This window comes from Actinoplanes sichuanensis, assembly GCF_033097365.1.
Classification (GTDB): Bacteria; Actinomycetota; Actinomycetes; order Mycobacteriales; family Micromonosporaceae; genus Actinoplanes; species Actinoplanes sichuanensis.
This window is the reverse complement of sequence record NZ_AP028461.1, coordinates 10,638,555-11,093,734: the sequence shown is the minus strand read 5'-3', so window position 1 is coordinate 11,093,734 and position 455,180 is coordinate 10,638,555. Positions and strand designations below refer to the sequence as shown.

The 455,180-nt window shown below is 70.3% G+C and carries 408 protein-coding genes, 9 tRNA genes, 10 pseudogenes and 1 riboswitch (1 of these 428 only partly in view); of the genes and pseudogenes, 151 read left to right on the top strand and 276 right to left on the bottom strand.

What is annotated here, in order from left to right:
• Positions 1 to 422, top strand: the 3' portion of a protein-coding gene (locus Q0Z83_RS51085; RefSeq protein ID WP_317790800.1) for an EAL domain-containing protein. Its footprint begins 2,590 nt before the window's first position; 422 of the gene's 3,012 nt are visible here — the last part of the coding sequence; the start codon falls outside the window, past its left edge; it ends in the stop codon at positions 420 to 422.
• Positions 423 to 478: 56 nt separating this feature from the next.
• Here the strand turns inward: Q0Z83_RS51085 and Q0Z83_RS51080 are convergent, their stop codons facing one another.
• Complete coding sequence (locus Q0Z83_RS51080; protein WP_317790799.1) at positions 479 to 1,831, bottom strand: FAD-dependent oxidoreductase; 1,353 nt, start codon at positions 1,829 to 1,831, stop codon at positions 479 to 481.
• Between the two features lie 288 nt (positions 1,832 to 2,119).
• Here Q0Z83_RS51080 and Q0Z83_RS51075 point away from each other — a divergent pair, with 288 nt between their 5' ends.
• The 6 genes from Q0Z83_RS51075 to Q0Z83_RS51050 all read left to right on the top strand — a co-directional run bounded on the left by Q0Z83_RS51075 (position 2,120) and on the right by Q0Z83_RS51050 (position 5,565).
• Positions 2,120 to 2,638 carry a YbaB/EbfC family nucleoid-associated protein gene (locus Q0Z83_RS51075; RefSeq protein ID WP_317790798.1) on the top strand — a complete coding sequence of 173 codons (519 nt, stop codon included), beginning with the start codon at positions 2,120 to 2,122 and terminating at the stop codon, positions 2,636 to 2,638.
• Positions 2,631 to 2,942: a hypothetical protein gene (locus tag Q0Z83_RS51070; protein WP_317790797.1), complete on the top strand. Its 312-nt coding sequence runs from the start codon at positions 2,631 to 2,633 to the stop codon at positions 2,940 to 2,942. Before Q0Z83_RS51075 ends, Q0Z83_RS51070 begins: the two co-directional genes overlap by 8 nt.
• A 44-nt stretch (positions 2,943 to 2,986) precedes the next feature.
• Positions 2,987 to 3,679, top strand: a complete 693-nt coding sequence (locus tag Q0Z83_RS51065; RefSeq protein ID WP_317790796.1) for a WXG100 family type VII secretion target — start codon at positions 2,987 to 2,989, stop codon at positions 3,677 to 3,679.
• A gap of 302 nt (positions 3,680 to 3,981) precedes the next feature.
• A complete protein-coding gene (locus Q0Z83_RS51060; RefSeq protein WP_317797359.1) occupies positions 3,982 to 4,380 on the top strand; it encodes a CdiA C-terminal domain-containing protein in 399 nt (132 codons plus the stop codon).
• A gap of 3 nt (positions 4,381 to 4,383) precedes the next feature.
• Positions 4,384 to 4,833: a SitI3 family protein gene (locus tag Q0Z83_RS51055; protein ID WP_317790795.1), complete on the top strand. Its 450-nt coding sequence runs from the start codon at positions 4,384 to 4,386 to the stop codon at positions 4,831 to 4,833.
• Between the two features lie 285 nt (positions 4,834 to 5,118).
• Positions 5,119 to 5,565, top strand: a complete 447-nt coding sequence (locus Q0Z83_RS51050; protein ID WP_317797358.1) for a phospholipase — start codon at positions 5,119 to 5,121, stop codon at positions 5,563 to 5,565.
• Positions 5,566 to 5,621: 56 nt separating this feature from the next.
• Here Q0Z83_RS51050 and ppk2 read toward each other — a convergent pair whose 3' ends face one another.
• A complete protein-coding gene (gene ppk2 / locus Q0Z83_RS51045) occupies positions 5,622 to 6,398 on the bottom strand; it encodes a polyphosphate kinase 2 (RefSeq protein WP_317790794.1) in 777 nt (258 codons plus the stop codon).
• 260 nt (positions 6,399 to 6,658) lie between these two features.
• Between ppk2 and Q0Z83_RS51040 the strand changes: the two genes are divergently transcribed.
• Both Q0Z83_RS51040 and Q0Z83_RS51035 read left to right on the top strand, forming a co-directional pair.
• Entirely contained in the window at positions 6,659 to 7,729 is a 1,071-nt protein-coding gene (locus Q0Z83_RS51040; RefSeq protein ID WP_317790793.1) for a M35 family metallo-endopeptidase, read from the top strand.
• A gap of 5 nt (positions 7,730 to 7,734) precedes the next feature.
• Complete coding sequence (locus tag Q0Z83_RS51035) at positions 7,735 to 8,808, top strand: cellulose binding domain-containing protein (RefSeq protein ID WP_317790792.1); 1,074 nt, start codon at positions 7,735 to 7,737, stop codon at positions 8,806 to 8,808.
• Between the two features lie 146 nt (positions 8,809 to 8,954).
• On the opposite strand, the gene Q0Z83_RS51030 is transcribed toward Q0Z83_RS51035, so the two are convergent.
• From Q0Z83_RS51030 to Q0Z83_RS51015, 4 genes are all read right to left on the bottom strand, one after another.
• Positions 8,955 to 9,026 (bottom strand) — tRNA-Val (locus Q0Z83_RS51030).
• Between the two features lie 13 nt (positions 9,027 to 9,039).
• Positions 9,040 to 9,110 (bottom strand) — tRNA-Cys (locus Q0Z83_RS51025).
• Positions 9,111 to 9,148: 38 nt separating this feature from the next.
• Positions 9,149 to 9,220 (bottom strand) — tRNA-Gly (locus Q0Z83_RS51020).
• A 94-nt stretch (positions 9,221 to 9,314) separates the two neighbouring features.
• A complete protein-coding gene (locus Q0Z83_RS51015; RefSeq protein WP_317790791.1) occupies positions 9,315 to 9,509 on the bottom strand; it encodes a hypothetical protein in 195 nt (64 codons plus the stop codon).
• A gap of 252 nt (positions 9,510 to 9,761) precedes the next feature.
• Here Q0Z83_RS51015 and Q0Z83_RS51010 point away from each other — a divergent pair, with 252 nt between their 5' ends.
• The 4 genes and pseudogenes from Q0Z83_RS51010 to Q0Z83_RS50995 all read left to right on the top strand — a co-directional run.
• Entirely contained in the window at positions 9,762 to 10,292 is a 531-nt protein-coding gene (locus Q0Z83_RS51010; protein WP_317790790.1) for a hypothetical protein, read from the top strand.
• 78 nt (positions 10,293 to 10,370) lie between these two features.
• Positions 10,371 to 12,662, top strand: a complete 2,292-nt coding sequence (locus Q0Z83_RS51005; RefSeq protein WP_317790789.1) for a putative bifunctional diguanylate cyclase/phosphodiesterase — start codon at positions 10,371 to 10,373, stop codon at positions 12,660 to 12,662.
• 69 nt (positions 12,663 to 12,731) lie between these two features.
• Positions 12,732 to 14,792, top strand: coding sequence for a methyl-accepting chemotaxis protein (locus Q0Z83_RS51000; RefSeq protein ID WP_317790788.1), 2,061 nt, complete (start codon positions 12,732 to 12,734; stop codon positions 14,790 to 14,792).
• A 63-nt stretch (positions 14,793 to 14,855) separates the two neighbouring features.
• Positions 14,856 to 17,744: pseudogene (locus tag Q0Z83_RS50995) on the top strand (BTAD domain-containing putative transcriptional regulator); the annotation flags it as partial.
• Positions 17,745 to 17,782: 38 nt separating this feature from the next.
• On the opposite strand, the gene Q0Z83_RS50990 reads toward Q0Z83_RS50995, so the two are convergent.
• Both Q0Z83_RS50990 and Q0Z83_RS50985 read right to left on the bottom strand, forming a co-directional pair.
• A complete protein-coding gene (locus Q0Z83_RS50990) occupies positions 17,783 to 18,931 on the bottom strand; it encodes a dipeptidase (RefSeq protein WP_317790787.1) in 1,149 nt (382 codons plus the stop codon).
• Between the two features lie 199 nt (positions 18,932 to 19,130).
• The gene (locus tag Q0Z83_RS50985) at positions 19,131 to 20,282 is read right to left on the bottom strand and encodes an oxygenase MpaB family protein (RefSeq protein ID WP_317790786.1); all 1,152 of its coding nucleotides are present in this window, start codon (positions 20,280 to 20,282) and stop codon (positions 19,131 to 19,133) included.
• 107 nt (positions 20,283 to 20,389) lie between these two features.
• Between Q0Z83_RS50985 and Q0Z83_RS50980 the strand changes: the two genes are divergently transcribed.
• Entirely contained in the window at positions 20,390 to 20,977 is a 588-nt protein-coding gene (locus Q0Z83_RS50980; RefSeq protein WP_317790785.1) for a TetR/AcrR family transcriptional regulator, read from the top strand.
• Between the two features lie 67 nt (positions 20,978 to 21,044).
• On the opposite strand, the gene Q0Z83_RS50975 is transcribed toward Q0Z83_RS50980, so the two are convergent.
• The 10 genes and pseudogenes from Q0Z83_RS50975 to Q0Z83_RS50930 form a co-directional block, all read right to left on the bottom strand.
• Positions 21,045 to 22,682: a carbohydrate-binding domain-containing protein gene (locus tag Q0Z83_RS50975; protein ID WP_317790784.1), complete on the bottom strand. Its 1,638-nt coding sequence runs from the start codon at positions 22,680 to 22,682 to the stop codon at positions 21,045 to 21,047.
• Between the two features lie 49 nt (positions 22,683 to 22,731).
• Entirely contained in the window at positions 22,732 to 23,466 is a 735-nt protein-coding gene (locus Q0Z83_RS50970) for a polyphosphate polymerase domain-containing protein (protein WP_317790783.1), read from the bottom strand.
• The gene (locus Q0Z83_RS50965; RefSeq protein ID WP_317790782.1) at positions 23,463 to 23,999 is read right to left on the bottom strand and encodes a DUF4956 domain-containing protein; all 537 of its coding nucleotides are present in this window, start codon (positions 23,997 to 23,999) and stop codon (positions 23,463 to 23,465) included. Before Q0Z83_RS50965 ends, Q0Z83_RS50970 begins: the two co-directional genes overlap by 4 nt.
• 209 nt (positions 24,000 to 24,208) lie before the next feature.
• Positions 24,209 to 24,385 (bottom strand): annotated as a pseudogene (locus Q0Z83_RS50960) (response regulator transcription factor); the annotation flags it as partial.
• 264 nt (positions 24,386 to 24,649) lie between these two features.
• Positions 24,650 to 24,724, bottom strand: a tRNA-Val gene (locus Q0Z83_RS50955).
• Positions 24,725 to 24,736: 12 nt separating this feature from the next.
• Positions 24,737 to 24,807, bottom strand: a tRNA-Cys gene (locus tag Q0Z83_RS50950).
• Positions 24,808 to 24,833: 26 nt separating this feature from the next.
• Positions 24,834 to 24,905: transfer RNA gene (locus Q0Z83_RS50945), tRNA-Gly, on the bottom strand.
• Positions 24,906 to 25,150: 245 nt separating this feature from the next.
• A complete protein-coding gene (locus tag Q0Z83_RS50940) occupies positions 25,151 to 25,879 on the bottom strand; it encodes an FAD:protein FMN transferase (protein ID WP_317797357.1) in 729 nt (242 codons plus the stop codon).
• 32 nt (positions 25,880 to 25,911) lie between these two features.
• Positions 25,912 to 26,418: an FMN-binding protein gene (locus Q0Z83_RS50935; protein WP_317790781.1), complete on the bottom strand. Its 507-nt coding sequence runs from the start codon at positions 26,416 to 26,418 to the stop codon at positions 25,912 to 25,914.
• Between the two features lie 26 nt (positions 26,419 to 26,444).
• Complete coding sequence (locus Q0Z83_RS50930) at positions 26,445 to 28,043, bottom strand: ferredoxin reductase family protein (protein ID WP_317790780.1); 1,599 nt, start codon at positions 28,041 to 28,043, stop codon at positions 26,445 to 26,447.
• Positions 28,044 to 28,189: 146 nt separating this feature from the next.
• Between Q0Z83_RS50930 and cbiE the strand changes: the two genes are divergently transcribed.
• The 6 genes from cbiE to Q0Z83_RS50900 all read left to right on the top strand — a co-directional run bounded on the left by cbiE (position 28,190) and on the right by Q0Z83_RS50900 (position 33,483).
• Entirely contained in the window at positions 28,190 to 29,395 is a 1,206-nt protein-coding gene (gene cbiE / locus Q0Z83_RS50925) for a precorrin-6y C5,15-methyltransferase (decarboxylating) subunit CbiE (RefSeq protein WP_317790779.1), read from the top strand.
• Entirely contained in the window at positions 29,350 to 30,135 is a 786-nt protein-coding gene (gene cobM / locus Q0Z83_RS50920) for a precorrin-4 C(11)-methyltransferase (RefSeq protein WP_449701852.1), read from the top strand. Before cbiE ends, cobM begins: the two co-directional genes overlap by 46 nt.
• Positions 30,132 to 30,857 carry a cobalt-precorrin-6A reductase gene (locus Q0Z83_RS50915; RefSeq protein WP_317790778.1) on the top strand — a complete coding sequence of 242 codons (726 nt, stop codon included), beginning with the start codon at positions 30,132 to 30,134 and terminating at the stop codon, positions 30,855 to 30,857. The genes cobM and Q0Z83_RS50915 overlap by 4 nt, the downstream gene beginning before the upstream one ends.
• Before the next feature lie 53 nt (positions 30,858 to 30,910).
• Positions 30,911 to 31,528, top strand: a complete 618-nt coding sequence (locus Q0Z83_RS50910; protein WP_317790777.1) for a hypothetical protein — start codon at positions 30,911 to 30,913, stop codon at positions 31,526 to 31,528.
• Positions 31,525 to 32,115, top strand: coding sequence for a hypothetical protein (locus Q0Z83_RS50905; RefSeq protein ID WP_317790776.1), 591 nt, complete (start codon positions 31,525 to 31,527; stop codon positions 32,113 to 32,115). The genes Q0Z83_RS50910 and Q0Z83_RS50905 overlap by 4 nt, the downstream gene beginning before the upstream one ends.
• A 210-nt stretch (positions 32,116 to 32,325) precedes the next feature.
• Entirely contained in the window at positions 32,326 to 33,483 is a 1,158-nt protein-coding gene (locus Q0Z83_RS50900) for a hypothetical protein (RefSeq protein WP_317790775.1), read from the top strand.
• Between the two features lie 17 nt (positions 33,484 to 33,500).
• Here the strand turns inward: Q0Z83_RS50900 and Q0Z83_RS50895 are convergent, their stop codons facing one another.
• The 12 genes from Q0Z83_RS50895 to Q0Z83_RS50840 all read right to left on the bottom strand — a co-directional run bounded on the left by Q0Z83_RS50895 (position 33,501) and on the right by Q0Z83_RS50840 (position 48,391).
• On the bottom strand, positions 33,501 to 33,950 hold the full coding sequence (locus Q0Z83_RS50895; RefSeq protein WP_317790774.1) for a YdeI/OmpD-associated family protein: 450 nt from the start codon (positions 33,948 to 33,950) through the stop codon (positions 33,501 to 33,503).
• Positions 33,951 to 33,982: 32 nt separating this feature from the next.
• Positions 33,983 to 34,186 (bottom strand): PIN domain-containing protein, encoded by a 204-nt coding sequence (locus Q0Z83_RS50890; protein ID WP_317790773.1) that lies wholly within the window; start codon positions 34,184 to 34,186, stop codon positions 33,983 to 33,985.
• Complete coding sequence (locus tag Q0Z83_RS50885; protein WP_317790772.1) at positions 34,186 to 34,395, bottom strand: hypothetical protein; 210 nt, start codon at positions 34,393 to 34,395, stop codon at positions 34,186 to 34,188. Before Q0Z83_RS50885 ends, Q0Z83_RS50890 begins: the two co-directional genes overlap by 1 nt.
• A gap of 88 nt (positions 34,396 to 34,483) precedes the next feature.
• On the bottom strand, positions 34,484 to 36,847 hold the full coding sequence (locus tag Q0Z83_RS50880; RefSeq protein ID WP_317790771.1) for a GNAT family N-acetyltransferase: 2,364 nt from the start codon (positions 36,845 to 36,847) through the stop codon (positions 34,484 to 34,486).
• On the bottom strand, positions 36,844 to 39,042 hold the full coding sequence (locus tag Q0Z83_RS50875) for a GNAT family N-acetyltransferase (protein ID WP_317790770.1): 2,199 nt from the start codon (positions 39,040 to 39,042) through the stop codon (positions 36,844 to 36,846). The genes Q0Z83_RS50880 and Q0Z83_RS50875 overlap by 4 nt, the downstream gene beginning before the upstream one ends.
• The gene (locus Q0Z83_RS50870; protein WP_317790769.1) at positions 39,039 to 40,319 is read right to left on the bottom strand and encodes a lysine N(6)-hydroxylase/L-ornithine N(5)-oxygenase family protein; all 1,281 of its coding nucleotides are present in this window, start codon (positions 40,317 to 40,319) and stop codon (positions 39,039 to 39,041) included. Before Q0Z83_RS50870 ends, Q0Z83_RS50875 begins: the two co-directional genes overlap by 4 nt.
• Positions 40,319 to 41,785: a pyridoxal phosphate-dependent decarboxylase family protein gene (locus Q0Z83_RS50865; RefSeq protein ID WP_378079019.1), complete on the bottom strand. Its 1,467-nt coding sequence runs from the start codon at positions 41,783 to 41,785 to the stop codon at positions 40,319 to 40,321. The genes Q0Z83_RS50870 and Q0Z83_RS50865 overlap by 1 nt, the downstream gene beginning before the upstream one ends.
• Before the next feature lie 151 nt (positions 41,786 to 41,936).
• Positions 41,937 to 43,568 carry a beta-1,3-glucanase family protein gene (locus tag Q0Z83_RS50860; protein ID WP_317790768.1) on the bottom strand — a complete coding sequence of 544 codons (1,632 nt, stop codon included), beginning with the start codon at positions 43,566 to 43,568 and terminating at the stop codon, positions 41,937 to 41,939.
• Between the two features lie 188 nt (positions 43,569 to 43,756).
• On the bottom strand, positions 43,757 to 45,268 hold the full coding sequence (gene arfA / locus Q0Z83_RS50855; protein ID WP_317790767.1) for an arabinosylfuranosidase ArfA: 1,512 nt from the start codon (positions 45,266 to 45,268) through the stop codon (positions 43,757 to 43,759).
• Positions 45,269 to 45,318: 50 nt separating this feature from the next.
• Positions 45,319 to 46,164, bottom strand: a complete 846-nt coding sequence (locus tag Q0Z83_RS50850) for a carbohydrate ABC transporter permease (RefSeq protein ID WP_317790766.1) — start codon at positions 46,162 to 46,164, stop codon at positions 45,319 to 45,321.
• Entirely contained in the window at positions 46,161 to 47,093 is a 933-nt protein-coding gene (locus Q0Z83_RS50845) for a carbohydrate ABC transporter permease (RefSeq protein WP_317790765.1), read from the bottom strand. Before Q0Z83_RS50845 ends, Q0Z83_RS50850 begins: the two co-directional genes overlap by 4 nt.
• The gene (locus tag Q0Z83_RS50840; RefSeq protein WP_317790764.1) at positions 47,093 to 48,391 is read right to left on the bottom strand and encodes an ABC transporter substrate-binding protein; all 1,299 of its coding nucleotides are present in this window, start codon (positions 48,389 to 48,391) and stop codon (positions 47,093 to 47,095) included. Before Q0Z83_RS50840 ends, Q0Z83_RS50845 begins: the two co-directional genes overlap by 1 nt.
• Before the next feature lie 304 nt (positions 48,392 to 48,695).
• Between Q0Z83_RS50840 and Q0Z83_RS50835 the strand changes: the two genes are divergently transcribed.
• Complete coding sequence (locus Q0Z83_RS50835) at positions 48,696 to 49,727, top strand: LacI family DNA-binding transcriptional regulator (RefSeq protein WP_317790763.1); 1,032 nt, start codon at positions 48,696 to 48,698, stop codon at positions 49,725 to 49,727.
• Here Q0Z83_RS50835 and Q0Z83_RS56105 read toward each other — a convergent pair.
• From Q0Z83_RS56105 to Q0Z83_RS50805, 7 genes are read right to left on the bottom strand one after another with little or no spacing between them, the layout of a single operon-like run.
• Entirely contained in the window at positions 49,702 to 49,794 is a 93-nt protein-coding gene (locus Q0Z83_RS56105) for an MFS transporter small subunit (protein WP_428839517.1), read from the bottom strand. The genes Q0Z83_RS50835 and Q0Z83_RS56105 overlap by 26 nt on opposite strands.
• Positions 49,791 to 51,182 (bottom strand): OFA family MFS transporter, encoded by a 1,392-nt coding sequence (locus Q0Z83_RS50830; protein ID WP_449701872.1) that lies wholly within the window; start codon positions 51,180 to 51,182, stop codon positions 49,791 to 49,793. Before Q0Z83_RS50830 ends, Q0Z83_RS56105 begins: the two co-directional genes overlap by 4 nt.
• Positions 51,183 to 51,227: 45 nt before the next feature.
• The gene (locus Q0Z83_RS50825; protein ID WP_317790761.1) at positions 51,228 to 52,385 is read right to left on the bottom strand and encodes a hypothetical protein; all 1,158 of its coding nucleotides are present in this window, start codon (positions 52,383 to 52,385) and stop codon (positions 51,228 to 51,230) included.
• 3 nt (positions 52,386 to 52,388) lie between these two features.
• On the bottom strand, positions 52,389 to 52,898 hold the full coding sequence (locus Q0Z83_RS50820) for an RNA polymerase sigma factor (RefSeq protein ID WP_317790760.1): 510 nt from the start codon (positions 52,896 to 52,898) through the stop codon (positions 52,389 to 52,391).
• A gap of 37 nt (positions 52,899 to 52,935) precedes the next feature.
• Complete coding sequence (gene ligD / locus Q0Z83_RS50815) at positions 52,936 to 53,895, bottom strand: non-homologous end-joining DNA ligase (protein WP_317790759.1); 960 nt, start codon at positions 53,893 to 53,895, stop codon at positions 52,936 to 52,938.
• A gap of 9 nt (positions 53,896 to 53,904) precedes the next feature.
• A complete protein-coding gene (locus Q0Z83_RS50810) occupies positions 53,905 to 55,608 on the bottom strand; it encodes an acyl-CoA dehydrogenase (protein ID WP_378079018.1) in 1,704 nt (567 codons plus the stop codon).
• 52 nt (positions 55,609 to 55,660) lie between these two features.
• Positions 55,661 to 57,490: a sensor domain-containing diguanylate cyclase gene (locus tag Q0Z83_RS50805; RefSeq protein ID WP_317790757.1), complete on the bottom strand. Its 1,830-nt coding sequence runs from the start codon at positions 57,488 to 57,490 to the stop codon at positions 55,661 to 55,663.
• 192 nt (positions 57,491 to 57,682) lie between these two features.
• On the opposite strand from Q0Z83_RS50805, the gene Q0Z83_RS50800 reads away from it, so the two are divergent.
• The 3 genes from Q0Z83_RS50800 (at position 57,683) to Q0Z83_RS50790 (ending at position 60,754) form a co-directional block, all read left to right on the top strand.
• Complete coding sequence (locus Q0Z83_RS50800) at positions 57,683 to 59,413, top strand: alpha/beta hydrolase (RefSeq protein WP_317790756.1); 1,731 nt, start codon at positions 57,683 to 57,685, stop codon at positions 59,411 to 59,413.
• A 99-nt stretch (positions 59,414 to 59,512) separates the two neighbouring features.
• Positions 59,513 to 59,698 carry a hypothetical protein gene (locus Q0Z83_RS50795; protein ID WP_317790755.1) on the top strand — a complete coding sequence of 62 codons (186 nt, stop codon included), beginning with the start codon at positions 59,513 to 59,515 and terminating at the stop codon, positions 59,696 to 59,698.
• A gap of 18 nt (positions 59,699 to 59,716) precedes the next feature.
• The gene (locus tag Q0Z83_RS50790) at positions 59,717 to 60,754 is read left to right on the top strand and encodes a WD40/YVTN/BNR-like repeat-containing protein (RefSeq protein WP_317790754.1); all 1,038 of its coding nucleotides are present in this window, start codon (positions 59,717 to 59,719) and stop codon (positions 60,752 to 60,754) included.
• Positions 60,755 to 60,757: 3 nt separating this feature from the next.
• On the opposite strand, the gene Q0Z83_RS50785 is transcribed toward Q0Z83_RS50790, so the two are convergent.
• The gene (locus Q0Z83_RS50785) at positions 60,758 to 61,396 is read right to left on the bottom strand and encodes a response regulator (protein WP_317790753.1); all 639 of its coding nucleotides are present in this window, start codon (positions 61,394 to 61,396) and stop codon (positions 60,758 to 60,760) included.
• A complete protein-coding gene (locus tag Q0Z83_RS50780; RefSeq protein WP_317790752.1) occupies positions 61,348 to 62,634 on the bottom strand; it encodes a sensor histidine kinase in 1,287 nt (428 codons plus the stop codon). Before Q0Z83_RS50780 ends, Q0Z83_RS50785 begins: the two co-directional genes overlap by 49 nt.
• Before the next feature lie 108 nt (positions 62,635 to 62,742).
• On the opposite strand from Q0Z83_RS50780, the gene Q0Z83_RS50775 reads away from it, so the two are divergent.
• The 6 genes from Q0Z83_RS50775 to Q0Z83_RS50750 all read left to right on the top strand — a co-directional run bounded on the left by Q0Z83_RS50775 (position 62,743) and on the right by Q0Z83_RS50750 (position 69,391).
• Positions 62,743 to 63,741, top strand: coding sequence for a fatty acid desaturase family protein (locus Q0Z83_RS50775; protein ID WP_317790751.1), 999 nt, complete (start codon positions 62,743 to 62,745; stop codon positions 63,739 to 63,741).
• A 153-nt stretch (positions 63,742 to 63,894) separates the two neighbouring features.
• A complete protein-coding gene (locus tag Q0Z83_RS50770; RefSeq protein ID WP_317790750.1) occupies positions 63,895 to 64,764 on the top strand; it encodes a CDP-alcohol phosphatidyltransferase family protein in 870 nt (289 codons plus the stop codon).
• 106 nt (positions 64,765 to 64,870) lie between these two features.
• On the top strand, positions 64,871 to 65,299 hold the full coding sequence (locus Q0Z83_RS50765) for a peptidase associated/transthyretin-like domain-containing protein (protein WP_317790749.1): 429 nt from the start codon (positions 64,871 to 64,873) through the stop codon (positions 65,297 to 65,299).
• A 24-nt stretch (positions 65,300 to 65,323) separates the two neighbouring features.
• On the top strand, positions 65,324 to 66,922 hold the full coding sequence (locus Q0Z83_RS50760) for a phospholipid carrier-dependent glycosyltransferase (protein WP_317790748.1): 1,599 nt from the start codon (positions 65,324 to 65,326) through the stop codon (positions 66,920 to 66,922).
• A gap of 39 nt (positions 66,923 to 66,961) precedes the next feature.
• Positions 66,962 to 68,620, top strand: a complete 1,659-nt coding sequence (locus Q0Z83_RS50755) for a GMC oxidoreductase (RefSeq protein WP_317790747.1) — start codon at positions 66,962 to 66,964, stop codon at positions 68,618 to 68,620.
• Between the two features lie 48 nt (positions 68,621 to 68,668).
• Positions 68,669 to 69,391, top strand: a complete 723-nt coding sequence (locus Q0Z83_RS50750; RefSeq protein WP_317790746.1) for an SDR family NAD(P)-dependent oxidoreductase — start codon at positions 68,669 to 68,671, stop codon at positions 69,389 to 69,391.
• 158 nt (positions 69,392 to 69,549) lie between these two features.
• Here the strand turns inward: Q0Z83_RS50750 and Q0Z83_RS50745 are convergent, their stop codons facing one another.
• Entirely contained in the window at positions 69,550 to 71,016 is a 1,467-nt protein-coding gene (locus Q0Z83_RS50745) for a deoxyguanosinetriphosphate triphosphohydrolase family protein (RefSeq protein ID WP_317790745.1), read from the bottom strand.
• A gap of 11 nt (positions 71,017 to 71,027) precedes the next feature.
• Complete coding sequence (locus Q0Z83_RS50740; protein ID WP_378079017.1) at positions 71,028 to 71,606, bottom strand: LURP-one-related/scramblase family protein; 579 nt, start codon at positions 71,604 to 71,606, stop codon at positions 71,028 to 71,030.
• A gap of 89 nt (positions 71,607 to 71,695) precedes the next feature.
• On the opposite strand from Q0Z83_RS50740, the gene Q0Z83_RS50735 reads away from it, so the two are divergent.
• On the top strand, positions 71,696 to 72,793 hold the full coding sequence (locus tag Q0Z83_RS50735; RefSeq protein WP_317790744.1) for an MBL fold metallo-hydrolase: 1,098 nt from the start codon (positions 71,696 to 71,698) through the stop codon (positions 72,791 to 72,793).
• Here the strand turns inward: Q0Z83_RS50735 and Q0Z83_RS50730 are convergent.
• From Q0Z83_RS50730 to Q0Z83_RS50660, 15 genes are all read right to left on the bottom strand, one after another.
• A complete protein-coding gene (locus Q0Z83_RS50730) occupies positions 72,786 to 73,691 on the bottom strand; it encodes a diacylglycerol/lipid kinase family protein (RefSeq protein ID WP_317790743.1) in 906 nt (301 codons plus the stop codon). The two genes, Q0Z83_RS50735 and Q0Z83_RS50730, sit on opposite strands and share 8 nt — an antisense overlap.
• A 43-nt stretch (positions 73,692 to 73,734) precedes the next feature.
• Complete coding sequence (locus Q0Z83_RS50725; RefSeq protein WP_317790742.1) at positions 73,735 to 73,911, bottom strand: hypothetical protein; 177 nt, start codon at positions 73,909 to 73,911, stop codon at positions 73,735 to 73,737.
• A 50-nt stretch (positions 73,912 to 73,961) separates the two neighbouring features.
• Positions 73,962 to 74,528, bottom strand: coding sequence for a GAF domain-containing protein (locus Q0Z83_RS50720; protein WP_317790741.1), 567 nt, complete (start codon positions 74,526 to 74,528; stop codon positions 73,962 to 73,964).
• A 46-nt stretch (positions 74,529 to 74,574) separates the two neighbouring features.
• Entirely contained in the window at positions 74,575 to 75,852 is a 1,278-nt protein-coding gene (locus Q0Z83_RS50715) for a hemolysin family protein (RefSeq protein ID WP_317790740.1), read from the bottom strand.
• A 57-nt stretch (positions 75,853 to 75,909) separates the two neighbouring features.
• A complete protein-coding gene (locus tag Q0Z83_RS50710) occupies positions 75,910 to 76,806 on the bottom strand; it encodes a DNA-3-methyladenine glycosylase family protein (RefSeq protein ID WP_378079037.1) in 897 nt (298 codons plus the stop codon).
• 260 nt (positions 76,807 to 77,066) lie between these two features.
• The gene (locus tag Q0Z83_RS50705) at positions 77,067 to 78,275 is read right to left on the bottom strand and encodes a Pecanex-like protein 1 (protein ID WP_317790739.1); all 1,209 of its coding nucleotides are present in this window, start codon (positions 78,273 to 78,275) and stop codon (positions 77,067 to 77,069) included.
• Positions 78,276 to 78,317: 42 nt separating this feature from the next.
• Positions 78,318 to 79,094, bottom strand: coding sequence for a DUF4142 domain-containing protein (locus tag Q0Z83_RS50700; RefSeq protein ID WP_317790738.1), 777 nt, complete (start codon positions 79,092 to 79,094; stop codon positions 78,318 to 78,320).
• A gap of 38 nt (positions 79,095 to 79,132) precedes the next feature.
• A complete protein-coding gene (locus tag Q0Z83_RS50695) occupies positions 79,133 to 79,852 on the bottom strand; it encodes a hypothetical protein (RefSeq protein WP_317790737.1) in 720 nt (239 codons plus the stop codon).
• Positions 79,853 to 80,031: 179 nt separating this feature from the next.
• Positions 80,032 to 80,805 carry an anti-sigma factor gene (locus tag Q0Z83_RS50690; RefSeq protein WP_317790736.1) on the bottom strand — a complete coding sequence of 258 codons (774 nt, stop codon included), beginning with the start codon at positions 80,803 to 80,805 and terminating at the stop codon, positions 80,032 to 80,034.
• On the bottom strand, positions 80,802 to 81,482 hold the full coding sequence (locus Q0Z83_RS50685; RefSeq protein ID WP_317790735.1) for a sigma-70 family RNA polymerase sigma factor: 681 nt from the start codon (positions 81,480 to 81,482) through the stop codon (positions 80,802 to 80,804). Before Q0Z83_RS50685 ends, Q0Z83_RS50690 begins: the two co-directional genes overlap by 4 nt.
• Before the next feature lie 621 nt (positions 81,483 to 82,103).
• Positions 82,104 to 83,078, bottom strand: a complete 975-nt coding sequence (locus Q0Z83_RS50680; protein WP_317790734.1) for a hypothetical protein — start codon at positions 83,076 to 83,078, stop codon at positions 82,104 to 82,106.
• Positions 83,075 to 85,564 carry an AAA family ATPase gene (locus Q0Z83_RS50675; RefSeq protein WP_317790733.1) on the bottom strand — a complete coding sequence of 830 codons (2,490 nt, stop codon included), beginning with the start codon at positions 85,562 to 85,564 and terminating at the stop codon, positions 83,075 to 83,077. The genes Q0Z83_RS50680 and Q0Z83_RS50675 overlap by 4 nt, the downstream gene beginning before the upstream one ends.
• Positions 85,561 to 86,715 carry an exonuclease SbcCD subunit D gene (locus tag Q0Z83_RS50670; RefSeq protein ID WP_317790732.1) on the bottom strand — a complete coding sequence of 385 codons (1,155 nt, stop codon included), beginning with the start codon at positions 86,713 to 86,715 and terminating at the stop codon, positions 85,561 to 85,563. The genes Q0Z83_RS50675 and Q0Z83_RS50670 overlap by 4 nt, the downstream gene beginning before the upstream one ends.
• Positions 86,716 to 86,735: 20 nt before the next feature.
• Positions 86,736 to 88,481: an ATP-binding protein gene (locus Q0Z83_RS50665; protein WP_378079016.1), complete on the bottom strand. Its 1,746-nt coding sequence runs from the start codon at positions 88,479 to 88,481 to the stop codon at positions 86,736 to 86,738.
• 144 nt (positions 88,482 to 88,625) lie between these two features.
• The gene (locus tag Q0Z83_RS50660) at positions 88,626 to 89,330 is read right to left on the bottom strand and encodes a pyrimidine reductase family protein (protein ID WP_378079015.1); all 705 of its coding nucleotides are present in this window, start codon (positions 89,328 to 89,330) and stop codon (positions 88,626 to 88,628) included.
• Between the two features lie 400 nt (positions 89,331 to 89,730).
• Between Q0Z83_RS50660 and Q0Z83_RS50655 the strand changes: the two genes are divergently transcribed.
• On the top strand, positions 89,731 to 90,441 hold the full coding sequence (locus tag Q0Z83_RS50655) for an ACT domain-containing protein (RefSeq protein ID WP_317790730.1): 711 nt from the start codon (positions 89,731 to 89,733) through the stop codon (positions 90,439 to 90,441).
• Positions 90,442 to 90,528: 87 nt separating this feature from the next.
• A complete protein-coding gene (locus Q0Z83_RS50650; RefSeq protein WP_317790729.1) occupies positions 90,529 to 91,569 on the top strand; it encodes a GNAT family N-acetyltransferase in 1,041 nt (346 codons plus the stop codon).
• Positions 91,570 to 91,697: 128 nt separating this feature from the next.
• On the opposite strand, the gene bsaP is transcribed toward Q0Z83_RS50650, so the two are convergent.
• Positions 91,698 to 91,865, bottom strand: coding sequence for a biotin synthase auxiliary protein BsaP (gene bsaP, locus Q0Z83_RS56100; RefSeq protein WP_449701851.1), 168 nt, complete (start codon positions 91,863 to 91,865; stop codon positions 91,698 to 91,700).
• Entirely contained in the window at positions 91,865 to 92,860 is a 996-nt protein-coding gene (gene bioB, locus Q0Z83_RS50645) for a biotin synthase BioB (protein ID WP_317790728.1), read from the bottom strand. Before bioB ends, bsaP begins: the two co-directional genes overlap by 1 nt.
• A gap of 84 nt (positions 92,861 to 92,944) precedes the next feature.
• On the opposite strand from bioB, the gene Q0Z83_RS50640 reads away from it, so the two are divergent.
• The 4 genes from Q0Z83_RS50640 (at position 92,945) to Q0Z83_RS50625 (ending at position 96,937) form a co-directional block, all read left to right on the top strand.
• Positions 92,945 to 94,078 carry an 8-amino-7-oxononanoate synthase gene (locus Q0Z83_RS50640; protein WP_317790727.1) on the top strand — a complete coding sequence of 378 codons (1,134 nt, stop codon included), beginning with the start codon at positions 92,945 to 92,947 and terminating at the stop codon, positions 94,076 to 94,078.
• A gap of 629 nt (positions 94,079 to 94,707) precedes the next feature.
• Positions 94,708 to 95,415 carry a dethiobiotin synthase gene (bioD, locus tag Q0Z83_RS50635; protein ID WP_317797351.1) on the top strand — a complete coding sequence of 236 codons (708 nt, stop codon included), beginning with the start codon at positions 94,708 to 94,710 and terminating at the stop codon, positions 95,413 to 95,415.
• Between the two features lie 56 nt (positions 95,416 to 95,471).
• Positions 95,472 to 96,224, top strand: a complete 753-nt coding sequence (locus Q0Z83_RS50630) for an ROK family protein (protein WP_317790726.1) — start codon at positions 95,472 to 95,474, stop codon at positions 96,222 to 96,224.
• A complete protein-coding gene (locus Q0Z83_RS50625) occupies positions 96,224 to 96,937 on the top strand; it encodes an HAD family hydrolase (protein ID WP_317790725.1) in 714 nt (237 codons plus the stop codon). Before Q0Z83_RS50630 ends, Q0Z83_RS50625 begins: the two co-directional genes overlap by 1 nt.
• Before the next feature lie 108 nt (positions 96,938 to 97,045).
• Here Q0Z83_RS50625 and Q0Z83_RS50620 read toward each other — a convergent pair whose 3' ends face one another.
• On the bottom strand, positions 97,046 to 97,684 hold the full coding sequence (locus Q0Z83_RS50620) for a class I SAM-dependent methyltransferase (RefSeq protein WP_378079035.1): 639 nt from the start codon (positions 97,682 to 97,684) through the stop codon (positions 97,046 to 97,048).
• 75 nt (positions 97,685 to 97,759) lie between these two features.
• Between Q0Z83_RS50620 and Q0Z83_RS50615 the strand changes: the two genes are divergently transcribed.
• Entirely contained in the window at positions 97,760 to 100,789 is a 3,030-nt protein-coding gene (locus Q0Z83_RS50615; protein ID WP_317790723.1) for a putative bifunctional diguanylate cyclase/phosphodiesterase, read from the top strand.
• 197 nt (positions 100,790 to 100,986) lie between these two features.
• On the opposite strand, the gene Q0Z83_RS50610 is transcribed toward Q0Z83_RS50615, so the two are convergent.
• Positions 100,987 to 101,538, bottom strand: coding sequence for a hypothetical protein (locus Q0Z83_RS50610; protein WP_317790722.1), 552 nt, complete (start codon positions 101,536 to 101,538; stop codon positions 100,987 to 100,989).
• Between the two features lie 1,016 nt (positions 101,539 to 102,554).
• Between Q0Z83_RS50610 and Q0Z83_RS50605 the strand changes: the two genes are divergently transcribed.
• From Q0Z83_RS50605 to Q0Z83_RS50595, 3 genes are all read left to right on the top strand, one after another.
• Entirely contained in the window at positions 102,555 to 102,902 is a 348-nt protein-coding gene (locus tag Q0Z83_RS50605) for a histone-like nucleoid-structuring protein Lsr2 (protein WP_106319498.1), read from the top strand.
• A gap of 65 nt (positions 102,903 to 102,967) precedes the next feature.
• Positions 102,968 to 103,771: an SDR family NAD(P)-dependent oxidoreductase gene (locus Q0Z83_RS50600; protein ID WP_317790721.1), complete on the top strand. Its 804-nt coding sequence runs from the start codon at positions 102,968 to 102,970 to the stop codon at positions 103,769 to 103,771.
• A 144-nt stretch (positions 103,772 to 103,915) separates the two neighbouring features.
• Complete coding sequence (locus tag Q0Z83_RS50595; protein ID WP_317790720.1) at positions 103,916 to 104,992, top strand: NAD-dependent epimerase/dehydratase family protein; 1,077 nt, start codon at positions 103,916 to 103,918, stop codon at positions 104,990 to 104,992.
• A 171-nt stretch (positions 104,993 to 105,163) separates the two neighbouring features.
• Here the strand turns inward: Q0Z83_RS50595 and Q0Z83_RS50590 are convergent, their stop codons facing one another.
• Positions 105,164 to 105,541 carry a hypothetical protein gene (locus Q0Z83_RS50590; RefSeq protein ID WP_317790719.1) on the bottom strand — a complete coding sequence of 126 codons (378 nt, stop codon included), beginning with the start codon at positions 105,539 to 105,541 and terminating at the stop codon, positions 105,164 to 105,166.
• Between Q0Z83_RS50590 and Q0Z83_RS50585 the strand changes: the two genes are divergently transcribed.
• Positions 105,525 to 106,247 carry a HipA family kinase gene (locus Q0Z83_RS50585; protein WP_317790718.1) on the top strand — a complete coding sequence of 241 codons (723 nt, stop codon included), beginning with the start codon at positions 105,525 to 105,527 and terminating at the stop codon, positions 106,245 to 106,247. The two genes, Q0Z83_RS50590 and Q0Z83_RS50585, sit on opposite strands and share 17 nt — an antisense overlap.
• A complete protein-coding gene (locus tag Q0Z83_RS50580; protein ID WP_317790717.1) occupies positions 106,244 to 106,618 on the top strand; it encodes a DUF3037 domain-containing protein in 375 nt (124 codons plus the stop codon). The genes Q0Z83_RS50585 and Q0Z83_RS50580 overlap by 4 nt, the downstream gene beginning before the upstream one ends.
• Before the next feature lie 129 nt (positions 106,619 to 106,747).
• Here Q0Z83_RS50580 and Q0Z83_RS50575 read toward each other — a convergent pair whose 3' ends face one another.
• The gene (locus Q0Z83_RS50575) at positions 106,748 to 107,707 is read right to left on the bottom strand and encodes a transglutaminase-like domain-containing protein (RefSeq protein WP_317790716.1); all 960 of its coding nucleotides are present in this window, start codon (positions 107,705 to 107,707) and stop codon (positions 106,748 to 106,750) included.
• Positions 107,708 to 107,712: 5 nt separating this feature from the next.
• Positions 107,713 to 108,543, bottom strand: a complete 831-nt coding sequence (locus Q0Z83_RS50570) for a MerR family transcriptional regulator (RefSeq protein ID WP_317790715.1) — start codon at positions 108,541 to 108,543, stop codon at positions 107,713 to 107,715.
• A gap of 55 nt (positions 108,544 to 108,598) precedes the next feature.
• On the opposite strand from Q0Z83_RS50570, the gene Q0Z83_RS50565 reads away from it, so the two are divergent.
• Both Q0Z83_RS50565 and Q0Z83_RS50560 read left to right on the top strand, forming a co-directional pair.
• On the top strand, positions 108,599 to 109,666 hold the full coding sequence (locus Q0Z83_RS50565; protein WP_317790714.1) for an ATP-dependent DNA ligase: 1,068 nt from the start codon (positions 108,599 to 108,601) through the stop codon (positions 109,664 to 109,666).
• Between the two features lie 35 nt (positions 109,667 to 109,701).
• The gene (locus Q0Z83_RS50560; RefSeq protein ID WP_317790713.1) at positions 109,702 to 111,270 is read left to right on the top strand and encodes an alpha/beta hydrolase; all 1,569 of its coding nucleotides are present in this window, start codon (positions 109,702 to 109,704) and stop codon (positions 111,268 to 111,270) included.
• Here the strand turns inward: Q0Z83_RS50560 and Q0Z83_RS50555 are convergent.
• Positions 111,221 to 111,673 (bottom strand): potassium channel family protein, encoded by a 453-nt coding sequence (locus tag Q0Z83_RS50555; protein WP_317790712.1) that lies wholly within the window; start codon positions 111,671 to 111,673, stop codon positions 111,221 to 111,223. The two genes, Q0Z83_RS50560 and Q0Z83_RS50555, sit on opposite strands and share 50 nt — an antisense overlap.
• 56 nt (positions 111,674 to 111,729) lie before the next feature.
• Here Q0Z83_RS50555 and Q0Z83_RS50550 point away from each other — a divergent pair, with 56 nt between their 5' ends.
• Positions 111,730 to 112,197 (top strand): GNAT family N-acetyltransferase, encoded by a 468-nt coding sequence (locus tag Q0Z83_RS50550; protein ID WP_317797350.1) that lies wholly within the window; start codon positions 111,730 to 111,732, stop codon positions 112,195 to 112,197.
• On the opposite strand, the gene ligD (Q0Z83_RS50545) is transcribed toward Q0Z83_RS50550, so the two are convergent.
• The 3 genes from ligD (Q0Z83_RS50545) to Q0Z83_RS50535 form a co-directional block, all read right to left on the bottom strand.
• Positions 112,186 to 113,205 carry a non-homologous end-joining DNA ligase gene (gene ligD, locus Q0Z83_RS50545; RefSeq protein ID WP_317790711.1) on the bottom strand — a complete coding sequence of 340 codons (1,020 nt, stop codon included), beginning with the start codon at positions 113,203 to 113,205 and terminating at the stop codon, positions 112,186 to 112,188. The genes Q0Z83_RS50550 and ligD (Q0Z83_RS50545) overlap by 12 nt on opposite strands.
• A 70-nt stretch (positions 113,206 to 113,275) precedes the next feature.
• A complete protein-coding gene (locus tag Q0Z83_RS50540) occupies positions 113,276 to 113,761 on the bottom strand; it encodes a hypothetical protein (protein WP_317790710.1) in 486 nt (161 codons plus the stop codon).
• Positions 113,762 to 113,946: 185 nt separating this feature from the next.
• The gene (locus Q0Z83_RS50535; protein WP_317790709.1) at positions 113,947 to 114,426 is read right to left on the bottom strand and encodes a hypothetical protein; all 480 of its coding nucleotides are present in this window, start codon (positions 114,424 to 114,426) and stop codon (positions 113,947 to 113,949) included.
• A 64-nt stretch (positions 114,427 to 114,490) separates the two neighbouring features.
• Here Q0Z83_RS50535 and msrB point away from each other — a divergent pair, with 64 nt between their 5' ends.
• Positions 114,491 to 114,889 (top strand): peptide-methionine (R)-S-oxide reductase MsrB, encoded by a 399-nt coding sequence (gene msrB, locus Q0Z83_RS50530; RefSeq protein ID WP_317790708.1) that lies wholly within the window; start codon positions 114,491 to 114,493, stop codon positions 114,887 to 114,889.
• On the opposite strand, the gene Q0Z83_RS50525 is transcribed toward msrB, so the two are convergent.
• Genes Q0Z83_RS50525 through Q0Z83_RS50510 form a run of 4 tightly spaced genes read right to left on the bottom strand, consistent with a single transcriptional unit; the run spans position 114,867 to position 117,043 of the window.
• Positions 114,867 to 115,343 carry a dihydrofolate reductase gene (locus tag Q0Z83_RS50525; protein WP_317790707.1) on the bottom strand — a complete coding sequence of 159 codons (477 nt, stop codon included), beginning with the start codon at positions 115,341 to 115,343 and terminating at the stop codon, positions 114,867 to 114,869. The two genes, msrB and Q0Z83_RS50525, sit on opposite strands and share 23 nt — an antisense overlap.
• Positions 115,340 to 116,137, bottom strand: coding sequence for a thymidylate synthase (locus Q0Z83_RS50520; RefSeq protein WP_317790706.1), 798 nt, complete (start codon positions 116,135 to 116,137; stop codon positions 115,340 to 115,342). The genes Q0Z83_RS50525 and Q0Z83_RS50520 overlap by 4 nt, the downstream gene beginning before the upstream one ends.
• A 10-nt stretch (positions 116,138 to 116,147) precedes the next feature.
• Positions 116,148 to 116,750 carry an NAD(P)H:quinone oxidoreductase gene (gene wrbA / locus Q0Z83_RS50515; protein ID WP_317790705.1) on the bottom strand — a complete coding sequence of 201 codons (603 nt, stop codon included), beginning with the start codon at positions 116,748 to 116,750 and terminating at the stop codon, positions 116,148 to 116,150.
• Between the two features lie 38 nt (positions 116,751 to 116,788).
• Positions 116,789 to 117,043 (bottom strand): isoamylase early set domain-containing protein, encoded by a 255-nt coding sequence (locus Q0Z83_RS50510; RefSeq protein WP_317790704.1) that lies wholly within the window; start codon positions 117,041 to 117,043, stop codon positions 116,789 to 116,791.
• A gap of 51 nt (positions 117,044 to 117,094) precedes the next feature.
• Here Q0Z83_RS50510 and Q0Z83_RS50505 point away from each other — a divergent pair, with 51 nt between their 5' ends.
• Positions 117,095 to 117,550, top strand: coding sequence for a GNAT family N-acetyltransferase (locus Q0Z83_RS50505; protein ID WP_317790703.1), 456 nt, complete (start codon positions 117,095 to 117,097; stop codon positions 117,548 to 117,550).
• On the opposite strand, the gene hemQ is transcribed toward Q0Z83_RS50505, so the two are convergent.
• The 3 genes from hemQ to hemE all read right to left on the bottom strand — a co-directional run bounded on the left by hemQ (position 117,522) and on the right by hemE (position 120,735).
• Positions 117,522 to 118,223, bottom strand: a complete 702-nt coding sequence (gene hemQ / locus Q0Z83_RS50500; protein WP_317790702.1) for a hydrogen peroxide-dependent heme synthase — start codon at positions 118,221 to 118,223, stop codon at positions 117,522 to 117,524. The genes Q0Z83_RS50505 and hemQ overlap by 29 nt on opposite strands.
• Positions 118,220 to 119,605, bottom strand: coding sequence for a protoporphyrinogen oxidase (gene hemG, locus Q0Z83_RS50495; protein WP_317790701.1), 1,386 nt, complete (start codon positions 119,603 to 119,605; stop codon positions 118,220 to 118,222). Before hemG ends, hemQ begins: the two co-directional genes overlap by 4 nt.
• A 95-nt stretch (positions 119,606 to 119,700) precedes the next feature.
• The gene (hemE, locus tag Q0Z83_RS50490; protein WP_317790700.1) at positions 119,701 to 120,735 is read right to left on the bottom strand and encodes a uroporphyrinogen decarboxylase; all 1,035 of its coding nucleotides are present in this window, start codon (positions 120,733 to 120,735) and stop codon (positions 119,701 to 119,703) included.
• Between the two features lie 82 nt (positions 120,736 to 120,817).
• Between hemE and Q0Z83_RS50485 the strand changes: the two genes are divergently transcribed.
• Complete coding sequence (locus tag Q0Z83_RS50485) at positions 120,818 to 121,384, top strand: DUF3000 domain-containing protein (protein ID WP_317790699.1); 567 nt, start codon at positions 120,818 to 120,820, stop codon at positions 121,382 to 121,384.
• Here Q0Z83_RS50485 and Q0Z83_RS50480 read toward each other — a convergent pair.
• The gene (locus Q0Z83_RS50480) at positions 121,381 to 122,355 is read right to left on the bottom strand and encodes a S1C family serine protease (RefSeq protein WP_317790698.1); all 975 of its coding nucleotides are present in this window, start codon (positions 122,353 to 122,355) and stop codon (positions 121,381 to 121,383) included. The genes Q0Z83_RS50485 and Q0Z83_RS50480 overlap by 4 nt on opposite strands.
• Before the next feature lie 146 nt (positions 122,356 to 122,501).
• On the opposite strand from Q0Z83_RS50480, the gene Q0Z83_RS50475 reads away from it, so the two are divergent.
• Positions 122,502 to 123,809, top strand: a complete 1,308-nt coding sequence (locus tag Q0Z83_RS50475) for a ribonuclease D (RefSeq protein ID WP_317790697.1) — start codon at positions 122,502 to 122,504, stop codon at positions 123,807 to 123,809.
• A 58-nt stretch (positions 123,810 to 123,867) separates the two neighbouring features.
• Here Q0Z83_RS50475 and Q0Z83_RS50470 read toward each other — a convergent pair whose 3' ends face one another.
• Positions 123,868 to 124,731: a hypothetical protein gene (locus Q0Z83_RS50470; RefSeq protein ID WP_317790696.1), complete on the bottom strand. Its 864-nt coding sequence runs from the start codon at positions 124,729 to 124,731 to the stop codon at positions 123,868 to 123,870.
• Between the two features lie 247 nt (positions 124,732 to 124,978).
• On the opposite strand from Q0Z83_RS50470, the gene Q0Z83_RS50465 reads away from it, so the two are divergent.
• From Q0Z83_RS50465 to Q0Z83_RS50455, 3 genes are all read left to right on the top strand, one after another.
• On the top strand, positions 124,979 to 126,175 hold the full coding sequence (locus Q0Z83_RS50465) for a thiolase family protein (RefSeq protein WP_093619790.1): 1,197 nt from the start codon (positions 124,979 to 124,981) through the stop codon (positions 126,173 to 126,175).
• Complete coding sequence (locus tag Q0Z83_RS50460) at positions 126,172 to 128,232, top strand: 3-hydroxyacyl-CoA dehydrogenase NAD-binding domain-containing protein (protein ID WP_317790695.1); 2,061 nt, start codon at positions 126,172 to 126,174, stop codon at positions 128,230 to 128,232. Before Q0Z83_RS50465 ends, Q0Z83_RS50460 begins: the two co-directional genes overlap by 4 nt.
• A 134-nt stretch (positions 128,233 to 128,366) precedes the next feature.
• On the top strand, positions 128,367 to 129,149 hold the full coding sequence (locus Q0Z83_RS50455) for a hypothetical protein (protein ID WP_317790694.1): 783 nt from the start codon (positions 128,367 to 128,369) through the stop codon (positions 129,147 to 129,149).
• Positions 129,150 to 129,207: 58 nt separating this feature from the next.
• On the opposite strand, the gene Q0Z83_RS50450 is transcribed toward Q0Z83_RS50455, so the two are convergent.
• From Q0Z83_RS50450 to dxs, 7 genes are all read right to left on the bottom strand, one after another.
• Complete coding sequence (locus tag Q0Z83_RS50450) at positions 129,208 to 129,501, bottom strand: hypothetical protein (RefSeq protein WP_317790693.1); 294 nt, start codon at positions 129,499 to 129,501, stop codon at positions 129,208 to 129,210.
• A gap of 162 nt (positions 129,502 to 129,663) precedes the next feature.
• Positions 129,664 to 130,884 (bottom strand): sensor histidine kinase, encoded by a 1,221-nt coding sequence (locus tag Q0Z83_RS50445; protein WP_317790692.1) that lies wholly within the window; start codon positions 130,882 to 130,884, stop codon positions 129,664 to 129,666.
• Entirely contained in the window at positions 130,881 to 131,555 is a 675-nt protein-coding gene (locus tag Q0Z83_RS50440) for a response regulator transcription factor (RefSeq protein ID WP_317790691.1), read from the bottom strand. The genes Q0Z83_RS50445 and Q0Z83_RS50440 overlap by 4 nt, the downstream gene beginning before the upstream one ends.
• Before the next feature lie 32 nt (positions 131,556 to 131,587).
• A complete protein-coding gene (locus Q0Z83_RS50435) occupies positions 131,588 to 132,889 on the bottom strand; it encodes a PQQ-binding-like beta-propeller repeat protein (RefSeq protein ID WP_317790690.1) in 1,302 nt (433 codons plus the stop codon).
• Positions 132,890 to 132,919: 30 nt separating this feature from the next.
• On the bottom strand, positions 132,920 to 134,275 hold the full coding sequence (locus tag Q0Z83_RS50430) for an outer membrane protein assembly factor BamB family protein (RefSeq protein WP_317790689.1): 1,356 nt from the start codon (positions 134,273 to 134,275) through the stop codon (positions 132,920 to 132,922).
• A gap of 19 nt (positions 134,276 to 134,294) precedes the next feature.
• Positions 134,295 to 135,611, bottom strand: a complete 1,317-nt coding sequence (locus Q0Z83_RS50425) for an outer membrane protein assembly factor BamB family protein (RefSeq protein ID WP_317790688.1) — start codon at positions 135,609 to 135,611, stop codon at positions 134,295 to 134,297.
• Between the two features lie 41 nt (positions 135,612 to 135,652).
• Positions 135,653 to 137,563, bottom strand: coding sequence for a 1-deoxy-D-xylulose-5-phosphate synthase (gene dxs, locus Q0Z83_RS50420; RefSeq protein WP_317790687.1), 1,911 nt, complete (start codon positions 137,561 to 137,563; stop codon positions 135,653 to 135,655).
• A gap of 143 nt (positions 137,564 to 137,706) precedes the next feature.
• Positions 137,707 to 137,789, top strand: a riboswitch (ZMP/ZTP riboswitch).
• A gap of 13 nt (positions 137,790 to 137,802) precedes the next feature.
• On the opposite strand from dxs, the gene Q0Z83_RS50415 reads away from it, so the two are divergent.
• Positions 137,803 to 138,663 carry a bifunctional 5,10-methylenetetrahydrofolate dehydrogenase/5,10-methenyltetrahydrofolate cyclohydrolase gene (locus Q0Z83_RS50415; protein WP_317790686.1) on the top strand — a complete coding sequence of 287 codons (861 nt, stop codon included), beginning with the start codon at positions 137,803 to 137,805 and terminating at the stop codon, positions 138,661 to 138,663.
• 292 nt (positions 138,664 to 138,955) lie between these two features.
• On the opposite strand, the gene Q0Z83_RS50410 is transcribed toward Q0Z83_RS50415, so the two are convergent.
• Together Q0Z83_RS50410 and Q0Z83_RS50405 are read right to left on the bottom strand one after the other, a co-directional pair.
• The gene (locus Q0Z83_RS50410; protein WP_317790685.1) at positions 138,956 to 140,302 is read right to left on the bottom strand and encodes a class I SAM-dependent RNA methyltransferase; all 1,347 of its coding nucleotides are present in this window, start codon (positions 140,300 to 140,302) and stop codon (positions 138,956 to 138,958) included.
• Positions 140,299 to 142,329, bottom strand: a complete 2,031-nt coding sequence (locus tag Q0Z83_RS50405; protein ID WP_317790684.1) for an APC family permease — start codon at positions 142,327 to 142,329, stop codon at positions 140,299 to 140,301. The genes Q0Z83_RS50410 and Q0Z83_RS50405 overlap by 4 nt, the downstream gene beginning before the upstream one ends.
• Positions 142,330 to 142,442: 113 nt before the next feature.
• Here Q0Z83_RS50405 and Q0Z83_RS50400 point away from each other — a divergent pair, with 113 nt between their 5' ends.
• Both Q0Z83_RS50400 and Q0Z83_RS50395 read left to right on the top strand, forming a co-directional pair.
• Positions 142,443 to 143,108, top strand: a complete 666-nt coding sequence (locus Q0Z83_RS50400; protein WP_317790683.1) for a potassium channel family protein — start codon at positions 142,443 to 142,445, stop codon at positions 143,106 to 143,108.
• The gene (locus Q0Z83_RS50395) at positions 143,105 to 143,791 is read left to right on the top strand and encodes a potassium channel family protein (RefSeq protein ID WP_177320006.1); all 687 of its coding nucleotides are present in this window, start codon (positions 143,105 to 143,107) and stop codon (positions 143,789 to 143,791) included. The genes Q0Z83_RS50400 and Q0Z83_RS50395 overlap by 4 nt, the downstream gene beginning before the upstream one ends.
• On the opposite strand, the gene Q0Z83_RS50390 is transcribed toward Q0Z83_RS50395, so the two are convergent.
• The 4 genes from Q0Z83_RS50390 to dut form a co-directional block, all read right to left on the bottom strand.
• The gene (locus tag Q0Z83_RS50390; RefSeq protein ID WP_317790682.1) at positions 143,759 to 144,571 is read right to left on the bottom strand and encodes a DUF3159 domain-containing protein; all 813 of its coding nucleotides are present in this window, start codon (positions 144,569 to 144,571) and stop codon (positions 143,759 to 143,761) included. The genes Q0Z83_RS50395 and Q0Z83_RS50390 overlap by 33 nt on opposite strands.
• Complete coding sequence (locus Q0Z83_RS50385; RefSeq protein ID WP_317790681.1) at positions 144,568 to 144,945, bottom strand: OB-fold nucleic acid binding domain-containing protein; 378 nt, start codon at positions 144,943 to 144,945, stop codon at positions 144,568 to 144,570. Before Q0Z83_RS50385 ends, Q0Z83_RS50390 begins: the two co-directional genes overlap by 4 nt.
• Before the next feature lie 88 nt (positions 144,946 to 145,033).
• Positions 145,034 to 145,708, bottom strand: a complete 675-nt coding sequence (locus Q0Z83_RS50380) for a DUF3710 domain-containing protein (RefSeq protein WP_317790680.1) — start codon at positions 145,706 to 145,708, stop codon at positions 145,034 to 145,036.
• Between the two features lie 28 nt (positions 145,709 to 145,736).
• Positions 145,737 to 146,189, bottom strand: coding sequence for a dUTP diphosphatase (gene dut, locus Q0Z83_RS50375; protein ID WP_317790679.1), 453 nt, complete (start codon positions 146,187 to 146,189; stop codon positions 145,737 to 145,739).
• Between the two features lie 105 nt (positions 146,190 to 146,294).
• Between dut and Q0Z83_RS50370 the strand changes: the two genes are divergently transcribed.
• Positions 146,295 to 146,789 carry a DUF3093 domain-containing protein gene (locus tag Q0Z83_RS50370; RefSeq protein WP_317790678.1) on the top strand — a complete coding sequence of 165 codons (495 nt, stop codon included), beginning with the start codon at positions 146,295 to 146,297 and terminating at the stop codon, positions 146,787 to 146,789.
• Here the strand turns inward: Q0Z83_RS50370 and Q0Z83_RS50365 are convergent.
• Together Q0Z83_RS50365 and Q0Z83_RS50360 are read right to left on the bottom strand one after the other, a co-directional pair.
• Positions 146,758 to 147,576, bottom strand: coding sequence for a hypothetical protein (locus Q0Z83_RS50365; RefSeq protein ID WP_317790677.1), 819 nt, complete (start codon positions 147,574 to 147,576; stop codon positions 146,758 to 146,760). The two genes, Q0Z83_RS50370 and Q0Z83_RS50365, sit on opposite strands and share 32 nt — an antisense overlap.
• A gap of 143 nt (positions 147,577 to 147,719) precedes the next feature.
• Positions 147,720 to 148,016 (bottom strand): DUF4193 domain-containing protein, encoded by a 297-nt coding sequence (locus Q0Z83_RS50360; protein ID WP_045743100.1) that lies wholly within the window; start codon positions 148,014 to 148,016, stop codon positions 147,720 to 147,722.
• 345 nt (positions 148,017 to 148,361) lie between these two features.
• Here Q0Z83_RS50360 and Q0Z83_RS50355 point away from each other — a divergent pair, with 345 nt between their 5' ends.
• Positions 148,362 to 148,916, top strand: a complete 555-nt coding sequence (locus tag Q0Z83_RS50355; protein WP_317790676.1) for a LytR C-terminal domain-containing protein — start codon at positions 148,362 to 148,364, stop codon at positions 148,914 to 148,916.
• A gap of 20 nt (positions 148,917 to 148,936) precedes the next feature.
• On the opposite strand, the gene Q0Z83_RS50350 is transcribed toward Q0Z83_RS50355, so the two are convergent.
• Positions 148,937 to 149,758 carry an inositol monophosphatase family protein gene (locus Q0Z83_RS50350; protein ID WP_317790675.1) on the bottom strand — a complete coding sequence of 274 codons (822 nt, stop codon included), beginning with the start codon at positions 149,756 to 149,758 and terminating at the stop codon, positions 148,937 to 148,939.
• Positions 149,759 to 150,013: 255 nt separating this feature from the next.
• On the opposite strand from Q0Z83_RS50350, the gene Q0Z83_RS50345 reads away from it, so the two are divergent.
• Positions 150,014 to 151,573, top strand: coding sequence for an RNA polymerase sigma factor (locus Q0Z83_RS50345; protein ID WP_317790674.1), 1,560 nt, complete (start codon positions 150,014 to 150,016; stop codon positions 151,571 to 151,573).
• A gap of 246 nt (positions 151,574 to 151,819) precedes the next feature.
• A complete protein-coding gene (locus Q0Z83_RS50340; RefSeq protein WP_317797349.1) occupies positions 151,820 to 152,062 on the top strand; it encodes a DUF7455 domain-containing protein in 243 nt (80 codons plus the stop codon).
• Positions 152,063 to 152,152: 90 nt separating this feature from the next.
• Here the strand turns inward: Q0Z83_RS50340 and Q0Z83_RS50335 are convergent, their stop codons facing one another.
• The 4 genes from Q0Z83_RS50335 to Q0Z83_RS50320 form a co-directional block, all read right to left on the bottom strand.
• Complete coding sequence (locus tag Q0Z83_RS50335) at positions 152,153 to 153,760, bottom strand: GGDEF domain-containing protein (protein WP_317790673.1); 1,608 nt, start codon at positions 153,758 to 153,760, stop codon at positions 152,153 to 152,155.
• Positions 153,761 to 153,822: 62 nt separating this feature from the next.
• Positions 153,823 to 155,553 (bottom strand): DEAD/DEAH box helicase, encoded by a 1,731-nt coding sequence (locus Q0Z83_RS50330; protein WP_317790672.1) that lies wholly within the window; start codon positions 155,551 to 155,553, stop codon positions 153,823 to 153,825.
• Between the two features lie 93 nt (positions 155,554 to 155,646).
• Positions 155,647 to 156,261 carry a trimeric intracellular cation channel family protein gene (locus Q0Z83_RS50325; RefSeq protein WP_317790671.1) on the bottom strand — a complete coding sequence of 205 codons (615 nt, stop codon included), beginning with the start codon at positions 156,259 to 156,261 and terminating at the stop codon, positions 155,647 to 155,649.
• 7 nt (positions 156,262 to 156,268) lie between these two features.
• Positions 156,269 to 156,493 carry a DUF3039 domain-containing protein gene (locus tag Q0Z83_RS50320; RefSeq protein ID WP_177320007.1) on the bottom strand — a complete coding sequence of 75 codons (225 nt, stop codon included), beginning with the start codon at positions 156,491 to 156,493 and terminating at the stop codon, positions 156,269 to 156,271.
• Positions 156,494 to 156,628: 135 nt separating this feature from the next.
• Between Q0Z83_RS50320 and Q0Z83_RS50315 the strand changes: the two genes are divergently transcribed.
• Together Q0Z83_RS50315 and Q0Z83_RS50310 are read left to right on the top strand one after the other, a co-directional pair.
• Entirely contained in the window at positions 156,629 to 157,579 is a 951-nt protein-coding gene (locus Q0Z83_RS50315; protein WP_317790670.1) for a pseudouridine-5'-phosphate glycosidase, read from the top strand.
• Complete coding sequence (locus tag Q0Z83_RS50310; protein ID WP_317790669.1) at positions 157,576 to 158,454, top strand: carbohydrate kinase family protein; 879 nt, start codon at positions 157,576 to 157,578, stop codon at positions 158,452 to 158,454. The genes Q0Z83_RS50315 and Q0Z83_RS50310 overlap by 4 nt, the downstream gene beginning before the upstream one ends.
• A 10-nt stretch (positions 158,455 to 158,464) precedes the next feature.
• Here the strand turns inward: Q0Z83_RS50310 and Q0Z83_RS50305 are convergent, their stop codons facing one another.
• The 14 genes from Q0Z83_RS50305 to Q0Z83_RS50240 all read right to left on the bottom strand — a co-directional run bounded on the left by Q0Z83_RS50305 (position 158,465) and on the right by Q0Z83_RS50240 (position 170,881).
• Positions 158,465 to 158,845 (bottom strand): DUF3099 domain-containing protein, encoded by a 381-nt coding sequence (locus Q0Z83_RS50305; RefSeq protein WP_317790668.1) that lies wholly within the window; start codon positions 158,843 to 158,845, stop codon positions 158,465 to 158,467.
• Between the two features lie 66 nt (positions 158,846 to 158,911).
• Positions 158,912 to 159,490, bottom strand: a complete 579-nt coding sequence (locus Q0Z83_RS50300; RefSeq protein WP_317790667.1) for an HhH-GPD-type base excision DNA repair protein — start codon at positions 159,488 to 159,490, stop codon at positions 158,912 to 158,914.
• Complete coding sequence (locus Q0Z83_RS50295) at positions 159,487 to 160,014, bottom strand: GAF domain-containing protein (RefSeq protein WP_317790666.1); 528 nt, start codon at positions 160,012 to 160,014, stop codon at positions 159,487 to 159,489. Before Q0Z83_RS50295 ends, Q0Z83_RS50300 begins: the two co-directional genes overlap by 4 nt.
• A complete protein-coding gene (locus tag Q0Z83_RS50290; protein ID WP_317790665.1) occupies positions 160,011 to 160,283 on the bottom strand; it encodes a hypothetical protein in 273 nt (90 codons plus the stop codon). The genes Q0Z83_RS50295 and Q0Z83_RS50290 overlap by 4 nt, the downstream gene beginning before the upstream one ends.
• Before the next feature lie 23 nt (positions 160,284 to 160,306).
• A complete protein-coding gene (locus Q0Z83_RS50285) occupies positions 160,307 to 161,353 on the bottom strand; it encodes a methyl-accepting chemotaxis protein (protein WP_317790664.1) in 1,047 nt (348 codons plus the stop codon).
• Positions 161,354 to 161,382: 29 nt separating this feature from the next.
• Positions 161,383 to 161,754, bottom strand: a complete 372-nt coding sequence (locus Q0Z83_RS50280; protein ID WP_317790663.1) for a response regulator — start codon at positions 161,752 to 161,754, stop codon at positions 161,383 to 161,385.
• Positions 161,751 to 162,026, bottom strand: a complete 276-nt coding sequence (locus tag Q0Z83_RS50275) for a hypothetical protein (protein WP_317790662.1) — start codon at positions 162,024 to 162,026, stop codon at positions 161,751 to 161,753. Before Q0Z83_RS50275 ends, Q0Z83_RS50280 begins: the two co-directional genes overlap by 4 nt.
• The gene (locus tag Q0Z83_RS50270; protein ID WP_317790661.1) at positions 162,007 to 164,373 is read right to left on the bottom strand and encodes a chemotaxis protein CheA; all 2,367 of its coding nucleotides are present in this window, start codon (positions 164,371 to 164,373) and stop codon (positions 162,007 to 162,009) included. The genes Q0Z83_RS50275 and Q0Z83_RS50270 overlap by 20 nt, the downstream gene beginning before the upstream one ends.
• On the bottom strand, positions 164,370 to 164,768 hold the full coding sequence (locus Q0Z83_RS50265; protein WP_317790660.1) for a response regulator: 399 nt from the start codon (positions 164,766 to 164,768) through the stop codon (positions 164,370 to 164,372). Before Q0Z83_RS50265 ends, Q0Z83_RS50270 begins: the two co-directional genes overlap by 4 nt.
• Positions 164,768 to 165,634 carry a CheR family methyltransferase gene (locus Q0Z83_RS50260; protein WP_317790659.1) on the bottom strand — a complete coding sequence of 289 codons (867 nt, stop codon included), beginning with the start codon at positions 165,632 to 165,634 and terminating at the stop codon, positions 164,768 to 164,770. Before Q0Z83_RS50260 ends, Q0Z83_RS50265 begins: the two co-directional genes overlap by 1 nt.
• Positions 165,634 to 166,257, bottom strand: a complete 624-nt coding sequence (locus Q0Z83_RS50255) for a HEAT repeat domain-containing protein (protein WP_317790658.1) — start codon at positions 166,255 to 166,257, stop codon at positions 165,634 to 165,636. The genes Q0Z83_RS50260 and Q0Z83_RS50255 overlap by 1 nt, the downstream gene beginning before the upstream one ends.
• A 37-nt stretch (positions 166,258 to 166,294) precedes the next feature.
• The gene (gene cheB / locus Q0Z83_RS50250; RefSeq protein ID WP_317790657.1) at positions 166,295 to 167,353 is read right to left on the bottom strand and encodes a chemotaxis-specific protein-glutamate methyltransferase CheB; all 1,059 of its coding nucleotides are present in this window, start codon (positions 167,351 to 167,353) and stop codon (positions 166,295 to 166,297) included.
• Between the two features lie 13 nt (positions 167,354 to 167,366).
• Positions 167,367 to 168,923 carry a chemotaxis protein CheW gene (locus Q0Z83_RS50245; protein ID WP_317790656.1) on the bottom strand — a complete coding sequence of 519 codons (1,557 nt, stop codon included), beginning with the start codon at positions 168,921 to 168,923 and terminating at the stop codon, positions 167,367 to 167,369.
• Positions 168,924 to 168,940: 17 nt separating this feature from the next.
• Positions 168,941 to 170,881 (bottom strand): methyl-accepting chemotaxis protein, encoded by a 1,941-nt coding sequence (locus Q0Z83_RS50240; protein WP_317790655.1) that lies wholly within the window; start codon positions 170,879 to 170,881, stop codon positions 168,941 to 168,943.
• A 256-nt stretch (positions 170,882 to 171,137) separates the two neighbouring features.
• Here Q0Z83_RS50240 and dtd point away from each other — a divergent pair, with 256 nt between their 5' ends.
• The gene (gene dtd, locus Q0Z83_RS50235) at positions 171,138 to 171,557 is read left to right on the top strand and encodes a D-aminoacyl-tRNA deacylase (RefSeq protein WP_317790654.1); all 420 of its coding nucleotides are present in this window, start codon (positions 171,138 to 171,140) and stop codon (positions 171,555 to 171,557) included.
• A gap of 4 nt (positions 171,558 to 171,561) precedes the next feature.
• Here dtd and Q0Z83_RS50230 read toward each other — a convergent pair whose 3' ends face one another.
• Positions 171,562 to 172,350, bottom strand: a complete 789-nt coding sequence (locus Q0Z83_RS50230) for a sporulation protein (RefSeq protein WP_317790653.1) — start codon at positions 172,348 to 172,350, stop codon at positions 171,562 to 171,564.
• Positions 172,351 to 172,621: 271 nt separating this feature from the next.
• Between Q0Z83_RS50230 and sigB the strand changes: the two genes are divergently transcribed.
• Positions 172,622 to 173,575 carry an RNA polymerase sigma factor SigB gene (gene sigB, locus Q0Z83_RS50225; protein WP_317790652.1) on the top strand — a complete coding sequence of 318 codons (954 nt, stop codon included), beginning with the start codon at positions 172,622 to 172,624 and terminating at the stop codon, positions 173,573 to 173,575.
• 1 nt (position 173,576) lies between these two features.
• On the opposite strand, the gene Q0Z83_RS50220 is transcribed toward sigB, so the two are convergent.
• Entirely contained in the window at positions 173,577 to 176,132 is a 2,556-nt protein-coding gene (locus tag Q0Z83_RS50220) for a bifunctional acetate--CoA ligase family protein/GNAT family N-acetyltransferase (protein WP_317790651.1), read from the bottom strand.
• 3 nt (positions 176,133 to 176,135) lie between these two features.
• Positions 176,136 to 177,317: an acetoin utilization protein AcuC gene (locus Q0Z83_RS50215; protein WP_317790650.1), complete on the bottom strand. Its 1,182-nt coding sequence runs from the start codon at positions 177,315 to 177,317 to the stop codon at positions 176,136 to 176,138.
• A gap of 151 nt (positions 177,318 to 177,468) precedes the next feature.
• Between Q0Z83_RS50215 and Q0Z83_RS50210 the strand changes: the two genes are divergently transcribed.
• Positions 177,469 to 178,158: a metal-dependent transcriptional regulator gene (locus tag Q0Z83_RS50210; protein WP_317797348.1), complete on the top strand. Its 690-nt coding sequence runs from the start codon at positions 177,469 to 177,471 to the stop codon at positions 178,156 to 178,158.
• 46 nt (positions 178,159 to 178,204) lie between these two features.
• Here Q0Z83_RS50210 and Q0Z83_RS50205 read toward each other — a convergent pair whose 3' ends face one another.
• Positions 178,205 to 178,774, bottom strand: coding sequence for a hypothetical protein (locus Q0Z83_RS50205; RefSeq protein WP_317790649.1), 570 nt, complete (start codon positions 178,772 to 178,774; stop codon positions 178,205 to 178,207).
• A gap of 66 nt (positions 178,775 to 178,840) precedes the next feature.
• The gene (locus tag Q0Z83_RS50200; protein ID WP_317790648.1) at positions 178,841 to 179,062 is read right to left on the bottom strand and encodes a DUF5522 domain-containing protein; all 222 of its coding nucleotides are present in this window, start codon (positions 179,060 to 179,062) and stop codon (positions 178,841 to 178,843) included.
• Positions 179,063 to 179,115: 53 nt separating this feature from the next.
• On the opposite strand from Q0Z83_RS50200, the gene Q0Z83_RS50195 reads away from it, so the two are divergent.
• From Q0Z83_RS50195 to Q0Z83_RS50180, 4 genes are all read left to right on the top strand, one after another.
• Entirely contained in the window at positions 179,116 to 179,574 is a 459-nt protein-coding gene (locus Q0Z83_RS50195; RefSeq protein ID WP_317790647.1) for a hypothetical protein, read from the top strand.
• Positions 179,571 to 180,473, top strand: coding sequence for an alpha/beta fold hydrolase (locus tag Q0Z83_RS50190; RefSeq protein WP_317790646.1), 903 nt, complete (start codon positions 179,571 to 179,573; stop codon positions 180,471 to 180,473). Before Q0Z83_RS50195 ends, Q0Z83_RS50190 begins: the two co-directional genes overlap by 4 nt.
• Before the next feature lie 80 nt (positions 180,474 to 180,553).
• Positions 180,554 to 181,102: a hypothetical protein gene (locus Q0Z83_RS50185; RefSeq protein ID WP_317790645.1), complete on the top strand. Its 549-nt coding sequence runs from the start codon at positions 180,554 to 180,556 to the stop codon at positions 181,100 to 181,102.
• A gap of 69 nt (positions 181,103 to 181,171) precedes the next feature.
• On the top strand, positions 181,172 to 182,131 hold the full coding sequence (locus tag Q0Z83_RS50180; RefSeq protein ID WP_317790644.1) for an SGNH/GDSL hydrolase family protein: 960 nt from the start codon (positions 181,172 to 181,174) through the stop codon (positions 182,129 to 182,131).
• Positions 182,132 to 182,251: 120 nt separating this feature from the next.
• On the opposite strand, the gene Q0Z83_RS50175 is transcribed toward Q0Z83_RS50180, so the two are convergent.
• The 3 genes from Q0Z83_RS50175 to Q0Z83_RS50165 all read right to left on the bottom strand — a co-directional run bounded on the left by Q0Z83_RS50175 (position 182,252) and on the right by Q0Z83_RS50165 (position 186,229).
• Positions 182,252 to 185,149 (bottom strand): vitamin B12-dependent ribonucleotide reductase, encoded by a 2,898-nt coding sequence (locus Q0Z83_RS50175; protein WP_317790643.1) that lies wholly within the window; start codon positions 185,147 to 185,149, stop codon positions 182,252 to 182,254.
• Positions 185,150 to 185,231: 82 nt separating this feature from the next.
• Entirely contained in the window at positions 185,232 to 185,750 is a 519-nt protein-coding gene (gene nrdR, locus Q0Z83_RS50170; protein WP_093619981.1) for a transcriptional regulator NrdR, read from the bottom strand.
• A gap of 341 nt (positions 185,751 to 186,091) precedes the next feature.
• On the bottom strand, positions 186,092 to 186,229 hold the full coding sequence (locus Q0Z83_RS50165) for a hypothetical protein (protein ID WP_317790642.1): 138 nt from the start codon (positions 186,227 to 186,229) through the stop codon (positions 186,092 to 186,094).
• A 249-nt stretch (positions 186,230 to 186,478) separates the two neighbouring features.
• Here Q0Z83_RS50165 and lexA point away from each other — a divergent pair, with 249 nt between their 5' ends.
• Positions 186,479 to 187,255: a transcriptional repressor LexA gene (gene lexA, locus Q0Z83_RS50160; RefSeq protein ID WP_317790641.1), complete on the top strand. Its 777-nt coding sequence runs from the start codon at positions 186,479 to 186,481 to the stop codon at positions 187,253 to 187,255.
• Between the two features lie 1,681 nt (positions 187,256 to 188,936).
• Here lexA and Q0Z83_RS50155 read toward each other — a convergent pair.
• Both Q0Z83_RS50155 and hflX read right to left on the bottom strand, forming a co-directional pair.
• On the bottom strand, positions 188,937 to 190,715 hold the full coding sequence (locus Q0Z83_RS50155; RefSeq protein ID WP_317790640.1) for a hypothetical protein: 1,779 nt from the start codon (positions 190,713 to 190,715) through the stop codon (positions 188,937 to 188,939).
• A gap of 92 nt (positions 190,716 to 190,807) precedes the next feature.
• Positions 190,808 to 192,220 carry a GTPase HflX gene (gene hflX, locus Q0Z83_RS50150; RefSeq protein ID WP_317790639.1) on the bottom strand — a complete coding sequence of 471 codons (1,413 nt, stop codon included), beginning with the start codon at positions 192,218 to 192,220 and terminating at the stop codon, positions 190,808 to 190,810.
• A gap of 152 nt (positions 192,221 to 192,372) precedes the next feature.
• Here hflX and Q0Z83_RS50145 point away from each other — a divergent pair, with 152 nt between their 5' ends.
• Positions 192,373 to 193,833 carry an NAD-dependent malic enzyme gene (locus Q0Z83_RS50145; RefSeq protein WP_317790638.1) on the top strand — a complete coding sequence of 487 codons (1,461 nt, stop codon included), beginning with the start codon at positions 192,373 to 192,375 and terminating at the stop codon, positions 193,831 to 193,833.
• Positions 193,834 to 193,922: 89 nt separating this feature from the next.
• Here the strand turns inward: Q0Z83_RS50145 and Q0Z83_RS50140 are convergent, their stop codons facing one another.
• The 3 genes from Q0Z83_RS50140 to miaA are packed head-to-tail and all read right to left on the bottom strand — an operon-like array spanning position 193,923 to position 196,404.
• The gene (locus tag Q0Z83_RS50140; protein ID WP_317790637.1) at positions 193,923 to 194,645 is read right to left on the bottom strand and encodes a glycerophosphodiester phosphodiesterase; all 723 of its coding nucleotides are present in this window, start codon (positions 194,643 to 194,645) and stop codon (positions 193,923 to 193,925) included.
• Positions 194,645 to 195,490, bottom strand: a complete 846-nt coding sequence (gene dapF / locus Q0Z83_RS50135) for a diaminopimelate epimerase (protein WP_317790636.1) — start codon at positions 195,488 to 195,490, stop codon at positions 194,645 to 194,647. The genes Q0Z83_RS50140 and dapF overlap by 1 nt, the downstream gene beginning before the upstream one ends.
• 8 nt (positions 195,491 to 195,498) lie before the next feature.
• Positions 195,499 to 196,404: a tRNA (adenosine(37)-N6)-dimethylallyltransferase MiaA gene (gene miaA, locus Q0Z83_RS50130; protein WP_317790635.1), complete on the bottom strand. Its 906-nt coding sequence runs from the start codon at positions 196,402 to 196,404 to the stop codon at positions 195,499 to 195,501.
• Positions 196,405 to 196,584: 180 nt separating this feature from the next.
• Here miaA and Q0Z83_RS50125 point away from each other — a divergent pair, with 180 nt between their 5' ends.
• A complete protein-coding gene (locus Q0Z83_RS50125) occupies positions 196,585 to 197,793 on the top strand; it encodes a DUF349 domain-containing protein (protein ID WP_317790634.1) in 1,209 nt (402 codons plus the stop codon).
• A gap of 37 nt (positions 197,794 to 197,830) precedes the next feature.
• Here Q0Z83_RS50125 and Q0Z83_RS50120 read toward each other — a convergent pair whose 3' ends face one another.
• Positions 197,831 to 198,784 (bottom strand): threonine ammonia-lyase, encoded by a 954-nt coding sequence (locus tag Q0Z83_RS50120; protein ID WP_317790633.1) that lies wholly within the window; start codon positions 198,782 to 198,784, stop codon positions 197,831 to 197,833.
• Between the two features lie 84 nt (positions 198,785 to 198,868).
• On the opposite strand from Q0Z83_RS50120, the gene Q0Z83_RS50115 reads away from it, so the two are divergent.
• Positions 198,869 to 199,768 carry a LysR family transcriptional regulator gene (locus Q0Z83_RS50115; RefSeq protein WP_317790632.1) on the top strand — a complete coding sequence of 300 codons (900 nt, stop codon included), beginning with the start codon at positions 198,869 to 198,871 and terminating at the stop codon, positions 199,766 to 199,768.
• 33 nt (positions 199,769 to 199,801) lie between these two features.
• Here the strand turns inward: Q0Z83_RS50115 and miaB are convergent, their stop codons facing one another.
• Positions 199,802 to 201,301, bottom strand: coding sequence for a tRNA (N6-isopentenyl adenosine(37)-C2)-methylthiotransferase MiaB (gene miaB / locus Q0Z83_RS50110; protein ID WP_317790631.1), 1,500 nt, complete (start codon positions 201,299 to 201,301; stop codon positions 199,802 to 199,804).
• A 21-nt stretch (positions 201,302 to 201,322) separates the two neighbouring features.
• Positions 201,323 to 201,787 (bottom strand): hypothetical protein, encoded by a 465-nt coding sequence (locus Q0Z83_RS50105; protein WP_317790630.1) that lies wholly within the window; start codon positions 201,785 to 201,787, stop codon positions 201,323 to 201,325.
• A 138-nt stretch (positions 201,788 to 201,925) separates the two neighbouring features.
• Between Q0Z83_RS50105 and Q0Z83_RS50100 the strand changes: the two genes are divergently transcribed.
• From Q0Z83_RS50100 to Q0Z83_RS50085, 4 genes are all read left to right on the top strand, one after another.
• On the top strand, positions 201,926 to 202,669 hold the full coding sequence (locus Q0Z83_RS50100) for an amino acid ABC transporter ATP-binding protein (RefSeq protein ID WP_317790629.1): 744 nt from the start codon (positions 201,926 to 201,928) through the stop codon (positions 202,667 to 202,669).
• 69 nt (positions 202,670 to 202,738) lie between these two features.
• On the top strand, positions 202,739 to 203,617 hold the full coding sequence (locus Q0Z83_RS50095; protein ID WP_317790628.1) for a glutamate ABC transporter substrate-binding protein: 879 nt from the start codon (positions 202,739 to 202,741) through the stop codon (positions 203,615 to 203,617).
• 31 nt (positions 203,618 to 203,648) lie between these two features.
• Positions 203,649 to 204,359: an amino acid ABC transporter permease gene (locus Q0Z83_RS50090; protein ID WP_317790627.1), complete on the top strand. Its 711-nt coding sequence runs from the start codon at positions 203,649 to 203,651 to the stop codon at positions 204,357 to 204,359.
• Positions 204,356 to 205,303, top strand: a complete 948-nt coding sequence (locus Q0Z83_RS50085; protein WP_317790626.1) for an amino acid ABC transporter permease — start codon at positions 204,356 to 204,358, stop codon at positions 205,301 to 205,303. Before Q0Z83_RS50090 ends, Q0Z83_RS50085 begins: the two co-directional genes overlap by 4 nt.
• A gap of 103 nt (positions 205,304 to 205,406) precedes the next feature.
• Here the strand turns inward: Q0Z83_RS50085 and Q0Z83_RS50080 are convergent, their stop codons facing one another.
• The 12 genes and pseudogenes from Q0Z83_RS50080 to Q0Z83_RS50025 all read right to left on the bottom strand — a co-directional run bounded on the left by Q0Z83_RS50080 (position 205,407) and on the right by Q0Z83_RS50025 (position 219,736).
• Positions 205,407 to 205,871 carry a hypothetical protein gene (locus Q0Z83_RS50080; RefSeq protein ID WP_317790625.1) on the bottom strand — a complete coding sequence of 155 codons (465 nt, stop codon included), beginning with the start codon at positions 205,869 to 205,871 and terminating at the stop codon, positions 205,407 to 205,409.
• A gap of 58 nt (positions 205,872 to 205,929) precedes the next feature.
• Positions 205,930 to 207,654, bottom strand: coding sequence for a ribonuclease Y (rny, locus tag Q0Z83_RS50075; protein ID WP_317790624.1), 1,725 nt, complete (start codon positions 207,652 to 207,654; stop codon positions 205,930 to 205,932).
• A 1,800-nt stretch (positions 207,655 to 209,454) separates the two neighbouring features.
• Positions 209,455 to 210,240 carry a regulatory protein RecX gene (locus tag Q0Z83_RS50070; protein ID WP_317790623.1) on the bottom strand — a complete coding sequence of 262 codons (786 nt, stop codon included), beginning with the start codon at positions 210,238 to 210,240 and terminating at the stop codon, positions 209,455 to 209,457.
• Between the two features lie 14 nt (positions 210,241 to 210,254).
• Positions 210,255 to 211,307 (bottom strand): recombinase RecA, encoded by a 1,053-nt coding sequence (gene recA / locus Q0Z83_RS50065; RefSeq protein ID WP_317797347.1) that lies wholly within the window; start codon positions 211,305 to 211,307, stop codon positions 210,255 to 210,257.
• Between the two features lie 196 nt (positions 211,308 to 211,503).
• On the bottom strand, positions 211,504 to 211,704 hold the full coding sequence (locus tag Q0Z83_RS50060) for a DUF3046 domain-containing protein (RefSeq protein ID WP_317790622.1): 201 nt from the start codon (positions 211,702 to 211,704) through the stop codon (positions 211,504 to 211,506).
• A 35-nt stretch (positions 211,705 to 211,739) separates the two neighbouring features.
• A pseudogene (locus Q0Z83_RS50055) lies at positions 211,740 to 212,102 on the bottom strand (uracil-DNA glycosylase family protein); the annotation flags it as partial.
• A 56-nt stretch (positions 212,103 to 212,158) separates the two neighbouring features.
• A complete protein-coding gene (locus tag Q0Z83_RS50050) occupies positions 212,159 to 212,650 on the bottom strand; it encodes a hypothetical protein (protein ID WP_317790621.1) in 492 nt (163 codons plus the stop codon).
• Positions 212,647 to 214,467 carry a hypothetical protein gene (locus Q0Z83_RS50045; protein WP_317790620.1) on the bottom strand — a complete coding sequence of 607 codons (1,821 nt, stop codon included), beginning with the start codon at positions 214,465 to 214,467 and terminating at the stop codon, positions 212,647 to 212,649. The genes Q0Z83_RS50050 and Q0Z83_RS50045 overlap by 4 nt, the downstream gene beginning before the upstream one ends.
• A complete protein-coding gene (locus tag Q0Z83_RS50040) occupies positions 214,464 to 216,179 on the bottom strand; it encodes a hypothetical protein (RefSeq protein ID WP_317790619.1) in 1,716 nt (571 codons plus the stop codon). Before Q0Z83_RS50040 ends, Q0Z83_RS50045 begins: the two co-directional genes overlap by 4 nt.
• 70 nt (positions 216,180 to 216,249) lie before the next feature.
• Positions 216,250 to 217,791: a tyrosine-type recombinase/integrase gene (locus Q0Z83_RS50035; protein ID WP_317790618.1), complete on the bottom strand. Its 1,542-nt coding sequence runs from the start codon at positions 217,789 to 217,791 to the stop codon at positions 216,250 to 216,252.
• Between the two features lie 224 nt (positions 217,792 to 218,015).
• Positions 218,016 to 218,315 (bottom strand): annotated as a pseudogene (locus tag Q0Z83_RS50030) (uracil-DNA glycosylase); the annotation flags it as partial.
• Positions 218,316 to 218,389: 74 nt separating this feature from the next.
• Positions 218,390 to 219,736, bottom strand: a complete 1,347-nt coding sequence (locus Q0Z83_RS50025) for an aminotransferase class I/II-fold pyridoxal phosphate-dependent enzyme (protein ID WP_317790617.1) — start codon at positions 219,734 to 219,736, stop codon at positions 218,390 to 218,392.
• A gap of 60 nt (positions 219,737 to 219,796) precedes the next feature.
• On the opposite strand from Q0Z83_RS50025, the gene Q0Z83_RS50020 reads away from it, so the two are divergent.
• Both Q0Z83_RS50020 and leuE read left to right on the top strand, forming a co-directional pair.
• On the top strand, positions 219,797 to 221,053 hold the full coding sequence (locus tag Q0Z83_RS50020) for a bifunctional pyridoxamine 5'-phosphate oxidase family protein/GNAT family N-acetyltransferase (RefSeq protein ID WP_317790616.1): 1,257 nt from the start codon (positions 219,797 to 219,799) through the stop codon (positions 221,051 to 221,053).
• Positions 221,054 to 221,056: 3 nt separating this feature from the next.
• Entirely contained in the window at positions 221,057 to 221,710 is a 654-nt protein-coding gene (leuE, locus tag Q0Z83_RS50015) for a leucine efflux protein LeuE (RefSeq protein WP_317790615.1), read from the top strand.
• 39 nt (positions 221,711 to 221,749) lie between these two features.
• Here the strand turns inward: leuE and Q0Z83_RS50010 are convergent, their stop codons facing one another.
• On the bottom strand, positions 221,750 to 222,676 hold the full coding sequence (locus Q0Z83_RS50010) for a hypothetical protein (protein ID WP_317797412.1): 927 nt from the start codon (positions 222,674 to 222,676) through the stop codon (positions 221,750 to 221,752).
• 2,096 nt (positions 222,677 to 224,772) lie between these two features.
• Between Q0Z83_RS50010 and Q0Z83_RS56020 the strand changes: the two are divergent.
• A pseudogene (locus Q0Z83_RS56020) lies at positions 224,773 to 225,303 on the top strand (histone H1-like repetitive region-containing protein); the annotation flags it as partial.
• A gap of 73 nt (positions 225,304 to 225,376) precedes the next feature.
• Here the strand turns inward: Q0Z83_RS56020 and Q0Z83_RS50005 are convergent.
• Positions 225,377 to 226,048 (bottom strand): annotated as a pseudogene (locus tag Q0Z83_RS50005) (serine/threonine-protein kinase); the annotation flags it as partial.
• Positions 226,049 to 226,430: 382 nt separating this feature from the next.
• On the opposite strand from Q0Z83_RS50005, the gene Q0Z83_RS50000 reads away from it, so the two are divergent.
• On the top strand, positions 226,431 to 230,972 hold the full coding sequence (locus Q0Z83_RS50000; RefSeq protein ID WP_317797346.1) for an ATP-dependent helicase: 4,542 nt from the start codon (positions 226,431 to 226,433) through the stop codon (positions 230,970 to 230,972).
• 258 nt (positions 230,973 to 231,230) lie between these two features.
• Here Q0Z83_RS50000 and Q0Z83_RS49995 read toward each other — a convergent pair whose 3' ends face one another.
• Positions 231,231 to 232,157 (bottom strand): LLM class F420-dependent oxidoreductase, encoded by a 927-nt coding sequence (locus Q0Z83_RS49995; protein ID WP_317790614.1) that lies wholly within the window; start codon positions 232,155 to 232,157, stop codon positions 231,231 to 231,233.
• Positions 232,158 to 232,230: 73 nt separating this feature from the next.
• On the opposite strand from Q0Z83_RS49995, the gene Q0Z83_RS49990 reads away from it, so the two are divergent.
• Positions 232,231 to 233,019, top strand: coding sequence for an SAM hydrolase/SAM-dependent halogenase family protein (locus Q0Z83_RS49990; RefSeq protein ID WP_317790613.1), 789 nt, complete (start codon positions 232,231 to 232,233; stop codon positions 233,017 to 233,019).
• A gap of 106 nt (positions 233,020 to 233,125) precedes the next feature.
• Here the strand turns inward: Q0Z83_RS49990 and Q0Z83_RS49985 are convergent, their stop codons facing one another.
• Positions 233,126 to 233,863 carry an N-acetyltransferase gene (locus Q0Z83_RS49985; protein ID WP_317790612.1) on the bottom strand — a complete coding sequence of 246 codons (738 nt, stop codon included), beginning with the start codon at positions 233,861 to 233,863 and terminating at the stop codon, positions 233,126 to 233,128.
• Between the two features lie 93 nt (positions 233,864 to 233,956).
• Between Q0Z83_RS49985 and Q0Z83_RS49980 the strand changes: the two genes are divergently transcribed.
• Positions 233,957 to 234,745 (top strand): DNA-formamidopyrimidine glycosylase family protein, encoded by a 789-nt coding sequence (locus Q0Z83_RS49980; RefSeq protein ID WP_317790611.1) that lies wholly within the window; start codon positions 233,957 to 233,959, stop codon positions 234,743 to 234,745.
• Positions 234,746 to 234,946: 201 nt separating this feature from the next.
• On the opposite strand, the pseudogene pspM reads toward Q0Z83_RS49980, so the two are convergent.
• The 7 genes and pseudogenes from pspM to rimO form a co-directional block, all read right to left on the bottom strand.
• Positions 234,947 to 235,687: pseudogene (gene pspM, locus Q0Z83_RS49975) on the bottom strand (phage shock envelope stress response protein PspM); the annotation flags it as partial.
• Between the two features lie 30 nt (positions 235,688 to 235,717).
• Entirely contained in the window at positions 235,718 to 236,578 is an 861-nt protein-coding gene (locus tag Q0Z83_RS49970) for a PspA/IM30 family protein (RefSeq protein WP_317790610.1), read from the bottom strand.
• A gap of 267 nt (positions 236,579 to 236,845) precedes the next feature.
• Positions 236,846 to 236,944: pseudogene (locus tag Q0Z83_RS56015) on the bottom strand (helix-turn-helix domain-containing protein); the annotation flags it as partial.
• A 3-nt stretch (positions 236,945 to 236,947) separates the two neighbouring features.
• A pseudogene (locus Q0Z83_RS49965) lies at positions 236,948 to 237,214 on the bottom strand (helix-turn-helix domain-containing protein); the annotation flags it as partial.
• Between the two features lie 159 nt (positions 237,215 to 237,373).
• Complete coding sequence (locus tag Q0Z83_RS49960) at positions 237,374 to 237,865, bottom strand: CinA family protein (RefSeq protein WP_317790608.1); 492 nt, start codon at positions 237,863 to 237,865, stop codon at positions 237,374 to 237,376.
• Positions 237,866 to 237,890: 25 nt separating this feature from the next.
• On the bottom strand, positions 237,891 to 238,475 hold the full coding sequence (pgsA, locus tag Q0Z83_RS49955) for a CDP-diacylglycerol--glycerol-3-phosphate 3-phosphatidyltransferase (protein WP_317790607.1): 585 nt from the start codon (positions 238,473 to 238,475) through the stop codon (positions 237,891 to 237,893).
• Positions 238,472 to 239,929, bottom strand: a complete 1,458-nt coding sequence (rimO, locus tag Q0Z83_RS49950) for a 30S ribosomal protein S12 methylthiotransferase RimO (RefSeq protein WP_317790606.1) — start codon at positions 239,927 to 239,929, stop codon at positions 238,472 to 238,474. Before rimO ends, pgsA begins: the two co-directional genes overlap by 4 nt.
• Before the next feature lie 117 nt (positions 239,930 to 240,046).
• On the opposite strand from rimO, the gene Q0Z83_RS49945 reads away from it, so the two are divergent.
• The 3 genes from Q0Z83_RS49945 to Q0Z83_RS49935 are packed head-to-tail and all read left to right on the top strand — an operon-like array spanning position 240,047 to position 242,389.
• Positions 240,047 to 241,240 carry a glycosyltransferase 87 family protein gene (locus Q0Z83_RS49945; RefSeq protein ID WP_317790605.1) on the top strand — a complete coding sequence of 398 codons (1,194 nt, stop codon included), beginning with the start codon at positions 240,047 to 240,049 and terminating at the stop codon, positions 241,238 to 241,240.
• Complete coding sequence (locus tag Q0Z83_RS49940; protein ID WP_317790604.1) at positions 241,237 to 241,896, top strand: helix-turn-helix transcriptional regulator; 660 nt, start codon at positions 241,237 to 241,239, stop codon at positions 241,894 to 241,896. Before Q0Z83_RS49945 ends, Q0Z83_RS49940 begins: the two co-directional genes overlap by 4 nt.
• Positions 241,897 to 241,927: 31 nt before the next feature.
• Positions 241,928 to 242,389, top strand: coding sequence for a DUF3291 domain-containing protein (locus tag Q0Z83_RS49935; protein ID WP_317790603.1), 462 nt, complete (start codon positions 241,928 to 241,930; stop codon positions 242,387 to 242,389).
• Here the strand turns inward: Q0Z83_RS49935 and Q0Z83_RS49930 are convergent.
• On the bottom strand, positions 242,376 to 244,916 hold the full coding sequence (locus Q0Z83_RS49930; protein ID WP_317790602.1) for a DNA translocase FtsK: 2,541 nt from the start codon (positions 244,914 to 244,916) through the stop codon (positions 242,376 to 242,378). The two genes, Q0Z83_RS49935 and Q0Z83_RS49930, sit on opposite strands and share 14 nt — an antisense overlap.
• Positions 244,917 to 245,002: 86 nt before the next feature.
• On the opposite strand from Q0Z83_RS49930, the gene Q0Z83_RS49925 reads away from it, so the two are divergent.
• Positions 245,003 to 245,422: a YbjN domain-containing protein gene (locus Q0Z83_RS49925; protein WP_317790601.1), complete on the top strand. Its 420-nt coding sequence runs from the start codon at positions 245,003 to 245,005 to the stop codon at positions 245,420 to 245,422.
• A gap of 121 nt (positions 245,423 to 245,543) precedes the next feature.
• Here the strand turns inward: Q0Z83_RS49925 and Q0Z83_RS49920 are convergent, their stop codons facing one another.
• The 5 genes from Q0Z83_RS49920 to Q0Z83_RS49900 form a co-directional block, all read right to left on the bottom strand.
• Positions 245,544 to 247,091 carry a S1 family peptidase gene (locus tag Q0Z83_RS49920; RefSeq protein ID WP_317790600.1) on the bottom strand — a complete coding sequence of 516 codons (1,548 nt, stop codon included), beginning with the start codon at positions 247,089 to 247,091 and terminating at the stop codon, positions 245,544 to 245,546.
• A 116-nt stretch (positions 247,092 to 247,207) separates the two neighbouring features.
• Complete coding sequence (locus Q0Z83_RS49915; protein WP_317790599.1) at positions 247,208 to 248,896, bottom strand: ribonuclease J; 1,689 nt, start codon at positions 248,894 to 248,896, stop codon at positions 247,208 to 247,210.
• 13 nt (positions 248,897 to 248,909) lie between these two features.
• A complete protein-coding gene (gene dapA, locus Q0Z83_RS49910) occupies positions 248,910 to 249,803 on the bottom strand; it encodes a 4-hydroxy-tetrahydrodipicolinate synthase (RefSeq protein ID WP_317790598.1) in 894 nt (297 codons plus the stop codon).
• A 26-nt stretch (positions 249,804 to 249,829) separates the two neighbouring features.
• Complete coding sequence (locus Q0Z83_RS49905) at positions 249,830 to 250,369, bottom strand: DUF2752 domain-containing protein (protein WP_317790597.1); 540 nt, start codon at positions 250,367 to 250,369, stop codon at positions 249,830 to 249,832.
• Between the two features lie 5 nt (positions 250,370 to 250,374).
• Complete coding sequence (locus Q0Z83_RS49900; RefSeq protein ID WP_317790596.1) at positions 250,375 to 251,604, bottom strand: winged helix-turn-helix domain-containing protein; 1,230 nt, start codon at positions 251,602 to 251,604, stop codon at positions 250,375 to 250,377.
• Positions 251,605 to 251,643: 39 nt separating this feature from the next.
• Here Q0Z83_RS49900 and Q0Z83_RS49895 point away from each other — a divergent pair, with 39 nt between their 5' ends.
• Complete coding sequence (locus Q0Z83_RS49895) at positions 251,644 to 252,213, top strand: GNAT family N-acetyltransferase (RefSeq protein ID WP_317790595.1); 570 nt, start codon at positions 251,644 to 251,646, stop codon at positions 252,211 to 252,213.
• On the opposite strand, the gene dapB is transcribed toward Q0Z83_RS49895, so the two are convergent.
• The 5 genes from dapB to Q0Z83_RS49870 all read right to left on the bottom strand — a co-directional run bounded on the left by dapB (position 252,210) and on the right by Q0Z83_RS49870 (position 258,184).
• Positions 252,210 to 252,971: a 4-hydroxy-tetrahydrodipicolinate reductase gene (gene dapB, locus Q0Z83_RS49890; protein ID WP_317790594.1), complete on the bottom strand. Its 762-nt coding sequence runs from the start codon at positions 252,969 to 252,971 to the stop codon at positions 252,210 to 252,212. The two genes, Q0Z83_RS49895 and dapB, sit on opposite strands and share 4 nt — an antisense overlap.
• A gap of 52 nt (positions 252,972 to 253,023) precedes the next feature.
• Complete coding sequence (locus Q0Z83_RS49885) at positions 253,024 to 254,352, bottom strand: M16 family metallopeptidase (RefSeq protein ID WP_317790593.1); 1,329 nt, start codon at positions 254,350 to 254,352, stop codon at positions 253,024 to 253,026.
• A gap of 6 nt (positions 254,353 to 254,358) precedes the next feature.
• The gene (locus tag Q0Z83_RS49880) at positions 254,359 to 256,680 is read right to left on the bottom strand and encodes a polyribonucleotide nucleotidyltransferase (protein WP_317790592.1); all 2,322 of its coding nucleotides are present in this window, start codon (positions 256,678 to 256,680) and stop codon (positions 254,359 to 254,361) included.
• Between the two features lie 187 nt (positions 256,681 to 256,867).
• On the bottom strand, positions 256,868 to 257,137 hold the full coding sequence (rpsO, locus tag Q0Z83_RS49875) for a 30S ribosomal protein S15 (protein ID WP_317790591.1): 270 nt from the start codon (positions 257,135 to 257,137) through the stop codon (positions 256,868 to 256,870).
• A gap of 114 nt (positions 257,138 to 257,251) precedes the next feature.
• Entirely contained in the window at positions 257,252 to 258,184 is a 933-nt protein-coding gene (locus tag Q0Z83_RS49870) for a bifunctional riboflavin kinase/FAD synthetase (RefSeq protein ID WP_317790590.1), read from the bottom strand.
• 101 nt (positions 258,185 to 258,285) lie between these two features.
• Here Q0Z83_RS49870 and Q0Z83_RS49865 point away from each other — a divergent pair, with 101 nt between their 5' ends.
• Both Q0Z83_RS49865 and Q0Z83_RS49860 read left to right on the top strand, forming a co-directional pair.
• Complete coding sequence (locus tag Q0Z83_RS49865) at positions 258,286 to 260,931, top strand: hybrid sensor histidine kinase/response regulator (protein ID WP_317790589.1); 2,646 nt, start codon at positions 258,286 to 258,288, stop codon at positions 260,929 to 260,931.
• A complete protein-coding gene (locus Q0Z83_RS49860) occupies positions 260,928 to 261,320 on the top strand; it encodes a response regulator (protein WP_317790588.1) in 393 nt (130 codons plus the stop codon). Before Q0Z83_RS49865 ends, Q0Z83_RS49860 begins: the two co-directional genes overlap by 4 nt.
• 1 nt (position 261,321) lies before the next feature.
• Here the strand turns inward: Q0Z83_RS49860 and truB are convergent, their stop codons facing one another.
• The 11 genes and pseudogenes from truB to rimP all read right to left on the bottom strand — a co-directional run bounded on the left by truB (position 261,322) and on the right by rimP (position 272,191).
• Positions 261,322 to 262,209 (bottom strand): tRNA pseudouridine(55) synthase TruB, encoded by an 888-nt coding sequence (gene truB, locus Q0Z83_RS49855; protein WP_317790587.1) that lies wholly within the window; start codon positions 262,207 to 262,209, stop codon positions 261,322 to 261,324.
• A 48-nt stretch (positions 262,210 to 262,257) separates the two neighbouring features.
• The gene (locus Q0Z83_RS49850; RefSeq protein WP_317790586.1) at positions 262,258 to 263,589 is read right to left on the bottom strand and encodes an MATE family efflux transporter; all 1,332 of its coding nucleotides are present in this window, start codon (positions 263,587 to 263,589) and stop codon (positions 262,258 to 262,260) included.
• A 426-nt stretch (positions 263,590 to 264,015) separates the two neighbouring features.
• Entirely contained in the window at positions 264,016 to 265,026 is a 1,011-nt protein-coding gene (locus Q0Z83_RS49845; RefSeq protein ID WP_317790585.1) for a DHH family phosphoesterase, read from the bottom strand.
• Positions 265,023 to 265,496 (bottom strand): 30S ribosome-binding factor RbfA, encoded by a 474-nt coding sequence (rbfA, locus tag Q0Z83_RS49840; RefSeq protein WP_317790584.1) that lies wholly within the window; start codon positions 265,494 to 265,496, stop codon positions 265,023 to 265,025. Before rbfA ends, Q0Z83_RS49845 begins: the two co-directional genes overlap by 4 nt.
• A 72-nt stretch (positions 265,497 to 265,568) precedes the next feature.
• A complete protein-coding gene (locus tag Q0Z83_RS49835) occupies positions 265,569 to 265,862 on the bottom strand; it encodes a DUF503 domain-containing protein (RefSeq protein ID WP_317790583.1) in 294 nt (97 codons plus the stop codon).
• Positions 265,863 to 265,893: 31 nt separating this feature from the next.
• Positions 265,894 to 266,919, bottom strand: coding sequence for a TRM11 family SAM-dependent methyltransferase (locus Q0Z83_RS49830; RefSeq protein ID WP_317790582.1), 1,026 nt, complete (start codon positions 266,917 to 266,919; stop codon positions 265,894 to 265,896).
• A 66-nt stretch (positions 266,920 to 266,985) separates the two neighbouring features.
• Positions 266,986 to 269,832, bottom strand: coding sequence for a translation initiation factor IF-2 (gene infB / locus Q0Z83_RS49825; RefSeq protein ID WP_378078922.1), 2,847 nt, complete (start codon positions 269,830 to 269,832; stop codon positions 266,986 to 266,988).
• A gap of 104 nt (positions 269,833 to 269,936) precedes the next feature.
• Positions 269,937 to 270,087: pseudogene (locus tag Q0Z83_RS56010) on the bottom strand (translation initiation factor IF-2 N-terminal domain-containing protein); the annotation flags it as partial.
• 107 nt (positions 270,088 to 270,194) lie between these two features.
• Complete coding sequence (locus Q0Z83_RS49820) at positions 270,195 to 270,374, bottom strand: YlxR family protein (RefSeq protein ID WP_317797344.1); 180 nt, start codon at positions 270,372 to 270,374, stop codon at positions 270,195 to 270,197.
• Between the two features lie 183 nt (positions 270,375 to 270,557).
• Positions 270,558 to 271,574 (bottom strand): transcription termination factor NusA, encoded by a 1,017-nt coding sequence (gene nusA, locus Q0Z83_RS49815; protein WP_317790581.1) that lies wholly within the window; start codon positions 271,572 to 271,574, stop codon positions 270,558 to 270,560.
• On the bottom strand, positions 271,571 to 272,191 hold the full coding sequence (gene rimP / locus Q0Z83_RS49810) for a ribosome maturation factor RimP (protein WP_317790580.1): 621 nt from the start codon (positions 272,189 to 272,191) through the stop codon (positions 271,571 to 271,573). Before rimP ends, nusA begins: the two co-directional genes overlap by 4 nt.
• 121 nt (positions 272,192 to 272,312) lie before the next feature.
• Here rimP and Q0Z83_RS49805 point away from each other — a divergent pair, with 121 nt between their 5' ends.
• Genes Q0Z83_RS49805 through Q0Z83_RS49795 form a run of 3 tightly spaced genes read left to right on the top strand, consistent with a single transcriptional unit; the run spans position 272,313 to position 273,974 of the window.
• Positions 272,313 to 272,780: a hypothetical protein gene (locus Q0Z83_RS49805; protein WP_317790579.1), complete on the top strand. Its 468-nt coding sequence runs from the start codon at positions 272,313 to 272,315 to the stop codon at positions 272,778 to 272,780.
• A gap of 17 nt (positions 272,781 to 272,797) precedes the next feature.
• Entirely contained in the window at positions 272,798 to 273,223 is a 426-nt protein-coding gene (locus Q0Z83_RS49800) for a ferritin-like domain-containing protein (RefSeq protein ID WP_317790578.1), read from the top strand.
• 43 nt (positions 273,224 to 273,266) lie between these two features.
• Positions 273,267 to 273,974: a nucleotidyltransferase domain-containing protein gene (locus tag Q0Z83_RS49795; protein ID WP_317790577.1), complete on the top strand. Its 708-nt coding sequence runs from the start codon at positions 273,267 to 273,269 to the stop codon at positions 273,972 to 273,974.
• A gap of 1 nt (position 273,975) precedes the next feature.
• Here the strand turns inward: Q0Z83_RS49795 and map are convergent, their stop codons facing one another.
• A complete protein-coding gene (gene map, locus Q0Z83_RS49790; protein WP_317790576.1) occupies positions 273,976 to 274,833 on the bottom strand; it encodes a type I methionyl aminopeptidase in 858 nt (285 codons plus the stop codon).
• Positions 274,834 to 274,915: 82 nt separating this feature from the next.
• Here map and Q0Z83_RS49785 point away from each other — a divergent pair, with 82 nt between their 5' ends.
• Positions 274,916 to 275,230 (top strand): STAS domain-containing protein, encoded by a 315-nt coding sequence (locus Q0Z83_RS49785; protein WP_317790575.1) that lies wholly within the window; start codon positions 274,916 to 274,918, stop codon positions 275,228 to 275,230.
• On the opposite strand, the gene Q0Z83_RS49780 is transcribed toward Q0Z83_RS49785, so the two are convergent.
• The 7 genes from Q0Z83_RS49780 to Q0Z83_RS49750 form a co-directional block, all read right to left on the bottom strand.
• Positions 275,217 to 278,759 (bottom strand): SpoIIE family protein phosphatase, encoded by a 3,543-nt coding sequence (locus tag Q0Z83_RS49780; protein ID WP_317790574.1) that lies wholly within the window; start codon positions 278,757 to 278,759, stop codon positions 275,217 to 275,219. The genes Q0Z83_RS49785 and Q0Z83_RS49780 overlap by 14 nt on opposite strands.
• Before the next feature lie 62 nt (positions 278,760 to 278,821).
• The gene (locus tag Q0Z83_RS49775; protein ID WP_317790573.1) at positions 278,822 to 279,556 is read right to left on the bottom strand and encodes a gamma-glutamyl-gamma-aminobutyrate hydrolase family protein; all 735 of its coding nucleotides are present in this window, start codon (positions 279,554 to 279,556) and stop codon (positions 278,822 to 278,824) included.
• Complete coding sequence (locus tag Q0Z83_RS49770; RefSeq protein WP_317790572.1) at positions 279,541 to 280,254, bottom strand: gamma-glutamyl-gamma-aminobutyrate hydrolase family protein; 714 nt, start codon at positions 280,252 to 280,254, stop codon at positions 279,541 to 279,543. Before Q0Z83_RS49770 ends, Q0Z83_RS49775 begins: the two co-directional genes overlap by 16 nt.
• Before the next feature lie 171 nt (positions 280,255 to 280,425).
• Positions 280,426 to 281,190, bottom strand: a complete 765-nt coding sequence (locus Q0Z83_RS49765) for a 3-oxoacyl-ACP reductase (protein ID WP_317790571.1) — start codon at positions 281,188 to 281,190, stop codon at positions 280,426 to 280,428.
• Positions 281,191 to 282,552 (bottom strand): aldehyde dehydrogenase family protein, encoded by a 1,362-nt coding sequence (locus tag Q0Z83_RS49760; RefSeq protein WP_317790570.1) that lies wholly within the window; start codon positions 282,550 to 282,552, stop codon positions 281,191 to 281,193.
• 16 nt (positions 282,553 to 282,568) lie between these two features.
• Positions 282,569 to 283,915, bottom strand: coding sequence for a glutamine synthetase family protein (locus tag Q0Z83_RS49755; RefSeq protein WP_317790569.1), 1,347 nt, complete (start codon positions 283,913 to 283,915; stop codon positions 282,569 to 282,571).
• 13 nt (positions 283,916 to 283,928) lie between these two features.
• Positions 283,929 to 285,425, bottom strand: a complete 1,497-nt coding sequence (locus Q0Z83_RS49750; protein ID WP_317790568.1) for an amino acid permease — start codon at positions 285,423 to 285,425, stop codon at positions 283,929 to 283,931.
• A 581-nt stretch (positions 285,426 to 286,006) separates the two neighbouring features.
• Here Q0Z83_RS49750 and Q0Z83_RS49745 point away from each other — a divergent pair.
• The 6 genes from Q0Z83_RS49745 to Q0Z83_RS49720 all read left to right on the top strand — a co-directional run bounded on the left by Q0Z83_RS49745 (position 286,007) and on the right by Q0Z83_RS49720 (position 291,359).
• Entirely contained in the window at positions 286,007 to 286,342 is a 336-nt protein-coding gene (locus Q0Z83_RS49745) for a MerR family transcriptional regulator (RefSeq protein ID WP_317790567.1), read from the top strand.
• Between the two features lie 33 nt (positions 286,343 to 286,375).
• Entirely contained in the window at positions 286,376 to 287,620 is a 1,245-nt protein-coding gene (locus tag Q0Z83_RS49740) for a sensor histidine kinase (protein WP_317790566.1), read from the top strand.
• On the top strand, positions 287,617 to 288,261 hold the full coding sequence (locus Q0Z83_RS49735) for a response regulator (RefSeq protein ID WP_317790565.1): 645 nt from the start codon (positions 287,617 to 287,619) through the stop codon (positions 288,259 to 288,261). Before Q0Z83_RS49740 ends, Q0Z83_RS49735 begins: the two co-directional genes overlap by 4 nt.
• A 69-nt stretch (positions 288,262 to 288,330) precedes the next feature.
• The gene (locus Q0Z83_RS49730; RefSeq protein ID WP_317790564.1) at positions 288,331 to 289,224 is read left to right on the top strand and encodes an ABC transporter ATP-binding protein; all 894 of its coding nucleotides are present in this window, start codon (positions 288,331 to 288,333) and stop codon (positions 289,222 to 289,224) included.
• A complete protein-coding gene (locus Q0Z83_RS49725; RefSeq protein WP_317790563.1) occupies positions 289,221 to 290,288 on the top strand; it encodes an ABC transporter permease in 1,068 nt (355 codons plus the stop codon). Before Q0Z83_RS49730 ends, Q0Z83_RS49725 begins: the two co-directional genes overlap by 4 nt.
• A gap of 108 nt (positions 290,289 to 290,396) precedes the next feature.
• Positions 290,397 to 291,359, top strand: a complete 963-nt coding sequence (locus tag Q0Z83_RS49720; protein WP_317797343.1) for an LLM class F420-dependent oxidoreductase — start codon at positions 290,397 to 290,399, stop codon at positions 291,357 to 291,359.
• 2 nt (positions 291,360 to 291,361) lie between these two features.
• Here the strand turns inward: Q0Z83_RS49720 and Q0Z83_RS49715 are convergent, their stop codons facing one another.
• Both Q0Z83_RS49715 and Q0Z83_RS49710 read right to left on the bottom strand, forming a co-directional pair.
• The gene (locus Q0Z83_RS49715; RefSeq protein ID WP_317790562.1) at positions 291,362 to 293,344 is read right to left on the bottom strand and encodes a hybrid sensor histidine kinase/response regulator; all 1,983 of its coding nucleotides are present in this window, start codon (positions 293,342 to 293,344) and stop codon (positions 291,362 to 291,364) included.
• A 142-nt stretch (positions 293,345 to 293,486) separates the two neighbouring features.
• Positions 293,487 to 294,095, bottom strand: coding sequence for a PadR family transcriptional regulator (locus Q0Z83_RS49710; protein WP_317790561.1), 609 nt, complete (start codon positions 294,093 to 294,095; stop codon positions 293,487 to 293,489).
• Between the two features lie 123 nt (positions 294,096 to 294,218).
• Between Q0Z83_RS49710 and Q0Z83_RS49705 the strand changes: the two genes are divergently transcribed.
• Positions 294,219 to 295,058, top strand: coding sequence for a GNAT family N-acetyltransferase (locus tag Q0Z83_RS49705; RefSeq protein WP_317790560.1), 840 nt, complete (start codon positions 294,219 to 294,221; stop codon positions 295,056 to 295,058).
• Between the two features lie 36 nt (positions 295,059 to 295,094).
• Here Q0Z83_RS49705 and ispG read toward each other — a convergent pair whose 3' ends face one another.
• The 4 genes from ispG to Q0Z83_RS49685 are packed head-to-tail and all read right to left on the bottom strand — an operon-like array spanning position 295,095 to position 299,288.
• Positions 295,095 to 296,267, bottom strand: coding sequence for a flavodoxin-dependent (E)-4-hydroxy-3-methylbut-2-enyl-diphosphate synthase (gene ispG, locus Q0Z83_RS49700; RefSeq protein ID WP_317790559.1), 1,173 nt, complete (start codon positions 296,265 to 296,267; stop codon positions 295,095 to 295,097).
• A 55-nt stretch (positions 296,268 to 296,322) separates the two neighbouring features.
• On the bottom strand, positions 296,323 to 297,582 hold the full coding sequence (locus tag Q0Z83_RS49695; RefSeq protein WP_317790558.1) for a M50 family metallopeptidase: 1,260 nt from the start codon (positions 297,580 to 297,582) through the stop codon (positions 296,323 to 296,325).
• Complete coding sequence (gene dxr, locus Q0Z83_RS49690) at positions 297,582 to 298,790, bottom strand: 1-deoxy-D-xylulose-5-phosphate reductoisomerase (protein WP_317790557.1); 1,209 nt, start codon at positions 298,788 to 298,790, stop codon at positions 297,582 to 297,584. The genes Q0Z83_RS49695 and dxr overlap by 1 nt, the downstream gene beginning before the upstream one ends.
• A 12-nt stretch (positions 298,791 to 298,802) precedes the next feature.
• Positions 298,803 to 299,288 carry a YcxB family protein gene (locus tag Q0Z83_RS49685; RefSeq protein WP_317790556.1) on the bottom strand — a complete coding sequence of 162 codons (486 nt, stop codon included), beginning with the start codon at positions 299,286 to 299,288 and terminating at the stop codon, positions 298,803 to 298,805.
• Between the two features lie 50 nt (positions 299,289 to 299,338).
• Between Q0Z83_RS49685 and Q0Z83_RS49680 the strand changes: the two genes are divergently transcribed.
• Both Q0Z83_RS49680 and Q0Z83_RS49675 read left to right on the top strand, forming a co-directional pair.
• Positions 299,339 to 300,154, top strand: a complete 816-nt coding sequence (locus Q0Z83_RS49680; RefSeq protein ID WP_317790555.1) for a YhjD/YihY/BrkB family envelope integrity protein — start codon at positions 299,339 to 299,341, stop codon at positions 300,152 to 300,154.
• An 11-nt stretch (positions 300,155 to 300,165) separates the two neighbouring features.
• A complete protein-coding gene (locus Q0Z83_RS49675; protein ID WP_317790554.1) occupies positions 300,166 to 301,719 on the top strand; it encodes a phytoene desaturase family protein in 1,554 nt (517 codons plus the stop codon).
• On the opposite strand, the gene Q0Z83_RS49670 is transcribed toward Q0Z83_RS49675, so the two are convergent.
• Positions 301,716 to 303,266: a Rieske 2Fe-2S domain-containing protein gene (locus Q0Z83_RS49670; protein ID WP_317790553.1), complete on the bottom strand. Its 1,551-nt coding sequence runs from the start codon at positions 303,264 to 303,266 to the stop codon at positions 301,716 to 301,718. The genes Q0Z83_RS49675 and Q0Z83_RS49670 overlap by 4 nt on opposite strands.
• A 126-nt stretch (positions 303,267 to 303,392) precedes the next feature.
• Here Q0Z83_RS49670 and Q0Z83_RS49665 point away from each other — a divergent pair, with 126 nt between their 5' ends.
• On the top strand, positions 303,393 to 303,632 hold the full coding sequence (locus tag Q0Z83_RS49665) for a DUF2631 domain-containing protein (RefSeq protein WP_317790552.1): 240 nt from the start codon (positions 303,393 to 303,395) through the stop codon (positions 303,630 to 303,632).
• Between the two features lie 54 nt (positions 303,633 to 303,686).
• Here Q0Z83_RS49665 and Q0Z83_RS49660 read toward each other — a convergent pair whose 3' ends face one another.
• The 7 genes from Q0Z83_RS49660 to rpsB form a co-directional block, all read right to left on the bottom strand.
• On the bottom strand, positions 303,687 to 304,946 hold the full coding sequence (locus Q0Z83_RS49660; RefSeq protein WP_317790551.1) for a DivIVA domain-containing protein: 1,260 nt from the start codon (positions 304,944 to 304,946) through the stop codon (positions 303,687 to 303,689).
• Between the two features lie 37 nt (positions 304,947 to 304,983).
• A complete protein-coding gene (gene rlmN / locus Q0Z83_RS49655; RefSeq protein ID WP_317790550.1) occupies positions 304,984 to 306,177 on the bottom strand; it encodes a 23S rRNA (adenine(2503)-C(2))-methyltransferase RlmN in 1,194 nt (397 codons plus the stop codon).
• A gap of 43 nt (positions 306,178 to 306,220) precedes the next feature.
• Complete coding sequence (locus Q0Z83_RS49650) at positions 306,221 to 307,219, bottom strand: phosphatidate cytidylyltransferase (protein WP_317790549.1); 999 nt, start codon at positions 307,217 to 307,219, stop codon at positions 306,221 to 306,223.
• 235 nt (positions 307,220 to 307,454) lie between these two features.
• Positions 307,455 to 308,012, bottom strand: coding sequence for a ribosome recycling factor (frr, locus tag Q0Z83_RS49645; RefSeq protein WP_317790548.1), 558 nt, complete (start codon positions 308,010 to 308,012; stop codon positions 307,455 to 307,457).
• Between the two features lie 64 nt (positions 308,013 to 308,076).
• Positions 308,077 to 308,787 (bottom strand): UMP kinase, encoded by a 711-nt coding sequence (gene pyrH / locus Q0Z83_RS49640; protein WP_317797342.1) that lies wholly within the window; start codon positions 308,785 to 308,787, stop codon positions 308,077 to 308,079.
• 159 nt (positions 308,788 to 308,946) lie between these two features.
• Positions 308,947 to 309,777 (bottom strand): translation elongation factor Ts, encoded by an 831-nt coding sequence (gene tsf, locus Q0Z83_RS49635; protein WP_317790547.1) that lies wholly within the window; start codon positions 309,775 to 309,777, stop codon positions 308,947 to 308,949.
• A gap of 30 nt (positions 309,778 to 309,807) precedes the next feature.
• Positions 309,808 to 310,686, bottom strand: a complete 879-nt coding sequence (gene rpsB, locus Q0Z83_RS49630; RefSeq protein ID WP_317790546.1) for a 30S ribosomal protein S2 — start codon at positions 310,684 to 310,686, stop codon at positions 309,808 to 309,810.
• A 334-nt stretch (positions 310,687 to 311,020) separates the two neighbouring features.
• On the opposite strand from rpsB, the gene Q0Z83_RS49625 reads away from it, so the two are divergent.
• From Q0Z83_RS49625 to Q0Z83_RS49610, 4 genes are all read left to right on the top strand, one after another.
• Positions 311,021 to 311,380 (top strand): YraN family protein, encoded by a 360-nt coding sequence (locus Q0Z83_RS49625; RefSeq protein WP_317790545.1) that lies wholly within the window; start codon positions 311,021 to 311,023, stop codon positions 311,378 to 311,380.
• The gene (locus Q0Z83_RS49620) at positions 311,380 to 312,915 is read left to right on the top strand and encodes a YifB family Mg chelatase-like AAA ATPase (RefSeq protein ID WP_317790544.1); all 1,536 of its coding nucleotides are present in this window, start codon (positions 311,380 to 311,382) and stop codon (positions 312,913 to 312,915) included. Before Q0Z83_RS49625 ends, Q0Z83_RS49620 begins: the two co-directional genes overlap by 1 nt.
• 389 nt (positions 312,916 to 313,304) lie before the next feature.
• Positions 313,305 to 313,658 carry a hypothetical protein gene (locus Q0Z83_RS49615; RefSeq protein ID WP_317790543.1) on the top strand — a complete coding sequence of 118 codons (354 nt, stop codon included), beginning with the start codon at positions 313,305 to 313,307 and terminating at the stop codon, positions 313,656 to 313,658.
• A gap of 30 nt (positions 313,659 to 313,688) precedes the next feature.
• Positions 313,689 to 314,912: a DNA-processing protein DprA gene (locus Q0Z83_RS49610; RefSeq protein WP_317790542.1), complete on the top strand. Its 1,224-nt coding sequence runs from the start codon at positions 313,689 to 313,691 to the stop codon at positions 314,910 to 314,912.
• Positions 314,913 to 315,007: 95 nt separating this feature from the next.
• Here the strand turns inward: Q0Z83_RS49610 and Q0Z83_RS49605 are convergent, their stop codons facing one another.
• The gene (locus Q0Z83_RS49605; protein ID WP_109591457.1) at positions 315,008 to 315,193 is read right to left on the bottom strand and encodes a DNA-binding protein; all 186 of its coding nucleotides are present in this window, start codon (positions 315,191 to 315,193) and stop codon (positions 315,008 to 315,010) included.
• A gap of 643 nt (positions 315,194 to 315,836) precedes the next feature.
• Here Q0Z83_RS49605 and Q0Z83_RS49600 point away from each other — a divergent pair.
• Positions 315,837 to 315,959 (top strand): hypothetical protein, encoded by a 123-nt coding sequence (locus tag Q0Z83_RS49600; RefSeq protein WP_317790541.1) that lies wholly within the window; start codon positions 315,837 to 315,839, stop codon positions 315,957 to 315,959.
• A gap of 733 nt (positions 315,960 to 316,692) precedes the next feature.
• Here the strand turns inward: Q0Z83_RS49600 and Q0Z83_RS49595 are convergent.
• Positions 316,693 to 317,154 carry a pyridoxamine 5'-phosphate oxidase family protein gene (locus Q0Z83_RS49595; RefSeq protein WP_317790540.1) on the bottom strand — a complete coding sequence of 154 codons (462 nt, stop codon included), beginning with the start codon at positions 317,152 to 317,154 and terminating at the stop codon, positions 316,693 to 316,695.
• A 73-nt stretch (positions 317,155 to 317,227) separates the two neighbouring features.
• On the opposite strand from Q0Z83_RS49595, the gene Q0Z83_RS49590 reads away from it, so the two are divergent.
• Positions 317,228 to 318,253, top strand: coding sequence for a tyrosine recombinase XerC (locus Q0Z83_RS49590; protein WP_317790539.1), 1,026 nt, complete (start codon positions 317,228 to 317,230; stop codon positions 318,251 to 318,253).
• An 18-nt stretch (positions 318,254 to 318,271) separates the two neighbouring features.
• A complete protein-coding gene (locus Q0Z83_RS49585; RefSeq protein ID WP_317790538.1) occupies positions 318,272 to 319,465 on the top strand; it encodes an aminotransferase class V-fold PLP-dependent enzyme in 1,194 nt (397 codons plus the stop codon).
• Between the two features lie 44 nt (positions 319,466 to 319,509).
• Here the strand turns inward: Q0Z83_RS49585 and Q0Z83_RS49580 are convergent, their stop codons facing one another.
• From Q0Z83_RS49580 to proS, 13 genes are all read right to left on the bottom strand, one after another.
• Positions 319,510 to 319,974 carry a M23 family metallopeptidase gene (locus Q0Z83_RS49580; RefSeq protein ID WP_317790537.1) on the bottom strand — a complete coding sequence of 155 codons (465 nt, stop codon included), beginning with the start codon at positions 319,972 to 319,974 and terminating at the stop codon, positions 319,510 to 319,512.
• 72 nt (positions 319,975 to 320,046) lie between these two features.
• The gene (locus Q0Z83_RS49575; protein WP_067505225.1) at positions 320,047 to 320,370 is read right to left on the bottom strand and encodes a DUF2469 domain-containing protein; all 324 of its coding nucleotides are present in this window, start codon (positions 320,368 to 320,370) and stop codon (positions 320,047 to 320,049) included.
• Positions 320,367 to 321,200 carry a ribonuclease HII gene (locus Q0Z83_RS49570; protein WP_317790536.1) on the bottom strand — a complete coding sequence of 278 codons (834 nt, stop codon included), beginning with the start codon at positions 321,198 to 321,200 and terminating at the stop codon, positions 320,367 to 320,369. The genes Q0Z83_RS49575 and Q0Z83_RS49570 overlap by 4 nt, the downstream gene beginning before the upstream one ends.
• Before the next feature lie 228 nt (positions 321,201 to 321,428).
• On the bottom strand, positions 321,429 to 321,902 hold the full coding sequence (locus tag Q0Z83_RS49565) for an NUDIX hydrolase (RefSeq protein WP_317790535.1): 474 nt from the start codon (positions 321,900 to 321,902) through the stop codon (positions 321,429 to 321,431).
• 24 nt (positions 321,903 to 321,926) lie between these two features.
• On the bottom strand, positions 321,927 to 322,586 hold the full coding sequence (gene lepB, locus Q0Z83_RS49560) for a signal peptidase I (RefSeq protein ID WP_317790534.1): 660 nt from the start codon (positions 322,584 to 322,586) through the stop codon (positions 321,927 to 321,929).
• Positions 322,583 to 323,473: a signal peptidase I gene (gene lepB / locus Q0Z83_RS49555; RefSeq protein ID WP_317790533.1), complete on the bottom strand. Its 891-nt coding sequence runs from the start codon at positions 323,471 to 323,473 to the stop codon at positions 322,583 to 322,585. Before lepB (Q0Z83_RS49555) ends, lepB (Q0Z83_RS49560) begins: the two co-directional genes overlap by 4 nt.
• Positions 323,474 to 323,638: 165 nt before the next feature.
• Positions 323,639 to 323,995: a 50S ribosomal protein L19 gene (gene rplS / locus Q0Z83_RS49550; protein ID WP_317790532.1), complete on the bottom strand. Its 357-nt coding sequence runs from the start codon at positions 323,993 to 323,995 to the stop codon at positions 323,639 to 323,641.
• A gap of 119 nt (positions 323,996 to 324,114) precedes the next feature.
• Positions 324,115 to 324,879, bottom strand: a complete 765-nt coding sequence (gene trmD, locus Q0Z83_RS49545; RefSeq protein WP_317790531.1) for a tRNA (guanosine(37)-N1)-methyltransferase TrmD — start codon at positions 324,877 to 324,879, stop codon at positions 324,115 to 324,117.
• A 10-nt stretch (positions 324,880 to 324,889) separates the two neighbouring features.
• Positions 324,890 to 325,456: a ribosome maturation factor RimM gene (gene rimM / locus Q0Z83_RS49540; protein ID WP_317797341.1), complete on the bottom strand. Its 567-nt coding sequence runs from the start codon at positions 325,454 to 325,456 to the stop codon at positions 324,890 to 324,892.
• 6 nt (positions 325,457 to 325,462) lie between these two features.
• Complete coding sequence (locus Q0Z83_RS49535; RefSeq protein WP_023561857.1) at positions 325,463 to 325,720, bottom strand: RNA-binding protein; 258 nt, start codon at positions 325,718 to 325,720, stop codon at positions 325,463 to 325,465.
• Entirely contained in the window at positions 325,698 to 326,168 is a 471-nt protein-coding gene (gene rpsP, locus Q0Z83_RS49530; protein WP_317790530.1) for a 30S ribosomal protein S16, read from the bottom strand. Before rpsP ends, Q0Z83_RS49535 begins: the two co-directional genes overlap by 23 nt.
• 133 nt (positions 326,169 to 326,301) lie before the next feature.
• Complete coding sequence (locus Q0Z83_RS49525; RefSeq protein WP_317790529.1) at positions 326,302 to 326,982, bottom strand: DUF402 domain-containing protein; 681 nt, start codon at positions 326,980 to 326,982, stop codon at positions 326,302 to 326,304.
• A gap of 2 nt (positions 326,983 to 326,984) precedes the next feature.
• Positions 326,985 to 328,391, bottom strand: a complete 1,407-nt coding sequence (gene proS, locus Q0Z83_RS49520; protein WP_317790528.1) for a proline--tRNA ligase — start codon at positions 328,389 to 328,391, stop codon at positions 326,985 to 326,987.
• An 83-nt stretch (positions 328,392 to 328,474) separates the two neighbouring features.
• On the opposite strand from proS, the gene Q0Z83_RS49515 reads away from it, so the two are divergent.
• Positions 328,475 to 328,975: a sigma-70 family RNA polymerase sigma factor gene (locus tag Q0Z83_RS49515; protein ID WP_317790527.1), complete on the top strand. Its 501-nt coding sequence runs from the start codon at positions 328,475 to 328,477 to the stop codon at positions 328,973 to 328,975.
• Positions 328,965 to 330,449, top strand: coding sequence for a hypothetical protein (locus Q0Z83_RS49510; RefSeq protein ID WP_317790526.1), 1,485 nt, complete (start codon positions 328,965 to 328,967; stop codon positions 330,447 to 330,449). Before Q0Z83_RS49515 ends, Q0Z83_RS49510 begins: the two co-directional genes overlap by 11 nt.
• A gap of 3 nt (positions 330,450 to 330,452) precedes the next feature.
• On the opposite strand, the gene Q0Z83_RS49505 is transcribed toward Q0Z83_RS49510, so the two are convergent.
• The 4 genes from Q0Z83_RS49505 to Q0Z83_RS49490 form a co-directional block, all read right to left on the bottom strand.
• Complete coding sequence (locus tag Q0Z83_RS49505) at positions 330,453 to 331,529, bottom strand: amidohydrolase family protein (RefSeq protein ID WP_317790525.1); 1,077 nt, start codon at positions 331,527 to 331,529, stop codon at positions 330,453 to 330,455.
• 18 nt (positions 331,530 to 331,547) lie between these two features.
• Positions 331,548 to 332,132, bottom strand: a complete 585-nt coding sequence (locus Q0Z83_RS49500) for a Uma2 family endonuclease (RefSeq protein WP_317790524.1) — start codon at positions 332,130 to 332,132, stop codon at positions 331,548 to 331,550.
• 86 nt (positions 332,133 to 332,218) lie between these two features.
• Complete coding sequence (ffh, locus tag Q0Z83_RS49495) at positions 332,219 to 333,778, bottom strand: signal recognition particle protein (RefSeq protein WP_317790523.1); 1,560 nt, start codon at positions 333,776 to 333,778, stop codon at positions 332,219 to 332,221.
• Positions 333,779 to 333,842: 64 nt separating this feature from the next.
• Positions 333,843 to 334,061, bottom strand: coding sequence for a hypothetical protein (locus Q0Z83_RS49490; protein WP_093619993.1), 219 nt, complete (start codon positions 334,059 to 334,061; stop codon positions 333,843 to 333,845).
• Between the two features lie 250 nt (positions 334,062 to 334,311).
• On the opposite strand from Q0Z83_RS49490, the gene Q0Z83_RS49485 reads away from it, so the two are divergent.
• Complete coding sequence (locus Q0Z83_RS49485; RefSeq protein WP_317790522.1) at positions 334,312 to 336,069, top strand: stealth family protein; 1,758 nt, start codon at positions 334,312 to 334,314, stop codon at positions 336,067 to 336,069.
• A 23-nt stretch (positions 336,070 to 336,092) separates the two neighbouring features.
• Positions 336,093 to 337,355 carry a nucleotide sugar dehydrogenase gene (locus Q0Z83_RS49480; RefSeq protein WP_317790521.1) on the top strand — a complete coding sequence of 421 codons (1,263 nt, stop codon included), beginning with the start codon at positions 336,093 to 336,095 and terminating at the stop codon, positions 337,353 to 337,355.
• Positions 337,356 to 337,521: 166 nt separating this feature from the next.
• Here Q0Z83_RS49480 and Q0Z83_RS49475 read toward each other — a convergent pair whose 3' ends face one another.
• Genes Q0Z83_RS49475 through Q0Z83_RS49455 form a run of 5 tightly spaced genes read right to left on the bottom strand, consistent with a single transcriptional unit; the run spans position 337,522 to position 343,223 of the window.
• Complete coding sequence (locus Q0Z83_RS49475) at positions 337,522 to 337,905, bottom strand: GtrA family protein (RefSeq protein WP_317790520.1); 384 nt, start codon at positions 337,903 to 337,905, stop codon at positions 337,522 to 337,524.
• Positions 337,892 to 338,848: a glycosyltransferase family 2 protein gene (locus tag Q0Z83_RS49470; RefSeq protein ID WP_317790519.1), complete on the bottom strand. Its 957-nt coding sequence runs from the start codon at positions 338,846 to 338,848 to the stop codon at positions 337,892 to 337,894. The genes Q0Z83_RS49475 and Q0Z83_RS49470 overlap by 14 nt, the downstream gene beginning before the upstream one ends.
• On the bottom strand, positions 338,845 to 340,416 hold the full coding sequence (locus Q0Z83_RS49465) for a hypothetical protein (protein WP_317790518.1): 1,572 nt from the start codon (positions 340,414 to 340,416) through the stop codon (positions 338,845 to 338,847). Before Q0Z83_RS49465 ends, Q0Z83_RS49470 begins: the two co-directional genes overlap by 4 nt.
• Positions 340,413 to 341,054 (bottom strand): hypothetical protein, encoded by a 642-nt coding sequence (locus tag Q0Z83_RS49460; RefSeq protein WP_317790517.1) that lies wholly within the window; start codon positions 341,052 to 341,054, stop codon positions 340,413 to 340,415. Before Q0Z83_RS49460 ends, Q0Z83_RS49465 begins: the two co-directional genes overlap by 4 nt.
• Before the next feature lie 9 nt (positions 341,055 to 341,063).
• Positions 341,064 to 343,223 carry a glycosyltransferase gene (locus Q0Z83_RS49455; RefSeq protein ID WP_317790516.1) on the bottom strand — a complete coding sequence of 720 codons (2,160 nt, stop codon included), beginning with the start codon at positions 343,221 to 343,223 and terminating at the stop codon, positions 341,064 to 341,066.
• A gap of 82 nt (positions 343,224 to 343,305) precedes the next feature.
• Between Q0Z83_RS49455 and Q0Z83_RS49450 the strand changes: the two genes are divergently transcribed.
• On the top strand, positions 343,306 to 345,765 hold the full coding sequence (locus tag Q0Z83_RS49450) for a glycosyltransferase family A protein (protein WP_317790515.1): 2,460 nt from the start codon (positions 343,306 to 343,308) through the stop codon (positions 345,763 to 345,765).
• A 90-nt stretch (positions 345,766 to 345,855) separates the two neighbouring features.
• The gene (locus Q0Z83_RS49445; RefSeq protein WP_317790514.1) at positions 345,856 to 346,452 is read left to right on the top strand and encodes a CAP domain-containing protein; all 597 of its coding nucleotides are present in this window, start codon (positions 345,856 to 345,858) and stop codon (positions 346,450 to 346,452) included.
• Between the two features lie 293 nt (positions 346,453 to 346,745).
• Here the strand turns inward: Q0Z83_RS49445 and Q0Z83_RS49440 are convergent, their stop codons facing one another.
• From Q0Z83_RS49440 to ftsY, 8 genes are all read right to left on the bottom strand, one after another.
• Positions 346,746 to 348,662 carry an acyltransferase family protein gene (locus Q0Z83_RS49440; protein WP_317790513.1) on the bottom strand — a complete coding sequence of 639 codons (1,917 nt, stop codon included), beginning with the start codon at positions 348,660 to 348,662 and terminating at the stop codon, positions 346,746 to 346,748.
• A 59-nt stretch (positions 348,663 to 348,721) separates the two neighbouring features.
• The gene (locus tag Q0Z83_RS49435) at positions 348,722 to 349,756 is read right to left on the bottom strand and encodes a class I SAM-dependent methyltransferase (RefSeq protein ID WP_317790512.1); all 1,035 of its coding nucleotides are present in this window, start codon (positions 349,754 to 349,756) and stop codon (positions 348,722 to 348,724) included.
• Positions 349,757 to 349,812: 56 nt separating this feature from the next.
• Positions 349,813 to 352,248: a glycosyltransferase family A protein gene (locus Q0Z83_RS49430; RefSeq protein WP_317790511.1), complete on the bottom strand. Its 2,436-nt coding sequence runs from the start codon at positions 352,246 to 352,248 to the stop codon at positions 349,813 to 349,815.
• A gap of 65 nt (positions 352,249 to 352,313) precedes the next feature.
• On the bottom strand, positions 352,314 to 354,584 hold the full coding sequence (locus Q0Z83_RS49425; protein ID WP_317790510.1) for a [protein-PII] uridylyltransferase: 2,271 nt from the start codon (positions 354,582 to 354,584) through the stop codon (positions 352,314 to 352,316).
• 4 nt (positions 354,585 to 354,588) lie between these two features.
• Positions 354,589 to 354,927, bottom strand: coding sequence for a P-II family nitrogen regulator (locus Q0Z83_RS49420; protein ID WP_170167218.1), 339 nt, complete (start codon positions 354,925 to 354,927; stop codon positions 354,589 to 354,591).
• A 33-nt stretch (positions 354,928 to 354,960) separates the two neighbouring features.
• Positions 354,961 to 356,346 (bottom strand): ammonium transporter, encoded by a 1,386-nt coding sequence (locus Q0Z83_RS49415; protein WP_317790509.1) that lies wholly within the window; start codon positions 356,344 to 356,346, stop codon positions 354,961 to 354,963.
• A 225-nt stretch (positions 356,347 to 356,571) separates the two neighbouring features.
• Entirely contained in the window at positions 356,572 to 357,369 is a 798-nt protein-coding gene (locus Q0Z83_RS49410) for a phosphotransferase (protein ID WP_317790508.1), read from the bottom strand.
• 37 nt (positions 357,370 to 357,406) lie between these two features.
• On the bottom strand, positions 357,407 to 358,600 hold the full coding sequence (ftsY, locus tag Q0Z83_RS49405; RefSeq protein WP_317790507.1) for a signal recognition particle-docking protein FtsY: 1,194 nt from the start codon (positions 358,598 to 358,600) through the stop codon (positions 357,407 to 357,409).
• 119 nt (positions 358,601 to 358,719) lie between these two features.
• Here ftsY and Q0Z83_RS49400 point away from each other — a divergent pair, with 119 nt between their 5' ends.
• Positions 358,720 to 360,399 carry an alkaline phosphatase D family protein gene (locus tag Q0Z83_RS49400; RefSeq protein WP_317790506.1) on the top strand — a complete coding sequence of 560 codons (1,680 nt, stop codon included), beginning with the start codon at positions 358,720 to 358,722 and terminating at the stop codon, positions 360,397 to 360,399.
• Here Q0Z83_RS49400 and Q0Z83_RS49395 read toward each other — a convergent pair.
• From Q0Z83_RS49395 to Q0Z83_RS49380, 4 genes are all read right to left on the bottom strand, one after another.
• Positions 360,387 to 360,674 carry a hypothetical protein gene (locus Q0Z83_RS49395; protein WP_317790505.1) on the bottom strand — a complete coding sequence of 96 codons (288 nt, stop codon included), beginning with the start codon at positions 360,672 to 360,674 and terminating at the stop codon, positions 360,387 to 360,389. The genes Q0Z83_RS49400 and Q0Z83_RS49395 overlap by 13 nt on opposite strands.
• Positions 360,675 to 360,725: 51 nt before the next feature.
• Positions 360,726 to 361,340, bottom strand: coding sequence for an HAD family hydrolase (locus tag Q0Z83_RS49390; RefSeq protein WP_317790504.1), 615 nt, complete (start codon positions 361,338 to 361,340; stop codon positions 360,726 to 360,728).
• Positions 361,341 to 361,353: 13 nt separating this feature from the next.
• Positions 361,354 to 364,935, bottom strand: a complete 3,582-nt coding sequence (smc, locus tag Q0Z83_RS49385) for a chromosome segregation protein SMC (RefSeq protein WP_317790503.1) — start codon at positions 364,933 to 364,935, stop codon at positions 361,354 to 361,356.
• A gap of 201 nt (positions 364,936 to 365,136) precedes the next feature.
• Positions 365,137 to 365,331, bottom strand: a complete 195-nt coding sequence (locus Q0Z83_RS49380) for a hypothetical protein (RefSeq protein WP_043532705.1) — start codon at positions 365,329 to 365,331, stop codon at positions 365,137 to 365,139.
• Positions 365,332 to 366,066: 735 nt separating this feature from the next.
• Between Q0Z83_RS49380 and Q0Z83_RS49375 the strand changes: the two genes are divergently transcribed.
• The 3 genes from Q0Z83_RS49375 (at position 366,067) to Q0Z83_RS49365 (ending at position 370,405) form a co-directional block, all read left to right on the top strand.
• Positions 366,067 to 367,590, top strand: coding sequence for a DUF3492 domain-containing protein (locus Q0Z83_RS49375; protein WP_317790502.1), 1,524 nt, complete (start codon positions 366,067 to 366,069; stop codon positions 367,588 to 367,590).
• 494 nt (positions 367,591 to 368,084) lie between these two features.
• Positions 368,085 to 369,854, top strand: a complete 1,770-nt coding sequence (locus Q0Z83_RS49370) for a hypothetical protein (protein ID WP_317790501.1) — start codon at positions 368,085 to 368,087, stop codon at positions 369,852 to 369,854.
• On the top strand, positions 369,851 to 370,405 hold the full coding sequence (locus Q0Z83_RS49365; protein ID WP_317790500.1) for a spherulation-specific family 4 protein: 555 nt from the start codon (positions 369,851 to 369,853) through the stop codon (positions 370,403 to 370,405). Before Q0Z83_RS49370 ends, Q0Z83_RS49365 begins: the two co-directional genes overlap by 4 nt.
• 150 nt (positions 370,406 to 370,555) lie before the next feature.
• Here Q0Z83_RS49365 and mutM read toward each other — a convergent pair whose 3' ends face one another.
• The 9 genes from mutM to rsmD all read right to left on the bottom strand — a co-directional run bounded on the left by mutM (position 370,556) and on the right by rsmD (position 376,715).
• Positions 370,556 to 371,404 carry a bifunctional DNA-formamidopyrimidine glycosylase/DNA-(apurinic or apyrimidinic site) lyase gene (gene mutM / locus Q0Z83_RS49360; RefSeq protein WP_317790499.1) on the bottom strand — a complete coding sequence of 283 codons (849 nt, stop codon included), beginning with the start codon at positions 371,402 to 371,404 and terminating at the stop codon, positions 370,556 to 370,558.
• Between the two features lie 11 nt (positions 371,405 to 371,415).
• A complete protein-coding gene (locus Q0Z83_RS49355) occupies positions 371,416 to 372,579 on the bottom strand; it encodes a mannosyltransferase family protein (protein ID WP_317790498.1) in 1,164 nt (387 codons plus the stop codon).
• Positions 372,576 to 373,301: a ribonuclease III gene (gene rnc / locus Q0Z83_RS49350; protein ID WP_317790497.1), complete on the bottom strand. Its 726-nt coding sequence runs from the start codon at positions 373,299 to 373,301 to the stop codon at positions 372,576 to 372,578. Before rnc ends, Q0Z83_RS49355 begins: the two co-directional genes overlap by 4 nt.
• Positions 373,298 to 374,260 carry a phosphate acyltransferase PlsX gene (locus Q0Z83_RS49345; RefSeq protein ID WP_317797340.1) on the bottom strand — a complete coding sequence of 321 codons (963 nt, stop codon included), beginning with the start codon at positions 374,258 to 374,260 and terminating at the stop codon, positions 373,298 to 373,300. Before Q0Z83_RS49345 ends, rnc begins: the two co-directional genes overlap by 4 nt.
• Positions 374,261 to 374,296: 36 nt before the next feature.
• Positions 374,297 to 374,470, bottom strand: coding sequence for a 50S ribosomal protein L32 (rpmF, locus tag Q0Z83_RS49340; RefSeq protein ID WP_106316358.1), 174 nt, complete (start codon positions 374,468 to 374,470; stop codon positions 374,297 to 374,299).
• 5 nt (positions 374,471 to 374,475) lie between these two features.
• Positions 374,476 to 375,039 carry a YceD family protein gene (locus Q0Z83_RS49335; protein WP_317790496.1) on the bottom strand — a complete coding sequence of 188 codons (564 nt, stop codon included), beginning with the start codon at positions 375,037 to 375,039 and terminating at the stop codon, positions 374,476 to 374,478.
• Between the two features lie 73 nt (positions 375,040 to 375,112).
• Positions 375,113 to 375,610, bottom strand: coding sequence for a hypothetical protein (locus Q0Z83_RS49330; protein ID WP_317790495.1), 498 nt, complete (start codon positions 375,608 to 375,610; stop codon positions 375,113 to 375,115).
• Between the two features lie 65 nt (positions 375,611 to 375,675).
• Positions 375,676 to 376,155 carry a pantetheine-phosphate adenylyltransferase gene (gene coaD, locus Q0Z83_RS49325; RefSeq protein ID WP_317790494.1) on the bottom strand — a complete coding sequence of 160 codons (480 nt, stop codon included), beginning with the start codon at positions 376,153 to 376,155 and terminating at the stop codon, positions 375,676 to 375,678.
• Entirely contained in the window at positions 376,152 to 376,715 is a 564-nt protein-coding gene (gene rsmD, locus Q0Z83_RS49320) for a 16S rRNA (guanine(966)-N(2))-methyltransferase RsmD (protein ID WP_317790493.1), read from the bottom strand. The genes coaD and rsmD overlap by 4 nt, the downstream gene beginning before the upstream one ends.
• A 311-nt stretch (positions 376,716 to 377,026) precedes the next feature.
• On the opposite strand from rsmD, the gene Q0Z83_RS49315 reads away from it, so the two are divergent.
• Positions 377,027 to 377,968: an LPXTG cell wall anchor domain-containing protein gene (locus Q0Z83_RS49315; protein WP_317790492.1), complete on the top strand. Its 942-nt coding sequence runs from the start codon at positions 377,027 to 377,029 to the stop codon at positions 377,966 to 377,968.
• A 96-nt stretch (positions 377,969 to 378,064) separates the two neighbouring features.
• Complete coding sequence (locus tag Q0Z83_RS49310) at positions 378,065 to 379,366, top strand: hypothetical protein (protein ID WP_317790491.1); 1,302 nt, start codon at positions 378,065 to 378,067, stop codon at positions 379,364 to 379,366.
• Here Q0Z83_RS49310 and Q0Z83_RS49305 read toward each other — a convergent pair.
• From Q0Z83_RS49305 to Q0Z83_RS49295, 3 genes are read right to left on the bottom strand one after another with little or no spacing between them, the layout of a single operon-like run.
• Positions 379,356 to 379,679, bottom strand: coding sequence for a DUF952 domain-containing protein (locus Q0Z83_RS49305; protein ID WP_317790490.1), 324 nt, complete (start codon positions 379,677 to 379,679; stop codon positions 379,356 to 379,358). The two genes, Q0Z83_RS49310 and Q0Z83_RS49305, sit on opposite strands and share 11 nt — an antisense overlap.
• Positions 379,676 to 381,850, bottom strand: a complete 2,175-nt coding sequence (recG, locus tag Q0Z83_RS49300) for an ATP-dependent DNA helicase RecG (protein ID WP_317790489.1) — start codon at positions 381,848 to 381,850, stop codon at positions 379,676 to 379,678. Before recG ends, Q0Z83_RS49305 begins: the two co-directional genes overlap by 4 nt.
• A complete protein-coding gene (locus Q0Z83_RS49295) occupies positions 381,847 to 384,165 on the bottom strand; it encodes a DAK2 domain-containing protein (RefSeq protein ID WP_317790488.1) in 2,319 nt (772 codons plus the stop codon). The genes recG and Q0Z83_RS49295 overlap by 4 nt, the downstream gene beginning before the upstream one ends.
• Positions 384,166 to 384,322: 157 nt before the next feature.
• Here Q0Z83_RS49295 and rpmB point away from each other — a divergent pair, with 157 nt between their 5' ends.
• Positions 384,323 to 384,514, top strand: a complete 192-nt coding sequence (gene rpmB / locus Q0Z83_RS49290) for a 50S ribosomal protein L28 (RefSeq protein WP_026207002.1) — start codon at positions 384,323 to 384,325, stop codon at positions 384,512 to 384,514.
• A 419-nt stretch (positions 384,515 to 384,933) separates the two neighbouring features.
• On the opposite strand, the gene Q0Z83_RS49285 is transcribed toward rpmB, so the two are convergent.
• The gene (locus Q0Z83_RS49285) at positions 384,934 to 385,401 is read right to left on the bottom strand and encodes a GNAT family N-acetyltransferase (protein ID WP_317790487.1); all 468 of its coding nucleotides are present in this window, start codon (positions 385,399 to 385,401) and stop codon (positions 384,934 to 384,936) included.
• Positions 385,402 to 385,454: 53 nt separating this feature from the next.
• Positions 385,455 to 386,393: a thiamine-phosphate kinase gene (locus Q0Z83_RS49280; protein ID WP_317790486.1), complete on the bottom strand. Its 939-nt coding sequence runs from the start codon at positions 386,391 to 386,393 to the stop codon at positions 385,455 to 385,457.
• A gap of 98 nt (positions 386,394 to 386,491) precedes the next feature.
• Here Q0Z83_RS49280 and Q0Z83_RS49275 point away from each other — a divergent pair, with 98 nt between their 5' ends.
• Entirely contained in the window at positions 386,492 to 386,725 is a 234-nt protein-coding gene (locus Q0Z83_RS49275) for an Lrp/AsnC ligand binding domain-containing protein (protein WP_014447186.1), read from the top strand.
• A 2-nt stretch (positions 386,726 to 386,727) separates the two neighbouring features.
• On the top strand, positions 386,728 to 387,354 hold the full coding sequence (locus Q0Z83_RS49270) for a DUF3515 domain-containing protein (protein ID WP_317790485.1): 627 nt from the start codon (positions 386,728 to 386,730) through the stop codon (positions 387,352 to 387,354).
• 8 nt (positions 387,355 to 387,362) lie between these two features.
• Here Q0Z83_RS49270 and Q0Z83_RS49265 read toward each other — a convergent pair whose 3' ends face one another.
• On the bottom strand, positions 387,363 to 388,457 hold the full coding sequence (locus Q0Z83_RS49265) for a D-alanine--D-alanine ligase family protein (RefSeq protein ID WP_317790484.1): 1,095 nt from the start codon (positions 388,455 to 388,457) through the stop codon (positions 387,363 to 387,365).
• Positions 388,458 to 388,571: 114 nt separating this feature from the next.
• On the opposite strand from Q0Z83_RS49265, the gene Q0Z83_RS49260 reads away from it, so the two are divergent.
• A complete protein-coding gene (locus Q0Z83_RS49260) occupies positions 388,572 to 389,015 on the top strand; it encodes a hypothetical protein (RefSeq protein ID WP_317790483.1) in 444 nt (147 codons plus the stop codon).
• 49 nt (positions 389,016 to 389,064) lie between these two features.
• On the opposite strand, the gene Q0Z83_RS49255 is transcribed toward Q0Z83_RS49260, so the two are convergent.
• The 4 genes from Q0Z83_RS49255 to Q0Z83_RS49240 are packed head-to-tail and all read right to left on the bottom strand — an operon-like array spanning position 389,065 to position 392,235.
• Complete coding sequence (locus Q0Z83_RS49255) at positions 389,065 to 389,424, bottom strand: hypothetical protein (protein WP_317790482.1); 360 nt, start codon at positions 389,422 to 389,424, stop codon at positions 389,065 to 389,067.
• Positions 389,421 to 390,524, bottom strand: coding sequence for a cystathionine gamma-lyase (locus Q0Z83_RS49250; RefSeq protein WP_317790481.1), 1,104 nt, complete (start codon positions 390,522 to 390,524; stop codon positions 389,421 to 389,423). The genes Q0Z83_RS49255 and Q0Z83_RS49250 overlap by 4 nt, the downstream gene beginning before the upstream one ends.
• The gene (locus Q0Z83_RS49245; protein ID WP_317790480.1) at positions 390,521 to 391,513 is read right to left on the bottom strand and encodes an NAD(P)H-dependent glycerol-3-phosphate dehydrogenase; all 993 of its coding nucleotides are present in this window, start codon (positions 391,511 to 391,513) and stop codon (positions 390,521 to 390,523) included. The genes Q0Z83_RS49250 and Q0Z83_RS49245 overlap by 4 nt, the downstream gene beginning before the upstream one ends.
• Positions 391,510 to 392,235, bottom strand: coding sequence for a lysophospholipid acyltransferase family protein (locus tag Q0Z83_RS49240; RefSeq protein ID WP_317790479.1), 726 nt, complete (start codon positions 392,233 to 392,235; stop codon positions 391,510 to 391,512). Before Q0Z83_RS49240 ends, Q0Z83_RS49245 begins: the two co-directional genes overlap by 4 nt.
• Positions 392,236 to 392,400: 165 nt before the next feature.
• Between Q0Z83_RS49240 and cofC the strand changes: the two genes are divergently transcribed.
• Genes cofC through Q0Z83_RS49220 form a run of 4 tightly spaced genes read left to right on the top strand, consistent with a single transcriptional unit; the run spans position 392,401 to position 396,553 of the window.
• On the top strand, positions 392,401 to 393,033 hold the full coding sequence (gene cofC / locus Q0Z83_RS49235; RefSeq protein WP_317797339.1) for a 2-phospho-L-lactate guanylyltransferase: 633 nt from the start codon (positions 392,401 to 392,403) through the stop codon (positions 393,031 to 393,033).
• A 19-nt stretch (positions 393,034 to 393,052) separates the two neighbouring features.
• A complete protein-coding gene (locus tag Q0Z83_RS49230) occupies positions 393,053 to 393,250 on the top strand; it encodes a cold-shock protein (protein WP_317790478.1) in 198 nt (65 codons plus the stop codon).
• Between the two features lie 55 nt (positions 393,251 to 393,305).
• Positions 393,306 to 395,663, top strand: coding sequence for an RNA degradosome polyphosphate kinase (locus Q0Z83_RS49225; protein ID WP_317790477.1), 2,358 nt, complete (start codon positions 393,306 to 393,308; stop codon positions 395,661 to 395,663).
• Between the two features lie 11 nt (positions 395,664 to 395,674).
• Positions 395,675 to 396,553: an NUDIX hydrolase gene (locus tag Q0Z83_RS49220; RefSeq protein ID WP_317790476.1), complete on the top strand. Its 879-nt coding sequence runs from the start codon at positions 395,675 to 395,677 to the stop codon at positions 396,551 to 396,553.
• Here Q0Z83_RS49220 and Q0Z83_RS49215 read toward each other — a convergent pair.
• From Q0Z83_RS49215 to leuC, 4 genes are all read right to left on the bottom strand, one after another.
• Positions 396,480 to 396,941 carry a hypothetical protein gene (locus Q0Z83_RS49215; protein ID WP_317790475.1) on the bottom strand — a complete coding sequence of 154 codons (462 nt, stop codon included), beginning with the start codon at positions 396,939 to 396,941 and terminating at the stop codon, positions 396,480 to 396,482. The two genes, Q0Z83_RS49220 and Q0Z83_RS49215, sit on opposite strands and share 74 nt — an antisense overlap.
• Positions 396,942 to 397,029: 88 nt before the next feature.
• On the bottom strand, positions 397,030 to 397,710 hold the full coding sequence (locus Q0Z83_RS49210) for an HU family DNA-binding protein (protein WP_317790474.1): 681 nt from the start codon (positions 397,708 to 397,710) through the stop codon (positions 397,030 to 397,032).
• Positions 397,711 to 397,870: 160 nt separating this feature from the next.
• The gene (leuD, locus tag Q0Z83_RS49205; RefSeq protein ID WP_317790473.1) at positions 397,871 to 398,461 is read right to left on the bottom strand and encodes a 3-isopropylmalate dehydratase small subunit; all 591 of its coding nucleotides are present in this window, start codon (positions 398,459 to 398,461) and stop codon (positions 397,871 to 397,873) included.
• Between the two features lie 15 nt (positions 398,462 to 398,476).
• A complete protein-coding gene (gene leuC, locus Q0Z83_RS49200) occupies positions 398,477 to 399,931 on the bottom strand; it encodes a 3-isopropylmalate dehydratase large subunit (protein ID WP_317790472.1) in 1,455 nt (484 codons plus the stop codon).
• A gap of 49 nt (positions 399,932 to 399,980) precedes the next feature.
• Here leuC and Q0Z83_RS49195 point away from each other — a divergent pair, with 49 nt between their 5' ends.
• The 4 genes from Q0Z83_RS49195 to Q0Z83_RS49180 all read left to right on the top strand — a co-directional run bounded on the left by Q0Z83_RS49195 (position 399,981) and on the right by Q0Z83_RS49180 (position 405,106).
• Entirely contained in the window at positions 399,981 to 400,667 is a 687-nt protein-coding gene (locus Q0Z83_RS49195) for an IclR family transcriptional regulator (RefSeq protein ID WP_014447202.1), read from the top strand.
• Positions 400,668 to 400,750: 83 nt separating this feature from the next.
• Positions 400,751 to 403,498, top strand: a complete 2,748-nt coding sequence (locus Q0Z83_RS49190) for a helix-turn-helix transcriptional regulator (protein WP_317790471.1) — start codon at positions 400,751 to 400,753, stop codon at positions 403,496 to 403,498.
• A gap of 82 nt (positions 403,499 to 403,580) precedes the next feature.
• On the top strand, positions 403,581 to 404,369 hold the full coding sequence (locus Q0Z83_RS49185) for an alpha/beta hydrolase (RefSeq protein ID WP_317790470.1): 789 nt from the start codon (positions 403,581 to 403,583) through the stop codon (positions 404,367 to 404,369).
• The gene (locus Q0Z83_RS49180; protein ID WP_317790469.1) at positions 404,366 to 405,106 is read left to right on the top strand and encodes an MBL fold metallo-hydrolase; all 741 of its coding nucleotides are present in this window, start codon (positions 404,366 to 404,368) and stop codon (positions 405,104 to 405,106) included. The genes Q0Z83_RS49185 and Q0Z83_RS49180 overlap by 4 nt, the downstream gene beginning before the upstream one ends.
• An 87-nt stretch (positions 405,107 to 405,193) precedes the next feature.
• Here Q0Z83_RS49180 and Q0Z83_RS49175 read toward each other — a convergent pair whose 3' ends face one another.
• The 5 genes from Q0Z83_RS49175 to Q0Z83_RS49155 form a co-directional block, all read right to left on the bottom strand.
• Positions 405,194 to 405,865, bottom strand: coding sequence for an N-acyl homoserine lactonase family protein (locus Q0Z83_RS49175; protein ID WP_317790468.1), 672 nt, complete (start codon positions 405,863 to 405,865; stop codon positions 405,194 to 405,196).
• Between the two features lie 181 nt (positions 405,866 to 406,046).
• Positions 406,047 to 406,122 (bottom strand) — tRNA-Glu (locus tag Q0Z83_RS49170).
• Positions 406,123 to 406,559: 437 nt separating this feature from the next.
• Positions 406,560 to 406,632 (bottom strand) — tRNA-Glu (locus Q0Z83_RS49165).
• 49 nt (positions 406,633 to 406,681) lie between these two features.
• A tRNA-Gln gene (locus Q0Z83_RS49160) sits at positions 406,682 to 406,753 on the bottom strand.
• Positions 406,754 to 406,816: 63 nt separating this feature from the next.
• A complete protein-coding gene (locus Q0Z83_RS49155; protein ID WP_317790467.1) occupies positions 406,817 to 407,620 on the bottom strand; it encodes an SDR family oxidoreductase in 804 nt (267 codons plus the stop codon).
• Between the two features lie 46 nt (positions 407,621 to 407,666).
• On the opposite strand from Q0Z83_RS49155, the gene Q0Z83_RS49150 reads away from it, so the two are divergent.
• Positions 407,667 to 408,374 carry a TetR/AcrR family transcriptional regulator gene (locus tag Q0Z83_RS49150; protein ID WP_317790466.1) on the top strand — a complete coding sequence of 236 codons (708 nt, stop codon included), beginning with the start codon at positions 407,667 to 407,669 and terminating at the stop codon, positions 408,372 to 408,374.
• On the opposite strand, the gene Q0Z83_RS49145 is transcribed toward Q0Z83_RS49150, so the two are convergent.
• The 4 genes from Q0Z83_RS49145 to Q0Z83_RS49130 are packed head-to-tail and all read right to left on the bottom strand — an operon-like array spanning position 408,363 to position 411,155.
• Positions 408,363 to 409,157: a fumarylacetoacetate hydrolase family protein gene (locus Q0Z83_RS49145; protein ID WP_317790465.1), complete on the bottom strand. Its 795-nt coding sequence runs from the start codon at positions 409,155 to 409,157 to the stop codon at positions 408,363 to 408,365. The genes Q0Z83_RS49150 and Q0Z83_RS49145 overlap by 12 nt on opposite strands.
• Positions 409,158 to 409,196: 39 nt before the next feature.
• Positions 409,197 to 409,439: a helix-turn-helix transcriptional regulator gene (locus tag Q0Z83_RS49140; RefSeq protein ID WP_317790464.1), complete on the bottom strand. Its 243-nt coding sequence runs from the start codon at positions 409,437 to 409,439 to the stop codon at positions 409,197 to 409,199.
• Positions 409,440 to 409,446: 7 nt separating this feature from the next.
• Positions 409,447 to 410,265, bottom strand: a complete 819-nt coding sequence (locus Q0Z83_RS49135; protein ID WP_317790463.1) for an ABC transporter permease — start codon at positions 410,263 to 410,265, stop codon at positions 409,447 to 409,449.
• Complete coding sequence (locus Q0Z83_RS49130) at positions 410,262 to 411,155, bottom strand: ABC transporter ATP-binding protein (protein ID WP_317790462.1); 894 nt, start codon at positions 411,153 to 411,155, stop codon at positions 410,262 to 410,264. Before Q0Z83_RS49130 ends, Q0Z83_RS49135 begins: the two co-directional genes overlap by 4 nt.
• Positions 411,156 to 411,288: 133 nt before the next feature.
• On the opposite strand from Q0Z83_RS49130, the gene Q0Z83_RS49125 reads away from it, so the two are divergent.
• Entirely contained in the window at positions 411,289 to 412,230 is a 942-nt protein-coding gene (locus tag Q0Z83_RS49125; RefSeq protein WP_317790461.1) for a 3-methyladenine DNA glycosylase, read from the top strand.
• A gap of 24 nt (positions 412,231 to 412,254) precedes the next feature.
• On the opposite strand, the gene arfB is transcribed toward Q0Z83_RS49125, so the two are convergent.
• Positions 412,255 to 412,692: an alternative ribosome rescue aminoacyl-tRNA hydrolase ArfB gene (arfB, locus tag Q0Z83_RS49120; protein ID WP_378078913.1), complete on the bottom strand. Its 438-nt coding sequence runs from the start codon at positions 412,690 to 412,692 to the stop codon at positions 412,255 to 412,257.
• Between the two features lie 138 nt (positions 412,693 to 412,830).
• Here arfB and Q0Z83_RS49115 point away from each other — a divergent pair, with 138 nt between their 5' ends.
• The 6 genes from Q0Z83_RS49115 (at position 412,831) to thrS (ending at position 418,844) form a co-directional block, all read left to right on the top strand.
• Positions 412,831 to 414,144, top strand: a complete 1,314-nt coding sequence (locus tag Q0Z83_RS49115) for a M16 family metallopeptidase (RefSeq protein WP_317790460.1) — start codon at positions 412,831 to 412,833, stop codon at positions 414,142 to 414,144.
• Between the two features lie 55 nt (positions 414,145 to 414,199).
• Positions 414,200 to 415,540, top strand: coding sequence for a M16 family metallopeptidase (locus Q0Z83_RS49110; RefSeq protein WP_317790459.1), 1,341 nt, complete (start codon positions 414,200 to 414,202; stop codon positions 415,538 to 415,540).
• Between the two features lie 84 nt (positions 415,541 to 415,624).
• On the top strand, positions 415,625 to 415,906 hold the full coding sequence (locus Q0Z83_RS49105; protein WP_317790458.1) for a hypothetical protein: 282 nt from the start codon (positions 415,625 to 415,627) through the stop codon (positions 415,904 to 415,906).
• Positions 415,907 to 415,959: 53 nt separating this feature from the next.
• Entirely contained in the window at positions 415,960 to 416,955 is a 996-nt protein-coding gene (locus Q0Z83_RS49100; protein WP_317790457.1) for an endonuclease/exonuclease/phosphatase family protein, read from the top strand.
• Positions 416,952 to 417,491: a GNAT family N-acetyltransferase gene (locus Q0Z83_RS49095; RefSeq protein WP_378078912.1), complete on the top strand. Its 540-nt coding sequence runs from the start codon at positions 416,952 to 416,954 to the stop codon at positions 417,489 to 417,491. The genes Q0Z83_RS49100 and Q0Z83_RS49095 overlap by 4 nt, the downstream gene beginning before the upstream one ends.
• A 147-nt stretch (positions 417,492 to 417,638) precedes the next feature.
• On the top strand, positions 417,639 to 418,844 hold the full coding sequence (gene thrS, locus Q0Z83_RS49090; protein WP_317790456.1) for a threonine--tRNA ligase: 1,206 nt from the start codon (positions 417,639 to 417,641) through the stop codon (positions 418,842 to 418,844).
• Here thrS and cimA read toward each other — a convergent pair.
• A complete protein-coding gene (gene cimA, locus Q0Z83_RS49085) occupies positions 418,827 to 420,416 on the bottom strand; it encodes a citramalate synthase (RefSeq protein WP_317790455.1) in 1,590 nt (529 codons plus the stop codon). The genes thrS and cimA overlap by 18 nt on opposite strands.
• Positions 420,417 to 420,660: 244 nt before the next feature.
• Between cimA and Q0Z83_RS49080 the strand changes: the two genes are divergently transcribed.
• Positions 420,661 to 421,407 carry a tyrosine-protein phosphatase gene (locus Q0Z83_RS49080; RefSeq protein ID WP_317790454.1) on the top strand — a complete coding sequence of 249 codons (747 nt, stop codon included), beginning with the start codon at positions 420,661 to 420,663 and terminating at the stop codon, positions 421,405 to 421,407.
• Between the two features lie 116 nt (positions 421,408 to 421,523).
• Complete coding sequence (locus Q0Z83_RS49075; protein ID WP_317790453.1) at positions 421,524 to 422,204, top strand: hypothetical protein; 681 nt, start codon at positions 421,524 to 421,526, stop codon at positions 422,202 to 422,204.
• Positions 422,205 to 422,339: 135 nt separating this feature from the next.
• Here the strand turns inward: Q0Z83_RS49075 and Q0Z83_RS49070 are convergent, their stop codons facing one another.
• The 5 genes from Q0Z83_RS49070 to Q0Z83_RS49050 form a co-directional block, all read right to left on the bottom strand.
• A complete protein-coding gene (locus Q0Z83_RS49070; RefSeq protein WP_317790452.1) occupies positions 422,340 to 423,437 on the bottom strand; it encodes a branched-chain amino acid aminotransferase in 1,098 nt (365 codons plus the stop codon).
• Between the two features lie 144 nt (positions 423,438 to 423,581).
• Entirely contained in the window at positions 423,582 to 424,607 is a 1,026-nt protein-coding gene (locus tag Q0Z83_RS49065; protein ID WP_317797336.1) for a 3-isopropylmalate dehydrogenase, read from the bottom strand.
• A gap of 409 nt (positions 424,608 to 425,016) precedes the next feature.
• Positions 425,017 to 425,568: a hypothetical protein gene (locus Q0Z83_RS49060; protein ID WP_317790451.1), complete on the bottom strand. Its 552-nt coding sequence runs from the start codon at positions 425,566 to 425,568 to the stop codon at positions 425,017 to 425,019.
• A gap of 1 nt (position 425,569) precedes the next feature.
• Entirely contained in the window at positions 425,570 to 429,742 is a 4,173-nt protein-coding gene (locus Q0Z83_RS49055; protein WP_317790450.1) for a Hint domain-containing protein, read from the bottom strand.
• 14 nt (positions 429,743 to 429,756) lie between these two features.
• Complete coding sequence (locus tag Q0Z83_RS49050) at positions 429,757 to 430,788, bottom strand: hypothetical protein (RefSeq protein ID WP_317790449.1); 1,032 nt, start codon at positions 430,786 to 430,788, stop codon at positions 429,757 to 429,759.
• 342 nt (positions 430,789 to 431,130) lie between these two features.
• On the opposite strand from Q0Z83_RS49050, the gene Q0Z83_RS49045 reads away from it, so the two are divergent.
• On the top strand, positions 431,131 to 433,026 hold the full coding sequence (locus Q0Z83_RS49045) for a hypothetical protein (protein WP_317790448.1): 1,896 nt from the start codon (positions 431,131 to 431,133) through the stop codon (positions 433,024 to 433,026).
• Positions 433,027 to 433,084: 58 nt separating this feature from the next.
• On the opposite strand, the gene Q0Z83_RS49040 is transcribed toward Q0Z83_RS49045, so the two are convergent.
• The 3 genes from Q0Z83_RS49040 to Q0Z83_RS49030 all read right to left on the bottom strand — a co-directional run bounded on the left by Q0Z83_RS49040 (position 433,085) and on the right by Q0Z83_RS49030 (position 438,863).
• Positions 433,085 to 433,660, bottom strand: a complete 576-nt coding sequence (locus Q0Z83_RS49040; protein ID WP_317790447.1) for a hypothetical protein — start codon at positions 433,658 to 433,660, stop codon at positions 433,085 to 433,087.
• A gap of 65 nt (positions 433,661 to 433,725) precedes the next feature.
• Positions 433,726 to 437,814 carry a polymorphic toxin-type HINT domain-containing protein gene (locus Q0Z83_RS49035; protein ID WP_317790446.1) on the bottom strand — a complete coding sequence of 1,363 codons (4,089 nt, stop codon included), beginning with the start codon at positions 437,812 to 437,814 and terminating at the stop codon, positions 433,726 to 433,728.
• A gap of 119 nt (positions 437,815 to 437,933) precedes the next feature.
• Positions 437,934 to 438,863, bottom strand: a complete 930-nt coding sequence (locus Q0Z83_RS49030; protein WP_317790445.1) for a hypothetical protein — start codon at positions 438,861 to 438,863, stop codon at positions 437,934 to 437,936.
• Between the two features lie 668 nt (positions 438,864 to 439,531).
• Between Q0Z83_RS49030 and Q0Z83_RS49025 the strand changes: the two genes are divergently transcribed.
• The 4 genes from Q0Z83_RS49025 (at position 439,532) to Q0Z83_RS49010 (ending at position 445,632) form a co-directional block, all read left to right on the top strand.
• Positions 439,532 to 441,373: a hypothetical protein gene (locus Q0Z83_RS49025; RefSeq protein WP_317790444.1), complete on the top strand. Its 1,842-nt coding sequence runs from the start codon at positions 439,532 to 439,534 to the stop codon at positions 441,371 to 441,373.
• 43 nt (positions 441,374 to 441,416) lie between these two features.
• Positions 441,417 to 443,273, top strand: a complete 1,857-nt coding sequence (locus Q0Z83_RS49020; RefSeq protein WP_317790443.1) for a hypothetical protein — start codon at positions 441,417 to 441,419, stop codon at positions 443,271 to 443,273.
• Between the two features lie 70 nt (positions 443,274 to 443,343).
• On the top strand, positions 443,344 to 445,173 hold the full coding sequence (locus Q0Z83_RS49015; RefSeq protein WP_317790442.1) for a hypothetical protein: 1,830 nt from the start codon (positions 443,344 to 443,346) through the stop codon (positions 445,171 to 445,173).
• Positions 445,174 to 445,281: 108 nt separating this feature from the next.
• Entirely contained in the window at positions 445,282 to 445,632 is a 351-nt protein-coding gene (locus tag Q0Z83_RS49010; RefSeq protein ID WP_317790441.1) for a hypothetical protein, read from the top strand.
• On the opposite strand, the gene serA is transcribed toward Q0Z83_RS49010, so the two are convergent.
• The 5 genes from serA to Q0Z83_RS48985 form a co-directional block, all read right to left on the bottom strand.
• The gene (serA, locus tag Q0Z83_RS49005) at positions 445,629 to 447,197 is read right to left on the bottom strand and encodes a phosphoglycerate dehydrogenase (RefSeq protein WP_317790440.1); all 1,569 of its coding nucleotides are present in this window, start codon (positions 447,195 to 447,197) and stop codon (positions 445,629 to 445,631) included. The two genes, Q0Z83_RS49010 and serA, sit on opposite strands and share 4 nt — an antisense overlap.
• A 30-nt stretch (positions 447,198 to 447,227) precedes the next feature.
• Positions 447,228 to 448,241, bottom strand: a complete 1,014-nt coding sequence (gene ilvC / locus Q0Z83_RS49000) for a ketol-acid reductoisomerase (RefSeq protein WP_317790439.1) — start codon at positions 448,239 to 448,241, stop codon at positions 447,228 to 447,230.
• A 33-nt stretch (positions 448,242 to 448,274) separates the two neighbouring features.
• Entirely contained in the window at positions 448,275 to 448,793 is a 519-nt protein-coding gene (gene ilvN, locus Q0Z83_RS48995; RefSeq protein ID WP_106316311.1) for an acetolactate synthase small subunit, read from the bottom strand.
• Positions 448,790 to 450,619: an acetolactate synthase large subunit gene (locus Q0Z83_RS48990; protein ID WP_317790438.1), complete on the bottom strand. Its 1,830-nt coding sequence runs from the start codon at positions 450,617 to 450,619 to the stop codon at positions 448,790 to 448,792. The genes ilvN and Q0Z83_RS48990 overlap by 4 nt, the downstream gene beginning before the upstream one ends.
• Positions 450,620 to 450,773: 154 nt before the next feature.
• On the bottom strand, positions 450,774 to 453,113 hold the full coding sequence (locus Q0Z83_RS48985) for a putative bifunctional diguanylate cyclase/phosphodiesterase (RefSeq protein WP_317797335.1): 2,340 nt from the start codon (positions 453,111 to 453,113) through the stop codon (positions 450,774 to 450,776).
• 120 nt (positions 453,114 to 453,233) lie between these two features.
• Here Q0Z83_RS48985 and ilvD point away from each other — a divergent pair, with 120 nt between their 5' ends.
• Positions 453,234 to 455,081 carry a dihydroxy-acid dehydratase gene (gene ilvD, locus Q0Z83_RS48980; protein ID WP_317790437.1) on the top strand — a complete coding sequence of 616 codons (1,848 nt, stop codon included), beginning with the start codon at positions 453,234 to 453,236 and terminating at the stop codon, positions 455,079 to 455,081.
• Positions 455,082 to 455,180 lie beyond the last annotated feature (99 nt).

Genomic DNA, 455,180 nt, shown 5'->3' with positions numbered 1-455,180 from the left:
TGCTGCGCCGGCCCCGCGAGCTGGAGCAGTTGGTCGCCGAGAGCGACCGGCCGATCGTCCTGGAGATCGACGGCGCCGAGCCGGAGGACCTCATCGACCTGCCCGCCGGGGTACGGATCGCGGTCGACGACGCCGGTGCCGGCTACGACAGCCTGGCCCGGATGGAGTCGCTGAAACCGGCGTTCCTCAAGCTCGGCCGCAAGTCACTGGACGGGGTGGAGACCGAGGGCGCCCGGCGTGCGTCGATCCGGTCGCTCGTCGAGTTCGCCCGGGAGAACGGCTGCACCGTGATCGCCGAAGGGATCGAGTCGGCGCCTCAGCGGGATGCGCTGGCCGCCTGCGGCGTACCCCTCGGGCAGGGTTTCTATCTCGGCAAACCGGTGCCGGTCGAACGCGCCCTGGCCGACGCGGCCGGTCGCTGACGAGGAAATGGGCCTCTCCCGGCGGGAGAGGCCCATTTCTCGTACGGGTGGGTGGATCAGCCGCGGGAGATGGCGGTCATCTCGTCGCGGTCGACGACCTTGATCCGCTTGCGGCCGTGCGGCTCGCCGAGCGCGATCTCGAAGGCGTCCAGCAGCTGCCAGCCGGCCCAGGTGGTGATCGGCAGGCCGCGCTGCTCCAGGTACGCGATCGGGGCGGCCGGGTCACCCTCGGGCGCCTCCGGCAGCCGGCCCTCCGCCTGGTCCGCGAGGAGGCTGGCGACCGTCTCACCGGAGCAGCCCTTGGTGTGGCCGATCAGGCCGACCGGGCCACGCTTGATCCAGCCGGCCACGTAGGTGCCCGGAACGTGCTCGCCGTCCAGGTCGATGACCCGGCCCGCGGCGTGCGGGATGGTGCCGGTCTTGGTGTCGAACGGCAGGTCCGGCAGCGCGCTGCTGAGGTAGCCGACGGCCCGGTAGACGGCCTGCACGTCCCAGTCGGTGAACTCGCCGGTGCCCCGCACCCAGCCGTCGCCGGTGAGCTCCTGGGTCTCGGTGCGCAGGCCGACGACCTTGCCGTCCTCGCCGAGCACCTCGACCGGCGCCTGCAGGAAGTACAGGTGCAGGCGGCGCGGCCGGTCCCGCGGGTCACGGACCGCCCAGTTCTGCAGGATGTCGACACACATCTTGATGTGTCGGGTCTGGCGCATCGCCTCCAGGCTCGCCTCGTCGAACTCGATGCCCTCCGGGTGGACGATCACCTCGACGTTCGGCGAGTGGTCCAGCTCGCGCAGCTCCTGCGGGGTGAACTTGACCTGACCCGGGCCGCGCCGGGAGAACAGGTGCACGTCGGTGACCGGGCTCGACTTGAGCGCCTGGTACACGTTGTCCGGGATCTCGGTGACCAGCAGCTCGTCGGCGGTCTTGGCGAGGATCCGGGCGACGTCGATGGCCACGTTGCCGGCGCCGATGACGGCGACCTCGCGGGCTTCGAGGGGCCAGTCGCGCGGCACGTCCGGGTGGCCGTTGAACCAGGAGGCGAAGTCGGCGCCACCGAAACTGCCCTGCAGGTCGATGCCCGGGATGTCCAGCGAGCGGTCCTTCTCGGCGCCGGTGGAGATCACCGTGGCATCGTAGAAGCGGTTCAGCTCCTCCGGCTTCACGTCGATGCCGTAGGAGACGTTCCCGATGAACCGGATACGCGGGTTGTCCAGGATCCGGAAGAGAGCGTTGACGATCTCCTTGATCCGCGGGTGGTCGGGCGCCACGCCGTACCGGATCAGGCCGTAAGGGGTGGGCAGCTTGTCGAAGATGTCGACGGTGACCGTCTCCGATGCCTTGATCAGATGGTCGGCGGCGTAGATGCCGGCCGGGCCGGCTCCGATGACGGCAACTCGCAGGGGGCGGTTCATGGTCGCTTCCTAACTCGCGCGCTTCGATTCCGTCAGCCAAGATCGACGGCAGGCTGGAGCGACTGTAAAACCTCAACCTAGGTTCAGATCAAAGCGACCCCGATCCACAAAGCCCCCAAAACGGACTTAGGACACCCTTACGCACGCCTCTGACCAGGGGAAACAGCAATTTCTGTGTAACCGGTCTCCCCCGCGCCCGGCGTCCCGACCAGCAGGAACGGGCGTTCGGTCTTGCTAGACTTGCCGCCGTTTCGGTGCATCCGCCGGAGATCTCACCACGGGGAGACGATGGACGAACTGCTGGACCCCGACGCGTCCCTGGCCTATCTGCGCGACTGGCAGGAACGGATCGACCGCAACGCCGCGAACGCCCGCGATGCCGCCGACCGGATCGCCGCGGTCCGCGCCACCGCCCGCGACTCGAACGACCTCACCGAGGTCACCGTCGACTCCACCGGCGCCCTCCTCGACATCCGATTCACCGACCGCATCCACCGGGTCCCACCCGACGCCGTCGCCCGCGCCGTCCTGACCGCTTCGGCCGCCGCCCGGCAGACCGCCGCCGAGCAGTCCCGCGCCATCGTCACCGAGACGCTCGGGCCGGATTCGCCGGCCGCCCGCGCCATCACCGCCCAGATCGACGCCCGCGCCGCGGCTCCACCCGTCCCGGCCTCCGGCCTCGCCGCGCCCTCCGCCGCCGGCTCGTCGGCCGCCGCGCCTTTCGCGGGGCCGTCCGCCGCCGGCCCGTCCGCCGCCGGCCCCCTTCCGGCCTCCGATCGTGGACGCGGGGAGGGTGGCCGTGGCTGACGGTTTCTCCGCGGATGTGGAACAGATCCGCGAGCACGCGGCGAAGATCGCGGCGGTCCGCGACCGGTTCGCCGCGATCTCGGCCGCGAGCGCGGCCATCACCCGCAACGACGCGGCCTACGGCCTACTGTGCGGCTGGATGTCCGGAATCCTCCAGGAACGGCACGAGGCGCAGAAGACCATTCATTCGTACGTCGAGGAGAACCTCCGCCGAGCCGAGGAGGCCCTGATCCGTACCGGTCAGGACTATGCCGCCACCGACGAGGCCGCCGCGGACCGCATCCGCCGGGCCGGAAACCTCTGAGGCCCGCCGATGACTCCCACCGACGCCGCTCGACAGGCTGACCGATGACTCTCGTGGCCGCAACCACCTCCACCACGACCGGCACGACCGGGCTGTCTCTGGCGGAGAGCTTTCAGGGTGCCCTCCAAGCCGTCGACGGCGGCGGCTGGGCCGACCGGGCGCTGGCCGGCGGTGCCTTCGCGGCCGAGACGCTGGCCACGGTCATCGACCCGTTCAGCGCGCTGCTCGCCAACGGCCTCGGCTGGGCGATGGAACACTTCGCACCGCTACGCGAGATCCTCGACCGACTCGCCGGTCTGCCCGACCTGGTCGCCGCCCACGCCACCACCTGGCAGAACATGGCCGGCGAATTCCACGAGATGGCCGCCGACCTGCAGGGCTGCCTGTCCACCGGCCTACCCGACTGGCAGGGCGAGGCGGCCGCCACCTACCAGAGCCTGATGGCCAACAACGTCGACGTCCTGGACGGTCTGGGCATCCTGGCCGCCACCATGTCGTCGGCCACACAGGCGGCCGGCAACCTGGTGACGTTCACCCGGGATCTGGTCCGTGACCTGATCGCCGACCTGATCGCCCGGGTGATCGTCTGGGCGGGCGAGGCCCTGCTGGTCGTCACCATCCCGGTGGTGGCCGCCCAGATAGCCTCCGCGGTCGCGAAGTGGGCCGGCCGGATCGCGTCCTACACGAGCGCTCTGATCACCAGCCTGACCAACCTGACCCGCCTCCTAAACGGCTGACGATGACCCCGAGACCGAGAGGCAACAGCGGCGGCGACACCCCGAACGGCCCGGACGGCACCCCACGCCCCCACGGCGGAGCCTCGGGCGGCGGAGGCGTCCGCTCGAACGAGGCCGCCGCGATGGCCACCGCCCAACAGGGCCGAGCCGGCAACGGCCCCGCCGCCACCCCCTTCGACATAGCCCGCGGCCAGCCCGACCACTTACGCACCCACCGGGCGGGCACCCCTGGCGGCACGCCTACCGGCCCGCTGACGGAAGTCCGCTACGGACCGGACATCACGGTCCAGCGCTCCGATGAGATGGAGAACTCGGCGGCCGCCATGCTGGCCGATTCGGGATACAACATTCATCAGAACCCCACGCGCGCGGAGGTCGCGGAGGCACGCGCCAACACCGGGGATACCGGCTTACCCAGAAAGAACCCGGACTTCCTGATCGAGGGCCGTGTGTTCGACTGCTACTCGCCGACGGAACCCGACAAGGGGCTACGCGGCATCTGGACCGAGACCAAGAACAAGATCGTCAGGGAGCAGACACAACGTGTCGTGGTGAATCTGGAGGACTGGCGAGGCGATGTGAGAGACCTTCAGCGCCAGTTCGACGACTGGCCCATCGACGGCATCAAAGAGGTCAAAGTCATCACACAGCAAGGCGAGATCATCCAGATCGACCTTCCCCGACCGAGCGATCGAGAGTGAAACATGTCGCTTGATTACACACTCACCCTGGCGACCAACGCGCCCGCCGCCCGAATCGCGGCACGCAGCCTGCCGGAGCATCTGGAATGGACACCGGGCACCGGCTCGCTGCTTGCGATTGATCTCTATGAAACCCTCGGCCTCGACATTTCGCTATGGGCGGATCGTCACGGATATGTCGACGCCAGGTCGGATGACGGCATGTTCGAATGGGAGCCGGATCCCCTCGTCTCACTGGCCTTCAACCTCGACGGACCGATCGATCAGCAGCGGGCAGTAGCCAACATGATCAACATCGTCCGCGGATTGCTGGATTCAGGGCACGAGGACGCAACACTGGTGATCAACGGCGACCTGCTGCTGCTCGCCCGGTTCGACCGCAAGATCGCGAAGCACAACCGCGAACGCTGGTGGTCCGCATATCCGACAGCGAACGAGATCATCCCCGGCTGACTGCAAGATCACGGGGTAGCGCCTGTTTGCGCGGGGGACGGGAAACGGCAATCTCTTGCTGGGCTTGTGCCCGGTTTCAGGCTCCAGACTTAGTGATCGTTCGGGTTACCGATCGGTAGCCCGGGCGCCCACCGGCAGCCCGCCCCTCCGGGCGGGCCGTTCGAAGGAGCCCCGATGTCCGCGACACCACCGGTTGCGACTACCGCCGCTCACCACTCCCCCGTCCATGTTCGACCGATCCGGGTCATTCTGGCCGCGATCGTCTCGCTCGCCGTCGTCCTCGGCATGGCGGGACCGGCCCGCGCCGCCACGACCGCCGAGAAGATGGCGGTGCTCAGCTCGTTCACCCAGACGTCCGCCTCGTCCTACAACGCCTGGAACAATGCCCGGACGCATCAGGGCGACTGGGCCGCCTATGCGTTCGACTGGAGCACCGACTTCTGTTCGGCCAGCCCGGACCGTCCGCTCGGCTTCGATTTCACACTGTCCTGTCACCGGCATGATTTCGGCTACCGCAACTACAAGGCGGCCGGCGCGTTCACCGACGCGAACAAGAATCTCGTCGACACGGCCTTCTACGCCGACCTGAAACGTAAGTGCGCCGGCTATTCGGCGGTGGTCCGCCCGGCTTGCCTCAGCCTGGCCTGGACGTACTACCAGGCGGTCTCGATCTTCGGCTCGCTCGCTTCCGTGGACGAGTCCGACGTGGACCGGGCCGCCGAACTGCTCTGACCCACGGAACGGACGGCGGTCGCCCGCATCGGAACGGCCGCCGTCCGACCGTACGATCAAAGCTCTCCGAATGGTGTCGGAATGCGGCGCAGAGGCAGATCCGGCTCGCGGTAGCCCTTCGGTCCCTGCCGTTTCGGCAGGTTGATGGTCCGGGGTTTGAGCGGCTCGTACGGAACCTGGCTCAACAGATGCGTGATGATGTTGAGCCGGGCGCGTTTCTTGTCGTCGGCGCCGGCGATGAACCACGGCGCCCACGCGGTGTCGGTGGCGGCGAGCATCGCGTCCCGCGCCCGCGAATAGTCGTACCAATGGCTGTACGACTTGAGGTCCATATCGGTGAGTTTCCAGACTTTGCGCGGATCGTCGATGCGGCTCTGGAGTCGCCGGGTCTGCTCGTCGGGGCTGACCTCGAGCCAGTATTTGAGCAGCAGGATCCCGGAGTCGGTCATCGCCTTCTCCCAGGCGGGAACCGTTTCCAGGAACCGTTCGGTCTCCTCCGGTCGGCAGAAACCCATCACGTGTTCCACGCCGGCCCGGTTGTACCAGGACCGGTCGAAGATCACTACTTCGCCGGCCGCCGGATAGTGCGCCATGTACCGCTGGGCGTACATCTGGCTCTTCTCCCGCTCGGTGGGCGTGGGCAGCGCGACCACCCGGAATACGCGCGGGCTGACCCGCTCGGTGATCCGTTTGATGGTGCCGCCTTTGCCGGCGGTGTCCCGGCCTTCGAAGACGACACAGATCTTCGCGCCGGTGGCCTTCACCCACTCCTGCATCGCCACCAGCTCTCCGTGCAGACGTCGCATCTCGTCCTCGTACACCTGCCGTTTCATCCGGACTTTCGATCCGTCGTCGCCGGCATGGTGTTTCGCTTTCTTGGACATGGCGTCGTCTCCGCGTTCTGGCCTCGGGCGGTGCTACGGCATCCGCGATCCCCGCAGTCTGGCCCGGCTCCGGCCGCGCGCACCTCACCCCAGCGTGATGAGGTGACCGTTGACTCGTTTAATTGATGCATGTTGATATGCGTTTCCCGCCGCCATCCCCCTGGCGTCCCCACGGCGATCCCCGAAATCGCCGGCGAAAGAGGTCTCACATGCACATGTCCCGACGCGGATTCTGGGCGGCAGTGCTCGCCGGAATCGCCGTACCCGGACTGATCCCCGCCGGAGGCCTCGCGGCCCCGGCCGGTCCGCCCGCCCTGACCACGACCTACCAGGTCGTCGCGGCCACCGACACCGCGCTGACCATGCGCTTCACCGCACGGAACAACTCCTCGACACCGATCGACGTGCGCTCCCTCGACCTGCCCCGGGCACACCAGATCGGCGAGATCCTCTCGGTGACCCACGACGGTACGCCCGTCGAGTACCGCGGCAAGCGGGCCAAGCTCGCCGCGCCGGAGGAGACCGCGTACACCCGCATCCCGGCCGGCGGCGCCTACACCGTGGACATGCGACTGGCCGACGACTACGACCTCTCCCGGGCCGGGACCTACCTCGTCGCCCTGACCTCGACCCGGATCCGCGGCGACGACGGCCCGGTACGGCTCACCGCGGGCCGGGGTGTGGTACGGACGAGTGCCGGCGTCCGCGGCTCGGCCGGATCACCGCGGACCACCGTCGGGGCGCCGACCATCAGCACACAGCGGGTCGGCGTGGCCGCGGTCACGCTCCGGTTCGCCAACTGCTCGTCGAGCGAGCAGACCCAACTGCGGACGGCGATCAGCAACGCCTACACCTACTCCACGCGCGCCCAGTCCTGGCTGGCCGGCCACACCGCCGGCGGCGGCAACTACCTGACCTGGTTCGGCGCGTACAGCTCGGCCCGGTTCAATCGAGCGACCACCACGTTCGCCGCGATCACCAGCCAGCTGACCAGCAAGACGGTGGATCTGATCTGTGACGCCGCCAGCCCTTACATGGCGTACGTCTACCAGGCCGAGCACTACGTGATCTACCTCGGCCGCGGCTACTGGCCGGCCGCCGCCACCGGCTGGGACTCGAAGGCCGGGACGCTCATCCACGAGTCGAGCCACTTCAACGTCAACGGCGGTGCCGACGACCACGTCTACGGCCTGGCCGAGGGTCAGCAGCTGGCCCGGACCGACCCGAACCGGGCGGTCGACAACGCGGACAACATCGAGCACTTCGCCGAGAGCCTCTGATGATCATGAGGAAGCGGAGATTCCTGCTCGCCGCCCTACTGGCCGTGGTCGCCGTGGTCGCTGTGGCGCCCGTCGTGCACGCCGCCGCTACGGTCCGGATCATGGCGCTCGGTGACTCGATCACCGCCGGGCCGGGCTGCTGGCGGGCCAAGCTCTGGCACAGCCTGCAGACCACCGGCCACACCGACGTCGATTTCGTCGGCACCCAGTCCGACGGCGGAGGCTGCAACCCCGGTTATTCGTACGACTTCGACCACGAGGGCCACGGCGGCTTCTCGGCCACCGGGATAGCCGCGAACAACCAGCTGCCTCCGTGGCTGACCGCCGCCCGACCGGATGTCGTCCTGATGCACCTGGGCACCAACGACATGTGGGGTGGATACATCCCGCTGTCCGACAAACTGACCGCCTTCACCAAGCTGGTCGGTCAGATGCGCGCCCAGAACCCGGCCATGAAGATCATCGTCGCGCAGATCATCCCGATGAGCGCGGCCGCCTGCGCCACCTGCCCGGCCGACGTGGCGGCGTTCAACCGGGCGCCGCCCTCCTGGGCGGCCGGCTTGAGCACGTCCCAGTCACCGATCGTCCTGGCCGACCTGTGGACCGGATACGACGCGGTCGCCGACAACGTCGACGGCGTCCACCCGAACGACAACGGTTTCCGGAAGATGGCCGACGCCTGGTATCCGGTGCTGGCGGGCGTGCTCGGCGGCACCACGACCCCACCGAGCACGCCGCCGACCACGGATCCCACGTCGCCTCCGCCGACCGGCGCCTGCACGGCGGTGTACCGGGTGACCTCGCAGTGGTCGGGTGGGTTCCAGGGTGAGGTGACCGTCAGCAACGGCTCCTCGGCGGCGTCCACCGGCTGGACCGCGACGTTCACCTACGCCAACGGTCAGACCGTCGGTCAGGCGTGGAACGCCACGGTCAGCCAGTCCGGCGCCACGGTGACCGCCCGCAACGTCGACTGGAACGGCCGGCTCGCCGCCGGGGCCACCGCGTCCTTCGGTTTCCTCGCCACGTCGACGGGCGTCAACCCGAACCCGACGGTGACCTGCACCCTGAGCACGAGCTGATCGAAGGACCGACGACGAAGATGCGCGGAGAGTGCTGATCAGCAGGGGCATCCAACGAAAAGGGTTCCGAACCGGAAGGCTCGGAACCCTTTTCAAAGTCGAATCCGGTTTCCAGGCGGCTATCCGCCGATGACCGTAATGCGAAGTGGGCGATACTGGGATCGAACCAGTGACCTCTTCCGTGTCAAGGAAGCGCGCTCCCGCTGCGCCAATCGCCCGCATAACAAAGCGAGGTGGAGACGGGATTTGAACCCGTGTACACGGCTTTGCAGGCCGTTGCCTCGCCTCTCGGCCACTCCACCGAGGCGGCCGATGCAAGGATCAGCAACAGCCCTCTCCGAGCGGAAGACGGGATTCGAACCCGCGACCCTCACCTTGGCAAGGTGATGCGCTACCACTGCGCCACTTCCGCTTGACCCCCAGGTTTCCCTGGCGACGGAAGAAACCTTAGCCGAGGCCGGGACCGGATGCCAAAGCACCCCCCGCTTTATCCGTCGCGCCGCAGGTCAAACCCCCTCCGGCGAGTCCAGCAGCCGGCGCACCTCGGCGACCAGCTCGGCCTGGAACGCGGCCACGCTGCCGTCGACGACCCCGACCCGGTAGTCGGTTCCGGTCTCCGGATGGTTCGCCTGTATCCCGTCGCGGACACCGGCGCTGCCGTCGTTGTGGCCGGCGGTGTACGCCGCGAATGCTTCTTCCATGGGGGCCTCCTCGAACACGCGCGACAATCTCGCACGTCACCCGGTTTCCGCAATACCGGCCACCGGTCGGACGAGATCCATCCGATCCGGCAGCGGAACGTCAGCCGGACGCCGGCGACCCGGACCGGGTGGTGGCCACGATCAGCAGCATCCCGACCACTCCGGGTTGACAGAGCTTTCCTGCTCGGCGCACAGAGTCCCCACAAACCGGCTCCGCACGATGGTCTTCGCCGACCTCCCGAGGAGCATCCGATGACAGTGAACGACCAGCTGACCACCAACGTCCCGCGCGACCCGTGGGCCGCCGGCGCCGACGAGCCCACCACGGCCACCGAGATGATCACCGCCCCGGAGAAGGCCGAGGCGGCGGCTCCGGCCGGGCCGCCTCCGCCGGCCGGCCCGCCGACCGCCTCGTGGGAGACCCCGCCGCCCGCGCCGAGCCGCCCGAAGCGCAGCCCGAAGGTGGTCCTGATCGCCGCCGTCCTGGTGACCGCGATCGCCAGTTCCGGAATCACCGCCGGGATCATGACGGCGATCGGCGGCGCCCCGGCCGCCGTCACCCAGGACGGCTCCACCGGCCAGCAGGGCGGCCCCGGCGGCTTCGGCGGCGGTGGCGGCCCCGGCGGCGGCATGCCGGGTGGTGGCGGCATGCCCGGCGGCCAGCAGGACTCCGGCACCCAACAGCAGCCCGGCAGCACCGATCAGGGCACCACCGATCAGGGCACCACCGATCAGGGCACCACTCAGCAGGACACCACCACCCAGGAGGGCACCGGTACCTGATCCGCGGGATGACCCGGCTCACCGCGGTGAGCCGGGTCGGATCGATAAGACCCGTCCCGGCCCGGCCGATAGAGGGGCATGACCCACGTCCAGGCCACCGGCCCAGCGCCCGCCACTCGGGCCGTCCTCGAGTTCCGGCTGCACCTGGCGGTCGGGCTGGCGTTGCTCGCCGTCCTGCTGGCCGGCCCGGAGCAGTTGTCCTCGCCGATCATGGCTCTGCTTCTGGCGCAGGGCATGCTCGCGCTCTACCGAGGGCCGTACCTGAACCGGCCGGACGACCAGACGCCGTGGCGGCACGTCCGCCGAGCGTCGTGGTTCTTCCTGGTCAGCAGCCTGCTGCGGGTGGTCCGTGAGGCGGGCGGGCTGCCCGACTCGCTGGTGCTCCTGCCCGATCTGCTGACCATTCCGGCGTACCTGCTGGTCGGGCTCTGTTTCATGGTCATGCTGCGGCAGCGCCGGGCCGACGACGACGATTCGGCGCGGATCGACGCGCTGATGATGGGCCTCAGCATCGCCTTCCTCACCTGGATCTTCCTGATCGCCCCCAACATGGCCGCCGGGTTGAGCGGCCCGCGCCTGGTCAACGCGATGTTCCCGGTGTTCGACGTGACGATCCTGGTGCTGGCGGCCCGGCTGATGCTGTCCCGGGGCGTACGGCAGCCGGCGCTGTGGATGATGGTGCTGGCGTGCGGCGCGCTGTTCACCGGCGACATGCTCTACTGCATGCGGGAGGCGCTGGGGGTCGGCGGGATCCCGCAGCGGCTGGTCGACACCTCCCTGCTGCTGATGTTCGTCCTGCTGACCGGGGCGTCGTTGCATCCGTCGATGCGTACGCTCACCGAGCCGCAGCAGGGCGTGACCAGTGTCCTGAGCCGGGGCCGGACGGTGCTGATCGGCGCGATGGTGATCTTCCCGGTCGGGCTGACCGCGCTGATGCCGCCGGTCAGCATGGTCGGCAACGTGGTTCGGGCGGTGCTCTGTCTGTCGATCGTGCTGACCGTGCTGTACCGGGTGATCCGCTCGAACGACTCGCGGGCCCGGGCCGAGCGGATCAGCCGGCGGCGGGTCACCCACGACACGTTGACCGAACTGCCGAACCGGGAGCTGCTGATCGAGACGGTGACCCGGTGGGCTGAGCGTTCCACCGCGGAGCGCCTGGAGATCAGCCTGCTCTTTCTGGACCTCGACCGGTTCAAGATGATCAACGACAACTGGGGCCACCGGGTCGGCGACGAGCTGCTCCGGGCGGTGGCCGCCCGGCTCACCCAGCAGGTGCGCGCGGAGGACGTGGTCAGCCGGATCGGCGGTGACGAGTTCGTGGTCGCGCTGGCCGGGCCGCCGAGCGAGCGGCTCGGCGAGCAGCTGGCCGAGCGGCTGATCGCCGAGTTCAACCGGCCGTTCTCGCTCTCCATCGGAGACGTGGTGACGTCGGTGTCGATCGGGGTGGCGAAGAGCACCGGCGACGTGCGGGCGCACGATCTGATCCGAGACGCGGACACCTCCATGTACAAGGCCAAGAGCAACGGCCGCAACATGTACGCCCTGTTCGACGCCTCGATGCGGGATCAGGTGCAGGACCGGGTCAAGCTGGAGCAGGCGCTGCGCGGCGCGGTCGGACGCGGCGAGCTGGCCGCCCACTTCCAGCCGATCATCGACCTGGCCTCCGGCGAGCTGGACGGCTTCGAGGCGCTGATGCGTTGGCACTCGCCCGAGCTGGGCTTCGTGTCGCCGGTGCAGTTCATCCCGATCGCCGAGGAGACCGGCATGATCGAGGAGATGGGCTCGTGGTTGCTGCGTGAGTCGGTCCGGCAGCTGGCCGAGTGGACCGCCCGGCGCGGGCCGGACGCCCGCCCGCTGCACGTGTCGGTGAACGTCGCGGTGCGCCAGCTGCGCGACGGCTCCCTGGTCCGGCTGGTCGACGACGCGCTGCGGGAGAACGGGCTCGCCCCGTCCGCCCTGTGGCTGGAGATCACCGAGTCGGGTGTGATGGAGGACCTGGAGACGGCCATGCTGACCCTGAACGCGCTGCAGGCGATGGGTGTCACGCTGTGCGTCGACGACTTCGGCACGGGTTACTCGTCGCTGAGCTACCTGGACCGGCTCCCGGTCGGCATCGTGAAGATCGACAGGTCGTTCATCTCGGGCGTCGGCGACAACGGCGCCAAGGAGCCGATCGTGCGCGCGGTGCTGGCGATGACCCGGGCCATGGGACATCGGGTGGTGGCCGAGGGGGTGGAGACCGAGGCCCAGCGCGACTGGCTGCGGGAGCAGGGCTGCGATCTGGTGCAGGGGTGGCTCTACAGCAAGGCCGACCTGCCGGCGAACCTGACGGCCTGGATCGACCGGGCACCCGCGCTCACGGAGGCCTGAGCGAATGCGGGACACCGTTCCCAATTCTGCCGTATAAAAACCTGTAAAGGGTCATAAGAAGGGTGGGGTATGACGCCGACTGCCTCACCGCCGCTCCTGCGCCCGGTCCTGGCCGTCACCGACCGGGTCCGCACCGCGACCCGCCTCGGTGTCGTCGTGCTGGCCCTGCTCGTTCCGGGCGCCCTGGCCACCGGCATGTACACGTCGGTGACCTCGACGAACATCGCCTTCAGCAGCCGCGAAGAGGAGGGCGCCGACGTCCTGCGCGCGGTGCTTACCGCGCTCACCGAGACCGCCGCCGGCCGTACCCCCGATCTCGCCGCCGTCCGCGCCGCGGCGGAGGACACCGACCTGGCGATCACCGACGCCGTGGCGGCGGTCCCGGAGACCGGCGACGGGTCGGTGGCGGCCCGGATCGCCACCGCCGAGGCGCTGGCCGCTCTGGTAGCCACGGTCGGCAACGACTCCAACCTGATCCTCGACCCGGACCTGGACTCCTTCTACGTGATGGACGCCCAGGTGGTGCAGTTGCCGCAGGCCATGCTGACGGCGCTGCAGGCGTCCCTGCCGGTTCCGCCGGGGACCACGACCAGGGCCGCGGTGGCCGCCCAGGCGGTGTTGGCGGGCCGACTGTCCGGTGCCGCCGCGGCACTGCGCAACGACGCCGCCACCGCGATCGCGAACACCGACGATCCCCAGCTCAACGGCAAGATCGATGCTCCGGTACGGGCACTCGCCGACCGTATCGACGAACTCGGCGGCCGGCTCACCGAGACGCTCAGCACTCCCGGACCGGCCGACCCGTCCGCGGTGGCCGAGGCCGCCGCGGCCGCGGTGCAGCCGCTGCACGACGCGTTGACCGCGCTGCTGGACGACCGGATCGGCACACTCTCGGTGGAACGGGCTGTGGTGCTGACCGTGTCGATCGGCGGTTTCCTGGTGGCGCTCTGGTTCGCGCTGGCGGTGCTCTGGCGGACCACCCACGACGTGCGGCAGACGGTCGCCGCGGTGACCGCCATCGCCGCGTCCGATCTGGAACCCCGGCCGGTACCGGAGGGCCGTGACGAGATGGGCGACATCGGGCGGGCGCTGACCGTGGCGCGGAACCGGCTGGTCGAGCAGGAGGCCGCGCTGGCCAGTGCCGAGGTCGCCCGGGAGCAGCAGCTGCGGGCCGGGTTCATGCATCAGCGACAGGCCGAGACTCAGTTCCGCCGCCGGACCCAGGAGATCATCGACGAGTCGACCACGGTGATCGCCGAGGAACTACGTCAGGTGACCGAGAAGGTCGGCGAGGTCCGCGGCTCGTCCGAGGTGATCGACGAGCGGATCACCGTGGCCGACGTCGCCGCCAACGCGATCGTCAGCCAGGCCCACGAGGCCGAGCAGGTGATCACCTCGCTGGAGTCGAGCCTGCGCCGGGTGGCGACCGGCGCGGCCCTGGTCACCGACATCGCCCGGCAGACGCGGTTGCTGGCGCTGAACGCGACGATCGAGGCGGCCCGGGCCGGTGACCTCGGGTACGGCTTCACGGTCGTCGCCGACGAGGTCAAGCAGCTGGCCACGCACACCACCGAATCGACCGACCAGATCATCGAGACGATCCATGACCTGGAGCGGGACACCACCGCGATGGCCCGCACGATCACCACCATGACCGAGGGCATCTCGGCGGTGAGCGAGGCCGCCGTCTCGCTGCGCGCCGTCGCCGCCGACCAGTCCACCCTGATGAGCCGGCTGACCGACCAGATGACCGACACGCTCGGCCGGGTCGAGGAGATGGGTGACCTGGCGGCCCGTCTGGAGCGCCGGGAGCACGACCGGATCAGCACGGCCGGGAGGGTGGGGCTGCGCCGGGCCGGGAAACCGGCCCTGGAGGCCCCGCTGGTCAACATCAGCGCCGGTGGGCTGCGGTGCCTGTTGCCGGCGAACGAGCACCTGGTCGAAGGCACCAACCTCGACGTCGACCTGCACAGCGACAACGACTCGATGACCGTGCACGCCCGGGTGGTGAACTCGGCCGAGGCCCGCGGCGGGCTGGAGATCGGCCTCCAGTTCCTGATCGCGGACGACGCTCAGGCGAGCCGGCTGGCCGACCTGGCGGACCGCCTGATCAACGCGGCTGAGGACTGACTCCCCCGCTGATGGGATCGACATAGACGGTGACGACTCTCACCCCTAGGCTGGGCCGGCGCGATGTCGTGTCCGAAGGGGAGAGTGGTGCGGTTCCGGCTTCTGGGTCCGGTCGAGGCGGCCGAGGAGGAGCGGGTCGTCGCGCTGGGCGCTCTCAAGCAGCGGCATCTGCTGGCCGCCCTGCTGTTCGACGGCGGGCATCCGGTCACCTTCGAGACCCTGATCGACCGGCTCTGGGGCGACGAGCCGCCGCACGACGCACGCGGCGCTCTCTACGGCTACGTGGCCCGCCTGCGTCGGGTGGTCAAGGACAGCACCGGGGTCACCCTGGTCCGCTGGTCGGGTGGCTACACGCTGCAGGTCCCGGACGGTTCGGTCGACCTGTTCCGGTTCCGGCACCTGCTGGAGGCGGCCCGGACCGCGGGCCCGGAGGAGCGGCTCGCGGTGCTCGAGGAGGCGCTCGCGCTGTGGCGGGGTGACGCGCTGGCCGGTCTGCCCGGCGAGTGGGCACAGCGCACCCGGGAGAGCCTGGACCAGCATCGGCTGGGCGCGCTGGCCGACTGGGCGCTGACCGCGGTGGCCCGGGGGCGGCACACCGAGGCGGCCGATCGGCTGGCCGTGGCGCTGGCCCGGGACCCGCTGTGTGAGCCGTTGATCGCCGCGATGATGCGCGCGCTGCACGCCTCCGGCCGTACCGTCGAAGCTCTTGATCTCTTCGCCCGGTCCCGCAACCGGATCGTCGATGATCTCGGCACCGAGCCGGGCCCGTTGTTGCGCGAAGCGCACACGAGCGTGCTGCGCTCGCCGGCCGAGGTGACCCGCGCGACGCGGCCGTTCCTGCTGCCGCCGGATCTGCCGGACTACACGGGCTTCGACCGGCCGAGGGCCGACACCGTGGCCGCCCTGGAGACCGCCGCGGCCAGCCCCGTGGTGGTCGTCTCCGGGCAGGGCGGCGCCGGTAAGACGGCGTTCGCGGTGCACGTGGCGCACGCCGTCCGTGAGTACTACCCGGACGGGTTGCTCTTCCTCAACGTGGGCGGCGCCGACCCCCTCGAACCGGCCGAGGCGCTGAGCCGGCTGCTGCGCATGCTCGGTGTCACCGACGCGGACGCGCAGGGCAACTCCGATCTGCGCGAACGTGAGGCCCGTTACCGTGCCGAGCTCGCCGGGCGCCGGGTGCTGGTGGTGATCGACGACGCCGTCTCGGCCCGGCAGATCCACCCGTTCATCCCCGGTGACACCGGTTCGGCGCTGCTCGTGACCAGCCGGAACCGGCTGGTCACGGTGGCCGCGACGCGCCGGGTGGAGCTGAACACGATGACCGTCGACGAGGCCCGGGCGCTACTCACCCGGGTGATCGGCGCGGACCGTGCGGAAGCCGATCCCCGACAGACGGACCGGTTGATCGGCCTGTGCGCGCGGCTGCCGCTGGCCGTGCGGGTGGCCGCGGCCCGGCTTGCGGCGCGTCCACACTGGTCGGTGGGCCAGCTCGCCGACCGGCTCGACGACGAGCGGCGCCGGCTCGACGAGCTCGCTGTCGACGATCTGGAGGTCCGGGCCGGTCTGGCCGTCGGCTATCGCGGTCTGAGCCCCCGGGCACAGCTGGCGTTCCGCGCGTTGGGCTGCCTGGATCCGCCCGCGCTGACCGCGATCACGGTGGCCGCGCTGCTGGACTGCGGCCTGGACGAGGCGGACGACCTGGTCGAGGAGATCACCGACGCCCGGCTGCTGGACGTCGTCGGGCCGGACGGGCCGTTCACCAGGTACCGGATGCACGACCTGGTCCGGCTCTACGCCGGGGAGCTGGCCCGGGCCGAGGCCGTCCGGGAGACCGTCACCGGGGCGGTGGCCGCGCTGCTCCAGCTGGTCGAGCATCTGGCGCAGCAGCTGCCGGTGGCCACCCCACGGCTCTACCACCCGGTGCTGCCCGAGCCGCCCGCGCACTGGGCGTCGACCATCGAACGGGTCGACCTGCGGCGCTGGTTCGACGATGAGGAGCCGACGCTGATCGCCGCGGTCGAGCGGGCCGCCTCCCTGGACCTGGTGGCGGCGGCCTGCGGGCTGGCCGACGCGCTGGTCTTCGCGTCGTTCGCGGCGCGCAACAACTTCGACGGCTGGGAACGCACGCACACCGCGGCCGGTGCGGCCGCCCACCGGGCCGGGGACCGGCTGGCCGAGGCGGCGATGGAGTGCGGCATCGGCCAGCTGCGGTACGCCCAGGACCGGTTCCCCGAGTCCCGGGCGCACTTCTCCCGGGCCGCCGACCTGTTCGGGGCGGCCGGCCACGACCGCGGGCAGGCGGTGGCCCTCAACGGGCTCGGCACGGTGAGCCGGGAGCTGGGCGAACACGCGACCGCACTGCCGCAGATCAATCGGGCGCTGGCGGTGCTGGACCGGCTCGGTGACGACGCCGGGGTGGCGCACGCCTACTACAGCCTCGGCTTCGCGCACCGGGAGCTCGGCGCGGACGACGTCGCGCTGGAGCATCTGGCGTCCGCGCTCACCCGCTACCGCAAGATCGGCCACCGGCGCGGCGAACTGATCGCGATCCGCGGCATGGGCCTGGTGCACCGGGCGCGCGGTGAGCTCGACAAGGCCGGTGAGCTGTGTTCGGCCGCGCACACCATCGCCACCGGCATCGGCGACACGCATCTCGCCGCGTACACCGCGCAGGCGCTGGCCAAGGTGTGGATCCGGCAGGGCGACCCGGACCGGGGCCTGGAGCCGCTACGGGTCGCGCTGGCCGCCACCACGGTGCGGCACGACGGGCACGGGACGGCCCTGGTCACCCGGACCCTCGGCGAGCTGCACCTGGCCGCCGGCCGGCTGTCCGAGGCGGCCGAGCTGCTGGAGTCGGCGTCCGACCAGTGGCGGGACATCGGGATGGACCTCAGCCGGGCCCGCACGCTGCGTGATCTGGGCGCCGCCCGCTGCGCGGCCGGCGATCACGAGACCGCGCACTCGCTCTGGTCCGCGGCGGGCGACGTCTTTCAGGCCTTGGGGGTACGGGAGAAGGACGAGCTGACCACCTGGCGGGCACGGTTCGGCTGCACCTGCCCGTCCTCGGCGCTGCGCAGCACCCGCAGTACGTTGCCCCCGGCCAGCGCGGCCAGCTCGGCGTCCGACCAGCGCCGGGCGGCCAGCTCACCGAACAGCCTCGGATAGCCCGACACGTCGTCGAGCCCGGCCGGGGTGTCCTCGGAGCCGTCGAAGTCGCCGCCGATCCCCACGTGCTCGATCCCGGCCACCGCACGGATGTGCTCGATGTGGTCGGCGACGTGCTCCACGGTCACCGGCGGCGGCGGTCCGTGCGGGTCGCGGGTCCAGGCCCAACGCTCCGCCGACAGGAACGACGGCACGAACGTCACCATGCACACCCCGCCGTTGCCGCGCAGCCGGGTCAGCACCTCGTCGGGCACGTTGCGCGGGTGCCCGCAGAGCGCCCGCGCCGACGAGTGGCTGAAGATCACCGGCCGGGTGGTGACGGCCAGGGCGTCGTGCATGGTGGTGTCGGCGACGTGCGACAGATCGACCAGCATGCCGATCCGGTTCATCTCGGTGATCACCGTCCGGCCGAAGTCGTTGAGCCCGCCGAGCCGGGGCGTGTCGGTGGCGCTGTCGGCCCACGAGACGTTCTGGTTGTGAGTCAGGGTCAGATAGCGTACGCCCAGCTCACCGAGCATCCGCAGGACCGCGAGCGAGTCGCAGATGCTGTGTCCGCCCTCGGCGCCGAGCAGCCCGGCGACCCGCCCCGCCCGGAACGCCGCCTCCACCCCGTCCGCGGTGGTCACCAGCTCCAGCCGGCCCGGGAAACGATGGTGCAGCGCCCGGACCAGGTCGATCTGCTGAAGCGTCCGGACCACGGCAGCCGCCGGGGGCAGATCACCCGGTACGTAGACCGACCAGAACTGCGCGCCCACCCGCCCGGCCCGCAGCCGTGGCAGGTCGGTACGAGTCAGCGGCTGCCGCTGGTCGAGCGCGAACTTCTCCAGGTCGTCCGGCGACACCGCCCCGCCGTGCAGGGTGCGTAGGGCGTCGGCGAGATCGTTGTGCCCGTCGATCAGCGGGTGCTGGGCCAGCAGCCGGGCGATCCGGTCTCCGGCGGTCTCGTCACGCGCGGAATCGTCGATCGGCCACATCGGTCACCCTGATCCGTGAAGACGCAGAACGCGGAAGGTGCGAGATCCCCCCTTGAATGCTGATCCCGCACCGTCCGCGCTCTCCGGCGAGGAACGTCGAACTGGGCGCCCGCCAGCGCGTCTCGTCGTCCCGTCCGGCGCCGGGATCAGCCTCCCAGCCGCACCTGCCGAACTTCTGGCACATTTCTGTCAGCCCTGTTCACAGTTCGGCGCCCCACCTCGCGAATTGGGCCCGAGCCTGGCGCTCGGACCGGGCCAGGAGCCGGCTCCGACCGCCCGGTAGCCGGCCGAGGATGTGGCTGACCAGCAGGTTCGCGCCGACCCGGGCCAGGCCGTACCACGGTAGGCGGTAGGGCAGACCGAGGTCGCGCATGGCGGCCGGGCCGAGCAGCCAGCAGCTCACCGACAGGGCCCGCTCCCGCTCGTAGAACCGGCGCCAGCCGCTCGTCACGTCGTCGGTCATGGTGATCAGGGCCTTGGCCAGGGCGGTGCTGTTGGCGTCCGGGGGCGGATCGTTGGCCAGGAAGTGGTAGAGCAGGCGGCGGCCGCGACGCTCGGTGTGCGGCAGCCACGCCTCGTCGACACCCATCAACCAGCCGACGTAGCTCCACAGGTGCATCACGGCGCGGGCGTCGGCACCGGACACCCGCACTCCCAGGAGGCGCAGGTGCAGCAGGAAGCTGGTGCTGAACACGCCGAGGGTGCTGGCCTGGTCGTACTGGTTGATCGGCACGCCGCGCAGTTCCCGGTCCCACGCCGGGTCGGCCTCCAACCGGGCGTTGACCAGGGCGTGCATGACCCGGACGTGCACCGTGATCCGGAAACCCTCGCCATCGGGCGCCATGCCGCCGGGTGCGGTCACCGCGCGCCACCACAGCGACGTCTCCTGAATGCGCCGGAGCGTCTCGCCGCCGGCCAGCCGGCCGGTCCGGACCAACGGTTCCAGGGCCGCGGCGGTGCGATAACCACCGAGCAGGGAGCCGTACGCGAGAACCAGCCCCGCGTCCATTCCGAACGCCCGGCACGCCTCGGCGCCGCGGGCCAGCAGCTCGTCGTCCACCCAGTCGGGCCGGTGCGACAGCGTGTCGAGGAAGGCCCGCACCGGCTCCGGGGTGTCCTCGGACGGCCCGGCGGTGAGGGCTTTGTGCAGCTCGTCGGGGCGGACCGCCCGGATCAGGTCGGCCGCGAGCTCGTCCCGGCGGAGCAGGCCGGTGGCCAGGGCGGCGAGCTCCTCCTCGGTCGGGTCGGCACCGGGGCCGGCGACCAGCCGCAGTGGCCGGGCGGCCCGCTCGGCCCACGGCCGGTCCATCCCGAACCGGCGCGGCACCCGCAGATCGGCGTGCGTAGTCATACCTCGACGATAAAGTGAGCGAAAGCTCGTTTACTACTCGTCTTTCGGGGACGCCGATGTCGTCGAGTGTCCGCCGTTCAGCGCCACAGCAGCAACGGTCGAAGGAGATGATCGACCGGATTCTGAGCGCCACTGCTCAGGTTCTGGCGGAGAACGGCTATGCCGGGTTGAGCACCAATCGGGTGGCCGCGGCCGCCGGGGTCAGCATCGGTTCGCTCTATCGCTACTTCGCCGGGAAGAACGAGTTGATCGAGGAGCTGCGGGCCCGCAGCTCGGCCGACGTGCTGGCCGACCTGACCGGGGCGCTGACCGCGGCGGTGACGATGTCCGCCCGCGACGGGGTCCATCACATCCTGTCGGTGCTGGTCGGGGCGGTGAAACGGCATCGGGCGGTGACCGCCGCGATGATCGCCGAGGCGCCGCTCGGGGCGCACGGCAACATCCTGCCCGAAGTGGAGCGCCAGCTCACCCAGGTGACCCGGATCTTCGTGGCGGTGCACGCCCCCGGGCTCGACCAGGCCGAGGCGGACGCCCGGATCCACCTGGCCATGGGCGTGACGCTCAACGCCTGCCTGCGGATCGCCCTGGAGCCGCCACCCGGTGTCCCCGAGGACCGGCTGATCGGACTGACCGCGGACCTGCTGGTCCTGGGGCTGGTGCCGGACGGGACGGACCGGGCGCGCTCGGGGAGGTGAGCGCGCCCGGTCCGGCGCGGTTCGAGGACGGGACCGGTCGTCAGGCGACGACCGGTCCCACACCCGGTCAGCGGTTGCCCGCGACCACCGTGCTCACCTGGGTGCCGGAGAGGGTGCCGCCGATGTAGAGGCCGCCACCGACCGCGGTTCCCGACACGGTCCCGCCGGTGCGGACCGCGTACGTCGTACCCCTGGTGATCGAACTTGAACTGAAGACCACGCCCTTGAAGGCCTTGGTGGGCTGGTAGGACGCGATCTGCGTGCCCGAGGTGGTGGCCAGGTGGACCACGGTGCCGGCCGCCTGGTTGGCGCTGAAGGTGATCGACACCCAGCCCTGGCCGGAGGTCGGGAGGGTGCTGGTGGTGGCGCTGATGCCGGACGAGATCAGGGTGCCGCCGGTGATGGTGAGTGCGCCGTTGGAGTCGAGGCCGCCCTCACCGCCGCCGCGGGTCGCCGAGCCGGTGACCACGACCGTGCCGCCGCCGATGGTGAGCGCGCCGTTGGAGTCCAGACCGTCCGTGCCACCACTCACGACGACGGACCCGCCGGTGATGCTGATCAGGGCGTTCGGCGAGTTCTGCATCTCGCCGTAGGCCGGGTCGGAGGCGTTGAACGCGTCGTCGGTGGCGGTCGCCGAGACACTGCCGCCGGTCACGTAGACCTTGAGGCCCTCGACACCCTCGTACGACTTGGTGACGTTGACGGTGCCACCGGCCACCCGCACATCGGTCTCGGCGTGCACACCGTCGTCGCCGCTGGAGATGGTCGTGGTGCCGCCGTCGACGGTCAGGTTGGCGTCCGAGTGCAGGCCGTCGTCGGTGGCGGTGACGTTCACCGTGCCGTCGCTGATCACGGTGAGCACGCCCGCCTTGATGCCCTTGCCGGTGGTGGTCGCGGTGATCGAACCGCCGGTGACGATCGCGTCGGTCTGCCCGGTGATGCCGTCGTCGGTCGCCTTGACATTCACCGTGCCGCCGGTGACCGCCACGTACCCGCGGGTGGTGTCCTCCTCGTTGTCGGACTTGAGGCCGTCACCACCGGCGGTCGCGGTGATCGAGCCACCGCTGACGATCACGTAGTCCTGACCGCGGACCGCGTCGTCGGGCGCCGTGATCGTGATCGTGCCACCGGCGATGACCAGGCCGTCCTTGACGTTGATGCCGTCGTTGGCGTTGCCCGTGACGATCAGCGAGCCGGTGCCGGCGATGCTCAGGTCGGCGGCCGAGGCGATCGGGCCGTCTGCCGAGGCGGTGCCGTCGGTGAGCCGGTTGGTGGTGCCGGCCTGCAGGTGGATCAGCGCCTCGTCGGCGGCGACCACGTTGATCGCGCCGGTGCCGCCGGTGATCGTCACGCCGTTCAGGATCAGCCGGACGATGCCGGTCCCGGTGCTGTTGACCACGATCTGCCCGGAGGTGAGCGTGCCACTGAACCGGTAGGTGCCGGCCGCGTTGACCGTCACCGTGCTGCCCGAAACCGTCACGTTCGAACTGGTCGTGGTGGCGCTCGTGCCGGTCAGGGTGACCGCGGCGACGTCCGACTCGTTCCAGGTCAGGTCGGCCGCGCTGAGGTGGCTGGCCTGGTTGGCGGCGAGTGCGGCGGCACCGGCCGGACCGGCGGCCAGAGCGGGGGATGCCGGCGCCACCCAGACGGCGAGAGCGGTGGCGGTCAGCGCCGCGGGGACGGCGAGACGGGGGATTCTGGGCATGGAAGGTCCTTATGTTGGGGTTGATGACTGCCTTCAGCGGGGCGCTTTGTCAGCAGGGGAGGTGCCGGCGCAGCAGACGGCGCCAGGGCACGTCCGGCAGGCCCGGGCGCAGCGCGGCGAGCCCGGTGGCGTATTTCGAGATGCTGACCGGCCGGTGCCCACAGGCCCAGAGCAGCCGGTCGTTGGGCGAGGCGGACGACGCGGTCTTGGTCTCCACGATCGCGACATCCGGCAGGGCGAGCTCCCGGCCGTCCACATCGGTCCAGGTCAAACCGATGTCGACGGTCATCCGCGAGTCGTCGGCCGGCTGGTAGAAGGTGGTTCGCCGGTAGTTCGTGACGAGCGTCGGCCGCAGCACGAACCGGTCATCGCCGAGGATGTCGTCGACGAACCAGCGCCCCGGCTCGACGTCGTCGTGGTGACTGGAGTCGTAAGGCAGGCGGTCCTTGACGGTCCCACCCCGGTAGCCCTCGGTCTTCACCTCCAGCCAGCACTGCGCCGAGTCCAGGTAGGTGCGGGTGCGCACCTTGAACCGTCGCCGCCGGCGATAGGCGGTGAGCCGGAAGCTGACCAGATCGGGGGTGTCGAAATAGACCGATCGGTAGCGGAAGGTCCGCTCGCCCTCGATCTCCAGAACCCGGGTGGCCGGGTCGAGACGGGACATCAGGTCACCGGCGGCGTCCAGCGGCAGGACGTACTTGCGGTCGGTCCGGGTCTGCAACTCCGCCCGCTCGGTCAGCTCGGCGAGCGAGACCGGATCGAGGTGGGCGGCGGTCACCGTCATCGGGCCGCTCCGACCAGCGTGTTCTTATTGGCGGCGTACGAGTACCGCACCTCCACCACGGTGGTTTCATTGACGAGATCCACCCGTTCGACGGTGGCCGCGTGCACCCGGGCGCCGAGGATCCGTTCCAGTTGGGCGACCAGGGCGACGTGGTCGATGACCGCGTTGTCCAGCACCATCACCTGGCGCCGGTAGGACCGGAACAGGCGTGGGTGGTCGCCGAGATACATGACCAGGAGGATCAGCGCCATCAGTGCCGGGCTGAGCCAGATCGGGCCACCACTGAGCGGACCGAGGATGCCGAGAGCGAGCGCCGAGAAGTAGTAGGCGACCTCATGCTGGTCCAACTCGGTGGACCGGAGCCGGATGATCGACAGCACGCCGAACAGGCCGAGCCCGAGGCCGGCACCGACCGAGCTGGAGCTGAGTGACCCGGCGACCGCGAGCACGCCGACGTTGACCCCGAGGAACGCCACGACCAGATCCCGGCGCCGATGCCGTGGAAAATACAGTCCGAAGACAAGAACACTCACAGCGGCAAGATCTAGCGCGAACAGCGCAAGCCGGGGCATAGTTGCACGACCTCTCAGTGCGCCCGGCCGGGGCGTCAGCCCCCTGAACGCCGTCCGGCCGGCAGGTTACGTATCGATGAACTTCGATAGACCCTAACCTGCGGATCGGGCGAACCCCATCGAACAAAACCTCGGAATAACCTCAAAGGGTCCTGTGGCTCGCCTGTGCCTCAGCGGGCCCGCTGTGCGGGTTTCACCAGGCCGGCGTCGTAGGCGGCGATCGCCGACCGGGCCGGAAGTTTACTGAGCAGGTGGGAGACGTGGGATTTGACGGTCGTCACCGCGATCAGTAGACGGTCGGCGATCTCGTCGTTGGACAGACCCTGCCCGATCAGGGTGAGGACCTCGACTTCACGGCTCCTGGGCCGCCTGGTCGACGCTCGCCCACGCCGGGACGGCGGCGGCGGTCGCCTGGTCGACGCTCACCCAGGCCGGGACGGCGCCGGCACGGAAGCGGAAAGCGCCGCACCAGCCGAAGCGAAGTTGATCGAAGCCTTCGCGAAAGACTGCCGGAGTGCACTGGCAGAAGGATTAATTCGTCACTGATCAGAGCAATACAAAGAGCGGAAAAGATCAAAGGCCGGTGTCCACGGACACCGGCCTTTGCTGTCTGGTGGGCGATACTGGGATCGAACCAGTGACCTCTTCCGTGTCAAGGAAGCGCGCTCCCGCTGCGCCAATCGCCCGCATCACACGCGAGGTGGAGACGGGATTTGAACCCGTGTACACGGCTTTGCAGGCCGTTGCCTCGCCTCTCGGCCACTCCACCGAGCTGACCTCGTGGAGGCCTCTCCGAGCGGAAGACGGGATTCGAACCCGCGACCCTCACCTTGGCAAGGTGATGCGCTACCACTGCGCCACTTCCGCTTGTCTCCTCCGGGTTTCCCCGGCGACGACAGAACTTTATCTGGTCGGCCGACCAGACGCCAAACCGGGGTACCCGCGTGTCGGGGACCTCACCGGCGACCACGCAACAGCCCGGCGGCCGAAGCAGGCGACCACGCAACAGCCCGGCGGTCGCGCTTGGCGGCTGGAGCAGGCAGCCACCTCGCGGCGTAGGCGCGGAACGCGGCTGTTGCGGTTGTGGAAGGTGTGGCCGTACAGCTGAGGGGTCAGTCCGCGACCGGGAGGCCGGACGATGTGAAAGCCCGCCCGTCCTCGGTGACGGCAGCGGATTCGTAGCCCTTGTCGGTGAGGCCCGCCAGCCAGGCCAGGCCCGGCTCGCCCATCGCGAGGGCCGCGGTCGCCCAGGCGTCGGCGACCGCGAGGTCGGGACCGACGACGGTGACCGATCGCAGACCCGTCGCGGGGGCGCCGGAGACCGGGTTCCAGACGTGGGCGCCGCGCTCGTACGTCCCGGAGGTCGCCACCGCGCCGTCGGTGACGTTGAGCACCCAGGCCAGTTTGTCGGCCTCCCAGGGGTGGCGCACGCCGACCCGCCAGGGCCGGCCGCCGGGACCGCTGCCGCGCATCCGGATGTCGCCGCCGGCGCCGATGTAGTGCCGCACCGAACCGGCCGCGGCCAGGCGCTCCGAGGCGACCTCGACGGACCAGCCCTTGACGTATCCGGAGGGGTCGAGCTTGCCGCCCGCGTAGGCGTCGAAGTAGCCGCCGGTGTCGCGCCACAGGTCGGCACAACGGTCCAGGACCAGGCGCAGGTCGTCGGAGCAGTCCGCCAGCGGCAGCTCACCGCGGCGGAACCGGCACACCTCGCTGTCGTCGCGGTAGGTGCTGAACCGGGCGTCGACCTCGTGCAACCAGGCACAGGTCTCGCCGACGAGCTCTCGCAGACGGGACTCGGGCAGGTCGTCCGCCAACTCGATGCTGACGACCGTACCCATGACCTCTTCGACGTGCCGCACGAGGAAGGACCCTACGCGCCGGCCTTGTCCAGCGCCGACTGGAGGGACGTCTTGTAGGCGCCGGTGGTCAGGGTGGCACCGGAGACCGCGTCGACGTCGGCGCTCTGCGCCTTGAGGGCCGAGGCGTTGAGGCTCTTCACGGCGTTCGGGTTGATCGTGCCGCTGAAGCCCTCGGTCGGGTAGGTCGCGTTCGCGCTGGTGATCTTGCCGCCGGCGACCTTGATGGTGACCTGGACCGTGCCGTACGTGTGCTGTGTGGCCTTGCCCTTGTAGGTGCCGGCCTTCAGACCGGTCTCCTCGGTCTCGCCCTCGGTCTTCTTGTTGCCGGACGGCTTCTTGGACGTCTCCGGGGCGGCGGTCGATTCCGCGCCGGCCGCGTCGATCTCCGGCTCCTCGGTGACGGCCCCGTCCTGGGAGGCCGACACCGGTACTGCCGGGGGCTGCACGCTCAGGCGGACCCCGAGGATCAGGGCCGCGCCGGTGAGGGTGCCGACGGCTGCTGCGGTACTGCGTCGCATCGCGGGAACTCCTGGTCAGGTAGGGGTCAGAACTCGAAGGGGTCGAGGTGGAGCTGGCTGTCGGGTACGTCGAGCACCTTGAGCGTTTCGACGGCGGCGTTCACCAGTCCGGGCGGGCCGCACAGGTAGACGTCGCGGCGGTTCACGTCGGGGACGAGGCCGCGCAGCCCGTCCGCGGTGAACAGCCGACGCGGGCCGGGGTCGTTGCGGCCGCCGACGATGTAGCGCACCCAGGCGTCCCGCTCCTCGGCCAGCTCCTCCAGCTCGGCCCGGAAGACCAGCTCGTCGGGGCGGCTGGCCCGGTAGATCACGATGGTGTCCGGCGGCATGTCCTCGAGCAGGGCCCGGATCGGCGCGATGCCGCTGCCGCCGGCGATCAGAAGGGCACGGCGGCGGGTACGGCGTTCCGCGGTGAACGTGCCGAACGGGCCCTCCGCCCAGATCGGTGTGCCGGGGCGCATGGTGGCCAGCTTGCGGGTGTGGCCGCCGGCGATGGTGACGGTGAGCCGCAGCCACTTCGGGTTCGGGGCCGCCGACAGCGAGAACGGGTGTGACTGCCACCAGCCGTTCGCGGTCAGGAACCGCCAGCGCATGAACTGCCCGGCCTGCACCGGAAGTTTGTCGAGCCGCTTGCCCTCGATGTAGATCGAGAACGTGTTGGCGCCCTCGCCGACCACCTCGGCCACGGTGAACCGGTGTCGGGCGTTGAGCCACAGCGGTTCGACGATGCGGCCCCAGAACAGGGCGGCGATGGTGATGCAGCCGAGCGCCGGCCAGAACACCGAGGCGAACTTGCCGCTCATGTCGGCACCGGCGGCGATCTGGTGGCCGTAGCCGAGCAGCAGCACGCCGTAGCTGGTCAGGTGGATCAGGTGCCAGAGCTCGTAGTTGAGCACGTTACGGACGGCCCGGATGGAGATCAGGGCGATGAACGCCAGCAGGCCGGTGGCGATGGTCGCGCTGATCATCTCCGGGAACGTGGTGATCACGGTCCAGCCCTGGTCGACCACTCCGGTGCCGGCGGTGAGCGCGTAGCCGTACACGATGAAGACGATGTGCGCGACCACGAAGGTCAGCAGCGAGGTGCCCAGCCAGCGGTGCCAGCGCAGCAGGTCGCGGGAGCCGACCCACTCCTCCAGCCAGGAGACCCGGCTCATCATCAGCAGCTGCATGAAGAGCAGGTAGCCACCGATCAGGCCGGTCACGCGTCCGGCGGCGATCATCAGGGTGGCGTCGTTGCTGATCGCGCCGGGCTGGGTGTTGAAGAGCCACAGCGCGACGCTGGTGGCCAGGCCGGAGAAGAACAGCAGGACGGTCAGGAGCCGGTTGCCGCTCGTCGACTCGCCGGGCGGGCGCTCGTCGACGACCGGGACGCCGGTGCCGGCCTTCCAGCCGGTCGGGTCGGTGAGCGACGGCTCGGTGATGTCTCCGCGACGGAAGTTGTCCGGCTGGGCGTAGGGCTGCCCGTACTGGGGCTGTGTCTGCTGCCCCTGCTGCTCCGGCCAGGGCGGCATGGACGGGTTGTCCCAGCTCGGTCGGTTGTCGGTCCGGAGGCTGGAGAAGTACCCATCGTCGTCGGGAAGCTCGCGTTGATCCCGGAACGCCGGAATTGTCAACGTCCTCACCTGCTCAGCAGTCGTCTCACGGCGCCTGCCACCCCATGCGGCCGACGTGACGACCCGTGCGCGGAAGGGCCGTCATGGTTGGGTACGCGCGTCACGCCGAGTTGGCTCAACGCAATCGGAAAAATCCCAGAGGTTAGGTTCTCCGCATGAGTTCCGCACAACCGGTCACCGTGGTCGGCATCGGCGCCGGCGGCTGGCCGGACCTCGCCGGTACGGCACAGACCGCGCTGGCCGCCGCCGAGGTGGTGTTCGGCGGCTCCCGGCAGCTCGATCTGCTACCCGAAACCGTCACCGCACGGCGCGTCCGATGGCCGTCTCCGCTGGTCCCCGCCCTGCCCGGCCTGTTCGAGGCGGAGCGCGGCCGTCGGGTGTGCGTGTTGGCCAGCGGTGATCCGATGCTCCACGGGATCGGCACCACTCTGGCCCGCGTGCTGGGCCCGGCGGCGATCACCGTCGTCCCGCATCCGTCGTCGGTGTCGCTGGCCGCGGCCCGCCTGGGCTGGGATCTTTCCACCACCGATGTGGTGAGCCTGGTCACGGCGCCGGTCGAGACTCTGAACCGGGCGATCAATCCCGGTCGCCGCATCCTCGTGCTGTCGGCCGGAGCGCACACCCCGGCGGCGGTGGCCGGGCTGCTGGCCGCCCGTGGCCACGGGTCGGCGGTCCTGACCGTCCTGGAGCAGCTCGGCGGCCCGGCCGCCCGACTGATCACCGGGACCGCCGGCGATTGGGCGGCGCCGGAGGGCGACCCGCTCAACATCGTCGCCATCGAGTGTGATGCCGGCCCGGCCCGGGGAATGGTCCCGGGTCTGCCGGACGACAGCTATCAGAGCGATGGGCAACTGACCAAACGGGAGGTGCGGGCGATCACCCTGGCCCTGCTCGCGCCTGCTCCCGGTGAGCTGCTGTGGGACGTCGGTGCCGGGTCCGGCAGCATCGGCATCGAGTGGATGCGCGCTCATCCGTCGTGCCGGGCGATCGCCGTCGAGTCGTCGGCCGACCGGATCGCCACGATCACCACGAACGCGGCCACTCTCGGCGTTCCCGGCCTGCGGGTGGTGCACGGTCGGGCGCCCGACGCGCTCGACGGCCTGCCCCGGCCGGACACCATCTTCATTGGAGGCGGATTGACCCGCGACGGCGTCCTGGACCGTTGTCTCACCGCACTACGGCCCGGCGGGCGGCTGGTGGCGAACGCGGTCACCGTCGAATCGGAGGCGGTCGTCGCGGCCGCCTACGCGAAACTCGGCGGTGAACTCTCACGGATCACCGTGCAGCGTGGCTCCCCGGTCGGCGGATTCACCGGGTGGCGATCCTTCATGCCGGTCACGATCTGGGCGGTACGGCCATGACGGTCCACTTCATCGGCGCCGGTCCGGGCGCCGCCGACCTGATCACGCTGCGCGGGCACCGGCTGATCGCGGCCGCGCCGGTCTGTCTCTACGCCGGCAGCCTGGTCCCGGCCGAGCTGCTGGACGCCTGCCCACCCGGCGCCCGCAAGATCGACACCGCGAATCTCACGCTCGACGAGATCATCGCCGAGATGGTCGCCGCCCACGAGTCGGGTGTGGACGTGGCCCGGCTGCATTCCGGTGACCCCTCGGTGTTCAGCGCGGTCGCCGAGCAGATGCGGCGACTCGACGCGGCCGGGGTGCCCTACGACGTGACTCCCGGAGTGCCCGCCTTCGCCGCCGCCGCGGCCGCCCTCGGCCGGGAGCTCACCGTTCCCGAAGTGGCGCAGACGATCATCCTCACCCGCACCGCGGAACGGGCCACCGCCATGCCGCCCGGCGAGGACCTGGCCACCCTCGGCGCCAGCCGGGCCACCATGGTGCTGCACCTCGCGGTCCAGCGGATCGACGCGGTCGTCGCCGAACTCACCGACAACTACGGCACGGACTGCCCGGTCGCGGTGGTGGCGCGGGCCTCACGGCCCGACGAGATCATCCTTCGCGGCACGCTCGCCGACATCACCGACCAGGTCAAAGCCGCGGGGGTACGCCGTACCGCGGTGATCGTGGTCGGCGCGGCCCTGACGGCCGGCCAGTTCCCGGACAGTCACCTGTACTCCGCCGACCGCTGCCGCCCGTGAGGGTGCTGGTGCTCGGTGGGACGACCGAGGCTCGGCGGCTAGCCGGGATGGTCGCCGACGAGTTCGACGTCGTCACCTCGTTGGCCGGGCGGACCACCGATCCCCTCCGGCCGGCCGGTGACGTGCGGATCGGCGGGTTCGGCGGGGTGGACGGGCTGACCCGGTATCTGCGGGACGAGCGGATCGACGCGGTCGTCGACGCGACGCATCCGTTCGCCGCGGCGATCAGTGGGAACGCGGCGGTGGCGTGCGGGGCTTCGGGCGTACCCCTGCTGATGGTGAAAAGGCCCGGCTGGACGGCCGGACCGGGTGACGAGTGGCATCGTGTCGCGTCGCTGCCGGAGGCGGCCGGGCTGCTGCCCGGGCTCGGCCGGCGGGTGTTCCTGACCACCGGGCGGCAGGGGCTCGCGCATTTCGCCGGGCTCGACGGCTGCTGGTTCCTGGCCCGCTCGGTGGAACCACCCACCGGAGCCGTGCCGCCGCACCTGGAGGTGTTGCTCGATCGGGGGCCGTTCACCGTCGAGTCCGAACGGGAGCTGATCATCGGGCACCGGATCGACGTGCTCGTCACCAAGGACAGCGGTGGCGCCGACGCCAAGCTCGTCGCCGCCCGTGAGCTGGGCGTTCCCGTCCTCATGGTGAACCGGCCGCCGACCCCCGACGCCCGTACGGTGTCCACAGCGGACGCCGCCGCGTCGTGGTTACGAACGCTCGGCCGCTGAAACACGACAGTTCGGGTGCTGCGTGACGCGCGTCGCAGTGCGACGCTCGACTCATGTCGGTACGCGCCCTCTCCACCGAACTCGCCGCGGTGCGCGTGATGGTCGCGGACGGGCTGGCCGAGATCGGCGACGCGGGTGACGCCGGCCAGGTCTGGCTCCGTTCGGCGACGGCCCGCCTGACCGCCTTCGACGGGGTGCTCACCGAAGCCGCCGGGGTGCTGGCCGGGCCGACCCGGGTGCTGGTCCTGACGCTTGCGACGTTCCTGCTGGTGGCGGGCTCGACGGCGCTGGCCGGGGCACTGGGTCTGGGCACCGGCGGGGTCCTCGCCCTCGCCGGGGGCACGTTGCTGATCGCGGCTGCGGCCGCCCCCTGGGCGAGCCGGCACGTCTACTCCCTGATCGGACGTCGACGTCTCTCCCGCACCACGCCGGGACCCGCTGCCGAAGCCGGACCGGCCGGGCTGCCGGAGCGACTGTCCCGGGCCCGGGTGCGGCTCGTCTCGGCGGCTCTGCGGCAGGCCGGCGCCGGTAACTGGAGTGCGCCGGAACTACGCCGGGCCATTCGCACCGATCCGGTGGTCCGCCGTCTCGCGTACGCCGACCAGTTGCTGTGCCAGGCCGTCGACTGTGTCGAACGGCACCTCGGCGACCTGCGGAAGGACTCCCCGTGACGCGTTCGCTGGTCCGCGAGGACCCGTTCTCCGGGGAGGCCCGGCCCCGGCTCGCGGCGATCGACCGTGACCTGGCGGCCCTGATCACCGATGCCCAGAGCCGGGACTGGTCGGCCGACCGTCCGGACCGGGTGGTCTTCGCTCGGTTGGGCCAGGCCCGCCGCCGGGTCCGGGCCGCCACCGGCCGCCGCGGAGAGCATCCGGGCCGCCGTCTCGCCGATCCGGCCGCCGCGCTGCTCGGCACCACGACCGGCCTGCTGACGGCGGCGGCGCTGCTGTCCACCGGCCTCCCGGAGAAGACCCTGAAGGCGGCCGGTGTCCCGGCGACCGCGGTCGTCGCCCTGTGGGTGGCGTTACTGGCCGTCGCCGGATTGCAGCGCCTGCGCCGCCACCGGGACCGGACTACCGTCGACGGTCCGGCACCGATCGACGACCACTACCGATACGTCGCTTTCCGCCGCCGGATCGAGGCGTGTGCCGCCATGGCCCGCGATCACCGCTCACACCGCCGCCGGGCCGCCGCGATCGATCTGGAGTACGCCCTCGACTGGCTGGCCGCCGCCCAGAGCGAACTCCCCCGCCACTGACCGCACCTCCGCGCTGTCACATCCGGATCGGCTGCCTCATCCCTGTACCGAGACGAAACCCCGGCCGACCCGCCGGGCCCGATGCGAGGGAGCGACGATGCGGATCGTGGAGGCGACCGAGTTCTTCCGGATGTCCACCGCGAACCTGACCACCGCATCGTAGAAGACCGGGGGTGCCTGGACCCCGGATCCATTTGGCACAGTGGACAGATGCTGACCGACGTGGACCTGCCCGCGCCCGGACTGCTCTGGACCCGCTGGGCGACGCTGAGCGCCACACATGTCGCGCTCGGCCGCACCGGCTCCTGGTCGATCGACGACCACGGGGCCGGCCGGGACCTCCCGGACGGGAGCTGGGCCAGGTTCGCGCTGCTCGACGGGCGGCGCGCGGTACTCTACGGCGATCATCACGAGCACAGTGCCGCCGGGCGCGACGATCCACCGGCCGACCCGCTCACCGGCGCCCCCGACTGGCTTCCGTGGGCGACACTGGCCCCCCTCGCCGAGCGGGACCGGCTCGGTTTCGTCATCTGGCACGAGAGCGGCCGCTGGTCACGGGTGCGCTACCGGGATGGCTGGTCGGACGGGATGACCGACCTGGTCGGGCCGGTGCTGACCGGGGAGGGCGCGCTGATCGCGCTGACCCGGTTCGGTCCCCGCCCGGTGGCCGAACGCCTGCTGGCCGCGGCGGTTCGCGCCGAGTTGTCCGCCATGCATTTCACCGACCTGCTGATCGATCCGGCACCGGATCAGCTGGCCGCCGCGATGGCCACCGCCACCCGGGGCGGTCTCGTGCCGGGCAGTGCCGCGCCCCGGATCGAGCCGGGCCGGCGCCCGCCGATGCGTCGGGTCCGGCGGCTCAGCCAGGGCGAGCACGACCGGCTGGTCTGGGCCGCCATGCAGGACTCGCCGGAGCTGTCCCGGCCCACGCCGCCGACCACCACCGAGTTGGACACGCTCGTCGGCTGGCTGCAGGACCGCGCGCCGCACGCCGACGGGCGGTGCTCACTGCTGGCGTATTCGGACGCCACGAGTTTCAGCGCACAGCCCGGCGATCGGCCGCCTGCCGATCGGCCGGACGAGGAGCGTTACGCCGCCTTCCGGCGGCTCACCGAGTTGGTCCGGGCGCTGCGCCGGGCCGAGTCCGATCCGCGGTACGGCCGATGGCTGTTCCTGCGGATCGAGACGAGCGCCGCCGGTGTCCAGGTGGAGCGGCGGTACGACTCGTGGCCGCCCTGGTGGCACGACGACGGGGTCTCCGGCCCGTGGCGGACCAACCTCCAGGAGGAGATGGACGCCCGCCTGCCCCGCTATCGTCCGTCCTGGGTGACCCTGCTCGACCCGGAGGTCGCCTACCGTCCGCTGTGACCGGCAGCCTGCCGCGGTCAGCGGGCCTTTCCGGCCCGGAGCAGATCGAGCGACTTGGCCAGCCGCCGGGCGCGGGTCTCGGCCGTCTTCGCCGAGGTCAGCTGCTCGGCATGCCACCGCTGGTTGCTGAACGAGATCGACTCCCAGAACGCCTTGGCATCAGGTTCAGCGGCCAGGGCCGCCGCAAGATCCTCAGGCACCTCGACGGTACGGGGAACGTCATCCAACTCGATGCCGAGGTTGTAGACCTGTCCCCCGTCGAGCCCACCGGCGGCCCGCCGCTCAGCGCTGACGCCGAGCCAGTACTCCCCGCCCATCCGGGCGATGGACGACCGGAACTCGAACTCACCGATCCGGACGACCACCTTGGGCCGCCCGCCGCCGCCGAGCCCGGCCACGAACTCGTCCGGAATCCGAAACCCGGTGGTGTTCCCCCCGGTCCGTTCCAACTCACCCCGGTACTCCATGCCCGGAACGATAACCAACCAGGGGGAACGAGTCAGGCCGTCACGATCGAAAGCCCGTGATGAACCCGAAAGTCGTCGAAGTCCTTCACGTTCATCGTCGCGACCAGCTCGGCCCAGGTGACGAACGGGAGGATCAACTCGCTCCCGATCAGCTTCGACCCCAGAGTGATCGGCAGGCGCCCTTTGATCAGCAGCGAAGCGACATCGGTATCAAGGAGAACGGGTCGTGTCGACATCAATCGAACACTTCCTGATGGCGATTGGCGTAAGTGAACCGGATGAACTCGTCGAGTTCCTCGTCGGACTCGAAGACGTCAATGGCCAGTGCCTGAATGTCGCCGATCGAGCGGATCTTGTGCGCTCCCGCCGCCTCGATCAGCTCCTCCACCGAGGTGGACGGCTCATCCAACACCGGGCGAACACCATTTGCGCTATCTGTAGTCATGGACATCTCCCACACGACAGATTGTCATGGGTGAATGCTATCGAGCCTACTAGGCCGTAGACAAGTCCCCGTCACAACTAGGCCTGCGTCAAGGATACCCCTCGGCACTCTCGAAGCGAACCCGCTCCAAGAACGTGAGCTGCGCCTTCTTGTGACCGAGGTCGATCTCCGGCCCCAGCGTGAACCCCGCCCGCTGAAGTCGGGAGATCATCCGATCGTTGCGGATGTCCGGTTCGGCGATGATCCGCCGACGGTCCGGCTCGGCGAACAGATGGCGCAGCAGGGCCGGGAAGACCGCGCTGGTCAGATGCGGCAGCTCCCGGCCGGAGGCGTCGAGCAGCAGGTGCACCCCGAAGTCTCCGGGCAGTACGTCGTAACACTCCCCGACCGGGTCCTGCGATGGCTCGTAGGTCTGGAACACCCCGATCGGCCCGTCGTCGAGCAGCAGCAGATAGGCGTGATGACTGTCCAGTTCGTCGACGAACCCGTAGATCTCCTCGACGTCGGCGACCGAGTGCTCGCCCATCCCCCAGAACCGGTTGCGCTCCCTGGTCACCCAGGAGTGCACGACGGGCGCGTGCGCGGCCGGATCGAGCGGAATCATGGTCAGCTCGCCGAGCCCGGGCAGTTTCTGGGAGAAGACGATCACGGGTTCCTCCGTCAGTAGTTCCCAGTCGGTGACGAGCGGAACGAGTTCACCGGACGCCCAGAGCGGCAACTGGTCCAGGAAGTGCGGGGACGACGGGTCGTCCGAGGCACCGAACGGGACGATCCACCGGCTGCGGTCGCGGTCGGCGAGGTCCCACACGTACCGGGCGACCGGGCCACGCCGGCACAGATCGCTGACCCCGGGCACGCTCGACGTGTTGAGCACGCATCCGGCCGAACCGCCGAGCTCGACCCGCGGCACGACGGCGTCGAGGCCGGGCAGCAGAAGCGGATACAGCAGGTGCCGCGTGCCCCAGGGGGCATCCGGAGACGGGCCGGCCGCGGACGGCGGAAGGTGGGTGGGATCGAGACCGAGTCCGGCGAGCACCCCGTCGAGAGCGATGCCGATCCGGGCCCGCGGGTCGGTCCAGGGGGCGAACAGCGGGTCGTACCCGGACGGCTCGAAGAGCGGCTCCAACTCGGGCCGGTCACCGACGGCACGAGCGAGGGCCGCGTGCCGGGCCATCCGCCGCCCGGCGTCGGACGAATCGGCCGGCAGCGAGGTGTCCATGTGGATCTTCTCGTGCGGCGTGCCGAGATCGAGCAGCTCACGGATCCGGCGGGCGCGGGCGGGCGGCGCGAAGTCCACCCCGTACGCCGCGGTGTCCGGCCGCCGGTCGTTGGCGTTGACCACCGACGTGACCTCGGCGCGGAACATCGGCGCCCAGTCCGGCTTCCAGGTGTGGCGCTCCTCCCAGGCGGGCACCGGCACGAGCCGGTTGCGGTCGTCGCGCTGCGGCACCCGGCCGACGGTGAGCTGCAGGGTCCGGCCGGTGGAGTCGGCGGTGAGGACGCTGTTGACCGGCTCGACCCAGCGGGACAGGGCGTCCGCGACATCGTCCACGGTGGACGCGTGCAGCAGCGGCAACAGGGCACCGAAACCCAGATCGAAAGCGGACCGCGCGGGGGTACGCAGACTCAGGTTCCCATCGATGACGGGTCCACGGGCCGTCTCGATGACATCGACCACGACCGGATCCTCGTCACGTACGACGATCGTCTCCTGATGGGTGACCACCGGCTCCCAGCCGGTCGCGCCGCGGGCCTGGAGCACGCCGTCGACCTCGCGCAGTTCTTCCAGGTAGAGGTCTTGGTAGTCGGCCATCGCGTTGGTGACGGCCCAGGCCACCGACCCGGCGTGCCCGAAGTGCTGCACACCGGGGACGCCCGGGAAGGTGAGCCCGGCCACGTCGAAGGCCGGGCAGGCGAGGCGGATCTGCTGGTAGACGCCGGGGAGTTCGAGGAGCCGGTGCGGGTCGCCGGCGATCTCACCGGGCACGGTCCAGGCGTTGCTGCCAGAGCCACCCGGCCCCTCGGTCGCGAACCAGGCGAGAGCGTCCGGCCCGAGGGTCCGCTCGACGTGTGCCCGCCACATCTTGTTGCCGAACGTTCCGAACAGAATGTGCTGCACCTGAAAAACGCCGAGTGACGACCACGGGTGCCACTCGATGCCGCCGGCGCGAACACCCGCCGCGTAGGCCTCCAGCCACTGTCGGGTCGAATCGTCCAGGTCGGCGAATGACCGGCGGGCGGTGTCGTCGAGCCGGACCCGCCGGGCGAACCGGTCCCAGCCCACCTCGGCCGCTCCGGCGACCGACGCGAGACGCCCCTCCGACCGGAGACGTTCCACCTGGAGCTGGCGGCCCCGATCAGTAGCGGTCACCCGCCCCTGGAGCCAGGCCAGGTCGAGGACCGAGCCCGCTCGCAGGTGCGGAATGCCGTGGGCGTCGCGGTGCGTCCTCATACGGCGATCGGGTTCGCCAGCTCGCCCGCGAAGATCAGCGAGCCGGCCTGGTCGGTGAGGTCCACCATCTGCAGCGTGTTGCGCAGTTGGAGCCGGTTCAGGCAGGAGTGCGCGAAGGTCGGCCGGAGCAGGTCGAGGCGCCCGGCCAGGGCCGGGTGGTCCTTGGCGTGCTCGCGGACGCAGTCGCCGACGAGCGCCCAGAACTCGGTGGCACTGAGCACCCCGTCCGAGTCGAGGATCCCGGCGAGGTGCCGCAGGAAGCCGTCGAACACGTCGGTGAAGATCGCCAGTTCCTTGATCTCGTCGGTGACGTCGATCCGGATCCGCTCCACCTCGGCCGGCAGCGGCTGGTCGTTCATGACCGCCACCTCCTCGCCGATGTCCTTCATGAACACCCGGGTGGGCACGTGGTTCTCCAGCACGAGGATCAGGTTCTCGCCGTGCGGCATGAACGCCAGGTCGTGCTTGAGCAGGCAGTGCACGATCGGCCGCAGGTAGGCGCGCAGGTAGCTCGCCACCCAGGCCGCGGGTGTCGCTCCGGATTCCCGGATCAGGGCGGCGACCAGCGAGTTCCCGTCCCGGTCGCGGTGCAGCAGGGCGGCCATGGTGGCGAGCCGCTCGTCCGGGGAGATGCGCGGGACAGGGCTTTCGCGCCAGAGGGCGGCGAGCATCTTGGTGTACGCGCTGGGCGTACCGGTCCGGTGATAGGCGTCCCCGGTGTACCCGATCGAGGCCAGCTCGCGAAGCACCTGGAACCCGCAGGCCCGCAGTTCCTCGTCACCCTCCACGACCGACGCGACCCAGTCGTTGATCGGCGGCGTGGCCCGCATGTACTCGGGTGACAGCCCGCGCAGGAAGCCCATGTTCTGGACGGCGATCGCGGTCTTCACGTAGTGCCGTTCCGGCCGGTCGGTGTTGAAGAACGTCCGGATCGACTGTTGTGCCCGATAACGATCAGGTCCGGCGTCGAGCGGGACGATCGCCCGGCGGGCCACGTCGGGCGCGAACGTGACGGTGACCTTGTGCTCCCACTGCCAGGGGTGGACAGGCAGGTAGCGGTAGTCGACCGGGTCCAGCCCATGCCCCCGGAGCTGCTGCTCGAAGTGTGTTTTCAGCGGCCCGATCTCGGTTTCGTAGAAAGCCGGTTCGTCCCCCTCGTACACGAAGACGCTCTCGCTCCGGAGAATCGCCACCCACCGCAACCGGACCGCCCGCCCGGCCTCCGGCGCGTAGGCCTCGTGGTCGGTGAGTCCGTAACCGATCCGCCCGTTGTTGGCCACGAATCCGGGGTGTCCCTCGGTCATCGCGGCCTCGATCGTCTGGAAGCTCGCGTGCACGAGATCCTCGGCGGTCTCCCGGCGATGCGCGTACTTCCAGGCGGTCCCGGCCAGCGTCGCGGAGATCTCCTCCAGGTAGGTGCCGAGCAGTTTCTCCGGGATGCCGAGCGTCTCGCGCAGACCGGCGATGAAGTCGAGCGCGTCGAGCGGCCCGTCCAGCGACTCCGGGTCGATCACCCAGTGTTCGAGCGGATAGCGCTTCGCGCTGAAGGTGTTGGCGCCGAACTCGAAGCGTCCGCCGCCGATCTCGACCGGCGCGATCAGGCGCTCGTGGCTGAACTCGGCGATGGCCTTGGCGATCAGCCGGCGGTGGGCGAACGCGATGGCCTCCGGCCGCAGGTGCGGCACGCTCATCAGGTACGCCGTCCGCGTGCAGAAACTGAGCCGGCCGATCTTGCCGTGTAGTGGCACGTCCCGGTCCACCACGAAGCCGACCTCGGCGTTCTTGCGCTGGACCGCCTCGTTGTCGACGTCCGGCTCGACCACGACACGCTCGACGCGCGAGTCGGCGAAGCAGAAGTCCATCACGGTCCGCATCACCGCGGAGGTGACCCCGGAGCGTTTCCGGGTCGGCGGTGCGACCAGCAGATGCATGCCGATGTCGCCGGGCCGCACGTCGTAGTGCGGGGCGAGCTCGCTGTGCGCCGGCTCGTAGGTCTCGGCGAGGAACAGCGGATTGTCGTCGTCGTCCAGGCCGAGCCACACGTCGTAGTGCGGGTTGTCGAGAAAGCCCTGGTACTCCTCGCGGACCCGCTCGACGTCGGCCCCCTGGAGCCCCCAGTAGCGCGCCCGCGGATGGGTCACCCAGGTGTGCAGAAGATCAAGATCACGATCGAGGTCGAGCGGTACGAGTCTCACTGGTTCACCAACTGTCGGGGGATGTCGGCCTTGGGCGCGCCGAACTGCTGGAACGTGATCGACTCCTCGATCGGGTAGATCTCCCGGCCGGTGACGGCCCTGAGGATCACGCTGTTGCGGTACGGGCCCATGCCCAGGTCGGGGTCGGTGACGCTGTGCGTGTGCTCGGCGGCGTTCTGCACGAAGATCTCGTCGCCGGCGACGTCCACGGCGTAGTCGACGGCCACGTCGAACCGGCCGCGGGCATCCCAGTTGATCCGGTCCCGGACCGGGTCCAGGAAGGACGGCACCCGCGCGGCGTAGCCGGTGGCCAGCACGAGACCCTGGGTGCTCGCGGTGAACGAGCGGCCCTCCTCCTGGTGCTCCAGCGCCAGGGTCCAGCGGTCGCCGTCCCAGATCACGCCGTCCAGCGCGGTACCGGTGAGCAGGGTGGTGGGCACCGCGCCGGTCAGGCTCTTGGCGTACAGCGTCTCGTAGATCGCGTCGACCAGGTCACCGCTGATCCCCTTGTAGAGGTTGCGCTGCTCGCGGCCGAGCCGGTCCCGCACGTCCATCGGTAGCGCCCGGTGGTAGCGGATGTAGTCCGGGGAGGTCATCTCCAGGGTCAGCTTCGTGTACTCCATCGGGAAGTACCGCGGTGACCTGGTGATCCAGCTCAGGTGGTAGCCGTACGTCTCGATGTCGGTCAGCAGGTCGAGGTAGATCTCGGCGGCGCTCTGCCCGCTGCCGATGATCGTGATCGAGTCGAGGCCCTGCAGCCGCTCCTTGTTGGGCAGGTAGTCGGCGCTGTGCACGTACGGCCCCTGGTCCACGGCGGCCGGGACGCGCGGCGCGGTGCCGATGCCGAGGACCAGCTTGCGGGCCCGGACGGTCTCGCCGTTCGTGTGTACGAGGTACGCCTCGCCGTCGTGGGTGACCGTCTCGACCCGGGTGTTCCACCTGATCGACGTCAGCTGCCGGGCCGCCCACTTGCAGTACTCGTTGTACTCGGCGCGCAGCGGGAAGAAGCTCTCCCGGATGTAGAACGGATAGAGCCGCCCCACCTGCTTGAGGTAGTTCAGGAACGAGAACCGGCTGGTCGGGTCGGCCATGGTGACCAGGTCGGCGAGGAACGGCACCTGGATCGTGACGCCGTCCAGCATCAGGCCGGGGTGCCAGTCGAACTCGGCCCGCTGCTCCAGGAAGACGCCGTCCACGTCGGACAGGTCCTCGGTCAGCGCGGCCAGGCCCAGGTTGAACGGGCCGACCCCGATCGCCGCGAAGTCGTGGGTGCGCATCAGGCCATCACCGCCGTCGCCTCGTCACGCTCGCCCGTCATCTCCCGGCCGATGCCGCGGATCAGGTCCAGCACGTCACGCAGATCGCTCATCGTGGTGTTGGGGTTGAGCAGGGTGAACTTGAGCCAGTAGTGGCCAGCGACGGTGGTGCCGGCGACGATCGCCCGGCCGCCGTAGAAGAGGCGCTGCCGCAGCTTCGGCATCAGCTCGTCGCACTCGGCGATCTCCATGCCGGCCGGGCGGTAGCGGAACAGCACCGTGCTGAGCGTCGGCGCGGCCACCGCCTCGAAGTCCGCGTCGTCACAGATCCGCAGGTAGGCCTCGTACGCCCGGTCGACGACGGCGTCGAACATGTCGCCGATCTGCTCGGCGCCCATGGTCCGCAGGGTCATCCACAGTTTCAGCGCGTCGAAGCGGCGGGTGGTCTGCAGGCTCTTGTCGACCTGGTTCGGTACAGCGGCGGCCCGCGGGTTCAGGTAGTCGGCGTGCACCGCGATCCGGCGCATCGTCTCGCCCCGGCGCACCACGATGGCGCTGGAGCTGACCGGCTGGAAGTAGCTCTTGTGGAAGTCCACGGTGACCGAGTCGGCGCGCTCGATGCCGTCCAGCAGGTGCCGGCGACGCGGGGAGACGAGCAGGCCACAGCCGTACGCGGCGTCGACGTGGAACCAGATGCCCCGGCTCTCGCAGATCTCGGCGATCTCGGCGACCGGGTCGATGCGGCCCAGGTCGGTGGTGCCGGCGGTGGCCACCACGGCCATCGGGATGCCGCCGTCCCGGCGTACGCCCTCGATCGCGGCGGCCAGCGCGGTGGGGTCCATCCTCCCGGTGCCGTCGGTGGCGACGCCGACCACCGCGTCGGCGGCCATGCCCAGGATGCCGGCCGACTTGCTGACGCTGAAGTGGCTCTCGGTGGTCGCGAAGATCCGCAGCTTCTCGAGGCTCTCCGCCCGTGGTCGACCCTCCAGGGTCTCCTCCCGGGCCAGCAGCAGGGCCTGCAGGTTGGACTGGGTGCCGCCGCTGGTGAAGATACCGTCGGCACCGGGCCCGAAGCCGATCCGACCGGCCGTCCAGTCGATCAGGCGACGCTCGATGAGGGTGCCCGCGGTGCTCTGGTCCCACGTGTCCACGGACGAGTTGACCGCCGAGATCAGCACCTCGGCGCTGAGCGCGGGGAGGGCGACCGGGCAGTTCAGGTGCGCGACGTAGGTGGGCTCGTGGAACCAGACCGCGTTGTCCAGGTAGAGCCGGGCGACTTCGTCGAGTGCCGCGCCGGTGTCGCCGAGGGGCCGGTCCAGGTCGACGGCGTCGACCTGGACCTGCAGATCGGCGACGGCTGCGCCGGAGTACGGCTGCCGCACTGCCTTCACCCTGTCGGCGAGCAGCGCCGACGCGTGCCACACAGCGGACGTGTAACCGTCCAGCGTGGACCCGGAGAACAGATGCGGGGACTCGGACCGCTCCAACGGAGACCCTCCAATAAGGTAAACCTTACCTAACCTGAGGGAGGCTAACCGGCCGGGCACGGGAGGGAAACTTCGACCGACGTTGAGTGACAGTTGCCACATCAAGGACGAAACCCACCCGAAAAAGGGTGGGCTTCGTCGATGGAGAAGATCAGAAGGCGGTCAGTGTGATCCCGGCCGCCCGCGGGTCTCCGTCGTGCACCAGGGACTCCTGGTTCTGCACGTCGTCGAAGGCGAAGGCGTACGCCTTGCCGTCGGCCATGTTGGCGTGGATGGCCTTCGCGTACGGGTTGGCCGGGCCACCGGTGTAGAAGTCGGCCGCGGTCCCGCCCGGCTGGGTGTCGATCCGGCCCAGCGTGGTCCGCCACAGCGCCGCGCACAGCGTCCGGGCGATCGGTCCGACCACCTGGTCGTTCGGCGCGCCGAGCGCACCGTCACAGCCCCAGACGTTCGCGGTCGACGGCTTGGTGAACGACGCCACCGTCCGGCCGCCGGTGTCGGTGAAGTTCATGACGTTCCCGGAGGTCCGCCCGGTGTACTTCACCTCCGGACGGTCCCCGAACGGGACGACGGTCAGATTCTTCGAGGTGTACGCGTTCCAGGCGCTCGTGATGTACGAGTCGAGGTAGGTGGCGCTCATCAGACCCGCGTCGGCCGCCTTGCCCGGGGCGAGGACCCGCAGCACCGTGCCGTCGGACCCGGTGACCACGCTCTTCGCGAAGTCGGGGTTGGCCCGCACCGCGTCGATGACCTTCTGCCGGCCGTTCGCGACCAGGTCACCGGTCTTCGTGGTGACGCCGTTGCCGCCGAGCACCGACACACCGTGCGGTACCGCGAACATGTCCACCTGCGAGCTGTTCAGGAACAGGCCCGAGCCGTTCAGGGTGAACTCGCTCCAGTCGAAGAGGATGTCCCGGTTCGGGTCGCCGCCCGCCCACGGGGCGGGCTGGACCAGACCGTCGGTGGTGAGCCGGAAGTCCAGCCTCTTACCGAACGAGAAGTAGATCCGGCCGGAGATGTTCTTCAGCACCTTGATCGTGGTGCTCTGCCCGTTCGCCGGGCCCGGGATCGAGACGTCCGGCGCGGGCACCGGCACCGGTCCGCCACCGGTCCACGGGGTGAACGCGCCGTTCGCGTTCACCGAGCCGAGCTTGCCGGTCTCCAGGTTGACGCCCAGTACGTAGAGGAAGACCTGTTCGTTGCGGCCGGTCCGGTTGGTCACGGTGACCGGCAGTGTGCTCCCGGCCGGCGGGACCGTCGCGGCCGGCGTGGTGGCCGCCGGTGTCGTGGTGGCCGGAGTGGTCGGCGCCTTCGTGGTCGGCGCGGTCGTCGGAGCCACCGTCGGTACGGTCGTCGCGGGTGTGGTGGCCGGCGGGGTCGGGGCCGTCGCGCCGGTGCCGCACGGGGCGCCGTTCAGTTTGCAGTTGACCGGCTGACCACCGGCACCGACGAATCCGAACGTCACGCTCGCACCCACCGGAATCGAACCGTTCCAGGCACGGTTGGTGAATGTGCGGTGACTGCCGGAAGCCGTCATGTCGGTCTCCCAGAAACTGCCCACCGACCCGCCCGCGGGCAGATCGAATTCGACTTTCCAGGACGTCAGTGCGGACGTTCCGCCATTGGTGATGGTGACCTCGTCCTGCCAGCCGGTGCCCCAGTCGGACACGGTACGCAGGGAGGCGGTGGCCGAGGCGGCCGAGGCGGGTAGGGCGATCCAGGCGGTGGTGAGCGCGGCGACCGTCGCCACAGCGGCGAGAATCAGGCTCCGTTTACGGCGCATGGGGGTGCGACCTCTCCGAGAGTGGGCGGTCCGGGACGGCCGCCATTGTCACTCGCGAGAAACCGCTCTCACAGAGCCTTTAAAGCTCCTTTAAGGTCTATTTTCCAGGACTTTCTCGATAACAGAAATCCCGGCTGGTTCTCAGGGCTGTCCCGGCGGGGCCGGAGCAGCCCTGTGACCAGCCGGGGTCAGCGGGTGAAGCGGATGGCGCTCCAGGAGACCCGGGGCAGGGTGATCGTGGCGGTGGCGTCGGACAGGGTGACCGCCTCGGTGAGCGGGCGCAAGGCCACCCGCTCCGGGGCTTCCTTGGAGTTGTAGGCGTAGACGTCGTCGTCGGTCAAGGTCCAGGATTCGGCCACCGAGAGGCCGGCGCCGAAGGCGGAGAGGTCGACGGCGAACTCGACCGGGTTCGCCACGTCGCGGTTGACGGCGAACACGGTCACGTCGCCGGTGGCCGGGTCGTGCGTGGCGACCGCGTCGACCAGCGGGGCCGCGCCGTACTTGGCCGTGTCGTAGGACGGGGCGTCGATGTGCAGGCGCAGGACGTCGCCCTTGGCCAGCGCCGCGGTCTTGGCGAACGGGTGGAAGATGGTCTGCCGCCAGGCCGGGCCGCCGGGCTCGGTCATGATCGGGGCGATCACGTTCACCAGCTGCGCCTGGCAGGCCGCGGTGACCCGGTCACTGTGCCGCAGCAGAGAGATCAGCAGGTTGCCCACGACGACCGCGTCGGCCACGTTGTAGCGGTCCTCGATGACCGGCGGGGCGACCTTCCACTCCTCGGGCAGCGGGGCGTTCTGGAAGCGGGACAGGTACCAGACGTTCCACTCGTCGAACGACAGGTTGATCTTCTTGGTGCTCTTCAGCCGGGCGCCGACCGCGTCCGCCGTGGCCACGATGCTGTTGACGAAGAAGTCCATGTCGACCGCGGAGGCCAGGAACGAGCCCAGGTCGCCGTCGTGCTCCTCGTAGTAGGCGTGGCAGGACACGTAGTCGACCACGTCGTACGCGTGCTCCAGCACCGTCGACTCCCAGGTGCCGAAGGTCGGCATCGAGGAGGACGAACTGCCGCAGGCGACCAGTTCCAGGTCGGGTTCGGCCGACCGGAGCGCCCGCGCCGTGCTGGCCGCCAGTAGCCCGTACTCCTCGGGGGTCTTGTGTCCGGTCTGCCAGGGGCCGTCGAGTTCGTTGCCGAGGCACCAGACCTTGATGCCGTAAGGCTTCTCCGCGCCGTTGGCGCGCCGCTGCTCGGAGAGCGCGGTGCCCTCCGGGTGGTTGACGTATTCGTGGACGTCGAGCGCCTCCTGCACGCCGCGGGTGCCGAGGTTGACCGCGTACATGATCTCGACGTCGGCCTTCTCCGCCCACTTGGCGAACTCGTCGATGCCGACCTCGTTGGTCTCGATGCTGCGCCAGGCCAGGTCACGCCGACGGGGACGCTGCTCGCGCGGGCCGACGCCGTCCTCCCAGCGGTAGCCGGAGACGAAGTTGCCACCGGGGTAGCGGACCATGGTGACGCCCAGCTCGCGGGCGAGCGCCAGCACGTCGGTACGGAACCCGTCCTCGTCGGCGAGGGGGTGGCCCGGCTCATAGATGCCGGTGTAGACGCAGCGACCCATGTGCTCGACGAACGAGCCGAAGGTGCGGCGGCTGACGGGCGCCACGACGGCAGCCGGATTCAATGCGACACGCGCACGGAGCATGGTTGTTCCCTTTGCAAAGAAAGAAGAGGAGATGCGCGGGTACCGGAGGCTTACTTGACGGCGCCGATGGTCAGGCCACCGCGCCAGTACCTCTGCAGCATCAGGAAGGCCACGATCAGGGGGACGATCGCCATCAGGGCGCCGGTCACGATCACGTTGAACGTGGCGCCTCCGCTGTTGCCCATGATCGCGGACATGTACCAGGCCCGCAGTCCGACCGTCAGCGGGTAGAGCTGGTCGTCGCTCAGCATCACCAGGGGCAGGAAGAAGTTGTTCCAGGACGCGACCATGCTGAACAGCAGGACGGTGACCAGGGCCGGCTTCATGGCGGGCAGGGCGACACTGGTGAACACCCGTACCTCGCCGGCGCCGTCGATCCGGGCCGCCTCGAGCATCTCCTCCGGGACCGAGTCGGCCACGTAGACCCGCAGCAGATAGACGCCGAACGGGTTGAGCAGTGACGGCAGGATCACCGCCCAGACGGTGTCGACCAGGTCCGCCTGCGACATCAGCAGGTAGGTGGGCAGCACCAACGCGGTCGCCGGCACCATGATCAGCCCGAGGAGCAGCGCGAACAGGGCGTTGCGGCCCGGGAAGCGCAGCTTCGCGAAGGCGTACCCGGCCAGCGCCGAGATGACCGTCGATCCGATGCCACTGACCACCGCGTAGAACGCCGAGTTGCGCAGCCAGGTGAGGTACACCCCGTTGTCCTGTTCGAACAGCACCTTCAGGTTGTCGATCAGGTGGAAGTCGGAGAACCAGAGCGAGGCCGACTGGAAGAGCCCCTCGTTGTTCTTGGTCGCCGCCACCAGCAGCCACCAGAACGGCAACAGGAAGTAGATCGCCATCAGGCCCATGACGACGTGAGCGGCGACGCTGCCTTTCTTGATGTTCATTGCAGCGCGCTCCGTTTCCGGGTGGCGAAGAGGAAGATGTACGACCCGACGAAGACCACCGCACCGAGCAGGAACGAGATCGCGGCCGAGTAGTTGTACTGCTGGAACGAGAACGCCTGCTGGTACGCGTAGATGTTGGGCGTGTAGTGGGTGGTGATCGCACCCGGGTTGAGCGGCTGCAGGATCAGCGGTTCGGTGAAGAACTGCAGCGTGCCCATGATGGTGAAGAGGGTCGCCAGGACCAGCGCGGAACTGATCATCGGGGTCTTGATCCGCAGGGCGATCTGCACCTCGCTCGCACCGTCGATGCGGGCCGACTCGTAGGTCTCCCGGGGCAGGCCCTGCAGCGCCGCGTACAGGACGATCATGTTGTAGCCGGCCCACTGCCAGGTGACGATGTTGCCCAGCGACGCCAGCACCGTGCCCGTGGAGGTGAAGTCGATGCCGGTCCAGGCGAAGGGGCCGACGCTGTCGCTGTACAGGAAGCCCCACATCAGCGTGCCGATGACCACCGGTACGGCGTAGGGCACGAAGGCCGCCAGCCGGAAGAACCGGGAGAACCGCGAGGTCGCGGCGTCGATCAGCAGGGCCGCGACGAGTGCGAGACCGATCATCACCGGGGTCTGGAGCAGACCGAAGATCAGAACCCGGACCACGCCCTCGCGGACCAACGGATCGTCGATCGCCTGCTTGTAGTTGTCGAACCAGGCGAAGACCTCCCCCTCGATGAGGGTGGAGCGGTACAGACTGATCTTGAAGGCGTACGCCATCGGCAGCAGCAGGAACGCGATCAGCAGCACCGCGAACGGCAGGACGAAGAGCCAGCCGGTGGCCGCCTCCTTCACCCGCGCCGCCCGCCGGGTGCCGGTTCCGGCCGAGGGGCCCGCGGCCGCCGGAGCGGCCGCGGGGGAAGTCTTGACCTCGGTCATTACTGAACCTTGAAGCCCTGCTGGGTGGCGTAGGTCTTGATGTTCTCCTGCGCGGTGTCCAGCGCCGCCGTCCAGGACGTCTTCTTCTCGATCGCCTGGCCCAGGTTCGTGGTCAGCTGGTTGAAGTTGTAGCTGTTGAACGGGCTCCAGTCGAGCTCACCGATCGCGCTGTAGGCCGGCACGAAGACCTCGTTGACCTTCTGGCCACCGAAGAAGTCGTAGGTCTTGCCGGTGAAGGCGTCCGACTCCAGCACCGGGGTGACGGTCGGGAAGAGGAACGCCTTGTCGATGCCGATCTTCCAGGCCTCGGTGTTCTTGGCGCCGAAGATCTCGATGGCGACCTTGGCCGCGATGTCCGGGTACTGGGCCTGGTCGGTCACCGCGAACGAGGAGCCACCCCAGTCGCCCTGGGCGTTGGCGCCGGCGGTCCACTGCGGCAGCGGCGCGACCTTCCACTTGCCGGCCGCACCACCGGCGTTGGCCTGGATGTAACCGGGGCCCCAGCCGGCCGCGAGGTAGGTGGCGTACTTCTCCGAGCCGAGGCCGTTGTAGAAGTCGGTGGTGTGGAAGGCGGTGGTGTCGGCCAGGCCGTTGTTGACCATGCCCTCCCAGTACTCGAAGACCTTCTTGGCCTCGGCGCTGTTGACGTTCACGCCGATGCTGCTCGGGTTCGCGATGTCGTAGGCGTACGGCTTGGCGCCGGCCTGCCAGAACAGACCGGTCATGAAGCCACCGTCGTTGGCGCCGAAGTCGGTCATGAAGCTCTTGCCACCGGAGGCGGCCTTCAGCTTCTCGGCCTGCGCCTTGTACTCGTCCCAGGTGGTCGGGACGGTCAGGTTGTACTTCTTGAAGATGTCGTCGCGGTACATCATCGCCATCGGGCCGGCGTCGACCGGGATCGCGTAGACCTGGTCACCGGAGCTGACCTGGCTCCAGGCCCAGCCGGCGTAGTCGCCCTTGACGTCGTTCGCACCGTACTTGCCCAGGTCGACCAGGTGCTTGGTGAGCGCGAAGGTCGGAATCTCCTGCAGCTCCAGCATCACCACGTCGGGCGCGCCCTTGCCGGCCTTCAGCGCGGTCTGCAGCTTGGTGTACTGGTCCTGGCCGGTGCCCGCGTTCGTCCACTCGATCTTGACGTCGGTGTGGGTCGCGTTGAACTGGTCGACCACGGCCTTGAACTCCGGGTACCACGCCCACACCTTGACGGTGACCGTGCCGGTGGGCTTCTCGGCCGGCTTGTCGTCGCCGCCGCTGCTGCAACCGGTCAGCGCGAGGGCCGTGGCCGCGACCGCCGCCACAACTGATCGCCGACTGACTCTCCGTGCACTAAAGTTGCCGATGTTCACTGGGTCCTCACAGACGAGTAGATGCGTATCCAGTTGATCAGTTCTGAGACCCGCGAGGGCTCAGAGAGCCGACCTCCGGTGCTGGCACACCGGGGGTCGGCCGTTAGGCCAGACCTCGCACCGCCGAACAGTCCGCACTGCTGGTCGGGCGATGTTGCTACGCTTTTGCAGCGCTGCAAAGCAAAGCATGCACGGCACCCCGAACGACGGCAAGGGGTAACCTGCCGGAAACTTGGGGCGGTCAGAGGGGGCAAGAATGCGTCGAGAAGTCACTCTGCGTGACGTCGCGGAGTTGGCCGGCGTCTCCAGCCGAACCGTCTCCAACGTGGTGAACGGATACGCCAACGTCACGGAGCACACGAGAGAGCGCGTTCAGCGCGCGGTGGAACAACTCGGATACCGCCCGAACGTCCTCGCCCGGAACCTCGCACAGGGCCGGTCCGGGCAGATCGCGCTCGTCGTGCCGTACCTGGACACCCCGTACTTCTCCGAGTTGTTGCAGAGCGTGATCCGTGCGGCGCGGGTCCGCGGCTATAACGTTTTGATCGACCAGACCGACGGCGACCCCGAGCACGAGCGCGCGTTCATCGCCCACGGCTCGCGTCGCCTGCTCTTCGACGGTGTCATCTTCAGCCCGCTCGGCCTCGACCAGCAGGCCCTGGCCGACCGCGACCCGACCCTGCCGCTGGTGATCCTCGGCGAGCGGTCGAGTGACGGCGGATTCGACCACATCGGGATAGACGATGTGGCCGCCTCCCGCGAGGCCACCGAGCACCTGCTCGACCTGGGCCGGCAGCGGGTCGCCGCGATCGGTGACCAGCCCTACGCCACGGGTGAGGCGGCGCAACGTCGTACCCAGGGTTTCCGGGAGGCGCACGCGGCTCGCGGCCGCACCCCGCGCGAGGACCTGATCATCAGCACTCCCCGGTTCAACCGGCCGGACGGCGCCCGGGCGATGGCCCATCTGCTGGATCTTCCGGAGCCACCGGACGCCGTCTTCTGTTACTCCGACCTGGTCGCGCTGGGCGCCATCCGGACCATCGTCTCGCGCGGGCTGCGCGTCCCCGAGGACGTCGCGGTCGTCGGTTACGACGACATCGAGGACGGCCGGTTCTCCAACCCCACGGTCACCACCGTCTCCCCCGACAAGGAGATGATCGCGACCACCGCGGTGGAGAGGTTGCTGCTGCGCATCAGCAGTGCGACTCCTCCGGAGGGTCTGGAGGTACGGGCACCGCACCGCCTGATCGTCCGGGAGAGCACTACTGGAAGAGTTTCGCCGCCGTGATCAGAGTCTGGACGACTCCGTAACCGAGCAGTACGACGACGAGCCCCCAGGACAGCACGAGCCTCATGACGGGACCTCCTCCCTCTTCCCCTCGACCGGTTCGTGGTGGTGCTCGGGCACCGGGCGGATCAGCAGGTTCGCGACGAAGCCGACGGCCAACACGCCGACCATGGTGAACAGCGCCGGCCGGTAGGCGTCCGCGGTCAGCGTCCCCGGTTTGCCCTGCGCGTCCAGGAACCCGTTGATGATCAGCGGACCGGCCACCCCGGCGGCCGACCACGCGGTCAGCAGTCGGCCGTGGATCGCGCCCACCTGGAAGGTCCCGAACAGGTCCCGCAGGTAGGCCGGCACGGTCGCGAACCCGCCGCCGTAGAACGACAGGATGACGCCGGCCAGCAGCACGAACAGTGCGGTCGCGAGGTGACCGGCGACCGCCAGCAGGGTGTAGAGGATCATGCCGCCGCCCAGGTAGACCATGTAGATCGGTTTGCGGCCGATCAGGTCCGAGGTCGACGACCAGGCGAATCGGCCGGCCATGTTGAACAGCGACAGCAGCCCGACGAACCCGGCCGCGGCCGAGACCGTGACGGTCGAGACGCCGGCGTCGTCCCGGAAGAAGTCCTGGATCATCGGGCTGGCCTGCTCCAGGATGCCGATGCCGGCCGTCACGTTGCAGAACAGCACGATCCAGAGCAGCCAGAACGAGCGGGTCCGGATGGCGTTCGCGGCGGAGATGTCAGCCGTGGTGACCAGCGGCTTCTCCCGTACCGTGGCCGGATCCCACCCGGCCGGCCGCCAGCCCTCCCGCGGCACCCGGATGTTGAACACCCCGAACATCATGATCACGAAGTAGGCGATGCCGAGGGTGAGGAACAGCGCGGTCAGCGCGTCCCCGTCGGCGACCGAGGTGGCCACCGACGGGTCGTAGTCCTCGTCGTAGAACGACATCAGCTGCCGGGAGGCCGGGCCGGCGATCATCGCGCCGCCGCCGAACCCCATGATCGCCAGGCCGGTGGCCAGACCCGGCCGGTCCGGGAACCACTTGATCAGGGTGGACACCGGCGAGATGTAACCGATGCCCAGGCCGATCCCGCCGAGCACGCCGTAACCGAGGTAGAGCAACCAGAGCTGGGTCGTCGCGATGCCGAGCGCGCCGACCAGGAAGCCGGTGGCCCAGAACGAGGCGGACACGAACATCGCCTTGCGCGGCCCGCTGCGCTCCACCCAGGTGCCACCGACCGCGGCCGACAGGCCGAGCATGACGATCGCGATGCTGAACACGATCCCGATCGCGGTCTGACCGGTGTCGAAGTGCTGAACCAGGGAGTTCTTGTAGACACTGGTGGCGTAGGCCTGGCCGATGCACAGGTGGACGGCCAGGGCCGCGGGCGGGATGAGCCAGCGACTGTACCCCTCGGGGGCGATGGAGTGCTCACGATCGAGCGCGGAGAGCAGGGCCATCGCCGCACGATACCCATCGAATCAGGTGAATTGAAAGGGTTACTTCGCGTTCACAGTGAAACCATTCATCTCGCCGGTGCCCTCCGGCGCCACCGGGTAGGCGGCACCCCGCAGCGTGTCCCCGTCCTGCCAGGCGAGCGAGATCCCGAGCGCCGCCTTCGGCGATGCCGGCGGCACCTCGTAGTCGGTGAGCCGACGACCGGTCACCACCTCGATCAGGGCGACCCGGGTCTCCAGCAGATGGTCGGCGCTCTCCCGCTGATAGGCGACCGCGACCAAGGCGCTCTCCGGCGTACTGATCGGGGCGAGCCGGATGTCGGACACGGCGATGCATCGTGATCCGGTGAGCGACAACTTCGCAATCAGCCGGCCGGTGGTGACGTCGTAGACGCGCGGTACACATTCGTCCTGCATCCGGGCGACCGCCAGCCAGCCGCCCTGCATGTCGGTGAGCCGCAGATCGCCGAAGACCTTGCCGAGGCCCAGCCGGACCCCGCCGACCACGAGCTCCTCCTTGCCGGTGGCCAGGTCGTGCAGGACCAGCCCGGCCGGCCGCCACAGGTACGCCGTGGTCTCGGTGGCGGCCACCAGGATCACCGACTCGCCCATCCGGCGGACATCCCGCTGGACCCGGACCTTCCCGTCCGGTCCGGTCACCACCAGGCGGTACTCCAGATCGGTCACGTTCGGACCGTCGACGCGCTTGTCCCCCGGCTTGAGGTCGTGCGAGCCGAACGCGACCTGCGACCCGTCCGGCAGGACGATCAGGCGCTCCCAGCCGGCCGAGCCGACCACCTCGTGTGTGGTGATGGTGCCGTCCGGGAGCAGCTCACCGATCCGGCTGTCACCGCCCAACTCGACGGTCCCGCCGCCGGGTGCCCGGTAGGTGCCGACCGCGTCGTCCAGGATCAGCGGCTGGACCGGCTGGGCGACCGCTGGTGCGGTGGTCGGCGACACCACGGGCGCCGGTGCGCTGGTCGCGGCCGCGGGCAGCGGCGGCGGGGGCTGCCGCCACTGCCCGGCACCCACCCCGGCGCCGGCGGCCACCGCCACCACCGCGACGGCCGACAGGGCCACCTGACGGTTGCGGCGCCGGCGGGCACGCCGGTGGACGTCGGCGAGGTCTCCCGGATATCCCCGTGCGGCGGTCGCCGCCACCCGGACCGCCTCGGTCACATCCTGCGGAATCCTGTCCATGGGTCAGTCCTCGCTGTTCAGCTCGTGCCGGAGGACGGCCAGTCCACGGGCGAGACGGCTCTTCACGGTGCCCTCGCTGATCCGCAGGGCGGCGGCGGTGTCGGCGGTGGAGAGGTCGAGCAGCACCCGGCAGGTGATCACGGCGCGCTGCGGCTCGGGGAGTTTGGCCAGGGCGTCCCGGGCGACCGTGATCTCCGGCGGCCACAGGTGCGGATGGGCCGAGTCGTCGGCCGGCGGTCGCTCCCGGCGCACCTTGCGCCACCAGGAGGTGGCCCAGTTGAGGGCGACCCGGAAGACCCAGCCGGCCGGATTGTCCAGGCGGCTGACCGTGGGCCAGCGGGCGTAGGCCCGCGACATCGCCTCGGCCACGGCGTCGGCGGCCAGGTCGTCCCGGCGCAGGGTGACCGCGAGCGCACGGTAGATCCGGTCGGCGTTGGCCCGGTAGAAGGCCTCGAAGCCATCCTGCTCCGAGGCCACCGGGTCCGCGCCGATCATCACAGTCGAGGACACCATGACCGGTACACGCCGGTGGCCGTCGATCGGTTCCCGCCTACTCGGCGGATTTCTCGTCAGGGGTCTCCAGGCCCGCCTTCTCGTCGCGGTCGGCCCACTCCAGCAGGGTCTCCAACGAGTACGCCTCGTCGTCGATGGCGGCGTGCAGGTCGCCGAGCCGGGCGAAGCGCTCGGGCACCGTACGAATGGTGAAGTCTCGCGGGTTGAGATCTTGAATCTCATCCCAGGTGACCGGGGTGGAGACGGTGGCCTCGGGGACACCGCGCACCGAGTAGGCGCTGGCGATCGTGTGGTCCCGGGCGTTCTGGTTGTAGTCGATGAACAGCGCGGACGGGTCGCGGTCGCGACGCCACCAGGTGGTCGTCACGTCGTCGGGAGCACGCCGCTCCACCTCGCGGGCGAAGGCGAGCGCCGCCCGACGCACCTCGGTGAAGCCCCACTCCGGCCGGATCCGCACGTAGACGTGCAGGCCCTTGCCGCCGGACGTCTTCGGATAACCGGTGATGCCGAGCTCGCCGAGGACCTCCCGGACCACCGGGACCACCCGCTGGACCGTGCCGAACGGGCAGTCCGGCATCGGGTCCAGGTCGATGCGCCACTCGTCGGGGCGCTCGGTGTCGGCCCGCCGCGAATTCCACGGATGGAACTCCACGGTGGACATCTGCACCGCCCAGATCACGTCGGCCGGTTTCGTCACGCACAGCTCGTCGGCGTGCCGGTTGTACCGCGGGAACTTCACCCGGACCGTCTCCAGCCAGGGCGGAGCGCCGTTGGGCACCCGTTTCTGATGCACCTTCTCTCCCGCCAGACCCTCCGGGAAGCGGTGCAGCATGCAGGGTCGCTCGCGCAGCGCACGGACGATCCCGTCGCTCACCGCCAGGTAGTACTCGACCAGGTCGAGCTTCGTGGCACCGAGCTCCGGGAAGTAGACCCGGTCCGGGTTGGAGACCCGGACCTCGTAGTCGCCGACTTCGACGATCGTGGCTTTACCGGCCATGCGTCGAACCTAGCCCAACCAGGCGTCGTCCATGTCCCGAAGCAGGGTGTCGCCCGAGTCGAGCAGGTCCAGCATGGGCCCGATCCGGGGCAGCTCGTGGGTGACGAAGTACCTGGCGGCCAGGCGCTTGCCCGCGTAGAAGTCACCCTCCTTGCCCTCCGCGGCCAACAGCTGCTCGAGCCAGAGCCAGGCGATCACCAGATGGCCGGCGGCGTCCAGATATGCCGTGGCGTTGACCAGAGCCTTCGACGGATCGGCCCACAGCTTGGCGGTGGTCACGGCGAGTCGGTCGGCGGCCCTGGCGACGTGGGCACCCAGTTCGGGAGTCCGCGCGGCGGTGGCCCGGATCCGATCGAGCAGCAACCCGAGCCCGGCGCCACCGTGCTGGGTGACCTTGCGGCCGAGCAGATCGAGGGCCTGGATGCCGTCGGTGCCCTCGTGGATCGAGTTGAGGCGGTTGTCCCGGTAGAACTGCTCGACCGGGTACTCCCGGGTGTAGCCGTAGCCACCGTGGACCTGGATGGCGTGGTCGTCGGCCAGCCGGCACCACTGCGACGGCCAGGCCTTCACGATCGGCGTCAGAGTGTCCAGGAGCAGGTCGTTCTCCGGCGACGGCTCGTCCAGCAGCTTCGCCGCGTAGAGGACCAGGGCCAGCCCCCCTTCGACGTACGACTTGGAGGCGAGCAGCATGCGGCGCACGTCCGGGTGCTCGACGATCGGGACCGGCGGCGCCGTCGGGTCCTTGTCGCCGACCGGGCGGCCCTGCTGCCGCTCCCGCGCGTAGGCGAGGGCGTGCAGGTAGCCGGTGTAGCCGAGGGCGACCGCGCCGGAGCCGACCCCGATCCGCGCCTCGTTCATCATGTGGAACATGTACTGGAGGCCGCGGCCCTCCTCGCCGACCAGCTCACCGACGGCGCCGTCGAAGGCGAGCACCGTGTTGGTGGTGCCGCGGTAGCCCATCTTGTGGTTGAGCCCGGCCAGCACGACGCCGTTGCGCTCGCCGGTCTCCAGGTTCTTCTTCGGCACGATGAACAGCGACAGACCCTTGACCCCGGCCGGCGCGCCGACGACCCGGGCCAGCACCAGGTGGATGATGTTCTCGCTCAGCTCGTGGTCACCGCCGGAGATCCACATCTTGCCGCCGTCGATCCGGTAGGTCCCGTCGGCCTGCTTGACCGCCCTGGTGGCGACGTCACTCAGGGAGGACCCGGCCTGCGGCTCGGACAGGCACATGGTGCCGGTGAACCGGCCCTCCAGCATCGGGTGGACGTAGCGGCGGATCTGCTCCTCGGTGCCGTGGGTCAGGAGCAGGTGGGAATTGCCCGAGGTGAGCATCGCGTACGCCGAGGTGCCGGTGTTGGCGGCCTGGAACCACAGGAAGCAGGCCCGCTGGAGCACGTGCGGCAACTGGAGCCCGCCGTGCTCGGCCGGGAAGCCGGCGGCGATCAGCCCGGACTCGGCGAAGACCTGCAGCGCCCGGCTCACCTCGGGGATGATCGTGACCCGCTCGCCGTCGAAGGTCGGCTCGTTGAGATCGCCGGTGCGGTTGTGCGGGGCGAAGTCGCGCTCGGCGATCTGCTGGGAGACGTCGAGGAAGTCGTCGAACGTCTCCCGGGAGTGCTCGGCGTACCGCTCCCGCGCGGTCAGGGCCTCGGCGTCGAGCCATTCGTAGAGCAGGAAGTCGAGATCCCGCCGGGAGAACACCTTGGACACCGCGGCCACCACCGTTTCGGTCGGAACTTAATGCACCCAGTGTGCACGAAGTTTAGTCCGCCGCACGGTGCCGGCCCACCCTGACCGTCACTCCTTCCGGAATCCGGGTCGAGTGCTTGATCTCGTACATGGCATGGTCGGCGGCGCGCAGGGCCTCATCCGGATCGGTCGCGGCCGGGGCCAGGTGCACCCCGACGCTCGCGCCGATGCCGATCTCGTGCCCGTCGATCCGGAACGGCAGCTCCAGGACGTACCGTACGCGGCCGGCCATCGCGATCGCGTCGTCGGGCGCGACCGTACCGGGCATCAGGATGACGAACTCGTCACCACCGACCCGGGACAGCACGTCCTCGGTACGCACGCAGGCGCTGAGCCGGTCGGCCACCTGCCGCAGCAACTCGTCGCCGATCTCGTGCCCGTGCCGGTCGTTGACCGGCTTGAACCCGTTCAGGTCGACGAAGAGCACGGCCACCGCGTCGGCCCGCAGCGTCGAGTGGAGCTTGTCCGTCATCCGGCGCCGGTTGGGCAGACCGGTCAACGGGTCGTGCTGCGCCTCGTGCTCCAGCCGCTCCTGGAACGCCCGGTTCTCCGAGATGTCCCGGGCGTTGATCACCACGCCGTTCAGCGACGGGTTGGCCATCTGGTTGGAGGCGGTGAAGTCGAACCAGCGGAACTGGCCGTCCGCGGTGCGCACCCGGCACTGCAGGCGCATCACCCCGGCCGGGTCGGCGAGCAGGGCGAACAACTGCTCCCGCATCTGCGGCTGGTCCTCGTTGTGCACCACGTCGAAGACGCTGTGCCCGGCCAGCGAGCCGGACGGGAACCCGAGGATCGAGGTGGTGCTCGGGCTGCTGAAGATGATCCGGCCCTGACCGTCGAGCACCGACACCAGGTCCGGGGCGTGCTGGAAGAGCGCCTGGAAGCGTTCGTCGGCACGGCGCCTGGTGATCTGGGTCCGGTAGCCGAGCAGAGTGATGCCGACCACACCGATCACCAGCATCGCCAGCAGCGTCAGGTTGAGGGTCTGGCTGCGGTTGTAGACCACACCGTCGAAGGACGCCTTGGTCTGGGTCCGGACGTAGTACCACCCGCTGTGATCGATGTCGATCACGACGGCGATCATCTTCTCTTCGCCCTCGAGATACTCGACGAAGGCCGAGGTCCCGCTCCGGCTCCTCAGGATCTCCGGGTTGACCGTGGTGCCGAGCACCTCGTCCAGGCTGGCCGCACCGACCCGGCCGCTGGTGTCCACGATCGTGGTGCGGTGGTAGTCGCTCTTCAGCTCTCGCATGTACCCCTGTAGCGAGGTCGACGAGATGTGGTTCAACCCGATCAGGTACCCGGCCAGGACACCGTTCCGCTTGAACGGCACCGCCACCGCGGCCACATAGGAGGCGGGCTTGGCTGCGTCGCCGCCGGCCACCTGCATCACGTTGGAGAAGCCGTAGTCATCCGTCTCGGAGGTGTTCCCGGCGGCGGTTTCGAGCTGAGCCCACATCCGCTGCCAGCCGACGTCGTCGGTGGCCGGCCGGGCCGAGTCGCTGCTCGCCAGCAACACGTTCCGGTTCGCATCGGTGATGAGCAGGCCGTACTGGAAGGTGTTGGTCTTCTTCGCCGCGGCCATCAGCGCCGCCTTGGCCTGCGCGGGCGTGGTCGCACCGGCCGAGGCGATCAGGGCGCCGATCTTGCCCAGCTCGACCGTGGAGTAGTACTGGAGCTGACCGGTCAGCTCAGCGTTGTTGTCGCCGAGCGCGGTGGTGTCGGTCCGGTGCACCTTCTCCACCGCTTGCACGGTCGATCGGTTCACCAGAATGCCGGCGACACCGGCCCCAGCCAGCAACAACACGCTGACCAGCACCGCGATCCAGTTACGCAGCCGCATCGAGTTCCTCCTCACCGCATGTCATCGGCAGGCGAGGCCGGAAGTGAATGAACCCCGGAGAAGAAACCAGGGAATACCCCGAGGGAAATGAGGCGGCGCTCAACCGGATCGACCACGATGATGGATAAGCAACGCATCGGGTCGATGTCGTCACACCCGGTGTGGGACCGGCCCGACGAAACGGAGCACCGGATGCTCAGACCTGTGGTGGCGTCCCCTCCCGGATGGCCGAGGGCGCTGCTCTCCCGGATTCCCTCCCCCCGCCGATCCCCCGAGGACGACCCGCTCCCCCCGGCACCGCCCGGCCCGCGCCGCATCGTCCGCTCCGGTCTGAGCGTCACCGGCGCCGGACTGGCCGCACTCTTCTACTGCCTGTCCTTCACCCCGTCGCTGCTGCCGCGCGCCTGGTTCCTCCAGGGTGTGGTCGCCGGGATCACCGCCGCGATGGGTTACGCGCTGGGCGCCGCCGCCGGGGCGCTGGCCCGCCGCCTGCACGGGCCGTTCCTCGCCCGGACCGCGCTGATCGCCTGGGCGGCCCTGGCCGCGGTGGTGCCGGTGATGGTGGTGATCTTCCTCTGGCTCGGCACCCGCTGGCAGCGTGACCTGCGGATCCGGCTCGGGATGGAGCCCGTCCCGGAGTACGACATCGCCCGCACCGTCGGGGCCAGCCTCCTCACCTTCGGCCTGCTGCTGCTGATCGCCCGGTTCCTGCGCCTGTCCACGTACGGCTGCGCGCTGCTGTTCCGCCGGGTCGTCCCGCAGCGCGCCGCCTACTGCGCAGGCACCCTGGTGGTGGCCGTGCTGGCCTACTCGGCCTTCGACGGTCTGCTGATCGCCAACCTGTTCACCACCGTCGACCGGCTGGCCGCCGTGGAGAACAGCGGGACCGGCAGCGGCGTCACCGTCCCGGCGTCCACGCTGCGCTCCGGCGGCCCGCAGTCGTACGTCGCGTGGGACTCGCTGGGCCGCCAGGGCCGCACGTTCGTGGCCGGGACCCCCACGGTCGAGGAGCTGTCCACGTTCGCCGGGCGGCCCGCGATCGAGCCGATCCGCGTCTACGCCGGCCTCACCTCGGCCGACACCCTGACGGAGCGGGCCGAGCTGGTGGTCCGCGAGATGGACCGGACCGGCGCCTTCGACCGGGCGGTGATCGCCGTGATCACCCCGACCGGCACCGGCTGGGTGGACAACAAGGTCCCCCGGTCGCTGGAGTTCATGTATGCCGGGGACACCGCGCTGGTGTCCATGCAGTATTCGTATCTGCCCAGCTTCTTCGCCTTCATGGGTGACCGGTCCGAGGTGGCCGACGCCGCGGACGCACTGATCAGCGCGGTGCGCGCGAGGTGGGTGACGCTCCCGGTCGCGACGCGGCCGCGGTTGCTGCTGTTCGGCGAGAGCCTCGGGACGTACGGGATGGAGATGACCTTCGGGACACCGGAGCGCCTGGTCGACGGGGCGGACGGGGCGCTGCTGCTGGGGCCGACGTTCGCCAACCCGACCCACCGGACGCTCACCGAGGGCCGGGCCGCCGGCAGCCCGATCTGGGACCCGGCCTATCCGGCGCTGCCGGTGGAGTTCGCCGACGACGCGGCCGAGCTGCGAGACATGTCCGGCCCCCGACCGAAGGTGGTCTATCTGCAGAACGCGACCGACCCGGTGGTCTGGTGGAGCTGGGACCTGCTGTGGAAGAAACCACAGTGGCTGATCGGGCAGCGGGCGCCGGACGTCACGCCGGACATGCACTGGTACCCGGGCATCACGTTCTGGCAGATCACCTGCGACCTGGTCTTCTCCAACAAGGTGCCGACCGGGCACGGGCATTCGTACCGATCGGAGACCGTCGACGGCTGGGCCGCCCTGGCGCCACCACCCGGCTGGACCACGGCGGACAGCGTTCGGCTGCGCGCCCTGCTGGACGGGTGAGACCGGGCCGGTTGTTCGGCTGATCCCTGACGAGTGATGTCCATCGAAGCCTTCCGCCCGTTGAGAATCGGGGTGGGGAGCGTCGAGAGGGGACCGGTGATGGGTGATGCGTTCAGCGACTTCCAGCGACTACCGGGCCGGAGATCGCAGCCGATGACACAGGGGCTGCTCGCCCTGATCGCCGCGGTGCTGATCCTGGGCTGCGGCCTGCTCGCCGGGCGACTTCTGGCCAACGACACACCGACGCCGACCCCGATACCGAGCCCATCGAGATCCGCCGCTTGACACGGTAGGTTCCCCGGCATGACGTTGCATCGAAAACTGTCCATCGCAGTGCTCGCCCTCGTCGTGGCCGGCGGCACCGGATTCACCCCGGGTCCCGGACTGTCCTGGCAGCTCACCGACACCGGCTCGACCGCACGGTTCCGTGGGCTGGCTCCGGTCACGAAGAACGTCGCGTGGGCGGCCGGATCGGCCGGGACGGTGTTGCGGACCGTGGACGGCGGGCGCACCTGGGCCTCGGTCGGCCCACCCGACGCGGCCGCCCTCCAGTTCCGGGACATCGAGGCCTTCGACTCCCGACACGCGGTGGCCCTGACCATCGGCAACGGCCCGGACTCCCGGATCTACTCGACCTCGGACGGCGGCTCCTCCTGGACCGAGACGTTCCGCAACGACGATCCGGCCGCCTTCTACGACTGTCTGACCTTCCTCGACCGGCGGCACGGGCTGGCCCTGTCCGACCCGGTCGGTGGGAAGTTCCGGATCCTGGCCACCCGGGACGGCGGCCGGACCTGGCAGACCCGGCCGACCGGCGGCATGCCCGACGCGCTGCCGGGTGAGTTCGCCTTCGCGGCCAGCGGCACCTGCCTGGTCTCGGCCGGGCGGCGGGCCTGGTTCGCGACCGGCGGCGACGCCACGGCCCGGGTGTTCTCCTCCGCCGACGGCGGGTGGAACTGGTCGGTGACCGATTCACCGGTGCCGAGCGGCCCGAGCGCCGGGATCTATTCGCTGGCCTTCCGGGGTCACGGGCAGGGCATCGCAGTCGGCGGTGACTACGCCGCGGAGACGTCCGCACCCGATGGTGCGGCGGTCACCCGGGACGGCGGACGGCACTGGACGGTGTCCCGGACGGTCCCCGGCGAGTACCGGTCCGGAGTGGCGTGGTGGCGTGGGCGTACCGCGCTGGCCGTCGGCCCGACCGGCAGCGACGTCTCCTGGAACGGCGGGGTGACCTGGCGGCGTTTCGACACCGGCAGCTTCGATGCGGTGGCCTGCACCGACGACGGCTCCTGCTGGGCGTCCGGCCGGGACGGGCGGATCGCCAGGTTGAAGAGCTGACGCTCAGGCGTTGAGATAGGTCAACACGGCCAGGACCCGGCGGTGGTCGTCGTCCGAGGGGGGCAGGTCCAGCTTGGTGAAGATGCTGCTGATGTGCTTACTCACCGCCTTCTCGCCGACGAACAGCTTGGCGGCGATCGCGCCGTTCGACCGGCCCTCGGCCATCAGCTCGAGCACGTCCCGCTCCCGGGCGGTCAACCCGGACAGCGGCGAGGAGTGGCGGGCGAGCAACTGCGAGACGACCTCCGGGTCCATCGCGGTGCCGCCGCCCGCCACCCGGCGCACCGCGTCGACGAACTGGGCCACGTTCGCCACCCGGTCCTTGAGCAGGTAACCGACCCCGCCCGCGCGGTCGGTCAACAGCTCCCGGGCGTAGAGCGGCTCGACGTGCTGGGAGAGCACCAGCACCGGCATGCCCGGCACCTTCTGCCGGGCCTCGATCGCGGCCTGCAGCCCCTCGTCGGTGAAGGTCGGCGGCAGTCGCACGTCCACCACCGCCACGTCCGGCCGGTGCTCCAGCAGGGCCGGCAGCAGCGACGGTCCGTTGTCGACCGCCGCGACCACCTGGAAGTCGAACGCCTCCAGCAGACGCGTCAGCCCGTCCCGGAGGAGGGCGAGGTCTTCGGCGAGGACAACGCGCACGGCAGCTCCATGGTCACGACGGTCGGTCCACCCGGCGGGCTGGACAGGCTCATCGTGCCATCGAAGGCGGCGAGACGGCGTTCGATACCCCGCAGGCCGGTGCCGCCGGACGGGTCGGCCCCGCCCCGGCCGTCGTCGGAGACCCGCATGACCAGGATCTGCCCGGTGTGCCACAGCTCCACGACACCGTTGCCGGCGGCACTGTGCCGGACCGCGTTGGTGAGCACCTCGGCGACCGCGAAATAGGCGGCCGACTCGACCGGCGTGTCCAGCCGGCCCGGCAGGTCGGTGGTCACCGTGACCGGCATCGGCAGGGCCATCGCCAGCGCCCGGACCGCGCCCTCCAGTCCGCGCTCGGCGAGCACCGGTGGATGGATGCCGCGAACCAGGTGGCGCAGCTCGACCAGGGCGGCCGTACTGCTCTCCCGGGCCTCGGCCAGCAGCTTGCGAGCGGTGGCCGGGTCGGCGTCGACGATCTCCTCGGCCAGCCCGATCGTCATGCCGAGGGCGACCAGCCGGGCCTGGGCGCCGTCGTGCAGGTCACGCTCGATCCGGCGCAGCTCGGCGGCCTGTGCGTCGACCGTGTCGGCCCGGGTCACGGTCAGCTGGCTCACCCGCAGGCGCAGCTCGGCGGCCCGGGTCGGGGCGAGGAACAGCCGGTGGAAAAGAGCGTCGACGTGGCGGAGGTACGGCGCGGCCGCGACCCCGATCGACAGGATCAGCGCGCCCTGCGGCAGGGACAGGAAACCCTCGCCGAGGGTCTCGATCGGCCAGATCATGCCGTAGCCGTACTCGCCGGTGCCGAGCCAGATCCAGAGCGGGAGGAGCACGATGCCCTCCACCCCGTAGACCGGTAGGGCCAGTGTCAGCACGCCGAGCACCAGACCGACCAGCGCGCCGGGGAGCAGCCAGGCGACGTCCCGCCAGGTCGCCGGGTCGGTGATCACCCACTGGTAGTGACGCAGGCTCCCGAAGACCACCCCGTCCGGGCGGGGACGGTACGGCCGGGCGATCGGCACACCCCGGCCGGCCGCGAGCCGGCGGGACACGTCGGCCCGCAGCCGGATCAGCAGCGTCACCAGCGGCAGCACCAGCAGCCCGATGCCGAGCACCGGGGTCAGTACCAGACCCACCACGAACAGCACGAACAAGGGGATGTTCACGATGGCGAGGGGTACGGCGAGCAGCCCGCCGGCGACGGCGCGGAGCCCGTCACGGATCCAGTCACGCGAGTCCATGCCCTCATCCTGGCCACCGCGTGCGAGGTTGTCGGTAGGGCCAGCCCTACCGCCGTTCGGTGGCCTGGCACTCCTGACCGGCGATCATCGAGCCGGTTCGCTGGAGGCATGACGACGACAGCAGCAGGGACGCGGACCGCCGGAAGCGACTTCGCCGAGCTCAATCGCCGGATCAACGCGGCCGGCCTCCTGCGGAGGCGGCCCGCCTACTACGCCGTACGCCTGAGCCTGGTGTCTCTCGCCCTGATCGGTGGGTGGACCGCCTTCGTCCTGGTCGGCGCCTCCTGGTGGACGCTCGCCGTGGCGGCGTTCCTGGCGGTGGTGTTCGCGCTGGTGGCGCACGACCTCGCGCACCGGCAGGTGTTCCGCACCAACCGGCCGAGCGCGCGGGCCGGCCGGATCGCCGGGAACCTGGCGATCGGCATGTCCTACGGCTATTGGATGGAGAAGCACACCAAGCACCACGCCAACCCGAACCACGACGACCTCGATCCGGACGTCGGCCCGGACGTGCTGGTCTGGTCCCGGGAGCAGGCCCGCGGCCGGGGTTTCCTGGTCCGGCACCAGGCATGGCTGTTCTTCCCGCTGCTCACCCTTCTGGGGATGTCCCTCAAACGAGACAGCGTGCGCGCTCTGGCCGGCGGCACGATCAAAAACCGCGGCCTGGAGGCCGCACTTCTGGCGATCCACTTCATCGGGTACGCGTCCGCGCTGCTCCTGGTCCTGTCGCCGGTCCAGGCTGTGGCGTTCCTGGTGGTGCACCAGGCACTGTTCGGGATCTATCTGGGCCTGACCTTCGCACCGAACCACAAGGGCATGCCGCATCCCGACGGCACCGAGGACTTCCTGCGCAAACAGGTTCTGACCTCGCGCAACGTCCGGGGTGGGCGGTTCGTGGACGCGGCGCTCGGCGGGCTGAACTACCAGATCGAGCACCACCTGTTCCCGGCCATGCCGACACCGAACCTGCGGCCGGCACAGCCGATCGTGCGCGACTACTGCGCCGAGATCGGGGTGCCCTACGAGATGACCGGGCTGATCGAGTCGTACCGGCAGGCGCTGCGCCATCTGCATGACGTCGGGGCGGAACTGCGGAGCCGGGCGTAGAGTCGTCATTACCGCAAAGACCGATACGTTGTTGTGACTACCGAGCAGTATCCGACTACTGGCCGCCTTGATCGGCATCACCCCAGGTAGTAACCCTGGTTCACCGGCGGGCCACATAGCGTTTTCAGAGGATTAAGGTCTAAAGTGCCGCGCGTGAAGGTGACCTTGCAGGAGATCCGGGAACGGACCTACAAGCCGGTCGACGCGTGGTGGACCGTGCTTCTGGTCGACCCACTGGCGTCCCGACTGGTGCGTCTGGTTGCGCCGTACCGATGGATCACGCCCAACGTACTGACTCTGATCGCGTCGATCTTCGGATTCGGCGCGGCCGCGTGTTTCGCCACCGGGGAGCGCTGGGCGCTCGTCGCCGGTGGTGTCCTGTTCCACATCAGCTTCGTGGTCGACTGCATGGATGGCAAGATCGCGCGGCTGAACGGGACGGGCACGATGTTCGGGCAGTGGCTCGACTTCGTGCTGGACCGGGTGCGGGTCTTCTTCATCGCGCTGGCCCTCTTCGGTGGCCAGTTCGTGCGGACCGACGACGTGGCGTACCTGTGGCTGATGGCGGTGGCCGTCTTCCTGGACCTGTTCCGCTACCTGAACAGCGCCCAGATGGCGAAGGTCCGGCTGGCCATGCGGACCCAGATCAACGCCTACCGCCTCCCGGTCGCCGGTGAGGCCGAGTCCGCTGCCGACATGGGCGAGCCGGCCGACGAGATGCCGGCGCCGCCGGCCGGTGGCGGCTCGCTGAAGAGCCGGGTCGGCGAGACGCTGCGCCGTAACCGGATCCGCACGCACCTGTTCAGCGGTATCGAGTACGAGATGTCGGTTTTCATCATCGCCCCGATCACCGGCCTGATCTTCCCGGTCACCATCGCCGCCGGGGTCGGCCTGCTCGCTTTCGAGGTCTTCCTGATCTTCAAGCTGTACCGGGCCTGCCGGCAGTTCCCCGGCAAGCTGGCGGCCGCGAAGGCCGCCTTCGAGGAGCACGACGAGTCGGAGCGCATCCCGTCCTCGGTCTGAGGTCACCACGGCTCTGAGCACCCCCGGCGGCACAGCGTCGGGGGTGCTCCGTTTCTGCCACCGGAAAAGATCTCAGCGTCCGCCGGTGCCGGGCGAAGAGACCGCCATGACAGAGTCCACTCTCGGCGTGCCCCTCACCGTCAAGCTGCGGCTGGTGAGCGCGAACTCGGGCCGCCCGCGGGGCGGCTGCGCGGTCCGTCTCTGGCACTGCGGCGGCCACGGTGCGGCCGGCCGGCAGGTCGCCGACCCGGCCGGGTGGGTGTCGTTCGGCGGCGCGTTCCCGGAGGCGCAGGCCGGGCAGTGGCCGCACGTGCACTTCTCGGTCGACGACGGCGACGAGGTGCTGCACACCGCCCAGTTGGCGCTGCCGGGGGACGCGTGCGCCAAGGCGTACTGCGCGACACAGCGGCGGCGACTCGACGGGATGAGCATCGGCCGGGACGGCTGTTTCACCGGAGGGTGGGCGTTGGAGATACCGTCGGTGACCGGCGACGCGGCCCGTGGACTGGTGGCCACCCGCACAGTGGGCGTGTGACCTCGGCCCGGCTAGATTGGCCCGATGCCACGACGCCGCTTGATCTACGTCCTGGCAGTGCTGGTCATGCTGGGGCAGATGGCGTTCGCCATGTGGACCACCGCGATCCAGCAGTCGCCGACCATCGACGAGCCGGTCTACGTGGCCGCCGCCGAGGTCTACCGGCAGCAGCACAGCCTGCGTTACAACCCGGAGCACCCGCCGCTCGGCAAGCTGATCATCGCGGCCGGCACGGCGTTCGCCGGCGCCGACCTGGACCCGGCCTACGCCGGCAACCAGACTCGGCTCGGGCGGCACCTGCTCTACGAGACCGGCAACAACCCGTTCCAGCTGATGCTGCTGGCCCGACTGCCGGTCATCCTGCTCACCCTGCTCTTCGGGCTGGTGGTGCTGTTCTTCGCCCGTGACCTGGCCGGGCCGTGGGGCGGGCTGATCGCCCTCGCGATGTACAGCTTCTCCCCCGACGTGATCGCGCACGGCTCGCTGGCCACCCTGGACGTGCCGGCCGCCGGGCTGCTGCTCACCGCGTTCTGGGCGGCCTGGCGCGCGCGGGACCGCCCCACTCTCTGGGTTCCGGTGGCCGGGGCGGCGCTCGGTGCGGCCCTCGCCACTCGCATGAGCGTGCTTCCGGCCGTACCGCTGCTGGTCCTGCTCGCCGGATGGTCCACCTGGCGGGCCCGGACCGGAGACCTGAGGCGACGTCTGCTGCTCGCCGCCGGAGCGGCGCTGGGTGCCGGGGTGCTCGCGGTGGCCGTGGTGTGGTTCGTCTATCTCGTGGTCGACCCGCGGCTGCGCTGGACCACGCCGGTCAACCTGCCCGACGTGCAGGGGCTGAAACGCCTCGCGGTGGACTGGCTGCCGTTCCCGCAGGCCTACACCGACGGCATGCTGATCCAGTTCAAGTTCGAGAACCGGCTGTTCAACGGGTTCCTGCTGGGCGAGTCCTACAAGGGCTCGCCGTGGTATTACATGCCGGTCGCGATCCTGATCAAGACGCCGCTCGGGATGCTCGCCCTGTGGATCGGCGGGCTCGTCACCATGCTGATGGTGCCGCGGCTCCGGGCGGCGCTGCTCTACCTGGTGCCGGTCTCGGTGGTGCTGCTGCTGGTCACGATGACCGGGGCACGCAACTACGGCACCCGGTACGCGATCCACCTGCACCTGTTCCTGGCGGTCGCGGCCGGGGCGGTCGCCCTGATCCGATGGCGGCCCTCCCGGGTCGCCGCCGCGCTGCTCGTTCTCTGGGTGGCCACCAGCTCACTTCTGACATTTCCGTTTTATCTCCCGTATTCCAATGAGGCGTTCGGCGGCACCGCGCGGACCCACCTCAACCTGCACGACGCGAACGTCGACTGGGGCCAGGACCTGGCCCGGCTCGGGGTGTACCTGCGCACCGAACACCCCGGTGAGCAGGTCTGGCTGGTCTACAAGGGCTCCGGCGTGCCCGCCTACTACGGGATCGAGTCGCGGGATCCGTACTCGGTTCCGCTCGACGAGGTGCGCGGCCTGCTCGTCGTCTCGGACTCCCGGGTGGCGCTGGCCGGCCCCCGCCTGAAACAGATGATCGCCACTTCCCAGGAGATAGGCGACGTCGGGCATTCGATCAGGATCTATCGCCGCTGACCCTTGTCGGTTACTCGCCGGTAATGCTTAGGTGACACGATGACGCACTTCGACATCGTGATCGTGGGCAGCGGCTTCGGTGGCAGCGTCAGCGCTCTGCGGCTGGCGGAGAAGGGGTACCGGGTCGGCGTGCTCGAGGCCGGCCGCCGGTTCACTCCCGACACCCTGCCCAAGACCTCCTGGGACCTGCGCAACTTCCTCTGGGCGCCGAAGCTCGGGATGCGCGGCATGCAGCGGATCACCCTGCTCAAGGACATCATGGTGCTGTCCGCGGCCGGGGTCGGTGGTGGCTCCCTGGTCTACGCCAACACGCTCTACGTGCCGCCCGCGCCGTTCTTCGCCGACCCGCACTGGTCCGGGATCACCGACTGGGCGGCCGAACTCGCGCCCTTCTACGACCAGGCGTCCCGGATGCTCGGCGTCGTCGAACAACCCACCATGACCTCGTCCGACGTCGTCATCAAACAGGTCGCCGAGGACATGGGGGTCGGGCACACGTTCCGGCGTACCCCGGTCGGGGTGTTCTTCGGCGAGCCCGGCAAGACCGTGCCCGATCCGTACTTCGGCGGAGCCGGACCCGAGCGCACCGGCTGTGTCGAATGCGGCAACTGCATGATCGGCTGCAAGGTCGGCGCCAAGAACCGGCTCGACGTCAACTACCTCTACCTGGCCGAGCGGGCCGGGGTCACGGTCCACCCGGACACCGAGGTCACGCGCCTGCATCCGGCCGGCGACGGCTGGCGGATCGAGACCCGGCGCGGGATCTTCACCGCCGGGCAGGTCATCCTCTCCGCGGGGGCGCTCGGCACCCAGCGGCTGCTGCACACCATGAAGGACCGCGGGGTGCTGCCCGCCCTCTCCGATTCGCTCGGTCAGCTCACCCGGACCAACTCGGAGGCGCTGCTCGGGGCGGCCACCAAGGACGTGCCGGAACAGCCTTTCTCCCAGGGGATCGCGATCACCTCGTCGTTCCACCCGGACGCCGACACGCACATCGAACCCGTCCGGTACGGGCCACGCAGCAACGCCATGGGGCTGCTGTCCACGATCCTGGTCGACGGCGGCGGGCGGGTGCCTCGTCCACTCCGGTTCCTCTGGCAGGCGTTGCGGCATCCGGTCGTCCTCGGGCACTCGCTGTCGGTGCGCCGGTGGAGTGAACGGACCATCATCGCCCTGGTCATGCAGTCGGTGGACAACTCGTTGACGGTCCGGCGGACCCGTACCGGGCGGCTCACCACCTCACTCGGGCACGGGGCGGCCAACCCGACCTGGATCCCGGTCGGCCATGACGCCGTCCGCCGGATCGCCGACCGGATCGGTGGATACCCCGGCGGCACCGTCGGCGACATCTTCAACATCCCGCTGACCGCGCACATCCTGGGTGGCGCCACCATCGGAGACTCGCCGTCCACCGGGGTCGTGGACGCCTACCACCGGGTCTACGGGTACCCGGGGCTGCACGTCATCGACGGCTCGGCGGTCCCGGCGAACCTCGGCGTCAACCCGTCGCTGACGATCACCGCCCTCGCCGAACGGGCCATCGCCCTCTGGCCCAACCACGGCGAACCCGACCCGCGCCCGGCCGTCGGCGCCGCGTACCGGCGACTCGCGCCGGTGGCGCCCCGCTCCCCGGCGGTCCCGGCGCACGCCCCGGCCGCCCTCCGACTGATCCCGGCCCCACGCCCCCGACCCTCCTGACGCGCACTCCCACTTCTCTTCCCGCGACCGCGCCTAACATCGATGGACATGACGCTTTCTCTGCACGGGAAGACCGCGCTCGTCACCGGCGGATCACGCGGCATCGGCCGGGCCGTCGTCGAGCGCCTGACCGCCGACGGTGCCCGGGTGGTGTTCACCTATCACTCGGCGGAGGCCGCGGCCGCGGAACTCGCCGCACGGACCGGCGCGGAGGCGGTCCGCTGCGATCAGGCCGACCTCGGCACCCTGCCGGCGATCTTCGAACCGGTCGCCGACGGCCTGGACATCCTGGTCAACAACGCGGCGATCGCCTTCGCCAAGCCGATCGCCGAGATCACCCCGGCGGATTTCGACCACGTGATCACGGTGAACACCAAGTTCCCGACATTCGCCATTCAGGCGGCTGTTCCGGTGCTGCGGGACGGTGGCCGGATCATCAACGTCTCCAGCATCAACACCGCGGTACCCGCACCGGGCGGTGCCCTCTACAGCGCAGGCAAGGCCGCCCTCGAACAGATCACCAAGGTCGCCGCCCGCGAACTCGGCCCCCGCCGCATCACGGTCAACACCGTGTCCCCCGGCGCCACCGACACCGACATGCTGCGCTCGGTCAACACCCCGGAAGGCCTCGAACGCGCCGCCGCCGTCACCGCCCTCCAGCGCCTCGGCACCCCGGCCGACGTGGCCGCGGTGATCGCCTTCCTGGCCGGCCCGGACTCTTCCTGGATCACCGGCCAGAACATCCACGCCGGCGGCGGCTTCCTGATCTGACCGATGCGGTACGCCACCCACCTTCGACAACCGCAGCCACGCCGCCCCGCCGCGCCCCGCGAGGTGGCTGCCCACTCCCGGCCTCCACCGCGACCGGCCGGGCCGATCCGGTGGCCGGCGGGCTCGCGCGCTCTGTGGGCGGCGTAGCCGCGGTCGCGTCAGAGGACGAAGGCGTCGGTCCACAGCTGGCGGGAGCGACCGGACAGCGCCTCCATCAGGCCGACCGCCTGGCTGTCGGTCAGGCCCGCCACGAAGTCGATGACGGCTCGACCGCGGGCCCGGGAGAGGCGGTCGGGGGTGCCGGTCGGTAGTTCGGTCTCGGCGAGTTCGACCAGGTCGCGGAGGCGGCGCGGGAGGCGCTGGGCCTCGTCCGGGTCGGTCAGCCAGGCGATCAGAGCCTCCACCAGGGAGGCCAGCAGGCGGGCCTGGCCACGCTGGTGGAGGGCGAGGTCGGGGCGCTCGAGGACGAACCGGTTCTGGACGAACTTGAGGATCTGCACCTCGTGCCACTGGGCGCGGAACAGCTGGGCGTGGCTGCTGCGGATGGCGGGCTGGCCGACGAGCTCGACCGATTCGACCAGGCGGCGGGTCCAGTTGGCGGAGAAGGCGGCGACCCGGGCCTCGGCCTCGAGTGAACCGTCGAAGGGGCGGGCCAGCAGACCGTCGACGAGTTCGGCGCGGACCAGCTCGACGGCGTCGGCGAAGGCCTCGTCGTCGGCGATCCAGTCCTCCTTACGGCACAACCGACGGCGCAAGGACTCGATGGCACCGCCGGCCCGGGTCAGGTCGGACTCGCTGCCCCATCGCTGCCAGGCCATCAGCTCGGTGGCGACCAGGCCCTGCTGGAGCACACCGACCCGGTGCACGTCCTCCAGGTCGTGGATGGCGTAGGCGATGTCGTCGGCGGCGTCCATCACCGAGGCCTCGACGGTCTGCTGCCAGTCGGCGACCCGGCCGGCGAACGGGGCCCGGGCGGCGCGGACGTCGGCGATCTCGGTCGAGTAGGCGCCGAACTTGAGGGAGCCGCCGTCCGGGTCGTCCGGGACGACGGCGGCGCCGCGCGGGGGCGGGTCCATGAAACGGGGGTGCGGGTCCGGGTGGTTGAGCCGGGTCCACGGGTACTTGAGAATCGCGGCGCGGACCGCGTTGGTCAGGTTGAGGCCGATGGTGGCCTGGCCGCCGATCTCGGTACTGGTGACGATCCGGTAGGACTGGGCGTTGCCCTCGAAGCCGTCGGGCAGCCCGAGCCGGTGCCGGGCGAGCCGGTCGAGGACCCGTTCGCCCAGGTGTCCGAAGGGCGGGTGGCCGAGGTCGTGGGCGAGCGCGGCGGCCTCGACGACGTCCGGGTCGCAGCCGCCGAGCTTCTCGGCCAGGTCCGGTGACGCGGCCCGGAGGCGCTCGGCGACGGCCCGGCCCACCTGGGCCACCTTGAGGCTGTGGGTGAGCCGGTTGTGCACCAGCAGTCCCGCCCCGCCGGGGCTGATCACTTGAGTGACCCCGGCGAGACGGGCCAGGAACGGTGAGCTGACGATCCGGTCCCGGTCGACCCGGAACGGGCTCTGCGCCAGATCTCCGGGGGCTACCAGACTGTCACCGAAGAGGCGCTGAGCACGTGGATCGTCCATGCCCGCAGAATCTACCGACTCTGCAGGGCGTCCAACGCGACGGCCATCGCCACCACGAGGCGGCGGTCCAGGTACTGGTCGTAGATGCTGACCTGGTAGGTGTCCTTCAGGCCCCACTTGCGCACCACCGAGAAGGCCGGCCGGCCTTGGATGGTGAAGTCGAAGTGGTACGGCAGCCACGACAGGTAGTCGATGAAGCGCCGCAGCACCGCGACCCAGGGGTTGCGCTCCTGCCCGGCGATCTCGCCGTAGCCGGGCTGCTCGACGACCCAGCTGGACCGCAGCAGGGAGGCCGCGAAGTTCTTCCGGAACAGGCCGATGGGCTGCCCGTTCGCGTCGAACACGTCGTACGTGGCCCCGAGGTCGATGACCTGACGGGCCTTGAAACCGAGCACCGGGTACTGCTTGGTGTCGTCGGTGTAGAGGGTCACCTGCTCCTTGAACGCCAGCCGCTTCTGCTGCGCGAAGGCGAGGATGCCGGCTTCGTCTCCGGTCGGGGAGACGGCGTGGACCTCGTATTGGTTGACCATGAGGCGGATGCGCTGACGCACGATGAGGTGTGTCTGCTGCTGAAGGGTGTCTTGCGTCACCGCGCGAGTGTGTCATACCGGTCACTTGCTGAGGCAATGCTGAGGGCGGCGGTGGCCGTGACGAACCGTGGCAGGTCAGACTTGAGACCATGGCGAAACGAACGCGTACCGTGATGGCTCTGGCGCTGGCCGCGGCGGCGGTGTGGGCCGCCCGCGACATTCCCGCACAGTTGGGGGGACGGGCCTCCGGCTCCCGGCGGTCCCGGGTCGAGTCGTCGCCGCAGTACTCCGGCGGCCGATTCCGCAACACGGTGCCGGCCACCGAGGTCACCGCCGCGTCCATGCCGCGGCTCGCGGTGGCGGCCGCCACCGGCCGGGAGGCCCGGCGTCCGCATCTTCCGGTCCCGCTCGTCACACCGGTCGCCGGCGGCGACGCGCAGGGACTTCACATCACCTGGTACGGGCATTCGTCCGCCCTGATCGAGATCGAGGGCCGCCGGATCCTGCTCGACCCGGTGTGGAGCGACAGATGTTCGCCGTCCCGGCTGGCCGGCCCGCGGCGACTGCACGAGCCGCCGGTGGCACTGCGCGACCTGCCGCCGATCGACGCCGTGGTGATCTCCCACGACCACTACGACCACCTGGACATGGTGACCATCCAGACGCTGGCCGACCTGCAGGCAGCGAAATTCCTGGTGCCGCTGGGCGTCGGGGCGCACCTGGAGCGCTGGGGCGTGCCGGCCGGCCGGATCGTCGAGCTGGATTGGCAGGAGCGGGCCGTGGTGGCCGGGGTGGAGTTCGTGGCGACGCCCGCGCGACACTTCTCCGGCCGCGGCCTGACCAGGGACGAGACGCTCTGGGCGAGCTGGGTGATCAACGGGCCGACGCGGAAGGTCTTCTATTCCGGCGACACCGGCTACTTCCCCGGGTTCGCGGAGATCGGCGCGGAGTTCGGGCCGTTCGACGCCACGCTGGTGCAGATCGGGGCGTATGGGGACGGCTGGCCGGACATCCACATGACGCCCGAGGATGGCGTGGCCACCCACGTCGACGTGCGCGGCGGCCTGCTGATCCCGGTGCACTGGGCGACCTTCAACCTGGCCCTGCACGACTGGTCGGAGCCGGCCGACCGGACCTGGCGGGAGGCGAAGGCGCGGGACGTGGCCCTGGCCGTGCCGCGGCCGGGCGAGCGGGTCGACGTCGACAACCCGCCGCCCGTCGACGGCTGGTGGCAGCAGATCAGCTGACCTCTCCGGGTACGCAGATCCGGACGGCGGCGGGGACGATCTCGGCGGTGAACCGCTTGGTCTTGGCGCGGGCGCCGCCGTCCAGCTCGTACTCCAGTTTCGAGGCCAGGGTGACGTCGATCCGGCGGGCCCGGGTGGTCCGGACGAACGGTGAGTGGTCGGAGCGGCTGACCGCCATGGTGCCGAGGGCACGCGCCCACTGGAGGGCGTTCTGCGCGGTGGCGACGCCGACGTCGAGCCAGCCGTCGTCGGGGACGGCGTCGTCGAAGGCGTGGATGCCGCCGGTGATGGTGCCGACGTTGCCGATCAGCACACAGCTGGCCTCGCCGTCGAACCAGTCGGCGCCGTCCACCCGGATCGTCGCGTGCGGCGCCTCGCCGTTGACGTGCCGCAGCCCGGTCCAGACGTAGGCGAGTTTGCCGAGCCGGTCCTTGAGGGCCCCGTCGGCGTCCTTGATCATCGCGCCGTCGAAGCCGACCCCGGCCATCACCGCGAAGTGCTCCCCGCCGAGCCGGCCCAGGTCGTAGCGGCGGCGCTCCCCGGTGAAGGCGATGTCGACCGCCTTCGCCAGGTCGGTGGGGATGCCCAGGTTGCCGGCGAGCAGGTTGCCGGTGCCGGCCGGCATGATCGCCACCGGGATCCTGGACCCGCCCTTCTCCTGGGCGAGGACGTCGAGGGTGCGCTGGACCATCCCGTCGCCGCCCCAGACGACGAGCAGGTCGGCGCCCTCCCGGAGGGCCTTGCGGACCTTCTTCGGCGCCTTGCGGCTCTTCGGCACCTCGTACCAGAGCAGCTTCTCGATGTCCCGACCGGTCAGCAGCCGGCGCAGTTCGTCGAGGCCGCCACCGAGGGTCTTCCGCTGGTGGGCAACGACGGCGATCGTGCGGGGTGTTCGCATGTCGCCGCCGTTACCCGATCCGGGGGCCACCCGAAACCAGTGCTCAGCGGAAGCCGAAACGGCGCCGCTTCTTCCGACCGAAGATCGTTTGTGCGGTGTCCGCGCCCTGCCGGAGCCAGCGCGAGGCCCGGTTGTTCGGACCACGACGACGCTCCACCACGTCACCGAGCTTGCGGGCGCCCGCCACGCCGAGCGGGACGAGGACGGCGGTCAGAACCATTCTGCGAAGGAAGCTCCAGATCATGCCGTCCGAATACCCACTCGGCATGATCAGTTCACGGTCTCCCGCATGCGTTGTTCGGCGGCCGCGCTACGGATCACCATGAGCCGCAGTTCCAGCTCGTCGGCGACGATCGAGGCCAGATGCTGGAGGGCGGTGAGCTGACGCCGGTCGGTCTCCCGCGGCACGCTGTCGATCACGTTGACGGTGCCGAGGCGGTAGCCGTCGTGGGTGCGGATCGGCGCGGCGGCGTAGAACCGCAGCCCCAACTCGCCCCGGACCAGGGGGTGCTCCAGGGTGCGCGGGTCCACGGCGGCGTTGTTGATCACGTAGACGTCGTCCTGGGCGATCACCGAGGCGCACAGGCCGGGCTCCTTGCCGACCTCCCGGACGCCGGTCAGCCCCTGGCAGGCGGCCAGCCACACCCGGTCCTGCTCGACCAGGGAGACGGTGGCGATCGGCGTGCCGAAGAGGGCGCCCGCCACGAAGGCGATCCGGTCGTAAGCGTCCTCCACCGGCTGGTCGACAAGCCGGTATCGGCGCACGGCGGCGAGCCGGGCCTGCTCCCGCGGGTCGACGTTGTCCAGGTACTCGTAGGCGTTCGACGACTCTGTCATGGACGGGAGCCTATGCCCGGAACCGTCCCTGGAATCGCACAGATCGTCAGTCGTTTTCCGAGGGATGAGCACGTACGCGTACGCCCGTGATGGCCCGGCCGGTCACCTCGGTCACCTCGGCGGTGAACTCGGCGAGCGTCACCACCTCGCCCGGCCCGGTCGGGATGTGCCCCAGCTTGGCCAGCACCATCCCGGCGATCGTGGTGTAGTCGCCGTCCTCCTGATGGTGGCCGTGGAAGCCGACGTCGGGAAGGTCGTGAATGGGAAACGAGCCGGGCATGAGCAGGGCGCCGTCGGGTTCGCGGACGGTCGCCGCCACGTCCCGGTCGGTCTCGTCGTAGATCTCCCCGACGATCTCCTCGACCAGATCCTCGATGGTGACGATGCCCTCGATGGCGCCACGCTCGTCGACGACCAGGGCGAGCGGCTGCCGTTCGGCGCGCAACTGTTTGAGGGCGTCGGTGACCCGCAGCGTCTCCGGCAGGAACAGCGGCGGTCGGGCCAGATCGTCGACCGGGCAGTCCACCCCGACCAGGTCACGCAGGTGCACCACGCCGATCACGTCGTCCAGCCCGGCCGGGCCGATCACCGGGGCCCGGGAGTGCCCACCGTCGATCAGCGCACGCAGCGCCTCGGCAGCGGGCCGGCCGCTGGGCAGGCTGAGCACGTCGCGACGGGGCACCAGGATCTCCCGCAGGATCCGGTCGGCGATCTCGAACGCCCCGGAGATGATGGTCCGCTGTTCGGCGGAGAACTCCTGCTGGGCGGCGACCAGATCGCGGATCTCCTCGGTGGTGACCTCGTCGCGCTGGGCGTGCGGGTCGACGCCGGCCAACCGGACCACGACGTCGGTGGCCTTTCCGAGCAGCCAGACGGCCGGGCGGGAGATGTTCGACAGCACGTCGAGTGGCCGGGCCACCACCATGGCCCAGCCTTCGGCCCGCTGCATCGCGATCCGTTTCGGCGCCAACTCGCCGAGGACCAGGGTCACGAAGGTCAGCACCAGAGTGGTCAGGAACGTGGCGACCGGCTCCGCGGCGAACCCGAGAAAACCGAGATGCGCCTGCAGCGGCTGAGTGAAGGTCTTGGCGGCCACCGCGGCGGCGAGGAACCCGCCGAGAGTGATGCCGATCTGGATGGTGGCGAGGAACCGGTTGGAGTCCCGGGTCAGGAGGGCCAGCACCCGACCGGACCGGGACTCCCGCTCCAGGCGCTGCACCTGGCCCTCGCGGAGGGAGACGAGAGCCATCTCGCTGCCGGTGAACGCGGCGTTGAACAGGATCAGCAGGAACACCAGAAGGACCGGAACGCCCAGGCCATCCATCACTTCGCCCTTCGGGACAAATCACACATTCCCGAACAACTTAGCGACCGATGCGGGTCAGAACTTGGAGAACGACCGCAGCGGCATCCGGGGACCGAACTTCGGGGCGCTGATCCCGCCGAGCGCCAGCAGATCGCACACCCGGCCACGGTGCCCGCGGAACGGCTCCAGCAGCTCCAGCATCCGCTCGTCGGTGCCGCGCGCCTCACCGGCCAGCGCATACGCCACCGTGTTGGGGATGTGGAAGTCGCCGACACTCACCGCGTCGGCGTCGCCGTGCGAGAGGCGGACCGTCTCGGCCGCGGTCCACGGGCCGATGCCCGGCAGCGCCGTCATCCGGGCCGTCACCTCGGCCGCGTCGGCGCACTCCTCCAGTCGGGCCGCGACCTGGGCGGCCCGCAACAGGGCCTGAGTACGGCGTTGCTCCACCCCGAACGGATGGAACACCCAGTAGGGAGTGGCCGCCACGGCGACCGGATCGGGTGGCAGGACCAGATCGACCGGGCCGGGAGCGGGATCACCGAAATGCCGGCAGACCGCACGGTACGACCGGTGCGCCTCCTTGCCGGTGACCTTCTGCTCCAGGATCGCGCGCAACAGGCGGGGGAAGACCAGGCCGGTCGCGGGTAGCCGTACCCCCGAGAAGGTTTTGGCCAGACGCTCGACCAGCGGATGGCGCGCCGCCAAGGCCGGGAGACCGCTCACGTCGTCACGGAGACCGGCGACCGCGTCCGCGCGGTCGGCGGCCCAGGTCGCACCGGGCCCGTGGGCGGTCGCCACCAACTCCCCGGCACCACGGGTGAGGTGAAGCGTGGCCGGACCCTCCGGAGTGCGCATGGCCAGCCAGAACCCGTCCTCGCGGACGACGCCGCACGGATCGTGCTTGGGCACGAGCAGCGGCCGAACCGAGGGGCCGAAGGCATACCGCTCGGGTGGGCTCAGCCGGCGGGTCACGGTCACCGCGCAACTATGCCACTTCCCGGCCACCTCCCGGCGGGCACGCCGATGGCCCTGACCATGCTCCGGGGTCAGGGCCATCGGGCCGTGACCGGACACCCGAGAAAGGTCCGGTCACCCTGTACGGAACCTCCGCCGACGTCCGGCAGGGGGAAGGACGCCCACCGGCGCTGATGGGGGGCCCGGTCCGGGTTCGGGAGAACCCGGACCGGTTCAGCTCCGGCGGAACGGCTTCGGTTCCGCGGTGGTCGTGCCGGTCAGCGGACCCGGACTCGGATCGAGTCGAAGGCCGGCGTCTGGTTGGCGCGCTCCATCATCGGGATACGGTGCGAACCGTCACCGGCCCACGAGGAGCACTGGAACTCGCCCGCCTGGGGCAGGCCCGGCACCTGGATGGCGACGGTGTCCGGCTGAGCGCCACCACGGCTGTCCTCGGTCGCGACGAAGAACGCCGGGACCGGGTCCGGAGCGGGCGCCGCGTTGCGGTTGTCCAGGATCCGGCAGGCGGTGTGGAAGTGACCGCGGACCAGGCCGTTCTGCAGAACGCTGGACTCCACGTAGTAACCACCCTGGCCGGCCGCGAGGAAGCGGTCACGGATCAGGTTCCGGGTGCTCACCTGGATGGTGAACGGGGTGTTCCGGTTCACCTGGCGGGGCGCGTTGGTGATCAGCAGGGTGGGGTTGTTCCCGGCCGCGCCGACCTCACCGAACTCGGTCGAGACGCACCGGTTGCCCTTCTGGAAACCGTCGTGGTCCTCCAGGTTGGAGGTGTCACAGCTGTTGGTGAGGACACCGAGGCCGGCACCGGGCGGCGGGGTGACCGCGCCACCACCGTTGTTGCCGCCGTTGTTGTTCCCACCGTTGTTGTTACCGCCGTTGTTGTTACCGCCGTTGTTGTTGCCGCCGTTGTTGTTGCCGTTGTCGGCCGGCGCGGTGGCGGCGGCGGAGCTGGCAGCGGGGCTGGCGCCGGCGTTGCCGCCGTTGTTGTTACCGCCGTTGTTGCCCTGGTTGCCACCGTTGTTGCCCTGGTTGCCGCCGTTGTTGTTACCGCCGTTGTTGTTGCCGCCGTTGTTGTTGCCACGGCCGCGACGGGCCAGCGTGTTCGCGTCGGTGGTGCTGGACACGTTGTTCGTGACCCACTCACGGCAGCGGGCCTGGAGCTGAGCGGTCGTCGCCACGTCGCCGGCGCCGTCGTCCGCATGCTGCGTGACCTGGCCGTTGTTCGTGGTGTACGTGCCCTTCCGGGTCTGCGTCGAGAGTCGGGACCGAGCCGGCGCCTGCAGGTTTCCACACGCCGCGAGGGCTTGGTCGGTGACCGCGTCCCCCTCGGTGGCGGCGTTGGAGATCTGCGTGACGGTCACGACGCCACCGAACGCGGCCAGGGCGGCAGCGGCGACGACGACTATGCGGCGCCGACCGCTGAACCACGCCGGGGAGTTGGCGCGCCGGTACTTGGACCTTCGCATGGGTGACACCTTTCTCTGTCGCCGTGGGTGGGCGATGTTTGACTACCGCGCGCGGAAGATGCGCATGGTAGTGACGACCCCGACCACCAGCGCGGCAGCGAGGACCAACAGGATCACGGTGTTGCTGAGGCCGGGGACGCTCTGGCCCTCGGTGGCGGCGAGGAGCATCTGGTTGTCGATGGGCACGGGGCCCTGACCGGGTGCCGCCGGTGCCGGCGCTGTGGGCAGCGCGGCGTAGTCGACGATGCCGCTGCTCTCCAGCAGCGTCATGTGCGTCATCACGAACTGGTTGGTCTGCTGGGCGAGTTTGCGGACCGAGTCGTTGCGGGTGGTGCCCCGGATCGTGGCGATCGCCGGGAAGATCTTGCCGTGTGCCGCCCGGAGCCGGTCGATGAAGATCTGGTCGAGCTGCTCCGGGGTCGCGGCGTTCTCCATCTCGTCCAGCCAGGCCTGCTGGTCGCCGTTGGGCCCGTTCGGCAGCATGATGCCGAGCTTCTCGGCGACCGCGCGGTCCAGGGCGTCCAGCGACTCGTGCTGCTTGGCGATGTCCGCGCCGATCTTCTTGATGACCGGGTTCGACCCCTTCTCCGCGACCAGGTTTCCGGCCGGGATCTCCCAGAGACCGGCCAGGCGGACCTTGACCACGAAGTCGCTGTCGGCGGCGCTGACGACACCCTTGCCGCTGTCGGTGAGGCCGGTGTTCGGCGGGATCGGCACGGGGTTGTCGGCGGCGTGGGCCGTTCCGGCCGGCGTCACCATGAACGCCAGAGACAGCGCCAGCGTGGCGAGCAGCCAACGGGGGATCCGGCGGGTCCTCATGTGTTCTCCTCCAAACCTTTCCGGTGCCAGTGCCTGGGTCAGTAGCTGTAGTCGCTGCCGGAGCCGGCCTCGCCACCTGAGGCGTCGTCGGCGGGCGGAGCGACCGGCTTGGAGACCGCGGGGAGGCAGGTCAGGTTCTTGGTGCCGTTCGGCTGGATCACGAACCAGGTGCCGCTGACGTTCTGGCCCTTCCACTGACCGGCCTTCTTGTCGCCGATGTAGCGGTAGAGCGGCCAGCCCTTCAGGGTCAGCTGCTTGGTGCCGTCCGCGCGGGTGACCGTGCCGACGAGGGACTCGTCGACGCCGCTCAGCTTCGGCTCGCCGTCGTTGGTGAGCGCCGCCGGCCAGATCTTGGCGCAGTCGTCGTTGCAGTTCGACTTGGCCGGGCTGTCCTCGTCCTTGTCGAACCGGTAGAGGACGAAGCCGTTCTGGTCCTGAACCGTGGTGCCCATCCGGGCGACCTTGGTCGCCTTGAGCTCGGTGGTGGTCAGCTCTTCGCTGATCTCCGGGGTGTTCGCGTCACCCGGCGCCGCCTCGGCGGTCGCCTCGGCGCTCGGGTCGGTCTCGGGCTCGGCGCCGGCGGTCGCGCCGGGGGTGGCCACTACGTCGTTGGATGCCGGCTCAGCGGCGTTTCCGTAGTCGGCGGTGTCGAGTCCGGCCGGGGCGCATCCGGTCAGTGCGATCGCCGCAACCAACGACGCGCCGAGAACCTTCAACTTCCGCTTCTCCGGTGCCACGGGGCCCTCCAGCTGATTCATGGCTCTGGCATTTCCGGGCTGTAGTACGGAGCGAGGTTCAAGGCGGTTGAACATTCGGGTCGATCAAATCAATGTTTTTTCGGTTGAACCTTCCGGCCGTCCGGCACGTAATTGGAGGACCCCGGTCGTGAAAAATGGCCCGGTCGCTGAGCGACCGGGCCATTTCCGTGTTCGTACGGTTACGGAACGCGAACCAGGGTCTCCCCCGCACCGCTCGCGGTGATCTCCTGCACCTGCACGTGGGCGATGTCCGCCGTCGGGGTGTTGGTGACCGCCTGGAGCATCAACGGGGTCGGATTGGCCGCCGTGCCCCAGCCGCTGTTGCCGACCGTCCAGGCCGCGACCTTCTCCGAGGTGCCGTCCCGGCGAACCAGGTACAGCGCGCACTCCTTCGGACCGGTGACACCGGACACCGCGAAGGAGACCTGGGTGCCCCAGTCCTTCTTCAGCAGGCCGACCACGGCGCTGACACCCGACCGGGTGTCGGTGGCCGTGTAGTTGTCACCGGGGAGCTTGGTGCCACCGATGGCCACGCCGGGCGCCGGCAGCGGGTCGAGCGCGCTGCCCGCCTCGGCGGTGCCGCCGCCGGCCGGGGAGTTGCCGTCCGGTGCGAGCCACTGACCGCCGGCGAAGAGCGCGCCGATCGACAGCATCGCGAAGACCACCACGGCGGCGGCCAGCGAGTAGAGCCGGCGGCTGTTGGCCCGCTGCCGCTCCACGCCGACCTCGCGCAGCATCTTGTTCAGCACCGCGCCGTCACGCTCGGCACGCTCGGCGGCCTCGAAGGCCTCTCCGTCGACGGTCGCGAGCACATCCGCCACCTCGACGAACGACTCCAACTCGTACGCGCACTGCGCGCAGTCGATGAGGTGGTCCTCGAAGCTGGCCGCGTCGCGGTCGTCCAGAATGCCGAGGGCGTAGGACGCGACGTCGTAGTGCTGGTCCTGCGTCATTCCGTCACCCCCCGCTGCTGAAGCGCGGTGCGCAGGGCACGCAGCGCGTAGTAGACCCGCGACTTGGCCGTGCCGAGCGGCAGGTTCAGCGCCTCGGCCGCCTCCGGCACGGTGCGCCCGCGGAAGTACGTCTCGATGAGAATCTCCCGATGCGAATGGCTGAGCTGCCGGAGCGCGTCCGACACCGTCATCGACTGCAGGACCTTGTCGGTCTCGTCGGACGTGGTCGGGAAGCTCTCCAGCTCCCGATCATACGTCTCGGCGGGGCGGGCGTTGGCGCTGCGATGCTCGTCGATGGCGATCCGCCGGGCGACCGTGACCAGCCACGGACGCAGGGACTGCTGTCCCTGCGCGCCGAGCCGGTGCGCGTTGCGCCAGGCGCGGAGCAGCGTCTCCTGCACGATGTCCTCGGCGCGCTGCCGGTCACCGCCGGTCAGCCGCAGAACGAACATCAGCAACGGGCCCGCGTGCTCCTCGTACAGCAACCGCACGAGGGTGTCCTCGTGACCCGGCGTGCTGTTCGGAGCGGCCTCGTGCCGCGGGGACTGCCGCGGGATCACCGTGCCCTCGTCGCGGTTGTTGCCGCCGTCGAGAGCCTGCCACCTACCACCGGAGTGTTGCCGTGCCATCACACGCACCCTCTCCGGCGCGAGCCGATCCTCGGCCACCGCATGCATCGATACCTCCGCCCGGACCTTTCCCCGTCGCCCGATATACGGCCGGGAGGCCCGGCCGGGATCAAAGCCGGGGCGAGAATTTCCGGGACACTTGGTCTCAACGGTCCTCCGCTGCGTTCGAGAGGTAGGGCGTACCCCGCCGCCGATCACTGTCCGTATTGATCAACGCCGATTGGGACGCCAGGTAAGGGCGAATACTACTCAGTGACAATCGGCCCTGGACATGTCCCCGAGAATAATTCTCGCTGTCGGCGGAGAGCGTGATCTCGCAGCGTGAACGAGCGATTCCGCTCCGTCGTCACACGTGCGTAATGTGCGGTGAATGAGCGCTCCGGCGACCCGAACGGGGGATGCTCGAATGACGGTCGGACCCTTTCGGGCGACACCCGTCGGGGAGCGCTCCCAATTCCGATTCCGCAGTTGACGGCCCTGCGGCGAGAGCCACTGCGGGCAGTCACGGGGACACGGAGCGCGAGCCGGCCCGACGGCACCCGCCGATCCGCATCGGCGTTCCGGGATACGGATCGGCGTCTCAGCAATCGGGACGGGGCGAACTTTTGTGAGATCGCCCCGACCCACGTGGCGGGAAGGATATGTGCACGAGCACAGACAGCAGGTCGCTCAGCGGGTGTGACTGGTCGCCAGAGACAACGCTCGGTGCAGGACCCGGGCGTCGCCCAACATCCCCCGCAGGCGCCGCTCCAGGCCCGCGATCGGCACCAGGTTCTGCGGAGCGCGCGGATCCTTGTACGCCGACGAGGCGAACCGCGGCAACGTCGCCACCGACACGTCGGCCAGCTCGATCGCCTGCTCCGCGGTCAGCTCCGGCGAGCACTCCACCCGCACGATGCCGGACCACGGGGCGCCCGACGCGCCGGGCAACCGCAGATACCAGGACCAGCCGCCCCACACCGACCCCAGATGGAAGACCGGTGTTCGCTGGCTCGGCCGCAGCCGGGGCACGATCGCCTCCTGTGCGGCCGGCAGATAGTGCTTCTGCTGGGTCTTCACATAGCCGATCGTGCGCGGCAGCTGACGCCGGTTACGCAACGGGCCGTCCACCACGAGCAGATCGGCCCCGTCCGAGCCACCGTCCCGGGCCGCCGCCGAGATCTCGATCTCCAGGGCCGTCAGCGGGCCCTGCACGGCCGCCGGCAGCTTGCTCGCCTCGCCGTTGCCACCGACCCGGTGCACCTCGTAGCGCACCGAACCCGCCTGCACATCGGTGGCCGACGGGCTCGCCGTGAACAGGCCCCGGGCCACCCGCGCGCCGACCAGTTCGGCGGCGCCCCGAGCCAGGTCGCAACGGACCACCCCGGCGGCGTACGAGGCGGCCAGCCCCGCGTACGAGGTGCCGTCCTCCTCGGCCGTCCACAGCCCGGCGTCGTTGCGCCGCACGCCGTCGACCAGGAACACCACGTCCGGCACGGTGGCCGTACGGGACACGTCGATCGGCGCCCACTCGGCGGCCGGCACCTCCACGTCGACGTCGACCTGGGCGCTGCTGGACGAGCCGGGCCCGTCCCCACCGCCGTCGCCGCCCTCGAAGGAGGCACCGTAGGACGGGTCCCACGCGTCGACGAACATCCTGGTCACAGGCCGACCCTCTCCACGTGGGCGGTACGCGCGTCCTTGTGCACCTCGAACCGGACCGGCACCCGCTCGGCGAGCGCGTGCACATGGGTGACCAGGCCGACCATCCGGTCGCCGCGGGCCGCCAGATTCTCCAGAGTCGCCGCGACCACGTCCAGGGTGGCCGCGTCCAGGGTGCCGAAGCCCTCGTCCAGCACGATCGACTCCAGGCTGGCCGCGGTGGTGCTCATCCCGGCCAGCTGTTCGGAGAGGGCCAGCGCCAGAGCCAGCGACGCCTGGAACGTCTCACCGCCGGACAGCGTCCGCACGCCGCGCCGCAGCCCCGCGTCGTGATGGTCCACGACGGCGAACTCGCCCTTCTCATGGAACAACTCGTACTGCCCGCCGGTCAGCTCCCGCAGAATCCGGGACGCCCCGTCGACCAGCAGGTCGAGCGCCTCCTCCAACAGCCAGCGCTCGAAGTTGTTCGCCCGTAGGTGCCCGGCCAGCGCTTTCGCCACCCGACTCGCCTGCAGCAACGCGTCCCGCTGCGCCAGGGCGGCCCGGGCCTGCTCCCGGCGCTCGGTCAGCCGCTGCCAGGCCGCACCGGCCCGCTCGGCGGTCACCGCGGCGGCCCGGATCAGCCCGGCCTCGTCCGGGGACGCCGGACCCGGCACGCCGGCCGCGGTGAACAGGTCGACGATGTCGGCCCGTGCCCGCACCGTCTGCTGGTGCGCGGCGGCCACCCGGCTCTCCGCCTCGTCGCGCGCGGCCCGGCGCCGGCCGTGCTCCCCGGCCGCCCAGTCGACCAGAGCCCGCCAGGCGCCGGCCAGGTCGTCCCGGTCGGCCGGCGGCGGACCGAACCGGGCCAACCCGTCTCGGGCCGAGTCGAACGTGCGCCAGGCCGTCCGCTGCCGTTCCTCGGCCGAACGGACCACCGATTGCGCGGTGCGCAGCGCCTCCCGCGCCCCGCGCACCGCGGTGCCGGAGTCCTCCAGCCGGCGCTGGAGCACGCTCATCTCGGTCAGCCGCTGCTGGAGCGAGTCCACCCCGGGCAGCGCTTCGACGGCCTTGCGGACCTCGGCCAGCCGGGTCAGGTGATGCTCGTACTGCCCGCGCTTGCGCTCCAGGTCGAACGCCGCGTTGCGGGCGACCGCGTCCCGCTCGCGCCAGCGGGCCTGTGCCGACTCGGCCTCCTCGCGGGCCACGTTGCCGGCCTGCTCGGCGAGCCGGACCGCGGACTCCCGCGGCACCTCCGGCACCACGCTCACCGTCTGCTCGCAGACCGGGCAGGCGTCCCCGGAGTTCAGGTGACCGCGCAGCGCCGCCGCCCGGTCCCGCTGCTGGGCGTCCCGGTAGTCCTGTCGGGCCTGCTCCAGCAGCTGCTGGGCGCCGAGGTGCTGGGCGTGGGCCAGCTCGGCGGCGGCCTGGGTGTCCCGGTACTCGACGTCGGCCACCGACACCTTGCCGGCGAACCACTCCTCCTGCTCGATCAGGCGGCTCAGCTCGGTGTGCCGGTCCAGTGCCACCCGCAACTGCCCGGGGTCACCCGCCGCGGTCAGCTCACCGCGGACCTTCTCCTCGGCCTCCTCGGCCGCCTGCACCTCGGCGGCCGCCCGGTCGGCCGACTCCCGCGCCGCGGCGACCGCGCCGGCCGCCTCCTCCAGACCGGCCGGGGTACGCACCGAGCCGAGCGCCGCCAGCTCGGCGTCCAGCGCGTCCCGTGCCTCGGACGCGGCCACCTCGGCCTCCCGGGCGGCGCGCAGTCCCGGCACGGCGGCCTCCACCGCGACGGTCAGCTCCCGCATCCGCTCCAGCTCGGCGGCGGCCTGCTCGACGGCCTCGTCGGTGGCGTCCTCCAGGGTGCCGAGCTGCTGCTCGACGACGGTCAGCTTGGCCTCCGCGCTCTTTCCCCGCTCGGCCGCCTTGACCTGCACCTCCTCGTAGACGTGCAGGCCCAGCAGGTTGACCAGGATCTGCTGGCGGGTCGCCGGTTTCGCGTGCAGGAAGTCGGCGAACTGGCCCTGCGGCAGCACCACACAGCTGGTGAACTGCTCGTAGGGCAGGCCCACCGCATCCAGCACGGCGGCGTCCATCTCGGCCGGGGTGCCGGCCAGCACCTCGCCCAGATCCTCCAGGTCCATGCCGGTGTCGAGCTTGGTGACGTCGAAGCCGGGCGGCATCAGCTGCAGCCCGGCGCCCGCCGTCTTCACGTTGCCCCGGCCGTCCCGGCGGACCACCCGGGTCGCCACGAACCGGTCCCCGGCCGACTCGAAGACCAGGCGGACCCGGGCCTCGGCGGCCGACGGCGCGAGAGCGTTGCCGATCCCCCGGGCGCCACCCCACCGGGGAACGGTGCCGTAGAGGGCGAAACAGATCGCGTCCAGCACGGTGGACTTGCCCGAGCCGGTCGGGCCGACCAGGGCGAAGTAGTCGGCGTCGGTGAAATCCACGGTCGTCTGGTCGCGGAAGACCGTGAACCCGGCCATGTCGAGCCTCAGTGGCCTCATTTGTTGCTGCTCACCTCGTCGTACAACGCGTCGAAGAGCTCGCGGACGCCCTCCTCGGCGTTGCCGCGACTGTCCAGGTAGTCGCCGAAGAGCTCGCGCGGGGACCGGCCGGCCCGCTCGGCGCTGCGGGCACCGTCACGGCTCGGCAGCATGTCCGGGTCGATGCGCACCTCCAGGGCGTTCGGCAGGAGCTCCTGCACGTCCTCGCGGAGGCCGGGCCGGGGCGCTTCCCGCACCAGGACACGCAGCCAGGCGTCCGGAAGGTTCACCGTGGCGAGCTGCTCCAGCGTGCCGCGCACGGTCCGCAGGGTGAGCGCCGAGGTCACCGGCACATCACGGACATGAGCCGCCTTGTCGGTGGAGACGTCGACGATCGCGACCGAGCAGACATTTTCCTCCTCGCCGAAGTCGATCGCGAGTGGGCTGCCGCAGTACCGGGTCGGGCACGGGGAGATCACCGTCTGGTTCCGGTGCAGGTGGCCCAGGGCGACGTAGTGCGCGTTCGCCGGGAACACCGTGGCCGGCACGGCATAGCCCATGATCGTGTGCGCCTCGCGCTCACCGCCACCGGCGCTCGCGCCGACGATGGTCAGGTGGGCGGTGAGCAGGTTGACCACGCCCGGCTCCGCGAACGGCTCACTGAGCTTGGCGATCAGGCGGGCCACCAGGTCGGCGTACGTCTGATTGGCCTCGGCGGCGGTCAGTTCATACATCTCGGCGGCGCGGATCGCATACCGCTGGGAGAGGAAGGGCAGCGCGACGAGCCGCCACCGCTCACCGCTCTCGGTCGTCCCCTCGATCAGAAGATCATTCAGATCACCCTTGGGGTACGACCCACGCAGCTCGATCCCGGCGGCGTCGGCCCACGGGCGCAACGCGTCGAGCGCGGCCCCGTTGTCGTGGTTGCCGCCGATCGCCACCACCCGGGCGCCGGTCTTGCGCAACGCGGACAGGGCCCGGGTGACCAGCCGGGTCGCCTCGGCCGTCGGCGCGGCGGTGTCGTAGAGATCACCGGCCACGATCACCAGATCGGGACGCTCGGCCCGGGCGATCTCGACGACCTGGGCGAGAACCTTGATGTGCTCCTCGTTGCGGTTCTTGCCCTTGAGAACCTTGCCGACGTGCCAGTCGGAGGTGTGCAGGATGCGCATCGCTGAACCTTAGTCTCCGGCTAGAACGGAATGTCGTCGTCCGCTGAGGCACGCCCGCCTATCACCGCGAACGGGTCGGCGCCCTGGACGATCGACCGGAGCGTCTCGGCCGGCGGCGGGCCGGACTCCGACTTGCGGGTGGCCCAGGCCGGGAACGGGAACTCGACACAGAGCGGGACCGGGATGTCCGGCTGGTTCACGAACATCGTGCCCGGCCGGGCCAGCAGGGCACGCTGGCGCATGGCCGGGGGCAGGAATCCGTACTCCGGGCGGGACGCCTCGGCCGGATCCAGCCGGCCGACCACCCGGATCGCCGAGTTGGTCACGATCCGGCGCTCCACCTCGCTGGCCGTCTGCTGGGCGCCGATCAGGATCACCCCGAGCGAGCGGCCCCGCTCGGCGATGTCGAGCAGCACCTCCTTGATCGGGGAGGAGCCCTCCCGGGGCGCGTACTTGTTCAGCTCGTCGAGGACCACGAAGAGCAGCGGGCGGCCGGTGCCCGACTTCTCCTTCTCCTCGAACTCGGTCTTCAGCGTCACACCCACGACGAACCGCTGCGCCCGGTCCGGCAGGTTGTGCAGGTCGACCACGGTCACCTGGGCGCTGTCGGCGGTCTTGATCCGGTGCGGGCGGCGCTGGGCCAGGTCGCCGCGGATCAGCCGGGACAGGTCGCGCTTGCTGCCGATCAGCCGGCGGGCGAACGCGTTGACCGTGCCCATGTTGACCGCGCTGCCCGCCCAGGTGGACCTGGTGTCGTCGTCGGTGAGCTGCTCGACGACGTGATCGACCAGATCCTGGTACGAGCTGATCCGCTTACCGTCGATGCTGATGCCGCCCTCGGCGGGCACCGCGTAGCGGTTCAGATGGGCGGTCACCGAGTGCACCACCATCGTGTATTGCTGGCGCTCGTCATCGGCGTCGGCGAACACATAGGGCAGCAGCTTCTGCTCGCAGAACTCGGCGAGCGTCCAGTAGAACGCGTCCACCCCGGTGAGCCGGCTGGCCACGTCGGGCGCACCGGAGGAGTCACCGGCCCGGGGCGGCGCGTAGACCCGCACGTCCGGGAAGGGGGCGGCGGGCAGACCCAACAGCGCATACGCCTCGCGGGTCCGGTCGTCGAGCTTGGTGTTGGGGTGGTCCAGGAAGAGCAGGTCCTCGCCTTTGACGTTGAAGATCAGCGCGCGGGCGTTGGTGCCGTCGGCGCCCAGCTGACCGGACCGGAACACCGAATACAGCAGGAACGTGGCGAAACTCGTCTTGGTCGCCACGCCGGAGATGCCGGAGATCGACACGTGCGCGCCGCGGGTGCCGTCGAGGAAGTCGGCGTTGAGGAAGACCGGCACCCCGTCACGGCCGGTGCCCATCGGGACCCGCCGCTCCATCCGGTCGAAGTGCAGCGCCGCGTCACGGGCGTCACCCGAGGCCCGGTGCACGATCGCGCCGGGGGCCGGTGGCACGTAGAGCTCCGGGTCGACCCGGGTGGTGGTGATCTCGGCCGCCTCCTGCACCATCGCGGGCAGTGTGCCGTCGGCGATGGCGAACACGTCCGAGTCGAACTGGGCGCCCTCGTGGCGCGCGCGCACCTGGGTGACCACGCCGGCGATCGTCACCGGCTCACGGTCCGGCAGATCGCGCTTGGTCACCACGACGTCGTCGAGCTGGAGGTAGCTGCCCGGGGTCACGGCCGTCCAGAACTGCAGCGGTGTCGCGTCCGCTGTTCCGAGCACCCGCCCGACGGGGGAAGTTTCGTCAGACACGGGGATCATGGTGCCTCAGTGGTACGACAAAATGCCCGCGCCCTTCGTTGTCCACAACTTCTGGTGTCCATCCACAGAGTTATGCACAAGATCTTGACCGGATAACGGAGGCGCGCCCTGATGTGCACCGATCGGCCGGTATCGAGATACTTCTCAATTCGGAACTTTACGGGCGTACCGCAGGAAAAGCATGTCCTGATGGGTGAGCGAGTGCCGCAGCGACATCCGCCGCGGCGGCGCCGGCGTGCCGTGCGCGATCCGGCCCGCCGGACCGCCGGCCAGCAGCGGGGCGACCGTGAGACACAGCTCGTCGATCAGGTCAGCCGCGATCAGCGCGCCGAACAGGCCGGGCCCGCCCTCGCAGAGCAGCTGGCCGGCACCGCGATCACGCAGCAGGCGAACCCCCGCGGCCAGATCGACCTCGTCGTCACCGACCGGGATCACCTCGGCCACCGACCGGACCGGGGCGTCGGCCGGCGCCGAGCGGTGCGTCAGCACGATCGGACGGATCGGCGCGTCCGAGAAGATCAACTGCTCCGGATCGAGGTCGAGCGAGCCGGAGACGATCACCATGAGCGGGAAGTCGGGCAGCCCGACGGATCGCCGCCAGGCCCGGGCGGGCCCGGCCAGGCGGAGCGCGTCGTACCGCTCGGCGCGGACCGTGCCGGCCGCGACGATCAGGGCGTCGCAGACCGTACGCAGATGGTCGAAGATCTCCTTGTCGCCCGGGCCCTGGAGGCCTGCGGAGACGCCGTCGACCGAGACCGCCCCGTCGGCGCTGGCGATGAAGTTCGCCCGCAGGACCGGGTGGGCGGCGCGCGGATAGTGGGCGAGCAACTCGTCCCGGTTGAAGATCACGGGCCGGGCGGGCCGGTGACCGGCGGGGTCGGCTCGGGCTTGCGGTGCTGACAGTCGCACCAGGACGCGCCCCGGCAGTCCTCGTGCCGCCGCTCCCGGCAGTCCTTGCAGATCATGCCCTTGACGTTAACCCCAGCGGGCCCGTGCCGCCCGCGGTCCGCACCCGGTCGCCACTTCCCGGATTCTGGGACGATGATCCACCCTCCGGGAGTACGGCATTGTCCGACACCCGACCGGCAAACCGCCCGGACCGGCGCGGACTTCTACTCTGAGTTGTGATTCCGGGCATATCACGCTGGCTTGACGGCCGGGACACGGCCACGCAACGGGTCCGAAACGCCAGGTCGGCAGGCTGTTCAACAGGGACGGCGCCACCGGCCGTCGCGACGGGAGGAGTTACATGTTGCTGCGGGTTCGAGTCACCCTACCGGACCGTCCCGGCGCCCTCGGGCAGGTCGCGCGCACCCTCGGGGTGGCCGGCGCCGACATCGTCCAGGTCGTGGTGCTGGAGCGGCTCGGCGGCCGGGCCGTCGACGACTTCACCGTCGTGTGGCCCGGTGCGACCCGGGTCGAGCGCCTCCTCGCCGGCCTGGCCGCCATCCCGGGCGTGCAGGTCGACGGCGTGTGGAAGGCGATAGGAGCTCCGGTCAACGGCGGCCACGACGCCGAGCTGCTCGCCCAGGTCGCGGCGAACCCGGTGGACGGCCTGGCCACGCTGGTCGACGCCGTTCCGGGGCTGCTCGCCGCCGACTGGGCCGCGGCCGCCATGGTGCCCGCCGACTGGGCCGCGCGCAGCGGATCCGGCGGCGGCAGCGAACCGGCCGTCGTCTACGCGAGCTGGCGTGCCCCGGCTCCGCTGCACCTGCCCGAGGTGACCCCGCTGCGGGCCCGCCCGATGGCCGAGCCGGGTGGCGCGCGTTACGCGGTGGCCCCGTTCGGCCGGGGTGGCCTGGTGCTGGTCGTCGCCCGGACCGACGAGGACGATCTGCCCGCCGCCGCCTTCCACGTCACCGAGGTGGATCGGGTGGCCCAGCTGGTCCGCGCCGCCGCGGTCATCCTCGGCGACCGGCTGGACTCCGTCTCCGCGCCCGCCGCGGCCAACCGGGTGTGATCGTCCTAACCCCGGTTTTCGCAGCTCAAGCAATACCCGCGCAACAACGGGGGTGCACTCTGGAAGCGGAGGAAAGGAGTGCCCCAGATGGCCCTGTGGCGTGTTCGGGCGACGGTCGACGACCGGCCCGGTTACCTCTCGGTGCTGACCGCGAGCCTGGCCCTGCGGTCGGTGAACATCCTCGCGGTCCAGGTGCACACCACCGAGGACGGCGCGGTCGACGACTTCCTGGTGGACGCGCCGGACCAGCTGACCGAGGCTGATCTGCTGGCCGCGGTGGCCAAGGGCCGCGGGCGCGACGCGTTCGTGGCCCGGGCCGAGGCGCAGGGGCTGGCCGATCAGCCGACCCGGTCGCTGGCGCTGGCCGGGCGACTCGTCCACGAGCCGGATTCGCTCGGCGAGGCGCTGGTCACCCTGCTCGACGCGACCGAGGTGCGGTGGCGGCCCCAGGGTGGTGACCTGCCCGGCTTCCACGGCGGGCGGATGACGCTGACCGACCCGGCCGGCGGCTCACTGGAGGTACTCCGGGCGCTGCCCGCGTTCACCCCGGCCGAGTTCGCCCGGGCCCAGGCGCTGGTCGAGGTGGCCACGGCGGTCCACCGGCGGCACCGCGAGCAGGTCTCCCTGCTCCTGCCGGACGGCGCCGAGATGGTGCTGCGCGCCGCCGGGCCGGACGATGTGGCCGCGGTCGGCGAGTTCCACGACGAGTGCTCCCCCGCCACGCTCCGGCAGCGTTACCCGGCCGGGGTTCCGGTCGACGGCCGGCTGCGGCGGCTGCTGGAGCCGGCCGGTGGGCTGACCCTGCTCGCGGTCGCGCCCGGCGGCGCGGTGGTGGCCATGGCGACCCTTCTCGCCGAGGGTGATCTCGGTGAGGTCCGGGTGCTGGTCGCCGACGACTGGCAGCGGCGCGGCCTCGGCACGGCGCTGCTCCGGCGGCTCCGGGCGCACGCCGCGAAGATCGGGGTGGCGGCGGTGGTCGCCCACATCGGAGCGGGCAACGCGGCGATGCTGCGCACGCTGCGGCGGGTCGGCGCGGGGCCGATCGAGCGGGACGGCGCGATGGTCACCGTCACCCTGCGGACGGCCGGCCCACGCGTCAACGACGAGACCCCCGCCACCTCGGCGTGATCCGGTCTCCCGCCACCTCCGGGTGCGTGGGTGAGAGGGGTGGCGGCGGGCATCGCCCGCCGCCACCCAAGGGTCTCCACCCTGGCTGTTCATCCAGCGCGGCGCGCAGCGACCCCGGTCGGGCCGGGTCAGCCTCGGCGTTCGCCGTGTTCGACGCAGGTGGCGGTCCAGCCGGTCGGAACCACCTGCACCTTCATCCGGCGGCGGCAGTCGGAGCAGTAACGTGGCGGCTCCAGCTCGCGCGCGGCCGCGCACCCCGGGTGTGTGCCGGGCTCGCCACAGCGATCGCAGTACATCAGAAGGTCGCCGACAGGGACTTGACCGGCATCTTCAGGTCTTTCAGAAGCTCCAGGTCGGCGGTCGCCGGGCGGCCCAGCGTGGTCAGGTAGTTGCCGACGATCATCGCGTTGATGCCACCGAGCAGGCCGTCGCGCGTGCCCAGATCGCCCAGGGTGATCTCGCGCCCGCCCGCGTACCGCAGGATGGTCCGTGGCATGGCCAGCCGGAACGCGGCGATGGCGCGCAGCGCGTCACGCCCCTCGACCACCGGACGGTCACCGAACGGGGTGCCCGGTCGGGGCGTCAGGAAGTTGAGCGGGACCTCGTGCGGATCGAGCTCGGCCAGCTGGGCGGCGAACTCGGCCCGCTGCTCCAGCGTCTCCCCCATGCCGAGGATGCCGCCGCAGCACACCTCCATGCCGGACTCCCGGACCATGGTCAGCGTGCTCCAGCGCTCCTCCCACGAATGGGTGGTCACCACGTTGGGGAAGTAGGAGCGGCAGGTCTCCAGGTTGTGGTTGTAGCGGTGCACACCCATCTCGGTGAGCTCGTCGACCTGCTCCTGGGTGAGCATGCCGAGGCTGGCGGCGACCTGGATGTCGACCGCCTCCTTGATCGCCTGGACACCGGCCCGCATCTGGTCCATCAGGCGCTTGTCCGGCCCGCGGACGGCGGCGACGATGCAGAACTCGGTCGCTCCGGTGGCCGCCGTCTGCTTCGCGGCCTCCACGAGGGAGGGAATGTCGAGCCACACCGCCCGGACGGGGGATGCGAACAGGCCCGACTGTGAGCAGAAATGACAGTCCTCGGGACAGCCACCGGTCTTCAGCGAGACGATGCCCTCGACCTCGACCTCCGGACCGCACCATTTCATCCGGACGTCGTGGGCGAGCTGAAGGAGCTCCGGCAGGTCCTCGTCGGGTAGACGAAGAACCTCCAGGAGGCCTGCCTCGTCGAGGCCGGCGCCGTCGTCGAGCACCCGGGTACGGGCGTGGTCGAGGATCTCTGGCATGCCCGTACCCTACAGAGTTCCCAGTCCGGTAGGACTGTCGGAGCTGGGTGATAGTTTGCCAGTCTGGTGATCAATGGGGGTGTCTTGGCGGACTGGTTGGAGACGCTCGACCGGCTGGCCCACGAGCGGGCCAAGGCGGGGCTCACCCGTCACCTCCGGCCGCGATCGGCCGGTGACACGGTCATCGATCTGGCCGGGAACGATTACCTCGGTCTCTCCGATCACCCCCGGGTGGTCGACGCGGCACGGCAGGCCCTCGAGACGTACGGTCTGGGCGCCACCGGCTCACGTCTGGTCCGCGGCACGACCGACCCGCACGCCGCCCTGGAGGAGGCCCTGGCCGGCTGGATCGGCTGCGAGTCGGCGCTGGTCTTCTCCTCCGGTTATCTGGCCAACCTGGCCGTGGTCCGGGCCCTGTCCGCGGTGTGTGACCTGGTCGTCTCCGACGCCTACAACCACGCGTCCCTGATCGACGGTTGCCGGATCTCCGGCCTACCGGTGAAGGTGGCGCCGCACAACGATCCGGCCGCCGTGGCCGCCCTGCTCGACGCGCATCCGGGCCGGGCCGCCGTGGTCACCGAGTCGGTGTTCTCGGTCGACGGCGATCTCGCCCCGCTCGCCGCCCTGCACGCGGTCACGTCGGCCCGCGGCGCCCTGCTGATCGTCGACGACGCGCACGCCCTCGGCCTGCTCGGCGCGTCGGGGGCGGGCGGGGTCGCGGCCGCCGGCCTGGCCGGTGCGCCCGACGTGATCGTCACCGCCACGCTGTCCAAATCGCTCGGTGGCGCCGGGGGCGTGGTGGCCGGTCCGGGTCAGCTGGTCCGGCACCTGGTCGACACCGGGCGCAGCTTCATCTACGACACCGCCCCGCCGCCGGCCGTGGTCGCCGGGGTGCTCGCCGCCGTCGAGGTGGCCCGGGCCGCCGACGACAGGCGTGCCGTGCTGTTCCGCCGGGGCGCCCGGCTGGCCGCCGGTCTGCGGGCCGCCGGCCGGCCCGCGGGTGATCCGGCGGCCGGTGTGTTGTCGGTGCCCGCCCCCGGCCCGGAGGCCGCCGTGGCCTGGGCCGCCGACTGCCGTGATCGAGGGGTGGCGGTGGGCTGTTTCCGGCCGCCGTCGACTCCGGACGGCAGTTCGCGACTTCGCCTGACCGTGAACGCGGGCGTCCCCGAGGAGGCTTTCGCCCGAGCCCTGACCGTGATCCTGGAGTGCGCACCATGACCGCCGACCCCCCTGAGGCGACATCCCGGCCCCACCTGTCCCTGGTCTCGCCGCCGCCACGGCCCGAGCGTGGAGGGGGCGGGCACGGGCTTCCGGTCGCCGCGCCGGCGCCGGTCCGGGTGGTCTCGGCGGCGCCGGATCCGTTGCAGGCGCACGGCGGCGGGCATCGACTGGAGCCACGGCCGGTCCCGGTGACACCACGGTCCGATGATTCGACCGAAACAGACACCGACCGGGTGGTCACACCGGTCTTCGGCGGCACCACGAGCCCGAGCGAAGACGACGCGGCGGACCCGAACAGAGGCGGCCCCGCGGACCCGAACAGAAGCGGCGCCACGGACCCGACCGGAGGCGGCGCCGCGAGTCCGCAGACGGCCAGCGCTGCGGAGCCCGAAACCGGCCGCACGGCGACGGCCACCACGCCCGGCGAGGCGGGACCGGACACCGGAGGACCGGTCGAGCCGGGCACCGGGGCGGAACCACACGAAGGCGACATCGCGGGACCTGACCTCGACACCGGGCCGGGCGACGAGACCTCTCTCGTCGAAGCGGCCGGGCCGTCGTCCGTACCGAATGAGGAAGAGGAACGCGGTCCGGAGAAGGCCTCGGATCCGCCGGAATGGCATGGGATCGTGCTGGTCACCGGCACCGACACCGAGGTCGGCAAGACCATCGCGACCGCCGCGATGGCCGCGGCCGCCCAGGCCGCCGGTCTCCGGGTCGCCGTGATCAAACCCGGTCAGACAGGTATCGCGACGGGCGCGCCGACCGACGCCGACGTGGTCACCCGCCTGGCCGCACCGGACACCGTGCGGACCCTCTCCGAGTACCCGGAGCCGCTCGCCCCGCTCGCCGCGGCCAAGGTCGCCGGGCTGCCCCCGCTGGACCTGTACGACGTGGTCGACGCGGTCCGTGCGGAGGCCGCGAAACACGACCTGGTGCTGGTCGAGGGTGCCGGTGGCCTGCTGGTGCCGATGGGTCTACGACCGTCCGGGGAGGCGTGGACGTTCGCCGATCTGGCCACCACGCTCGGCGCCGGAACGATCGTGGTGTCGCGCGCCGGACTGGGTACTTTGAATCACACCGCGCTGACCCTGGAGGCGCTGGATCGTCGCGGCGTGCACGCCAAGGTGATCCTCGGTGCCTGGCCGGCCGAGCCCGAGCTGGTGCACTGGGCGAATCTCGGCGAGCTCGTTCCGCACCTGGTCGGAGCATTGCCGGCGGGTGCCGGATCGATGGATCCGGGTGTTTTCCGGCGGTCTGCGCCGGGCTGGCTGACGCCGGCGCTGCACGGGGTTCTGGACAATTGGCGGGTCTGGGCGGAGGAGGCGGGCTGACCGGACACCCGGCACAATCACTGTCCGGGGAGGTGATCCGCATGCACACTGGCCGGGTGGCATTCACCCTGACGATCGACTGTGGCGGCGGCGGCATCAAGGGGTCCGTCCTCGACGAGGCCGGGACGATGCGGGCCCAGCCGATCCGGGTGCCGACGCCCTATCCCCTGCCACCCGACCTGTTCGTCAAGACGCTGGTCTCCCTCGGTGAGCAGCTGCCGCACGCGGACCGGGTCACCGTCGGCATGCCCGGCATGATCCGGCACGGCGTGGTGGTGGCGACCCCGCACTACGTGACCCGGTCCGGGCCGCGGACCAAGGTCGATCCGGAGCTGGTGCAGGCGTGGCACGGGTTCGACGCACGGACCGCGCTGGCCGACGCGTTCGGGCTGCCCACGCTGGTGCTCAACGACGCCGAGGTGCACGGCGCCGGGGTGGTCGCCGGGACCGGCTGTGAGCTGGTGCTGACCCTCGGCACCGGGCTGGGCTGCGCGCTCTTCGACGGGGGGGAGCTGGCCCCGCACCTGGAGATGTCGCAGGCCCCGGTGCGGTGGGGGATGTCCTATGACACGTACATCGGCGAGCATGAGCGCCGCCGGCTCGGCGACGCGCTCTGGTCGCGCCGGGTGCGCAACGTGGTCGAGGGCTTCCGCCCGGTCTTCCTGTGGGACCGGGTCTACCTGGGCGGCGGCAACTCCCGGCTGATCACTCCGACGCAGCTGGCCCGGATGGGCGACGACGTGGTCGTGGTGCCCAACACGGCGGGCATCGTCGGCGGGGTCCGCGCCTGGACGCTGGGGCAGCGCTGATGGTGATCCGGCCGGCGGCGGTCCTGCTCGACTTCGGCGGGGTCCTCGCCGACGCGCCGTTCCGGGCCGAGCGTCCCGATCTGGTGCTGCGCCTCTACAACCTGATCGAGGGCGCGCTCTCCCCGGGCCGGATCCAGCAGTCGCTGATCGACGGCGCCGCCGCCTACGCCGCGTGGCGTGACGAGGACTGGCCGGACGAGTTGTCGCATCTCGCCGTCTGGGATCGGTTCGTGATCCACGACTGGCCGCCGCTGGCCCAGGCCAGGGTCCGCGGTCAGATCACCCGCCTCAGCTACGACTGGGCGTGGCGTGAGGGCTGGACACTGCGGCCGGGCATCGCCGAGTTCCTCACCGCCTGCGCGGCGAAGGATGTCCCGCTCGGCGTCGTCAGCAACACGCTCTGCGGGGCGGCGCACCGCGACTACCTGGCCAAGGCCGGGGTCGGGCGGCTCTTCGCGGTGCAGGTCTACAGCGACGAGGCGGGCGTCCGCAAACCCAACCCGCAGATGATCTGGAATGCCACCGACGCCCTCGGCATCGCACCGTCGGCCTGCTGGTTCGTGGGCGACAGCCGGCGGCGCGACATCGCGTGCGCCCGGCGCGCCGACATCGGCACGGCCATCCTGATGCCGTCCGGCCGCGAGGACTCCGGCGGCGACCAGGCCGAACCGGACGTCACCGTCGCCGACGGCTTCGAACTTCTCAACCTCTGATTCGGTACGACCTACGCCGGATCCCGTGGCACGCGGCGGACGCCGCAGGCGGTCCGTCCGGAGACCCGCCCGCCGCCGGCTCATGCATGCCCGTCGCCGTCACCGCGGTCAGGCGGTGACCTGCCAGACGGTGGTGCGGCGGATCGGCATGCTCTCCAACTCCTCGATCACCGGGACGTCGTAGACCGCCCGCTGGATCAGACCCTCCGGCAGGTAGGCCCGGCCCGGGTCACCGACCAGCACCAGTGAGCCACGACCGGCGGCCCGGCGCAGGAACGGCAGCACCCGCCCGGCCATCTCCCGGCTGTAGAAGACGTCACCGGCGAGCACGACACCGTACCTGTCGTCGCTGTCCAGCAGGTCCGCTTCGACTGTCGTCACCCGTACCCCATTGGCCTCGGCATTGGCCTGTGCCGCGGCGAGCGAGAGCGGATCGATGTCGTTGGCCGTCACCGGCGTCGCGCCGGCCTTGGCCGAAGCGACCGCGACCAGGCCGGAACCGGTCGCCAGATCGAGGACGCTGCGCCCGGCGACCAGGTCCGGGTCGTCGAGGACGTGCCGGGCCAGAGCCTGACCGCCGGCCCACGCGAACGCCCAGAACGGCGGCGGCTGCGGGGGCCCGGCCGACTCGGTGGCCTCCCACAGGGCGATCGGGTCCGCCGCCTGGAACAGCGAGACCTCGGGCACGAACGGGACCGGCGCCGACACGGTGTGGGCACGAACGAACTCCAGAAGCACGCCTGCGATTGTGCCGTCGCCACTCAGATGTGCGGCAACCGGGCCGATCAGTTCGACAAGGGGGTACGTCGGGAGGGAGCACCGATGCCGACACGGTGGCCTGCCACCATCTTCGGCGCCTGGATGGTGGTGCTCGCCGTGGCCTTCGGGCTGCAGCCGGGCCTGCAGGCGCCCCTGCGGCTGGTCGCCGGGGTGTCCGCCGTGGTGGCGCTCTCCGTGGGGATCCGGCGAAGTCAGCCGGACGACGTCAAACCGTGGTGGGTGCTGGCCGGGGCGGTCGTCCTGTCCGCGGCCGGTGGCGCCGCCGCGTACGCCCCGTCGTTCATCACCAACTGGCTGACCTGGCTGGAACCGGCCGGGATCGCGCTGCTGCTGGTCGCGTACGCCGCGCTGGCCGTCGCCCTGGCCGGTTTCGTGGACCGCCGCACCAGCGCGTCCCGGGACATGGCCGGCCTGCTCGACGCGCTCACCGTCACGTCCGGGGTGGCACTGCTGATCTGGACGTTCGTGGTCGGCCCGCGGCTGGAGGGGTCGGCCGCCACCGGGTGGACCGAGATCGCCATGCCGGTCGCCGACCTGCTCTGCATGGGGCTGCTGGTCCGGCTGGCGACCATGCCGGGCCGGCTGGTCGCGCCCGGCTATCTGCTCGGTGCCGGGGTGGTGGCGCTGCTCGTCGCCGACGTGGGCCGGGCGTCCGGATTCGGTCATCTGGCGCTCTACACGGCGGCCGGGCTGGCCGCGCTGATCCCGTCGATGGCCGAGCTGACCCGGCCGGCCGAGGCACCGCCCGCCGAGACCAGTCACGCCCGGCTGGCGCTGCTCGGATTCGCGGCCATGGTCGCGCCGACCGTGCTGCTGGTGAAGATGTTCCGGGACGGCCAGTTCGCCGGCCTGACCGTGGTGGCCGCGCTCAGCACGCTGATGGTGGCGCTGGTGCTGGCCCGGATGGCCGGCATCATGGCGAGCTTCCGGCAGGCGATGTCCCGGGAACGGGCGCTGCGGGAGGCCTCGGCGGTGCTCGTCTCGGCCGTCGACAGTGAGGCGGTCGGGCTGGCCGTACGCACCGCGGTCGCCCAACTGATCCCGGGTGACGTGCCGCACGGGGTGGTGCTGGCGATAGCGATCGCGCAGACCGAGCCGCAGTCGCCGGAGGCCGCCGCGCAGGCTTCCGTGGACCGGGCGACAGGCACCGCGGCCCGCCTGGTCACCACGCGTGACGTGGACTGGGCGGTGGCGGTACGCCTCACCCAGTTCACCAAGACGCTGCGCTGCCCGATGGTCCTGAAGGACCGTCCGGGCGGCGACCCGCTGGTGGGTGTCCTGCACGTGGGCGCACCGACCTGGGCGCTGCTGGAGTTGCAGCGGTCGGTGGAGGTGCTGGCCGCGCAGGTGGCGCTGGCGCTGGAACGGATCGCGCTCGGGCACGAGGTGGCCCGGCGTAACAGCGAGACCTACTTCCGGACGCTGATCCAGAACACCGCCGACGTGATCACGATCCTGGACGAGGACGACCGGATCCAGTACGCCAGCCCGTCCGCGGTCGGTGTCTTCGGCAGCGACCCGACCGGGGCCCTGCTGCCCGAGGTGATCCACCCTGGCGAACGGGCCCGGCTCGGTGACGTGCTCACGGCCGTCCGAGGCGGGCACCAGCTGGAGCAGCAGCTCGACTTCCGGGCGCGGGGCAACCGGCGTACCGAGGTGCTCCTCGAACTGCACTGCCGGGACCTGCGTACCGAACCGACGGTGTCCGGCCTGGTCATCACCATGCGCGACGTCACCGAGCAGCGTCGCCTGCAGAACGAGCTCACCCACCAGGCGTTCCACGACGCGATGACCGGCCTGGCGAACCGGGTGCTCTTCAACGACCGACTGGCCCACGCGGTGGCCCGAAGCACCCGCGACGGCTCGGTGATCGGTGTGCTCTTCATCGACCTGGACGACTTCAAGATGGTCAACGACACGCTCGGTCACGCGGTCGGCGACCAGCTGCTGATCGAGGTGGCGCACCGGATCGCCGGGGCGCTGCGGGCCGACGACACCGCGGCCCGGCTCGGTGGTGACGAGTTCGCCGCGATCGTGGAGAACGTCAACGACCCCGGCGCCGTCGAGGAGACCGCCAACCGGATCTTCACCGCTCTCGCCGAGCCGATCATGACGGACGCCAAGCCGCTGTACGCGATGGCCAGCATCGGCATCACCACCACCCCCGAGGGCGGCGACGCCGACGAGTTGCTGCGCCAGGCCGACCTCGCGTTGTACGTGGCCAAGGGCGCCGGAAAGAACCAGTGGCGCCGCTACCAGGCGCACCTGCACAACGAGATGGTCGAACGGCTGGAACTGCGGTCGGCGCTCGACCACGCCGTCAACGAAGGTCATTTCCTGCTGCACTACCAGCCGATCGTCGACCTGCCGTCCGGTACCGCGGTCGGTTTCGAGGCGCTGGTCCGCTGGCATCACCCGAAGCGGGGCGTCGTCACGCCGGACCAGTTCATCGAGGTCGCCGAGGAGAGTGGGCTGATCCTGCCGATGGGCCGCTGGGTGCTGGAGGAGGCGCTGCGTACGGTCGCCGAGTGGCGGCGCATCCTGCCGGCCGGGCAGGCGCCGTACATGAGCGTCAACGTGTCGGTCCGGCAGTTCCGGGAGAGCGGGTTCGTCGAGCAGGTCCGGACGGCGCTCGCGCATACCGGGGTCCCGCCCGAGTCGCTGATGCTGGAGATCACCGAGACACTGCTGGTGAAGGACGACGAACGGATCTGGACCGACCTGGGCGTCCTGCGCGAGATGGGCATCCGGATCGCGATCGACGACTTCGGTACGGGCTACTCGTCCCTCGGCTACCTGCGGTCCCGCCCGATCGACGTCATCAAGATCGACAAGACGTTCATCGACGACATGATCCTCGGGCAGCAGCCGATGGCCCTGGTCAGCGGAATCGTGAGCCTCGCCCAGTCGCTGGGCCTGACCGTCGTGGCCGAGGGCATCGAGGACGTCGCCCACCGGGACGTCCTGGTCCGTCTGGGTTGCCCGCTGGGCCAGGGGTTCCTGTTCTCCAGTCCGCTGGGTCCGACCGAGGTGCTGGCCTGGCTCCGAAGCCCCCAGTCCATTGCCGTCTGACCCACCCTGAACCGCATGATGCTCTGTGGCCCGATCCACGCCGCGGCTCACCACACGCCGGTCTACCGCCCGCAACGTGGTCACCAACGGCCCCACCAGGCCCGCTGGTCACCGCGCGGAAATCCATACCCGCGGCGTGGTGACCAGCGGTCTGATGCGCAGCGCAGGCCACCACGCCGGATTTTCGGCGACCGGGGTCAGGCGTCCGGGCCCCGGCGGCGGAGCTCGTCGACCTGGGTCATGGCGGTGCGAAGGTCGGTGAGCCAGTCCTCGGTGTGCCGGCCGACCAGCTTGACGCACCAGGCCAACGCCTCGGACCGGGACCGGGCCACCCCCGCGTCGACGAGGGTGTCGAGAACCTGCCGCTCCGGCTGGCGCAGCCGGGTCATCACCGGCGCCGACAGGTGGGTGAACAACTCCGACGCGTCGCCGCAGCGGGCACCCCACGCGACCTTGCGCTGGTAGCGGTGCTCGACCTGACGAGCCACCCGGATCCGGGCGTCCCGGGTGTCCTCGCGGAACTGGGCGATCCGCCCGGCCTGGGCCGCGGCCGCATCAGCCTCGGTCACCTCTTCGCCCATCTCGGGCCGAGGCAGCCGGCCCCAGATGATGATCTCGTCACGATCGATGACGACTTCGGGCCGCTCGGCGAACCAGCCATCCGGAACCGCACCGGCGATCCAGGCGGCGGCGTCGTCAGCGGCGGGCGGCTCAGCACGACCACCCTGTTGGGCAAAACGAACTCGCATCTCAACCTCCCAAACTTACGTGATTACATGCTTACAGCCTTTCCGCCATTTCGACCACCTCACGAACCGCCGCCGCTTCCACGACCCGCACCCAACCTCACAAATCACCCCAGAATCACAGGCCGCAGCAGGGACCTCGAACAGCCGACGAGCAAGCACCGAGCGGCGGCACATCAGCCGACAACCAGAACAAACAACCAGGAGCACGCCCCTAGGAGCGAACCGCCAGGAGCAATCAATCAGGAGTGAACCTCTAGGTGCGAGCTGCCAGGAGCGAACGCCGAAATGAACGACGAGGAGCAAACGACAGGAAAAGCCCAGCCCGGACCGGTCGCCCAAGCGGACCGCAACGAGCGAGTCAGCTAAACCGAACACCCCGGGGCGAATCAACCGGAGCCGGGCTAAACATGGCATCGACCCGAGCGGGCACGAGTCCGCCGGGAAGGCGACCCCGCCCGCGACCGCGCTGAACCAGACAGGCGACCCGAGCAGGCGGCCGGGCCGACCACTCCCGGGTGATCATTTGCCCCGGCGGCGAAGGTTGTGAGTGACCGCCGAACCCGGAAACGGCGAACCGCCCCGGCACCGGAGAATCGGCGACGAGGCGGCTCGGGTCGAGGGCCACCTGGCGGTGGCGTCGGGCGCGCAAGGTCCACTACGCTGCGGACCAGCGCTCGATTTCGAGCGCGGGCGGGGCTCAGGCCGGCTCGGCGGCGACGATCGCGGTGGCGACCGCGAAGGCCACCAGGCCAGCCGGTGTCACGACTTGCACGGCGCGTCTCATCTACCCTCCAGAGGAAGTGGGAGCGCTCCCACCTGCGACGTTACCGCACATTCACATCGGCGAAAAGGCCTGCGGGCCGGTTCGTACCAGGCAATTGCGACATGCCAGAACGGGCAATTTGCACTGGCCGCCTTCCGGACGACAGAATGAATGCGACGACGAGCATTCGCGAGCTGGACTGGCGTGTGCGCGCAGCGTCAGCCGAATAACTCGCTGTAGGAGTCGAACAACCATGGCCAAGCAGATAATTACCGTGCTGACCGACGACCTCGACGGTACGGAAGCGGACCGCACCGTCGAATTCGGCCTCGACGGCGTCAACTACACGATCGACCTGTCCGAGAAGAACGCCGGCAAGCTGCGTAAAGCTTTGGAACCGTTCCTCTCCGCAGCCACCCGGCTGGGCCGGAACGGTAACGTTCCGACCCCTGCCCGTCGCGCAGTTCCGGCCGTCTCGAGCCGTTCCAGCCGCGACCAGAATCAGGCCATTCGGGAGTGGGCCAACAAGAACGGCTTCACCGTCTCGGAACGTGGACGGATCCCGAGTGAGGTCGTCGAGGCGTACCACAGCAAGCGCTAGTTTCCTCGAGCAAACGGCGCCACCCGTCGACGGGTGGCGCCGTTTGCCGTCGAAAGGGGAGGTTCGTGGCCGTCGTCATCGTGACCGGTGCGTCGAGCGGGATCGGGCGGGCGGTCGCCATACGCCTGGCGGCCCGCGGTGACACCGTGGTCCTCGCCGCGCGTCGCGCCGCCGAACTGGAGTCGGTGGCCGCGGAGATCGGGTCGGCGATGCCGGTGCCGACCGACGTCACCGAGCCGGCCGCCGTGGATGCGCTGGTGGAGCGGGCTCTGACGGTGTCCGGCCGGATCGACGCTCTGATCAACAACGCGGGGATCGGCGGTGACAAGTCGGTCCTGGCCGACGAGGCCGAGGTACGAGCGACGGTCGAGGTGAATCTGCTGGCCCCGATCCGGCTGATGCGGGCGGTCGTCCCGATCATGCGGCGGCAACGGTCCGGTTCGATCGTGAACATCGGCTCGGTGGCCGGCGAGATCGGTATCAGCGGCATCTATTCGGCGACCAAGTTCGCACTGCGCGGGATGAACGACTCGGTACGCCGGGAACTGGCCGGCACCGGTATCGGTGTCACTCTCGTCGAGCCCGGTCACATAGCCACCGAGATGACGGCGCACCGTTCCGGCCTGCCCGGCCCGGAAATCGTGGCGGCCGCCGTGGAACGGGCACTGACCCGACCGCGCCGCCGTGTGGTCGTTCCCGGAAAGTATCGGGCCGCCATCCTGCTGGCCAATGCCCTGCCGGCGATCCCGGATCGGCTCTACGCCGGCAAGGCGGCCCGAGAAAAGAGCCCGACCACCGGAAACACGGACCGCACGGCCGGAAACGAGGACCCGGATGCGGGAAAGCGGAACGGGACCAATTCCGGATAGCCGGCCCGCAGCGCCCGTCTTCGATAGCGCCCGCTCACAGGAAATCCACAACCGCGCCCTTTCGAATGGAACGCCACCGGCTCGACGTAAACCGGCCACCGAAAAGGGCGGTTCAACGTCCCGCTCAGGGGTACCGCAACACCCATGCGTGTAGTGATCGTGGGCGCCAGCGGGAACTCCGGCACCGCCCTGCTGCGCCGCCTGCGTTCCGAACCCGATCTTGAACTCGCGGGTGTCTGCCGCCGCCCGCCGTCACCCACCGGCCCGTACGCGGACGTCACCTGGCACCCGGTCGACATCGGCGCCGACGACGCCACTGATCGTCTGGCCGAGGTGTTCACCGGAGCCGGCGCGGTCGTGCACCTGGCCTGGCAGATCCAGCCCAGCCACGATCAGCGCCGGTTGTACCTGACGAACGTCCTCGGCAGCCGCGCGGTCTTCCGGGCCGCGATCCGGGCCGGCGTCCCGGTCCTGGCGCACGCGTCGTCGGTCGGCGTCTACGCGCCGGGCCCGAAGCGGGCGTTCGTCCGGGAGACGTGGCTGCGCACCGGAGTACCCGAATCGTCCTACAGCAGGCACAAGGCACTCGTGGAACGGATGCTCGACGAGATCGAATCGGACCATCCCACGATGCGGATCGTCCGGCTCCGCCCGGGCCTGATCTTCCAACGCGACGCGGGCACCGAGATCGCGCGCTACTTCGCCGGACCACTGCTGCCCGCGAGCCTGCTTCGCTTCGGCCGCATCCCGATCGTCCCGCAGCACCCGGGCCTCCGCATGCAGGCGGTGCACGCCGACGACGTGGCCGACGCCTACCTGCGGGTACTCCGCGCCGACATGCGGGGCGCCGTCAACCTGGCCGCCGGCCCCGTCCTCGACGCCGACATCGTGGGGCGTGCCTTCCACGGCGTACCGCTGCGTGTCCCTGGTCTGCTTCTGGAGGGCGCCGCCGCGCTGACCTGGCAACTCAGGATGCAGCCGGTCGACCGGGGATGGGTGCGCCTGGCGCTGAAGGCACCGCTGATGAGCTGCGACCGAGCCGCCGCCGAACTCGGCTGGCGCCCGAAAACCGACGCTGTGAGCGCTTTGCGAGAACTCCTGGCCGGCATGGCCGACACCGCAGGCACCGAAAGCCCACCCCTGGCCGACACCCCCGATCTGCCCGGACGCTTCGGCGGCCTGCTGCGAGGCCGCCTCCCAGGAACCAGAAACCCTTACTGATCCGGTACGGCCACCCGCACCCGACCGCAACCACGGGCCCCGAGCCTCCCCCGCGAGGCATTGCCCACTCAGGGCCTCCAACGCGACCGCCGGGCGTATGCGTCGGTCCCGAGAAATGCGGCGCCTGGCGGCGGAGTGGGTGAAGCGGCCGTAAGAAAACGGCCTACCCGGTCAGGCCGCCGGTCCCGCGTGAGACGAACGGCCGTAAAAAACGGCGTACCTGGTCAGGGCGCCGGTCCCGCGAGACACGGACGGCCGTAAGAAAACGGCGAGGGCGCCGGTCCGGCGGGGCGCGAACAGCCGCAGGCAAACGGCGTACCCGGTCAGGGCGCCGGTCCGGCGCAGCACGAACAGCCGCAGGCAAACGGCATACCCGGTCAGGGCGCCGATCCGGCGCAGCACGAACAGCCGCAGGCAAACGGCATACCCGGTCAGGGCGCCGATCCGGCGCAGCACGAACAGCCGCAGGCAAACGGCATACCCGGTCAGGGCGCCGGCTCGGCAGGGCGCGGACGGCCGTAGGGTGGGCGGCGTGCTTCGTGAGGTCACTGCTATCCGGTATGTCACGCCGTTGCGGGAGGGTGGATCGCTTCCCGGTGTGGTCGAGGCCGACGATCTCGGGACCTATGTGGTGAAGTTCCGTGGGGCCGGCCAGGGGCCTCGGGCACTCGTCGCCGAGGTGATCGCCGGTGAGCTGGCCCGGCGTCTCGGGCTGCCGGTGCCGAAACTCGCCCGGGTCGAGCTGGATCCGGTCGTCGCCCGGGCCGAGCCGGATGAAGAGGTGCAGGAGCTGATCAAGGCCAGCGCCGGCGGCAATCTGGGGATGGACTTCCTGCCCGGAGCGCTCGGTTACGACCCCGTGCCCCACCATGTCGAGCCGGGGCTGGCCAGCCGGGTGATCGCCTTCGACGCGTTCGTCGAGAACGTCGACCGGAGCTGGCGCAACCCGAACCTGCTGATGTGGCACGGCGGGCTGTGGCTGATCGACCACGGGGCGACCCTCTACTTCCACCACAATTGGCCGCGCGCGGAGAGCGTCGTGCACCGGCCCTACAAGTGGGACGACCACGTGCTGAAGCCCTACGCCACGGAGCTCGCGACCGAGGGTCCGGCGCTGGCCGAACGGATCACCCCCGAGCTGCTGGCGGAGGTGATCGCCCTGGTCCCGGCGGAGTGGCTGGAGGACGGTGACCGGGACGCCTACCGGAACCACCTGTCGCAGCGGGCGGCGCGGCCGGAGGCGTGGCTGCCGTGACAACACTGACCCCCTACGAGTACGCGATCGTCCAGGCCGTGCCACGGATCGAACGTGGTGAGCTGATCAACGTCGGCGTGCTGCTCTACAGCCAGCGCCACGACTTCCTGTCCGCGCGGACGCACCTGGACGAGGCTCGACTGCGGGCGCTGGACCCGGCAGCCGACGTCGAGGGCATCCGCGTGGCACTGCAGGCGTGGGAGCAGACCTGCACCGGTGACGGGGCCTCCGGGCAGATGCGCCTCGGCGAACGCTTCCGCTGGCTGGTGGCCCCCCGCAGCACGATCCTGCGCGCGGGGCCGGTGCACATGGGCTTGACGGCCGTCCCCGCCGACGAACTGAACCGCCTCGTCGACCTCCTGGTCCGCTGACCGCACCCCGCCACACCCGAACCGGCCGCGGTGGCGGGGCGGCCCGCCACACCCCAACCGGCCGCAGTGGCGAGGCGGCCCGCCACACCCCAACCGGCCGCAGTGGCGAGGCGACCGGTTGGGCGGGAATCAGCGGGCCGGCGGGGACGGACGGCGGACGTCGACGTCGTAGCCGAGGCCTCGTGGTGAGTGACAGGTGACGGTGTCGCCGACATGCACCCGTGGGTCGGTCGCGTAGAGCTTGGCCAGGCGGTCCTCGGCTGAGATGTCGCCGGCGTCGGCCGCGACGAGCAGCTCGGCGATCTCGTCGAGCAGGGTCACCTCACCGGAATCCCACGAGGGCAGGTCGGACCACACCTCGACGAGCGGGCGGCCGCCCAGGTCGCCGAGCAGGGCCGCGTCGGCACCCCAGAAGTCCCACAGCAGGGTTTCGTCACCGTATCGGTGGGCCAGCTCGGTCAGTAGATACTTCCTGATCATGAGAGGGCCGTGGATGGGCACGCCGGGGCCCACCCCATAGGTCTCGGGGTCGATTTCGCCTCGTCGGAAGGCGAGCCAGCACTGGGCCGCGGGGCGCAACCCGCCGGGACCCAGTGGGACATCCGTGACGTCGACCGGGAATCCGTCACCCGGATCGAGCTGAGTGTCGGCGGCGACCCAGCGGGTGCCGTCGTGGAACTCGGTGATCACGTGGTCGCCGTGGAAACCCGGGTCGAAGTAGTCGGCGAACCCGACCCGACTGCGCGCCGGAATGCCCCTGGCCCGCAACGCGGCGACGGTGAGCAGGGTGAAGTCGCGGCAGCAGCCGACGATCCGCTGCTCGGCCGGGCGCGGCTCGTCGAGCGGCTGATCGGGCGGAAGGGTGTCGAGCATGGTCTCCACCCACCGGCTGTCGATCTCGGCGAGCCGGTCGGGCGGAAAGTCCAGCCCGGACGCCCGGTAGTGCACGACGAGGTTGCGGACGGCCGCACCGACCTCGGCGACGAGATCGGAGGGGCCGGCAGCGGCGAGAGGAGGGCCGGCGAGAGCGGCGAGGCGGCTCAGGTGGCGGCCCGGGTCGGAGAAACGTGTCTGTCGTGTGTAGTCCATCGGTCTCACCCTTCGAACGGTTGGGCCACGTGCACGAACGGGTCGGTGGCGGCGAGCCTGTCCCAGCTGTCCAGATAGATCTCCCGGGGCGGGGCGGTGACGATCAGCCCGGCGGCCCGGACGTGCTCGCTGACCGCCCCGTAGGCCCCCACGATGCGCGGATAGAAGCAGTCGTCACGAGTGACCTCGGCGTAGGTGATCAGGCGCTCCGGCTCGATCCGCAGGATGATCCGCCCGGCCGGTTCGAGGACTCCCGCGTAGGGCACGCAGACCTCCACCCGTGCCTCGCTGTCGGGGGTCACCTGTCCGTGATAGATCGCCCAGTGCTCGCCGGTGGTCGACGCGCCCTGCTCCTCCAGGTGACGCCGGATCTCCCACTCGGCGGCTCCCATCCCGGGCACCAGGTGCTCCTGGTCGACCTCGATCGCCAGCGTCGCGACCTTACGGGCCGGGCTCGTGGCGATGTGGACCTCGTATCGCCGCTCCGGCTCGTCACCGTGGGCGAGCCGGGTGCGCAGCCAGATGTAACTCTCCCGCCGGGCCGCGGCCGCCGCCTCCTCGGCGGCCCACCACTGATCGAGCCGACGGACCGCCGCGGTGTCGGGCACGTCGAGCGTCTCGGCGATGACCGCGAGGGGCATGCCGAGCCGGCGTAGCAGGCCGATCCGGACGGCCCGGTCGAGCTGCGCCGAGGTGTATCGCCGGTATCCGCTGGGATCCACCTCGGCCGGTGGCAGCAGCCCGGACCCCTCGTAGAGCCGCAGGGCCTTGACGGTGAGCCCGGCCCTCCGCCCGAACTCTCCGATGGTCATCGTCGCGATCCCCCGCGTGTTCATGGATTCGATGGTGGAGCCTGCCCCAGGGGCCGAGTAAAGGGGGCACACTGATCGAATGCAGCTCCCGCTGAACCCACCGGTCAAGCCGATGCTCGCCAAACCCGTCGCGGACATCCCGCCCGGCCAGATCTACGAGCCCAAATGGGACGGATTCCGGTCGATCGTCTTCCGGGACGGCGACGAGGTGGAGATCGGTAGCCGCAACGAGAAGCCGATGACCCGCTACTTCCCCGAGGTGGTCGAGGCGATCCGGGCGAACTTCCCGGAGCGCGCGGTGATCGACGGCGAGGTGATCGTGGCCGACACCGAGCGGAACACGCTCGACTTCGAGGCCCTCCAGCAGCGCATCCATCCGGCGGCGAGCCGGGTCAAGCTGCTCTCCGAGCAGACTCCGGCCGGTTTCGTGGCGTTCGATCTGCTCGCGCTCGGTGACGAGGATCTGACCGAGCTGCCGTTCCACAAACGACGCGAAATGCTGATGAAAGCCTTGGAAAACGCCAAACCTCCGGTGTACGTGACTCCGGCGACCGACGATCTGGAGACGGCTCGTCGCTGGTTCGCCGAGTTCGAGGGCGCCGGGCTGGACGGTCTGATCGCGAAGTCCCGTGACCTGACCTACCAGCCGGACAAGCGGGTGATGGCGAAGGTCAAGCACAAGCGCACCGCCGACTGCGTGGTGGCCGGCTACCGGGTGCACAAGTCGGCCGAGAACCGGATCGGCTCGCTGCTGCTGGGCCTGCACGACGAGCGCGGTGTCCTGGTGAGCGTCGGGGTGATCGGCTCGTTCCCGATGGCGGTCCGGGAGGAGCTGTTCGAGGAGTTGCAGCCGCTGGTCACCACGTTCGAGGGACATCCGTGGAACTGGGCGGCGCACGAGCAGGGCGAGCGGACACCCCGCAAGAACGAGGTGAGCAGGTGGAACGCGGGCAAGGACCTGTCGTTCACGCCGCTGCGACCCGAACGGGTGGTCGAGGTCCGCTACGACTACATGGAGGGTGTCCGATTCCGGCACACCGCCCAGTTCGAACGGTGGCGCCCCGACCGCGACCCGCTGACCTGCACATATGAGCAGTTGGAGCGGCCGGTGCGGTTCGATCTGGCCGAGGTGCTCACCAGCCGCTGACGGGGCGACCGGCGCGGACCGGATAGGGTCGTTGCGTGGATCGTCGCTCACGCCTGGCTGTCGCAGTCCTCTCCGTGCTGGTCCTGACGGCTGGGTGCACGCTGCCCTCGTTCGCTCCGGAGGGCTCGGACGAGCCGGCCCGCCAGGGTGGCGCGAGCACCCCGGCGCCGGCCGGTTCCGGGTCCGGACCCCGGTGGAAACCGTGCCCGGAGGTGCCCCGTGAGCTGGTCGGCCGCACCGCGGAGGGGATGACCTACGAGTGCGCCACGGTCGATGTGCCCACCGACTGGGCGAAACCGGTCGCCGGGGAGACGTACGGCATCGACATGATCCGCATCCGGTCGAACCGGCAGAAGGAGCGGATCGGCTCGCTGCTGCTGAACCCGGGCGGCCCCGGCGGCTCGGGCATCGACGTGGCGGTCTACCTGACCTTCGGGCAGGCGTTCGGCGGCCTGCCCACCGAGATCACCGACCGGTTCGACATCGTCGGGTTCGACCCGCGCGGCGTCGGTGAGTCCGATCCGGTGAAGTGCATCTCGGCGAAGGATCAGGACGCGAGTTTCGCCGCCGATCCGGATCCGGTCGACCAGGCCGCGTTCGACGAGATCGCAGCGCTGAACAAGAAGATCGCCGACGGCTGCGCCACTGAGTACGGCCCGAGCCTGCGCACCTATGCGACCGAGCAGGCCGCCCGCGACCTGGACGCGCTGCGGGCCGCGGTCGGCGACGAGAAGCTGACCTACCTCGGTTTCTCGTACGGGACACTGCTCGGCGCGACCTACGCGCAACTGTTCCCGAAGAACGTGCGGGCCCTGGTGCTGGACGGTGCGGTGGACCCGACCGAGGACTACGTGTCCGGCTCGGAGCAGCAGGCGAAGGGCTTCGAGCGGGCGTTCACCAACTTCACCGACTGGTGCTCGCAGAACGCCACGAAGTGTCCGATCGCGCCGGATGCCCGGGGCGCGGTGACCGACGCGCTGGCGAAGGCGGAGGTCTCGCCGGTGCGCGGCGCGGACGGGCGGGAGGCGACGCCGGGCTGGATCTTCCTGAGCGTGATCTCGTCGCTCTACACCGAGTCGGGCTGGACCAGCCTGGCCGAGGCGATCGACAGTCTGGCCGCGGGTGATGCCGAGGGCGTCTTCGAACTGGCCGATTCGTACGCGGAGCGCGAGCCGGACGGCACCTACTCCAATCTGTTCGACGCCAACCTGGCGGTGAACTGCGCGGACACCGACAAGGCGCCGACCGCGGCGGAGGTGCGCAAGCTCCAGGGCGAGTGGCGCAAGAAGTACCCGATGTTCGGCCCGGCGCTGGCGATCGGGATGCTGCCGTGCACCTACTGGGGCGGCGAGCGTGACCCGTATCCGGCGGGCAAGGCCGAGGGCGCCCCGCCGATCGTGGTGGTCGGCACCACGGGCGACCCGGCGACGCCGTACGAGAACACCGCCGACCTGGCGAACATGCTGGGTGTCGGGCATGTACTGACGTGGGAGGGCGAGGGCCACACCGCCTACCCGTCGACCGCCTGCATCCGGAACGCCGTCGACGCGTACCTCATCGATCTGAAGGTCCCTCAGGAGGGTTTGCGCTGCCCTCCGAAGTGACCGGGTCGCTCTGACGCTCCTCGAGGATCGCCCGGATCACCCGCAGGTGGTGCTTGATCTCCTCCTGCTCCTCGTGGCGGAAGGCATCGTTGTCGACGATGAGCCGGCTGGCGAAATGCGCGGTGATCAGCGGGATGACCAGCAGCACCATGACCGAGATGAGGATCCCGGCCATCACCCGGGCCTGCCAGGAGGTCGGGGAGATGTCGCCATAGCCGACGGTGGAGGCGGTCACGACGGCCCACCAGATCGAGTCGCCGATGCTCCGATGCTCGAAATGCCGGTAGAGAACACCGCAGACGACGATCAGGATCGAGTACGCGATCAGCAGCGTCTTGGGTGAGTTGGCCAGCCAGACCACGGCGCGGTACAGCAGTCGCGGCAACCAGAGCAGCGCGTCCATGAGGTCATCGTGCCCGACGTGAAGGTCCCATGACAGCCCGTGACAAGCTTTCGATCATGCAGATCCGGATCGCCACCCGTGCCGATGTACCAGCCGTTCTCACCCTGCTCGCCGATGATGAGATCAGCCGCAAGCGGGGGTTCGGCAGCAGAGAGGGAGCCGTGCCGGAGGCGGTCGACGCGGCGGTGTGGGCGGCGTTCGAGGCGATCGACGCCGACGACCGCAACGAGCTGATCGTGGCCGTCGACGGCGACGAGGTGATCGGGACGTGCCAGCTCACGTTCATCCCGGGCCTGAGCCGCAACGGGGCCGAGCGGATGCTGATCGAGGCGGTCCGGATCGACTCGGGTCGCCGTGGCCGCGGCCTGGGCGGCGAGCTGATCCGCTGGACGATCGACCGGGCCCGCGAGCGGGGTTGCGCGATCGTCCAGCTCACCACGGACAAGCGGCGCACCGACGCGCACCGCTTCTATGCCGCCCTCGGCTTCGAGGCGTCCCACGAGGGCATGAAACTACTGCTTTAGGTCGCGGTCCTTGGAGGGCTGCACCCGCTTGGGCTCGCCGGGCATCTTCGGATGGTCCGGCGGGTAGGGCAGGTCGCCGAGGCCGGCCTTCTCGTCGCGCTCGACCCACTCCAGCAGCGGGGTGAGGTCGTGGGCGACGTCGTCGATGCCCGCGTGCGGGTCGCCCACCTCGGCGAACCGGGCCGGCATGGTCCGCAGGTCGAAGTCGTCGGGCTCGGCCGAGGCCAGCTCGGCCCAGGTGACCGGGGCGGAGACGGTGGCCCGGGCGTTGGCCCGCAGTGAGTAGGCGCAGGCGATGGTCCGGTCCCGGGCCATCTGGTTGTAGTCGAGGAAGACCCGCTCGCCGCGCTCCTCCTTCCACCAGGAGGTGGTGATGCCGGCCGGGTTGCGGCGCTCCACCTCACGGGCCAGGGCGATCACGGCACGCCGCACGTCCACGAACGACCAGCGTGGGGCGATCCGCACGTAGATGTGGACACCGCGGCCGCCCGAGGTCTTCGGGTAGCCGGTCCAGCCCAGCTCGGCGAGGACCTCGCGGACCACTCCGGCGGTGGCGATCACGTCGGCGAAACCGGTGCCGGGCTGCGGGTCGAGGTCGATGCGCAGTTCGTCGGGTTCGTCGGGGGCGGCGGCGCGCACCGGCCAGGGGTGGAAGACCACGGTGCCCATCTGGGCGGCCCAGGCGACATGGGCCAGGTCGGCCGGGCTGAGCTCGTCGGCCGTACGCATGCTGGGGAATTTGATCGTCGCGGTCTTGATCCAGTCGGGGACGCCGCGGGTGGGGATGCGTTTCTGGTAGAACGCCTCGCCCTCGATGCCGTCGGGGAAGCGCTGGAGCGTGGTGGGACGGTCGTGGAGCGCCCGCAGGATGCCGTCGCCGACCGCCAGGTAGTAGTCGAAGACGTCCCGTTTGGTGAATCCGCGGCCCGGAAAGACGATCTTGTCGGGGCTGCTCAGGCGCACGATGTGGCCGGCGATCTCATGCTCTTCAGCGGCTGCTTTCGGCATGTCCCGAGCCTACGGGCAACGAGGGGCGCAGGCCGCCCGGCGAACCGGACGGCCGTGCCGAGAATGATCGTCAGGCGCTGCGGCGGCGACGGGTGTACCAGACCGCGGCCACGCCGCCGGCCAGCATCAGGCCGCCGAGGGCGAGGGTGCCACCGAGCGGGGCGCCGGTCACCGCGAGGCGGGTGCCCGAGCTGACGCCCTGGCCACCGGCGCTGGTGGAGGGCCGCGGGCCCGCGGTCGCCGAGTTGACGCCGGTGCCCGGGGTCTCCTTGACGGTGCCGGTGGGCAGGCTCTGCGTCACCGACGGGGACGGCGAACCGCTGATGCCCTGCGACGGCGTGTAACCGGGGCCGCCACGGGTCGGCGTGGCGGTCGCCGCCTTGACGGTGCCGGCCGGGGCCGGGGTCGTCACAGCCGGCGCCGGGGTCGTGGTGGCCGGAGTGCCGGGCACCTGCTGGACAGTGCCGCCGTAGCCCGGGTTGCCGCGCTGGTCCCCGGTATCGGGGGTCGGCGTGATGATCGCGTGACCGGTCTTCATCATGACGTCAGCCGCCATGGCGGGGGCACCACCGAGGGCCAGAGCAGCAAGAACTGAGGCACCGACCGTGGCGATTCCAGCGGCCGGACGGCGCGAAAAGCTCATGAGGAGTATCCGTTCTGTTGCGGAAGGTACGTTCCATGGTCGCACGGGAGCTTAACGGTAATTGCCCGTTTTACCCGGAAACACCCTCCGGCGGGTCTTCAGCCCGGAAGACCACCGAAACGGTGACTCCGCCACAAATGGGACAGCGCGAACACCTTGAGCTCGAACTGGGGATCCGCCGCGAACAATCCCCCGCTGTACGGTGCGTGCAGTTGCACGCTGGCCCCCGAATCCAGATAGACCGAGACCACGTTGCGCCGCCCGCGCCGCTCGGCCCGCAGGTCCACCACCCGACTCCACGGCGCGACACCCTCTTCGAAGACCGATGAGGTACGGATCCCGCGCGCACCCACCTCGACGCCGGTCCGACGCCCCGCCAGCAGACCGGCCAGAGCACCCGTGACCAGGGGCGTCACGATCAGCGCGGCCCACGTCCAGCCGGGTGGGCCGGACCACAGGAGAGCCACCATCACCCCTGTCGTGACAGTCGCCACAGCGCCGTACACGCCGAGGTAGAGACCGTGGCCCAGACCCTGCTGCCAGGTCGGCCGGAACGTCGCGGGAGAAGCACCTTCCATGACCGGTCAACTCCGGGTGAACATCACTCCTGGCGGACCGGGCGTGCGACGTACGGTTGACAGCATGACGACCGATCTGCCTACCACTCAGGACGAGTGGCGCATCCGCCTGTCCCCGGAGGAGTTCTACGTGCTCCGCGAGGCCGGTACGGAGCGGCCGTGGAGTGGTGAGTACGTGGAGACCAAGACCGAGGGCGTCTACAACTGCCGGGCCTGCGGCGCGGCACTGTATGAGAGCGGCAGCAAGTTCGACAGCCACTGCGGCTGGCCGTCCTACGACGACGCGATCCCGGGCGCGGTCCGGGAGATCGAGGACCGCACCCTCGGGATGGTGCGCACCGAGATCAGGTGCGCCAACTGCGACTCACACCTGGGTCACGTGTTCCGGGGTGAGGGCTTCACCCCGAAGAACACGCGGCACTGTGTGAACAGCCTGTCGATCAGGCTGGATCCCGCCGCCTGAGATCCTCGATCACGTAGGAGACACCGTTCTCCGCGGTGATCGTCCCGCTGGACTCGGTGACGACCCAGTCGTCACCGAGCTCCGGGGCGTGGACGTCACCGGCCACGTCGAGCTCGATCCGGGTGCGCACGATGTGGCCGGCGCGCGGCAGGAAGGCGGCGTAGATCTCGCCGCCGCCCATCACCCAGAAGTCGTCGGCCTTCACCTCGTCGAGCGAGTGCACCACGGTGGCGCCGGGCGCCGACCAGTCCCGCGAACGGGTGAGCACGATGTTCTCCCGACCGGGCAGCGGGCGCCGGGGCAGCGAATCCCAGGTGGCCCGGCCCATCACGACCGCGGCGCCCATCGTCCGTTCCTTGAAGGTCCGCTGCTCGCCCGGAACCCGCCAGGGGATCGTCGGGCCGGCACCGATCACCCGGCCGCGGGCCTCGGCCCAGATCATGTGGATGGTCATACCGCGACGGGTGCCTTGATCAGCGGGTGGTGCCGGTAGCCGACCACGGTGAAGTCCTCGAACTCGTGCTCGAAGAGACTCTCCCGCGGCTTGACCTCCAGTGTCGGGAACGGGTAAGGCTCGCGGGTGAGCTGCTCTCTCACCTGTTCGATGTGGTTGGTGTAGATGTGCACGTCGCCACCGACCCAGATGAAGTCGCCCGGCTCCAGACCGACGTGCGCGGCGATCAGCTGGGTGAGCAGCGCGTAGCTGGCGATGTTGAACGGCACACCCAGGAAGAGGTCGGCGCTGCGCTGGTAGAGCTGGCAGGAGAGCCTGCCGTCGGCCACGTAGAACTGGAACAGCGCGTGGCAGGGTGCGAGTGCCATGTCCGGGATGTCGGACACGTTCCAGGCGGACACGATCATGCGCCGGGAGTCCGGATTCGTCCGGATGCTCTCCACCACCTCGGCCAGCTGATCGACATCACCCCGCGACGTCGGCCAGGACCGCCACTGCTTGCCGTAGACCGGCCCGAGCGAACCGTCCGGAGCCGCCCACTCGTCCCAGATCGTCACGCCCTGGTCGCGCAGCCACTGCACGTTGGTGTCTCCGCGGAGGAACCAGAGCAGCTCCACGGCGAGCGACTTGAAATGCACCCGCTTGGTCGTGACCAGCGGAAACCCTTGGGACAGGTCGTAGCGGAGACGCTCACCGAAGAGGCTGAGCGTCCCCGTACCGGTGCGGTCGCTCTTGGGAGTGCCGGACTCCAGGACGCGCCGCAGGAGGTCTTCGTATTGGGTGTCGACAGCCATGCCGACCAAACTAGCGGAGCTTGCCGCCGATGCTGACGATGCGCTGGGCGAGGTGATCGAGTGCCGCGTGCTGCGCGTCACCCAGCGGGGCGTCGTTGCCGCCTCCGGTGACATGCGAGACGCCGTACGGGTTGCCGTCGGCGAACTTCAGCGGATCGGTGTATCCGGGCGCCACCACCACCCCACCGAAGTGGTAGATGGTGTTGTACAGCGCCAGCAGCGTCGACTCCTGCCCGCCGTGCTCGGTCATCGAGGCGGTGAACCCGGCGTACGCCTTGTTCGCCAGTTGACCCTGCGCCCACTGCGGGCCCAGGGTGTCCAGGAACTGCTTGAGCTGGCTGGCGACGTTGCCGTATCGGGTGGGTGTGCCGAAGAGCACGGCATCGGCCCAGACCACATCGTCGGCGGCCGCCTTCGGCTCGTTCTTGGTCCGGTCGAAGTGCTGGCTCCACGCCGCGTTGGACGCGATCGCCTCCGCGGGAGCCAGCTCGGCGACCTGGCGCAGCCGCACCTCGGCACCGGCCTTCTCAGCCGCCTCGCTCAACCGAGAAGCCATGGAGTGGATGGTGCCGGTCGACGAGTAATAGATGATCGCCAGTTTCACATCAGCCATGACTACAGGAGATCTCCCCCGAGGCCCGACCGAAACGTTTATAGATGAAGTTCGCTGCCATCCTCGTCGTCCAGCCAGACGCCGTCGGTGGCCAGATAGCGGAACTTGTAGTGCCCGGGCTCGAGCGGCACGCTGACCGTCCGGGTGCCGTTGCGCCGCACCTGGAGCTCGTGTTTTCCGGGCTCCCAGCCGTTGAAGTCACCGACCACACTGACCGTCCCGGCCGGCACGTCCGCCGGCAGGGAGAAGGTCACCCTCGTCTTGCTCCCGAACAACTTACTCGTCTTGATCATGAAGCCCTCCCTTCACCGGTACAACGTCGCACTGCCGCGTATGTTGTGCCGATGCATCCCGAACCTCATGACGAGCTGCGGGTGGCGTCCTTCCGCGACCTGGACACCACCACCCTCTACGAAATTCTCAAGCTGCGCAGCGAGGTCTTCGTGGTCGAGCAGGAATGTGCCTACCTTGATCCGGACGGACGGGACGATGAGCCCGGAACCCGGCATCTGTGGTTCGCGCAGGGGAAGAAGGTCCGGGCCTACCTGCGGATCCTCAGCGACCACGGAGTCGAGCGGATCGGCCGGGTGGTGACCGCCCCGGAGGCCCGTGGCGCCGGTCTGGCCGGGCGCCTCATCGAACACGCCCTGGCGGTGATCGGTAACCGGCCGGCCGTACTCGACGCCCAGGCGCACCTCGCCGGGTTCTACGGGAGATACGGGTTCGAGACGACCGGCCCGGAGTTCCTGGAGGACGGGATCCCCCACGTGCCTATGGCAAATTCGCGATCAGCTCAGTGACCGAGCGGCGGCGGCCGGTGTAGAACGGCACCTCCTCGCGGACGTGCAGCCGGGCCTTCGAGGCCCGCAGGTCACGCATCAGGTCGACGATCCGGTGTAGTTCGTCGGCCTCGAAGGCGAGCATCCACTCGTAGTCGCCGAGCGCGAACGACGCGACCGTGTTGGCCCGCACGTCCGGGTACGGTCGGGCCATCTGCCCGTGCTCGGCCAGCATCGCGCGCCGTTCCTCGTCGGGCAGCACATACCAGTCGTAGGACCGCACGAACGGGTAGACGCACAGGTAGGCGCGGGGATCCTCACCGGCGAGGAAGGCCGGCAGGTGGCTGCGGTTGAACTCGGCCGGGCGGTGCAGCGCCATCTGCGACCAGACCGGTTCCAGGTGGCGGCCCAGCGCGGTGCGGCGGAACAGTCCGTAGGCGTCCTGCAGCGCGTCCGACGAGCTGGAGTGCCACCAGATCATGATGTCGGCGTCGGCGCGCAGGCCCGACACGTCGTAGGTGCCGCGAACCGTCACGTCTTTGCCGCCGAGCTGCTCGAACAGGCCGTCGACCTCACCGGCCACCTCGTCGCGCAGCGCCGGCAGCGGCGACGACACCCGGAACACCGACCACATCGTGTACCGGATCGTCGCGTTCAGCTCTTTGATGCGGGCCGCATTGGTCTGCTCGGTCATCGATTCCCCTCCAGAAACTTGCTCACATCGTCTGCCGCACGCTCGCCACTGGCCACACACGCCGGGATGCCGACGCCGTCGAACGCCGCCCCGGCGACCGCCAGGCCCTCCGGCAACCCGGCCCGCACCCGCGCCGCCCGGTCGGCATGACCCGGCGCGTACTGCGGAAGGCCACCACCCCAGCGCTGCACCCACGACTCGGCCGGCTCCGGCAGGGTGGCGCCGATCAGCTCACTCAACTCCCGGCGGGCCACGGCCAGCAGCGACGCGTCGTCGAGCTGCAGCCGCTCCTCCTCGCCGGCGCGCCCCAGCGACACCCGCACCACCACCGGGCCGGGCCGGTCGGCCAGATGCGGCCACTTCGTGGTGAAGAACGTGGCCGCCTTGACCAGCGTCCCCTCGCCCGGCGGGACCAGGAAACCGGACAACTCCGGCAGCGCCGTCTCCGCGGGCAGGGCCAGTGCGGCGAGCGCGACACTCGCATACTCCAGGGCCGCGATCTCCGCCCCGGCGTCACCGAGCAGCCGCGCCGCCGGCTTGGCCGGAACCGCGAGGATCACCGCGTCCACCTCGTCCACCCGCGGCGCCGGCGCCGATCCGAAGATCAACTTCCAACGGCCCGCAGCGGTACGGGAAAGCTCGCGCACCGGCAGCCCGAGCTCCAGGCGTGCCCCCGACGCCGACGCGGCGGCGCTGATCAGACGGCTCATCCCACCGTCGACGGCCGCGAAGACCGGCCGCCCCGGGATACGCCGACCGCGGGCCTGCGCCGCCCGGACCGCGTCGACCAGCGTGTGCTCGGTCTCCGCGGTGGCCGCCAGCTGCGGCATCGTCACGCGCAGGGACAGCCGGTCGGCCCGCCCCGCGTAGACCCCGCCGAGCATCGGGTCGACCAGCCGGTCCACCACCTCGTCGCCATACCGCTCGCGGACCAGGGCACCGACCGCCACATCGGCACCGGGCGCCAGCAGCGGCACGCCACGGTCCACATCGGCGCCGCCGGCGGGCCGGGCCACACCGTCCAGCACGGACAGGTCGCCGGGCACCCCGACCAGGGTGCCGGTGGGGATCCGGGCGAGCCGGCCGCCGATCGCCAACGCGGCCGGCCGGGCCGCCGGGTGCACCAGGGAGTCACCGAGACCGAGTCGCCGAGCCAGTGCCACGGCCGCCGACTCGGCGCCGTCGGAGCCACTGTTCAGAAACGACTCGGCACCCCGCTCGACCCGACGTCCGCCCAGCTCACCGGTCTGGAGCTTGCCACCCAGGGTGGTGCTTCGCTCGTACACGATGATGTCGACCCCGGACGGATGGAGATCCCGCAGCCGCACCGCCGCCGCAAGGCCCGCGATGCCGCCGCCGATGACCGCGATCCGCTTCCGCACGCTCTTCACACTCCCAGGTCGCGCCCGGCTCCGGCCACCGGGGTCCGCCGCTGTGACGCGATCCTTGTGCCCGACGGATCCCGCGCTCCAGGGCCTTAGGACCCGGAAACCTCGTGAACCAGGGCGACCAGCCGGGTCAGGATCTCCGGGTCGGTCTCCGGCATCACGCCGTGGCCCAGGTTGAAGACGTGCCCGGGGGCCGACGCGCCCTGCGCCAGGACACGCCTGGTCTCGCGCTCCACGGTCTCCCACCCGGCGAAGAGGATCGCCGGGTCCAGGTTGCCCTGCACCGAACGGTCCGGGCCGATCCGCCTGGTCGCCTCGTCGAGCGGGGTACGCCAGTCCACACCGACCACGTCGGCACCGGCCTCACCCATCGCCTCCAGCAGCACCGCGGTGCCGACACCGAAGTGGATCCGGGGCACGCCCGCGTCGAGCAGGCCGTTGAGCACCCGCGCCGAGTGCGGCATCACGTGCCGCCGGTAGTCGGCCTCGGAGAGCGCGCCCGCCCACGAGTCGAACAGCTGGACGGCGCTGACCCCGGCGTCCACCTGGACCCGGAGGAACGTCAGCGTGATGTCGGCGAGGCGGGCCAGCAGGGCGTTCCACAGGTCGGGGGCCCCGTACATCATCGCCTTGGTCTTGAGATAGGTCCGCGACGGACCGCCCTCGATGAGATAGCTGGCCAGCGTGAACGGAGCGCCGGCGAAGCCGATCAACGGGGTCTCGCCGAGCTCGGCCACCAGCAGCTTCACCGCCTCGGTGACGAAGTCGACGTCAGTCGGTGCCAACTGGCGCAACCGGGCCAGATCAGACTCGGTGCGGATCGGCTCGGCCACCACCGGGCCGGTGCCGGCCACGATGTCCAGATCGATGCCGGCGGCCGCGATCGGCACCACGATGTCACTGAAGAAGATCGCCGCGTCCACGTTGTGCCGGCGCACCGGCTGGAGGGTGATCTCGGTGACCAGATCGGGCCGACGGCACGACTCGAGCATGCCGACGCCTTCGCGGATCTTGCGGTACTCCGGCAGCGAGCGCCCGGCCTGCCGCATGAACCAGACCGGGGTGTGCGTAACGGGCAGACCACGACACGCCCGGACGAAGGGGGAATCCTCAAGAACCGTCACCGAAACATCGTGCCACGCGAGTGAATCGTCCCGGCGGCGCGCCGAGCACGGGACGGCGGCGAGATCGGCATAGGCTTTCCCCATGGCGTCCCCCTCCGCTGCCCCCGAGGCGTTCACCCGCGCCGTCGCCGGGTTGCGCGCGGAGTCGCCGCGGCCGGAGATCCTGCTCGAGGAGATCGCCGCGCCCCAGCGGCTCGCGCCGTTCTCGTTCGCCCTCAGCGCCACCGTGCTCCGCGCCGGTGACGAGGTGGCGAGCGGCCGGCTCATCCTGCTGCACGATCCGGCCGGGCACGACGCCTGGCGCGGTGACCTGCGGCTGGTCACGCTGATCACCGCGGAGCTGGAGGATGATCTGGCCTCCGACCCGCTGCTGCCGGCAGTGGCCTGGACCTGGCTGACCGACGGGCTGGACCAGTACGCGGCGGCCTACACCGCGATCGGCGGCACGGTCACGCAGACCGCGTCCACCCGGTTCGGCGAGCTGGCCGGTCCGGACCCGACCGCCGACCTGGAGGTGCGGGCGTCCTGGACGCCGACTTCCGGCGATTTCGGCGCGCACCTGCAGGGCTGGCTGGCGATGCTCGCCTCGACGGCCGGCCTGCCGCCGCCCGGCGTGGCCTCGCTGAGCGACCGGCAGTTACGGGTCTAACCGTTTCCGCAGGCCCCGAGGGTCTCGCAGGCGACCTCGATCGGGATGGCCAGGCCGATGCCCTCGGCGTCGCGGGCCTTCGCGGTGGCGATGCCGACCACCTGGCGACTCGAGTTGACCACCGGCCCGCCGGAGTTGCCCGGGTTGATCGGGGCGTCGAACTGGATCGTCGGCCCGTCCTCGGTGTTGCGGAAGGCGCTGATCACGCCGGTGGTGACCGAGTCCTCCAGGCCGAGCGGCGCACCCGCCACCAGCACCTGCTGGCCGGACTTCACCTTGCCGGCGGCGATCCCGAGCGCTTTGATCTCCCGGTTGGCCCGCAGCAGGGCCAGGTCCTTCTCCTTGTCCACCTTGACGATGGTGGCGTTGATCCGGGTGGTCTCGCGTTCCAGCGTCACCTGCCGCTCGCCGTCCTCGAAGATCTCCTCCACCACGTGGAAGTTGGTGAACAGGCTGGTCCGCCCGTTGGCCTCGCTGACCGCGAACGCGGTGCCGGTGAACTCGCCGGCCCGCACCCGGAAGACGCTGGGCAGCACGTCCTCGGCGATGCCCTCCGAGTCGAAGTTGGCCGCGGTCTGCTGCTTCTCCAGCTTTTCGACGCGGTCCTGGGAGGAGTTGACCACGTCGGCGATGTCGTTGTTGTTCTGGATGATGGTCTCCACCCGGAACGCCTGCCAGCCCGAGACCAGGACCAGCGCGGCGACCAGACCGAACAGGGCCGGCTTGTACCTGTTCTTGCGCTCCCGCGGCTCCGGCGGCGTGTAGGCCTGCTGGTACTGCTGCTGCGGCGCCTCGTAGACCGGCTGCTGGTACTGGTACTGCTGCTGGTACTGGGGCTGCTCGTACTGCTGGTATTGAGGCTGCTGCTGAGACCACGGGTCCTGCGCCTGGTACTGCTCCTCCTGCCAGTTCCACTCCTGGGCACGGCGCCCACCGTTGGCTGGTGTGAAGGGCTCGAACGGGCTGGACATACGGCGCGGCCTCCCGGTGGTCTCGGCGCTGCGACAGGTGGTACGGACCGGAGCGGCAAACGGATGAACCCCCCGGAAGATCGAGAATCGACGCGCCGGGAGCCCTGCTGCGCACAGCGGGGGTGCTACCCCCGTACGGTTACGGAGTGACCGACGAAGCACCCCTGCGCCGTCGGGACTCGCCGGACACGGCAGGGGACGGACCGCACCTTGTGCCGCCCGACCCGACATCTGGCGGTCCCGAGGATTCCCGCCCCGCGACACCCCTGACCGCCCCACGTGACGGCACGCCCGCCCCGGTGGAGACCTCGGACGAATTGGCCGACGTGGTCTCCCGGATGGCGGGCGGCACCGGCCCGATCGCCGTGGACGCCGAGCGCGCGTCCGGATACCGCTACACCCAGCGCGCCTACCTGGTACAACTGCGTCGCGCCGGGTCCGGCACGGTGCTGATCGACCCGTTGCCGCTGGACGACCTGCGCACGCTGGACGCGGCTCTCGCCGACACCGAGTGGGTGCTGCACGCCGCCAGCCAGGACCTGCCCTGCCTGGCCGAGCTGGGCATGCGGCCGCGGCGGCTGTTCGACACCGAGCTGGCCGCCCGACTGGCCGGGTTCGAGCGGGTCGGGCTGGCCGCCCTCACCGAGCAGCTGCTCGGCTATTCGCTGGAGAAACACCACTCGGCAGCGGACTGGTCGACCCGTCCGCTGCCGGAGTCGTGGCTGACCTACGCGGCGCTCGACGTGGAGCTGCTCACCGATCTGCGGGACGTGCTCGCCGACGAGCTGGACCGGCAGGACAAGACGGCGTGGGCGGCCGAGGAGTTCGCCGCCCTGGTGGCCGGCGCCGACCGGCCGCCCCGGGTCCGCCCCGACCCGTGGCGTCGCACGTCGGGCATTCACCGGGTTCGTGGCGCGCGTGCCCAATCCCGGGTCCGCGCGCTCTGGTACGCGCGCGACGGTGTCGCCGCCCGGCGTGACTCGGCGCCCGGCCGGGTGCTGCCCGACTCGGCGATAGTCGCCGCGGCCGAGGCGGATCCGAAGGATGAGCGCACCCTGCTCGGCATTCCCGGTTTCGGTGGCCGCTCGGTGCGTCGGCTGGCCCGGATCTGGCTGGACGCGCTGGATCAGGCGCGGTCCCTGCCCGATGACGCTCTGCCGGTGAACCAGCCGGTCGAGGGTCCGCCGCCGCCGCACCGCTGGGCCGAGCGTGACCCGGTCGCGGCAGCCCGGCTGGCACGCTGCCGGCAGGTCGTCGTCGGCACCGCCGAGCAGCACAACCTGCCCCCGGAAAACCTGATCAGCCCGGACTTCATCCGCCGCCTGGCGTGGTCACCGCCGGACGAGGTCAGCTCACGGACGGTCGGTGACACGCTGCGCGGGTTCGGCGCACGCAACTGGCAGGTCACCCTGCTGGCCACCCAACTGGCCGAGGTCCTGCCCGACCCGGCCTGACCCCTACCGATCTTGTGAGGTTGCGGCCGCCGTGACGGCGCAGCCTCACAAGATCGCGTCAGCTCCGGGTCTCGATCTGGGCGCGCAGTTTCGGGAACTCGGCCTTGATCTGCTTGGCCTTCTTGGAGTGCCACATGATCATGCCGATGCTGCCCTCGTCGGCCCAGCTGCAGATGGCCACCGGCACACCGTCGCCGTCGGCGTCGCCACACTTGGCCGCGCCGCCGAACTTGCCGGTGCTCGCCTCGGTCAGGTTGGTGACCTTGAGTCCCCCACTGCCGATGCCGTTGAAGATCCCGCCGAGCGCCACCCCGGGCAGCGGTACCTCGGTCTCGACGGCGACCGCGATGACGATGTTCTCCTTGGTCGGGTCGCCGTAGAACGCTCCGAACGAGTCGCCGGCGGTCGGGTCGGAGGCGATCTCGGCCCGGAACTCCTCGGTGATGCCCTCGAACTCCGCGCCGGTGAGCTTGGGGCGCCCGCCGAGCTTGGCCGGCTCGGTGATCTTGATGGTGGCCCGGGGCGCCTGCGTGGTCGCTTCGATGGTGGGCTCGGCGGTGGCTTCGGCGGTGGCCTCGGTGCGCTTGTCACCCGACGCGTCGACCAGGTCGTCGGCGTCCGAGGCGTTCTTGCCGATCAGGTAGAGCGAGGTGACGACACCGACACAGAGCACCAGGAAGAGCGCCACCACACCGATCACGATGGGCGTGTTCGTGGACTTCCGCGGTGGCTGCGGCGGTGGGAACGGCGGAGGGTAGCCGGGCGGGCCGTACTGCGGGCTCGCACCGTACGGCTGGTTGGGGTCGTATGCGGGCGGCGCCGAGTAGGGCCGGGTGGGGTCGGGCTGATGCGGGTACTGCGGCGGCTGGGGCTGCCCCCAACCGCCGGGGTTGTGCTCACCGGGATGCGGTGGGTACGTCATCGACGCTCCAGGAATCGTGAAGTCGATGGATCTTATCGGTGCTCAGGGGCCTTGCACGGTCCCTCGTCCGGTGACTTCACACACCGGTTCGGCCGGTCCTGGATTTTCCGTTCAGTCCAGGTTCCCCGGGTCGATGATGACGTACGGCTCGCGAATGTGACCTTTTCTCGGAGCCCCTGGCCGCTACTAGTTACTGGCGAGTAGCATTGCCGACACATTTGGGTTCACGCCCGCAAGGAGGCTTGCTGTGCCCCGTGAAGTACGCGAGGTCGTCTTCGTCGACGGCGTCCGCACCCCGTTCGGCAAGGCGGGCGGCATGTATGCCGAGACCCGCGCCGACGACCTGGTGATCCGCTGTATGCGCGAACTGCTGAAGCGGAATCCCAACCTCCCGCCCGAGAAGGTGGAGGAGGTCGCGATCGCGGCCACCACCCAGATCGGCGACCAGGGCCTGACCCTCGGCCGGACCGCCGCCCTGCTCTCCGGCCTGCCGAAGACCACGCCCGGCTACTCCGTCGACCGGATGTGCGCGGGCGCCATGACCGCGGTGACCAATGTCGCCGGCGGCATCGCGATGGGCGCGTACGACATCGCCATCGCCGGTGGCGTCGAGCACATGGGCCGGCACCCGATGGGTGAGGGCGTCGACCCCAACCCGCGGATCCTGGCCGAGAAGCTGGTCGACCCGTCCGCCCTGGTGATGGGCTCGACCGCGGAGAACCTGCACGACCGGCTCCCGCACATCACCAAGGAGCGGGCCGACGCCTACGGCCTCAACTCCCAGATCAAGACCGCCAAGGCGTACGCCGACGGCAAGATCCAGCCGGACCTGGTGCCGGTCGCGATCCGCTCGGCCGAGCTGGGCTGGGGCCTGGCCACCGTCGACGAGGCCCCGCGCCAGACGTCGCTGGAGAAGCTGGCCACCCTGAAGACCCCGTTCCGCCCGCACGGCCGGGTCACCGCCGGTAACGCAGCCGGCCTGAACGACGGCGCCACCGCGGCGATCCTGGCCGACGAGGCGACCGCCCGTGAGCTGGGCCTGCCGGTCGCGATGCGGATGGTGTCCTACGCGTTCGTCGGCGTCGAGCCGGAGATCATGGGTTACGGCCCGATCCCGTCGACCGAGAAGGCGCTGAAGAAGGCCGGTCTCACCATCGACGACATCGGCCTGTTCGAGCTGAACGAGGCCTTCGCGATCCAGGTGCTGGCCTTCCTCGACCACTACGGCATCGCCGACGACGACCCGCGGGTCAACCCGTGGGGCGGCGCGATCGCCATCGGCCACCCGCTCGCGTCCTCGGCGATCCGCCTGATGACGCAGCTGGCCCGGCAGTTCGCCGAGCGCCCCGACGTGCGCTACGGCATCAACGCCATGTGCATCGGCATCGGCATGGGCGGCACCGTCATCTGGGAGAACCCGTACTGGGAAGGCGCGGCCAAGTGATCGAGAATCCGAACGAGGTAGTCACCAAGGCGATCGTCCGCCTGGTGCAGGTACCCGGGCTGGCCAAGCCGGCCGCACTGATCACCCTCGACAACGGCTTCGACTACAAGAAGCCGAACAGCTTCGGCCCGGGCGGCCTGAAGTCGCTGGACGAGGCGATCACCACGGCCACCGAGGCGGACCCGGCGTTCATCGCGGTCACCGGTAAGCCGTACATCTTCTGCGTCGGCGCCGACATCACCGGCATGCCGCTGATCAACTCCCGCGAGCAGGCGGTCGCGCTGGGCGAGCTGGGCCACCGGGTCTTCGCTCGTCTGAAGAACAGCGAGATCCCGACGTTCGCGTTCATCAACGGCGCGGCCATGGGCGGCGGCCTCGAGGTGGCGCTGCACTGCCACTACCGCACCGTCTCGACCGGCGCGGCCGCGCTGGCGCTGCCCGAGGTCGCGATCGGCCTGATCCCCGGCTGGGGCGGCTCGCAGATCCTGCCGAACCTGATCGGCATCATCAACGCCGCCACGGTCATCCTGCAGAACCCGCTGACCCAGAAGCAGCTGCGACCGAAGCAGGCCAAGGAGATGGGTGTCGCCGACGCCCTCTTCGAGGCGGCCGACTTCCTGGAGGACTCGCTGGCCTGGGCGGCCGGTGTGGTCAAGGGTGACGTCACGGTGGAGCGCCCGGAGATCGAGCGCAAGGACTGGGACGGCGTCCTGGAGTTCGTCAAGGCGATGCTGGACGAGAAGCTGCACGGCGCCGTCCCGGCCGCCAACAAGGCCGTCGAGCTGCTGGCCCTGGCCAAGACCGCCTCCTTCGCCGACGGCACGGCGGCCGAGACCGAGGCCCTCGCCGACCTGATCCTGGGCGACGAGTCCCGGGCCAGCCTGTACTCGTTCGACCTGGTCCAGCGGCGGGCCAAGCGCCCGGTCGGTGTCCCGGACAAGTCGCTGGCCCGCAAGGTCACCAAGGTCGGCATCATCGGCGCCGGCCTGATGGCCTCGCAGTTGGCTCTGCTGTTCCTGCGTCGCCTGCAGGTGCCGGTCGTGTTGACCGACCTCGACCAGGAGCGCGTCGACAAGGGCGTCGGCTACGTGCACGCCGAGATCGACAAGCTGGTCGCCAAGAAGCGGATGGACGAGGGCACCGCCGCCAAGCTGCGACTGCTGGTCAGCGGCTCGGTCGACAAGTCGGTCTTCGCCGACGCGGACTTCGTGATCGAGGCGGTCTTCGAGAACCTCGACCTGAAGAAGCAGATCTGGGCCGAGTTCGAGAAGATCGTGAAGCCCGAGGCGATCCTCGCGACCAACACCAGTTCGCTGTCGATCACCGAGATGGCCGCCGATCTGGAGCACCCGGAGCGGCTGGTCGGCTTCCACTTCTTCAACCCGGTCGCCGTACTCCCGCTGCTGGAGATCATCCGGGGCGAGAAGACCGACGACGCCACGCTGGCCACCGCGTTCGAGGTCGGCAAGACCCTGAAGAAGTCGTCGGTGCTGGTCAAGGACGCTCCGGCGTTCGTGGTCAACCGCCTGCTGACCCGGGTCACCAGCGAGATCTTCCAGGCCGTCGACGCGGGCACCCCGCTGGACGTGGTGAACGTGGCGATGGACCCGCTGGGCCTGCCGATGCGCCCGATCGCCCTGCTCCAGCTGGTCGGCCCGGCCGTGGCCTACCACGTGGGCGAGACCCTGCACGCCGCGTTCCCGGACCGGTACGTGGACTCCCCCAACCTCAAGCGGATCGTCGACTCCAAACTGCCGGTGATGGTGGACAAGGAGATCAACCCCGAGGTCATCGCGCTGCTGGAGGTCGGCGACGCTCCGCTGACCGCCGACGAGGTACGCCAGAAGGCGCTCGACGGCCTGGCCGAGGAGATCCGGATCATGCTCGACGAGGGTGTGGTCGCGGAGGCACAGGACATCGACCTGTGCATGATCCTCGGCGCCGGGTACCCGTTCCACCTGGGTGGTGTCACGCCGTACCTGGACCGCAGCGGCACCGCGGAGAAGGTGACCGGCAAGCGCTTCCTGGCCGACGGGGTGGCGAACGTCCGCGCCTGACGCAGATGGTGCACAAACGAGTGCCCCCGCGCCTTGCGAAGGTGCGGGGGCTTCTCGTTTTCACCCGGTCAGAGGTCATCGCGGTCGCCGCTTCGCCGGTACGATCCTCCGACATCACAAGCTCTGGAGCATCGATGACGTACCCTCCTCACCCGGGTGAGCCTCAATACGGGCAGCAGCCGCAATACGGGCAGCAGCCGCAGTACGGCCAGCAGCCACCCCCGTATGGGCAGCAGCCCCCGCAGCAGTACGGGCAGCAGCCTCCGCAGCAGCCGTTCGGCGCGCCCCCGCCACCGCCCGGTTTCGGAGGCTTCCCACCGGCGCCGATGCCGCCCGCGCGCAAGTCCCGGGTCCTGCCGATCGTCCTGATCTCGCTGGGTATCGTCGCGGTCCTCTGCATCGGCGGGTTCACCGCGCTCTACCTGGTCGGCAAGAACGCGGCCGACGACCTCGCCGCGGTCACCATCACCGAACCGGCGACGCTCGGCGGCCGGCCGAAACTGGAGAGCCAGGAGTTCGCCGCGATCACCGCGGACATGGAGAAGAGCCTGTCCGCGTACCCCGGGGCGGAGAGCTCGTTCGGCGCCATCTACGGCGACCCGAACAAGGAGGACATGGTCGCCGCGCTGGCCACCAAGGCCCTGATCGCCAGCCCACAGAAGGAGCTGGACGCCTCGTTCCAGACGTTCGGCAAGGACGCCCCGGTCAGCGGCCTGACCCCGGCCGACACCGGCACGCTGGGCGGGGTCGCGCAGTGCGGCACCAGCTCGGTCTCCGGCATCGACGTGGCGGTCTGCGGCTGGGCCGACGAGGGCAGCGTCGGCATGGTCATGTGGTTCTTCAAGAAGGCCCCGGACATCCAGGCCGAGTTCCCGAAGGTGCGGGCCGAGATCGAGACGAAGACCAAGACCAACTGATCACGGGTACGCGGCAGGGCCGCTCCGGACGCACCGGAGCAGCCCCGCCATGTGTCGATCAGGTGCTGGACAGCGTGTTGAACTTCGAGTACAGGCTGGTGCCGAGCGGGCACTCCTTCGAGGAGATCGACCCGACCTTCTTCCAGGGACCGGTGAACCAGTTCACCCCGGCGATGCCCTTGCAGGCGATGGTGATCTGGTGGGAGCCGGTGCCACCGGTGCACTTGCTGTAGGCTCCGACCTTCACACCGTCATCGACGATGTCCGGGGTGGAGCACCCCGACGGGAAGGCGAAGGCCGGCGCGGCGGCGATGCCGATGCCGCCGGTGGCGAGCATGGCGACTGTGGCCATCCGAGCCATCGACCGGCTGACCCTGATGTTCGTGATTCGCATACAACTGTTCCCCTCGTTGATAACGCCGAGGCCCCCATGAGCACGTTGTTAGCGATCACTATATATTCCGATGCCTCGATGCATGCCCCCGCAACGGTGCTGCTTAGGGACAGTTTGTTTTCAGTTCCGGATACGGGGAACGCTCGCAGCCCCGGCCACCACGGGCGTCGTGTCGGCGGCCGGCAGGGTCACCGTGACCTCCAGCCCGCCGCCCTCCTGGGCCACCGCACGGACCGTGCCGCCGTGTGCGTCACAGACCGCCCGCACGATCGACAGCCCCAGGCCCGAACCCCTCGATCCGGTCCGTTCCCAGCCACCCCGCCGGAACGGCTCGAACAGCCCCGGCACATCGGCCGGCTCGACCTCGTAACCGGTGTTGCCGACGATCAGCATGGCCCGGCCGCCCGACGACTCGGTACGCAACCACAGCCGGCCCAGCAGGTGGTTGTAGCGGATCGCGTTCTCGATGAGGTTGCCGGCCAGTCGGTCCAGCAGACTCGGGTCACCGACCACCGGAGCCGGCCCCAGCTCGGTGGTGACCTCCAGTTTCAGCCGCTCCGCCTCGGCCTTCACCGCGGACAGCGCGTTCTGCACGCTCAGCGAAAGATCGGCGGGCACCTTGCGGACCAGCCGGCGGCCCGACTGCGCCTCCGACCGGGCCAGCACCAGCAGCGCGTCGACCAGGCCGTTGGCCCGTTCCGAGGCGTTACGGACCACCTTGGCCATCCGGCGGAACTCGGCCACATCGGCCTCGTCGTCGCTGAGCGTCACGTCGATCTCGGTCCGCATCACCGCGAGCGGGGTGCGCAACTCGTGCGACGCGTTCGCCACGAACCGTTTCTGCGACTCGAACGCGGCCGCCAGCCGATCGAGCATCGCGTCGAACGTGCGGGCCAGCTCGGCTACCTCACCGTCCGCACCGGAGTAGCGGATCCGCTGGTCGAGCGTCTCCTCACCGAGCCGCTGAGCGGTCTGGGTGACGTCACGCAGCGGGCGCAGAGCCCGGCCGGTCACCGCGTAGGCCAGCGCTATCCCGACGATGCCGACCGCGGCCAACGCGCTGAACCCCTTGATCAGCAACTCCCGGGAGGCCTGCGCGACCATGTCGTCCTGCCAGGCCACCGCCTCGACGGCGGTCCCGTCCCGCAGCGTCACCGTCGAGCCCTGCTGGAGCGCGTCGACCGGATGCAGCGACTCGCTGACCAGCAGCCAGGCCAGCAGCACCAGCACCGCACCGGCGCCGACCAGCAGGATCCCGTTGAGCAGGGTGAGCCGCAGCCGCAGCGTGGGCCGCACGTCGAACCGCAGGCCGCGACTACGGATTCCGGGATAGACGGTCACGAGGCCACGACCGGCTCGGGCACCCGGTAGCCGGCGCCCACCACGGTCTCGATCAGCGGTGGATCGCCGATCTTCTTGCGCAGCGTGTTGATGGTCACCCGGACCGTCGTGGTGAACGGGTCGGTGTTGGCGTCCCAGACCCGCTCCAGCAGCTCCTCGCTGGACACCACGCCGCCCTTGGCCTTGAGCAGCTCCTCGAGGACGCAGAACTCCTTGTTGGTGAGCTCCAGCGTCACCCCACCCCGGGTCGCCACCCGGCGCGACTGGTCCAGCACCAGGTTGCCGACACTCAGCACCGGTGGCGCGACCGGGGTGGCCCGTCGGCCGAGGGCCTGCACCCGGGCCACCAGCTCCTTGAAGTCGAACGGCTTGGCCAGGTAGTCGTCGGCGCCCAGCTCCAGGCCCTCCACCTTGTCCTCGACCGAGGAGCTGGCGGTCAGCATCAGCACCCGGGTCAGCGCACCCGACTCGACCAGGGCGGCGCAGATCTCGTCGCCGTGCATGCCCGGCAGGTCACGGTCGAGGACGACCACGTCATACCTGGTGACATACGCCATCTCGTGCCCCTCGAGGCCGTCGTAGGCGACGTCCACCGCCATCCCCTTGCGGCGCAGCCCCCGGACGATGGCATCGGCCATGTCCCGTTCGTCTTCCACCACCAGCACCCGCACCGCGACCTCCACACTCGTAGGTGCAGGTTACGTCAGAGGCGCCAGATCGCGATCGACGAATCCAACCGCCGGCAGACCAGCGCGTCGGTCGAGAACCGGCAGTCCCCGGCGATCCGTTCGGCCCGCCCACGCAGCCACACCCGGCCGGTCGCGAGGTCGAGGATCCCGTACCGCAGGGCGTAGCCGACCGCCTGATGCCGGTAGATCCAGGCGGTGCCGGGTTTCGGGCCGGGACCGCCGCTGGCCCACGGCCCGGCGATCGCGGTCCGGCCGGTCCGCGGGTCTAACACGGCCAGTTCCGGCTGGGTCTGGCTGGCCTGGGCGACCAGCACCCGGTCACCGATCACCTCGGCCGTGTCGAATCCGTCGGAGTGCGCCACCTCACGGCCGGTGGCCGGGTCCACGACGCTGAGGCCGCTCGGAAACCCGGCCAGGCAGATCATCGGCCCGCAGTCCTGCGGGAAGCCGGCATCCGGCAGCACCTCGCCGGAACGCCGCCAGCGCTCGGCCATGGTCAGCTCGTCGTAGGCGATCGTCTCCTCGGTGCCGTACCCGGCGACCAGCAGCCCGGCCGTCGCCCAGGCCACGAAGTCCGGGCCGGGTGGCCGCGGAAGCCGGGCGGTCGCGGTGAGCGTGCCGGTGCGCCCGTCGCGCACCTCGATCAGCCCGTCGTCGCGCACCGAGAAGAGCCGCGCCGGATAACCCGCCCAGTAGGAGCCGGTCGACATCGTCACCTGGTCGCTGCCCGGCTGTTCGAGCGACCAGTGCACGGCCCCGGTCCGCGCGTCGAGGGCCCGCCAGACCGACCGGTCCGAGGTGACGTTCTCCTGGATCAGCGTCAGGCCGCTCTGCTGATCGAGGCCGTAGAGCGACGCCGTCCGCCTCCACAGCGGCTCGCCGCCACCCACCCGGACCGCCATCAGCCCGGAATCGGAGGACTGCACGTCGTTGAAGGCGACGAGCAGCAGGTCGTCACCGATGGCGGAGAAGGTGAAGATGTCCCCGGGCACGGTGGCCTGGAATTCGCCGAGCGGCGTCACCTCGGGCAGCTGATAGGCCCGGATCGCGTAGGTCCGCATCACCGTGCCGATCGGCCCGACCAGCCCGGCGACGTAGAGCCGGTCCCCGGCGACCTGGATCCGGTCACCCAGGTTGATCGGGAGGAACACCGGATCGGTCGAGGGCGGCGGTGGTCCGGCGCCGCCGAGCAGCGCGGCCAGCACGACCGTCAGAAGACCGAGGATCCAGCGGTACGCCGGCAGCGGCGGCCGTGGCAGCGCGGACTCCGGTTCCCCGGACGGCACCTCGCCGAGATCGATCAGGGCATCCCGCAACTACCGCCCCCATGTGCGCCCGTACCGGTCTCAGATCCGATAGGCCCAGACCCGCAGACCCCGGACATCCCGACAGACTACGTATCGATCGTCGCCACCGCAGTCCCCGCCCAGCCCGTCGGCCGCCCCCAGATACCTGACCTCGGTGGCCCCGGGCAGCACCGCCCCGAACGCCCGGCCACCGCCCTTCTCGTCCCGCCACAACAGCAGGGCGTGCGCGTCGAAGCCCTCCACCTCGCCGGTCCAGCCGGACAGGTCGGCGCGCGGCGCCCCGGTCACACCGTCGACGAGGAGCTCCGGGCCGTCCCCGTCCGGGCCGCTCATCAGCACCGATCCGGCCCGGGCGGCCAGGGCGGCGGTGGCCGGCGCCGACCAGGCGGACTTGCCGGTGCGCCGGTCCAGCACCCGCACCTCCCGGTCGCCGCCGGTGCAGAGCAGGCCCGCACAGTTGTCCGGCTCCCCCTCGGTGTGCAGGTCACGGGTCCAGAGCCGGTCCAGGGTCCGTACGTCGTACCCCACTTGGAGCCCGGCCTCCGGATAGCCGATCAGTGCCACGTCGTCGAGCACGTCGCTGGTGCCCGGACCGGAACCGGCCTCCTCGGGCAGCTCGGTCTCGCGCAGCACCGCGCCGGTCCGGGCATCGCGCAGGCTCAACCGGTCGGAGGAGGTGATCAGGACCGCGGGCGGGCCGGCACCGCGGGCCGCCTCGGCGGTCACCGAACCGCCGGGCGTGGCGGTCCACAGCACCTCGCCGGTGGCCAGGTCGAGGCCGCGCACCTCGGTCCGGACCGGCGGCTCCACGTGCGGCCGGCCGTCGGCCGAGAAGTAGAGCATCCCGGGATCGCCGGACTCCTGGTCGTAGAGGGTGCCGGGCCGGAAGATCCGGTCGGTGAGAACGGCCAGGCCGTCGGGCACCGGGGTGATCCGGTTCGGGGTGGTCCACCGGATCGCCCCGGTGTCCGGGTCCAGGACCGTGCTGGACAGCCCGGCGCCGACCAGCAGCAGCCCGCCGATCCGCTGCACCCGGATCGGGCCGAACACACCCTTCGCCGGGTCGAAGGTGGCGCTGATCGGCACCTCGGCACTCCACAGCCGGTGCGGAGACGGCTGCGGATCCCACGCGGTGAGGGTGCGGCTCTGCCCGGCGAGCACGATGGTGAACACCCGGCCACCGGCGATCTGGATCGTGGACTCGGCGCCGGGCGGGGCCGGGATCAGGCCGAGCGGACGCCAGAAGGTGCCACCGGCCGGGGCCGCGCCGGCCGCGGCCAGCACCAGGAGCACCGCCACGACCAGGCCGAGGTGGCGGTAACGCCACGGGGGCGGGGTACGGCGTCCGGCGATCCGATCGGGCGGGGCGTCCAGATCCAGCTCGATCAGCGCCACGCCACAACCTTCCTGAGGATCACGCCGGCTCGGCCCGATAGGCCCAGACGACCAGTTCGCCGTACATCGACCGGCAGATCAGTCGCTCCGGGGCGGACTGGCACTCCCCGGTGCCGGCCGGCAACTCGGCGAGCACCCGCGGCCGGGACAGGCGCGGGGCCGCGACCGCGACCATGGTACGCGGATCCGCCCCGATCTCCCGGGTGACCAGCACGTCCCCGTCGGCGGTGGCCCCGCCGAGCGGCCGCCAGCCGGTCAGATCGACGAGCACCCGGCCGGTCGACGGGTCGACCAGCGCGGTCGGTGACTTCGGGCCGTCCGCGTAGGCGATCAACCGTCGCCCGATCGTCTCGATCGACCGCCAGCCGGGCCGGTGCCAGCGCGGGTCGCCGGTGGCCGGGTCGATGGCCCGCACCCCGTCCAGGCCGATCAGGCAGGCGAGCGGGCCACACGCCTGCACCTCGCGGGTGGTGCCGGCCGGCGCGGTCCACAGCGGCCGCAGTGTGGCCGGGTCGAAGGCGGACACCTCGATGCCGGAGGGCCCCGGGTGCCGCAGCAGGATCACTCCCCCGGCCACCAGCGGGTTGTCCGGGTCGTAGTTGGCGGCCGGCACCGGCCGCTGGGCGAGCAGGACGCCGGTCCGCCCGTCGTACAGCTGGGCGAGCAGGTCGTCGCGGACCACCAGCATCCGGGCCGTCTCGCCGGCCGGGCCCGGCACGGCCAGCAGGACCGCGGTCGACGGCACCTCGACCCGCCAACGGGGCCGCCCGGTGTCCCGGTCGAGCGCCTCGACGGCCCCCTCCACCCGGCGGCCGGTGCCGGACGACTGGCTGCGCACGCCGTCGACCGAGAACACCAGCCCGGTGCCCTCGAAGCCGACCACGCTGCGGGTGTTGTGCCATCGCTGGTCGCCGGTCGCCAGGGCGACCGCGGTGGTGCCCGGCTCGGTGCTGCCGGCGCCCCACGGGCGCAGCAGCAGGAGCCCGTCACCCGATCGCAGCCGGTAGACCGGGACCTTCTGGTCGACCCGCCACTGCAGGTCGCCGGACTCCAGATCGTAGGAGGCGAGCACACCGACCGACTGGACCACCAGTTGGCCGGTGCCGGTCACCAGGTACGGGTCACCGGAGCCGATCTCGACCCGGGTCAGCGCATCCAACAGCGGGGGCGGCGGCGGCCCGGACGCGGTGAGCGAGAAGAGGACCATCGCCGCGACCACGGCCGGCACCAGCCAGGACGGCATCGCGCGCCGTCCCGGCCGGTCGTACGTGATCGGCTCACCCCGGTCGTAGCCGAGGTCGATGACCATCGGCCCGCTGACGGTGTCCGCACCCATCCGCCAACGGTAACTTTTGAGTAACGAAGTTGCCCAGTGGCTCAGACCCGGATGTCAGGCTCCGCGAGACGGGACACGAACCCGACCACCTCGCGGGCCACATCCTGCGAGGTGAGGCCGAGCGAGGCGAGGATCTCGGCGCGGGTGCCGTGCGGGTGGAAGCCCACCGGCACGCCGAAGTCACGCAGCGGCGTGGACACACCCGCGTCCCGCAGGGCGCTCGCCACCGCGTCGCCGACACCGCCGGCCCGCACCCCGTCCTCCAGCGTCACGACCGCCCAGTGCTGGGCGGCCAGGCCGGTCAGCTCGATCGGCACCGGACGGACCCAGCGGGGGTCGACGACGGTCACCCCGTACCCCTGCTCGGTGATCTTCTCCGCCGCCTCCAGGGCGAGGCCGACGAACGAACCCACCGCGACCAGCAGGATGTCCTGGGTTTCGCCCTCGCGGAGCACGTCCACCTGGCCGACCCGGCGGATCGCCGGGGTGTCCGGCGCGACCGCGCCGGTCGGGAAGCGCACGATCGTCGGCCCGTCCTCGACCGCGACCGCCTCGCGCAACTCCTCACGCAGCGTCGCCGAGTCACGCGGCGCGGCGATCCGCAGCCCCGGCACCACACCGAAGACGCTCATGTCCCACATGCCGTAGTGACTCGGCCCGTCCGGCCCGGTGATCCCGGCCCGGTCCAGCACGAAGGTCACCGGCAGGTTGTGCATCGCCACGTCCAGCAGGACCTGGTCGAAAGCCCGGTTCAGGAAGGTGGCGTAGACCGCGACCACCGGGTGCAGGCCGCCCATCGCGAGACCGGCCGCCGACGTCGCGGCGTGCTGCTCGGCGATGCCCACGTCGTAGGTGCGCTCCGGATACTTCTTGGCCAGCTCGGCGATGCCGGTCGGCTCGGCCATCGCGGCCGTGATGCCCACCACGTCCAGCCGCTCGTCGGCGATCCGGACCAGCTCGTCGGCGAAGACCGCGGTCCACTTCAGCGACGGCTTGGCGGTCAGCGCGCCGGTCTGCGGGTCGAACGCGCCCGGGCCGTGCAGGCAGTCCGCCTCGTCCTGCTCGGCCGGCCGGTAGCCGTAGCCCTTGCGGGTCACCGCGTGCACGATGACGGGCGCGTTGAAGCCCTTGGCCCGCCGCAGCGCCGACTCCATGGCCTGCTGGTCGTGACCGTCCACCGGCCCGATGTATTTCAGGCCGAGGTCCTCGAACATCGGCTGCGGGCTGACCGCGTCCTTGATGCCCTTCTTGACCGCGTGCAGCACCTCGAAGACCGGCTTGCCCACCACCGGGGTCTGGCCCAGCGCGTCCTTGACCAGGTCGAGCACCTTCTCGTAACCCGGGTTGAGGCGCAGCGTGGACAGGTGGTCGGCGAGACCGCCGATGGTCGGCGCATACGAGCGACCGTTGTCGTTGACCACGATCACCAGACGGTTGCGCGTGGCCGCGATGTTGTTGAGCGCCTCCCAGCACATGCCACCGGTCAGCGCGCCGTCACCGACGACCGCGACCACGTGACGGTCCTCACCGCGCAGTGCGAACGCCTTGGCCAGACCGTCGGCGTAGGACAGGGCGGTGGAGGCGTGCGAATTCTCGATCAGGTCGTGCTCGCTCTCCGCCTGGCTCGGGTAGCCGGTGAGGCCACCACGCTGGCGGAGCAGATCGAAGCCGTCCTGCCGGCCGGTCACGATCTTGTGGACATACGACTGGTGGCCGGTGTCGAAGAGGATCTTGTCGCGCGGGGAGTCGAAGACCCGGTGCATGGCCAGGGTCATCTCGACCACACCCAGGTTGGGACCGAGGTGGCCCCCGGTCCGCGACACCTTGGCGACGAGGAAGTCACGGATCTCGGCCGCGAGCAGGGTCAGCTGCTCCGCGGTCAGTCGCTTCAGATCACCCGGATTGGTGATGCTGGTCAGCAGGCCGGCCGGGGTCGAGGGGGAGTCGCTCATGGGGGAAGAGTCTATCCGTGTGCCGCCCGGACGCGACTTGAGCGAACGGACCGTCACCATTCCTCCACACAATCGCGACCTCCCCCGACCGGTGTACGGCCACACCCCGGGTGGGCAGCGGGCGAAGCCGTCCGGCATCCTGGAGGGCACGCAGCGACTGGCGGCACAGGGATGGTCGAACCATCGGGGAGCTCGTCACGCGGAGTCGACCGCCTGGGCTCCCGGCTGAGGAGTCACACATGTCCACTGCTCGTCTCCTGCCCGGCGCTCCGGTCGCCGAGGCGGTCCTCGACGACGTCAAGGCCCGGGTCGCCAAGCTGAAGGACCGCGGGATCCGGCCCAGCCTCGCCACCATCCTGGTCGGTGACGACGACGCCTCCGCGGGCTACATCCGGATCAAGCAGAAGCAGGCCGCCGAGCTCGGCTTCGAGTCCCCGCACGAGCACCTCAGCGGCGACGTCACCCAGGCCGACCTACTCAAGGTCATCTCCGCCTACAACGACGACTCCGACGTGCACGGCGTCCTCATCCAGTACCCGATCCCGGCCCACCTGGACTACGACGCGGCCCTGCAGACCCTCGACCCCGACAAGGACGTCGACGGTATGCACCCGCTCAACATGGGCCGCCTCGCCGTCGGCCTGCCCGGCCCGCTGCCCTGCACCCCGGCCGGCATCGAGGCGCTGCTCGCCTTCCACGGCGTCGAGGTCTCCGGCCGCGAGGTGGTCATCCTCGGCCGGGGCGCCACCCTCGGCCGCCCGCTCGCCATGCTCCTCGCCCAGAAACGGCCGACCGCCAACGCCGCGGTCACCGTCGTGCACACCGGCGTCAAGGACTGGCCGCGTTACGCCCAGCGCGCCGACATCCTGATCGCCGCCGTCGGCGTCCCCGGCATCGTCAAGCCGGAACACGTCAAGCCCGGCTCGGTGGTGATCGGTGCCGGCGTCCGCTACGAGGGCCGCCGCCTGCTGCCGGACGTCGAGGAGTCGTGCGCCGAGGTGGCCGGAGCCATCACCCCACGGGTCGGTGGCGTGGGCCCGACGACGGTCGCGATGCTCTTCCGCAACGCGGTGGCCGCCGCCGAAAGGGCCAACCCCTGATTCGGTACGCCGTGGGCCGCCCTCAACCGCAGCCACCCCGCCCCGCCCGCGCTACGCGAGGTGGCTGCCCCTTCCGGGCCGAAACGCGCCCGCCGGGCTGATCCGCCCGTCACCGACCGGCCGACCGGGCTGTCACCGCCCCACCCGGCTCCGAGGCCTCTCGGCGCCGGCTCACCCCAGCAGCTGATCCTCAGGCTGTCACCGCGGCGCGGTGCCAGCCCTGAGCACCGGCCGGGACGTCCCAACTGCGGGGACAGGTCTGAATGCCGGCCGGGAGACCGGCCGCTGGACGTCAGGCCGGGACCAGGTGGGCCACGCATTCGATGTGCTGGGTCATCGGGAAGCAGTCGAACGCCCGTAGCTTCTCCAGGCGCCAGCCCAGCGACACGAACGTCTTCAGGTCGCGGGCCAGGGCCGCCGGATCGCACGCCACATAGGCGATCGCCCGTGGGCGGGCCGCGGCCAGCGCCCGGACCACCCGGGCACCGGCGCCGGACCGGGGCGGGTCGAGCACGACCAGATCGACCGGGCCGGTCACCCGTCGCCGGGCCAGCGCCACGTCGACCCGCGCCTCGACGATCTCGGCCTGCGGGCGGCCGTCGGAGCCGATCAGCCCGGCGAGGTTGGCCCGGGCCGCGGCCACCCCGGTCGGGGACGATTCGACGACGGTGACCCGGCCGCCGGTGCGTTCGGCCACGGCGGCGGCGAACAGACCGGCGCCGCCGTAGAGGTCCCAAGCGATCTCTCCGGCGGCCGGCCGGAGCATCTCCAGCACGGCGTTGACCAGTGTGTCCGCGGCCGACGGGTGGACCTGCCAGAACCCCTGCGGCGGGATCCGCCACGCGCGGCCGGCGGCGAGTTCGATCACCTCGGGCGGGCCGGAGAGCCGAAACAGCGGGCCGCCCTCGGGGGCATCGGTGAGGTCGTCGTCGGGTGCCGGGCCGGCCGATCCGGACGGGCGGCCGAGGACCGCGACGTCGCCGCCGGTGGACGCGACCGCCTGCAGCGCGTCGACATTGGGCCAGTCGTTGGCGAGCACGTCGAGCGCCTGGATGGCGGGGTGCGCGATCCGGCAGCGGTCGATCGGCACCACCTGGTGCGACCGGTGCTGAAGCAGCCCGGGGCGGCCGGCGGCGTCGATCGCGTACCGGATCCGGCTGCGCCATCCGAGCAGTTGCCCCGGGTCGTCACCGGGACGGTCCAGCGGTGGCGGCAGTGCTTCCACCCGTACCAGATGATCGGGGTCGAGGCCGGCCAGCCGGACCAGCTGTTCCCGGACCACCTCGGTCTTCCACCGCAGCTGTGCCTCGCCGGAGGCGTGTTGGAGGTCGCAGCCGCCGCAGCCGCCGGGCCGGGCGTGCGGGCAGGGTGGGGTGACCCGATCCGGCGAGGCCTCGTGGATCTCCACCGCGTCGGCCCGGAGGTAGCCGCGATGGATCTCGGTGATCTCGGCGGTGACGCGTTCGCCGGGCAGCGCGTGCCTGACGAAGACGACCCGGCCGTGCGGGCCGCCGATCCGGGCGACGCAGTGGCCGCCGTGCGCGGGCGCGCCCACGACGACCTCGACCCGGTCACCCTCGACGAGATCCTCGGTGTCGGAAGTGGCGGAAGCGCCGGCGGACGAAGGGGCGACGCTCACGACCGGTCACCGTCCTCGGATTCGAGGCCGCCCTGGGCGCGGGGGCCGCGGGCGGGCGCCTGGCTGAGCACCCGGTCCATCCGGTCGAGGTTGCGGTCCTGGCTGGACCGCAGCTGCCACGGCACGCTGACCACCATCACACCCTGTTCGAAGAGCAGCCGGCCCTTGATCCGCAGGGCGCTCTGGTTGTGCAGCAGGTTCTCCCACCAACGGCCGACCACGTACTCGGGGACGAAGACGGTGACCACGTCGCGGGGTGAGGCGCGGCGGGTGTTCTTCACGAAGTCGATGATCGGCCGGGTGATCTCCCGGTACGGCGAGTCGACCACGGTGAGCGGCACGGGCAGCTGCCGGCGCTCCCATTCGGCCTGGATGCCGCGGGTGTCGTTGTCGTCGACGTTCACGGTGACCGCGGTGAGCGTGTCCGGCCGGGTCGCCTGTGCGTAGGCGAGCGCCCGCAGGGTCGGCTGGTGCACCTTGCTGACCAGCACGATCGCGTGGTTGCGGGAGGGCAGGACGGGCCGCTCGTCGGTCGGTTTGAGCTCTTCGGCGACGCGGGTGTAGTGCCTGTGGATGGCCACCATCAGACCGTAGATGACGATCATGGCGGCGATCGCGATCCACGCGCCGAGCAGGAACTTCGTGATCAGGACGACGATCAGGACGGCGCCGGTGAGCACCATGCCGAAGGTGTTGATCGCCCGGGAGCGGAACATCTGGCGGCGGCGCTGCGGATCCCGCTGGGTACGCAGCAGCCGGTTCCAGTGTCTGATCATGCCGAGCTGGGAGAGCGTGAACGACACGAACACGCCCACGATGTAGAGCTGGATGAGCCGGGTGACCTCGGCCTCGAAGGCCACGATCAGCACGATCGCGGCGACCGCGAGGAAGAGGATGCCGTTGCTGAACGCCAGCCGGTCACCACGGGTGTGCAGCTGGCGGGGCAGATACCGGTCCTGGGCGAGGATCGAGCCGAGCACCGGGAAGCCGTTGAAGGCGGTGTTCGCGGCCAGGAACAGGATCAGCGCGGTGACCGCGCCGACCAGGTAGAGCAGGACCGACCCGCTGCCGAAGACGGTCTCGGCGAGCTGGGTGGTGACGGTCTTCTGGACGTACCCCTCGGAGGCCTCGTTCGGGATGATCTGCAGCGTCGGGTTCTCCACGAACTTCAGGTGGGTCGCCTGGGCCAGCAGGATGATGCCGTAGAGCATCACGATCGACAGGCCGCCGAGCAGCAGCAGGGTGGTCGCCGCGTTCTTGCTCTTCGGCTTCTTGAAGGCGGGCACCCCGTTGGAGATCGCCTCCACACCGGTGAGCGCCGCGCAGCCCGACGAGAACGTCCGGAGCAGCAGGAACGCGAAGGCGAACTGGCTGAGATGGTCCTCCTCGGCGACGATCGTCAGGTCCGCGCTCGGCGCCCGCAGGTCGTCGCCGAGGAGGAAGACCCGGACCAGGCCGGTGAGGATCATCCCGACGATCACGATGATGAAGAGATAGGTGGGTACGGCGAACGCCGCCCCCGACTCCCGGAGCCCACGCAGGTTGAGCGCGCTCAGCAGGACGATCGCGATGATGGCGATGACGACCTTGTGCTCGGCCACCCAGGGGACCACCGAGCCGAGGTTGCTCACCCCGGACGAGATCGACACCGCGACCGTGAGGATGTAGTCGACCAGCAGCGCGCTGGCCACGCCGAGGCCGGCCTTGGGCCCGAGGTTGACCGTGGCCACCTCGTAGTCACCGCCGCCGGACGGGTAGGCGTACACGTTCTGCCGGTAGCTGGCGACCACCGTCACCATGACCACCGCCACCGCGAGCGTCACCCAGGGCGAATACATGTAGGCGGCCGCGCCGGCGATCGAGAGCGTCAGCAGGATCTCGTCGGGCGCGTACGCCACGCTGGAGAGCGCGTCGCTCGCGAAGACCGGAAGCGCGATCCGCTTGGGCAGCAGCGTGTGCTGCAGCTTGTCCGAGCGGAACGGCCGGCCGAGCAGCAGCCGTTTGGCTAGAGAGGTGGTACTTGCCACGAGTGCCAAGCGTACGGGCGGACCTTTCGGCGCGTGGCCCGCCCCGGACAGCGTCCCTGCGCGGGGCATGGCAGGCTCACACTGGTCCGTACAGATTCGGGAGGGCACGAACCGTGCACGTGGTCATCATGGGGTGCGGCCGGCTCGGTTCGACGCTGGCCCAGAAGCTCGACGCCCAGGGTCATCAGGTCGCCGTGATCGATCGCGACGCGGAGGCGTTCCGCCGTCTCGGCGACGGTTTCGGTGGTGTCACCGTGAACGGTATCGGCTTCGACCGGGATGTGATGCGGGCCGCGGGGGTCGAGCGGGCCGACGCGTTCGCCGCAGTCTCCAGCGGCGACAACTCCAACATCATCTCGGCCCGACTGGCCCGTGAGACGTTCGGTGTCTCCCGGGTGGTGGCCCGGATCTACGACTCCCGCCGCGCGCAGGTCTACGAGCGCCTCGGCATCCCGACGATCGCCACGATCCGCTGGGCCGCCGACCGGATGTACCGGTTCCTGGTGCCGGACCAGCGGGTCGAGGTGTTCCGCGACCCGACCAGCGTGGTCAGCATCGTCGAGACGCCCCTGCACCGGGACTGGATCGGCCGCACGGTCAAGTCGCTCGAGGACCGGACCGGCTCGCGGGTCGCCTACATGGCCCGGTTCGGGCTGGGCATGCTGGCTCAGCAGTCCACCGTCCTGCAGGACGGTGACCAGGTCTACATGCTGGTCACCGACGAGACCGTGGACCAGGTGCTGGACGTCGCCCAGGGCGCTGACAAGGAAGGGAACTGACCGTGCGCATCGCCATCGCGGGAGCCGGCAATGTGGGCCGGTCCATCGCCCAGGAGCTGATCGGCAACGGGCACGAGGTCATGCTGATCGAGCGGCACCCGCGTCAGCTCTGCCCGGAGCGGGTGCCGGAGGCCCGCTGGGTGCTCGCCGACGCCTGTGAGCTGAGCAGCCTGGAGGAGGCCGATCTGGCCGGCTGTGACGTGGTCGTCGCGGCGACCGGCGACGACAAGGCCAACCTCGTCGTGTCGCTGTTGGCGAAGACCGAGTTCGCGGTGCCCCGGGTGGTGGCCCGGGTGAACCGGGCGGAGAACGAGTGGCTGTTCACCGAGCAGTGGGGCGTCGACGTGGCGGTGAGCAAGCCCCGCCTGATGGCCGCCCTGGTCGAGGAGGCGGTGACGGTCGGCGACCTGGTCCGGCTGATGACCTTCCGGCAGGGCGAGGCGAACCTGGTGGAGATCACCCTGCCGAAGGACGCGCCCTACGAGGGACAGCCGGTGCGCTCGGTGCCGATGCCGCGGGACGCCGCGCTGGTCGCGATCCTGCGCGGTAAGCGGGTCGTGGTGCCGACGCCCGACGACCCGCTGGAGGCCGGCGACGAGCTGATCTTCGTGTGCACCAGCGAGGTCGAGGACCAGGTCCGCGCGGTGGTGCTAGGCGACCGGGGTCTCCCGCCGCTGGGCTGACGTCACCCGGTGGACGGCCCAGATGGTGAAGGCGAAGGTGGCGGCGTAGATCGGCCAGCTGACCAGGATCCGGACGACGCCGATCGCGTTCGCCTCGCCCATCAGGTAGAGCACGAACTGGATACCGGCGCGGACGGTGAGTGACACGGCCCAGAGCACGGTCAGCCACTGGAAGGTCCGGAACAGCCGGGAATTCTCGAACCAGTCCTGTTTGCCCTTGTTGGCCATGATGCCCCAGGCGTACCCGATGAGGGGTTTGCGGAAGGCCACCGAGACCAGCAACACCGCCGCCTGGCCGAAGGTGAGCAGGATGCCGGGGAGATAGAAATCCTTGGCATCCCCGGTACGCCACGCGAGCCAGGCGCCGAGCGCGATGCCGAAGAGGCCGTTCACCGCGTGCCGGATCGGCTGCCGGCGGGCCAGCCGGACACCGCCGATGACCAGCGCCGAGCCGACCGAGCCGATGATCGCCCAGAGCAGTGACTCGCGTTTCTCCAGGCCCAGGGCCTCGAGGCTGAGGATCACGTTGAGCAGCACGAAGGCGAGCACCGGGACGCTCGACTCGATCAGGCCGCGCACACCGCCGAGCTGCTCGGCGATCTGCTCGCTCATCGACGGGAAGGGCTCCTCGTCGTCGGGCTTCTCCTCGGTGACCGGGCGCAGGTCGTGTTCCGCGATGATCTCCGCGGCGATTTTCTCCTCGGCATCCCCGACGAGCTCGGCGATCCGCTCCTCGACCGACTCGTGCGCGGCGTGACGCGGGTCGCTTCCGGGTGTCACCGGGGCGCCTCCAGCTCGTAGTAGGGGTTGTAGATCACCTTGCGGTCGTCCCGGATCGCGATCCGGCCTCGCGCGGTGAGCTGACGCCCCGGTTCGATGCCGGCGATGGACCGGCGCCCCAGGAAGACCAGCGTGACCACGTCACTGCCGTCGTAAAGGTCGGCCTCCAGCGTCGGCAGGTTGGTGCGTGGAGTGTACGCCACCGTGCGCAGTCGTCCGGAAACCGAAACGACCTGCCCACGGCGGCACTCACCGGCCGGAACGGCGCCGCACTTGGCGCTGTCCCGCTGAAGCTCCTCCGCGTCCAGCTCCGAGTCGGTCGCTGTCAACCGGCTCAGGAACCGCCGTAATCCGGTGCGCTCTTCGGTCGTCATGACTTCGCCGTCACCCTTCGTCGACGTGACGCAGTGTGCGCGTGTACTCGACGACCACGCTACGCCCGAAGCGCCCCGGTGATCTAGGTCACTGCAGCGGATTGCCGTTGGCGCCCTGCTGCGCCGCGGCCTGACCCTGCTCGGCCATCTCCTTCGGCAGGCGCATCGGCAGCGGCTCGCGCACCGGCCGGGGCTCGTTGTCACGGACCACGACCAGACCGGACAGCACCTGGCCGAGGACACCCTCACGACCCGGGTCGGAGGCGGCCGCGCCCTGGTAGAGCGCCCGCACCATCCACCGCGGCCCGTCCACGCCGACGAACCGGACGTCCGCCGGGCCCTCCGGGGTGTTCACCCGGGCGATGAGCTCCACGCCGTACCGCCCGTCGACCTCACGCGGGCTGACGCCGTCGGCGGCCATCGCACCGGCGATCTCCTCGCGCACCTCGCCCCAGATGCCCTCGGTCTTCGGCGCGGCGAAGACGCCCAGCTGGAGGGCGCTCTCCCCGTCGACCAGGACGACCTGCTCGACACCGCCGTCCGGGTTGGCCTGCACCCGCACCTCGACGCCCTCGATCGCGGGGATCCGGAGGCTGCCCAGGTCGAGCCGCTGCACCCCCTCCGGGGCGTACCTGACGTCCCACGGGCCGAACTCGGGCGCCGGCGGCATGCCGTCGGAGGCGAGGCTGTCGGCGAGCGCCTTGGAGGGCGGCGCGTCAGCCGACCGGACGTGCTTCGCGGCACCGCGCTTACGGGAGAACATCACTGCCAGCCTTTCCTTTTCGCAAAGCTCATAGGGCCTGGTGGCCACCGGTCGAACCGTGGCCGCCCGCGCCGCGCGCGGTGTCGCCGAGGGCGTCCACAGCATGGAACGCCGCCCGCTCCACCCGCTGGATCACGAGCTGGGCGATCCGGTCGCCCCGTGAGATCTTGACGGTGTTCTCCCGATCGTGATTGATCAGGTTCACCAGGATCTCGCCACGGTAACCGGCGTCGACCGTACCGGGCGCGTTGAGGACCGTCACCCCCAGTCGCGCCGCCAATCCGGAGCGCGGGTGAACCAGGCCCACGAAGCCGTCCGGGAGAGCGATCGCGACACCGGTGCGGACCTTGACCCGGGCACCCGGGGCGATCTCCGCCTCCTCGGCCGCGACCAGGTCGGCGCCCGCGTCCCCGGGGTGCGCGTAGGCCGGGAGGGGCAGGTCCGGGTCGATCCGGAGGACCTGGACGATCACATCGGTCACAGCGGGTGTTCCTTCACTGGCGTACTACGGACGGGGTACTTCGGGCGGCACCTACCCTGCCATCCTGCCGCGCCCGGCCACGGAGGCGCGCCGTACCCTTCGAGGGTGACACCCGAGTCCCCGGCCCGCACGGTTGCGGCCCATCAGGAACGGCTGAGTCTCCCGTGGTGGGCCTGGCCGGCCGCGCTGACGGCCGGAGCGATCCTGGCCACCGAGTTGATGCTGGGTGTCCCCGAGGTGCCGATCTGGGTGCCCTATGTGGTGCTGCTCCCGCTCAGCCTGCTGATCCTGGTCCCGCTGGACCGGCTGCGGGTCGAGGTCACCCCGGACGAGTTCCGGGTCGACGACGCCCGCCTGCCGGTCGAGTTCATCTCCGGTGTGGTCGCGCTGGACGCCGCGGGCAAGCGGGAGGCGCTGGGGGTCGGCTCGCACCCGCTGGCCTTCGTGGTGCAGCGGGCCTGGATCGGTCCGGCCGTGCAGGTGCTCCTCGACGACCCGGATGACCCGACCCCCTTCTGGGTGGTCAGCACCCGGCGGCCGGTCGAGTTGGCGACCGCGCTGCTGGAGGTCAGTCGCCGAGCTCGCGCCGAGCGGGCGTGATCAGCGCCGGCGGCGGCTTACGCAGATCGGCGTGCACGCTGTCGCCGACCTGCCGGGTGGCCCGCCGGTTGAGGTAACTGGCGACCGCCGCGCCGGTGAGCATCGGGCCGAAGGTGGTCAGGTTGCGCCCGAACCGCTTCATCAGCGACTTCTGCAGCTCCTTGCGGCTCGCCGTGCCCAGCACCGTGGCCACGCCGACGCCGGGGACCAACGGGTTCACCCCACGGCGGCCGGACCACGCCTCGACCAGCCGCAGAGCCCGCTCGCCGACGGTCCCGGTGATCGGGCGGCGGTAGATCTCGTGCAGCTCGCCGATCAGCTTGATCTCGATCGCCACCACGGCCACCGTCTCGGTGGCCAGCAGTACGGGTGCGGAGAGCAGGGTCGGTGTGGCGACCCACTCGACCGCGGCGATGCCGCCACCGGCCGCGCCCACCCCGGCCGTGGCCCGGGCCGCGTTCCGGATCAGGCGCTCGGCCAGCTCCGTGTCGTCCAGACCGGGGAAGTGCCGGCGCAGGGTCTCCCGGTCCCGGACCGGGACGTGCGGAGCCAGCGTGGTGACCTGGTCGGTGACCCACTGCAGAGCCGCCTTCGGCCGGAACAGCCGTCCGGCGCCGCTGCTGCGGACCTGCCCGGCGAGCCGGCCGAGAAGCCGGCGCCGGCTACCGGGCTCCAGGTCGTCCGCGGTGAGGGCCGCGACGGTGCGGCCCGCCTCCTCCGGCGCGGGGGTGGTCTCAGCGGGCACGATCTCGGCACCGGGTTCGGTCGCGCGGTCCGGCTGGCTCATCGTCGTCCTTCCCGTGGGCGTCACCGGCATCTGTGCCCGGTCATCACCCAGGGTCAAACCCCCTGTCAAACCCCCCGTGAACGCCGTACGCCCGACCGCGGCTACCGCGATCGGGTGATGTGGCGCGCTGCGCGCGAGTGCGCTCAGGCGCACTCGCGGCAGATCAGCTCCCCGTTGCGTTCCACCGCGAGCTGGCTGCGGTGATGCACGAGGAAACAGCGGGAGCAGCGGAACTCGTCGGTCTGCATCGGCAGCACCTTGACGGTGAGCTCCTCGTCGGCGAGGTCGGCGCCGGGCAGCTCGAAGCTCTCCGCCACCTCGACCTCGTCGACGTCCACTGCGCCCGACTGTGAGTCGGCGCGGCGGGCCTTGAGCTCCTCGAGGCTGTCCTCGCCGAGGTCGACCTCATCGCGACGCGGGGCGTCGTAGTCGGTGGCCATCGGTCTTCACTCTCCTGTATCGATGTGTCACTTGGCGTTTGTAACGCCATTGGCAGGGTTTCGGTTCCCGGTTCCGCCGGCCGATTTCTGACACCCCTACGGGCCTCAGGATCTGCCCCGGTGGGCGCGGAACATTACCGCTGACGCGGCAGGCTTGTACGCACTCCGGCGGCACATTGTTCCCGATGTGACCGAGGCGACATCAAAGTAGGGGCCCCAGCCACTGGATCATCGTCAACGCGCCGGAAGCATTCCCTGTTTCCGCGCCCCTGGCGGACAGACGTTAACCTCTCGACAGGCCCGGGCACCTTACCCGGGTCCGTCCCCCGATCCTGGAGCCGACCCATGAGCTTTGCCCGCGTCCGAGCGCTGGTAGTCGTCGGTGTGCTCGCCGTGGCCGCAGTGGTCTTCGTCGTCGTCACCCTCTTCCGGGACACCCAGCGCGGCAGTGTGAACGGCTCGAACTGCCCGGCCGGGGCACCGCTGGCCGACATCCGGCTCCCGAACGACCCGGCCGTCGTCAAGATCAAGGTCTACAACGGCACCAGCAAGGCCGACCTCGCCGAGCAGGTCAGCAACGAGTTCGCGAACCGGCGCTTCGTCGTCGAGAAGCCGGGCAAGAGCAAGACCAAGGTCGAGGGCGTCGCCGAGATCCGGTTCGGGCCGGACACCGTCGGCAAGGCGCAGCTGCTCCGGGCGTACTTCCTGGCCCAGTCGACGATGGTCTACAACGCCAAGCGCAAGGGCGACGTCATCGACATCATCATCGGCGACAAGTTCCAGGCGCTGGCCACCACGACCGAGGTGAACCAGTCGCTGGGCGCCGAGGGTGAGCCGACCCTGCCGCCGGGCGCCTGCCTCAAGCCGGTCACCGAGACCACCGAGCCCGAGACCGAGTGACGAGGACGCGATCGGCGCGCTCACGGGCCGCCGGCCGCGTCCAGCTCGACCAGCGCGTCGTGCAGCACCGGGAAGATCGCCGGCGGTGCGGCCACCAGCATCCGGTTGCCGGCCGGCTCCCCGGAGAGCCCCGCGACGATCAGGCCCGCCTCGGCCGCGATCAGCCCACCGGCGGCGTGGTCCCAGAGGTTCAGGCCCTTCTCGAAGTACGCGTCCAGCGAACCCTCCGCGGTCAGACAGAGGTCCAGCGACGCCGCGCCGAGCCGGCGGATGTCACGCACCCGGGTGATCAACCGGGCCATCACCGCCCCCTGATGGGCCCGCCGCCGCGCGTCGTAGCCGAACCCGGTCGCCACCAGGCACTGGTCCAGAGTGGTCCGCTCCGAGCCGCTCAGGCGCCGCCCGGCCCGCCAGGCGCCGCCGCCCACGGTCGCCGTCCACTCGTCACCGGTGGCCGCGTTGACCACCACGCCGGCCACCACCTCGCCGTCGCGCTCGGCGGCCAGCGACACCGCGTACTGCGGCAGGCCGTAGAGGTAGTTCACGGTGCCGTCGATCGGGTCGAGAATCCACCGGACGGCACCGGGTGCCGGGTCCAGCGAGTCGCCGTACTCCTCACCGAGGACGCCGTCGCCCGGTCGCTCCGCCTTGAGGGCCTCCACCACCTGCCGCTCGACCGCCTTGTCGGCCGCGGTGACCACGTCGGTGTCGGTGCTCTTGGTCTGGACGTCGCCGATCGCCTCGTCCCGCATCCTGCGGGCCGTCACGGCCGCCTCCCGGGCGATCCGCACCGCCACGGACAACAGCTCGCCGGGTGTCGATACCACCGGAATCTCGCTCACGTATGGGTCCTTTCCGCCGATACCATTCTCGCGTCAGGCGTCTCTGACGAGGTCGTCGGCCCCCGGCGGCGTGCTGTGGGCGGAGGATCTCGGTAAGCGGCGCTACAATTCACCCCTGCCCACCGCTTCACGGACACGCCACCGGTACGGTCCGTGACCCGGGGGCCCCCACAAACCGACTCCGGCGACGCTCGCCCCCGCGTGCTGCGCTGGACCGTGGCCGTGCCCAACCTCATCGCCTCCGGAAGGTCATTCGTGACAGAAGCCCACCAGAACGGTGCCGACGTTCGCTCTCTCACCGAGGCCTTGATCACCCATGCCCAGGGTGCGGGCGGGCAACTCACATCGGCCCAGGTCGCGCACACGCTCGAGTCCGCCGCGGTGAACCCGGCGCAGGCCAAGAAGATCCTGCGGGGGCTGGTGGACGCCGGCATCACCGTCGTGGTCGACGGCTCCGCCAGCACCCGACGGCCGAAGGTCGCCGCCGCCCGCTCCACCACTCCGGCGTCCCGGGCGACCACCGCCAAGACGGCGCCGGTCAAGAAGGCGACGCCGGCGCCCAAGCAGGCCGCGCCCGCGGTCGGCGGCGATGCCACGCCCGCACCGGCCAAGAAGGCCGCGCCGGTCCGCAAGGCCACCGCCGCCAAGGCCGCGGTGCCCGCCAAGAAGGCGGCGCCGGGGAAGGCCGCCGCGCCCGGCGAGGAGGGCCCCGGCGAGGAGATCGATCCCGAGGAGCTCGCCGCCGAGATCGAGGACGTGGTCGTCGAGGAGCCGCCGGCCATGGTCGCCGCGGCCGCCACCGACGCCGCCACCTCGGCCACCGACGGCGACTTCGAGTGGGACGACGAGGAGTCCGAGGCTCTCAAGCAGGCCCGCCGTGACGCGGAGCTGACCGCCTCGGCCGACTCGGTCCGCGCCTACCTCAAGCAGATCGGCAAGGTTCCGCTGCTCAACGCCGAGCAGGAGGTCGAGCTGGCCAAGCGGATCGAGGCCGGCCTCTACGCCGCCGAGCGACTGCGCGCCGCCGACGAGGGCGAGGAGTCACTCGAGCGCAACTTCGAGCGTGACCTCAAGTGGATCAACCGGGACGGCGAGCGGGCCAAGAACCACCTGCTGGAGGCGAACCTCCGGCTCGTGGTGTCGCTGGCCAAGCGCTACACCGGTCGCGGCATGGCCTTCCTCGACCTGATCCAGGAGGGCAACCTCGGCCTGATCCGCGCGGTCGAGAAGTTCGACTACACCAAGGGCTACAAGTTCTCCACGTACGCCACCTGGTGGATCCGGCAGGCCATCACCCGCGCCATGGCCGACCAGGCCCGCACCATCCGCATCCCGGTGCACATGGTCGAGGTCATCAACAAGCTCGGGCGCATCCAGCGTGAGCTGCTCCAGGACCTGGGCCGTGAGCCCACCCCGGAGGAGCTGGCCAAGGAGATGGACATCACGCCGGAGAAGGTGCTGGAGATCCAGCAGTACGCTCGGGAGCCGATCTCGCTCGACCAGACGATCGGCGACGAGGGCGACAGCCAGCTCGGTGACTTCATCGAGGACTCCGAGGCGGTCGTCGCGGTCGACGCGGTCTCCTTCTCGCTGCTGCAGGACCAGCTCCAGCAGGTGCTGCAGACGCTCTCCGAGCGTGAGGCGGGTGTGGTCCGGCTGCGGTTCGGCCTGACCGACGGGCAGCCGCGCACGCTGGACGAGATCGGCCAGGTCTACGGGGTGACCCGGGAGCGGATCCGGCAGATCGAGTCGAAGACGATGTCCAAACTGCGGCACCCGTCGCGGTCCCAGGTCCTGCGCGACTACCTCGACTAGGACCTTTGGTCAACTTTCAGTGTCTAATTGGTCACCACCCGTACATCAACGGGTGGTGATCAGACCGTTGTGCAGAAGTGATCGTTGACGTGGCACCCTTGGATCACGGCACACTAGCTGGAACCACGGTGTGATCCCGGTCCCCCCGGGGCACTCTGGGAAGGCTGCAACGGTGCAGGGTGTTGCACGATGTGTGAGCAGTAGCCGAGGAACATGTTCATCGGTGACGAACAGAGGAGGAAGGCGATGACCCCGACTCTCACGCCGTCGGCAGGAAGTCTGGCCGGCCCCGCAGCCGATGAACGGTGCGACCGCTGCAATGCAGCCGGGAAGCTCCGTTTGACCCTGGCGGGTGGCAGTGAACTGGTTTTCTGTGGCCACCACGCCAACCGGTACGCCGAGGACCTGGTGAAGATCGCGGTTCAGTACGCGGCTGAACCCGAGTTCACCTGGCGCGGCGCGGACATGATGTCGAACTCCAGCAACTAGCAGCGGTCCCCCAACCGATACGTGTGACAAGAACGGGCGCTCCCCCTGCAGGGAGCGCCCGTTCTGCTGTCCGGTCGGGTCGGGGAGCGCTCAGGCGGCCAGCGCGGCCTCGTCCTCGTCCTCGTCCTCGTCGCAGCGACGCACCCCGTCGCCACCGGCCCGCTTGACCGCGTACATGGCCTCGTCGGCCCGTTCCAGGGCGGCCGGCAACTCGTCGTCGGACGCCACCGCGATCCCGATGCTCAGGGTGGCCGGGCAATCCTGGATCGCCCGGACCGCCTCGACCATGCGCTCGGCGACATCGGTGGCGGCGGCCTCCTCGCAGCCGTGGAGCAGCGCCGCGAACTCGTCGCCACCTAGACGTGCCACCAGGTCCTCCGGGCCCGCCTGGGCGCTCAGAGCGGCCGCGATGGCCCGCAGCGCCGCGTCGCCGGCCGCGTGGCCCCGAGTGTCGTTGATCTGTTTGAACCGGTCGGTGTCGATCAGCAGCACGGCGCTGCGCCGGCGGGTCGCGTCCGGAGCGGTCCGGGCCTCCGCCAGAGCGTGGTCGAAGGCCCGGCGGTTCGCGATGCCGGTGAGCGCGTCCAGGTCGGCGACCCGGGCCATCTGCTCGTGCTGCAGACGCAACGCCTCCAGGTCGTGCAGGCTGCGGGCGGCGTGCAGGGTGTTCTGCCGCTGGCGCCAGAGTGCGGCGGCCAGCGAGTCGCCGTACGCCAGGGCCGCCTCGGCGTCGGCCGAACCGAGGTTCGCCATCAGCACCGTGCGGGTGCGGTGGGTGCTCGCCACGGCCAGCCAGTCCGCGTCCGGCGGCAGATCACGGACCGCGTCGGCCATCACCCGCAGCGCCTCCTCCGGGCGGCCGGAGCGGCTCAGCGCGACCGCGTAGAACGGTTTGCCGATGGTCATCGCGGCCGGCATGAACCCGCGCGCCTCCAGGCGGGCCAGGTAGGTCTCGATGTCGGCGGCGGCGCCCGCCGGGTCGTCCCGGTCCGCCCGTGAGCAGGCGGCGTAGAGCAGAGCGTTCTCGCGCCAGGCGTCGGCGTCGTCACCGGACACCTCGTCGGCGGCGCGCATCGCGTACCGCTCGGCCTCGGCGGTGTGCTCCTCGGCCTCCTCGACCTGGGAGATCTGGTAGAGCTCGAGAGCCCAGCCCAGGTGCATCTCGGCCAGGTTGAGCAGCCACATGGCCCGGTTGCCGTTCTGGCCGTCGTCGGCCCGGCTCATCTCGTACGCCAGCTGGAACTGTGGGGCCGCCAGCTCGTAGAGGCGCAGCTCCCAGTAGCCGATCGCGACCGCCACCAGTGAGTTGACCGCGGCGATCGGCTCCCGTTCCTCGGCGGCCAGCGCCTCGGCGGCCACCAGGTCACGCAGCACCCGGTCCACGTCGTTCTCGGCCGGGTCCATCTGACCGAGCCGCAGACGCTGCCAGGCCCGGCTGGCCAGGGCGCAGGCCCGCCAGCCGACGCTGCCCTCCCGCTCGGTAGACGGGAGCATCAGATCGGCCGCCTCGACCGCGGCGGCCGGGTCGGCCTGGGCGATGAACGAGACCAGCCGGACGAAATGCATGCAGGCCGGGCCGTCGACGAGATCGCCCGTGACCGCGCGGAGCACCTCTTCGGCCCGGGACCGGGCCGCGACGGCCTCACCCGTCTGCGCGCGTTCCAGCAGACGTGCCGCCTCGAGTGTGATCTCCCGCATCGATTCCCTCCCCGGCGGCATATCGGCCCCGGAGCGACGGATCGGAGAGAAACCCGGTGACCTCAGAAGGACTGGATCGTAGCGATTCGCTCCTCGAGTTGCTCGATCGTCGCCTGCGCGCTGGGTGGGCCGCCGCAGATCCGGCGTAACTCCGCGTGGATCTTCCCGTGCGGCAGGTTGGTCCGGTGGTGATGGGCCGCCACCAGCGTGTTCAGCTGACGACGCAGGCTGTTGCGCCGCTCCCCCGCGCTCATCGGCACGACCGGCTCCGGCTTTACCGTCTCGTCGGGTTTGGGCTCCTCCGCCTGTCGCCGTTTCTGAGCCGCCATCTGGTCGGCCTGGCGCTTGTTGAGCAGGGTGGTCACCTGGTCCGGAGTCAGCAGGCCGGGCAGCCCCAGATAGTCCGCCTCCTCGGCGGTACCGGTACGGGCGCCGGTGCCGAACGACGTGCCCTCGTAGATGACCTGGTCCAGCTCGGCGGTCGCGGACAGCGCCTCGAACATCTTGTCCAGGTCGCCGAGCGCGTCCTCGGTCTTCTGCGCGCGCTCCAGGACGTCGTCGTCGAGCCCGTCCTTCTCCTTGGGCGCGCCGATCACGTGGTTGCGCTGAGCCTCCATCTCGCTGGCCAGGCCGAGCAGGTGCGGGACGCTGGGCAGGAACACGGTGGCGGTCTCGCCCGGCACCCGGGACCGCACGAACCGGCCGATCGCCTGGGCGAAGTAGAGCGGGGTGGAGGCGCTGGTGGCGTAGACGCCGACGGCCAGGCGCGGGATGTCGACACCCTCCGACACCATCCGGACCGCGACCATCCAACGCTTCTCCGAGGCGGCGAACTCGGCGATCCGGCCGGACGCGCCCTCGTCGTCGGAGAGGACCACGGTGGCCGGCTCACCGGTCAGGTCATGCAGGAGCTTCGCATACGCCCGGGCGGACTGCTGGTCACTCGCGATGACCAGGCCGCCGGCATCCGACATGCCGTGCTCACGGATCTTCGTGAGCCGGGCGTCGGCGGCCCGCATCACCTGCGGCATCCAGTCGCCCCGGTGGTCCAGGGCGGTCCGCCAGGCCTGTGCGATCAGGTCCTTGGTCATCGGCTCGCCCAGGCGTGCGGCCAGTTCGTCACCGGCATTGGTACGCCAGCGGGTCTCCCCCGAGTAGGCCATGAACAGGACCGGGCGCACGACCCGGTCACGCAGCGCGTCGGCGTAGCCGTACACCGAGTCGGCCTTTGATCGTTGAATGCCGTCCTGCCCGCGCTCGTAGGACACGAACGGGATCGGGTTCTCGTCGGACCGGAACGGGGTGCCGGTGAGCAGCAGGCGCCGCTCAGCCGGCTCGAAGGCGTCCTTCACCCCGTCACCCCAGGTCCGCGAGTCACCCGCATGGTGGATCTCGTCGAGGATGACGAACGTGCGGCGGGACAGGGTGCGCCGTTTGTGCACGGCCGGGGCCATGCCGACCTGGGCGTAGGTGAGCACCGCGCCGTGGAAGTCACGCGACGAGTGCACGTCCGAGTTGCGGAACTTCGGGTCGAGCTGGATGCCGACCCGGGCCGCGGCCAGTGACCACTGCGTCTTCAGATGCTCGGTCGGGCACACCACGGTGACCGCGTCGCAGGTGCCGTCGGCCAGCAGCTCGGCCGCGATCCGCAGCGCGAACGTGGTCTTGCCGGCGCCGGGCGTCGCCACGGCCATGAAGTCCTCGGAACGGCGACGGAGGTACGTCACCATCGCCTTACGCTGCCAGTCCCGCAGCGGCGGAAAGATCTCCAGGTTCGGCACAGGCGGGCTCAAGCTGCGGTGATCCCTTCTCCCAAGGAAAAACCCCCGCGATGAAGGGGCGCGGAGGCGGGATCCAGCATAGCCATGGAATGTTGCCGGGTGGCTTCACGGCACCGCGACGGGAGCCGACCATCGTCTGCGCAGCGCGATCAGCCGAACGCCGGTCATCGTGGCCGCGGCGATCGCGAGCGGGATCACGCCGGTCTGACCGACCCGGTGCAGGACGGTCACCAGCACGGCGCCGCCGAGGGCGACCACCGCGTAGATCTCTCGTTGCAACACCACCGGGATCTCGCCGGTGAGCAGGTCGCGGGTCAGGCCTCCGCCGATCGCTGTGAGCATCCCCACCAGGCAGGCGCCGACCGCGGGCACGCCCGCTTCGATCGCCTTCACCGTGCCGGTGACGGTGAACAGACCGAGACCGGCGGCGTCCAGCGCCAGCACCGTACGCCGCACCCGGTGCAGTGCCGGGTGCAGCCAGAACGCCGCGATCGAGGCGGCCACCGCGGTCACCGCGTAACGCCAGTCGGCGAACGCCAGCGGGGGCGCGGCACCGATCACCAGGTCGCGCAGGATGCCACCGCCGAGCGCGGCCGCGAAGCCGACGAACGCGACACCGAACAGGTCGAGTCGTTTCGCGACGCCGGCCGAGGCGCCGGAGGCGGCGAACACCGCCACACCGATCAGATCCGCGACGAGCAGCGGATATCCGCCCGTCACGCCTTGATCAGGCCTTCATGGCTTCGTAGATCTCCTTGCACTGCGGGCACACCGGCGATCCGGGCTTCGGCGACTTGGTCACCGGGAAGGTCTCACCGCAGAGCGCGATCACGTGAGTGCCCATGACGGCGCTCTCAGCGATCTTCTCCTTACGGACGTAGTGGAACATCTCGGGACCGGTGTCGGTGTCCTGAGTTTCCGGACGCTCCAGGATCTGGGTGCTCACGGTTATCTGCCCTTCTGAAAATAAGCCAAGCTCCAGCCGCCAAGTCTGACACCTCACGCCGGACCGGTCCAACGACAACGCGACGGGTCTCACGTGCGGTCCCGGGATCATGACCGCGGCCCGCACCGTACGGTTTACCCCGTGACTGACTTCGCGATTCGATACGGCGAGCACGTGACCCGTGCCCGGCGGGACGGCCGTCCGGTGGTGGCCCTGGAGAGCACGATCATCTCGCACGGGCTGCCGCACCCCGACAACATCCGGGTGGCGCGAGAGATCGAGCAGGCGGTCCGGGACAACGGGGCGGTGCCGGCCACCATCGGCATGATCGACGGCGAGGTGATCGTCGGCCTGGAGGACGCCCAGGTGGAGCGTCTGGCGTCGGCCGAGGCGGTGGCCAAGCTGTCGGTGCGTGACCTGGCGATCGCGGCCGCCCGGCGCTCCGACGGGGCGACCACCGTGGCGGCCACCAGCGCGATCGCCGCGGCGGCCGGGATCGGCGTGTTCGCCACCGGCGGGCTGGGCGGGGTGCATCGGGAGGCGAACGTCACGTATGACGAGTCGGCCGACCTGACCGCGCTGGCCCGTACCCCGATCGTCGTGGTCTGTGCCGGTGTCAAGTCGATCCTGGACGTGGGCGCCACGCTGGAGCGGCTGGAGACCCTCGGCGTCTCCGTCGCCGGTTACCGGACCAGCCGCTTCCCCGGCTTCTTCATCACCGACGGCGGCTTCGACCTGGACTGGCAGCTCGACTCGCCGGAGCAGGTGGCCGACTTCATCAAGGCCCGCGCCGACCAGGGTGTCGCCGAGGCCGCGCTGGTGCTGGCCAATCCGCTGCCGGCCGACGAGCAGCTGGAGCCGGCCCTGCACGACCGGACCCTGGCGACCGGACTGAACCTGCTGGCCGAACAGAACATCACCGGTAAGGCGGTCACCCCGTTCCTGCTGGGGCACTTCCACTCCAGCACCGAGGGCCGGAGCCTGGCGGTCAACATCCGGATCATCCTGCGCAACGCCGCCCTGGCCGCGCAGATCGCCGTGGCCGCGACCGACGGCTCGACGGCGCCTGTCGGTTTCGCCGTGCCGGCATGATCCTCGTCGTCGGCGACCTGGTCACCGATGTCCTGGTCGAGCACCACGGAGAGATCCGGGCGGGCTCGGACACGGACGCGGAGATCCGGGTCGCCGGTGGCGGCCAGGGCGCCAACACCGCGGCCTGGCTGGCCCACGCGGGCCAGGAGGTGACGTTGATCGCCGCGGTCGGCGACGACCAGCCCGGACGCGACCGGGTGAGCGAGCTCACCGCAGCCGGGGTGCGATGCGCGGTGCAGGTTCTGCCGGGCGTCGCCACCGGCAGCGTGGTGGTGCTCACCGGCACGACCGAACGCACCATGATCACCGACCGGGGTGCCTCGCTGCGCCTCGAACCGGACCATGTCACCGCCGCGATCAGCGCCGCACCGGCCGGCAGCCACCTGCACCTCTCCGGCTATCCGCTGCTGCACGCCGGCTCCCGTCCGGCGGGCCGGGCGGCCCTCACGGCCGCCACCCGGCGGGGTCTCACGGTGAGCGTCGACGCGGCGTCCGCGGCCCCCTTGCGCGAGGCCGGGGCCTTCCTGGACTGGGTACGGGGAACCGACCTGCTCCTGTGCAACGCGGACGAGGCCGACGTGCTCGCCGGTCCGGGCAGCGCGGCCGAGCAGGCGGGGCGGCTGACCGCGCACGTACGCAACGCGGTGGTGAAACAGGGCGCGGCCGGGGCGGTGTGGGTCGGGCCGGACGGCGTGTTCCCGGTGGCCGCCTCGCCGGTGCCGGTGAAGGACCCGACCGGCGCCGGTGACGCCTTCGCGGCCGGGCTGCTCACGGCATGGCACGCGGGCTCGTCGCCGTCCGCCGCGTTGCGGGCCGGCGCGGTGCTGGGCGCCCTGGCCGTCTCCCGGATCGGCGCCCGCCCGGCTCCACGCTGACCGGGTCGACTCAGTCGGCGCGGGGCCGGGCCTCGTCGATCACCTCGGAGTCGATGGTGATGTAGTCGGGCTCCGGCGACGGCTCGGTCAACGCCCGGCGGACGTCCTCGCGAGCGGCCGCGTCGGCGGCGCGCTCGGCCTTGGATTTGGGTGGGCGATCGTTCGCGATCAGCACCGCCATCCAGGGCAGCAGAACCATCCCGAGCGCGCAGAGGGTCAGCCAGACCGGCAGCAGCGGCACCCGGGCGCTGATCAGGATCCCGCCGAGGATCAGGCACAGAGCCCGGACGCTCATCATCGTCACGTAGCGGACCTGGCGGCCGCGGAGCTGATCGTCCTGGCTGCGAGCGGCATCGGTGATCAACACCGGACGCTCCGGGTGCTTCTTCACGCGAGGTCTCCGATCGACCCCGTCATCCTCCCACCGGCTGGGCCATCGTGCCCAGCGGGCCGGGACTCAGGCCTCCTTGGCCGCTTTCGCCTCGGCCTTGACCTGCTTCTTGTAGGCCCGGACCTTACCCAGCGACTCGGCGTCGACGATGTCGGCCACCGACTTGTAGGAGCCCTCCTCGCCGTAGCCGCCGGCCGCCTCGCGCCAGCCCTCCGGACGCACGTCGTAGAGCTTGCCGAGCAGCGCCACGAAGATCTGGGCCTTCTGCTTGCCGAAGCCGGGCAGCGCGAAGATCCGTCGATAGAGCTCGGCGCCGTCGGCCACACCGCGCCAGAGGCCGGCGGCATCCCCGTCATACTCGTCGGCGATCACCCGGCAGACCTCCTGCGCCCGGGCCGCCATCGCCTTCGGGAAACGGTGCAGGGCGGGCGGCTCGGAGAAGATCGCGACAAGCGCCTCCGGGTCGAAGTCGGCCAGTTCGGCGGCGGTCGGCTCGTGCCCGAGCCGCTGCGCCAGCACCCACGGCGAGGTGAACGCCTTCTCCAGGGTGATCTGCTGGTCCAGCACGATCCCGAGGGTCACCGCGAGCGGGTCGCGGTTGAGGAGGTCGTTGGCTTCGGCCGGCACCGGCAGGGAGAACGTCACGACCTCATGATGGCAGGTTCGGCCCGGGCCTCGATCCGGCGGACCGTCTCCGCCGCGAGGTCGCGCATCAGATCCAGTTCGTCCTGGTCGAAATCGCGCGGTCGGACGTCCAGCGCGCACAGCCCGCCGAGGACCGCGCCTCCGGCGGAGATCAACGGCGCTCCGATGTACGCCCGCACGCCCTCGAAGGTGACCAGGGGGTTGTCCCGGAACTCCGGGTGCCGGGTCAGGTCGCTGACGTGATGGGCGGCGTGGGAGCGCAGCATCGGGAGGCAGAACGCCCATTCGACGGGTGTCCCACCGACCTCGCCCACCCACTCCGGGATCGGCCCCCGGCCGGCGAGGAAGACCTGCGCGCCGTCGAGCAGGCTGTCCACGATCGCGAACGGCATGCCCAGCCGGTCGGTGACCGATTCCACGATCTCGTCCAGGTACGGACGTGCCAGCTGGACGTCCATGCCGAGCCGGGCCACGTCGAGCAGGCGGCGCCGGTCGACCAACTCGGGGTAACGCTCCAGGATCACGCCTGGACCGTCCTCGCCAGCGCCTCATAGGTGATGATGCGGACCTTGAGCGAACGTCCGGCCACCCGGCTCAGCTCGCCCACCTCCATCACGTGTTCGGCCACCTTACGCAGGTCGGCCGAGGTGGTGATCGGCCGCCGCAGGCCGAGCGCCTGCACGGACAGACTCCACAGGCCCTCGGCCATCTGCAGGCCGACGAGATCCGCCAGGGCCTTCACGGCATCCTGCTCGGTCGGCTGGTCGTGGCCGTAGGTATCGGCGCGGGCCATGGCGCTACCTCTCGCTGGGCTGGTCAGAACAGTTCGATGAGGGGTTCGACATCGGTGTGCGCGGCGCCTCCGGTCTGCTCGGCGTGGGTGCTCCGCTGCCGGGACATCACGTGCTTGGCGCTCAGATCCTCCACACTGATCATGCGGGCCATCAGGTCCTCCTCGGAGAGGGCGCCACGGGCGTACGCCGCGACGTCCTCGGCCTGCCGCCGGACGTCGCCGACCGCGTCCGCCACGTGCTCGAGCATCTGCCGGCTGATGTCCTGGAACTGCACGTGGCCGACGGCGCCGGTGGTCTCCGAGGTGAGCGCCGCCGAACTGCGCTGCACCTGGTCCGCGGCGCTGACCGTGTCCTTGAGGATGCCGGTGACCATCTCCGACATCTCCCGCTGGGCGTTGGCGATGCCACCCAGTCGGCGGGTCATCGCGGTCTCCTCCTGCACCACCGGGATCTCCTGATCCCGGTCGAACTGGCTGTCGTCGGAGAGCACCGCGTCCAGCTTGGCGGTCAGGTCACCGATGTTCGAGCCGATGCCGTGCGCCGCCTCGGCCGACCGGTGGGCCAGCTTGCGTACCTCGTCGGCGACCACCGAGAAGCCCTCACCCGCCTCACCGGCCCGGACCGCCTCGATCATCGCGTTGAGCGCGAGGATGTTGGTGGCCCGGCTGACCTCCTCGATCTGCTTGACGTGCTGGTCGAGCTCACGCATCTGCTCGACCAGCGCCCGGATCTGGTGGTCACGGTGCAGGAAGTACGAGATCAGGCGCCCGACCAGCTGGTCGTTGCCGGCACTGACCTGGCTCAGCTCGGTCTCGGTCCGGCTGAGGGTGCCGGCGAGCTGCGCGACGTCGCCGGCCATCACCTCCGCCAGCGAGTCGACCTTCACCAGCTGTTGGATGATCGCGTGCGCGGCTTCGCCGGTCTGCTCGATGACGTCACGCACATGCCCGTCGACCACGTCACAGTACGACGGGACCGGATCGAGCGCGCCGGCCACCACGTCGGGGCGCAGCGCAGGCTCCTCCGGCTCGGCCGGTGTCATCGAGAGCTTGCGGAGAAGACTTGGCATGCGATACCTCCGTTTCGCCGGTCAGTCGATCAGGCCCCGGGGAGAACCTGCTTGATCACGCCGAGGAGCTGGTCCGGGCCGACCGGCTTGACCAGCCATCCGGTGGCTCCGGCGGCCTTGGCCTCGGCCCGCTTGGTCTGCTCCGACTCGGTGGTCAGCATGAGAATCGGGGTGAAGCGCATGCCCGGGGCCTTGCGGGCCTCGCGGGCGAAGGTGATCCCGTCCATCTGCGGCATGTTCACGTCGCTGATGATCAGGTTCGGCTTGACGCCCTTGCCGAGCTTGTCGAGCGCCTCCTTGCCGTGTCCGGCGGTCTCGACCGCGTAACCGGCCTTGGTCAGGATCGCCTTGAGGCTCATGAGCATGGTGGCGGAGTCGTCGACGAGCATCACAGTGGTCATGGAGGATCGCTTCCCTGCTTGTGGGCTGGGCCACTGCTCGTCGTGAGCAGTGGCAGCACCTGAGCCGCCAGGAAGGCGTCATTCGGCGCTGAAGAAATCTTCGGCTTGAAAAGCAGCAGGGCCTGGAGTGCGCCGGTGTGCAGATGGTTGCAACGGCGCAGGGAGATCTTCGGCCGCTTGGCGGTGCGCAGCCAGCCGGTCAACTGCTCGACCTCGTCGACCGTGACGACGCCGACCAGGTTGGCGGTCTCCTCATGCAACTCGAGTGGCAAGACCGAGCACCTCCTTCATGTTGAGCACCAGCAGGACCAGGCCGTCGCCGAGCAGCGCGGTGCCGGAGAACTCGTCGGCATACGCGAGCAGGCCCTCCATCGGCTTGAGGATCACGTCCACCTCGCGGTGGAACTGTTCGACCAGCAGCCCGACCCGCTGGTTGTTCACGCTGACCACGAGGATCGGCCGGTCGGCTCCCTCGGCGAGCGTCCACGGCATGTCCAGGGCGCGGGCCAGGTCGATCACCGGGACCACCTCGCCGCGCATCATCACCACCTCCTGGTGCAGCACCCGGCTCATCTCGCCGGCCGGGACCCGTACCGTCTCGACGACCAGGTCCACCGGGATGCCGAACCGCTGCCCGGCGACGCTGACCACCATCACCTGGGTGACCGCCATCGACAGTGGCAGTCGCAGTCGGGTGGACGTGCCCTGGCCCAGCTTGGAGCGCATGGTGACGGTGCCGCCGAGCTTCTCCACGCTGGCCCGGACCGCGTCCATCCCGACTCCCCGTCCGGAGAGGTCCGAAACCTGGTCGGCGGTCGAGAATCCCGGGCGGAACACCAGGTCGACCGCCTCGGTGTCGGAGAGCGACTCCAACTCCTCCTCGGAGATCAGGCCCTTCTCGTACGCCTTGCGCTTGACCCGTTCCGGGTCGACGCCCCGCCCGTCGTCGGAGACCTCGACGATCACCGCGTCGCCGTCGGCCACCGCCGCGAGGGTCAGCCGGGCCGCGCCGTGCTTGCCCGCCGCGATCCGCTCGTCGGACGGTTCGATGCCGTGGTCGAGGCTGTTGCGCACCAGATGCACCAGCGGGTCGCCGAGCGCCTCGATCACGTCCTTGTCGGCCATCGTGTCCTCGCCCTCGGTGACCAGCTCGATGGTCTTGCCGAGCCGGCGGCTCAGGTCGCGGACGAGTCGCGGGAACCGGCCGAACGCCACCGACAGCGGGAGCATCCGAACGTCCATCACGGCGGCCTGAAGTTCCTCGGCGATCCGGTGCATGCCGGCGTACTGGTCCTTGATCCGACGGCTGAGCACCCGGCTGCCGAACTCCTCCTCGGCCGCGTCGGCCAGGAAGGTCAGGCCGTTCTTGGCCACGTTCAGCTCGCCGACCAGCTCCATCAGCCGGTCCACCTTCTCCTGGTCGACCTTGAGGACCCGGGTGCCGACCTGGCCACCGGGGTCGTCGGCGCGGCCGGCCATCTCGGCCGGAACCACCATCGGGGCCGGTGGCGGCACCGCCACGTCGGAGGTGTCCGGGACGACCGGGGCCGGCGCCGGGGCGGCCTCACCGGCGAGCCGGACGACCGTCGCGATCAGCTCGTCCGGACCGGCCTCGGTCAGATCCACCGCCAGGCCGAGGGCCCGGGCCGCCGCGGCGACCGCGTGCCGTACCGACCGCAGCCGGGCACCCTCGAGGACGACGCCCTCCATCGTCAGGGTGCGGTGCGCGGCGTGCAGCACGGCCCGGGCGTCGGCGGCGAGCTCCGAGTCGATCATCGGGGTGATCGCGACGGTGACCGGCACCTCCGCGGTGAGCGGAGGCTCGCCACTGAGGTGCCTGGTGATCGCGCCGGAGTCCAGCTCGACGATGTGGATCTGGTCGGGCACGTACCGGAACAGGTATTCCAGCTCGCCGAGCGCGGCCCGGGTGGCCAGCACGAACGAGAGCATGCAGGTGTATTCGTCGTACTCGTCCGGGTCGGGCCAGGTCTGCGGCTGCACCACGCCGAGCCGTTCCAGGCCGGGCACCTGCCGGGCCAGGTGCAGGGGGTCCTCGGCCCGGAAGAAGCAGTCGGTGTCCGGCGTGTAGTAGACGAACCGCATGCTCGACGAGGTGGTGGCCAGCCAGGCGGCGATCTCGGTGAGCCATTCGGCGTCGAACCACGCCAGCCAGTCGGGGGCGGCGTCGATCACCGGCGCCGGTACGCCCACGGCCGCGGCGGCGGGTTCGGTGTCGCCGCCGAGCGGGGCACGCAGCTTGGTGATCAGCCCGGCCGCGTCGGTCCCGGCGCCGGCCGGAAGCCGTTCGTGCGCGGTGACGTGGGCCAGCCAGCCGCGGATCAGATCGAAGGCGGCCAGCAGGTCGTCGGTCATCTGCGAGTCGAGCGCCAGCCGGCCGCCACGGACCGCGTCCAGCAGGTCCTCGGCGGCGTGGGTGAGCCGGGTCAGCTCCGGGAAGTCGAAGAGGCCGGACGAGCCCTTGAAGGTGTGTGCGGCCCGGAACACCTCGTTGACCAGCTCCGGGTCGCCGGGCACCCGTTCCAGTTGGAGCAACCCCTCGTCGACCTGGGCCAGCAGGTCGTTGGCCTCGGCGAGGAACTGCGCGAGCAGCGGGTTCATGCGGCGTCCCTCCCGGCGGTCAGCATCGTGGCGATCCGGGCCAGCCGGTCGCCGGCCACCGGTTTGACCAGGTAGAGGTTCGCGCCGGCCTGGTACGCCCGGTCGGCGTCGCCGGGCCGGTCCTCGGTGCTGATCATCACGACCGGGGCGTCGCTGCCGACCGTCTCCGAACGCAGCGTCTCGACGCAGGTGTAGCCGTTCATCCGTGGCATGTTCACGTCGACCACGAACAGGTCGAACGAGGCGCCGAGGGCCGCCTCGACCGCCTCCAGGCCGTTCGCCGCCTCGCTCACCTCGAACCCGGCCCCGGTGAGCAGGCTGGAGTGGTAGAGCCGCACCGTTGCGGCGTCGTCGACGACGAGCACCCGGGCTCGGGTCGGGGTGTCCGCGGTCATCACTTGGCTCCGCTCGGTCGCTGGTAGACGAGGCCCTCCGGCAGGCGGGTCGGCGTGAAGATCGGCGAGATCCGGCTCATCGACTCGGAATGGCCGAGGAACAGGTAGCCGCCGGGTCGCATCGCGCCGTACAGGTTCTCGGCGGCCCGGCGGCTGGACAGCTCGTCGAAGTAGATGAGCACGTTGCGGCAGAAGACGACGTCGAAGTCGCGGAACGCCCGCATCGAGGCGGTGTCGCAGATGTTCACCCGGTGCAGGGTCACCGCGCTGCGGATACCCTCGTCGACCTGGTAGCGGCCGGACCCGACGGCGACGAAGTACTTGCTCAGCCAGGTCTTCGGCACTCGTTGCACGGACCGTTCGCCGTAGCTGGCGTGTGCCGCCTTGGCGAGCACGTCGCTGTCGATGTCGGCGCCGTGGATCTCGACGTCCACGTGGTCGATCTGGTCCCATTCCTCGAGAAGACGGAGAGCGATCGAGTACGGCTCCTCGCCGGTCGAGCACGGCAGCGAGAGGATCTTCACCGGCCCGGTCATCCGTCCGACGCCCCCGCGGGCCGCCAGTACGTTGGGCAGCACCGTGCTGAGCATGGCGTCGAACTGGTAGTCCTCGCGCAGGAAGTAGGTCTCGTTGACGGTGAGCTGATTGATCAGGTCCTGGACCATGTCGCCCCGGTCGGCCGTCCGCAGCGCCGCAAACCAGCTCGCGAACGTGTCGTACCGGGAGTTGCGAATGCAGGCGTCGATCCGTTTGTCGACGAAGTACCGCTTCGACGCGGTGAAGTGGATCCCGGTGCGCTTGTAGAAGTAGTCGCAGAACCGAGTGAAGTCGGCGTCGGACAGCCCCGTGGCGGCAGCGCTCGTCATCACGCCGTCCCGGTCAGCCGGGGCAGTGCCGCGTTCACCGTGAACCGTAGGAACGGGTCGTCCGGGAATCGCTCCACGGCGTCGCGCAGCAACTGGGCGTCCTCGGCCGTGGCCGACGGGAGCAGCGCGTCGATCGCCCCGGTCACCACGTTCGGGTGCGGGTCCTCACAGATCATCTTGACCAGCCAGGTGTGCGCCTCCGGATGTGGCAGGTCGGCCAGCACCATCGCGGTCATCACGCGGACGTCGTGGTCGGGGGCGGCCAGCAGGTTCGGCAGCAGCGCCGGGACCGACTGCGGCATGGTGGCCAGAGCCGCCGCGACCGCGGTCCGCAGCACGGCCTCGTCGCTGGCCAGGTGCACCGCGAGCCCGCCGGCCACCTCCTCGGTGTCGCGGGCCGCGAGCGTGGTGAGGATCGACTCCAGAACCCGGGGATCCTCCTCGGTGCCCACTCGGGCCAGCAGTTCCGGCACCGCCTCGGCGACGTCGACCAGGCCGAGGGCGGCCTCCCGCCGGCAGTCCGGGTCGGGGTCGTCCAACTGGCTCAGCAGTGTCCCGGTGTCGGGTGGTTCGGGCAGGACCTCCTCCGGCTGCTGGGGGGCCTGCTTGCGGACGAGTCCCATCGTGCTTCCCTCTTCCTCGGCGCTCAGCGACGGCCGCTCAGCGGACCCAGTCGGCCAGCTTCTCGGCGATCTCGTAAGACGGCAGCACCACGGTGGCCCCGCCCCGGCGAGCCAACTCCCCCGGCATGCCCCAGACCACGGCCGTCTCCTCGGCCTCGGCGATGGTTCGGCCACCGCCCTCCTTGACCACCGCCATCTCCTTGGCGCCGTCGTCGCCCATGCCGGTGAGCAGCGCGCACACCAGCCGGCTGGGGTCGATGTAGCGGCGGGCCGAGGCGACCAGCCGGTCCACGCTCGGATGCCAGCGGTACTCGGGCGTGGACGGCACGCTCTTGACGATCAGGCCGTCGGTCCGCCGGGCCACCACCACGTCGGCGTTGCCCCGCCCGATGTAGATGTTCCCGCGCTGCACCGTCATGATCCGGTCGACCTCGTGCACCCGCAGCGCGCAGATCTCGTCGAGGCGGCGGGCCAGCGCCCCGGTGAACGAGGCCGGAATGTGCTGGGCCACCACCACCGGCGCCCCGAGCGTGCCGGGCAACTGCGGGAGCAGATCGGACAGCAGGGCCGGGCCGCCCGTCGACGATCCGATCAGAACCAGGTCCACCGCGCCGACGGCGCCGATCTCGCGCTGCGGCGGCACCGCGGTCCGCCGACTCTGCGCCTTGAGCCGGGCGCTCAGACCACCGGCCCGCTTGATTTTCGCGGCCGACGCGTTGCGCACCTTGTTGATCAGGTCAGTCGACACCTCGTCGATGTTCAGCGACACCGTGCCGCCCGGCTTCGGCACGTAGTCCACCGCCCCCAGCTCCAGCGCCTCCAACGTGACCAGGGCGTTGTGCTCGGTCAGCGAGGAGACCATCACCACCGGGGTGGGCTGCTCCTCCATGATCCGGGCCAGGCAGGTGAGCCCGTCCATCTCCGGCATGTTGATGTCCAGGGTCACCACGTCGGGTTGGAGGCGGCCGAGCTGTTCCAGCGCGTCCACCCCGTTCCGGGCGGTGTGCACCTCGAACCCGCCGGCCTCCGCGAGGATCCCCTTGAGCGCGCGCCGCATCAGCGCCGAGTCGTCGACCACGAGTACGGACGTAGGCACCGCGAGACTCCGATCAGACCCCGACGAGCGCCTCGTCGGCGACCGTCACGCACAACTCCGCGGCCTGATCCGCCTGCCCCGCCGCGAGCAACTGGTCCACCTGGACGAGCAGGAGCATCCGCTGCTGGTCCGGCAGGTTCGCCACCCGGGACACCACCCGCGCCTGTTCGGCGGAGAGCTCCGGGGCCGGCTCCAGCACGTTGCGGCCGACCCGGGCCACCTCGGCCACCGAGTCCACGATGAACCCGGTCCGAACCCCGCCGATGATCAGCACCACGATCCGCTGCCGCTCGTCGCGCTCGGTCCGGCCCAGCCCGAGCCGGGTCCGCAGGTCCACCACCGGCAGCACGGTGCCGCGCAGGTTGACCAGGCCCTCCACGAAGTCGTACGACTTGGGCACCCGGATCAGCGCCTCCGGCACCCGGATGATCTCCTGCACCGCATCGACGTCGACGGCGTACTCCTCGTCGTCGAGGCGGAACACCACGAACAGCTCCTCGTCGCCGCGGCCGTCGTCGGCCGCCCGCTCGTCGACCATGTCGGGCTCGTCCTCCTGCCGATAGTCGGCGATCTCGTTGCGTACCTCCGGCGAGTCGAACATCCGGTTCACGCTCAGCACCGAGACCAGGCGTCTGCCGTCCTCGAGCCGGCACACCGACTCCACCTCGGTCTTGCGGCCCTCCCCGGCCACCACGCTCGGCAGCGGGGCGACCAGTTCGTGCGGCACCCGCAGCACCTCGCGCACGGTGTCCATCACCACGCCCACCACGCCGCCGTCGATGGAGACCACCACGATCCGGTTCTGCGGCTCCAGCGGCGTCACCGGCAGCCCGAAGACCCGGCGCATACTCACCACCGGCAGCAGCCGGCCACGCAGGTCGATCACGCCCAGCACCCGGCTGCCGGCGTTCGGCACGTGACTCACCGACTCGGGGGCCTGCACGATCTCCTGCACCTGGTCGATCGGGAGGGCGTACTCCTGCCCCTCGACGGCGAAACTGACCAGCTCCAGGGTGTCGTCGAGATCGGCGTCGGCGTCGCCCTCGGCGGCGAGCCGGGTCACCGCCGAGCTGTCCCGGCCACCCCGCTTCTCGGAGGCGAGCCGGGTGAACTGGCTGCCGATCAGCCGGTCCACGTCGAGCACCGTGGTCATCTCGCCCTCACCGGACTTGATCACCCCGACCAGGACGTCCGAGTTGACCGTCGACTGCACCGACTCGGCCGACTCCACCTGCTGCGGGTCGATGCTGATCACGCTGGAGACCCGGTCGACGACGAAGCCGAGCGGCACCCCGCCGTCCACCACGATCACCCGGGTGGTCTCGTCGTGCTCGGTCTGCTCCATCGCGCAGCAGATCCGCAGGCTCACCACCGGCAGCACCCGGCCGCGCAGATTGGCCAGGCCCTCCAGCGACGGCGGGCCGAGCGGCACCTTCACCACGGCGGGCATCCGGATGATCTCCTGGACCCGCTGCATCGGGAAGGCGTACCGCTCCCCCGCCATGTCGAACGTGACGAAGTCGCTGTTCTCGTCGAACTCGTCGTCGGCGAGATCGGTGTCGGCGTCCATGTCGTTCCCCGTCCCGCTCAGGCGGCGTTCTGCAGCTCGTCGGCGAGCGCGGCGATCTCCTCGACCGCGGCCGCGAGCTCTTCGGCGCCCTGGGCCTGCTCCCGGGCCGCGGTGGACGCCTGACCGGCCAGTTGCTCGGCCTGGTTGGCCGCCGACGAGATCTGCTCCAGGCCCGACTTGACCTGGCCCAGCGTCTCCGCGATGGCCAGGGCCGACTCGCGGACCTCCTCGTTACCGCCGCGGACCTGCTGCATGTCCCGCTCGATCTCCTCGAGCCGGGCGGTGGTGGCCTTCGCCGACTCCACCTCGGCCAGCGACAGCCGGCTGGTCTCCTCCAGGTCGGCCCGGACCTCGACGATCCGGTCCTGCACCGACTTGACCAGGTCCTTGATCCGGTCGGCGTTGTCCGCCGAGTCTCGGGCCAGGTTGCGGATGTCGGTGGAGACCACGGCGAAGCCCTTGCCGAACTCGCCGGCCCGGGCCGACTCGACCGACCCGTTCACGGCCAGCATGTTGGTCTGGATCGAGACGTTCGCGATGGCGTCCACGATCTTGTCGATCCGCCGGGAGATCTGCTCCAGCTCGGTCACTTTGCGGACGTTCTCGATGCCCTCGCGGGCAGCCGTGCCGATCGCGTTGATCATCGAGTCGACGGCCTGCTTGTTGCCGGCCAGCAGTTCGAGAATCACGTCGGCGCGCTCCACCGCGGCCCCGCCCCGGGTCGACGAGAGCTGGGCGCCCTGTTCGATCTGGTTCACCGCCTCGGCGGTCTGCTGGCCTTTCTCGGCCGCCGTACGCGCGCCGGTGTTGATCTCGTTGATCGCCACGTTGATCTGGCTGGCCGCCCGGTTGATCTCCTCCACCGCGGCCGACAGCTCCTCGGCCGCGGACGCGACCTCCTCGGCGCTCTTGGCGATGTCGGTGCTGCTGCGCAGGGTCTCCGACACCTCCGCCAGCGACTCGGCGGCCTGATCGCTCTGCCGCAGCGCCTGGGTCTGCTGAGCCACCGTCTGCAGGGACTCCTCGCAGGCCGCGGACTGCTGCTCGGCCGCCGCGGCGATCTCCTCGGACCGCTGCTTGGCACTGGCCGCGGCCTTCTTGGCCTGCCCGGCGGCAGCCGCCATCTCGGTCGCTCCGGCCATGATCGTGCCCATGTCGGCACGGATAGTCTCCAACTGCGAGGTGATCGTCTTGCCCTTCTCCACCTCGCCGCGGGCCGTCTCGGCGGACGTCTGCACCGCACCGGCGATCTCGGTGACGCTGTTGCGCACCTCGTCGATCAGATCGCGGATCTGCCGGGCGCTGCGCTCGCTGGTCTCGGCCAACGTCCGGACCTCGTCGGCGACGACCGCGAAGCCCTTGCCGTGCTGCCGGGCGCGGGCCGCCTCGATGGCGGCGTTCAGTGCCAGCAGGTTGGTCTGGTCGGCGATGTGCGCGACCGTCTTGACGATCTCGCCGATCTCGTCGGCCTGCTTCTCCAGCTCGGTGATGGTCGCCACCGACTCGGTCTGCCTGGTCGACGCGCTGTCCACGTTCGCGAGCAGGTTGCTGATCCCGTTGCGGGTCTCGTTCAGCAGGCCCTGCAGAGCCTGGCTCAGCTCGGCGACCTGCCGGGTGGTCGACTCCTGGCCGCTGACCCGTTCCTCGACCTGGTTCATCGCGGCCAGGCTCTCCTGGGTCGCGCCGGAGGCCTCCTCGGCGCCCGCCGCGATCTGCTGCATCGCCTCGGAGAGCTGCCGGGAGGCCTCGGAGGCCTGGGCGTTCTGTGCGGAGATCTCGGCGGTGGCGGCGGCGATCCGCTCGGCCGCCTGCTGCTGCTTCGCCACCGAGCGGGCCTGGCGCCGATTCGCGTCCGGGTCGCCTCCCCGGGCCGGGCGGGCCGCCGCCGGCTGACCGGCCGGGCGGGCTGCTCGAGACGTGTCGGCGCCGCGCCCGGTGGCGGTGCTGGTGAGGGGCATGGGTTGAACTCCCATCTGGGTCCGGTCGATCCGGCGCACGGATGTGCAAGTCGTGTGCAAGTCGCCAGGATCGGGGCACGTCGGTCGCTCTCCATCGGAGCTCACATTTCGACGACCCCCTCCGACCAGGCAAATCCTGGCACCGCCCGAAAGCCCGACGAGGAGATATTCACCGAGTTCACGGCGGCCCCGCCGGCGTGGGCACGGGTGGGCCGTTCGGCTAGCGTCAGCGGCGGCCGAACGAGGGGAGAAACGCGTGCGTGCGCTGGTGCAGACGGTGAGCCGGGCGAGTGTGACCGTGGACGGGACGATCGTCGGCAAGATCGAGGACGGCCTGTTGGTGCTGGTCGGCGTGACCCACGACGACACCCCGACCAAGGCCGCCGAGCTGGCCCGCAAGACGTGGGAGCTGCGCGTGCTGGACGACCGCTCGGCCGCCGACCTGGGCGCGCCGCTGCTCGTGGTCAGCCAGTTCACCCTCTACGGCGACGCGCGCAAGGGGCGCCGCCCCAGCTGGAGTGCGGCCGCACCGGCCGAGGTCGCCGAACCGCTGATCGAGGAGTACGTGAAAGCACTGCGCGCCCGGGGAGCGACGGTCGAGACCGGTCGCTTCCGGGCGCACATGCTGGTCGAGTCGGTGAATGTCGGACCGTGCACGGTCCTGCTGGAGCTCTAGGGGTTCAGAAGAACAGGCCGCGGCGGGAGGCGGACTGGCGCAGCCACTGGTCGAGCCGGGACACCCAGTCGATCTGGTCGGCGGACGCGTAGTCGACGTCGAAGCTGCCGAACGCGTCGTGCCCCTCGGTGAAGACGCCACCGCGCTTGTCCAGCTCCAGCACCACCTGAAGCTTCTGCGGGGTCGGCAGGAAGGTCAGCTCCAGCTGGTTGATGCCGCTCGCGTACTGCGGCGGCGGGTAGAACTCGATCTCCTGGTAGAACGGCAGATGCTGCTCCACGCCGTAGACCCGGCCCTGCTCCACGTCGGCCTTGCTGAACCGGAAACCGATCTGCAGCAGCGCGTTGAGGATCCGTTCCTGAGCCGGCAGCGGGTGCACGGCCACCGTGTCCAGATCCGACTTGTCGACCGCGCGGGCCACCTCGAGCTCGGTGGCCAGGCCCATCGTCATGCCGTGCAGGTGCTGGCCGTACACCTCGGTGATCGGGGTCTGCCAGGGCACCTCGAACCGGAACGGCACGTCGTGGCGCACGCCGGGCTCCAGTTTGAACGAACCGGTCAGCCGCTGGCGGTGGAACTCCTGGTTCGACTGGTACTCACTGTCGCCGCTCTCCACCTCGACCCGGGTCATCAGGCCGATCGCCACATATTCGATGTCGACCGCATGGTCGCCGCCGACCACGTGGACCTGACCCTCGAGGTAACCGCCGGGATAGGTGTTCGGGTTGGTCAGCACGGTGTCGACAGACGGGCCGCCCACGCCGAGCGCTTGCATCATTCGCTTGAAGACCACGCAGATCCCCTCCTAGGGCCATGCACATTATCGAGTTCCGGCAAATTCTCCGATGGCCCGAACGCGCACGTTGTCGGTTTGACGACGTCAGGCTTCTCCCCGATTCATGCCACCTGAAGGCTGGCCTCACCTCCGCTTAACGCGCCACGGACGAAGCTAGCCCTCACACCGGCACGGATGCGGCTGGTACGCACGAGACGTTACTCGGGGGAGGGGACTCGAAGTGGTCCTGAACATGAAGGCGTCGGAGTCCATGGCGGCTGAGGACAGCATGACCGACGATGTCGAGCCGCTGGCCGACCTGGACGCCACGGACGAGCGCGGCGTTTCCGCCGACCTGGTCCGCGCCTACCTCAACGGCATCGGCCGGACCCGGCTGCTGACCGCCGTCGAGGAGGTCACGCTCTCCAAGCGCATCGAGGCGGGCCTCTACGCCGAGGAGAAGCTGCCGGCGGCGCCCGCCGACCTGGCGCCTCTTCTGCACATCATCGCCGCGGAGGGCAAGGCCGCGAAGAACCACCTGCTCGAGGCCAACCTCCGGCTCGTGGTCAGCATCGCGAAGCGCTACACCGGTCGCGGCATGGCCTTCCTCGACCTGATCCAGGAGGGCAACCTCGGCCTGATCCGCGCGGTCGAGAAGTTCGACTACACCAAGGGCTACAAGTTCTCCACGTACGCCACCTGGTGGATCCGGCAGGCCATCACCCGCGCCATGGCCGACCAGGCCCGCACCATCCGCATCCCGGTGCACATGGTCGAGCAGGTCAACCGGATGGTCCGCTGCCGGCGTGACCTGGCCGCCCAGCTCGGCCGGGAGCCCGGCATCGCCGAGATCGCCAAGGCGATGGACGTGCCGGAGTTCCAGGTCATCGAGCTCATCTCGTACGACCGGGAGCCGGTCAGCCTGGACCAGGCGGTCGGTGAGGACGGCGAGAGCGCCCTCGGTGACTTCGTCGCCGCGGTCGACCCGAACGTTCCCGGTGAGGGCCACACCCAGGGCGAGCTGCGCAGCGAGGTGGAGATCGTGCTGTCCACCCTCTCCGAGCGGGAGTCCGCGGTGATCCGACTGCGCTTCGGCCTGGACGACGGCCGGCAGCGCACCCTCGACGAGGTGGGCCGCGAGTTCGGGCTCAGCCGCGAGCGGATCCGCCAGATCGAGAAGGTGACGATGCTCAAGCTGCGTGACCCGGAGCGGGCGTCCCGCCTCGAGGCCTACGCCTCCTGATCTAAACGCTTCTCAACCTCCGGGGGCCGGTGTCCGGCCGGGCCCCCGGGTCGCCGAACTCGATCGCGGCGTGCAGCACGGACCAGCCGTCCGGGCGGGCCAGTACCGGGTTCAGCGTCAGCGACCGGACCCGCGGGTGCTCGTCGGCCAGCCGGCCCACCCGCAGCAGCAGATCGATCAGGGCGGCCCGGTCCACCGGCGTGGACCCGCGGTAACCGTGCAGGAGCGGGGCCGCCCGTGGCTCGTCGACGAGTGCCTCGGCGGCCCGGTCGGTGAGCGGCGCGGCCCGCCACGCCAGATCGCCCAGCAGTTCGCTGGCCACGCCACCGAGACCGAATCCGATCACCGGGCCGAACGCCGGGTCCTCGACCATCTCGACCGTGCAGGCGACACCCGGCGGGACCATGGTCTGCACCAGGACGTCCGGACCGAAGGCGTCGGCCAGTTCGCCGTACGCCACTCGTACCCCCTGCTCGTCGGAGACCGCGAGGCGCACCGCGCCGAGGTCGATCCGATGCCGCAAGGCCCCTCCGGCCGCCTTGAGCGCGACCGGGAAACCCAGCTGGACCGCCGCGGCGACGGCCTCGTCCACACTGTGCGCGAGCGTCGACGGCAGCACCCGGATGCCGTAGGCGGCGAGCAGGCCGGTCGGTGACTCGGCGGCGACCGCGGCCTCCGCGGCGACCGGATCCACGCCGGACAGAGCGGGCATGACGCCCGGCGGACGGCGTAGCCAGTCGGCGTAGCCCATCACCCGGGACAGCGCGCGAACCGCCTCCTCAACCGATGGATAGGCGGGCACCCGCGGTGGCGCCTGACCGAAGACCATCGTCGCGACAGTCGGTTTCTCGCCGGCCAGGGCCACGCTCGCCAGCGCGGCGGCGAAATCCGCGTCCTCGTCGGCGTGCCGGCCGGGCATCGGCGGCGCGAAGACCACCACCAGCGCGTCCACCGACGGGTCGACGGACGCGTCGGCGAGCGTGTCGGCGAGATCGTGGGCGTCCGCCTCGGGGCCGGTGTCGCGCGGGTAACCGTCGGCCACCACCAGCCCGGCCGACCGGCAGGCGACCACCGCCAACTCGGCCAGCGCCGACGAGTTGCCGACCACGGCGACCCGCCGGCCGGCCGGCAGCGGCTGGTGGGCGAGCAGCATGCCGACGTCGAAGAGTTCCTGGACGGTGTCCACCCGGATCACCCCGGAACGGGCGAACAGGGCGGTCACCGCGTGCGCGTCGGGGCTCGGCGCGTCACCCGACAGACCCGGCGGGCGGGTCGCCGAGGCCACCGCCACCACCGGTTTGACCCGGCTGATCCGACGGGCCAGCCGGGCGAACTTGCGCGGGTTGCCGAACGTCTCCAGGTAGAGCAGGACCACGTCGGTGCCCGGATCGTCCTGCCAGTACTGCAACAGGTCGTTGCCAGACACGTCGGCCCGGTTACCGGCCGACACGAAGCTGGACAGGCCCAGGCCGCGCCGATCGGCCTCGGCCAGCAGGGCGACCCCGAGCGCGCCGCTCTGGCTGAAGAAACCGACCCGGCCCGCCTTCGGCAGGCGTGGCGAGAGGGTGGCGTTCAGCCGTACCGCCGGGTCGGTGTTGGCGATCCCGAAGCTGGACGGGCCCACCACCCGCAACCCGGCCGCCCTCGCCGCCTCGACCAGGCCGCGCTGCTGCGCGGCACCCTCCGGACCGGTCTCGGCGAAGCCCGCCGAGACCACCACCCCGCCGCCCGCGCCCGCGCGGGCGGCATCCGTCCCGGCCTCCGCCACCCGATCGGCCGGCACGGCGATCAGGGCCAGGTCGATCGGCACACCGGCGTCGACGGCGCTGCGGTACGCCGGAAGCCCGGCCACCCGCTCGGCTGAGGGATGCACGGGCACCACCTGCCCGGTGTAGCCGCCGTCGCGCAGATTGCCGAGCATGTGCGCGCCGATCCCGTGGCCGGTCGCGCTGGCGCCGTAGACGGCGATGCCCCGGGGCGCCAGCAGCCGGGCGATCGAGCGGGCCTCGGTCAGGTGCTCGCGGGACTCCTGCACCTCGCGCGATTTCTCGGTCGGCTCGATCGGGAAGCTCAGATGGACCACACCGTCGGCGTAGCGGCGCTGCACCTGGTAGCCGGTGTCGCCGAAGACCCGCAGCATCCCGTTGTTCTCCGGGAGGACCTCGGCGACGAAGCGGGTGATCCCGTTCTCCCGGGCCGCGTCGGCGAGATGCTCCAGCAGCACCGAACCGATCCCCCGGCCCTGGAGCGCGTCCTCCACCACGAACGCCACCTCGGCCTCCGGCGAGTCCGGGCCGAGCCGTTCATACCGTCCGACCGAGGTGATCCGGCCCTCGGCGAGCGTCACGAACGCCTCACGGTCGCGGTGGTCGACGTTGACGAAACGCTGAAGGTCGCGCTCGGGGATCCGGGGGTACGGCGAGAAGTAGCGGAGGTAGCGGGTGCGATCGCTCATCCGGGAGTGGAAGTCCACGATGGCCGGAGCGTCCTCCGGCCGGATCCGGCGCAGGTGGACGGCCGTCCCGTCGGAGAGGAGAACGTCTGCGCTGCGCTCCATGAGTCAGTCCCGGGGATCGTGGGGGTCCAGGCCGTGCAACGGGAAGACCGCGGTCCGGGTGGCGAGAACGGCCCGGTCCACCGGGTCGTCGCTCGTCCCCGGCCAGGACTCCAGCGGGGGCTCGGTCCCATCGGTCATCGCCTCCGGAATGGTAGCCCCCGGCCGGCGGGCCGCGGCCAGCGCGCGCCACCGCTGCGGGATCCGGGTCTCCGGTGCCAGCGGCTCCCCGGTGGCCACCGCGAGCAGGTGCGCCCAGGCCCGCGGAACCACCTCGACCAGGGCGTATCCGCCGCCGCCGGTGGCCACCCAGCGGCCGTCGCAGACCTCGTCGGCCAGCGCGCGCATGGCGATGTAGGCGGCGCGCTGCCCGTCCACCGACAGCCGCAGGTCGGCCAGCGGGTCGAGCCGGTGGGCGTCGGCGCCGCACTGGCTGATGATGATCTCCGGGGCGAACGCCCGGACCACCGACGGCACCACCGCGTGGAAGGCCCGCAGCCAGCCGGCGTCGTCGGTGCCCGGCGGCAGCGGCACGTTGACCGAGGTGCCCTCGGCGTTCGGCCCGCCCGTCTCGTCGGCGAAGCCGGTGCCCGGGAAGAGCGCCAGCGGCGACTCGTGCAGGCTGATCGTGAGCACCCGGGGGTCGTCGTAGAACGCGGTCTGCACCCCGTCGCCGTGGTGCACGTCGACGTCGATGTAGGCCACCCGCTGCGCGCCCTGCTCCAGCAGCCAGGCGATGGCCACGGCCGGGTCGTTGTAGACGCAGAAGCCGGCCGCGCGGGCGGGCATCGCGTGGTGCAGGCCGCCGGCCACGTTCACCGCCCGGCGGGCCACGCCGTGCCAGACCGCCTGGGCCGCGGCCAAAGTGGCGCCGCAGATCCGGGCCGAGGCCTGATGCATGTCGTCGAAAACCGGATTGTCCGGTGTGTTCAGTCCCCAGCCGGAGAAGAACGGATCGATCGGGGCGATCCGGACCGCGTCCAGATAATCGGCGCGGTGCACCCGAGTGAGATCGATCTCACTTGCCTCCGCCGGGGCGATCATCTGAACCCCGGGACGGTCCAGAATGCCCAGGTCACGGGCGAGCGCCATGGTCAGCTCGACCCGCACCGGATTGAGCGGATGGTCGCCCATGTCGTACTCGAGCAGGGCACTGTCCCAGACCACCACAGTCGTGTCGTCCGCCATGCCCGCCATGCTGCCATGCGCCGGGCGTCCCCCGGTCGTGGCGATGTGCTGTTAGCACACGTGTTCCGCCGTCGGGTAGGGTCGTCAGGCACTTGTCCGGGGCGGAGGTCAACCCTGCGCAACGCGGTATTATCGCTGCTGGGAGGGCCGCATCGTGAATGATCTCGTCGATACCACCGAGATGTACCTGCGCACCATTCTCGAGCTTGAAGAAGAAGGTGTGCCCGCGCTCCGCGCCCGGATCGCCGAGCGCCTGCACCAGAGCGGTCCCACGGTCAGTCAGACCGTCGCTCGGATGGAGCGCGACGGCCTTCTCACCGTCGAGGGCGACCGTCATCTCGTGCTCACCGACCTCGGCCGCTCGTCGGCGGTCGCGGTCATGCGAAAGCACCGGCTCGCCGAGCTGCTTCTCGTCAACGTCATCGGGATGCCCTACGAGGAGGCCCACGAGGAGGCCTGCCGCTGGGAGCACGTGATGAGCGACGCCGTCGAGAAGCGGGTCTACGAGCTACTCAACAAGCCGACCCGCTCGCCGTACGGGAATCCGATTCCCGGCCTCGACCAGCTCGGCGCTCCGGACGACACGTCCGATCTCCTGATCCACGGCGAGCGCAACCTGGCGTTCCCGGGGCTCAGCGGCAGCGTCGTCATCCAGCGGATCTGCGAGAGCGTGCAGACCAACTCGGATGTGCTGCGCCAGTTGCACGCCGCCGGGATAAACCCGGGGACGACGGTGACGGTGGCTCAGGAGCGCGACGGGGTGACCATCGACGGCTCGGCCGGTGACAAGATCCGGCTGCCCCGTGAGGTGGCGTCCCGGGTCTTCGTGGCGGCGCGCTAGTCGTTCGTCGACTAGGCCGGCCCTTCTGTCTGTTCTTCGGGCCGGCCTAGCCGTTCGTGGTGCTCAAGGCCTTCGCCAGCTCCAGAAGCTTCTTGTCCATGTCTTTCACGTCGGCCGCCGTGGCGCCCTTCGCGAAGGTGAAGCGGAGCGTCTGGAGCTGCTTGGCCTCGCTCAGCCAGCCGATCTCCACGGTCGGCCCGTGCTCGCCGGTCGCCTTGGTGTCCAGGCGGTAACCGGCCCGGCCCAGACCGGTCAGCTTCGTCGCCTTCTCCGGCATCCGGGTGTCGAGGAAGATCGTCGCGTTCGCCTTCGTGGTCTCCACGACGGACAGCGCCAGGTCGGGCCAGGGCGCGGACAGCGGCTGCACCACACAGGTCGACGTGTCCTCGACCTGGTCGGCGGCGGCCACCGCGAACCGGACGCCGATCATCTGCTCGATGAAGTCGTAGTCCCACAGGATGCACGCGCCACCGGCGGACGCGGCCGGAAGCTCGGCCAGGTCCTCGGCCGGCGCGACCGGGGTCACGATGGTGGCGTCCTCATCGGCTGAGCCACTGCTACAGCCGGACACGGCGAACAGCACGGCGGCGCCGAGAGCGGCCAGACGCGTAGGCACTTGCGATCCTCCCCGGGGGCGGGCGCACACACCGTACTGAACGGGGGCCGATCACGGAAGGGGCACTCAGGGGCCGCCCACATACGGGCAGTGACGGCAGCCGCGGGAACAGCAGGTCCCCCGGGCCGACAGGAATCCGGCGGTCAGCACGAAAAGCCCGGAATCCGGGTCGAGATAGCCGGCCTGACCCGCGTCGAGGGCCGCCGAGTGGGCGGCGAGGATCTCGGCCCGGCGTGGATGGTCCGGCGCCAGACGGGACGGATGGGGCTCGGTCAGAGGACGGTTCACCTCTCGGACCATATCGCTTGACACCCGCTGTCAAGTAGCGACAGGATGCTCCCATGGACCTCGCCGGGCAGCTGCTCCGCCTGCTCGACAACCGTCTGCTCGACCCCCTGGAGATCCTCCTCGAGGACGACCGGCCGGGCGACGCGATCCGCACCCTGCTGCGGCGGCGGGTGGCCGAGTGGGCCGAGGTGCTCGAGCACGGCGACGAACCCGCCGCGGTCCACGTGATCGCCCGGCTGATCGGCTCGCTCTACCCCGACGACGAGGGCTTCCATCCGCCCGTCGACTGGTGGCGCACTCCACTCGGGCAGATCGTGGTCCGGCGGGTCGGGCATCCCTATGCGGCCGCGGTCTCACTGGCGACGGCCGGCGCGATGCTCGGCATCAGTCGACAGGGCGTCCACGACCTGGTCCGCCGCGGCCGACTGCCCCGCCATCCGGACGGCGGCGTGCCCGTCGCCGCCATCCGCGACCGGCTCCGCAACACACCGCCCACCGAGGAGTCTCGATGATCAACGACCGCCTGATCGACGCCGGCAGCGTGCAGCTCGCCGTCCGTGACTTCGGCGGCGACGACCCGCCGCTGCTGCTGGTGCACGGCGCCGGCGGCAACCTGGCCCAGATGACCACCCTGGCCCGGGCGCTGCGCCCCCACCACCGGGTGGTCACGCTCGACCTGCGCGGCCACGGCCGTTCCGCCGACGGCGACTGGAGCTGGGACGCCGCGCTCGGCGACCTCGCCGCCGTCTGCGTCCAGCTGGAACTGGAGCGGCCCGCGGTCGTCGGCCACTCGCTCGGCGGCATGCTGGCCGCCCTCTGGGGGCAGCGGCACCCCGAGTCGCCGGGCATCGTCAGCCTGGACGGCAACCCGCCGCCCACCCGGCCCGAGCACCTGCCCGGCCTCGACCCGGAGAAGGCCGCCGCCGAGCTGGCCCGCCTGCACGCCGTCTTCGACGCCGTCGAGGCCGCCGCCGGGCAGGTGATCCCCGCCGACCAGTTGCCCGACCTGGTGGAGACCCAGCGGATGGCGGCCCGTGACATGGGCGCCAACGAGAAGGTGTGGATCGAGGGCTTCCGGCGCAACCTCGTGCACCTCGGCGGCGAGACGTCGATCCGTCCGTCGGCCGCGCTCACCAGCCGGCTGCGAGCCGACATGAACGAGCTGGACCTGACCCCGGTCTACGCCGCGACGACCTGTCCCGAGCTGGTCGTGCTGCCGACCCGCGACCTGCCCCAGCAGGAGCCGTTCGCCGAGCTGTACGCCGCACACCGCCGCTTCCTGGTCGAGCAGGCGCAGTCGATCCCGCACCTACGTCATCTGTCGCTGGCCGACGCCTCCCACGCCATGGTGATCGAGCAGCCCACCCTCCTGGCGAAAGTGATCACCGACTTCCTCACCGAGCACAGGTAGGGGGTCTATTCCGGCGCGGACCCGCCACATCCGACAATGTGCGTCAACGGGGCGGGAACGTGGTCGGAGAGGAGAGCCGGATGGCCAGCCCGGAGGATCTGCAGGCGGAGGCGCGCACGCTGCTGGCGCTACTGGGGCCGCTGGGACCGCTCATGCCCACAGGCAGTTTCGTCTCGGGGCTGATGGTCTGGCGGGACCTGGACGTGATGCTCCTCGGCGGCCCGGAGTTCGGCCCGGCGGACGTGGTCGAGCTGCTGGGCCGGGCGGTGACGATCCCCGGCCTGACCGGTTTCGATTATCGCGACGAGCGTGCTGACCGGTCCCCCACCGGACTCCCCAGGGAGGAGCGGTACCACGTCGTCCTCACCGTCGGCGCGTGGCGTGTCGACCTGTCGATCTGGCTGAACGACGATCACGCCGACGGCAGCGAATGGCACCGGGAACTCGCCGGCCGGCTGACCGCCGAGGAACGGCAGGCGATCCTCGCCATCAAGACCGCCTGGCACCAGCGCCCGGAGTACCCGGATGAGATCGGCGGCTTCGACATCTACACCGCCGTCCTCGAGCACGGGGTGCGTACCGCCGTCGAATTCGGTGTCTGGTTGCGAACCAGGGGCAACATGCGCTGACCGGGTCAGTCGCCCGTCCGGGCAGGCCGATACCCAGGAGTAGGTATCGGCACTCCAGGATGGGCAGAGATGACGCGTTCCCGGCTCGGCATGTTCGCTGCTTCGTTGGCAGGACTCCTGTCCTGCACCGGCCTTGCAACTCCGGCGGCGGCCATGCCGGCCGACGCACCTCTGCGGATCATGCCGCTCGGCGACAGCATCACCGTCGGGGTCGGATCGCCGGGTAAGAACGGCTGGCGCGCCGACCTCCAGCGGCGGCTGCGAGACGCCGGTGTGTCCGCCGACTTCGTCGGTTCGGAGAGCGAGGGCACCCGCGGCGACCTCGACCACGAGGGCCACGGCGGTTGGACGATCGAGCGGGTCGCCGGGATCGTCGACCGGAGCCTGGAGACGTACCAGCCCGATGTCGTCCTGCTGCACGCGGGCACCAACAACATCACCCGGTCCGACGACCCGGTGGCGGCGGCCGGCAAGCTGTCCGCCCTGATCGACCGGATCCAGGCCCGGGTTCCGCACGCGGAGATCTACGTCGCGAAGATCATCGGTACCGCGGTCGCCTCCGAGGTTCCGGCGAACCGGGCCTACAACGCCCTGATCCCCGGCGTGGTCGAGGAGAAGGGGCCGCAGGTGCACCTGGTGGACCAGTCCACAGTCAACGGGCTGGACATCTACGACGCGCACCACCCGAACGAGTTCGGGTACCGCAAGATGGCCTACACCTGGTACGAGGCGATGCGCGACACCCGGCACCCGGAGTGGCCGGGCACCGGGAACCCGTACAAGGCCCGTCAGGCGTTCCTGTGCCACGCCAAGAGCAAGACGGAACGGGACTGCCGTACCTGGCACCTGCGCCGGGTGATCGTGTCGCAGAAGGACGGTCAGACGGTCACCGCGGAACGTTGGCAGACCGTCCGGACGTTCACCGAGCGGGTCCGGGTCTGGGTTCCCGGTCACTACAAGCAGGGCCGCTGGGTGCCCGGCCGGTACGTGATCGAGAACCGCCGTACCAACCGCTGGTCCAACGTCTGACGCTCCCCTCGAACGGCCGGTCGCCACCCAGGCGGCCGGCCGTTCGCGTGTGCCCGTACCGATGCAAAAGAAACGTCCCCCGGACCGTGACGGTCCGGGGGACGCTCAGTACTTCAGGACTCAGCTGCAGCCCGACGTGGAGCCGCAGCCCTCACAGACGTAGCAGCTGCCGGCGCGGCGCATCTTGGTGCCGCAGGTGAAGCAGAGCGGCGCGTCGGCGGCGTGGCCGGTCACGATCTCCAGCAGCTCGGTCGAGGAACCGGCCTTCACCGGTGCCGTCTCCGGAGCGGTCGAGGCCTTCACCTCGGCCACCGTGACCTTGGAGGACGCCGGAGCGGGCGAGACCGGCGCGGAGGCGGCCAGACCGGCCAGCTCCTCGGCGGCCTCGGCGGCGGCCGCCTCGGCCGCGGCCTGCGCGGTCCGCTCCTTGACGGTGAAGATGCCGAGCTCGGCCCGCGTCTCGTACGGCAGGAAGTCCAGCGCCAGGCGACGGAAGATGTAGTCCATCACCGAGGTCGCCATACGCACGTCCGGGTCGTCGGTCATACCCGCCGGCTCGAAGCGCATGTTGGTGAACTTGCTGACGAACGTCTCCAGCGGGACGCCGTACTGGAGCCCTATCGAGATCGCGACCGAGAAGGCGTCCATGACACCGGCCAGGGTGGAACCCTGCTTCGACATCTTGAGGAAGACCTCGCCGAGACCGTCGTCCGGGTAGGACGACGCGGTGAGGTAGCCCTTGGCGCCGGCGACCGAGAACGACACCGTCTCCGACGTCCGCTTCTTCGGCAGGCGCTTGCGGATCGGGCGGTACTCGATCACCTTCTCGATGATCTTCTCGACGGTCTTCTCGTCGACGATCTTCTCCGGCACGGCCGCCTTCGCGGACTTGCCGGCGGACAGCGGCTGGCCGACCTTGCAGTTGTCGCGGTAGATCGCCAGCGCCTTGAGACCCAGCTTCCAGCCCTGGTAGTGGATCTCCTCGATCTCCTCGACGGTCGCCGTCTCCGGCATGTTGACCGTCTTCGAGATCGCGCCGGAGATGAACGGCTGCACCGCGGCCATCATCTTGACGTGGCCGATCGGGGAGATCACCCGCTCGCCCATGGCGCAGTCGAAGATCGCGTAGTGCTCCGGCTTGAGACCGGGCGCGTCGACGACGTTGCCGTGCTCGGCGATGTGCTCGACGATCGCCTCGACCTGCTCCTCCGGGTAGCCGATGCTGCGCAGCGCCCGTGGAACCGTCTGGTTGACGATCTGCATCGAGCCGCCGCCGACCAGCTTCTTGAACTTGACCAGCGCCAGGTCGGGCTCGATACCCGTGGTGTCACAGTCCATCATCAGGCCGATGGTGCCGGTCGGCGCCAGCACCGAGGCCTGCGCGTTGCGCCAGCCGTTCTTGGCACCGAGCTTGTTGCCGGACTGCCACTGGCGGGTCGCCTCACGAAGGATCTCGGTGGCGACGGCGCCGAGCGCGCGGACCTCGTCGTTGGCCGCGGCGTGCTTACGCATGACGCGCTGGTGCGCGTCGGCGTTGCGGGCGTAGCCGTCGTACGCGCCGACGACACCGGCCAGCTCGGCCGAACGACGGTAGGCGGTACCCGTCATCAGCGAGGTGATCGCCGCGGCGACACTACGGCCACCCTCGGAGTCGTACGGCAGACCCGACGCCATCAGCAGCGCACCGATGTTCGCGTACCCGATACCGAGCTGGCGGTACGCCCGGGTGGTGACACCGATCCGCTCGGTCGGGAAGTCGGCGAAGCAGATCGAGATGTCCATCGCGGTGATGATGAACTCGACGCTCTTGACGAACTTCTCCACCTCGAAGCCACCGTCGGCCTTGAGGAACTTCATCAGGTTCAGCGAGGCCAGGTTGCAGGACGAGTCGTCCAGCGACATGTACTCCGAGCACGGGTTGGACGCGGTGATCCGGCCGGTCTCGGGGTTGGTGTGCCAGTCGTTGATGGTGTCGTCGTACTGCAGGCCGGGGTCGGCGCACTCCCAGGCGGCCTGGGCGATGCCCCGGAACAGCTTCTTGGCGTCGATGGTCTCGATGACCTCGCCGTCGAGGCGGCCGCGCAGACCGAACTCGGTGCCGTTCTCGTACGCAGTCATGAACTCGTCGCTGACCCGCACCGAGTTGTTGGCGTTCTGGTACTGCACGGAGACGATGTCGGCCCCGCCCAGGTCCATGTCGAAGCCGGCGTCCCGCAGCGCGCGGATCTTGTCCTCCTCGCGCGCCTTCGTCGAGACGAACTCCTCGATGTCCGGGTGGTCGACGTCCAGGATGACCATCTTCGCCGCGCGCCGGGTGGCGCCGCCGGACTTGATGGTGCCCGCGCTGGCGTCGGCACCGCGCATGAAGCTGACCGGGCCGCTCGCCGTCCCCCCGGACGACAGCAGCTCCTTGGACGACCGGATGCGGGACAGGTTGACACCCGAACCGGAGCCGCCCTTGAAGATCAGGCCCTCTTCCTTGTACCAGTCGAGGATCGAATCCATCGAGTCGTCGACCGACAGGATGAAGCAGGCGCTGACCTGCTGCGGCGACTTGGTGCCGACGTTGAACCAGACCGGCGAGTTGAAGCTGAACACCTGGTGCAGCAGCATCCAGGTGAGCTCGTGGTCGAACAGCTCGGCGTCCGCCGCGGTGGCGAAGTAGCCGTGCTCCTCGCCCGCCTTGCGGTAGGTCTGCACGACCCGGTCGATGAGCTGCTTCAGCGACCACTCCCGCTCGGGCGTACCCACCGCGCCCCGGAAGTACTTGGTCGTGACGATGTTCGCCGCGTTCACACTCCAGAACGCGGGGAACTCGACGCCACGCTGCTCGAAGTTGATCGAGCCGTCCCGCCAGTTGGTCATGACGACGTCGCGGCGTTCCCACTCGACCTCGTCGTACGGGTGAACGCCCTCGCTCGTCCAGACCCGCTCCACTCGCAGCCCCCCGGCCGCCGCGCCGCCGCCGCCGTTCGTCCGGCTGCGCTGGCGACCTGCAGTGATGCCGTCTCCGGCCATATGGATGTGCTCCCCCTCGTAGGTACCGCTACAAATGAGTCGGTAAGAAGTGCCTCGGGCTGAGGCCGGCCGAACTGACGCCTCAGCCGTTCAGCTTGGGTGCGCGTCCCCCGGACCGCGGCGCGACAGGATGTCGTGTCCCGGGTTCCCGGTCGGGGCCGGCTTCGCGCAGCGCGGCGATCTCCTTCTCGAATTCGTCGAGAGAGTCGAACGACTTGTACACGCTGGCGAACCGGAGGTAAGCCACCTGGTCGAGCTCACGCAACGGCGTGAGGATCGCCAGACCCACGTCGTGGCTGGGGATCTCGGCGGCACCGCGGGCCCGGACGGCTTCCTCCACGCGCTGCGCCAGCTTCGCGATGGAGTCCTCGTCGACGGGCCGGCCCTGACAGGCCTTGCGCACGCCACTCATGATCTTGGTCCGGCTGAAGGGCTCGGTGACACCACTGCGCTTGACCACGGCGAGGACGGCCTCCTCGACCGTGGTGAACCGCTTGCCGCACTCCGGGCACGATCGGCGGCGACGGATCAGCTGACCGTCGTCGGCCTCACGCGAGTCGACCACGCGCGAATCGGCGTGACGACAGTACGGGCAGCGCACCGTGATCTCCCTCCGGATCCCTCCCGCCGGGTTTCGGACACGCCGAAACGCAGCGCCACCAGCATCAGGGACAACTGGCCGCGCTGTGGATAACCGGTGAGAAGGAAACCCAACCTGTGGACGACTTACATCCGTGTAACCACTAGATGTTGGGGTAGACGCTAGGCCCCGGCGGACGCCGATGCAAGTTCAGCAGTGTGCCGACGCGCCGTATTTTCCGCCTCACCACCTGGGGTGATGACACCATCACGCGCAGCGGCCGGATCGAGCGAATCGACGCGCCGAAGAATCGGGCAGCACACCCGACGGAGATCAAACCCGGGCGGCCCGGAAGGCGGAGGTCAGCCCTGAGACGCGGTGGTGAGGAGGACGACATAGGCCAACCCGACGGCGGCGAAGAACAGACTCAGCAGCACCACCCGGCCACGGCGGGTGAGGCGCAGCGGCGGCTCGGCGTGTCGCGCACCACTGACCGTCATGACAAGACCCCTCTCGGACACCCGTTCGATAGAACGCCCGTACGAGGGTTTATCAGAACGGAGGTACGAAAGTCGAGCCCTGTGGAGCGACACGCCGGGAAAATCTCGTACAGATGTTTGAATATGTCGGACCTGCACACTAGGTTTTCCGAGAAGAGGGTCAGCCGGACGCACGCCATCCCCACGACGTCGCCCGGCTCCGCGACGCACCACGTGCCGTCAGGCACTTGGCCGACAGGGAGGGCGGACGTGTCGACCGAAGACCGCACCAGCCGACAGCAGCAGACCAGGAAGCCCGAGACGGCCCGGCGCCGCACCACGCCGACCAGGTCCCGCGGCTCGGACGCGCCGCAGCTACGCGCGGTCACACCGATCGGTAACGTGCCGGAAGTGGTCGCCTCCGACCTCACCGCACGCCAGCGGCGGATCCTCGAGTTCATCCGGGACTGGGTGGAGAAATACGGCTACCCCCCGAGCGTCCGCGAGATCGGCGAGGCGGTCGGCCTAGTCTCCCCCTCCAGCGTGGCCTACCAGCTGAAGGCGCTGGAGACCAAGGGCTACCTGCGCCGTGATCCGAACCGGCCACGCGCCGTCGACGTCCGCGCACCGGGCGAGCTGGTCGACGACGAGGCGCTGCGCGCGGCCCGCCCGCAGCCCGCCTACGTCCCGCTGGTCGGCCGGATCGCCGCCGGCGGCCCGATCCTCGCCGAGCAGTCGGTGGAGGAGTTCTTCCCGCTGCCACGCGAGCTGGTCGGCGAGGGCGACGTGTTCATGCTCGAGGTCAAGGGCGACTCGATGATCGACGCCGCGATCTGCAACGGGGACTGGGTGGTCGTGCGCCAGCAGCCCAACGCCGAGGCGGGCGACATAGTGGCCGCGATGATCGACGGCGAGGCCACGGTCAAGAGCTACCGTCAGCGCGACGGTCACGTCTGGCTGATGCCGGCGAACCCGGCCTTCGACCCGATCCCCGGCGACGACGCCACGATCATGGGCCGGGTGGTGGCGGTCCTCCGCCGAGTCTGACGCCCCTTCCGGGCCGGACACCGGACATTCCCGGCGTCCGGCCCGGAAGCCACCTCACTGCGGTCCGTCTTTTCAAACCCGCGGTGATACGGCCACGCGTACCCACCTGTGTAGAAGGCTTCCACCCGGCCCCCGGTGCTGTCCTCGTCCGTCGGGTTCTCAAGTCGCCGACAGACCAGACCCGGCCTCGGCCGACCCACGCCGCCGGGCAGCCGTCGGCCTTGACCAGCGCGAGCGGCGTCTCGGCCGGGACGGTCGCGGATCCCGTGGCGCCGATGATCTTTTTGGTGGCCTCGATGTGGATGGCACTGCCCGTCGGGGCGCTCGGTCATCGTCGGCGGGGATGTGGTTCTGCTCCTCGGACCTCCTAGGCGATCAACAGCGGCACTTGCCACCGTCTCAGCGACACGTCGGAAACAGCGACACGTCGGAAACGCCAACCCGCCCCGGAGGCAGCCACACCGCGCCGCCGGATGACCAACCAACGTCCGTGCCTCACGGCGCCGCGTCGTTGACGCCCGTGCCGCGCCGTCCGTGCCATGCCGCGCCGTCCACGCCCGCAGGCCATACCCCGCCGCCGGACGGTCGTCCTCCCCGGATCGCTGAGGTACCGCTTCGGAAAACCCTCGGCACGAATACGGAAGGCGCTGCGCACAGCACGAGCGCGACAGACGCGAACGAGCGCGAGCGCAGCGCGGGCTGCGCAACGCAGCGCGGCATAGCACGGACGACCCGCATGGCGCAGGCAACGCCGCCCGGCATGGCCGGCGCGGCGCGGACCTGGACGACGCGACACGGCCGGACGGCGCGGCGCGGGCGTGGACGCCGGGGCATGGCACGGACGGTGCGGCGCGGAACGGCGCCGCGGCACGAGCGTCAACGACGCGGCGCGAGAGTGAACGACGCGGCACGGCCGACGCGGCATGACATGGGCGGCACGGCACAGACGGCACGGCGCGAGAGTGAATGACGCGGTACAGACGGCACGGCACGGACGGCACGGCACGGACGGCACGCCACGGGCGACGCGCCACGGGCGGCACGCCACGGGCGACGCGCCACGGGCGGCACGCCACGGGCGACGCGCCACGGGCGGCACGCCACGGGCGACGCGCCACGGGCGGCACGCCACGGGCGACGCGCCACGGGCGACGCAGCACGAGCGACGCGCCACGGACGTCGCAGCACGGGCGACGCGCCACGGGCGACGCGCCACGGGCGACGCGCCACGGGCGACGCGCCACGGGCGACGCGCCACGGGCGACGCGGCACGGACGGCGTGGGCGGCGGGGCGCCAAAGCGCGGGCACGACGCGAAAGCGCATAGCACGTGGAAAGCCGAACGTGGCGAGAAGGTGCAGACGCAGCGCATGAGGCGTGGACGCGAGAGGCCGCGACGTAGAAGGTCGGGCACGCGCACTGCAAGGTCGCGGCGTGGAAAGCCGGGCACGCGCACTGCAAGAAAGCAGCGCGGAAGGTCGGGCACATGCCCGAGGGCGCCAGGTGGGGCGGGAGAGCGCCGCGCGGGAAGCGCGAATGCGGGAACACGAGCAGAGACGAGCGGAGACGGGCGCGCGCCAAAGGCGCGGGAACTCCACTGGCTCGGTGCTGGTGGTTGGACTGAGAAGTCATGAAGAAAGCCGGCACCGCGGCTGCGGGACCGGCTTTCTCGGGTGGAACGGTTACTGGCGCCCGTCGGGGCCGTTGGGGCGTCCGCCGCCGTACACGCCGTTCGGGCGCTGGGGCTGGCCCTGCTGGCTTCTGGGTGGCTGCTGACCGCCATAAACGCCGCCACCACCGCCGCCGCGGGCGGGGGGCTGCGGGCCGCGCGGAGGCTGCTGCTGCGGACCGCCACGGCCGGGAGTCTGCTGCGGACCACGCGGCGGCTGCTGCTGCGGGCCGCCACGGCCGGGAGTCTGCTGCGGACCGCGCGGGGGCTGCTGCGGACCGCGCGGGGGCTGCTGCGGGTTACGAGCCGGAGCCTGCTGCGGGCCGCGCGGAGGCTGCTGCTGCGGACCGCCACGGCCCGGAGCCTGCTGCGGACCACGCGGCGGCTGACCGGCAGGCCGACCGTACTGCGGGCCGCCACCCTGACCACCGCCGCCGCCCGGACCACCGCCGGGACCACCGCTGCCGCCCTTGCCGCCGCCTGAACCGCCGTAGACCCCGTTGCCACGCTTCGGCGCGCCACCGCCGCCGGACTGGGAACCGTAGACCGGACCGCCGCCACCCGGACGGCCGGAACCGTAGGCCGCGCCGCGCGGCGGAGCGCCGCCGACCCCGATGAGCTCGGTCTCCGGGTCGCCCTTGGCGATCCCCCCGGACGGCAGGTCGTCGACGGCCGAGGACAGGCCCTGCGGGGACCGGCGGAACCGCACGATGCCGAAGACGCCCGCACCGACCAGGATCAGGCCGATGACACCGATGCCGCCGACCATGTAGGTGACGTCGTCGATGGTGAGGTTCGAATACCAGGAGTCGCCGCTGCCGCTCTTGCCGGACTTCTCCGACTTCACCGCGACCGTGGTGGCCGGTGTGTACTCCCGGATGTGGTTGGCGACGTCGGTTTTGCCGCTCATGTCCGAGACGGTGTAGAAGAGCTTGCCGTCGGTGCTGTACGCGATGCCCTCGCCGAGTGGCTCGTTGGGCAGGCCCGTGGTGCGCGGCTCCTTCTTCAGCGCGGCGAGCACGTCGCCGCCGGTCACGTCCCACTCGAGGGCGTCCGTGTAGGTGCGCAGCACCACCTTGGTGGCGCCCTGGGTGACAGCGCCGCCGGTGATCGTCTTGTTGCCGATCCGGGCGATCGGGTTACCGGCCGTCTCGGTGGCCGAGAGCTGGATCTCGCCGACCCGCTCCAACGGCACCGGGGTGTTGTTGTTCTTCTTCAGCGCGGCGGTCGGCTTGTAGATGCCGGCGGGCGCACCGATCTCCTTGGTCACGATCAACGGGGTGCCGTCACCGTTGAAGATCAGTGCCTCGGCGTCGTGCTTGTCCTTGTCGGGGTAGCTGACCCGGTGGATGGTCGCCTCTCCGGTGCCGCTGACCGGGATGCTCCACAGCGCGACGTGTGGGCGCACATTGCCCGGGTCGTTGCGGACGTTGTTGTCACCGAAGTCGCCGACCCACAGCGTCTCCTGATCGGGCGAGAGGACGATGTCCTCGGCGTCGAGCGGCGTGCCGTTGAAGCTCGCCTCCTTGGTCTTCTTACACTCCCGGTTGAGGAAGAAGATCTTGGGGGTGACGCCCTCACGCCCGTCGTTGATGACGACGAACCCGTTCTTGGTGGCCGCGATGCCGGAGAGCTCGGTGAGCTCGGCGTCCGCGATCTTGCAGAGCTTCTTGCCGGGCGTCGACTTGGCGCTCACTGTGGGTGCCGGAGTCGGGTCCTCGGCGGACGCGCTGGAGGAGCCGACCATTACCAGACCGATGGCCACGATGGTCGGAAACACGAGACGCCGCATCCGCACAGTGTCGCACGCGACGTCTCGTGTCGGTATTACGTGTGGATCAACACAGGAAGCTGCTCCCGTGAAGTCCGAATTGCGCTTCCTGATCAGCTCCGAAAACCGGACAGCTCGGCAGCGAACTGCTCATCGACGCGTACGGAGAGTTCCGTCCCGTCGTCCAGATGCCGGGATTGCAGCACCTGACCGGACCGGTGCACCCGGGCCACCAGGTCACCCCGGTCGTACGGGATGAGGACCCGCATCTCGACCGCGGGCCGGGGCAGCCGGTCGGCGATCGCCTTGTGCAGTTCCGGGATGCCGGCTCCGGATCGGGCCGAGACGAAGATCGCCTCCGGCCAATTCCGCTTGAGCCGAAGCACGGTCTCCTCGTCGGCCGCGTCGACCTTGTTGATCACCAGCAGCTCGGGGAGCTGGTCGGCGCCGACCTCGCTGAGCACCTCGCGGACCGCGCTGACCTGACCCTCCGGGTCCGGGTGGGCGCCGTCGACCACGTGCACCACCAGGTCGGACTGGCCGACCTCCTCCAGCGTCGAGCGGAACGCCTCGACGATGTGGTGCGGCAGGTGCCGGACGAACCCGACCGTGTCGGAGAGTGTGAACTCCCGCCCGTCCTCCGCGGCGGTGCGCCGGGTGGTCGGATCGAGGGTGGCGAACAGCGCGTCCTCGACCAGCACGCCGGCCTGGGTCAGCCGGTTGAGCAGGCTCGACTTGCCCGCGTTGGTGTAACCGGCGATGGCCACGGCCGGAACGCCGTTGGCGACCCGGCGGGAGCGCTTGGTCTCCCGTACCGTCTTCATGGCTTTGATCTCGCGCCGCAGTTTCGCGATGCGGGTGTTGATCCGCCGCCGGTCGGTCTCGAGTTTGGTCTCACCGGGACCACGGGTGCCGACGCCGCCGCCGCCCGAACCGCCACCGGCGCCACCGCCCTGCCGGGACATGGCCTCACCCCAGCCGCGCAGTCGCGGCAGGAGGTACTGCAGTTGGGCCAGCTCGACCTGGGCCTTACCCTCGCGGCTCTTCGCGTGCTGGGCGAAGATGTCCAGGATCAGGGCGGTCCGGTCGACCACCTTGACCTTGATCTGTTCCTCGAGTTTGCGCAGCTGGGACGGGGACAGCTCACCGTCGCAGATGACCGTGTCGGCGCCGGTCATGATGACCACGTCGCGCAGCTCGTCGACCTTGCCGCGGCCGATGAAGGTGGCCGCGTCGGGCTGTTTCCGCCGCTGGATCAGACCCTCGAGAACCTGGGAACCGGCGGTCTCGGCGAGAGCGGCGAGCTCGGTCAGTGAATTGTCGGCATCTTCCACACTTCCTTCGGTCCACACACCGACGAGCACGACCCGTTCGAGTCGAAGCTGTCGGTACTCGACCTCGGTGACGTCGGTCAGCTCGGTGGAAAGACCGGCCACCCGCCTGAGCGAGTGCCGCTCCTCGAGCTCCAGGTCCCCGGTCGTGGGGTCCAGCTCGTCAAGGACGGGTGTCTGGTACGTGTTTCGCAAAAGTGACCTCCTACGTTCGATCGTGGCACGTCACGAGAGCGAACGCATCCGCATAACTCCACCTGACCCACCAGTAACCACCGAGCGGTAAGCCGAAATTCCGCAAGAGCGACAATCTGAGGACTCACCCCACCAACGTCGGAGGGAACACCGTGGTGACCACCCGCCTGCCGAGCGCAGGATTCTCGATCACGATCCGTATCGCCGTTACCGCGGACGCCTCGTCCATCGGCCGGCTCACCACCTGTGTGGGTGAAGCCGGGGCGATCGTGACGGCGCTGGACGTGGTGGACTCCGACCCCACCAAGGTGCTGGTCGACCTCACCTGCGACACCGCCGACGCCGCGCACGCCGACCAGGTCGTGAAGCAGTTGGAGGAGCAGGACGGCGTGGACGTCCGCAAGGTCTCCGACCGGACGTTCCTGCTGCATCTGGGCGGCAAGATCGAGGTGTCGTCGAAGGTCGCGCTCCGCAACCGGGACGAGCTGTCCCGGGCGTACACGCCGGGTGTGGCCCGGGTCTGCATGGCGATCGCGGAGAACCCGGCGGACGCCCGGCGCCTCACCATCAAGCGCAACACGGTCGCCGTGGTCAGCGACGGCTCGGCCGTGCTCGGCCTGGGCAACATCGGCCCGGCCGCCGCGATGCCGGTGATGGAGGGCAAGGCCGCACTGTTCAAGCGGTTCGGCGGCGTCGACGCCTGGCCTGTGGTGCTCGACACACAGGACACCGACGAGATCGTGGCGATCGTGAAGGCGATCGCCCCGGCCTACGGCGGTATCAACCTGGAGGACATCGCGGCGCCCCGCTGCTTCGAGATCGAGGCGCGACTGCGGGAGATGCTGGACATCCCGGTCTTCCACGACGACCAGCACGGCACCGCGATCTGCGTGCTGGCCGCCCTGACCAACGCGATGCGGGTGGTCGGCAAGCGGATGGAGGACGTCAAGGTCGTCGTGTCCGGCGCGGGCGCGGCCGGCACCGCGATCATGAAGCTGCTGATGCGGCAGGGTGTGGGCGACATCATCGCGTACGACCGGAAGGGCGCCCTGCACCGCGGGATGCCCGACCTCAACGAGTCGATGCAGTGGCTGGCCGACCACACCAACAAGGACAACTACTCGGGTGACCTGCCCGGCGCGATCGTCGGGGCGGACGTCTTCATCGGTGTGTCCGCGCCGAACCTGCTGACCGGCGACGACATCGCCAAGATGGCGGACCGGTCGATCGTGTTCGCGATGGCGAACCCGGACCCCGAGGTCGACCCGCGGGAGGCCCGCAAGCACGCCGCGATCGTCGCCACCGGCCGGTCCGACCAGCCCAACCAGATCAACAACGTGCTGGCCTTCCCCGGCGTGTTCCGGGGCATGCTGGACGCCGCGGCCGAGGAGTTCACCGAGGAGATGGCGCTGGCCGCGGCCCGGGCCATCGCCGACGTGGTCGGCGAGGACAAGCTCAACCCCACGGTGATCATTCCGAGCGTCTTCGATCCCAAGGTCACCCCGGCGGTGGCGGCGGCGATCCGGGCGGTCGTCAAGGGCATGCCGGTCCCGGCCAACCCGGCGGCGCTTCCGGAGAGCGAACTCGACAAAGCCCCGGACACGACCTTTTAGGGGGTACGGCTACGGCGCGCCCGGGTCCGTCCGGATCTCCGGCGCGCCGCACCCGTATCCCATGCCGAGCACCGCCGTGTGACCCCGGGTCAGGCGCCGGCCCAACCGGTCAGCTCGCCGACCAGATCGGTGATCAGACCGGCCACGCCCGCGTCGACCAGGGGACGCCACTGGGCGATGTCGTTCGGCGTCCAGGGCATCACGCCGATCCCGGCCGCGGCCAGGGCGGCCATCGTCTCCGGCCCGTTCAGCACGTCGTCGACCGACGGATTGCAGTAGGCGACGCCCAGCTCCCGGGCCAGCTCGACGGTCTCCGCGTCGAACCGGAACAGCAGCAGGCCACGACGTGCGTCCGGGGCCACGTCGCGGACCTTGCGCACCACGTCGGCGTCGAAACTCTGCAGCACCGTACGGCCCAGTAGGTCACGCTCGGCGAGCTGGGCGACGATCGACTTGACCTCGTCCAGCGTGGCCGGCGGCTTGATCTCGACGAGCAGGTCGACCGGCTCGGGCGCCAGCAGGTCGAGCGTCTCGGCCAGGGACGGCACCCGCAGCCCGGTGAACCCGGGGCCGAACCAGGAACCCGCGTCCAGGGCGGCGACCTCGTCATACGTCAGGTCCCAGACCCGACCACGGCCGTTCGTGGTGCGGTTCACCGTCCGGTCGTGGATCACCACGGGCACGCCGTCGCGGGTCGCCCGGACGTCGAACTCGACGACCGTGGCACCGGCCCGGACGGCGGCGTGGAAGGCGGGCAGGGTGTTCTCGGGGGCGACCGTGGAATAGCCCCGGTGCGCGACGCGGGCCGGCATCAGAGCACCGCCGCCGGGTCGACGTCACCGTCGGCGACCAGCACCGCCGGGCCCTCCAGCCACCAGGCCCCGTCAGCGTCACAGGTGACCAGGACCCGGCCGCCGAGCACGTCCACCGCCACCGAGCCGGTGGCCAGCCCGGCCTCGCGCAGCGCCACCGCACCGACCGCGAGCGCGCCGGTGCCGCACGACTGGGTCTCGCCGGAGCCGCGCTCGTGCACCCGCATCCGGACGTGCCGATCGACACCGGCCAGCGGTTCGGCGGGCTCGACGAACTCCACGTTCACCCCGGCCGGGAACACCTTCGGGTCGTGCGACGGGGCCCGGGTCAGGTCGAGGGCGGACAGCTCCACCCCGTCGTGCAGGCCACAGACCAGATGTGGGTTCCCGCAGTCCACCGCGAGCCCGGGAACGGTCAGATGTCCGAGAGTGGCGGTGCTTCCCGCGTACACCCTCGGGGTCGTCATCCGCGCGCTGATCGTGCCGGCACCGACGACCGTGACCAGCACCCCGGCCCTGGTCGCCACCGGCAGGCCCGAAGGGCCGGGTGTGGCCAGACCCTTCTCCAGCAGATAGCGGACGAAGACGCGGAGGCCGTTGCCGCACATCTCGGCGATCGAGCCGTCGCTGTTGTGATAGTCCATGAACCACTCGGCCTCGCCGGCGAGACCGGCGGCCTCCGGGTGCTTGGCGCTGCGCACCACCCGGATCACGCCGTCACCGCCGATGCCCTTGCGGCGGTCGCAGAGCGCCGCGACTAGCGCGGGCGTCAGCTCCAGCTCGCCGTCCGGGTCCGGCAGGAGGACGAAGTCGTTGGATGTCCCATGGCCCTTGGTGAAACGCACGCGGCCCATCATCGCGCAAGGTCCATGGCGCGCGCCAACAGCTTCGGGTCGGCGCCGTCGAGCCAGGTGATCGCCGGGTCCCGCCGGAACCAGGATCGCTGCCGCCGCACGAACCGCCTGGTGCCCTGGACCGTGTCCGCCTTCGCCTGCTCCTCGCTGAGCTCGCCGTCGATCTGGGCGAGGGCCTGCTGGTAGCCGAGCGCCCGCGAGGCCGTCCGGCCGGCCCGGATGCCGGCCAGCCCGCGGACCTCGTCGATCAGCCCGGCCGCCCACATCAGGTCGACCCGCAGCGCGATCCGCTCGTCCAGCTCGGCGGTCTCCCGGTCGACGCCGATCTGCACCGACTCGTAGACCGGCCGTGGATCGGGCAGCGACGCCGTGAACGGCCGGCCGGTCAGCTCGATCACCTCCAGCGCCCGGACGATCCGGCGGCCGTTGCTCGGCAGGATCTTCGCGGCCGCCTCCGGGTCCTGCTCGCCGAGCCGGGCGTGCAACACGCCGGAACCGACCGCGGCCAACTCCTCCTCGAGCCGCGCCCGGATCGCCGGGTCGGTGCCGGGGAACTCGAAATCCTCCAGAACCGCCCGGACATACAACCCGGACCCGCCGACCAGGAGCGGCACCCGGCCCCGGTCGAGGATGCCGTCGATCGCCGCGCGGGCCAGCCGCTGATACTCGGCGACGGCGGCCGGCTCGGTCACGTCCCAGATGTCGAGCAGATGATGAGGTACGCCGTCCCGCTCGGCGCGGGTGAGTTTCGCCGTGCCGATGTCCATCCCCCGATAGAGCTGCATCGAGTCGGCGTTGACCACCTCGCCGCCCAGCTCGTGGGCGAGAGCGATGCTCAGGGCCGACTTGCCGGCGGCTGTCGGACCGACGACGGTGAGGACTCGTTGAGCTGTCCGGAACGGCACGAACCAACCGTAGGACACCGTTGTGTCACGGTCGTCAGCGGGAGCTTTCCCCTAACCGGGTTGGACCTGTGACAATGCGCGAGAAAGAATGCCGATGAGAAGTTGGCACTCAGACTGCGCTGTGGCGGTGGCCACGACCCCGATGCGGGCCGATGACGCCGGGAGAACGAGGATGAGCTCATGAACGACTGGACGACCTTCGGGCGCGTGGATGCCGACGGCACCGTGTACGTGAAGACCGCTGAGGGCGACCGGGTGGTCGGTTCCTGGCAGGCGGGCACCCCTGAGGAGGGGCTGGCCCACTTCGCCAGGCGATTCGCCGACCTGGTGACCGAGGTCGAGCTCGTCGAGGCCCGCCTCAAGTCCGGCGCGGCGGACGCGGCCCACTCACTCAGCAGTGTGAAGCGGCTGCGGACCCAGCTGGACGAGGCGCACGTGGTCGGTGACATCGACGGCCTCACCGCCCGCCTGGAGCGGCTGGCCACGCTCGCCGACGAGAAGGCCGGCGAGGCACGGGCGGCCCGCGAGGTGGCCCGGACCGAGGCGCTGGCCCGCAAGACGGCGCTGGTCGAGGAGGCGGAGAAGATCGCCGCCGACGCCACCGGGTGGAAGACCGCGGGCGACCGCCTCAAGGAGATCCTCGACGAGTGGAAGACGATCCGCGGCGTCGACAAGAAGACCGACGGTGAGCTGTGGAAGCGGTTCGCCGCCGCGCGGGACGGTTTCACCCGTCGTCGCGGCGCCCACTTCGCCACCCTCGACGGTCAGCGTAAGCAGGCGCAGACCGCCAAGGAGGACCTGGTCAAGGAGGCCGAGAGCCTGGCCGAGTCGACCGAGTGGTCGAGCACGGCCAACCGGCTCAAGGAGCTGATGACCGAGTGGAAGGCGGCGCCCCGCGCCGCCAAGGAGGCCGAGCAGCGTCTCTGGGAGCGTTTCCGGGCCGCTCAGGACGCGTTCTTCACCAAGCGCAGCGAGGTCTTCTCCGCCCGCGACGCGGAGTACCAGGGCAACCTGGAGAAGAAGCAGGCCATCCTGGCCGAGCTGGAGGCCGTCGACGTCGACGCGGACGCCCGCGGCGCGCAGAACAAGCTGCGTGACGCCCAGGCCGCGTGGCACGAGGCCGGTCGGGTGCCGCGGGAGGCGTCCGCCTCGCTGGACCGCCGCTGGCGGGCCGCCGAGGAGCGCATCCGGGTGGCGATGGACTCGGCGTGGCGCAAGACCAGCCCGCAGGACAACCCGCTGCTGCGTCAGATGCGCGACCAGGTCGCCGAGGCCGAGCAGCGGCTGGAGCGGGCCAAGGCCGCGGGCGACAACCGGCGGATCAAGGAGGCCGAGCAGGCGCTCGCCTCGAAGAAGCAGTTCCTCGCGTTGGCCGAGCAGGCCAACTGAGGAGGTGAGAAGGGGCCGGCCGGTGCCGGCCCCTTCTTCATGCCCGGGTCAGGGTCGCCAGCTCGTCGGGACCGGCGTTGCCGCCGGTGCAGACCACCGCGACCCGTTTCCCGGCGAACCGGTCCGGGCGGGTCAGGACGGCGGCCAGGGCCGCCGCACCGGCGCCCTCGGCGAGGGTGTGCGCGGCGGTGGCCAGCAGTCGCCGAGAGGTGTCGATCTCCTCGTCGGTGACCAGGTGGAAGTCGGCCAGGCGCCCACGCAGGATGCGCTGCGGCAGGGCGAAACCGCGCCCGGTGGCCAGTCCGGCGGCGGTGGTGCGGTTGGGGCGTTCGACGAGGTCGCCGGACCGCCAGGAATCGTGCGCGGCAGGCGAGGCCGCCGACTGGACCCCGATCACGGCACAGCGCGGCGCGAGAGTGGCCGCGACGAGGCATGCGGCGGCGGCGCCCGTCCCACTCCCGACCGGGACCACGATCGCGTCGAGATCCGGGGCGGCTTCGAGGATCTCCAGGTAGACGGTGCCCACCCCGGCCAGCAGCTCCGGCGTGTCGCCGGGACTGATCAGGCGGGCCCCGGTCTCGTCGGCATGCTGCCGAGCCCGCCGCTCCGCCGCCTCCAGGCTGTCACCGGCCCGGATCGCCCGGGCGCCCCAGGAGTCGACCGCCGCCGCCTTGAACTCGGGTGTCCCGGCCGGCATGAACACCGTGCAGCCGGCGCCGAAGACGTGGCTCGCGTAGGCCAGCGACTGCGCGTGATTGCCGGTCGACCAGGTGACCGTGCCGCGTCGGCGGCCGGCATCTGTCATCCCGGCCAGCAGGGTCAGCCCGCCGCGCACCTTGAACGCGCCGACCGGCTGGGAGTTCTCGTGCTTGACCAGCACTGATGCTCCGGCGGCCCGGTCCAGCAGCGGATACGACCACATCGGGGTGGGCGGCAGGTGGCGGCTGACGAGGTCGCGGGCGGCACGGATGTGGTCGAGGCTGAGTTCCATGTCCTCGATCGTCGGCCGTTCCGAGTCATAGGTCCAATGTCAGTGTTCTCGGTGATCCATAGACTGGATTGATACGTTGGCCGCATGCTCGACGTCACCCGGCTGACCGTGCTGGCCGCGGTCGCCCGCCACGGATCGGTCACCGCTGCGGCCCGGGCGCTGCACTACGCGCAGCCGTCGGTCAGTCACCACCTGGCCCGGCTGGAAGCCGAGACCGGCAGCCGGCTCCTGCAACGGGTCGGTCGGGGCGTGCGGCTGACCGAGGCCGGCCGGCTCCTCGCCGAACGCGCCGAGGAGATCCTGGGCCGGATCGCGGCCGCCGAGGTCGAGCTGGCCGAGTTGACCGGGCTCCGGGCCGGCCGGGTCCGGCTGGCCGCGTTCCCGTCCGCGCTGGGCACGTTCGTCCCGGTCGCGGCGGCCGGTTTCACCACCGCCCATCCCGGCGTCGACCTGCGCTTCACCGAGGCCGAGCCGCCCGCCGCGATCCGGCTGCTGCGGGGCGGTGAGGTCGACGTCGCCCTGGTCTTCGCCCATCCCGGCGAGTCCGTACCGGACCTCGCCGCACCGGACCCGGGCGGCGTCCGTTCCGAAACGCTGCTGGAGGAGCCGTCCTATCTGGTGGTTCCGGCGGGCTGGGCGGGTGACCGGCTCGCCGATCACCGGGACCGCCCGTGGATCGGCGGCTGCGAGCGGTGCCGCAGCCGCCTGGTCGCCGCCTGTGCGGCCGAGGGCTTCGTCCCGGACATCCGGTTCACCACCGACGACTATGTGGCGGTGCAGGCGCTGGTGGCCGCCGGGATGGGCGCGACCACCCTGCCGGCGCTGGCCCTGGCCGCCCACCGCGACCCCCGGGTGCGGGCGGTACGGCTGCCCGGGCCGGGCCGCCGGGTGTCGGTCGCGGTCCTCGGCGAACCGCCCGATCCGCCGGCGACCTCGGCGCTGCTCGACCAGATCAGGGCCGCGGCCCCAGCGATCGTCCGGTAGCAGAACCGCCGCGGCTGTCCGGGAGCGGTGGCCTCAGACCGCGCAGCCGTCGGCGGCGGGCGGCAACGGGACCGGGACACCGATCGACGGCAGACCGAGCGAGACGCCCTTCAGCTTCGGGGTACGGCCGGCCTCGAAGGCGTCGCCGGCACGGGTCCGGCGGTGGCTCAGCGGGTCGCCGTCGGCGTTGAGATGGTGCGGGGCGGCGTAGGTGATCACCGTCTCGACGATGTCGCCCGGACGCGGGGCCCGGTCGCCGGTCAGCTCACCCGTGGCGAAGTGCACCAGACGGCCGTCACGCGCGCGGCCGCTCATCCGGCCGGTGCGCTCGTCCTTGCGGCCCTCGCCCACCGCCACCAGGACCTCGACCTTCTCGCCGACCAGCTTCTTGTTCTCCGACCAGGTGATGTCCTCGAGGGTGGCGATCAGCCGGTTGTAACGCTCCTGCACGACCGCCTTCGGGACCTGCTCCTCCATCGTCGCGGCCGGGGTGCCGGGGCGCTTCGAATACTGGAAGGTGAAGGCGCTGGAGAACCGGGCCCGGCGGACCACCTCGAGGGTCTGCTCGAAGTCCTCGTCGGTCTCGCCGGGGAAACCGACGATGATGTCGGTGGTGATCGCGGCGTCCGGCATGGCGGCCCGGACCTTCTCGATGATTCCCAGGTACTTCTCCTGGCGGTAGCTGCGGCGCATCGCCTTCAGCACGGTGTCCGAGCCGGACTGCAGCGGCATGTGCAGCGAGTGGCACACGTTGGGCGTCTCGGCCATCGCGGCGATCACGTCGTCGGTGAAGTCCTTCGGGTGCGGGCTGGTGAACCGGACCCGCTCCAGGCCCTCCACCTCGCCGCAGGCGCGCAGCAGCTTGCCGAAGGCGAGCCGGTCGCCGAACTCGACCCCGTAGGAATTCACGTTCTGCCCGAGCAGGGTCACCTCGAGGACCCCCTCGGCGACCAGGGCGCGCACCTCGGCCAGGATGTCGCCGGGCCGGCGGTCCTTCTCCTTGCCGCGCAGGCTGGGCACGATGCAGAAGGTGCAGGTGTTGTTGCAGCCGACCGAGATGGAGACCCACCCCGCGTACGTCGACTCGCGCTTGGTCGGCAGCGTGGAGGGGAAGACCTCGAGTGACTCGAGGATCTCGACCTGCGCCTCCTCGTTGTGCCGGGCGCGCTCCAGCATCGCCGGCAGCGAGCCGATGTTGTGGGTGCCGAAGACGACGTCGACCCAGGGCGCCTTCTTGACGATGTCGCCCTTGTCCTTCTGGGCGAGGCAGCCACCGACCGCGATCTGCATGCCGGGGTTCTTGAGCTTGGTGGGGCGCAGGTGGCCGAGGTTGCCGTAGAGGCGGTTGTCGGCGTTCTCCCGTACCGCACAGGTGTTGAAGACGACCACGTCCGCCGCGTCGGCCTCGGGGGCGCGCACGTAGCCGGCGTCCTCCATCAGGCCGGAGATCCGCTCGCTGTCGTGCACGTTCATCTGGCAGCCGTAGGTGCGCACATCGTAGGTGCGCGGGGCGCCCGGAGTCTCGGTAGTCATGGCAATTGACCAGGCTACCCCTCACGCCGCGGCGGGCCGCTCCGGCGTCGGGTCCGGTTTCCACCGCGATCGGTCACAACCGGCCGGGGCGGCGCACGCCGGGTCGTGGCCGGTGCAGGCGCGCACGTGCCGCCGCTCGGTGCCGTCGTCGGTCTCCCGTTCGTCGACGTGCACCGCCCTGATCGTGCCGTCGGGCTCGCACAACACGTACCGCGAAGGGTTGAGGGTGTCGTCGGGAAGCAGGACCGCGGCACCAAGCCGGACCGCGACGGCGCCGGCGATGGTCTCCTCGACGACGCCGGCGGGTGTCAAGTAGATGTCGACCATCGTCGGGAAGTCTCCGCCGACGTGATAGACGTCGCAGAGCAGATCCGCGCCGGCGACCATGCCGTGCACCTGACGTTCCAGAGCGCCGGCGAGCGCACCCATCACCCGGTCCGGATCGGCCCGGCCGGCGATGCACCAGTTCCACGGGCCGTCCGCCATAAAGTCCATGGTCCGGACCCCTCTCTCAGCGCATTGGCTGTGTTACCGCTCCGTGACCATTCTCGACACATTCCGATACGGACGGGCCCATAGGGTGTGTCCATTCGAGTGAACCGACAACGAGCGGATGGACCAGGGGTGACAGGCGAGGCTCTCATCGTCCTTGAGAACGTCAACAAGTGGTTCGGCCCCTTGCACGTGCTACAGGACGTCGACCTGTCTGTCGCGCGCGGCGAGGTCGTGGTCGTCATCGGACCCTCCGGGTCCGGTAAGTCCACGCTGTGCCGTGCCATCAACCGGCTGGAGCCGATCGACTCCGGCACGATCACCTTCGACGGGCGGCCACTTCCGGCCGAGGGCCGTGCTCTGGCACGGCTACGCAGCGAAGTCGGCATGGTGTTCCAGTCCTTCAACCTCTTCGCGCACAAGACCATCCTGCAGAACGTGATGCTGGGCCCGGTCAAGGTGCGCAAGGAGAAGCCCGCGGCGGTACGTGACCGCGCCATGGGCCTGCTGGAGCGGGTCGGCATCGCCAATCAGGCCGACAAGTACCCGGCTCAGCTCTCCGGCGGCCAGCAGCAGCGTGTCGCGATCGCGCGGGCTCTCGCCATGCAGCCCAAGGCGCTGCTCTTCGACGAGCCCACCAGTGCGCTCGACCCGGAGATGGTGGGCGAGGTGCTGGACGTGATGACCTCGCTGGCCCGCGACGGCATGACGATGGTGGTCGTCACCCACGAGATGGGTTTCGCCCGGCACGCGGCCGACCGGGTCGTGTTCATGGCCGACGGCCAGCTCGTCGAGCAGGCGACGCCGGAGGAGTTCTTCGCGAACCCGCGGAGCGACCGGGCCAAGGACTTCCTTTCCAAGATCCTCACGCACTGAGCGTCCTCACCGGCGCCAGCCCTCAGAGCCGCCACACGACGGCGGTTCTGATCGAAAAGGAGATGAAGTATGCGTTTCACTCGTGCAGCCGTTGTGGCCACCGCCGCGGCTCTGACTTTCGGCCTGACCGCGTGTGGCGGCGACAAGACCGAGTCGGGTGACACCGGCTCCAGCAAGTCGTTCGCCGCCGGTAGCACCATGGAGAAGCTCAACAAGGCTCAGGCGATCAAGGTCGGCACCAAGTTCGACCAGCCCGGCTTCGGCCTGAAGGGCCTGTCCGGCAAGCCGGAGGGCTTCGACGTCGAGGTCGCGAAGATCATCGTCAAGGAGCTCGGCATCCCCACGGACAAGATCGAGTTCGTCGAGACGACCTCGAAGATCCGCGAGGACGCGATCGTGAACAACAACGTCGACTTCATCGTGGCGACGTACACGATCAACGACAAGCGCAAGGAGCGCATCGCCTTCGCCGGGCCGTACTACGAGGCCGGCCAGAACATCCTGGTCAAGGCGGACGACGCGACGATCACCGGCCCGGACGCCTTCAAGGCGGGCGACAAGAAGGTCTGCTCGGTCACCGGCTCGACCCCGGCCGAGACGATCAAGACGTACGTCAAGGACGTCGCCACCCAGCTGGTGCTCTTCGACACCTACGACAAGTGCATCACCGCCCTGGACGGCGGCCAGGTCAACGCCGTGACCACGGACAACGTCATCCTCCTGGGCTACATCGCCAAGAACGAGGGCAAGTACAAGCTGGCCGGCGACAACTTCACCAAGGAGCCGTACGGCATCGGCGTGAAGATCGACGACAAGGACTTCCGGTCGTTCATCAACGACACGCTGGAGAAGGCCTACAAGGACGGCAGCTGGAAGAAGGCGTGGGACGACACCGCCGGCAAGTTCGGCGCTGAGCTCGGCACCGCCCCGGCCGTCAACCGCTACTGATATCAACCGCTGATCCGGGGAGCTTCCGCCCGTGAGTGTGCTAGTAGACAAGTTCGACGTCTTCGCGGGCGGTTTCTGGCTCACCCTCCAGATCTGCGTGCTCGCCGCGATCGGCGCCCTCATCCTGGGCGCCGTCGTGGCGGTGCTCCGCATCTCACCGGTGCCGCCGCTGCGCGCGCTCGGCACCGCGTACGTCACGATCTTCCGCAACATGCCGCTGACCGTGGTGATGTTCTTCGCCGCGTTCGCCCTGCCGGCACTCGGTTCCAACGCCGACTTCCTGCGTATCCCGGGCCTGGACGTGGTCTTCACCCGGCTCAGCACCGACCTGCCGTACTTCCGATTCGCCCTGATCGCGCTGACCCTCTACACCGCCGCCTTCGTCTGTGAGGCGCTGCGGTCCGGGATCAACGCGGTGCCGCCCGGCCAGGCCGAGGCCGCCCGCTCACTCGGGCTGACCTTCGGGCAGAACCTGCGGTACGTGGTGCTGCCGCAGTCGTGGAAGGCCTCGATCGTCCCGCTCGGTTCGGTGATCATCGCGATGATCAAGAACTCGGCGCTGATCGGCTTCTTCGGCGTCGTCGGTGACCTCTCACAGAGCGCCGACCAGCTCACCTCGGCCGAGGGTTACGCCTTCATCCCCGTCGCCATCGGCATCTCGATCGGATACCTGATCATGACCGTCCCTCTCGGGGCCCTCCTCGACCGGATCGAGCGGCGGCAGGCGGTGGCGGCCCGATGAGCAGCGTCCTCTACGACGTTCCGGGCCCCCGCCAGCGGCGGCTCACCCTGATCATCAGTGTGCTGGCCGCCCTCCTGGTGGCGGCCGGCGCGTACTACCTGATCTACCTGCCCCTGGACGAGAAGGGGCAGTTCTCGATGGAGCTCTGGGGGCCGCTGATCGACCCCTCGAACGAGAACTTCGTCCTGGTCTGGGAGCGGATCTGGGTCGGCATCGAGAACACGCTGATCGCGGCAGGCCTGGCCATCGTCGCGTCGCTGATCATCGGCACCCTGCTGGCCATCCTGCGGCTGCAGCTCAAGAGCCTGGCCGGCCGCCGGTACGCCGGGCTCTCCACCCCGGTCGCCTACCTGCTGCGCGGTCTCGGCAGCGGGCTGGCCGTACTCACCCGGGTCTGTGTCGAGGTGTTCCGCGGCCTGCCGGTGGTCATCACGATCTTCTTCGTCGCACGCGGCCTGCCCGAGTTCGGCGTCACCCTCGAGACGCTGTGGTACCTGGTGATCGGCCTGACCGTCTACAACGGTGTGGTCATCGCCGAGATCCTGCGCTCCGGTATGGAGGGCCTGCCGTTCGGCCAGCGGGAGGCGGCGGTCGCGATCGGGCTCTCGCCGTTCCAGACCACCACGCTGATCCTGCTGCCACAGTCCTTCCGGATCATGCTGCCGGCGCTGATCAGCCAGCTCGTCGTGGTCCTCAAGGACACCTCGCTCGGCTTCATCATCAGCTACGAGGAGACCCTGAACATCGGCAAGCAGATCATCGGCGTGCTGAGCAACCCGATCCAGGTCTACTTCGTGATCGCGGTGCTGTTCATCCTGGTGAACTATTCGCTGTCGAAGCTCGCCCAGTACGTCCAGCGCCGGCTCGCCCGCGGGCGCAAGACCGCCGCGCTCCCGACCGCCTCGGAAGTGGCCACGCCGGTCGACGCGGGCGCCAACGTCTGACGCCATTCCGGTCACGCTTTGATTCTCGCGAATCGCTGACGCGTCACCCGGCTCTTCGGCGGCCGTTCCGACGGACGCCCACCGAAGAGCCGGGCATCAACGATTACTGCACGGTGCAGTAGGCGTCGTATCGTTCTTCACCGCTCTGCCAACGACACACGGCCGAATGCGTGTCTTTGATTTTGGTCCATTTCCCGTTCGCCACCCACCGATACGGCGCCGACGGGTTCGACGGGCTGTTGAAACGCACGTAATACCCTCCGGCGGGAAGGTTGGTGAAGCGGAAACCGTCGTCGTCGGCAGCATCACCGAGCTGGCAACGCCAGGTCACCGGGTCGATAGTTGCATTTCCCTGCTCATTCCAGATGGAGCAACTCGACGGACCGCCGGCGATGAACCTGGCGATCTGCATGGTGTAGGGAACAGTGAGGTTGATAGCCGATCCACCCAGCAACGCAGCGGCCGCAGGAGCCGCCGCACGCTGTTCAGCGGCGCTCGCGGGTGACGCGAGCCCAACCACCGCAACAGCTCCCGCAACGAGAGAGGAAAATGCCTTCATCGATCTCATGCGGGAGACGCTACATTCGATCAGATGATTCTGCCGCCCCGTCGGTGGCCGATGCCGATCAGCGGGCAAGCTCCGTTACCCGGGACTCTCGTACGACGGTGACGCGGATCTGGCCCGGGTAGGTCAGCTCCTCCTCGATCTGCTTCGCCACGTCACGGGCCAGCACGGCGGCGCCGATGTCGTCGATGTCGTCGGGGCGCACCATCACCCGGATCTCCCGGCCGGCCTGCATCGCGAAGACCTTCTCCACACCGGCTTTGCCGCCGGCGATCTCCTCGATACGTTCCAACCTCTTGACGTACGCCTCCAGGCTCTCCCGTCGGGCGCCGGGCCGTCCCCCGGAACACGCGTCGGACGCCTGCGTGAGCACGGCCTCGATGGTCTGCGGCGGCACCTCGTTGTGGTGCGCTTCGATGGCGTGGACGATGTCCTCGTGCTCGCCGTACTTGCGGGCCATGTCGGCGCCGATCAGCGCGTGACTGCCCTCCACCTCGTGGGTCAGCGCCTTACCGATGTCGTGCAGGAACGCCGCCCGCTTCATCGTCGGCACGTCCAGGCCCAGTTCAGCCGCCATGATCCCGGCGATGTGCGCGGTCTCCACCAGATGCTTCAGCACGTTCTGGCCGTAGCTCGTCCGGTATCGCAGCCGGCCCAGCAGTTTCACCAGCTCCGGGTGGATGTTGGTGATCCCGACGTCGACCAGGGCCTCCTCGGCCGCCCGGTCACACAGCCGCTCCACCTCGTTCTTCGCGCTGTCGAAGACCTCCTCGATCCGGTGCGGATGGATCCGGCCGTCCAGCACCAGTTTCTCCAGCGTCAGGCGGCCCACCTCCCGGCGTACCGGATCGAAACAGGAGAGAAGGACCGCCTCCGGGGTGTCGTCGATGATCAGGTTGACGCCGGTGGTCGACTCGAACGCCCGGATGTTGCGGCCCTCACGGCCGATGATCCGGCCCTTCATCTCGTCGCTCGGCAGGTGCAGGACACTGACCACGCTCTCCGCGGTCTGCTCGCTGGCGATCCGCTGGATGGCGTCGACCACGATGTGCCGGGCCCGGGTGTCGGCGGTGCTCCGCGCGTCTGTCTCGATGTCCCGGACCAGGATCGCGGCCTCCCGCTTAGCCTGCCCCTCGATCGCCTCGATCAGTTCGGTGCGCGCCGTCTCCGCGGTCAGGCCGGCGATCCGCTCCAGCTCGCGGCGCTTCACCTCGTCCGCCTTGGCGAGTTCCGCCTCCCGCGACGCCAGCGCCGACTCCCGCTTCGACAGGTCCGACTCCAGGGCGGCGATCCGACGCTCCCGCTCGACCAGGCGCTCCACCTCTTCGCCGTGCAGCCGCTCCCGCTCGTCGATCCGGCCGGCGCGGCGCTCCACCTCGGCGGCCTGCTCCTTCACCGTCGCGTTCAATAGAGCGATCTCTCGCTCCCCGGAACGACGAGCCGCGGCCCTCAGCTGTTCGGCGTCGGTCTCGGCCTGACGGTGGGCGTGTTCGAGGATCGTGTCGGCCTCACCGTGGGCGGTCTCCAGGACCCGGCGTGCCTCGGCCCGGGCGGCGTTCGCCTCGGCTTTCGCGGCTGCGGTCTCCGCCCGTACCGAAGCGGCCTTGGCTTTTGCGTCCTCGACCTTCGCCTGGGCGTCACCGACCGCCTGCTCGCGCCGATCCTGGGCATCCTGCCGATCGGTGTGCAGCACGCGCAGCGCACGCGCCCCGAGGACGAGCCCGGCTATCACCGACGCGGCAAGCACGATGATCGCAACCACGAGCACCCAGTCCACGGGGGTCATCTCGCCGCGTCTCCCTTCGCCGCCGACGCTGTGCACGCGCGGACTCTCTGCGGGATGCCCGACCAAGGCAGCTGACCGCGGGCGGCACCGGCCCGGGTGTCACGCGCTCCGCCTTCGGCCACCCCGAGCTTCCAGTCTCCGTCCGAACGGCCCTCGCCGCCCGATGCAAGCGGACTCGTCCGCTTGTCCGGGTCCGCCGGCCGTGCGGGACATCGCCGCACGTTGCCGCCTGACCTGCCCTGTCCGGTTTCCGGCGGGTCGGCGGTCCGGCCTTCGACGGGGTTGGCTGGTTCGGGCTTTCGCCCTGGTCAGCCTTCCTGCCTGGTGGCTTTTCCGCTTGGCCCGCTTTCCCGGTTGGGTCGGCTCGCCTGGGCTTTCCCTTGGGCCGGCTCGCCCGTGTGGGTCGGCTTTCCCGTTGGGTCCGCCTTCCCGTCGGGTCGGCTTTCCCTTGGACCAGCCAGCCCGTGTCGGTCGGCTTCCCCGTTGGGTCGGCCTTCCCCTCGGGTCCCGCTTTCCCTCGGGTCCGCTTTCCCTTGGACCAGCCAGCCCGTGTCGGTCGGCTTTCCCGTTGGGTCAGCTTTTCCTGGGCCGGCTCGCCCGCGTGGGTCGGCTCTCCCGTTGGGCCGGCTCGCCCGCTGGGTCGGCTTTCGCCCGTGGGCCAGCTTTCCGCCTGGGTCGGCTTGGGCGGCATCGGCCGGGCCGGTCGCGGCTCGGTTTCCGTCGGCTTCGGTCGTCTGGCTCGACGGTCGGGCTCTACCGGGTCGTCCGGCGCCGGTCGCACATTGCGTCCGTCATCCGGTTTCTCCGGACGTAGGGAGGACAGCCGCGTCGGATGATCACGGTGCGCCCATCCGAACAGCGTTTCCCTGCGTAGCCTCGCCGCCCTGGTCGCCTCACCGGATCGGAAACATCGTTACAGTCCGTGGGATACGACGATGGCTCGAGCGAACATCGTCGCCCGAGACCCGTCTGATCCCCCGGCCGGCTTCGAAGAGCCCTGCCAGCGAGCCGCCCACCGGACGCTCGAATCAGGAGTGTGTGGAGTTGTGGGGTTGACCGCCGGTATGTCGCGCCGTCCGCCGCGCGGTCAGCGGCCGACGGAGGCAACCATCGAGCGAAAACCGCCCAAGTGATGCCGTAATGTAATGCGATCTATGTTGTGCCTGTTGCATGCGATGGTCGAACAAACCTTGTGTAACGCGAGGCTAGGTCGCAAGCACCGCTTCGGTCAAGGACTCATGATTCGGCAGCGGATAGGACGTACGGCACAGAGATGCTTACGCCCAGCTCACGATCCCACGGGACAATTCCAGACGTACCACGCGATCGCGCCCTTCCCTCCTCAGCCGTAACCATTATCGCCACCGACGCCACCGCCGAAGCGCACGACACGGAGCGTGACAACGACCCGAAGTGACGGAACGTATCAGCCACCACGACCTCGAAGCCGCCGCGTGATATCGGGCCGAACGGTCACCAGAGGAGCGATCCTCACATCAGGACTATATCGGCGAACGCCCTGGCCACCGGCATCAACGGCCGGGCTCAGTAGCCGACACCACTTTCCCGGCTCCCGAGGCGAAGCCTCCCGACCGCACCGAGCCGCCGCGCTTCCGCAGTCGGTCCGCCCACCGCTTCCCTCACCCGTCGCTGTCCGCCTCACCGACGCACTGCTGCGGGCTCGCCGCTCCGTCCGGCCCATCGGTCATGCCGAACCGGGACGCCAGCCGTCGCCGCAGCCGAGGCCCGGACCGTCAGGGGGCACCCCCGTGTCACCGGGCCAGGTGGCCGGGGTCACGCCTAGGACTGGAGGTCTTCGGCTTCGTCGGCGAGGGCGTCCGGGTCGATCGCGTCGGCGAATTCGGCGGCTTCGGCGTCTCGGGCAGCCAGCGCGTCCTTGACCGCTCGAATGGCGACCCCGGCTGGGTAGCCCTTTCGGGCGAGCATCGCGACCAGCCGGCGGAAGATGGCGTCGGGCGTACCCCTCGCCGTGCGGAGTTTCCGGTCCACCAGGGTCCGGGCCGCTGATGCCTCGGCCTCGTCGTCGACCGCCTCCAGCGCCTCGACCGCGACTTCCGCGTCGACGCCACGCTGCCGCAGCTCATTGGCGAGCGCCCGGCGGGCCAGCCCACGGCCGTGGTGCCGGCTGGAGACCCAGGCGCGCGCGAAGGCCGCATCGTCGATGATCCCGACCTCGTCGTAGCGGTCGAGGACCTCGGCGATCACCTCCTCGGAGATCTCCTTGCGGACCAGCACCTTCGCCAGCTCAGCCCGGGTCCTCGGGCGAACCGCCAGCTGGCGCAGGCAGATCTCCCGGGCCACCTCGGACTCACTGCGCGGCGGCTCTGCCCGCGCCGGGGTGTCACCGTCACGGAACGCCCCGGTGGTTGGAGCGCCGCCCGGGAACGCACCGATGGATGGAGCGCCGTCCGGGAACGCCCCGGCGGATGGGGCGCCACGGCGGCCGCGACGCCCCGTGGAACGTCGCGGCTCGTCCGTATCGTCGCCCGATGTCGTGCCGGCGCCGGTCCGGGGCGGAATGGCATCCCATCCCCGCCCGGACCGTGCGCCGCGCCGTCCGGCCATCGCGGACTACCGGATCAGAAGTCGACCGGCGGCAGTTCCGGGCCACCGGCGGCATCGCCGGCACCGGCCTGGCCGACACCGAGCTTCTCCAGGATCTTCTTCTCGATCTCGGCGGCGACGTCCGGGTTCTCCTTGAGGAACTCCCGGGCCTTCTCCTTGCCCTGGCCGAGCTGGTCGCCGTCGTAGGTGTACCAGGCACCCGACTTGCGGATGATGCTCTGCTCGACGCCGACGTCGATGAGCGAGCCCTCCCGGGAGATGCCCTTGCCGTACATGATGTCGAATTCGGCCTGCTTGAACGGCGCGGCCACCTTGTTCTTGACGACCTTGACCCGGGTCCGGTTACCGACGACGTCGGTGCCGTCCTTCAGAGCCTCGATACGCCGAACGTCGAGACGGACCGACGCGTAGAACTTCAGGGCCCGACCACCGGTCGTGGTCTCAGGTGAACCGAACATCACACCGATCTTCTCGCGAAGCTGGTTGATGAAGATGGCGGTCGTGCCCGAGTTGTTCAGAATACCGGTGATCTTCCGAAGGGCCTGGCTCATCAGACGGGCCTGAAGACCGACGTGACTGTCGCCCATCTCACCCTCGATCTCGGCACGCGGCACGAGGGCCGCCACCGAGTCGATGACGATGATGTCGAGGGCACCGGAGCGGATCAGCATGTCCGCGATCTCGAGAGCCTGCTCACCGGTATCCGGCTGGGAGACCAGCAGGGCGTCGGTGTCGACACCGAGAGCCCGGGCATATTCCGGGTCGAGGGCGTGCTCGGCGTCGATGAACGCCGCGAGACCGCCCGCCTTCTGTGCGTTGGCCACCGCGTGCAGGGCGACCGTCGTCTTACCGCTCGACTCGGGGCCGTAGACCTCGATGACCCGGCCGCGCGGCAGACCGCCGACGCCGAGCGCCACATCGAGGGCGATGGAGCTGGTGGGGATGACGGCCATCTGCTGGACCGGGCGCTCCCCGAGCCGCATCACCGAGCCCTTGCCGAACTGCTTGTCGATCTGTGCCAGCGCCAACTCGAGCGCTTTCTCCCGATCAGGTGTTCCTGCCGCCATTCCCGCCACCCCTGTATTCGACTTCGTGCTCTTCGTCGACGAGCTCTTGTTCACCACGGTCGACACGTTAGGCGAGGGGTACGACAAAAATCTCCCGCCCTGTCGTGTGCTGTGGATGACCGAGCCGCTGTGGACAATAGCCGAACACCTGTACGACGATCGAGTGACACGCCAGAACAGGCGTACTAAAAGCGGCTCAACGCAGGCTGGACGGCACCCGATCGGGGTACGCGGTCACCACAGCGCGCCAGATGGTAGCGGTTTCGACACCCTGAGCAATGGCCTCGTCTATGGTTCGTCCGCCGAGCTCCGTGAAGGAGTGGTCGGCCGCGATGCTATGGGCATAGGCGGAGCCGAAGCTCTGTTCCAGGCGTTCCCAGAAATCTGTCAACCGCACCGGAGAAGGGTACCCAGACGCGACTCCGCCGCACCTCAGGCGACCGCCGCTGCCGCCACCCGGAGATCGTCGACGAGACCGCGGTACGCCGTCTCCCGATCGTCGGCCCGCAGCACCGCCGACGGATGGATCGTGGCCAACGCCTGGATCTCCGCGATGGGGAAGTCCTCGGGATGCTGGGCCGAGGCGGGCCACGGCATCAGCCGCCCACGTGACCTGGTCACCCGGAAGTCCGGTCCGAGCAGCGCCTTTCCCGCGGACGCGCCGAGGATCACCACCAGCTTCGGCTTGAGCAGTGAGAACTCGGACACCAGCCAGGGTCGGCAGGCCTCGATGTGGGCCGGGCCCGGCGTCTGGTGGATCCGGCGGCTGCCCCGCAACTCGAAACGGAAGTGCTTGAACACTTCTATTGAGAGTTCTCGTGTTGCAGTACCAGCGTGTTGCGCTGGCTAGATCACCAGGAGCCCGACTCACCCGTGGGCACTGACCGCAGGTGGTTCCGTCCGTGGGGTGGGGGAACCTGTTGCTCGTCTGAAGGTGACTGCCTGGCCGCTGCGGCGGCGAGGTCGCGTTCCAACTGCCTGATCCTCATGATCGCGACCGCGAGGTTCTCGGCATACTGCTCGTTTTTGGCTTCTAACTCCTGGATCGTTTCGTTTCTCTTGCTCACGGTGTCGCGCAGTTCCGTGATCTCCTTGCGGAGCCGGATGACAACCGCCGGCTCGCGTTCGACCCCCGAACGTTCGACCTCGGCGTAGAACAGATCGCGAAGGTCGGTGTGCTTGTTGACCAGGTGGTGCCGTTTGAGCCCGGCCTCTTCTGCGAGGTCCTTGACGGTCAACTTCCGGTTCGTGGTGCCGGCCAGGACGCGGGTCATCGCGGCTAGGATCGCGCGTCGCTCGGGGTGGTCGGCGTTCGGGACCTCCCAGGTCGATGCGCTGCTCATGCTGCCGCCTTGTGGTCGTGGACGATCTGATCGATGTCTGCGATGCGCTGATGGAGTCGAGCGGCGATCGGTTCGGGAACCTGCGTAGCCTCGGTTGCGAGACCCTCGCGTTCTTCGCGGAGGGCGGCGATGTGTCGGTCGGTGCGTGCGATGTTGGCGCAGGAGCGTGCGCAGTTGTCCAGGGCGGGCGTGCTCCGGGTGGTGCTCGACGGGCTGGTGCCCGCGTGGCAGCGGGAGGTAGCGGCGTCGAAGACGCAGAGAACCATCGTGTTCGGGTTGTCGAAGATCTGCAGGCCGGGCGTCTTGCGCATCCGCTTGGCCTCCTTGTCGGTCCAGGTCGTGCCGGCGAAGTCAGTCTCGTAGCGCATGAGGGCCGATGACAGCCGGGCGGCAGCCGGCCCGCTCACGGTGGTGCCGGACTCCTGTTCCTCGACGAGCGAGTCGAGCAGTTCGACCACTTTCGTCATGCGCTCGAAGTCGATGAGACCTTGCAGGCCCGCTTCAGATCGGCCGGCGTAGCCCTGACCGGTGACGATGTTCAGGTGGCCGTATTGAACGCCGAGCGCGACCTCGCCGAGGGGCTGGCGGGCGATGTGGAAGGCCAGGGTGCGACGGAAGCGGCGGAGGGTGATGTTGCCCTCGGATTCGACGTCGATGGGCTTTCGGCCGGTCTGCGGCGCGAGCACCGCGTTGACGTGACTGACGAAGTCGGTGATGCGGTTGTTGGCGACCGCAACGGTGAGGGCTCCTCCTTGCCGCACCGCCTTGCGCATCCGCAGACGCGGGAAGAGAAGGCCGCTGCTGTCCGTCGCTTTCGCCGCGATGGCCGCGGCTCGGATCGCGCGTGCACCCGCTTCGATCGTCAGCCACGGCTGCTTGCGGGCTCGGCCTTGAGTGAGTTGACGACCTTCGTCGTCGCGCACGTTCTTGAACGCCCGTCCCCGCACTTCGTAGCGGATGCCGCCGGTGTCATTTTCGACGATCTTGAGGCAGTCCGTGCGCAAGGACAGGACCTCTTGTGGCCGCATGCCCGTGAGGTAGGCGATCACGGTGATGCTGGCCGCGGTGATCCTCGTGATTTCACGGTTACGCAGGGACGGATTGCGCTTGTTGCCGTAGGTCTTCAGGAAGTCGTCGATGCAGTCGATGGCGCAGGTCAGCAACGTGCTGATGCTTTCGCTGCTGATCGGCGGGGTTGAGTTTTCGGTCCGGCGTGTGGCTTCGCCGATGAAGCGTTTGTAACCGGTGCCGAGCCACGGGGGCCGCATGATCTGGGCGTCGCGGCCAATCAGCCATGAGTGCCCGTAGAGGCGCGTGACGCCCACGAGCCCCTGCAGTCGCGTGGTCTCGGCGGCGTAGGTCTCTCGGAGGTGTGTGGCCCATGCGCGTAGGTCGGCGTCTTCCACCTCGCTGAGGCTCTCGATCGAGGGCTTGGCGTGTTCGAGCCAGCGGGCGAACAGACGCCACTGCGCGATGACAACGTGTGCCGTGCCGGGCGCTGGGTGCGACACGAGGCCGACATTGCGCAGGTTGATCAGGTCAGGATTCAGCCCTTTGTTGATCATGGTCCATCCTGCCGCCCGGAAGGTCTCGCGGAACCGGGCGGGAAAGGTCGACCAGGTGACGCGCAGGGAGTTCGGACTATCCCCGTGGTCGAGCAGCGATAGGGCCCATTCGTCGTCGCCGTAGCGCGGCAACCGCGCCCCGGAGGCGAGGACATCGGGCCGAACTTGGTCTCGCGGGAACGCCGGCATGTCGGCTGCCCAGGAGATGCGCGCCTCGTCGGAGTGCAGGGGAATGACAGCGGCGCTGGTCATATGTCGTACCTCTTGTTCAGCATGGCGTCGATCAGGGTTGTGTCCACGGGAGTCGCTTTTCCGAAGGCCGCGGCGCGTTCGGCATCGGTGAAGTGCCGGTCGAGCAGGTCGGTGATGCGGAGCCAGTGGGGCATCCATCGCTCCCAGGCCGGGCTGTCGCCCAGGCTCCGGCGCAGCGTGTCGAGGCGGTGATGCAGGTAGACGATCCGAGGTAGTTGTCGCGGGACAACAACAGCGTTTGAGCAGGAAAAACACATCAGGAAGGAGGCGTTGCAGCGTTGACCCTTGTTAAGTGGGCTGTGCTCGACGTCCTTGCACGAGCCGACGGGGGTGTCCAGGACGCCGTCGTCGATCTTCTGTGCGGTCTCGGGGTCCAGGTCGCTTGTCGCGGCCCGCGCTGCGGTCTTGAGCACGGTGGCCTCGGCATGGGCGAGGGCTTCCCGGAGTCCTTGCTCGAACACCGGCTGGCTCTCCGCCCGTACCTGCTTGTCTTTCAGACGGTAAACATTGGCGTTAGTCGCTTCGGTGTGTCCCTGCGGGCCGGTCTGGGTGACGGTGGTCCGGCGCAGCATCTGCAAGTTGAACGCGACGAGTTCTCCATTCTCGTCACGCAGCCCGACCTGGGCAGAGAGGGCGCGCATCTGCTTCGTCGTCACGCTGCCCCGGAGGGGATTCGGGCTGATTAGTAGCGTGTCGTCACCCCGGCGGCCACGACCGTTGAGACTCATCGGCAGGTGGATCAGGAGCCGCTCCGACGGTGCGCCGCGGGCGGCGAGGAGGTCACGCGTGGACGCGGTCATCTCTATCGTCATCCTCAAGACCGCTGCACCGGTCCGGCTAGAGGTCTCGACGAGGTTGTTCGTCATGTGCCGCTGCCGGCCGCGTCGCGGTTTGTCCAGGGCAACGGTGTAAGTCGGCAAGTCGATCTCGCCGTCGTCCGCCCGGGTGACGTCCCGGATGGTCAAACCCATGATGACGCCAGGATTCCAGCCCTCGTGCAGGGCGAACAGCGACATGACGGCAGCGGCTTCCTCGCCGCGCAGGAACAGCCGCTCCATCGCCCGCATCGAGTCGCGTGAGCCGATGACTCGCTGGACCTCGCCGGTGACGTGAGCCGTCGCTGCGGAACGAGGGGCATCGAGGTGGTCTGCGACGTGGGCCAGGATGCGGCCCAGCCGCTCGTCGAGGGTGCCTTCCGCGAAGACCCCCGCCCGGTAGTCCTCCAGGTGCTGCCAGGAGTTCAGGATGCGGCGATGGGCATCGGCGACGATGCGATGCAGGGTCCGCTTGACGGCCTTGGCCTGTTCTTTCGTCAGGCTCTGCTGAACGGCAGCCTCGTGCCGTTTGCTGCGGACGTCGACCGCGCGCAATGTCGCCGGCGTCAACTGACCGGTTCGGCGAAGCAGCGTTTTGACGAGGGACAGCCGCGCGGTAACGACCGAAGCGGGGGTGGCGATCAAATATGCATTCCAGGCCGCGGGCGTCAGATCCCGCAGGTGGCTCAGTTCTCGGCCTGACTCGCTGAACCAGCGCAGAAAGTGCTTGCAGCCGTTGAACGCCGCGAGCGCGGTGGACTTGGAACGCCAGGGGCCGCCGACATCGAGGGCGTCAGCGAAGGCAGCCGCGAGAGCCGTGCGGATCACCAGCGCGCCGGGCATCTCGTCGCCGAAATCCCAGACGCCGAGACTCTCGCCACGTTCGCTGACCGGCATCACCTTTAGGTCGGGCCGTAGCGGCGACGGGCGGGTGTAGCCCCTGGGCGTTGTCGTCGCTGTGGGGGTGTCAGTTGCCACGCAGGTCCTTCGGAACGTCGTAAACCAGGCCGGAGTGCTTGCTGACCAGGGAAAGGATGGTGTCGGTGTCGGCAACCGGGCTGTCATCCTGCGCCATCAGCAGCGTCTGCCAATGCAAACCTCGGACCGGTTCGAGGTACCAGTCCTTCGTTGTCTCGACGCTGGCGTGTCCGAGCAGGTCGCGGACCAGTTCCCAGACGTTGCCGAACAGCGCCTGATACTGCCGCCGCTCGTCCGGAGCCATACCGGACCGCAGCAGGTAGGCGTTCTGGGCTTGGCAGAGCATGTGTAGCGCGTAGGAGTGACGGAGCATGTGGGGTGTGACGTGTTGCTTCAGCCCTTCCCGGACCATGCGCTTGTTCGCCTCGGCGAAGACGCTGTTCCAGCGTTCGATCGGCTGCGGCAGCCCGTTCTCACGCAGCCACAGCCAGAGCGGCTCCAAGCCGTCCTCGGTCTGCTGGAACATGCGCATGCGCTGATCGAGGGGCACGGCGTTGAGGACGTTGCGCTGCGGTGCACCGCCGAACTCATCGGTGTAGGTGACAGTCGCATTTCGGCCCCCGAGCCGGCGTACGTTCGTGACGATCATCTTGTCGGGGATCTCGTCATAGCGGCCGTGGTGCTCAGCGCGCTTGATGGACAGGCGGCGCTGGTCACGGATGTAGGCGTAGACGCGGGTCAGGTGCCGCCGGTCGATGTAGAAGACACGGCCTCGCCGGCCCTTGCCGAGCGCAGCGGCGAGCCAGCCGGACAGCATCGAGGCGTCCTCGTCCAGCCGTGGCAGGTCGATGGTGAGTAGCCCGCCGATCTCGCGTCGCCGCAGTCCGGTGCCGTAGGCGAAGTCCGCGAACGCGACGTTGCGGCTTGTCGTCCTGATCCGTTCGATGCCGCGACGCAGGCCGGCGGCGTTGTAGTCCTCGAATCCGATTCGTCGCCACCGTTCATAGGCGCGTCGGGTCAACCAGCGGACGTCGGAGCGCTGGACGTCGGTCGGCCGCTGCTCAAGCCTGCCTCGACCAGATCCGCCGCGTCCGGTCAACGCTCGATAGACGGCGGGGCTCGTGGCGACGATCTTCCGGTGGACGGCCCAGTCGTAGAGACAGGCGATGGCAGCCAAGATCTTCTGCCAGGTGTCGCCACCAACGAGCCGTTTCCGCCGGTCCTCACTCTTCGTGTCGCGGCAGCGCCAGTATTCGTAGTCGCGCAGGTCTTCGACCGTGGCATCGCGCCAGTCCAGACCGTGCTTCTTCTCGTAGAGGAAGTCGAGCCAGGCCCAGATCTCGTGAGCGTACGTCGTCTGCGTTGAGCGGGCTTTCGCCGCGAGGTCACCGCTGACAGCGAACTCCACCAGGTCGGGGTCCGGCCAACCCTGCGGGCTGATGAAGATGGGATAGGTGGTGCGCCCCATCCGGGCGGCGCTTCGGGCTTGGTCGAACTCTCCCTGTGTCCACAGTTCTGCGACTGTGCCCGAGCCGGAGCGGGGATTTGCCCACTTCATGGCCCAGAAGAAGTCTCGGAGTTGATCAACCACGGCGCGAAGGTAGCAACCGACCCCGACACATCTTGGTGCCCGGACGGTGCAGGCTGGTTGCTGGGAGGACCAGATCGATTCCCGAGTTGCCACCAGGGCGCTTGCAGGGGAGGCCAGAAGATCCTCGTAAGGCTGCGGTCAGTGCCTGCGGGTGAGTCGGGTTCCTGGTGATCTGGCCGGGGTAACACGGTGGTACTGCAACACGATCTGAACTCTCAATAGAACACCGAGTTGGTGATGTACAGATCGGCCGGATCGATACCCGCGTCGTCCACCGCCTCACGGAGCAGACGGCCCGCCGGACCGACGAACGGCAATCCGTGCCGGTCTTCGACGTCGCCGGGCTGCTCACCGACGAACACGATCTTCGCGTGTGGTGCGCCGCGGCCGAACACGGTCTGCGTCGCGTTCTCGAAGAGCTCGCAACCCTGACAGTCCGCCGCCGCCGACTTCAGCTCGTCGATGCTCCGGGGGTGCGGCGGCACCCACTGCTGCGCCCCGACGGGGGTCTGGGTCCATGGCATTGCACCGTTCTACCCGTACCCCCCGACAACATGCCGCTCGGACACCTCCTCCGGAGGGCCGGTCCGCCTGTCGCTCACCGCATCGGGGGGAGGCTGCCGGCCGGGTGGAGGACAGACGCCACCGCCTGGGCCAACTCCGGCGCCTCCACCGGGTCCAGAGTGCTGATCGTGATGCGGATCCCGGGTGGAGAGCTCACCCGGAAGAGTGCCCCCGGAGCGACCGCGTAGCCCCGGTCACGGAGCGCCGCGACCGCATGGGTCTCGTCGGGCACCGGCACCCAGACGTTGATCCCGGTGTCACCGCCCACCTCGACGCCCTCGGCCCGGAGCGCCTCGCGCAGCGCCCGGCGGCGCTTGCCGTAGGTCTCGGCGGCCCGGCCCACCAGCGCGGTCACCTCCGGATCACGCCACAGCCACAGCAGCATCCGCTGGAGCACGGTGGAGACCCAGCCCATGCCGATCCGCATCCGGCCGGCCACCCGGGCGACGGTGGTCTCATCGCCGGCCAGGACGGCGATGCGCAGATCGGGACCGAACGGCTTCGAGGCGGACCGGACGAACGCCCAGGAGCCGGTCACCGGGCCGATGCAGTGTGGCGCCCCCTCGGCCAACTCGGCGGCGTGATCGTCCTCCACGACCAGCACCCCTGGATGGCCGCTCAGCAGCTCACGCAGCCGGCGGGCCCGCTCGGCACTCACCGCGGCGCCGGTCGGATTCTGTGCGCGGACGGTGACGACGACAGCGCGGGCACCGGAACGCAGGGCGGTGGCCAGCGAATCAGGGTCGGGACCGTGATCGTCGACGGCGACCGGGGCGGCCCGCAGGCCGAGCGCCGCCAGCAGGTCGATGAGGGCGGCCCACCCCGGGTCCTCGATCGCCACGGTGTCGCCTGGTCGGAGATGGGCGTTGAAGGCGCGCTCGATCGAGTCGAGTGCGCCGGACGTGACGACGATCTCAGCCCCGGAGACCGGGACGCCTTCGGCGAGGAGCCGGGGCCGCGCGGCGTCGACCAGCTCGGGCATGGTGACCGCGGACGCGTACCCCTGTGGTGGGTTTTGAATCGCCGCCGCGGCGGCGAGGGCCGGCGCGAGCGATGGCAGCAACCGCAGGTCGGGCTCACCCGACGAGAGATCCCGCAGGCCGGACGGGATCGGTGTGTACAGGCCGGCGCGCCGGACGGCCACCGCGGGCCGGGACCGGACCCGGGTGCCGCGGCGCCCCTCGGTCTCGATCACACCGCGCTGCCGCAGCTCCTGGTAGGCCTTGGCGACCGTCGCCGGGCTGACGTGCAGGGATCCGGCCAGAACCCGCACCGAGGGAAGCGCGGCGCCGGCCACCCAGAACCCCTGGAGGACGCCTGTCTCGATGCTGGCCGAAATCTCTGCGGCGCTGTCACCACTGACCTGATACTGTTCTGCCACAGATTCGATTCTGTACTAGTACAGATCAAGACGCAAGCAGAACACGCCGGGGAGGCCCCGATGACCGACCTCTACGCTCCCACGCCCCGCACGACGGCCACCCGCACTCGTAAGCGAATGCACTACGAGCGCGAGACGGCACACGCCGTCCTCGACGAGGCGTTCGACTGCGCGGTCGGCTTCGTCGTCGACGGCGAGCCACGTGTTCTGCCCAACCTGCACGTCCGTATCGGCGAGACTCTCTATCTGCACGGATCCACCGGCGCCCGACTCGGCCTGGCAGCCCGTGGAGACGGCGTCCCGGTATGTGTGACGGTCACCATCCTGGATGGGCTGGTCTACGCCCGGTCTCAGTTCAACCACAGCGCCAACTACCGGTCGGTGGTCGCCCTCGGCAGGGCCCGACCGGTCACCGACGACGCCGAGAAGCTGCGTGTGCTGCTCGCCCTGGCCGACAAGGTGGGCCAGGGCCGCTCCGCGGACAGCCGGCCACCCACCCGGCAGGAGCTGGCCCAGACCTCGGTTCTCGCACTGCCGCTGGCCGAGGTCTCGGTCCGCGTCCGGTCCGGTGGCGTCGGCGACGACCCGGAGGATCTGGCGCTTCCACACTGGGCCGGTGTGCTCCCGTTGCGGACGGTCGCCGGGCCGCCGGAAACCGATCAGGGCGTCGCCGCCGCGCCACCCACCTACCTGCCCGGCCACCCTTCGGAGTGGCAGACGCCTGTCGTGCTGGAGGGGCGGCACGTGCGACTCGAGCCACTCACCCCGGGCCATGCGGTGGGTCTGTTCGAGGCGCTCGACGACGAAGAGGTCTGGCGACACATCCCGTTCCCCCGTCCGCGGACCCCGGAGGAGCTGCTCACCGGGGACATCCTGGGCGTGCTGCGCGGTCAATGGCTCGGCCAGCGCTCCGGGTGGGCCCAGATCGACCCGGCGACCGGCGCGGTGATCGGGATGACCACCTACCACGACATCGACACCAACCTGCGATCCCTCGGCATCGGGCACACCATGGTCGGCCGCAAGTGGTGGCGGACGGGTGTCAACACGGAGGCGAAGCTGATGCTGCTGGAGCGGGCCTTCGACGTGCTCGGCGCCGAGCGGGTGTTCTGGTATACGGACGTGCGCAACGAGCGCTCCCAGCAGGCCATCGCACGGCTGGGAGCCAGCCGTGACGGGGTGATCCGCCGGCAGCGCAGGCGGCCCGACGGCAGCTGGCGCGACACCGTACTGTTCGCGATGACCGCGGACGAGTGGCCCGCCGCCGCCCAGCGTCTCCGGGACCGGTTGAGCCGCTCCACGACCGAGAGAGGCTGACCGATGCTGGGCATCACCGATTTCTGGACCTACGTGCTCGGCGTGGTCGCGATCATCCTTCTGCCAGGCCCCAACTCGATCTTCGTGCTGTCGGTGGGCGCTCAGCGGGGCGTCCGCGCGGGCTATCAGGCGGCGGCCGGGGTCTTTCTCGGCGACGCGGTCCTGATGATCCTGTCCGCTACCGGGGTGGCCTCGCTACTGAGTACCTATCCGCCGCTGTTCCTCGTCCTGAAATACGCGGGTGCCGCCTATCTGGGCTGGGTCGGTCTCAACATCATCCGGGGCGCCTGGAGCAAGTGGCGCAATCGCGCGGAGCTCGCCCCGACCGCCACCGAGGAGCCACCCGCCGAGCTTCAGCGCCCATTCCGTCGGGCGGCCGTGATCAGCCTGCTCAACCCCAAGGCGATCCTGTTCTTCGTCTCGTTCTTCATCCAGTTCGTCGAGCCCGGTTACGCCCATCCCGCGGTGTCGTTCCTGATCCTGGGGGCAGTGGTGCAATTCTTCAGTGCGCTCTATCTGTCCGCGCTGATCTTCGGAGGCCGATACCTCGCCGGGCAGTTCGAGCGGCGCCGGCGTCTCGCTACCGGGGCGGCGACCGCCGTGGGCGCCCTGTTCGTGGGCTTCGGTATCAAGTTGGCGACCGCCAGCGTCGGGTGAGCCGGCCCGGGCCCTACCAGGTCGCTCAACGCGCGGTGGTCATGGGCCGGTGCTCGGTGAAGGCGTCGGTCGGCTCGAGTAGAACGTGCTACGGATCATCCGGATTTTGGTCAGGTCAGCGGTCCAGGTCTTCTCGGTGGTGCTCCAGCCCAACGCGTATGCCCGGCCGCCCATGACGAACCAGCGGAAGACGGAGTGCCGGGCCGTACCGTTCGCTGAGTTGTAGCGGTACTCCCAGTCGGCGGCCTTGTTCAGTAGCGGCACCTGGTCGACGCCGACGAGGGCATAGCCGGGAAGCATGCGCGAGGCGGCGAGCCGGGTCTCCTCGGCACGAGCCACCGTCAGCGGATCGGTGGTGGGATCACGGGCCGCGTCCAGGGTGATCGTCCTGGCGTTGCGCGGGCCACGGAAGCAGTGGGTGGTGCCGATGAGCTGGTGGGTCCACCCGTCCGGCACGGCGACGTGGAACCCGGAGCCGTCGGTGAAGTACGACCACCCGGCCTGGAGCTTCCAGCCGTTCACTCCTCGGGCCGAACCGTCCAGCGGGGTGACGGGCAGGTCGTCGGGCGGCGGTCCGTCACAGAGGGACGGTGAGAAGGCGGTCGCTCCTGCGGCTTCGGAGGGAGGTGTTCCGCCCGGAGAGTTCTGGGCGGCGCCCTGAGGATCTACGGAGTTCGGGGCCGGACCGGCCGAGCCTGCCGACGTTGCCGAAGGGTTGGCGGCTCCTGGCAAGGGCTCGGCACCGGCCGAGTCAGGCGGGCCGGGCGGAGAGTTCGGGGAGTTCGGGCCGGGGTCGGACATGGCGGTCGCGGAGCGACCCGAGACCGCATCGGTCGACAACGGTGACGGGAGGACGACCCGGGGGCGGGCCGCGGTCAGATCGACCACGTAACCGGCCAGAAGACTGCCGCCGAGCAGGAGGACGACGAGTCCGGTGAGCGCCAGTCGGGTCGGAGTGACCCGCACGGCAGCCCGGCCCGCCCAGCGCCGTTTCCGGGAGAGAGCCGACCCGACAGAACCGTCCGAAGGAGCGGAACGAGGCGAACCAGGCGATCGGCCGGAGGGGACCGATCGGGCCGAACCGGCCGAACCAGCCGAACGGGCCGAACCAGGCGAACCAGCCGAACCAGCTGAACGCGTTGAAGTGGCCGAACGCGTTGGAGTGGATGAAGGGACCGGACCACTTGAATGGGGCGAGGCGGCCGGGCCGGCGGACGCGGCTGAGCCGCGGGGTGCGACTGAACCGACGGATGCGACTGAAGCGGCCGAGCGAGCTGATTCAGAGTGGGCATCGACTCGGGCTAGGGCCTGGCCAGGCGGCTGGGACGACCGTACAAGATCGGGATCCTCCGGTGATCTCGCTGGTGGATCGATCGACGCTTCGGCCTGCCCGGCGACGGCCTGTCCGATGACGGCCTGCCCGGCGACGGCCTGTCCGATGACGGCCTGTTCGGCGACGGCCTGTTCGGCGGGTTTCGGGCCCGGCTCATCCGCGCGGTCGGACGTGGTGTCACGACGGACGCCGGAAATCTGATCGGTAGCGGTCACCCCCCGGCTCGTTCGATCGGCGACCGCCAGGCTGTCCGGCTGCTGGGGTTGGCCGGTGTCCGAGGTTCGGACTTTCTCCGTTCTGGTTTCAGCTGTCGCTTCCCGGCTGCGCCGACCACCGGCTCGGAATCCCGCGGAATCCGCTGTATCGCCGCCGGTGAAGAGGACGAGTGCGGTACCCGGGCCGGGCTTCTTGGGCGCCTCGCCCGCCCGACTGTTCTCGGTGTCGGGGTCGTGCCCCGTCGCCGCACGTTCCTTGCCTGCGGCGGCATTGCCCGAATGGACTCCTGATGCGTCAGGAGGACGGGTTACCGCAGATCTCGGCTTCCCCGCAGGGGCGCCCGCCGAGGTCGTTCCATCCGCCGCCGAGGAAATGGCGTCGGCAGTCGCGGCCGTGGGGCCGGATACAGCGGCGACTCCGCCAGGCACTTCCGTGGTGCGGGCCGCCGATCCGACGACCTGCCCGGTGTCCGGGTGGCGCGTACCTCCCGCGGCCCCGACCGCGCTCGAGTCAGGCGTCGCGGCTGCCGCCCTCGCCTGCGGTGGGAGTGGCTCGGAGGGATGGGATGGGCGCGGTTTGGGGAGATCCTTTTCGGACTTGGATGTGGATTCGGAGCGGCGCTGCCGGGGTGGCAGGCCACGGATCGGCCCGGATGTGGGCGCTGGTCGTCGCACAGTCGGCGGAGGCGGGACAGAACCGGTGGCATCCACAATCGAATCAGACTTCGCATCCGGCGTCTGAGCCGCGATCGCCTCCGACGGAGACGGCCGAGACGGAGACGGAGACGACGGCGACGGCGACGACAGAGACGACGGCGGCCGCGGAGGCGGAGGCAACGACGGCGGAGGCGACGATTCAGTTTGGGGCAGCGATTCAGCTGGGGACGATCGCGGCGGTGGAGGTGGCTGCCTGGGCACAGCCGGGAAAGGCCGCGGAGCCGAGTAAGGCCGCCCGGACGGAGCCGGCATTGACGCCTCGGGAACACCCGACGGCGTATAGCGATCATCGGACGGCGAAGAGCACTCCGCAGACGAGGCGGAAAGGTCCGCAGACGAGGCGGGCCGGGTCATGGGTTGCGGTGGGCGATTCGCAGACGGCGTGAGCTGGTCCGCGGCGGGTACGGGACGGCTTTGGGGTGGCGTGGAGCGGTCCGCGGGTGAGGGCATCCGCGGATGTGGAACGGGCTGGGCCTGCGGGGCTGAGGGGTCGGTCACCGCTGCCCGGCCCCGATGCGGTCCGGCGGGCTTGGTCGGCTCGCCCGGCCCGGTAGGTCCGGTTGCCGCGGACCGTGGCGCCACTACAGCCGGATCATGGTCGCCGACCGTGGAGGCCCGACCGGAGGAAGGGGAAGAAGCCGGATTCCGCGACTCGTCTGTCGGTGACTCGACGGGCCGCGGACTGACAGGCCACACACCGACCGGGTCCGGAACAACCGACTCCGCGCCCACAGGCTGCGGACCGACGGACTGCGGGCCCACGGACTGCGGGCCAACGGACTGCGGGCCAACGGACTGCGGGCCAACGGACTGTGGATCAGCGAGCCAGAATTCGGCATTCCGTAGCTCGGAAGATCGCGACTGGGCACGTCGCGGCCCGGAAGGACGCGGCTCGGAGGGACGCGGCTCAGAAGGACCCGACTCGGCACGGCGCGGTTCAGAAGGACGCGGCTCAGAAGGACCCGGCTCGGCACGTCGCGGCTCGGAAGGGCGCAGCTCGGCACGTCGCGGCTCGGAAGGGCGCGGCTCGGCACGTCGCGGCTCGGCACGTCGCGGCTCGGAAGGGCGCGGCTCGGAAGGGCGAGAAGAAGCGTTCCGTGAAGAAGCAGATCGCGCATCGCCCGAAGCCGGAGGAATCGGTCGCCCACCAGCAGAAGCGGCGGGTCGCTGCGGGACCGCGCCCGGCGACCCGGATCGCCTGGCACCCGGCGCCGACGAGGCCCCGAAAACGTCCGCCGAGCGGCCCGAAAAGGAAGCGGGCGGAGAGGAAGCAGGCCGCCGGGAACCACGCCGGGTGGGCAGGAAGGGGATCTCCTGTGGATCGCTGAAGACGATCATGCGGAGCCGGCGTTCGATCTCCGGAAGGGTGAGACGTGCCGCCGGGTCGAAGCGCAGCAGACCGTCCAGGACGGCGGCCAGCGGGCCGGCCCGGAGAGGCGGGTCGGGCGGTTCGGTGGCCAGGGCGGCCAGCGTCGCCATCGCGGTCTCCCGAGCGTATGGCGAATGGCCTTCGACCGCCGCGTACAGGGTGGCGCCCAACGACCACAGATCGGACTCGACGGTCGAGGCGCCGTTGCGGGCGCGCTCCGGGGAGACATACTGCGGCGAGCCGACTATCAGCCCGGGCGCGGTCACCCCGCCGTCGTCGACAAACGTGGCAAGACCAAAATCGGTCAGGACGACGCGGCCGTCGGTACCGATGAGCACGTTGTGCGGCTTCACGTCACGGTGCAGGACGCCAGCCCGGTGGGCGGCGCCGAGCGCGTCCAGCACGGCTAGGCCGATCCGCGCGGCGACCGCCGGCTCGTACGGTCCTTCCTCATTCAATACCTGGTAAAGAGAGCGTGACTGGACGTACTCCATGACGATCCAGGACAGGCCCCCGGTGTGCACCACGTCGTAGATGCGAACCACATGGGGATGGTTGAGACGAGCGGCGCTGCGTGCTTCCCGAAGGGTCCGCTCATGCAGCCTGTGCTGTTCAACATCGGACATCCACTCGGGTGGCACGATCTCCTTGACGGCCACGTCGCGGTGCAGCATCTCGTCGCGGGCCAGCCAGACCCGGCCCATCCCACCCGCGCCGACCGGTTCCACGAGACGGTACCGACCTGCGACGAGCATCTGCCTGACCGCCATCGGCACCCACCCATCACGTCGAGTATCAGGATAATCAGCCACAGACCGCCCAAGGAACGCCGATCACCCGGTCACCGCTCAGAACATCAAAGATCAGAAAAATCAGGATGCGGTACGGGTATCGCGCTCCGGAGTCAGCCAAAAGGCAGCCACGGGGCGCCCGTGAAGCGCAACGTCACCAGTCGGTGCGGTCCGGCGTACATCTGAAGAAGCGAAAGGTGATCGAACCGGCCGAACCGGGAAATCTCTCGCCGGAGGCGCGTCAGCGCTCCGGTTTCTGTCATACCCCCGAGGCAGGATGTGAGGCGTGCAAGACGTGCTGGAGAGGTTCGGGCCGGCCACCAGGGAGTGGTTCACGGCCGCCTTCGCCGCGCCCACCGCCGCTCAGGCCGGGGCGTGGCAGGCGATCGGCGCGGGGCGCAACGCGCTGGTGGTGGCGCCGACCGGGTCCGGCAAGACCCTGGCGGCCTTCCTCTGGTCGTTGGACAGGTTGTCCCGTGAGCCGGTCCCGGAGCAGGCCCGACAGCGGTGTCGGGTGCTGTATATCAGTCCGCTGAAGGCGCTCGCCGTCGACGTGGAGCGCAATCTGCGGGCGCCGCTGACCGGGATCCGGCAGGCGTCCGGACGGTTGGGCCTGCCACCGCCGGAGATCACCGTCGGCATGCGCACCGGCGACACCCCGGCCGAGGAGCGGCGAGGTTTCGCGCGCACCCCGCCGGACATCCTGATCACCACGCCGGAGTCGCTGTTCCTGCTGCTCACATCGGCCGCGCGGGATTCGCTGCGCGGCGTCCAGACGGTGATCCTCGACGAGGTGCACGCGGTCGCGGCGACGAAACGTGGCGCACATCTGGCGCTCTCCCTGGAGCGGCTGGACGCGTTGTTGGAGCGCCCGGCGCAGCGGGTCGGCCTGTCCGCGACGGTTCGCCCGATCGACGAGACCGCGAGGTTCCTCGGCGGTGGTCAGGATGTCGAGATAGTGCAGCCACGCAGCGCCAAGACGATCGAGGTGACGGTCGAGGTCCCCGTGGAGGACATGACCAGGCTCGATGAGGTGCCCGATTCCGATCAGGATGATCCGGGCGCCGGGCGGCACACGCCGTCGATCTGGCCGGCCGTCGAGGAGCGGGTTCTCGATCTGATCGAGGCACATCGGTCGACGATCGTGTTCACGAATTCACGTCGTGGGTCGGAGCGGCTCTGCGCCCGTCTCAACGAGTTGGCCGCCGAGCGCGCCGATCCGGAGTTCGCGCAGGTCCCGCTCGGGATGCGGACGCCCGCGGAGATCATGGCGCAGGCCGGCGGCACCCGTGGCGCGCCCCCCGTCGTCGCCCGTGCCCACCACGGCAGCGTCTCCCGGGAGGAGCGCAAACAGATCGAGGAGGCGCTGAAATCCGGGCAGCTGCCGGCCGTGGTGGCCACGTCGAGCCTGGAGCTGGGCATCGACATGGGCGCGGTCGACCTGGTGGTGCAGATCGAGGCGCCGCCGTCGGTGGCGGCCGGCCTGCAGCGCATCGGCCGGGCCGGACACCAGGTGGGTGCCGTGTCGCGCGGGGTGGTGTTCCCGAAACATCGCGGTGACCTGCTGTCCTGCGCCGTCGTGGCGGAGCGGATGGGTGACGGCGCGATCGAGGAGCTGCGCTGTCCCCGCAACCCGCTGGATGTGCTGGCCCAGCAGATCGTCGCGATGACCGCGCTGGACGAGTGGCAGGTCGACGACCTGGCGGCGCTGGTGCGGCGGGCCGCGCCGTTCGCCGAGTTGCCCGCGTCGGCGCTGCACGCGGTGCTCGACATGCTGTCCGGCCGCTACCCGTCGACCGCGTTCGCCGAGCTCCGGCCACGCCTGGTCTGGGATCGGGCGACAGACGTGCTCACCGGCCGCCCGGGCGCGCAGCGGCTCGCGGTGACCAGCGGCGGCACCATCCCCGACCGCGGCACGTTCGGTGTCTTCCTGGCCGGTTCGGAGCGTGCCTCGCGGGTGGGTGAGCTGGACGAGGAGATGGTCTACGAGTCCCGGGTCGGCGACGTGTTCCTGCTCGGGTCGACCTCCTGGCGGATCGAGGACATCACTCCCGACCGGGTGCTGGTGTCGCCCGCTCCGGGCGCGCCGGCTCGGATGCCGTTCTGGAAAGGTGATTCCCCGGGCCGCCCGATCGAGCTGGGCCGGGCGATCGGCGCCCGGCTTCGATCGCTGGTCAAGGCCGGTGACGAGGCGGCGACGGCCACGCTGCGCGAGTCGGGGCTGGACGAGTGGGCGGCCGGCAACCTGGTGGCCTACCTGCGGGAGCAGCGCGAGTCGACACGGCATCTGCCCGACGACCGGACGATCGTGGTCGAGCGGTTCCGTGACGAGCTGGGCGACTGGCGGATGACCGTGCACTGTGTGCTCGGTGCCCGGGTCAACGCGCCGTGGGCGCTGGCGATCGGCCGCCGGCTCGCCGAGCGGTATGGGGTGGACGGCCAGGTGATGCCCTCCGACGACGGCATCGTGGTGCGCCTGCCGGACACCGCCGACGAGCCACCGGGCGCCGACCTGATCGCCTTCGATCCGGAGGAGATCGTGCAACTGGTCGAGGAGTCGGTCGGCACGTCGGCGCTGTTCGCGTCCCGCTTCCGGGAGTGCGCCGCCCGTTCGCTGCTGCTCCCCCGCCGTGACCCGCGCCGCCGCCAGCCGCTGTGGCAGCAGCGGCAGCGGTCGGCACAGCTGCTCGACGTGGCTCGCGAGTTCGCCGACTTCCCGGTCACCCTGGAGGCGGCCCGTGAGTGCCTGCAGGACGTCTTCGACGTGCCCGGCCTGACCGGGTTGATGCGGGAGATCTCCGGCCGCAAGGTCCGGCTCGTGGAGGCGGAGACCGCTCGGCCGTCGCCGTTCGCCAGGTCGCTGCTGTTCGGCTACGTGGGGGCCTTCCTCTACGAGGGAGATGCTCCGCTGGCCGAGCGCCGGGCCGCGGCGCTGGCGCTCGACTCGACGCTGCTCGGTGAGCTGCTCGGCCGGGTCGATCTGCGTGAGCTCCTCGATCCGGCGGTGGTGGCCGAGACCGAGGCGCAGTTGCAGTGGCTGACCACCCAGCGCACTCCACGCGACGCGGAGGACGCGGCCGAGCTGCTCCGGCTGCTGGGCGACCTGTCCGCGGACGAGATGGCCGTGCGGGGCGTGCCCGCGGAGTGGGTGGATCATCTGGTGACGACTCGGCGGGCGGTGTGGGTCCGGGTCGCCGGGGAGGACCGATGGATCGGTATCGACGACGCCGGGCGCTACCGGGACGCGCTCGGAGTGGCATTGCCTGTCGGCATCCCGGAGGCCTATCTGGAGCCGGTCGCCGATCCGCTCGGTGACCTTGTCGCCCGCTATGCGCGCACGCACGGGCCGTTCGCGGCGGCGTCGTGCGCGGCACGGTTCGGGCTCGGGGTGTTCGTGGTCGAGCAGGCACTCAAGCGGCTCAGCGCGACCGGCCGGGTCACCTCGGGTGAGTTCTCGCCGGGCGGCGCCGGAAGCGAGTGGTGCGACGCCGAGGTGCTGCGGATGCTGCGGCGGCGTTCGCTGGCCGCGCTCCGGCGGGAGATCGAGCCGGTCCCGCCCCGGGTGCTGGCCACCTTCCTGCCCCGTTGGCAGCAGGTCGGCGGGAACGCCCGCGGGGTGGACGCACTGGCCGCCACGATCGAGCAGGTCCAAGGGGTGGCGGTGCCCGCGTCGGCTTGGGAGCGGCTGGTGCTCCCGGCCCGGGTGGCCGACTACGCGGCGCCCCAGCTCGACGAGTTGTGCGCGTCAGGTGAGGTGCTGTGGGCCGGGTCCGGGTCGATCTCCGGTGGGGACGGCTGGGTGACGCTGGCGTACGCGGAGAGCGCGCCGCTACTGCTTCCCCCACCGGACGACGAGTTCGCGGCCGGGCCGCTGCATCAGTCGGTGCTCGACGCGCTCGACGGTGGGCAGGCGCTGTTCTTCCGGTCACTGTCCGATCGGGTCGGTTCGACCGACGACACCGAGCTGGCCGCCGCGGTGTGGGATCTCGTCTGGGCCGGGCACCTGACCAACGACACGTTCGCGCCGCTGCGGGCTCTGCTCGGTGGCAGCGGCGCACACCGGGCGAAGGCGGCACCGGCCCGATCGCGGTACCGACGGCCGGGGCGACCGAACATGCCCGCGCGCGGTGGGCCGCCGAACATGGCGGGCCGCTGGTCACGGCTTCCCGATCGTGATCCGGACCCGACCCGGCGGGCGGCCGCGGTCGCCGACCTGCTGCTCGAACGGCATGGGGTGGTGACCCGGGGCGCCGCCGTGGCCGAGGGGGTGACCGGCGGGTTCGCGGCGGTCTATCCGGTGCTGGCGGCATTGGAGGAGCGTGGGGCGGCCCGGCGCGGCTACTTCGTCGAAGGGCTCGGCGCGGCGCAGTTCGCGGTGCCGGGGGCCGTCGACAGGTTGCGGGCGCTGAACGAGCCGGATGAGGAACGACGTGGTGGCGGCCCACCGGCGGTCGTGCTGGCCGCGACCGATCCGGCCAACCCCTACGGCGCGGCCCTGCCATGGCCGGATCGCATCGTGGACAGCGGTGACGGCGAGCCGGTCGCCAAGGCCGGTCATCGGGCCGGCCGGAAAGCCGGTGCCCTGGTCGTGCTGGCCGGCGGTGACCTGGTGCTCTATGTCGAACGCGGCGGGCGGACCCTGCTGTCCTTCACCGACGACACGGAGCTGCTCACCCACGGGGCACACGGCCTGGCCGGGGCGGTGCGGTCGGGGGCGCTCGGCGCGATGTCGGTCGAGCGGGCCGACGGCGAGTCGGTCCACGCGTCCCCGTTGCGGGACGCGCTGACCGCGGCCGGCTTCCGGACCACCCCGCGCGGTCTCCGGCTACGCGCCTGACCGAAAGCCGACGCCGCTACGACGAGAGGAGGCCCGCGAAGCAGGGCCGGAAGAAGCCTGCGAAGCAAGGCAGGGAACCACCGGACGCGACCGACGTCGAGGGCCGCGGAGCGGGAAGGTAGACGGGCGCTCGACAGCGGCGGGACCGCAGGCGGCCGACGCTGCCGGGCCGGCCGCCTGTAATTCAGAGCTCCGTGGTCCAAGCTCCGTGGTTCAGAGCTCCGTGGTCCAAAGCTCCGTTGTTCAGAGCTTCGTGGTTCAGAGCTTCGGGGCCACCTCGGCGGCCACCAGGTCGATGTGGTCGAGGTCGGCCAGATCGAGGACCTGCAGGAACAGACGGGAGGCGCCGGCTTCGGCGTAGCGCTTGATGGTTTCGACGGCCTCCGCCGGGGTGCCGACGATGCCGCCGTTCTCGCGCATCTCGTCGGCTTCGCGGCCGATCGCGGCCGCCCGGCGGTTGACCTCGGCGTCGTCGCGGCCCACGCAGAGGACGGCGGCGGCGGAGTAGGTCAGCGGCTCGGTGCGGCCCAGAGCCTCGGCCGCGGCGCTGACCCGCGCGTACTGGGCCGGAATGTCCTCGATCTTGGAGAACGGGACGTTGAACTCGGTGGCGTAGCGGGCCGCCAGGTACGGGGTCCGCTTCTTACCGTGACCGCCGACGATGACCGGCAGCGGGGCCTGGACCGGCTTGGGCAGCGCCGGCGAGTCGGCGACCCGGTAGTGCTTGCCGTCGAAGTCGTAGGTGGAGCCGGCCGGGGTGGACCACAGACCGGTGATGATCTCCAGCTGTTCCTCGAGGCGGTCGAAGCGCTCGCTGACCGGCGGGAACGGGATGCCGTACGCGGTGTGCTCGCTCTCGAACCAGCCGCCGCCGAGGCCGAACTCGATGCGGCCGCCACTCATCGCGTCGACCTGGGCCACGGCGATCGCCAGCGGGCCGGGCAGCCGGAACGTGGCCGAACTGACGAGGGTGCCGAGCCGGATGCGGGACGTCTGCACGGCCAGCGCGGCGAGCGTGATCCAGGCGTCGGTCGGGCCGGGCAGCGGGGACCCGTCGCCCATCCTCAGGTAGTGGTCGGAGCGGAAGAACCCGTCGTATCCGCCGTCCTCGGCGGCCTTGGCGACCCGCAGGAGATCGTCGTGGCTGGCGCCCTGCTGGGGTTCGGTGAAGATCACGAGACGCATGGCTCAACACTGCCACGACACCACGGCGCGCCCGCCACGCATCGATCATCGACAGGCAGTAACGTTGCCCACCATGGCCGGTTATGGATGGATCAGCTTCACGACCGATTACGGCACTTTTGACGGCTTTGTCGCCGCCTGCCATGGGTCGATCGCCCGCGTCGCACCCGAGACTCGAGTGATCGACGTCACTCATCATGTGCCGCCGGCCGACGTCGCGCGCGGGGCCGCCGTCCTGGCGCAGACCGCGCCCCACCTGCCGGCCTCGGTGCACCTGGCGGTCGTCGATCCGGGTGTCGGCACGGGCCGGCGGGGCATCGTGCTCGTCACGCCGAACGGGTTGCTCGTCGGCCCCGACAACGGGCTGTTGATCTGGGCGGCCGAGGCGCTCGGCGGGATCACCGCGGCCTACGAGCTGGACAACAAGGACTGGACGTTCGGCGACGTGTCCCGGACGTTCCACGGCCGGGACGTGTTCGCACCGGCCGCGGCCCGGCTATCACTCGGCGCTGCTCCCGCGGAGGCCGGTCCAGCCGTGGATCCGACCGAGCTGACCCGTCTGCCCGACCCGATCGCGACCATCGGCGACGGGTGGATCGAGGCCGAGGTGCTCACCGTCGACCGGTTCGGCAACGTGCAGCTCGCGGCCGAGGGTTCGGCGCTGTCCGGGCTCGGCTCCGAGCTGCTCGTCAACGGCGGCGTCCGGGCCCGGCGCGGCACCACGTTCGCCGATGTGAACGTGGGCGAGCTGCTCGTCTTCGCCGACTCCGCGGATCGGGTCGCGATCGCGGTCAACAACGGGCGGGCCGTCGTGCTGCTCTCGGTCGTTCCGGGCGACATCGTCCGCATCACCGCCCGCTGACCCTCCCTGCTCGGCGCGCCCGCTGACTTTCCCCGCTCGGCGCGCCCGCTGACCCTGCCCGCTCGGCGCACCCGCCGAATTCGACCGTCGGGCGCGCCGAGCGGGTTTAGATGCGGTGGTGGACCCAGACGTTGGGTTCCACGTAGACGGCATGGTCCTGGGCGGTGTCGCAATGGATCGGGGACAGGGCGCCCGGCACCTCGACCGGACCGGTCCGGTCGAACGGCAGGCCGGTCCATTCGCGCCACTGGGCGAGGGTTCCCGCGTACGTCATGCTGTAGTGCGCGACATTGACGATCGAGGCCCCGGCACGCACGTGCACCCGCAGCCACGGGTCGATCGGCAGGCCGTCGGGGCGGGTCGCGTGGGCGTACTCATCGATGGGCCGTTGAATGTCCGCGGGTTTTCCGCTGGGTCGGACCGGTGCGACGAGGTCGGTGAAGCCGTGCCGGGCGGCGTTGTCGCGCATCGCCTCGAGCAGCAGGCCGGAAAGGCCGGAGCCGCGCAGATCGGACCTGATGTTGATTTCCAGGGCGGAGACCATCGTCGGTTTGACGTCGTTGAGATGGTCGTGCATCGCGGTGCGGATCGCCCAGTCCCAGCCGCCTTCGGGTAGCCCGGCCGCGATGTCGCCGTCGTAGGCCAGCGGCACGGAATGCGCCTTGGCCACCGCCCGTCCGGTCTCCCGATCAACCGCCAGCAGCGAGAACTCCGGCCAGAACCGATCCGAATAACGGTAGAAGAAGCCACTCGTGGGATCTTTACTCATGAATTCCGGCCAGCCGCCATCGAGTTCCTGGTAGAGCTCGGCCCGGTCCCCGATGGGGGCGATATCCAGATCCATGCGGGCAGAATCTCAGCCGCCGGGCTCCGGGGCATCCGGTTTTCTCCGAGTCCGGGCGGAATGACCACACGCCGGAGGGGCAAGAATGGTCACATGCCGGAAGGGGACACCGTCTGGAACACCGCCCGCGTGCTGGAGAAGGCCCTGACCGGGGAGACTCTGACCGGTTCCGACTTCCGGGTGCCACGGCTGGCCACCACCGACCTGACCGGCTGGACGGTCGCCGAGTCGGCGAGCCGCGGCAAGCATCTGCTGCTGCGCCTGACCCGGGAGGGCCGCCCGCCGCACACCCTCCACTCGCACCTGCGGATGGACGGCGCCTGGCGGTCCTACGCCCCGGGTGAACGCTGGACCGGCCGCCCCGCACACCTGATCCGGGTGGTGCTGCGCACGGCCCGATCGGTCGCCGTCGGGTATCACCTGCACGAGATCGCCCTGATCCCGACGGCCGGCGAGGACACCCTCGTCGGCCATCTGGGGCCGGATCTGCTGGGCGCCGACTGGGATCCGGCCGAGGCGGTCCGGCGGATCTCCGCGAAACCGTCCGCCACGATCGCCGAGGCACTGCTGGATCAGCGGAATCTGGCCGGAGTCGGCAATCTCTACAAGGCGGAGACGCTGTTCCTCCGCGGCCTGTGGCCGTGGACCCCGGTCGCCGCCGTGACCGACCTGACGGGAGCCGTCACGATGGCCCAGAAACTGGTGGCCTCCAACCGGGGCCGCTGGACGCAGACCACCACGGGTTCGCTTCGCAAGGGCGAGACCAGCTATGTGTACGGCCGACGCGCCCAGCCGTGCCGCCGGTGCGGCACGGCGATCCGCAAAGCCGAACAGGACGAGCGAGTCACCTACTGGTGTCCGCGCTGCCAGCCGGAGCCCTGACGATCAGCCCGCCGCGGAACGCGAACCGGGCGTCCGGAACTTGGTGGTCCGCACCTCGGACAGCTCGCCGAGATCATCCTCCGGCTGCTTCGGCACCGCGGCGGATGCGGCTGACGAAGCAGCCGCCGAGGAGGAGGCAGACGGGGCCGGGGCCGGCGGGACGGAAGTGGACGGGGCCGAGAAGCCCGGCATGGTGCGGAACTCGGTGGTCCGCAACTCGGCCAGCCCCTCGGCGATGCCACGGAGCCGATCGGCCGCGTCGACAAGGCTGAAATACGCCGGATGGCGGCTCTCGGCGACCGGGTGACCGTCCTCCGCGACGTAACCGGCGGCCGCGGCGACCAACTGCTCATACGCCTCGACGCCCTCGGTGAACTGCTCGGCCAGCCCGGCGTGCGACTCGACCAGCGCGTCACGCTGACCGGGCTGCGCCAGCGGGATGGCCCGCTCCACGCTGGCGACCCGCTGCCCCAGGTCACGCAGCCACTGCTCGGCGGTGGCCGCCTCCAGCATCGCGGTCTCGCCGGCCCCGGTGAGGCGGCCGGCCAACCCGACCATGGCCTGGGAGGCCCGGTCCAGCCGGTCCCACGCGTCGGCGATCGCCGAGCCGCGCAACGCATACCGGTTGCGCTGGCGCCGGACCTCCCGCAGCACCGTCTGCCCGGCCGGGAACCGCTGCAGCGCCTTGCTGAGCTTGTCCTCGGGAATCGAGGGCGGCGGTGCGGGGGTGGCGGCGAGCTCACGATGATCCTTCCACCGCCACACCGCGAGAACCGCCGACGCACCGGCCGCGGCCGCCCAGGCCGCGTCGCCGGCGCCGATCCCCGCATAGGGCGTGAGGACGGCCGCCGCAGCGGTCAGGCCACCACCCAGCACGCTCCACCGCCGCGCCGAACCCCGCAGCCGCTTGAGCCGCCGGAAGTACCTGGCCCGCTCGTCCACCGTCGCTCCCCTCGTCTCTGCCGGGACCGGTCAGCCGGCCGCGGTGGTGTCGCCGCGCTTCTGATTCAGGCTGGCGCGGATCTCGTCGAGACGGGCCACGCTGGCCGCGTCGGCGGCCGGGGTGGCGGGCTGCTCGACCGCCGGCTGAGCGGCGGCGCCGCCCAGTTTCTCGCCCGCCATGCTGGAGCGGATCTGCTCCAGCCGGGACGCGCCGGCCAGGTCCAGGCTGGACTTCTGCACCTCCAGCATGCGGCCCTCGACCGAGTTGGAGGCCAGCTCGGCCCGGCCCATCGCATTCGCATACCGCTGCTCGATCTTGTCGCGCACCTGGTCCAGCGACGGGGTGTTGCCCGGCGCGGCAAGCTGCGACATCGACTCGAGCGACTTGGCCACGGTCTCCTGCATCTTGGCCTGCTCCAGCTGGCTCAGCAGGCGAGACCGCTCGGCGATCCGCTGTTGGAGGAGCATCGCGTTGTTCTCGACCGCCTTGCGGGCCTGACCGGCGGCGCCGAGAGCCTGGTCGTGGAGGGTCTTCAGATCCTCCATCGACTGCTCACCGGCGACCAGCTGGGTGGCCAGGGTCTGCGCGGTCTGCTCGTATTTCTGGGCCTCGGACTCGTCACCGGCGGCGCGGGCCCGGTCGGCGAGCACCAGAGCCTGGCGCGCCATGCCCTGCAGCTTCTCGACCTCGGACATCTGCCGGGACAGCTTCATCTCGAGCTGCCGCTGGTTGCCGATGACAGCCGCGGCCTGCTGCACGAGCGCCTGGTGCTGACGCTGGGCGTCCTCGATGGCCTGCTGGATCTGGACCTTCGGGTCGGCGTATTCGTCGATCTTCGCGCCGAAGAGCGCCATCACGTAATGCCAGCCCTTGACGAACGGATTCGCCATCTCGTGGTGTCCCCTCAAATGTCGCTCCGTCGGACGCGTCACCGCGGTATCGAATCGGTGACGCCAAACCATCGTGACAGCCGGACGCCAGCCGCGTCACGGGTCCTCGGGGGGATCTCAGGGTCTCCCCTGGCATCGAGGCTACGCTCCCCTGACCTCTCCCGGCGAGGCACGAAAGGCCTGCCATCGCGCCGCGAGACGAAGCGGCCGCAGACGAAACAGGCCGGACCGCTCCCTTGGAGCGGCCCGGCACAGACGTCTGCATGATCAGGCGGCGTAGACGATGTCCCGCTTCGGTTTCCGGGTCGCGTGCAGCGTCGCCTTCAACGGCGAATCCTGGCGCACCGAGACGGAGACGTCCCCATCCTTCTCGTCGATCGGGACAAGCACACCCTCCATGTTCTCCGCGAGGGACAGCGTGTTGCTGACCTCACTGAGCAACTCGGAGAGGCGGGCGCCGAGAGCGTCACAGATGGCGGCGAGAAGCTCGCTGGACGCCTCTTTCTGCCCACGCTCGATCTCGGACAGATATCCCAGGCTGACGTTTGCGGCGGTCGACACCTCGCGCAGCGTGCGGTGCTGCCCCTGCCGGCGCGCACGAAGTGCGTCGCCGATAACGCGGCGTAGCAGGACCATGGCACCTCCTCCTGCGGGCGGGGCCGCCGGCTGACGCCGGAGGCTTCCCGCAACCGTACCTGGCGTTAGCCGCGCCGACATCCCGCCCCGCCGAATTCCCGGACCGGGCGGCCCGGGACCGAACCGGACAACAGACCCATCAATGGAAGTATTCCCAGCTCAGAGATGCGCCGGTGACTCTCGGAGAGAGTCGGTCAGCAATTGCAGGACGGCCGTCACACTTTCGGTACGGATGGCCGCCCGGTTTCCGGCCAGTTTCAGCTCGCGCACGGTCGCCCCGGCATGCCCGGCGACCGCGACGTATACCAGCCCGACCGGCTTGCCGTCCTGCGGTTCCGGACCGGCCACACCTGTGGTCGCCAGACCCCAGTCGGCTCCACAGCGGTCCCGGACGCCCTCGGCCAGAGCGGCGGCCACGTCGGCGTCGACCGGCCCGCGCTCCGCCAGTAACCCCTCCGGCACGTCGGCGAGGCGGGCCTTGAGGTCGGTGGCATACACCACCAGGCCGCCCCGGAAGACGGCGCTCACCCCGGGAATCTCGACGATGGTCGCGGCCACCAGGCCGCCGGTGAGCGACTCGGCGGTCGCCATGGTCTCGCCCCGTTCGACGAGCGTGTGCACCGCCGCGGCGGCGGCCACGGACATCTCCATCGAATCTCCTCGGCTGTCGGGGACCCTACGGTCGGGCGCCGCGCCGCAGCCTGAGCGCCTGAAGGACGTAGTCGGCACCGGTGACCACGGTGACCACCAGGGCGGCGCCCATCAGCGCCACACCGACCAGATGGAACGGCTCCGGTACGGGCCACAGGTACCACGTGATGGCGGCGGTCTGCAGCCCGGTCTTGAGCTTGCCACCCCGGGAGGCGGGGATGATGCCATACCTGATGACCCAGAAGCGGAGAGCGGTGACGCCCCACTCACGGATCAGGATGATCACGGTCACCCACCACGACAGCGGGCCGTAGAGGGAGAGCAGGACCAGGGCGGTGCCGGTGAGCGCCTTGTCCGCGATCGGGTCGGCGACCTTGCCGAACGAGGTGACCAGATGCCACCTCCGGGCGATCCAGCCGTCCGCGAAATCGGTCGCCGAGGCGATGCAGAACGCCAGGCACGCGGCGATCCGCCAATCCGGGTCGTTCATCTGGGAGACGACGACCAGGACGAGGAAGACCGGCACCAGCACGATCCGGACCACGGTCAACGCGTTCGCCGCGTTGTAGAGCGACACCACGCGCGGCGCGGGCACCGGCTCGTCGGTCACCGGGTCACCGGGGCGGCCGAGATCATCTCCGTCGGCACCGCGATCAGGTCCACGCCCTCGGTGCCGGTGACGCGGGCGCGGACCAGATCACCGGGGCGCAGCATGGTCAGGTCGACCCCGTCACCACCGGCGACCAGGGTGGTGGAGCCGTCGACCTCGGGAGCCTGGTGCTCGGCGCGGCCCTCGATCTCGCCGTCGTCGATCGTGTCGACCAGGACCTCGACCGTGTCGCCGATCCGGTCCTCGGCACGCTGAGCGCAGAGCTCCTCGGCGAGGGCGACCACCTTCGCGTACCGCCGCTTGATCGTCGCGTCGCTCAGCTTGCCGGACAGGCCCGCGGCCTCGGTCCCGTCCTCGTCGCTGTAGTCGAAGACGCCGATGGCGTCGAGGCGCGCCTCGGTGAGGAAGCGGATCAGCTCGTCCACGTCCTGCTTCGTCTCGCCGGGGAAGCCGACGATGAAGTTGCTCCGGGCGCCGGCCGCCGGGGACAGCTTGCGGGCCGAGTCGAGCAGCTCCAGGAAGCGGTCGGTGGAGCCGAACCGCCGCATCCGGCGCAGCACCGGCTCGCTGGAGTGCTGGAAGGAGAGGTCGAAGTAGGCGGCCACGCCGGGGGTGGTGGCGATCGCCTCGACCAGGCCGGGGCGGGTCTCGGCGGGCTGGAGGTAGCTGGCCCGGACCCGGACGATGCCGTCGACCGCGGCCAGCTGTGGCAGCAGTTTCTCCAGCAGGCGCGGGTCGCCCAGGTCCTTGCCGTAGGACGTGCTGTTCTCACTCACCAGGACCAGCTCGCGGACACCGGATTTGGCCAGCCACTCGGCCTCGGCCAGCAGCTCCTGCGGGTCGCGGGAGACGAAGGCGCCACGGAAGGCCGGGATCGCGCAGAACGCGCAGCGCCGGTCGCAGCCGCTGGCCAGCTTGAGCGAGGCCACCGGGCCGTTGTCGAGCCGACGGCGCAGCACCTTTCGCAGGTGGGCCGGGGTGTGCTCGTCGACGGTGGCGTGACCGGGCACGACCACCTTGCTCGCGTGCCGCTCGACGGGCGTGATCGGGAGCAGCTCACGGCGGTCACGCGGGACGTGCGAGACGTGGCTCTCGCCGCGCAGCACGCTCTCCAGGCGGTCGGTGATGTCGGTGTAGTCGTCGAAGCCGAGCACCGCGTTCGCCTCGGGGAGGTTCTCGGCGAGCTCCTTGCCATACCGCTCGGCCATGCACCCGGCGGCGACCACCTTGGCGCCGGTGTCGGCCGCGGCGAGCAGCGTGTCGATCGAGTCCTGCTTGGCCTTCTCGACGAAGCCGCAGGTGTTGACGACGACCACGTCGGCGCCCTCGGCGTCGGTGCCGACCTCCCAACCGCCGGCGTCGAGGCGGGCGGCCAGCTCTTCCGAGTCGACCTCGTTACGGGCACAGCCCAGGGTCAGCAGGGCGACACGGCGGGTGGGAGGAGTTCCAGACACCCGACAAGGTTACCGGGCCGCCCGGAGACGGCCTTCCTCCGCTCGGCCGGTCCCGGAAACATCCGATTCGCCCGGTGGGCACGAAAGTGTGGCGCCGGGTCGATATCGTCCCTCCTCATGTCCACCCTTCGTGATCCACAGCGGCGCGCGGAGCTGTTCCTGGTCGTCTGTCTGTTGGTGGTGGCCTTCGCGGCGCGCTACGCGGGCCGCTCGGAGACGACCCGTGACATGCAGATCTTCTTCGACTGGCACGACCAGTTGGAGCGGGCCGGAGGCTGGCGCGGGCTGGGCGAGGCGATCGGCAACTACAACGCGCCGTTCATGTACCTGCTCTGGTTCGCCTCGGTGCTGCCGGTTCCGCTGCTGATCGGGATCAAGCTGGTCCACGCGGCCTTCGACCTGTTGCTGGCGTTCTTCGTGTTCCGGCTGGTGGAGATGCACCGGGGCCGCCGGGCCGGGATCGCCGCGGCGCTCGTGGTGATCCTGCTGCCGACCGTGGTGATCAACGCGTCGGTCTGGGGGCAGATCGACTCGATGTGGGCGTCGTTCGCGGTCGGTGGGGTGTGGATGCTGGCCCGCGGCCGGGGCTGGTGGGGTGTTGCGCTGTGCACCGTGTCGCTGGCCTTCAAGCCGCACGGCATCTTCATCTTCGCGCTGGTGGCGCTGCTCGTGCTGGCCGGCCGGCTGCGGGCGCGGACACTGCTCGCGGTGCCCGCCGTCTGGCTGGCGCTGAGCCTGCCGGCGCTGCTGCTGGGTCGGTCGCCGGGTGAGCTGTTCACCATCTACAGCCTGGACCGGCAGGCCGGGATCATCGACGAGCTGACCACCAAGGCCCCGACGATCTTCGCCTTCCTGGAGGGCACCCGCCGGTTGGACACCGCCCGGCACCTGGGTTATCTGCTCACCGCGGCGCTGGTGCTGGGCGTCTTCCTGCTGGTGATCGCTCGGCGGGCGCGGCTGGACGAGACCCGGATCGTGACGCTGGCGGCGCTCTTCGCGATGCTGATCCCGTTCGGGCTGCCCGGCATGCACGAGCGGTACTTCTACCTGGCCGACGTGCTGACCGTGGTACTGGTCTTCTACGTGCCCCGATTGTGGTTCGTGCCGCTGCTGGTCCAGGCGGCCTCGTTGGGCTCCTACACCTATTTCCTGTTCGGCCAGACCCTGCTGCAGCTGGATCTGCGGATGCTCGCGGCGCTGATGTTGGCCGCGCTGATCGCGGTCGGGCACACCCTGGTCCGGGACGTGCTGCGGGAGCGCGTGAGCACGCCTCTACCGCCAAAGGTGGTTGGCAATACGATGGCGGAGTGACGACTCCCGACCATCTGGACGACCTCGACGCCGTGACCGCGCTCGCCGACCGGGTGCGGCGGGCGGCGTACCGGGCGGTGGCCGACGCGGCGCCGGATCCGGCCGGGCGGGACGAGGTGGCCGAGGCGCTCGGCGTGGGTCGCACCCTGGCCGCGTTCCATCTGGACAAACTCGTCGATGCCGGGTTGCTCGAGGTCTCGTACGCCCGCCGATCGGGCCGGAGCGGGCCGGGCGCCGGACGCCCCGCCAAGCTGTACCGGCTGTCCGCGGCGGAGCACGCGGTGAGCGTGCCGCCGCGGGCCTATCGCAGCGCCGCCGAGTTGCTGGCCGAGGCCCTGGAGCGGTCCGGCGCCGAGGAGACCCTGTATCGCGTGGCCGAGGAGCACGGCCGCAAGGCCGGGCCGGAGCCGGACGTCACGACCCTGCTCACCGGCAACGGCTACCAGCCGGCGACCCGCGAGGACGGTCGGATCGAACTGCGCAACTGCCCCTATCACCGGGTGGCCGAGCAGTTCCCGCCGCTGATCTGCGGGATGAACCTGGCCATGCTCAACGGCCTGCTGGAGGGCGCCGGGCTGGCCGACGAATGGTGCGCCCGGATGGATCCGGCGCCGGGCCGCTGCTGCGTCACCGTCTCTAAAAACAAAACCAATTGACTTTAGTTGTACGGCCTGATGAAGTGACCGCATGACGGACTTCCATGTGGCTCAGATGAACGTCGCCAAGCTCCGTGCCCCGGAGGGGGATCCCCTGGTCGCCGAATTCACCGCGGGCGTCGACCTGATGAACGAACTGGCCGACCGCTCCCCCGGCTTCGTCTGGCGACTCAAGGAGGAGGACGTCGATCTGGCGGCGCTCGGGATCCAGCCGGCGCCGCCCGAGATGATCGCCACGATGTCGGTCTGGGAGTCCCTGGAGGCACTTCGCGGCTACGTCTACCACTCCACCCACCTCGACTACCTGCGCCGCCGCCGGGAGTGGTTCGTTCCCGGCGAGTCGGCGATGGTGCTGTGGTGGGTCGAGGCCGGCCGCATCCCGACACTCCGGGACGGCCTGCAGCGGCTGGCTCTGCTCGGCGCGGAGGGCCCCGGACCGCGGGCGTTCACGTTCCGGCAGCCGTTCCCCGCGCCGGAGCTCAGTCGACCTTGAGCGCGGCCAGTGACTCTTCCAGCTCGTCCGGTTTGACCAGCACGTCGCGGGCCTTCGAACCCTCGGACGGCCCGACGATGCCCCGGGTCTCCATCAGGTCCATCAGGCGGCCCGCCTTCGCGAAACCCACCCGCAGCTTGCGCTGAAGCATCGAGGTCGAGCCGAACTGGCTGGACACCACCAGCTCGATGGCCTGGATCAGCAACGCCAGGTCGTCGCCGATCTCCTCGTCGATCTCCTTCTTCTTGCTCTGCGGAACCTCGGTGACGTCCTCGCGGAACTCCGGCTCACGCTGGTCCTTGCAGAACTTGACGACCGCCGCGATCTCCGTCTCGTCGACCCAGGCGCCCTGGATACGGGTCGGCTTGGAGGCACCCATCGGCAGGAAGAGACCGTCGCCGCGGCCGAGCAGCTTCTCCGCGCCCGGCTGGTCCAGGATGACCCGGGAGTCGGCCAGCGAGGACGTGGCGAAGGCGAGCCGGGACGGCACGTTCGCCTTGATCAGACCGGTGACCACGTCCACCGACGGCCGCTGGGTGGCGAGCACCAGGTGGATGCCGGCGGCCCGGGCCAGCTGGGTGATCCGGACGACCGAGTCCTCCACGTCACGCGGGGCGACCATCATCAGGTCGGCCAGCTCGTCGATGATCACCAGGAGGTACGGGTACGGCTTCATCTCCCGCTCGCTGCCCGGCGGCGCCGTGATCTCGCCGCTGCGGACCTTGCGGTTGAAGTCGTCGATGTGGCGTACCCCGTTGGCGGCGAGGTCGTCGTAACGCATGTCCATCTCGCGGACGACCCACTCCAGGGCGTCGGCGGCCTTCTTCGGGTTCGTGATGATCGGCGTGACGAGGTGCGGGATCCCCTCGTACGCCGTCATCTCCACCCGCTTGGGGTCGACCAGGAGCAGCCGTACCTCGTCCGGTGTCGATCTGGTGAGAAGCGACACCAGCAGCGAGTTGAGGCAGGAGCTCTTGCCCGCGCCGGTGGCGCCCGCGATGAGGATGTGCGGCATCTTGGCCAGGTTCGCCACGACGAAGCCGCCCTCGATGTCCTTGCCGAGGGCCACCACCATCGGGTGGTGGTCGGAGGCGGCCGCCCGGGAGCGCAGCACGTCACCGAGCGACACGTTCTCCGGATCGGTGTTGGGGATCTCCACGCCCACCGCGCTCTTGCCCGGGATCGGGCTCAGGATCCGCACGTCCGGCGACTTCACCGCGTAGGCGATGTTGCGGGAGAGCTGGGTGATCCGCTCCACCTTGGTACCGGGGCCGATCTCCACCTCGTACCGGGTGACCGTCGGTCCACGGGTGAAGCCGGTCACCACCGCGTCCACGTTGAACTGCTCGAACACACCGGTGAGCGCGGCCATGATCTCGTCGTTGGCACGGCTGCGGGCCTTGGGCGGGGCACCGGTGGCGAGGATGTTCGCCGGCGGCAGGCGGTAGTCGCCCTTGACCGCCGAGATCTCCAGCTGCTCGGCCCGGGTCGGCGGCATCGGCGAGTGCTCGGGCGCCGCCTTCTTGCGGGTCTTCGGCAGCTTCGGCAGGGCCACCGTGTCGTGCAGGATGATCTCTTCGTCGAAGTCGTCCGGCGGTTCCTCATCGGCCAGTGGCGTGACCGGGGCCTGCGAGGCCTGCCGCCGTCGGGCCGGGCGCCGCGGCTTCGCCGGCTCCTCCAGGATCTCGTCCAGATCCACGTCCAGGTCCGCGTCCGGCTCTGCGATCGGGCGCTCGGTGTGCCGGCCGGAACGGCCGGAGACCAGGTCGAGCAGGAGCGCGACGCGCTCCGGGATCTTGGCGATCGGCGTCGCGGTGATCACCAGGAGACCGAAGGCGAAGAGCAACAGCAGCAGCGGTACGGCCACCCAGTCGGTCACCGCACGCTCGAGCAGCCCACCGACCCCGAAGCCGAGCAGTCCCCCGGCCTGGTCGACGGTCGGATTGTCCGATCGCGGGCCGGAGATGTGCAGCAGCGCCGCGGTGGCCACGATGATCGCGGTCCAGCCGACCAGGGTGCGCCCACGGTGCTCCGGGTCGACCGGCTGGCGCATCAGCCGGATCGAACCGTAGAACAGCAGTAGCGGCAGGAGCACCGCGAGGCTGCCGAGGAACAGCCGCACCATGTCGGCCACCCAGAGGCCGACCGGACCGGCGCTGCCCGCCCAGACCGCGACCGCGATCAGGATGGCGACACCGAGCATGAACAGCCCGGCGCCGTCCCGGCGGTGCTCGGGGCCGATCGCCCGGGCGCTGGCCGCCTGCCGACCGGCCCCGCGGGCCAGCCAGCCGACCCCGCCTGCCACGCCGAGCCAGAGGCTGCCGAGGCCGCGGGCGATGCCCGGACCGACCGCGGGCGGCGGCGCCTTACGGACCGCGGGACGTCGGGCGGCCGGTTTGCGCGCAGGCGCCTTACCGGTAGCCTTACCCGTCGATTTACGTGCCGGTTGCTGGGCACGGTTGACCGCCGCGCCCCGAGTCGTGGACGCGGCGCGGCTCCGGCCCGCCGGAGGAGTTCGGCCCGCCATGGGTGTCACCGTAGCCGGGTGCGGCCGGTCTGCCGAGAAGGCGCACCGCGACTGCTTTTCACTTTCCCGGCATTTACCATCGTAAGGTGCAGCCTCTCAGCAACGACTTGATCAAGGCCGCCCTGGACAAGCGCGGCTTCGCGTACTTCGTCGATGCCGACGGTGACATCGCCGGCAACTTCCAGGGCAATCTCATCTACTTCTTCCGCCTCGGCCAGCGGCAGGAGATCCTCCAGGTGCGGGCGATGATGCAGCACGTGTTCTCGGTCGAGGACGTGCCGAAGCTCTACGAGTTCTGCAACACGTGGAACCGGGATCAGCTGTGGCCCAAGGCGTACGTGCAGGTGACCGACGAGGGACAGGCCATCGTGGTGGGCGAGGTCACCACCGACTGGGAGCACGGCGCCACCCTCGAACAACTCGATCAGGTCATTCTCTGTGGGGTGGCGACCGGCTGCCGGCTCGGCGAGGCGCTCGGGGAGATGAAATCGGGGTCCTCACGCTGAGCGTGAGGACCCCGATCCTGGTCGCCGGATCACGGAGCCCCGGCCGGGCTTAAGGTCTCCGGGCCCGGCGGTGGGACCGGTCCGGGCGGCTTCCACGCCCGGACCCGTCCCGGATCAGCCGTTACTGGACGTTGAAGCCCAGGCTGTACGCGCCGGTGCCGGCGGTGGCCACCACGACGTACCGGTAGGTGCCGGAACGGCCGGTGAAGGACAGCGTCTTGTCACCGGTACCGGTGGACTGGGCCACCGTCTTGAACTGGCCCCGGTTGTTCGCCTTCTGCAGCACCAGGTCGAAGTCGGCACCGTCCGGGGCGTCCAGGCAGGCGGTGTGCGTGCCGGCCCGGGCCCGGTAGGCCCCGCCGTTCGGCTGCGCCTGCGCCTGACCGGCCCGGTTGATGGTGCCGTCGCGCTGGACCGGCAGAGCGTCACACGCGGACGCCTCCTCGCCCTCCTCGGCCGGCGGCGCGGAGGCCGGCGGCGCCTCGGCGCCACCCTCACCCTCGGTGGTGACCAGGGTCAGGTTCTGCGCCGCCAGGATCTCGTTGAGCGGCTGGAAGAACGTCTCACCACCGGCGGTGCAGTCGCCGGAACCACCCGAGGTCACACCCTGGGCCTGGTCGCCGGAGAGCCACGGCCCACCGGAGTCGCCACCCTCGGCGCAGACGTCGGTACGGGTCAGGCCGGTGACCGTGCCCTCCGGGTACTGGACCGTCTGGTTCTTGGCCAGGATCGTGCCGCAGAACGTGCCGGTGGTGGAACCGGAACGGCAGATCGCCGCGCCGACCGGGGCCTCGGTGTTGCCGGCCACCGGCAGCTCGTTGCCCTCGAAGTCGTTGACCACCGGACGCGGGGTCCAGTCGTCGTTCACCGCGACGAAGCCCATGTCGGCGTTGCCCGGGAAGACCGAGAACTCGACGGTGCCCTGCGCCTCGTTGTTGAAGCCGGTGGTGGCGGTGCCCTCCTCGCCGCAGTGACCGGCCGTGACGAAACCTGTCGTCACCGAGAAGCCGATCGAGCAGCGGGCCTGGCCACCACCGATGTTGATGAAGTACGGGTCCGCGCCACGGACGTCGAACAGCGGCTTCGGCTGCGCGTCGCTGATCTTCACGGTCAGCGCCTCGGTGGCGACACCGGCCCGGCGGGCCACGGCGAGCGCCTCGGACTTCTCACCGGGCTGCGCGACCACGACCACCTTGTTGGTCGGCACGTCGACGTACCAGCCGGTGAGACCGTCGACCTCGGCCGCGGCCGAGTCGAGCTTGGTCTTCAACGCGTCGAGCTCGGCTTCGCTCCGCTTGACCAGCACCGGTACGGCACCGGCGGCCTTCACCGCCGACGCCGCGTCGGAGTCGGTCACCGCGACCTTGAGCGTGGTGCCGTCGGACGCGAGCCAGGCACCCGCGAAATCCTCACCGGTCTGCGCGGCGAGCGTCGCCGAGACTCCGCCCGCCCACTCCGAGCGGGCCAGCCGGGTGGCCGCCTGTTCACTGTCGAGACCGAGGTCACGTTTCATGGCCGCGAGCAACTCCGGGGACAATCCGCCCGGAGTGCTCGAAGCCTTCGACCCGCCGGTCTCTTCGGTGCCGGCGAGCGACGGCAGGGTGAAGGCGACCGCCGCCGCACCCGCCACCGCAACAACCGCCCCTACGGCGATCGCACTGCGCTGCATCTGGAGAACTCCCTCCGCCACGGGTGCCGTGGGGGCGGCACCGGTGCCTGGGAGTACGCAGCTCGACCCAAGATGGTTGAAACGGACGCTGACTCTTATGGATTACACAGGTTTTCTCAGACCTCGACGACCGTCGGCACGATCATCGGCCGCCGCCGATAGGCGTCGTTCACCCAGCGGCCCACCGTGCGCCTGACCACCTGTTGTAGCTGGTGGGTGTCGGTGATGCCGTCCTCGGCCGAGCGGTGCAGGGCCGCGGTCAGCAGCGGGACGACCGGGTTGAACGCCTCCGGGTCCTCGGAGAAACCCTTCGCCGAGATGACCGGCTCGCCGACCACCTTTCCGGTCACCGAGTCGATGACCACGGTGGCCGCGATGAACCCACCGTCACCGAGGATCCGGCGCTCGGTGAGCAGCGACTCGCTGACGTCACCGACCGCGAGACCGTCCACGTAGACATACCGGCTCTTCACCCGGCCGACCACGCGGGCGTGGCCCTCGACCAGGTCGACCACGTCACCGTCCTCGCAGAGCACCACCCGGTCCGGGGCGACCCCGGTCTCGATGCCGAGCTGGGCGTGCGCGCGCAGGTGCCGCCACTCGCCGTGCACCGGCATCAGGTTGCTCGGGCGGGTCACGTTGAGCAGGTAGCGCAGCTCACCGGCGGGCGCGTGGCCGGAGACGTGCACCTTCGCCGTCTCCTTGTGGACGACCGTGGCGCCGGCCCGGGACAGCTGGTTGATCACCCGGTAGACCGATGTCTCGTTACCCGGCACCAGCGAACTGGCCAGCACGACCGTGTCGCCGGGAGCGATGGTGATGTGTCGGTGGTCGCCCGTGGACATCCGGCCCAGCGCGCTCATCGGCTCGCCCTGCGAACCGGTGGACATGAAGACGATCTCGTCGGGCGGCAGGTGGGTGGCCTCGTCCAGGCCGACCAGCAGGCCCTCCGGGATGCGCAGCAGGCCCAGGTCACGGGCGATGCCCATGTTGCGGACCATGGACCGGCCGATCAGCGCGACCTTGCGGTCGAACTCCCAGGCCGAGTCCATCACCTGCTGCACCCGGTGCACATGCGAGGCGAAGCTGGCCACGATGATCCGGCCGCTCGCCTTGCCGAAGATCGAGCTGAGCACCGGGCCGATGTCGCGCTCCGGGGTCACGAACCCGGGCACCTCGGCGTTCGTCGAGTCGGACAGCAGCAGGTCGACGCCCTCGGCCCCGAGCCGGGCGAAGCCGGCCAGGTCGGTGATCCGCCCGTCCAGCGGCACCTGGTCCATCTTGAAGTCACCGGTGTGCAGGACCAGACCCGCCGGAGTACGCACGGCGACGGCCAGGGCGTCCGGGATCGAGTGGTTGACCGCGAAGAACTCGCACTCGAACGGGCCGAGCCGCTCCACGCCGCCCTCGCGGACGGTCAACGTATACGGGTCGAGCCGCCGCTCGGCCAGTTTCGCCTCGACCAGCGCGAGCGTGAACTCCGAGCCGACCAACGGAATGTCCGGCTTGTGGGCCAGCAGGTAGGGCACCGCGCCGATGTGGTCCTCGTGCCCGTGGGTCAGCACGATCGCCTGCACGTCCTCCAGCCGGTCCAGGATCGGCGCGAAGTCGGGCAGGATCAGGTCGACGCCCGGTTGCTCGACGTCGGGGAAGAGCACCCCGCAGTCGACTACCAGCAGCTTCCCGTCGTATTCGAAGACCGTCATGTTGCGGCCGATGGCGCCCAGCCCACCGAGCGGGATGACGCGCAGGGCGCCCTCCGGCAGCGGCGGCGGCGGACCCAGCTCGATGTGAGCGTTAGTCATACGCATCTTCCTGTCAGAGCACGATGCCGGCCGCGGCGGCGTCCTGGCGCAGTTGGTTCAATTCCTCACCGGTCGCGTCGACCAGCGGCGAGCGGACCGGCCCGGCGGGCAGCCCGAGCGCCCCCAGACCGGCCTTGACCAGCATGACCCCCTGTGTCCGGAAGATGCCGGTGAACAGGGGCAGAGCCGTGCGGTGCAGGGCCAGCGCGGCTGCCGCGTCGCCCCGCTCCCACACCTCGATCATCTCCTTGGCGATCTTGCCGGTGAAGTGCGTCGACGTGCCCACCAGGCCGACCCCGCCGATCGCGAGCAACGGCAGGGTGGCCGCGTCGTCGCCGGAGTAGTAGGCCAGATCGGTCCGGGCCAGCACGTGCGAGCTGGCGACCAGGTCACCCTTGGCGTCCTTGACCGCGACGATGCGCTCGTGCTCGGCGATCCGGACCATCGTCTCGGTGGTGATCGCCGTGCCGGCCCGGTGCGGGATGTCGTAGACCATGATCGGCAGGCCGGTGGCGTCGGCGACCGTGCGGAAATGCCGCTCGACGCCCGCCTGCGGCGGCTTGCTGTAATACGGCGTCACGACCAGCAGACCGTGCGCCCCCGCTTTCTCCGCGGCGTGCGCCAGCTCGATGGTGTGGGCGGTGTTGTTGGTGCCCACCCCCGCCAGAACCTGTGCCCTGTCCCCGACGGTCTCGATCACGACGCGGAGCAGTCGCTCCTTTTCCGCGTCGGAGGTGGTGGGGGACTCTCCGGTGGTGCCGCTGATCACGAGAGCGTCGTTGCGCTGCTCGTCGACGAGGTGGGCGGCGAGCCGGGCGGCACCCTCCAGGTCCAGGGAACCGTCCGGGGTGAACGGAGTCACCATGGCGGTCAGCAGCCGTCCGAAGGGCCGCGGGTCGTGCGTCATACCTGACAACCTATCGGACGCTCCGGTCACACGTAGAAAGCGGTGAACGGCGCCCATGGGAGGTTACGCAGGATGCTCCAGACGCCCCAGACCGCCATGAATGTGATCATGACGGCCGGACTGATCGAGAGCTCCGGCAGCCTCCACCGGAACAGCCGGCGGCCGGCCCACGCCACGTAGAGATAGATCAGGAACGGCACCACGAAGACGAACAGCAGGTGATGCCGGGCCGCCGCGGGCAGGTCGCCGTGCAGCAGGAACCACGCGGCACGGGTGCCGCCGCAGCCCGGACAGACGAAGCCGGTCAGGTATTTGAGCAGGCAGGACGGCGCCTCCCCGGCCCGGGCGGCGGCCGGGTCGGAGATCAGCGTGTAACCCACCGCGGCACCGGTGCAGGCCAGCACCGCGAACGGCGCCAGCCAGATCGGGGACCGGGCCGCGACCCGGTTGACGAACCTGGTGATCCGGTCCGGCTCGGGGGCCGGGTAGAGGAACCACTCGGGCGGGACCGGCGGGCCCTGGACCGGCTGGTCGGCGAGCCAGGACGGCAGCTCGGCAACGGTCATGGCCGTCACGCTACACCCGGGACGCCCGCACGCAGAGCGCTCGCCAGCGGGGCCAGCAGGTCACCGCGCTCCGGTGGGGACACCGTGTGCAGGCCCAGCCAGCCGGCCAGACGACGCAGCTCGATCGCCAGCGCCACGGCGGTCTCCTCCGGGTCGGCGCCCGGCTCCAGCCACGCGGCCGGGATCTGCAGCTCTCCGGCCCGGCGGTCGGCCTTCAGATCGACGCGGGCCGCGAACCGCTCGCCCAGCAGGAACGGGAGCACGTAGTAGCCGTACAGCCGCTGGGGTTTGGGCACGTAGATCTCGATCCGATAGGTCATGCCGAACAGCCGCTCGGTGCGGGCCCGCTCCCAGATCAGCGGGTCGAACGGGCTGACCAGAGTGGCCGACGTCACCCGCCGGGGCAGCCGTGCCTCGTGGTGCAGCCAGGCCGCCTTCCACCCGGGGACGGTCACCGGCCGTAGCACGCCGGCCTCGGCCAGCTCGGCGATCGCCGTCCGGCAGGGTTGCACCGGAAGCCGGAAATAGTCACGCAGCTCGGCCTCGCCGGCCACCCCGAGGGCCCGGGCGGAGAGCTCGACCAGGGCGCGGAACGCCTCCTCGGGAGACGGGTCGGGGGTGGCCAGCACCGCCGGCGGCAGCACCCGCTCGGGCAGGTCGTAGCGCCTGGCGAACGAGGTGGTGCGCTCGGCGGCGGTCACCTGACCGGTGTAGAAGAGCCACTCCAGCGCCTGCTTGACGACCGACCAGTTCCACCCCCAGTGGTCCTTGGTCCGCGGGGCGTCGTGCTCGATCTCGGCGGCGGTGATCGGACCGCGGGACCGGACCTCGTCGAGCACCCAGGCCACCAGATCGGGCTGCTCCTCGGCGATGCGGCGCATGTTGCCCCAGGCGAACTCCTTCGCCCGGGCCATCCGCCAGCGGAACAGCGGCTGCAGATCGGTGCGGATGAGCGACGCCTCGTGGCCCCAGAACTCGAAGAGCTCACGGGGCCGGCGATAGGCGGCCCGCTCCAGCAGGCCCGGGTCATACGGCCCCAGCCGGCTGTAGAGCGGCATGAAGTGGGCACGCTGCAACACATTCACCGAATCCATCTGGATCAGGTGCAGGCGGCGCAGCACCCGGCGCAGGTGGCGCATGTCGGTGGCGCCACCCGGCCGGGGATCGAGGAAGCCCTGCGCCGCCAGGGTGATCCGGCGGGCCTGGGCGACGGAGAGCTGTTCGGACACGGCCACCGGGGAAGACTAGGTGACGGGTATGACAAAGTTGCCGCCATGGCACTCGGCTTCGTCCGTCCCGCCCGTCCCGAGGACGCCGCGGAGATCGCTCGCATCCAGCTCAGCACCTGGCGCACCGCCTACCGGCGGATGTTCCCGGCACACGTGCTGGACAACCTCGACGAGGGCTACCTGGCCCGCGGCTGGACCGAGGCGATCACCGCCCCGCCGTCCGCCCGGCACCGGGTCCTGATCGCCGTCGAGCAGGGCGAGAGCTCATCACACGTGGTCGGCTTCGCCGCGTCCGGGCCGGCCGACGAGCAGGCCCTGGCGCCCGAGGAGAAACCGCTGCCGGACGACGTCGCGGCCGTCACCGACCTGCTCATCGAGCCGCGCTGGGGCCGTCGCGGGCACGGCAGCAGGCTGCTCGCGGCGGCTGTCGACAACTGGCGGGACGACGGTTTCCGTACCGCGGTGGCCTGGGTCTACGAGGCGGACGAGGCGATGCGGAAATTCCTCGGCTCGACCGGCTGGGAGCCGGACGGGGCGGGCCGGGCCCTGGACGTCGACGACCTCCTGGTGCCGCAGCTCCGCCTGCACGTCGCGGTGAGCGGGGACGAGACCTAGCCCTCGAGCAGCGGGTCCAGGCCGATGGTCAGGCCCGGCCGGGTGATCACGTTACGGACCGCGAGCAGCACGCCGGGCATGAAGGACGACCGGTCCAGCGAGTCGTGCCGGATGGTCAGCGTCTCACCGGGGGTGCCGAACAGCACCTCCTGGTGGGCCACCAGACCGGCGGCCCGGATCGAGTGGACGCGGACGCCGTCGATCTCGGTGCCCCGGGCGCCGAGCTGCTCCTCCTTGGTGGCGTCGGGCATCGGCGGCCGGTTCGCCGCGGCGCGCGCATCGGCGATCACCTTGACGGTGTGCATCGCGGTGCCGCTCGGCGCGTCCACCTTGCGCGGGTGGTGCTGCTCGATGATCTCGACCGAGTCGAAGTAACGCGCGGCGCGGGCGGCGAACTGCATCATCAGCACCGCGCCGATGCCGAAATTCGGCGCGATCAGGACGCCGACGCCGGGCTTGGCGGCGAGCCAGCCACGCACCTTCGCCAGCCGCGCCTCGGTGAACCCGGACGTGCCGACCACCACGTGGATGCCCTGCTCGATCGCCCAGTGCAGGTTGTCCATGACCACGTCGGGGTTGGTGAAGTCGACCAGCACCTGGGCGCCCGCGTCGGAGGCCTGGAACAGCTCCTCACCCTGGTCGATCATCGACACCAGGGCGAGATCCTCGGCGGCGTCGACCGCCTTGCACACCTCGAGGCCCATGCGACCCCGGGCGCCGAGAACACCGACACGGATGGATTCAGGCAGTTCAGTCACACCGCCAACTTAACGTACGGCCACCGCCCGGACGGCCGGGCGGTGGCGCACACTACGCGGGCAGTTCGCCGGAGTCGAACGGGCCGACCACCGCCAGCGACAACGGCTGGGCCAGCAGATCCGCCGCGACCGCGTGGACCTCCGCGGCGGTGACCGCGTCCACCCGGGCCAGCATCTCGTCGACACCCATCAGGTCACCGTGCAGCAGCTCCGACTTGGCCAGCCGGCTCATCCGCGAACCGGTGTCCTCCAGGCCCAGCACGAACGACCCCTTGGTCATGCCCCGGCCGCGGGTCAGTTCCTCGGCGGTGATGCCGTCGGTCGCGACCCGGTCCAGTTCGACCCGGATCAGGTCGAGCACCTCTCGCGCCTTGGCCGGGGCGCATCCGGCATAGACCCCGAACAGGCCGCTGTCGGCGTACTGCCCGGCGTACGAATACACCGAGTAGGCCAGGCCACGCTTCTCCCGGATCTCCTGGAACAGACGGCTCGACATGCCACCGCCCAGCACGTTGTTGAGCACACCCATCGCGAACCGGCGGTGGTCGTGCCGGCCCAGGCCGGGACCGCCCAGCACGATGTGCGCCTGCTCGGTGTCGCGATGCAGGACGAGGTCGTGGGCCTTGCGTACCCGTACCCTCTTGTCGCCCGGACGCGGCGCCGCCGGATCGGCCGGCCCGGTGTCCAGCGGGGTGCCCGCCAGGGCCTTGCGCACCAGCCGGACCACCGCCTGGTGGTCGAGGTTCCCGGCCGCCGCGACGACGATCTCCGGCGCCGTGTAACGGCGGCGGTAGAAGCGGTTGATCTGGTCCCGGGTCATCGGCGCGATCGACTCGGGAGTACCGGAGATCAGCCGACCGAGTGGGTGATCGCCGTAGATCGCCTCGGCGAAGACGTCGTGCACCTCGTCACCCGGCTCGTCCTCGTGCATGGCGATCTCCTCCAGGATCACGCCACGCTCGGTCTCCACATCGGCCGGGTCGAGGATCGAGTCGGCCACCGCGTCCACCAGCACGTCCACCGCGAGCGGCAGGTCGGCGTCGAGCACCCGCGCGTAGTAGCAGGTGTACTCCTTCGTGGTGAAGGCGTTCGTCTCGCCGCCGACCGCCTCGATCTCCGCGGAGATGTCCAGGGCGGTACGCCGATGGGTGCCCTTGAAGAGCAGGTGCTCCAGGAAGTGCGAGGCACCGTGCAACGACGGGGTCTCGTCACGGGAGCCGATGCCGACCCAGATGCCGAGAGCGGCGCTGCGGGTGGTCGGAATCGCCTCGGTGATGATGCGCAGGCCGCTGGGCAGAACGGTCTTCTTGACGCCGTCCTGGAGGGTCCGGGTAGAGACGCGGGCCGACCTAGTGGCCGGCCCGCGGTTCTGATCTGTCACAGGTGATTACTCGCGACGCTCGCCACGGTCACCGGACGGACGCGACCGGCGACGGCGGGGCTCGCCACCACCCTCGCGGGGAGCACGCTCCTCGCGGGGCGGCCGGTTCTCGGCGGGAGCGGCGGCCGCGGCCGGGGCCTCCTCGCCCTCCGGGCGCACCTTGTCCAGGTAGATCTTGCCGCGCTGGTCGATGTCCGCGATGGACACCTCGACCTTGTCGCCGACGTTCAGGAAGTCCTCGACCTTCTCGACCCGCTTGCCGTCGCCCACCTTGGAGATGTGCAACAGGCCGTCGCGGCCGGGAAGCAGCGAGATGAAGGCGCCGAACGCGGCGGTCTTCACCACGGTGCCGAGGAACTTGTCGCCCACCTTCGGCAGGGTCGGGTTGGCGATCGCGTTGATCCGCTCGACCGCGGCCTCGGCGGCCGGGCCGTTGGTCGCGCCGACGTAGATGGTGCCGTCGTCCTCGATGGAGATGTCGGCGCCGGTCTCGTCCTGGATCGCGTTGATGGTCTGACCCTTCGGGCCGATCACCATGCCGATCTTGTCGACCGGGATCTTCACGGTGGTGACCCGCGGGGCGTGCTCGCTCATCGCGGCCGGGCCCTCGATCGCCGCGGTCATCACCGCGAGGATCGTGGCGCGGGCCTCGTGCGCCTGCTGCAGCGCGCCGGCCAGCACGTCCGACGGGATGCCGTCGAGCTTGGTGTCCAGCTGCAGGGCGGTGACGAACTCGGCGGTACCGGCGACCTTGAAGTCCATGTCACCGAACGCGTCCTCGGCGCCCAGGATGTCGGTCAGCGCGACGTACTCGGTCTTGCCGTCGACCTCGTCCGAGATCAGGCCCATGGCGATACCGGCGACCGGCGCCTTCAGCGGCACACCGGCGCTGAGCAGGGCCAGCGTCGAGGCGCAGACCGAACCCATCGAGGTGGAGCCGTTCGAGCCGAGGGCCTCGGAGACCTGACGGATCGCGTACGGGAACTCCTCGCGCGACGGCAGCACCGGCACCAGCGCACGCTCGGCCAGAGCACCGTGGCCGATCTCACGCCGCTTCGGCGAGCCGACCCGGCCGGTCTCACCGGTCGAGTAGGGCGGGAAGTTGTAGTTGTGCATGTAGCGCTTGGTCTTCTCGGGAGCGAGAGTGTCCAGCGACTGCTCCAGGCGCAGCATGTTCAGCGTGGTGACGCCCAGGATCTGGGTCTCGCCGCGCTCGAACAGGGCCGAGCCGTGCACGCGGGGCAGCACGCCCGTGATGGCGGTCAGCGGGCGGATGTCACGCGGGCCGCGGCCGTCGATGCGGACCTGCTCGCGCAGCACACGCTGGCGCACCTCGGACTTGGTGACCGAGCGGAACGCCGCGCTGATCTCCTTCTCCCGGCCCTCGAACTGCCCGTCGAGCAGCTCGTGCGCCTTCGCCTTGACCAGGTCGAGGGACTCCTCGCGCTCCTGCTTGCCGGCGATCTTCAGCGCCTCGGCGACCTCGGCGCGAACCGCGTCGGAGACGGCGGAGTAGACGTCGTCCTGGTAGTCCAGGAAGACCGGGAACTCGGCGACCGGCTTCGCGGCGACCGCGGCGAGCTCGCTCTGCGCGCGGCAGAGCTCACGGATGGCCGGCTTGGCGGCCTCCAGGCCGCTCGCGACGACCTCCTCGGTCGGCGCGGTGGCGCCGGCCGAGATCAGCTTGATCGCGTGCGGGGTGGCCTCGGCCTCGACCATCATGATCGCGACATCGCCCTCGGCGGTGACGCGACCGGCCACGACCATGTCGAAGGTGGCCCGCTCGAGCTCCTCGAGGGTCGGGAAGGCGATCCACTGACCCTCGACGTGCGCGACGCGGGTCGAGCCGACCGGTCCGCTGAACGGCAGGCCGGAGAGCTTGGTCGACATCGAGGCGGCGTTCATCGCGACGACGTCGTAGGGGTGGGCCGGGTCGAGCGCGAGGACGGTCTCGACGACCTGGACCTCGTTGCGCAGGCCCTTGGTGAACGACGGGCGCAGCGGCCGGTCGATCAGGCGGCAGGTGAGGATGGCGTCCTCGGACGGACGGCCCTCACGCCGGAAGAACGAGCCGGGGATCCGCCCGGCGGCGTACATCCGCTCCTCGACGTCGACGGTCAGCGGGAAGAAGTCGAAGTGGTCCTTCGGCTGCTTGCTGGCGGTCGTCGCGGAGAGGACGGTGGTGTCGCCCAGCTGGACGATCACCGATCCGGCGGCCTGCTGCGCGAGGCGGCCGGTGGAGAACACGATCTCCCGGGTGCCGAACGATCCGTTGTCGATGACGGCCGTACGGGATTCGTTGCCGAGAGCGTTGTTCTGCTCTGTCATGAAGTGCGGTACTCCTTCGTCGTGGACCCGGCGGTCAACAGCGCGGTGCAGTGAGCCGGTCTTCGATCGAAGTGCCCAGGGTTGACACCTGGGAACCACTACCGAGGACCGGTGCTGACGGTTGCGACCCGCGCGGGTCCGTGGGGTGGAAATCAGGGGAGCGACCGGAGCCGCTCCCCTGGTGAAACTATCGGCGCAGGCCGAGACGCTCGATGAGCGAACGGTAGCGCTGGATGTCCTTCTTCTGAACGTAGTTCAGCAGGCGGCGGCGCTGGCCGACGAGCAGGAGCAGGCCACGACGGCTGTGGTGGTCGTGCTTGTGAGCCTTGAGGTGCTCGGTCAGGTCGGCGATCCGCTTGGTCAGCATGGCGACCTGAACCTCGGGCGAACCGGTGTCGCCCTCCTTGGTCGCGTACTCACCCATGATCTTGTTCTTGGTCTCTTGATCGAGCGCCATGTTCTCCGAGATTCTGTGTTGCCGATTGCACGGTTACCCCGCGACCCGCGGCGTCGGGCAGGCAGGCGGGACCGGTGTCGGATATTCCAACGACCGTTCAACCCTACCAGGGGGTCAACTGAGTAACACCCGGGTCTCGGCGACGTCGGCCTCGATCTGGGCCACCAGGGGCTCGATGGCGTCGTATTTACGCTGCTCGCGCAGGTGGGCGACGAAATCGAGGCTCACCCGCTCGCCGTACAGGTCACCGGAGAAATCAAGCACATACGCCTCGACGCGACGCTCCCGCCCGGAGAATGTGGGATTGGTGCCGATCGAAACGCTGGCCGGCAATCGGACGCCGTTCTCCCCGCCCCGGGTGAGCCACGCGGCGTAGATGCCGTCGGCCGGAACCGCCGCATATCGGTGGGTCATCAGATTCGCCGTCGGATATCCGAGCTCACGGCCGCGCTGATCGCCGCGGACCACCACGCCCGCGAGGCGGTGCGGACGGCCGAGCGCGGCGGCGGCGGCCCGCACATCCCCGGCGTCGACACAGCTGCGGATGTACGTGGAGGAGAACACCAGCCCGTCCTCGGCCACCAGCGGGGCGTCCTCGACGGTGAAGCCGAACGTGCGGCCGAGCGACTCGAGCAGACCCACGTCACCCGCCGCCCGGTGCCCGAACCGGAAGTTGTCGCCGACCACCACGGCCGCGGTGTGCAGTGACTCGACCAGCACGTCGTGCACGAACTCGTTCGGCGTCAGCTGGGAGAAGGCCGGAGTGAACGGCACCACGCACAGCGCGTCCACGCCGAGCGCCTCGATCAGCCCCGCCTTGCGGACCGGCTCGGTCAGCACCGCCGGGTGCGAGCCGGGGCGCACCACCTCGGCCGGGTGCGGGTCGAAGGTCATCACCACCGACTGCAGACCGGAATCACGGGCCCGTTTCACGGCATGCCCGATGATCGCCTGGTGGCCCCGGTGCACCCCGTCGAAGACACCGATCGTCACGACCGACCGGCCCCACCCGGACGGGATCGTCTCGAATCCCCGCCATCGCTGCATCGAACGCTCCTCCGCCGACTGTGCCCGCCCTAGCGTATCGATCGGCCAGCCTGCCGGTATCAGCCCTCCACCTCACCCACCTGAGTACGATAAATGGCGAAATGAGCGTCGAGTGGAGTCGCCTCGTGCTGCTCGCTGCGGAGGTCACCTTCGTGGTGCTCTTCCTCCGTGCTCTACTCGGTTTCCTCCGCCGCCGAGACCCGCTGCGCCGCGACGTCGCCCTGGTGTTCGCCCCGTTCGTGCTGGTCGTCTGCATCGACATGGCCCGCATGGCGCAGGGCACGCTGCCGCGTTGGCAGAACGCGATAGGCGCGGCCGCCATCCTCGCCCAGCCGTACCTGACCCTCCGCCTGGCCGGGCGTCTGCGATCGGTGCCCCGGGCGCTGACCGCCGCCGTACTGGTGGGATACCTCACCCTGCTCGTCCCGATCGTCGTGCTGCCGCTGCCGTTGCCGCCCCCGGTCCGGACGCCCGCGGTGCTCTACTTCCTGGCCGTCGAACTGATCGCCGCGGCGCTGCTGTTCGGCGAGGCACGGACCCGGACCGGCGCGAACCGGGCCCGGCTGATGACCGCGGCCGGCGCGACGGTCGCCTTCGGATGCGTGATCCTGCTCCGCGGCCGCAGCGGCGACACCGCGCTGCGGGCGGCGAGCGTCGCGCTGGCCCTGATCAGCGCTCTCGGCTACCTGATCGCCTTTCAGCCGCCGCGATGGCTGCGGCGCGCCTTCGCGGCCGCGGCCGCCCAGCTGGTCACCGAACGGCTGCTGCGCGCTCCGGCCGACTCGCCGGAACAGGTCTGGCAGACCTATGCGGAGATCATGCGGGACCAGACCGGTGCCGACGCGGTCGCCGTCCTGCTGCACAAGACCGATGAGGGGTACGGACGGATCGCGTACTCCGGTCCGGGCCGGCCGGGTGACGGCCCGATCGAGGCCGACCTGGACCGGCTGGCCCGGCACCGCGCCCCGGTACGGATGCGGGACGGCGGGCCGGGTCTGGTCGCCCACTTCGGTGACGGGCTGGCCGACGACTTCCTCCGGGTGCTGCGGATGCGGGTGCCGCCCGACGTCGAGGGTGCCGTGCTGCTGTTCAACCGGCACCGCAACCTGTTCAGCGAGGACGATCTGCGGCTGCTCGCCGACCTCGGCGGCCAGGCCGGGCTACTGGCCGAACGGCAGGCGATCACGGCCGAACTGAGCGCCTCGGTGGCCGCTCTGACCCGGGCCAGTCAGGCGAAGAGCGACTTCCTGGCGAATATGAGCCACGAGTTGCGTACCCCCTTGAACGCCATCATCGGATTCAGTGACCTGATGCGGCTCGAAGAGCCGGAAGGTGACCGCCGCCGGGTGCCCGCCGAATGGGTCGATCATGTGCACAGCAGCGGCCGGCACCTGCTCGGGCTGATCAACGACATCCTCGACCTGACCAAGGTCGAGTCCGGACGGCTGGAGCTGCGGCTGGCCCCGGTACGGGTCGACACCACCATCGAGGACCTGCTCACCGGGTTGGCCCCGCTGTTCACCGGCAAACGGCTCGCGATCCGCGCCGACCTGGCCCCGGTGACCGTGCTCGCCGACCGGCTGCGGTTCCGTCAGATCGTCGAGAACCTGGTCTCCAACGCGATCAAGTTCACCCCGGACGACGGCAATGTCACGGTCACCGCCCGCGCCGCCGGCGACCGGGTCCGGATCGTGGTCGCCGACACCGGCGTCGGCATCGCCACCGCCGATCTGGAACGCGTCTTCGAGGAGTTCCAGCAGGCCGGCGACCCGGACCGGCGGCATTCCGGCACCGGCCTCGGCCTGGCGCTGACCCGGCGGCTGGTCGTCGCCCACGACGGTGTGATCAGCCTGGCGTCGGAACCCGGCCGGGGCAGCGAGTTCACCGTCGAGCTGCCGGCCGCGTCCATCGCCGCCTCCGCGGCCCATCCCGGCACCGGGCCGTACGTGCTGCTCATCGAGGACGACCCGCAGTCGGCCGAGCTGATGAGCACCCAGCTGGGCAACGCGGGCTACCGGGTGGAGGTGGCCGGCACCGGGGAGAGCGGTCTGGCACTGGCCCGGGAACGCCGCCCGGACGCCGTCGTCCTCGACGTCACCCTGCCCGGGATCGACGGCTGGGAGGTATTGCGGCGGTTCAAGGGTGATCATCGGCTGGCCGGCATCCCGGTCTTCTTCGCCAGCATCCTGGACGAGGCACCGACCGGGATCGCTCTCGGCGCACAGGACTGGTTCGTCAAACCCGTCGAGCAGTCCGCCCTGCTCAGCGCCCTGACCAACGCGATCGCCGCCCGCCCCGCCCCGCGTGTGCTGCTGGTCGACCACGACGACGAGGCCCGCCGGGCCATCGCCGAAGGACTGCGGGCCGGCGGCGCCGACGTGGTGGCCTGCGCCGACGCCCGGGACGGCCTGGCCCGCAGCCGCACCGGCGAGTTCGACCTGATCGTCTGCGACCTGCAGTCGCCCGAGGAGGACGGCTTCAGCCTGCTCGCGGCGATCGAACAGGACCCGGCCGGCCGGCACACCCCGGTGCTCGGGCTGAGCGCGACGGCCCTCGCCTCCGGGACCTCGCCGCTGATCGCCACCGCGATGGCCGGTGGAGCGGTCGCCGAAGCCCTCACCCGGGGTGGCGCCCCCCGACTCAGCCCTCATCCGGCCGCGCGTCGCGGGATCACCCGGGTTCCCGAGATCGCCGTCACGCTCCGCAGCGCAGTCCCGCCCACCGACGCCCGGAGGTCCGAACCGTGAGCGAACCGCACCGCATCCTCCTGGTCGAGGACGAGGAACTGAACCGCATGCTGGTCAAGGCGGTGCTGGCCCGAGCCGCCGTCGCCGCGGTCCGGGACGCCGAACTGGTCGACGCCGCCACGCTGGCCGCCGCCCGAGAACGACTGGCCGACACCGACTTCGACCTGATCCTGCTCGACATCAACCTGCCCGACGGCAACGGTCTCAACCTGGCCCGCGAACTGGCCGCCACCGGCGAACCACGGCCACCCGTCGTCGCGGTCACCGCCAGTGTGCTGCCACAGGATCAGAAGGCGGCGCTGGAGGCGGGCTGCGACGACTTCCTGGACAAGCCGTACGCCGCCGCCGACCTGGTCGCCACGATCGCCCGCCACCTGAGCGACCCCTGACTCAGGCGGGGGCCAGGACGATCTCGGCTCGGGCCCGGCCGTCGCGTTCGCTGACCACCGCGAGCACCTCGCCGGCCGGGTCGAAGACCGCATACGGCCCCTCGATACCGACCGCCGGCAGCGGCCCGCCGTGCCGCAGCACCCGGGTCTCCTCCTCGTTCGCGACCCGCTGCGGGAACGCGCGCCGGGCGGCCTCCGCGAGCGGCAGCCCGATCACGTCGGGTGCCCGCTCCTCCAACTCGGCCAGGGTGGACGCGGCGTCCAGGGTCATCCCGCCGACCGCGGTCCGCCGCAGCGCGGTCAGGTGACCGCCGACACCGAGGGTGGTGCCCAGGTCGCGGGCGACGGCCCGGATGTACGTGCCGGAGGAGCAGGTCACCTCGATGTCCACGTCGACCACCTCGCGGCCGGCGGGCCGCCTGATGTCGAGGACGTCGAGCCGGTAGACGGTGATCCGGCGAGCCGGGATCTCCACGGTCTCCCCGTCCCGGACCCGCTTGTACGCCCGCTCACCGTTGATCTTGATAGCGCTGACCGCGCTGGGCACCTGGTCGATCTCACCGACCTGGACGGCCAGCCCGGCCCGGATCGCCTCGTCGGTGACGTGCCCGGCCGGGACCGTCGCGGTGACGTCGCCCTCGGCGTCGTCGGTGATCGTCGACTCACCGAGCCGGATCGTCGCGGCGTAGCTCTTCTCCGCACCGATCACGTAGGTCAGCAGGCGGGTGGCCCGATTGACCCCGATGATCAGGACACCGGTGGCCATCGGGTCCAGCGTCCCGCCGTGCCCCACCCGTCGGGTCTTCGCCAGCCGCCGGATCCGGGCGACGACGTCGTGCGACGTCATCCCGGCCGGTTTGTCCACCACGATCAGTCCGTCCGTGTTCACCCGCCCACCCTATTCGGTGGCCTTCGAGACGACGCTGACGATCAGCCTTCAGCGGGTGGCACCGGTGACCAGCCAGTGCGGGGAGCGCCAGCGCCAGACCAGACCGGCGAACCGGGCCAGCGTGAACAGCCCCAGCCCGGCCCAGACCCCGCCCAGCCCGAGATCGAGCGCGTAGGCCGTCCAGATCGCCGGAAGGAACCCGAGGAGCGCCGACAGGATCGTCAGCGTGCGTAGGAACGCCACATCGCCGGCGCCGATGAACACCCCGTCCAGTGCGTAGACGACACCGGCGAACGGCAGCAACGCCACGAACCAGGGCCAGATGATCGCCGCCTGGTCGTGCACCGCCGGATCCGGGGTGAACCAGCCGGGCACCACCGAGGCCCCGGCGGCGGCCAGCACGGCGAACCCCACCGCCGCGACACCACCGGCGAGGGTGACCCGGCGGGCCACATCCCGGGCCTCGGCCGCGGCCCCGGCACCGAGAGCCGCCCCGACCAGTGACTGTGCGGCGATGGCGACGGCGTCGAGGGCGAGCGCCGCGAAGAACCAGAGTTGCAGCCCGATCTGGTGAGCGCCCACCGCGGCGACCCCGAACCGGGAGGCGACCGCGGTAGCGGACAGGAAGCAGGCCTGGAAGGCGGCGCCCCGGATGAGCAGGTCGCGACCGAGCACCACCTGCCGCACGATGATCGACGGCACCGGCCGCAGCGCGCGGGTCTCGCGGATCAACGCGATCAGGAAGAGCAGGCCGCCGAGGGTCTGCGCGGTGACGTTCGCGATGGCCGAGCCGGTCAGCCCGAGCCCGGCGCCATAGACCAGGACCGGGCAGAGGATCGCGGAGAGCACGTTGGCGCCGAGCACGATCCAGAGCGGTCGGCGGGTGTCCTGGACGCCGCGCATCCAGCCGTTGCCGGCCGCGGCGAGGAGCAGGCCCGGCGCGCCCAGGACGGCGATCCGCAGCCAACCGGCGGCGGCCTCGGCGGTCGCCGGGTCACCGGCGAGGAGCCCGGCGAGCGGCCCGGCGGCGAAGACACCGCCCACGGCGAGGAGCAGACCGGCGCCGAGCGCCAGCCAGGAGGCCTGAACACCCTCGGCGACCGCGGCGGCCCGGTCACCGGCACCGAAGCGACGGGCGGCACGACCGGTGGTCCCGTACGCCATGAGCGTCCCGAACCACACGGCGAACGACATGATCGTCCCGCCGATCGCGACGGCGGCCAGCGGGAGGGACCCGAGGTGGCCGACCACCGCGGTGTCGACGAGGACGTAGAGCGGCTCGGCGGCCAGGACCACGAGCGCGGGCAGGGCCAGGCCGGCGATCCGGCGGGCCGTCGCGGTGCGCTGTGGCTGGAGGTGCGCATCGGCAGGCGGGCTCATGGATACCCATGATGCCCGCCCACTGGTAAGGGTCGCAAGACGACCCGTCACTTACACCTACTGACGCGTGTCCATCGAGGTCTGGAGAGCGCGGCGGGCCTGCTCGGCGGCGTCGTCAGCGGGCTTCGGCTTCGGCTTGGCAGCCATCAGAGTTTCCTTCCAGCACGGATGGGTCGAGCGGAGCGTCACCAGCCGGCCCCGGGATCGCCGCGGCCACTGGCCCAGGTGACGCGACCCAGGGCGGTGGACCCGGGTGGCTCGAGGGCTCGCGGGCGGCATCGGTGGCAGCCGCGGCGAACCAAATCACCGTTCAGGTCCCAAACTAACGTTCAGTCCCGCCGTTGCAGGCCTGGATCCCGCGATCCGGGATGGAAAAGGCGGGCGCCACCCTCCCGAGTGACCCCCGCCACGCAGCGGAAACGGCTGCTAATTCAGGTATTCGTCAACTAGCCGACGAACCGTGTCCATCACGTCGGACGGCTCCCCGTACCCGGTGAAACCGGCGGCCAGACGGTGACCGCCACCGCCCTGCGAGACCGCCACCGCGCTCACGTCGACCGCGCCCTTGCTGCGCAGGGACACCGACCACTCGCCCGCCGCCACCTGCTTCACCACCACCGACACGTCCGCCTCGGCGACCGAGCGCACCGGGTCGATCAGGGTGTCCAGCACGTACGGCGGCTGCGCGTGCCGCTCCAGGTCGGCCAGCGTCGCGTACGTCCAGACCATGCCCCGCCCACCGGCCGCGGCCGGCTCCAGGATCGCCCGCCCGATCACCTCGCCGGTGAGCTTCATCGCCCCGAAGGGCTTGCTGTCGAAGATCCGCCGGGATATCTCCCCCGGCCGGAGCCCGGTGGCGATCAGCCGCGCCGCCAGCTCGTGAACCGATACCGTGGTCATGTCGAACTTGAACGAACCGGTGTCGGTCGCCAGCGCGACATAGAAACACTCGGCGATCTCCGGGTCCAGCGGCACACCGAGACGACTCAGAAGCCCGTCGGCCACCACCGAGGTCGCCGCCGCGTGCGGGTCGACCAGCCGTACCCCACCGAATCCGGTGTTCGACGCGTGGTGGTCGAGGATCACACTGGCCGGCGCGGCCGTGACCCGGTCGGCGAGCGCGCCGAGGCGCGACTCGCTCGCCACATCGAAGACCAGCACCAGGCGCGGGTCGGCGAAGGCGTCCGCTTCCGGCACGAGCAGATCCACACCGGGGAGCTTTTGGTACGGCGTAGGCACCACGAAGTCACCCGGGAACGTCGCGCGAACCCGGGTGAATCCGAGGCGCCGCAGCCCGAGCCCGAAACCCAGCATGCTGCCGAGCGCGTCCCCGTCGGGACTGACGTGACAGATCAGCTGGACCTCGTCATCGGGGCCGGCCGCGCGGACCGCCGCGACCGCGGCGGCCCACAGATCGGCGGACGGACCCTCGGTCACCCCTTGTCCTCGCGGGCGCCGACCGGCTCCGGCTCGTCGTCCTCGATCTCGTCGTCGTCCTCGCTCTTGTACGGGTCCGGGTCCCCGGCATACGTCGCACCGGCCGCGATCTGCTGGACCTCCTGGTCCCGATGCCGGGCCTCGGCCAGCAGGTCGTCGATCTCCTTGACATGGTTCTGAACGTCGTCCAGCACGAACGTCAGGCTCGGCGAGTGCCGCAGAGCGAGCGCGTGCCCGACCCGGGTGCGCAGCATGCCCTTCGCGCTCTCCAGCGCCGCCGCCGTGGACGCCTGCTCGGTCACGTCACCCAGAACCGTGTAGAAGACCGTCGCCTCGCGCAGGTCGCCGGTGATCCGGGCGTCCGTGATCGTCACCATGCCGAGGCGGGGATCCTTGATCTCCCGCACCAGCCTGGCCACCAGCTCCTTGATCCGCTCCGCATGCCGGCGCGTCTTGGCTGGGTTGGACATCTCGCCCACCTCCGACTGTGTATCCCGCGGGTCGTACCGCCCCCGCCCAACTGCTGAAGCGTACCCAGGCGCTCAATCGTCGTCGCCGTACAGCCTTCGCTTGACGGAGAGCAGCTCGATCTCGGGGCGCCCGGCCACCTGGTTCTCACAGGTGTCGACGACGGCACGCGCCTGGGACGCCTCCGCCGCCACCACGGCTACCCCGATCTGCGCACGGCCATGCAGGTCGTGCAGGCCCACCTCGGCGACGCTGACGTCGAACTTCTTCAGCATCGCGATGATCGGCCGGACATAGGAACGCTTCTGCTTCAGCGAATGCGAGTCACCGGGCAGGAGCAGGTCGAAGATCGCGGTCTCGGTATACATCAGCGAGCACGCTACTCGGCGGACCCGTCGGTCAGCGCGGGATTTTGCGGGCCACGATCACGTCGCGCTCGATGCCCTGGTCCACCCGGTGCTCCAGCGGCAGGTGCTCGACGATCTCCAGATCGTTTGCCAGCAGGATGTCCTCAGCCAGCTCCCGTTTGGCCACCTTGGTGTTCCAGGACAGGCCGATCGCACCACCCGGACGCAGCAGCGGCAGCCACTCCGGCACGGCCCGCTCCAGCAGGTCCAGCGGGCGCCGGGAGATGCCGCCACCGTCGTCGTAACTGCCGTGCGCCACCCCGTACGGCAGGTCGGCCACCAACACGTCGGCGACGTTGCCCCGGATCAGACCGTCCAGCCCGGTGGTGTCGGCGTGCAGCACCGTCACCTTCTGCACGGCGCCCGCCTTGTGATCGTCCTTACTGGCGGCCATCGTCACCTCCAGCCGGCGGGCGGCCCGGCGGCCCTGGCGGCGCATCGGCACCAGCTCGGCGGTGTGCTTCAGGCGCTTACGCTTCAGCCACGTCTGGAGGAACAGCTTGTACGCCTCGACGTCCTTGCCGTCGATCTCCACGCCGATGCCGTCGTAGCCGTACATCAAAGCCTGGTTGAGGGTCGTCCCCCGGCCGCACAGGGGATCGAGGACGGTGAGGCCGCCGTCGAGCATCCGCCCCGCGGAGGCCGAGGCCAGCAGGGTGAGGTTGAGGACCAGCTTGGTGAACTGCTCGTTGGTCTTGCCCGCGTACTTCGGGATCGTGATGAGGTCGCTGTCGTACCGGGCCAGCGGGGTCAGCGTCAGCGGCCGCAGCAGATCCTCGACCCGCTCGAAGAGCGCGTAGGCCGACGAGAGGTTCGACAGGTATCCGATGTCGGTGTCGCCGAGCTCGGCGCTGAAGGTCAGATACTCCACCCCGCCGATCAGCGACACCTCGATGTCGGCGAGCTCCGACGAGAGGACCGGCGCGAACGCGGCCAGCTCCGCCTGGGACATGCGCGACGCCTGATCGGCGTAGACGCGGTTGGCGGACGGAGCGAGCAGCAAGGCATACCGGGACATGCGGCCATTCTGCCGAGACGGCCCCCGGTGCCTGAGCACCGGGGGCCGTCGTCGATCCGATACGGGTTACGCGCGCGGCTTCTCGCGCATCTCCCACGTCTCGATGGTGTCGCCGATCTGCGGAGAGCCGTAGCCGCTCAGGGTCAGACCACACTCGAAGCCCTCGCGGACCTCGGTGGCGTCGTCCTTGAACCGCTTCAGCGAGCTGATCGTGACGTTGTCGGCCACGACCGTGCCGTCCCGGATGATCCGGGCCTTGGCGTTCCGCTTGATCAGGCCCGAGCGGACGATACAACCCGCGATGAGACCGATCTTGGACGAGCGGAAGACCTCGCGGATCTCCGCGGTGCCCAGCTCGACCTCTTCGTACTCCGGCTTGAGCAGGCCCTTCAGAGCCGCCTCGATCTCCTCGATGGCCTGGTAGATCACGCTGTAGTAGCGGATCTCCACGCCGGCGCGGTCGGCCATCTCCTTGACCTTGTTCGAGGCCCGGACATTGAAGCCGATGATCGTGGCGATCTGGTCGGACGAGGCCGACGCCAGGTTGACGTCGCTCTCGGTGATCGCACCGACGCCGCGGTGGATGACCTTGAGCTCGACCTCGCTCGGGATCTCGATCTTGAACAGCGCCTCTTCGAGGGCCTCGACCGAACCCGAACCATCACCCTTGATGATCAGGGTGAGAGCAGTCGTCTCGCCCTTCTCGATCTCGCGCATGATGTCTTCCATCGACTTCCGGCGACCCGAGTTGGCGAAGGTCGCCGCACGACGGCGAGCCTGCCGCTGCTCGGCGATCTGCCGCACGGTGCGGTCGTCCTCAGCCGCGAGGAAGGTGTCACCCGCACTCGGAACCGAGGTGAGACCGAGCACCAGGACCGGACGGGCCGGACCGGCCTCGGCGATCGCGTTGCCGTTCTCGTCGAGCATGGCCCGGACACGACCGTGCGCACCACCGGCGACGATCGAGTCACCGGCCCGCAGCGTGCCCTTCTGCACCAGGACGGTGGCCACGGCACCGCGACCCTTGTCCAGGTGGGCCTCGACCGCGACACCCTGGGCGGGGCCGTCGATCGGGGCGGTCAGCTCGAGCGCCGCGTCGGCGGTCAGCAGGACGGCCTCGAGGAGGTCGTCGATGCCGATGCCGGGCTTGGCCGCGACGTTGACGAACATCGTGTCGCCGCCGTACTCCTCAGCGAGCAGGCCGTAGTCGGTCAGCTGCTGCCGGACCTTGTCCGGGTTGGCGTCCGGCTTGTCGACCTTGTTCACCGCGACGACGATCGGCACGTCGGCCGCCTTCGCGTGGTTGAGCGCCTCGACCGTCTGCGGCATGACGCCGTCGTCGGCCGCGACCACCAGGATCACGATGTCGGTCACCTTGGCACCACGGGCACGCATGGCGGTGAACGCCTCGTGACCCGGGGTGTCGATGAAGGTGATCGCCCGGTCCTCCCCCTGGTGGGGGACGACGACCTGGTAGGCACCGATGTGCTGGGTGATGCCACCCGCCTCGCCGGCGACCACGTTGGTCTTGCGGATCGCGTCGAGCAGCTTCGTCTTACCGTGGTCGACGTGACCCATGACGGTCACCACCGGCGGACGGGTGACCAGACGGTCCTCCGCCACCTCGGCGTCGAGGTCGATGTCGAACTGCGCGAGCAGCTCACGGTCCTCGTCCTCGGGGCTGACGATCACGACGTTGAAGCCCAGGTGCTCACCGAGCAGCAGCAGGGTGTCATCGGACACCGACTGCGTCGCGGTGACCATCTCGCCCAGGTTGAACATCTCCTGGACGAGCGAGCCCGGGTTGGCGTTGATCTTGTCGGCGAAGTCGGAGAGCGACGAGCCACGCGAGAGCCGGACGTCCTGGCCACTACCGCGAGGAGCACCAGAGCTCATCTGCGGGGCGGACAGGTTGTCGAACTCTTGACGCCGCTGCTTCTTCGACTTCCGGCCACGGGTCGGCCGGCCGCCGGGACGCCCGAAGGCACCCGCCGCGCCGCCGCCACGACCACGGCCACCGGGACCGCCGCCACCGGGACGACCCGGAGCACCGGCACCGACCGGGCCACCGCCGCCGCCACCGGGACCACCGGGACGGAAGCCACCGCCGCCGCCACCGGGACCGCCCGGACGGAAGCCACCACCGGCACCGCCGCCGCCACCGGGACGGAAACCGCCACCGGCGCCGCCGCCACCACCGCGGTAGCCGCCACCGCCGCCACCGGGACGGCCTGCACCGCCACCGGGACCGCCGGGACGACCTGCGCCGCCACCGGGACCGCCACGGCCGCCGCCGGGACCGGCGGGACGCTGCGAGGGCATCGAGGCGGGGCTGGGCCGCGGCGGCATCGAGGCGGGGCTCGGCCGCGGCGGCATGCCCGCCTGGTTCGGACGCGGCATCGAGCCCGGCGTGGGACGCGGAGCGCCGCCGCCGGAGACACCGAACGGGTTGTTACCCGGGCCACGCGCGGGCGGACGCGGAGCGCCGCCGGCCGGACCGGGACGGGGACCACCCGGGGCACCCGGACCACCCTGGCCACCGGTACGACCGGCGGCGGGCGAACCCGGACGAGGCGGAACACTGCCGGGGCCGGGCCGCGGGCCGCGCGGAGCGCCACCCTCGGTCGTGCCCTGACGGCGCTCGGCGTCCCGCGTGCGAGCGGCCTGTGCGGCCTTGACCGCGGCCTCCTGCTCGGCCTTCAACGCCGAGGCGCGCGCCTCGGCGGCCGCCACCTCGATGTCGTGGGCGCTGGCCGGTTTCGCGACCGGACCGGGAGTCGGGCCCGGACGGCCGGGAACGGCCGGCTTGGGACCCGGACGGAACGGACCGGGGGTGGGCGCGGGGGAAGTAGGGCTGTTGGTGGGCGCGCTCGGAGCGGGACCCGGACGACGCGGCGGCTGCGGCCGCCCCATCGGGGGACCCGGACGCGGCGAGCCGGACGGGCCGGGGCCACCTGAGGTGGGCGCACTCGGCGCCGGAGCCGAGGAGGACGCCGGAATGGCGCCACCCTGCTCCAGGGCGCCACGCAGCCGGCGGGCCACGGGGGCCTCGACGGTGCTGGACGCGGACTTAACGAACTCGCCCATCTCCTTCAGGGTGGCGAGAACGGTCTTGCTGTCGACCCCGAGCTCTTTGGCGAGCTCGTGTACGCGGGCCTTGCCTGGCACTGCACTCCTCACTTCGAGGTCGTACGAGCAGCGCCCGCACAGACCTCACTCGTGCACTAGAAGCCTGGTCATTTCAGGGACTTCATCGTGTGCTCATCTGGGTCGTCCTACCTTGCTGGGTCGTGACGGGGCGGCGACGCCTCGTCATCGGTGGATCCGCACGGCACGGAGACCATACGGATGTGCTCCGCAAGCAGTTCTGGGTTAGCAAGTCCAGTGAGACGCAACGCACGCCCGAAGGCGCGACGTCGCTCCGCCTGCGCGAAGCAGGCCGGATCGGGATGCAGATGTGCTCCCCGCCCCGGCAGTCGGCGGGCCGGATCGGGCAGAAGCCGGAGGTTTCCCCCGAATCTGCCGCGACGAACCGCAGCAAACGATCGGCCGGCGCGCGTTTGCGGCAGCCGACGCAGGTTCGCGTCGGGCCGACCGAGAGCAAGTCTACCTCTCGTTCGCGCCGCACGCGTATCCGGTCAGTTCCCCGCCTCGGCCGCATCACGGTCCGAGACTCCGGTCGGCTCGCTGTCCGGACGGATGTCGATGCGCCAACCGGTGAGCCGAGCGGCCAACCGGGCGTTCTGTCCCTCCCGGCCGATCGCCAGCGACAGCTGGAAGTCCGGCACGGTCACCCTGGCTGTACGGCTGGCCGCGTCCACCACCTCGACCCGCAGGGCCTTGGCCGGGGAGAGCGCGTTGCCGACGAACTGGGCCGGGTCGTCCGACCAGTCGATGATGTCGATCTTCTCGCCGTGCAGCTCGCTCATGACCGCCCGGACCCGCTGGCCCATCGGGCCGATACACGCGCCCTTCGCGTTCACACCCTGCACGGTCGAGCGCACCGCGATCTTCGTACGGTGACCTGCCTCACGTGCGATCGCGGCGATCTCCACGGTCCCGTCGGCGATCTCCGGCACCTCGAGGGCGAACAGCTTCTTCACCAGGGCCGGGTGCGAGCGGGACAGGGTGATCTGCGGGCCGCGGAAGCCCTTGGCCACGTGCACCACGATGCAGCGGATCCGGGTGCCGTGCGGGTACGTCTCCCCGGGCACCTGCTCGGACTGCGGCAGGACCGCCTCCAGCTTGCCCAGGTCGACCGTCACGATGTGCTTCTCGGCACGGGCGGCGTCGGCCTGCACCACACCGGTGACCAGGTCGCCGTCGCGCCCCGCGTACTCACCGAAGTGCTGCTCGTCGGTGGCCTCCCGGAGCCGCTGCAGGATGACCTGCTTGGCGGTCATCGCGGCGATCCGGCCGAAGTCGTGTGGCGTGTCGTCCCACTCACGCACCAGGGCGCCGTCCTGGTCGAACTCCTGCGCCAGCACGGAGGCCACACCGCTCTTGCGGTCGATCTCCACCCGGGCGTGGCTCTCCGCGCCCTCGGTGTGCCGGTAGGCGGTGAGCAGAGCGGTCTCGATGGCCGCCAGGATGGTCTCGAACGGGATCTCCCGCTCGCGCTCCAGGGCGCGCAGCGCCGCGAGGTCGATGTTCATTCCTCGCCCTCCCCTTCGTCGTCGTCTTCTTCGTCGTCCGACTCGTCGAACTCGGCTTCGTCCATGCGCTTGAACTCGATCTGGACCTTGCCCGCCCCCAACTCGGCGAAGCCCAGCTCCCGGATCGTCCCGTCCACGTCGAGCGTCACGCCGGTCTCGTCGGCCGAGATCACTCGGCCGGTCAACCCGTTCACCGCGACCAGCCGGCCGGTGTTGCGCCGCCAGTGCCGCGGCTGGGTGAGCGGTCGGTCCACCCCCGGTGAGCCGACCTCCAGCTGATACTCCCCGGCGAGCACCTCGCCGCCGGCCTCTTCGGCCGCGTCGAGCGCCGCGGAGATCTCTCGGGAGACCACCGCCACGTCGTCCAGGCTGATGCCGCCGTCGGTGTCGATCAGGACCCGGACCACGTGCCGGCGGCCGGCCCGGGACAGGGAGAGGTCCTCCAGGTCGTAACCGGCCGCGGTGATCACCGGCTCGACCACCTCGCGGACCCGGGCACGCGCGGCGGTCAGGTCGACACGGGGAAGGGTGGGGTTACGGGTCTCCGGCTCCGGCCGGGTGCGGCGGGCGCCGGGGCGACCACCGGGCCGGGCCCCGGCGCGACCACGCTGCGTCATCGGGCTCGACCTCTCGCTAGCTTCTCGCAGGAACGACTATATGCCGCCGGGCAGTTCACGGCCCCGCGGCTGACGCGAAGCGTAACGTGCCGACGGGCGGGGCGAAGCAGCGCCGCACCGAATGGTGTTCACTGGCACCGTGCTGACGAACTCACGGCGGAACTTCCTCGGTGTCCTGCTGGGTTCCGCGGCGCTCGCGGGCTGCGGCGTCTTCGACTCCGAGCCCGAGCCCGCTCCCCCGCCGGATGCCTTCCAGCCCCTGCTCGACGAGACACTCGCGCTGGCCGCGGCGTACGACCGGGTGATCGTCTCGCAGCCGGCACTGGCCACCCGGCTCACCCCGCTGGCCGAGGACCACCGGGCGCACGCCGCCGACCTCTCCCGGCTGATCGGCGCCGCGCTGGTGTCGGCCGCACCGTCGGCATCGGCACCGGCGGCCCCCGCTGACAGTGTCGCCACGCTGCGTAAGGCCGAGCTGGCCGGGCAGAAGACCGCGGCGGCCGCCTGCAAGGCCGCCCCGGCCGATCGGGCGATGCTGGCCGGCTCGATCGCCGCCTGCCGCGCCACACACGCTGAGGCGCTGCGCTGACCCGATACTCTTCGCGCGTGACGGAACAACTCGCCGCCGCCCTCGCCGCCGAGGAGGCGGCCATCTATGCCTACGGCGTGATCGGCGTGCACCTGACCGACTCCGACGAGGTGGCCCGCGCCCGCGCCGCCGACCTGGAGCACCGGGCCCGGCGTGACGACCTGATCGACCGCATCGACGAGCTGCAGGCCAGTGCCGCGCCCGCTCCGGCGGCGTATGAGCTGCCGTTCGAGGTGACCGACCGGGAGGGCGCGCTGAAACTGGCCGTCCATGTCGAGGACGGGGTGGCCCAGGCGTGGCGGGCGCTGCTGCCGGTCACCGAGGGCGACGAACGGGTCGACGCGCTGTCGCATTTGACCGACTCCGCAGTTCGTGCGACCCGCTGGCGGCGCATCGCCGAGGTCACACCGCTGACAATGGCCTTTCCGGGCCGCCCGGCCTGATGATCGCGCCACCCGGGGCGGGTGGATGCCCGAGAATGGGCCTGTGATCGCCGAGCTCGACACCACCATGCCTCGCGGGTCGCTCGCTATCCGGCTGCGCGACGCCGTTCAGGAGCGCTGGTCGGCCGAGGTCCAGTCGATCGGGCTGTGCGGTTCGATGGCACACGGCGACGACACCGAGAGCAGCGACGTCAATCTGGTCGTCATCACGTACCGTCCGCGGACCGGGCCGAAACCGGCCCGCCGCAACGTCGACGGCATCCCGGTCGACCTGCGGGTGACGACCGCCGAGGAGGGGCTGGGCCAGGCCCGGCAGCTGACCACCTACTGGCCGATGCAGGCCGACACCTACATCACCACGTTTGCGCTGCACGATCCACAGGAGTGGTTCAAGGTGCGGCGGGAGGCCCACCTCAGTCTGCTCGCCGAGGCCCGGCCGATGGAGTTCACCGGCCTGGCCCGGCAGAACTGGGCGATAGCCAACAGCGCGCACGCCCGGGCGGTACGACTCACCCAGTGGTATGAGACCGACGCCGCCCTGATCCTGATGGCCGAGGCCCGGCTGCACGCCGCCCTGGTCGCCGGTTTCCTGACCCGCACCTATTTCCGTAACACGGCCGACGCGGTCAAGCACACCGGCGTGGCCGCGGCCGACATGCAGGAGCTCGGAGCGATCCTGCGATATCAGGCCGAGGAGCTGACCGCGCGCGGCCGCCCGGTGGACGGCCGGCTCGGCGCCCTCTTCGACTAGCTCAGGGCAGGGTCAGGATCTCGTAGCCGTCGTCGGTCACCACGAGGGTGTGCTCGAACTGGGCGGTCCACCGACGGTCCTTGGTGACGACCGTCCACCCGTCACGCCACATCTCGTACTCATGGGTGCCGAGCGTGATCATCGGCTCGATGGTGAACGTCATACCCGGTTCCATCACCGTGGTGAGCTGCGGGTTGTCGTAGTGCGGGATGTACAGCCCGGAGTGGAACGTCTCGCCGATCCCGTGCCCGGTGAAGTCACGGACCACGCCGTACCCGAACCGTCGCGCATACGCCTCGATGACCCGGCCGATCGCGTTGATCGGTCGGCCCGGCGCGACCGCGCGGATGCCCCGCATCATCGCCTCACGGGTGCGCTCGACGAGCAGCCGGGCCTCGTCGCTCACGTCACCGACCAGGAAGGTCGCGTCGGTGTCGCCGTGCACCCCGTTCAGGTACGCGGTGACGTCGACGTTGATGATGTCGCCGTCCTCCAGCACGGTGGAGTCCGGGATGCCGTGGCAGATCACCTCGTTGAGCGAGGTGCAGCACGACTTGGGGAAGCCCTTGTAGCCCAGCGTCGACGGATAGGCGTTGTGGTCGAGCAGGAACTCGTGCACCACCCGGTCGATCTCGTCGGTGGTCACACCGGGCTTGCAGTGCTCGCCGGCGAGTTGGGTGGCCTGCGCGGCGATCCGGCCCGCGATCCGCATCTTCTCGATCGTCTCGGTGGACTGCACGTGCGAGCCGCGCCACTGCTGGGGACGTTTCTTCCCGACGTACTCGGGGCGGACGATCTGTGCCGGGACCGATCGCGCGCGCGACTGCTTTCCCGGTACGAGTGGGGCACGTACGGTCATGAGGAACAGCCTAACCGGCGGCCACGGCACCGACCGGGCCCGTCCTTGCCGGTGTGCGGACCGCTGTGGAATCGTATTCGGCGTGGATCAAGTGGGTGCGGACCCGAGTTTCTCCGCGGTCGGCGAGGTGGTCGGTGATCGGGTCACGGTCACGGTGACCGGCGAGGTCGACATGGCGACCGCCGGGGCGCTGTTCGAGGCGGCCACGCCGGGCCGGGTGACGGCGGCGACAGTCGACCTACGGGCAGTCACCTTCTTCGACTCGGCCGCCATCCACACCCTGGTCCGACTGGTCGACCACTACGCGGGCGCGCTGGAGGTGTTCCCCTCCGATCGGGTGCGCCGGGTCCTCGACATAGCCGGCCTGAGCACCCAGCCCTGGCTCAAGCAGAGCTGAGCGGCCGGCGCAGGGTCACCTCGGTGCCCTCGGCCGAGCGGTGTACCGACAGTTCGGTGAGCGCGCCGATCAGGGCCAGCCCCCGACCGCGGAATCCGGCGTCACCGGCCGGCCGCCAGCCGCCCGTGTCGCGGACCGACACCACCACCGCGTCCTCCGGCAGCGACGCGGTCACGGTGATCACCGGCTCGGCCGGGTCGACCGGGTGCTCGATGGCGTTGGCGGCCGCCTCGGAGACCGCCACCACCAGGTCGAACGCGTCCTCCTCGGGCACCTCGTGGGCGGCCAGGAAGTCCTCCAGCCGGCGGCGCAGCACGGTGAGCAGGCCCGGTTCGGCGGGCAGCCGCAGCACGAACTCGCTGGGCTCGGTCACCTCCAGCGCGACCAGGGCGATGTCGTCGCGGCGGGTCTGCCGGGCCGCCTTGGCCAGCAGCGCGTCCAGCAGGTCGTCGACGTGCTCGGTGGGTTTGGCGACGTCGGCGGTCAAGTCGGCGAGACCGCTGTCGATGCCCTGCCGCCGGTCCTCGATCAGGCCGTCGGTGTAGAGCAGCAGCCGGGCGCCGGCGGTCAGCTCGGTCTCCCGGGTCGGGTAGGTGACGACGCCGAGCGCCCCGATCGGCGGTCCGAGCGCCGGGCCGTACAGGAACGTGCCGGGCCCACCGGGCGGGATCAGCACGGGTGACGGGTGCCCGGCCGAGGAGAAGCTCATCCGCCGGGTCCGCGGGTCGAACCCGACACAGAGCACTGTCGCGAACTGCCGCCGGCCGAGCGTGTCGACCAGTCGGTTCAGCCGGGTCAGCGCGGCGCCGCAGTCGAAACCCTCCAGCAGGTACGCCCGGAGCGCGTTACGCAACTGCCCCATCACGGCGGCGGCCTGCACCCCCTTGCCCACCACGTCGCCGATGACCAGGTACAGCACGCCGTCTGGGCCGGCGATCACGTCGTACCAGTCGCCACCGACCCGGGCCTCGCTGCTGCCGGGCACATACCGCCCGGCCACGATGGCTCCCGGCACCCGGGGCAGCGTGTGCGGCAGCAGGCTGTGCTGGAGGGTCGAGGCGATCCGGTGCTCGGTCTCGTAGAGGCGGGCGTTGGCCAGCCGCAACCCGACCAGGCGGGCCAACTGGGTGAGTACCACCGGCTCGACCGGGACGCAGGGACCGGCCCACACCCGTAGCTCACCGAGCGGCGGCCCACTGGTGGCGGGCAGCGGCAGGATCAGGTCGGGTGGGGCCGATCCGGCGGCACCACCGTCGCGTTCGGCTCGACCCTCCGGGGTGGTCAGCAGCACCCGGCCGGCCGACGTCATGGCCAGCACGTGCCGGGCGGCGACCTCCAACACCTCGGCGGTGGTGGGGACGGCGTTGAGCGCGGCGGCCGCGTCGACCAGCCCGCGGAGCCGGTTCACGGTCTCCCGGCGCTGCTGCCCGAGCTCCAGGTTGGCCCGGACCCGGGCGGTCAGCTCCCGGGTGGAGAACGGTTTGACCAGGTAGTCGTCGGCGCCCGCGGACAGTCCCTCGACCGCGGCCTCCTCACCGGCGCGGGCGGAGAGCACGACGATCGGCACATCCCGGGTACGCGGATCCGCGCGCAGCCCGGCGATCAGACCGAACCCGTCCAGCCGGGGCATCATCACGTCGGTGAGCACCAGGTCGAACTGCTGCTCCCGGGCCAGGTCCAGGGCGCCCATCCCGTCCACCGCGGTGACCACGTCCCAGTACGGCCCGAGCAGCCTGGACACGTGCTCACGCAGGTCGGCGTTGTCGTCGACGAGCAGGATCCGGCCGCCGGCCCTCCGGTGCACGGGCTGTGGGGCGGGCGGCCCGTCCCCGGCCCACCAGGTCGCCTCGTCGACCCAGAGCCGCGGCTCGATCGGGTCGCCCGGCGGCGCCGGGTCGTCGCTGATCCGGTCGGCGGGCAGGTGAGCCGAGCCGAACGGGAGCCGGACGGTGAACTCGCTGCCCTGACCGGGGCGACTGCGCACCCCCACCGAACCGCCGTGCAGCCCGGCCAGCTCGCGGACCAGCGCCAGGCCGATCCCGGTGCCCTCGTGACTGCGCGACCAGGCCCCGGTGACCCGGTGGAACCGGTCGAAGAGCAGCGCCTGCTCGGCCTCCGGGATGCCGACACCGGTGTCGCGGACGGACAGCACGGCGTGGCCGTCCGCGGCCCGGATCCGGACCTCGACGCCACCGTCGCGGGTGAATTTGACGGCGTTGGAGAGCAGGTTGAAGACGATCTTCTCCCAGAGCTCGTGGTCGATGTGGACCGGTTCGCCCAGCGCCGGCGTGTCCACGGTCAGCGTCAGCCCGGCCCGCTCGATGGCCGGCCGGAAGGTCCCGGCCAGCCGGGCGGTGTGCTGGGCCAGGTCGGTGGGCCGGAAGACGGCGGCCATCCGACCGGACTCCATCCGGGAGAAGTCGAGCACGGTGTTGACCAGTTTGAGCAGCCGGAGCGCGTTGCGGTGCATCGGTCGGAGGCGGTCCCGCACCGGCCCGTCCAGGGCCGGGTCCTCGATCAGATCCTCCAACGGCCCGAGGATCAACGTCAGCGGGGTACGGAACTCATGGCTCACATTCGAGAAGAAGTCGGTCTTCGCCTGATCGAGCGCGGCCAGCTCGGCGGCCCGGCGGCGCTCCTGCTCGTAGGCCCGGACGTTGGCCACCGCCCGGGAGATCTGGGCTGCCGCCAGGTCGAGGAAGTCGCGGTAGTCGCCGTCCAGCGCCAGGTAGCGGCTGACCCCGACGACCAGCGCCCCGATCGTGTCCGCGCCCACGCCGATCGGCAGCACCAGTGCCTCGGCCGCCGCGGACGGCGCCGGGCCGGTCAGCTCGGCGAGCAGGACACGGCCGGGCCGGCCGCTCGTGATCGACGCACGGATCGCCGGGTGCGGGTCCGGGTCGTTCAGAACCACGGCGGCGTACGGAACGTCCTCGGCGTCGCCGGTGAGCACCATGGCCGCGTCGGCGGCGAGGGTGGCCTGGTCCGGCGAGTCGGCCAGCCCGCGGCCCAGCGCGCTGAGGGTCCGCACCCGGCGCTCGCCGAGAACCCGTCCGGTGGTCTCGGTGACGATGCACAGCACCCCGCCGGGCACCCCGTCCGCGGACCGGATCGGGTCGTAGGAGATGTCGAAGTAGGTCTCCTCGACGAACCCGTTGCGCTCGATCATGAACAGGTGGTCACGGGCGTAGAACGACTCGTCGTCAGTGATCACACCGCGGAACAGTTCATGCAGGACGTCCCAGACCTCGGCCCACAGCTCGCTACCCGGCCGGCCCAGGAAACCGGGGTGTTTGCTGCCCATCGTCGCGGTGTAGGCGTCGTTGTAGAGCACCACGTACTCCGGGCCCCAGAAGATGATGATCTGGGCACGGGAGGCGAGCATGGTGGCCACCGCGTCGGCCAGCTCGGGCGGCCACGTCGACGGATCACCGATCGGGGTGGCCGACCAGTCCAGCGTGGACATCCGGGCGCCCATCTCGCCGCCCCGCTCGAAGGCGTTGCGGAGCCGCCTCGGCAGGGCGCCCATATGCATGCCTCCCACACGTCCGGTCCGGTCGCACGTTAACACCGCACCGGTGGTCCCGCTCGTCAGGCAGCGACCACGCGAGCCCGTGCCGAGGCCTCCGCCAGCGCGGCGAAGGCCCGTAGGTCCGAGGTCCGCTCGGGGTGCCACTGCACGCCGAGGGCGAACGAGCGGCCCGGGTGCTCGACGATCTCGATCACCTGGTCGTCCGGGCACCAACCGACCGGCCGGAACTCGCCCGGGTCACCGATCGCCTGATGGTGGAACGAGTTCACGGTGAGACTGCGGCCGAACAGCCGGTACGCCGCGCTGTCCTCCTCGACCACCACGTCGTGCCGGCCGTAGTCGGAGGCACCGGCGGCGAGCGGGTCGGTCCCGGCCGCGGCCCGGTGGCGTTCGTGCCCGACCAGGTCCGGCAGGTGCTGGTGGAGGGATCCGCCGGTGGCCACCGCCATCATCTGCATGCCCCGGCAGACGCCGAGCATCGGCAGGTCGGCCTCCAACGCGGCGCGCATCAGCATCAGCTCGGAGGTGTCGCGGACCGTGTCGACCTCGGTCGCCGGGTGCCGCGGGGCACCCCAGTTGGCCGGGTCGATGTCGCCGCCGCCGCAGAAGACGATGCCGTCCAGGGACTCGAGCACGTCGGTGCCCGGGTCGTCCGGCGTGATCAGGACGGCCCGGCCGCCGGTGGCGTGCACCGCCCTCACGTAGTTCATCGGCAGCATCGCGGCCATCAGGTCGTTGCGGCCGTGGTGGATCTGCTCGGCGTAGGCGGTGAGTCCGATCAGCGGTCTGCGCATGCTTGCGTGAGCTCCTTCGAAGCCTCCGCCACCAGGGCTCCGAAGAGCCGCCGGTCCCGGCTCACCTCCGGATGCCACTGAACACCGAGCACGAAACGCCGCTCCGGATCCTCGACCACTTCGGGCAGGCCGTCGGCGGCCCGCCCGGTGACGGTCAGCGAGCCCGGGTCGGCGACGCCCTGGTGGTGGAAGCAGTTGATGGTCAGGTCCTCGCCCATCAGGGCGGCGATCCGGGTGCCCGGGTCGAGCACGACCTGCTGCGAGCCGTAGACGCCCGGCCCCGGCCGGTGCTTCTCGTGTCCGAGCAGGTCGGGCAGGTGCTGGTGCAGAGTGCCACCGGCGGCGACGGTGAGCAGTTGCATGCCCCGGCAGACGCCCAGGATCGGCAGGTCCCGGTCGAGGGCGCCGCGCAGCAGGGTCAGCTCACCGGCGTCCCGGTCCGGCTGGGCGACGGTGTGCGGGCCCGGCTCCTGGCCGTAGAGCGACGGCTGGAGGTCGGCCCCGCCGGCCAGCACCAGGCCGTCGATCCGGTCGAGCACGTCCGCGTCGAGATCGTCCGGCGGCAGGATCACCGCGCGGCCACCGGCGAGCCGGACCGCCTCGGTGTAGTCGTACGGAACCAGCGCGGTCGGGAGATCGGTCCAGACGCCCCAGCCGGCGGGCAGCACATAGGACGTTATGCCGATGATCGGACGCATCGCACCACCGTAGTCACATGCGCGCGGCGCCGGAGAACCGGCGCCGCGTCACGGGCCCCTCTGTCCCACCTACACGGGGATCGACCCGTGCCGGCGGGGATTCGACCCCTTACACCTCGTTTGAACTGGGTGTATAGGGCTTCCATCTCCACCGTAGCGGGTCGCTAAACCTCATAGCGGAGTTACGTACGCTCCGGTGATGCCGCCGTCGACGACGAACTGGGAAGCCGTCATGAAGGAGGCGTCGTCACTCGCCAGGAAAGCGACCGCGGCGGCGATCTCGTCCGGTTCGGCGAAACGGCCCATCGGCACGTGCACCAACCGGCGGGCGGCCCGCTCCGGGTCCTTGGCGAAGAGTTCCATCAGCAGCGGGGTGGCCACCGGTCCGGGGCAGAGCGCGTTGATCCGGATGCCTTCGCGGGCGAACTGCACCCCCAACTCCCGGGTCATCGCCAGCACCCCGCCCTTGCTCGCGGTGTAGGCGATCTGCGAGGTGGCCGCGCCGAGCAGCGCCACGAACGACGCGGTGTTGATGATCGAGCCCTTGCCCTGCCGCTGCATGTGCGGGATCGCGTACTTGCAGCAGAAGAACACGCTGGTGGTGTTGACCTTGAGGACGCGCTCCCACGCGTCCAGGCCGGTGACCAGGATCGAGTCGTCGTCCGGCGGCGAGATGCCGGCGTTGTTGAAGGCGATGTCGACCCGCCCGTGCCGCTCCGCGACGCCGTCGAAGAGGGCCTTGACCTGCTCCTCGTCGCTGACGTCACAGGCGACGAACTCGCCGCCGACCTCCTCGGCCACGGCCTTGCCCGCGTCCTCGGAGATGTCGACACAAACGACGAAAGCGCCCTCGGCGGCGAACCGCCGGGCGGTGGCCAGTCCGATCCCACTGCCGGCGCCGGTGATCACGGCGACCCGGTCCTGTAGACGTTCCACTTATTCTCCCGTAGCCAGGAACACGTTCTTCACGTCGGTGAAGGACAGCAATGCGTCCGGGCCGAGCTCACGCCCGAGGCCGGACTGTTTCATGCCACCGAACGGCGTCCAGTAGCGCACCGAGGAGTTGCTGTTGACGCTCAGCGCCCCGGTCTCGAGTGCCCGCGAGACGCGCAGCGCCCGGCCCACGTCCCGGGTCCAGAGCGATCCGGACAGGCCGTACTCGGTGTCGTTGGCCAGCGCGATCGCCTCGGCCTCGTCCCGGAACGGCAGCACGCTGACCACCGGGCCGAAGATCTCCTCCCGCCAGTGCCGGTCGGCCGTCGAACCCGCCAGCAGCACCGTCGGCGGGAACCACCAGCCTCCGCCCGCAGGAGCCGAACCCTGAAAGGCGACATCGGCACCGTCGAGATAGGACGACACCGAGTCCCGCCGGCCCGACGAGATCAGTGGTCCCATCTCGGACGAGTCGCTGGACGGGTCGGCTACCCGAAACGCGCTGACGGCGGGTTCCAGCAACGCGAGGAACCTGTCGTACACCGAGGCCTCGACCAGGATCCGGGAACGCGCGCAGCAGTCCTGCCCGGCGTTGTCGAAAACGGCGGAGGGGGCGGCGGCGGCCGCGGCGTCCAGGTCGGCATCGGCGAAGATCACGTTGGCGCTCTTGCCACCCAGCTCCAGCGTCACCCGTTTCACCTGGTCGGCGCAGCCCGCCATGATCGACTTGCCGACCTCGGTGGAGCCGGTGAAACAGACCTTGCGGACCGCGGGATGGGTGACGAACCGCTGCCCCACCACACTCCCCTTGCCGGGCAGCACCTGGAACACGTTCTCCGGCAGGCCGGCTTCGAGGGCCAGTTCACCGAGCCGGATCGCGGTCAGCGGAGTCAGTTCGGCCGGTTTGAGCACCACCGTGTTGCCCGCCGCCAGCGCCGGGGCGAACCCCCAGCCGGCGATCGGCATCGGGAAGTTCCACGGCACGATGATCCCGACCACCCCGAGCGGCTCGTGGAAGGTCACGTCGACACCGCCGGCCACCGGGATCTGCCGCCCGGACAGCCGCTCCGGCGCGCCCGCGTAGTAGTTCAGCACGTCCCGGACGTTGCCGGCCTCCCACCGGGCGTTGCCGATGGTGTGACCCGCGTTGCGTACCTCCAGCCGGGCCAGCTCTTCGAGGTTCTCCTCGACCACCGTCGCGAAGCGCCGCAACAACCGGGCCCGGTCCCCGGGCGACACCCGACGCCACTCACCGAAGGCGTCCGCGGCACGGTTGATGGCCGCATCGGTCTCTTCCAAACCCAGCGACGGTACGGTCGTGAAGACCTCGCCCGTCGAGGGGTTGATCACATCTGTAGTCCCCACGCCAAGATCCTCACACTCAGAGGCGCTCGAATCCACGGCGCAACTCCCAGTCGGTCACCGCCGCGTCGTAGGCCGCCAGCTCCACCCGCCCCATGTTGGCGTAGTGGGCCACCACGTCCGCCCCGAACGCGGTTTCCGCCACCGAACTCCCCGCCCAGAGCGAGGTGGCCTCGCGCAGCGTCCCGGGTACCCGGCCGGCCGTCTCGTCCCGGTAGGCGTTGCCGGCGAACTCGTCCTCCAGGGACAGCTCGTTCTCGATGCCGTGCAGCGCGCCGGCGACCAGTGCGGCGATCGCCAGATACGGGTTGACGTCCCCGCCCGGCACCCGGTTCTCCACCCGCATGCCCTGCCCGTGCCCGGCGATCCGCAGCGCGCAGGTCCGGTTGTCGACACCCCAGCGCAGCGCGGTCGGCGCGAACGAACCGGGCTGGTAGCGCTTGTACGAGTTGATGTTCGGCGCGAAGAGCAGGCTGAACTCGCGCATGGTGGCGAGCAGCCCGGCCAGCACCCGCTGCCCGGTCTCGCTCAGGTGGGCCGGCCCGTCGCCGAGCATCGCCGACCGCCCGTTCTCGTCGCGCAGCGAGAAGTGGATGTGGCAGGAGTTGCCCTCGCGCTCGTTGGGCTTGGCCATGAAGGTCAGCGCCATGCCCTCCTGGGCGGCGATCTCCTTCGCCCCGTTCTTGTAGATCACGTGGTTGTCGGCGCTGGTCAGCGCGTCGGCGTAGCGGAAGGCGATCTCGTGCTGGCCGAAGTTGCACTCGCCCTTGGCGCTCTCCGGGATCAGGCCGGCGCCGTACATCTCGTTGCGGATCCGACGCAGCAGCGGCTCCACCCGGGCGGTGCCGAGCAGCGAGTAATCCACGTTGTACTGGTTGGCCGGGACCAGGTCCCGGTAGTTCTTGCTGAACGCCTGCTCGTAGCTGTCCCGGTAGAGCACGAACTCCAGTTCGGTCCCGGCGTACGCGGTCAGCCCGTGCGCCGCCAGCCGGTCGAGCTGGCGGCGCAGGATCTGCCGGGGTGACGCGTGTACCGGCTGTCCCGCCGTGTCGAGCAGGTCGGCGAGGACCAGCGCGGTGCCGGGCTGCCACGGGACCCGGCGCAACGTGCTGAAGTCGGGCTTCATCACGAAGTCGCCGTAGCCGGTGGACCAGGAGGACATCTCGTAACCGTCGACGGTGTTCATGTCCACGTCGACCGCGAGCAGATAATTGCATCCCTCGCTGCCGCCGGAGACCACCTCGTCCAGGAAGTACCGCCCGTGCAGCCGCTTGCCCTGCAACCGGCCCTGCATGTCGGTCAGGGCCAGCAGCACGGTGTCGATGCTGCCGTTGTCGACGGAGACGTCGAGTTCCTCGAGATCCATGTGTTCAGTCCTATCAGTCGGTGGACTCGCCGTGGGCGGCCTTCTCCAGGAGGTTCTGCTTCGGCCCGGTGAACCACTTCCGGGCACTGGCGAACCACCAGATCGCGGCCGCCCCGAGCACCACCGCCACGGCGACGATCGTGTAGTTGAACGTCTCCGCGGTGATCGGGCTGCCGGGCGGCAGCACGAAGAGCACGCAGATGATCCCTACCCAGACGATGGCGATCCAGCCCACCGGGGCGCTCCACTTACCGAGATTCCACGGGCCGGGCTGGAAGTCCGGGTTGAGCCGGCGCAGCAGGACCGGGCCGACGTAGGCGATGTAGAGGCCGATCACCGCGATCGAGGTGGCGGCGAAGTAGGCGACCGTGTTCCAGAGCGACGGCAGCACCAGGATCGTCGAGAGGGTCACGCACAGCCAGATCGAGTTGGTCGGCGTACCGGTGCGGGGATTGACCTTCTTCCAGATCCGCGAACCGGGGATCGCGTCGTCACGGGCGAAGGCGTAGGACATCCGGGAGTTGGCGGTGACCGACGCCATGCCGCAGAACCACTGCGCCACCATGCAGATGAACAGCAGGAACACGCCCAGGTCGTGGCCGGCCGCGTCGATGAAGATCTGCGCCGGCGGCAGGCCCAGCTCGGTGCCGAGCGCGCCCTCGTAGTCCTGGATGGACCAGGTGATCGCGACCAGCAGCACGAAACCGGCGATCACCGAGACGATCACCGACATCACGATGCCCCGGGGCGCGGCGTTGGCGGCGTCGTGGGTCTCCTCGGCGACGTGCGCGGAGGCGTCGTAGCCGGTGTACGTGTACTGCGCCATCAGCAGACCCATGAGCACCGCGTAGACGCCCGCCCCGGCGAAGGTGAACCCGGTCGCGTTGTAGACCTCGGTGAACACTTCGGAGATGGGTTTGTGCTGGTCGGGGACGACCGCGAGGATGCCGACGATCACCGCGACGCCGATCAGGTGCCACCAGGCGCTGACGTCGGAGAGGACCCGCACCAGGTTGACGCCGAAGGTGTTCAGCAACCCGTGGACGATGATGATGACCAGGAAGATCAGGAACGTCGAGGTCGCCGTCACCTCCAGCCCGAAGGTCAGGCTGAGGAAGGCCGCGGTGGTGATCGCCGCGCCGAAGTCGATGGCCGCGGTCACCGCGACCTCGCCGAGGAAGTTGAACCAGCCGATGAACCAGGCCCAGGCCGGTTTGTTCCTCTTGGCCAGCGCGGCGGCCCACCAGTAGAGGGCACCGGCGGTCGGATAGGCCGAGCAGACCTCGGCCATGGCCAACGCCACGAACGTCACCATGACACCGACGAAGAGCCAGCCCAGGGTGATCGCGACCGGCCCACCGGCCTTCATGGCGATCCCGTACGAGGTGATCGCACCGGCCAGGATGGAGATGATCGAGAAGGAGACGGCGAAGTTGGAGAAGCCGGAGAGCCGGCGGTGGAGTTCCTGCTTGTAGCCGAGTTGGGCGAGTCTTTCCTCGTCGGTGCTCATCTGGGGTGCCCCCTGCTCACGAGAGAGACTGTGACCTGAGCCACTGCTGCGGTCATGATCGCTCCGCCGTGTTACGGCAGTCAATGCACAGGGTTAATTGCGTTGCCTTGTGCGACCCCCGCGGCGATCCTTGATGAGAGCGATCCCTCGGCCGGGATCCGCTGTGGACACCTCTCCGCCGATGGCGGTGCGGGGCGCGGTCACCTCTCTCTTCCTCAGCGCCCGCCCCGTACCGCCGTCGCATCGATGAAAGTGTTTTCGCAGCTCGGCAGGCCTTTCACCGAAAAAATCTACAGCGGCGACTCTAGAAATTTGGCGGCTGGAGGCATATCTTTGTCTTGTCGGTCACGGCCGACAAGCAACTGGCACAGTCGCTGAGTTGGAGGAGGAGGACGAGATACCGCAGCAACGCGTAATCACGACGTCCCCGGCCCGACAAGAGGTGATCGCAGCCGATGCCCATCACTCCGGTCGACTGCTAGCGGCACGCAGCCGGTCGACCACATGCGCCGGCAGAGTCCGGCAACAGAATTGAAAATCCAGGGCCCCGGTTACCCGCCGGGGCCCTGGACTATGGCTGGATGAACACTGTGGATCGCGACAGCCCGGTGTTCAGCATGGGCCGCGCCGCCGAGTCGATCGGTGTGACGCAGGCCTTTCTCCGCAGCCTCGACGAGGCCGGTCTGATCGAGCCGGAGCGCTCGGCCGGCGGTCACCGCCGCTACTCCCGTCACCAACTCGACCTGGCGGCCCGGGTCCGGATACTGCTCGACCAGGGATTCCCACTCACCGCCGCCTGTCGGATCGTCACGCTCGAAGACCGTCTCGAAGCCGCCCACCGGCACATCCGTGAACTCGGCGGCACGATCACCCCCGACCAGGACGCGAGCATCCCCACACAGACCCGGCGCGGTTGAGCCGTACTCGCCGATCCGTGGCATGGTCACCCCATGCCATCGGTGAACCTCGACGACTGGGTACGGCCCGGCCCGACCGCGAAACAGCGGCGGACCGACGTGTGGATCGGACTGGCCGTCGCCGCCGTCGCCGTGGCCAACCTCTTCCTCTCCCGCAACATCAGCACGGTGCGGGTCGACGACGGGGCCTCGGTGGCCGAGCAGATCGCCTGGGTGCTGGCCATCACCCTCCCGCTCACGCTGCGCCGGGCGTACCCCGACGTGGTCGCCGTGATCATCGGCGCCGCCTTCATCGGCGGGCAGGTCCGCGGCTCGCTGGAGCAGCAGGTCACCACCGGTGCCCTGTTCGCGGCGATCTACGCCCTCGGGGCCTGGGGGCGCAACCGGGAACGGGCCCGGGTCCTGCGGCTCGTGATCATCGGCGCGATGTTCGCCTGGATCGTCTTCGTGTTCGTCTTCTTCGCCGGCCAGTTCGGCGGCCACGCCGACAAGGCCTCCCTGGCGTTCAACTGGTTCGTGGTCAACTCGGCGTTCTTCGCCTTCGGCTACCTGATGGGCGACGCCGCCTGGCAGCACGTCAGGCGCAGCCACGCCCTCGAGGAGCAGGCCGCCGAGCTGCGGGCCACCCAGGAGATCGCCGCCGAGCGGGCGGTCCTCGGCGAGCGCGTCCGGATCGCCCGGGAGCTGCACGACGTGGTCGCCCACCACGTGTCGGTGATGGGCATCCAGGCGTCCGCGTGCCGGCGTGCCCTCGACAAGGACCCGGCCCGGGCCCGCACCGCCCTCACCGCGATCGAGGAGGGCGCCCGGACCGCGGTCGACGAGCTGCGCCGCATGCTCGGCGCGCTCCGGGCCACCTCCGCGGCCGCCACCGAGGCGGTGGTGCCGAACGCCGGCGTCGAGCGGCTGGAGGAGATCACCGACCGGGCCCGTGAGGCCGGGCTGACGGTCCGCTACGCCGTCTACGGTGACCCGGTGCCGCTGCCCGAGTCGCTGTCCCAGGCCGTCTACCGGATAGTGCAGGAGGCGGTGACCAACACCCTCAAGCACGCGCACGCCCGAGTCCTCGACGTCCGGGTCCGCTACCTCAGCGGCGAGCTCGAACTCGACGTCACCGACGACGGCCGGGGCGGCTCCCCGTCCGCCGGCGGGATGGGCCTGGTCGGCATGCGGGAGCGGGTGGCGGTGCACGACGGCACGCTGGAGAACGGGCCGCACCCGGACGGCGGCTACCGGGTGCGGGCGCGGTTCCCGTACCCGGCCGGGGTGACGCTGTGACCGTCTCCGTGCTGCTCGCCGACGACCACCAGCTGGTCCGGATCGGCTTCCGGGTCATCCTCGAGATGGAGGACGACATCACCGTGGTCGGCGAGGCCGCCGACGGCGCCCAGGCGGTCGAGATGGCCCTGCGGCTACGGCCCGACGTGGTGCTGATGGACGTCGAGATGCCCGGTGTGGACGGTCTGGAGGCGACCCGGCGGATCACCGCCGAGGGCGGCCCGTCGGTGCTGATCCTGACCACCTTCGACCGCGACGACTACCTGTTCGCGGCGCTGCGCGCCGGCGCGAGCGGCTTCCTGCTCAAGAACGGCACACCAGAGGCCTTGACCGAGGCGGTACGGGTGATCGCCGCCGGTGAGGCGCTGCTCGCCCCGGCCGTCACCAGGCGGGTCATCTCCACCTTCACCACACCGGACACCGCCGGGGTACGCCTGGACCAGCTGACCCCACGTGAGCACGAGGTACTGGTCCTGCTGGCCGGCGGTGCCACCAACGCGGAGATCGCGACCACCCTGCGCCTCGGCGAGACGACGGTGAAGACGCACGTCAGCCGGGTGCTCATGAAGATCGGCGCCCGCGACCGTACCCAGGCCGTGGTGCTGGCGTACGAGCTCGGTGTGGTCCGCCCCGGCGGTTGAGGGTCCTTCTGGAGGATGACGTCCCGCGCCGGACGACAGACCCATCGACGCTGATCTAGCGTCAAGGTCATGACAACAGTCCTGAACGTGGAGGCCGTGAACCGGTCCTTCGGGGAGCGGCAGGTCCTCAAGGACGTGTCGTTCACGGTGGACTCCGGCCGGCTCACCGGTTTCGTCGGCGCGAACGGCGCCGGCAAGACCACCACCATGCGGATCATCCTGGGCGTGCTCGCCGCCGACACCGGTTCGGTGACCTGGCGCGGCAACGCCATCAGCAAGAACGACAGGCAGCTGTTCGGCTACATGCCCGAGGAGCGTGGGCTCTACCCGAAGATGACCGTCGGCGAGCAGGTCGTCTACCTGGGCCGACTCCACGGGCTGAGCGCGGCCGACGCCAAGCGCCGCACCGCCACCCTGCTGGAGCGCCTGGAGCTGGCCGAACGCGCCGGTGACCCGGTGGAGAAACTGTCGCTCGGCAACCAGCAGCGGGCCCAGATCGCCGCGGCTCTGGTGCACGACCCGGAGCTGCTGGTCCTGGACGAGCCGTTCTCCGGTCTCGACCCGATCGCGGTGGAGACCGTGCTGGCCGTGCTCCGCGAACGGGCCCGTACCGGCGCCGCCGTCCTCTTCTCCAGCCACCAGCTGGAAGTGGTCGAGCGTCTCTGCGACGACCTGGTGATCATCGCCGACGGCACGGTCCGCGCCGCCGGATCCCGGACCGGGCTGCGCGAGCAGTACGCGCTGCCCCGCTTCCGGATCGAGGTGGACGGTGACGCCGGCTGGCTGCGTGACGAGCCGGGTGTGACGCTGCTCGAACTGGACGGCGCGCAGGCCGTCTTCGACCTGACCGACGGCGCCGACGAGCAGGCGGTGCTCCGGGCCGCTCTGGGCCGTGGCCCGGTCCGCTCCTTCGGCCCGGTCCGCCCCTCGCTCGCCGAGATCTTCCGAGAGGTTATCCAGTGACCACGTTCCAGGCCGCCAAGCTGGTCTTCGGACGCGAGATCCGCGCCAAGCTCCGGGACAAGGCGTTCATCTTCAGCACGGTGTCGTTCCTGGTGGTCCTGATCGCGTCGATCGCGATCCCGGCCATGCTCAGCAGCGGCCCGACCAAGGTCGCGGTGGTCGACAGCACCTACTCCGCGGTCCTGCGCGCGGCTCAGTTGGAGGTCCAGGAGGTCACCGACCCGGCCGTCGCGGAGCAGCTGCTGCGCGACGGTGAGGTGGAGGCCGTGGTGCTGCCCGGTCCCAAGGTGCAGGCCATGGAGGACGCGCCGAGCGAGGTGCTGAACGCCCTGAGCACCGTTCCGCCGGTGGAACTGCTCGCCCCGCCCGCGTTCGACGAGTTCATCTCGATCTTCGTGCCGCTGGCCCTGGCGATGCTCTGCTACATCACGTCCCTGCTCTTCGGTCTGCAGATCGCGCAGAGCGTGGTGGAGGAGAAGCAGACCCGGATCGTCGAGATCCTGGTCGCCACCATCCCGGCCAAGGCGCTGCTGGCCGGCAAGATCGCCGCGATGACACTGCTGGCGTTCGCCCAGATCGCGCTGCTCTCGGTGATCGCGCTGATCGGCACGACGGTGGCCGACCTGGACGCCGGGGCGATCAGCGCCCTACGGCCGGCGCTCGGCTGGTTCCTGCCGTTCTTCGTCCTCGGCTTCGTCATGCTGGCCACCCTGTGGGCCGCGGTCGGCGCGCTGGCGGCCCGGCAGGAGGACCTGGGCAGCACGTCCGGCACGGTGCAGATGGCGGTGCTGATCCCGTTCTTCGCGGTGCTCTTCCTGCGGGACAACGACACCGCCCTGACGGCGCTCTCCTACTTCCCGTTGTCCTCGCCGATGGCGATGCCGATCCGGATCTTCGAGAACACGGCGGCCGCCTGGGAGCCGTTCGTGGCGCTGGGTGTGCTGGCTCTGAGCGCGGCGGGGATGCTCGCCATCGGCGCCCGGATTTACCACGGCTCGCTGCTGCGGACCAACGGCAAGACGTCGTTCGCGACCGCTTGGCGTACCCGGAGCACGGTCGGCTGAGCCGGGCGGTGCGGGATGTCCCGGTGGGATATCCCGCACCTCGGCTGAAGTGTTGGACATCACGCCGATCAGCCCGGCAGGATCGAGGTCATGTCGATGCGATGGGGCATGACCGTGCCGTTCAGCGGCGTACCACTCTCCGAGCACGCCGCCGTCTTCTCCGCTCTGGCCGACGCGGGTTTCACCGACGCCTGGTCGGCCGAGGTGAACGGCACCGACGGCTTCACTCCGTTGACGCTGGCCGCCGCCTGGGAGCCCCGGCTGCGCCTCGGCACCGCCATCGCCCCGGCCTTCACCCGCGGTCCCGGCCTGCTGGCGATGACCGCGGCCGCGCTGGCCGAGGCCGCGCCGGGCCGGTTCCAGCTCGGCATCGGCGCGTCCTCGCCGGTGGTCGTCGGCGACTGGAACGCGGTCGACTTCGAGCGGCCGTTCGCCCGCAGTCGGGACGTTCTCCGGTTCGTCCGGTCGGCCCTCGCCGGCGAGCTGGTCGACGGCGACTTCGACACGTTCTCGGTGCGCCGGTTCCGGCTGGAGCGCCCGCCCGCGACACCGCCGGGAATCCTGCTGGCCGCGCTACGCCCGGGCATGCTGCGACTGGCCGCCGCCGAGGCGGACGGTGTGATCCTCAACTGGCTGTCGGCCGCCGACGTGACCACCGCGGTGGCCGAGACCAAGGAGGCCGGGGCGGGCTTCGACGTGGCCGCCCGGATCTTCGTGATCCCGACCGAGGACGCCGGGTATGCCCGTACCGTCGGCCGTCGCATGATCACCGCCTACCTCACGGTTCCGGCCTATGCGGCCTTCCACCGCTGGCTCGGCCGCGAGGAACTGCTCGCTCCGATGTGGCAGGCCTGGCAGTCCGGTGACCGCAAGGGCGCGCTGGCCGCGATCCCGGATTCGCTGGTCGACGAGCTGATCGTGCACGGCTCCCCGGCCGAGTGCCGGGCCCGGGTCCAGGCCTACGCCGACGCGGGTGTGACGGTCCCGGTCATGGCGCTGACCCCGACCCCCGAGTTGGAGCGGGGTGGCCTGCCCGCCCTCCTCGACCTGATCGCCGCCCTCGGCCGCTGACGTCAGGCACTGTCCAGCGCTTCACGGAGACGCTCCAGCAACTCGGGCTGGGTGAACGGCTTCGTGATCAGGATGGTGTCGGCGTCCAGGGTGCCCTCGCCGGTGATGAACGGCTGGGCGTACCCGGACATGAAGACTACGGGCAGGCCGGGCCGGGCCTCCCGGACGTGTTCGGCGAGCTGGCGACCGTGCATGTGGGGCATCACCACATCGGTGAGCAGCAGGTCGATGTGCTGGGTTGCGTCCTGGACGATCTTGAGGGCTTCCGGGCCGCCGGCCGCGCTCAGCACGTGGTAGCCGTTGCGGGTCAGGATCCGCTCGGTGACGGCTCGTAGGGCGTCCTCGTCCTCGACGACCAGGATCGTCTCGCCGCCGCGCTGCAACTGGGCGAGACCGGCCGGCGCGCTGACCGGTGCCGGCAGCTCCTGGGTGACCGGCAGCAGGGCGGTGACGACGGTTCCGGCGCCGACCGTGGAGTACACGGACGCATGACCGCCGGCCTGGGTGACGATGCCGTAGACGGTGGCCAGCCCGAGTCCGGTCCCCTCCCCCGGCGCCTTCGTGGTGAAGAACGGCTCGAAGACGCGTTCCAGCACGTCGGGCGGTATCCCGGTGCCGGTGTCGGCGACCCGCAGGCGTACGTAACGGCCGGGTGGGGCGGGCGGCCGGATCCGGGCGGCCTCGTCGGCGGCGAGCTCCTGATTACCGGTGTGGACGGTGAGCGTGCCTCCGCCGGGCATCGCGTCCCGGGCGTTGACCGCGAGATTGACCAGGACCTGTTCGATCTGCCCGGGGTCGGCGAGGACCGGCCACAGCCGTGGTTCCAGATCGGCGTGCAGCTGGATGTGCTCGCCGAGTGTTCGTAGCAGGAGCTGTTCCACCTCACGGATCACCACGTTGAGGTCGAGGACGCGGGGCCGGACCACCTCGCGGCGGCCGAACGCGAGCAGCTGGTGGGTGAGCTCGGTGGCCCGGCGGCCGGCCCGCAGCACCTGCTGGAGGTCGCGGGAGGCCTGCGGCCAGGCGCTGTCCGGGTCGGCGTCGGCCGCTTCCTGGATCTGCTCGGCGACGAAGCCGGCGTAGTTGAGCATCACCGCGAGCAGGTTGTTGAAGTCGTGGGCGACGCCGCCGGCCAACTGCCCGAGGCTCTCCAGTCGTTGGGACTGCTGGAGCTGGGCTTCCAGACGTTCCCGTTCGGCGGCCGCGGCGAGGCGTTCCCCCTCGGCCTCCAGGCGCTGGCGTTCGGCCTGGGCCTCGATGCGCTCGCTGACGTCGCGGATGGCGGCCGAGACGATCAGGCCGTCCTCGGTCTCCAGCGCGGAGAGGCTGATCTCGGCGGGGAACTCGGTGCCGTCACGCCGCCGGGCACGCAGGGCGGTGCCGGAGCCCATCGGCCGCGGGCGGGGGTCGGTGAAGTAGCGGTGTCGCAGGTCCGGGTGCCGGGCCCGGGCCGACTCCGGCACGAGCGTCTCGATGGGTCGGCCCAGCAACTCACTGCGCTGGTACCCGAACAGTCGCTCGGCCTGGGCGTTGACCAGGGTGATCCGGCCGTCGGCGGCGACACCCACGATGGCGTCCGGCGCGGCCTCCAGCAGGCCCTGGAACTTGGCCTCGCGGCGGACCCGGTCGCTGACGTCACGGACCGCGGCGACGATCATGCCGCCGGACGCGAGGGCGGAGAGGGAGATCTCGGCGGGAAACTCGCTACCGTCACGCCGCCGGGCGGCGAGCGGGACACCGGCGCCCATCGGGCGGGGACGAAGATCACGGAGGTACGCGAGACGATGCCCCGGATGCCGGTCGCGGAATCGTTCCGGAACCAGGAGCTCGATGGACTGCCCGAGCAGGTCACTTCGTTCGTAACCGAACATGCGGACGGTCTGCGCGTTGACGACGGCTATCCGGCCGTCCCGGTCGACCGCGATGATCGCGTCGGGTGCGGCCTCCAGGAGACCGATCACCACGGCGTCGGAGGGTTCGCTCAACCCGCACCTCGCCCCCGGTCCGCGCGCATCGCCAGCACCATCGAGGGTAGGGGGCGGTGGAACCCTCGGTGCAGGCTTTGCGCAGGTCACAGCACGAGGCACGCCCGGGCGCCCCGGACGTGCCTCGGTCAGCCGCGGCGGTTCACTCGCTTTCGGCGAGGATCGCGTAGAGCTTGCGCTTCGTCTCGCCGAGCACCTCCAGCGCCTTCTGGCGCTGCTCGGCGGTGCCACTGAAGCCGACCTGCTTGAGCGCGCCCATGATGCCGACCGCCGCGTCGCGGAAGTCCTGCACCTGGGACATGGTGTCGGCGCCGATCTGGGACCACGGCGGGTTCTGGGCGGCGGTCTCGGCCTCGGGCCGGCCGTCCTCGGTGAGCCGGTAGCTCTTGCGGCCGCCCTCGGCGGTGACCTCGATCAGGCCCTCGTCCTCGAGCAGCTGGAGGGTCGGATAGACCGACCCGGGGCTGGGCCGCCAGATCCCGCCGGTACGCGCGTCGAGCTCCTGAATCATCTCGTAGCCGTGCATCGGCCGCTCGAGCAGGAGCGCGAGGATCGCGGGCCGGACGTTCTGTCGCCCACCTCGCCCACCTCGCCGTGGACCTCTGCCGAACTCGGGCGGAGGGAAACCGGGGCCGCCCGGGCCGCCGGGGCCGCCGAAGGGGAATCCGGGCGGAAAGCCGAAACCGCGTCTGCGGAACTCGCCGGGCCACCCGTGTCCACCGTGTCCGCGCTCGCCATGCATGTGCCTCATGACCTTCTCCGTTCTGTCGTCGATAGTTAGACGATATATCGGCAACGTGTCGTCGGCAAGGGTTTCTGAGATCGCGGGGTTGCGGCACGTGTCGAAGCGCCGCTATCTGGCAATGTGGTACCTGTGTTGACGGTGCCCATTCGCCAGCTCGGTGAGCCCGAGCGCGCGGCCGTCGAGCGGATCCTCGACGCCGACCCCTACGCGGGCGCCCAGATCGCGGAGCGTGTCGCCGCACACGGGCTGAACTGGTGGCGGTCCGACGGGCGGATCTACGGCTATGAGCCGCGCCGACAGATCGAGTCGATCATCTGGTCCGGGGCGCATCTGGTGCCGGTCGGCGCGACGCCGCCGGCCACCGCGGCCTTCGCCGATCTGCTCGGCGCCGAGCCGCGGATCTGCTCGTCGATCATCGGCCGCTCGGAGGCCGTGCTGGACCTGTGGGACCGGCTCGGCGGTAACTGGGGGCCGGCCCGTGACGTGCGGCCGCATCAGCCCCTGCTGGTCACCGATCGGGATGCGGCGGTCCGCCCGGATCCGGCGGTCCGACTGGTCCGCTCCGGCGAGGTCGACCAGCTCTTTCCGGCCGCCGTGGCGATGTACACCGAGGAGGTCGGGGTCTCGCCGATGCAGGATGACAACGGGCGAGGCTACCGGCGGCGGATCGCCGAGCTGGTGAAGACGAAACGGGCCTACGCCAGGTTCGAGGGCGACCTGGTGATCTTCAAGGCCGAGCTGGCGATCGTCACCCGGCGAACCACCCAGGTGCAGGGCGTCTGGGTCCACCCGGACTATCGAGGCCAGGGCCTGGGCACCGCGGCGATGGCGGCGGTGGTCGCCGACGCGCTACGCCGGGTCGCCCCCACGGTCAGCCTCTACGTGAACGACTACAACACCTCAGCGCGGCGCGTCTACGCGAACTGCGGCTTCATCTCAGCCGGCAGCTTCGCCACAGTCCTGTTCTGAAAAGAAGAAGGGCCCCCGAGGGGGCCCTTCAGAAGATCAGTGCACCGTCACCGTCGGGCCGGGGAGCAGCTCCCTCAGCTCGTCGGGGAGTTCGGCGCCCATCTCGTCGGCCAGGCGCAGAGCTTCCTCGACCAGGGTCTCCACGATGATCGCCTCGGGAACGGTCTTGATGACCTTGCCCTTCACGAAGATCTGGCCCTTGCCGTTACCGGAGGCCACACCGAGGTCGGCCTCGCGGGCCTCGCCCGGCCCGTTGACGACACAGCCCATGACTGCCACCCGCAGCGGGACCGGGAAGCCGTCGAGGGCCGCGGTGACCTGCTCGGCGAGGGTGTAGACGTCGACCTGGGCCCGGCCGCAGGACGGGCAGGAGACGATCTCCAGGCCCCGCTCGCGCAGACCCAGCGACTCCAGGATCTGGTTGCCGACCTTGATCTCCTCGACCGGCGGGGCGGACAGCGACACCCGGATGGTGTCACCGATGCCCTCGGCGAGCAGCGCGCCGAACGCGACGGCGCTCTTGATCGTGCCCTGGAACGCCGGGCCGGCCTCGGTCACGCCGAGGTGCAGCGGGTAGTCGCACTGCTCGGCGAGCTGCCGGTAGGCCCGGATCATGACGACCGGGTCGTTGTGCTTCACCGAGATCTTGATGTCCCGAAAACCGTGCTCCTCGAAGAGCGAACACTCCCAGAGCGCCGACTCGACCAGCGCCTCGGCGGTGGCCTTGCCGTACTTCTCCAGCAGCCGCTTGTCGAGCGAGCCCGCATTGACGCCGATCCGGATCGGGATCCCGGCGTCACCGGCCGCCTTCGCGATCTCCTTGACCTTGTCGTCGAACTGGCGGATGTTGCCCGGGTTGACCCGGACCGCGGCACAGCCGGCGTCGATCGCGGCGAACACGTACTTGGGCTGGAAGTGGATGTCGGCGATCACCGGCAGCTGCGACTTCTTGGCGATCGCGGGCAGCGCCTCGACGTCGTCCTGGGACGGCACGGCGACCCGGACGATCTGGCAGCCGGCCGCGGTCAACTCGGCGATCTGCTGGAGGGTCGAGTTGACGTCCGAGGTGAGGGTCGTCGTCATCGACTGGACGCTGACCGGGGCCCCGCCACCGACCAGCACACCCCCGACGTTGATCTGGCGGCTCTGCCGGCGCGGAGCCAGGGGCGGTGGGGGTACCGCAGGCATTCCGAGACTGATCGCGGTCATTGGGGGTAACTCCCGGCCTTCCATGGTGCTTGGACGAGGTGAGCCCGGAGGAGGCTCACGGGAAGATCGTAATCGGGTTGATGATGTCAGCGGTCGCCGTCAACAGGGTGAACGCACCACCGATCAGGATGACCGCGTACGTCAACGGCATGAGTTTGTAGTAGTCCACCCGGCCCGGATCGGGCCGCCGGAGCGCACGGTACAGCCGGGAGCGCAGGGCCTCGAACCAGGCGATGGCGATGTGCCCACCGTCGACCGGCAGCAACGGCAGCAGGTTGAACAGGCCGATGAACACGTTCAGCGAGATGAAGACACCCCAGAAGACCTCGGGCACGCCCCGCTCGAGGGCCTCGCCACCGATCCGGCTGGCGCCGATGACACTGATCGGGGTGTCCGGGTCACGCTCGTCGCCGGTGATCGAGTTCCACAGGGCGGGGATCTTCTCCGGGATCCGGGCCATCGCCTGCATCGAGTTCTCGACGAGGAACCAGTTGTACTCACCGGAGGCCGGGATCGCACTGAGCCCGTTGTAGTGGATCACCGCTGGCTGGTCGGTGGTCCGGCTCACCCCGGCCACGGCGACCGTGGAGATCGGGCCGGCCGGGTCGTCGATCGGGCGCCGCTCGGCGGAGACCAGGTTGACGGTCGCCGTGGCCGGCTGGCCGGCACGCGTGTACTCGAAGACGGTCGGCCCGGCCGGTGCGGCCCGGATGGTGTCGGTGAGCTGCCCGTAGTTGGCCACCGGGGTGGCGCCGACCTTGGTGATCACGTCGCCGGTCTGCAGGCCGGCGGCCTGCGCGGGGCCGGCGACGGCGCTCGCCACACCCGGCTTGCACTCGGTGCTGGTGTCGCTCAGCGAGGTCGGGACGCACTCGGCGACCCGGATCATGGCCGGCGCGGCCCGCACCTCGGCGTCGGTCCGCGGGAGATCCATGTTCGGCAGGCCGATCGCCCACGCCATCACCCAGGCGCCGATCAGGGCCAGCGCGAAGTGTGTGATCGAGCCGGCGGCCATCACGACGGTCCGCTTCCAGACCGGGAACCGCCACATGGCGCGGTGCTGGTCCTCCGGGGCGACGTCGTCGTCCTGCGGCGTCATGCCGACGATCTTGCAGAAACCGCCGAGCGGGATGAGCTTCAGGCCGTACTCGGTCTCACCACGGTGAAACGAGAAGATGGTCGGGCCGAAGCCGACGAAGTACTTCGTGACCTTCATCCCGAAGCGCTTGCCGGTGATCATGTGTCCCAGCTCGTGCAGGCTCACCGAGATCAGAATCGTCAGCGCGAAGGCTGCGCACCCCAGCCAGAACAGCATCAGGCTCCTTCAGCCACAGTCTCGATGGTCCGCTGCGCCTGGGCACGCGCCCATGCTTCCGCGGCAAGCACGTCATCGACGGTACCCGGCTCCCCGAAATCCGGGGCCGCTGCCAGCACCTGCTCCAGCGTGTCGACGATGCCCAAGAACGGTAGCCGACCGGAGACGAAAGCGGCCACACACTCCTCGTTCGCCGCGTTGTAGACGGCCGGTCGGCAGCGCCCGTCCCGGCCTGCCTGTTTCGCCAGCTCGACCGCCGGAAACGCCTCGTGGTCGAGGGGCCGGAGCTCCCAGTTGTGGGCCTGTGTCCAGTCCACCGCGGCGGCCGCCGACGGCACCCGCTCCGGCCAGGCCAGGGCGAGCGCGATCGGCAGCCGCATGTCCGGCGGGCTGGCCTGGGCGAGGGTCGACCCGTCGGTGAACTCGACCAGCGAGTGCAGGACCGACTGGGGGTGGACCATCACCTCGATGTCGTCGTAGGGCACCCCGAACAGCTCGTGTGCCTCGATCACCTCGAGCGCCTTGTTCACCATGGTGGCCGAGTTGATCGTGACGACCGGCCCCATGTCCCAGGTCGGGTGCTTGAGCGCCTCCTCGGGTGTGACGTTCGTCAGCTCCTCGCGCCGCCGGCCGCGGAACGCCCCGCCGCTGGCGGTGAGCACGAGCCGCCGCACCTCGGCCGCGGTGCCGCCGCGCAGGCACTGGGCCAGCGCCGAATGCTCCGAGTCGACCGGGACGATCTGCCCCTCCTTGGCGATCCGCCGGACCAGGGGCCCGCCGGCGACCAGGGACTCCTTGTTGGCCAGCGCGAGGATCCGGCCGGACTCCAGTGCGGCCAGGGTGGGCGCCAGACCGAGGCTGCCGACCACGCCGTTGAGCACCACGTCACAGGGCCACCGGGCGAGCTCGGTCATCGCGTCCGGCCCGGCGACGATCTTGGGAAGTTTGAAGTCGCCGGTCGCCCAGCCGCGTTTCTGGGCCTCGGCGTAGAAGGCGAGCTGCAGATCCTGGGTGACCGACGAACGGGCCACGCCGACCACCTCGACGCCCAGTTCGAGGGCCTGTGCGGCGAGCAAGGCGACGTTGCCGCCGCCGGCGCCGAGGGCCACCACCCGGAACCGGTCCGGGTTGCGCCGGACGATGTCGATGGCCTGGGTGCCGATGGACCCGGTGGAGCCGAGCAGTACGAGGTCTCGCATGCCGCCCATTCTCGCGGACGGCTATCCGCGCCGGACGTGCGCCCGCACGTACTCGGTGACCTCGGCGGCCGTCTCCGGTGGCAGGGAGCCGGTCGGCACGGCGTAGAAGCCGGTCTGCCCGGTCCGGGCGATGAGCAGGCCGGGCGCCTCGTCGAGCCGGTCCACGGCGATCCACCGTACGAAGAACTCGGTCAGGTCGTTGGTCATCCGAATGCCCTGGTCGTCGATCCGGTACTCGGTGGGACGGGTGAGCATGCCCTGGATCTTCGCGACCACGACCCGGACCGTGATCTCCGGCACCACCAGAATGCAGGCCAGGCCGAACAGCACCGTGAAGATCCGCAGGACGAGCTCTTCGTCGAGCGAGAAGACCAGGCCGAACACGATCAGCAGCGCGCCGGCCAGCCGGAAGAGCCGGAGCTGGCCGCGCATGAAACGCCGGATCGAGACCAGGAGCTGCTGCCGGGTCGGGTGCGCGGAGAACGAGAAGCCCGTTTCGGTGTCCACGAATGCGAGATCCTAGTGATCTGCGGCATCGATCGGGGTATCGATTCGGGGTGCGAAAACTGCTGCGGCCGCTTCAGGGCAAGGACGTCGCGCTGCACGCGGCCGCGATCACCTTCTACAGCGGTATCGCGGTGGTCCCGGTGGCCCTGCTGGCGATCTGGCTGACCGGGCTGGTGGTGGGCACGGAGCGGGTACGTCACCTGACCGGACGGACCATCGCCGCGCTGCCGGACCAGATCGGCGCGCCCGGAGCGCTCGCCGCCCTGATCGACGCCGGGCTGACGCTGACGCCGACGTTCGCGCTGGCCAGCCTGCTTCCGGCGACGTTGTACGGCGAGGGCCTGCGCCGGGCCTTCGCCTCCATCGCGCGCCCCGGCGAGAAACTGGTCGGCTGGCGCGGCCGGCTGCTCTGGCTGCCGCTGCTGGCGGCGGCACCGGCCCTGCTGCTCTCGCTGCTGCTGGCCCTGCCCACCACGAGCGGCCTGTGGGTACGCGGCGGCTGGTGGTCGGTGCTGGGCGTGGTGCTGTCGTTCCTGGCGATCTGGCTGCTGCTGACCCCGGTGGTGATCTGGGTGTTCCGCTACGTCGCCCCGGGCCGCCCGCCGTGGCTCGCCACGATCCTGATCGGCTCGTTCACGGCCGCGAACCTGTCCGGGTTCCTGCACGGGGCGGTGCTGTTCAGCTCGCTGCCACTGGACCTGGGGGTGCCGTTCGGCGGCCTGACCGAGGTGGGTGGGGTGGTGGCGATCGGACTGTGGCTCTACCTGTTCCACGTGGTGCTGCTCACCGGTTTCGCGGCGACCCGGGCCGTCGAGCCGCGATTCTCGGATGATTCGACGAGGTCACCGAGCGCGATCAGGGGATAACCTCGCGAACCATGACCCCCATTCCGGACCGTGCCGACGTGGTGATCATCGGAGCCGGTCACAACGCCCTGGTCTCCGCGATCCTGCTCGCCCGCGCCGGGCTCGACGTCGTCGTGCTCGAGGCCGCGGGAGTGATCGGCGGCGCCACCCGCACCGAACACCCCTTCCCCAAGGTGCCCGGCCTCGGCCAGTCGACCGGGTCCTATCTGCTCGGGCTGATGCCGCCGGAGCTGCTGCGGACCCTCGACGTGGACATCCCCGTGCTGCGCCGCGACCCGCACTACTTCCTGCCGGGAGTCGGGGCCGGTTCGCCGTACCTCCTGTTCGGGAGTGACGGCGCGGCCAACCGGGCGCAGCTCGGCGACCGGGACGCGAAGGCCGACGAGGCGCTCGCCGTGGAGATCGGCGCGCTGCGCGCCGATCTCGCGCCGGCCTGGCTGGAGGAGCCGGCGTCGGTGGAGGAGATCGCCGACCGGCACATCCGGCCACAGCTGCAGAGCACCTTCCTCGATCTGGTACGTGGTTCGGTCGCCGACTACCTGGGGCGGTTCGGGTTCGCCAGTGAGCTGCTGGTCGCGATGTATGCGGTCACCGACGGCCTGTCCGGGCTCAACGCGGGGCCGGACGATCCCGGGACGGGGCACAACTTCCTGGTGCACAACATGTGCCGGTTGCCCGGCTCGGACGGGACCTGGCTGATCGCCGAGGGTGGCATGGGCACCGTGTCGCGGACCTTCGCCGACACGGCTCGGGCGACCGGGGCGAAGATCTTCACGGATGCCCGGGTGACGTCGGTCACCGTCGACGGCGGGGCGGCCAGTGGCGTCGTGCTCGCTGACGGGCGGTCGGTGGGAGCCCGGGTCGTTCTCGGCGGCTGTGATCCGTACCAACTGATGGGTCTTGTCCCTGATGGGGTCCTGCCCGCGGAGCTGACCCGGCGGATGGCCGCGGTGAAGCGGACCGGCAGCACTCTCAAAGTCAACCTCGCGCTGCGTGGCCTGCCGGTCTTCGACTGCCTGCCGCCCGGCGCGCCGTCGCCGTTCGGATCGACGATCCACCTGCTGCCGGGCGAGGGGTCGCCGATGGCCAACCTGCGTGGCATGTGGGCGGACGTGAAGGCGGGTGTGCTGCCGGCCGAACCGACCATCGAGTGGTATCTGCACACCACCGTCGACCCGTCGCTGCGCGACGAGGCCGGACACCATTCCTCGGCGCTGTTCGTGCAATCTGTCCCCTTCGAGCCGTCTGGCACATCGTGGGACAAAGAACTTCCGGGGTACGTGGACCGGCTGCTCGCCATCTGTGACAGGTATGCGCCCGGCACCTCGGATCTGGTGGCCGACGTGTTCCCGCTCACCCCGCCGGGGATCGAGCAGCATTTCGGCATCACCGGCGGACACATCCACCACGTCGACAACACGATCGCGTTCGACCAGCGGATGCCGTACTTCACCGGACTGGACGGGCTCTACCACGGCTCGGCCGGAGCACACCCGGCCGGCAGCGTGATCGGCGCGGCGGGCCACAACGCGGCCCGCCGCATCCTGAAGGATCTGGCCCTCTAGGCCTTCTTGGTCGCCCTGATCTTGTGGCCGACGCCGGTGAGGCAGCGGCCACTGGGCAGGTCGAACTTCCAACCGTGCAACTGGCAGGTCAGCACGTTGCCCTCGACGATGCCGAACCGGGACAGGTCGGCCTTCAGGTGGGGGCAACGTCGCTGCACGGTCCAGTCGCCGAACTCGATGTCCTCGGCGTCGACGGCCTTCTCGTGCTCGTCGTACCAGCCCTCGGCGTACTGCAGGCGCTCCTCGGACAGACACTTGAAGAACGCGTAGACGAACTCGTTGTACTGCCCGATCCGGGCCGCGGAGAAGCGGCAGGACAGGAACAGCGAGTTCACCCAGTCGCCCTCGTCGATGAAGATGAGGTGCTCGATCAGCTCCCGCTGGGTGCGGAACCGGTAGCGGACCTTCTCGTCGGCATACGCCCGGACCTGCTTGCCCGGGAAGTCCACCACGATCGACTCGACCTCGTCGCCGTCGTAGGAGACCAGGTCGAAGCGGACCGGGCCGCCGACGCCCTTGGCCATGTAGATCGACTCCTCGAGGAGCGGCTCGATCCGCTTCTTCAGCTCCTTGAGGACGTCGATCTCCGGGTGCCGCCAGGACGCCTTCTCGGCCTCGATGATCGGACGCTTGCGCTCCCGCATCTCCTCCAGGTGCGCCCGCTTGTTCGCGAAGAACTCGTCGACCGGGGTCGGGTGCGTGGTGTGCTGCCTCGTACCGCCGTCGGTCAGCTCCGTCACGCTGCCGGGCAGCTGGACGACCGCGTTGGTGCCGCCGACCTTCGCATACTCGCTCAGGAACACCGACTGATCGGGGAAGATGTTGCCCTCGTCACCGTGGATGTCGTTGAACTGCCACAGCTCGTCGTCGAGGAAACACGGCGGGCCGGCGATCGGGAAGACGAAGTCCGCCTTCAGGTCGTCGATGTAGCGCCAGGTGCGGTCGAACTGCCGCTCCCGCTTCTGCTTGCCGAACGCGGTCTTCGCGTTCTCCGGGAGCTCGTAGACCATCGGGTACCAGATGGCGCCGGAGAACTGCAGCATGTGGGCGTGCACATGACCCAACTCGTTGAACCGGGTCAGGTCGGACGGGCGGGCGTCGTTCTGGTTCAGGACGCGAACCCCGTCATACTCCACCCAGAGCGACGAGTCGCCGATCGGGCCGTCGGTCGGGCTGATCAGCGCCTGGATCATCACCTTGAGGCCGCCGTCGAGCTCGTGCACCTCGTCCGACTTGGTCCGCAGGAAGCTGGTGAAGCCCAGCGCCCGCAGCTCGTCCTCCAGCTGGGACGTCGGGTACTCCGGCAGCAGGACCGTCGCCTTCTTGCTGATGAACCTCTTCAGGTGCTCCGCGTCGAAGTGGTCCCGGTGCAGGTGGGAGACGTACAGATAGTCGACGTCACCCAGAGTTTCCCAATCCAGCTGGGAGTTGTCCGGGAACGGGAACCAGGAGGCGAAATACGCCGGGTTCACCCACGGATCGCACAGAATGCTGCCGGCAGCGGTGTCGATCCGCATGCTCGCATGGCCGGTGCCCGTGATCCGCACTTTGATCGCTCCTCTGCTAACTCCGTCTTTTGACCGCCTCGAAACTACAGCCGGGTTGCCGGGTTCCGCCCGTCGACCCCGTGACACACTGTTTGGCGGTTCAACATCGACTAGGAGGTCGCCACCGTGGCTGCGGAAGAACACCACGAGGAGGTCTACGCGCCCGACCAGCTGAAGCCCGGCAACCGCAAGCGGGCTCAGAAGGGCGCGATCATCTCGGCCGCGATCATGCTGCTCTTCTTCTGGGGCAACCAGCAGGGCAACACCGAGAAGGTGTGGCTCGCCGCGATCGCGATCGGCCTGATCGCCGTCATCATCGGTGACGCGATCCTGCGCCGCAGCGGCCTGCGCCCCAACGACCAGTAACTCCGGCTACAGCAAAAGAGGGGGCCTCGGCCCCCTCTTTTCGCATTCGCTGTATCACCGGCGGCGCAGCAGGATGTCCTTCACCTCACGCAGCGCGGCGTCGACCTCGGCCTCGAAGTAGCCGTTCGGCACCAGGCCGAACTGGAGCATGTCGAGATCGTTCTCGTTCACCGGCATCGGACCACGGCCGGTCATCGCCTGCAGGATGCCCTCGAACAGCCGGTCCACCTGCATCGGGTCGTAACCGCTGCCGAACCGGCGCGGCTGGAACGTCCGGCGCAGCTGGTCCACCCGGTACAGCTCGCCACCCGGCTCACCCAGCGGCGGACCGAGCTGGGGCTGCTGGGGCTGCTGCGGCTGGCCGTACCCACCGCCACCGCCGTAGGGCGGGCCGCTCATCGGCGCACCGGGCATCGGCGAACCGGGCATGGCCATCGGCGAACCCGGCATCGAGCCGCCGCCGGGCATCTGCTGACCGTAGCCACCACGCGGGTCACGGTCCGGCATCCGGATCTCGGCGGTCATGTCCGTCTTACCGTGCCGGCCGGCCTCGAAGCCATCGTAGCCGCCCTGGTCGTACCCACTCGGGTCGTAGCCGGGGGGCGGGCCGGGACGCTGCGGGAGCTGCGACTGCGGCGGCATCTGCTGGCCGTAGCCGGTCGGCTCGTCATACCGCCCATACGGGTCCGGGCCGGGCGGCAACTGCTGCTGCTGACGCTGTGGCATCTGCGGCGGCATCATCCGGTCGTCGCGCATCGGCGCGGGAAGCCGCTCGGTCGGCGGGGACGCCATCTGGGCCGCCGGGTTCATCCCCGGGGCGCCGGGCCCGCCGAAACCGCCGGGACCACCACGACCGGGCATCCCCTGCGGCTGCATGCCCGGACCGGGCGGGAAACCGCCCTGCCCCTGCGGGAAGCCCTGCACCTGCGGACCGGGACCGGCCGGTCCACGGTCGAAACCACCACGGTCGAAGCCCTGGCTCTGGCTCATCGCCGGCGGGCCGGACACCGAACCGGCCGTGAGGCCACTGCGCATCGAGTCACGCATCGGGTCCGGCGCGGGACGGCCACCCCGCTCCTCGAACTCGGCGAGCTGCCGCTCGACCCGGTCGAGGTGCAGGTCCACCTGCCACTCGTCATAGCCGCCGAACCGCACCCGGAAGACGACGTCGTGCACCTCCTGTGCACCGACCGGCGGGCCGACCTGCTCCCCGGCCAGGGTCGCCTCGACCCGGTCCAGGAAGGCGTCGACCTCGTCGACCTTGTAGCCACGCCGCAGCGCACGCCTTCGGAAACGCTGCCCCTGACTCGTCACAACGTCTCCCACTCCGCTCGCTGGGACCTGCGCCCAGTCACTGTGCCACCTCCGCGTCGGCTGCGGCGCCCCCTGCGCTCGCGTCCGTCAGCTCACCCGCGGCCAGCTGGCCGCACGCGCCGTCGATCTCCCGCCCCCGGGTGTCGCGAACCGTCGTCGAGACGCCGGCCTCCTGCAACCGGCGCACGAACTCACGCTCGACCGGTTTCGGGCTCGCATCCCACTTACTACCCGGTGTCGGGTTCAGTGGGATGAGATTCACATGGGCCAGCTTGCCTCTCAGAAGACGGCCGAGCAGGTCGGCACGCCAGGGCTGATCGTTTACGTCCCTGATCAGGGCGTATTCGATGGAAACCCGACGGCCGGTCTGTGCCGCGTAGTCAAACGCGGCGTCGAGCACCTCGGCCACCTTCCAACGCTGGTTGACAGGCACAAGCTCATCGCGCAGATCATCATCGGGGGCATGTAGTGACAGCGCAAGAGTCACGGAGAGCTGTTCGGCGATCAACCGCCGCATAGCGGGCACCAAACCCACCGTGGACACCGTGATGTGCCGTTGTGAGAGCCCCAGGCCCTCCGGAGCCGGGGCCGTCAGCCGCCGCACGGTCTCGATCACGCGCGGATAGTTGGCCAGCGGCTCGCCCATCCCCATGAAGACCACCCGGGACAACCGCGGAGGCGAACCGGTGACCGCGCCCGACGCGGCGACGCCGGCCAGATAGACGACCTGGTCGACGATCTCCGCCACCGACAGGTTGCGGGTCAGGCCCTGCTGGCCGGTCGCGCAGAACGGGCACGCCATGCCACACCCGGCCTGGCTGGAGACACAGGCCGTCACCCGATCGGGGTAACCCATCAGGACGCTCTCCACCAGCGCGCCGTCGTGCAGCCGCCACAGTGTCTTGCGGGTCGCCCCGTCGTCACACGCCTGCTCCCGGACCGGGGTGAGCAGCGTGGGCAGCAGATCCGCGGTCAGCTTGTCGCGTGAGCCGGCCGGGAGGTCGGTCATCTCGGCGGCGTCGCGCACCAGGCGGCCGAAGTAGTGGGTGGAGAGCTGCTTGGCCCGGAACGCGGGCTCGCCCAGGCTCGTGACCGCGCTCTTGCGCGCGGCGAGATCCATGTCGGCGAGGTGGCGCGGGGGCATGCTGGGGCGACGGCGTGTTTTCGTCGGCCCGGACGGCAGGATGTCTGGCTGATCGGGACTGATCGGGATGACCGGAAGAATCGTCATGGCGTATCCAGTCTCCCACGTCCGCCGAGTAGGTCGCCCACAGCTAGCTCGGCGTGATGATCGAGAAGAGCAGGTACGCGGTCGGGACGGCGAACAGGATCGAGTCCAGCCGGTCCATCAGGCCGCCGTGCCCGGGCAGCAGATTACTCATGTCCTTGACCTTCAGATCCCGCTTCAACATCGACTCGGCCAGATCGCCGAGGACCGCCACCACCGAGATGACCGCGCCGAACAGCAGGCCCCAGTGGACCGGGATGTCCAGCAGGAAGAAGAGCAGCGCGCTGCTGCCGATCGCGGCGGCCGTCACCGAGCCGGCGAAACCCTCCCACGACTTCTTCGGACTGATCTTCGGAGCCATCGGGTGCTTACCGAGGAAGACGCCCGCGGCGTAACCACCTGTGTCCGAGAGCACCACGGCGACCAGGGTGCAGATCACCATGAGCGGGCCGTCGTTCTCGTCCATCCGGACCAGCATCGCGGCGAAGCTCAGGAGGAACGGGCCGTACACGGCGATCAGCACGCTCGGCGTGAAGTCACGGCGCACCGCCGCGACGCCGTCGGCCAGGCGCCACAGCACGGCCGCGCCGACCGTCACGAGCAGGCCCAGGACCAGTGCGTCGGCTCCCTCATACCAGGCCAGGCCGGTCATCAGCACGCTGCCCGCGAGCAGCGGGATCAGGGGCGGGTTCGCTCCCGAGGTGGACAGCGCGCGGGCCATCTCCCAGGCGCCGATCCCGGAGGCCGCGACCAGCACCACCAGCAGTGCCATCGGCTGGATCAGCAGTGAGGCGAGAACGACCAGGCCCAGGCTCACCCCGACGGCGATGGCGGCGGGCAGGTTACGGCCGGCGCGGCCACCACCCTGCGGTTTGCGGCCACGCCCGGCCCGGCGGCGGCCCTTGCCGCCCTCCGGGCGCGCGGAGTCACTCATCGGCTCCGTCCCGGCATGCGCATGCGGTTCCTCTGACTCATGGAAGTACGGCGCCGGCACGCTCGTGTCGTCGCCGGGGATCTGCCGGGCGCGGGGATCGACGTAAGACATCAGACCTCGGGCGGGGTGGTGGGCGGGAGCACCGCCGAACGCACTGACAAAGCCTGACCCCTACCTGCTTCTCACACTTCACACTTCTCACCGGAACCGAGCAGAGCGTACTGCAAAGGTGACGCTTGAACAGCTCTCGAGATGGCGTGCAATTTAACCGCCCGTGAACCGCCCCCGGCCGAACAGCGGAGAAGCCCGGCCCCTCCGGGGAGGTGTGCCGGGCTTCTATCGATACTCAGACCTCGAGGAGCTCGGCTTCCTTGTGCTTGACCAGCTCGTCGATGACGGCCACGTAGCGGTGCGTCACGTCGTCGAGCTCCTTCTCGGCGCGCCGGCCGTCGTCCTCGCCGGTCTCGCCGTCCTTGACCAGCTTGTCGATCTGGTCCTTGGCCTTGCGGCGCACGTTACGGATCGCAACGCGCCCGTCCTCGGCCTTGCCGCGGGCCACCTTGATCATTTCGCGGCGGCGCTCCTCCGTCATCTGCGGAAGGTGGATGCGCAGCTGCGTACCCTCATTGTTGGGGTTGACCCCCAGGTCGGAGTCACGGATCGCCCGCTCGATCGGGCCCAACTGGGACGCGTCGTAGGGCTTGACGATGACCATGCGCGGCTCCGGGACGCCGACCGACGCCATCTGCGTCACCGGTGTGGGCGCGCCGTAGTAGTCGACCAGGATCTTGGAGAACATCGCGGGAGTAGCCCGGCCGGTGCGAATCGCGGCGAACTCCTCCTTGGCGTGCTCGACCGCGCTCTCCATCTTCTCCTCGGCCTCGAAGAGGGTTTCCTCGATCACCGGCTCTTCTCGCCTCCTTGCTGTCTTCGGTGGTGCGGGATGTGGGGACGTGTGGACGCGACCGTCAGTCGGCGGTGATCAGGGTGCCGATCCGCTCGCCGGCGCACGCACGCACGATGGTGTCGTCGCCCTCCGCGCCGAAGATCAGCATCGGCAGCTTGTTCTCCTGGCAGAGGCTGAAGGCGGCCTGGTCGGCCACCCGCAGACCACGCAGCAGAACCTCCTGGAAGGTGATGGATTCGAGCTTCTTGGCGCTCGGGTCGACCCGCGGGTCGGCGGTGTAGACGCCGTCGACCCCGTTCTTGCTCATCAGCACCATGTCGGCCCGGATCTCCAGCGCCCGCTGGGCGGTGACCGTGTCGGTGGAGAAGTACGGCATACCGGCGCCGGCGCCGAAGATCACGACGCGGCCCTTCTCCAGGTGCCGGATGGCACGCAGCGGAAGGTACGGCTCGGCGACCTGAGCCATCGTGATGGCGGTCTGCACGCGCGTCTCGATGCCCTCCTTCTCCAGGAAGTCCTGGAGGGCCAGGCAGTTCATCACCGTGCCGAGCATGCCCATGTAGTCGGCGCGGTTCCGGTCCATACCGCGTTTCTGGAGCTCGGCGCCGCGGAAGAAGTTGCCCCCGCCGACCACCACCGCGACCTGGATGCCGCGCCGGATGACGGTGGCGATCTGCTTGGCCAGTGACTGCACCACATCGGGCTCGACCCCGACGTCACCGCCGCCGAACACCTCGCCGGAAAGTTTGAGGACGACCCGCCGTGGGCGCATGGTCGGCAGGTTCTGATCGTCGGCCGTGGCGGACTGCTCGGTCACCATCGTCATGAGACCCGCCTTCCCTTCTCCATCTGTCAAGAGACCTTATGCGACCGGGAGGCCGGGCGCTCAATCGCGTACCCGACCTCCCGACGCATTGCTTTCGGTGCTGCCTTACTCCTGGCCGACCTCGAACCGGACGAACCGGGTGATCTCGATGCCCGCCTCGGTGGCGATCTGCTTGACCGTCTTCTTGTTGTCGACGACCGAAGCCTGCTCCAGCAGGACGAAGTCCTTGAAGAAGGAGTTCACCCGACCCTCGATGATCTTGGGCAGGGCCTGCTCCGGCTTGCCCTCCTCACGAGCGGTCTGCTCGGCCACGCGACGCTCGGTCTCGACGACCTCGGCCGGGACCTCGTCGCGGCTCAGGAACTTCGGCCGCATCGCGGTGATCTGCATGCCGATGCCGCGGGCGTCCGAGTCGGCCGCCTCGTCGTTCTTGCCGGTGTACTGCACCAGCACACCGACCTGCGGCGGCAGGTCCTGCGCCTTGCGGTGCAGGTAGACCGCGACCGTGCCGTCGACGATCGTGAAGCGGTTCACGACGATCTTCTCGCCGATCTTCGCGGCGTACTCCTCGACGGTGTCGGCGACGGTCTTGCCGTCCTCCAGCGTCGCGGCGAGCAGCGCGGCGGCGTCGGCGATCTTGTGCTGCTCACCGAACTCGACGAACCGCTGGCCCAGCGCGACGAAGTCGGGGGTCTTGGCGACGAAGTCGGTCTCGCAGTTCAGCTCGAGCAGCGCGTTGCCCGAGTGGCTGACGATGCCGTTGGCGGCGGTCCGGCCGGCCCGCTTGCCGACGTCCTTCGCACCCTTGATGCGGAGGAACTCGACGGCCTTGTCGAAGTCGCCCTCGGACTCCTCCAGCGCCTTCTTGCAGTCCATCATGCCCGCGCCGGTGAGGTCGCGGAGCTTCTTGACGTCCGCGGCGGTGTAGTTAGCCATGACTCTTCTCTCGATGGTCAGTCGGTTGACTTACTCAGCGGCGACAGCGGCCGGAGCAGCGGCGGCGGGAGCAGCGGCAGCAACGGGAGCGGCAGCCGGCTCCTCGGCCTTCTTCTCGGCACCCTCGTAGAGGTCCCGCTCCCACTCGGGCAGCGGCTCACCGGCGGCGACGGTGCCGGCCTCCGGCTTCTCGTCGGCGGTGGCACCACGGCCACGGCCGGAACGCGCGATCAGACCGTCGGCGACAGCGGCGGCGATGACCTTGGTCAGCAGCTCGGCCGACCGGATCGCGTCGTCGTTGCCCGGGATCGGGAAGTCGACCTCGTCCGGGTCACAGTTGGTGTCCAGCACGGCGATGACCGGGATGTTCAGCTTCCGGGCCTCGTCGACCGCGATGTGCTCCTTCTTGGTGTCCACGACCCAGATCGCCGACGGCGTCTTGGTCATGTCACGCAGACCACCGAGGGTCTTGGTGAGCTTGGTCTTCTCGCGGAAGAGCTGGAGGGTCTCCTTCTTGGTGTAACCGGCGGCGGTACCGCTCAGGTCACCCAGGGCCTCGAGCTCCTTCATCCGCTGAAGGCGCTTGTAAACGGTCTGGAAGTTGGTCAGCATGCCGCCGAGCCAACGGTGGTTCACGTACGGCTGGCCGACCCGCGTCGCCTGCTCGGCGATGGCCTCCTGGGCCTGCTTCTTGGTGCCGACGAAGAGGATGTGACCACCCTCGGCGACGGTGTCCCGCACGAAGCTGTACGCCTTCTCGATGTAGTCGAGGGTCTGGCGCAGGTCGATGATGTAGATGCCGTTGCGCTCGGTGAAGATGAAGCGCTTCATCTTCGGGTTCCAGCGCCGGGTCTGGTGCCCGAAGTGGACACCGCTCTCCAGCAGCTGGCGCATGGTCACTACGGCCATGGTTGTTACTCCCTGATCTTCCCTGGTTGTCACGCCCACCGGCGGTAGGCGTCCTGGCGCCCGGTCGACGGCCGCAGTCGGGCCCGACAGAATCGGGACCAGGGAGGGCCGCCGCCTCCGGCCGTCGCTGAAGATCAGCGCTCGGACCTGTAGGAGGGCGCGCGAGGTCGACCGCGCAGGCGGTCGCCGTCGACAAGCATACGCCAAGCCGCCTGGTCCCCCGGCCCGCCCTCGGTCTAGCACGACGGGCCGGGCGACGGCCGGTCGTCCACATCACCGCGGCATCCACAGGGCGTGACGCGGCGGCTCGGCATTCCTGCCACGGTGCCGGGCCATGACGACTCAGCGACGGGCGGTCGGCGCCTACGGCGAGCGGCTGGCCGCCCGGCACCTCCAGGAGATCGGTCTCACACTGCTGCGGCGCAACTGGCGCTGCTCCGAGGGCGAGATAGATCTCATCCTGCGTGACGGCGCCGACCTGGTCTTCTGCGAGGTCAAGACCCGACGCACGGCGGCCTTCGGCCCACCGGCGGCAGCTGTCGATCACCGCAAGGTGCGCCGGTTACGGCATCTGGCCTCCAGGTTCCTGACCGACGAGGGGGTACGGGCGGAGCGCCTCCGTTTCGACGTGGTGGAGGTCCTACCGCAACGCCGGGGCGCCACCCGGATCGTCCACATCCGGGACGCGTTCTGATGAGCTACGCACGGGTCCTCTGCGCCGGCCTGCTCGGTGTCGCCGGTCACCTGGTCGAGATCGAGGCGGACATCTCCAACGGGCTACCCGTCCTGCTGCTCACCGGCCTGCCGGACACCGCGCTCAACGAGGCCCGCGACCGGGTCAGGGCGGCCATCGTCAACTCCGGGTGCGAGTGGCCGAACCGGCGGATCACCGTCAACCTGCTGCCCGCCGCCCTACCGAAACACGGCAGCGGCTTCGACCTGGGCGTCGCGAGCGCCGTACTCGCCGGGGCCGGTCAGCTGCCCGCCGAGCGGCTGGACGGGGTCGCGCTCATCGGCGAGCTGGGGCTCGACGGGGCGGTCCGGCCGGTGCGGGGTGTGCTGCCGATGGTCGCCGCGGCGGCACAGGCCGGGGTCGGCCGGGTCATCGTGCCGGTGGCCAACGCCTGCGAGGCGACCGTGGTGCCGGGAGTCACGGTTCGTGCCGTCGACACGTTGCACCGGCTGGTCGCGTTCGCCCAGGGCACCGGGACCCTGCTGGATCCGCCGGTCGTACCCCCGGCGCCGCCACCGCCCGGGCCGGACCTGGCCGATCTCGCCGGACAGGAGATCGGGCGGTACGCCTTGGAGATCGCCGCCGCCGGCGGTCACCATCTCGCGCTCTTCGGACCGCCCGGAGCCGGGAAGACGATGCTCGCCGAGCGGCTCCCGTCCATCCTTCCGGAGCTCGACGACGAGGCCGCCCTCGAGGTCACCGCCCTTCAGTCGATCGCCGGGGTGCTGCCCGCCGACGGGCGTCTGGTCCGACGGCCGCCGTTCCAGGCTCCGCATCACAGCTCTTCGCTGGCGTCCCTGGTCGGGGGCGGGTCCGGGCTGATCCGGCCGGGTGCACTGTCGCTCGCCCACCGCGGGGTGCTCTTCCTGGACGAGGTGCCGGAGATGAGTCGGGCCACGTTGCAGGCGCTGCGCCAGCCGCTGGAGAGCGGGCGGGTCGTGCTGTCCCGCGCCCGTGGGACCACCGAATATCCGGCCCGCGCCCAGCTGGTCGTCGCGGCCAACCCGTGCCCGTGCGCCTCGCCCGCCGGCGACCAGGCCTGTCACTGCCCGCCCACCGTGCGGCGGCGGTATCTCGGACGGCTGTCCGGGCCGCTGCTCGACCGCATCGACATGCGGGTCAACCTGCTGCCGGTCCGGGCCGTGCAGCTGATGGAGGAGTCGGCACCGGCCGAGCCGTCCGCGGTCGTCGCGGGCCGGGTGGCCCGCGCCCGGGAATCGGCGGCCGGACGGTGGGCGGCCGGTGGGTGGCGGGTCAACGCCGACGTGCCCGGGCCGGTTCTGCGCCGGCCGCCGTGGCGGTTGCCGGGTCGGGCCACCGCCGTACTGCACAGCGCGCTGGATCGGGGGACGCTGTCGGCCCGCGGCTTCGATCGATGTCTGCGGCTCGCCTGGACGGTGGCCGACCTGGACGGGCGGGCACGGCCGTCGGAGGGCGATGTCTGCGAGGCCTACCAGCTGCGGATGGGTGAGGCGGGTGGCCGTGTCCCGAAGTGACTGCTTGCTGGGCTTCCCTTTTCCGCCGCTCCCGCGCCCTTTCGCTCCGGCCACGCGTCTTCTCGCCGCCCTCGGCGGTGTGCTTCTTCGTCTGTTGTCCGTTCTTCCCCTCGATCTTCTCCCCCTTGATCTCCTCTTCCTCCATCTCTCTTCCGTCGCCCTCTCTTCCCTTGGCGCCCTCTCTCCTGCCTTTCCCTTCCTTGGACCCCTCTCCCTTGGCCTCCCCCTCCGTGACCTCCTCTCCCTTGGTCTCCCCTTCCTTGGCTTCCCCTTCCTTGGCCTCCTCTTGCATGGCCTCCCCTTGCATGGCCTCCCCTTGCATGGCCTCCCCTCCCTTGATCGGAGCGTCCCGTGAACCTTTCGGCGTCCGCCGCCTCCCGTCCTTCTCCGTGGCATTCCACCTATACGCCTTCGTCCCCGCCGGTTTCGCCTTCTCCGCCGCCCTCTTCTCCGTTGCGTCCTCCGCCTTCCCCGTCGTTTCCCTCCCCGCCGCCAGCGCTTTCCCCTGTGCTACCGCCGCCTTCGTCGCTTTCCTCTTGGTTGCCTCCTTCTCCCGTGCTTTCTGCGCCGCTCTCTTCCTTACCTTCGGCGCCGCCGCCCTCTCCTTCGCCTTCTGCGCCGCCGCCCTCTTCCTCGCCTTCTATGCCGCCGTCCTCTCCCTTGTCTCCTGCGTCACCGCACCCTTTTGCGCCGCCGCGCCCGCCCTTGCCTCCTGCGCTGTGCTCGCCTTTGCCGTGGCTTGATCGTTTTCTTCCGCTTGATCGGAGCGTTGCGTGAGCGTCCTGCCGTCCGGCGGCGAGACAGCCCCGGGCGGTGGGCCGGAGGATCGGGCGGCGCGCGTCGCGCTCACCTGGCTGGCCGAACCCGGGAACCGGGCCGTCTGGACGCTTGTCGAGCAGGCCGGGGCGCCGGCCACCCTGGAGCAGCTACTCAGTGGGGACATTCCGGACAAGCGACTCCGGATCGCCGTCGCCGCCCGTGCGGCCGCCGGTGACGCCCGGCGGATGGCGGAGATCGCGATCCGTCGGGCCGACCGGCTCGGCGCCCGTCTGGTGGTGCCCTCCGACGAGGAGTGGCCGCGACGGATCATCGACCTGGCGACCCTGCAACTGGACAGCAGCGGCCGAATCAACAGCGACACGCGGCCGCCGCTCGGGTTCTGGGTGCGCGGGGAGTGGGCGCTCGGCGAGACGTTGGAACGGTCGGTCGCGATCGTCGGGGCACGGGCCGCCACGAACTACGGCCTTCACGTCACGGGAGAACTGGCGTCGGGGATCACCCGGATGGGGTGGACGGTGCTGTCCGGCGGGGCCTTCGGGGTCGACGCGGCGGCCCATCGTGGGGCATTGGCCGCCGGTGGCCGTACCGTGGCCGTCCTCGCCTGCGGAATCGACCGGCCCTACCCGGCCGGGAACGCCGCGCTGTTCGACCGGATCGCCGACTCCGGCCTGCTGGTCAGCGAATGGCCGATCGGCGCCGAACCGCTGCGGCACCGGTTCCTCATCCGGAACCGGGTCATCGCGGCCGCCACCGCGGGCACGGTCGTCGTCGAGGCAGCCGCACGCAGCGGCGCCGCCCAGACGATGAGCCGTGTCCTGGCGCTGCACCGGCCGGCCATGGTCGTTCCCGGACCGGTGACATCGGCGATGTCGGTCGGATGCCACGAGATCCTGCGGAACAATCCATACGCACGGGTGGTCACCAACGCCGCCGAGGTGCTCGAGGAGGTCGGCCGGATCGGCGAATACCTCGCCGAGACGCCCCGCGGACCGGAACGCCGCCACGATCACCTCGACGAGGAGACCGCGCTGGTTCTGGAGGCTCTGCCACCGAACGGTTCGGCCACCCCGGAGGAGCTCGCGGCCGCGGCCCGGCTGAGCCTGCGCACGGTGCTACGCCGGCTGTCTCTTCTCGAGATCGCGGGACTTGTCGTACGTACCCGTGATGGTGTCGCCCTGGCCCCCGCGCCGGGCCGGAACCGGCGCGATGCCGACTGATCGGACAGCGGACACCACGCCGCAGGCATGGTGTTGACCGGCCCGCCGCCGTGCGGCTCCGGGCCGGTCCAGGGTCACCGCGGTGACCTGACGAATCAGTCCTCGGACTCGTCCAGGTCTCGGCGGTGCACCTTCATCCACGCTTCGACGTCCTCCACCAGCCATACCTTGCCCTGCGCAAGGTCGGCCACCGGCTTCGGAAAGTCGGCACGGCTGGTGATCTGGTACGCCCGCTGTCGGCTTACTCCGCCCAGACGGATGCGGATCTCGTGCGCGCCCATGAGGCGGATCGGCTTCACTCCCACATGATCGACCGTAGGCGCGGGACTATTAGTCTCTGACCAAGTTGGTAGGAGACAGCTAGTCCGTGGTCAAGTAAGGTGGTCCTATGCCTAGCAGTCCCCGGCCTAGTGACCGGGTACCTCATCATCCCAACCATCGCCGCGACTGGCGGGCCCTATGGCGTCGCTGCATATGCGGGCTCAAGGCCCCCTGCATCGACCGGTTTCCGCCGCCACCGCCACCGCCCTATCCCCGGTGGGTGTTACCCGTCTCCGACCACAGAGCCCAGGGTGGCGGTCGCATTTATCGGTCCCGCTCCGCCCCGCCGGGCGCGAGTGCCCCACCCACCGTGGACGGCCCCACCCGCCCGACGAGTCCGGATGCGCACGTGGGTCGCGCCGGTCGCTTGACCCCAGCTCAGGAGCACCGCGCGAGTCAGGGCGCCCGCCGTCGAACCCGCCGCCATTGACGACCCGAGCCCAACCAACAGACCACTATCGGGGGAATTCCGTGTCGACGACACCAGAATCCGAGCACCTGCACGACCGTCCGCATTGGCGGTGTCGCGTGTGTGGCCATCCGTGGCCATGCCCGGAGGCGAAGGCCTGCCTTCTGAAGGAGTACCAGGCTTTTCCTTCACTCTTGAAGATCTATCTGTCGGCCCAGATGTACGACGCCCTGGACGACTTCACATCAGACGGCGAGACGCCCGGAAACCTGTACGAACGCTTCCTGGCCTGGACAAGACCCCGAACGCTGTCCTGACCGGGCCGCCCATCGGAGACAGGCCCGCCCACTCCTCGCCGATCCGTTCCTCACCCAGCCGTTCCTCGCCAGTCCATTCCTCACCCGCGCATTTCTCGCCAGTCCACTCTTCACCCGCGCGCTCCTCGCCCGATCAGCCGGAGCGGCCCTGATCACTCCCGGCGTGAACACACCTCACTCGAGGCTTCAACCAGCTCACTCCAGGCCGATCCGAGCTATTCGCTCAACCGGACGTCCGCCCAGAAGCAACCGCTGACGCCCCTTCTCGGCCAAGCCGGTGACACCCACTTTGCCGAACCGGCAGGACCCCGCGCCGCTGGCCGCCAGCCCAGCCCGCACCCGGCCTTTTGCGCCGACTCCTCGCCTAGCTCGCGCCGCTCCGGCCCGCACCGCTCCCACTCAGCGCTCTGGGCCGGCGCCACCCCCGAAGCCGGCCGACCATTCGCACCTCACCCAGCCGAAATCGCCCGGCCGATGCCGGGCGGCCAGTGAGGCGGGTCCCAACTTCCCTCCAGGGGTGATGCTTCCCGTCCGGGTCCGGGGTCCGGGTCGTATCGGGGTGGAGGGCGGCAAGCGCGGACGCGGGGTCGGGCGCGGCAAGCGCGGACGCGAGGCCGGGCGCGGCAAGCGCGGACGCGAGGCCGGGCGCGGCAAGCGCGGACGCGAGGGCAGGGACGCGGGGTGGGGACAGGGCCGGGTGCGGCGAGTGACGGTGCGGGCGCGGCGGGTGGGATCAGGTTCGGGTGCGGCGGGTGTGGCCTCGGTCCTTGTGCCAGGACTCGATCACCAAGTGGTCGGCCGGGGTGCCCACGTAGGTCAGGGCCACCTCGTCGATGTCCAGACGGAAGAAGGTGGCGTCGACGTGTGGGGTGTCCGGTGGGGGTGGGACCACCACGGCCCGGCCGGAGAGCTTGGCGTCGCCCGGACCGGCCGACGGGTTGTCGGCTGGGGGCTCCAGCGTGGGGCTGTGCATCGCGATGCGTGGGTCTCGGAGCAGGTCTCGCAGCTTCATCGCACCCGGCATCGAGCCGAACGTCAGGTCGCCGTCGGTGAACTGGGCCTCGGACGCGGAGATCCGGGGTGAGCCGTCGCGCCGCAGTGTGGCGATGGTCTTGTTGGTGCCCGCTTCGAAGAGAGCCCGCACGCGGGCCGCGAACTCCGGGGCGTCCTTCTCGATTTCCTCCCAGCGTGCCATGACCCCGACCCTAGACCGGGGGTATGACACAAATGCTTGACTGACGACTCTGCTGGATGGACGGTCTGAGGCGATGCGGATACGGGAACTGCACGAGCGACTGCCGATGCCCCTGCGTGCGGCGGTGGACGACTTCGGCCGGCACCTCGCGGTGGTGGAGGGACGTTCCGAGCACACCGTCCGGGCGTACGTCGGGGATGTGGTCTCGCTTCTCGATCATGCGGCGGCCGAGGGCCGGGGATCGGTCGGCGATCTGGACATCACGGTTCTCCGTGGGTGGCTCGCGGCTCGGATGGGTACCGGCGCGGCGCGGTCCTCACAGGCCCGGCGAGCGGCTGCGGCACGGGCCTTCACCGGCTGGGCCCACCGGACCGGGCTCTCGGCCGATGATCCGGGTGCCCAACTGGCCAGCCCACGGGCTCATCGCGGCCTACCCACGGTCCTGCGAGCCGACCAGGCGGCCAGCCTGATGACCCCGGCCCACCCGCCCGCATCGATCGCGCAAACCGACGAATCACCCCCGGCGCCCGGCCCAGGACGAGACGTGACCGGAACCGGAACCGGCGATGAGGACAGCCGCACCGAGGACGGGGACGGACTTGCGATTCGGGATCGCGCCGTTCTCGAGCTGCTCTATGCGACCGGAATCCGGGTCGGGGAGCTCTGTGCACTGGATCGGGCCGATGTCGATCACGCGCGGCAGGTGGTCCGGGTGTTCGGGAAGGGCGCCAAGGAACGGGCCGTTCCCTTCGGGCATCCGGCACGGCGGGCGCTCGACGCCTGGCTGCGCCTCGGCCGCCCGGGGCTGGTCAACCGGTCCAGCCGGGACGCGCTTTTCCTCGGGGTGAAGGGCGGCCGCCTGCAACCGACCGTGGTGCGCCGGATCGTCGCCGACGCCGCCCGGGCCGCCGGCCTGCCGCACACCAGCCCGCATGACCTGCGGCACTCGGCGGCCACACATCTGCTGGACGGCGGCGCCGATCTGCGGGCGGTGCAGGAGCTGCTCGGGCACAGTTCGCTGGCGAGCACTCAGATCTACACACATGTGTCGACCGAGCGGCTGCGTGCGGCCTTCAATCAGGCGCATCCACGGGCCTGACATCGTACGATCCACAGCATGAGCGCCCCGGCCGGAGCACCACCGCAACCGATCCCCGGGGCTCGGCTCCTGTTCTCGCTCGATCCGTCGGTGTCCTATCTGAACCACGGCTCGTTCGGCGCGCTCCCGATCAGCGTGCAACGTGCCCAGCAGCGCCTGCGGGACGAGATGGAGTCCAATCCGCTGCGCTTCTTCGCCGTCGGCCTGGAGGACCGGGTCGTCCACAGCCGACGTCATCTGGCGGCGTTCCTGGGCGCGGACCCGGACGGCAGCGCGCTGATCCAGAACACGACGGCCGCGGTGTCGATGATCCTCCAGTCGGTGCGGCTCGGCCCGGCCGACGAGGTGCTGTTGACCGACCATTCGTACGGCGCGGTCACGATGGCGGTCCGCGGCCGTTGCCGCCGGGCGGGGGCCAGCGCGCGGACGGTGGCGGTGCCGCTCGGCCTGCCGGCACGGGAGGTGGTGGCCCGGATCCGGGCCGCGCTGCGACCCGGCCGCACCAGGTTGCTGGTCGTCGACCAACTGGCGTCGGCGACGGCGGCCCTCTTTCCGGTACGCGAGATCGCCGCCGCCGCCCGCGAGCACGACATCCCGGTGCTGGTGGACGCCGCGCACGTGCCGGGCATGCTGCCTGTCGACGTGTCCGCGATCGGCGCCGACTTCTGGGTGGGAAACCTGCACAAGTGGGGCTGGGCACCCCGTGGCACGGCTCTGATGAACGTGGCTCCGGCCTGGCGTCGCCGCATCGAGCCACTGGTCGTGTCGTGGGCCCATGACGAGGGTTACCCGAACGCCGTCGAGTCGCAGGGCACCATCGACTACACGCCGTGGCTGGCGGCCCCGGCCGGGGTCTTCACGCTGCGGACGCTCGGGCCGGAAGCCGTCCGGCAGCACAACGAGGCGCTTGTCGCGTACGGCCAGAGGGTTGTCGGTGAGGCCCTCGGCCTCGCGCCCGCCGACCTGCCGCACCCCGGCGGACCTGGGGTGGCGATGCGTGTGGTGCCGCTGCCCGCCGGGCTGGCGACGACCGCCCCTGAGGCTCAGGCACTGCGGCAGCACATCGCCGACAAGCTGGCCACCGAGGTCGCGGTGAACGCGTGGGGCGGCCGTGGCCTGTTGCGACTGAGCGGTCAGGTCTACAACCGCCCGGAGGAGTATGACGTGTTCGCCGACCGCCTGCCCGGTTTCCTCGCCGAATACCAGCGCTGAACCACCGCACCCGGCCGGCCGGGCCGCGCGCAGGTCGGCGGCGGTCAGCGAGGATCGAGGGGCAGCAGGCGCACCCGGCCGAAGCCGAGTAACGCCAGCGGATCGAGGTAGACGTCACCGCGCCGGAGCCCCCAGTGCAGGCAGGCGGCCTGCGGGCAACCGGGATGTCCGGCCGCGACCGACCCGATCAGATCACCGGCGGCGACCAGGTCACCGGCCCGGACGGCCGCGACCACCGGCTCGTACGTGGTACGCAGCCCGCCCGCATGAAGGATGCTGACGACACCCCGCCCGGCCAGCACCCCCGCATAGACCACAGCGCCACCACCGGCGGCCCGAACCGGCGCCCCCTCGGCCACGCCCAGGTCGACGCCACGATGACCGGCCTGCCACGGCTCAGGCGGCGGATCGAACCGCCGGAGCACAGCCGGCGGCGACACCGGCCACTGATAGGACGGCACGGCCCAGAACGTAGGCAGCAGAAGCAGGACAGTGGCGAGAACAGGCATGCCGCCGAGACTGCCGGGCCGGAACCCGTGCCGCGACCGCCCCTGTGGACAACCGCCCGCTGTGGATGACCGTCAGCCGCCGAAACCTGGCTCGTCCGGCAACGAGATGTCCGGCTTCTCCAGCTCCTCGACGTTGACGTCCTTGAACGTCATCACCCGCACGTTCTTCACGAACCGAGCCGGGCGATACATGTCCCACACCCAGGCGTCGTGCATCTCGACCTCGAAATACACCTCGCCGTCGGAGTTGCGCACGTGCAGGTCGACCTGGTTGGCCAGGTAGAACCGGCGCTCGGTCTCCACCACGTAGGAGAACTGGCGGACGATGTCGCGGTACTCCCGGTAGAGCTGCAGCTCCATCTCGGTCTCGTACTTCTCGAGATCCTCTGCGCTCATCGTGTCTCGCCCTCCATGGCACTATCTTCCCCCACCGACGGCGACGGCTGAGGCTGCTCGCTCGACGCCACGCCGACGGTACCCTCAGCAGCCTCTGGAATCAGCAGCGGCTGGGTAACGGATACGTCGAACAGCGCGGGTGGCGGCTCGGCCGGGCGGCGCGCCCGCGGGGGCCGGTTGCCGCGGCCGGATGCCGCGGCGACGTTCACATACGAGAATCGGTGCTCGGAGCAGGGTCCGTGAGTGGTCAGCGCGGTGCTGTGCTCCTCGGTGATGTAACCCTTGTGCACCGCGAAACCGTAGTCCGGGAACTTCTCGTCGAGCTCGACCATCAGCCGGTCCCGGGTGACCTTGGCCAGGACACTGGCGGCGGCGACGCAGGCGGCGACCCGGTCGCCCTTCCAGACGGCGAGGCCCGGCACGCCGAGGCCGTCGACCGGGAAGCCGTCGGTCAGCACATACTCCGGGCGGACGTCGAGCGAGGCCAGCGCCCGGCGCATCGCGGCGAGGTTGCAGACGTGCAGGCCGCGGGCGTCGACCTCGGTCGGCGGGATGATCATCACGGACCACGCGAGGGCCTTGGCGACGACCTGCTCGTAAACCCGTTCCCGGGCGGCGGCGGTCAGCAGTTTCGAGTCGGCCAGGCCGGGGATCTCGCCGCGTTTGCCCTCGGGCAGGATCGCGGCGGCCGCCACCAGCGGGCCGGCGCACGCGCCACGACCGGCCTCGTCGGCGCCTGCCACATGCCGGAAGCCGCGGCGCTGCAGCGCCTGCTCCAGGGCGTAGAGCCCGGCCTCACGGCGAACGACGGTGCGCGGCGGGGCGAGCATCAGAAATCCCCGGGCGCGGAAGCAACGGCACACACGGAAGCCGGCACCGAAAATCGGGCAAAAGCAAAAATCGGTGCGGACACCGAAACCCCGGCGGAGGTACGCGTCAGGGTCGCCACCGAAACCCCAGCAGAGGTACGCGACGGGGCCGGCACCGAAACCCCAGCAGAGGTACGCGACGGGGCCGCCGCTGACAATCCGGCAGAGGTACGCGTCAGGGCCGCCATCTCAGGCGTCCTCGGTGACGGCGTCGACGGTCAGGCCGCGCAGCAGGTCGGCCAGGTCGCGCGGGAAGATCTCCTCCTGGCTGGCCTCGATCTCGGCGGCCGACCACCAGCGGTGCTCGGTGATGGTGAGGCGCTCCTCCTCATCCATCCCGGCCGTATCGACCTGCCAGTCGGGCACTCGGAGCAGGAAGAAATCCTGCTCCTGCCGATATTGCCGGCCGTCGTACGAGAACTCGGCCACCTCGTGCCGGACCGGGTCGCCCAGCCGGTCAGGTGTCGCTCGCAGCCCGGTCTCCTCGAACAGCTCGCGGCAGGCGGCGTCGACGGTCGTCTCACCCGCGTCCAGCCCACCGCCCGGCGTGAACCACCAGCGCAGCCCGGGCCGAGCCGGGTCGCCGCCGTGCAGGAGCAGCACCCGCCCGGCCAGATCGACCAGCAGGACCCGGCCGGCGCGGCGGTCAATCACCTCGGTCACGCGACCAAGCCTATTGCGCGAGTGTTACTGGCCCGCGTCGGGGATGACTTCGAACTCGTCCGGAACGGAGAGCCACGTCGCCCGGTTGACCGGCCAGAAGATCGTGAACGCCCGACCGACGACCGAGTCGATCGGCACCGTCGCCTCGTTGATCTTGCCGGCCTCGTCGGTGGCGCTGCTGTCGTTGTAGTGCTGGAGCGAGTCACCCGACGCCTCCCGGTGGTCACCCATCACCCAGAGCCGCCCGGTCGGGACGGTGATGGTGAAGTTACGGCTGGCGACCTGGTTGCGGGTGCCGTCGGACTCGACGTAGACATACGGCTCGTCGAGGGACGTCCCGTTGATCATCAGGCGGTGCTGCGGGTCGCAGCACTCGACCTTGTCGCCCGGCTGACCGATGACCCGCTTGATGAAGTCCTCACCCTCGGTGCCGGACTGCCACACCGCCGGGGCCTTGAAGACGATGATCTCGCCCCGTCGCGGCTCGCGGAAGTCGTAGACGAGCTTGTTGACCAGCACCCTGTCCCACAACTCGAGGGTGTGCTGCATCGAGGGCGACGGGATGTAGAACGTCTGCAGCACGAAGGCGCGCACCAGGACCGCGACCAGGATCGCCACGCCCAACAGGATCGGAAGCTCACGCCAGAAGGAGCCCTGGCGCTTTTCGGTCTGCTCGTCAATCACGCTCGGAGCCTACGTCGTCTCGTCCGTAACGACATGCCGGAACGCGCGGATAAAACCACACCCAACAGAAGGGGGAACACGTTTGTGGCGACAAGCGGCTCCTCCTCCCGGACCGGGACCTGATGCGGCGCGGCCGCCGACGGGTACTGCTCGGCGAACTGCTTCCAGACATCCGGCACGTCGAGGCTGGTGAACCGCTCACTGGGCCAGACGACCACGAAGGCCCGGCCGATCACGTTCTCGATGGGCACCGGCCCCTGGCAACGGGCGTCCTGGGAGACCGAACGGTGGTCACCCATCACGAACATCTGCCCCTCGGGGACGGTCACCTCGTTGAACCGCCGGCTGGTGCACTGACCGGCGATCGGCGGCTGACTCAGATCGGAGTTGAAGCCCTCGGCGATGTACGCCTCATCGATGCCCACCCCGTTGACGGTGATCCGCCCGCCGGAGTCACAGCAGGCGACCTTGTCACCCGGAAGCCCGATCACCCGTTTGATGAAGTCACGCTCCCCGGGGCGACTGACGCCGACCAGGTCGCCGACCGTCCGGCCGAGCTTGGCGAGGAAGGTGTTGCTGACCTCCTCGGTCACCTCGGGTGCCCAGTCGTCGGTCCCGCGGAACACCACGATCTCGCCGCGCAACGGGTCACGCATGTCGTAGACGACCTTGTTGACCAGCACCCGGTCCTTGATCAACAGGGTGTTCTCCATCGACCCCGAGGGGATGTAGAACGCCTGGACCAGGAAGGTCCGGATCAGCACCGCCAGACAGAACGCCACGACCAGTAGCAACGGAAGTTCCTGCCAGAGAGGCATCTCCTTCCGTACCACGCCGCGCCGGCGTCGTGCCGGCCGATAGCCTTCCATCGGATCCACGCTTCGCATCTCCCGCCGCCTACCGGCCGAACCGCCCCCGGATACAGCACTACCGCCCGAGTTTCCCGGCTAGGGAGAGTTACGGGCGGTAGGACTGGAATGGTTCACCTACAGCGCGTCCGGCACGGGCGCAAGCTTAGTGCGCTGTGGCCCGTCCCGGAAACACCGCGGAGATCAGACGGTCTGCTTCTCCCGCAGCTCCTTGATCTTCGCCTTCTTGCCGCGCAGCTCACGCAGGTAGTAGAGCTTGGCGCGACGGACGTCACCACGAGTGATGACCTCGATCCGGTCGATCGCCGGGCTGTTGAACGGGTAGGTCCGCTCGACACCGACGCCGAAGCTGATCTTGCGGATCTTGAAGGTCTCCCGCAGGCCGGAGCCGTGGCGGGCGATCACGACGCCCTGGAAGACCTGGACACGGGACCGGTTACCTTCGACGACCCGGGCGTGCACCTTGAGCGTGTCACCGGCACGGAAGTCCGGAATGTCGGTGCGCCGCGACTGGGCGTCAAGAGCGTCCAGCGTGTTCATCGCTGCATCCTCGTACTAGAGCGCACCGGGAGTCGGTACGCGAATGGGCATTCTGATCCCCCGCCACTCCAGGGGATCCTCGTGCTCAGCTCACGGTGTGGGTGAGCACGGCAACCTCATTACTTTGCCACACCGGAACCCGGGAGCTGTAATCCGGCCTCGGCGAGCGCCTTGCGATCCTTCTTGTCGAGGGACTCCGGCGGATACGCCGCATACATGTCGGGACGACGGTCGGCGGTGCGCAGCAGGCTCTGCTCGCGCCGCCAGCGGGCGATCCGGCCGTGGTCGCCGGAACGCAGCACGTCCGGCACCTCACGGCCGCGCCAGGACTGCGGCTTGGTGTAGACCGGGGCCTCCAGCAGACCGGCCGCGTGTGACTCCTCGGTGAGCGAGTCGGCGTTGCCGAGCACACCGGGCAGGAGCCGGGTGACCGCCTCCATGATCACGATGACCGCGACCTCACCGCCGAAGAGCACGTAGTCGCCGAGCGACACCTCGTGTACCGGCATCCGGTCCGCGGCGTCGTCGATCACCCGCTGGTCGATGCCCTCGTAGCGGCCACAGGCGAAGACCAGGTGGTCCAGGCCGGCGAGCCGGTGGGCGTCGGCCTGGGTGAAGGGTTTCCCGACCGGCGACGGTACGACCAGAGCCGCCCCCGGTGGCGCGACGGCATCCAGCGCCTCGCCCCAGGGTTCGGGTCGCATCACCATGCCGGGGCCGCCCCCATACGGGCTGTCGTCCACGGTCCGGTGCACGTCGTAGGTCCACTTACGCAGATCGTGCACGGTCAGATCGAGGGTCCCGGTGGTCCGCGCCTTACCGATCAGCGAGAGATCAAGGGGCGCGAAGTAATCCGGGAAGATCGAGATGATGTCGACCTTCACAGGAGAGCCTTCACAGATCCAGGAGGCCTTCCGGGAGGTCGACGACGATCCGGCCACCGCGCACGTCCACAGTCGGGACGATCGCCGTGACGAACGGGATCAGAGCCGTCCCGCCGCCCTTCTTGGCGAGCACGATCAGATCGGACGCGGGTGCGTGCTCGATCCGCTGCACAGTGCCGTGCTCGGTCCCGTCCACGGACTCCACGCGCAGCCCGATCAGCTGGTGGTCGTGGAACTCCTCCGGGTCCTCCGGCGGCGCCACATCGGCGCTGTCCACCTGGAGGAAGACGCCTTTCAGCGCCTCGGCCACGTTGCGGTCGTGGATGCCCTCGAAGACGGCGATACCGCGGCCCTGATGCCAGCGGATCGACTCGAGGACCAGTTGCTGGGGAACTTCGAAACGAGCACCGGAAGCGGGAACGGCCGCCGGGCCGGCGCTCACCCGGCGGTCCCGGGGGACCTCCGTGATGAACACCGACCCGGCGGTGAAGCGTTCCTCGGGCTCGTCGGTCCGCACGACCACCGAGACCTCGCCCCGGATGCCGTGCGGTTTACCGATCTGGCCGACGACGAGCAGCATCGATCAGTACGCGTCGACGATGTCGACCCGGATGCCACGACCGCCGATCGAGCCGATCACCTGACGCAGGGCCTTGGCCGTACGCCCACCGCGCCCGATGACCGTTCCCAGGTCCTCCGGGTGCACGCGGACCTCGAGCCGCTTGCCGCGACGCGAGTCGACCAGACGAACCCGGACGTCGTCCGGGTTGTCGACGATGCCCTTGACGAGGTGCTCCAGCGCGGGCCGGAGCGCCCCGTCAGTTCGCGTCGGCGCCGGCACCGGCCGGGTCCTCAGCCGTCTCGGCGACAGCCTCGCGGTTCGGCTCGGCGGCCTCGGCGGGCTTCGACGCCTTCTTCGGGGTGGTGGCCGGCTTGGTGTCGGTCAGACCAGCGGCGGCCTTGGCCTCCGCCTCGTAGACCTCGGCCTTGCTCTGCTTGCTCGGCGCGACCAGCAGCGGAGCCGGGGCGGGCAGACCCTTGAACTTCTGCCAGTCGCCGGTCTTCTCCAGAATGCGCTGCACCGGCTCGGACGGCTGGGCGCCGACGGACAGCCAGTACTGAACGCGCTCGGACTTCACCTCGATGACCGAGGGGTGTTCCTTCGGCTGGTAGATGCCGATGTACTCGATGGCGCGGCCGTCGCGCTTGGTGCGCGAGTCGGCGACGACGATGCGGTACTGCGGGTTGCGGATCTTGCCCATCCGCAGGAGCCGGATCTTAACGGCCACGGTTTATTCGCTCCTGATGACTGCGTGGTTGAGCCGAACGGAACCCACGTGGGGATTGCGGGACCGATGTCTCATGGACTGGCATCGCGATCAGGGGTTAGAGGGCGCCTGTCGCATGCCGGATACCAACAACTCATTCTGCCAGACGAGCAGGCGACTCTCCCAACCGGGCCACCACCGGCCGGTCCCAGCCCGGCGGCAGCTCGGCCGGGGTGGGCCAGGACGGATCCGGACGGAAATCGGTCCAGGTGCCGTCGAACGGGAACTCCCCCGCCTCGATGCTCGCGATCACCCGCCGGCCCTCGGCCCACACCGCCGCCTCGTCCGGCACCCAGTACAGCTCCGGGAAGGCCAGACGCTCGGCGAAGTCGTCCTCGTCCTTCCACCGCCACACCCGGTCGACGCCGGCCACGATGTCCAGGTCCTGGTCGATCACGTCGATCCCGGCGGCCACACCGTCGTCCCAGCGGATCGCGGCCTCCTCCAGGTTCACGTAGTACCCGGTGAAAACGCCCTCGTCGTCCCGGAAGAACCACACCGAGTGGTTTTCGCCGGGTGGGAAGAACCGCAGCACACCGGGGCCGCGCCACTGCGCGATCCGGCACTCCCGAGATGCCGCCATCCAGTCCGGGAAGGCCAGCTCCCGCGGGAACCGGCCGTCCAGAGTCGTCTCGACGGCGATGGTCGAGCCGCGGGCCACCCAGATGAGCAGCCCGCGGTCGTCGTCCGAGATCACCCGGCCCGGATGCACGAAGGCGATCCGGCCGTGATGGGTGTCGCGGTGCAGGATCAGCCGACCCGGTTCGAAGCGCACGCTCAGTACGAACGACCCAGGTACGCGATCAGGTCCGGCTCCTCGTCCGACTCCGGCATCGAACCGTCCTCGCGGGTGAGGCAGCGCACCGTGATCGCCTTGCCGTTCGCCTCCTTCTCACCCGCTTCGCCGACCGCCGACCACGGCACCCGGGCGAACCCGGTCTGCGACGCCTCGATCGCCTCGGCCAGCGTCTTCACCTCGACCGTGCGCTCCTCACGGAACGCCAGGGCGTCGTCGTAGAGGCGCTGCTGGTCGGCCTTGAGCGCGGCCACCACCGCGTTCGCCACCTCGGCCAGCGCGATCGGTGACTTGGTGCCGTCGATCCGGCGGGCCACCACGGCGTTGCCGTTCGCCAGGTCGCGCGGGCCGACCTCGATCCGGATCGGGATGCCCTGCAGCTCCGCGTCCACCGCGCGACGGCCGAACGGGATGTCCGCGCGGTCGTCGAGCTTCACCCGTACACCCGCGGCCTTGAGGTCTTTGCGGAGCTGCTCCGCCGCCTCGGTGACGCCCTCGCCCGCCTTGACCACCATGATCTGGACCTGGACCGGCGCGAGGCGCGGCGGAAGCCGCAGGCCGTTGTCGTCGCCGTGCACCATGATCAGGCCGCCGAGCATCCGGGTGGAGGTGCCCCACGACGTGGTCCAGGCGTGTTCGACGGTCCGCTCGGCCGACGAGTAGGTGATGTCGAACGCCTTCGCGAAGTTCTGTCCGAGCTCGTGCGAGGTGCCCATCTGCAGCGCCTTGCCGTCGCCCATCATGGCCTCGACGGTCATCGTGTTGGTGGCGCCGGCGAACCGCTCGCCCTTGGTCTTGCGGCCGGGGATGACCGGGATGGCCAGCATCTCGGTCATGAACGCCTCGTAGACGTTCTTGTGGATGTCACGCGCGTGCTCGCGGGCGTCGGCCTCGGTGGCGTGCGCGGTGTGGCCCTCCTGCCAGAGGAACTCGGTGGTGCGCAGGAAGGTACGCGGGCGCAGCTCCCACCGGACCACGTTGGCCCACTGGTTGAGCAGGAGAGGCAGATCACGGTACGAGTCGACCCACTTGGCCATGAACTCGCCGATCACGGTCTCGCTGGTGGGGCGCACGACCAGCGGCTCGGCCAGCTCCTTGCCACCGGCGTGGGTGACCACGGCCAGCTCCGGCGAGAAGCCCTCGACGTGGTCGGCCTCACGGCGCAGATAGTTCTCCGGGATGAAGAGCGGGAAGTACGCGTTCTGGACGCCCTGCTCCTTGATGCGGGCGTCCATGTCGCCCTGCATCCGCTCCCAGATCGCGTAACCGACCGGACGGATCACCATCGTGCCGCGCACCGGGCCGTTGTCGGCGAGCTGCGCCTTGGCGATGAGGTCCTGGTACCAGCGGGGGAAGTCCTCCGCACGGGGAGTGAGCACGCGAGCCATGAGGAAGCATCGTAGTCGCGTCTCCGGTGCAACCAGCCGGGTGGGCATCCCGTGTCCCTCATCGGAGAAAGACGGGGTGACGGATGGACTTCGATGACTTCTACCGGGACACCGCCCGGCGGCTGGCCCGGTACGCCTACGGGCTCACCGGCGACGCGGTGGAGGCGCAGGACCTGGTCCAGGAGGCGTATGCGCGCGCCTGGCAACGGTGGCGGCGCCTGTCCGGGTACGACGACCCGGAAGCCTGGCTGCGGCTGGTGGTGAACCGGCTGTCCGCGGACCGGTGGCGACGGCTCGGCATCAGACGGGCCCGGGCCGCCGCCGAACCGCCGCCGCCGACGGTCAGCCCGCCCTCCGAGGACCTGGTGTTGCTGGTACGGGCGATGCGCGACCTGCCGGAGAAGGTGCGGCGAGCGCTCGCCCTGCACTACCTGCTGGACCGGTCGATCGCCGACATCGCCGCCGAGACCGGTGCGACCCAGAACACCGTCAAGTCCTGGCTGTTCCGCGGCCGCACCCTGCTCGCGGCCGCGCTCGAGGACACCTCCGTGATGGCACAGGAAGGAGCCCGCCGTGCCCGCTGACCTGGACGAACTGTTCACGGCGCTGAGCCGGCAGGCCGACGCGATCCCGCTCGCCGGCGTCGAGCGGGCCCGGCAGCGCGGACGGCAGCGCCGTGCCCGGGGCCGGGCCGCCCTGGCCGCCGCCGCGGTCGTGCTGGTCGCGCTCGGGACCGGGCTGGCCGTCCATCGCCCGAACCCGCGACCCGAACCGTTGCTGCCGGCCACCGACCCGGCCCGGATCCGCGGCATGGCGCCGGTCGGTGAGCCGCTGCGGATCGCCGACGGCCGGATGTGGAACAACACCCGGATCGCCGGGGACCGGGTGATCGGTTTCTCGGCCGACGGCAACGGCGGGCACGAGACGACCGCCGTGGACGCCCGGACCGGGGCGGCCCTGTGGCGGATCAGCGCCCGGGAGAGTTACTACCGGGGTGTCGCCACCACGCCGAAGGTGGTGATCCTGCTCCGGGAGCTGGAGGTGCGCTCCGAGGCGATGGACGAACCGGTCGAGCGGATCCTCGAATTCCACGACCCGGCGACCGGCGCCAAGACGTGGGAACTGCGGCACACCGACCGCGACCGGTTCGTCCTGCATCAGGACGTACTGGTCCGGCTGATCGGGGCGACCACCGCGATCGAGGGGTACGACCTGGTCCGCGGACGGAAGCTGTGGACGGCGCCGGCCGGGTCCACGCCGGACGACGACTCCCTCCCCCCTGCCCGGATGATCAGCGGCATGGCGACCGGCGCGATCACCGAGGACCGGACCGGGTCCGTCCTCTTCAACCCGGAATACGCCGACGCGGTCCCGATGAGTGACGACCGGCTCGTCGACATGAGCCGGTCGGGGCTGGTCACGATCCGCGACATCCGGACCGGCCAGGTGCGGTCGACGATGCCGGGCCGCGCGGGCGCGGAAGATCTGTCCGCCTACGAGGGAACGATCTACACGGTGGTACGCGGCGACGGGGCGCTCAATGGCATCGCGGCGGCGGACCGCGTCATCTACCGGAACGAACAACCCTGGTACTTCGAAAGCCACATCCCCTGCGGGCGTGATCGTCTCTGTGTCATCGAGAACGACGGCAACGCCCCCGCGGAGCAGCCGGTGGCCCGGATGTCAATGATCAACGCGAAGACCGGGACCGTGCTCCGCACGACCGGGGCGGTGCCACGGTACGGCGACGACTCGTCCCGGCTCGGCCATGTCCTGACCAGCAGTGGAGGCGAGAAGGCGACCACGCTCTACGACGAGAACGGGCAGGCCCGCTACTCCGATTTCGGGGTCGGCGGGTTCGTCGACGATGGCAACGCGCTGACCATGACCCAGAACGCCGGGGACCGGAACTACCAGGTCCGCGGCGTCTCCAACGTCGACTTCCAGAAGGTCGAACTGGGCGAGATCCCGGAGATCTCCGGGCGCTGCGACTGGGACGAGAAGATCCTCACCTGCCCGGCCGGGCAGGAGCTGTGGATCTGGCGTTTCAACCGCTGACCGTCATTTGACGACGGCGCCCCGCAGCACGATCCGGCGGGGCGCCCGCACCACCCGCAGGTCGGCACGTGGGTCGGCCTCGTAGACCACCAGGTCGGCGAGGCCACCCTCGACCAGGCCGGGGAAACCCAGCCAGTCGCGGGCCCGCCAGGACGCGGCGGCCAGCACGTCGGCCGCCGGGATGCCCGCCTCGTGCAGGTAGAGCATCTCCTCGGCGGCCAGGCCGTGCCGGATGCCGCCGCCCGCGTCGGTGCCGATGTAGATCGGCACACCCGCCTCGTGGGCGGCGAGCACCACCGACGGGAACCGGTCGCGCAGCGCGACCATGTGGTCGGCATAGCCGTCGAACTTGCCGCGCGCCGAATCGGCGATCTTCCCGAACGTCCGGATGTTGATCATCGTGGGCACCAGGGCCGTCCCGCGGCGGGCCATCTCGTCGATCAGGTCGAGGGTGAGCCCGGTGCCGTGCTCCACCGAGTCGACCCCGGCCTTCACCATGATCTCCACGCCCTCCTCGGAGAACGTGTGCACCGCGGCCCGGGCTCCGGCGGAGTGGGCGGCCTCGACGGCGGCGGCCATGGTCGCGGCGTCCCAACTGGGCGCCAGGTCGCCGACGGCCCGGTCGATCCAGTCGCCGACCAGCTTCACCCAGCCGGTCCCGGCTTTCGCCTGCTCGGTGACCGCTGCGGCGACCTCGTCGGCGGCCACCTCGACGCCGATGTCCCGCAGATAACGGCGAGGGGCGGCGACGTGGCGCCCGGCGCGGGCCAGGCGGGGCACGCCCGGTTCGTCATCCAATTCGGGGTACGGAAAAGGCGAACCCGCGTCACGCAGGGCCAGGACACCCACGTCGCGGTCGATGACGGCCAGCTCACGCGCCTGGTCGACACTCTCGATCGGTTTCGCCCCGAAGGCGATGCCGAGGTGGCAGTGCGCGTCGACGAGCCCCGGAACGACGAACCCGCCGTCACTGATCGTCTCGGCTCCGGCCACCGGCTCGTAGGTGACCCTGTCCCCCACCAGCCACAGATCCCGAACCTCACCGTCCGGCAGAACCGTCCCACGCACATGAAACGCCATGCCGTAAGTCCTACCGGATCAAGCCTCATCCTGCGCAGCGAGGTACTCGTCGCGAAGCGCGGTCAAAGCCGGCAGATCGATGGTGATCGGATATGGCACCTCAGTGCTGAAGACCTTGCTGGTGCAGGTGACACGCTCGTAGGAACCGCCTCCGAAGCGCTGGAGGACGGTCATCGTCACATCACCGTCAATGGTCGGATCGACGATCCAGTAGTGCTCAACGCCGGCCGCAGCGTAGACCGCAGTCTTCGCGTTCATGTCCCGGAGTTGGGAGGTCGGCGAGACAACCTCGATGACCAGCATCGCGCCATCGACCGGCACGGGCGTTCTCGCTGCGTATCGCAAATTAGTGACGACCACGTCGGGACGCGGCTCGTTTCGACGATTGATCTTGAGCGACAAGTCGGGCGCGGGCACATAGCCGCGCGGACAGTTGGGTCGCAGCATGAGGACCAACTCAACGCCGAGGACCTGATGGACAAGGGTGGGGGTCGGCAAGATCAGCCTTCCGTCGATCAACTCATAGTTGAGATCCGGCGGAAGGCCGGCCAGGTCGTCGACGGTCCAGTCCTGCTTGTCAGGCAACTGAAGGGCAGCGGTCATGAGCTCCTCCTCGCTAGGATCGCCGCCCATGCTACTAGTCCCCTGACAGTTAGCGCAATACAACTTGAACAGCGACTAGCCCAAGATCAACGATTGTCGTCCTTCGGCGGCTTGCTCAGCTTGTTGAAGTCGAGCTTCGGCAGCTTGAACCCGGGCGGCACGCCCTGGCCCCCACCGAGCGCACCCGGGTCGAGCCCCGGCGGCAGCTGCGGCATGCCACCCGGGAACCCGGCCGGCATCCCACCCGGACGCCCGCCGACCCGCGGCCGACCGCCACCCTTGCCCGGCTTGCGCTTGTTCTTCGAGCTCTTGGTCGCGCTGCGACGGCCGCCCGGCAGGCCCATCATGCCGGTCATCTGCTTCATCATCTTCTGCGCGTCGGTGAAGCGGTTGAGCAGCTGATTGACGTCCATGACGGTGACGCCGGAGCCGTTGGCGATACGCAACCGGCGGGAGCCGTTGATGATCTTCGGGTTGGTGCGCTCACCCGGGGTCATCGAGCGGATGATCGCGGTGACCCGGTCGAAGTGGCTGTCGTCGAGCTCGTCGAGCTGGCCCTTGAGCTGACCCATGCCCGGCATCATGCCGATGATGTTGGCGATCGGGCCCATCCGGCGGACCGCGATCAGCTGGTCCAGGAAGTCCTCCAGCGTGAACTGCTCACCACCGAGCAGCTTGCTGGCCATCTTCTCCTTCTGATCCTCGTCGAAGGCCTGCTCGGCCTGCTCGATGAGGGTCAGGAGGTCGCCCATGTCGAGGATCCGGCCGGCCATCCGGTCCGGGTGGAAGACGTCGAAGTCCTCCAGTTTCTCGCCGGTGGACGCGAAGAGGATGGGCTGGCCGGTGACGTGCCGGACGGAGAGCGCGGCACCACCGCGGGCGTCGCCGTCGAGCTTGGAGAGCACCACACCGGTGATGCCGACGCCGTCACGGAAGGCCTCGGCGGTGCGCACCGCGTCCTGACCGACCATCGCGTCGATGACGAAGATGACCTCGTCCGGGTCGACCGCGGCCCGGATGTCGGCGGCCTGCTGCATCATCTCGGCGTCGATGCCGAGACGACCGGCGGTGTCGACGATGACGATGTCCTTCGCCGTCCGCTTCGCGTGCTCGATCGAGTCGCGGGCGACCTGGACCGGGTCGCCGACGCCGTTACCCGGCTGGGGGGCGTAGACGTCCACCCCGGCCCGCTGGGCGAGCACCTGGAGCTGGTTGACCGCATTGGGGCGCTGGAGGTCACAGGCGACCAGCAGGGGCTGATGGCCCTGGTTCTTCAGCCAGCGGCTGAGCTTGCCGGCGAGCGTGGTCTTACCCGAACCCTGCAGACCGGCCAGCATGATCACGGTCGGCGGCTGCTTGGCGAACTGCAGCCGCCGCCCCTCGCCGCCGAGGATCTGGATGAGCTCCTCGTTGACGATCTTGATGATCTGCTGGGCCGGGTTGAGCGCCTGGGAGACCTCGGCGCCCCGGGCCCGCTCACGCAGGCTGGCGATGAACGCCTTGACCACGGGCAGCGCGACATCCGCCTCCAGCAGCGCGAGACGGATCTCGCGTGCGGTGGCGTCGATGTCGGCATCAGTGAGCTTGCCCTTGCCGCGGAGCTTGCCGAAGATCCCGGAGAGGCGGTCACTCAAAGTGTCAAACACGGTGCGACTTCCCGTTGGTCTGAATGGTCACGTCGAACGCAAGCCTAGCCGTATCGCCGGTCCCTCACCGGTTCCGCATGCGGTAGGTCCGCGCGGCCGCCTCGATGCGCCGCTGAGTGCGGGTGCCGGGGGCCAGTGAGCGCTTGGCCGCCGCATAGAGGACGGCACCGCCGCCGATCACCAGAGCGCCGAGGAACAGATACCAGAGCAGCGGCCCGAGTAGCCAGCTGGCCACCCAGCCCACCGCGACGAGCCCCACCACGAACGCGATCGCCTTACCCATCGCCGGCCTCCCGCCGTCGTCTGACATCACCTCTTCCACCATGCCTTTCCAACGCAACGGCCCGCATCGGCCGAGACCCCCATGCGTTCCCCCTAGGGGTGAGGTCGGCACGTTCCGGCACGACTGTCGCACCAAAGCCGTATAACACGCTTAAAGGGAATATAGACCGCAACTTCGCTCTGATCCTGGACGTTGAACCCTCGCGAACCACTCGCACACCTCGGCGGATGAGCGGCGAAAGGACGACGGCGTGGCCCTGCGACAGGTCCTGCGGCTGGCCCCCTGGCCGGTCCGCCGGCGGATCTTCGAGACGGTCGAGGCGCGAGTCCTGCCCCGGGTCGCACCGGAACGACGGCTGCGAGTGGCACGGACCTTCATGCCGCTGGCGCCCGGTCGGGTCCGCGGCGCCGGTGGAGCGACGTTGCGCGTACGGACGAATGCCGGTGTCCTGACCGCCCGCGCCGACCCGGCCGCCGCACCCGCCGAGGTCCGCCGAAGCAACCTGGACCGGGTCGGCAAGGCGCTCGACGAAGCCGGTGTCGACTGGTTCCGGGTACCGATCCGGGCGGCCGGCCGGACCGCCGTGGCGGTCCGGGCCGCCGATCGTCCGGAGGCCCTCGCCGCGCTCCGGCGGCACGTCGCCGACGATCGGGGATCACTGCGGGTGACCCGGCCCGGCCGCCGCCGGAAGGCCCCCCAGGTGGTGTCGGTGTGCTGGCCGGTCACCGACCCGGGCGGCAGTCTGGTGCTCGGGCACGACCTGGCCTGCGAGGTCGAGTTCTGGAACGAACGGGATGGTCGGCTGGTCTCGCCGCGGCGCAACCCGGTGGCCGACTCGATCCCGGCCGGCGAGCCGGTCACGGTGGCCGCGGAACCGGTGTTCGGGTCGTTCAGCGCACCCGGCGACACGACCGGCTACCGCACCCGCCGGATCTTCACCTCGGTCGACCCGGACCGCGTCGACTTCCCGATCGACGTGGTCTACACCTGGGTGGACGGCGGTGACCCGGACTGGCAGCGGCGAAAGGCCCGGGCGTTGGCCGAGAACCCGTGGGTGGGCGAGGTCAGCACCCAGGCCGCCAACGACTCGCGGTTCGCCAGCCGGGACGAGCTGCGCTACTCGCTGCGCGCCCTGCACTGCTTCGCGCCCTGGGTGCGCCGGGTCTTCCTGGTCACCGACGACCAGGCGCCGGCCTGGCTGGACCGGACCCACCCGCGGCTCACCGTGGTGTCGCACCGGGAGATCTTCGGCGACACCGGACGGCTGCCGACCTTCAACTCGCAGGCCATCGAGTCGCGGCTGCACCGGATCCCGGGACTGGCCGAGCACTTCCTCTACCTGAACGACGACGTGATCCTGGGCCGGCCGGTCACCCCGGAGATGTTCTTCACGCCGGGCGGGCTGACCAAGTTCTTCGCCTCGGCGGCCCGGGTCGACACCGCGCCCCGTGGCCCCGCCGACCGGCCCGCCGACTCGGCCGCCAAGAACAACCGGCGGCTCATCCAGGAGACGTTCGGCCGGATGCTCACCCGCAAGATGATGCACACCCCGCACCCGTCGCGGCGCAGCGTCATCGCCGAGATCGAGGCCCGGTTCGGCGAGCAGGTGAGTGCCACCGCCGGACACCAGTTCCGACATCCCGACGACATCTCGCTGCTCTCGTCGCTGCAGCAGTACTACGCGTACCTCACCGGGAAGGCCGCGCCGGGCCGGATCCGCTACCTGTACACCGACCTGTCCGAGCCGGTGACGCCGTTCCGGCTGGCACGGCTGTTGCGCAACCGGGACGTCGACGCGTTCTGCCTCAACGACGTGGACGTGCACAGCGCCGCCGTCGCCGATCAGGAAGCCCTGGTCGCCGAGTTCCTGCCGGCCTATCTGCCGTTCACGTCGCCGTTCGAACTACAGCACCGGAACGTCCGCACCATCGCGGCGCCCCGGCAGCCGAGCCCCGGCCGGGACGACCGGCCGGTCCCTCCGGGTGTGGCGCTGCCGCCCGTCGCCTGACCGTTTGTGAGAAGGAGACTCCCTTGAGCTACGACGTCGTCATCCTCGGCCTCGGTTATGTCGGGCTGCCACTCGCGCAGCAGGCGATCCGGGCCGGCATGTCGGTCCTCGGCTTCGACATCGACCAGACCGTGGTGCGGGCGCTCGCCGAAGGCCGCTCGCACGTGGACGACCTGAGCGACACCGATGTGGAGAAGATGCTGGCCGGCGGCTTTCTGCCGACCTCCGACGAGACCCTGATCGGGCAGGCCCGGACCGCGGTCATCTGCGTGCCCACACCACTCGCCGAGGGGGACGGGCCGGACCTGCGGGCGGTCCTCGGCGCCACCTCCGCGATCGGCCGCAACCTGCGGCCCGGCATGCTGGTCGTGCTGGAGTCGACCACCTATCCGGGCACCACCGACGAGGAGGTCCGGCCCCGACTCGAACAGCTCTCCGGGCTCACCGCCGGCATCGACTTCCACCTGGCGTTCTCACCCGAGCGGATCGACCCGGGCAACGAGGTGTACGGCGCGCACAACACCCCGAAGGTGGTCGGCGGCTACACCCCGGCCTGCACCGACCGCGCCGAGGCGTTCTACGGCCGGTTCGTCGAGACCGTGGTGCGGACCCGCTCGACCCGGGAGGCGGAGACCGCGAAGCTGCTCGAGAACACCTACCGCCACGTCAACATCGCGCTGGTCAACGAGATGGCCCGGTTCTGCCACGAGCTCGACATCGACCTGTGGGACGTGATCCACGCGGCGTCCACGAAGCCGTTCGGGTTCCAGGCGTTCTACCCCGGTCCGGGCGTCGGCGGCCACTGCATCCCGATCGACCCCAACTATTTGTCGCACAACGTCCGCAGCAAGCTCGGCTATCCGTTCCGCTTCGTCGAGCTGGCCCAGGAGATCAACACGACGATGCCCGCCTACGTGGCCCGCCGCGCCCAGAACCTGCTCAACGCCGACGGCCACGCGGTCCGCGGCGCGACGGTCCTGCTGCTCGGCATCACCTACAAGGCCAACATCGCCGACCAGCGCGAATCCCCGGCCGCCCCGCTGGCCCGCCAGTTGGCCGCCCTCGGCGCCACCGTCGCCTACCACGACCCGCACGTCACCACCTGGGAACTCGACGGCGTCCCGGTCTCCCGCACCGACGACCTGGAGGGTGCGGCCGCCTCCGCCGACCTGGTGATCCTGGTTCAGAACCACCGCCAATACGACCCGGACCAGCTGGCCCGGATCGCGAAGCGCTTCTTCGACACCCGGGGCGTCACCACGGCCCGCGAGGCCCACCGCCTCTGAACCACCGCCGCGGCCGGGCGTCCCTCACCGCCCAGCCACCCCTCCCACCCACGCCGCCCGGTATCGCGTCGACCACCGCATTCAGCCCGGCGGTCGCGCTGGAGGCCGGGAGCGGGCAGTCACCTCGCGGGGACAGCCACGGTCGCTCTTCGTAGCCGTACCGAATTCAGATGAAGGTCCACCGTGAGTTGAGGATGTAGTTCAGCCCCGGGATCAGCAGGATCGCGACCGCCTGGACCAGCGGATACGGGGCGCCGAACAGCGACGTCCCGGCCCACAGGATCGCGGTGTTCAGGCCGAAGGCCGCAGCCGTGACGGTGAGGAATCGCGGCCCGGTGACCGTGTGTGCGGCGCCGGACCGGAACACCCACGCTCGCTGCAGCAGGTAGGAGACCGCGACACTGGCCGCGAAGCCGATCGTCGAGGCCGGCACCGGCGGCATCCCGACCAGCACCGAGGCGCCGAGCCCGACGGTGAAATGGGTGAGTGCACTCAGGACGCCACTCACCCCGTAACGGACGATCCGTACCGCGGTGTCAGCGTTCGGCACGCTGTTCGACCACCCAGCGTTCCGGAACCGTCGATTCGGCCCGCTCCTGGAGCAGGTACCGGGGCCGGCCACGGACCTCCTCGTGGATGCGGGCCAGGTATTCGCCGATGACGCCGAGGCCGATCAGGACGAACGTCCCGGTCACCAGCAGTAACAGGATGACCGTGGTGAAGCCGGCCACCGAGCCGCCGCTCATCCAACGGACCAGCGTCTGAATGCCGAGGACGACGGCGAACACGGCGAACCCGAAGCCGGCCAGCGTCACCATGTGCAACGGCGCCGAGGTGAACGACGTCAGGCCGTTGACCGCCAGGCGGCACAGGCCGCGCACGGTCCACCGGGACGCGCCGCCCTCCCGGTGGTCGATGTCGATCTCGACGGTGGCCCGGGTGAAGCCGATCCAGCTGCTGGTTCCGCGGAAGAACGACGAGTGTTCCGGCATCCGCCGCAGCGCGTCGACGGCCGGGCGGCCGAGCAGCCGGAAGTCGGTGGCGTCGACCAGGTCGACGCCGGTGAACCTGGTGAACGTGCGGTTGAACAGCCGGGAGCCGAGCCGGTTGCCGAGCCGCTGGCCGGTCCGGTTGCGCTTGACAGCCTCGACCACCTGGGCGCCGTCCTGCCAGCGCCGGACCATCGCCGGGATGGCCGACGGCGGATGCTGCAGGTCCGAGTCGATGATCACGACGGCGTCGCCGGCGGCATGGTCCAGCCCGGCCAGCAGGGCGGCCTCCTTGCCGAAGTTGCGGGACAGCCGCAGGCCGCGGACCCGCGGGTCGACCAGCGCCTGCCGGGAGATCCGGGACCACGAGTCGTCGGCCGAGCCGTCGTCGACGAGGACCAGCTCGTAATCGAGGGAGGCGGCTCCGAGGACCTCGCCGAGCCGTTCGACGAACCTGTCGACGCCCGGCCCCTCGTTGTAGATCGGCGCGATCACCGAGATCACCTGATCACCGCCCGGTCGCAGAACGGCACGCCGGCCAGGGTGCGGGCGGCCAGATCCAGCGAGTCGGTGTAACGCTGCTGGAGGAACGGTTTGTGCCGGTTGGTGAGAAGTGCCTCGTCGAGTAGAGCGCACCGGCGGACGTTGCCGGCCTTCGACCGTTCGAAGCCACCCATCGCGGCGGCGATCCGGTTGTCCAGCTGGGCGGTCTTCAGGGTGGCGGTGGCGCCGGCGTAGGCCCGGTTGGCGGTGGCCGAAACCGTGCCGCACAGCACCAGCGCGACCAGAGCGCCGACGGTCGCGCGCCGTCCGGCGAGCAGCGACAGCGACACGACGAGCAACATCCCGCCGGGCACGGTCAGCGCCGAGTCACGCCAGCCCTGCTCCCACAGTTGCGTGCCACTCATCGCGGCGCGGACGGCCACGCTGAGCGTGGCCAGCAGGGCGCCGCAGGCGATGATCACGACGGCGACGGCGGCGAGGCCGGTCAGCGCCCGGCGATCCGGGCGTGCGGTTTCCCGCAAGACCACGTGGGTACGGACGGCGAGCCCCGCCAGCAGCACGACCGCCACCACCGGAACCACACCACGCCACCAGTCCCCGGTGCCGGCGTCGGTCGCGGCCCGCCACTGCAACGGCGGCAGCCAGGCGGTCATCCGGACCGGCAGCAGCAGGATCGAGCGGGCGTCGACGATCAGGTCCGACCCCTGGTAGCAGCCGCCGTCGGAGCAGAACCCGCGGATGATCCACCGGACGGTGGCGAAGACCGGCAGGAACCCGGCCCAGAGCAGACCGGCGAACCGCATCCCGGGCGAGACGAGCAGTTGCCGCGGACCCATCCCGAGCACGAACCGACCGCGGAGCAGGACCGCGGCGGTGGCCAGCGGGACGGCGAAGTAGGCGGGCTCGTTGAAGATCGCCAGGGCGGCTCCGGCGGTGACCGCGAGCACTCCGTTCCACCACCGGAGCCGGTCCAGTCGGCAGGCCACGGCGGCGACCAGCAGGACCACGGCGGCGGTGCTGAAGTACAGGCCACCGAAGAGGATGACGGTGCTGTCCTGGCCGGCCGCGACGAAACCGGCGCCCACCGCGTACGGCAGCAGCAGCGCGACCGTCGACGGGGTGCCGCCGAGCAGCCGGCCGCGGTGCAGCACGCTCTCGGCGAGGACCACGACGGCCAGGGTGAGCAGCATCGCGGCGAGGATCGAGACGGCCCGCAGCATCACCGTGGCGGGCAGCCCGAGCTGCTGCATGCCGGTGAAGGCGGCCAGGTCGAGGCTCTTCTCCAGCATCCGCCCGAGTGGCCGGAAGTTACCGAGCCGCAGGTAGGCGTCGCCGCTGGCGATGGTGTGCGAGACGATCGCTGCCGGGTCGTCGCGGAACAGGCCGCCGTGCCAGTAGACGTTGAACCGGTGGTCGCGGGACGGCGCGACGGCGAGCAGCGGTGTCAGCACGATCGCCGGGACGAGCACGCAGCGCCGGGCGACGTGGCCCCACAGCCGCGGGTTCGGCGGCCGGTCCGGGATCTCGGGTGACCGAGCCGCCGGGATCGTCACGGTTTGAGCGGTCATGACTGCTGCAACGACGTGCGCCCCGGCGGGGTTGTGTCCAACATCTCCGGCAGTGTCGGCGGCCGGTCCGGGTCGACGAACACCACACCCGCCGCGTCGTGCTCGGTGAACAGCCGGGACAGCCGTTCGGAGAGCACCACGTCCCACGGATGGTCCGGGCGGTGCCGCTCCCAGGTGGCCCGGTCCGGCAGGTACTCCAGGATCAGCGCGGACCGGCGCAGCAGGGAGAACTCCGGGTTGTCGGTCAGGATCACGGCCCGATGGTCCGGCTCGACCAGCACCCGGCGGCGGACCGTCTGGGTGAACTCGCGGAGCCGGTCCAGGTCCAGGCCGATCGCCACGTACAGCCGGGCCTGGAGCGGGCGTTTGACCGTCTTGCGGCGCGGGGCCACCGGGACACGGCGCATCCGGCGCATCAGCCGCAGCGGATCCCGGGCCAGCGTCACCAGGCCACGGCCCAGCCGGTACGACCCACTGCCGCGCAGCCGCCGGGCCGCCTCCCGTTCCTCGTCGCGTTCCCCGGTCAGCCCGTCGCAGCGGGTCCGCCAGGCGTCCCGCTCCTGCTCGATCGTGCGCAGCCGGACGACCAGGGACTGCATGTCGCCTTCGTCGGGCATCACGTCCTCCTCACGTAACATGCGCCCTCCTCAGGTAAGAGCGGTCAGCCAGTCGGCCGCGTCGGTGGCGCCGTTGCCGGGGGCCACCTCGGCGCAGCGGCGGCGCAGCGCGTCGCGGACGTCGGCCCGTACCGCCCGGGACAGCACCCGGTCCAGGTCGTCACCGTCCGGGTCCTCGACGATCAGTGCGGCACCGGCGGCCGCGGCGAACCGGGCCCGGCTGGTCTGGTCGTCCAGGGCGGTCTCCCGGTTCGGCACGAACACCGCCGGGATCCCGAAGGCGATCAGCTCATGGAACGAGTTGTAACCCGACGCGCTCACCACCAGGTCGAATCCGCGCAGGTATCGACTGATCGGGTAGACCCGGACCACGTGCGCACCGGCCACCGGCGGCATCGGCTCGGTGGCGATCGCCGACTCGGCCAGCACCACCTGGAATCCGGCGCCGCGTAGGTGACGGGCGATCCGGGCGGCCGGTGACGAGATGTCGTTGATGTTCCCGGCACCGAGTTGCAGCAGGGCGGCCGGGCGGCCCGGCACGAGATCCAGGGCGGCGCGGGCCTCCTCGGCGGTGACCAGCTCGGCGGCATCCAGGTAGGTGATCGGCCGAACCGGGAACACCCCGTCCCGGTCGTCGACGGTCGGGCCCTCGTCGGCCGCCGCGGCGAACTCACCCGGCTCCAGAACATGCTGGAACGCCGACCGGCGCTCGATCCACTCGGCCCCCGTGTCGCGCCGCCACATCGGCCGGCGCACCCACACCCAGGTGACCCCGGGCCGCGACCGGGTGGCCGCCACGATGCCGTCGTGCGGAACGCTGTCCACCGCCACCACGGCCGGGCGGTGCAGGTCGATCAGATGCTCCAGGCGGCTGCGCAGCAGCTCGGTCCACGAGTTCCGGGGCAGGCCGAGCACGCTGCGGGACGGGATGTACTCGGTGAGGAAACCCTCCCGGTGGGCGACCATCGCGCCGTGCGACTGGGTGGCCAGCACGGTGGGGGTGCCCTCGGGCAGTCGTCGGCCGATCGCCATCAGCCGGGACAGGTGCCCCAGGCCGACGCCGTTGTCACTGACCAGCAACACACCCTTCGGCGGTACGGGTCGCGGCGCACGCAGGGCCGGCGGTGGCGGGGCGTCCGGGCGGATCCCACGGGCGGCCAACCGGGCCAGGTGGGACGGGTAGCCGTACCTGGTCTCGATGAACTCCCGTCCGTGCAGGGACACCGCGCGGTACCTGTCCCGGTCCGCGTGCAGCTCGCGGACCAGCGGTAACACGCCGGCCGGGGTGGTGTAGAGCGCCGCATCGGCGAAGATCGGCCGGAAGTGCTCGCCGACGATCACCGGCACACCGGCCGCCATCGCCTCCATGATCGTCCGGCCGAACGCCTCGATCAGGTCCGGGTCGTGGAAGTAGACGAAGAAGTCCAGCCCGTGCAGGAATTCGGCCGGCTCGACCGTGCCGAATTCGATGACCTCCCAGTTCGCCGGCGTCCGACCGAGCCGCTCGACGGCCAGTTCACCGCCGCCGAGCACCCGCACCCGCACGTCCGGGACATCCGGGTACGCCTGGAGCAGCTCCTCCCGGGTCCGCGGCCACTTCACCGGGTCGGGCCGGCCGTGCCGTCCGATCACCGGCGGCCCGCTCCGGGCCGGGCGCTCCCGCCACCACTCCGCGCCGTCGATGATCTCGTGCCAGTCGATCGCGGTCAGGGTTGCACCCGGTTCGGCGCGGAGCACCTCGGCGCGTACCTGCGGGCTGATCGGCGCCCACTCGATCCCGGCCCCGAACAGATTCTCCACCCGCTGTCGGATCACCGCGAAGTCGTAGTAGCGGCCCGGGTCCCCGGCGTCGCCCGGCGCCTGATTCAGGACCATCACCGCCCGTCCGGCCCGGACCGCGGGCCGAGCCGCCGGCTCCTCGGTGAAGATCCGCGGCTGCCGGACCACCAGCAGCTTCGCGGCGACCTCCTCGCCCTCCGCGGCCAGGTACGCCGAACCGTCCCGGATCAGGGCGGTGATCAGTGGATGGAACGGGCGGTCCCGCTTCAGATGCGGCGAGCGCACATGCACCAGCACCGTGGTCAGGCCGGCCCGGGCCTGGGCCCGAACCTCCGCGGCGATGCTGGCCGACGTGCCACCCGGATAGCGGAAGTCCGAGAGGATCGCCACGTCGTGAACGGTCGCCGTCATGGTCAGGACAACGAACCGTACACACCCCGCGTCACGCACCCCGGCCCCGACGCGTTGATCCTCCCGACAGTCGAGGGGGGCCATGCGCAGGCAGCACACCACACCGGACGCGTACGGGACGGACCTGCTGGAACGCTATTGGCGGAACCTCACCGCGGTCGCGCCCACCGGTCCCGCCACGGCCGCCCTGCACACCCGGTCGGCCGGGGCCCGGACCCTGCTGGCCTGGGCGGCGGCCCGCCGACCGGCCGACGAACTGATCGCCGCCGCCCGCGAGGGCCGGCTGTTCCAGGACGCCGACGCGTGGGCGCTCGGTGAGCTCGCGCGCGTCGTCACCCTGCAGAACCTGCAGCCCGGCGACCGCGCTGACGGGCTGGCCCTGTTCGACTCGCTGCTGCGCACCTTCGGCCCGGCCGGGGTCGCGCCCGTGCACCAGGGGCTGCACGCGCAGATCGCGTTCGCCACCGGCGACCCGGTCCGGGTGGCGAAACTGCTCGCCGACTACCCGTCGGTGCCGGAACCGATCCGGGCCGCCCTGGCCGTGGACATGGCCACCAAGGACGAGTGGCCGGCCCGGTTCGCCGAACTGTTCCCCGCCCCCGGCCTCACCCTGGTGCCCGCCGACGTGACCGGGTTCGACCGGATCCGGTCCACCCCGGCGCCCCGGCACGGCTCGCCGCACCGGATCACCACGATCGTCACCACCTACCAGCCCGGCCCGGGACTCGTCACCGCGGTCCGCTCACTCGTCGCGCAGAGCTGGACCAACCACGAGATCCTGGTCGTCGACGACGGCTCCGGCCCCGGCTACGAATCCGCCCTGGACCAGGCGGCCGCCCTCGACCCACGGGTACGGGTCGTCCGGATCCCGACCAACGGTGGCACCTACCGGGCCCGCAACGCCGGACTCGACATCGCCGGCGGCGACTTCGTCACGTTCCAGGACTCCGACGACTGGTCGCATCCGCTGCGGCTGGAACGGCAGGCCGCCCCGCTGATCGCCGACCCCGCGATCGTCGCCACCACGTCGGTGGCCATCCGGGTCACCGAGGACCTGGTGGTCACCCGGCCCGGCTTCAGCGAGTTCCGCTCGTACAACCTGTCATCGCTGATGATCCGTCGGGAGACCGCCCTCGACCGGCTCGGCTACCTGGACCCGGTCCGCAAGGGCGCCGACGCCGAATACGTGGAACGGGCCCGGGCGGTCTTCGGACGGCCCGCGGTCCGGCATCTCGGCGGCGAGCCGCTCGCCCTGATCCGGCTCACCGCCGGATCACTGTCCGGCTCGGACATCGGGCCCGGCTGGATGCATCCGGCGCGACACGCGTACCTCTCGGCGTTTCAGTCCTGGCACACCCGGGTCACCGCAGGCGACGATCCGGCGGTACGGCCACGCACGCCCCGAGATCGGCCGTTCGCCGCACCCCGCGGCCTGGCCGGAGACGCCGGACTGCGCCGGGCCTCGTACGACGTGATCCTCGCCGGTGACTGGAACGTCCACGGCGACACCGCCTGGCCGGTCGCCGAACGCCTCCGCGCGCTCACCGGAACCGGCCGGGCCGTGGCCGTCCTGCACCTGAACACGCTCGGCAACGTCGCCGGCAACCCCGCCCGCCTCGATCCCACCCTCCAGCACATGATCAACACGGGGGTGATCGATCAGGTGGTCCTCACCGACGACGTACACGCCCGGCTGGTCCTGGTACACGACCCGGAACTGGTGGGCTTCGCACCCGCCGTCACCTCGGGCATCCGCGCCGCCCGGGTCGTCATCGCCGCCGACCCGACCTGGACGCGGGCCGCCGCACACTGCGCCGCCGAGTCCCGCCGCCTGTTCGGTGTCGAACCGCACTGGGCGCCCGCCGACGCCGTGGCCCGCGCCGACCTCGCCGGCGGCCCGTTCGGCGCCCGGCTCACCACCGCCGACCTGCCCGGCACCGTCAACCCGCGGCGCTGGCGGCTGCATCGCGCCGGACCACGCGCCGACCGTCCGGTGATCGGCCGCATCTGCGCCGGCGGCCCGGCCGAGTGGCAGCGGCTGCGGGCCACCACGTCGCCGGCCCTGGACGTCCGCGTCCTCGACCGCAACGAACCCGCGGCGGCAGTTCCGCACGGCTGGCTCGTCTACCGGCCGTCCGACCTGGACACCCGCGGTTTCCTGCACCAACTCGACTTCTACCTGCACCTGCCGGTCGACGACCGGCTCCCGGCCACCTGCCCCGAAATCCTGATCGCGATGGCGGCCGGCTGCATCCCGATCCTCCCGCACCGACACGAGACGGCGTTCGGCCCGGCCGCCGTCTACGCCGAACCGGACGAGGTCGCCACCGTCGTCACCGCCCTGCACCGCGACCCGGAGGCGCTACGCGCGCAGAGCGAACGCGGCCTGACCTTCATCCACGAGAACCACCCACACACCCGCTACGCGGAAGCCGTCGACGACTTCCTCACCCCACCGCCACCGACCGGCGAGGCCATCACCGGCGAGATCATCGCCGCCTCCGGCCAGGTGCTGCCCCCACTCCCCGCGGCCGACTACTGACCCACCCACCGCCCCGCCGCCGCACCACGGTTCCTCCCGCGGTGCGGCGGCCCTCGGTGCGGCGGCCCTCGGTCTCCGGCGGCGGCCCTCATGGCCGGCAACCCGATGGTGACGGGGAGACAACCGGTCGGCATTCGAGTGGGCCGGAGGCGGGCCGAAGAGAACGGTGAGCCCGGCGGTGCAGCCGGGCGCCGTACTCCGGAAGGGTCTCTCTTGCGCTCGATGTTCCGCCGCCTCGCCCTGGCCGCCATCGCCCCCGCCGCCGCCGTGCTGTTCTTCGCGTCGCCGGCCCAGGCAGCGACGCCGGTGACGACGATGCAGGCCGACATCGCCAAGCTGACGAACGTACAGCGCAAGTCGCACGGCTGCGGCGCCGTCACGGTCGACGCCAAGATCACCAAGGCGGCCCGCGCCCACAGTGCCTGGATGGCGAAGACCGGCGCGTTCAGCCACTCGGGGTCGGGCGGCTCGACCTTCTCGACGCGGCTCAAGGCGGCCGGCTACAAGAAGCCGGGCGGCGAGAACATCGCGTGGGGCTACCGGTCGGCGAACGAGGTCGTCCAGGGCTGGATGAAGAGCCCGGGACACCGCGCCAACATCCTGAACTGCAAGTTCAAGACGGTCGGGGTGGGTGCCGCCTATTCGGCGAACGGCACCACCTACTTCACGCAGGATTTCGGCTTCTGAGCCCAGGCGTAGCGAAAGACGCACCGCGGGCGTAGCGAAAGACGCAGCGCGGGCGCGACGAAGGCGCAGCGAAACGTACGACTCCGGTCTCCTCTGACGAAACCTCGCGGAGACCGGCGAGCACGGGCCGGAACCCCCTCCCGGCCCCGCGCGGTGCCCCCGCACCGCGCAATGCGCGCCCCCGCCGTCACCCCACGGCGGGGGCGCGCTCTATTCGTCCCACTCGGTGGCGTCATCGGAGCGGCCGACGCGGCGCGGCAGGGATCCGGCGGCGCGCGGGAGACCGGGCGGCGCTACCGGAGGTGCGGCTCCAGTACCGGGGCCAGGAGCCGGGCGTAGGCCTCGGTCAAGTGGTTGCTGTCCCGGTACACGAGGGTGTCGCCGACGATCAGCGGGCATCTGGTCGTGCACAGCCAGGGGACCGGGTCGATCACCGGGACGTCGGCGGCCACCGAGATGGCGCGCTGCTGGGAGCGCCATCGGGGTTCGGGCAGCACGTCGGCCCGGGGCACCGCGCAGCGGGAGACGGCGGTCGGGTTGGTGCTGAGGCAGTCAGCCGGGGCGACCGTGAGGAAGGGCGTGTCGGCGATCGTCCGAACCTGGCCGGCGAAACGCTTCAGCGTGGTCAGGGTGCGGACCCAGCCGGTCTGCCAGACGGCGTCCGGATCGGCGGGCCGGCCGTTGAGCACCTGCCGGTAGTTGACGCTGGACGACACCACCAGCAGCGCCGGGCGGAGCCGGCTGATCCGGCCGACGACCTGGGTACGCCACGCGTCGCATTCCAGGTAGCGGGCCTGTGCCCGGCGTTCGTCGAGGGCGATCTGGGCGGGGCTGCACGAGCTGCGGGTGAAGCTGTAGAGCCGCCACCCGTTCTTGCGGGCGATCGCCTCCATCGTCGGGAACCACTGGAGGGCGTGCGAGTCGCCGAAGAGGACCACGGTCCGCCGGCCGGTGGTGTACGAGCAGTCGGTCTTCGGCCGGAACGGTCCGGTCAGACCGACGTGACAGCCGTCGAGTTGGGGTGCGAGCCGTTGCCGGGCCGCGCCGTCGAAGGTGGGCCGCAGGTTGCGGGGCAGGTCGGTGGCGGTGACCCCGGCGGTGAGCATCCGGGTGAGGGCGCCGGCCGGGTCCGGCGCGGCGGCGATGGCCTTCCCGGCGTCGGGCGCGACACCCCGGGCCGGGATCTCCGGCGGGTGGAGGATGCCGAAGCCGGCCAGGGTGGCGGCCGTGACGGAGAGGCCGAGGCCGAGGAGCAGTCCCCGCCCGGGCCGTACGGTCCACACGCGATGATGCCGCACCGGATTCTCCAGCAGGTGATGGCTGACGACGGCGAGCCCCAGCGCGGCGACGGCGACCGCGATCCGGGCGGTCGGACCGGCCGGGGCGACGAGCAGGAGCGGCCAGTGCCACAGGTACCAGCCGTACGACATGCGGCCCAGCCAGCGCATCGGCCCGGTGCACAGGAGCCGGTTGCCACCTGCCGCGATGACCGCGACGGCACCGAGGACGGGCAGCAGGGCCGCGGTACCGGGGAACCGGGTCGTCTCGTCGAAGAGGACGGCGGCGGCGCCGATCGCGGCCAGTCCGGCCCAGCCGAGCCGGGGCCGGCGCCTGGTCACGACCAGGGCGAGCAGTGCTCCGGCGCCGAGTTCCCAGGCCCGGCCGGCGGTGCCGAAATACGAGGTGTCGTGCAGGCTCCAGGCGAACGAACCGACCGTGACCGCCGCCATCAGCACCGGCCCGAACCGTCCCCGGGCCACCAGCAGCGGCCACAGCAGGTAGAACTGCTCCTCGACGGCGAGTGACCAGAAGTGCTGGAACGGCGACGGCGACGGGTCACCGAAGTAGTCGGTCCCGCCGGTGTCCAGGCGCACATTCATCGTGTAAGTGGCCGCGGCCAGGGCATCGCCGGCCCAGGTGGCGAAGCGCACCGGTGGCGCCAGGTACCAGGCCCCGGCCAGGGTCACCACGATCACCAGGGTGGCGAGCGGCAGCAGCCGGACCGCCCGCCGCGCGTAGAACCGGGCCAGCCGGACCCGTCCGGTCTTCGCGTACTCGCGGCGGAGCAGTCCGGTGATCAGGAATCCGGAGATCACGAAGAAGACGTCGACCCCGATGAACCCGCCGGCCAGCCCCGGCACACCGGCGTGGGCCAGGACGACGAGCAGCACCGCGACGGCCCGCAGCCCCTCGATGTCGGCCCGGTGCACCGGAGGCGCCGTGCCCCGGCGAACCCTGGGCGAAGCGACCGCCGGCCGGGTGACAGTCATCAGGCGCGGGCGGCAGCCATCGCCGGCGGCCTGGTGAACGCCAGCACCGCGTGCCGGCCGAGCAGTTCGCCCTCCCGGGTCAGGCCGGTGAACCGTTCGGTCCAGGCGGCCATGGCGGCCTGCTCGTCGGCCCGGCCGGCGTCGTCGAACACGATGGTGGCGCGGTCGGCGAGCCGCTTCTCGATCATGTGCATGGCCGGGTAGCGGGCGTCCGCCCCGGTGGCCGCGGGCGGGCCGTCGATCAGTACGAAGTCGATGTCGTGCAGGTCGGCGAGCGCTTCCGGGTCGTACCACGGGTAGTCGCGCCCGTCGATCGCGGCCGGGGTGAGCGGCGCGTCCCGTACCACCGCGATGTCGGAAAGGCCGTGGGCCGCGAGCGCGGCGCGGGTCCGGGCCGCGTAACCACCGTCATGGTCGAGGGAGACCAGCCGGCCGCCGGCCTTCTCCAGGGCGTAGGCGATCCACACCGACGAGGTGCCGCTGCCGAGTTCCAAGACCAGACGGGGCCGGCGGGTACGGATCAGGTGCAGCAGTTCCAGCAGGTCGGTCGGGTTGAGCGCGAAGTCGCCGGAGGACGGCATCGGGGCCCGCGGTGTGAAGCCCTGGAACAGCTGCACGGTGGCCTCGAACTCGCGGGGCAGGCCGAGCACCTGGGCGGAGCCGGCCTTGCGGTCGGTGAGTTGTTTGACCCGGGCGATGGCCTCGGCCAGTTCGAGGTGCCGATCACCGGCGGTGAGGCGTTCCCGTTCGACCGCGGCGACCAGGCGGCGCTGCATCTCCTCGACGGTGGTCCGCAGGTCGCGCTGGGCGGCCAGGCCGGCCTTCTGCACTCGGGCGAGCCGCCGGAACAGCAGCATCAGCCCGGTCAGGATGATGCCGCCGAGCAGGGCCAGCAGGGCGGTCGCGATCCCGGTCCGGCCGGTGAGCGCGGTGGCCGCGGCACCGGCGCAGACGACGCCGGCGGCCACCATCACCACGACCTGAGGGCCGGTGAGACGCGGCAGCCGTCGACGGATGCGGCTCAATTTGCTCATGCGGAGACTCCTCGTGATGCAGTTCCGACGGGTCAACGGGGCCGGGACCGGCCCCGTTACGGCAGACGCTGGACAGGTGCCGGCGGGCCTTGCGGGGCCGGCGAGGCCGCCGGGAGGAGCGCGGCGATCCGGGCGGTGAAGGCCGACGGGTGGTGGTCACGTTCGACCGCGGCCCGGGCCAGCATGCTCTGCGCCGCGTACCGGGCCGGATCGTCACGGAACCGGCGGACCAGGGACGGCGCCTCGTCGGGTGTACACGGCACGGCGGCCTCCCCGAACGCGGCTCCGAGTCGCTGCGGGACGAGGACCACGCAGCCTGTCGCGGCCGCCTCCAGGGCCGGCCGGGAGATCAGCTCGGCGGTCTGTTCCGGCGGAAAGTGCAGGTAGACGTCGAGCTGGGCGGTGAAGGTCCGCGGGTCCAGGTCGGACGGCTCGTAGACCAGCCAGTGAGCCGGCAGGCCGGGTGGCCGGCGCGGGGTCTCCGGCAGACGCACCCGCACGTCGGCGTCGGTGCAGCGGCGGAGTACGTCGAGGGCGGCGGCCAGATCACCCGGCCATTCACCGGCGTCGCACAGGTCGACCCCGACGACGGCCGGGCCGCGCGGCAGCGGGCGGGCGACATCCACCGGTTCGGCGACCATCGGAAGGTCGAAGTCGACTGAACTCAGGTCGGTGAGCATGGTCCGGACAGCAGGGTCCTGCGGCGCCCACACCGGCGGCGCGCCGAACAAGCGGGTTGCGGCAGCCGAGACCGCCGCGCCGGTGTAGCGCCGGTCACTGCCGTCTCGCCGGGCCGGGGCCCGGTCGGCGACGATCACCACCCGCCCGGCCCGCAGCGCACACCCGTCCTCGGGCGCGAACTGCAGCACCTCCGGCTGCCGGACCAGCACCAGACCGGCGGTGACGTCATCGGTCTCCAGCACCTGCTCCAGCCGACCGGAGTTGATCAGCCGCTGGACTCCGGGGCTCAACGACCGCCGCTGCCGGTGAACCGACCGCAGCGACTCCAGGTGCAGGATCGCCACCGAGAGCCCGGCCGACCGCAGCGCGCGGATCTCGGCGAGTGCCGACCGCTGGACCCCGGTGAGGAACCGCCAGTCGGCGGCGACCACCACGTCGAACCGGCGCGCCCCCGCGGTACCGCTGAGGTGGGCCGGCACCACGAAGGGGCGGTCTGCCCGGTCCCGGTGCAGCGGCCGGGTGGTGGCGTGCCAGCAGCGGTACGCCGACATGTACGCCGTCCGCGCCGGATGCATCCAGTAGGCACGGATCTCCGACCGGGACAGTGAACCCTCGGAAAGCCTGATCAGAGCCAGTGGTTTCGCGACCCGGCGTACCGCATCGGTGCCGAAGGTGGTCTGGATCCGCTCCAGGAACTCGGAGTCGGCCGCCTTGCGCACCGGATCGAACCAGCCGATCCGTCTGATCACCGCCTCCCGCCGGAACAGCAGCGACGACACGTTGACCCGGCCGCGCCGGATGCCGGGCCGGGTCATCACCAACCGGTCGGTGACGCTGATGCCCTCCGAGGTGGTGGCCACCACGGCCGGGTCGAGGAGCAGCGGCCGGACCTGCAGTTCGACGCGGCGCGGATGGGACCAGTCGTCGGAGTCCTGGAAGGTGACGAAGTCGCCGCGGGCCGCCTCCAACCCGGCGTTGCGGGCCGCGTAGGTGCCGCCGTTGGCGGGCATCCGGATCAGCCGGACCCGCGGGTCGAGGTCCTCGGCGGCGGCCAGGATCGCGTCGTGCTCCGGCGGCGACGCGTCGTCCACGACGATGATCTCCAGATCCGGCCAGGACTGGGCGACGATCGAGCGGACCGCGGTGAGCAGCCCCTCCCCCGGCCGGTACGCGGTGACGACCACCGTGACCCGTTCCCCGGCGGTCTCGGCGGGATGCCCGGCGGAACCGGTGAGCCGGTCGAACGGAGCCTTCTCCGGGGCGGCCGACAGGATCGGTGCCGGTGCCGGGAACAACGCCCCGAACCGGGCGAGCCAGGCCTCCATCTCGGTGGCACCGCCGGCGAACGGGTTGGCCAGATCGATCTCCAGCGACTCGCGGGCCGCCACCGGGATCCGCCGGTACGCCCCGAGCAGCTGCCGAGCGTTGGCCGGCCCCTGCCACGCGTACACCAGCTGGACGTGCAACGCCTGGTGGGCCGGCGGCAGGGCGCGGGCACCGCGGGCGGTACGGATCAGCGCGTACAGGGCGAGCGCGTCGTCCCGGTCGCCGGGCAGCTCGTCCTGCAGGGCGATGGTCTGCGCCAGCCCGGCCAGCGCCGCCGGATCGACCGGCCGCCGGATCCGGCGGGTGTCGCCCTTGCGGGCCGCCTCCAGCACCTCGTCCAAGCCGATCCCGGCGGCCCGGGCCAGCACCCTGCGGGCGGCCACCGAGCGGTTGCGCATCGCCGTGTTGGGCAGCGACACCTCCGCCCCGGCGCCGGCGAGGGCGACGTGATCGTCCAGCAACGCGACCGGCTGCGCCTCAGCCATCGACTCTCCGTCCGTACCCGATTCGTGTCCTTTCGGATCAACGCGGGTGCGTCGGCGGAGTGACGCTAGACCGCGGCCAGGACGGCGGCCTCCACCCGCTTCCGTTCGTCGGCCGAAGCCCACGTTCCGACCAGGTAAAACGCGTCGACGACGTCACTGCCGAGGGTGGAGATGCGGGCCGCGCGGATCTCCGCACCGGCTTCGTCGAGGGCGTGTGTCACGCGGTAGAGCAGGCCGGGCGAGTCGGCGGCGCGCAACTCCAGCACCACCGCGTCGGTGGCCACGTCACGCTGCCACACCACCCGGGGCGAGGCGGTCCCGCCGCGCGCGCTCATCGCGCGGGCGCGGACCCGCTGGGTCACCGAGACGTCACCGGCGCCGACTCGGCGCAGATCGGCGGCAAGAGCGACGGGATCGTACGGCGACCCGTACCGAGGCGACGTGGAGAACTCCACGATGGCCCGCCCGTCCACGGTGATCGTGTCGGCCGCGACCACGTCGAGCCGATGCATGGCCAGGCACGCCGCGACTCCGGCGAGCAGCCCGCGCCGGTCGGCGGCGGCCACCGCCACCCGGTCGCCGTCCAGGTGCACCACCGGCAGGGCGCCGTCGAGCAGTTCCGGGTCGGGTTCGGGCGGCTCGGGCAGGGCGCCGGTGTCGAGCGCGGTGTCCACCTTGTCGACCAGTTCGGCGATCAGCCGGCCCTTCCAGTCCGACCAGGCGGCCGGGCCGGTGGCCAGCGAGTCGGCGCGGGCCAGGGCGTGCAGCAGGTGCAGGGTGTGGGTGTCGCCGACCTTCTCGGCCACGGTGGAGATGGTCTTCGGGTCGCTCAGATCACGTCGGGTCGCCACGTCCGGCAACAGCAGGTGCAGCAGCACCATCTTCTCGACGGTGGCGACGTCGGCCGGGCGCAGGCCGATCCGGGTGGCGATGTCGGCGGCGATCGGGGCGCCGACGATGCTGTGGTCGCCCGGCAGGCCCTTACCCACGTCGTGCAGGAAGGCACCGATCAGCAGCAGGTCGGGGCGGTCCACCTCACGGGCGAAGGCGGTGGCCTCGTAGGCGGCCTGCACCAGGTGCCGGTCCAGGGTGTACCGATGGATCGGGTGGTGCTGCGGGAGGCTGCGCATCCGGGCCCACTCGGGCAGCCACGCGTCGATCAGGCCGTACCTGTCGCAGGTCTCCCAGGTGGGCAGCAGGCCGGGCCCGGAGCCGAGCAGCGAGACCAGCGCGGCGCGGGCGGCGGGCGGCCACGGCGACGGCAGCGGCGGGCAGAAGGCGGCGAGCCATTCGCAGGTGGCCCGGGCGATCGGCAGCTGGGTGATGGCGGCGGCGGCCGCGACCCGCAGCGACAGGCTGGGGTCCGGGACCGGCCCGATCGCGGTGCGGGCCAGCACCAGCTCGCCGTCCTGTTCGACGACGTCGCGAGCGACCGGGCGGCGGCTCGGCGGGGCGGCGGGGCCACCTCGGCGGCGGCCGTTGCGCAGACGGTCGATGGCCCGCCAGGCGTCGTCGACGGCGTGGGCGACGGTACGGGCGTCGCCCGCCACCCGTCGCAGCAGATTGTCCGGGTCGTCGATGTCGAGCAGGTCGGCGACGGCCTTGCGTTCCTGGGCGACGAGCCGGTCCACGCGGCGGCCGACGGCGAGGTGCAGCGCGTCGCGGGTGTCGAGCAGGCGCAGGGTGGCGGCCCGGACGGCGGGGCGCATGGTGTCGGCGATCCCGGCGCGGCCGATGCCGCGCAACAGGGTCACGTCGCGCAGGCCGCCGGAGGCCTCCTTGAGGTCGCCCTCGAGCAGGAAGGCCAGCTCGCCGTGCTGGGTCCAGCGGCTGGTGGTGAGCTCACGCAGCTGGGGCATCAGCCGGACCGCGGTGCGCCGCCACTGGTCGGAGACGGCGGCGATCAGCTCGGCGGAGAGGGTGGCGTCGCCGGCCAGGTGCCGGGCGTCGAGCAGGCCGAGGGAGACCTTCACGTCGTCGTGGGCGACGGACAGGGCTTCCGGGAGGGTACGCACGGAGTGGTCCAGCCCGAGGCGGGCGTCCCAGATCGGGTACCAGAGCGAGGAGGCGATCCGGTCGATCCCGGCGGTGCCGTTGTGCACCAGCACCAGGTCGAGGTCGCTGTAGGGGGCGCAGTCGCGCCGGCCGAGCCCGCCGACCGCGATCAGGCTGACGCCCGGCAGGTGGGACGGGAAGAGCTGCTTCAGCCAACGGTCCAGCGCCGCCGCCCGCTGGTCACGGGCGGCGGCGCCGATGTGGTCCTTCAGTTCGTCGAGCGAGCCGCCCGCGGCCGGACGTGCGGGCGGGGCCGGCGGCTCACTCAACGGGTTCGTCATCGGATCAGAGTGCGTCGAGGCCGCGCTCGCCGGTACGGACCCGGACGACCTCGTCGATCGAGGTCACCCAGACCTTCCCGTCACCGATCTTGCCGGTCCGCGAGGCGCCGACGATGGCGTCGACGATCTTCTCGACGTCGATCTCGTCGGTCAGCACCTCGACCTTGATCTTCGGCAGGAACTCGACCGTGTACTCGGCGCCCCGGTACACCTCGGTGTGGCCCTTCTGCCGACCGTATCCCTGCACCTCGCTCACGGTCAGCCCGGCGACGCCCAGAGCGTGCAGAGCCTCCTTCACCGCGTCGAGCTGGTACGGCTTGATGACCGCGGTCACCAGCTTCATGCTCAGTCCTTCCATTGCAGCCATCGGGGGAATCTAGCTGGAGACCTTCTGGCTGACGGAAGCCTTGCCGTCAGCGTCCACGGTTTCCTTGGTGCCGATACCGGCCAGGGCGAACGCGCCGCCCCCGCCGGCCCCGGAGGCCGGGGTGAAGTCGTAGCCGGTCTCGCCGTGCGCCGAGATGTCGATGCCGCCGACCTCGGACTCGTCGCTGACCCGGCCCAGCTTGACGGCCTTGAGGATCAGGGCCAGGACCGCGGCGACCGCGAAGGAGTAGACGGTGACCAGGGCGCTCGCCTCGAACTGGCGCAGGAGCTGGGTGGCGCCGCCGCCGTAGAACAGACCGTTGGAGGCGTTGAGGATCTTCTCGTCGGTGATGCCCGCGTTGACCGAGTCGGTGGCGAAGAAGCCGATCGCGAGGGAGCCGATCCAGCCGCCGACGAAGTGGACGCCGACCACGTCGAGCGAGTCGTCGTAGCCGAGCTTGTACTTGAGGCCGACGGCCAGGGCGCAGAGCACACCGGCGACCAGACCGATGATGACGGCCGGCAGCGGCTCGACGAAACCGCAGGCGGGGGTGATGGCGACCAGACCGGCGACCGCGCCGGAGGAGGCACCGACCAGAGTCGGCTTGCGGTCCCGGATCCACTCGACGGCGACCCAGCCGACGAGCGCGGCGCCGGTGGCGACCTGGGTGTTGATGAAGGCGATGACGGTGGTGCCGTCAACGGTCAGCTCGGAGCCGGCGTTGAAGCCGAACCAGCCGAACCAGAGCAGGCCCGCGCCGAGGGCGACGAACGGCACGTTGTGCGGCCGCATGTTGTCCTTCGGCCAGCCGATCCGCTTGCCGAGGACCAGGACCAGCGCGAGCGCCGCGGCGCCGGCGTTGATGTGGACCGCGGTACCACCGGCGAAGTCGAGCGCCCGGATCGTGGTGCCGATGAAGCCGCCACCCCAGACCATGTGCGCGACCGGGATGTAGACCAGGGTGAACCAGCCGAGAGCGAACAGCACCCAGCCGCCGAACTTCATGCGGTCCGAGATCGCGCCGCTGATCAGGGCGACCGTGATGATCGCGAACATCATCTGGAAGACCAGGAAGGCGTACGTCGGGATGCCGGTGTTGGCCCCGAAGAACAGCCACTCCTCAGTGATCTTGGCGGCGTCGGCGCCGAGGTAGTCGAAGTTGCCGATGATGTTGTTCAGGCCGGAGCTCTCGTTGACCCCGAAGGCGAGGCTGAAGCCGTACAGAACCCACAGGACGCTGATGAGCCCGAGACACGAGAAGCTCATCATCATCATGTTCAGAACGCCCTTGGACCGGTTGAGGCCACCGTAGAACAGCGCCAGACCCGGTGTCATGAGCAAAACGAGCGCAGACGACAGGAGCAACCAGGCGGTATTGCCGGTGTTGATCTCCACGCTGCCTCCTCTCGGAATAAGGTGTCCTCGCACACCGGACCTGGGGCAACGCCGCCTGTCGGCCGGTTCGGCGCGAAGCTTTCCGGCCTGCTGTTTCGAGCACGGTCTTCGCGCGATTTCCGAGACGTCACGCGTTGTTTCCGACGTGTGAAGAAAACCTCACAGTCTGCAGAGAAGGGCGCCTGAGCTGCCACGATATCGGCGCTTTAGCCCGATCGCAGGCCTTTAGCGCAGCGCATACTCCAGCGTGTGGCGCTCGTAATCGAGCAGCCGCAGGTCGCGCATCGGGCGGCGCAGGTGGCCCTTGTGCACGATCCGGACGAACGCCGGATCGCCCGCCGCGGCCATCCGCCGGATGCCCTCGACGTGGTCGACGATCCGCTTGCGGATGGTCCGCACCAGGCGGTGCCGGTCGCGCGGGATCAGACCGTACGCGTCCGCGAACAGGCGCAGACGCCGTGGCCGGTTCGGCCGCTTCCAGCCGAGGGTGTAGGAATCCCGGTCGCTGAACAGCGGAACCCAGGTCCACGCGGCATAGGCCACGTCGTAGAGCCGTGAGCCGGGCGACGCCAGATCGAAATCGATCAGGGCCAGCGTGCCGTCCGGCCGCCAGACCACGTTGTGCGGGGCGGCGTCATGGTGACAGATCACCTCGGTGTCCGGCGGGGGCGGCCCGAACGAACGCCAGACCGCGCCCGGCGGGGGGACGAAGCCATACTGCGCGTCGTGGAACATCCGCAGCATCGTCCCGACGGTGACCAGCGCCTCCTCGGTCACCCAGTGCGGGGCCAGCGGATACTCGCCGCACTCCCCATCCAGATAGGAGAGGACCTCACGGCCCTTCTCGTCCATGCCGAGGGCGTGGGGCGAGCCGGTGAACCCGACCCGCTCCAGGTGCAGGAGGAGAGCGTGCACGGCGGGCGTCCACGGCCCCGCGTTGCGTCGGACCGTGTCGCCGATCCGGGAGACCGTAGAGACGTTTCCACCGTGCAGCGGTATCTCGCGCAGCGGCTCCTGCGTCACTCACGGCCTCCCAGACTTATGGTGCACACCCGCGAGCCTACGCGTCCCCGTCGACAAGAGCCTCGACGAAGGCCTTCGGCTCGAACGGGGCGAGGTCGTCCGGCCCCTCGCCGAGGCCGACCAACTTGACCGGGATCCCGAGTTTGCGCTGCACCGCGATGACGATGCCGCCCTTGGCCGTGCCATCCAGCTTGGTCAGCACCACACCCGTGACATCCACCACCTCGGTGAACACCCGGGCCTGCTCCAGACCGTTCTGCCCGGTGGTCGCGTCGAGCACGAGCAGGGTCTCGTCGACCGGGCCGTGCTTCTCCACCACCCGCTTGACCTTGCCCAGCTCGTCCATCAGGCCGACCTTGTTCTGCAGGCGGCCGGCGGTGTCGATCAGCACGGTGTCCACACCCGTGTCGATACCCCGTTTCACCGCGTCGAACGCCACGCTGGCCGGGTCTCCCCCTTCCGGGCCACGGACGGTCTCGGCGCCGACCCGCTCACCCCAGGTCTGGATCTGGTCGGCCGCGGCGGCCCGGAACGTGTCGGCCGCCCCGAAGAGCACGGTGCCGCCGTCGCCGATCAGCACCCGGCCGATCTTGCCGCAGGTGGTGGTCTTGCCCGCACCGTTGACGCCGACGACCAGGACCACGGCCGGCCGGCCCTCGTGCGACGCCGTCTTCAGGCTGCGGTCCAGGCCCGGCTCCAGAGCCTCCACCAGCTCCTCGATCAGCTGCTCACGGACCTCGGCGACGGTCCGGGTGCCGAGGATCCGGACCCGCTCGCGCAGCCGCTCGACGATCACCTGGGTGGCCTCGATGCCGACGTCGGCGGAGATCAGGCTCTCCTCGATCTCCTCCCAGTCCTCCTCCTCGAGGTGGTCCCGGGAGAGGACGCTGAGCAGGCCACGACCGAGCACGCTCTGCGACCGGGCCAGGCGGGCCCGCAGCCGGACCAGGCGGCCCGCCGACGGCTCCGGCTTCTCGACGACCGGCTTCTCGACGACCGGCTCTTCCTCGACGACCGGCGGGGTCTCGACGACCGGTTCCTCGACGACGACCGGCGCGGGCGGTGCGCCGGGCTGCTCGATGAGCGGCGGAATCTCCTCCTCGACCGGCGGCACCGTGGGCACGCTGGGCGGCGGCGGGAGATCGCGGCGCCGCATCCTCGGCACCACCAGCCCGACCGCTCCCACGATCAGGACGACGAGCAGGATCACTGCGGCGACCACGTATTCCATGCCCGAATCCTGACAGATGAGTCGTCCGGGCGTGGCGGAGGCCGGACGGCTGGCGATTCCGGGCTGGATTGACGGAGGATGGGACGCCCCTTGAACCCCCCGTGGAGGGATCCCATCCGGTGACCGCTCAACTTCTCGTCGGACCGGTGCTGCGCCGAGTCGACGGCGACCGCGCGACCCTGTGGCTGGAAACCAGCTCGCCGGCGCAGGCGCGGGTCGAGGTGGACGGCGCGGGCGCCGGGTCTGCCAAGACCTTCTCGGCGTACGGCCACCACTACGCGATGATCACGGTCGACGGTCTCGCTCCCGATTCGGCGAACCCGTACCGCCTGTTCCTGGACGACCGGCAGGTCTGGCCGGAGGCCGACTCGGAGTATCCGCCGCCGGTGATCCGCACCCGGGCCGCCGACGACGCCGCCCAGCCGGTCAGCCTGATCTTCGGCTCGTGCCGGAAGGGCACCCCGCAGGTGAGCGGGCGCTGGCTCCCGCCGGACGCGCTGGACGCGTTCTCCAGACGACTGATGACCGATTCGGAGACCCGCCCCGACCTGCTGGTCCTGCTCGGCGACCAGGTGTATGCCGACGAGACCTCGCCCAAGGTGCGCCGTTTCCTGCGCGCCCGCCGGAAGAACGGGCACCAGGGCCCGACCGATCAGGTCGTCGGCTTCGAGGAGTACACGAAGCTGTATCTGGAGTCGTGGCGTGACCCTGAGGTCCGCTGGCTCTTCTCCACCGTGCCGAGCGTGATGATCTTCGACGATCACGAGCTCATCGACGACTGGAACACGTCCGCCTCCTGGCGCGCCGACATGGCCGCCCAGCCGTGGTGGCGGGAGCGGATCTCGGCCGGCCTGGCCTCGTACTGGATCTACCAGCACCTCGGCAACCTGAGCCCGGACGAGTTGGCCGCCGATCCGCTGTTCCGCAAGGTGACCGAGGCCGAGGACGCCACCGATCTGCTCCACGAGTTCGGGCTGCGGGTGGACGAGCCGGGGTCCGCGGAGAACACCGATGTGCCGTACCAGTGGAGTTTCGCCCTGGACATCGGTCGGACCCGGCTGGTCGTGCTGGACAACCGCTGCAACCGGGTGCTGACACCGGGCGCCCGGGCGATGCTGCCGGCCGCCGAGTGGAACTGGTTCGTCAACCGGGCCCACGGCGACTACGACCACCTGGTGGTGGGTTCGTCGCTGCCGTGGCTGATGCCGCCCGCCATCCATTACCTGGAGGCGTGGAACGAGCGGATCTCCGAGTCGCACCGCCGCCGGTCGGCGGCGTTCGGCGAGAAGGTACGGCGGACCTTCGACCTGGAGCACTGGGCCGCGTTCGGCAAGTCGTTCACGGCCCTGGGCGAGTTGTTCCGACGACTGGGCGAGGGCGGGCCGGAGGCGCCCGGGCACCGGGTCGGCGCCGGTGGGGCGTATCGTGCGCCGGCCTCGATCAGCGTGCTCTCCGGTGACGTTCATCACTCGTATGCGGCGCGGGCCGACTTCGGTCATGCCATGGCGACCCCGGTCTACCAGCTGACCTGCTCACCGATCCACAACGAGGTGCCGCTGCCGCTGCGGCCGCTGATGCGGGTGGCCTGGTGGCCGGGGGTGGTCCATGCGGTGCGTGCGCTCGCTCGGACCATGTCGGTGCGCAAACCGGCGCTGCGGTGGAAGAAGCTGGCCGGGCCGTATTTCGGCAACGCGGTCGGCACGCTGCGCCTGGACGGCACGGTCGCCAGCGCCCGGATCGAGGGCACCACCAAGGAGGGCGACCTGCACGACGTCGTCTCGGTCGACTACCACCCCTGAAACGACGATCGGCCCCGGCGATCACGCCGGGGCCGATGCACGGGTGAGTCAGTCGTCGAGGCGCGGCAGGGTGGCCTTGCCCTTGTGCCACCGGCCGCCTTCGGGAACGTGAAGACCTGGCCCTTCTCAGCGGCGTCGCAGGCGGCGATCTTCAGCTGGAGCGGGGTGGTCTCGCCGGCCTTGTGCACCTGGAGGCACCAGGGCTCGCCGCCCTCGATCATCCGGGCGGTCTGCATCAGATACTTCGTCGAGCCGGGCGCGAGCGGTGTGGTCACATCCTCAGGGGAGGACCACACCCGGTCAGCCCACGAACACGGCACATGGCATCAAACCGGTAGATCGAGAACCTTACGCAGATACGGTACGTGTTCCGGCCCGGCCCACCGGTATCCGGAGAGCCCCGCCGAGCGGGCACCGCGGATCACCCGATCGTCGTCGTCGACGAAGAGCACGTGCTTGGGCAGCACCCGGAGCTGCGCACAGGCCTGCTCGAAATACTCCGGGGCGGGCTTGTGCACCTTCAGCTCCCAGGAACTGAGCACCAGGTCGACCTCCGCCGTGAGTCCGAGCGTGTCCAGGTCGGGGCGGAGCCGGTCGGTGGCGTTGGTGGCGATCGCGACCTTCCGCCCGCCGGCCCGCACCTCGCGGACGAAGGCGAGCACCTCGGGGTCGACGTCGCCGCGGTAGGACTGCCACTCGGCGACCGCGGCGGCGGCCCGCTCCGGCTCCAGCGGCAGTCGGTCGGCGACCAGCTTCATCCACTCGGCGTCGGTGATCTCACCGGCCATCGCGGGCCGGTAGATGTCCCACGACATCGCCGTCTCCAGCAGCGAGGCGGGCTTGAGGCCGTACCCGACCTCGACGGCGATCATCGGGGCCGGGTCCCAGCGGCGCAGCACGCCGTCCAGGTCGATCATCAGGGCCTGGGCGCGGTCGCGCATGTAGTCGGTTTCCCTACTCCTCGGGGTCGCGCGCGAGGCGCTGGCTGATCACCTGGGTGACGCCGGCGCGCATCGTGACGCCGTACAGGGCGTCCGCGACCTCCATCGTCCGTTTCTGGTGCGTGATGATGAGCAGCTGGCTCTTCTCCCGCAGTTGCTGGAAGAGGGTAATCAACCGGCCCAGGTTGACGTCGTCGAGGGCCGCCTCGACCTCGTCCATGATGTAGAAGGGCGAGGGCCGGGCCCGGAAGATGGCACAGAGCATCGCCACCGCGGTCAGCGAGCGCTCGCCACCGGACAGCAGCGACAGCCGCTTGATCTTCTTGCCCGGCGGGCGGGCCTCCACCTCGACGCCGGTGGTGAGCATGTCCTCCGGGTCGGTGAGGATCAGCCGGCCCTCACCACCCGGGAAGAGCACCTGGAAGACCTGCTGGAACTCACGGGCGGTGTCCTCGAACGCCGACGTGAAGACCTCCAGGATCCGGTCGTCGACGTCCTTGACCACGGTGAGCAGGTCCCGGCGGGTGGCTTTGAGGTCTTCCAGCTGGTCGGAGAGGAACTTGTAACGCTCCTCCAGGGCCGCGAACTCCTCCAGCGCGAGCGGGTTGACCTTGCCGAGCAGGGTCAGGTCACGCTCCGCCTTGTTGGCCCGCTTCTCCTGGGTGGGCCGGTGGAACGGGGCCGGCTGCGGCTCGGGCTTGCCGTCCTTCTCGGCCTGGGCCACCTCGGCCTGGGTCGGCGGCACCGGCTGGTCCGGACCGTACTCGCTGATCAGGGTCTCGACGTCGAGCGAGAAGTCCTCGGCGGCCTTCGCCTCCAGCTGCTCGATACGCATCCGCTGCTCGGCACGGGCCATCTCGTCGCGGTGCACCTCGCTGGTGAGCCGCTCCAACTCGGCCACCAGACGCTTGGCGTGCGCCCGCACCTCCTGGAGCTCGGCCTCCCGGCTGGTCCGCTCGCTGGCGAGCCGGTCGCGACGGTCGGCCGCGGCGGCCAGCGAGACGGCGACGTGTTCCAGGGCGGCGGCCGCGCCGTGCGCGACCGCGCGGGCGATCTCGGCGCCGCGGGCGCGTGCCGCGCGCCTCGCGGCGGCCCGTTCCCGGGCCTGCCGTTCCTGGTTGGCCTGACGCATCAGCGAGTCGGCGCGGCCGGCGATGGAGGAGACACGTTCCTCAGCGGTACGGACCGCGAGTCGCACCTCCATCTCGTTCTGCCGGGACTGGGGCACCAGTGCGGCGAGCCGATCGCGTTCCTCGGTGGACGGCTCCTCGTCGAGCGGGGTGTCCTCGGCCAGACGCAGCCGCTCCTCCAGCTCGGCGACCCGCATCAGATCGGCCTCGCGGGCGGCCTCGGCCTTCTGCCGGGAGGCACCGAGCCGCTCGCTCTCCGCCTTCGCGGACCGGGCGGCGGCGCCCAGCTCGGCCAGACGCCGGGCGGCCGCATTGCGCTCGCCCTCGGCGGCCCGCTTGGCCTGCGCGGCCACCGCGACCGCCTGCTTGAGCTCGGCGACCTCGGCCCGTGCCTCACCGAGCTGTTCCTTGACCTCGGCGATGGTCTGCTCGGCGACGGCGCGCTTGGCCTTCGCCTCGTCGACCGCGGCCTGGACCTCGATGTAGCTGGTCGCCTTGGCCGAACCACCGGCCGCCGCATAGGTGCCGAGCACGTCGCCCTCGGGGGTGACCGCACGCAACTCACCGTTCGCCGCGATCAGGGCGGCCGCCGCGGCCAGGTCGGGGACGAGCACCACGTCGCGCAGCGCCCGGTTGACCGCGGGTCGGAGCTGCTCCGGGCAGTCGACCACCTCCGGCGCCCAGACCGCACCGTCGGGCAGGCTCGGGCGCAGGTTCGCGAGTGAACCCCGCATGCCGGGCCCGGCCGATCCGGCGACCATCAGGTCGGCCCGGCCGGCGTCAGCGATCTTGAGGGTACGCATCGCCTCGATCGCCTCGTCCACGCCGGACAGGGCGACCGCGTCGGCCAGCCCGCCCAGCGCCGCGGCGAGCGCCACCTCATGACCGGGTCGCACGCTCAGCATCGACGCGAGGCTGCCGAGCAGACCCGGCACCTGACCGGCCCTGGCCAGCAGCGCCCCGGCGCCGTCCTTGCGCTTGAGGCCCATGGCGAGGGCCTCCTCACGGGCCTTCCAACTGGCCGCGTCCTTCTCGGCGGCCCGCTCGGTGTCGCTCAGCTCCCGGACCACCGCGGCGGCCCGGTCGTGGGCGGCCACCGCCTCGTCGTGGCGCGCGTCGAGGTCGGCGTTGTCCCGGTCGGCCTCGGTGGACTCGGCCGACACCAGGTCGACCTCACCCTGCGCGGCCTCGGCCCGCATCAGTGCGTCCTCGTGGGCGATCGCCAGGCGCTCGATCTCCTCGGCGGCGCTCGTGGTCCGGGCGCGGGCCGCGTTCACGTTGCCGGTGAGCTTGGCCAGGCCCTCGCGGCGGTCGGCGATCGCCTTGGCGGCGGCCCGCAGCTCCCCCTCGGCGGCGGCCAGCAGGCGCTCCTGCTCCTGCCGGTGCTCGACCGCCTCGGCCAGGCGCATCTGGTCCTCGGTGAGGGCCTCGCGGAGCTCCTCCTCCTGCTCGCGGACCCGCTCGGCCTCGGCCTCCAACATCTCCGGATCGCGGCCGGGACGCTCGTCGTCGGGGGTGGCGGCCAGGTGTCGCAGCCGCTCGGTGGCCAGTTGCTCGGTCGACCGGAACCGCTCCTGAAGAGTGGACAGCTTGTACCAGGAGTCCTGCGCGGCCTGGAGCAGCGGCGCGTCCTCGGCGTGCGCGAACTCCAGGTCGGCCAGCATCCGCTGGACCTCGCGATTCTCCTCCTCGACCTCGCCGCGACGCTCCCGCATCGCCGACTCGTCGGCGATCTCCCGATCCAGGGTGGTGCGCAGCGTGTGCAGGTCGTCGGCGAGCAACCGGAGCCGGGAGTCACGCAGGTCGGACTGGATGCCGGCGGCCCGGCGGGCCACCTCGGCCTGCCGGCCGAGCGGCTTCAACTGCCGCCTCAGCTCGGCGGTCAGGTCGCCCAGGCGATTCAGGTTGACACCCATGGCGTCCAGCTTGCGGATCGCCTTTTCCTTGCGTTTGCGATGCTTGAGTACGCCCGCCGCCTCCTCGATGAACGAGCGGCGGTCCTCGGGTTTCGCGTGCAGCATGGCGTCGAGCCGGCCCTGGCCGACGATGATGTGCATCTCCCGGCCGATACCGGAGTCGCTCAGCAGCTCCTGGATGTCGAGCAGCCGGCAGGAGTTGCCGTTGATCTCGTACTCACTGGCGCCGTCCCGGAACATGCGACGGGTGATCGACACCTCGGTGTAGTCGATCGGCAGGGCGCCGTCGTTGTTGTCGATCGTGAGCGTCACCTCGGCCCGGCCCAGCGGGGCGCGCCCGGCCGTACCGGCGAAGATGACGTCCTCCATCTTGCCGCCGCGCAGTGCCTTGGCGCCCTGCTCGCCGAGAACCCAGGCGATGGCGTCGACGACGTTGGACTTGCCGGAGCCGTTCGGCCCCACCACGCAGGTGATGCCGGGCTCCAGCCGCAACGTGGTGGCGGAGGCGAAGGACTTGAAGCCCTTGACCGTCAGGCTCTTGAGGTGCACGGATCTCCGGAGTGTCGTCTGCTGTTCGTCTGCTGGGTGGCAGGCTACCCGCCGATCGCCGCTGACACAGGAATCACGTGGTGAGAAAAAGCTGCGCGCCGCCACGGGAGTGGAGGCGCGCGTTTTCTCTGGTGCATCTGGTGTGCGAGGGGATTTCGATGCCGGATGGCTACCCCGCAGTACCGCCCGGCATCAGGGGGCTCAGGTCAGAGCGGGCTCGGTCAGCCGCGCGAACTCATCCGCCTCAGCGGCCGCCGCCGCGAGACGATCGTTCTCCGCCTGAAGACGGGTGACCTCGAACTCCAGGGACTGGACCCGGGAGCGCAGTCGGGTGACCTCGTCGAGGAGGCGCCGGTCGGGCGCCGCACCTACGTGGCCAAAGAGGGCCTTCGCCATCGTGACTCCTTGTGACGCGCTGCGTCGATTTATGGTGCGCTGTCTTTTATCGCTGCCGGAAAAGCCGGCCAGCGTGGCGCCCTTTTGCACGCACCCGAGCGGTTCAGTGCGCAGTGAACCTCATGCGAACCGACACACCACATGCTCACGGGCACGCGTGAGCGCAGAATCCCGCCAATGAAACTGCGGGGCTCTTTATGGTGCAAGACCTCAAGCCACGGTTGAACCGAGGCATGAGTGGGCGCGACTGGCGACAACTCCATAGTCCGCCGATACCCATCCTCCGTCAAGCCGAGGCAGTGCCGGTTACGCGCGCAACTCAAGTGAATCACGCCACCAAGGCAGCTCGCGGCGACGATGTGGGTATCCCACCAGGTCTTATACATCTTTCGCGGGGATGTCGATCTCGTCAAGACCAGTCCGTTTCGGCAAGATCCGACCGTCTCGGACAGCGTCGTCCCGTTCCGTCCGGCCGGCTGACGTCGGATGCCACACGGAGGGTTCCCGGGACACGACTTCGGGTCACCGCGGGGCGATCCGGCGGCCGCGGCGCACGGGATCGACGGATCTGCCGGGTACCGGCGGCGGCGGACACCGACAAACCGGGTCGCACGTCGTGGCCTTTCGGGCAAAAACGGGCAAAGCTGGCTGACAAATAGTGCCAAATGGGACGTAATTTTGTCGCCTAGCCGACATGCTCCGGCAACTTCACCGGGTTGTGTCGTTGCCTCCAGCGTGAATCCGACCCCGTCGCGCGAGCGCATCTGTCTGCTCACCGGCGGCGGGTACCCGTACCGGCGGGACGCCCTCGGAGGATGGTGCCGGGCCCTCGTCGAGGGGCTGCGCCGGTTCCGCTTCGAGTTGCTGACCGTCACGGACCGTGAACTGCCGTCCGCACCCGCGTACCCGCTCCCGTTCAATGTCGGCTCCGCGCACGCCGCCGCGCTGGGCCGGGACCAGGGCCGTGCCGAACGACGGCGCGGCCCGGTACCCGACGGCGCCGCCGAAGCCGCCGTGCTGCTCTGCCGCGGCCTGCTCGGCGACGAGACGCCGATCACCGCACAGTTCGCCGACGGGCTCCGGCGCGTCAGCGGACTCTGCCCGCCCGGCACCGACACCGACCCGCTGGCCCGGCTCCCCCTGACCGACGCGCTCCAGGAGGCCTGGCGGCAACGGCAGACCGACGCCGCCGACGGCACACCACTGCCCCGGCTCAGCGTGCGCGACGCCCGGGCCGCGGCCACCCTGCTCCGGCACGCGCTGCGAGCCGTCACCGTGCCGGTGCCCGAGGTCGAGCTCGTGCACTGCGTCGGCGGCACCACCCCGCTGCTGGCCGCGCTCGCCGCGCACTGGCGCACCGGGACGCCGCTGCTGCTCACCGAGGCGCGGGCCGCCGTACCCCGGCAGCGTCCCGGCGAGGACCGGTTGTCGCCGAGCGTCCGCGCCGTGCTGCGCCGGTTCCGGACCGCAGTCGCCCGCACCGGCTACACCGAGGCCGAGCTGATCGCGCCGCTCAGCACCTACCACCACGGGTGGGCCCTCGGGCACGGCGCCGAACCCGCCCGGCTCGTCCAGGTGCCGGCCGGAGTCGACCCGCGCGAGTACCCGGGCGTCGCCGAGCCGTCCGAGACACCCGCCGTCGTCTGGGCCGGCAGCGGTGGACCGGACAGCGGGCTCGCCCTCGTCCTGGAGGCCTTCACCGAGGTCGCGGCGGCCGTACCGGGTGCGGTGCTGCACCTGGTCGGGGTCACCGCCGCGCACGAGGAGCACTGCGCCGAGCAGATCGAACGGACCGGGCTCGGCCGGACGGTACGGCTACACCCGCTGCCCGCCGACCCCCGCGACAGATACACCGTCGGACAGGTCGTCGCCCATGTGCCGGGGCCCGCCGATCCGCCGTACCGCCTGGTCGAGGCGATGATGTCCGGCCGACCGGTGGTCGGCGTCGACATCGGGCCGGCCGGCGAGACGCTCGGCGACACCGGGATCCTCGTCCCCGCCGGCGACCCGTCCGAACTCGCCATCGCCATCGTCGGCCTGCTCCGCGCCCCCGCGCGGCGGCGGGCCCTCGGCGACGCGGCCCGTCAGCGCGCCCTCAGCCACTTCACCGTCGACCGGGTCGTCCGGGTGTACGGCGCGCTCTACACCGACCTGGCCGCGCCACCCCCGGCGACGGCCTTCGAACTGGCGCTCACCGTTCCCGCGCCCCGGAACACCACGCCGGCGACCGTGCGCTGGCTCACTCGGGAGACCTCATGACGATCACTCCGCGTGGCGCGGGCGGGACCGCCACCACACGTACCGCCCGTAACCGCAACCGTCGGCGACAGCAGAACGCCACCGGTGAACCCCGGCACGCCGCACCCGGCCAGCCCGAACTCGCCCCGTCCCGGCGGCGGGGCGGACGGCACGCGGCCGACGAGCCGGTCCCGCCGGACCCCACCGGCACGGCGGAGACCACCGGCGCTTCGGTCGACGACGTCGAGTTCCCGGCACCGGCCTGGGATCCCTGGGCGACCAGCACCCGACACGCCCTACCGGCCGCTCCCGACGATGCTCCGGCCGAGGATGCCGAATCCCCCGCACCCGCCTGGAACCCCTGGGCGACCAGCACCCGACCCGCCCTACCGGCCGCTCCCGACGACGCTCCACCCGAGGCTTCGGGTGTGGTGGGACGCCGGATCCTCTGGTCCGCGCCCGACGACCGGGAGCCGGCCGTCGGCTGGGACGCCGGGACCGGCAGAACTCCGGCGGTGGGCTGGGCCGGAGCCGACGACGCGTCGACCGGCCGTCGATCCGGGGCGGACCACGGCTCGGCGGGCGGCTGGACCGGGACGGATCGCCACGGGTGGGCCGACGCGACCGGGAGCTGGGCCGGGGCCGTCGGCGTCACCGGTGCCGCGGACCGGGCCGCGCCCGTCGGGTGGGCCGATGAACCCACCGGCTGGGGTGATGCCGGCCGGGCCCATCCGAGCAGTTGGACCGACCACACCGGCCTGACCGCCCTCCCCACCGCCTCGCACGGCGGGACCGGCACGGACCGGCGAGCCGGATCGGGCGGCGGGAACGACTTCGCCGACACCGGCACCTGGCTCGGCCCGGTGACCGACTGGACCGGCACCTCCGCCGACGGCTGGACCGAACCGGCGGCCGAGGACGCGGCCGTCGAACGGCTCTGGCTCGAACTGAGCGAACTCGACGACTCCGAGGTGTCACCACAGGCCGCGGAAACCACGGATGGCAGCCGGCGTGGGTCGTACCGCACCGGACGCCGGCACATCGGCCGCTGGTCGCATGCGCGGCGAACCCGCAGCGCCTATCTGAACGCCGCCCTCGTCCGCTGCGGGGTCTATCTCGGCGCACTGAGCGTCGCGATCGCCGCCGCCGAACCGCTCGGGCGGGTCGCCTGGCCGGTGCCGGCTGTGATGGTGCTGCTCGGATGGACCGCCGCACAGGCCCTGACCAGCATGGGAGTCACCGTCGCGAGGCGCGGTGGACCGGGTGCCGCGGCGCGGACCGTCGGAGCCGGATTCGCGGCGGTCATCGGGCTCTGGTGCGCGCTCGTGTGGATCGCACCGGACACCCTCCTCGGGCCGAACCGGCTGCTCGCCGCCACCGCCGGCATCGGCGGCCTGGTCACCCTGGCGACCGTGACCGCCGCGCTCGTCACCAGGGCGGAGAGCGCGGTCGCCGGCTGGTACACACCGTGCTGGCTGCTCGCCGCGGCCGCGATGGCCGACGCCGCCGGGGTTCCCGAAGCGGGCCTCGTTCCGGTACAGACGATGCTGCCCGCGGCGATGGTGGCGGTCGCGATCCGGGCGTTCCAGCCCGCGTTGCTCCCGTCGCCGGCGGACCGGGCCGCACGTCGCACCGCCGGCCGGAGGACACGACTCACCTCGTCCACCGAACGCGGGGCTCGGCTCACCGCCGCGGATCGGCGACGGGCCTTCGCCTACCTGGTCATCGGGGCCGCCCAGGCCTTCTCGGTGATCCTGCTGTGGCGCGGTGGACCGGACGTGATGCCACTGCCCGCCGCGCTGCCGCTGCTCGTCGCGGTACCGCTGCTCGAAGGGTTGATCGGCTGGCACACCGACCGCATCGACGCCGGCCTGGACGCGGCCGTCACGCCCGAGCAGTACGACAGGCACGTCCGCAACGTCACCATCATCACCCTGGCCGGACTGCTGCCGCCGCTCGCCGCCGGATGCGGGTTGCTCGTCGCCGCCTACCGACTGCCCTACGGGTTCTCGGTCGTGCCCGGCGCCCGTGACGCGGTCCTCGCGCTCGCCGCCGCCACCCTGCTCGGCGGGGTGTTCGCGGTGACCTTCCTGCTGGCCGCCCGCACCCGGCACGGGATCGCCGCGACCCTCGCCGCCATCCCGCCGCTGGCCGCCGCGGTGCTCGCCCTGTTCGCCTCGCCGTCCGGGCTGCTGCCCGCGGCCGTCGCGGTCCTCGCCGCCACCCATCTGGCCGGACTGCTCATCGTCGCCCTGACCGCCGCCGACCTACGGAGGACGCCGTGAAAACCCTGTTCCCCCCGTACGCCCATCCGTCGCCCGAGCTGGAACTGGACGCCGACACCTGGATCGTCCGCGAGCAGCCCGGCGACCGACGCACCCTGCACCAGTCCCTCGGCCGGATCGACCTCGATTGGGGCAGTCGTTCCCTGGCCGACGTCCTGGCCGATGTCGACGCCTGGCGCGCCGACGGGGTCGAGGGGTTGTTCCTCGACCGGGCGCCGGCCGGTTCCGGCGGGGTGGGACCGGTTGCGCTGACCGTTCGCCTCGCCGCCCGACGCGGCCTGCACCGGGTGGTACTCAATCCGGGGGTGCCGACTCATCCGCTGTACCGGGATCTGGGTGTGCGGATCTGCACCTTCGAGGGGCCCTGGTCGGCGTATCAGAGCTGGGACGGCGACGGGGTACGACCCGGCGACGGCCACATCGTGTACGGGGTACCCGCCCCGCTGCTCACCGCCGCCCGCCGCCTGATGGGCCGGCGGGGAGCCGGGTTCGGACTGGCCACCGATGCCGCCCCGCAGGTGAGCGAGACCCCGGCCGGCACCCCCGGCTAGTTCTCAGGGCTGTCCCGGCGAGCCCGGGACAGCCCGGTCACCGGCGCACACGCCCGGCGGTCGCGTTGGAGGCCGGGCGTGGTTTCGGGCTTCGCGCTGTAGCCACGGGAGGGGTGGGCTGCGGTCGAGGGCGGCCCACGGCGTACCGGATCAGGGCTTGCGGGGTTTGGGTTGGCAGCGGGGGCAGCTGAAGCTGGACCGATTCATGAACTGCTCGCGACGGATGATCGCGCCGCAACGATGGCAGGGCTCGTTCTCGCGGCCGTAGGCGTTGAGGGACCTGTCGAAGTAGCCGCTCTCGCCGTTGACGTTGACGTAGAGCTCGTCGAAGCTGGTGCCACCGGCGACGATGGCCTCGCCGAGGACGTCACGGACATGGCCGAGGAGCCGGGCCACGGCCGGGCGGGTGAGCTGGTCGGTGGGCCGTGTGCCGTGCAGCTTGGCCCGCCAGAGGGCCTCGTCGGCGTAGATGTTGCCGACCCCGGAGATCAGGGTCTGGTCGAGCAGGGCCCGTTTGACCTCGGTGTGCCGGCCACGCATCCGGGCGTTGAAGGCCGCGTCGTCGAAGAGCGGGTCCATCGGGTCGCGGGCGATGTGCGAGATCTCGTCGGGGAGTTCGGCGCCGCCCTCGGAGACCGACAGGCCGCCGAACGTGCGCTGGTCGACGAACCGCAGCTGCGGGCCGCCGTCGGTGAAGGTGAACCGGATCCGCAGGTGTTTCTCGTCCTCGGCGTCGGCCGGCTGCATCAACAGCTGGCCGGACATGCCGAGGTGGCCGATGATCGCGTCACCGGAGTCGAGCGGCAGCCACAGGTACTTGCCGCGGCGGGAGACGTCCAGCACGGTACGCCCGGCGAGCACCGCCGCGAAATGGGCGTCGCCGGGCAGGTGCCGCCGGATCGCGCGCGGGTGCAGCACCTCGGCGGTGGCGATGGTGCGGCCGGTCACCCACTTCGCCAGGCCCATGCGGACGGTCTCGACCTCGGGAAGTTCGGGCACTTCAACGTCCTTTACAAGGTGTACGGCCAGACGGTGACCAGGTAGGCGCCGTACCAGAGACCGAACAGCGCCCACGCGGTGATCGACAGGACCGCGACCCGGGGGCGGGCGCGGGCGGCCGCCACTACGGCGGGCAGCAGCGTCAACAGTACGGGCAGCAGCAGCCGCGGCTTGGAGTGGTAGAACCCGGCCTGCCCGTAGACGAGGATCATCGCGACCACGCCGTAGACGGCCAGCGGCAGCCACGGTTTCTGGGCCAGCGCCACCCCGGCCGCGGCCAGTGCCACGAGCAGGATCAGCGCGACACTCATCGGGATCCAGCCGTCTCCGGTCCGCAGCGTGGTCCAGAGGAACTGCGCGGTGCTGGAACCGTAGTCGAACGAGGTACCCCAGCCGGCCGTCTGGATCTTGAACCAGGCGGTCAGGTCGCCCACCCGGTAGGCGACCCAGCCCAGGTAGGCCGGCACCCCCGCGAGCGCGATCGCGGCCGCGGTCAGCGGCTTCCATTTCGGCTGGTCGTCGCTTTTCAGGGCGAGCAGCGCGGCCACCGCGAGAGCGAGCGCGGCGGCGGCACCGGTCGGCCGGCTCAGCGCGGTGAACAGGCCGAGAAGCCCGGCCGCCCACCAGACCCGACGGTGCGCGGCGACGAACATGCCGGCGACCAGGGCGATGTAGAGACTCTCCGAGTACGCCATGGACAGCACCACGGAGGCCGGGGCCGAGCAGCAGATGGCGACCAGGGCCCAGCCGGCCCGCTTGCCGTAGAGCGACGAGCCGAGCAGGTGCAGGGCGATCGCGGCGCAGACCGAGGCGAGCCAGGCCACGGTGAGGGCGGCCGCGCTCGGGTCGACGCCGATCGCGGCACCGGCCCGGATCAGCATCGGGTAGACCGGGAAGAACGCGAGCTCGTTGCCTTCGAGCTGGCCGGTGGCGCTGTAGGTGTAGCCCTCCGGGTAGCCGTCCATGGCGACCCGCAGGAACCAGCCGGCGTCCCAGATCAGCAGTCGTTCCCAAAGCGAGCGGGGCTCGGCGACGCCCCCGTTCAGCCACCAGATCATGATCAGTTGACCGATCCGGGTCAGCGCCAGGATGCCGACCGCGGTGCCGATGCCGCGCAGCTCGCCGGCTCGGTCCCAGAGGTCCTCCTTCGTGGGTCTCTCCACGACGGCGGTCACGATTCGGTCTTCTCGGACTGCTCCGTCAAGGTGCGCCAGGCGGCCGCGGCGGCCCGCTGCTCGGCTTGCTTCTTGCTGCGGCCCTCGGAGCCGCCGTACCGCTCACCGGCCACCACGACCCAGGCGGTGAACGTCTTCGCGTGGTCCGGGCCGGAGTCCTCGATCTCGTAGTCCGGCACGCCCAGACCGAGCGCCGCAGTCAGCTCCTGGAGGCTGGTCTTCCAGTCCAGCGCGGCGCCCCGACCGGCCGACTCGGCCATCAGCGGGTCGAACAGCCGGTGGATCACCTCGCCGGCGATCTCCAGCCCGTGCTCCAGGTAGATCGCGCCGAGCAGGGCCTCCAGGGTGTCGGCCAGGATGCTGGCCTTGTCCCGGCCGCCGGTGGTCTCCTCGCCCTTGCCGAGCAGCAGGTGCGGGCCGAGCCCCTCCGGGCCGAGCCCGCGGGCCACGTCGGCCAGCGCGTGCATGTTGACCACGCTGGCCCGCAGCTTGGCGAGCTGGCCCTCGGGCAGGTCCGGGTGGTTGTGGAACAGCGCGGACGTGATCACCACACCGAGGACCGAGTCGCCGAGGAACTCCAGGCGCTCGTTGGTCGGCAGGCCACCGTTCTCGTACGCGTACGAGCGGTGGGTCAGCGCGCGTTCCAGCAGTTCCGGCTTGAAAGGGACACCGAACGCCTCCTCCAGCGGTTCAGTGGAGGGGCGACGACGCTTGTCAATCATTCGATACCTCGCTGAGCGCTCAGAAGATCGGCGATCGCCGCGACCGAGTTGCGGCGGTGCAGGTCGGCCGCGAGCGCGATGCCCGCGGCGAGATCCGGGCCGGTGGCCGCGCCATGGCAGACGACGACCGTGCCGGTGACCCCGAGCAGCAGCGCTGCCCGGGCCAGCGGATCGGTGTTCCGGGAGGGTGGGCCGGACAGGGCGTACGCCGTCTCCAGTCCTTTGAGTAGGACATTTCCGGTGAAACCGTCGGTCACCACGACGTCGGCGGCGCGGCCCAGGACGATGTCGCCGCCCTCGACCAGGCCGGCGTAGCGGGCGCCGCCGGGCAGCGGCAGGTCGACGAGCTGGGCGGGCAGGGCACGGCGCAGGCGGTCACCCTTGCCGGGCTCGGTGCCGATGGTGAGGAGCCCGACGCGGGGCGCGGGCATTCTCAAGACGACCGAGGCGTACGCCGCACCGAGGCGCGCGTGCCACGCGAGGGTCTCCTCGTCCGGATCGACCGAGGAGCCGACGTCGAGCAGGACGAGACGGCCGGCCGCGGTCGGCAGCACGGCGGTCAGGGCAGGGCGGCGGATTCCGGGCCAGCGGCCCAGCTCACGGGCGGCGGAGAGAACCGTGGCCCGGGTGTCGCCGGCGGAGACCAGGGCATCGGCCCGCCCCTCGGCGACGGTGTGAATCGCGGCACCGACGGCATCGGTCGGGGCGGCGACAGTGGTGATCCGGCGGCGGTCGCCCGGTTTCAGGGCGGCCAGAACCGCGTCGGCGGCATCGGCCGGGCCGACGAGTGTCAGCTGAAGGGCCGGGTCTGCCTTGCAAGCACGCAGAGCGCCGTCAACCACGACGGCGGGAGCCTGGTCCCCGCCGAGGAGGTCGACGGCGATCCGCGCGGTGCCCGGCTCCCCGACAGTGCGCTGTCCAGGAGCCGTGGCACCGGTGGCTCGCCACCGCTCGGGCACGACCCGCCCGATGATCGGGCGCGTCACGCGGCGACGTCAGACCTCGAGGACCTGGCGGCCGTTGTAGGTGCCGCAGACCGGGCAGGCGGCGTGCGGCAGCTTCGGCGACTTGCACTGGGAGCAGGCCGCGGTAACCACCGCGGTCGCCTTCCAGTTCGCCCGGCGCGAGCGGGTGTTGCTGCGCGACATCTTGCGCTTGGGGACGGCCACGGTTCCTACTCCTTGTTGTTTGACAGGTTGCGCAAAGCGGCCCAGCGGGCGTCGATCTCCTCGTGGCTGTGGTCAGCCGGCAGATCGTCGAAGTGCACCCCGCAGTCGGGGCACAACCCTGGGCAGTCCGGGCGGCAGAGCGGATTGGTCGGCAGCATCAGGACGATCGCGTCCCGAATCGCCGGCTCCAGGTCCAGCAGGTCGCCCTGCATCCGGCCGACCTCGTCCTCGTCTGTGGTCTCCTCGGTGGTGCTGTCCGCATAGGCGTACAGCTCCGCGATCGAGACCTCGAACGACTTGTCGATCTCGTTGAGGCAACGCCCGCACTCGCCGGTGAGCGAGCCCGTGGCGGTGCCACTGATGTAGACCCCCTCGGAGACCGACGTCATGCTCATGTCGAGCGTGAGGTCGGAGCCCTCCGGGACCGAGATCATCTCCAGACCGAGGTCCGCCGGGGCCGGCACCACCCGATTCAGGGCACGCGTCGCACCAGGCTGCCGCGGCAGTTTCGTCGTGTCGACGACCAGCGGTTGCCTGGGGTCCAGGTGGCTCTGTGGTGACTTGGGCATCGTGATTCCTCAGCCATGGTAGGCCGACCGAAAACATTACCTGAGCTTGCTGTACGTCGTCGAATCGGGCTCTTTAAAAGGGGAGTGGCCGCTCCGCGTCCTCGCCCTGGAAAGTACCGATCTCGCGCAGCGCGTGCATCTTGTCACGCCCCCGCTCGATCGACGCCAGCGCCCTGGTCAGGAACTGCTCGAAGTTGGCCAGCGCGGTGTCGACGTAGTCGTCGACCTCCTCACGCAGCCGCTGCGCCTCGGTCCGTGCCTCGGCGATGATCCGGGCGCCCTCGTGCTCGGCCGAGACCGTGATCTCGTTCACCGAGACCAGGCGGGAGTGCTCGCTCTCACCCTCGCTGACGATCCGGTCGGCCTCGCGCCGGCCGGCGTCGACGATCCGGTCCCGCTCGTCCAGGACCGCGGCCGCCTTGCGCAGCTCCGAGGGCAGCTCGGCGCGCAGCTCCTCGAGCCGCTCGATCATCTCGCCGCGGTCGAACATGAAGTTCGTCCGCGACATCGGCACGGAGCGCGCGTCCTGGACGAGCTCGATGAGCTCGTCGATACGGTCGAGCGGATCCACCGGTGCCTCACTCCCGTCGTCGAACCGCCACCCTGCGTGGTGCGATCACGTTACTGCCCCGGCGGCTAATTCTGCTTCAACCGGCCCACCAGGCGAGCCAGCACATTGTCCGGGAGGTACGACGAGGCGTCGCCACCCCACTTGACCACGTCCTTGACCAGGCTGGACGACAGGAACGAGTAGAGCGGGTTGGTCGGCATGAAAAGTGTCTCCACACCGGAGAGCCCGATGTTCATCTGCGCCATCTGCAACTCGTAGTCGAAGTCGCTGACCGCGCGCAGGCCCTTGACCACCACCGCGGCACCCTGCGCCCGGCAGAAGTCGACCAGCAGGCCGTGGAAGGACGCGACCCGCACGTTGCCGTACTCCGCCGTCGCCTCGCGGAGCATCTCCAGACGCTCCTCGATGGTGAACAGCCCGGTCTTCGACTGGTTGATGAGGACACCGATGATGACCTCGTCGAAGAGCCGGCTGGCCCGTCCGATGATGTCGAGATGCCCGTTGGTGACCGGGTCGAAGGAGCCTGGACACACCGCTCGTCTCATGATCGGCGACCGTACCAAAGAGTGGTCTCGCCATAACGCCGGGTACGGTCGCCGGCCAGACCGTCCACCCAGCTCAGCGGCTCGCCGCGGGTGGATCGCTCGAAAATCACCACAGCGTCCGCCGCCAGCCATCCGTTGGCCACCAACTCCTGCTGCACGGTGGTGATCTCGTCGTCACCCAGCGCGTACGGCGGGTCGGCGAACACCACGTCGTACGGCCCGCCGGACGGTGGATCGCCGAGCGCCTGGAGGACCTTGCCGGTGACCAGTTTGGCCGCCGAGCCGACACGGAGGGCGACGATGTTGTCACGAATCGCCCGGGCCGCCTTGCCGTCCGACTCGACCAGGAGCGCGTGCGTGGCACCCCGGGAGAGCGCCTCGAGTCCTATCGCGCCGGACCCGGCGTACAGGTCGGCGAACCGCGTGTCCGACAAATCGGTCATGGTGGTCAGCGTACTGAAAAAGGCCTCCCGAACCCGGTCCGATGTGGGCCTGGTGTGCGCGCCCGGCGGCGCCGACAGCCGCCGACCGCCGTGTGCGCCCGCGATAATCCTCGTCATCACAAGGGACGCTACTTCACCAGCCCCGAAGGGCCATCGTGGCGTGAACTTTTCCCTCCACGCGGGCACTGCGGGCGACGGTACGGTTCCGTTCGGTACAACGAAGATCTCGAATCTGCAACAACAGCATTAGCGGACGCTGAGACGTTTCTTTGATCTCGGGAAATGACTATCGTCGGGCGACGTTGCGGTGGCGTTCTATCGTCCCCGCCGATGACGCGGGGAGGCGTCGTCGCAGGTTCGCTCAATCCATCAGCGACTGCTGCGGTCTTCTCGCGCGCTCCTTAACTACCCCCTACACAGGAGATGGCGTGAACGTGTCCAAGTCCCCGCTCCGCCGGGTGTCCGCCCTCGCCGCCGGGTCGCTGATCGGCCTGGCCGGCGTCGCGGTGTTCGCCACCCCGGCCTTCGCCCACCACAGCACTGTGACGGTCAAGTCCGACTGCGACCAGTCCAAGGGCAAGTGGGTCGTCGAGTGGACGGTCAACGCCATCGGTGACGGCGAGTCCCCCAACCAGACCGCGCAGTTCACCAAGGTCGACCTGACCCCGGCCGGCACCACGCTGAGCAACCCGAAGCTCGTCGTCGACGGCGAGCCGATCCCGGCCGGCCAGGCGATCACCGCCATCCAGCTGGTCGACGGCGACGCCGAGAGCGCGTCGCTCAAGGTCGCCGCCAAGTGGGCCAACCCGAACTACGAGGACGGCCGCACCGGCGAGGCCAGCGTCACGTTCCCGAACGAGTGCAAGAAGAAGGACACCCCGCCCTCGCAGGAGCCCAGCACGCCGCCGTCGACCGAGCCGAGCACCCCGTCGGAGGAGCCGAGCACGCCGCCGACCCTCGGTGACGTCCCGGCCGAGCCGACCCTCGAGGAGACCTGCGACACGATCTCCCTCGGCGTCGACAACACCAAGAACTCGACCCCGGTCAAGATCGACTACGAGACCAGCAAGGGCGAGAAGCGCACCCTGACCGTGGCCCCCGGCAAGGAGGGCTCGGAGAAGTTCAGCGCCTCTGCCGGCTTCCGGGTCAAGGTGACCTACACCGTCGAGTACAAGGGCACGGTCTTCACCGCCACCTACGACGTCCCGTGGCAGGAGCCGGCCGAGGGCTGCGACGACGGTGAGGGTGGCGGCCTGCCCGTCACCGGTGCCGCCGCTGGTGGCGTCGCTGCCGGTGCCGCCGGCCTGCTGGCCATCGGTGGTGCCCTGTTCTTCGTCGCCCGCCGTCGCAAGGTGAAGTTCACCGCCTGACAGCAGCACCTCAGTATCTGAACAACAGCAACAACCGGGGGCGCGTCGAATCTGATTCGGCGCGCCCCCGCCCATTTCCCCTCATATGGAGCGCGAATGAAGAAGTTCCACCGCGTGGCGGCAGTCGCCGCCGCCGCGCTGGTCGGCCTGACCGGGCTCGCCGGGTTCTCCTCCCCCGCGAGCGCTACCGGCGCCGACTGTGTCACCGCCGCCGAAGCCAAGTACCAGCACACCTTCAACGGTCCCGCCGGCACCGCCAGCATCGAGATCACCAACGGGCCGCTCTGCGCGGGCCAGGAGCAGGCGTTCTCGCTGGTCTCCTACACCGCCCCGTCGGCGAAGTTCTCAGTCCCGCAGTACGTCCTCGAGTCGTCCACGGACAAGCTGACCGCCCCGACCGGCGCGTCCAAGCTGACCCGCAGCAAGCTCGAGTTCAAGGTCGAGGTCCCGGAGTGCTTCACTCAGGTCGACTTCGTCTTCGGCGACTACATCATCAACCCGCTCACCGACAAGAGCGACCGCTACAACGACCGCAAGGTCGGCAGCCAGAACGGTGAGGGCTCGCGCTCCAAGGCCGTTCCCGGCAACCCGCAGAGCGCCTGGTACAACGGCGGCTCCGGCACCTGTGTGGCCGCGCCCGTGGTCGAGGCCCTCTCCGACTGCGACGGCAACGTCACCCTGAAGCTGATCAACCGGAGCACCTCCAGCGCCCCGTTCGTGATCACCGCCGACAACGGCTTCAGCAAGACCGAGACCCTCGCGGTCCGCGCCGAGCCGGTCAGCGTCACCGTGCCCGCCGCCGACGCGAAGAACATCCGGGTGACCTCGCGCGGCACCGAGCTCTTCAAGGGCGGCTGGACCAAGCCGGAGGACTGCAAGACCCCTGAGGTCGGCAAGCCTGAGGGCACCGTGACCAGCGACTGCGACGGACTCACCTTCACCGTCAAGAACCCGCAGAACGGCGCGGTCGTCACCGCCACCTTCACCCCGAACAAGGGTGCGGCGCAGACCATCACCGCTCAGCCGGGCGACACCAAGGTCGTCTTCTTCAAGGGTGTCGAGGGCCTCAAGGTCACCGTCTCCAACGGCCTGGACGTCCTGAACGGTGAGGTCGCCTGGACCGAGCCGGAGAACTGCTCCACCGAGAGCAGCCCGTCGGCGACGCCGTCGCAGACCCCGTCCGAGACCCCCTCGGCGACCCCGTCGGAGACCGTCTCCACCAGCACCAGCACCAGCCCGGTCGCGACCACCCCGGTCGCCGGCGACGACGAGGACGGCTCGCTGCCGCTGACCGGCTCGGCCGCCGCCGGTGTCGCGGGTGGCGCGTTCCTGCTGCTCGTCGCGGGCGCCGTGCTGTTCATCCTGGCTCGCCGCCGCAAGGTGAACTTCACCGCCTGATAAACACCTCGAAAGTCCCGTCCGGGCGCGGTCGGTAGTCGTGAACGGCTACCACCGCGCCCGCCGGCATTCGGCCGTAGACGTGCGGGAACTGCCGCCCGTCCGGCTCCGGCGGATCGCCGTCCTCCCAGACCACCTCGATCCCGTCGGGGGCGATCTCCAGCAGGACCAGGTCGTCACGGCCCGGGAAGATCCGGTTCGCCACCACGTGCACCCAGTCCGCCGGGGAGCAGTGGATGAACGGCGTCTGCTCCAGAAAGCCGGCCGCCTCGATTTCAGCCCACGCGGCACGTGGGCACAGATGGAAGATCAACCCTTCTCCAGGTACTCGGCGCGGTCCTCGTCGACCAGCGCGGCGACCGAGGCCGCCAGCGCCGGGTGACGGGTCAGGTCGGGGTCGTCGCCGATCAGCGCGGACGCCTCGGCCCGGGCCTCCTTGATCAGCTTCTCGTCGCGGAGCAGCGACAGCAGCCGCAGATGCGAGTGCTTGCCGGACTGCGACGCGCCCAGCACGTCACCCTCCCGCCGCTGCTCCAGGTCGATTTCGGACAGCTTGAAACCGTCGGTGGTCGAGGCCACCGCGTCCAGCCGCTCCCGGGCCGCCGAACCCTCGACCGCCTCGGTGTGCAGCAGGCAGACACCCGGCGCCGAACCCCGGCCCACCCGGCCACGCAGCTGGTGCAACTGCGACACCCCGAACCGGTCGGCGTCCAGGATCAGCATCACCGTGGAATTCGGAACGTCCACGCCCACCTCGATCACCGTGGTCGCCACCAGCACGTCCAGGTCACCGGCGGCGAACGAGCGCATCACCGTGTCCTTCTCGTCGGGCGGCATCTTGCCGTGCAGCATCGCGATCCGCAGGCCCTTCAGATACTCGTCGCGCAGCAGCGGCAGCACCTCGGTCACCGCGAGCGGCGGGCGGCGGGACGGCTCGTCGTCCTTCGGCGGGGTCTCCTCGTCCTCACCGATCCGCGGGCACACCACGTACGCCTGATGGCCGGCCCGCACCTCCTCCTTGATCCGCACCCAGGCGCGGTCCAGATAGGCCGGTTTCTCCAGAGCCGGGATGACGTGCGAGGCGATCGGCGAACGGCCCCGGGGCAGCTGCGACAGCACCGAGGTCTCCAGGTCGCCGTAGACGGTCATCGCCACCGTCCGCGGGATCGGGGTGGCCGTCATCACCAGCACGTGCGGAGGCTTGGCCGCCTTCGCCCGCAGCGCGTCCCGCTGCTCCACCCCGAACCGGTGCTGCTCGTCCACCACCACCAGGCCGAGATCCTTGAAGTCGACCCCCTCGTACAACAGCGCGTGCGTGCCCACCACGATGCCGGCGGTCCCGTCGGCGACCTTGGCCAGCGCCGCACGCCGGGCCGCCGCCCCCAGCGAGCCGGTGACCAGGGTGAGCTGCGTGCCCTCCGGATCACCGTCCAGCTCACCGGCCCGGCCCAGCGCGCCCAGTTGGGCCGAGATGCCGCGGAAGTGCTGGGTGGCCAGGACCTCGGTCGGGGCCAGCAGCGCGGCCTGCCCGCCCGCGTCGACCACCTGCAACATCGCCCGTACCGAGACGAGGGTCTTGCCGGAACCCACCTCACCCTGCAACAGCCTGTGCATCGGATGCGGCCGGGCCAGGTCCGCGGCGATCTCCTCGCCCACGTCCCGCTGTCCCTCGGTCAGCTCATACGGCAGACCGGCGTCGAACTTCACGAGCAACCCGGCGTCCGCGCGGGGCCGGGCGGTGCCGGGCGCCGCGGCCGCTTTCGCTCGCCGTTGCACGAGCGTCAGCTGTACGGCGAACGCCTCATCCCACTTCAGCCGGTGCTTCGCCGAGTACAACGACGGCTCGGAGCTCGGCCGGTGGATCTCCCGCAACGCCGTCCCGATCCCGACCAGGTTCCGGGTCGCCCGGATCTCGGCCGGCATCGGATCGTCAGGCGGCTCGAACGTGTCCAACAGCGTCCGCACACACTTCGCGATCACCCACGTCGGCACCGCCTGCGCCGCCGGATAGACCGGGATCAGCGCACCCGCGAACTCCTCGATCTCGGCGGCCGCGTCGTCCTTCGAGGCGTCCGCGCTGAGTAGCTGATAGGCCGGGCCGTTGAGCTGCCGCTTGCCACGGAACTCGGTCACCTTGCCGGCGAACAGCCCCCACACGCCCTTGCGCAGCTCCCGCTCCCGCCACGCCTGATTGAAGAAGGTGCACGTCAGCGTCGCGCCCGAACCGTCACCGATGGTCACCTCGAGCATGTTGCCGCGGCGCTGCCGCATCGGCTTCACGCTCATCCCCTGCACCTGCGCCAACACCGTGACCTGCTCGTCCACCTGGAGACTGCGCAGATCGGTGTGCTCGCCGCGCTGGTCGTAGCGCCGTGGGAAGTGATAGATCAGATCACCCGCCGTACGCAGCTCCAGGTGATCCTCCAGCGCCTTGGCGGTCTTCGCCCCCAGCACCTTGGTCAACGGGGTGTCGGTCGTGGTCATTCGACTCCTGCCAACAGGTGGTAACGGGGCTGGCCGCCCGCGTAGCACTGCACCTCACTGAACGGCCACGCGCGGTGTACGTGCCCCTTCAGAACGTCCTCGAATCCGGGTGGCGCGTCCGCGCCGAGCACCAGGGTCACCAGCTCGCCGCCACCGCCGAGCATCCGGTCCAGCAGGCGGCGGCTCACCTCGGCGACGTCCCGACCGATCACGTGCACCTCGCCGTCGACCAGGCCCAGCAGGTCACCGGCGCGGCACTGACCGGCCACCGTGAACGCGTCCCGCTGCGCGGTGCACACCTCGCCGTACCGGCACGCTCCGGCCGCCTCGGCCATCGCGATCACGTCGTCGGCGAACGGCCGCTGCACGTCCCGCACGGCCAGGGCGGCCAGCGCCTGCACCGGCGATCGGGTGGGGACGACGCTCACCCGTACCCCCGTGGTCTCCGCCTCGCGGGCCGCCGACACCGCGACCGCGTGCGTGTTCGTGTCGTTCGGCAGCAGCACCACCGAACGGGCGCCGGTCTCGTACACGGCCGCCAGCATCTCCGCCGTCGACGGATTGCGGTCCACGACGACGGCACCCTCCGCCTCGAACAGCGCCGTCAGCCCGTCGCCGGCGGCGACGACCACGGCGCCCCGCTGATCACTTCCGGTCCGTCGGTCCTCAAGGAGAGTGACATTTATCCGGTACGGTCGACCCGCCGCGATTCCCGCCTCGATCGCCGGACCGACCTCGGTGACATGAACGTGCACATTCCAGGTCGGCGGATCCCCGTCCCCGGTACCCACCACGACGAGCGAGTCCCCCAGCCGGTCCAGGGTCACGCGCAGTCGCTCGACGGCCTCCTCGGTGGCGTCCAGCAGATACTGAACCTCGAACCCGTGCCCCGAGCACCCCACTTCCCCGTCGGTGCCGATGCCCACACCGTCTCCGGCGGCCCGGACAGCGCCACCGACCCCTCCCGGGCCCTCCGCCCCAGACCGGCCGGAAACGCCGCCTGGCCCGTTCCCGAACGCCGCCCCAGACGGGCCAGGAGCGCCTCCCGGGCCGCTCCCGAACGCCGCCCCAGACCGGCCCGCACCCGCGTCACCGCCGATAGCCACTTCAGATCGACCCGAACCGCCTCCCGGCCCGTCCCCGAAAGCCACCTCAGACCGGTCCGAACCGCCTCCCGCACCCAGGTCACCGCCAAAAGCCACCTCAGACCTGGCGGAACCGCCGCCCGAATCCAGGGCGTCGCTGGAGAACTCGAGGGTCGTCTCGGGCCGGACGGAATCGCCTGTCACGTCTGAGTCGTCCCCGTCCAAGTCGTCCCCTGCCGAGTCGGGCGACCCGTGCGCCACCGCGGCCCGATCAGTGCCGCTCATCACACCTTCATGTTCGGATATTTCCGATTTATCGCCTACTGCGCCGGGCTGTCGCGGCTGCCCTTCGCCATCAATGCGCCAGCCGACATCGGCGGCGGCACCTGCAGCGGCGCCGGCTTTCGCGGCGGCACCTGCACTTCCGGCGGCACCGGCATTTGCGGCTGCCGCAGCGGCGGCATCGGCGGCTTTCGTATCGTCGGCGTAGGTGGCTTTTCCGGTGACGGCCTTCGTATCGGTGGCGGTGGCGGCCTTCGTATCGGTGGCGGCCTTCGTATCGGTGGCGGCCTTCGTATCGGTGGCGGCGGCTGTCGTGTCGATCGCTTCCACCAAGGCGTCCAGGAGCAGGCAGAGGCCTCGGCCGCCGGCGTCGACGACACCGGCCCGGGCGAGGATCGGGAGTTGCTGCGGTGTCCGTGCGAGGGCCTCGGCGGCCGCCCGGGCGGCCTCTCTGGCGACGGCGACCAGGTTGTCGGACCTGAGCCGGCCGGCGGCCTCGGCAGCCGCCGCCACGACCGAGAGCACAGTGCCCTCGACCGGCCGGGCCACCGCCGCGTAGGCAGCGTCGGTAGCCGTTCGCAGCGCTCGGGCCAACTCGCCGCCACGGACCGTGGCCCCGGCGGCGAAGGTGTCGGCCATCCCCCGCAGGATCTGCGAGACGATCACACCCGAGTTGCCGCGGGCCCCGAGCAGAGCGCCCCGCGCCATCCTCCGCATCAGCCAGGCCGGGCTCTCCCCCTCGCCCCCGTCCGGCTGCGGCCCGTGGCTCCCCGCGGGCTCCAGCGCCTCGTGGGCGGCGGTCAGGGTGAGGACGAGGTTGGTGCCGGTGTCACCGTCGGGAACCGGGTAGACGTTCAGGGCGTCGATCTCACCCTGATGGGCCCGGAGCGCCGCCAACCCGCCATCGCACCAGCGGCGTACCGCGTCGGCATCGAGGGTCTCCAGCACGCGAAAATCGTACTAACCACCCCCGACAAACGCCGGGCACGCACCCTGACCGGGGGCGATTGGCTGTCGCCCCAGCGAATCGGGTAAGCTCGCCGGGTTGCCTGGGCGACTGTGTCCCCAGGCGCCTTCAGTTTCGAATCACACCCAGGAGTATCCCGTGGCTAGCGTGTGCGACGTCTGTGGCAAGGGACCGGGCTTCGGCCACAACGTGTCCCACTCGCACCGGCGGACCAACCGCCGCTGGAACCCGAACATCCAGTCGGTGCGCACTCCGGCCGGTGGCGGGACCACCAAGAAGCTCAAGGTCTGCACCTCGTGCATCAAGGCCGGCAAGGTCGTCCGCGCCTGATCCGAGGCCGAGAAGACCGTTCCAGGTAGCCGCTGAGCCCTTCGGGGCCGGCGGCTACTTTGCTTCCGACGGCTCCCCCGCAAAGGCGAGGGCGCACGACGCACCGCGAAGACCGCAGCGCACAGCGCCCGCGAAAACCGCAGCGCACGACGTCCCGCGAAGACGGCACGGCACGGCGCCCGCAAAGACGGAAGCGCACGGTACCCCACGAAAGGCGGCAACGCACGAAGCCCCACGAAAGGCGGCAACGCACGAAGCCCCACGAAAGGCGGCGACGCACGGCGAAGGTCTTGTGTGCGCCTACCGAGCCGGTCAGGGTCGCGGACCCCACGGCGTGGTCCGGACCGCACAGCGGCCGAATGAGCGGGCCCGAACAGGGACACGCCGCCACCCGGCGCGGACCCGGGCATCGCCGTGGATCAAACGGGCTGGAGGGGCTTGGCGTAGGAGAGGACGTCGGGATAGTCCTTGTAGTAGCCGAAGTCGGCGATTCGGGTGTAACCGGCCGACTCGTAGAGGGCGATCGCCTCCGGCTGGCGGTCTCCGGTCTCCAGGATGACCCGTCGGCAGCCGGCCTCTCGGGCGGACTCCTCGATACGGGTGAGCAACCGGCGGGCCACGCCGCGGCCCCGGGCGGCCTGTGTGGTGAACATCCGCTTGAGTTCGGCGTCGTCGCCGCGCCGACGCCAGCCCGCGCTTCCGATCAGCTGGTCGTCGAGTACGGCGACCAGGAACGCGCCGGCGGGCGGGGTGAAGTCGGCGCCCGAGATGGGGCTGTCGTCCCCGCTGCCGCCATAGCGTTCGGCCAGGTCGCGAAGGTTCTCGGCGATGAGGGTCTGCACCGCCGGGTCATCGAAGTCGGCGGTGATGATCTTGATGTCCTGCACGTCGCAAGACTAGCCATCGAACGATCGCGGCAGCCAGGGAGACCGGACCGGCGCTAGCGGAAGTGATCCCAGCCCAGGCCGCCGGTCCAGGGTTTCCGGTCCACGGTCACGCCCTCGCCGTCGTGGACGGTTCCGATCGGGCGCCAGTGCGGCGGCAGGGCGACGCCCGGTGGGAACGTCGCCGCGAGCGGGTGGTCGTCACCGCCGGCCAGGATCCACTGGTACGGGTCGACGCCCAGCGCCTTGGCCGCGTCACGCATCTGGTCGGGCAGGTCGAACGCGTCCCGGCGCACGTCGATGGCGACCCCGCTGGCGGCGGTGATGTGCCCGAGGTCCTGAAGCAGCCCGTCCGACACGTCGATCATCGAGGTGGCGCCGAGTCGTGCGGCCTCGGGTCCGGCCTCGTACGGGACGGCCGGCCGGCGATACGCCTCGACGAGCAGTTTGGGCGTACGGAATCCGCGGGAGAGAACGGTGAGTCCGGCCGCCGCGTGACCGATCCGGCCGGCCAGAGCGAGGATGTCGCCGGGTCTGGCGCCGTCGCGCCGGACCGGCGCGGCGCCGCGCAGGTCGCCGAGTGCGGTGACCGCGATGGTGAGGGTGGGGCTGGACGAGGTGTCGCCGCCGACGACCGTGGCGCCGGTGAGGGCGGCTTCGGCGGTGAGGCCGTCGGCGAGCCCCTCGGCCCAGGTGACGTCGAGCCCGGTGGGCACGCAGAGGGCCACGAGCAGGGAGGTGGGGACGGCGCCCATGGCGGCGATGTCGGCGAGGTTGGCGGCGGCGGCCCGGTGGCCGACGTCGGCGGCGCCGCACCAGTCGCGGCGGAAGTGGCGCCCTTCGACGAGCACGTCGGTGGAGGCGACCACCCGCCCGTCGGGTGCCCGGACCACGGCGGCGTCGTCGCCGGGGCCGATCAGAGTGGTTTCTCCGGTGCCGAGCCGGGGAACGATTCGGCCGATCAGCCCGAATTCACCGGCCTCTGCGATGCTCACGTCTAAGTCCTTCGATGGTGGCGTCCCGCTGCCGGGTCACTTCGTACGGTAGTTTCACGACCGGGGATCACCGACGAAGTGGCGGATTGGAGTCGATCGTGGTCCAGGCATACATCCTCATTCAAACTGAGGTCGGTAAGGCCCGTGACGTGGCCGCCGCGATCGAGAAGATACCGGGGGTGGTCCGGGTCGACGCGGTCACCGGGCCGTACGACGTGGTCGTGCTGACCGAGGCGCACACGGTCGACGAACTGGGGGGCCTGATTGTGAGCAAGGTCCAGTACGTACCGGGCATCACGCGGACACTCACCTGCTCCGTGGTAAACCTCTGACTATGGTGGATGTGGACACGCCGAAGAAGGCGCCGGAGAAGGACCCTGCCAAGAAGGCCGCCGCCCTGTGGGCGACGGTGGTGGCGGTTCCGGTGACCCTGATCGTCGGTGTGGTCGCGTTCTTCACCATCATGCCGGACAATCCGGACAAAACCGAAAAGGCGGCGAACCCGATTCCGTCCGCGCCGGTGGCGATGGACGCGCCGCAGCTCGACGAGCAGACCGCACGGGCCTGCCTCGCGGTGACCTCCCAGCTGCCGGCGAAGATCCGTGACCTGCAGGGCCGGCCGGTGAGCGCCGGCCCGGAGCAGAACGCGGCCTACGGCGAACCGGCGGTCACGGTCGCCTGCGGGGTGCCGCAGCCGATCATGTGCACCACCCCGGAGGACACCACTCCCGGCTGCGTCGCCATGGACACCGAGCTACTGATCATGAACAACGTCTGTTGGTACGCCGCACCCGGCGCCGAGGCGGCCACGATCACCACGATGGACCGGGAGGTGCCGGTGCGGGTGACCGTGCCGTCGTACTACGAGAATCCGGCGCAGTGGGCCAACGAGTTCTCCGACACCCTGGTCAAGACGGTCAAGTCGAAGGCGGCCGGCACCATGCCGAGCGGCTGCGAGTAACGGGCGGATCAGTGCAGGCCGGTGCCGCGGCGCAGCGCCGTCCGGATCAGCCGGTCCACGACCTTCGGGTATTCGAGACCGGTGGCCGTCCACATCCGGGGGAACATCGAGTTCGGCGTCATGCCCGGCATGGTGTTGATCTCGTTGAGGAAGATCTCACCGGCCTCGGTCACGAAGAAGTCGACCCGGGCCAGGCCGGCGCAGTCCAGCGCGACGAAGGTACGCACCGAGTAGTCCTGAATCTGCCTGGTCAGGTCGTGGGGCAGGTCCGCGGGCACCGTGTAGCGGCCGCCCACCAGGTATTTCGTCTCGAAGTCGTACCACTCGACGTCGTCGATGTGGATCTCCGACAGCACCGACGCGTCGGGCGCGCCACCGGCCTCGCCCTCGAGCACCCCGCACTCGATCTCCCGGCCCACGATCGCCGCCTCGACCAGCACCTTCGGGTCGATCCGGCGGGCCTCGGCGACGGCGGCGTCCAGGTCGGCCCAGTCGGTGACCTTGGTGATGCCCAGTGACGACCCGGCCCGCGACGGCTTCACGAAGACCGGCAGGCCCAGCCGCTCCTTGTCGGCCTCGGACAGCGAGACCCCGGCCCGCAACACCGCGTACGGCCCGACCGGGATGCCCTCGGCGACCGCGAGCTTCTTGGTGAACTCCTTGTCCATGGCCGCCGCCGACGCGAACACGTTGGCACCCACGTACGGGATCCCGGCCATCTCCAGCATGCCCTGGATGGTGCCGTCCTCGCCGTACGCCCCGTGCAGCACCGGGAACACCACGTCCACACCGGCCAACTCGGACACCCCGTCGGCGGGCTCGCGCACGATCAGATCGGTCGACGTCGGGTCGGTGGAGAGCACGACGGCGCTGCCCGACTCGTCGGTGATCTCCGGCAGTCGCCGGCCGCTGATGGCGAGCTGTGACGCGTCACCCGAAGCGAGGACCCAACGCCCCTCGCGGGTGATTCCGACCGGGACCACCTCGTACTGATCGGGGTCCAGAGCACTGAGGATCGCACCCGCGCTGACGCAGGAAATGGCGTGCTCAGTGCTGCGGCCGCCGAAAACGATCGCGACCCGGGTCCTACGGTGGGACGTCACTTCTCCATGCACCTTCCAGCTAGCGGCCGTGCCGGGCCTGACCCTACTCTGCGTAGGCCGAATTCGCCGTTTCGCGATGGCAGCCGTTCCGCAAGGCAGGAGGACGAAGCGTTCATGGCTCCAGCACTCCACGTGATCGCCGGCCCGGGTCCGGGTCAGCTGGCGACGATGGCCCATCCGGCGGACGAGCCGTGGTCGACGCAGGAGTTGGTCGCGCTCGCGCGGGCCGGGGTGCACGTGCTGGTGTCGTCGGCAGCGCCCGACGCCGACACCGCCGGCATCGAGGTGGTCCCGTTCCCGGAGACGGCGTCCACGGCGAAGGAGATGCAGCAGGAGGCGAACCAGGTGGTCGCCCTGGCCATCCGTCTCGCCCGTGAGGTTCGCGCCGGGCGTTTCGTGGTGACCCAGGCGGCCGCCGACAACGGGCGTTCGACGCTGCTGGCCACGATGACGCTGGCCCTGCTCGGTATCCGTCCGGGTGAGGCGCTGCGCCGCACGGCGCCGGGCGGCGAGATCGCCCCGGACTGGCTGCACGACTTCGTGGCCACCCACGGCTGAGAAAGAAGCCCGCCGAGAAAGGCCCGGCCGAGAAACAGCCGGTCTTGAGCTAGGCGGTGAACGTCTGGGGCAGGGCGCCGGCGTCCCACAAGGCGTCCAGGTGGGCCAGGAAGCCGGTCAGGCTGCGTTCCAGGTCGCGCCGCTCGGCGGTGGGCAGCGCGGCCAGCGGGTCGGAGAAGATCAGTCCCGCCGGGTGCCGGGCGCGGGTGCCCACGAACTTGTCGCAGGCCCCGCACCAGACATAGCTGACCAGGGTCGGCCGTTTGGCGTTCTCCGGCGCCGTGAAGTAGGCGCGCAGCCGCCGCTGCCCGCAGGCCGGGCAGTCCCGCTCCCCCGGTTCGGCGAAGAAGCTCGACCCCTGGGTGAGGGCGGCCACCTCGTCACCGCTGAAACTGCTCCACGCCGTCATGCGGCGTCGAGGGCCGAGGTGATGTCGGCGAGCAGGTCGGCGGTGTCCTCGATGCCGCAGGAGAACCGCACGAACCCGGGTGGGGTGTCGTCACCCCACTGCGCCCGCCGGTCGGCCGTGGTGTGCACGCCACCGAACGACGTGGCCGCGAACACGAGCTGCGCCGCCGACAGGAACCCGGCGACCCGCTCGGCCGAGCCGAGATCGAACGACACCACTCCGGGGATGCGTCGCATCTGCGCCGACGCGATCGGGTACGACGGGTCGGACGGCAGACCCGGCCAGCGCACCCCGGTCACGTCGTCGCGGGACAGCAGCAGCTCGGCGACGGCCGCCGCGTTCGCGGTCTGCCGGGCCAGCCGCAGGTCGAGCGTGGCGATCGACCGGTGGGCCAGCCACGCGTCGAACGCGCCGGGCACGGCGCCGGTCTGCTTACGCCAGTTCTCCACCCGGGTCAGCAACTCGGGGTCGGTCGCCGACACGTAGCCGAGGAGGACGTCGGAGTGGCCGGTGAGCGCCTTGGTCCCGGAGGCCACGACCAGGTCCGCTCCCAGCGCCAGCGGGTTCTGGCCGAGCGGTGTCGCGGTCGTGTTGTCGACGGCCACCAGCGCACCGGCCCGGTGCGCCGCGGCGGACAGGGCACGAATGTCGCAGACGTCCAGGCCCGGGTTGGCCGGCGTCTCCAGGAGCACCAGCCGCACACCGGTGAGGTCGGGGTACGGCCCGGCCGTCGGCACCGCCACGGAGCGGACACCGAGATCCCGCAGGAAACCGTCGGCGAACGCCCGTACCGTGAAATAGCCGTCCGACGGGATCGCCACGGTGTCACCCGTGCGCAGAACGGCGAGGAGAAGCGCGGTAATCGCGGCCTGGCCGCTGGAGAAGACCAGCGTCGGCCCGCCCTCCAGGGCGCCGATCGCCGACTCCAGCGCCTGCCGGGTCGGGTGCTCGGTCCGGGCGTAACCGTTCGCCCCCGGCCCGGTGACCGGGTCGAGGTGGTAGGGCGCGGCGAACACCGGTCCGGGCAGGAACGGCTCGCCGACCTCCGGTGCGGGCAGGCCGGCGTGGACGGCACGGGTGCCGTCAGAGAACACACTCACTCGGGTTTCATCTCCCGTGTCATCAGCAACTTGACCGCGACGCGCGGGTCCACTCCTTCGTGGCACACACGCTCCACCTGCTCGACGATCGGCATCTCGACGCCGTTCGCCCGGGCCAGGTCGCGGATGGACAGGCAGCTCTTGACGCCCTCGGCGGTCTGCCGGGTGGCGATCTGCGCCTGTTCCAGGGATTCGCCGCGGCCCAGGTGCTCACCGAACTTGCGGTTGCGGGCCAGCGGCGACGAGCAGGAGGCGACCAGGTCGCCGAGGCCGGCCAGGCCGGCGAAGGTCAACGGGTCGGCGCCGAGCGCCACCCCGAGGCGGGCGGTCTCGGCGAGACCGCGGGTGATCAGCGAGGCGCGGGTGTTGTCACCGAGACCGAGCGAAACCGCCATGCCGTACGCCAGCGCGATCACGTTCTTGCAGGCGCCGCCGAGCTCGCAGCCGATCACGTCGTCACTGGTGTACGGCCGGAAGTACGGCGTGGCGAGGGCGTGCTGGACCTGCTTGGCCCGGTCCTCGTCGGAGCAGGCGACGACGGTCGTGGTGGGCTGACCCGCGGCGATCTCCGGTGCCACGTTCGGACCGGAGACGACCACCACCCGGTCCGGGGCGACCCCGGCCGTCTCGACGATCACCTCGCTCATCCGCTTGAGGGTGCCGAGCTCGATGCCCTTCATCAGGGAGACGACCGTGGAATCGGCGGGGAACAGCCCGGCCCAGTCGGCGAGGTTGCCGCGCAGTGTCTGCGACGGCACCGCGATGGCGATCACCTCGGCCGCGCCGACCGCCTCGGCCAGGTCGGTCGTGGCGGTGACGGTCTCGGCGAGCCGGACGCCGGGCAGCGAGCCCTCGTTGCCGTGCCGCTCCCGGATCTCGGTGGCCACGGCTTCCCGCCGGGCCCACATGGTCACCGACGATCCGGCGTCACCGAGCACCTTGGCGAACGCCGTGCCCCAGGATCCGGATCCGATGACGGCGGCCTTCATGGCGCTTCCTCCGCGGTAGTGGCCCGACGTGCGGGCCGGTCGTAGAGCGCCGGCGGTTCGCCGTCGCGGATCTCGCCGAGCAGGTCCCGGACGTCCAGCATGATCTTCTCGGTCATCTCGTCCAGCACCGCCCGGGTCGGTTCGAGGCCGGCCCACCGGCTCAGGTCGACCGGCTCACCGGTCGTGACGGTGACGGGTGAGCGGCGCAGCTTCAGCTTGTTGGTCCGCGGGTCGAAGATCGCCTGCGGGCCCCAGTTGGCGATCGGCACCACGGGGGCCCCGGTCAGCAGCGCGAGCCGGGCCGCGCCGGTCTTGCCGCGCATCGGCCACAGGTCGGGATGCCGGGTGGTGGTGCCCTCCGGGTAGATCACCACGGCGCCGCCCTCCCTCAGTGCGTCGACCAGCGTGTCCAGCGACTTCACGGCCTCCACACTGCCCCGCTCGACCGGGATCTGCCGGGTCTTGGTGAGCAGGAACCCGATGATCGGGACCTTCCAGACACTGGACTTGCCGAGGAACCGGGGCCACCGCCCGGACCGGAAGATGTAGTGCGCGACGACCAGCGGGTCGAAGTGCGACACGTGGTTGGGCACGAGGATGACCGGGCCGGTGGCCGGAACGCGGTCCTGCCGCAGCCACGTCTTGCTCGTCAGGGCCGTCATGACCGGGATCACCAGCATCACCGCGACACGCTGCCAGAAGCCGAGCCTGAGCTGTGCCACGGCGTCCCCCGTCCCTCGAACGGCGACGTCCACGCCGCCTCCCCTCGTTCACCTGCGACGAAATCATGCCCGCTCACGCCCCGCCGGACCAGGTAGGGGTCTTTCGAATCACGTGTGTGCGGGCCGCACCGGTCCGGATCATTCGGGCAGGATGGTCGGGTGCAGATGTGGACGGCGGTGATCCCGGTCAAGCGGCTCGGAGCGGCGAAGACACGGCTGCGTGGCGCCGTGCCGGCCGACCGTCATCCGGAGTTGGCTCTGGCCATGGTCCGCGACACCGCGGCCGCGGTGCTGTCCGCCGCCTCGGTGGCCGAGCTGCTGGTGGTCACCGACGACCCGGAGGTCGGCGCGGCGGTCCGGGAGCTGGGCGCTCGGGTGGTGGCCGATCCGGGCGGCGGGCTGAACGCGGCGATGCGGTTCGGTGCGGACGAGGCGGTCGGGCTGTCGGCGCACCGGGCGGTGCTCGCCGGTGACCTGCCCGCCCTGCGTCCCGAGCAACTGGACGAGGCGCTGAGCGGAGCGTCCGGGCGGGCGTTCGTGCCCGATGCGGCGGGCATCGGGACGGTGCTGCTGGCCGCCCCGGCGCGGCGGCCGCTGCTTCCGCGGTTCGGCGGGCCGTCGGCGGCGGCGCACGCCGAGTCGGGGGCGGCACTGCTGCGTGGCCACTGGCCGGGCCTGCGGCAGGACGTGGACACGGCGGCCGATCTGGATGCGGTGCTCCGGTTGGGCGCGGGCGGAAGGACCTGCGGACTCCTCCGGGAGCTGGGTCGGGTGACGGCATGTGCGCCGGCGGCGTAGGAGGGTAGCGTTCCGTCCCATGCAGGGCACGATCGCGACTTTCGACACAGAGACCCGTAGTGGCACGCTGCTGCTCGACGACGGCACTCGGCTGTCCTTCGGCGCGGAGGCGTTTCAGCGCTCCGGCCTGCGACTTCTTCGTCTCGGCCAACGCGTGACGGTGGAGTCGGACGCGACTGGTGTGATTTGGCGTGTGTTAATTCCCGGAGTAGCTTGATGTGATCATCCGGTAGTTCGTTTCACGTTTCTCCGGAAACGGCAATGATGTAAGCATGACGACCCCGCCCCGGATTCCTGAGACCCGCCGGCGTGGCCCCAACGGCCGCTTTCTGCCCCGCCCCGAGTCGGCAGAGACGCAGCTGATCGAGGCCCCCGACCCTGCGGAGGCGGCTGTCGAACCGGATCCGGAGCCCGCTCCCACCGAGTCTGCTCCCGCTGAGCCTGCTCCCACCGAGCCCGCTCTCACCGAACGCGAAGTCACCGAGCTTACGACGAGCGAGATGGTCGCCGATCTGAACGTGGACGACGACAGCGACGAGGACGAGGACGAGCCGGGGTACGAACTGCCCGAGGATCGTTTCCTGAACCGGGAGCTGTCCTGGCTGGACTTCAACGCCCGGGTGCTGGCCCTCGCCGAGGACCCGGGTACACCGCTGCTGGAACGGGCCAAGTTCCTGGCGATCTTCGCGAGCAACCTGGACGAGTTCTACATGGTCCGGGTGGCCGGGCTGAAGCGGCGGCTGAGCGCCGGTCTGCCGATGCGCGGTGGCGACCGGTCCCCGCTGCGCCACCAGATCGAGATGATCACCGAGCGGACCACCGATCTGGTGACCCGGCACGCGGCCTGCTTCTCCGAGGAGGTGCGGCCGAAACTGGCGGCGGAGAGCATCGAGCTGGTGTCGTGGAAGGAGTTGAACGCCGCCGAGCAGGGCCGGTTGCGGACCTTCTTCCGGGAGCAGGTCTTCCCGGTGCTGACCCCGCTCGCGGTCGACCCGGCGCACCCTTTCCCGTACATCAGCAGCCGGTCTTTGAATCTGGCCGTCGCCCTTCGTTATCCGGACGGTGACTCGCCCGAACTGTTCGCGCGGGTCAAGGTGCCGAACAATGTGCCGCGGTTCGTGACCGTGCAGAACGACAGCCGCGGCATCCGATTCCTGCCGGTCGAGGAACTGATCGCGGTCCACCTGAACCAGCTGTTCCCGGGCATGCAGATCCTGGAGTGGCACCTGTTCCGGGTGACCCGCAACGCCGAGCTGGAGGTCGACGAGGACCGCGACGAGGACCTGCTGCAGGCCCTGGAGCGGGAGCTGGCGCAGCGCCGGTTCGGCCCGCCGGTGCGCCTGGAGGTGGCCGCCTCGATCAGCGACCACGTGCTCGACCTGCTGGTCCGCGAGCTGGACATGGACAGTCAGGACGTGCTGCGGGTGCCCGGCCTGCTCGACCTGTCGGCGCTGTGGCAGGTGTTCGGCGAGTGCGACCGCGACGATCTGAAGGACCGGCCGTTCGTCCCGGCGACCCACCCGCACCTGGCCGACGGCGAGGTGCCGCGCAGCGTGTTCAACCGGCTCCGCGAGTCGGACATCCTGGTGCACCACCCGTACCACTCGTTCTCCACCAGCGTGCAGCGGTTCATCGAGCAGGCGGCGGCCGACCCCAACGTGCTGGCCATCAAGCAGACCCTGTACCGCACCTCGGGCGACTCGCCGATCGTGGACGCGCTGGTCGACGCGGCGGCCGCCGGCAAACAGGTGGTGGTGCTCGTCGAGGTGAAGGCCCGGTTCGACGAGGTGGCCAACATCGCCTGGGCGCGGACGCTGGAGCGGGCCGGCTGCCACGTCGTCTACGGCCTGGTCGGCCTCAAGACCCACTGCAAGACCTCCCTGGTGGTACGGCAGGAGGGCAACCAGATCCGCCGCTACTGCCACATCGGTACGGGCAACTACCACCCGAAGACCGCCCGGCTGTACGAGGACTTCGGCATGCTGACCGCCGACCCGGAGGTGGGCGCCGACGTCACCGACCTGTTCAACGTGCTCACCGGGTACAGCCGGCAGACCACCTATCGGCGGCTGCTGGTGGCCCCGCACGGGGTGCGCAAGGGCCTGCTGGAGCGGGTCGACGAGCAGGCCCGGATCGCCCGCGAGGGCGGCGACGCGCTGGTGCAGTTCAAGGTGAACTCGCTGGTCGACGAGAAGACCATCGACGCGCTGTACCGGGCCTCGCAGGACGGGGTCAAGGTGGACCTGATCATCCGGGGCATGTGCGCGCTGCGGCCCGGCGTGCCCGGCCTGTCGGAGAACATCCGGGTCCGCTCGATCGTCGGCCGGTTCCTGGAGCACTCGCGGGTGTTCCGGTTCGGCCCCGGCCCGGACGCCGAGTACTGGATGGGCTCCGCCGACATGATGCACCGCAACCTGGACCGCCGGGTGGAGGCGCTGGTCAAGGTGACGCTGCCGTCGGCTCGTGAGGAGCTGCGGCATGTTTTGGAACTGTCGATGGCGGAGACCACCGAGGGATGGGACCTGGACGCGGACGGCCTCTGGCGCCGCAACCAGGGCACCCCGGGCCGTCCGCAGGTGCATCTGCAGGCGGCCATGCTCCGGCGGATCATCGGCAAGAAGAACACCTGAGAAACGAGCAGATGACGGAAGTGGAACGTGCGGCCGGCGGGGTCCTGTACCGCCGGTCCGGCGACCGGGTCGAAGTGTGTCTGGTGCACCGCCCGCGCTATGACGACTGGAGCCTGCCCAAGGGCAAGCTGCACGGCGGTGAGCCGCCGCTGGCCGGTGCGTTGCGTGAGGTCGAGGAGGAGACGGGCGTCGCGGCGATCCCCCAGCTGCGGCTGCCGGACGTCGACTACCCGCTCCCCGACGGACGGCCCAAGAACGTGGCGTACTGGCTGATGGCGGCCGGTGCGGACGGGCCGGTGCGGGACATCGACGAGGTGGACCGGCTGGTGTGGCTGCCGCCGGCGGAGGCGGGTGCGCGGTGCACGTACCCCGATGAGCGAACCGTCCTCGCCGGAGTCGCCGCTCTGCCGCCGGTGACCGCGGTGATCGCGCTGGTCCGGCACGCCCGGGCCGGGGATCGGAAGAAATGGTCCGGCCGGGACGAGCTGCGGCCGATCGATGCGGAGGGCGAGAAGCAGGCCGACCGGATCGCCGCGATGCTCACCTCGCTGCGCCCGCGGCGGCTGGTGGCGGCGACCCCGCTGCGATGCACCCAGACCCTGGAACCGCTGGCGGCGGCGCTGGGTGACCGGCCGATCGTCCAGGACGGCGCCTTCGCCGAACCGTCCCGGCCGGACGGTGTGCCGGCCCGGGTGGCGGCCGCGCGGGCCCGGCTGGCCGAGCTGCGCGGGTTCGAACGGGTCGTGGTGTGCAGCCAGGGCAAGCTGATGCCGCATCTGCTGGCGGCGCTGCACGGCGAGAGCGATCACCGGCCGTTCAAGACGCCGAAGGGCGACGGGTGGTTGCTGACCTGGTCCGGCGAGAGGTTGCTGGGCGCTTCGCGGCTGTGACGGTACGGTGCGCGGGCGCATCAGCCCGCCAGTGCCCGACCAGGTCACCGGTGAGCCAGCGAGCCTGCCACAGCTCGTCCCGGCGCGGTTCCCAGTCGCGATAGGGCAGCAGCGCCAGCCGCCAGCTGAGGATGCCGGCCAGATACCAGCCGTAGAGCGGCACCGCCCCGGCCAGACCGTCCATCCGGCGGTAGGAGCCGTACGGCGCGCCCACTGCCACCGCCAGGCCCGACCAGCCACAGGTGACCACCCAGTCCAGCACCGGCCAGCCGGTGCCGGTCTCGGCCAGGTCGCCGAGTGTCCATCCGGGCAGGACGGCGGCGGTGAACAGCACCGCCGCGAAACCGGCCCGGCTGGTCAGACCACGTGGTCTCGATCCTCGCTGCATGATGCGGACGGTAGGACGGCCGGGCGGCGCCGCGCCGGAACACCGAAAAGGCGTCCACCGTACGGGTGGACGCCTTCGGTGCAGCAGGTCAGCGACTGCGGCGAGGTGACGCCGCACGCGCGGGCGCGGCCGCCGGAGAAGCCGTCTTGCGGGCGGTCTTCTTGGCGGCCGGAGCCGCCTTGACCGTCTTGGTGGCCTTCGTCGCCGGCGCCGTCTTGGTCGCCGCCGTGTTCTTGGTGGCCTTCGTCGCCGGGGCGGTCTTCTTCGCCACCGTCTTCTTCGCCGCCGCCGTCGTCGTGCTCTTCGCCGGGGTGGCCTTGGCCGTGGTCTTCTTGGCGGCGGCCGTGGTCTTGGTGGCCGTCGCCTTCGTTGCCGTGGTCGCCTTGGTTGCCGTGGTCGCCTTGGTTGCGGTGGTCTTCTTCGCCGCGGTGGACTTGGTGGCCGGAGCCGCCTTGGCCGCCGTGGTCTTCTTCACGGCTGCCGCCTTGGCCGGCTTTCCGCTGGCGACCAGCTCACGGAAAGTGTTGCCGACCTTGAAGACCGGCACCGACGTCTTCTTCACCTTGACCGGTTCGCCGGTTCGCGGATTACGCGCGACCCGCGGATTACGGACCCGCTTCTCCCAGGAACCGAATCCGGTGAGTGCGACTCGGTCGCCCTTTGCGACAGCGTTCTGCACTTCACTGATGAACGCGTCGAGCGCCAGGGTCGCGGTCTTCTTGTCGCCCAGCTTGACTGCGAGCGCCTCGATGAGCTCGGCCTTGTTCACGGTTTCCTCCCGGACGTGAGAACTGGCCCGTCACGGGCCATTCTGCGCGCACGGTATGCCCTGTGACCTGGTTACAGAAACATTCAGGGGAAAAAACCGTTGTGTCCCAACGAATTCGCCCCGGCCGGGTGACCCGGCCGGGGCGAAAACGGAGTCCGGTCTAAAGGACTACGACCGGCTTGAAAGCGGGCCGGTGCTTCTCGTACGCGGTAATCGCGTCCTCGTGGCGCAGCGTCAGTCCGATGTCGTCGAGGCCCTCCATGAGACGCCAGCGGCTGAAGTCGTCAATGGGGAATCCGTAGGCGGCGTCGTCCACCCGGACCACGCGGGCCTCCAGGTCGACGGTGATCTCCTTCTCCGGCTCCGCCTCGGCCAGGTCCCAGAGGCTCTCGATGATCTTCTGGTCCAGCTGGATCGGCAGCAGGCCCTCCTTGAGGGAGTTGCCGCGGAAGATGTCGCCGAAGCGGGACGCGATGACCGCCTTGAAGCCCCAGTCGCGCAGCGCCCAGACGGCGTGCTGGCGGGACGAGCCGGTGCCGAAGTTGGGACCGGCGACCAGGATGGTGGCCCCCGCGTGCTGCGTGCGGTTCAGCACGAAGTCCGGGTCCTCACGCCAGGCGTTGAAGAGGCCGTCCTCGAAGCCGGTCCGGGTGACCCGCTTCAGGTAGACCGCCGGGATGATCTGGTCCGTGTCCACGTCGGAACGGCGCAGCGGCATGACCTTGCCGCTGTGGGTGACGAACTTGTCCATGATCAGCTCCCGTGATCAGAGGTCGGCGGGGGCGGCCAGCTTGCCGACCACGGCGGTGGCGGCGGCGACCTGCGGCGAGACCAGGTGGGTACGGCCACCCTTGCCCTGCCGGCCCTCGAAGTTGCGGTTGGAGGTGGACGCGGCGCGCTGGCCGGGGCTGAGCGTGTCCGGGTTCATGCCCAGGCACATCGAGCAGCCGGCGAACCGCCACTCGGCGCCGGCCTCGGTGAACACCTTGTCCAGGCCCTCGGCCTCGGCCTGCTCGCGCACCAGGTAGGAACCGGGCACGATCATCATCCGGACGCCCTCGGCGACCCGGCGACCCCGGATCACGTCGGCGGCGGCCCGCAGGTCCTCCAGGCGGCCGTTGGTGCACGAGCCGACGAAGACGACGTCGACCGGGACCTCGCGGAACGGGGTGCCGGGGGTGAGGTCCATGTACGCCAGGGCGCGCTCGGCGGCGGTGCGCTCGACCTCGTCGAGGAAGTCCTCGGGGGCCGGCACGACGCTGTTCAGCGCGGCGCCCTGTCCCGGGTTGGTGCCCCAGGTGATGAACGGGCTGATCGCCGCGGCGTCCAGGATGATCTCGGTGTCGTACTCGGCGCCCTCATCGGTGGCGAGGGTGCTCCAGTACGCCACCGCGGCGTCCCACTGCTCGCCCTGCGGGGCGTGGGTGCGGCCCTTCAGGTAGTCGAAGGTGGTCTCGTCCGGCGCGATCATGCCGGCCTTGGCGCCCCACTCGATCGACATGTTGCAGATGGTCATCCGGCCCTCCATGGAGAGCTTGCGGATGGCCTCGCCGCGGTACTCCACGATGTGGCCGTTGCCGCCGCCGGTGCCGGTCTGCGTGATCAGGGCGAGGATCAGGTCCTTCGCGCTCACGCCGGGGCCGAGCTCGCCGACGACCGTGACGGCCATCGTCTTCGGCTTGGACTGCGGCAGCGTCTGGGTGGCGAGCACGTGCTCGACCTCACTGGTGCCGATGCCGAAGGCCAGCGCGCCGAACGCGCCGTGGGTGGCGGTGTGCGAGTCGCCGCAGACGATCGTCATGCCGGGCTGGGTGAGACCCAGCTGCGGGCCGATCACGTGCACGATGCCCTGGTTGACGTCACCGAGCGGCCGGATCTCCACACCGAACTCGGCGCAGTTCTTGCGCAGGGTCTCGATCTGCGTCCGCGAGGTGGTGTCGGCGATGGTGAACAGCTCGCCGCGCTTGGTGTTGAACGCCGGGTCCGCGTAACCGGTCGGCGTGTTGTGGTCCTCCGTCGCGAGCGTGAGGTCGGTGCGGCGGACCGGCCGACCGGCCATCCGGAGACCGTCGAACGCCTGCGGGCTGGTGACCTCGTGCAGGAGATGCAGGTCGATGAAGAGCAGGTCGGGCTCACCCTCGGCCGTGCGCACCACGTGGTCATCCCAGACCTTCTCGGCCAGGGTCCTGGGTTTCCCGCTCTGGGGAGTGACTCCCACCATCTGGACATCCTAAATTCTGGAATGTATGTTTCGGCTTGTGGGACACAGTATGAGCGGTGTAGGCGTTCTCGACAAGGCGGTTGTCATCCTCGCCGCATGTGTCGACGGCGCCAGCCTTGCCGAGTTGGTCGAACGCACCAAGCTGCCGCGGGCGACCGCACATCGCCTGGCCCAGGCCCTGGAGATCCATCGGATGCTGGTGCGTGACACTCAAGGAAGATGGCGTCCGGGCCCACGATTGGGCGAGTTGGCCAATGCCGCGCCGGACGTTCTGCTGACCGCCGCGGAGCCCCTGCTGTCCGCACTGCGGGACGCCACCGGCGAGAGTGCTCAGCTCTACCTGCGTCGTGCCGATGAGCGCATCTGCGTCGCCGCCGCCGAGCGCGCGAGTGGTCTTCGGGACACCGTGCCGGTCGGTTCGGTGCTGCCGATGGTCGCCGGCTCGGCCGCGCAGATCCTGCTCGCGTGGGAGCCGCCCGAGGCCGTGATGCCGCTCCTGCCGCGCTGCAAGTTCACCGGCCGTACCCTCGCCGAGGTCCGCCGCCGCGGTTGGGCGCAGAGCGTCGCGGAGCGCGAGCCGGGTGTGGCGAGCGTCTCCGCGCCGATCCGGGACCGGACGGGCCGGGTCATCGCGTCGATTTCAATAAGCGGTCCGATCGAGCGACTCGGCCGCCGCCCCGGCGAGCGGCACGCGATGGCGGTCGTCCGCGCCGGTCAGCGCCTCTCCGGCCTCTGACCCCGTTCCGTCTCCGTTTCACTCAGGCCGTCCCGCTGCGCGCGGGACGGCCGGCCATCCGGGCCGCTCGATAGGCTGCCGCCGTGCGGCTATTCGGGCAGGGCGATCGGCTCTTCGGGCGCGACAGCGAGTGCGCCACCCTCGACACCCTCCTCACGGAGGCGCGATCCGGGCGCAGCGCGGCGTTGGTGCTGCGCGGCGAGGCGGGCGTCGGCAAGACCGCATTGCTTCGGTACGCCCGGAGCACCGCCCCCGAGGCCCTCGTGATCAGTGGCGTCGAGGTCGAGTCCGGCTTCCCCTACGCCGGGCTGCATCGTCTGATCGTCCCGCTGCTGCCCGAGCGGAGCCGGCTCCCGGCCGGGCAGCGGGCCGCCCTCGAGGTCGCCTGCGGACTCGACGACGGCCCGCCACCCGACCTCTACCTGGTCAGTCTGGCCGCGTTGACCCTGCTGGCGGCGGCACCCCGGCTCTGTGTCGTCGACGACGTGCAGTGGCTCGACCGCGAGTCGGCGCTCGCCCTGGCCTTCGTCGCCCGCCGTCTACACGCCGAGGGTGTGGTGCTGCTGTTCGGCGAGCGGGTCACCGGTGACGACTCCGGTCTGCTGGCCGGAGTGCCGGTCCTGGAGGTCGGCGGCCTCGCCCCGGACGCCGCTCTCGCACTGCTCTCCGACATCGTCGCCACCGACCTCGACCTGGCCTTGGCCGAGCATGTCGCCAAGGAGTCCGGCGGCAACCCGCTCGCCCTCACCGACCTGGGTCTGGAGCTGACCGCCGACCAGTGGCGCGGCGCCGCCGCCCTGCCCGAGCCGGTGCCGATCGGCAGCCGCTTGGAAGCGCACTACGCCGCCCGGGTCCGGACCTATCCGGCCGGTGCCCGGACGTGGCTGCTGATCGCGGCGGCCGGAGCGGGCGGCGCGACCGAGCATCTCCTGACCGCCGCCCGGCTGCTCGCCGTGGCGCCCCGGGACGCCGCCCCGGCCGAGGCCGACCGGCTCGTGGCCGGGTCGCCACCGGTGGAGTTCCGGCATCCGCTGGTCCGGTCGGCGATCTACGGCGACGCACCACCGGCCGAGCGTCGGGCCGTACACGCCGCGCTCGCCGCCGCGATCACCGGTGACGCCGAAGCCGACCGCCGGGCCTGGCATCTGGCCGCCGCGGCGGCCGAGCCGGACGAGACGGTCGCCGCCGAACTGGAACGCAGCGCCGGCCGGGCCGGGGCCCGCGGCGGATACGCCGCCCGAGCGACGTTCCTGAGCCGGGCCGCCGAGCTGAGCCCGCGCGCCGTCGACCGGGCCGCCCGGCAGGTCGAGGCCGCGGCCGCCGCGATGACCGCCGGCGCCTACCCACGCGCCCTGGTCCTGCTGGACAGCGTGGACTCGGCCGACCTGTCCGCGCCGGCCCGCGGATCCGCCCTGCTGACCCGGGCCCTCGCCGCCGTCAACACCGGTGCCCCGACCGGGCTGCGCGACGCCCCGGCCATGTGCCTGGCGGCCGCGGCCGCGTTCGGGACCGACCACGACCGGGCACGGCGAGCCGCGGTCCAGGCGGTCGACCACCAGATCGGCGCGGAGCACCTCTCCGGCTCCGACGACGAGACGGTAGCCGCCGAGGCCGCCCGGCTGGCCGCCACCGACCCGGACAGCCTGGACGGCCGGCTGCTGGCCGCCTACGCCACCTTCACCGTGGACGGCTATCGGCTCGGGGCGCCCGCGCTGCGCCGGGCGGTGGCCGCGATCGCCGACCCCGGCATCCCGGACGAGGTACTGCTCCGACGGTTCGTCGTCGGGATCAACTACTGCAACATGCTCTGGGACGACGACACCAAACTGCTGCTCCTCAGCCGCGCCGAGGCCGCCGCCCGCCGGGCCGGCGCCCTGCACGCACTGGACCTCGTGCACTTCGTCGGCGCGATGACCGACGCCGTACTCGGCCGGCTCAACCACGCCGACCGGCACGACGCCGCCGGGCAGCGCCTGCGTCGCTCGTTCGGCATCACCGTCGAGCAGGAACAGGTGTGGCGGCACCCCGAACTCGTCGCCTGGCGTGCCCCCGACGGCCTCCGGGAGACCCTGCCGCACGCTCTCCAGGTGTTCGAGATGCTGCACCTCGGCGCGATGTACGGGACCACCCGGATGGCCATGGCGGTCCTCGAGATCGGCAGTGCCGACTACCCGGCGGCCCGGGAGCTCCTGCTCGGCCTCGTCCACCCGGGCCGCCCTCGCCGTTACGCGTGGGCGCTCCCCGACCTGGTCGAGGCCGCGGTCCGGGCCGGCGACCGGGCCACCGCCGAAAGCGCCTGCGCCGACCTGGAGCTCGCCGCCCGGTTCAGTGACACACCACGCGCCCTCGGGCTGCTGGACCGGTCGCGGGCCCTGCTCGCCGACACCGACCGGGCCGAGGAGTACTACCGCACCGCGATCGACCGGCTGGCCGGCACCCCGGCGTGGGGCGACCTGGCCCGGGCCCATCTGATCTACGGCGAGTGGCTGCGCCGCCGTCGACGCCGCCGGGACGCCCGGGACCGTCTCGCCACCGCGTTGGAGATGTTCGAAGAGGTCCGGGCGGTCGCGTTCGCCAGGCGCGCCGCGCAGGAGCTGGCCGCGCTCGGGCTCGGGGAGACCGCCCGGGCCCCGGAACCGGAGAGCGGGCCGACCATCCTCACCCCGCAGGAGGCGGCCGTCGCGGTCCTCGCCCGCTCCGGGGAGACCAACGCGGAGATCGCGGCGCAGCTCTTCCTGAGCGCCAACACGGTCGACTACCACCTGCGGAAGGTGTTCCGGAAACTCGGCGTCAGCTCGCGCCGTCAGCTGCGGGACGTTTTCCCGGACTGACCCGTTTTCGACACCGCGTGCACGGGTGACTACGTGTCGCACGTGATTCGACAGTGGACTCGCTCCCACGAGGATCGGGTTCATGAGACCGATCGTTCTTGTGCATGGATTCTGGGTCACTCCGCGCAGCTGGGAGAACTGGATCGCCCACTACGAGGCGAAGGGGCACCGGGTGATCGCGCCCGCCTACCCCGGCTTCGAGGTCGAGGTGGAGGCCCTCAACGCCGACCCGTCCCCGATCGTGAACGTCACCGTGCCGCAGATCATCGAACACATCGAGGCGGAGATCCGGGCACTGCCCGAGGCGCCGATCATCATCGGTCACTCGGCGGGCGGTGCGTTCACCCAGATCCTGCTCGACCACGGTTTCGGGGCGGCCGGCGTCGCGATGAACTCGGCACCCACCGAGGGGGTCCGGGTGGTCCCGCTGTCCCAGGTCAAGTCGACGTTCCCGGTGCTGAAGAGCCCGGCCAACCGGCACAAGGCGGTGCCGCTGACGCTGGAGCAGTGGACGTACGCGTTCACCAACACGTTCACCCCGGAGGAATCGAAGGCGCTGTACGAGCGGTACGCGATCCCGGCCAACGGTGGCATCCTGTGGGGCAGCGTGCTGGCCAACTTCCAGCCCGGTCACCAGGACACCTGGGTCGACTACCACAACGACGAGCGGGCGCCGCTGCTCTTCGTCGCCGGCTCCGAGGACCACATCATGCCGCCCGAGGTACAACGGTCCAACCACAAGCACTACAAGTCCGACACCGTCACCGAGATCCGCGAGTACGAGGGCTACGCCCACCTGCTGCCGGCCCAGAAGGGATGGCAGCAGATCGCCGACGAGGTCCTCGAGTGGGCTCTGCAGCACGCCCGATGAAGATCACCCACATCGGCGGACCGACCACCCTCATCGAGATCGACGGGGTACGGCTACTCACCGACCCCACCTTCGACGGGCCGGGCCGACGGTACTCGTTCGGCTTCGGTACCTCCTCGGTCAAGACCGCGGGGCCGGCCGTCGCCGCCGACGCCCTCGGCCGCATCGACGCGGTCCTGCTCACCCACGATCACCACAGCGACAACCTGGACGACACCGGCCGGGCACTGCTGCCGTCGGTGCCCGCGGTGCTGACCACGGTCAGCGGAGCCCGGCGGCTCGGTGGCAACTCCACCGGCCTCGCGCCGTGGCAGGAGGCCACCGTCGCCGGCCTGACCGTCACGGCCACCCCGGCACGGCACGGGCCGGTGCTGAGCCGGCCTATCGTCGGCGAGGCGATCGGTTTCGCGCTCCGCCCGGCGGGCGCGTCGTCGGTGGTCTGGATCACCGGGGACACGGTCCTGTACAGCGGAGTCCGGGAGGTGGCGTCCCGGTTCACCGTCGACACGGTCGTCGTCCACCTCGGCGAGGTGCGGTTCGGGCTGACCGGGCCGCTCAAGTACACGATGAACGGACGCGACGCCGCCCGGTTGATCTCCGGTATCCGGCCGCGCCGGGTGGTGCCGGTCCACTACGAGGGCTGGTCGCACTTCCATGAGGGCCGGTCCGGAGTCGAGGCCGCCTTCGAACCGGGCGCCCTGACCTGGCTCACCCCCGGAGTGCCCACCGAGGTCTGACCGGTGGGGCGCTCGCCGTCGTCTCGGCGCACTTCTCGGTGCGCTTCTCGATGCGCTTCGACAGCGGCGAGCGCCCCACCGGATCTCTCACGGTGTCCAGACGGCGTTGTCGTGGGCGAAGACGATCCGGCGCGGATCCAGGGCCAGCAGGGTCTCGATCCATGGCGGCCGGGTGCCGATCCCGGTCCGGTGGGCGAGCGCGTCGTAGGTGAACGCGGTGCTGTTGTCATGGCTCTGACCGGCCACGATCACCGTCCCGTCGGCGGTGGTGACCACCACCGACTGGTGACCGTCGGTGTGGCCCGGAGTCGGCAGGATCCGCACGCCCGGCAGGATCTCCGCCTCGCCGTCCAGTTCCTCGTAGCGGGCTCCGGCGTGATCGACCAGTTCCGGGAGGGTATGCCACTGGACGGTTCGGGCCAGGGCCAACTCGGTCCGCTGTGTGAAGATCGGCCGCCCGGACAGCTCCGGGTTGCCACCGCAGTGGTCGAAGTGGAGGTGGCAGTTCACCACGTACCGGATGTCGTCGATCGTCGTGCCGGAGGCGGCGAGCGCCCCACCGAGCGGAACCCGCCGCGGCTGGTAGTGGCGGTCCACATCCGGATGGCCGCCCATACCGGTATCGACCAGAAGCTGCCCGGCCGGGTGGTCGATCAGATACCCGAGGGTCGGCTCCACCCGGGCCGCGCCGGTGCCGGTCTCCTCGGCCGGGCGCACGAACCATCCAAAATCGACCCGCCGAACCGTGATCCCGCTCATCGCCGAAGTATCACCGGCCAGGCGTCCCGTCCGACCCGAAATCTCCGCCCAGCAGAAACGGAGAAACGTCGGCTGGTCGTGAGGGCTGTCGGGAGCGTCGTGCGACAGGCCCCGCCACCAGCCGCGCACTCCCGCGAAACACAGATCGGCCCGCATCGATACCGATGCGGGCCGATCTTTCTGGTAGTCCCGAAGGGATTCGAACCCTCGCTACCGCCTTGAGAGGGCGGCGTCCTAGGCCGCTAGACGACGGGACCAGAACTTGCCTTTCACCACCCGGTTGCGGCGGCGGACTGAACTCTATCAGCACTCCGCCCGCAGCCGAAATCGAGTATCCACCCACCTCAGCCCGGGTGACCGGCACCACTGAACGCCACCACCCGGCCGCCTCAGCCCGGGTGACCGGCACCACTGAACGCCACCACCCGGCCGCCTCAGCCCGGGTGACCGGCACCACTGGGCGCCACCACCCGGCCGCCGAAAAGCGCCGGACCGACGCATCCGCCCGCCGGCCGCCGAAAAGCGCCGGACCGACGCATCTGCCCGGCGGTCGCGGCAAGGCCTGGAGGGTCGCCTGCGTCGCGGGGCGGCCACGGGACGCGTGGCATGCGGTTGGGGAGGTGTGGCACGTACCGCTCCGTGGTCTGCCCAAAAGAAACAGGCCCGCATCGACTGATGCGGGCCGTTCTCGATGTAGTCCCGAAGGGATTCGAACCCTCGCTACCGCCTTGAGAGGGCGGCGTCCTAGGCCGCTAGACGACGGGACCAGAACGTGCTGCTTCTTCCAGCACTGCCCCCTCCGAGGAGAGGACTGCGCTGGGGTACCAGGACTCGAACCTAGACTAGCTGAACCAGAATCAGCCGGGCTGCCAATTACCCCATACCCCATTTGGCCCGGCTTGCCGCGCCGTGGAGAACTTTACCTGAGGCCTACCGGGCCGCCAAATCGGGTTACCTAAATAGATCCGCGTGACGGCGCACCCACTCGGCGTAGCTCATCGCAGGCCGGTTGAGCAGGGCCGCGGCGGTCGGCAGGGCGGGTTGCGGATGTTCGGCGAGTTGCGCAAGGCCGGTCAGGTACCAGTCGCCGAACTCGCCCATCAGCGACCGATAGTGGGCGGCCGCCGCGTCGCCCGTCAGTTCGACGAAGGTGAGTTTCCGGCCGAGCTCCGCCCCGATCGCGGCGACCTGTTGGCGCCGACTGATCGTCTCCGGCCCGGTCAGCTCGTAGGAGCGGCCGAGGTGATCGTCGGAGAGGAGCACCCGAGCGGCGATCGCGGCGATGTCCTCCTGAGCGATCGGCGCGTTCGCCGCGTCACCCCACGCGTCGCGCACCTCGTCACCGGCCTTGATCTGCGGCGCCCAGTTCGTGCTGTTGGCCATGAACTCACCCGGCTCCAGGTGGGTGTACGGGACACCGCAGGCCTCGACCGCGTCCTCGATCGCCTGCCAGTGCAGGCCCTTCACGCCGGCCAGGTCGACGATGTGTCGCACCCCGGCCTCGGCGGCGGCCCGGCAGACGACGTCGACGGTGGGGATGTGTGGCGCGAGATACATCCGGTCGACGCCGTCGAGGGCGGCGGCGACCCGGTCCGGCCGATCGAAGAAGCCGGTCACCACCTCGACGCCGGGCGGGAGCACGGCCCTCGCCGGGTCGACGGTGAAGGCGCGCACGTCGGTCGCGCCGAGCTCCAGCAGTTCGTCGACGACCATGCGGCCGATGTTGGCGGTGGCGCCGGTCACCAGGATTCGCATTCTCGTACCCCCTACGGAAAGTCTTTCCCGTAGGGTATACGGAATCATGGAGAACTACCCACTGCTGTGGCGGAGAAGTCGGCCCGTCAAGAAGGCCGCCGGCCGGCCGGCCCGACTCACCGTGGACACCGTCGTCGCCGCGGCGATCCGGATCGCCGACGCGGACGGCCTGGAAGCGGCCTCGATGGCGCGGGTCGCGGCCGATCTCGGCGTGGCCACGATGACGCTCTACACGTACGTGCCGTCGCGCGCCGATCTGGTCGCGCTGATGGTCGACGACGTACTGCTGGCCCGGCGGCTGACCGCGGCCGGGGAGAGCTGGCGGGAGCGGGTCGCGCTGTTCGCCGCGCGCACCCGGGAGATGTTTCTGGCGCACCCCTGGCTGACCGAGGTGTCGCTGGTCCGGCCGCCGCTCGGGCCCGGCACGATGGCCGAGCGGGAGTTCCTGATCGCCACGATGACCCTGGCCGGCGTGCCGACCGCGGCGATCAACCGGGCGGCGCTGTCGATCACCGCATACGTCTACGCCTTCGCCCGCGAGGCGGGTGAGGACGCACGGCTGAGCCGGTCCAGCGGCCAGTCCACCGAGTCGTGGTGGCACGAGCGCGGCGACTTCTGGGAGAACTGGTTCGACGTCGAGGCGCACCCGGCGATGACGGCCCTGTGGAACGCCGGCGGATTCGACGAGGGCCAGACCGCCTTCGAGTACGGCCTGGCCCTGTTACTGGACGGGATCGAACGGTCAGTCGAGTGAGACGACCGGGTTCCGCAGTTCGCCGATGCCCTGGATGCTGACCGACACGGTGTCACCGGGCGTGATCCTGCTGACCCCGGCCGGGGTGCCGGTCAGGATGATGTCGCCGGGCAGCAGGGTCATGACGTGCGACACGTACGAGATCAGGCTCGGAATGTCGAAGACCATGTCCTTGGTGCGGCCGATCTGGCGCACCTCGAGGTTCTCCGGGTCGCGGCCGACCTCGCAGCGCACCTCGATGTCGCTGACGTCCAGACCGGTGACGATCCACGGGCCGATCGGGCAGAACGAGTCGAAGCCCTTGGCCCGCGTCCATTGCGGGTCCTTGCGCTGCAGGTCACGAGCGGTCACGTCGTTGCCGCAGGTGTAGCCGAAGATCGCCTTCTCGGCGCCGGCCCGGTCGACGCGGCGGGCACCGCTCGCACCGATCACGACGGCCAGCTCGGCCTCCTCCTCGACGTGCGCGGTGACGCTAGGGATGCGAATCGCGTCGTTCGGCCCGATCACCGAGGTGGAGGGCTTGATGAAGATCAGCGGCTCCTTGGGCACCTCGTTGCCCATCTCCGCGGCGTGGTCGGCGTAGTTGCGGCCGATCCCGATCACCTTGCTGGAGAAGATCGGGGCGAGCAGCCTGATGTCGGCCAGCGCCCACCGCTGGCCGGTGAAGCGCACCTCGTTGAAGGGGATGCTGTCGATCTCGGCGACCGTCAGTCCCGAGGAGCTGTCGCCTTCGACGACGCCGAAGGACACTCCACCAGGGTGGACAAAACGGGCGAAGCGCACGGGGTAATCCCATCTCTAGCGGTGCTGGCGCCTCAAAATCTACGCCGGTCGGGACTCCGCCCCGAGCCGCGGGAACGGCTCCAGCGAGAACACCACCTCGATCGGCACCTCGAAGTAACCGCAGATCCGCAGCGCCAGGTGCAGGCTCGGGCTGAACTCGCCACGCTCCAGGTAGCCCACGGTCTGGTAGTGCACCCCGAGAGCATCGGCGAGCTGCCGTCGCGAGATGCCGCGCTCGGCACGCAGCATCGCGATCCGGTTGTAGGTGACCTCGCTGGCCATGGCTCCCTCACATGGTTCGGGTCAGCGCCCGCTCACGGCGGGCCGCCACCAGCGAGCCGGACTCCCGGCGCGCCATCCGCCGAAGGATGCCCGGCGCCAGCACGAGTCCCACCACGGCCCAGGCCACCAGCACACCGGCGGTCTGCCACGGCTGCCCCGACTCACCGGGCAGGAACGCCGAACGCAGGCCCAACCCTAGCCAGTACATCGGGAAGACCTGCGCGACACCCTGCACCCAGCCGGGCAGCACCGACAGCGGGTAGAAGATCCCGGAGACACCGGTCAGGGCGGTCACCGGAAGCATCAACATGGCGGCACCGCGGATGGTCTGGAAGAGCGCGCCGAGGACGGCGCCGACGGGCAGAAGAGCAAGGAGCGCCAGCGGTACGAGCCAGAGCAGGATCACCATCGTGCCGCCGTCGAACCGCAGCCCGTCGACCAGGAGGGCACCCGGAATCAGTGCGGCCAGACAGCTGATCACCATCACCCCGGAGACCAGGACGATCTTGCCGATCAGGTAGCCGGTCATCCCGTTCGGCGTGGCCTTGGCCCGCAGCAGGGTGCCGTCCTCGCGGTCCATCGTCAGGTACTGCGCGGTGGACGCGATCCCGCCGATCACCAGCAGCATCGCCATCGAGCTGACCAGGCTGTAGGAGCCGAGCGACGTCGTCGAGCCGGGCACCTCGGCGTCACCGATCAGCCACAGCACCACGAGCAGGATCGCCACCGGCAGGAGATAGCCCACGATGTCGGCGGCGTTGGTCACCGTCTGCCGCAGCTCGATCCCGCCGCGCCGCAGGCCCGCCATCAGCAGCCGTCGCCTCATGACCCCTCCGCTTCCCGGACCAGCTTCATATACGTCTCCTCCAGGCTGGCCCGCCGCACCTCCAGGTCGCCGATGGCCTCGCCGTGCTCCCGGAACAGCTCGCGGACGAACCCGGTGGCGTCGGCCGCCGCGTGCACGAACCGGCGCCCGTCCCGTGTCCAGCGGATCTCCGACTCGCCGGCCACCCGCCGGGACAGCTCGTCGGCCGAGCCACTCGCCACGATCCGACCGGCGGCCAGGATCAGGATGCGGTCGGCCAGCCGCTCCGCCTCGTCCAGGTCGTGGGTGGTCAGCAGCACGGTCGTGGAGTCCACATCGGTCATCCGGTGGATCAGATCGTGGAACTCACGCCGCGCCTCCGGGTCGAACCCGACCGTCGGCTCGTCGAGGAAGAGCAGGTCGGGCCGACCCACGATGCCGATCGCCACGTCCAGCCGGCGACGCTGGCCGCCGGAGAGCTTGCCGGTCACCGTGTTCGCCGAGGCGGACAGGCCGACCACGTCGAGCAGCTCGCCGACCGCCCAGGGCCGCCTCTTGTCCGGAGTGGAATAGGCCTCGTAGTAGGACCCGAGGTGCTCCAGCAGCTCACGGACCCGCCACTTGCTGTGGTCGCGCCACGACTGGAGGACCACGCCGAGCCGCGCCCGCCAGGCCTCGTCACCGTCGGCCGGGTCGACACCCAGCACCCGGGCGTGCCCGCCGGACCGCATCCGGAACCCCTCCAGGATCTCGATCGTGGTCGTCTTGCCCGCGCCGTTCGGCCCGAGGAGGACGACCACCTCGCCCGGCGCCGCCGAGAACTCGACGCCGGACAGCACTTCCCTGTCGCCGTAACGCATGCGGAGGTCGCTGACCTCCATCACCGGCGTGTCGACCAAGGTCCCCAACATGTCCAGCACACTATCAAAAGTGTAGTAGGTGTACTACACATCAACGTACGTCTCTCATGCCAGATTCCGTGTCGGAACTCATTCGCGCCAAACGGTGATCGTGTTGATCGCTTCGGCTAGATACATTGGTGCGATGGGGATCAAGCAGGTGAGGGCACTCACCACCACGCTGCCCTCGGTTACCTGGATTCCCCTCGCCCGGGCGCACTCCGAGCGCGCCGACCAGATGACCGCGGGCCACCGCGCCCGTCGTGCGACGGGTGAGAAACACGCCATCGAGGATTTCCTCTACGACTACTACGGGACCAGGCCGTCACTGATGCGCCGCTGGCACCCGGGCGTCGGCACCGGCCTGTCCCCGGCACCGGACGGCCTGGCCGAGCACGCCGGGTGGAAGTTCTACATGTCCTACCCCGACGGTGTCGTCACCCTCGATCAGGACGCGTTCATGCACGCCCGCGCCGAGAGCGTGCGCTACATCCACGGCCTGCTCACCGCGACCGCGTCCCGGCCGGTCTTCTCCGGCTGCTTCGGCCTGCACGAGTGGGCGATGGTCTACCGCGACACCGAGCACCGGCACGAGCTGCCGCTGCGCCTCGGCCAGGCCGGCACCGACGAGGTGGTCGAGCAGCACAGCATCCGCTGCACCCACTTCGACGCGTTCCGCTTCTTCACCCCGGAGGCGGTCGGCCTCAACCGGCTCCAGCCGACCCGGGCCACCCAGGTCGACCTCGATCAGCCCGGCTGTCTGCACGCCGCGATGGATGTGCACAAGTGGGCGCAGAAACTCGGTCCCGCCGTGCCCGGCGCCCTGGCTCTGGACTGCTTCGCCCTGGCCGGTGAGATCCGCCTGCTCGACATGCAGGCCAGCCCCTACGACCTGACCTCCTACGGCCATCCCCCGGTCAAGATCGAGACCGCGGAGGGCAAGGCCGAGTATGTGGCGCGTCAGCGCGAGCTGGCCCGCCGGGCGGCAGGTCTGCGCAGCCGCCTGATCCGGGTCTGCGAGGCCCTGCTGGGTGCCGACGCCGCCGCTCAGAACCGCGAGGCGGTCGCGCCCTTCAACCAGCGCTGAGGCGTCGTCCCGCCGCGGGTCGGGTCAGTCGTCGCTGCCGCGGCGGTTGCGTTTGGTCTGGGCCCGGCGCTTCTTGTCGGCGATGCGGCGCTCCACCGAGCCACGGGTCGGTTTGGTCGCGCGACGGGCCCGAGGCGGCGCGGCGACGGCCCCGGCGATCAGGCCGGCCAGGCGATCGGCGGCGGCCTCCCGGTTACGCAGCTGGGACCGGTGCTCGGAAGCGATGACGGTGATCACACCGCTCACCAGCCGGTTGCCGAGCCGTTCGGCGGCGCGCTCCTTCAACATCGGGGGCAGCAGGTCCGAGCCGAGCACGTCCCACGACAGCTCGACCCTCGAATCGGTGGTGTTGACGCCCTGACCACCGGGGCCGCTCGCGCGGGAGAAACGCCACGAGAGTTCGGCCGCCGGGATGGTCAGGCGGTCATTCACCCGTACGTCCTCAAGCACGCCGCCCAGCATCGCACCCTCCTTGATCCGCGCGCCACGGAGTAAAGCCGCATTCGGGTCGGACAGCGCGGCTCTGCGGGGACGTAGTCGCCACATACAGGGCGGGATCTGCGGCGACGTAGTCGCCACATACAGGGCAAGATTGGTCGGGTGACGTCACCATCCGCACCGGTCGCCGCGACCGGTTATCCGTGGCCCATTGAAACCACGCAGCTCGCGAACGGTCTGCGCGTCGTCGTCAGCGAGGACCGGACGGCGCCAGTCGTCTGCGTCAACCTCTGGTATGACGTCGGCTCCCGGCACGAGCCGCCAGGCCAGACCGGGTTCGCGCATCTCTTCGAGCATCTGATGTTCGAGGGTTCGCAGCACGTGAAGAAGACCGAGCACATGAAGCTGGTCCAGGGCAACGGCGGTTCGCTGAACGCGACCACCAACCCGGACCGGACGAACTACTTCGAGACGATGCCGTCCGAGCATCTGGAGTTGGCGCTCTGGCTGGAGGCCGACCGGATGGGCGGTCTGGTTCCGGCGCTGACCCAGGAGACGCTGGACAACCAGCGTGAGGTGGTCAAGAACGAGCGGCGTCAGCGGTACGAGAACGTGCCCTACGGTGACGCGTGGCTGCGTCTGCTGCCACTGCTGTACCCGGAGGGGCACCCGTACCATCACTCGACGATCGGGTCGATGGAGGATCTGAACGGGGCCGCGCTGGACACGTTCAAGGCGTTCCACCAGCAGTACTACGCGCCGAACAACGCGGTCCTGACGGTCGTCGGCGACACCACCGCGGCCGAGGTGTTCGCGCTGGCGGAGAAGTACTTCGGGGCGATCGCCACGGTTCCCGGCATTCCGGCGGCACCGGACGGGACCCTGCCGATCCCGGCCGACCAGGCGGTACGCGAGGCGGTCACCGCGAACGTGCCGGCTCCGCGGATCTACCTGTCGCACCGCACCTACCCGTTCGGCACGGCCGGGTACGACGCGATCACGGTGCTGTCGACGGTTCTCGGCAGTGGCCGGGGCAGCCGGCTCTACCAGCGGCTCGCCGACGGCTCGCGGATCGCCCAGCCCGACTACATCGGGGCCTACGGGGTGGATCTGGCGCACGCGCCGGCCCCGCTGATCATCACCGCCACCGCGAAGGACGGCGTCGACCTGGAGACGCTGGAGGCGGGCCTGGCCGAGGTGGTGCAGAGCCTGATCGACGAACCGGTCACCGCCGACGAGCTGAACCGGGCGAAGGCGCTGCTGACCACCTCGTGGTGGCGGGGCGTGTCCACGGCGTACGGCCGGGCCGATCTGCTCGGGCGCTATGCGACCCAGTTCGGTGACCCGGCGACCGCCGCCGACCGTCTGCCCAAGTGGCTGGCCGTCACGGCCGAGGACGTCACCGAGGCGGCCCGCCAGGTGCTGCGCCCGGAGTCCCGCGTCACTCTCACCTACGTTCCCGAGGAAGCCGCGTGATGGGCCGCACCGCAGCGAAGCAGGGGCCGGCCCGGCACGCACAAGGAGGCACAGCATGACCCTCGTCACCACCCGTCCGGGCGCCGGAGCGGCCCGGCCGTACTCGTTTCCGGTGATCCGGCGGGTCACCGCGCACGGCGGCACGGTCATCGCGGCCCACATGCCGGGTCAGATCCTGGCGAGCGCCCTGCTCCTGCTGGACGCGGGCGCGGCCCGCGAGGCGGACGGCCGGGAGGGTACGGCCACCGTGCTCGCCAAGTCGTTGGAGGAGGGCACCCGCAAACGGGACTCGGCGGCGTACGCACTGGCCCTGGAGAGCCTGGGCGCGGAGCTGTCCCCCGGGGTGGACTGGGACACCTTCCGGGTCGGGGTGTCCGCCCCGGGTCCGCTGCTGGCCGACGCCGTGCGCCTGGCCGCCGAGGCCGCCCGTACCCCGAAGCTGGACCCGGCCGACGTGCGGCGGGTCCGCGACGACGAGGTCACGGCGCTGCGGATGGACTGGGCGCAACCCGGCCCGCGTGCCGACGCCGCGCTGCGGGCCGACCTGTTCGGTGCCGAGGGGCGGTTCGGTCGGCCGCTGCACGGCGATCCCACGTCGGTGGCCGCGGTGACCGTGGACGACGTGCTCGCCTTCCACGAGGCCTGGCTGCGGCGGCCGGGTGTCCTGCTGGTCGCCGGCGATCTGGACGCGCTCGACCTGGCGGCGCTGGCCGAGGCCGCCTTCGAGGGGACCTCCGGCGAGCCGCTGGAGCAGGAGGGCCCGCTCAGCGCGATTCTGCCGGTCCGGCGGCGCCTGATCCTGGTGGACCGTCCGGACTCGGTGCAGTCGACGCTGCGGCTGGGGCATCGGGCACCGGAGCGGGCCACCCCCGACTACGTGCCGATGACGTTGGCCGCGACGATTCTGGGCGGCGCGTTCACGTCCCGGCTCAACCACCTGATCCGCGAGGTGAAGGGGTACACCTACGGGATCCGTGGGTCGTACGCGATGAGCCGCCGATGGGGCCGCTTCGAGGTGGCCGCCGGGGTGCAGACCGCGGTGACCGCCCCGGCGATCCGGGACACGCTCGGCGAGATCGCCCGCACCCAGGCGGAGGGCATCACCGAGGAGGAGTTGGAGGTGGCGCGTTCGTGGCGGGCCGGCCAGCTGTCGGTGGAGATGCAGACGCCGGGGGCGATCGCCGGGGCGCTGAGCACTCTGGTGGTGCACGGCCTGCCCGACGACTACTACGAGACGCTGCGCCGGGAGTACCTGGAGGCGACCGTCGAGCAGGTGTCGAAGGCGGCCGCCGAGCACCTGCACGTGGACGCCCTGACCCTGGTGGTCGAGGGTGACGGTGCGGTGATCCGGGCCGAGCTCGCCGAGTTCGGCGAGGTCGTCGACGCGGACGTCTGACGACGGACAGGGTGTGCGATCTGATGGTCGCACACCCTGACCAGCGCCTAGCTGTCATGGTTCAGCTAGGCGTACGGTGGATCCATGACGCGCATCGGGTACAACCTTCCGAAGGACCTCCTGCGACGCATGGCCGCCCGAGCCGAAGCCGAGGGCCGGGCCGAGGGCCGCATCTCCGGCATGACCGGGGCCCTGTTCCACGTGCTCAAGGCGCGCGGCGTCGAGGTGTCCGGCGAGGCCCGCGACACCATCCGCGACTGCCGCGATCCCGCTCAGATCTACCGATGGGTCAGGCGGGCGGCGAACGCCGACCGGGTGGAGGATCTGGGTGGCCCGCTCGCCCGACGACCACCGTCGATTCTGTGACCTGAGCCGCGTTCCCCCATCCGGGTTGGCGACCTGCGGATACCGTCGCCGCCATGACGATCACCGACGCGCCACCCGCGGCACGCCCGGCCGGGCGCCGCCGCATCGTGTGGACCGGCCTGCTCTGGCTTTCGCTGATCCCGGCGGTGATCTGGCTCCCGGCGCGGACGTTCGGGTGGGATGCCGGCTTCTGGGTGCAACTGCTGGCGTTCACGCCGTACGTCGCGATCTGGACCTTGCTTCCGGTCCTCGCCGCCCTGGCCACCCGCCGGTGGGCCGCCGCCGCGGTGGCGGCCCTGATCGCTTTCGGGTTCGCCCTGGCCACCGTGCCGCGGGTGGTGGCCGACGGCGACCGAGGCCCGTCGAGCGGCGTCGAGCTGCGGGTGATGACGACGAACATGCTGTTCGGCGGCGCCGACGCCGGCGAGATCGTCAGGCTGGTCCGGGACAACGCGGTCGACGTGCTGGCCGTGCAGGAGTTCACCGAGCGGGGGCAGCAGGCGCTCCAGGCCGCCGGGCTGGAGCAGGTGCTGCCGTTCAACCAGCTCGCCCCGGAGTGGGGTGCGAGCGGTTCCGCCCTCTACTCACGCTACGACTTCGCCGAGCAGGCATCCCGCCGCAACGACGGTGGCTTCCAGCAGGCGCACGCGACCGTGCAGGTGCCGGGCGCCGGGACGGTCTACGTCGAGTCGGTGCACCCGCTCGCCCCGTCGAGCCGGGACGTGGTGTCCGGCTGGAGCGCCGACCTCGCCGACCAGGTGCCGGCCGCCGGCGGGCTGCCGAAGGTCCTGCTGGGCGACTTCAACGCGACCCTCGACCACAAGCCGCTGCGTGACCTGATCGCCACCGGTTACCGGGATGCCGCCGACGCCGTCGGGAAGGGCTGGATCGGCACGTGGGGCCCGTACGACGGGGATCCGATTCCGCCGGTCACCATCGACCACGTGTTGGCCGATGACCGGATCGGGGTGAAAGATGTCCAGGTGCACAGTGTGAAGGACTCCGATCACCGAGCGGTGATCGCCTGGCTGACCGTCCCGGCCACATGAGCGACATCTCGATCCGGCTGATCAGCCCGGCCGACGCCGAGGCGATGGCGGCCCTGCTACGGGCCAATCGCGAGCACATGGCGCCCTGGGACCCGCTGCGCGAGGAGAGCTACTACACCCCCGAGGGCCAGTGGCAGGTCATCTCCGACTCCCTGCGGTCCGGCAACGCGTTGCCGCACGCGATCGTCGAGGGCGGCCGGATCATCGGCCGGGTCAATCTGTCGAACGTGGTGCACGGTGCGTTCCAGTCGGCGAACCTGGGCTACTGGGTGGACGCGGCGGCCACCGGGCGGGGCGTCGCGAGCGCCGCTGTCGCGGCGGTGGCCGAGGCGGCCTTCCTCACTTACGGTCTGCATCGGCTCGAGGCGGGCACGATGCTTCATAACGTACGGTCACAGCGTGTCCTGGAGCGCAACGGCTTCGTCCGGTTCGGGATGGCGCCCAGGTACCTGCGGATCGCCGGTGACTGGGCGGACCACTACCTCTTCCAGCTGCTCTCGGAAAACTGGTTGGAGACGCGTTCCGCCACCTCGTAGCATCGTCGGCATGATGCTCAGCTCGATGACGACCACGCCGGGAGTTCCCGGCGACGAGTCGATGCTGCGCTAGAGAGCGACGACCGGCCCCGGGCGACATGCCCGGGGCTTTGTCGTCCGGGGTCCCCGAAACGAGGGAGACCCGACATGTCCATCGATCACCGCCGGCTCGGCCGCGAGCTGAACCTCTTCGACTCCGATCCGCTGATCGGCGCCGGCCTGCCGTTCTGGCTGCCGGACGGCGCGGCCGCCCGTCACGAGGTGGAGTCCTATCTGTACGACCTGGAGCGGCGCGCCGGATATCGGCACGTGTATTCACCGGCTCTGGGCAAACGCCGGATGTACGAGCTCTCCGGTCACTGGCGCAACTTCGCCGACGACATGTTCCCGCCGATCCGGGTCGGCGACGACGAGCTGGTGCTGCGGCCCAGCCTGTGCCCGCATCACGCGCTGATCTTCAAGTCGCGCGGGCGGTCGTACCGGGATCTGCCGTTGCGGATCGCCGAGCTCGGACCGATGTACCGGGCCGAGCGGTCGGGCGTGGTCGGCGGCCTGTCCCGGGTCCGGCAGATGCTGCTCAACGACGCGCACATCTTCTGCGCCGAGGAGCAGGCCGGTGCCGAGGTGGCCGGGGTACTGGCACTGATGCGGCGGGCGCACGCCTCGCTCGGCATGGGCCCGGTCGCCTACCAGCTGTCGCTGCGCGGGCCGGGGAAGAAGTACGGCGGTGACGACGACTCGTGGGCCCGGGCCGAGGCGCTGCTGCGCGGGGCGCTGGCCGAGGCGGGGGTCGAGTACGCGGCGGTGCCCGGTGAGGCCGCGTTCTACGGCCCGAAGATCGACATCCAGGTCGCCGATCCGTCCGGTCGGGAGTGGACCCTCGCCACCGTACAGATCGACTATCACCAGCCGGAGCGGTTCGAGCTGGAGTACGCGAACGCGAGCGGCGGGCGGGATCGGCCGGTGATGGTGCACCGCAGTCTGGCCGGGTCGATGGAGCGGCTGTTCGGGCACCTGATCGAGGTGCACGAGGGCGCGTTCCCGGTCTGGTACGCACCGGTCCAGCTGGCCGTCCTACCGCTCGGCGCCGACCAGGACGCGGCGGCCCGCTCGTTCGCGGACTCGGCCGCCGACCTGCGGGTGGCGGTGGTGCCCGACGGCTCGGTCGGCGCCCGCATCCGGGACCACCGCCGGGTTCCGTACATCGCGGTGATCGGCGCCCGGGAGGCCGCCTCGGGTCGGGTCGCCCTGCGACTCCGGGACGGGAGCCGGCTGGATCCGATGCCCGAGGCGGCGGCGATCGACCTGATCAGAGCCGCCGCCCGGGAACAGCGGTCAGGAAGCGGGAGCTGACGTACGGGCCAGGCCGTAGGTGAGGGCGTCGACCAGGGCCGTCCAGCTGGCCTCGACGATGTTCTCGTGCACGCCGACGGTGGTCCACTCCCGGTTGTGGTCGCTGGTCTCCAGCAGCACCCGGGTGACGGCGTTCGTACCGTGGCTGCCCTCCAGGATCCGCACCTTGTAGTCGGTCAGCTCGAACGACTTGAGGTGCGCGTAGTGGCTGGTCAGTGCGGTACGCAAGGCCTCGTCGAGGGCGTTGACCGGGCCGTTGCCCTCGGCCGTGGCGATCACCCGTTCACCGCGGACCCGCACCTTCACGGTCGCCTCGGAGATGACCGTGCCGTCCTCCCGGTGCTCGACCAGCACCCGGTACGACTCCAGGGTGAACGGCCGGGCCAGGTCGGCACCGGGCAGCTCACTGCGTACCAGCAGCTCGAACGAGGCGTCGGCGGCCTCGAACGACCAGCCGGTGGCCTCCAGGTCCTTGACCTTCCGGGTCACCTTCGTCAGGGTGTCCGGGTGGCCGGCCAGGTCCAGTCCGAGCTCACGGCTCTTGAGCTCGATGCTGGCCCGGCCGGCCATCTCCGTTACCAGGATCCGCATGTCATTGCCCACCACCGACGGGTCGACGTGGTTGTAGAGCAGCGGATCCACCTTGATCGCGCTCGCGTGCAGGCCCGCCTTGTGGGCGAACGCCGCGGCCCCGACATAGGCCTGGTGGGTGTCGGGGGCGATGTTGGCGATCTCGGCGAGCGCGGTGGAGACCCGCGTCGCCTTCTCCAGGCATCCGTCCGGTAGGACCTTCAGCCCGAGCTTGAGTTGCAGGTTGCTGACCACGGCGAACAGGTCGGCGTTGCCGGGGCGTTCGCCGTACCCGTTGGCCGTGCACTGGAAGTGCTTGACGCCGGCCTCGACGGCGGCGACCGTGTTCGCGACCGCGCAGGCGGTGTCGTTCTGGCAGTGGATGCCGAGCTGGTCCGGGCTCACCCCGGTCAGTTCCACGACCTGCTCGATCGCCTTGGTGACCATCGAGGGGAGCATGCCGCCGTTGGTGTCGCACATGATGACCCGTTCGGCGCCGGCCTCGAACGCCGCCTTGACGACGCTCGCCGTGTACGCCGGGTCGTGGCGGAAGCCGTCGAAGAAGTGCTCACAGTCGACGAACGCGCGCCGCCCGTTCGCCACCAGGTGCCGGACCGTGTCGCGGACCATGTCCAGGTTCTCGTCGCCGGTGGTGCGCAGCGCCCGCTCCACGTGCCTGATGTCCGACTTGGCGACCACGCAGACCACCGGGGTCTCGGCGTCGAGCAGCGCCTTGACCTGCGGATCCTCGGCCACGTCGACACCCGCCTTGCGGGTCGCGCCGAACGCGACGAGCACCGCGTGTTTCAGGTCCAGCTCGGTCTTCGCCCGTTCGAAGAACTCGGTGTCCTTGGGCATGGCGCCCGGCCAGCCACCCTCGATGAAACCCACGCCGAATTCGTCCAGCAGACGCGCGACCGCGAGCTTGTCGGCGACCGTGTAGCTGATTCCCTCACGCTGCCCGCCGTCCCGCAGCGTCGTGTCGAACACCTGGTAGTCCATCGGGGAAGTCCTTTCGATCGGTCACCGCCAAGCACAACAAAAAGACCCCCCGCGGATGCGGGAGGTCTGCGCGTCGGCGGAGAGTCAGCCGGCGCGCTAGGTGCGAATAATCAGCACGGAGCGGGTCACGATCCGAAGCATGCCACGCGATGCCACGAGATGAGACCGAAATCCACTGGCTGGGACGGCGAGAGTGACGAATTCGACCGGCCGAGTGGTCGCCGGCGCCGGTTAGGTTGGGAACGTGGTCGCCGAATCGTATTCACGAAGTCTCCCGTTCACGAAGGCCTACAACTTCCGGGACGTCGGCGGTTACGCCGGCCTCGACGGGCGGCGGGTCCGCTGGCGGCGGTTGTTCCGGGCCGACTCGCTGCACCGGATGCACGAGGCCGACGGCGAGGCGTTCGCCGCCCTCGGCATCCGTACCGTCATCGACCTGCGCCGCGAGTTCGAGGTGCAGAAGTTCGGCCGGGTGCCCGAGGAACACGGCGTCGACTACCGCAACCTGGTGATCCGGCATGTCGACTGGGAGGAGATCGCGCACACCGACGACATCCTCCACGAGCGCTGGCTGGCCGACCGCTACCTCAACTTCGCCGAGGACGGCCGCGAGGGCATCGCCGATTCGCTGCGGGTCATCGCGAACGCCGAGGCCGCCCCGGTCGTGGTGCACTGCATGGCCGGAAAGGACCGGACCGGCACGGTCTGCGCGCTGACGCTGTCCCTGCTCGGGGTGTCCGACGAGGACATCGCCGCCGACTATGCCCTGACCACCGAGGCGATGCGGCCGCTCACCGAGTACCTGATGCGGGCCGCTCCGGAGGCGGTCAAGGGCAACGAGCACATGTTCGACTCCCCGGCCGAGGCGATGCAGCTCTTCCTGGACGACCTCCGCGCCCTGCACGGCTCGGTCGAGGCCTACATCAAGGAGATCGGCCTGACCGACGACGAGCTGCATGCCTTGCGGTCGCACATGCTCACCGACATCTAGGGGTACGACAATCCGACACCCTCCCCGCCTACGACGAGGCCCACCTGGCCTCAGCCGACCTGACAGACGTAGCCCCAACGGAATACCGAGCCGACGCCGTGGTCACCCTGACCCGGATGGGCGAGATCGTCTTCGCGGTCGTGGTCGAGGTCCAACGACGCGTCGACAAGAAGAAACGACGAAGTTGGCCCGCCTACGTCGCGAGCCTGCACGCCCGCCTGGGTTGCCGAGTCGATCTGCTGGTCGTCTGCCCCGACCAGAAGGTGGCAGATTGGGCCGCCTCGCCCATCGTCATCAGTCTCTCGCAGTCGACGATCCATCCGGTGGCCTTCGGTCCAGCCCAGACGCCGGTCATCACCGATCCGGAAACCGCCCGGCGGTTACCCGAGCTGACCGTACTGTCCACGCTCGCCCACGCGAACCGTTCCAACCCGATTCCGCTGTTCGAGGCCCTGTTCGCAGCCCTCGAGGCGATCGATTCCGCCCAGGCCGGCATCTACCATGACTTTGTGCGTGGGGTACTACCGGCAGCATCCCGCAAGCTTCTGGAGGATCTTGTGAGCACCACCAAAGACCGATACTTCAGCGACTGGGCACGGCAGCAACACGCCGAAGGCATGGCGGAGGGTGAGGCGCGCTCGCTCATCACGGTCCTGACCGCACGGGGCATCGAGGTCTCCGACGAAGCGCGCGCGACGATCACCGCCTGCACCGACCTCGAACAGCTCGATCAGTGGATCCAGCGGGCAGCTGTCGCCGAGCGCATCGAGGACCTGGGTGGATCACTCGCCGGATGACGGCCGGCCGCTGAGTGGTCAGGGACGCATCAGCCCGGCGGGCGCGTTTCGACTCGGACGTGGCGCATTGCTTGCGGCGTAGTTCGGGACGGGTGGGTGCGTTTGTGGGTGCTCCCACCCGTACCGCCGAAGGGTTTAAAGGACTCGATGGACCCAGCCGAAGGGGTCTTCGGCTCGGCCTCGCTGAATGTCGACGAGTTCCTTGCGGATGGCCATGGTGACCTCGCCGGAGCCGCCGTCGGCGACGGTGAAGTCGCCGTCTTCGCTCTTGATCGTGCCGATCGGGGTGATCACGGCGGCGGTGCCGCAGGCGAAAGCCTCGCGGACCCGGCCGGACGCCGCGCCCTCGCGCCACTCCTGAAGGCTGATCGGGCGCTCCTCGACCTTGCGGCCGGCGCGCTCGGCCAGCTTGATCACCGAGTCGCGGGTGATGCCCGGCAGGATCGTGCCGGTCAGCGGCGGGGTGATCAGGCTGCCGTCGTCGAGGACGAGGAAGACGTTCATGCCGCCCAGCTCGTCGATGTACTTGCGCTCCACCGCGTCGAGGTAGACGACCTGGTCGCAGCCGTGCTCGGAGGCCTCGGCCTGGGCCGAGAGACCGGCCGCGTAGTTGCCGCCGCACTTGGCCGCGCCGGTGCCGCCGGGCGCCGCGCGGGTGAAGTCGGGCGTCACCCAGATGCTGACCGGCTTGACGCCGCCGGAGAAGTACGGCCCGACCGGGGAGGCGATGACCAGGTAGAGGTACTCGTTGGCCGGGCGGACACCGAGGAACACCTCGCTCGCGTAGGCGAACGGGCGCAGGTAGAGGCTGCCCTCCGGGTCCTCGGGGATCCAGTTCCGGTCGATCTTGATGATCTCGTGGAGGGACTGGAGGAACGTCTCCACCGGCAGAGCCGGCATCGCCATCCGCGCCGCGGACTGGTTGAACCGGTTCGCGTTCGCGTCCGGGCGGAACATCGCGACCCCACCGTCGGGTGTCGTATACGCCTTAAGACCCTCGAAGATCTCCTGCGCGTAGTGCAGGACGGCACTCGCCGGGTCCATCGGGATCGGCCCGCGGGCCTCGACGCGCGGCTCATACCAGCCTTTGCCGTCGGCGTAGCGCACCGTGACCATGTGGTCGGTGAAGATGCGGCCGAAACCGGGGCTGGCCAGCAGTGCGGCGCGGTCCGCGTCGCTGACGGGTGCCGGGTTCGGACGGATCTCGAAATCGAGGTGGTCACCACCGCTCATGACAGGTGGACCTGCTTTCTGCACGAAGAATGGAAGCATGCGTGGGGGCACCCGCAGTGCCCCATGAATTTACCCCGAACGGTCGTTAAAAAATAATGACCATGGGTGAGCAGCCCCGTAGGGCTGAGTGACGAGACCGGCCGGTCAGACGGCTGCGGCGACGCGGTCGCCGACTTCGGCGGTACGCAGCGGCGCGCCCGGCGTGCGGGACGCGACCTCGGCCGCGACCGCCTCGGTTACTCGACGGGCCTCGTCCAGCTTGCCCAGGTGCTCCAGCAGCAGGGCCGCGGACAGGATGGCGGCCGCCGGGTCGGCGATGCCCTTGCCGGCGATGTCCGGCGCGGAGCCGTGCACGGGCTCGAACGTCGACGGGTAGATGCGCTCCGGGTTGACGGAGCCGCTGGCCGCCATGCCGATGCCGCCGGTCACGGCCGCGGCGATGTCGGTGAGGATGTCACCGAAGAGGTTGTCGGTCACCACGACGTCGTATCGCTGCGGGTTCGTCACCAGGAACATGCTGGCCGCGTCGACGTGCTGGTACTCGGTGGTGACCTCGGGGTACTCGGACGCGACGGCGGCGAACGCCCGCGACCACAGGTTGCCGGCGTGGGTCAGCACGTTGGTCTTGTGCACCAGGGTGACGTGGCGGCGGTCGCGGCGCTGCGCGCGGGCGAACGCGTCACGGATGACCCGCTCGACACCGTGCCGCGTGTTCAGGCTCTCCTCGGTCGCGATCTCGGCGGGCGTGTTCTTGTGCAGCACGCCACCGGCGCCGACGTAGAGGCCCTCGGTGCCCTCCCGGACCACGACCAGGTCGATCTCGCCGGGCTTCACGCCGGCCAGCGGGCTCGACGTGCCGGGCCACAGCTTCGACGGGCGGAGGTTCACATACTGGTCGAAGTCGAAACGGAGCTTCAGCAGCAGGCCGCGCTCCAGAACGCCCGGCGGGACACTCGGGTCACCGATGGCGCCCAGCAGGATCGCGTCGTGGCCGGCCAGCTCGTCCTCGACCGACTGCGGCAGCACCTCGCCGGTGCGGTTGTAGAGGCGGGCGCCCAGGTCATACTCGTTGTAGACGACTCCGGGGAGCACGGCGTCGATGACCTTGCGAGCCTGAGCGGTCACCTCGGTACCGATGCCGTCGCCGCCGACAACCGCGATCCGCGCCACGCTCACGTCAACTCCCCCAACGTTTCTGGTAAACCCTGGCCAGGCTACCCGCCCGTCCCGATCACCGGTACGGGAGTCCCATCAGATGAACAGCCGAGGAATGCGAACAGCCCCCGGACCGCGGCAAACGGTCACGGGGGCTGTAGCGACGAGAAGTCCCGCCGGGATACGCACCGCTCGTCCCGGAAACGGACACCATCACCCGAAGACAGGCCCGTACGAGACGTGCGGCTTGGGGGACAACGCTAGCGAGACGGACTTATGACGCGCAAGCCGCGCGCCCCGCGTGTCGCCGCACTTTCATCGCGGAGGAGGCGACCGTCTCGCCGGACAGGCCACACCGACCACATACTTTTCTGCAGAGCAGCAGGCGTGGCCCGGCCATGACCGAGCCACGCCCATCGTGCGCCTACAGTCTTGCCGCCAGCGCTTCGTACCTCTTACGGGCTGAGGCCTGACACTCCTCCCGGAGATCGCTCCCCTCTGCCTCGTAGACGCGCGTCACGTGATCGCGTGCCTGGAATCGACGCTCTTCTTCGGCGAACGAGTTTCCCGGCACTGCACTGTCCATCTGCTCCATCGCGGTCAGCATCACGTGCCCGCACTTGACCGCGAACTCCGGATCATCGCTCGCCGCGCAGGCGAGCGCATAACGCAACGCCAGAGCCGAGTACATTGCGTAGATCTCGGCGGTATCCGAGATCCCCTCCTCCGACGGCTCGAACTCCTCGAACCTTTCCACCTGCTCCAGTAGACGGCTATAGGTGGTCACCGAGACACCGGACCACAACGAATACAGGGCGTTGACAAACGTTTCCACATCGAGCGACCGCGAAATCTGAGGACCGCGCAGTCCGGTGAAAATCTGAGCCACCCGTTCTGCACAGCCCGCCACGAATGCGCGGCGCACCGCTGCATCAGATCGGTTCAGCCTGGCGATCGTGTCGGCTTCAACGAGCACCCTAGCCCCCGAGAATTACTTTGACGAAACTTCGCTGCCGCGTCGTCTTCTTGCCGTCGCCAGGGTACACCTCGCCTTGCATCGCACCGCCGAACCTCTTGACCCAGACATGGCACTTGGCGCGGCACACATTCCGGGAGGTTCCACCGGCTATCAGCTTGTAGCCATTGACGTGCATATACAGGAAGATGTTCTGTTCGGCGTCCGTCCCAGGGATGTTCGGTACACGCATCTCGCCTGGCTTCAGCGGCACAGACATCTGAGCCTTCGTGAATCCGTCACCACTCGCACCGATCAGGTTCACCGGGCCGAGAGGTGTTTCAGCCCGGATCACAGCGATGGTGCTGACATTCTTCTTGATGTACTCGTCCGGCTCCGCGTCCCAGATCTCCTTGGCGCGATCCGAGAAGTCACAGTTGTGCACCAGCACCGGCGTGTTGCCGGCCAGCACGTAGTACGTGTGAATGTCAGCGACGGTGAGGTTGTGAACCACCGCTTGCGCGCTGCTGTGGTGGACGGCCGAGATCTGCACCAACGTGCCTGCGCTGGTCCGCAGCCACTGCTGAGGAGCAAGATCCTCCGCGTCGATCCATTCGGACAGAGAGGGCACCCAGAAGGGGTGGTTGTGTGTTGCGGTGACGGTTCCCGTGTCGTCGCCACGGTCACCGTCCACGTCGACGGTGATTTCGACCAGCTTCTTGTCGCCGCTCCCGACGATCGTGTCGGTCACCGGCTTGGCCTCGGTGCGTCCGCCGACCGGGTCGGTCGCCAGGACCTGGTCTCCGACGGTCAGATCCTCGATGGGACGGGTAGAGCCGTCGGCAAGTAGTACCGGAGTGCCGGGCAGGAAGCTGTTGTCAAGGCAAGGCTTGCTCGTGAACTTCTCAACGAGCTCACCCACCTTCCTACGGGCCTTCTGTACCCCCTCGGAGAACTTCTCGTACTTCTTGTAGAGGTCCCAGACATTGCCCAGCTTCTTGAGCTTGCCCCAGGGGAGCAGATCGAGGACGGCCCAGAAACAGGCGCCGACACTCGGCTTGGTGACACATTCTTTGATCTCGCCGAGGAACAGGTCCCCGAGGAACTCGAGCCCGTTCTCCTTGATGAAGTCGATTACTCCCTGGTCGGCCGCCTTCTTGGCTGCCTCGTAATCCGCACGTTCGTCCGGGTTCAACGTCTCGAGGAACGTCTTCTCCTGCTCAGGAGTCAGGTTGGCGCCGTTCTCCAACGCCTTCTCGAGCTCTTCACGATCAGTGGCCTCGGCACGCTCGTAGGCCTTCTGCGCTTCGACGGCATGTTCCAAAGCCTTCGCTGCGGCATCAGCAGCGCTGTCGGCATACCCCTGAGCGGATTCCGCCAGCTTCTTCGCTTTGGCGGCGGAGGCTTCCGCTCGATCGGCGGCTCCGCGGGCAGCGGCTGCATCATTTTCCGCGGCAGTGGCAGCACTGTTTGCTGCATCGGCATCGTTTTGTGCCTGCTGAGCACTGCGTCCGGCTATCGACGCATCATTGGCTGCTTCATTCGCCGCCTGCCGGGCTGCGGCGGCATCGGCTCTGGCTTGCGCGTCAGCGCGAGCGGCACTAGCTGCTGCCGCACGGGCGGCAGCGCCGTCGACGGCCGCCTGGGCGGCGTACTTTTTCGCCTCGGCTGCCGACTGAGCCGCGTCAGCCGCCGACTTGGCGGCCTGCGCAGCGGCAACATAGGCGGGCCTGACTTGTGCGTTCGCCAGCTCGGCAGCCTGCTGGGCCTTGGCTGCCGCAGTGAGCGCCTCCTGCGCCCGCGCTGCCGCCGCGGCCGCCTGCTCCTCACCAATCGATTTGGCCTGCTCGGCAACGAGCTTGACGAAATCGGCGTCGATGTCGGTTCCGGTGAATGGTGAGACCATCGCCAGCGCCGCATCATGCGGATCCGCAATGCCCGCCGATGACACGGCAGCGGCGTTGGCAGCACGGATCGCGATGTCCGCCTGTGCGGCGGCGGCAACGGCCTCGGTCGTGGCGGCCTCGGCCTCATCCCTGGTACGGTCCGCTGCCCACAGCGCACGAACCGCCTCTTCAGCCGCTTGCCGAGCTAGATTCACCGCCGTCGTCGCGGCCTGGGCTGCCTTGATCTGCTGGGCGGTCGCTACAGAGGCTTTCGCGTCCGCCTGCACTCGGGCCGCATGCGTGGCCTTTGCTGAGGCTTCGGCCCTGTCGGCTGCTGCGTCCGCCGCCTCGGCAGCGGCACGTGCTTGTTCGGCCGCCGCCCAAGCCCGGTCCGCAGCACGCTGGGCCTGTGTGGCAGCCGAACGAGCGTTCGCCGCCGCACCGGTCGCGGTGTTCGCGTATCCCCGGGCCGACTTGGACGCGCCGTCCGCCGTCCGGAATTCGGCGTCCGCCTGATTCGCCGCCGCCTGGGCCTGGTTGCGAGCCTCCTCGCTATCGGTCTTGGCAACCATCGCCTTGGCGAACTGAGCCTTCGCTTCAGCTGTCTGCCGGTTACGTTCCGCGGCGAGTGCGGCGTCACGCGCCTGCGCCGCCGCCGCTTCCTTGTCCCAGGCTGCGTCGGCCGCTCCAGCGGCGTTTCCGTCCGCAGTCTCAGCACGCTTCACCGCGCCGTCGGCAATGGCGGCTTGGGCCTCAGCGTTCGCCCGGGCCGAACGTGCGGCGGCGGCCTGTCGTTCGGCCTCGGCGCGGTGCTGGGCGGCGAGAGCCGCCTGTTCCTGGGCGATCTGCCGCTGGCGTTTGGCCTCGGCCGCCTGTGCCTCGGCTTCCTGCCGGTGGCGGCGGGTCTTCTCCGCTTCCGCCCACGCCTTCGCCTCAGCCGCCTGCGCCTGCTCCCGCGCCTTCTTCGCCCGCGCCGCCGCCGTCTTCGCCGCAGCCGCCTGCTTCGCCGCCGCCGCAGCCAACTTCGCCGCCGACCTCGCGTGCTCCTCAGCGTGCTCACGCCACTTGATCGCCTGCGCCGCGTGTGCCTCCGCCTGCGCTTGAGCGCCCTGCGCATTGTTCGTCGCGACAGTGGCGTCCGAGGCGTGCACCGCGGTCTCGGTCGCACCGACCGCAGCGGCCGCGGCATCGCTCATCCCCTGCGCGATCTCTGCCCATTCGGCCCCGTACTCCAACCCGGTATCGATCAGGTCATCAGCCGCCGTCCACGCGGTCTGCGCCGCGATCCCCGCCTCACGCGCAGCCGCCTGCGCATAACCCAACTGCCGTTTGACCTCAGCGTTCGCCGATGCCAACTCAGATGACTTCGACGCCGCCGTACCCGAACGGGCGAGCACACGGGCCGAGTGCCGAGCACCGTTGGCGGCCGCGGCCATCGCGTTCGACGCCTGCTGCAACGCCCGAACACCCTCACCATGCGCCACCAACAGACGACGACGAGCCTCCGACGCCCGCGCCGACTTCTGCGCCAACTCGGTGAGTTCCTCGGCCGCCTTGTTCCGCGCCTCGAGGTCCTTCAGATACTGCTCACGCTCCGCAGCATCCGCCCGCGCCGCCGTCAGATAACCACCGTCGAGGAACGCATTGACCGCATTGTCGTCACCGGCGAACGCCGCCTCCGCGGCACGCTTGACATTGGACTCCGCCGGAGCCATCGCCGCGATCAGCCGCACCCGCTCCCGCAACGTCGCCGCACGCTCAGCAGCGTCATCACCGGTCTTCTTGTCACGATCACGGGCGATCGCCGCGCCGTAGGCGAGGAACGCCGCCCGGTCACTGTCAGTGCCCGCGAGAACCCGCTCGACCTCGGCGTTGAAGTACGGGCCACCCGTACCCTTCAACGCCTTGATCTTGGCCAGATCGTCCGCGGCCTCCTGCTTCTTACGCGCCGCGACCTGCTTGTCCAACGCCGGCTTGTCCACCGTCGCGAACTTCTGAATCACCACCGGATCACCGGTACTCAAAGCGGCCAAAGCCGCCTCACGAACCTCCGGCTCGGCGGTGAACTCCGCGACATCGGCGACGGCCTTACGCCACCGCTCCGCCATCGTGTCCACACCGGTCGTGCCGTTCCACGACTCGGTGACCAGCTCGGGGATGTCCAGTTCGAGGCCCGGCTCCTCGGACGCCGTCGCGGTCGGGGCCGGGGTCGGGTCGACGGCGAGGGCCGGTGGGGCGTGGAGTCCCGCGCCGACGACCGCGGCCGCCAGCGACGAGATCAGGAATACGCGTAGCCGCGTCAGTTTCACTGCGAAAGTCCTGTTCAGACGAGAGAAGTGGGGGTGAGCAGCGCGGCTTCGGCCGCCAGGGCCCGCTGGTAGAGCACGGCCCATGACGCGGCCTGCTCGGCGGCGGTCTGCTGGGCGGTGAGCCACTGGTCGCGGGTGCCCTGCGCGGTGCCGGCGATGTTCTGCCAGTTCGGGCTGGTGGTGCCGGCCGCCTGGATGGAGATCTGCAGCCAGGTCTCGGCCTGTTGGAGGGCCACCTGCTCGGCCTCGGCCCAGGCGACGCGCGGCTTCGACGTGTGGGCGGCGACGTCGGCCCAGTCCCGGGCGGCCGCGGCGCGCAGTTGCTCCTTCGCCTCGCCGGCCGCGCCGAGGGCCTTCTGCTCGGCGGTCTGGGCGGCGGCCACCAACTCACGCGACTTCAGCAGCCACGCCTTGTCGGCGTCCGCGCACTGCCGGCGGTAGGTCTGGGTGTCCAGTGCGGCCGCGCTCGCCCAGCCGTAGTTGAGGAACTCGGCGACATCGTCGTCGGTGACCACCCGGCGAGCCCAGGCCTGCACCTGCGCGCCGGGGTCGTTGTCGCGCAGGAAGGCGACGAAGTTGCGGTCGTCCTGTTTCACCAGGTCGGCGCGGAGCTTGTCGTCGGCGATCCCCTTGCGATCAAGTTCCAGAGCAACGACATATCCGGTACGGGCGAACTCGTCCAGTTCCACCTCGGAGCCGGCGAGGGCGCGCTGCCCGGCCGCGTTGACCCGTGGATAGGTGCGGGCCGGGTGGGTGGCGACCATCCGCCGCGCATACGTGGTCTGGCGGTCCAGAGTCGCCTGCGCACGTTCCATCGCCGCGGTGTAGCCGATGTCCAGGAACTCGGTGACGGCCGCGATCTTCTCCTCGGCGGTCTCCCCGGTCAGCAGCGCCGACCGAGCCGCGCTACGCACCGCCGCGCGCTCCTCGTAGGCCGACAGCCAGCGGACGAAGAAACGTTCCGCCTCCTGTTGTTCGGCCGAGAGTGTGGTGACGACCACCGGATCCGCGGCCCACGCCGCCCCGGCCCAGGAAACGGCGCTCAATGCCGTGACCGTACTCACCATGAATAGACTTCTGCGTTTCATCGTTTCCCCCGTTGGAACGCACACCAAAACGCCGGCCACCTCCGGTGAACCAGCGCAATAGACGGTGATGGAAGCACGGATACGGCCGTCGCGCCGCCCCGGAATTCCCAGGAAAGTCGACGCCCGGCACGTGATCAGCGGAAATCGAATAGTGAGTCGTCCGTCATCTCGGTGGGCCCTTGTCAATGGGCTGGAATCCGGGCTAGCTTGCCCGGGCGTCAACTCGGGCGACGGCTCTCCGTGCCTCATCCCCGATTCCAGGACGTGTCTTCAGGCCTTTCATACGGGGGAATCAACTTCATGCCACACATCACCGACGGGTTCTCCACCCGACGGCTCCTCACCGTGGGTGTCGCCGCCCTGGCGTTCGCCTCGGTCACGCCGTCCGCCGCGTACGCCGTGCCCGCGCAGCCCCTCCCGCAGGCGGCGCTGGCCGCGGCGGTCGACATGTACGAGGCGAAGCTCGCCGTGGCCGTCAAGTTCGGTCTGGGCGACGACTTCTCGCTGCCGGAGCGGGCGGACCGTGACTTCGTCTACGCGATCTGGTCCCACGTACGCGACAAGCCGCGACACGCCGAGGTCCGGGTCGCTGCGGAGATCGCGCTCGACGCCGCCCCCGAGGACTCCGCCCAGGCCAGCGTCGACTTCATCCTCACCGAGGTGTACGCGGCGTTCGACCGGGACGTCGAGCGGGAGCGCCAGATCGCCGAGGCGAAGCGGCTGAGCGACCTGGCCCGTACCACGGCCGCCGCCGCCATCGACGTGGTCGCGGACGCGGCTCTGCTCACCGGGACCGACGACCAGTTCCTCCTGAAGATCCACGATCTGGTCGACGAGGCGCGGTGGCCGCTGGTCAAGGCCGGCGCCGACGCCGCCCGCAAGGGTTCCGCCGAGCAGCAGACCGCGTTCATCGCGGCCGGGCTGGCCGCGGCGGCCAAGCAGGACACCGAGGACTGGATCCGCAAGGACAAGGAGCGGACGGAGGCCGAGAAGGCCGACGCGCTGGCCCGGGCCGCGAAGCAGTACGCCGCCAACCGGATCGGCCTGCCGGTCACCGAGCAGCTCCTGAGCATGCCCGACCGGGACTTCGTGGTGACCGTCTGGACCCACGCCGACGAGGGCACCGAGGTGCAGATCGCCGCGATCGCGGCGGCCCGCAGCCTGGTCCCGGCGGACTGGAAGGCCTTCATCGACACCGGCGTCCACCAGGCCAAGGACCGGGACATCCAGATCGCGCTGGAGAAGAAGGAAGCTGACGACCGCAAGGCGGTCCAGGGCATCGTCGACCGGTCGCTGAAGGCGGGGTACGTGACGCTGGCCGCGGCCGCCCAGACGGCGCTGACCGGGAGCTACACCGACGTCGTCCGGTTCCTGCAGACCGGGCAGTACCAGGTGCGTACGGACATCGCCGCGGTGGCGGTGTCCGGCAACCGGATCGGCATCCTCACCGCCGACGGCGTCGCGTACGTCAAGGAGGGCACCCTCGGCGCGACCTGGGAGAAGGAGTACTCGGGCGTCAAGCAGCTGGTGCTGGCCGGTGACCGGATCGGCGTCCTGACCAACGACGGTGTCGCTCTGGTGAAGGAAGGTCACCTGGGCGCCGCCTGGGTGACCGAGCAGACCGGGATCAAGCAGCTCGCCCTGGACGGCGACCGGATCGGTGTCCTCACCACCGGCGGCATCGCGTACGTCAAGGAGGGCAGCCTGAGCGCCGGCTGGGTGAACGAGTACAGCAACGTCCAGCAGATCGCCCTGAGCGGCAACCGGATCGGCGTGCTCACCACCGCCGGTGCCGCCCTGGTCAAGCAGGGCACGCTGAGCGCCGCCTGGAGCACCCAGCACACCGGGATGAAGCAGCTCGTCCTCGCCGGCACCCGGATCGGTGTGCTGAGCACCGGCGGTATCGCGTACGTCAAGGAGGGCGCGCTGAACGCCTCCTGGGTCAACGAGCACAGCGGCATCAAGCAGCTGACCCTCACCACCACCCGGATCGGCGTGCTGACCACCGGCGGCATCGCGTACGTCAAGGAGGGTGGTCTCAGCACCGCCTGGGTGAACGAGTACAGCGGTGTCCAGCAGCACGCCCTCAGCGGCAACCGGATCGCGATCGTGACCGGCGACCGGATCGCCCTGGTGAAGGAGGGTGGCCTCGGCGCGGCCTGGACGACCTTCCGGACCGCCCCCGAAGCGGCCTGATCCGCTGGAACCGAAAGGTGGCCCCCGCTCTGAAGAGCGGGGGCCACCTTCGTGTTCGTCAGCCCGCGTCGGCGTCCAGCCAACTCCGGGCGGCCTGCCGATCCTCCGGGTGGGCCCGGTGCCAGTTCGCGAAGAACTCGCCCTGCTTCCGGAGCACCCCGGAATCCCGGGGATGGTGCACCGCCAGGAAGCTGATGCCGTCCTGCCGGACGGTGCCCTGGACGATCACCTCACCGTCAGGGGAGAGCATCACGAACTCCGGATGATGACGGCCGCTGCCGAGCAGGTCGGCCGCGCCCTCCCCCACGATGTCCCACGACGCCGCCAGCCGGACTCCCGCCCAGCGGGAACGAACCGGCCACACGTCCGGTTCCAGAGCGACCGCCACCAGGAATTCGCCGCCTGCACCGAAAAGCCCCGCATCCGACGCGAGCGTGAACCAGGCGTCATTTCCACCCGATTGCCATCCGGGATCCGTGTATCTCAGACTCACCTCGTCGCGGCCGGTATCCGAACCGGCGGAGACCGCATATCGCGCCACCGCGACCGGCACCCGGGGAACGGCTTCGTCGGGCCATCCGATAAAAACGAGACCGGCTTTCCCCAGCCGCTCCGCCAGTTCACTCTCCCGCATTATCGAATCCTATCCGGCACGACGAGATGGCCCTGCCTCGGTGAGGCAGGGCCATATTGCTCACGCTATTTCTTCGTCTTACCCCACCCCGTGAACGGCATGAGTTTGTCGTAGTTGTGGTCCTCGACCAGGGCCATGTACCGGCCGGACGGATGCAGGACGATTCGCCGTTTATCGTTCGGTGCGGCGCCGACGATGTCGAAGATCTTGCCGCCCACCCAGCTCTTCGCGTACCGCGGAGTGCTCTTGCGGTCCTGGTAGAAGTCGGGCTCCAGCAGGCCGGTGTCCTTGTTCTTCGTCAGACGCTGCGGGTAGTCCGGGTTGTTGGCGACCTCGAAGATCGTGTCCTTGATGTCGTCGGCGAGCGACTCGAAGTCCCGGACGGCGTCGACCCGCTCCTTGATCTCGTCCGGCGAGTAGTTCTCCGGGAACCACTCGTCGCAGTTGTGGACGAGAACCGGAGTGTCGCCGGCGAGCACGTAGAACGTGTGGAGGTCGGCCACGGTGAGGTTGTGGACGACCGCCTGCGCCGGACGGTGCTGGACCGCCGAGATCTGCGCCAGGGTGCCGGAGCTGGTGCGAAGCCACTGCTGCGCCACGAGGTTCTCGGCGTCGACCCACTCCGACAGTGCGGGAACCCAGAACGGGTGGTTGTGGGTCGCCGTGATCGTCGAGCCGTCGATCGTGATGTCGACCAGCTTCTTGTCACCGCTGCCGACGATCGTGCCGATCACCGGTCGGGCCGCCGTGAAGCCGCTGACCGGATCGGAGGCCAGCACCTCGTCACCGACGTCCAGGTCGTCGATGGCCCGATGGGATCCGTCGGCGAGGAGAACGGGGGTGCCGGGCAGGAAGCTGTTGTCCTCCTTGCACTTGCCCTTGCGCAGGAACTTCTTGAGGAGGTCGTCGACCTTCCCGCGGGCCTTCTTGACGCCGTCGGTGAACTTCTCGAACTTCTTGTAGAGGTCCCAGACGTTCTTGAGCTTCTTCAGCTTCCCGATCGGGATCAGGTCGAAGATCGCCCAGAAGCAGGCTCCGGCGCTGGGCTTCATCGCGCATTCCTTGAGGTCCCCGAGGATCAGATCCCCGAGGAAGTCCAGCGCGTTCTCCCGGATGAAGTCCTCGAGGCCCTGCTCGGCGGCCTTCTTGGCGGCCTCGTACTCGGCACGCTGCTCCTCGTTGAGGGTCTCGAGGAAGGCCTTCTCCTGTTCCGGCGTCAGCTTGCCGCCGTTCTCCAGGACCTTCTCGATCTCCTCCCGTTCGGCGTTCTCCGTTCGTTCGGACGCCTTCTGCGCCTCGATGGCGTGCTCCAAGGCCTTGGACGCCGCCTCGATGGCGCTTTCGGCGTGCTTCTGCGCGCTCTCCGCGAACTTCTTGGCCTCGGCCGCGGAGGCCTCGGCCCGGTCGGCGGCGCCGCGGGCTGCGGCGGCATCGCGCTCCGCCTCGGTGGCGGCGCTGTTCGCGGCGTTCGCGTCCTGCTGAGCCTGTTCGGCACTGCGGCCGGCGATCGCGGCGTCGTTGGCCGCCTCGTTCGCGGCCTGGCGGGCAGCGAGTGCGTCGGCCCTGGCCTGGGCGTCGGCCCGCCCGGCGCTGATCGCGGCCGCACGGGCGGCGGCTCCGTCGGCGGCGGCCTGGGCGGCGTACTTCTTGGCCTCGGCCGCCGACTGGGCGGCATCAGCAGCGGACCGGGCGGCCTTGGCCGCCGCGGTGTAGGCGGCCGGAACCTGCTCGTTGGCGAGGTCGGCGGCCTCCTGCGCCTTGGTGGCCGCGGTCAGCGCCTCCTGTGCACGAGCCTGAGCCGCATCGACCTGCTCCGCACCGATGATCTTGGCTTGTTCGGCCACCAGTTTGACGAAGTCGGCGTCGATGTCGGTGCCGGTGAACGGCGACACCATGCCGATCGCGGCGTCGTGCGGCCCGGCGATCCCGGCGGCCGACTGACGTGCCGCGGCCGCCGCGTTCACTGCGATATCGGCCTGCACAGCGGCGGCGACCGCCTCGGTGGTGGCGGCCTCGGCCTCGCTCCTGGTCCGGTCCGCCGCCCGCAGCGCCTGGATTGCCTGGTCGGCGGCCTGGGTGGCCAGGTTCATGGCCGCGACCGCAGCCCGGGCCGCCTTGTTCTGCTGGGCTGTCGCCTCGGCTGCCTTGGCATCGGCTCGCACCCGCGCGGCATGGGTCGCCTTGGCCGACGCCTCTGCTTTGTCGGCTGCCGCGTCCGCGGCGGCAGCGGCGGCCCGAGCCGCCTCGGCGGCCGCCCATGCCCGATCGGCGGCGGCCTGCGCCTGCGTGGCGGCGCTGCGGGCACCCGCGGCGGCGCCGGTCGCGCTGTTGGCGTATCCCCGTGCCGACTTGGCCGCGCCGTCCGCGGTCTGGTACTCACGATCGGCCTCGGCCGAGGCGGCCAGCGCGTTGTTCCGCTCCTCGGCACTGTCCGACTTGGCCACCCAGCTCTTGTGGTACTGCGCCTTCGCTTCGGCCGTCTGCCGGTTCCGCTCAGCGGCGAGCGCCGCGTCGCGGGCGGCCGCCGCCTCACGCTCCTTGCCCCACGCGTTGGCGTCCGCGGCAGCGGCCTTGTCGTCTGCGGTCCGGGAACGCTTTGCGGCACCGTCGGCGATGGTCGCCTGGGCCTCCGCGTGCTGGCGTGCGGCACGTGCGGCGGCGGCCTGTCGTTCGGCCTCGGCGCGGTGCTGGGCGGCGAGAGCCGCCTGTTCCTGGGCGATCTGCCGCTGGCGTTTCGCTTCGGCCGCCTGTGCCTCGGCTTCCTGCCGGTGGCGGCGGGTCTTCTCCGCCTCGGCCCATGCCTTCGCCTCAGCCGCCTGCGCCTGCTCACGGGCCTTCTTCGCCCGCGCCGCCGCCGTCTTCGCCGCAGCCGCCTGCTTCGCCGCCGCCGCCGCCAGCTTCGCCGCCGACTTGGCGTGCTCCTCAGCGTGCTCACGCCACTTGATCGCCTGCGCCGCATGAGCCTCGGCCTGCGCCTGCGCACCCTGCGCATTGTTCGTCGCGATCGTCGCATCCGACGCGTGCACCGCCGTCTGCGTCGCACCCACCGCAGCCGTCGCGGCCTCGCTCATGCCCTGCGCGATCTGCGCCCACTCAGCCCCGTACTCCAGGCCGGTCGCGATGATGTCGTCGGCAGCGGTCGACGCGGTCTGTGCCGCGATCCCCGCCTCACGCGCAGCCGCCTGCGCGTAACCCAGCTGCCGTTTGACCTCGGTGTTCGCCGTGGAAAGCTCGCCCGACTTCGACGCCGCCGTACCCGAACGGGCGAGCACACGGGCCGAGTGCCGAGCACCGTTGGCGGCCGCGGCCATCGCGTTCGACGCCTGCTGCAACGCCCGAACACCCTCACCATGCGCCACCAACAGACGACGACGAGCCTCCGACGCCCGCGCCGACTTCTGCGCCAACTCGGTGAGTTCCTCGGCCGCCTTGTTCCGCGCCTCGAGGTCCTTCAGATACTGCTCACGCTCCGCAGCATCCGCCCGCGCCGCCGTCAGATAACCACCGTCGAGGAACGCATTGACCGCATTGTCGTCACCGGCGAACGCCGCCTCCGCGGCACGCTTGACATTGGACTCCGCCGGAGCCATCGCCGCGATCAGCCGCACCCGCTCCCGCAACGTCGCCGCACGCTCAGCAGCGTCATCACCGGTCTTCTTGTCACGATCACGGGCGATCGCCGCGCCGTAGGCGAGGAACGCCGCCCGGTCACTGTCCGAACCGGCGAGAACCCGCTCGACCTCGGCGTTGAAGTACGGGCCACCCGTACCCTTCAACGCCTTGATCTTGGCCAGATCGTCCGCGGCCTCCTGCTTCTTACGCGCCGCGACCTGCTTGTCCAACGCCGGCTTGTCCACCGTCGCGAACTTCTGAATCACCACCGGATCGGCTGTCACCAGCGCGGCTAGCGCCGCGTCACGAACCTCCGGCTCGGCGGTGAACTCGGCGACATCGGCGACGGCCTTACGCCACCGCTCCGCCATCGTGTCCACACCGGTCGTGCCGTTCCACGACTCGGTGACCAGCTCCGGAATCTTGATGTCCGGGTCGGGTTCGTCCGTGGCGGTGGGCGCCGGGGTGGGCGTGGGGTCGGCGAAGGCCGGTGGGGCGTGGAGTCCCGCGCCGACGACCGCGGCCGCCAGCAACGAGATCAAGGCAGCATGAAGCCGCGGCTTGAGTCTCACAACACATCCGTTTCGAAGATGGGCCCGCAGCAGGGCAGGCGTGGGCGCTCCGAGGCCACACGGCCTCGGAGCGCGAGTCGGGAGGTCGGTCAGGCGGGCGTCTTGGACCAGGCGCGCTCGGCGGCCAGCGCCTTGTTGTACAGGTCCGTCCAGTAAGTGGCCTGCTCGCCGGCCGTACGGCTGTCGATGGCCCATTGACCGCTGATGCCGCCGGAGGCGTCGAGGATCGGCTTCCAGTTGGCGGTCTTGGCGGCGGCCGCTGCGGCCGCGACCTGACGCCACACCTCGGCCTGGCCGAGGGCGACCCGCTCGGCGTCCTGCCACGCCACCTTGGCCGGGCCGGCGTTCTGCGCGATGCCACCCCAGGCTCGGGCGGCGGTGGCACGGGCCTGAGCCAGGGCCTCGCCGGCCGCGGTGCGGGCCTTCTCCTCGGCGTTCTGCGCTTCGATGGTCAGGCGAGCGACCTCACGTCGCCAGGTCGCCTCGCGGACCGCGATCTCGCTGCGGTGCGCCCGCACGTCGAGACCGGCCGAGTACGCCCAGCCGTGGTTGAAGAACTCCACCAGGTCACCGTCGTCGGCGCCGGCCCGCAGTGCCCACGCCGCGGCGAGTTTCACCTGCGCGCCGGGGTCGTGATCGCGCAGGTTCGCCACGTACGCACGGTCGGTCGCGACCAGTGCGGCGGCCTGCTCGCCGTCCTCCTTCCGGACCCGGCGGTCGCGGTCCTTGGCCGCGCCATAGCCGGACCGGACGAACTCCTCCTGCTCGACCGGAGAGGCGATCCACGCCTCCCGGGCCGCGGCGCAAACCTCCGGTGAATACTCCGGCACGCACGTGTCGACGATGTACTTAACGAAGTCGGTATTGCGCGCCGAGACATCCGCCGCCAGTGACTCTGCGTATTCCCATTCCGATTGGAAGAACCGCAGAATGCCCGCCGCGACATCCTCGTCGAGCAGGGCGGTCCATGCGGTGGAGCGCACCATGGCGCGTTCGTCATAGTTGGCGAGCCAGAGCACGAAATCGTACTCTGCGTCATTGACGGCTGATTCAGCTGTCGTGGAGACCGCGGGCGGACCCGCCGCGGCCGGGACTGCGACGCCAGTCACAGCGCCAGAAGTCAACGTCACTACGGCCATCGCCGCAGCTAGAGCGCGTGAGCGCATGCAAGCTCCCCCGTGGAACCCGAAAATGATCATTACCGCAGGTGAGGCATGGAAACACCAGGCACCGAGCGGCAACGCGAAGGCGCGATCCATCCGGACCGATGGATTCGCGCCGCTGGCATTGAATCACATGAACAGGAATTCGCTCGCCCTGGGTTTTTCTGAAAGGAAACTGAGAGTAACGACCGGTCTTGCGGACGCATCGATCACTTCGATAGCATCCGGCGACCGCGACGCATCCGGCATACGGGGAAGGCCGGCCACACCTCGGTGTGGACGCGACGCGCATCGAATCACGGGGTTCCACATGCGTATTTCCACAGTTCTTGCTCGCGCCGTGTCCGAAACACCAGACGAGCCACACCGGGTCTGCTGACTCTCCGGGGAACTGAACTCTCTCTTTCACACAGCCGTCCGGCGCACCTGACGTGTGTCCACGATGGCTGCTGCCTCCGTACCGCCGACACGTGATTTCGCCGTGCCCGCGGTACGCCCACCCCCAGAAACTCAGAAAGGCCGACGTGAAGATCATCACGCGTGCGAGGTTGACCGGTCTCGCCGGCGCCGCCACCGCTGTCGTGCTGGCCGCGACCTCCTTCCCGGCACCCGCCTACGCCGCCGAAACCCCCGCGACCCTGGCCGAGAAGGCCGCGGCACTGCGAGCCCTCGGCCTGGAGCCGACCGCGGTCCGCACCGGCTACAAGGACTGCGATCTCACCATCGAGATCTGGAACGCCCTAGCCGGCCAGCAGTTCCGCGGCGAAGTACGAACCGCAGCGGTCACCGCCTACACCGACCCGGCATCACTGGCCGGCGACGCCAGCAAGTGCACCCTCTTCATCCGCACCGACGTGTTCGCAGCCAAACAACGCGACGTCGCCATCCAGATCGCCGCCGAAGAGCAGGACCGCATCGAACGCGAGCTCAAGCAGAAGGCCGCCCTCACCATCGGCCTCACCATCACCACCGACGACCTCGGCCTGACCGTCAAGAACTTCGTCGACCTGATCCGCAAGAGCGACAAGGCCGGCACCCGGGTCAAGGCCGCCGCTCTGGCCGCCGGCGACGGCACCCACACCGACCAGCTCGCCTTCCTCGGTGACGGCATCGTGACCGCCCACGAAACCGACCGGATGATCGAGATCGAGGAGATTGCGCACGGCAACGAGGCGCTGCGGCTCAAGCTGATCGAGGAGGCCGCTCGCAAGCGCGCGATGGCCGTGCTGCTGGTCGCGGCCACCGACGGCATGCTCGCCGCCAGCGATCGTGACTTCATCACCTACATCTGGGAGAACGCCGCCCAGGGCACCGAGGTCCGCGGCGCCGCCGAGCGTGCCGTCCTCAGTCGCGAGCCCGCCGACTGGAACGCCTACATCCACACCGGCATCCACGAGGCCCGCGAAGCCGACCGCCAACTCGCCATGCGCAAGAAGTACGAAGCCGACGTGGCCAAGGCGGAGGAGGTCCTGGCCCAGGCCGACAAGGAGGGCTACCACGTCCTCGCGATCGCCACGCGGAAGGCGCTCGCCGGCTCCGCCACCGAACTCGGCGACTTCGTCAGCTTCGGCCAGTACGACCTCGATCTGATCACCGGATTCGAGACCGGCGAGGTTCCGCTCAACTGGTCGCACAGCCCGGCCTGGACCGGTTCCATCCGGAACGTCAACGCCTGTTCGCTCGCCGACACGGCGACGTACAAGGACGCCGTCGCGAAGGCCGTCGCCAACGTCACCGCCAAGACGAAGTCCGTCAAGGACCTGGAAGCCACCGTCGCCTCCGCGACGGGCGCGGCGAAGGTGGCCGCACAGGCCAAGCTGATCACCGCGAGGCTCAACCTGCAGGTCGCGCAGGACCACAAGATCGAGATGGACAAGCTGGCGGCCGCCTGTGCCGCCAAGGCTCCGGAGAACTCCGTCGTCGCGGAACGCGCCCACTCCGGCAGCAAGGCCATCCGGGTGTACGGCGTCGACCAGAACGCCACCCAGTCGTACGCCTACTTCCAGGCCCTGAACCTGAGCCGGATCTCGGTCAAGCCCACCACGAAGCTGACCTACTGGGTCTACCCGGAGTCGAACACCACGGTGGGCCACGTGGTCGCCGCCAACAGCACCTGCCTCGCCGTCGACCTCACCTTCAGCAATGGCGCCAACCTGCGTGACTCCGGTGCGGTCGACCAGAAGGGCAACCGGGTGCACCCCGCCCACCAGTGTGGACGGCTCACCCCGGAGACGTGGAACAAGGTCGAGGTCAGCCTCGCCGGGTTCAACGGCCGGGCGATCACCGGTCTGCAGATCGCCTACGACCAGCCGGGCAACACCGGCGCGTTCCGCGGCTACATCGACGACATCAGCATCGCCGACTGACCATACACCCCCAGTGCGCATCCGACTTTTCAGAAAGGCCGACGTGAAGATCATCACGCGTGCGAGGTTGACCGGTCTCGCCGGCGCCGCCACCGCTGTCGTGCTGGCCGCGACCTCCTTCCCGGCACCCGCCTACGCCGCCGAAACCCCCGCGACCCTGGCCGAGAAGGCCGCGGCACTGCGAGCCCTCGGCCTGGAGCCGACCGCGGTCCGCACCGGCTACAAGGACTGCGATCTCACCATCGAGATCTGGAACGCCCTAGCCGGCCAGCAGTTCCGCGGCGAAGTACGAACCGCAGCGGTCACCGCCTACACCGACCCGGCATCACTGGCCGGCGACGCCGGCAAGTGCACCCTCTTCATCCGCACCGACGTGTTCGCAGCCAAACAACGCGACGTCGCCATCCAGATCGCCGCCGAAGAGCAGGACCGCATCGAACGCGAGCTCAAGCAGAAGGCCGCCCTCACCATCGGCCTCACCATCACCACCGACGACCTCGGCCTGACCGTCAAGAACTTCGTCGACCTGATCCGCAAGAGCGACAAGGCCGGCACCCGCGTGAAAGCGGGCGCCCAGACCGCCTACGACGCCTCCGCAGCGGAGCAGATGACCTTCCTCGGCGACGGCATCGTGACCGCCCACGAAGCCGACCGGGAAGAGCAGATCCGCATCGAAGCCGGAGAGAACGAGGCGCTGCGGCTCAAGCTGATCGAAGAGGCCGCCCGCAAACGCGCCCTCGCCGTCCTGCTCGTCGCCGCCACCGACGGCATGCTCGCCGCCAGCGACCGCGACTTCATCACCTACATCTGGGAGAACGCCGAAGAGGGAACCACGGTTCGCGGCGCCGCCGAACGTGCCGTCCTCAGCCGCGAACCCGCCGACTGGAACGACTACATCCACACCGGCATCCACGAAGCCCGCGAAGCCGATCGCCAACTCGCCCTGCGCAAGAAGTACGAAGCCGACGTGGCCAAGGCCGACGCCGTCCTCGCCGAGGCGACCGCCGCGGGTCAGCACATCCTCGCGGTGGCCGCACGCAAGGCCCTGGCCGGCAGCGCCACCGAGCTGGACCAGTTCCTCCGGGTCGGGCAGTTCGACCTCGACCTGGTCACCGGGTTCGAGACCGGTGAGGTCCCGCTGAACTGGAGTCACACCCCGGCGTGGAGCGACGCGATCCAGGGCGTCAACGCCTGCCCGATCGCCGACACCCAGTCCCACGCCACGAAGGTCGCCAGCACCACCGCGGCCGTCGCCACCGCCGCCGCCAGTGTGCGGTCCGCCGAGGCCGCACTCGCCGCGATCCCGGCGTCGAGCACCGCCGCCCGGGCCGCCGCGGCGGCGAAGGTGGCCGCGACGAAGGCCCAGCTCGCCACCGCCGAGAAGAACAAGGCCGCCGCGGTCGCCGCGCAGGCCGCCTGTGCCGCCAAGAAGCCGGAGAACTCGGTCGTCAACAACGAGCGGGCGCACACCGGCACCAGCGCGATCCGCTACTACGGCGTCGACCAGAGCACCAGCCGGTCGCACGCCTACTTCAACGCGATCAACCTGACCCGCATCACGGTCAAGCCCACCACCAAGCTGACCTACTGGGTCTACCCCGAGTCGAACAGCTGGATCAACCACGTCGTCGCGGCCAACAGCACCTGTGTCGCGGTCGACCTGCTGTTCAGCAACGGCTCGACACTGCGTGACTCCGGGGCCGTCGACCAGAAGGGCAACCGGGCGCACCCCTCGTTCCAGTGCGGCAAGCTCACGCCGGAGACCTGGAACAAGGTCGAGGTGAACCTGGGCGCTCACTTCAACGGGCAGGCCATCACCACCCTGCGGATCGCCTACGACCAGTACCCGAACACCGGCTCGTACCGCGGCTACTTCGACGACATCTCCATCACCGACTGAATCTGCTGTCGCCTCACCGGGCCGGCCGGCAGACGCCGGCCGGCCCGGTGCACATCGAAGGAAGAAGACGATGATCAAACGTACGAGGCTGACCGGCTTCGTGGGCACCGCGGCGGTGGTAGCGCTGGCCGCGTCGATGGCCCCGTCCCCGGCCCACGCCGCCGTCGCGACAGCGACACTGGCGGAGAAGGCCGCGGCCCTCAACACCCTGGGTATCCCGCCGGAGCCCAAGTTCACCGGCCAGAAGGACTGCGACCTCACCATCTCCATCTGGGAGGAGCTCGACGGCCAGGCGAACCGCAAGGAGGTCCGCGCCGCGGCGGTCAACGCGTTCGCCAGCCCGGTGGTCCTTCAGCAGGGCGACACCACCCCGTGCACGCTCTTCATCCGTACCGATGTCTTCGCGGCGAAGCAGCGTGACGTCGCGAACGAGCTGGCGGTTCAGGAGCAGGAGCGCGTCGAGCGGGAGCTGAAGCAGAAGGCCGCCCTCACCATCGGCCTGACCGTCAGCACCGACGACCTCGGCCTGACCGTGAAGAACTTCGTCGACCTGGTCCGCAAGAGCGACAAGGCCGGGCCGCGCGTGAAAGCGGGTGCACAGACCGCATATGACGGCTCCGCCGCCGACCAGCTCGCCTTCCTCGGTGACGGCATCGTCGCCGCGCACGAGGCCGACCGGGAGGAGCAGATCCGGATCGACACCCAGCACGACGAAGCTCTCCGGCGCAAACTGATCGAAGAGGCCGCCCGCAAACGCGCGCTCGCCGTCCTGCTCGTCGACGCCACCGACGGCATGCTCGCCGCCAGCGACCGTGACTTCATCACCTACATCTGGGAGAACGCCGCCCAGGGCACCGAAGTCCGCGGCGCCGCCGAGCGTGCCGTCCTCAGTCGCGAGCCCGCCGACTGGAACGCCTACATCCACACCGGCATCCACGAGGCCCGCGAGGCCGACCGCCAGGCCGCCATCCGCAAGAAGTACGAGGCCGACGTGGCCAAGGCCGACGCCATCGTCGCGGAAGCCACCAAGAACGGCCACCACAACCTGGCGCACGCCACCCGCAAGGCGCTCGCCGGTAGCGCCACCGAGCTGGACCAGTTCCTCCGGGTCGGACAGTTCGACCTCGACCTGATCACCGGGTTCGAGGCCGGCGAGGTGGGACTGACCTGGACGAACACCGCGGTTCCCGGTAGCCCGGTGAACGTCGACAACTGTCTGCCCATGCAGTCGCGCCTGCTGAGTGCCCAGGTGACCACAGCCAACGCGCAGGTCAACAAGGCCGAGGCGGACCTGACGTTCCTGCAGATGGAGATCTCGGCCGCCACCACGGCAGCGGAGAAGGCGCGGCTCACGGCCAAGCTTCCGGCCGCCCGGAAGGCGATCACCGACGCCAAGGCCGCCCACGCCAAGGCCAAGGCGACGTACGACGCCTGCCTGGCGAAGGCTCCGGAGGCCGCCCTCTCCACGACGAAGGCCCGGACCGGCACCAACGCGCTGCAGATCGTCGGCAACGACCGGAACGCGACCCGCTCGTACGCGTACTTCCAGACGATGAACCTGGACCGCGTCATGGTCGGCGAGAACACCGTGCTGTCCTACTGGATCTTCCCGTCCGCCGGCGACTGGCTGCCGAGTGACAGCTCGTGCGTGGCCGTGGACCTGATCTTCAGCAACGGCGCCAACCTGCGTGACTCCGGTGCCGTCGACCAGAACGGCAACCGGGCGCACCCGGCCCAGCAGTGCGGCAAGCTCAAGGCCAACGAGTGGAACCAGGTCACCGTCCCGCTCGGCAAGCTGTTCAACGGGCGGGCGGTCACGCGACTCGACGTCGCCTACGACCAGGCGGCCGAGACCGGTGCGTTCCGCGCCTACATCGACGACATCAGCATCACCGGCTGATCGATGAATGCCGGTGGGTGGCGAGCATGCCGCCCACCGGCATTGTCGTATCCGCGTGTCGGACGGCCGGTTGATGACGCAGGGCACCGGTGATGGCACCATGCGCCGGTGAGTTTCGACCTTGTGGTGTGGGCCATGGACCGGACGGCGGATCAGGACGCGGTCCGGGCCGCGAACGCGCGCTGCTTCCGCGGTGATCATCCACAGCGCGCCGCCGACCCCCGCGTCGTCGCCTTCTACGACGCCGTGACCAGCCACTACCCGGACCGCGGGCCACGTGCTGCGGAGCCCGGGTCGCCATGGGCCAGTGCTCCGCTGCACGCCGAGGCCGACCACATCCACATGCGACTCGACGAGAACTGCGCCGACGTGGTGCTCGAGATGATCGAGAAGTACGCCGCGCAGTTCCATCTCGACCTGCTCGACCTGCAGGACGGCTCGGTATACCGGGCGTACTAGTCGGCTCGCAGATCGACCAGGGCGGCGCGGGACGAGCCGATCCCGGCGGCCACCCGGGCCAGCAGGTCCGGTTCGACAGGCGAGTCCACGGTCAGGGTCATCAGCGCCTCGCCACCGGCGGCCCGGCGGGCGACCTGCATGGCGGCGATGTTCACGCCGACCTCGCCGAGCATGGTGCCGATCCGGCCGACCACGCCCGGGCGATCGGTGTACCGCAGGAACAGCAGCACTCCGTCCGGGGTCAGATCCAGGTCGAAGTCGTCCAGTTCGACGAGCTTGGCGGCATCTCGCCCGGCGACACTCACCGCCCGGCCGTCGGGCAGAGCGCCACGGACCCGGAGCAGGTCACCGGACTCCTCGACGGCCGACATCTGCACTGTGACCCCACGCTCGGCGGCCAGGCGGGACGCGTTCACGTACGTCACCGGCTCGCTCACCACCGGGGCGAACAGTCCCTTCAGGACGGCCAACTCCAGAACCGAGACGTCGTGGCCGGCGGCGGTGCCGTGCACCTCGACGGTCACCCGCTCGGGCAGATGCCCGGCCACCGCGGTGAGGACCCGGCCTAGTTTCTCGGCCAGCGGCAGCAGCGGCCGCACGTCCTCGTCGAGCGGGCCGCCGGCCCGCACGTTCACCGCGTCCGGCACGAACTCGCCGCGTAGGGCCAGCCGCACACTGCGGGCCACCGCCAGGCCGGCCTTGTCCTGAGCCTCCACCGTGGACGCACCCAGGTGCGGCGTCACCACCACGTTGTCCAGGGCGAACAGCGGCGAGGACGTGAGCGGTTCGGTCTCGAACACATCGAGTCCGGCACCGGCCACCCGCCCGTCGGCCAGTGCCTCGGCGAGCGCGCGTTCGTCGACCAGCCCACCCCGGGCCGCGTTGACGATGCGCACCCCCGGCTTGACCAGGTTCAGTTCCTTCTCTCCGATCAAACCCACGGTCTCGGGGGTACGGGGAAGGTGCACCGAGATGAAGTCGCTCTCGCGCAGAAGCTCGTCGAGGCCGGCCAGGTGCACGCCCAGTTGGGCCGCGCGGGCCGGCTGCACGTACGGGTCGTACGCGATCAGCCGTACCCCGAAAGCCGCCATGCGCTGCGCGAACAGGACGCCGATCCGTCCCAGGCCGACCACCCCGACGGTTTTGCCGTGCACCTCGACCCCGGTGTACGCCGAGCGTCGCCAGGCGCCCGCCTTGAGCGCGGCGCTCGCCGCCGCGGTGTGCCGGGCCACCGCCAGCAGCAGTGCCACCGCCTGTTCCGCAGCCGACACGATGTTGCTGGTGGGCGCGTTGACGACGAGCACACCGCGGGCCGTGGCGGCCGGGATGTCGACGTTGTCGAGGCCGACGCCGGCGCGGGCCACGACCTTGAGACGGTCCGCCACGGACAGCGCCTCGGCGTCGATGGTCGTCGCGCTGCGAATGATCACCGCATGCGAATCGGGCAGCGCCCCGAGGAGCGCTGCCCGATTCGTGCCGTCGATCTCTCTGATCTCGAAGTCCTCGGCCAACACGTCGAGTGCGGCCGCTGCCAGTTCCTCGGTGACGAGCACTACTGGACTCATGAACCTCGATATTAGAGGCGTTTCTCTAGATCAGGCGGTCTCGGTGATGGGCCGGTCCACCCAGCTCATCATGCCGCGCAGCTTCGCACCGGTGATCTCGATCGGGTGCTTGGCGGCCTCCTCGCGGAACTTCTTGAGCTCCGGCGCGCCGGCGTCGTCGTCGGCGATCAGGCGGCGGGTGAACTCGCCGGACTGGATGTCGGCGAGGATCTTCTTCATCTCCTCCTTGACCGACGCGTTGATCACGCGCGGGCCGGAGACGTAGTCACCGAACTCGGCGGTGTCCGAGACGCTGTAGCGCTGGCGGGCGATGCCGCCCTCGTACATCAGGTCGACGATCAGCTTGAGCTCGTGCAGGCACTCGAAGTAGGCGATCTCGGGGGCGTAGCCCGCCTCGGTCAGCACCTCGAAACCGGTCTGCACGAGGGCGGACGCGCCACCGCAGAGGACGGCCTGCTCGCCGAAGAGGTCGGTCTCGGTCTCTTCCTTGAAGGTCGTCTTGATGACGCCGGCACGGGTGCCACCGATCGCCTTCGCGTAGGAGAGAGCGAGCGCCTGACCGTCGCCGGTCGGGTCCTGCTCGATCGCGATCAGGGCCGGGACGCCCTTGCCGTCCACGTACTGGCGGCGGACCAGGTGGCCCGGGCCCTTCGGGGCGACCATGGCGATGGTGACGTCGGCCGGCGGCTTGATCAGCTCGAAGCGGATGTTCAGGCCGTGGCCGAAGAAGAGCGCCTTGCCCGCGGTCAGGTTCGGCTCGATCGACTCAGCGTAGATCTTGCGCTGCGCGGTGTCCGGTGCGAGCACCATGATCACGTCGGCCCAGGCGGAGGCCTCGGCCGGGGTCTTCACGGTGAGGCCCTGCTCCTCGGCCTTCGGGCGGCTCTTCGAGCCCTCCTGCAGACCCACCACGACCTCGACGCCCGAGTCGCGCAGCGACAGCGAGTGCGCGTGACCCTGGCTGCCGTAGCCGATCACGGCGACCTTCTTGCCCTGGATGATCGACAGATCGGCGTCGCCGTCGTAGAACACTTCCGCGGTCATGACTTCCTTCTTCTCTGTGGCTTGCTTCGTAGGTCAGGCGGCGCGGAGCGCCGGGCCCGTGGTGATGGACCGAGACCCGCGGCCGATGGCCACGAGGCCCGACTGGACCATCTCCTTGATGCCGTACGGCTCGAGGTCGCGCAGCAACGCATCCAGTTTGTCGGGATTACCGGTGGCCTCGATCGTCAGGGTGTCCGGAGCGACGTCGATCACTCGCGCCCGGAACAGCTCGACGGTCTCGAGCACCTGGCCGCGCTGCGCCCGATCGGCACGCACCTTGACCAGCAGGAGCTCGCGCTGGACCGACTGGGCCGGGTCCAGCTCCACGATCTTCAGGACGTTGACCAGCTTGTTGAGCTGTTTGGTGACCTGCTCCAACGGAGACGAGTCCGCGTTGACCACGATCGTGATGCGGCTGACGTCCGGGTTCTCCGTCTCGCCGACCGCCAGGGAGTCGATGTTGAAGCTGCGCCGGGAGAACAGCCCGCTCACCCGGGCGAGCACACCGGGCTTGTTCTCGACCAGCACCGAGAGTGTGTGTTTGTTGGTCACAGGTCGTCCTCTTCGAACGTCGGGCGCACGTCCCGGGCGAACATGATCTCGTCGTTGCTGGTGCCGGCCGGGACCATCGGCCACACCATGGCGTCCTTGCCGACCGTGAAGTCGATGACCACCGGGGCGTCGTTGATCTCCATGGCCTGCTTGATCACCTTGTCGACGTCGTCCTTCGACTCGCACCGCAGGCCGATGCAGCCGAGCGCCTCGGCCAGCTTCACGAAGTCCGGGATCCGGTGCTTGTGGGTGCCCAGCTCGGTGTTGGAGTAGCGGCCGTCGTAGAACAGGGTCTGCCACTGCCGGACCATGCCCAGGTTGCCGTTGTTGATCACGGCGACCTTGATCGGGATGCCCTCCAGGGCGCAGGTGGCCAGCTCCTGGTTGGTCATCTGGAAGCAGCCGTCGCCGTCGATCGCCCACACCGTGGTGTCCGGCTGCGCGACCTTGGCGCCCATCGCGGCCGGAACCGCGTAGCCCATCGTTCCGGCGCCGCCCGAGTTGAGCCAGGTGCCCGGCTTCTCGTACTTGATGAACTGGGACGCCCACATCTGGTGCTGCCCGACGCCGGCGCAGTAGATCGCGTCCGGACCGACGATCTCGCCGATCCGCTCGATCACGTACTGCGGGGCCAGCGTGCCGTCGGTCGGCTCGTCGTAGCCGAGCGGGTAGCGCTCGCGGATGTCGTTCAGCGTGGCCCACCAGGCGGCGTACTGCTCGGTGCCGCCCGCGGACGAGGAGACCGCCGCGATCAGCTCGTCGATCACGTGCCGGGCGTCGCCCACGATCGGGACGTCGGCGTGCCGGTTCTTGCCGATCTCGGCCGGGTCGATGTCGGCGTGCACCACCTTGGCGTCGGGCGCGAACGAGTCGAGCCGGCCGGTCACCCGGTCGTCGAAACGGGCGCCCAGGGTGACCAGCAGGTCCGACTTCTGCAGCGCGTAGACGGCCGGGACCGTGCCGTGCATGCCGGGCATGCCCAGGTGCTGCGGGTGTGAGTCGGGGAACGCGCCGAGGCCCATCAGCGTGGTGACCACCGGGATGCCGGTGAGCTCGGCCAGCTTGCGCAGCCCGTCGGTCGCACCGGCCTTGTGGACGCCGCCGCCCACGTACAGCACCGGGCGTTTGGCCGCGGCGATCAGCCGGGCCGCCTCGCGGATCTGCTTGCCGTGCGGGTGCAGCGTCGGGCGGTAGCCCGGCAGGTCCAGCGTCGGCGGCCACTGGAAGGTGGTCTGCGACTGGAGCACGTCCTTCGGGATGTCCACCAGGACCGGGCCGGGGCGACCGGTGAGCGCCAGGTGGAACGCCTCGGCCAGGATGCGGGGCAGTTCCTCGGCGTTCTGCACCAGGAAGTTGTGCTTGGTGATCGGCAGGGTGATGCCCTGGATGTCGGCCTCCTGGAAGGCGTCCGTGCCGATGTACGGCCGGCCGACCTGCCCGGTGATCGCGACGATCGGGACCGAGTCCATGTACGCGTCGGCGATCGGCGTGACCAGGTTGGTGGCGCCCGGCCCGCTGGTCGCGATGCAGACCCCGACCTTGCCGGTGGCCTGCGCGTAGCCGGTGGCCGCGTGCCCGGCGCCCTGCTCGTGGCGCACCAGGATGTGCCGCACCTTCGAGTCGAACAGCGGGTCGTACGCCGGCAGGATCGCGCCGCCCGGAATGCCGAACGCGACCTCGACCCCGAGCGCCTCGAGCGACCGGACGAGCGCGCCGGCACCGGTGGTGGCTACCGGGGCCACGGTGGCGGGAGCGGTGTTCACGGCCGCCGCGACGGTGGCCGGAGTGGCTCGGTGTGCGAGGGATTCAGGAGTGGGTCTCGTCATGGCAAGTCAGACCTTTTCGGTAAGCGGTCCCGGTACTTGAGCAACAAAAAAGGCCCTCGTGCAGGTATGCACGGGACCTAGCGCACTGGTCTCCGGGAAGTCTCCGGGAGGACAGTGCGCTCAGATAAGTACTCGGGACGCGAAGCACATGCGCCTAACCTTGCCCCATCTCACGGCCTGAGTCAACTGATCCCACATTTTGATCACTCGTGGCCGCGGCGAATCCCGGATCGCTCGGCAGCAACGCTCTGACCTGCCGCATTCCCGGTCCGAGCTGCACCACCTGACTACGCGCCGGTGCGTCGTTCTGCGGCGGTGACGACCTCGGCGCGGGCGCCGGACGCGGGGCCGGCGAGCGCAGCGACAGCAGCCGGGACTCGAAGTGCTCGGCCGGCACACCCCAGCCGAACAGCGACCCCTGGCCCAGCCGGCAGCCCGCCTCCTCGACGATCTCCCGCTGCGCCGGGGTGCCGATCCCCTCGGCCAGCACCTCCAGGCCGAGCCGGTGCCCGAGCCGGACCACCACGTCGACCAGCGGCGCCGCCGTACCGGTCCGGGACTCGGGCTCGGCCACCAGCGCGTGATCGATCTTCAGGATGTCCACCGGCAGCGTCCGCAGCTGGGTCAGCGACGAATAGCCGGCACCGAAGTCGTCCAGCGCGATCCGGACCCCGGTCTCGCGCAGCTCGGCGAGCCGCCGGACCAGCTCCTCCATGTCGGTGGCGACGGCGTGCTCGGTCACCTCCAGGACGAGACGCTGCGGGGGTACACCGTACTCGGCCAGCACGTCGGCGACCTGCGCGGCGTAGTCGGAGTTGTGCAGTTCCTTCGGTGACAGGTTCACCGACAACCAGACGTCATGGCCCTTGGCCCGCCACTCGGCGAGCTGCTTGACCGACTGCTCCAGCACCCACGCGCCGATCCGGTTGATCAGGCCGGACTCCTCGGCGACCGGAATGAACTCGACCGGGGCGACCCGGCCCAGCTCCGGATGGGTCCAGCGGAGCAGCGCCTCGGCACCGACCGGGCGCATCGACGGCAGCGCCACCACCGGCTGGAACACCAGATGCAGCTGGTCACGGTCGATGGCGTGGCGCAGTTCACCGGTCAGCGTGCCGCGGCGGCGCAGCAGTTCGTCGTACCCCTGCTGGTATCGCTCGACCCGGTTCTTGCCGCGCTGTTTGGCGTAACGCAGGGCCAGGTCCGCGTCGTGCAGCAGCTCGCCGGTCGCGGCCACGCCCAGGCTCGCGGACAGGAAGATCGAACCCCCGTCGACCTCGTACGGCTCCCCCAGCACCGCGAGCAGCCGATGGGCGGCGAGCGCCGCCTCGTCCGCGTCGCCGTGCATCAGCACCGCGAACTCGTCGCCGCCGAGCCGGGCCGCCACATCCCCGGCCAGCAGGTTGCGCCGCAGCCGGGCACCCACCTCGGCCAGCACCCGGTCCCCGACGTCGTGGCCGCGCAGATCGTTGACGGTCTTGAAGCCGTCCATGTCGATACCGATCAGGGCGCCCCGCTCCCCGGCCGAGCGCAGCGCCCGCTGCAGTCCGCGCCGGTTGGCCAGCCCGGTCAGCGGGTCCGTGTGGGCCAACTCCCGGAAGTGCGCCTCGCTCTGCCGCAGTCGCAGCGTGTACCGCCGCACGTCGTCGAGCGCCAGGTACTGCCGGGACACCAGGGCCAGGCCCTCGACCGTGGCGCCGAGATAACCGAACACGTCCATCACGCCACCCCGGGCCAGGTGGTAACCGAGCGCGCCGACCATGGCGACCATCGGGACGACCGCGTACGCCGCACCGCGCTCCAGCACGTCCCCGGACACCTCGACCGGCCGGTCGGCGGCCCGCACCGCCCACGCCACATGCGCCAGCCCGGCCGTCAGCAGCAGGCCGCTGACCAGCGTGTATCCGTCGTGGTCCCGGCAGATGCCGATGGCCAGCACGTTCGCGGCGGCGGCCACCACGGTGACCCCGGCCGCCACCCGGACGGTGTGCCGCCGCGGCCGGTGGGCGTGCAGCGCGAGCACCGCGGTGAGGCCCAGCCCGAGCACCAGCAGCACCGCCGGCAGCAGGATGGCCAGGCACTTGTTGGGAGTGGCGTCACCCAGGATCCGGGTCGGCTCACTGACCAGCACCCACCCGACGAACCAGATCGCGGCCGCGATGACCAGCCCGTCCAGCACGTGCCGGATCGCGGCGGCCGGGCTGCGGGCCGAACCGGGCAGCGCCACCGTGCCGGCCAGCAGGGTCAGCGTGCCCAGCCCCATGCCGATCGCGACCGCGGTGGCCAGCGCGCGGCTGTGACCGGGATCGCTGTGCTGCCCGCCGAGCAGGGCCGTGACCAGGCCGGCCAGGGCGGCCCCGGTCGCCACCGCACCGCCGGCCGCCAGGAGAAGATGGGCACGCCGGGCCGCGCCGGTGTGCCGGCGGCCGGACCGGCCCAGGTAGGCGACCGCCGGGACGGCGGCGAGCAGGCCCGCGAGGCCCGCCAGCTCCATACCGGACGGTGAGTGCACGGACACACTGTGCCGGATCTTCTCGGATTGCGACACCCCCGGCGTCCCGCGCTGTGGACGTCCGGCACGGTCCACGGCCCGGACGGTGGCACTATGGGGGGCATGCCTGAGCTGCGCTCCCGGACCTCGACCCACGGTCGGACGATGGCCGGTGCCCGCGCCCTGTGGCGCGCCACCGGCATGACCGACGACGACTTCGGCAAGCCGATCGTCGCCATCGCCAACAGTTACACCCAGTTCGTACCCGGGCATGTGCATCTCAAGGATCTCGGCGGCCTCGTCGCCGAGTCGATCGCCGAGGCCGGTGGTGTCGGCCGCGAGTTCAACACGATCGCCGTCGACGACGGCATCGCGATGGGCCACGGCGGCATGCTCTACTCCCTGCCCAGCCGTGAGCTGATCGCCGACGCGGTCGAGTACATGGTGAACGCCCACTGCGCGGACGCGCTGGTCTGCATCTCCAACTGCGACAAGATCACCCCGGGCATGCTGCTGGCCGCGCTGCGGCTCGACATCCCGACGGTGTTCGTCTCCGGCGGCCCGATGGAGGCCGGCAAGACGATCGCCATCGAGGGCATCGTCCACGAGAAGCTCGACCTGGTCGACGCGATGAGCGCCGCCGCCAACGACAAGGTGACCGACGCCCAGCTGGACACCATCGAGCGGTCCGCCTGCCCGACCTGCGGCTCGTGCTCCGGCATGTTCACCGCCAACTCGATGAACTGCCTGACCGAGGCGATCGGCCTGTCGCTGCCCGGCAACGGCTCGACGCTCGCCACGCACGCGTCCCGCAAGGCGCTGTTCACCGAGGCGGGCCGGCTGATCGTGGAGATCGCCAAGGAGTATTACGAGAACAACGACGAGTCGGTGCTGCCGCGGGCCATCGCCAGCCGGGACGCCTTCGAGAACGCGGTCGCCCTGGACGTGGCGATGGGCGGCTCGACCAACACGATCCTGCACCTGCTGGCCGCGGCCCGGGAGGCCGAGCTCGACTTCAGCGTCTCCGACATCGACGCGATCTCCCGCCGGGTGCCCTGCCTGTCGAAGGTGGCGCCGAACAGCCCGAAGTACCACATGGAGGACGTGCACCGGGCCGGTGGCATTCCGGCGCTGCTCGGTGAGCTGAACCGGGGCGGTGTCCTCAAGACGAACGTCCGCGCGGTGCACTCCCCCGACCTGACCTCCTGGCTCGACAAGTGGGACATCCGCGGTTCCGCACCGGCACCTGAGGCTCTTGAGCTGTTCCACGCCGCCCCCGGTGGCGTCCGCACCACCGAGCCGTTCAGCACCGAGAACCGGTGGGCGAAACTCGACACCGACGCGGTCGAGGGCTGCATCCGGTCGGTCGAGCACGCGTACACCGTCGATGGTGGCCTGGCGATCCTCTTCGGCAACCTCGCCCCGGACGGCTGCGTCGTCAAGACCGCCGGGGTCGACGAGTCGATCTGGAAGTTCACCGGGCCGGCCCGCGTCTACGAGTCGCAGGACGACGCGGTGACCGGCATCCTCGGCAAGGAGGTCGTCGAGGGAGACGTGGTGATCATCCGGTATGAGGGCCCGCGCGGCGGGCCGGGCATGCAGGAGATGCTCTACCCCACGTCCTTCCTCAAGGGCCGGGGTCTGGGCAAGGCCTGCGCGCTGATCACCGACGGGCGCTTCTCCGGCGGCACCTCCGGGCTGTCGATCGGACATGTCTCCCCCGAGGCGGCCGGAGGTGGGCTGATCGCCCTGGTGGAGACCGGTGACGAGATCACCATCGACATCCCGGGCCGGTCGATCACGCTCAACGTCCACGACGACGTGCTGGCCCAGCGCCGGCACGAGCAGGAACGGCGGCCGAAGCCGTATACGCCGGTCGACCGGCAGCGTCCGGTTTCGGCGGCGCTGCGCGCCTACGCGTCGATGGCCACCGCGGCCAGCGACGGCGCTTACCGGCGCGTCCCGGAGTGACCTGCTTCCGGAGGCGGGTCGGGTGATTCCGGCCGGCCTCCGGAATCACCCCGGCCGCACCGCCGAACACGATGCCGACCGCCGCGCGGATCGCGCCCG

What these genes read in the sequence shown, in the direction of transcription:
- Q0Z83_RS51080 (WP_317790799.1), bottom strand. Translation starts at nt 1,831, where the DNA reads ATGAACCGCCCCCTGCGAGTTGCCGTCATCGGAGCCGGCCCGGCCGGC.
- Q0Z83_RS51075 (WP_317790798.1), top strand. Translation starts at nt 2,120, where the DNA reads ATGGACGAACTGCTGGACCCCGACGCGTCCCTGGCCTATCTGCGCGAC.
- Q0Z83_RS51065 (WP_317790796.1), top strand. Translation starts at nt 2,987, where the DNA reads ATGACTCTCGTGGCCGCAACCACCTCCACCACGACCGGCACGACCGGG.
- Q0Z83_RS51060 (WP_317797359.1), top strand. Translation starts at nt 3,982, where the DNA reads ATGGAGAACTCGGCGGCCGCCATGCTGGCCGATTCGGGATACAACATT.
- Q0Z83_RS51055 (WP_317790795.1), top strand. Translation starts at nt 4,384, where the DNA reads ATGTCGCTTGATTACACACTCACCCTGGCGACCAACGCGCCCGCCGCC.
- Q0Z83_RS51050 (WP_317797358.1), top strand. Translation starts at nt 5,119, where the DNA reads ATGGCGGGACCGGCCCGCGCCGCCACGACCGCCGAGAAGATGGCGGTG.
- ppk2 (WP_317790794.1), bottom strand. Translation starts at nt 6,398, where the DNA reads ATGAAACGGCAGGTGTACGAGGACGAGATGCGACGTCTGCACGGAGAG.
- Q0Z83_RS51040 (WP_317790793.1), top strand. Translation starts at nt 6,659, where the DNA reads ATGCACATGTCCCGACGCGGATTCTGGGCGGCAGTGCTCGCCGGAATC.
- Q0Z83_RS51035 (WP_317790792.1), top strand. Translation starts at nt 7,735, where the DNA reads ATGAGGAAGCGGAGATTCCTGCTCGCCGCCCTACTGGCCGTGGTCGCC.
- Q0Z83_RS51015 (WP_317790791.1), bottom strand. Translation starts at nt 9,509, where the DNA reads ATGGAAGAAGCATTCGCGGCGTACACCGCCGGCCACAACGACGGCAGC.
- Q0Z83_RS51010 (WP_317790790.1), top strand. Translation starts at nt 9,762, where the DNA reads ATGACAGTGAACGACCAGCTGACCACCAACGTCCCGCGCGACCCGTGG.
- Q0Z83_RS51005 (WP_317790789.1), top strand. Translation starts at nt 10,371, where the DNA reads ATGACCCACGTCCAGGCCACCGGCCCAGCGCCCGCCACTCGGGCCGTC.
- Q0Z83_RS51000 (WP_317790788.1), top strand. Translation starts at nt 12,732, where the DNA reads ATGACGCCGACTGCCTCACCGCCGCTCCTGCGCCCGGTCCTGGCCGTC.
- Q0Z83_RS50990 (WP_317790787.1), bottom strand. Translation starts at nt 18,931, where the DNA reads ATGTGGCCGATCGACGATTCCGCGCGTGACGAGACCGCCGGAGACCGG.
- Q0Z83_RS50985 (WP_317790786.1), bottom strand. Translation starts at nt 20,282, where the DNA reads ATGACTACGCACGCCGATCTGCGGGTGCCGCGCCGGTTCGGGATGGAC.
- Q0Z83_RS50980 (WP_317790785.1), top strand. Translation starts at nt 20,390, where the DNA reads ATGATCGACCGGATTCTGAGCGCCACTGCTCAGGTTCTGGCGGAGAAC.
- Q0Z83_RS50975 (WP_317790784.1), bottom strand. Translation starts at nt 22,682, where the DNA reads ATGCCCAGAATCCCCCGTCTCGCCGTCCCCGCGGCGCTGACCGCCACC.
- Q0Z83_RS50970 (WP_317790783.1), bottom strand. Translation starts at nt 23,466, where the DNA reads ATGACGGTGACCGCCGCCCACCTCGATCCGGTCTCGCTCGCCGAGCTG.
- Q0Z83_RS50940 (WP_317797357.1), bottom strand. Translation starts at nt 25,879, where the DNA reads ATGGGTACGGTCGTCAGCATCGAGTTGGCGGACGACCTGCCCGAGTCC.
- Q0Z83_RS50935 (WP_317790781.1), bottom strand. Translation starts at nt 26,418, where the DNA reads ATGCGACGCAGTACCGCAGCAGCCGTCGGCACCCTCACCGGCGCGGCC.
- cbiE (WP_317790779.1), top strand. Translation starts at nt 28,190, where the DNA reads ATGAGTTCCGCACAACCGGTCACCGTGGTCGGCATCGGCGCCGGCGGC.
- Q0Z83_RS50910 (WP_317790777.1), top strand. Translation starts at nt 30,911, where the DNA reads ATGTCGGTACGCGCCCTCTCCACCGAACTCGCCGCGGTGCGCGTGATG.
- Q0Z83_RS50900 (WP_317790775.1), top strand. Translation starts at nt 32,326, where the DNA reads ATGCTGACCGACGTGGACCTGCCCGCGCCCGGACTGCTCTGGACCCGC.
- Q0Z83_RS50895 (WP_317790774.1), bottom strand. Translation starts at nt 33,950, where the DNA reads ATGGAGTACCGGGGTGAGTTGGAACGGACCGGGGGGAACACCACCGGG.
- Q0Z83_RS50890 (WP_317790773.1), bottom strand. Translation starts at nt 34,186, where the DNA reads ATGTCGACACGACCCGTTCTCCTTGATACCGATGTCGCTTCGCTGCTG.
- Q0Z83_RS50885 (WP_317790772.1), bottom strand. Translation starts at nt 34,395, where the DNA reads ATGACTACAGATAGCGCAAATGGTGTTCGCCCGGTGTTGGATGAGCCG.
- Q0Z83_RS50880 (WP_317790771.1), bottom strand. Translation starts at nt 36,847, where the DNA reads ATGAGGACGCACCGCGACGCCCACGGCATTCCGCACCTGCGAGCGGGC.
- Q0Z83_RS50870 (WP_317790769.1), bottom strand. Translation starts at nt 40,319, where the DNA reads ATGCGCACCCACGACTTCGCGGCGATCGGGGTCGGCCCGTTCAACCTG.
- Q0Z83_RS50860 (WP_317790768.1), bottom strand. Translation starts at nt 43,568, where the DNA reads ATGCGCCGTAAACGGAGCCTGATTCTCGCCGCTGTGGCGACGGTCGCC.
- arfA (WP_317790767.1), bottom strand. Translation starts at nt 45,268, where the DNA reads ATGCTCCGTGCGCGTGTCGCATTGAATCCGGCTGCCGTCGTGGCGCCC.
- Q0Z83_RS50850 (WP_317790766.1), bottom strand. Translation starts at nt 46,164, where the DNA reads ATGAACATCAAGAAAGGCAGCGTCGCCGCTCACGTCGTCATGGGCCTG.
- Q0Z83_RS50845 (WP_317790765.1), bottom strand. Translation starts at nt 47,093, where the DNA reads ATGACCGAGGTCAAGACTTCCCCCGCGGCCGCTCCGGCGGCCGCGGGC.
- Q0Z83_RS50835 (WP_317790763.1), top strand. Translation starts at nt 48,696, where the DNA reads ATGCGTCGAGAAGTCACTCTGCGTGACGTCGCGGAGTTGGCCGGCGTC.
- Q0Z83_RS56105 (WP_428839517.1), bottom strand. Translation starts at nt 49,794, where the DNA reads ATGAGGCTCGTGCTGTCCTGGGGGCTCGTCGTCGTACTGCTCGGTTAC.
- Q0Z83_RS50825 (WP_317790761.1), bottom strand. Translation starts at nt 52,385, where the DNA reads ATGGACAGGATTCCGCAGGATGTGACCGAGGCGGTCCGGGTGGCGGCG.
- Q0Z83_RS50820 (WP_317790760.1), bottom strand. Translation starts at nt 52,898, where the DNA reads ATGGTGTCCTCGACTGTGATGATCGGCGCGGACCCGGTGGCCTCGGAG.
- ligD (WP_317790759.1), bottom strand. Translation starts at nt 53,895, where the DNA reads ATGGCCGGTAAAGCCACGATCGTCGAAGTCGGCGACTACGAGGTCCGG.
- Q0Z83_RS50805 (WP_317790757.1), bottom strand. Translation starts at nt 57,490, where the DNA reads ATGCGGCTGCGTAACTGGATCGCGGTGCTGGTCAGCGTGTTGTTGCTG.
- Q0Z83_RS50800 (WP_317790756.1), top strand. Translation starts at nt 57,683, where the DNA reads ATGCTCAGACCTGTGGTGGCGTCCCCTCCCGGATGGCCGAGGGCGCTG.
- Q0Z83_RS50795 (WP_317790755.1), top strand. Translation starts at nt 59,513, where the DNA reads ATGGGTGATGCGTTCAGCGACTTCCAGCGACTACCGGGCCGGAGATCG.
- Q0Z83_RS50790 (WP_317790754.1), top strand. Translation starts at nt 59,717, where the DNA reads ATGACGTTGCATCGAAAACTGTCCATCGCAGTGCTCGCCCTCGTCGTG.
- Q0Z83_RS50780 (WP_317790752.1), bottom strand. Translation starts at nt 62,634, where the DNA reads ATGGACTCGCGTGACTGGATCCGTGACGGGCTCCGCGCCGTCGCCGGC.
- Q0Z83_RS50775 (WP_317790751.1), top strand. Translation starts at nt 62,743, where the DNA reads ATGACGACGACAGCAGCAGGGACGCGGACCGCCGGAAGCGACTTCGCC.
- Q0Z83_RS50765 (WP_317790749.1), top strand. Translation starts at nt 64,871, where the DNA reads ATGACAGAGTCCACTCTCGGCGTGCCCCTCACCGTCAAGCTGCGGCTG.
- Q0Z83_RS50760 (WP_317790748.1), top strand. Translation starts at nt 65,324, where the DNA reads ATGCCACGACGCCGCTTGATCTACGTCCTGGCAGTGCTGGTCATGCTG.
- Q0Z83_RS50755 (WP_317790747.1), top strand. Translation starts at nt 66,962, where the DNA reads ATGACGCACTTCGACATCGTGATCGTGGGCAGCGGCTTCGGTGGCAGC.
- Q0Z83_RS50750 (WP_317790746.1), top strand. Translation starts at nt 68,669, where the DNA reads ATGACGCTTTCTCTGCACGGGAAGACCGCGCTCGTCACCGGCGGATCA.
- Q0Z83_RS50745 (WP_317790745.1), bottom strand. Translation starts at nt 71,016, where the DNA reads ATGGACGATCCACGTGCTCAGCGCCTCTTCGGTGACAGTCTGGTAGCC.
- Q0Z83_RS50735 (WP_317790744.1), top strand. Translation starts at nt 71,696, where the DNA reads ATGGCGAAACGAACGCGTACCGTGATGGCTCTGGCGCTGGCCGCGGCG.
- Q0Z83_RS50730 (WP_317790743.1), bottom strand. Translation starts at nt 73,691, where the DNA reads ATGCGAACACCCCGCACGATCGCCGTCGTTGCCCACCAGCGGAAGACC.
- Q0Z83_RS50725 (WP_317790742.1), bottom strand. Translation starts at nt 73,911, where the DNA reads ATGGTTCTGACCGCCGTCCTCGTCCCGCTCGGCGTGGCGGGCGCCCGC.
- Q0Z83_RS50720 (WP_317790741.1), bottom strand. Translation starts at nt 74,528, where the DNA reads ATGACAGAGTCGTCGAACGCCTACGAGTACCTGGACAACGTCGACCCG.
- Q0Z83_RS50715 (WP_317790740.1), bottom strand. Translation starts at nt 75,852, where the DNA reads ATGGATGGCCTGGGCGTTCCGGTCCTTCTGGTGTTCCTGCTGATCCTG.
- Q0Z83_RS50705 (WP_317790739.1), bottom strand. Translation starts at nt 78,275, where the DNA reads ATGCGAAGGTCCAAGTACCGGCGCGCCAACTCCCCGGCGTGGTTCAGC.
- Q0Z83_RS50700 (WP_317790738.1), bottom strand. Translation starts at nt 79,094, where the DNA reads ATGAGGACCCGCCGGATCCCCCGTTGGCTGCTCGCCACGCTGGCGCTG.
- Q0Z83_RS50695 (WP_317790737.1), bottom strand. Translation starts at nt 79,852, where the DNA reads ATGAATCAGCTGGAGGGCCCCGTGGCACCGGAGAAGCGGAAGTTGAAG.
- Q0Z83_RS50690 (WP_317790736.1), bottom strand. Translation starts at nt 80,805, where the DNA reads ATGACGCAGGACCAGCACTACGACGTCGCGTCCTACGCCCTCGGCATT.
- Q0Z83_RS50685 (WP_317790735.1), bottom strand. Translation starts at nt 81,482, where the DNA reads ATGCATGCGGTGGCCGAGGATCGGCTCGCGCCGGAGAGGGTGCGTGTG.
- Q0Z83_RS50675 (WP_317790733.1), bottom strand. Translation starts at nt 85,564, where the DNA reads ATGAGGCCACTGAGGCTCGACATGGCCGGGTTCACGGTCTTCCGCGAC.
- Q0Z83_RS50670 (WP_317790732.1), bottom strand. Translation starts at nt 86,715, where the DNA reads ATGCGCATCCTGCACACCTCCGACTGGCACGTCGGCAAGGTTCTCAAG.
- Q0Z83_RS50665 (WP_378079016.1), bottom strand. Translation starts at nt 88,481, where the DNA reads ATGATCCCCGTGTCTGACGAAACTTCCCCCGTCGGGCGGGTGCTCGGA.
- Q0Z83_RS50655 (WP_317790730.1), top strand. Translation starts at nt 89,731, where the DNA reads ATGTTGCTGCGGGTTCGAGTCACCCTACCGGACCGTCCCGGCGCCCTC.
- Q0Z83_RS50650 (WP_317790729.1), top strand. Translation starts at nt 90,529, where the DNA reads ATGGCCCTGTGGCGTGTTCGGGCGACGGTCGACGACCGGCCCGGTTAC.
- bsaP (WP_449701851.1), bottom strand. Translation starts at nt 91,865, where the DNA reads ATGTACTGCGATCGCTGTGGCGAGCCCGGCACACACCCGGGGTGCGCG.
- bioB (WP_317790728.1), bottom strand. Translation starts at nt 92,860, where the DNA reads ATGCCAGAGATCCTCGACCACGCCCGTACCCGGGTGCTCGACGACGGC.
- Q0Z83_RS50625 (WP_317790725.1), top strand. Translation starts at nt 96,224, where the DNA reads ATGGTGATCCGGCCGGCGGCGGTCCTGCTCGACTTCGGCGGGGTCCTC.
- Q0Z83_RS50615 (WP_317790723.1), top strand. Translation starts at nt 97,760, where the DNA reads ATGCCGACACGGTGGCCTGCCACCATCTTCGGCGCCTGGATGGTGGTG.
- Q0Z83_RS50610 (WP_317790722.1), bottom strand. Translation starts at nt 101,538, where the DNA reads ATGCGAGTTCGTTTTGCCCAACAGGGTGGTCGTGCTGAGCCGCCCGCC.
- Q0Z83_RS50605 (WP_106319498.1), top strand. Translation starts at nt 102,555, where the DNA reads ATGGCCAAGCAGATAATTACCGTGCTGACCGACGACCTCGACGGTACG.
- Q0Z83_RS50595 (WP_317790720.1), top strand. Translation starts at nt 103,916, where the DNA reads ATGCGTGTAGTGATCGTGGGCGCCAGCGGGAACTCCGGCACCGCCCTG.
- Q0Z83_RS50575 (WP_317790716.1), bottom strand. Translation starts at nt 107,707, where the DNA reads ATGGACTACACACGACAGACACGTTTCTCCGACCCGGGCCGCCACCTG.
- Q0Z83_RS50570 (WP_317790715.1), bottom strand. Translation starts at nt 108,543, where the DNA reads ATGAACACGCGGGGGATCGCGACGATGACCATCGGAGAGTTCGGGCGG.
- Q0Z83_RS50565 (WP_317790714.1), top strand. Translation starts at nt 108,599, where the DNA reads ATGCAGCTCCCGCTGAACCCACCGGTCAAGCCGATGCTCGCCAAACCC.
- Q0Z83_RS50555 (WP_317790712.1), bottom strand. Translation starts at nt 111,673, where the DNA reads ATGGACGCGCTGCTCTGGTTGCCGCGACTGCTGTACCGCGCCGTGGTC.
- Q0Z83_RS50550 (WP_317797350.1), top strand. Translation starts at nt 111,730, where the DNA reads ATGCAGATCCGGATCGCCACCCGTGCCGATGTACCAGCCGTTCTCACC.
- ligD (WP_317790711.1), bottom strand. Translation starts at nt 113,205, where the DNA reads ATGCCGAAAGCAGCCGCTGAAGAGCATGAGATCGCCGGCCACATCGTG.
- Q0Z83_RS50540 (WP_317790710.1), bottom strand. Translation starts at nt 113,761, where the DNA reads ATGGCGGCTGACGTCATGATGAAGACCGGTCACGCGATCATCACGCCG.
- Q0Z83_RS50535 (WP_317790709.1), bottom strand. Translation starts at nt 114,426, where the DNA reads ATGGAAGGTGCTTCTCCCGCGACGTTCCGGCCGACCTGGCAGCAGGGT.
- msrB (WP_317790708.1), top strand. Translation starts at nt 114,491, where the DNA reads ATGACGACCGATCTGCCTACCACTCAGGACGAGTGGCGCATCCGCCTG.
- Q0Z83_RS50525 (WP_317790707.1), bottom strand. Translation starts at nt 115,343, where the DNA reads ATGACCATCCACATGATCTGGGCCGAGGCCCGCGGCCGGGTGATCGGT.
- Q0Z83_RS50520 (WP_317790706.1), bottom strand. Translation starts at nt 116,137, where the DNA reads ATGGCTGTCGACACCCAATACGAAGACCTCCTGCGGCGCGTCCTGGAG.
- wrbA (WP_317790705.1), bottom strand. Translation starts at nt 116,750, where the DNA reads ATGGCTGATGTGAAACTGGCGATCATCTATTACTCGTCGACCGGCACC.
- Q0Z83_RS50510 (WP_317790704.1), bottom strand. Translation starts at nt 117,043, where the DNA reads ATGATCAAGACGAGTAAGTTGTTCGGGAGCAAGACGAGGGTGACCTTC.
- Q0Z83_RS50505 (WP_317790703.1), top strand. Translation starts at nt 117,095, where the DNA reads ATGCATCCCGAACCTCATGACGAGCTGCGGGTGGCGTCCTTCCGCGAC.
- hemQ (WP_317790702.1), bottom strand. Translation starts at nt 118,223, where the DNA reads ATGACCGAGCAGACCAATGCGGCCCGCATCAAAGAGCTGAACGCGACG.
- Q0Z83_RS50485 (WP_317790699.1), top strand. Translation starts at nt 120,818, where the DNA reads ATGGCGTCCCCCTCCGCTGCCCCCGAGGCGTTCACCCGCGCCGTCGCC.
- Q0Z83_RS50480 (WP_317790698.1), bottom strand. Translation starts at nt 122,355, where the DNA reads ATGTCCAGCCCGTTCGAGCCCTTCACACCAGCCAACGGTGGGCGCCGT.
- Q0Z83_RS50470 (WP_317790696.1), bottom strand. Translation starts at nt 124,731, where the DNA reads ATGACGTACCCACCGCATCCCGGTGAGCACAACCCCGGCGGTTGGGGG.
- Q0Z83_RS50455 (WP_317790694.1), top strand. Translation starts at nt 128,367, where the DNA reads ATGACGTACCCTCCTCACCCGGGTGAGCCTCAATACGGGCAGCAGCCG.
- Q0Z83_RS50450 (WP_317790693.1), bottom strand. Translation starts at nt 129,501, where the DNA reads ATGGCCACAGTCGCCATGCTCGCCACCGGCGGCATCGGCATCGCCGCC.
- Q0Z83_RS50425 (WP_317790688.1), bottom strand. Translation starts at nt 135,611, where the DNA reads ATGGGTGCGGACACCGTCAGCGGGCCGATGGTCATCGACCTCGGCTAC.
- dxs (WP_317790687.1), bottom strand. Translation starts at nt 137,563, where the DNA reads ATGAGCGACTCCCCCTCGACCCCGGCCGGCCTGCTGACCAGCATCACC.
- Q0Z83_RS50415 (WP_317790686.1), top strand. Translation starts at nt 137,803, where the DNA reads ATGTCCACTGCTCGTCTCCTGCCCGGCGCTCCGGTCGCCGAGGCGGTC.
- Q0Z83_RS50385 (WP_317790681.1), bottom strand. Translation starts at nt 144,945, where the DNA reads ATGACGACCGAAGAGCGCACCGGATTACGGCGGTTCCTGAGCCGGTTG.
- Q0Z83_RS50380 (WP_317790680.1), bottom strand. Translation starts at nt 145,708, where the DNA reads ATGTTCTCCCGTAAGCGCGGTGCCGCGAAGCACGTCCGGTCGGCTGAC.
- Q0Z83_RS50365 (WP_317790677.1), bottom strand. Translation starts at nt 147,576, where the DNA reads ATGAGCCAGCCGGACCGCGCGACCGAACCCGGTGCCGAGATCGTGCCC.
- Q0Z83_RS50360 (WP_045743100.1), bottom strand. Translation starts at nt 148,016, where the DNA reads ATGGCCACCGACTACGACGCCCCGCGTCGCGATGAGGTCGACCTCGGC.
- Q0Z83_RS50355 (WP_317790676.1), top strand. Translation starts at nt 148,362, where the DNA reads ATGAGCTTTGCCCGCGTCCGAGCGCTGGTAGTCGTCGGTGTGCTCGCC.
- Q0Z83_RS50340 (WP_317797349.1), top strand. Translation starts at nt 151,820, where the DNA reads ATGACCCCGACTCTCACGCCGTCGGCAGGAAGTCTGGCCGGCCCCGCA.
- Q0Z83_RS50335 (WP_317790673.1), bottom strand. Translation starts at nt 153,760, where the DNA reads ATGCGGGAGATCACACTCGAGGCGGCACGTCTGCTGGAACGCGCGCAG.
- Q0Z83_RS50310 (WP_317790669.1), top strand. Translation starts at nt 157,576, where the DNA reads ATGATCCTCGTCGTCGGCGACCTGGTCACCGATGTCCTGGTCGAGCAC.
- Q0Z83_RS50290 (WP_317790665.1), bottom strand. Translation starts at nt 160,283, where the DNA reads ATGGCCCGCGCCGATACCTACGGCCACGACCAGCCGACCGAGCAGGAT.
- Q0Z83_RS50285 (WP_317790664.1), bottom strand. Translation starts at nt 161,353, where the DNA reads ATGCCAAGTCTTCTCCGCAAGCTCTCGATGACACCGGCCGAGCCGGAG.
- Q0Z83_RS50280 (WP_317790663.1), bottom strand. Translation starts at nt 161,754, where the DNA reads ATGACCACTGTGATGCTCGTCGACGACTCCGCCACCATGCTCATGAGC.
- Q0Z83_RS50270 (WP_317790661.1), bottom strand. Translation starts at nt 164,373, where the DNA reads ATGAACCCGCTGCTCGCGCAGTTCCTCGCCGAGGCCAACGACCTGCTG.
- Q0Z83_RS50265 (WP_317790660.1), bottom strand. Translation starts at nt 164,768, where the DNA reads ATGACCGCGGACACCCCGACCCGAGCCCGGGTGCTCGTCGTCGACGAC.
- Q0Z83_RS50260 (WP_317790659.1), bottom strand. Translation starts at nt 165,634, where the DNA reads ATGACGAGCGCTGCCGCCACGGGGCTGTCCGACGCCGACTTCACTCGG.
- Q0Z83_RS50255 (WP_317790658.1), bottom strand. Translation starts at nt 166,257, where the DNA reads ATGGGACTCGTCCGCAAGCAGGCCCCCCAGCAGCCGGAGGAGGTCCTG.
- Q0Z83_RS50245 (WP_317790656.1), bottom strand. Translation starts at nt 168,923, where the DNA reads ATGGACGCCGACACCGATCTCGCCGACGACGAGTTCGACGAGAACAGC.
- Q0Z83_RS50240 (WP_317790655.1), bottom strand. Translation starts at nt 170,881, where the DNA reads ATGCCCCTCACCAGCACCGCCACCGGGCGCGGCGCCGACACGTCTCGA.
- sigB (WP_317790652.1), top strand. Translation starts at nt 172,622, where the DNA reads ATGACCGACGATGTCGAGCCGCTGGCCGACCTGGACGCCACGGACGAG.
- Q0Z83_RS50220 (WP_317790651.1), bottom strand. Translation starts at nt 176,132, where the DNA reads ATGGAGCGCAGCGCAGACGTTCTCCTCTCCGACGGGACGGCCGTCCAC.
- Q0Z83_RS50215 (WP_317790650.1), bottom strand. Translation starts at nt 177,317, where the DNA reads ATGGCGGACGACACGACTGTGGTGGTCTGGGACAGTGCCCTGCTCGAG.
- Q0Z83_RS50195 (WP_317790647.1), top strand. Translation starts at nt 179,116, where the DNA reads ATGGACCTCGCCGGGCAGCTGCTCCGCCTGCTCGACAACCGTCTGCTC.
- Q0Z83_RS50190 (WP_317790646.1), top strand. Translation starts at nt 179,571, where the DNA reads ATGATCAACGACCGCCTGATCGACGCCGGCAGCGTGCAGCTCGCCGTC.
- Q0Z83_RS50185 (WP_317790645.1), top strand. Translation starts at nt 180,554, where the DNA reads ATGGCCAGCCCGGAGGATCTGCAGGCGGAGGCGCGCACGCTGCTGGCG.
- Q0Z83_RS50180 (WP_317790644.1), top strand. Translation starts at nt 181,172, where the DNA reads ATGACGCGTTCCCGGCTCGGCATGTTCGCTGCTTCGTTGGCAGGACTC.
- Q0Z83_RS50175 (WP_317790643.1), bottom strand. Translation starts at nt 185,149, where the DNA reads ATGGCCGGAGACGGCATCACTGCAGGTCGCCAGCGCAGCCGGACGAAC.
- Q0Z83_RS50165 (WP_317790642.1), bottom strand. Translation starts at nt 186,229, where the DNA reads ATGACGGTCAGTGGTGCGCGACACGCCGAGCCGCCGCTGCGCCTCACC.
- Q0Z83_RS50155 (WP_317790640.1), bottom strand. Translation starts at nt 190,715, where the DNA reads ATGCGGCGTCTCGTGTTTCCGACCATCGTGGCCATCGGTCTGGTAATG.
- Q0Z83_RS50140 (WP_317790637.1), bottom strand. Translation starts at nt 194,645, where the DNA reads ATGCCGGCCCGCGTCGCGCACCGGGGCTATTCCACGGTCGCCCCCGAG.
- Q0Z83_RS50125 (WP_317790634.1), top strand. Translation starts at nt 196,585, where the DNA reads ATGAACGACTGGACGACCTTCGGGCGCGTGGATGCCGACGGCACCGTG.
- Q0Z83_RS50120 (WP_317790633.1), bottom strand. Translation starts at nt 198,784, where the DNA reads ATGGAACTCAGCCTCGACCACATCCGTGCCGCCCGCGACCTCGTCAGC.
- Q0Z83_RS50115 (WP_317790632.1), top strand. Translation starts at nt 198,869, where the DNA reads ATGCTCGACGTCACCCGGCTGACCGTGCTGGCCGCGGTCGCCCGCCAC.
- miaB (WP_317790631.1), bottom strand. Translation starts at nt 201,301, where the DNA reads ATGACTACCGAGACTCCGGGCGCCCCGCGCACCTACGATGTGCGCACC.
- Q0Z83_RS50105 (WP_317790630.1), bottom strand. Translation starts at nt 201,787, where the DNA reads ATGGCGGACGGCCCGTGGAACTGGTGCATCGCCGGCCGGGCCGATCCG.
- Q0Z83_RS50095 (WP_317790628.1), top strand. Translation starts at nt 202,739, where the DNA reads ATGCGTTTCACTCGTGCAGCCGTTGTGGCCACCGCCGCGGCTCTGACT.
- Q0Z83_RS50085 (WP_317790626.1), top strand. Translation starts at nt 204,356, where the DNA reads ATGAGCAGCGTCCTCTACGACGTTCCGGGCCCCCGCCAGCGGCGGCTC.
- Q0Z83_RS50080 (WP_317790625.1), bottom strand. Translation starts at nt 205,871, where the DNA reads ATGAGATCGATGAAGGCATTTTCCTCTCTCGTTGCGGGAGCTGTTGCG.
- rny (WP_317790624.1), bottom strand. Translation starts at nt 207,654, where the DNA reads ATGACCCCCGTGGACTGGGTGCTCGTGGTTGCGATCATCGTGCTTGCC.
- Q0Z83_RS50070 (WP_317790623.1), bottom strand. Translation starts at nt 210,240, where the DNA reads ATGGCCGGACGGCGCGGCGCACGGTCCGGGCGGGGATGGGATGCCATT.
- recA (WP_317797347.1), bottom strand. Translation starts at nt 211,307, where the DNA reads ATGGCGGCAGGAACACCTGATCGGGAGAAAGCGCTCGAGTTGGCGCTG.
- Q0Z83_RS50050 (WP_317790621.1), bottom strand. Translation starts at nt 212,650, where the DNA reads ATGAGCAGCGCATCGACCTGGGAGGTCCCGAACGCCGACCACCCCGAG.
- Q0Z83_RS50045 (WP_317790620.1), bottom strand. Translation starts at nt 214,467, where the DNA reads ATGACCAGCGCCGCTGTCATTCCCCTGCACTCCGACGAGGCGCGCATC.
- Q0Z83_RS50040 (WP_317790619.1), bottom strand. Translation starts at nt 216,179, where the DNA reads ATGCCGGTCAGCGAACGTGGCGAGAGTCTCGGCGTCTGGGATTTCGGC.
- Q0Z83_RS50020 (WP_317790616.1), top strand. Translation starts at nt 219,797, where the DNA reads ATGACCGACCTCTACGCTCCCACGCCCCGCACGACGGCCACCCGCACT.
- leuE (WP_317790615.1), top strand. Translation starts at nt 221,057, where the DNA reads ATGCTGGGCATCACCGATTTCTGGACCTACGTGCTCGGCGTGGTCGCG.
- Q0Z83_RS49995 (WP_317790614.1), bottom strand. Translation starts at nt 232,157, where the DNA reads ATGCGTCTCGTGATCTTCACCGAACCCCAGCAGGGCGCCAGCCACGAC.
- Q0Z83_RS49990 (WP_317790613.1), top strand. Translation starts at nt 232,231, where the DNA reads ATGGCCGGTTATGGATGGATCAGCTTCACGACCGATTACGGCACTTTT.
- Q0Z83_RS49985 (WP_317790612.1), bottom strand. Translation starts at nt 233,863, where the DNA reads ATGGATCTGGATATCGCCCCCATCGGGGACCGGGCCGAGCTCTACCAG.
- Q0Z83_RS49980 (WP_317790611.1), top strand. Translation starts at nt 233,957, where the DNA reads ATGCCGGAAGGGGACACCGTCTGGAACACCGCCCGCGTGCTGGAGAAG.
- Q0Z83_RS49970 (WP_317790610.1), bottom strand. Translation starts at nt 236,578, where the DNA reads ATGGCGAATCCGTTCGTCAAGGGCTGGCATTACGTGATGGCGCTCTTC.
- Q0Z83_RS49960 (WP_317790608.1), bottom strand. Translation starts at nt 237,865, where the DNA reads ATGGAGATGTCCGTGGCCGCCGCCGCGGCGGTGCACACGCTCGTCGAA.
- Q0Z83_RS49945 (WP_317790605.1), top strand. Translation starts at nt 240,047, where the DNA reads ATGTCCACCCTTCGTGATCCACAGCGGCGCGCGGAGCTGTTCCTGGTC.
- Q0Z83_RS49935 (WP_317790603.1), top strand. Translation starts at nt 241,928, where the DNA reads ATGACGGACTTCCATGTGGCTCAGATGAACGTCGCCAAGCTCCGTGCC.
- Q0Z83_RS49930 (WP_317790602.1), bottom strand. Translation starts at nt 244,916, where the DNA reads ATGGCGGGCCGAACTCCTCCGGCGGGCCGGAGCCGCGCCGCGTCCACG.
- Q0Z83_RS49920 (WP_317790600.1), bottom strand. Translation starts at nt 247,091, where the DNA reads ATGCAGCGCAGTGCGATCGCCGTAGGGGCGGTTGTTGCGGTGGCGGGT.
- Q0Z83_RS49915 (WP_317790599.1), bottom strand. Translation starts at nt 248,896, where the DNA reads ATGACTAACGCTCACATCGAGCTGGGTCCGCCGCCGCCGCTGCCGGAG.
- dapA (WP_317790598.1), bottom strand. Translation starts at nt 249,803, where the DNA reads ATGACGCACGACCCGCGGCCCTTCGGACGGCTGCTGACCGCCATGGTG.
- Q0Z83_RS49905 (WP_317790597.1), bottom strand. Translation starts at nt 250,369, where the DNA reads ATGACCGTTGCCGAGCTGCCGTCCTGGCTCGCCGACCAGCCGGTCCAG.
- Q0Z83_RS49895 (WP_317790595.1), top strand. Translation starts at nt 251,644, where the DNA reads ATGGCACTCGGCTTCGTCCGTCCCGCCCGTCCCGAGGACGCCGCGGAG.
- Q0Z83_RS49880 (WP_317790592.1), bottom strand. Translation starts at nt 256,680, where the DNA reads ATGACAGAGCAGAACAACGCTCTCGGCAACGAATCCCGTACGGCCGTC.
- rpsO (WP_317790591.1), bottom strand. Translation starts at nt 257,137, where the DNA reads ATGGCGCTCGATCAAGAGACCAAGAACAAGATCATGGGTGAGTACGCG.
- Q0Z83_RS49870 (WP_317790590.1), bottom strand. Translation starts at nt 258,184, where the DNA reads ATGCAGCGATGGCGGGGATTCGAGACGATCCCGTCCGGGTGGGGCCGG.
- Q0Z83_RS49865 (WP_317790589.1), top strand. Translation starts at nt 258,286, where the DNA reads ATGAGCGTCGAGTGGAGTCGCCTCGTGCTGCTCGCTGCGGAGGTCACC.
- Q0Z83_RS49850 (WP_317790586.1), bottom strand. Translation starts at nt 263,589, where the DNA reads ATGAGCCCGCCTGCCGATGCGCACCTCCAGCCACAGCGCACCGCGACG.
- rbfA (WP_317790584.1), bottom strand. Translation starts at nt 265,496, where the DNA reads ATGTCCAACCCAGCCAAGACGCGCCGGCATGCGGAGCGGATCAAGGAG.
- Q0Z83_RS49835 (WP_317790583.1), bottom strand. Translation starts at nt 265,862, where the DNA reads ATGTATACCGAGACCGCGATCTTCGACCTGCTCCTGCCCGGTGACTCG.
- Q0Z83_RS49830 (WP_317790582.1), bottom strand. Translation starts at nt 266,919, where the DNA reads ATGTCCCGGTATGCCTTGCTGCTCGCTCCGTCCGCCAACCGCGTCTAC.
- infB (WP_378078922.1), bottom strand. Translation starts at nt 269,832, where the DNA reads ATGGGGCGGCCGCAGCCGCCGCGTCGTCCGGGTCCCGCTCCGAGCGCG.
- nusA (WP_317790581.1), bottom strand. Translation starts at nt 271,574, where the DNA reads ATGAACATCGACCTCGCGGCGCTGCGCGCCCTGGAGCGCGAGCGGGAG.
- rimP (WP_317790580.1), bottom strand. Translation starts at nt 272,191, where the DNA reads ATGACGCAGCGTGGTCGCGCCGGGGCCCGGCCCGGTGGTCGCCCCGGC.
- Q0Z83_RS49805 (WP_317790579.1), top strand. Translation starts at nt 272,313, where the DNA reads ATGGTGTTCACTGGCACCGTGCTGACGAACTCACGGCGGAACTTCCTC.
- map (WP_317790576.1), bottom strand. Translation starts at nt 274,833, where the DNA reads ATGACCGTACGTGCCCCACTCGTACCGGGAAAGCAGTCGCGCGCGCGA.
- Q0Z83_RS49780 (WP_317790574.1), bottom strand. Translation starts at nt 278,759, where the DNA reads ATGGGCGCCCTGCCGAGGCGGCTCCGCAACGCCTTCGAGCGGGGCGGC.
- Q0Z83_RS49775 (WP_317790573.1), bottom strand. Translation starts at nt 279,556, where the DNA reads ATGCGCAGACCGCTGATCGGACTCACCGCCTACGCCGAGCAGATCCAC.
- Q0Z83_RS49770 (WP_317790572.1), bottom strand. Translation starts at nt 280,254, where the DNA reads ATGCGTCCGATCATCGGCATAACGTCCTATGTGCTGCCCGCCGGCTGG.
- Q0Z83_RS49755 (WP_317790569.1), bottom strand. Translation starts at nt 283,915, where the DNA reads ATGGATCTCGAGGAACTCGACGTCTCCGTCGACAACGGCAGCATCGAC.
- Q0Z83_RS49750 (WP_317790568.1), bottom strand. Translation starts at nt 285,425, where the DNA reads ATGAGCACCGACGAGGAAAGACTCGCCCAACTCGGCTACAAGCAGGAA.
- Q0Z83_RS49745 (WP_317790567.1), top strand. Translation starts at nt 286,007, where the DNA reads ATGAACACTGTGGATCGCGACAGCCCGGTGTTCAGCATGGGCCGCGCC.
- Q0Z83_RS49740 (WP_317790566.1), top strand. Translation starts at nt 286,376, where the DNA reads ATGCCATCGGTGAACCTCGACGACTGGGTACGGCCCGGCCCGACCGCG.
- Q0Z83_RS49730 (WP_317790564.1), top strand. Translation starts at nt 288,331, where the DNA reads ATGACAACAGTCCTGAACGTGGAGGCCGTGAACCGGTCCTTCGGGGAG.
- Q0Z83_RS49720 (WP_317797343.1), top strand. Translation starts at nt 290,397, where the DNA reads ATGACCGTGCCGTTCAGCGGCGTACCACTCTCCGAGCACGCCGCCGTC.
- Q0Z83_RS49710 (WP_317790561.1), bottom strand. Translation starts at nt 294,095, where the DNA reads ATGAGGCACATGCATGGCGAGCGCGGACACGGTGGACACGGGTGGCCC.
- ispG (WP_317790559.1), bottom strand. Translation starts at nt 296,267, where the DNA reads ATGACCGCGATCAGTCTCGGAATGCCTGCGGTACCCCCACCGCCCCTG.
- Q0Z83_RS49695 (WP_317790558.1), bottom strand. Translation starts at nt 297,582, where the DNA reads ATGCTGTTCTGGCTGGGGTGCGCAGCCTTCGCGCTGACGATTCTGATC.
- dxr (WP_317790557.1), bottom strand. Translation starts at nt 298,790, where the DNA reads ATGGGCGGCATGCGAGACCTCGTACTGCTCGGCTCCACCGGGTCCATC.
- Q0Z83_RS49675 (WP_317790554.1), top strand. Translation starts at nt 300,166, where the DNA reads ATGACCCCCATTCCGGACCGTGCCGACGTGGTGATCATCGGAGCCGGT.
- rlmN (WP_317790550.1), bottom strand. Translation starts at nt 306,177, where the DNA reads ATGACGATTCTTCCGGTCATCCCGATCAGTCCCGATCAGCCAGACATC.
- Q0Z83_RS49650 (WP_317790549.1), bottom strand. Translation starts at nt 307,219, where the DNA reads ATGTCTTACGTCGATCCCCGCGCCCGGCAGATCCCCGGCGACGACACG.
- pyrH (WP_317797342.1), bottom strand. Translation starts at nt 308,787, where the DNA reads ATGCGCCCACGGCGGGTCGTCCTCAAACTTTCCGGCGAGGTGTTCGGC.
- tsf (WP_317790547.1), bottom strand. Translation starts at nt 309,777, where the DNA reads ATGGCTAACTACACCGCCGCGGACGTCAAGAAGCTCCGCGACCTCACC.
- rpsB (WP_317790546.1), bottom strand. Translation starts at nt 310,686, where the DNA reads ATGGCCGTAGTGACCATGCGCCAGCTGCTGGAGAGCGGTGTCCACTTC.
- Q0Z83_RS49625 (WP_317790545.1), top strand. Translation starts at nt 311,021, where the DNA reads ATGACGACTCAGCGACGGGCGGTCGGCGCCTACGGCGAGCGGCTGGCC.
- Q0Z83_RS49620 (WP_317790544.1), top strand. Translation starts at nt 311,380, where the DNA reads ATGAGCTACGCACGGGTCCTCTGCGCCGGCCTGCTCGGTGTCGCCGGT.
- Q0Z83_RS49605 (WP_109591457.1), bottom strand. Translation starts at nt 315,193, where the DNA reads ATGGGCGCGCACGAGATCCGCATCCGTCTGGGCGGAGTAAGCCGACAG.
- Q0Z83_RS49595 (WP_317790540.1), bottom strand. Translation starts at nt 317,154, where the DNA reads ATGGCACGCTGGGAGGAAATCGAGAAGGACGCCCCGGAGTTCGCGGCC.
- Q0Z83_RS49590 (WP_317790539.1), top strand. Translation starts at nt 317,228, where the DNA reads ATGCGGATACGGGAACTGCACGAGCGACTGCCGATGCCCCTGCGTGCG.
- Q0Z83_RS49585 (WP_317790538.1), top strand. Translation starts at nt 318,272, where the DNA reads ATGAGCGCCCCGGCCGGAGCACCACCGCAACCGATCCCCGGGGCTCGG.
- Q0Z83_RS49580 (WP_317790537.1), bottom strand. Translation starts at nt 319,974, where the DNA reads ATGCCTGTTCTCGCCACTGTCCTGCTTCTGCTGCCTACGTTCTGGGCC.
- Q0Z83_RS49575 (WP_067505225.1), bottom strand. Translation starts at nt 320,370, where the DNA reads ATGAGCGCAGAGGATCTCGAGAAGTACGAGACCGAGATGGAGCTGCAG.
- Q0Z83_RS49570 (WP_317790536.1), bottom strand. Translation starts at nt 321,200, where the DNA reads ATGCTCGCCCCGCCGCGCACCGTCGTTCGCCGTGAGGCCGGGCTCTAC.
- lepB (WP_317790533.1), bottom strand. Translation starts at nt 323,473, where the DNA reads ATGCGAAGCGTGGATCCGATGGAAGGCTATCGGCCGGCACGACGCCGG.
- rplS (WP_317790532.1), bottom strand. Translation starts at nt 323,995, where the DNA reads ATGAACACGCTGGACGCTCTTGACGCCCAGTCGCGGCGCACCGACATT.
- proS (WP_317790528.1), bottom strand. Translation starts at nt 328,391, where the DNA reads ATGGCTCGCGTGCTCACTCCCCGTGCGGAGGACTTCCCCCGCTGGTAC.
- Q0Z83_RS49515 (WP_317790527.1), top strand. Translation starts at nt 328,475, where the DNA reads ATGGACTTCGATGACTTCTACCGGGACACCGCCCGGCGGCTGGCCCGG.
- Q0Z83_RS49505 (WP_317790525.1), bottom strand. Translation starts at nt 331,529, where the DNA reads ATGGCGTTTCATGTGCGTGGGACGGTTCTGCCGGACGGTGAGGTTCGG.
- Q0Z83_RS49500 (WP_317790524.1), bottom strand. Translation starts at nt 332,132, where the DNA reads ATGACCGCTGCCCTTCAGTTGCCTGACAAGCAGGACTGGACCGTCGAC.
- Q0Z83_RS49490 (WP_093619993.1), bottom strand. Translation starts at nt 334,061, where the DNA reads ATGGGTAAGGCGATCGCGTTCGTGGTGGGGCTCGTCGCGGTGGGCTGG.
- Q0Z83_RS49465 (WP_317790518.1), bottom strand. Translation starts at nt 340,416, where the DNA reads ATGACCGCTCAAACCGTGACGATCCCGGCGGCTCGGTCACCCGAGATC.
- Q0Z83_RS49460 (WP_317790517.1), bottom strand. Translation starts at nt 341,054, where the DNA reads ATGTTACGTGAGGAGGACGTGATGCCCGACGAAGGCGACATGCAGTCC.
- Q0Z83_RS49455 (WP_317790516.1), bottom strand. Translation starts at nt 343,223, where the DNA reads ATGACGGCGACCGTTCACGACGTGGCGATCCTCTCGGACTTCCGCTAT.
- Q0Z83_RS49450 (WP_317790515.1), top strand. Translation starts at nt 343,306, where the DNA reads ATGCGCAGGCAGCACACCACACCGGACGCGTACGGGACGGACCTGCTG.
- Q0Z83_RS49445 (WP_317790514.1), top strand. Translation starts at nt 345,856, where the DNA reads ATGGCCGGCAACCCGATGGTGACGGGGAGACAACCGGTCGGCATTCGA.
- Q0Z83_RS49435 (WP_317790512.1), bottom strand. Translation starts at nt 349,756, where the DNA reads ATGAGCAAATTGAGCCGCATCCGTCGACGGCTGCCGCGTCTCACCGGC.
- Q0Z83_RS49430 (WP_317790511.1), bottom strand. Translation starts at nt 352,248, where the DNA reads ATGGCTGAGGCGCAGCCGGTCGCGTTGCTGGACGATCACGTCGCCCTC.
- Q0Z83_RS49425 (WP_317790510.1), bottom strand. Translation starts at nt 354,584, where the DNA reads ATGACGAACCCGTTGAGTGAGCCGCCGGCCCCGCCCGCACGTCCGGCC.
- Q0Z83_RS49420 (WP_170167218.1), bottom strand. Translation starts at nt 354,927, where the DNA reads ATGAAGCTGGTGACCGCGGTCATCAAGCCGTACCAGCTCGACGCGGTG.
- ftsY (WP_317790507.1), bottom strand. Translation starts at nt 358,600, where the DNA reads ATGGAATACGTGGTCGCCGCAGTGATCCTGCTCGTCGTCCTGATCGTG.
- Q0Z83_RS49390 (WP_317790504.1), bottom strand. Translation starts at nt 361,340, where the DNA reads ATGCGCGACCGCGCCCAGGCCCTGATGATCGACCTGGACGGCGTGCTG.
- Q0Z83_RS49380 (WP_043532705.1), bottom strand. Translation starts at nt 365,331, where the DNA reads ATGGCGAAGGCCCTCTTTGGCCACGTAGGTGCGGCGCCCGACCGGCGC.
- rnc (WP_317790497.1), bottom strand. Translation starts at nt 373,301, where the DNA reads ATGATTGACAAGCGTCGTCGCCCCTCCACTGAACCGCTGGAGGAGGCG.
- Q0Z83_RS49335 (WP_317790496.1), bottom strand. Translation starts at nt 375,039, where the DNA reads ATGCCCAAGTCACCACAGAGCCACCTGGACCCCAGGCAACCGCTGGTC.
- coaD (WP_317790494.1), bottom strand. Translation starts at nt 376,155, where the DNA reads ATGAGACGAGCGGTGTGTCCAGGCTCCTTCGACCCGGTCACCAACGGG.
- rsmD (WP_317790493.1), bottom strand. Translation starts at nt 376,715, where the DNA reads ATGACGAGGATTATCGCGGGCGCACACGGCGGTCGGCGGCTGTCGGCG.
- Q0Z83_RS49310 (WP_317790491.1), top strand. Translation starts at nt 378,065, where the DNA reads ATGAAGAAGTTCCACCGCGTGGCGGCAGTCGCCGCCGCCGCGCTGGTC.
- recG (WP_317790489.1), bottom strand. Translation starts at nt 381,850, where the DNA reads ATGACCACGACCGACACCCCGTTGACCAAGGTGCTGGGGGCGAAGACC.
- Q0Z83_RS49270 (WP_317790485.1), top strand. Translation starts at nt 386,728, where the DNA reads ATGGTGGATGTGGACACGCCGAAGAAGGCGCCGGAGAAGGACCCTGCC.
- Q0Z83_RS49260 (WP_317790483.1), top strand. Translation starts at nt 388,572, where the DNA reads ATGGCTCCAGCACTCCACGTGATCGCCGGCCCGGGTCCGGGTCAGCTG.
- Q0Z83_RS49255 (WP_317790482.1), bottom strand. Translation starts at nt 389,424, where the DNA reads ATGACGGCGTGGAGCAGTTTCAGCGGTGACGAGGTGGCCGCCCTCACC.
- Q0Z83_RS49245 (WP_317790480.1), bottom strand. Translation starts at nt 391,513, where the DNA reads ATGAAGGCCGCCGTCATCGGATCCGGATCCTGGGGCACGGCGTTCGCC.
- cofC (WP_317797339.1), top strand. Translation starts at nt 392,401, where the DNA reads ATGTGGACGGCGGTGATCCCGGTCAAGCGGCTCGGAGCGGCGAAGACA.
- Q0Z83_RS49230 (WP_317790478.1), top strand. Translation starts at nt 393,053, where the DNA reads ATGCAGGGCACGATCGCGACTTTCGACACAGAGACCCGTAGTGGCACG.
- Q0Z83_RS49225 (WP_317790477.1), top strand. Translation starts at nt 393,306, where the DNA reads ATGACGACCCCGCCCCGGATTCCTGAGACCCGCCGGCGTGGCCCCAAC.
- Q0Z83_RS49220 (WP_317790476.1), top strand. Translation starts at nt 395,675, where the DNA reads ATGACGGAAGTGGAACGTGCGGCCGGCGGGGTCCTGTACCGCCGGTCC.
- Q0Z83_RS49215 (WP_317790475.1), bottom strand. Translation starts at nt 396,941, where the DNA reads ATGCAGCGAGGATCGAGACCACGTGGTCTGACCAGCCGGGCCGGTTTC.
- leuD (WP_317790473.1), bottom strand. Translation starts at nt 398,461, where the DNA reads ATGGACAAGTTCGTCACCCACAGCGGCAAGGTCATGCCGCTGCGCCGT.
- leuC (WP_317790472.1), bottom strand. Translation starts at nt 399,931, where the DNA reads ATGGTGGGAGTCACTCCCCAGAGCGGGAAACCCAGGACCCTGGCCGAG.
- Q0Z83_RS49195 (WP_014447202.1), top strand. Translation starts at nt 399,981, where the DNA reads ATGAGCGGTGTAGGCGTTCTCGACAAGGCGGTTGTCATCCTCGCCGCA.
- Q0Z83_RS49185 (WP_317790470.1), top strand. Translation starts at nt 403,581, where the DNA reads ATGAGACCGATCGTTCTTGTGCATGGATTCTGGGTCACTCCGCGCAGC.
- Q0Z83_RS49180 (WP_317790469.1), top strand. Translation starts at nt 404,366, where the DNA reads ATGAAGATCACCCACATCGGCGGACCGACCACCCTCATCGAGATCGAC.
- Q0Z83_RS49175 (WP_317790468.1), bottom strand. Translation starts at nt 405,865, where the DNA reads ATGAGCGGGATCACGGTTCGGCGGGTCGATTTTGGATGGTTCGTGCGC.
- Q0Z83_RS49155 (WP_317790467.1), bottom strand. Translation starts at nt 407,620, where the DNA reads ATGCGAATCCTGGTGACCGGCGCCACCGCCAACATCGGCCGCATGGTC.
- Q0Z83_RS49150 (WP_317790466.1), top strand. Translation starts at nt 407,667, where the DNA reads ATGGAGAACTACCCACTGCTGTGGCGGAGAAGTCGGCCCGTCAAGAAG.
- Q0Z83_RS49140 (WP_317790464.1), bottom strand. Translation starts at nt 409,439, where the DNA reads ATGGCCAGCGAGGTCACCTACAACCGGATCGCGATGCTGCGTGCCGAG.
- Q0Z83_RS49135 (WP_317790463.1), bottom strand. Translation starts at nt 410,265, where the DNA reads ATGAGGCGACGGCTGCTGATGGCGGGCCTGCGGCGCGGCGGGATCGAG.
- Q0Z83_RS49130 (WP_317790462.1), bottom strand. Translation starts at nt 411,155, where the DNA reads ATGTTGGGGACCTTGGTCGACACGCCGGTGATGGAGGTCAGCGACCTC.
- Q0Z83_RS49125 (WP_317790461.1), top strand. Translation starts at nt 411,289, where the DNA reads ATGGGGATCAAGCAGGTGAGGGCACTCACCACCACGCTGCCCTCGGTT.
- arfB (WP_378078913.1), bottom strand. Translation starts at nt 412,692, where the DNA reads ATGCTGGGCGGCGTGCTTGAGGACGTACGGGTGAATGACCGCCTGACC.
- Q0Z83_RS49110 (WP_317790459.1), top strand. Translation starts at nt 414,200, where the DNA reads ATGACCCTCGTCACCACCCGTCCGGGCGCCGGAGCGGCCCGGCCGTAC.
- Q0Z83_RS49105 (WP_317790458.1), top strand. Translation starts at nt 415,625, where the DNA reads ATGACGCGCATCGGGTACAACCTTCCGAAGGACCTCCTGCGACGCATG.
- Q0Z83_RS49100 (WP_317790457.1), top strand. Translation starts at nt 415,960, where the DNA reads ATGACGATCACCGACGCGCCACCCGCGGCACGCCCGGCCGGGCGCCGC.
- Q0Z83_RS49095 (WP_378078912.1), top strand. Translation starts at nt 416,952, where the DNA reads ATGAGCGACATCTCGATCCGGCTGATCAGCCCGGCCGACGCCGAGGCG.
- thrS (WP_317790456.1), top strand. Translation starts at nt 417,639, where the DNA reads ATGTCCATCGATCACCGCCGGCTCGGCCGCGAGCTGAACCTCTTCGAC.
- cimA (WP_317790455.1), bottom strand. Translation starts at nt 420,416, where the DNA reads ATGGACTACCAGGTGTTCGACACGACGCTGCGGGACGGCGGGCAGCGT.
- Q0Z83_RS49075 (WP_317790453.1), top strand. Translation starts at nt 421,524, where the DNA reads ATGGGCGAGATCGTCTTCGCGGTCGTGGTCGAGGTCCAACGACGCGTC.
- Q0Z83_RS49070 (WP_317790452.1), bottom strand. Translation starts at nt 423,437, where the DNA reads ATGAGCGGTGGTGACCACCTCGATTTCGAGATCCGTCCGAACCCGGCA.
- Q0Z83_RS49045 (WP_317790448.1), top strand. Translation starts at nt 431,131, where the DNA reads ATGCCACACATCACCGACGGGTTCTCCACCCGACGGCTCCTCACCGTG.
- Q0Z83_RS49040 (WP_317790447.1), bottom strand. Translation starts at nt 433,660, where the DNA reads ATGCGGGAGAGTGAACTGGCGGAGCGGCTGGGGAAAGCCGGTCTCGTT.
- Q0Z83_RS49015 (WP_317790442.1), top strand. Translation starts at nt 443,344, where the DNA reads ATGATCAAACGTACGAGGCTGACCGGCTTCGTGGGCACCGCGGCGGTG.
- serA (WP_317790440.1), bottom strand. Translation starts at nt 447,197, where the DNA reads ATGAGTCCAGTAGTGCTCGTCACCGAGGAACTGGCAGCGGCCGCACTC.
- ilvC (WP_317790439.1), bottom strand. Translation starts at nt 448,241, where the DNA reads ATGACCGCGGAAGTGTTCTACGACGGCGACGCCGATCTGTCGATCATC.
- Q0Z83_RS48990 (WP_317790438.1), bottom strand. Translation starts at nt 450,619, where the DNA reads ATGACGAGACCCACTCCTGAATCCCTCGCACACCGAGCCACTCCGGCC.
- Q0Z83_RS48985 (WP_317797335.1), bottom strand. Translation starts at nt 453,113, where the DNA reads ATGGAGCTGGCGGGCCTCGCGGGCCTGCTCGCCGCCGTCCCGGCGGTC.
- ilvD (WP_317790437.1), top strand. Translation starts at nt 453,234, where the DNA reads ATGCCTGAGCTGCGCTCCCGGACCTCGACCCACGGTCGGACGATGGCC.